At 60.8% G+C, this 445,358-nt stretch carries 444 protein-coding genes, 3 tRNA genes, 1 other RNA gene, 1 pseudogene and 1 riboswitch (2 of these 450 only partly in view); of the genes and pseudogenes, 263 read left to right on the forward strand and 186 right to left on the reverse strand.

Features of this window, described 5'->3' with window-relative positions:
• On the forward strand, nucleotides 1–312 hold the 3' end of the coding sequence (locus ACXAC3_RS04275; protein ID WP_475156922.1) for a DUF547 domain-containing protein. Its footprint begins 528 nt before the window's first position; 312 of the gene's 840 nt are visible here — the last part of the coding sequence; its start codon lies off the left edge, out of view; it ends in the stop codon at nucleotides 310–312.
• 12 nt (nucleotides 313–324) lie between these two features.
• Here ACXAC3_RS04275 and ACXAC3_RS04280 read toward each other — a convergent pair whose 3' ends face one another.
• Complete coding sequence (locus tag ACXAC3_RS04280) at nucleotides 325–1,314, reverse strand: adenosine kinase (RefSeq protein ID WP_475156926.1); 990 nt, start codon at nucleotides 1,312–1,314, stop codon at nucleotides 325–327.
• Nucleotides 1,311–1,955: an endonuclease III gene (nth, locus tag ACXAC3_RS04285; RefSeq protein WP_475156931.1), complete on the reverse strand. Its 645-nt coding sequence runs from the start codon at nucleotides 1,953–1,955 to the stop codon at nucleotides 1,311–1,313. Before nth ends, ACXAC3_RS04280 begins: the two co-directional genes overlap by 4 nt.
• A gap of 118 nt (nucleotides 1,956–2,073) precedes the next feature.
• Between nth and ACXAC3_RS04290 the strand changes: the two genes are divergently transcribed.
• Complete coding sequence (locus ACXAC3_RS04290) at nucleotides 2,074–2,925, forward strand: methylated-DNA--[protein]-cysteine S-methyltransferase (protein WP_475156936.1); 852 nt, start codon at nucleotides 2,074–2,076, stop codon at nucleotides 2,923–2,925.
• A gap of 177 nt (nucleotides 2,926–3,102) precedes the next feature.
• A complete protein-coding gene (locus ACXAC3_RS04295) occupies nucleotides 3,103–3,537 on the forward strand; it encodes a glyoxalase superfamily protein (protein ID WP_475156941.1) in 435 nt (144 codons plus the stop codon).
• A gap of 54 nt (nucleotides 3,538–3,591) precedes the next feature.
• Here the strand turns inward: ACXAC3_RS04295 and ACXAC3_RS04300 are convergent, their stop codons facing one another.
• Nucleotides 3,592–5,031 carry an aldehyde dehydrogenase family protein gene (locus ACXAC3_RS04300; protein WP_475156944.1) on the reverse strand — a complete coding sequence of 480 codons (1,440 nt, stop codon included), beginning with the start codon at nucleotides 5,029–5,031 and terminating at the stop codon, nucleotides 3,592–3,594.
• Nucleotides 5,032–5,244: 213 nt separating this feature from the next.
• Here ACXAC3_RS04300 and ACXAC3_RS04305 point away from each other — a divergent pair, with 213 nt between their 5' ends.
• Entirely contained in the window at nucleotides 5,245–5,895 is a 651-nt protein-coding gene (locus tag ACXAC3_RS04305; protein ID WP_475156948.1) for a peroxiredoxin, read from the forward strand.
• A gap of 72 nt (nucleotides 5,896–5,967) precedes the next feature.
• On the opposite strand, the gene ACXAC3_RS04310 is transcribed toward ACXAC3_RS04305, so the two are convergent.
• The 3 genes from ACXAC3_RS04310 to pnp all read right to left on the reverse strand — a co-directional run bounded on the left by ACXAC3_RS04310 (nucleotide 5,968) and on the right by pnp (nucleotide 9,465).
• The gene (locus ACXAC3_RS04310) at nucleotides 5,968–6,711 is read right to left on the reverse strand and encodes a glycosyltransferase family 25 protein (protein ID WP_475156952.1); all 744 of its coding nucleotides are present in this window, start codon (nucleotides 6,709–6,711) and stop codon (nucleotides 5,968–5,970) included.
• Nucleotides 6,712–6,833: 122 nt separating this feature from the next.
• Entirely contained in the window at nucleotides 6,834–7,223 is a 390-nt protein-coding gene (locus tag ACXAC3_RS04315) for a nuclear transport factor 2 family protein (RefSeq protein WP_475156955.1), read from the reverse strand.
• Nucleotides 7,224–7,314: 91 nt separating this feature from the next.
• The gene (gene pnp / locus ACXAC3_RS04320; protein WP_475156960.1) at nucleotides 7,315–9,465 is read right to left on the reverse strand and encodes a polyribonucleotide nucleotidyltransferase; all 2,151 of its coding nucleotides are present in this window, start codon (nucleotides 9,463–9,465) and stop codon (nucleotides 7,315–7,317) included.
• A gap of 271 nt (nucleotides 9,466–9,736) precedes the next feature.
• Between pnp and ACXAC3_RS04325 the strand changes: the two genes are divergently transcribed.
• The 4 genes from ACXAC3_RS04325 to ACXAC3_RS04340 all read left to right on the forward strand — a co-directional run bounded on the left by ACXAC3_RS04325 (nucleotide 9,737) and on the right by ACXAC3_RS04340 (nucleotide 14,021).
• The gene (locus tag ACXAC3_RS04325; RefSeq protein ID WP_475156963.1) at nucleotides 9,737–10,501 is read left to right on the forward strand and encodes a DUF3299 domain-containing protein; all 765 of its coding nucleotides are present in this window, start codon (nucleotides 9,737–9,739) and stop codon (nucleotides 10,499–10,501) included.
• A gap of 197 nt (nucleotides 10,502–10,698) precedes the next feature.
• On the forward strand, nucleotides 10,699–12,300 hold the full coding sequence (locus ACXAC3_RS04330; RefSeq protein WP_475156968.1) for a BCCT family transporter: 1,602 nt from the start codon (nucleotides 10,699–10,701) through the stop codon (nucleotides 12,298–12,300).
• Nucleotides 12,301–12,427: 127 nt separating this feature from the next.
• Nucleotides 12,428–13,579 carry an Acg family FMN-binding oxidoreductase gene (locus ACXAC3_RS04335; protein WP_475156970.1) on the forward strand — a complete coding sequence of 384 codons (1,152 nt, stop codon included), beginning with the start codon at nucleotides 12,428–12,430 and terminating at the stop codon, nucleotides 13,577–13,579.
• Nucleotides 13,560–14,021, forward strand: a complete 462-nt coding sequence (locus tag ACXAC3_RS04340; protein WP_475156974.1) for a MarR family winged helix-turn-helix transcriptional regulator — start codon at nucleotides 13,560–13,562, stop codon at nucleotides 14,019–14,021. The genes ACXAC3_RS04335 and ACXAC3_RS04340 overlap by 20 nt, the downstream gene beginning before the upstream one ends.
• A 90-nt stretch (nucleotides 14,022–14,111) precedes the next feature.
• Here ACXAC3_RS04340 and rpsO read toward each other — a convergent pair whose 3' ends face one another.
• The 6 genes from rpsO to rbfA form a co-directional block, all read right to left on the reverse strand.
• Nucleotides 14,112–14,381, reverse strand: coding sequence for a 30S ribosomal protein S15 (gene rpsO, locus ACXAC3_RS04345; protein ID WP_050605082.1), 270 nt, complete (start codon nucleotides 14,379–14,381; stop codon nucleotides 14,112–14,114).
• A gap of 144 nt (nucleotides 14,382–14,525) precedes the next feature.
• Entirely contained in the window at nucleotides 14,526–15,548 is a 1,023-nt protein-coding gene (locus ACXAC3_RS04350) for a calcium-binding protein (RefSeq protein WP_475156981.1), read from the reverse strand.
• A 94-nt stretch (nucleotides 15,549–15,642) separates the two neighbouring features.
• On the reverse strand, nucleotides 15,643–16,146 hold the full coding sequence (locus tag ACXAC3_RS04355; RefSeq protein ID WP_475156986.1) for a DUF1643 domain-containing protein: 504 nt from the start codon (nucleotides 16,144–16,146) through the stop codon (nucleotides 15,643–15,645).
• Between the two features lie 21 nt (nucleotides 16,147–16,167).
• A complete protein-coding gene (gene truB, locus ACXAC3_RS04360) occupies nucleotides 16,168–17,073 on the reverse strand; it encodes a tRNA pseudouridine(55) synthase TruB (protein WP_475156991.1) in 906 nt (301 codons plus the stop codon).
• Between the two features lie 82 nt (nucleotides 17,074–17,155).
• Nucleotides 17,156–17,893, reverse strand: a complete 738-nt coding sequence (locus ACXAC3_RS04365) for a phosphodiester glycosidase family protein (protein WP_475156995.1) — start codon at nucleotides 17,891–17,893, stop codon at nucleotides 17,156–17,158.
• Nucleotides 17,890–18,285 (reverse strand): 30S ribosome-binding factor RbfA, encoded by a 396-nt coding sequence (rbfA, locus tag ACXAC3_RS04370; protein WP_170562172.1) that lies wholly within the window; start codon nucleotides 18,283–18,285, stop codon nucleotides 17,890–17,892. The genes ACXAC3_RS04365 and rbfA overlap by 4 nt, the downstream gene beginning before the upstream one ends.
• A 92-nt stretch (nucleotides 18,286–18,377) precedes the next feature.
• On the opposite strand from rbfA, the gene dapB reads away from it, so the two are divergent.
• Together dapB and ACXAC3_RS04380 are read left to right on the forward strand one after the other, a co-directional pair.
• Nucleotides 18,378–19,187, forward strand: coding sequence for a 4-hydroxy-tetrahydrodipicolinate reductase (dapB, locus tag ACXAC3_RS04375; protein ID WP_475156999.1), 810 nt, complete (start codon nucleotides 18,378–18,380; stop codon nucleotides 19,185–19,187).
• A gap of 38 nt (nucleotides 19,188–19,225) precedes the next feature.
• Nucleotides 19,226–19,909: a DUF2306 domain-containing protein gene (locus tag ACXAC3_RS04380; protein WP_475157005.1), complete on the forward strand. Its 684-nt coding sequence runs from the start codon at nucleotides 19,226–19,228 to the stop codon at nucleotides 19,907–19,909.
• Here ACXAC3_RS04380 and ACXAC3_RS04385 read toward each other — a convergent pair.
• Genes ACXAC3_RS04385 through tmpA form a run of 3 tightly spaced genes read right to left on the reverse strand, consistent with a single transcriptional unit; the run spans nucleotide 19,896 to nucleotide 22,284 of the window.
• Nucleotides 19,896–20,564: an ureidoglycolate lyase gene (locus tag ACXAC3_RS04385; protein WP_475157007.1), complete on the reverse strand. Its 669-nt coding sequence runs from the start codon at nucleotides 20,562–20,564 to the stop codon at nucleotides 19,896–19,898. The two genes, ACXAC3_RS04380 and ACXAC3_RS04385, sit on opposite strands and share 14 nt — an antisense overlap.
• Nucleotides 20,561–21,151, reverse strand: a complete 591-nt coding sequence (tmpB, locus tag ACXAC3_RS04390; RefSeq protein WP_475157010.1) for a (R)-1-hydroxy-2-trimethylaminoethylphosphonate oxygenase — start codon at nucleotides 21,149–21,151, stop codon at nucleotides 20,561–20,563. The genes ACXAC3_RS04385 and tmpB overlap by 4 nt, the downstream gene beginning before the upstream one ends.
• Nucleotides 21,148–22,284, reverse strand: coding sequence for a 2-trimethylaminoethylphosphonate dioxygenase (tmpA, locus tag ACXAC3_RS04395; protein ID WP_475157015.1), 1,137 nt, complete (start codon nucleotides 22,282–22,284; stop codon nucleotides 21,148–21,150). Before tmpA ends, tmpB begins: the two co-directional genes overlap by 4 nt.
• 99 nt (nucleotides 22,285–22,383) lie before the next feature.
• On the opposite strand from tmpA, the gene ACXAC3_RS04400 reads away from it, so the two are divergent.
• Entirely contained in the window at nucleotides 22,384–23,238 is an 855-nt protein-coding gene (locus ACXAC3_RS04400; protein WP_475157019.1) for a LysR family transcriptional regulator, read from the forward strand.
• Between the two features lie 4 nt (nucleotides 23,239–23,242).
• Here ACXAC3_RS04400 and ACXAC3_RS04405 read toward each other — a convergent pair whose 3' ends face one another.
• On the reverse strand, nucleotides 23,243–23,425 hold the full coding sequence (locus tag ACXAC3_RS04405; protein ID WP_475163365.1) for a DUF1674 domain-containing protein: 183 nt from the start codon (nucleotides 23,423–23,425) through the stop codon (nucleotides 23,243–23,245).
• 90 nt (nucleotides 23,426–23,515) lie between these two features.
• On the opposite strand from ACXAC3_RS04405, the gene ACXAC3_RS04410 reads away from it, so the two are divergent.
• From ACXAC3_RS04410 to ACXAC3_RS04440, 7 genes are all read left to right on the forward strand, one after another.
• Nucleotides 23,516–24,772 (forward strand): RsmB/NOP family class I SAM-dependent RNA methyltransferase, encoded by a 1,257-nt coding sequence (locus ACXAC3_RS04410; RefSeq protein ID WP_475157024.1) that lies wholly within the window; start codon nucleotides 23,516–23,518, stop codon nucleotides 24,770–24,772.
• A 90-nt stretch (nucleotides 24,773–24,862) separates the two neighbouring features.
• Complete coding sequence (locus ACXAC3_RS04415; RefSeq protein WP_475157029.1) at nucleotides 24,863–26,602, forward strand: heparinase II/III family protein; 1,740 nt, start codon at nucleotides 24,863–24,865, stop codon at nucleotides 26,600–26,602.
• Nucleotides 26,603–26,624: 22 nt separating this feature from the next.
• Entirely contained in the window at nucleotides 26,625–28,214 is a 1,590-nt protein-coding gene (purH, locus tag ACXAC3_RS04420) for a bifunctional phosphoribosylaminoimidazolecarboxamide formyltransferase/IMP cyclohydrolase (RefSeq protein ID WP_475157036.1), read from the forward strand.
• Nucleotides 28,214–28,684 carry a signal peptidase II gene (gene lspA, locus ACXAC3_RS04425; protein WP_475157041.1) on the forward strand — a complete coding sequence of 157 codons (471 nt, stop codon included), beginning with the start codon at nucleotides 28,214–28,216 and terminating at the stop codon, nucleotides 28,682–28,684. The genes purH and lspA overlap by 1 nt, the downstream gene beginning before the upstream one ends.
• A 50-nt stretch (nucleotides 28,685–28,734) precedes the next feature.
• On the forward strand, nucleotides 28,735–29,253 hold the full coding sequence (locus ACXAC3_RS04430) for a DUF3035 domain-containing protein (RefSeq protein WP_475157045.1): 519 nt from the start codon (nucleotides 28,735–28,737) through the stop codon (nucleotides 29,251–29,253).
• An 81-nt stretch (nucleotides 29,254–29,334) separates the two neighbouring features.
• Nucleotides 29,335–30,675, forward strand: coding sequence for a M16 family metallopeptidase (locus tag ACXAC3_RS04435; RefSeq protein ID WP_475157052.1), 1,341 nt, complete (start codon nucleotides 29,335–29,337; stop codon nucleotides 30,673–30,675).
• Nucleotides 30,672–31,982: a M16 family metallopeptidase gene (locus ACXAC3_RS04440; protein WP_475157057.1), complete on the forward strand. Its 1,311-nt coding sequence runs from the start codon at nucleotides 30,672–30,674 to the stop codon at nucleotides 31,980–31,982. The genes ACXAC3_RS04435 and ACXAC3_RS04440 overlap by 4 nt, the downstream gene beginning before the upstream one ends.
• 22 nt (nucleotides 31,983–32,004) lie before the next feature.
• Here ACXAC3_RS04440 and ACXAC3_RS04445 read toward each other — a convergent pair whose 3' ends face one another.
• The 3 genes from ACXAC3_RS04445 to deoC all read right to left on the reverse strand — a co-directional run bounded on the left by ACXAC3_RS04445 (nucleotide 32,005) and on the right by deoC (nucleotide 36,246).
• Nucleotides 32,005–32,814 carry an SDR family oxidoreductase gene (locus ACXAC3_RS04445; protein ID WP_475157062.1) on the reverse strand — a complete coding sequence of 270 codons (810 nt, stop codon included), beginning with the start codon at nucleotides 32,812–32,814 and terminating at the stop codon, nucleotides 32,005–32,007.
• Between the two features lie 24 nt (nucleotides 32,815–32,838).
• Nucleotides 32,839–35,172: an aldehyde dehydrogenase family protein gene (locus ACXAC3_RS04450; RefSeq protein ID WP_475157068.1), complete on the reverse strand. Its 2,334-nt coding sequence runs from the start codon at nucleotides 35,170–35,172 to the stop codon at nucleotides 32,839–32,841.
• Between the two features lie 75 nt (nucleotides 35,173–35,247).
• The gene (deoC, locus tag ACXAC3_RS04455) at nucleotides 35,248–36,246 is read right to left on the reverse strand and encodes a deoxyribose-phosphate aldolase (RefSeq protein ID WP_475157072.1); all 999 of its coding nucleotides are present in this window, start codon (nucleotides 36,244–36,246) and stop codon (nucleotides 35,248–35,250) included.
• Nucleotides 36,247–36,444: 198 nt separating this feature from the next.
• Between deoC and ACXAC3_RS04460 the strand changes: the two genes are divergently transcribed.
• The 6 genes from ACXAC3_RS04460 to ACXAC3_RS04485 all read left to right on the forward strand — a co-directional run bounded on the left by ACXAC3_RS04460 (nucleotide 36,445) and on the right by ACXAC3_RS04485 (nucleotide 43,758).
• Complete coding sequence (locus ACXAC3_RS04460) at nucleotides 36,445–37,398, forward strand: metal ABC transporter solute-binding protein, Zn/Mn family (protein WP_475157075.1); 954 nt, start codon at nucleotides 36,445–36,447, stop codon at nucleotides 37,396–37,398.
• A gap of 3 nt (nucleotides 37,399–37,401) precedes the next feature.
• Entirely contained in the window at nucleotides 37,402–38,205 is an 804-nt protein-coding gene (locus tag ACXAC3_RS04465; RefSeq protein ID WP_475163369.1) for a metal ABC transporter ATP-binding protein, read from the forward strand.
• 3 nt (nucleotides 38,206–38,208) lie between these two features.
• Nucleotides 38,209–39,414 carry a metal ABC transporter permease gene (locus ACXAC3_RS04470; protein ID WP_475157080.1) on the forward strand — a complete coding sequence of 402 codons (1,206 nt, stop codon included), beginning with the start codon at nucleotides 38,209–38,211 and terminating at the stop codon, nucleotides 39,412–39,414.
• Nucleotides 39,411–40,340 carry a metal ABC transporter permease gene (locus ACXAC3_RS04475; RefSeq protein ID WP_475157083.1) on the forward strand — a complete coding sequence of 310 codons (930 nt, stop codon included), beginning with the start codon at nucleotides 39,411–39,413 and terminating at the stop codon, nucleotides 40,338–40,340. The genes ACXAC3_RS04470 and ACXAC3_RS04475 overlap by 4 nt, the downstream gene beginning before the upstream one ends.
• A 279-nt stretch (nucleotides 40,341–40,619) precedes the next feature.
• On the forward strand, nucleotides 40,620–42,476 hold the full coding sequence (gene mutL, locus ACXAC3_RS04480; protein ID WP_475157085.1) for a DNA mismatch repair endonuclease MutL: 1,857 nt from the start codon (nucleotides 40,620–40,622) through the stop codon (nucleotides 42,474–42,476).
• A 52-nt stretch (nucleotides 42,477–42,528) separates the two neighbouring features.
• On the forward strand, nucleotides 42,529–43,758 hold the full coding sequence (locus ACXAC3_RS04485) for a DNA recombination protein RmuC (protein WP_475157089.1): 1,230 nt from the start codon (nucleotides 42,529–42,531) through the stop codon (nucleotides 43,756–43,758).
• Nucleotides 43,759–43,826: 68 nt separating this feature from the next.
• On the opposite strand, the gene ACXAC3_RS04490 is transcribed toward ACXAC3_RS04485, so the two are convergent.
• Both ACXAC3_RS04490 and ACXAC3_RS04495 read right to left on the reverse strand, forming a co-directional pair.
• Nucleotides 43,827–44,477, reverse strand: a complete 651-nt coding sequence (locus ACXAC3_RS04490; RefSeq protein WP_475157092.1) for a ChrR family anti-sigma-E factor — start codon at nucleotides 44,475–44,477, stop codon at nucleotides 43,827–43,829.
• 10 nt (nucleotides 44,478–44,487) lie between these two features.
• Complete coding sequence (locus ACXAC3_RS04495) at nucleotides 44,488–45,003, reverse strand: sigma-70 family RNA polymerase sigma factor (RefSeq protein WP_475157096.1); 516 nt, start codon at nucleotides 45,001–45,003, stop codon at nucleotides 44,488–44,490.
• Nucleotides 45,004–45,290: 287 nt separating this feature from the next.
• On the opposite strand from ACXAC3_RS04495, the gene ACXAC3_RS04500 reads away from it, so the two are divergent.
• The 4 genes from ACXAC3_RS04500 (at nucleotide 45,291) to ACXAC3_RS04515 (ending at nucleotide 47,065) form a co-directional block, all read left to right on the forward strand.
• Nucleotides 45,291–46,064, forward strand: a complete 774-nt coding sequence (locus ACXAC3_RS04500) for a DUF1365 domain-containing protein (protein WP_475157099.1) — start codon at nucleotides 45,291–45,293, stop codon at nucleotides 46,062–46,064.
• 89 nt (nucleotides 46,065–46,153) lie between these two features.
• Nucleotides 46,154–46,471, forward strand: coding sequence for a DUF3775 domain-containing protein (locus ACXAC3_RS04505; RefSeq protein ID WP_170408475.1), 318 nt, complete (start codon nucleotides 46,154–46,156; stop codon nucleotides 46,469–46,471).
• Between the two features lie 124 nt (nucleotides 46,472–46,595).
• Nucleotides 46,596–46,832, forward strand: a complete 237-nt coding sequence (locus tag ACXAC3_RS04510) for a DUF1127 domain-containing protein (protein ID WP_475157107.1) — start codon at nucleotides 46,596–46,598, stop codon at nucleotides 46,830–46,832.
• Between the two features lie 32 nt (nucleotides 46,833–46,864).
• On the forward strand, nucleotides 46,865–47,065 hold the full coding sequence (locus ACXAC3_RS04515) for a hypothetical protein (protein ID WP_475157112.1): 201 nt from the start codon (nucleotides 46,865–46,867) through the stop codon (nucleotides 47,063–47,065).
• Nucleotides 47,066–47,164: 99 nt separating this feature from the next.
• Here the strand turns inward: ACXAC3_RS04515 and ACXAC3_RS04520 are convergent, their stop codons facing one another.
• The 5 genes from ACXAC3_RS04520 to ACXAC3_RS04540 are packed head-to-tail and all read right to left on the reverse strand — an operon-like array spanning nucleotide 47,165 to nucleotide 50,938.
• Nucleotides 47,165–48,307, reverse strand: coding sequence for a saccharopine dehydrogenase family protein (locus tag ACXAC3_RS04520; RefSeq protein WP_475157118.1), 1,143 nt, complete (start codon nucleotides 48,305–48,307; stop codon nucleotides 47,165–47,167).
• Between the two features lie 22 nt (nucleotides 48,308–48,329).
• On the reverse strand, nucleotides 48,330–48,578 hold the full coding sequence (locus ACXAC3_RS04525; protein WP_475157122.1) for a SemiSWEET family sugar transporter: 249 nt from the start codon (nucleotides 48,576–48,578) through the stop codon (nucleotides 48,330–48,332).
• A 12-nt stretch (nucleotides 48,579–48,590) separates the two neighbouring features.
• Entirely contained in the window at nucleotides 48,591–49,637 is a 1,047-nt protein-coding gene (locus tag ACXAC3_RS04530) for a saccharopine dehydrogenase (RefSeq protein WP_475157126.1), read from the reverse strand.
• 14 nt (nucleotides 49,638–49,651) lie between these two features.
• Complete coding sequence (locus ACXAC3_RS04535; protein WP_475157131.1) at nucleotides 49,652–50,266, reverse strand: glutathione S-transferase family protein; 615 nt, start codon at nucleotides 50,264–50,266, stop codon at nucleotides 49,652–49,654.
• Nucleotides 50,267–50,287: 21 nt separating this feature from the next.
• Nucleotides 50,288–50,938 carry a histidine phosphatase family protein gene (locus ACXAC3_RS04540; protein WP_475157136.1) on the reverse strand — a complete coding sequence of 217 codons (651 nt, stop codon included), beginning with the start codon at nucleotides 50,936–50,938 and terminating at the stop codon, nucleotides 50,288–50,290.
• 368 nt (nucleotides 50,939–51,306) lie between these two features.
• Here ACXAC3_RS04540 and gcvT point away from each other — a divergent pair, with 368 nt between their 5' ends.
• From gcvT to gcvP, 3 genes are all read left to right on the forward strand, one after another.
• Nucleotides 51,307–52,404 carry a glycine cleavage system aminomethyltransferase GcvT gene (gene gcvT, locus ACXAC3_RS04545; protein WP_475157142.1) on the forward strand — a complete coding sequence of 366 codons (1,098 nt, stop codon included), beginning with the start codon at nucleotides 51,307–51,309 and terminating at the stop codon, nucleotides 52,402–52,404.
• Between the two features lie 18 nt (nucleotides 52,405–52,422).
• Nucleotides 52,423–52,788, forward strand: a complete 366-nt coding sequence (gene gcvH, locus ACXAC3_RS04550) for a glycine cleavage system protein GcvH (RefSeq protein WP_475153844.1) — start codon at nucleotides 52,423–52,425, stop codon at nucleotides 52,786–52,788.
• Nucleotides 52,789–52,931: 143 nt separating this feature from the next.
• Nucleotides 52,932–55,787, forward strand: coding sequence for an aminomethyl-transferring glycine dehydrogenase (gene gcvP / locus ACXAC3_RS04555; RefSeq protein WP_475153850.1), 2,856 nt, complete (start codon nucleotides 52,932–52,934; stop codon nucleotides 55,785–55,787).
• Between the two features lie 29 nt (nucleotides 55,788–55,816).
• Here the strand turns inward: gcvP and ACXAC3_RS04560 are convergent, their stop codons facing one another.
• Nucleotides 55,817–57,085 (reverse strand): cytochrome-c peroxidase, encoded by a 1,269-nt coding sequence (locus ACXAC3_RS04560; RefSeq protein ID WP_475157146.1) that lies wholly within the window; start codon nucleotides 57,083–57,085, stop codon nucleotides 55,817–55,819.
• Nucleotides 57,086–57,100: 15 nt separating this feature from the next.
• Between ACXAC3_RS04560 and ACXAC3_RS04565 the strand changes: the two genes are divergently transcribed.
• Nucleotides 57,101–57,571, forward strand: coding sequence for a tetratricopeptide repeat protein (locus ACXAC3_RS04565; RefSeq protein WP_475157151.1), 471 nt, complete (start codon nucleotides 57,101–57,103; stop codon nucleotides 57,569–57,571).
• A gap of 34 nt (nucleotides 57,572–57,605) precedes the next feature.
• Here ACXAC3_RS04565 and ACXAC3_RS04570 read toward each other — a convergent pair whose 3' ends face one another.
• From ACXAC3_RS04570 to ACXAC3_RS04595, 6 genes are read right to left on the reverse strand one after another with little or no spacing between them, the layout of a single operon-like run.
• The gene (locus tag ACXAC3_RS04570) at nucleotides 57,606–58,667 is read right to left on the reverse strand and encodes a TRAP transporter substrate-binding protein (protein ID WP_475157154.1); all 1,062 of its coding nucleotides are present in this window, start codon (nucleotides 58,665–58,667) and stop codon (nucleotides 57,606–57,608) included.
• A 24-nt stretch (nucleotides 58,668–58,691) separates the two neighbouring features.
• A complete protein-coding gene (locus tag ACXAC3_RS04575) occupies nucleotides 58,692–59,981 on the reverse strand; it encodes a TRAP transporter large permease (RefSeq protein ID WP_475157159.1) in 1,290 nt (429 codons plus the stop codon).
• Nucleotides 59,982–60,569, reverse strand: coding sequence for a TRAP transporter small permease (locus ACXAC3_RS04580; RefSeq protein ID WP_475157164.1), 588 nt, complete (start codon nucleotides 60,567–60,569; stop codon nucleotides 59,982–59,984). It lies immediately after the preceding gene.
• A gap of 53 nt (nucleotides 60,570–60,622) precedes the next feature.
• Complete coding sequence (locus tag ACXAC3_RS04585) at nucleotides 60,623–61,138, reverse strand: flavin reductase family protein (protein ID WP_475163373.1); 516 nt, start codon at nucleotides 61,136–61,138, stop codon at nucleotides 60,623–60,625.
• Complete coding sequence (locus ACXAC3_RS04590) at nucleotides 61,138–62,028, reverse strand: aldo/keto reductase (protein ID WP_475157166.1); 891 nt, start codon at nucleotides 62,026–62,028, stop codon at nucleotides 61,138–61,140. Before ACXAC3_RS04590 ends, ACXAC3_RS04585 begins: the two co-directional genes overlap by 1 nt.
• On the reverse strand, nucleotides 62,028–63,182 hold the full coding sequence (locus ACXAC3_RS04595; RefSeq protein ID WP_475157171.1) for an LLM class flavin-dependent oxidoreductase: 1,155 nt from the start codon (nucleotides 63,180–63,182) through the stop codon (nucleotides 62,028–62,030). The genes ACXAC3_RS04590 and ACXAC3_RS04595 overlap by 1 nt, the downstream gene beginning before the upstream one ends.
• Nucleotides 63,183–63,288: 106 nt before the next feature.
• Here ACXAC3_RS04595 and ACXAC3_RS04600 point away from each other — a divergent pair, with 106 nt between their 5' ends.
• The 5 genes from ACXAC3_RS04600 to ACXAC3_RS04620 all read left to right on the forward strand — a co-directional run bounded on the left by ACXAC3_RS04600 (nucleotide 63,289) and on the right by ACXAC3_RS04620 (nucleotide 68,961).
• The gene (locus ACXAC3_RS04600; RefSeq protein WP_475157178.1) at nucleotides 63,289–63,999 is read left to right on the forward strand and encodes a GntR family transcriptional regulator; all 711 of its coding nucleotides are present in this window, start codon (nucleotides 63,289–63,291) and stop codon (nucleotides 63,997–63,999) included.
• 12 nt (nucleotides 64,000–64,011) lie between these two features.
• Nucleotides 64,012–65,109, forward strand: coding sequence for a Gfo/Idh/MocA family protein (locus ACXAC3_RS04605; protein WP_475157184.1), 1,098 nt, complete (start codon nucleotides 64,012–64,014; stop codon nucleotides 65,107–65,109).
• Nucleotides 65,110–65,268: 159 nt separating this feature from the next.
• Nucleotides 65,269–66,450 carry a phosphoserine transaminase gene (locus ACXAC3_RS04610; protein ID WP_475157189.1) on the forward strand — a complete coding sequence of 394 codons (1,182 nt, stop codon included), beginning with the start codon at nucleotides 65,269–65,271 and terminating at the stop codon, nucleotides 66,448–66,450.
• Between the two features lie 58 nt (nucleotides 66,451–66,508).
• Nucleotides 66,509–68,104 (forward strand): phosphoglycerate dehydrogenase, encoded by a 1,596-nt coding sequence (gene serA, locus ACXAC3_RS04615; protein WP_475157192.1) that lies wholly within the window; start codon nucleotides 66,509–66,511, stop codon nucleotides 68,102–68,104.
• Between the two features lie 119 nt (nucleotides 68,105–68,223).
• Nucleotides 68,224–68,961, forward strand: a complete 738-nt coding sequence (locus ACXAC3_RS04620) for a metallophosphoesterase family protein (RefSeq protein WP_475157194.1) — start codon at nucleotides 68,224–68,226, stop codon at nucleotides 68,959–68,961.
• On the opposite strand, the gene ACXAC3_RS04625 is transcribed toward ACXAC3_RS04620, so the two are convergent.
• The 3 genes from ACXAC3_RS04625 to ACXAC3_RS04635 all read right to left on the reverse strand — a co-directional run bounded on the left by ACXAC3_RS04625 (nucleotide 68,948) and on the right by ACXAC3_RS04635 (nucleotide 72,631).
• A complete protein-coding gene (locus ACXAC3_RS04625) occupies nucleotides 68,948–70,465 on the reverse strand; it encodes a malonate--CoA ligase (protein WP_475157200.1) in 1,518 nt (505 codons plus the stop codon). The genes ACXAC3_RS04620 and ACXAC3_RS04625 overlap by 14 nt on opposite strands.
• Nucleotides 70,466–70,557: 92 nt before the next feature.
• Entirely contained in the window at nucleotides 70,558–71,262 is a 705-nt protein-coding gene (locus ACXAC3_RS04630; protein WP_475157206.1) for a GntR family transcriptional regulator, read from the reverse strand.
• 13 nt (nucleotides 71,263–71,275) lie between these two features.
• A complete protein-coding gene (locus ACXAC3_RS04635; RefSeq protein WP_475157213.1) occupies nucleotides 71,276–72,631 on the reverse strand; it encodes a formimidoylglutamate deiminase in 1,356 nt (451 codons plus the stop codon).
• A gap of 81 nt (nucleotides 72,632–72,712) precedes the next feature.
• Between ACXAC3_RS04635 and hutI the strand changes: the two genes are divergently transcribed.
• The 8 genes from hutI (at nucleotide 72,713) to ACXAC3_RS04675 (ending at nucleotide 80,034) form a co-directional block, all read left to right on the forward strand.
• A complete protein-coding gene (gene hutI / locus ACXAC3_RS04640) occupies nucleotides 72,713–73,921 on the forward strand; it encodes an imidazolonepropionase (protein ID WP_475157221.1) in 1,209 nt (402 codons plus the stop codon).
• Nucleotides 73,918–75,453 (forward strand): histidine ammonia-lyase, encoded by a 1,536-nt coding sequence (hutH, locus tag ACXAC3_RS04645; RefSeq protein ID WP_475157225.1) that lies wholly within the window; start codon nucleotides 73,918–73,920, stop codon nucleotides 75,451–75,453. The genes hutI and hutH overlap by 4 nt, the downstream gene beginning before the upstream one ends.
• Nucleotides 75,453–76,271: an N-formylglutamate deformylase gene (gene hutG / locus ACXAC3_RS04650; RefSeq protein ID WP_475157230.1), complete on the forward strand. Its 819-nt coding sequence runs from the start codon at nucleotides 75,453–75,455 to the stop codon at nucleotides 76,269–76,271. Before hutH ends, hutG begins: the two co-directional genes overlap by 1 nt.
• Nucleotides 76,268–77,950 carry a urocanate hydratase gene (hutU, locus tag ACXAC3_RS04655; RefSeq protein WP_475157234.1) on the forward strand — a complete coding sequence of 561 codons (1,683 nt, stop codon included), beginning with the start codon at nucleotides 76,268–76,270 and terminating at the stop codon, nucleotides 77,948–77,950. Before hutG ends, hutU begins: the two co-directional genes overlap by 4 nt.
• Before the next feature lie 71 nt (nucleotides 77,951–78,021).
• On the forward strand, nucleotides 78,022–78,900 hold the full coding sequence (serB, locus tag ACXAC3_RS04660; protein ID WP_475157240.1) for a phosphoserine phosphatase SerB: 879 nt from the start codon (nucleotides 78,022–78,024) through the stop codon (nucleotides 78,898–78,900).
• 46 nt (nucleotides 78,901–78,946) lie between these two features.
• Nucleotides 78,947–79,276 (forward strand): ArsR/SmtB family transcription factor, encoded by a 330-nt coding sequence (locus ACXAC3_RS04665; RefSeq protein ID WP_475157246.1) that lies wholly within the window; start codon nucleotides 78,947–78,949, stop codon nucleotides 79,274–79,276.
• Entirely contained in the window at nucleotides 79,264–79,692 is a 429-nt protein-coding gene (locus tag ACXAC3_RS04670; protein ID WP_475157251.1) for an SRPBCC family protein, read from the forward strand. The genes ACXAC3_RS04665 and ACXAC3_RS04670 overlap by 13 nt, the downstream gene beginning before the upstream one ends.
• Before the next feature lie 21 nt (nucleotides 79,693–79,713).
• Nucleotides 79,714–80,034, forward strand: a complete 321-nt coding sequence (locus ACXAC3_RS04675) for a YciI family protein (protein WP_475157258.1) — start codon at nucleotides 79,714–79,716, stop codon at nucleotides 80,032–80,034.
• Nucleotides 80,035–80,039: 5 nt separating this feature from the next.
• On the opposite strand, the gene ACXAC3_RS04680 is transcribed toward ACXAC3_RS04675, so the two are convergent.
• On the reverse strand, nucleotides 80,040–81,038 hold the full coding sequence (locus ACXAC3_RS04680) for an asparaginase (protein WP_475157264.1): 999 nt from the start codon (nucleotides 81,036–81,038) through the stop codon (nucleotides 80,040–80,042).
• Nucleotides 81,039–81,216: 178 nt separating this feature from the next.
• On the opposite strand from ACXAC3_RS04680, the gene ACXAC3_RS04685 reads away from it, so the two are divergent.
• The 4 genes from ACXAC3_RS04685 to ACXAC3_RS04700 all read left to right on the forward strand — a co-directional run bounded on the left by ACXAC3_RS04685 (nucleotide 81,217) and on the right by ACXAC3_RS04700 (nucleotide 84,347).
• Nucleotides 81,217–81,750 carry an invasion associated locus B family protein gene (locus ACXAC3_RS04685; protein WP_475157270.1) on the forward strand — a complete coding sequence of 178 codons (534 nt, stop codon included), beginning with the start codon at nucleotides 81,217–81,219 and terminating at the stop codon, nucleotides 81,748–81,750.
• A gap of 169 nt (nucleotides 81,751–81,919) precedes the next feature.
• Nucleotides 81,920–82,087 (forward strand): hypothetical protein, encoded by a 168-nt coding sequence (locus ACXAC3_RS04690; protein ID WP_475157272.1) that lies wholly within the window; start codon nucleotides 81,920–81,922, stop codon nucleotides 82,085–82,087.
• Between the two features lie 212 nt (nucleotides 82,088–82,299).
• Nucleotides 82,300–83,490 carry a dual-specificity RNA methyltransferase RlmN gene (gene rlmN / locus ACXAC3_RS04695; RefSeq protein ID WP_475157278.1) on the forward strand — a complete coding sequence of 397 codons (1,191 nt, stop codon included), beginning with the start codon at nucleotides 82,300–82,302 and terminating at the stop codon, nucleotides 83,488–83,490.
• A 230-nt stretch (nucleotides 83,491–83,720) separates the two neighbouring features.
• Nucleotides 83,721–84,347, forward strand: coding sequence for a cytochrome P460 family protein (locus ACXAC3_RS04700; protein WP_475157283.1), 627 nt, complete (start codon nucleotides 83,721–83,723; stop codon nucleotides 84,345–84,347).
• A gap of 7 nt (nucleotides 84,348–84,354) precedes the next feature.
• Here ACXAC3_RS04700 and ACXAC3_RS04705 read toward each other — a convergent pair whose 3' ends face one another.
• Together ACXAC3_RS04705 and ACXAC3_RS04710 are read right to left on the reverse strand one after the other, a co-directional pair.
• Complete coding sequence (locus ACXAC3_RS04705) at nucleotides 84,355–84,699, reverse strand: hypothetical protein (RefSeq protein WP_475157288.1); 345 nt, start codon at nucleotides 84,697–84,699, stop codon at nucleotides 84,355–84,357.
• Nucleotides 84,696–85,613 (reverse strand): DnaJ C-terminal domain-containing protein, encoded by a 918-nt coding sequence (locus ACXAC3_RS04710; RefSeq protein WP_475157294.1) that lies wholly within the window; start codon nucleotides 85,611–85,613, stop codon nucleotides 84,696–84,698. The genes ACXAC3_RS04705 and ACXAC3_RS04710 overlap by 4 nt, the downstream gene beginning before the upstream one ends.
• Nucleotides 85,614–85,771: 158 nt before the next feature.
• Between ACXAC3_RS04710 and ACXAC3_RS04715 the strand changes: the two genes are divergently transcribed.
• Complete coding sequence (locus ACXAC3_RS04715) at nucleotides 85,772–86,155, forward strand: hypothetical protein (RefSeq protein ID WP_475157297.1); 384 nt, start codon at nucleotides 85,772–85,774, stop codon at nucleotides 86,153–86,155.
• Here ACXAC3_RS04715 and ACXAC3_RS04720 read toward each other — a convergent pair whose 3' ends face one another.
• Nucleotides 86,156–87,253, reverse strand: a complete 1,098-nt coding sequence (locus ACXAC3_RS04720; protein WP_475157301.1) for a cystathionine gamma-lyase — start codon at nucleotides 87,251–87,253, stop codon at nucleotides 86,156–86,158.
• Between the two features lie 3 nt (nucleotides 87,254–87,256).
• Nucleotides 87,257–88,099, reverse strand: a complete 843-nt coding sequence (locus ACXAC3_RS04725; protein WP_475157304.1) for an LOG family protein — start codon at nucleotides 88,097–88,099, stop codon at nucleotides 87,257–87,259.
• A gap of 79 nt (nucleotides 88,100–88,178) precedes the next feature.
• Between ACXAC3_RS04725 and ACXAC3_RS04730 the strand changes: the two genes are divergently transcribed.
• The 5 genes from ACXAC3_RS04730 to dapD all read left to right on the forward strand — a co-directional run bounded on the left by ACXAC3_RS04730 (nucleotide 88,179) and on the right by dapD (nucleotide 92,328).
• The gene (locus ACXAC3_RS04730) at nucleotides 88,179–89,096 is read left to right on the forward strand and encodes a threonine/serine dehydratase (RefSeq protein WP_475157307.1); all 918 of its coding nucleotides are present in this window, start codon (nucleotides 88,179–88,181) and stop codon (nucleotides 89,094–89,096) included.
• A 44-nt stretch (nucleotides 89,097–89,140) separates the two neighbouring features.
• Nucleotides 89,141–89,740, forward strand: coding sequence for a GntR family transcriptional regulator (locus ACXAC3_RS04735; RefSeq protein WP_475157310.1), 600 nt, complete (start codon nucleotides 89,141–89,143; stop codon nucleotides 89,738–89,740).
• Between the two features lie 123 nt (nucleotides 89,741–89,863).
• Nucleotides 89,864–90,451 carry a biotin transporter BioY gene (locus ACXAC3_RS04740; protein WP_475157312.1) on the forward strand — a complete coding sequence of 196 codons (588 nt, stop codon included), beginning with the start codon at nucleotides 89,864–89,866 and terminating at the stop codon, nucleotides 90,449–90,451.
• A complete protein-coding gene (bioB, locus tag ACXAC3_RS04745) occupies nucleotides 90,444–91,409 on the forward strand; it encodes a biotin synthase BioB (RefSeq protein WP_475157314.1) in 966 nt (321 codons plus the stop codon). The genes ACXAC3_RS04740 and bioB overlap by 8 nt, the downstream gene beginning before the upstream one ends.
• A gap of 91 nt (nucleotides 91,410–91,500) precedes the next feature.
• Nucleotides 91,501–92,328 (forward strand): 2,3,4,5-tetrahydropyridine-2,6-dicarboxylate N-succinyltransferase, encoded by an 828-nt coding sequence (gene dapD / locus ACXAC3_RS04750; protein WP_475157316.1) that lies wholly within the window; start codon nucleotides 91,501–91,503, stop codon nucleotides 92,326–92,328.
• A gap of 129 nt (nucleotides 92,329–92,457) precedes the next feature.
• Here the strand turns inward: dapD and ACXAC3_RS04755 are convergent, their stop codons facing one another.
• Complete coding sequence (locus ACXAC3_RS04755) at nucleotides 92,458–93,105, reverse strand: hypothetical protein (protein WP_475157317.1); 648 nt, start codon at nucleotides 93,103–93,105, stop codon at nucleotides 92,458–92,460.
• Nucleotides 93,106–93,450: 345 nt separating this feature from the next.
• Between ACXAC3_RS04755 and ACXAC3_RS04760 the strand changes: the two genes are divergently transcribed.
• Nucleotides 93,451–93,795, forward strand: coding sequence for a hypothetical protein (locus ACXAC3_RS04760; RefSeq protein ID WP_475157322.1), 345 nt, complete (start codon nucleotides 93,451–93,453; stop codon nucleotides 93,793–93,795).
• Here ACXAC3_RS04760 and ACXAC3_RS04765 read toward each other — a convergent pair.
• Nucleotides 93,792–94,850, reverse strand: coding sequence for a transporter substrate-binding domain-containing protein (locus ACXAC3_RS04765; protein ID WP_475157327.1), 1,059 nt, complete (start codon nucleotides 94,848–94,850; stop codon nucleotides 93,792–93,794). The two genes, ACXAC3_RS04760 and ACXAC3_RS04765, sit on opposite strands and share 4 nt — an antisense overlap.
• A gap of 209 nt (nucleotides 94,851–95,059) precedes the next feature.
• On the opposite strand from ACXAC3_RS04765, the gene dapE reads away from it, so the two are divergent.
• The 3 genes from dapE to rnr are packed head-to-tail and all read left to right on the forward strand — an operon-like array spanning nucleotide 95,060 to nucleotide 99,095.
• Nucleotides 95,060–96,199: a succinyl-diaminopimelate desuccinylase gene (dapE, locus tag ACXAC3_RS04770; RefSeq protein ID WP_475157332.1), complete on the forward strand. Its 1,140-nt coding sequence runs from the start codon at nucleotides 95,060–95,062 to the stop codon at nucleotides 96,197–96,199.
• A 3-nt stretch (nucleotides 96,200–96,202) separates the two neighbouring features.
• A complete protein-coding gene (locus ACXAC3_RS04775) occupies nucleotides 96,203–96,778 on the forward strand; it encodes a TIGR04282 family arsenosugar biosynthesis glycosyltransferase (RefSeq protein ID WP_475157337.1) in 576 nt (191 codons plus the stop codon).
• Between the two features lie 58 nt (nucleotides 96,779–96,836).
• Nucleotides 96,837–99,095, forward strand: a complete 2,259-nt coding sequence (gene rnr / locus ACXAC3_RS04780) for a ribonuclease R (RefSeq protein WP_475157339.1) — start codon at nucleotides 96,837–96,839, stop codon at nucleotides 99,093–99,095.
• Here the strand turns inward: rnr and ACXAC3_RS04785 are convergent.
• Nucleotides 99,086–99,472, reverse strand: coding sequence for a DUF1801 domain-containing protein (locus tag ACXAC3_RS04785; protein WP_475157344.1), 387 nt, complete (start codon nucleotides 99,470–99,472; stop codon nucleotides 99,086–99,088). The genes rnr and ACXAC3_RS04785 overlap by 10 nt on opposite strands.
• Nucleotides 99,469–100,167, reverse strand: coding sequence for a glutathione S-transferase family protein (locus tag ACXAC3_RS04790; RefSeq protein ID WP_475157346.1), 699 nt, complete (start codon nucleotides 100,165–100,167; stop codon nucleotides 99,469–99,471). Before ACXAC3_RS04790 ends, ACXAC3_RS04785 begins: the two co-directional genes overlap by 4 nt.
• 82 nt (nucleotides 100,168–100,249) lie before the next feature.
• On the opposite strand from ACXAC3_RS04790, the gene ACXAC3_RS04795 reads away from it, so the two are divergent.
• Both ACXAC3_RS04795 and ACXAC3_RS04800 read left to right on the forward strand, forming a co-directional pair.
• Nucleotides 100,250–100,963, forward strand: a complete 714-nt coding sequence (locus tag ACXAC3_RS04795) for a helix-turn-helix transcriptional regulator (protein ID WP_475157351.1) — start codon at nucleotides 100,250–100,252, stop codon at nucleotides 100,961–100,963.
• A gap of 87 nt (nucleotides 100,964–101,050) precedes the next feature.
• On the forward strand, nucleotides 101,051–102,343 hold the full coding sequence (locus ACXAC3_RS04800; RefSeq protein ID WP_475157356.1) for a lytic murein transglycosylase: 1,293 nt from the start codon (nucleotides 101,051–101,053) through the stop codon (nucleotides 102,341–102,343).
• Between the two features lie 48 nt (nucleotides 102,344–102,391).
• Here ACXAC3_RS04800 and ACXAC3_RS04805 read toward each other — a convergent pair whose 3' ends face one another.
• Entirely contained in the window at nucleotides 102,392–103,699 is a 1,308-nt protein-coding gene (locus ACXAC3_RS04805; RefSeq protein ID WP_475157362.1) for an aminotransferase class I/II-fold pyridoxal phosphate-dependent enzyme, read from the reverse strand.
• 96 nt (nucleotides 103,700–103,795) lie between these two features.
• Here ACXAC3_RS04805 and ACXAC3_RS04810 point away from each other — a divergent pair, with 96 nt between their 5' ends.
• The gene (locus ACXAC3_RS04810) at nucleotides 103,796–104,680 is read left to right on the forward strand and encodes a LysR family transcriptional regulator (protein WP_475157365.1); all 885 of its coding nucleotides are present in this window, start codon (nucleotides 103,796–103,798) and stop codon (nucleotides 104,678–104,680) included.
• Between the two features lie 30 nt (nucleotides 104,681–104,710).
• On the opposite strand, the gene ACXAC3_RS04815 is transcribed toward ACXAC3_RS04810, so the two are convergent.
• A complete protein-coding gene (locus ACXAC3_RS04815) occupies nucleotides 104,711–106,108 on the reverse strand; it encodes an aspartate aminotransferase family protein (protein ID WP_475157368.1) in 1,398 nt (465 codons plus the stop codon).
• 75 nt (nucleotides 106,109–106,183) lie between these two features.
• A complete protein-coding gene (locus ACXAC3_RS04820) occupies nucleotides 106,184–106,867 on the reverse strand; it encodes a GntR family transcriptional regulator (protein WP_475157372.1) in 684 nt (227 codons plus the stop codon).
• Nucleotides 106,868–107,007: 140 nt separating this feature from the next.
• On the opposite strand from ACXAC3_RS04820, the gene ACXAC3_RS04825 reads away from it, so the two are divergent.
• From ACXAC3_RS04825 to ACXAC3_RS04845, 5 genes are all read left to right on the forward strand, one after another.
• Nucleotides 107,008–108,093: a polyamine ABC transporter substrate-binding protein gene (locus ACXAC3_RS04825; protein ID WP_475157377.1), complete on the forward strand. Its 1,086-nt coding sequence runs from the start codon at nucleotides 107,008–107,010 to the stop codon at nucleotides 108,091–108,093.
• A gap of 69 nt (nucleotides 108,094–108,162) precedes the next feature.
• Nucleotides 108,163–109,290 (forward strand): ABC transporter ATP-binding protein, encoded by a 1,128-nt coding sequence (locus ACXAC3_RS04830; protein ID WP_475157379.1) that lies wholly within the window; start codon nucleotides 108,163–108,165, stop codon nucleotides 109,288–109,290.
• Nucleotides 109,290–110,180, forward strand: a complete 891-nt coding sequence (locus tag ACXAC3_RS04835; protein ID WP_475163375.1) for an ABC transporter permease subunit — start codon at nucleotides 109,290–109,292, stop codon at nucleotides 110,178–110,180. Before ACXAC3_RS04830 ends, ACXAC3_RS04835 begins: the two co-directional genes overlap by 1 nt.
• The gene (locus tag ACXAC3_RS04840; RefSeq protein ID WP_475157382.1) at nucleotides 110,177–110,995 is read left to right on the forward strand and encodes an ABC transporter permease; all 819 of its coding nucleotides are present in this window, start codon (nucleotides 110,177–110,179) and stop codon (nucleotides 110,993–110,995) included. Before ACXAC3_RS04835 ends, ACXAC3_RS04840 begins: the two co-directional genes overlap by 4 nt.
• A complete protein-coding gene (locus ACXAC3_RS04845; protein WP_475157389.1) occupies nucleotides 110,992–112,293 on the forward strand; it encodes an NAD(P)/FAD-dependent oxidoreductase in 1,302 nt (433 codons plus the stop codon). Before ACXAC3_RS04840 ends, ACXAC3_RS04845 begins: the two co-directional genes overlap by 4 nt.
• Here ACXAC3_RS04845 and ACXAC3_RS04850 read toward each other — a convergent pair.
• Genes ACXAC3_RS04850 through ACXAC3_RS04860 form a run of 3 tightly spaced genes read right to left on the reverse strand, consistent with a single transcriptional unit; the run spans nucleotide 112,288 to nucleotide 115,110 of the window.
• Nucleotides 112,288–113,247: a phosphotransferase family protein gene (locus ACXAC3_RS04850; protein WP_475157393.1), complete on the reverse strand. Its 960-nt coding sequence runs from the start codon at nucleotides 113,245–113,247 to the stop codon at nucleotides 112,288–112,290. The genes ACXAC3_RS04845 and ACXAC3_RS04850 overlap by 6 nt on opposite strands.
• On the reverse strand, nucleotides 113,219–113,884 hold the full coding sequence (locus ACXAC3_RS04855; protein ID WP_475157398.1) for a flagellar hook capping FlgD N-terminal domain-containing protein: 666 nt from the start codon (nucleotides 113,882–113,884) through the stop codon (nucleotides 113,219–113,221). Before ACXAC3_RS04855 ends, ACXAC3_RS04850 begins: the two co-directional genes overlap by 29 nt.
• Nucleotides 113,885–113,886: 2 nt before the next feature.
• A complete protein-coding gene (locus ACXAC3_RS04860) occupies nucleotides 113,887–115,110 on the reverse strand; it encodes a flagellar hook-length control protein FliK (protein ID WP_475157401.1) in 1,224 nt (407 codons plus the stop codon).
• Between the two features lie 111 nt (nucleotides 115,111–115,221).
• On the opposite strand from ACXAC3_RS04860, the gene ACXAC3_RS04865 reads away from it, so the two are divergent.
• From ACXAC3_RS04865 to ACXAC3_RS04890, 6 genes are all read left to right on the forward strand, one after another.
• The gene (locus ACXAC3_RS04865) at nucleotides 115,222–115,503 is read left to right on the forward strand and encodes a rod-binding protein (protein WP_475157404.1); all 282 of its coding nucleotides are present in this window, start codon (nucleotides 115,222–115,224) and stop codon (nucleotides 115,501–115,503) included.
• Nucleotides 115,487–115,846, forward strand: a complete 360-nt coding sequence (locus tag ACXAC3_RS04870; protein WP_475157406.1) for a flagellar biosynthesis protein FlgN — start codon at nucleotides 115,487–115,489, stop codon at nucleotides 115,844–115,846. The genes ACXAC3_RS04865 and ACXAC3_RS04870 overlap by 17 nt, the downstream gene beginning before the upstream one ends.
• Nucleotides 115,847–116,054: 208 nt before the next feature.
• The gene (locus ACXAC3_RS04875) at nucleotides 116,055–117,266 is read left to right on the forward strand and encodes a flagellin N-terminal helical domain-containing protein (protein ID WP_475157408.1); all 1,212 of its coding nucleotides are present in this window, start codon (nucleotides 116,055–116,057) and stop codon (nucleotides 117,264–117,266) included.
• Between the two features lie 77 nt (nucleotides 117,267–117,343).
• Nucleotides 117,344–117,718, forward strand: a complete 375-nt coding sequence (gene flaF / locus ACXAC3_RS04880; RefSeq protein WP_475157411.1) for a flagellar biosynthesis regulator FlaF — start codon at nucleotides 117,344–117,346, stop codon at nucleotides 117,716–117,718.
• Nucleotides 117,718–118,119: a flagellar biosynthesis repressor FlbT gene (gene flbT, locus ACXAC3_RS04885; protein ID WP_475157415.1), complete on the forward strand. Its 402-nt coding sequence runs from the start codon at nucleotides 117,718–117,720 to the stop codon at nucleotides 118,117–118,119. The genes flaF and flbT overlap by 1 nt, the downstream gene beginning before the upstream one ends.
• A complete protein-coding gene (locus ACXAC3_RS04890; protein WP_475157419.1) occupies nucleotides 118,116–118,910 on the forward strand; it encodes a DUF1217 domain-containing protein in 795 nt (264 codons plus the stop codon). Before flbT ends, ACXAC3_RS04890 begins: the two co-directional genes overlap by 4 nt.
• Before the next feature lie 104 nt (nucleotides 118,911–119,014).
• Here the strand turns inward: ACXAC3_RS04890 and ACXAC3_RS04895 are convergent, their stop codons facing one another.
• The 3 genes from ACXAC3_RS04895 to ACXAC3_RS04905 form a co-directional block, all read right to left on the reverse strand.
• Nucleotides 119,015–120,586, reverse strand: coding sequence for a DUF427 domain-containing protein (locus tag ACXAC3_RS04895; protein WP_475157423.1), 1,572 nt, complete (start codon nucleotides 120,584–120,586; stop codon nucleotides 119,015–119,017).
• A 107-nt stretch (nucleotides 120,587–120,693) separates the two neighbouring features.
• Nucleotides 120,694–121,395, reverse strand: a complete 702-nt coding sequence (locus ACXAC3_RS04900) for a winged helix-turn-helix domain-containing protein (protein WP_475157427.1) — start codon at nucleotides 121,393–121,395, stop codon at nucleotides 120,694–120,696.
• Entirely contained in the window at nucleotides 121,367–121,654 is a 288-nt protein-coding gene (locus ACXAC3_RS04905; protein WP_475157432.1) for a hypothetical protein, read from the reverse strand. Before ACXAC3_RS04905 ends, ACXAC3_RS04900 begins: the two co-directional genes overlap by 29 nt.
• Nucleotides 121,655–121,830: 176 nt before the next feature.
• On the opposite strand from ACXAC3_RS04905, the gene ACXAC3_RS04910 reads away from it, so the two are divergent.
• The 4 genes from ACXAC3_RS04910 (at nucleotide 121,831) to ACXAC3_RS04925 (ending at nucleotide 125,788) form a co-directional block, all read left to right on the forward strand.
• Nucleotides 121,831–122,319: a hypothetical protein gene (locus ACXAC3_RS04910; RefSeq protein ID WP_475157434.1), complete on the forward strand. Its 489-nt coding sequence runs from the start codon at nucleotides 121,831–121,833 to the stop codon at nucleotides 122,317–122,319.
• Between the two features lie 111 nt (nucleotides 122,320–122,430).
• Nucleotides 122,431–123,048: a ribonuclease HII gene (locus ACXAC3_RS04915; protein WP_475157436.1), complete on the forward strand. Its 618-nt coding sequence runs from the start codon at nucleotides 122,431–122,433 to the stop codon at nucleotides 123,046–123,048.
• 108 nt (nucleotides 123,049–123,156) lie between these two features.
• Nucleotides 123,157–124,260, forward strand: coding sequence for a DNA methyltransferase (locus ACXAC3_RS04920; RefSeq protein ID WP_475157439.1), 1,104 nt, complete (start codon nucleotides 123,157–123,159; stop codon nucleotides 124,258–124,260).
• Between the two features lie 145 nt (nucleotides 124,261–124,405).
• Entirely contained in the window at nucleotides 124,406–125,788 is a 1,383-nt protein-coding gene (locus tag ACXAC3_RS04925; RefSeq protein WP_475157445.1) for an adenylate/guanylate cyclase domain-containing protein, read from the forward strand.
• A gap of 25 nt (nucleotides 125,789–125,813) precedes the next feature.
• Here the strand turns inward: ACXAC3_RS04925 and ACXAC3_RS04930 are convergent, their stop codons facing one another.
• Together ACXAC3_RS04930 and mutY are read right to left on the reverse strand one after the other, a co-directional pair.
• Complete coding sequence (locus ACXAC3_RS04930) at nucleotides 125,814–126,950, reverse strand: alkane 1-monooxygenase (RefSeq protein ID WP_475157450.1); 1,137 nt, start codon at nucleotides 126,948–126,950, stop codon at nucleotides 125,814–125,816.
• Nucleotides 126,951–127,009: 59 nt separating this feature from the next.
• Nucleotides 127,010–128,065 (reverse strand): A/G-specific adenine glycosylase, encoded by a 1,056-nt coding sequence (mutY, locus tag ACXAC3_RS04935; RefSeq protein WP_475157455.1) that lies wholly within the window; start codon nucleotides 128,063–128,065, stop codon nucleotides 127,010–127,012.
• A gap of 81 nt (nucleotides 128,066–128,146) precedes the next feature.
• Between mutY and ACXAC3_RS04940 the strand changes: the two genes are divergently transcribed.
• Together ACXAC3_RS04940 and ACXAC3_RS04945 are read left to right on the forward strand one after the other, a co-directional pair.
• Entirely contained in the window at nucleotides 128,147–128,653 is a 507-nt protein-coding gene (locus ACXAC3_RS04940) for a DUF721 domain-containing protein (protein WP_475157458.1), read from the forward strand.
• Nucleotides 128,654–128,667: 14 nt separating this feature from the next.
• A complete protein-coding gene (locus ACXAC3_RS04945) occupies nucleotides 128,668–129,330 on the forward strand; it encodes a DsbA family protein (RefSeq protein WP_475157460.1) in 663 nt (220 codons plus the stop codon).
• A gap of 38 nt (nucleotides 129,331–129,368) precedes the next feature.
• Here ACXAC3_RS04945 and lpxK read toward each other — a convergent pair whose 3' ends face one another.
• The 5 genes from lpxK to ACXAC3_RS04970 form a co-directional block, all read right to left on the reverse strand.
• Complete coding sequence (gene lpxK, locus ACXAC3_RS04950; RefSeq protein ID WP_475157462.1) at nucleotides 129,369–130,367, reverse strand: tetraacyldisaccharide 4'-kinase; 999 nt, start codon at nucleotides 130,365–130,367, stop codon at nucleotides 129,369–129,371.
• On the reverse strand, nucleotides 130,354–131,589 hold the full coding sequence (locus ACXAC3_RS04955; protein ID WP_475157463.1) for a 3-deoxy-D-manno-octulosonic acid transferase: 1,236 nt from the start codon (nucleotides 131,587–131,589) through the stop codon (nucleotides 130,354–130,356). Before ACXAC3_RS04955 ends, lpxK begins: the two co-directional genes overlap by 14 nt.
• Nucleotides 131,586–132,386 (reverse strand): inositol monophosphatase family protein, encoded by an 801-nt coding sequence (locus ACXAC3_RS04960; RefSeq protein WP_475157467.1) that lies wholly within the window; start codon nucleotides 132,384–132,386, stop codon nucleotides 131,586–131,588. The genes ACXAC3_RS04955 and ACXAC3_RS04960 overlap by 4 nt, the downstream gene beginning before the upstream one ends.
• Entirely contained in the window at nucleotides 132,373–133,719 is a 1,347-nt protein-coding gene (locus tag ACXAC3_RS04965) for a TldD/PmbA family protein (RefSeq protein WP_475157471.1), read from the reverse strand. The genes ACXAC3_RS04960 and ACXAC3_RS04965 overlap by 14 nt, the downstream gene beginning before the upstream one ends.
• Nucleotides 133,720–133,874: 155 nt before the next feature.
• Complete coding sequence (locus ACXAC3_RS04970; protein ID WP_475157475.1) at nucleotides 133,875–135,398, reverse strand: DUF2125 domain-containing protein; 1,524 nt, start codon at nucleotides 135,396–135,398, stop codon at nucleotides 133,875–133,877.
• Nucleotides 135,399–135,537: 139 nt separating this feature from the next.
• On the opposite strand from ACXAC3_RS04970, the gene ACXAC3_RS04975 reads away from it, so the two are divergent.
• The 3 genes from ACXAC3_RS04975 to ACXAC3_RS04985 are packed head-to-tail and all read left to right on the forward strand — an operon-like array spanning nucleotide 135,538 to nucleotide 137,620.
• On the forward strand, nucleotides 135,538–136,281 hold the full coding sequence (locus tag ACXAC3_RS04975) for an SDR family oxidoreductase (protein WP_475157480.1): 744 nt from the start codon (nucleotides 135,538–135,540) through the stop codon (nucleotides 136,279–136,281).
• Nucleotides 136,278–136,886: an enoyl-CoA hydratase/isomerase family protein gene (locus ACXAC3_RS04980; protein WP_475157485.1), complete on the forward strand. Its 609-nt coding sequence runs from the start codon at nucleotides 136,278–136,280 to the stop codon at nucleotides 136,884–136,886. The genes ACXAC3_RS04975 and ACXAC3_RS04980 overlap by 4 nt, the downstream gene beginning before the upstream one ends.
• The gene (locus ACXAC3_RS04985; protein ID WP_475157488.1) at nucleotides 136,883–137,620 is read left to right on the forward strand and encodes a VOC family protein; all 738 of its coding nucleotides are present in this window, start codon (nucleotides 136,883–136,885) and stop codon (nucleotides 137,618–137,620) included. The genes ACXAC3_RS04980 and ACXAC3_RS04985 overlap by 4 nt, the downstream gene beginning before the upstream one ends.
• Here the strand turns inward: ACXAC3_RS04985 and ACXAC3_RS04990 are convergent, their stop codons facing one another.
• A complete protein-coding gene (locus ACXAC3_RS04990) occupies nucleotides 137,621–137,917 on the reverse strand; it encodes an HNH endonuclease (RefSeq protein ID WP_475157490.1) in 297 nt (98 codons plus the stop codon).
• Nucleotides 137,918–137,965: 48 nt separating this feature from the next.
• Here ACXAC3_RS04990 and ACXAC3_RS04995 point away from each other — a divergent pair, with 48 nt between their 5' ends.
• A complete protein-coding gene (locus ACXAC3_RS04995; protein WP_475157493.1) occupies nucleotides 137,966–139,150 on the forward strand; it encodes a TIGR03862 family flavoprotein in 1,185 nt (394 codons plus the stop codon).
• Here ACXAC3_RS04995 and holA read toward each other — a convergent pair.
• The 4 genes from holA to ACXAC3_RS05015 all read right to left on the reverse strand — a co-directional run bounded on the left by holA (nucleotide 139,147) and on the right by ACXAC3_RS05015 (nucleotide 143,757).
• The gene (gene holA / locus ACXAC3_RS05000; RefSeq protein WP_475157495.1) at nucleotides 139,147–140,175 is read right to left on the reverse strand and encodes a DNA polymerase III subunit delta; all 1,029 of its coding nucleotides are present in this window, start codon (nucleotides 140,173–140,175) and stop codon (nucleotides 139,147–139,149) included. The two genes, ACXAC3_RS04995 and holA, sit on opposite strands and share 4 nt — an antisense overlap.
• On the reverse strand, nucleotides 140,172–140,675 hold the full coding sequence (lptE, locus tag ACXAC3_RS05005; protein WP_475157500.1) for an LPS assembly lipoprotein LptE: 504 nt from the start codon (nucleotides 140,673–140,675) through the stop codon (nucleotides 140,172–140,174). Before lptE ends, holA begins: the two co-directional genes overlap by 4 nt.
• Entirely contained in the window at nucleotides 140,662–143,196 is a 2,535-nt protein-coding gene (leuS, locus tag ACXAC3_RS05010) for a leucine--tRNA ligase (RefSeq protein ID WP_475157505.1), read from the reverse strand. Before leuS ends, lptE begins: the two co-directional genes overlap by 14 nt.
• A gap of 72 nt (nucleotides 143,197–143,268) precedes the next feature.
• Nucleotides 143,269–143,757 carry a DUF3576 domain-containing protein gene (locus ACXAC3_RS05015; RefSeq protein ID WP_475157509.1) on the reverse strand — a complete coding sequence of 163 codons (489 nt, stop codon included), beginning with the start codon at nucleotides 143,755–143,757 and terminating at the stop codon, nucleotides 143,269–143,271.
• A gap of 281 nt (nucleotides 143,758–144,038) precedes the next feature.
• Here ACXAC3_RS05015 and ACXAC3_RS05020 point away from each other — a divergent pair, with 281 nt between their 5' ends.
• Entirely contained in the window at nucleotides 144,039–145,064 is a 1,026-nt protein-coding gene (locus ACXAC3_RS05020; protein ID WP_475157513.1) for a porin, read from the forward strand.
• Between the two features lie 103 nt (nucleotides 145,065–145,167).
• Entirely contained in the window at nucleotides 145,168–145,827 is a 660-nt protein-coding gene (locus ACXAC3_RS05025) for a YggS family pyridoxal phosphate-dependent enzyme (protein WP_475157518.1), read from the forward strand.
• Here the strand turns inward: ACXAC3_RS05025 and ACXAC3_RS05030 are convergent.
• The gene (locus ACXAC3_RS05030; RefSeq protein ID WP_475157523.1) at nucleotides 145,811–146,311 is read right to left on the reverse strand and encodes a L,D-transpeptidase family protein; all 501 of its coding nucleotides are present in this window, start codon (nucleotides 146,309–146,311) and stop codon (nucleotides 145,811–145,813) included. The genes ACXAC3_RS05025 and ACXAC3_RS05030 overlap by 17 nt on opposite strands.
• A complete protein-coding gene (gene ribA / locus ACXAC3_RS05035; RefSeq protein WP_475157528.1) occupies nucleotides 146,308–147,402 on the reverse strand; it encodes a GTP cyclohydrolase II in 1,095 nt (364 codons plus the stop codon). The genes ACXAC3_RS05030 and ribA overlap by 4 nt, the downstream gene beginning before the upstream one ends.
• Nucleotides 147,403–147,564: 162 nt before the next feature.
• Here ribA and ACXAC3_RS05040 point away from each other — a divergent pair, with 162 nt between their 5' ends.
• From ACXAC3_RS05040 to ACXAC3_RS05065, 6 genes are all read left to right on the forward strand, one after another.
• The gene (locus ACXAC3_RS05040; protein ID WP_170563518.1) at nucleotides 147,565–148,251 is read left to right on the forward strand and encodes a response regulator transcription factor; all 687 of its coding nucleotides are present in this window, start codon (nucleotides 147,565–147,567) and stop codon (nucleotides 148,249–148,251) included.
• Between the two features lie 239 nt (nucleotides 148,252–148,490).
• Complete coding sequence (locus ACXAC3_RS05045) at nucleotides 148,491–148,883, forward strand: GFA family protein (RefSeq protein ID WP_475157531.1); 393 nt, start codon at nucleotides 148,491–148,493, stop codon at nucleotides 148,881–148,883.
• Between the two features lie 70 nt (nucleotides 148,884–148,953).
• Nucleotides 148,954–149,742 carry an exodeoxyribonuclease III gene (locus tag ACXAC3_RS05050; RefSeq protein ID WP_475157535.1) on the forward strand — a complete coding sequence of 263 codons (789 nt, stop codon included), beginning with the start codon at nucleotides 148,954–148,956 and terminating at the stop codon, nucleotides 149,740–149,742.
• 76 nt (nucleotides 149,743–149,818) lie between these two features.
• A complete protein-coding gene (trxA, locus tag ACXAC3_RS05055; RefSeq protein WP_475157539.1) occupies nucleotides 149,819–150,736 on the forward strand; it encodes a thioredoxin in 918 nt (305 codons plus the stop codon).
• A 27-nt stretch (nucleotides 150,737–150,763) separates the two neighbouring features.
• On the forward strand, nucleotides 150,764–151,405 hold the full coding sequence (locus ACXAC3_RS05060; protein WP_475157543.1) for an LON peptidase substrate-binding domain-containing protein: 642 nt from the start codon (nucleotides 150,764–150,766) through the stop codon (nucleotides 151,403–151,405).
• The gene (locus ACXAC3_RS05065) at nucleotides 151,402–151,587 is read left to right on the forward strand and encodes a Trm112 family protein (RefSeq protein WP_475157547.1); all 186 of its coding nucleotides are present in this window, start codon (nucleotides 151,402–151,404) and stop codon (nucleotides 151,585–151,587) included. The genes ACXAC3_RS05060 and ACXAC3_RS05065 overlap by 4 nt, the downstream gene beginning before the upstream one ends.
• Here the strand turns inward: ACXAC3_RS05065 and ACXAC3_RS05070 are convergent.
• Nucleotides 151,584–152,846 carry an FAD-dependent monooxygenase gene (locus tag ACXAC3_RS05070; RefSeq protein ID WP_475157553.1) on the reverse strand — a complete coding sequence of 421 codons (1,263 nt, stop codon included), beginning with the start codon at nucleotides 152,844–152,846 and terminating at the stop codon, nucleotides 151,584–151,586. The two genes, ACXAC3_RS05065 and ACXAC3_RS05070, sit on opposite strands and share 4 nt — an antisense overlap.
• A 55-nt stretch (nucleotides 152,847–152,901) precedes the next feature.
• On the opposite strand from ACXAC3_RS05070, the gene ACXAC3_RS05075 reads away from it, so the two are divergent.
• From ACXAC3_RS05075 to ACXAC3_RS05090, 4 genes are all read left to right on the forward strand, one after another.
• Nucleotides 152,902–154,230, forward strand: coding sequence for an amidase (locus tag ACXAC3_RS05075; protein ID WP_475157555.1), 1,329 nt, complete (start codon nucleotides 152,902–152,904; stop codon nucleotides 154,228–154,230).
• 109 nt (nucleotides 154,231–154,339) lie between these two features.
• The gene (locus ACXAC3_RS05080) at nucleotides 154,340–155,521 is read left to right on the forward strand and encodes an aminotransferase class I/II-fold pyridoxal phosphate-dependent enzyme (RefSeq protein ID WP_475157561.1); all 1,182 of its coding nucleotides are present in this window, start codon (nucleotides 154,340–154,342) and stop codon (nucleotides 155,519–155,521) included.
• A 14-nt stretch (nucleotides 155,522–155,535) separates the two neighbouring features.
• On the forward strand, nucleotides 155,536–158,421 hold the full coding sequence (locus ACXAC3_RS05085; RefSeq protein ID WP_475157565.1) for a DNA translocase FtsK: 2,886 nt from the start codon (nucleotides 155,536–155,538) through the stop codon (nucleotides 158,419–158,421).
• Between the two features lie 39 nt (nucleotides 158,422–158,460).
• Entirely contained in the window at nucleotides 158,461–159,057 is a 597-nt protein-coding gene (locus ACXAC3_RS05090; protein WP_475157567.1) for a LolA family protein, read from the forward strand.
• A gap of 12 nt (nucleotides 159,058–159,069) precedes the next feature.
• On the opposite strand, the gene ACXAC3_RS05095 is transcribed toward ACXAC3_RS05090, so the two are convergent.
• Nucleotides 159,070–159,651 (reverse strand): transglycosylase SLT domain-containing protein, encoded by a 582-nt coding sequence (locus ACXAC3_RS05095; protein ID WP_475157570.1) that lies wholly within the window; start codon nucleotides 159,649–159,651, stop codon nucleotides 159,070–159,072.
• 253 nt (nucleotides 159,652–159,904) lie between these two features.
• On the opposite strand from ACXAC3_RS05095, the gene hspQ reads away from it, so the two are divergent.
• Nucleotides 159,905–160,231: a heat shock protein HspQ gene (gene hspQ / locus ACXAC3_RS05100; RefSeq protein WP_475157572.1), complete on the forward strand. Its 327-nt coding sequence runs from the start codon at nucleotides 159,905–159,907 to the stop codon at nucleotides 160,229–160,231.
• Nucleotides 160,232–160,253: 22 nt separating this feature from the next.
• Here the strand turns inward: hspQ and ACXAC3_RS05105 are convergent, their stop codons facing one another.
• The 3 genes from ACXAC3_RS05105 to ACXAC3_RS05115 all read right to left on the reverse strand — a co-directional run bounded on the left by ACXAC3_RS05105 (nucleotide 160,254) and on the right by ACXAC3_RS05115 (nucleotide 162,855).
• Entirely contained in the window at nucleotides 160,254–161,831 is a 1,578-nt protein-coding gene (locus ACXAC3_RS05105) for a gamma-glutamyltransferase family protein (RefSeq protein ID WP_475157574.1), read from the reverse strand.
• Between the two features lie 212 nt (nucleotides 161,832–162,043).
• Nucleotides 162,044–162,484, reverse strand: coding sequence for an ATP-binding protein (locus ACXAC3_RS05110; RefSeq protein WP_475157579.1), 441 nt, complete (start codon nucleotides 162,482–162,484; stop codon nucleotides 162,044–162,046).
• Nucleotides 162,485–162,516: 32 nt separating this feature from the next.
• Nucleotides 162,517–162,855, reverse strand: coding sequence for an STAS domain-containing protein (locus ACXAC3_RS05115; RefSeq protein WP_475157583.1), 339 nt, complete (start codon nucleotides 162,853–162,855; stop codon nucleotides 162,517–162,519).
• A gap of 102 nt (nucleotides 162,856–162,957) precedes the next feature.
• Between ACXAC3_RS05115 and ACXAC3_RS05120 the strand changes: the two genes are divergently transcribed.
• Nucleotides 162,958–164,130 (forward strand): thiolase family protein, encoded by a 1,173-nt coding sequence (locus ACXAC3_RS05120; protein ID WP_475157585.1) that lies wholly within the window; start codon nucleotides 162,958–162,960, stop codon nucleotides 164,128–164,130.
• A gap of 55 nt (nucleotides 164,131–164,185) precedes the next feature.
• Nucleotides 164,186–164,638 carry a GAF domain-containing protein gene (locus ACXAC3_RS05125; protein ID WP_475157588.1) on the forward strand — a complete coding sequence of 151 codons (453 nt, stop codon included), beginning with the start codon at nucleotides 164,186–164,188 and terminating at the stop codon, nucleotides 164,636–164,638.
• A 42-nt stretch (nucleotides 164,639–164,680) separates the two neighbouring features.
• Here the strand turns inward: ACXAC3_RS05125 and ACXAC3_RS05130 are convergent, their stop codons facing one another.
• Nucleotides 164,681–165,070: an SHOCT domain-containing protein gene (locus ACXAC3_RS05130; protein ID WP_475157593.1), complete on the reverse strand. Its 390-nt coding sequence runs from the start codon at nucleotides 165,068–165,070 to the stop codon at nucleotides 164,681–164,683.
• A 109-nt stretch (nucleotides 165,071–165,179) separates the two neighbouring features.
• On the reverse strand, nucleotides 165,180–165,461 hold the full coding sequence (locus ACXAC3_RS05135) for a DUF1294 domain-containing protein (RefSeq protein ID WP_475157599.1): 282 nt from the start codon (nucleotides 165,459–165,461) through the stop codon (nucleotides 165,180–165,182).
• A 117-nt stretch (nucleotides 165,462–165,578) separates the two neighbouring features.
• Here ACXAC3_RS05135 and ACXAC3_RS05140 point away from each other — a divergent pair, with 117 nt between their 5' ends.
• The 10 genes from ACXAC3_RS05140 to rarD all read left to right on the forward strand — a co-directional run bounded on the left by ACXAC3_RS05140 (nucleotide 165,579) and on the right by rarD (nucleotide 176,684).
• Nucleotides 165,579–166,148, forward strand: a complete 570-nt coding sequence (locus ACXAC3_RS05140; RefSeq protein ID WP_475157603.1) for a helix-turn-helix domain-containing protein — start codon at nucleotides 165,579–165,581, stop codon at nucleotides 166,146–166,148.
• Entirely contained in the window at nucleotides 166,148–166,771 is a 624-nt protein-coding gene (locus ACXAC3_RS05145) for a LysE family translocator (RefSeq protein WP_475157609.1), read from the forward strand. The genes ACXAC3_RS05140 and ACXAC3_RS05145 overlap by 1 nt, the downstream gene beginning before the upstream one ends.
• 4 nt (nucleotides 166,772–166,775) lie before the next feature.
• Nucleotides 166,776–167,156, forward strand: a complete 381-nt coding sequence (locus ACXAC3_RS05150) for a GFA family protein (RefSeq protein WP_475157615.1) — start codon at nucleotides 166,776–166,778, stop codon at nucleotides 167,154–167,156.
• Nucleotides 167,157–167,171: 15 nt separating this feature from the next.
• The gene (locus tag ACXAC3_RS05155; protein ID WP_475157620.1) at nucleotides 167,172–169,619 is read left to right on the forward strand and encodes a GcvT family protein; all 2,448 of its coding nucleotides are present in this window, start codon (nucleotides 167,172–167,174) and stop codon (nucleotides 169,617–169,619) included.
• Between the two features lie 18 nt (nucleotides 169,620–169,637).
• Entirely contained in the window at nucleotides 169,638–170,114 is a 477-nt protein-coding gene (locus ACXAC3_RS05160) for a cupin domain-containing protein (protein ID WP_475157625.1), read from the forward strand.
• Nucleotides 170,115–170,124: 10 nt separating this feature from the next.
• The gene (locus ACXAC3_RS05165) at nucleotides 170,125–171,177 is read left to right on the forward strand and encodes an alcohol dehydrogenase catalytic domain-containing protein (RefSeq protein ID WP_475157627.1); all 1,053 of its coding nucleotides are present in this window, start codon (nucleotides 170,125–170,127) and stop codon (nucleotides 171,175–171,177) included.
• A 12-nt stretch (nucleotides 171,178–171,189) separates the two neighbouring features.
• Entirely contained in the window at nucleotides 171,190–172,083 is an 894-nt protein-coding gene (locus tag ACXAC3_RS05170; RefSeq protein ID WP_475157630.1) for a homocysteine S-methyltransferase family protein, read from the forward strand.
• 10 nt (nucleotides 172,084–172,093) lie between these two features.
• Nucleotides 172,094–173,074 carry a GlxA family transcriptional regulator gene (locus tag ACXAC3_RS05175; RefSeq protein ID WP_475157634.1) on the forward strand — a complete coding sequence of 327 codons (981 nt, stop codon included), beginning with the start codon at nucleotides 172,094–172,096 and terminating at the stop codon, nucleotides 173,072–173,074.
• A gap of 89 nt (nucleotides 173,075–173,163) precedes the next feature.
• Entirely contained in the window at nucleotides 173,164–175,617 is a 2,454-nt protein-coding gene (locus tag ACXAC3_RS05180) for a GcvT family protein (protein WP_475157639.1), read from the forward strand.
• Nucleotides 175,618–175,778: 161 nt separating this feature from the next.
• Complete coding sequence (rarD, locus tag ACXAC3_RS05185) at nucleotides 175,779–176,684, forward strand: EamA family transporter RarD (protein WP_475157644.1); 906 nt, start codon at nucleotides 175,779–175,781, stop codon at nucleotides 176,682–176,684.
• On the opposite strand, the gene ACXAC3_RS05190 is transcribed toward rarD, so the two are convergent.
• A complete protein-coding gene (locus ACXAC3_RS05190; RefSeq protein WP_475157650.1) occupies nucleotides 176,675–177,385 on the reverse strand; it encodes an SGNH/GDSL hydrolase family protein in 711 nt (236 codons plus the stop codon). The genes rarD and ACXAC3_RS05190 overlap by 10 nt on opposite strands.
• A 2-nt stretch (nucleotides 177,386–177,387) precedes the next feature.
• Nucleotides 177,388–177,798: a nuclear transport factor 2 family protein gene (locus ACXAC3_RS05195; protein ID WP_475157655.1), complete on the reverse strand. Its 411-nt coding sequence runs from the start codon at nucleotides 177,796–177,798 to the stop codon at nucleotides 177,388–177,390.
• 96 nt (nucleotides 177,799–177,894) lie between these two features.
• Between ACXAC3_RS05195 and ACXAC3_RS05200 the strand changes: the two genes are divergently transcribed.
• On the forward strand, nucleotides 177,895–178,542 hold the full coding sequence (locus tag ACXAC3_RS05200; RefSeq protein ID WP_475157658.1) for an RluA family pseudouridine synthase: 648 nt from the start codon (nucleotides 177,895–177,897) through the stop codon (nucleotides 178,540–178,542).
• Between the two features lie 2 nt (nucleotides 178,543–178,544).
• Here the strand turns inward: ACXAC3_RS05200 and ACXAC3_RS05205 are convergent, their stop codons facing one another.
• Entirely contained in the window at nucleotides 178,545–178,730 is a 186-nt protein-coding gene (locus ACXAC3_RS05205) for a hypothetical protein (protein WP_475157663.1), read from the reverse strand.
• Nucleotides 178,731–178,833: 103 nt separating this feature from the next.
• On the opposite strand from ACXAC3_RS05205, the gene ACXAC3_RS05210 reads away from it, so the two are divergent.
• The 4 genes from ACXAC3_RS05210 (at nucleotide 178,834) to ACXAC3_RS05225 (ending at nucleotide 181,823) form a co-directional block, all read left to right on the forward strand.
• Complete coding sequence (locus ACXAC3_RS05210) at nucleotides 178,834–179,526, forward strand: helix-turn-helix transcriptional regulator (RefSeq protein WP_475157669.1); 693 nt, start codon at nucleotides 178,834–178,836, stop codon at nucleotides 179,524–179,526.
• 118 nt (nucleotides 179,527–179,644) lie between these two features.
• Nucleotides 179,645–180,316 carry a YiaD family glycine zipper/OmpA-like lipoprotein gene (locus tag ACXAC3_RS05215; RefSeq protein WP_475157672.1) on the forward strand — a complete coding sequence of 224 codons (672 nt, stop codon included), beginning with the start codon at nucleotides 179,645–179,647 and terminating at the stop codon, nucleotides 180,314–180,316.
• Nucleotides 180,317–180,432: 116 nt separating this feature from the next.
• A complete protein-coding gene (locus tag ACXAC3_RS05220) occupies nucleotides 180,433–180,975 on the forward strand; it encodes an NADPH-dependent FMN reductase (protein WP_475157674.1) in 543 nt (180 codons plus the stop codon).
• Nucleotides 180,976–181,022: 47 nt separating this feature from the next.
• Nucleotides 181,023–181,823 (forward strand): HTD2 family dehydratase, encoded by an 801-nt coding sequence (locus tag ACXAC3_RS05225; RefSeq protein WP_475157676.1) that lies wholly within the window; start codon nucleotides 181,023–181,025, stop codon nucleotides 181,821–181,823.
• Here ACXAC3_RS05225 and ACXAC3_RS05230 read toward each other — a convergent pair.
• On the reverse strand, nucleotides 181,815–182,855 hold the full coding sequence (locus ACXAC3_RS05230; RefSeq protein WP_475157678.1) for an NAD(P)/FAD-dependent oxidoreductase: 1,041 nt from the start codon (nucleotides 182,853–182,855) through the stop codon (nucleotides 181,815–181,817). The two genes, ACXAC3_RS05225 and ACXAC3_RS05230, sit on opposite strands and share 9 nt — an antisense overlap.
• A gap of 49 nt (nucleotides 182,856–182,904) precedes the next feature.
• Between ACXAC3_RS05230 and mnmC2 the strand changes: the two genes are divergently transcribed.
• Together mnmC2 and ACXAC3_RS05240 are read left to right on the forward strand one after the other, a co-directional pair.
• Nucleotides 182,905–183,570, forward strand: a complete 666-nt coding sequence (mnmC2, locus tag ACXAC3_RS05235) for a tRNA (5-methylaminomethyl-2-thiouridine)(34)-methyltransferase MnmC2 (protein ID WP_475157681.1) — start codon at nucleotides 182,905–182,907, stop codon at nucleotides 183,568–183,570.
• Complete coding sequence (locus ACXAC3_RS05240) at nucleotides 183,567–184,436, forward strand: DMT family transporter (protein ID WP_475157683.1); 870 nt, start codon at nucleotides 183,567–183,569, stop codon at nucleotides 184,434–184,436. Before mnmC2 ends, ACXAC3_RS05240 begins: the two co-directional genes overlap by 4 nt.
• Here ACXAC3_RS05240 and ACXAC3_RS05245 read toward each other — a convergent pair.
• Entirely contained in the window at nucleotides 184,410–186,374 is a 1,965-nt protein-coding gene (locus tag ACXAC3_RS05245; protein ID WP_475157685.1) for a lytic transglycosylase domain-containing protein, read from the reverse strand. The two genes, ACXAC3_RS05240 and ACXAC3_RS05245, sit on opposite strands and share 27 nt — an antisense overlap.
• Nucleotides 186,375–186,506: 132 nt before the next feature.
• Here ACXAC3_RS05245 and dapA point away from each other — a divergent pair, with 132 nt between their 5' ends.
• Nucleotides 186,507–187,379 (forward strand): 4-hydroxy-tetrahydrodipicolinate synthase, encoded by an 873-nt coding sequence (gene dapA, locus ACXAC3_RS05250; protein WP_475157688.1) that lies wholly within the window; start codon nucleotides 186,507–186,509, stop codon nucleotides 187,377–187,379.
• 112 nt (nucleotides 187,380–187,491) lie between these two features.
• Here the strand turns inward: dapA and ACXAC3_RS05255 are convergent, their stop codons facing one another.
• The 6 genes from ACXAC3_RS05255 to pdxR all read right to left on the reverse strand — a co-directional run bounded on the left by ACXAC3_RS05255 (nucleotide 187,492) and on the right by pdxR (nucleotide 196,505).
• Nucleotides 187,492–188,364, reverse strand: a complete 873-nt coding sequence (locus tag ACXAC3_RS05255; RefSeq protein ID WP_475157691.1) for a dimethyl sulfoxide reductase anchor subunit family protein — start codon at nucleotides 188,362–188,364, stop codon at nucleotides 187,492–187,494.
• Nucleotides 188,364–189,113: a 4Fe-4S dicluster domain-containing protein gene (locus ACXAC3_RS05260; protein WP_475157694.1), complete on the reverse strand. Its 750-nt coding sequence runs from the start codon at nucleotides 189,111–189,113 to the stop codon at nucleotides 188,364–188,366. Before ACXAC3_RS05260 ends, ACXAC3_RS05255 begins: the two co-directional genes overlap by 1 nt.
• Before the next feature lie 109 nt (nucleotides 189,114–189,222).
• Nucleotides 189,223–192,036: a molybdopterin oxidoreductase family protein gene (locus ACXAC3_RS05265; protein ID WP_475157698.1), complete on the reverse strand. Its 2,814-nt coding sequence runs from the start codon at nucleotides 192,034–192,036 to the stop codon at nucleotides 189,223–189,225.
• Between the two features lie 85 nt (nucleotides 192,037–192,121).
• Nucleotides 192,122–193,135, reverse strand: a complete 1,014-nt coding sequence (gene pta, locus ACXAC3_RS05270; protein WP_475157700.1) for a phosphate acetyltransferase — start codon at nucleotides 193,133–193,135, stop codon at nucleotides 192,122–192,124.
• 5 nt (nucleotides 193,136–193,140) lie between these two features.
• Nucleotides 193,141–194,919 carry a sulfoacetaldehyde acetyltransferase gene (gene xsc / locus ACXAC3_RS05275; protein WP_475157703.1) on the reverse strand — a complete coding sequence of 593 codons (1,779 nt, stop codon included), beginning with the start codon at nucleotides 194,917–194,919 and terminating at the stop codon, nucleotides 193,141–193,143.
• A gap of 125 nt (nucleotides 194,920–195,044) precedes the next feature.
• Nucleotides 195,045–196,505, reverse strand: coding sequence for a MocR-like pyridoxine biosynthesis transcription factor PdxR (gene pdxR / locus ACXAC3_RS05280; protein ID WP_475157706.1), 1,461 nt, complete (start codon nucleotides 196,503–196,505; stop codon nucleotides 195,045–195,047).
• Between the two features lie 135 nt (nucleotides 196,506–196,640).
• On the opposite strand from pdxR, the gene ACXAC3_RS05285 reads away from it, so the two are divergent.
• Together ACXAC3_RS05285 and ACXAC3_RS05290 are read left to right on the forward strand one after the other, a co-directional pair.
• Nucleotides 196,641–196,949 (forward strand): ArsR/SmtB family transcription factor, encoded by a 309-nt coding sequence (locus ACXAC3_RS05285; protein ID WP_475157709.1) that lies wholly within the window; start codon nucleotides 196,641–196,643, stop codon nucleotides 196,947–196,949.
• Nucleotides 196,942–197,973 (forward strand): permease, encoded by a 1,032-nt coding sequence (locus ACXAC3_RS05290; RefSeq protein ID WP_475157711.1) that lies wholly within the window; start codon nucleotides 196,942–196,944, stop codon nucleotides 197,971–197,973. The genes ACXAC3_RS05285 and ACXAC3_RS05290 overlap by 8 nt, the downstream gene beginning before the upstream one ends.
• A 41-nt stretch (nucleotides 197,974–198,014) precedes the next feature.
• On the opposite strand, the gene ACXAC3_RS05295 is transcribed toward ACXAC3_RS05290, so the two are convergent.
• Entirely contained in the window at nucleotides 198,015–198,404 is a 390-nt protein-coding gene (locus tag ACXAC3_RS05295; RefSeq protein ID WP_475157713.1) for a hypothetical protein, read from the reverse strand.
• Between the two features lie 51 nt (nucleotides 198,405–198,455).
• Nucleotides 198,456–199,217, reverse strand: a complete 762-nt coding sequence (locus ACXAC3_RS05300; protein WP_475157715.1) for a DUF1013 domain-containing protein — start codon at nucleotides 199,215–199,217, stop codon at nucleotides 198,456–198,458.
• Nucleotides 199,218–199,347: 130 nt separating this feature from the next.
• Here ACXAC3_RS05300 and ACXAC3_RS05305 point away from each other — a divergent pair, with 130 nt between their 5' ends.
• Nucleotides 199,348–199,989, forward strand: coding sequence for a ribonuclease T2 family protein (locus ACXAC3_RS05305; RefSeq protein WP_475157716.1), 642 nt, complete (start codon nucleotides 199,348–199,350; stop codon nucleotides 199,987–199,989).
• On the opposite strand, the gene ACXAC3_RS05310 is transcribed toward ACXAC3_RS05305, so the two are convergent.
• Complete coding sequence (locus ACXAC3_RS05310) at nucleotides 199,986–200,474, reverse strand: hypothetical protein (protein ID WP_475157718.1); 489 nt, start codon at nucleotides 200,472–200,474, stop codon at nucleotides 199,986–199,988. The genes ACXAC3_RS05305 and ACXAC3_RS05310 overlap by 4 nt on opposite strands.
• Before the next feature lie 179 nt (nucleotides 200,475–200,653).
• On the reverse strand, nucleotides 200,654–201,724 hold the full coding sequence (locus ACXAC3_RS05315) for a Hint domain-containing protein (RefSeq protein ID WP_475157719.1): 1,071 nt from the start codon (nucleotides 201,722–201,724) through the stop codon (nucleotides 200,654–200,656).
• 330 nt (nucleotides 201,725–202,054) lie between these two features.
• Here ACXAC3_RS05315 and ACXAC3_RS05320 point away from each other — a divergent pair, with 330 nt between their 5' ends.
• Nucleotides 202,055–202,900: an FkbM family methyltransferase gene (locus ACXAC3_RS05320; RefSeq protein ID WP_475157721.1), complete on the forward strand. Its 846-nt coding sequence runs from the start codon at nucleotides 202,055–202,057 to the stop codon at nucleotides 202,898–202,900.
• A 68-nt stretch (nucleotides 202,901–202,968) separates the two neighbouring features.
• On the opposite strand, the gene recR is transcribed toward ACXAC3_RS05320, so the two are convergent.
• From recR to ACXAC3_RS05335, 3 genes are all read right to left on the reverse strand, one after another.
• A complete protein-coding gene (recR, locus tag ACXAC3_RS05325; RefSeq protein WP_475157722.1) occupies nucleotides 202,969–203,562 on the reverse strand; it encodes a recombination mediator RecR in 594 nt (197 codons plus the stop codon).
• Between the two features lie 64 nt (nucleotides 203,563–203,626).
• A complete protein-coding gene (locus ACXAC3_RS05330) occupies nucleotides 203,627–203,971 on the reverse strand; it encodes a YbaB/EbfC family nucleoid-associated protein (RefSeq protein WP_475157723.1) in 345 nt (114 codons plus the stop codon).
• Between the two features lie 234 nt (nucleotides 203,972–204,205).
• Nucleotides 204,206–205,957, reverse strand: coding sequence for a DNA polymerase III subunit gamma/tau (locus tag ACXAC3_RS05335; RefSeq protein ID WP_475157725.1), 1,752 nt, complete (start codon nucleotides 205,955–205,957; stop codon nucleotides 204,206–204,208).
• Between the two features lie 155 nt (nucleotides 205,958–206,112).
• Here ACXAC3_RS05335 and ACXAC3_RS05340 point away from each other — a divergent pair, with 155 nt between their 5' ends.
• Both ACXAC3_RS05340 and ACXAC3_RS05345 read left to right on the forward strand, forming a co-directional pair.
• Nucleotides 206,113–206,373: a hypothetical protein gene (locus ACXAC3_RS05340; RefSeq protein ID WP_475157726.1), complete on the forward strand. Its 261-nt coding sequence runs from the start codon at nucleotides 206,113–206,115 to the stop codon at nucleotides 206,371–206,373.
• Nucleotides 206,374–206,604 carry a protein-tyrosine phosphatase family protein gene (locus ACXAC3_RS05345; protein WP_475157728.1) on the forward strand — a complete coding sequence of 77 codons (231 nt, stop codon included), beginning with the start codon at nucleotides 206,374–206,376 and terminating at the stop codon, nucleotides 206,602–206,604.
• Between the two features lie 13 nt (nucleotides 206,605–206,617).
• Here the strand turns inward: ACXAC3_RS05345 and ACXAC3_RS05350 are convergent, their stop codons facing one another.
• A complete protein-coding gene (locus tag ACXAC3_RS05350) occupies nucleotides 206,618–207,025 on the reverse strand; it encodes a hypothetical protein (protein WP_475157731.1) in 408 nt (135 codons plus the stop codon).
• Nucleotides 207,026–207,109: 84 nt separating this feature from the next.
• Nucleotides 207,110–207,329: riboswitch (cobalamin riboswitch) on the reverse strand.
• 142 nt (nucleotides 207,330–207,471) lie between these two features.
• Here ACXAC3_RS05350 and ACXAC3_RS05355 point away from each other — a divergent pair.
• On the forward strand, nucleotides 207,472–208,329 hold the full coding sequence (locus ACXAC3_RS05355; protein ID WP_475157732.1) for an alpha/beta hydrolase family protein: 858 nt from the start codon (nucleotides 207,472–207,474) through the stop codon (nucleotides 208,327–208,329).
• A 26-nt stretch (nucleotides 208,330–208,355) separates the two neighbouring features.
• Here the strand turns inward: ACXAC3_RS05355 and rsgA are convergent, their stop codons facing one another.
• The 3 genes from rsgA to ACXAC3_RS05370 form a co-directional block, all read right to left on the reverse strand.
• Nucleotides 208,356–209,384, reverse strand: a complete 1,029-nt coding sequence (rsgA, locus tag ACXAC3_RS05360; RefSeq protein ID WP_475157734.1) for a ribosome small subunit-dependent GTPase A — start codon at nucleotides 209,382–209,384, stop codon at nucleotides 208,356–208,358.
• A 156-nt stretch (nucleotides 209,385–209,540) separates the two neighbouring features.
• Nucleotides 209,541–209,639, reverse strand: an RNA gene (gene ffs / locus ACXAC3_RS05365) — signal recognition particle sRNA small type.
• A 39-nt stretch (nucleotides 209,640–209,678) separates the two neighbouring features.
• Nucleotides 209,679–211,559, reverse strand: coding sequence for a bifunctional 2',3'-cyclic-nucleotide 2'-phosphodiesterase/3'-nucleotidase (locus ACXAC3_RS05370; RefSeq protein ID WP_475157735.1), 1,881 nt, complete (start codon nucleotides 211,557–211,559; stop codon nucleotides 209,679–209,681).
• Between the two features lie 177 nt (nucleotides 211,560–211,736).
• Here ACXAC3_RS05370 and nudC point away from each other — a divergent pair, with 177 nt between their 5' ends.
• The 3 genes from nudC to ACXAC3_RS05385 are packed head-to-tail and all read left to right on the forward strand — an operon-like array spanning nucleotide 211,737 to nucleotide 213,729.
• The gene (gene nudC, locus ACXAC3_RS05375; protein ID WP_475157737.1) at nucleotides 211,737–212,717 is read left to right on the forward strand and encodes an NAD(+) diphosphatase; all 981 of its coding nucleotides are present in this window, start codon (nucleotides 211,737–211,739) and stop codon (nucleotides 212,715–212,717) included.
• Nucleotides 212,718–212,757: 40 nt separating this feature from the next.
• Nucleotides 212,758–213,225 (forward strand): SRPBCC family protein, encoded by a 468-nt coding sequence (locus tag ACXAC3_RS05380; RefSeq protein ID WP_475157739.1) that lies wholly within the window; start codon nucleotides 212,758–212,760, stop codon nucleotides 213,223–213,225.
• A 33-nt stretch (nucleotides 213,226–213,258) separates the two neighbouring features.
• Complete coding sequence (locus ACXAC3_RS05385; protein WP_475157741.1) at nucleotides 213,259–213,729, forward strand: N-acetyltransferase family protein; 471 nt, start codon at nucleotides 213,259–213,261, stop codon at nucleotides 213,727–213,729.
• A 21-nt stretch (nucleotides 213,730–213,750) separates the two neighbouring features.
• Here the strand turns inward: ACXAC3_RS05385 and ACXAC3_RS05390 are convergent, their stop codons facing one another.
• Entirely contained in the window at nucleotides 213,751–214,584 is an 834-nt protein-coding gene (locus ACXAC3_RS05390) for a prephenate dehydratase (RefSeq protein ID WP_475157742.1), read from the reverse strand.
• Nucleotides 214,585–214,703: 119 nt separating this feature from the next.
• On the opposite strand from ACXAC3_RS05390, the gene ACXAC3_RS05395 reads away from it, so the two are divergent.
• The 5 genes from ACXAC3_RS05395 (at nucleotide 214,704) to ACXAC3_RS05415 (ending at nucleotide 221,102) form a co-directional block, all read left to right on the forward strand.
• Nucleotides 214,704–215,213 (forward strand): c-type cytochrome, encoded by a 510-nt coding sequence (locus ACXAC3_RS05395; protein ID WP_475163378.1) that lies wholly within the window; start codon nucleotides 214,704–214,706, stop codon nucleotides 215,211–215,213.
• Nucleotides 215,214–215,387: 174 nt separating this feature from the next.
• On the forward strand, nucleotides 215,388–217,328 hold the full coding sequence (locus ACXAC3_RS05400; RefSeq protein ID WP_475157744.1) for an extracellular solute-binding protein: 1,941 nt from the start codon (nucleotides 215,388–215,390) through the stop codon (nucleotides 217,326–217,328).
• A 7-nt stretch (nucleotides 217,329–217,335) separates the two neighbouring features.
• Nucleotides 217,336–218,421, forward strand: coding sequence for a microcin C ABC transporter permease YejB (locus tag ACXAC3_RS05405; RefSeq protein ID WP_475157746.1), 1,086 nt, complete (start codon nucleotides 217,336–217,338; stop codon nucleotides 218,419–218,421).
• The gene (locus ACXAC3_RS05410; RefSeq protein WP_475157749.1) at nucleotides 218,422–219,528 is read left to right on the forward strand and encodes an ABC transporter permease; all 1,107 of its coding nucleotides are present in this window, start codon (nucleotides 218,422–218,424) and stop codon (nucleotides 219,526–219,528) included.
• Nucleotides 219,525–221,102 carry an ABC transporter ATP-binding protein gene (locus ACXAC3_RS05415; protein ID WP_475157751.1) on the forward strand — a complete coding sequence of 526 codons (1,578 nt, stop codon included), beginning with the start codon at nucleotides 219,525–219,527 and terminating at the stop codon, nucleotides 221,100–221,102. The genes ACXAC3_RS05410 and ACXAC3_RS05415 overlap by 4 nt, the downstream gene beginning before the upstream one ends.
• Nucleotides 221,103–221,122: 20 nt before the next feature.
• Here the strand turns inward: ACXAC3_RS05415 and ACXAC3_RS05420 are convergent, their stop codons facing one another.
• Together ACXAC3_RS05420 and hemN are read right to left on the reverse strand one after the other, a co-directional pair.
• Nucleotides 221,123–223,051, reverse strand: coding sequence for an elongation factor G (locus tag ACXAC3_RS05420; protein ID WP_475157753.1), 1,929 nt, complete (start codon nucleotides 223,049–223,051; stop codon nucleotides 221,123–221,125).
• Nucleotides 223,052–223,227: 176 nt separating this feature from the next.
• On the reverse strand, nucleotides 223,228–224,583 hold the full coding sequence (hemN, locus tag ACXAC3_RS05425; protein ID WP_475157755.1) for an oxygen-independent coproporphyrinogen III oxidase: 1,356 nt from the start codon (nucleotides 224,581–224,583) through the stop codon (nucleotides 223,228–223,230).
• Between the two features lie 61 nt (nucleotides 224,584–224,644).
• Here hemN and fnrL point away from each other — a divergent pair, with 61 nt between their 5' ends.
• Together fnrL and ACXAC3_RS05435 are read left to right on the forward strand one after the other, a co-directional pair.
• A complete protein-coding gene (fnrL, locus tag ACXAC3_RS05430) occupies nucleotides 224,645–225,388 on the forward strand; it encodes a transcriptional regulator FnrL (protein WP_475157757.1) in 744 nt (247 codons plus the stop codon).
• A 74-nt stretch (nucleotides 225,389–225,462) separates the two neighbouring features.
• Nucleotides 225,463–225,717: a GlsB/YeaQ/YmgE family stress response membrane protein gene (locus ACXAC3_RS05435; protein ID WP_475157758.1), complete on the forward strand. Its 255-nt coding sequence runs from the start codon at nucleotides 225,463–225,465 to the stop codon at nucleotides 225,715–225,717.
• Between the two features lie 41 nt (nucleotides 225,718–225,758).
• Here ACXAC3_RS05435 and ACXAC3_RS05440 read toward each other — a convergent pair whose 3' ends face one another.
• The gene (locus ACXAC3_RS05440) at nucleotides 225,759–226,598 is read right to left on the reverse strand and encodes a universal stress protein (RefSeq protein ID WP_475157760.1); all 840 of its coding nucleotides are present in this window, start codon (nucleotides 226,596–226,598) and stop codon (nucleotides 225,759–225,761) included.
• Nucleotides 226,599–226,795: 197 nt separating this feature from the next.
• On the opposite strand from ACXAC3_RS05440, the gene ccoN reads away from it, so the two are divergent.
• Genes ccoN through ccoP form a run of 4 tightly spaced genes read left to right on the forward strand, consistent with a single transcriptional unit; the run spans nucleotide 226,796 to nucleotide 230,203 of the window.
• Nucleotides 226,796–228,403 (forward strand): cytochrome-c oxidase, cbb3-type subunit I, encoded by a 1,608-nt coding sequence (gene ccoN, locus ACXAC3_RS05445; RefSeq protein WP_475157761.1) that lies wholly within the window; start codon nucleotides 226,796–226,798, stop codon nucleotides 228,401–228,403.
• Nucleotides 228,404–228,417: 14 nt separating this feature from the next.
• Complete coding sequence (gene ccoO / locus ACXAC3_RS05450) at nucleotides 228,418–229,146, forward strand: cytochrome-c oxidase, cbb3-type subunit II (protein ID WP_475157763.1); 729 nt, start codon at nucleotides 228,418–228,420, stop codon at nucleotides 229,144–229,146.
• A gap of 11 nt (nucleotides 229,147–229,157) precedes the next feature.
• Complete coding sequence (locus ACXAC3_RS05455; protein ID WP_475157765.1) at nucleotides 229,158–229,343, forward strand: cbb3-type cytochrome c oxidase subunit 3; 186 nt, start codon at nucleotides 229,158–229,160, stop codon at nucleotides 229,341–229,343.
• Complete coding sequence (gene ccoP, locus ACXAC3_RS05460) at nucleotides 229,340–230,203, forward strand: cytochrome-c oxidase, cbb3-type subunit III (protein WP_475157767.1); 864 nt, start codon at nucleotides 229,340–229,342, stop codon at nucleotides 230,201–230,203. The genes ACXAC3_RS05455 and ccoP overlap by 4 nt, the downstream gene beginning before the upstream one ends.
• A 137-nt stretch (nucleotides 230,204–230,340) precedes the next feature.
• On the opposite strand, the gene ACXAC3_RS05465 is transcribed toward ccoP, so the two are convergent.
• Complete coding sequence (locus tag ACXAC3_RS05465; protein ID WP_475157769.1) at nucleotides 230,341–230,478, reverse strand: hypothetical protein; 138 nt, start codon at nucleotides 230,476–230,478, stop codon at nucleotides 230,341–230,343.
• Between the two features lie 100 nt (nucleotides 230,479–230,578).
• On the opposite strand from ACXAC3_RS05465, the gene ACXAC3_RS05470 reads away from it, so the two are divergent.
• From ACXAC3_RS05470 to nusG, 7 genes are all read left to right on the forward strand, one after another.
• Complete coding sequence (locus ACXAC3_RS05470) at nucleotides 230,579–231,454, forward strand: LysR family transcriptional regulator (RefSeq protein ID WP_475157770.1); 876 nt, start codon at nucleotides 230,579–230,581, stop codon at nucleotides 231,452–231,454.
• A 100-nt stretch (nucleotides 231,455–231,554) separates the two neighbouring features.
• Nucleotides 231,555–232,982: a cytochrome c oxidase accessory protein CcoG gene (gene ccoG / locus ACXAC3_RS05475; RefSeq protein WP_475157771.1), complete on the forward strand. Its 1,428-nt coding sequence runs from the start codon at nucleotides 231,555–231,557 to the stop codon at nucleotides 232,980–232,982.
• A 1-nt stretch (nucleotide 232,983) separates the two neighbouring features.
• Nucleotides 232,984–233,442 carry a FixH family protein gene (locus ACXAC3_RS05480; RefSeq protein WP_475157772.1) on the forward strand — a complete coding sequence of 153 codons (459 nt, stop codon included), beginning with the start codon at nucleotides 232,984–232,986 and terminating at the stop codon, nucleotides 233,440–233,442.
• 4 nt (nucleotides 233,443–233,446) lie between these two features.
• A complete protein-coding gene (locus ACXAC3_RS05485) occupies nucleotides 233,447–235,624 on the forward strand; it encodes a heavy metal translocating P-type ATPase (RefSeq protein WP_475157775.1) in 2,178 nt (725 codons plus the stop codon).
• Between the two features lie 5 nt (nucleotides 235,625–235,629).
• Nucleotides 235,630–235,788 (forward strand): cbb3-type cytochrome oxidase assembly protein CcoS, encoded by a 159-nt coding sequence (gene ccoS, locus ACXAC3_RS05490; protein WP_170335604.1) that lies wholly within the window; start codon nucleotides 235,630–235,632, stop codon nucleotides 235,786–235,788.
• 81 nt (nucleotides 235,789–235,869) lie between these two features.
• A complete protein-coding gene (secE, locus tag ACXAC3_RS05495) occupies nucleotides 235,870–236,067 on the forward strand; it encodes a preprotein translocase subunit SecE (RefSeq protein WP_058272489.1) in 198 nt (65 codons plus the stop codon).
• A 202-nt stretch (nucleotides 236,068–236,269) separates the two neighbouring features.
• On the forward strand, nucleotides 236,270–236,803 hold the full coding sequence (nusG, locus tag ACXAC3_RS05500) for a transcription termination/antitermination protein NusG (protein ID WP_170387635.1): 534 nt from the start codon (nucleotides 236,270–236,272) through the stop codon (nucleotides 236,801–236,803).
• 51 nt (nucleotides 236,804–236,854) lie between these two features.
• Here nusG and ACXAC3_RS05505 read toward each other — a convergent pair whose 3' ends face one another.
• Nucleotides 236,855–238,027, reverse strand: coding sequence for an adenylate/guanylate cyclase domain-containing protein (locus ACXAC3_RS05505; protein WP_475157777.1), 1,173 nt, complete (start codon nucleotides 238,025–238,027; stop codon nucleotides 236,855–236,857).
• Between the two features lie 281 nt (nucleotides 238,028–238,308).
• Here ACXAC3_RS05505 and rplK point away from each other — a divergent pair, with 281 nt between their 5' ends.
• A complete protein-coding gene (gene rplK / locus ACXAC3_RS05510) occupies nucleotides 238,309–238,758 on the forward strand; it encodes a 50S ribosomal protein L11 (RefSeq protein WP_010440985.1) in 450 nt (149 codons plus the stop codon).
• Between the two features lies 1 nt (nucleotide 238,759).
• Nucleotides 238,760–239,458 (forward strand): 50S ribosomal protein L1, encoded by a 699-nt coding sequence (gene rplA, locus ACXAC3_RS05515; RefSeq protein ID WP_008758243.1) that lies wholly within the window; start codon nucleotides 238,760–238,762, stop codon nucleotides 239,456–239,458.
• 87 nt (nucleotides 239,459–239,545) lie between these two features.
• Here rplA and ACXAC3_RS05520 read toward each other — a convergent pair whose 3' ends face one another.
• Complete coding sequence (locus ACXAC3_RS05520) at nucleotides 239,546–240,511, reverse strand: phosphotransferase family protein (RefSeq protein ID WP_475157778.1); 966 nt, start codon at nucleotides 240,509–240,511, stop codon at nucleotides 239,546–239,548.
• A 413-nt stretch (nucleotides 240,512–240,924) separates the two neighbouring features.
• Here ACXAC3_RS05520 and rplJ point away from each other — a divergent pair, with 413 nt between their 5' ends.
• From rplJ to ACXAC3_RS05555, 7 genes are all read left to right on the forward strand, one after another.
• Nucleotides 240,925–241,443 (forward strand): 50S ribosomal protein L10, encoded by a 519-nt coding sequence (rplJ, locus tag ACXAC3_RS05525; protein WP_010441181.1) that lies wholly within the window; start codon nucleotides 240,925–240,927, stop codon nucleotides 241,441–241,443.
• Between the two features lie 79 nt (nucleotides 241,444–241,522).
• Nucleotides 241,523–241,897, forward strand: a complete 375-nt coding sequence (gene rplL / locus ACXAC3_RS05530; RefSeq protein WP_475157780.1) for a 50S ribosomal protein L7/L12 — start codon at nucleotides 241,523–241,525, stop codon at nucleotides 241,895–241,897.
• Nucleotides 241,898–242,149: 252 nt separating this feature from the next.
• A complete protein-coding gene (gene rpoB / locus ACXAC3_RS05535; protein WP_475157782.1) occupies nucleotides 242,150–246,289 on the forward strand; it encodes a DNA-directed RNA polymerase subunit beta in 4,140 nt (1,379 codons plus the stop codon).
• Between the two features lie 158 nt (nucleotides 246,290–246,447).
• Complete coding sequence (locus ACXAC3_RS05540) at nucleotides 246,448–249,015, forward strand: hypothetical protein (protein ID WP_475157783.1); 2,568 nt, start codon at nucleotides 246,448–246,450, stop codon at nucleotides 249,013–249,015.
• Nucleotides 249,015–253,262, forward strand: a complete 4,248-nt coding sequence (gene rpoC, locus ACXAC3_RS05545; protein ID WP_475157786.1) for a DNA-directed RNA polymerase subunit beta' — start codon at nucleotides 249,015–249,017, stop codon at nucleotides 253,260–253,262. The genes ACXAC3_RS05540 and rpoC overlap by 1 nt, the downstream gene beginning before the upstream one ends.
• 242 nt (nucleotides 253,263–253,504) lie before the next feature.
• Complete coding sequence (locus ACXAC3_RS05550) at nucleotides 253,505–254,275, forward strand: hypothetical protein (RefSeq protein WP_475157788.1); 771 nt, start codon at nucleotides 253,505–253,507, stop codon at nucleotides 254,273–254,275.
• 163 nt (nucleotides 254,276–254,438) lie between these two features.
• Entirely contained in the window at nucleotides 254,439–255,308 is an 870-nt protein-coding gene (locus tag ACXAC3_RS05555; protein WP_475157790.1) for a DMT family transporter, read from the forward strand.
• On the opposite strand, the gene ACXAC3_RS05560 is transcribed toward ACXAC3_RS05555, so the two are convergent.
• The gene (locus tag ACXAC3_RS05560; protein ID WP_475157792.1) at nucleotides 255,293–256,099 is read right to left on the reverse strand and encodes a putative rhamnosyl transferase; all 807 of its coding nucleotides are present in this window, start codon (nucleotides 256,097–256,099) and stop codon (nucleotides 255,293–255,295) included. The genes ACXAC3_RS05555 and ACXAC3_RS05560 overlap by 16 nt on opposite strands.
• Nucleotides 256,100–256,494: 395 nt before the next feature.
• On the opposite strand from ACXAC3_RS05560, the gene rpsL reads away from it, so the two are divergent.
• The 9 genes from rpsL (at nucleotide 256,495) to ACXAC3_RS05605 (ending at nucleotide 264,137) form a co-directional block, all read left to right on the forward strand.
• Nucleotides 256,495–256,866, forward strand: a complete 372-nt coding sequence (rpsL, locus tag ACXAC3_RS05565) for a 30S ribosomal protein S12 (RefSeq protein ID WP_005621086.1) — start codon at nucleotides 256,495–256,497, stop codon at nucleotides 256,864–256,866.
• Between the two features lie 15 nt (nucleotides 256,867–256,881).
• Nucleotides 256,882–257,352, forward strand: coding sequence for a 30S ribosomal protein S7 (gene rpsG, locus ACXAC3_RS05570; RefSeq protein ID WP_039529242.1), 471 nt, complete (start codon nucleotides 256,882–256,884; stop codon nucleotides 257,350–257,352).
• An 18-nt stretch (nucleotides 257,353–257,370) separates the two neighbouring features.
• Nucleotides 257,371–259,488: an elongation factor G gene (gene fusA, locus ACXAC3_RS05575; protein WP_475157793.1), complete on the forward strand. Its 2,118-nt coding sequence runs from the start codon at nucleotides 257,371–257,373 to the stop codon at nucleotides 259,486–259,488.
• Between the two features lie 60 nt (nucleotides 259,489–259,548).
• On the forward strand, nucleotides 259,549–260,724 hold the full coding sequence (tuf, locus tag ACXAC3_RS05580; RefSeq protein WP_170337277.1) for an elongation factor Tu: 1,176 nt from the start codon (nucleotides 259,549–259,551) through the stop codon (nucleotides 260,722–260,724).
• 247 nt (nucleotides 260,725–260,971) lie between these two features.
• The gene (locus ACXAC3_RS05585) at nucleotides 260,972–262,069 is read left to right on the forward strand and encodes a hypothetical protein (protein WP_475157794.1); all 1,098 of its coding nucleotides are present in this window, start codon (nucleotides 260,972–260,974) and stop codon (nucleotides 262,067–262,069) included.
• A gap of 102 nt (nucleotides 262,070–262,171) precedes the next feature.
• The gene (gene rpsJ, locus ACXAC3_RS05590; RefSeq protein WP_008756422.1) at nucleotides 262,172–262,486 is read left to right on the forward strand and encodes a 30S ribosomal protein S10; all 315 of its coding nucleotides are present in this window, start codon (nucleotides 262,172–262,174) and stop codon (nucleotides 262,484–262,486) included.
• A gap of 18 nt (nucleotides 262,487–262,504) precedes the next feature.
• Nucleotides 262,505–263,230, forward strand: coding sequence for a 50S ribosomal protein L3 (gene rplC, locus ACXAC3_RS05595; RefSeq protein WP_170334115.1), 726 nt, complete (start codon nucleotides 262,505–262,507; stop codon nucleotides 263,228–263,230).
• On the forward strand, nucleotides 263,227–263,844 hold the full coding sequence (rplD, locus tag ACXAC3_RS05600) for a 50S ribosomal protein L4 (protein WP_475157795.1): 618 nt from the start codon (nucleotides 263,227–263,229) through the stop codon (nucleotides 263,842–263,844). Before rplC ends, rplD begins: the two co-directional genes overlap by 4 nt.
• Nucleotides 263,841–264,137 (forward strand): 50S ribosomal protein L23, encoded by a 297-nt coding sequence (locus ACXAC3_RS05605; protein ID WP_008757532.1) that lies wholly within the window; start codon nucleotides 263,841–263,843, stop codon nucleotides 264,135–264,137. The genes rplD and ACXAC3_RS05605 overlap by 4 nt, the downstream gene beginning before the upstream one ends.
• A 59-nt stretch (nucleotides 264,138–264,196) precedes the next feature.
• Here the strand turns inward: ACXAC3_RS05605 and ACXAC3_RS05610 are convergent, their stop codons facing one another.
• Both ACXAC3_RS05610 and ACXAC3_RS05615 read right to left on the reverse strand, forming a co-directional pair.
• Entirely contained in the window at nucleotides 264,197–264,727 is a 531-nt protein-coding gene (locus ACXAC3_RS05610; protein ID WP_475157796.1) for a hypothetical protein, read from the reverse strand.
• 1 nt (nucleotide 264,728) lies between these two features.
• A complete protein-coding gene (locus ACXAC3_RS05615; protein WP_475157797.1) occupies nucleotides 264,729–265,493 on the reverse strand; it encodes a phage minor head protein in 765 nt (254 codons plus the stop codon).
• Between the two features lie 289 nt (nucleotides 265,494–265,782).
• On the opposite strand from ACXAC3_RS05615, the gene rplB reads away from it, so the two are divergent.
• The 6 genes from rplB (at nucleotide 265,783) to ACXAC3_RS05645 (ending at nucleotide 269,284) form a co-directional block, all read left to right on the forward strand.
• Nucleotides 265,783–266,625 (forward strand): 50S ribosomal protein L2, encoded by an 843-nt coding sequence (gene rplB / locus ACXAC3_RS05620; protein WP_170356688.1) that lies wholly within the window; start codon nucleotides 265,783–265,785, stop codon nucleotides 266,623–266,625.
• A gap of 3 nt (nucleotides 266,626–266,628) precedes the next feature.
• Nucleotides 266,629–266,907 (forward strand): 30S ribosomal protein S19, encoded by a 279-nt coding sequence (gene rpsS / locus ACXAC3_RS05625; RefSeq protein ID WP_005980699.1) that lies wholly within the window; start codon nucleotides 266,629–266,631, stop codon nucleotides 266,905–266,907.
• A 3-nt stretch (nucleotides 266,908–266,910) separates the two neighbouring features.
• Nucleotides 266,911–267,291: a 50S ribosomal protein L22 gene (gene rplV, locus ACXAC3_RS05630; protein ID WP_039538267.1), complete on the forward strand. Its 381-nt coding sequence runs from the start codon at nucleotides 266,911–266,913 to the stop codon at nucleotides 267,289–267,291.
• Nucleotides 267,291–268,001 (forward strand): 30S ribosomal protein S3, encoded by a 711-nt coding sequence (rpsC, locus tag ACXAC3_RS05635; protein WP_008758042.1) that lies wholly within the window; start codon nucleotides 267,291–267,293, stop codon nucleotides 267,999–268,001. The genes rplV and rpsC overlap by 1 nt, the downstream gene beginning before the upstream one ends.
• A 12-nt stretch (nucleotides 268,002–268,013) precedes the next feature.
• Complete coding sequence (rplP, locus tag ACXAC3_RS05640; RefSeq protein ID WP_475157798.1) at nucleotides 268,014–268,427, forward strand: 50S ribosomal protein L16; 414 nt, start codon at nucleotides 268,014–268,016, stop codon at nucleotides 268,425–268,427.
• Nucleotides 268,428–268,663: 236 nt separating this feature from the next.
• On the forward strand, nucleotides 268,664–269,284 hold the full coding sequence (locus ACXAC3_RS05645; RefSeq protein WP_475157799.1) for a 2OG-Fe(II) oxygenase family protein: 621 nt from the start codon (nucleotides 268,664–268,666) through the stop codon (nucleotides 269,282–269,284).
• 12 nt (nucleotides 269,285–269,296) lie between these two features.
• On the opposite strand, the gene ACXAC3_RS05650 is transcribed toward ACXAC3_RS05645, so the two are convergent.
• Nucleotides 269,297–269,668: a hypothetical protein gene (locus tag ACXAC3_RS05650; protein ID WP_475157800.1), complete on the reverse strand. Its 372-nt coding sequence runs from the start codon at nucleotides 269,666–269,668 to the stop codon at nucleotides 269,297–269,299.
• Nucleotides 269,669–269,952: 284 nt separating this feature from the next.
• Between ACXAC3_RS05650 and rpmC the strand changes: the two genes are divergently transcribed.
• From rpmC to rplQ, 20 genes are all read left to right on the forward strand, one after another.
• Nucleotides 269,953–270,159 carry a 50S ribosomal protein L29 gene (gene rpmC, locus ACXAC3_RS05655; protein WP_010437082.1) on the forward strand — a complete coding sequence of 69 codons (207 nt, stop codon included), beginning with the start codon at nucleotides 269,953–269,955 and terminating at the stop codon, nucleotides 270,157–270,159.
• 4 nt (nucleotides 270,160–270,163) lie between these two features.
• Nucleotides 270,164–270,394 carry a 30S ribosomal protein S17 gene (gene rpsQ, locus ACXAC3_RS05660; RefSeq protein ID WP_170495397.1) on the forward strand — a complete coding sequence of 77 codons (231 nt, stop codon included), beginning with the start codon at nucleotides 270,164–270,166 and terminating at the stop codon, nucleotides 270,392–270,394.
• Nucleotides 270,395–270,469: 75 nt separating this feature from the next.
• Complete coding sequence (rplN, locus tag ACXAC3_RS05665; protein WP_008757934.1) at nucleotides 270,470–270,838, forward strand: 50S ribosomal protein L14; 369 nt, start codon at nucleotides 270,470–270,472, stop codon at nucleotides 270,836–270,838.
• A 2-nt stretch (nucleotides 270,839–270,840) separates the two neighbouring features.
• A complete protein-coding gene (gene rplX, locus ACXAC3_RS05670; protein ID WP_170440482.1) occupies nucleotides 270,841–271,152 on the forward strand; it encodes a 50S ribosomal protein L24 in 312 nt (103 codons plus the stop codon).
• Nucleotides 271,145–271,705, forward strand: a complete 561-nt coding sequence (rplE, locus tag ACXAC3_RS05675; protein WP_475157801.1) for a 50S ribosomal protein L5 — start codon at nucleotides 271,145–271,147, stop codon at nucleotides 271,703–271,705. Before rplX ends, rplE begins: the two co-directional genes overlap by 8 nt.
• Nucleotides 271,706–271,724: 19 nt before the next feature.
• A complete protein-coding gene (gene rpsN, locus ACXAC3_RS05680; RefSeq protein ID WP_010437098.1) occupies nucleotides 271,725–272,030 on the forward strand; it encodes a 30S ribosomal protein S14 in 306 nt (101 codons plus the stop codon).
• Nucleotides 272,031–272,043: 13 nt separating this feature from the next.
• A complete protein-coding gene (gene rpsH, locus ACXAC3_RS05685) occupies nucleotides 272,044–272,436 on the forward strand; it encodes a 30S ribosomal protein S8 (protein WP_010437099.1) in 393 nt (130 codons plus the stop codon).
• A gap of 11 nt (nucleotides 272,437–272,447) precedes the next feature.
• Nucleotides 272,448–272,981 carry a 50S ribosomal protein L6 gene (rplF, locus tag ACXAC3_RS05690; RefSeq protein WP_475157802.1) on the forward strand — a complete coding sequence of 178 codons (534 nt, stop codon included), beginning with the start codon at nucleotides 272,448–272,450 and terminating at the stop codon, nucleotides 272,979–272,981.
• Between the two features lie 11 nt (nucleotides 272,982–272,992).
• Complete coding sequence (rplR, locus tag ACXAC3_RS05695) at nucleotides 272,993–273,352, forward strand: 50S ribosomal protein L18 (protein ID WP_010437103.1); 360 nt, start codon at nucleotides 272,993–272,995, stop codon at nucleotides 273,350–273,352.
• Nucleotides 273,353–273,468: 116 nt separating this feature from the next.
• Nucleotides 273,469–274,050, forward strand: coding sequence for a 30S ribosomal protein S5 (rpsE, locus tag ACXAC3_RS05700; RefSeq protein WP_475157803.1), 582 nt, complete (start codon nucleotides 273,469–273,471; stop codon nucleotides 274,048–274,050).
• A 12-nt stretch (nucleotides 274,051–274,062) separates the two neighbouring features.
• Nucleotides 274,063–274,251 carry a 50S ribosomal protein L30 gene (gene rpmD / locus ACXAC3_RS05705; protein ID WP_050605831.1) on the forward strand — a complete coding sequence of 63 codons (189 nt, stop codon included), beginning with the start codon at nucleotides 274,063–274,065 and terminating at the stop codon, nucleotides 274,249–274,251.
• A 375-nt stretch (nucleotides 274,252–274,626) separates the two neighbouring features.
• Nucleotides 274,627–274,842, forward strand: a complete 216-nt coding sequence (locus ACXAC3_RS05710; RefSeq protein ID WP_475157804.1) for a DUF1127 domain-containing protein — start codon at nucleotides 274,627–274,629, stop codon at nucleotides 274,840–274,842.
• 183 nt (nucleotides 274,843–275,025) lie between these two features.
• A complete protein-coding gene (locus tag ACXAC3_RS05715; protein WP_475157805.1) occupies nucleotides 275,026–275,886 on the forward strand; it encodes a hypothetical protein in 861 nt (286 codons plus the stop codon).
• Between the two features lie 145 nt (nucleotides 275,887–276,031).
• Nucleotides 276,032–276,505, forward strand: coding sequence for a 50S ribosomal protein L15 (gene rplO / locus ACXAC3_RS05720; RefSeq protein ID WP_475157806.1), 474 nt, complete (start codon nucleotides 276,032–276,034; stop codon nucleotides 276,503–276,505).
• Between the two features lie 109 nt (nucleotides 276,506–276,614).
• Nucleotides 276,615–277,979, forward strand: a complete 1,365-nt coding sequence (secY, locus tag ACXAC3_RS05725) for a preprotein translocase subunit SecY (RefSeq protein ID WP_475157807.1) — start codon at nucleotides 276,615–276,617, stop codon at nucleotides 277,977–277,979.
• Nucleotides 277,976–278,620, forward strand: coding sequence for an adenylate kinase (locus tag ACXAC3_RS05730; RefSeq protein WP_475157808.1), 645 nt, complete (start codon nucleotides 277,976–277,978; stop codon nucleotides 278,618–278,620). Before secY ends, ACXAC3_RS05730 begins: the two co-directional genes overlap by 4 nt.
• Nucleotides 278,621–278,821: 201 nt before the next feature.
• A complete protein-coding gene (gene rpsM, locus ACXAC3_RS05735) occupies nucleotides 278,822–279,190 on the forward strand; it encodes a 30S ribosomal protein S13 (RefSeq protein WP_008757392.1) in 369 nt (122 codons plus the stop codon).
• Between the two features lie 15 nt (nucleotides 279,191–279,205).
• Nucleotides 279,206–279,595 carry a 30S ribosomal protein S11 gene (gene rpsK, locus ACXAC3_RS05740; protein ID WP_008757289.1) on the forward strand — a complete coding sequence of 130 codons (390 nt, stop codon included), beginning with the start codon at nucleotides 279,206–279,208 and terminating at the stop codon, nucleotides 279,593–279,595.
• 115 nt (nucleotides 279,596–279,710) lie between these two features.
• Nucleotides 279,711–280,727, forward strand: coding sequence for a DNA-directed RNA polymerase subunit alpha (locus tag ACXAC3_RS05745; RefSeq protein ID WP_475157809.1), 1,017 nt, complete (start codon nucleotides 279,711–279,713; stop codon nucleotides 280,725–280,727).
• Between the two features lie 118 nt (nucleotides 280,728–280,845).
• On the forward strand, nucleotides 280,846–281,268 hold the full coding sequence (rplQ, locus tag ACXAC3_RS05750; protein WP_475157810.1) for a 50S ribosomal protein L17: 423 nt from the start codon (nucleotides 280,846–280,848) through the stop codon (nucleotides 281,266–281,268).
• A gap of 82 nt (nucleotides 281,269–281,350) precedes the next feature.
• Here rplQ and budA read toward each other — a convergent pair whose 3' ends face one another.
• The gene (budA, locus tag ACXAC3_RS05755; RefSeq protein ID WP_475157811.1) at nucleotides 281,351–282,139 is read right to left on the reverse strand and encodes an acetolactate decarboxylase; all 789 of its coding nucleotides are present in this window, start codon (nucleotides 282,137–282,139) and stop codon (nucleotides 281,351–281,353) included.
• Between the two features lie 155 nt (nucleotides 282,140–282,294).
• On the opposite strand from budA, the gene ACXAC3_RS05760 reads away from it, so the two are divergent.
• From ACXAC3_RS05760 to ACXAC3_RS05805, 10 genes are all read left to right on the forward strand, one after another.
• Nucleotides 282,295–283,674 (forward strand): trypsin-like peptidase domain-containing protein, encoded by a 1,380-nt coding sequence (locus ACXAC3_RS05760; RefSeq protein WP_475157812.1) that lies wholly within the window; start codon nucleotides 282,295–282,297, stop codon nucleotides 283,672–283,674.
• A 4-nt stretch (nucleotides 283,675–283,678) separates the two neighbouring features.
• Nucleotides 283,679–284,989 carry a replication-associated recombination protein A gene (locus ACXAC3_RS05765; RefSeq protein ID WP_475157813.1) on the forward strand — a complete coding sequence of 437 codons (1,311 nt, stop codon included), beginning with the start codon at nucleotides 283,679–283,681 and terminating at the stop codon, nucleotides 284,987–284,989.
• 75 nt (nucleotides 284,990–285,064) lie between these two features.
• Nucleotides 285,065–285,871 (forward strand): crotonase/enoyl-CoA hydratase family protein, encoded by an 807-nt coding sequence (locus tag ACXAC3_RS05770; RefSeq protein ID WP_475157814.1) that lies wholly within the window; start codon nucleotides 285,065–285,067, stop codon nucleotides 285,869–285,871.
• 119 nt (nucleotides 285,872–285,990) lie between these two features.
• Nucleotides 285,991–287,034 carry an RluA family pseudouridine synthase gene (locus ACXAC3_RS05775; protein WP_475157815.1) on the forward strand — a complete coding sequence of 348 codons (1,044 nt, stop codon included), beginning with the start codon at nucleotides 285,991–285,993 and terminating at the stop codon, nucleotides 287,032–287,034.
• Nucleotides 287,031–287,702: an HAD-IA family hydrolase gene (locus ACXAC3_RS05780; protein ID WP_475157816.1), complete on the forward strand. Its 672-nt coding sequence runs from the start codon at nucleotides 287,031–287,033 to the stop codon at nucleotides 287,700–287,702. The genes ACXAC3_RS05775 and ACXAC3_RS05780 overlap by 4 nt, the downstream gene beginning before the upstream one ends.
• Nucleotides 287,703–287,706: 4 nt before the next feature.
• Nucleotides 287,707–288,414, forward strand: coding sequence for an ATP12 family chaperone protein (locus ACXAC3_RS05785; RefSeq protein WP_475157817.1), 708 nt, complete (start codon nucleotides 287,707–287,709; stop codon nucleotides 288,412–288,414).
• A gap of 208 nt (nucleotides 288,415–288,622) precedes the next feature.
• Entirely contained in the window at nucleotides 288,623–289,639 is a 1,017-nt protein-coding gene (locus tag ACXAC3_RS05790) for an amino acid ABC transporter substrate-binding protein (protein ID WP_475157818.1), read from the forward strand.
• Nucleotides 289,640–289,767: 128 nt separating this feature from the next.
• Nucleotides 289,768–291,036: an amino acid ABC transporter permease gene (locus ACXAC3_RS05795; RefSeq protein ID WP_475157819.1), complete on the forward strand. Its 1,269-nt coding sequence runs from the start codon at nucleotides 289,768–289,770 to the stop codon at nucleotides 291,034–291,036.
• Between the two features lies 1 nt (nucleotide 291,037).
• A complete protein-coding gene (locus ACXAC3_RS05800) occupies nucleotides 291,038–292,342 on the forward strand; it encodes an amino acid ABC transporter permease (RefSeq protein WP_475157820.1) in 1,305 nt (434 codons plus the stop codon).
• Between the two features lie 12 nt (nucleotides 292,343–292,354).
• Nucleotides 292,355–293,146 (forward strand): amino acid ABC transporter ATP-binding protein, encoded by a 792-nt coding sequence (locus ACXAC3_RS05805; RefSeq protein ID WP_475157821.1) that lies wholly within the window; start codon nucleotides 292,355–292,357, stop codon nucleotides 293,144–293,146.
• 45 nt (nucleotides 293,147–293,191) lie between these two features.
• Here the strand turns inward: ACXAC3_RS05805 and ACXAC3_RS05810 are convergent, their stop codons facing one another.
• From ACXAC3_RS05810 to rpmH, 14 genes are all read right to left on the reverse strand, one after another.
• Complete coding sequence (locus tag ACXAC3_RS05810) at nucleotides 293,192–293,689, reverse strand: SixA phosphatase family protein (RefSeq protein WP_475157822.1); 498 nt, start codon at nucleotides 293,687–293,689, stop codon at nucleotides 293,192–293,194.
• On the reverse strand, nucleotides 293,686–294,372 hold the full coding sequence (locus tag ACXAC3_RS05815) for a ferredoxin (protein ID WP_475157823.1): 687 nt from the start codon (nucleotides 294,370–294,372) through the stop codon (nucleotides 293,686–293,688). Before ACXAC3_RS05815 ends, ACXAC3_RS05810 begins: the two co-directional genes overlap by 4 nt.
• Nucleotides 294,373–294,393: 21 nt before the next feature.
• The gene (gene argB / locus ACXAC3_RS05820; RefSeq protein ID WP_475157824.1) at nucleotides 294,394–295,257 is read right to left on the reverse strand and encodes an acetylglutamate kinase; all 864 of its coding nucleotides are present in this window, start codon (nucleotides 295,255–295,257) and stop codon (nucleotides 294,394–294,396) included.
• Between the two features lie 116 nt (nucleotides 295,258–295,373).
• Nucleotides 295,374–296,777, reverse strand: coding sequence for a PepSY-associated TM helix domain-containing protein (locus ACXAC3_RS05825; RefSeq protein ID WP_475157825.1), 1,404 nt, complete (start codon nucleotides 296,775–296,777; stop codon nucleotides 295,374–295,376).
• Between the two features lie 66 nt (nucleotides 296,778–296,843).
• Nucleotides 296,844–297,212: a DUF2946 family protein gene (locus ACXAC3_RS05830; protein WP_475157826.1), complete on the reverse strand. Its 369-nt coding sequence runs from the start codon at nucleotides 297,210–297,212 to the stop codon at nucleotides 296,844–296,846.
• Nucleotides 297,209–297,862, reverse strand: coding sequence for a ribosome biogenesis GTP-binding protein YihA/YsxC (yihA, locus tag ACXAC3_RS05835; RefSeq protein ID WP_475157827.1), 654 nt, complete (start codon nucleotides 297,860–297,862; stop codon nucleotides 297,209–297,211). The genes ACXAC3_RS05830 and yihA overlap by 4 nt, the downstream gene beginning before the upstream one ends.
• Nucleotides 297,859–298,596 carry an MOSC domain-containing protein gene (locus ACXAC3_RS05840; protein WP_475157828.1) on the reverse strand — a complete coding sequence of 246 codons (738 nt, stop codon included), beginning with the start codon at nucleotides 298,594–298,596 and terminating at the stop codon, nucleotides 297,859–297,861. The genes yihA and ACXAC3_RS05840 overlap by 4 nt, the downstream gene beginning before the upstream one ends.
• Nucleotides 298,593–300,422: a membrane protein insertase YidC gene (gene yidC / locus ACXAC3_RS05845; protein WP_475157829.1), complete on the reverse strand. Its 1,830-nt coding sequence runs from the start codon at nucleotides 300,420–300,422 to the stop codon at nucleotides 298,593–298,595. The genes ACXAC3_RS05840 and yidC overlap by 4 nt, the downstream gene beginning before the upstream one ends.
• Nucleotides 300,423–300,545: 123 nt before the next feature.
• Nucleotides 300,546–302,090: a putative bifunctional diguanylate cyclase/phosphodiesterase gene (locus ACXAC3_RS05850; protein ID WP_475157830.1), complete on the reverse strand. Its 1,545-nt coding sequence runs from the start codon at nucleotides 302,088–302,090 to the stop codon at nucleotides 300,546–300,548.
• Between the two features lie 71 nt (nucleotides 302,091–302,161).
• On the reverse strand, nucleotides 302,162–303,055 hold the full coding sequence (gene ttcA, locus ACXAC3_RS05855) for a tRNA 2-thiocytidine(32) synthetase TtcA (protein WP_475157831.1): 894 nt from the start codon (nucleotides 303,053–303,055) through the stop codon (nucleotides 302,162–302,164).
• 44 nt (nucleotides 303,056–303,099) lie between these two features.
• Nucleotides 303,100–304,716: an acyl-CoA dehydrogenase family protein gene (locus ACXAC3_RS05860; protein WP_475157832.1), complete on the reverse strand. Its 1,617-nt coding sequence runs from the start codon at nucleotides 304,714–304,716 to the stop codon at nucleotides 303,100–303,102.
• 67 nt (nucleotides 304,717–304,783) lie between these two features.
• Nucleotides 304,784–305,029, reverse strand: a complete 246-nt coding sequence (yidD, locus tag ACXAC3_RS05865) for a membrane protein insertion efficiency factor YidD (RefSeq protein ID WP_475157833.1) — start codon at nucleotides 305,027–305,029, stop codon at nucleotides 304,784–304,786.
• Nucleotides 305,026–305,451, reverse strand: coding sequence for a ribonuclease P protein component (rnpA, locus tag ACXAC3_RS05870; RefSeq protein WP_475157834.1), 426 nt, complete (start codon nucleotides 305,449–305,451; stop codon nucleotides 305,026–305,028). The genes yidD and rnpA overlap by 4 nt, the downstream gene beginning before the upstream one ends.
• 26 nt (nucleotides 305,452–305,477) lie before the next feature.
• Nucleotides 305,478–305,612 carry a 50S ribosomal protein L34 gene (rpmH, locus tag ACXAC3_RS05875; RefSeq protein WP_005980833.1) on the reverse strand — a complete coding sequence of 45 codons (135 nt, stop codon included), beginning with the start codon at nucleotides 305,610–305,612 and terminating at the stop codon, nucleotides 305,478–305,480.
• A gap of 296 nt (nucleotides 305,613–305,908) precedes the next feature.
• On the opposite strand from rpmH, the gene ACXAC3_RS05880 reads away from it, so the two are divergent.
• The 4 genes from ACXAC3_RS05880 (at nucleotide 305,909) to ACXAC3_RS05895 (ending at nucleotide 309,604) form a co-directional block, all read left to right on the forward strand.
• Nucleotides 305,909–306,640, forward strand: coding sequence for a TVP38/TMEM64 family protein (locus ACXAC3_RS05880; protein ID WP_475157835.1), 732 nt, complete (start codon nucleotides 305,909–305,911; stop codon nucleotides 306,638–306,640).
• A gap of 3 nt (nucleotides 306,641–306,643) precedes the next feature.
• On the forward strand, nucleotides 306,644–308,062 hold the full coding sequence (locus ACXAC3_RS05885) for a dihydrolipoyl dehydrogenase family protein (protein WP_475157836.1): 1,419 nt from the start codon (nucleotides 306,644–306,646) through the stop codon (nucleotides 308,060–308,062).
• An 18-nt stretch (nucleotides 308,063–308,080) separates the two neighbouring features.
• Nucleotides 308,081–309,463, forward strand: coding sequence for an ATP-binding protein (locus tag ACXAC3_RS05890; protein WP_475157837.1), 1,383 nt, complete (start codon nucleotides 308,081–308,083; stop codon nucleotides 309,461–309,463).
• 64 nt (nucleotides 309,464–309,527) lie between these two features.
• A tRNA-Arg gene (locus ACXAC3_RS05895) sits at nucleotides 309,528–309,604 on the forward strand.
• 150 nt (nucleotides 309,605–309,754) lie between these two features.
• Here the strand turns inward: ACXAC3_RS05895 and ACXAC3_RS05900 are convergent.
• The 7 genes from ACXAC3_RS05900 to ACXAC3_RS05930 form a co-directional block, all read right to left on the reverse strand.
• The gene (locus tag ACXAC3_RS05900; protein WP_475157838.1) at nucleotides 309,755–310,537 is read right to left on the reverse strand and encodes a ThuA domain-containing protein; all 783 of its coding nucleotides are present in this window, start codon (nucleotides 310,535–310,537) and stop codon (nucleotides 309,755–309,757) included.
• 16 nt (nucleotides 310,538–310,553) lie between these two features.
• The gene (locus ACXAC3_RS05905) at nucleotides 310,554–311,582 is read right to left on the reverse strand and encodes a LacI family DNA-binding transcriptional regulator (RefSeq protein WP_475157839.1); all 1,029 of its coding nucleotides are present in this window, start codon (nucleotides 311,580–311,582) and stop codon (nucleotides 310,554–310,556) included.
• 16 nt (nucleotides 311,583–311,598) lie between these two features.
• Entirely contained in the window at nucleotides 311,599–312,603 is a 1,005-nt protein-coding gene (locus tag ACXAC3_RS05910) for an ABC transporter ATP-binding protein (RefSeq protein WP_475157840.1), read from the reverse strand.
• A gap of 11 nt (nucleotides 312,604–312,614) precedes the next feature.
• The gene (locus tag ACXAC3_RS05915) at nucleotides 312,615–313,643 is read right to left on the reverse strand and encodes an NAD(P)-dependent oxidoreductase (RefSeq protein ID WP_475157841.1); all 1,029 of its coding nucleotides are present in this window, start codon (nucleotides 313,641–313,643) and stop codon (nucleotides 312,615–312,617) included.
• Between the two features lie 9 nt (nucleotides 313,644–313,652).
• A complete protein-coding gene (locus tag ACXAC3_RS05920) occupies nucleotides 313,653–314,462 on the reverse strand; it encodes a carbohydrate ABC transporter permease (protein ID WP_475157842.1) in 810 nt (269 codons plus the stop codon).
• Nucleotides 314,463–315,350, reverse strand: a complete 888-nt coding sequence (locus tag ACXAC3_RS05925; protein WP_475157843.1) for a carbohydrate ABC transporter permease — start codon at nucleotides 315,348–315,350, stop codon at nucleotides 314,463–314,465.
• A gap of 79 nt (nucleotides 315,351–315,429) precedes the next feature.
• A complete protein-coding gene (locus tag ACXAC3_RS05930) occupies nucleotides 315,430–316,740 on the reverse strand; it encodes an ABC transporter substrate-binding protein (protein ID WP_475157844.1) in 1,311 nt (436 codons plus the stop codon).
• A 332-nt stretch (nucleotides 316,741–317,072) separates the two neighbouring features.
• Here ACXAC3_RS05930 and ACXAC3_RS05935 point away from each other — a divergent pair, with 332 nt between their 5' ends.
• From ACXAC3_RS05935 to ACXAC3_RS05950, 4 genes are all read left to right on the forward strand, one after another.
• Nucleotides 317,073–317,993: a LysR substrate-binding domain-containing protein gene (locus tag ACXAC3_RS05935; RefSeq protein WP_475157845.1), complete on the forward strand. Its 921-nt coding sequence runs from the start codon at nucleotides 317,073–317,075 to the stop codon at nucleotides 317,991–317,993.
• 108 nt (nucleotides 317,994–318,101) lie between these two features.
• Nucleotides 318,102–318,653: a GbsR/MarR family transcriptional regulator gene (locus ACXAC3_RS05940; RefSeq protein ID WP_475157846.1), complete on the forward strand. Its 552-nt coding sequence runs from the start codon at nucleotides 318,102–318,104 to the stop codon at nucleotides 318,651–318,653.
• A 72-nt stretch (nucleotides 318,654–318,725) separates the two neighbouring features.
• Entirely contained in the window at nucleotides 318,726–319,367 is a 642-nt protein-coding gene (locus ACXAC3_RS05945) for a DUF4166 domain-containing protein (protein ID WP_475157847.1), read from the forward strand.
• Nucleotides 319,368–319,375: 8 nt separating this feature from the next.
• Nucleotides 319,376–320,872, forward strand: coding sequence for a TIGR01777 family oxidoreductase (locus ACXAC3_RS05950; protein WP_475157848.1), 1,497 nt, complete (start codon nucleotides 319,376–319,378; stop codon nucleotides 320,870–320,872).
• A 16-nt stretch (nucleotides 320,873–320,888) separates the two neighbouring features.
• Here the strand turns inward: ACXAC3_RS05950 and ureG are convergent, their stop codons facing one another.
• From ureG to ACXAC3_RS05995, 9 genes are all read right to left on the reverse strand, one after another.
• Nucleotides 320,889–321,527 (reverse strand): urease accessory protein UreG, encoded by a 639-nt coding sequence (ureG, locus tag ACXAC3_RS05955; protein ID WP_475157849.1) that lies wholly within the window; start codon nucleotides 321,525–321,527, stop codon nucleotides 320,889–320,891.
• Nucleotides 321,524–322,171, reverse strand: coding sequence for an urease accessory protein UreF (locus tag ACXAC3_RS05960; RefSeq protein WP_475157850.1), 648 nt, complete (start codon nucleotides 322,169–322,171; stop codon nucleotides 321,524–321,526). The genes ureG and ACXAC3_RS05960 overlap by 4 nt, the downstream gene beginning before the upstream one ends.
• Nucleotides 322,161–322,613 carry an urease accessory protein UreE gene (locus ACXAC3_RS05965; protein WP_475157851.1) on the reverse strand — a complete coding sequence of 151 codons (453 nt, stop codon included), beginning with the start codon at nucleotides 322,611–322,613 and terminating at the stop codon, nucleotides 322,161–322,163. Before ACXAC3_RS05965 ends, ACXAC3_RS05960 begins: the two co-directional genes overlap by 11 nt.
• A 22-nt stretch (nucleotides 322,614–322,635) precedes the next feature.
• On the reverse strand, nucleotides 322,636–322,860 hold the full coding sequence (locus tag ACXAC3_RS05970) for a hypothetical protein (RefSeq protein WP_475157852.1): 225 nt from the start codon (nucleotides 322,858–322,860) through the stop codon (nucleotides 322,636–322,638).
• Between the two features lie 131 nt (nucleotides 322,861–322,991).
• A complete protein-coding gene (ureC, locus tag ACXAC3_RS05975) occupies nucleotides 322,992–324,701 on the reverse strand; it encodes an urease subunit alpha (protein ID WP_475157853.1) in 1,710 nt (569 codons plus the stop codon).
• Nucleotides 324,701–325,006, reverse strand: a complete 306-nt coding sequence (locus ACXAC3_RS05980) for an urease subunit beta (protein ID WP_475157854.1) — start codon at nucleotides 325,004–325,006, stop codon at nucleotides 324,701–324,703. The genes ureC and ACXAC3_RS05980 overlap by 1 nt, the downstream gene beginning before the upstream one ends.
• Nucleotides 325,003–325,164, reverse strand: coding sequence for a hypothetical protein (locus ACXAC3_RS05985; protein ID WP_475157855.1), 162 nt, complete (start codon nucleotides 325,162–325,164; stop codon nucleotides 325,003–325,005). Before ACXAC3_RS05985 ends, ACXAC3_RS05980 begins: the two co-directional genes overlap by 4 nt.
• An 18-nt stretch (nucleotides 325,165–325,182) precedes the next feature.
• Nucleotides 325,183–325,485 carry an urease subunit gamma gene (locus tag ACXAC3_RS05990; RefSeq protein WP_475157856.1) on the reverse strand — a complete coding sequence of 101 codons (303 nt, stop codon included), beginning with the start codon at nucleotides 325,483–325,485 and terminating at the stop codon, nucleotides 325,183–325,185.
• Nucleotide 325,486: 1 nt separating this feature from the next.
• A complete protein-coding gene (locus tag ACXAC3_RS05995) occupies nucleotides 325,487–326,302 on the reverse strand; it encodes an urease accessory protein UreD (protein WP_475157857.1) in 816 nt (271 codons plus the stop codon).
• A 398-nt stretch (nucleotides 326,303–326,700) separates the two neighbouring features.
• Between ACXAC3_RS05995 and urtA the strand changes: the two genes are divergently transcribed.
• The 6 genes from urtA to ACXAC3_RS06025 all read left to right on the forward strand — a co-directional run bounded on the left by urtA (nucleotide 326,701) and on the right by ACXAC3_RS06025 (nucleotide 334,207).
• Nucleotides 326,701–327,981, forward strand: coding sequence for an urea ABC transporter substrate-binding protein (gene urtA, locus ACXAC3_RS06000; protein WP_475157858.1), 1,281 nt, complete (start codon nucleotides 326,701–326,703; stop codon nucleotides 327,979–327,981).
• Nucleotides 327,982–328,041: 60 nt separating this feature from the next.
• Nucleotides 328,042–329,994: an urea ABC transporter permease subunit UrtB gene (gene urtB, locus ACXAC3_RS06005; RefSeq protein ID WP_475157859.1), complete on the forward strand. Its 1,953-nt coding sequence runs from the start codon at nucleotides 328,042–328,044 to the stop codon at nucleotides 329,992–329,994.
• A 3-nt stretch (nucleotides 329,995–329,997) separates the two neighbouring features.
• On the forward strand, nucleotides 329,998–331,227 hold the full coding sequence (urtC, locus tag ACXAC3_RS06010) for an urea ABC transporter permease subunit UrtC (RefSeq protein WP_475157860.1): 1,230 nt from the start codon (nucleotides 329,998–330,000) through the stop codon (nucleotides 331,225–331,227).
• A complete protein-coding gene (urtD, locus tag ACXAC3_RS06015) occupies nucleotides 331,224–331,964 on the forward strand; it encodes an urea ABC transporter ATP-binding protein UrtD (protein ID WP_475157861.1) in 741 nt (246 codons plus the stop codon). The genes urtC and urtD overlap by 4 nt, the downstream gene beginning before the upstream one ends.
• Before the next feature lie 3 nt (nucleotides 331,965–331,967).
• The gene (gene urtE, locus ACXAC3_RS06020) at nucleotides 331,968–332,663 is read left to right on the forward strand and encodes an urea ABC transporter ATP-binding subunit UrtE (RefSeq protein ID WP_475157862.1); all 696 of its coding nucleotides are present in this window, start codon (nucleotides 331,968–331,970) and stop codon (nucleotides 332,661–332,663) included.
• 197 nt (nucleotides 332,664–332,860) lie between these two features.
• Nucleotides 332,861–334,207, forward strand: a complete 1,347-nt coding sequence (locus ACXAC3_RS06025) for a substrate-binding protein (protein ID WP_475157863.1) — start codon at nucleotides 332,861–332,863, stop codon at nucleotides 334,205–334,207.
• Nucleotides 334,208–334,544: 337 nt separating this feature from the next.
• On the opposite strand, the gene gph is transcribed toward ACXAC3_RS06025, so the two are convergent.
• Nucleotides 334,545–335,219 (reverse strand): phosphoglycolate phosphatase, encoded by a 675-nt coding sequence (gene gph, locus ACXAC3_RS06030; protein ID WP_475157864.1) that lies wholly within the window; start codon nucleotides 335,217–335,219, stop codon nucleotides 334,545–334,547.
• A 214-nt stretch (nucleotides 335,220–335,433) separates the two neighbouring features.
• Between gph and hemP the strand changes: the two genes are divergently transcribed.
• Together hemP and ACXAC3_RS06040 are read left to right on the forward strand one after the other, a co-directional pair.
• On the forward strand, nucleotides 335,434–335,601 hold the full coding sequence (gene hemP, locus ACXAC3_RS06035) for a hemin uptake protein HemP (RefSeq protein ID WP_475157865.1): 168 nt from the start codon (nucleotides 335,434–335,436) through the stop codon (nucleotides 335,599–335,601).
• Nucleotides 335,598–336,074 (forward strand): hypothetical protein, encoded by a 477-nt coding sequence (locus ACXAC3_RS06040; protein WP_475157866.1) that lies wholly within the window; start codon nucleotides 335,598–335,600, stop codon nucleotides 336,072–336,074. Before hemP ends, ACXAC3_RS06040 begins: the two co-directional genes overlap by 4 nt.
• A 43-nt stretch (nucleotides 336,075–336,117) precedes the next feature.
• Here ACXAC3_RS06040 and ACXAC3_RS06045 read toward each other — a convergent pair whose 3' ends face one another.
• From ACXAC3_RS06045 to ACXAC3_RS06070, 6 genes are all read right to left on the reverse strand, one after another.
• A complete protein-coding gene (locus ACXAC3_RS06045) occupies nucleotides 336,118–339,183 on the reverse strand; it encodes an aminotransferase class III-fold pyridoxal phosphate-dependent enzyme (RefSeq protein WP_475157867.1) in 3,066 nt (1,021 codons plus the stop codon).
• Between the two features lie 106 nt (nucleotides 339,184–339,289).
• Nucleotides 339,290–340,162, reverse strand: a complete 873-nt coding sequence (locus ACXAC3_RS06050) for an NAD(P)-dependent oxidoreductase (RefSeq protein ID WP_475157868.1) — start codon at nucleotides 340,160–340,162, stop codon at nucleotides 339,290–339,292.
• A gap of 97 nt (nucleotides 340,163–340,259) precedes the next feature.
• Entirely contained in the window at nucleotides 340,260–340,649 is a 390-nt protein-coding gene (gene cueR, locus ACXAC3_RS06055) for a Cu(I)-responsive transcriptional regulator (protein ID WP_475157869.1), read from the reverse strand.
• On the reverse strand, nucleotides 340,646–343,126 hold the full coding sequence (locus tag ACXAC3_RS06060) for a heavy metal translocating P-type ATPase (RefSeq protein WP_475157870.1): 2,481 nt from the start codon (nucleotides 343,124–343,126) through the stop codon (nucleotides 340,646–340,648). The genes cueR and ACXAC3_RS06060 overlap by 4 nt, the downstream gene beginning before the upstream one ends.
• A 329-nt stretch (nucleotides 343,127–343,455) precedes the next feature.
• Nucleotides 343,456–344,076, reverse strand: a complete 621-nt coding sequence (locus tag ACXAC3_RS06065) for a pyridoxamine 5'-phosphate oxidase family protein (RefSeq protein ID WP_475157871.1) — start codon at nucleotides 344,074–344,076, stop codon at nucleotides 343,456–343,458.
• 11 nt (nucleotides 344,077–344,087) lie between these two features.
• Nucleotides 344,088–344,552 carry a nuclear transport factor 2 family protein gene (locus ACXAC3_RS06070; RefSeq protein ID WP_475157872.1) on the reverse strand — a complete coding sequence of 155 codons (465 nt, stop codon included), beginning with the start codon at nucleotides 344,550–344,552 and terminating at the stop codon, nucleotides 344,088–344,090.
• A gap of 300 nt (nucleotides 344,553–344,852) precedes the next feature.
• Between ACXAC3_RS06070 and ACXAC3_RS06075 the strand changes: the two genes are divergently transcribed.
• Both ACXAC3_RS06075 and ACXAC3_RS06080 read left to right on the forward strand, forming a co-directional pair.
• The gene (locus ACXAC3_RS06075; RefSeq protein ID WP_475157873.1) at nucleotides 344,853–345,416 is read left to right on the forward strand and encodes a TetR/AcrR family transcriptional regulator; all 564 of its coding nucleotides are present in this window, start codon (nucleotides 344,853–344,855) and stop codon (nucleotides 345,414–345,416) included.
• 127 nt (nucleotides 345,417–345,543) lie between these two features.
• Entirely contained in the window at nucleotides 345,544–346,701 is a 1,158-nt protein-coding gene (locus ACXAC3_RS06080) for an acyl-CoA dehydrogenase family protein (protein WP_475157874.1), read from the forward strand.
• 158 nt (nucleotides 346,702–346,859) lie between these two features.
• Here the strand turns inward: ACXAC3_RS06080 and ACXAC3_RS06085 are convergent, their stop codons facing one another.
• A complete protein-coding gene (locus tag ACXAC3_RS06085) occupies nucleotides 346,860–347,768 on the reverse strand; it encodes a LysR substrate-binding domain-containing protein (RefSeq protein ID WP_475157875.1) in 909 nt (302 codons plus the stop codon).
• 96 nt (nucleotides 347,769–347,864) lie between these two features.
• Between ACXAC3_RS06085 and ACXAC3_RS06090 the strand changes: the two genes are divergently transcribed.
• The 4 genes from ACXAC3_RS06090 to ACXAC3_RS06105 are packed head-to-tail and all read left to right on the forward strand — an operon-like array spanning nucleotide 347,865 to nucleotide 353,589.
• Nucleotides 347,865–349,031 carry a pyridoxal phosphate-dependent aminotransferase gene (locus tag ACXAC3_RS06090; RefSeq protein WP_475157876.1) on the forward strand — a complete coding sequence of 389 codons (1,167 nt, stop codon included), beginning with the start codon at nucleotides 347,865–347,867 and terminating at the stop codon, nucleotides 349,029–349,031.
• Nucleotides 349,032–349,054: 23 nt separating this feature from the next.
• A complete protein-coding gene (locus ACXAC3_RS06095) occupies nucleotides 349,055–351,247 on the forward strand; it encodes a dehydrogenase E1 component subunit alpha/beta (protein WP_475157877.1) in 2,193 nt (730 codons plus the stop codon).
• Nucleotides 351,244–352,278: an ACP S-malonyltransferase gene (locus ACXAC3_RS06100; protein ID WP_475157878.1), complete on the forward strand. Its 1,035-nt coding sequence runs from the start codon at nucleotides 351,244–351,246 to the stop codon at nucleotides 352,276–352,278. Before ACXAC3_RS06095 ends, ACXAC3_RS06100 begins: the two co-directional genes overlap by 4 nt.
• Before the next feature lie 39 nt (nucleotides 352,279–352,317).
• Nucleotides 352,318–353,589 (forward strand): NAD(P)/FAD-dependent oxidoreductase, encoded by a 1,272-nt coding sequence (locus tag ACXAC3_RS06105; protein ID WP_475157879.1) that lies wholly within the window; start codon nucleotides 352,318–352,320, stop codon nucleotides 353,587–353,589.
• Between the two features lie 2 nt (nucleotides 353,590–353,591).
• On the opposite strand, the gene ACXAC3_RS06110 is transcribed toward ACXAC3_RS06105, so the two are convergent.
• Complete coding sequence (locus ACXAC3_RS06110) at nucleotides 353,592–354,293, reverse strand: SDR family oxidoreductase (protein ID WP_475157880.1); 702 nt, start codon at nucleotides 354,291–354,293, stop codon at nucleotides 353,592–353,594.
• A gap of 103 nt (nucleotides 354,294–354,396) precedes the next feature.
• Between ACXAC3_RS06110 and ACXAC3_RS06115 the strand changes: the two genes are divergently transcribed.
• On the forward strand, nucleotides 354,397–355,248 hold the full coding sequence (locus tag ACXAC3_RS06115; protein WP_475157881.1) for a LysR substrate-binding domain-containing protein: 852 nt from the start codon (nucleotides 354,397–354,399) through the stop codon (nucleotides 355,246–355,248).
• Here ACXAC3_RS06115 and ACXAC3_RS06120 read toward each other — a convergent pair.
• Nucleotides 355,239–356,141, reverse strand: coding sequence for a LysR family transcriptional regulator (locus ACXAC3_RS06120; RefSeq protein WP_475157882.1), 903 nt, complete (start codon nucleotides 356,139–356,141; stop codon nucleotides 355,239–355,241). The genes ACXAC3_RS06115 and ACXAC3_RS06120 overlap by 10 nt on opposite strands.
• Before the next feature lie 75 nt (nucleotides 356,142–356,216).
• Between ACXAC3_RS06120 and ACXAC3_RS06125 the strand changes: the two genes are divergently transcribed.
• The 5 genes from ACXAC3_RS06125 (at nucleotide 356,217) to ACXAC3_RS06145 (ending at nucleotide 363,394) form a co-directional block, all read left to right on the forward strand.
• Nucleotides 356,217–359,429, forward strand: coding sequence for a reductive dehalogenase (locus ACXAC3_RS06125; protein WP_475157883.1), 3,213 nt, complete (start codon nucleotides 356,217–356,219; stop codon nucleotides 359,427–359,429).
• A 129-nt stretch (nucleotides 359,430–359,558) separates the two neighbouring features.
• On the forward strand, nucleotides 359,559–360,425 hold the full coding sequence (locus ACXAC3_RS06130) for an FAD binding domain-containing protein (protein ID WP_475157884.1): 867 nt from the start codon (nucleotides 359,559–359,561) through the stop codon (nucleotides 360,423–360,425).
• Complete coding sequence (locus tag ACXAC3_RS06135) at nucleotides 360,422–360,901, forward strand: (2Fe-2S)-binding protein (protein ID WP_475157885.1); 480 nt, start codon at nucleotides 360,422–360,424, stop codon at nucleotides 360,899–360,901. Before ACXAC3_RS06130 ends, ACXAC3_RS06135 begins: the two co-directional genes overlap by 4 nt.
• Nucleotides 360,901–363,156 (forward strand): xanthine dehydrogenase family protein molybdopterin-binding subunit, encoded by a 2,256-nt coding sequence (locus ACXAC3_RS06140; RefSeq protein ID WP_475157886.1) that lies wholly within the window; start codon nucleotides 360,901–360,903, stop codon nucleotides 363,154–363,156. Before ACXAC3_RS06135 ends, ACXAC3_RS06140 begins: the two co-directional genes overlap by 1 nt.
• Complete coding sequence (locus ACXAC3_RS06145) at nucleotides 363,149–363,394, forward strand: MoaD/ThiS family protein (RefSeq protein ID WP_475157887.1); 246 nt, start codon at nucleotides 363,149–363,151, stop codon at nucleotides 363,392–363,394. The genes ACXAC3_RS06140 and ACXAC3_RS06145 overlap by 8 nt, the downstream gene beginning before the upstream one ends.
• Here ACXAC3_RS06145 and ACXAC3_RS06150 read toward each other — a convergent pair.
• On the reverse strand, nucleotides 363,391–364,095 hold the full coding sequence (locus ACXAC3_RS06150; protein ID WP_475157888.1) for a lysophospholipid acyltransferase family protein: 705 nt from the start codon (nucleotides 364,093–364,095) through the stop codon (nucleotides 363,391–363,393). The two genes, ACXAC3_RS06145 and ACXAC3_RS06150, sit on opposite strands and share 4 nt — an antisense overlap.
• Before the next feature lie 143 nt (nucleotides 364,096–364,238).
• Here ACXAC3_RS06150 and ACXAC3_RS06155 point away from each other — a divergent pair.
• The 3 genes from ACXAC3_RS06155 to ACXAC3_RS06165 all read left to right on the forward strand — a co-directional run bounded on the left by ACXAC3_RS06155 (nucleotide 364,239) and on the right by ACXAC3_RS06165 (nucleotide 366,369).
• Nucleotides 364,239–364,314: transfer RNA gene (locus ACXAC3_RS06155), tRNA-Trp, on the forward strand.
• A 297-nt stretch (nucleotides 364,315–364,611) separates the two neighbouring features.
• Entirely contained in the window at nucleotides 364,612–365,013 is a 402-nt protein-coding gene (locus ACXAC3_RS06160; protein WP_475157889.1) for a hypothetical protein, read from the forward strand.
• Between the two features lie 345 nt (nucleotides 365,014–365,358).
• A complete protein-coding gene (locus ACXAC3_RS06165; RefSeq protein ID WP_475157890.1) occupies nucleotides 365,359–366,369 on the forward strand; it encodes a hypothetical protein in 1,011 nt (336 codons plus the stop codon).
• A gap of 120 nt (nucleotides 366,370–366,489) precedes the next feature.
• Here ACXAC3_RS06165 and ACXAC3_RS06170 read toward each other — a convergent pair whose 3' ends face one another.
• Nucleotides 366,490–366,681, reverse strand: coding sequence for a hypothetical protein (locus tag ACXAC3_RS06170; RefSeq protein WP_475157891.1), 192 nt, complete (start codon nucleotides 366,679–366,681; stop codon nucleotides 366,490–366,492).
• A 452-nt stretch (nucleotides 366,682–367,133) separates the two neighbouring features.
• Here ACXAC3_RS06170 and ACXAC3_RS06175 point away from each other — a divergent pair, with 452 nt between their 5' ends.
• The 3 genes from ACXAC3_RS06175 to lptF all read left to right on the forward strand — a co-directional run bounded on the left by ACXAC3_RS06175 (nucleotide 367,134) and on the right by lptF (nucleotide 369,649).
• Nucleotides 367,134–367,445, forward strand: a complete 312-nt coding sequence (locus ACXAC3_RS06175) for a hypothetical protein (protein WP_475157892.1) — start codon at nucleotides 367,134–367,136, stop codon at nucleotides 367,443–367,445.
• A gap of 383 nt (nucleotides 367,446–367,828) precedes the next feature.
• Entirely contained in the window at nucleotides 367,829–368,293 is a 465-nt protein-coding gene (locus ACXAC3_RS06180; RefSeq protein ID WP_475157893.1) for a GNAT family N-acetyltransferase, read from the forward strand.
• A gap of 216 nt (nucleotides 368,294–368,509) precedes the next feature.
• On the forward strand, nucleotides 368,510–369,649 hold the full coding sequence (gene lptF, locus ACXAC3_RS06185) for an LPS export ABC transporter permease LptF (protein WP_475157894.1): 1,140 nt from the start codon (nucleotides 368,510–368,512) through the stop codon (nucleotides 369,647–369,649).
• On the opposite strand, the gene ACXAC3_RS06190 is transcribed toward lptF, so the two are convergent.
• Complete coding sequence (locus ACXAC3_RS06190; RefSeq protein ID WP_475157895.1) at nucleotides 369,646–370,476, reverse strand: LysR family transcriptional regulator; 831 nt, start codon at nucleotides 370,474–370,476, stop codon at nucleotides 369,646–369,648. The genes lptF and ACXAC3_RS06190 overlap by 4 nt on opposite strands.
• A gap of 100 nt (nucleotides 370,477–370,576) precedes the next feature.
• On the opposite strand from ACXAC3_RS06190, the gene ACXAC3_RS06195 reads away from it, so the two are divergent.
• Nucleotides 370,577–371,167 (forward strand): HD domain-containing protein, encoded by a 591-nt coding sequence (locus ACXAC3_RS06195; RefSeq protein WP_475157896.1) that lies wholly within the window; start codon nucleotides 370,577–370,579, stop codon nucleotides 371,165–371,167.
• Here ACXAC3_RS06195 and speB read toward each other — a convergent pair.
• The 10 genes from speB to ACXAC3_RS06245 form a co-directional block, all read right to left on the reverse strand.
• Nucleotides 371,164–372,006 (reverse strand): agmatinase, encoded by an 843-nt coding sequence (gene speB, locus ACXAC3_RS06200; RefSeq protein ID WP_475157897.1) that lies wholly within the window; start codon nucleotides 372,004–372,006, stop codon nucleotides 371,164–371,166. The two genes, ACXAC3_RS06195 and speB, sit on opposite strands and share 4 nt — an antisense overlap.
• The gene (gene nspC, locus ACXAC3_RS06205; RefSeq protein WP_475157898.1) at nucleotides 372,003–373,172 is read right to left on the reverse strand and encodes a carboxynorspermidine decarboxylase; all 1,170 of its coding nucleotides are present in this window, start codon (nucleotides 373,170–373,172) and stop codon (nucleotides 372,003–372,005) included. Before nspC ends, speB begins: the two co-directional genes overlap by 4 nt.
• Nucleotides 373,173–373,274: 102 nt before the next feature.
• Nucleotides 373,275–374,486: a saccharopine dehydrogenase family protein gene (locus ACXAC3_RS06210; RefSeq protein ID WP_475157899.1), complete on the reverse strand. Its 1,212-nt coding sequence runs from the start codon at nucleotides 374,484–374,486 to the stop codon at nucleotides 373,275–373,277.
• 22 nt (nucleotides 374,487–374,508) lie between these two features.
• Nucleotides 374,509–376,398, reverse strand: a complete 1,890-nt coding sequence (gene speA / locus ACXAC3_RS06215; protein ID WP_475157900.1) for a biosynthetic arginine decarboxylase — start codon at nucleotides 376,396–376,398, stop codon at nucleotides 374,509–374,511.
• 100 nt (nucleotides 376,399–376,498) lie between these two features.
• Nucleotides 376,499–377,584, reverse strand: coding sequence for a DUF1513 domain-containing protein (locus tag ACXAC3_RS06220; protein WP_475157901.1), 1,086 nt, complete (start codon nucleotides 377,582–377,584; stop codon nucleotides 376,499–376,501).
• A gap of 3 nt (nucleotides 377,585–377,587) precedes the next feature.
• A complete protein-coding gene (locus tag ACXAC3_RS06225) occupies nucleotides 377,588–378,598 on the reverse strand; it encodes an imelysin family protein (RefSeq protein ID WP_475157902.1) in 1,011 nt (336 codons plus the stop codon).
• 3 nt (nucleotides 378,599–378,601) lie between these two features.
• On the reverse strand, nucleotides 378,602–380,149 hold the full coding sequence (locus ACXAC3_RS06230; RefSeq protein WP_475157903.1) for a di-heme oxidoreductase family protein: 1,548 nt from the start codon (nucleotides 380,147–380,149) through the stop codon (nucleotides 378,602–378,604).
• Entirely contained in the window at nucleotides 380,109–380,594 is a 486-nt protein-coding gene (bfr, locus tag ACXAC3_RS06235; protein WP_475157904.1) for a bacterioferritin, read from the reverse strand. Before bfr ends, ACXAC3_RS06230 begins: the two co-directional genes overlap by 41 nt.
• Nucleotides 380,542–380,835, reverse strand: a complete 294-nt coding sequence (locus ACXAC3_RS06240) for a (2Fe-2S)-binding protein (RefSeq protein WP_475157905.1) — start codon at nucleotides 380,833–380,835, stop codon at nucleotides 380,542–380,544. The genes bfr and ACXAC3_RS06240 overlap by 53 nt, the downstream gene beginning before the upstream one ends.
• Nucleotides 380,836–380,992: 157 nt before the next feature.
• Nucleotides 380,993–382,264 (reverse strand): imelysin family protein, encoded by a 1,272-nt coding sequence (locus ACXAC3_RS06245; RefSeq protein WP_475157906.1) that lies wholly within the window; start codon nucleotides 382,262–382,264, stop codon nucleotides 380,993–380,995.
• A gap of 299 nt (nucleotides 382,265–382,563) precedes the next feature.
• Between ACXAC3_RS06245 and ACXAC3_RS06250 the strand changes: the two genes are divergently transcribed.
• Nucleotides 382,564–383,031, forward strand: a complete 468-nt coding sequence (locus ACXAC3_RS06250) for a ZrgA family zinc uptake protein (RefSeq protein ID WP_475157907.1) — start codon at nucleotides 382,564–382,566, stop codon at nucleotides 383,029–383,031.
• Nucleotides 383,032–383,295: 264 nt separating this feature from the next.
• Here the strand turns inward: ACXAC3_RS06250 and ACXAC3_RS06255 are convergent, their stop codons facing one another.
• Nucleotides 383,296–384,054 carry an amidohydrolase family protein gene (locus ACXAC3_RS06255; protein WP_475157908.1) on the reverse strand — a complete coding sequence of 253 codons (759 nt, stop codon included), beginning with the start codon at nucleotides 384,052–384,054 and terminating at the stop codon, nucleotides 383,296–383,298.
• Nucleotides 384,055–384,169: 115 nt separating this feature from the next.
• Nucleotides 384,170–384,484, reverse strand: a pseudogene (locus tag ACXAC3_RS06260) (ester cyclase); the annotation flags it as partial.
• Nucleotides 384,485–384,577: 93 nt separating this feature from the next.
• On the opposite strand from ACXAC3_RS06260, the gene ACXAC3_RS06265 reads away from it, so the two are divergent.
• On the forward strand, nucleotides 384,578–385,576 hold the full coding sequence (locus ACXAC3_RS06265) for a hypothetical protein (RefSeq protein WP_475157909.1): 999 nt from the start codon (nucleotides 384,578–384,580) through the stop codon (nucleotides 385,574–385,576).
• A 379-nt stretch (nucleotides 385,577–385,955) separates the two neighbouring features.
• On the opposite strand, the gene ACXAC3_RS06270 is transcribed toward ACXAC3_RS06265, so the two are convergent.
• Nucleotides 385,956–387,497, reverse strand: coding sequence for an ankyrin repeat domain-containing protein (locus ACXAC3_RS06270; protein ID WP_475157910.1), 1,542 nt, complete (start codon nucleotides 387,495–387,497; stop codon nucleotides 385,956–385,958).
• Between the two features lie 279 nt (nucleotides 387,498–387,776).
• On the opposite strand from ACXAC3_RS06270, the gene ACXAC3_RS06275 reads away from it, so the two are divergent.
• Nucleotides 387,777–388,142, forward strand: coding sequence for a cupin domain-containing protein (locus tag ACXAC3_RS06275; protein WP_475157911.1), 366 nt, complete (start codon nucleotides 387,777–387,779; stop codon nucleotides 388,140–388,142).
• Nucleotides 388,143–388,344: 202 nt separating this feature from the next.
• Here the strand turns inward: ACXAC3_RS06275 and ACXAC3_RS06280 are convergent, their stop codons facing one another.
• Nucleotides 388,345–389,250: an AraC family transcriptional regulator gene (locus tag ACXAC3_RS06280; protein WP_475157912.1), complete on the reverse strand. Its 906-nt coding sequence runs from the start codon at nucleotides 389,248–389,250 to the stop codon at nucleotides 388,345–388,347.
• Nucleotides 389,251–389,285: 35 nt separating this feature from the next.
• Between ACXAC3_RS06280 and ACXAC3_RS06285 the strand changes: the two genes are divergently transcribed.
• From ACXAC3_RS06285 to ACXAC3_RS06305, 5 genes are all read left to right on the forward strand, one after another.
• The gene (locus tag ACXAC3_RS06285; RefSeq protein ID WP_475157913.1) at nucleotides 389,286–390,440 is read left to right on the forward strand and encodes an MFS transporter; all 1,155 of its coding nucleotides are present in this window, start codon (nucleotides 389,286–389,288) and stop codon (nucleotides 390,438–390,440) included.
• A 133-nt stretch (nucleotides 390,441–390,573) separates the two neighbouring features.
• Nucleotides 390,574–390,990: a VOC family protein gene (locus ACXAC3_RS06290; RefSeq protein ID WP_475157914.1), complete on the forward strand. Its 417-nt coding sequence runs from the start codon at nucleotides 390,574–390,576 to the stop codon at nucleotides 390,988–390,990.
• Between the two features lie 420 nt (nucleotides 390,991–391,410).
• Nucleotides 391,411–391,740 (forward strand): Nif11-like leader peptide family RiPP precursor, encoded by a 330-nt coding sequence (locus tag ACXAC3_RS06295; protein ID WP_475157915.1) that lies wholly within the window; start codon nucleotides 391,411–391,413, stop codon nucleotides 391,738–391,740.
• Between the two features lie 192 nt (nucleotides 391,741–391,932).
• Nucleotides 391,933–393,189 (forward strand): FAD-binding oxidoreductase, encoded by a 1,257-nt coding sequence (locus ACXAC3_RS06300; RefSeq protein ID WP_475157916.1) that lies wholly within the window; start codon nucleotides 391,933–391,935, stop codon nucleotides 393,187–393,189.
• A 22-nt stretch (nucleotides 393,190–393,211) separates the two neighbouring features.
• The gene (locus ACXAC3_RS06305) at nucleotides 393,212–394,672 is read left to right on the forward strand and encodes an NAD(P)/FAD-dependent oxidoreductase (RefSeq protein WP_475157917.1); all 1,461 of its coding nucleotides are present in this window, start codon (nucleotides 393,212–393,214) and stop codon (nucleotides 394,670–394,672) included.
• A 150-nt stretch (nucleotides 394,673–394,822) separates the two neighbouring features.
• Here ACXAC3_RS06305 and ACXAC3_RS06310 read toward each other — a convergent pair whose 3' ends face one another.
• Nucleotides 394,823–395,152 carry a Nif11-like leader peptide family RiPP precursor gene (locus tag ACXAC3_RS06310; protein WP_475157918.1) on the reverse strand — a complete coding sequence of 110 codons (330 nt, stop codon included), beginning with the start codon at nucleotides 395,150–395,152 and terminating at the stop codon, nucleotides 394,823–394,825.
• A 262-nt stretch (nucleotides 395,153–395,414) separates the two neighbouring features.
• A complete protein-coding gene (locus ACXAC3_RS06315) occupies nucleotides 395,415–396,482 on the reverse strand; it encodes a pyridoxal-phosphate dependent enzyme (protein ID WP_475157919.1) in 1,068 nt (355 codons plus the stop codon).
• A gap of 140 nt (nucleotides 396,483–396,622) precedes the next feature.
• Here ACXAC3_RS06315 and ACXAC3_RS06320 point away from each other — a divergent pair, with 140 nt between their 5' ends.
• The 10 genes from ACXAC3_RS06320 to ACXAC3_RS06365 all read left to right on the forward strand — a co-directional run bounded on the left by ACXAC3_RS06320 (nucleotide 396,623) and on the right by ACXAC3_RS06365 (nucleotide 409,837).
• Nucleotides 396,623–397,048: an ATP-binding protein gene (locus ACXAC3_RS06320; protein WP_475157920.1), complete on the forward strand. Its 426-nt coding sequence runs from the start codon at nucleotides 396,623–396,625 to the stop codon at nucleotides 397,046–397,048.
• 16 nt (nucleotides 397,049–397,064) lie between these two features.
• Nucleotides 397,065–397,823 carry a hypothetical protein gene (locus tag ACXAC3_RS06325; protein WP_475157921.1) on the forward strand — a complete coding sequence of 253 codons (759 nt, stop codon included), beginning with the start codon at nucleotides 397,065–397,067 and terminating at the stop codon, nucleotides 397,821–397,823.
• Nucleotides 397,824–397,827: 4 nt separating this feature from the next.
• A complete protein-coding gene (locus ACXAC3_RS06330; RefSeq protein ID WP_475157922.1) occupies nucleotides 397,828–400,062 on the forward strand; it encodes an MFS transporter in 2,235 nt (744 codons plus the stop codon).
• Nucleotides 400,063–400,144: 82 nt separating this feature from the next.
• Entirely contained in the window at nucleotides 400,145–401,182 is a 1,038-nt protein-coding gene (locus ACXAC3_RS06335) for an ABC transporter substrate-binding protein (RefSeq protein WP_475157923.1), read from the forward strand.
• Nucleotides 401,179–401,952 (forward strand): hypothetical protein, encoded by a 774-nt coding sequence (locus tag ACXAC3_RS06340; RefSeq protein ID WP_475157924.1) that lies wholly within the window; start codon nucleotides 401,179–401,181, stop codon nucleotides 401,950–401,952. Before ACXAC3_RS06335 ends, ACXAC3_RS06340 begins: the two co-directional genes overlap by 4 nt.
• On the forward strand, nucleotides 401,949–403,793 hold the full coding sequence (locus ACXAC3_RS06345) for a SpoIIE family protein phosphatase (protein ID WP_475157926.1): 1,845 nt from the start codon (nucleotides 401,949–401,951) through the stop codon (nucleotides 403,791–403,793). Before ACXAC3_RS06340 ends, ACXAC3_RS06345 begins: the two co-directional genes overlap by 4 nt.
• A gap of 25 nt (nucleotides 403,794–403,818) precedes the next feature.
• The gene (locus ACXAC3_RS06350; protein ID WP_475157927.1) at nucleotides 403,819–405,630 is read left to right on the forward strand and encodes a sulfotransferase; all 1,812 of its coding nucleotides are present in this window, start codon (nucleotides 403,819–403,821) and stop codon (nucleotides 405,628–405,630) included.
• A gap of 3 nt (nucleotides 405,631–405,633) precedes the next feature.
• Nucleotides 405,634–406,929, forward strand: coding sequence for a TfuA-like protein (locus ACXAC3_RS06355; protein ID WP_475157928.1), 1,296 nt, complete (start codon nucleotides 405,634–405,636; stop codon nucleotides 406,927–406,929).
• Entirely contained in the window at nucleotides 406,926–408,155 is a 1,230-nt protein-coding gene (locus ACXAC3_RS06360) for a YcaO-like family protein (RefSeq protein WP_475157930.1), read from the forward strand. The genes ACXAC3_RS06355 and ACXAC3_RS06360 overlap by 4 nt, the downstream gene beginning before the upstream one ends.
• Before the next feature lie 62 nt (nucleotides 408,156–408,217).
• Complete coding sequence (locus ACXAC3_RS06365; protein ID WP_475157931.1) at nucleotides 408,218–409,837, forward strand: hypothetical protein; 1,620 nt, start codon at nucleotides 408,218–408,220, stop codon at nucleotides 409,835–409,837.
• A gap of 63 nt (nucleotides 409,838–409,900) precedes the next feature.
• Here ACXAC3_RS06365 and ACXAC3_RS06370 read toward each other — a convergent pair whose 3' ends face one another.
• Genes ACXAC3_RS06370 through ACXAC3_RS06395 form a run of 6 tightly spaced genes read right to left on the reverse strand, consistent with a single transcriptional unit; the run spans nucleotide 409,901 to nucleotide 419,675 of the window.
• Nucleotides 409,901–411,094, reverse strand: a complete 1,194-nt coding sequence (locus ACXAC3_RS06370) for a hypothetical protein (protein WP_475157932.1) — start codon at nucleotides 411,092–411,094, stop codon at nucleotides 409,901–409,903.
• Between the two features lie 6 nt (nucleotides 411,095–411,100).
• Nucleotides 411,101–412,033: a M23 family metallopeptidase gene (locus ACXAC3_RS06375; RefSeq protein ID WP_475157933.1), complete on the reverse strand. Its 933-nt coding sequence runs from the start codon at nucleotides 412,031–412,033 to the stop codon at nucleotides 411,101–411,103.
• A complete protein-coding gene (locus ACXAC3_RS06380; protein WP_475157934.1) occupies nucleotides 412,030–415,002 on the reverse strand; it encodes an NHLP bacteriocin export ABC transporter permease/ATPase subunit in 2,973 nt (990 codons plus the stop codon). Before ACXAC3_RS06380 ends, ACXAC3_RS06375 begins: the two co-directional genes overlap by 4 nt.
• 13 nt (nucleotides 415,003–415,015) lie before the next feature.
• Entirely contained in the window at nucleotides 415,016–417,253 is a 2,238-nt protein-coding gene (locus ACXAC3_RS06385) for an NHLP family bacteriocin export ABC transporter peptidase/permease/ATPase subunit (RefSeq protein WP_475157935.1), read from the reverse strand.
• Nucleotides 417,254–417,311: 58 nt separating this feature from the next.
• The gene (locus ACXAC3_RS06390; RefSeq protein ID WP_475157936.1) at nucleotides 417,312–418,565 is read right to left on the reverse strand and encodes an NHLP bacteriocin system secretion protein; all 1,254 of its coding nucleotides are present in this window, start codon (nucleotides 418,563–418,565) and stop codon (nucleotides 417,312–417,314) included.
• Nucleotides 418,566–418,613: 48 nt separating this feature from the next.
• Complete coding sequence (locus ACXAC3_RS06395) at nucleotides 418,614–419,675, reverse strand: hypothetical protein (RefSeq protein ID WP_475157937.1); 1,062 nt, start codon at nucleotides 419,673–419,675, stop codon at nucleotides 418,614–418,616.
• A gap of 92 nt (nucleotides 419,676–419,767) precedes the next feature.
• Between ACXAC3_RS06395 and ACXAC3_RS06400 the strand changes: the two genes are divergently transcribed.
• The 3 genes from ACXAC3_RS06400 (at nucleotide 419,768) to ACXAC3_RS06410 (ending at nucleotide 422,329) form a co-directional block, all read left to right on the forward strand.
• Entirely contained in the window at nucleotides 419,768–420,898 is a 1,131-nt protein-coding gene (locus tag ACXAC3_RS06400) for a DUF7005 family protein (protein ID WP_475157938.1), read from the forward strand.
• Between the two features lie 143 nt (nucleotides 420,899–421,041).
• Entirely contained in the window at nucleotides 421,042–421,380 is a 339-nt protein-coding gene (locus ACXAC3_RS06405) for an STAS domain-containing protein (RefSeq protein WP_475157939.1), read from the forward strand.
• A 16-nt stretch (nucleotides 421,381–421,396) separates the two neighbouring features.
• Nucleotides 421,397–422,329: a M23 family metallopeptidase gene (locus ACXAC3_RS06410; protein WP_475157940.1), complete on the forward strand. Its 933-nt coding sequence runs from the start codon at nucleotides 421,397–421,399 to the stop codon at nucleotides 422,327–422,329.
• A 133-nt stretch (nucleotides 422,330–422,462) separates the two neighbouring features.
• Here the strand turns inward: ACXAC3_RS06410 and ACXAC3_RS06415 are convergent, their stop codons facing one another.
• Nucleotides 422,463–422,810 carry a winged helix-turn-helix transcriptional regulator gene (locus ACXAC3_RS06415; protein ID WP_475157941.1) on the reverse strand — a complete coding sequence of 116 codons (348 nt, stop codon included), beginning with the start codon at nucleotides 422,808–422,810 and terminating at the stop codon, nucleotides 422,463–422,465.
• 86 nt (nucleotides 422,811–422,896) lie between these two features.
• On the opposite strand from ACXAC3_RS06415, the gene ACXAC3_RS06420 reads away from it, so the two are divergent.
• The gene (locus tag ACXAC3_RS06420; RefSeq protein ID WP_475157942.1) at nucleotides 422,897–423,988 is read left to right on the forward strand and encodes an NAD(P)/FAD-dependent oxidoreductase; all 1,092 of its coding nucleotides are present in this window, start codon (nucleotides 422,897–422,899) and stop codon (nucleotides 423,986–423,988) included.
• Between the two features lie 123 nt (nucleotides 423,989–424,111).
• Entirely contained in the window at nucleotides 424,112–424,582 is a 471-nt protein-coding gene (locus ACXAC3_RS06425) for a PaaI family thioesterase (protein WP_475157943.1), read from the forward strand.
• A gap of 132 nt (nucleotides 424,583–424,714) precedes the next feature.
• Here the strand turns inward: ACXAC3_RS06425 and ACXAC3_RS06430 are convergent.
• The 7 genes from ACXAC3_RS06430 to ACXAC3_RS06460 form a co-directional block, all read right to left on the reverse strand.
• A tRNA-Met gene (locus ACXAC3_RS06430) sits at nucleotides 424,715–424,791 on the reverse strand.
• A gap of 84 nt (nucleotides 424,792–424,875) precedes the next feature.
• Nucleotides 424,876–425,850: an alpha/beta fold hydrolase gene (locus ACXAC3_RS06435; protein WP_475157945.1), complete on the reverse strand. Its 975-nt coding sequence runs from the start codon at nucleotides 425,848–425,850 to the stop codon at nucleotides 424,876–424,878.
• 1 nt (nucleotide 425,851) lies between these two features.
• Nucleotides 425,852–427,324 carry a flavin-containing monooxygenase gene (locus tag ACXAC3_RS06440; protein WP_475157950.1) on the reverse strand — a complete coding sequence of 491 codons (1,473 nt, stop codon included), beginning with the start codon at nucleotides 427,322–427,324 and terminating at the stop codon, nucleotides 425,852–425,854.
• A 103-nt stretch (nucleotides 427,325–427,427) separates the two neighbouring features.
• Nucleotides 427,428–429,848 (reverse strand): GcvT family protein, encoded by a 2,421-nt coding sequence (locus ACXAC3_RS06445; RefSeq protein WP_475157954.1) that lies wholly within the window; start codon nucleotides 429,846–429,848, stop codon nucleotides 427,428–427,430.
• A 110-nt stretch (nucleotides 429,849–429,958) separates the two neighbouring features.
• Nucleotides 429,959–430,198 carry a hypothetical protein gene (locus tag ACXAC3_RS06450; RefSeq protein ID WP_475157958.1) on the reverse strand — a complete coding sequence of 80 codons (240 nt, stop codon included), beginning with the start codon at nucleotides 430,196–430,198 and terminating at the stop codon, nucleotides 429,959–429,961.
• Between the two features lie 48 nt (nucleotides 430,199–430,246).
• Nucleotides 430,247–431,401: an aromatic ring-hydroxylating oxygenase subunit alpha gene (locus ACXAC3_RS06455; protein ID WP_475157961.1), complete on the reverse strand. Its 1,155-nt coding sequence runs from the start codon at nucleotides 431,399–431,401 to the stop codon at nucleotides 430,247–430,249.
• A gap of 99 nt (nucleotides 431,402–431,500) precedes the next feature.
• Nucleotides 431,501–432,406 carry a LysR substrate-binding domain-containing protein gene (locus ACXAC3_RS06460; RefSeq protein ID WP_475157966.1) on the reverse strand — a complete coding sequence of 302 codons (906 nt, stop codon included), beginning with the start codon at nucleotides 432,404–432,406 and terminating at the stop codon, nucleotides 431,501–431,503.
• A gap of 554 nt (nucleotides 432,407–432,960) precedes the next feature.
• On the opposite strand from ACXAC3_RS06460, the gene ACXAC3_RS06465 reads away from it, so the two are divergent.
• The 4 genes from ACXAC3_RS06465 (at nucleotide 432,961) to ACXAC3_RS06480 (ending at nucleotide 438,018) form a co-directional block, all read left to right on the forward strand.
• Nucleotides 432,961–434,784 (forward strand): BCCT family transporter, encoded by a 1,824-nt coding sequence (locus ACXAC3_RS06465; RefSeq protein WP_475157970.1) that lies wholly within the window; start codon nucleotides 432,961–432,963, stop codon nucleotides 434,782–434,784.
• Between the two features lie 155 nt (nucleotides 434,785–434,939).
• Nucleotides 434,940–436,487, forward strand: coding sequence for a trimethylamine methyltransferase family protein (locus ACXAC3_RS06470; protein WP_475157974.1), 1,548 nt, complete (start codon nucleotides 434,940–434,942; stop codon nucleotides 436,485–436,487).
• 68 nt (nucleotides 436,488–436,555) lie between these two features.
• Nucleotides 436,556–437,287 (forward strand): SDR family NAD(P)-dependent oxidoreductase, encoded by a 732-nt coding sequence (locus ACXAC3_RS06475; RefSeq protein ID WP_475157978.1) that lies wholly within the window; start codon nucleotides 436,556–436,558, stop codon nucleotides 437,285–437,287.
• Nucleotides 437,284–438,018 carry an SDR family NAD(P)-dependent oxidoreductase gene (locus tag ACXAC3_RS06480; protein ID WP_475157981.1) on the forward strand — a complete coding sequence of 245 codons (735 nt, stop codon included), beginning with the start codon at nucleotides 437,284–437,286 and terminating at the stop codon, nucleotides 438,016–438,018. The genes ACXAC3_RS06475 and ACXAC3_RS06480 overlap by 4 nt, the downstream gene beginning before the upstream one ends.
• Here the strand turns inward: ACXAC3_RS06480 and ACXAC3_RS06485 are convergent, their stop codons facing one another.
• From ACXAC3_RS06485 to ACXAC3_RS06500, 4 genes are read right to left on the reverse strand one after another with little or no spacing between them, the layout of a single operon-like run.
• On the reverse strand, nucleotides 438,019–439,359 hold the full coding sequence (locus tag ACXAC3_RS06485) for an NAD(P)/FAD-dependent oxidoreductase (protein WP_475157983.1): 1,341 nt from the start codon (nucleotides 439,357–439,359) through the stop codon (nucleotides 438,019–438,021). It lies immediately after the preceding gene.
• Nucleotides 439,356–440,852: an aldehyde dehydrogenase gene (locus ACXAC3_RS06490; protein ID WP_475157985.1), complete on the reverse strand. Its 1,497-nt coding sequence runs from the start codon at nucleotides 440,850–440,852 to the stop codon at nucleotides 439,356–439,358. The genes ACXAC3_RS06485 and ACXAC3_RS06490 overlap by 4 nt, the downstream gene beginning before the upstream one ends.
• Before the next feature lie 3 nt (nucleotides 440,853–440,855).
• Nucleotides 440,856–441,773 carry a dihydrodipicolinate synthase family protein gene (locus ACXAC3_RS06495; protein WP_475157988.1) on the reverse strand — a complete coding sequence of 306 codons (918 nt, stop codon included), beginning with the start codon at nucleotides 441,771–441,773 and terminating at the stop codon, nucleotides 440,856–440,858.
• A gap of 7 nt (nucleotides 441,774–441,780) precedes the next feature.
• Nucleotides 441,781–442,491 carry a GntR family transcriptional regulator gene (locus tag ACXAC3_RS06500; RefSeq protein ID WP_475157990.1) on the reverse strand — a complete coding sequence of 237 codons (711 nt, stop codon included), beginning with the start codon at nucleotides 442,489–442,491 and terminating at the stop codon, nucleotides 441,781–441,783.
• 154 nt (nucleotides 442,492–442,645) lie between these two features.
• Between ACXAC3_RS06500 and ACXAC3_RS06505 the strand changes: the two genes are divergently transcribed.
• The 3 genes from ACXAC3_RS06505 to ACXAC3_RS06515 all read left to right on the forward strand — a co-directional run.
• The gene (locus ACXAC3_RS06505) at nucleotides 442,646–443,596 is read left to right on the forward strand and encodes a GlxA family transcriptional regulator (RefSeq protein ID WP_475157992.1); all 951 of its coding nucleotides are present in this window, start codon (nucleotides 442,646–442,648) and stop codon (nucleotides 443,594–443,596) included.
• 411 nt (nucleotides 443,597–444,007) lie between these two features.
• Nucleotides 444,008–444,514, forward strand: a complete 507-nt coding sequence (locus ACXAC3_RS06510; protein ID WP_475157995.1) for a hypothetical protein — start codon at nucleotides 444,008–444,010, stop codon at nucleotides 444,512–444,514.
• A 109-nt stretch (nucleotides 444,515–444,623) separates the two neighbouring features.
• On the forward strand, nucleotides 444,624–445,358 hold the 5' end (the start) of the coding sequence (locus ACXAC3_RS06515) for a bifunctional aspartate transaminase/aspartate 4-decarboxylase (protein ID WP_475157997.1). 897 nt of this gene lie beyond the right edge of the window; only the first 735 of its 1,632 coding nucleotides appear in the window; the start codon lies at nucleotides 444,624–444,626; its stop codon lies beyond the right edge, outside the window.

The following is a 445,358-nucleotide window of genomic DNA, read 5'->3' on the forward strand; positions in this document are numbered from 1 at the left end:
TGCGCCGCAGTAGGGTGCCCGAACCTGATGGCCCGGGCATGGCAGGCCGAAACCCTGGAACGCGATTTCGCCGCTGCCGAGCACGCCTATATCAATGATCCCCGCGGCGTGCGGTTCGACGCGCGCGGCGGGCTGGTCCTGTCCAAAATCTACATCTGGTTCCAAGAGGATTTCGGAGCGGATCAGCGCGCTGTGCTGGCGTATATCCGGTCAGCGGCCGATCCGGAATTGCGCGCGCGGCTGCAAGAGGTTCCGCGCGTCCGGGCCTACAGATACGATTGGGCGCTGAACGACGCGGCCACGGGATCGTAGCCGCGCAGTCTTTTACAGCAAGCCTTCGGCGCGCAGCAGGTCTTGCAGGTTGGCTTCGGGTCGGGGGCCGATATGGCTGATCACCTCGCGGGCGCAGACATTGCCGATCCGGGCGCAGGTTTCGTAATCGCGGCCCGTGGCCATGCCATAGAGGAACCCGGCCGCAAACTGATCGCCAGCGCCGGTCGCATCCACCGGCACCACCTTTTGCACCGGAACGTCGATACGCTGACCCTGGTTCAGCACGGTCACGCCATCGCCCGAGCGGGTGCAGACGACAAGGGGGCAAATCTCGGCCGTTTTCGCCAGCGCTTCTTCAAGGTCGGCGGTTTCGAACAGCGATTTGATCTCAGCCTCGTTGCCGATGACGAAATCCAGCTCATTCTCGATCAGCAGCAGGAAATCGACCCGGTGGCGTTCGACGCAGAACGGATCGGAAATGGCAATGCCGGTCTTGCCGCCGCCCTTGTGACAGTCGCGCGCGGCCTCAAGAAACGCGGCCTTGCCCTTTTCCTTGTCGAACAGATAGCCCTCAAGAAACATGATCTGGCTTTTGCCCGCCACATCGCTGGAAACGTCCTGCGACGATAGTTCGGAAGATATCCCCAGATAGGTGTTCATCGACCGCTCGCCATCCGGCGACACAAAGATCATCGAACGAGAGGTCGGCAGTTCCCCGCCCGGCACCGGCGGGTTGACGAAATCGACGCCGTCCTCGTTCATCGCGTCCGCGTAGAACCGGCCCAGAGCGTCGTCATGCACGCGCCCGATGAATGCAGCTTCCAGCCCCAGCGCGCCGGCGCCGGCGATCGTATTGGCGACCGAGCCTCCGGGCGTCTGAACCCGGCTTTCCATCGCCGCATACAGAACCTCGCCGCGCTCGCGCTCGATCAGTTGCATGATGCCTTTTTCGATGCCCATCAGTTCCAGGAAACTGTCATCGGCCTGGGAAATGACGTCGACAACGGCATTTCCAATGCCGACCAGCTGGTAGGTTTTCATAGGTTCTTGTCCTCGAATTGACAGAGATCGCGGATGATACAGGTGCCGCACAAAGGCTTGCGCGCCTTGCAGTGATAACGTCCATGCAGGATCAGCCAGTGATGCGCATGGAGTTGAAAATCGGCGGGGATGTTGTCTTCGATGGCGCGTTCGACCGCGTCCACGTCCTTGCCCGGGCAGATGCCGGTGCGATTGCCGACGCGAAAGATATGGGTGTCCACCGCCTGCGCCGGTTGCCGCCACCACATGTTCAGCACCACATTGGCCGTCTTGCGCCCGACCCCCGGCAGCGATTGCAGCGCAGCGCGGGAATTGGGCACCTCACCACCATATTCGTCGACCAGAATGCGGCTGAGCTTGATGACGTTCTTGGCCTTCTGCCGGAACAGGCCGATGGTCTTGATATGTTCGATCAGACCCTCTTCGCCCAGATCCAGCATCTTTTGCGGCGTGTCGGCGATTTTGAACAGCGCGCGTGTGGCCTTGTTGACGCCGGCATCGGTCGCCTGCGCCGAAAGCGCTACGGCCACGACCAGCGTGTAGACGTTCACATGCTCCAACTCGCCCTTGGGTTCGGGGTCGGCCGCCTGAAAACGCGTAAAGATCTCGCGGATCGTGTGGTAATCGAGTTGTTTTGCCATCCGCGCCTTAATGCCGCCCGCAGGGCCATGACACAAGCCCAAAGCCAATGCGCAAGTTCCGGGTCGCGGGGGCGTGACCTGCGCGCTATGTTTGACCCAAGACAATGAGGTGAGACCGATGAACGTTCAGACCCCCGAGACCGGCTATCATTACAACGTCATGCGGCGCGCGATCGAATTGATCGACCAGGGTGGCGAAACCCTCAGCCTTGAGGAACTGGCCTGCCAGATGGACATGAGCCCCGCGCATTTCCAGCGCCTGTTCTCGCGTTGGACCGGCGTGTCGCCAAAACGGTACCAGCAATATCTGACGCTGGGCCATGCCAAGGCGCTGCTGCGCGAGCGGTTCACCACGCTTGAGACCGCCCATAACGTCGGGCTTTCCGGCAGTGGCCGCCTGCATGACCTGTTCCTGAAATGGGAATCCATGAGCCCCGGCGAATACGCCCGCAAAGGTGACGGGCTGACCATCTTCTGGGGCTGGTTCGAAAGCCCGTTCGGCCCCGCGCTGGTCATGGCCACCGATAAGGGCATCTGCGGTATCGCCTTCAGCGCGGAATCCGGTGAGGCCGCCGCGATGGAGGACATGCTGTCACGCTGGCCACGGGCGGAATTCGTCGAAGACCCGATGCGCCTGCGCCCCTGGGTGCTCAGCGCCTTTGGCGCGGCCAGCGACCGGCTGGAGCCGACGCCGCTGTTCCTGATCGGCTCGCCCCTGCAAATCAAGGTGTGGGAGGCGCTGATGCATATCCCTACCGGTCAGGTCACCACCTATTCCGAAATCGCCCAGCGGGTGGGCTCGCCGCAGGCCGTGCGCGCGGTGGGTACAGCCGTCGGGCGCAACCCGGTCAGCTGGCTGATCCCCTGCCACCGGGCACTGCGCAAATCCGGGGGCCTTGGCGGCTATCACTGGGGCCTGCCGGTCAAACGCGCCATGCTGGCCTTTGAAGCGGCGCAAGCAGAGGCGTGATTGACAGAAAGTCTTTCCGGTGCCAAATACGCGGCAGGTTCGGGTCCCCTGCCGTTCGCGGCCCTTCGGCTTTGGTGAAACCCGGTTGATATCTCATCTGTTGCCCTTTCCAGGCGCGCGGATGGCAATGCGAACCCCGTCCAGATGTCGCGCCCGTTCAAGGAAACGAGGCAAACAATGACGATACAAAACTACATCCCTCCGGTTGACGAACTGAAGGCACAGGCGAAACGGCTGCGTGAGAGATTGCGCATAACAGGCGTTTCGCTGTCGCACAGCGAGGCATTGGAAACGCTGGCCCATCAATATGGCGCGCGGGATTGGAACACCTTGCACGCCCGGGCCGGAAACCGCATGCATCTGCACGTCGGCGATCGGGTCGAGGGGCGATATCTGGGTCAACCTTTTTCGGCCGAGATTCGCGGAATGACCATGCTGGGCGACGGCGCGCATCGCCGGGTGACCCTGCAGTTCGATGCGCCCGTGGACGTGGTGCGTTTCGACAGCTTTTCGGCGTTCCGCCAGCGCGTGACGGGTGAGATCGGCTGGGACGGTCGATCCACCCGGTACACCTCGGACGGGGAGCCGCAGCTGGAGGTTCGACCCGCCTGAAAACAATGCGAGGCACCTTCGGGTGCCTCACAATTTGATATCATCAAATGGGGATTACTCGGCGGCCCAGCCGCCGACGGCCTTGACCTCAAGAAAGTCTTCCAGCCCCCAGATCCCGCCTTCGCGGCCGTTGCCGGATTGTTTCATCCCACCGAACGGAGAACCGGCGCTGCGTGACTGGCCGTTCATCTCGACCATGCCGGATCGCAGCACCCGCGCCATGCGGTTGGCTCGCGCGCCGTCCTGCGTCTGGACATAGTTGGTCAGCCCATAGGGCGTGTCATTGGCAATCTCGACGGCCTCTTCCTCGGTGTCGAAGGGGATCATGGTCAGGACCGGGCCAAAGATTTCCTCGCGCGCAATGGTCATCTGGTTGTTGGCGTCGGCAAAGACCGTGGGGCGCACGTAATAGCCCTTGTTCAGACCCTCGGGGCGGCCGGTGCCGCCGGCAACCAGTCGCGCGCCCTCGTCGATCCCGGCCTGAATCAGGTCCTGAATCTTGGTCCACTGAACCTCATTCACCACCGGGCCAATGTGGCGGCCTTCCTCTGCGGCGCTGCCGACGGTGACCTTGTTCGCGACCTCGGCGGCGGTTTCCACCGCCTGATCATAGATCGGCCGCTGCACCAGCATGCGGCTGGGCGCGTTACAGCTTTGGCCGGTGTTGTTCATCATATGCAGAACACCGCGTTTGACGGCCTTTTCATCGGCATCCGCAAACACCACATTCGCACCTTTGCCGCCCAGCTCCAGATGCACTTTCTTCAGCGTATCGGCCGCGTTCTTGGAAATTGCCGTTCCGGCACGGGTAGATCCGGTAAAGCTGACCATATCCACATCCGGATGTCCCGATAGCTGCGACCCGACACCTGCGCCGTCGCCGTTGACCAGGTTGAACACCCCGGGCGGGAACCCTGCCTCGTCCATCATTTCGGCAAAGATCATGGCGTTCAGCGGGCTTTGTTCGGACGGCTTCAGAACCATGGTGCAGCCCGCAATCGCTGCCGCGCCCACCTTGAGCGTTATCTGGTTCATCGGCCAGTTCCAGGGTGTGATCAGGGCGGCCACTCCGACAGCCTCATAGATGATGCGGTCATTCGGGGCGTGATCGCCCAAGGGGCGTTCGAACTGAAACGCCTTTGCGGCGCGTATGAAGTTCTTCAGGTGCCAGATTCCCGCGCCTGATTGCTGCGTGCGCGCCATGTCGATCGGGGCGCCCATTTCTTGCGACATGGCCCGGGCCAGATCCTCGGACCGGCTCTGGTAGATGTCGGCCAGCTTTTCAACCAGCGCAATGCGCGTCTCGGCCGGGGTTGCCATCCATCCCGGCAGGGCGGCCCGGGCCGCGGCAACCGCGGCATCCGTATCCGCCTGCGCCCCCAGTGAAATCACCGCGCAAGGCTCCTCGGTCGAGGGGTTGATGACCTTGAAATCATTGGCCGCCGACGGGGCAACCCATTGTCCGTTAATGTAGAAATTTCGCATTTCGATCATGGCGTGTCCTCCCGACCATGTTGCCGAACCCGGTATTCGGGGCACTGTGTCATCGGGTCCGGGGCGCGGCAAGTGGGAAATTTGATCAAATCCGCGGGCGCAGGGAGAGCGTTGAAAAACCCCGGAAGTGAATTGCCGACTGTTTAACTATTGCGCAAAGTGGTTAGGTTCACAGCAGCCGACTCGGTTAACAATCAGCAGAGGAGATGCACCATGGGTTTGCGCATCAACGATACGGTTCCGAATTTCACCGCTGAAACGGATCAGGGCACCATTCAGTTTCACGACTGGATCGGGGACAGCTGGGCCATCCTGTTTTCGCACCCCAAGGATTTCACTCCCGTCTGCACCACCGAGTTCTCGGCCGTTGCGCAACTGAATGACGAATGGGCGAAGCGCAATACCAAGGTTCTGGGCGTATCGGTTGACGGGGTCGAGGACCACAAGAAATGGAAGAAGGACATCGAAGCCTACGGCAATGCCAATCCGGGCTTTCCGATCATCGCCGATGACGGGCTTGAAGTGTCCAAGGCCTTTGACATGCTGCCGGCCGAGGCATACCTGCCCGACGGTCGCACCCCGGCAGACAGCGCCACCGTGCGGTCCGTCTTTATCATCGGACCGGACAAGCAGCTGAAACTGTCGATGACCTACCCGATGACCGTGGGCCGCAACTTTGCCGAGATCTTGCGGGCGCTGGACGGGTTGCAGATGTCGGCCAAAGGCGTCGCCACGCCGGCGAACTGGGTGCCGGGTGAGGATGTGATCATCCCGCCGGCGGTGTCGAACGAAGAAGCGGCCGAGAAGTTCGGCGAGTTTGAGACGATCTTCCCCTACCTGCGCAAGACCAAGGCGCCGTCGTGAGGCGGATGCCGGGGCGGGGGGCTGTCTGCCCCCCAATCGCGCCTTTGGGCGCGATCCCCCCCGAAGGTATTTTCAGCCAGATGAAGCAGGCGGGCGCTGCGGATGCAGGTGGAGCTGCGCCCGGTAAACCGCGCGTTTGAATTCCCGGGTCAGCTTGTCGCTGAGCGGCGGTTTGGTCTGAATGGTCGAGCCGCCGATTTCCCCGGCCACTTCCTGATTGCCAGTGCCCTGCAGGGCGTGGATGGGCTGACCGGTCAGCCAGTGCATCTGCAGGAAAGTATCCACGGGGCGGTCGATCCGGTTGGTGGCGGCCAGCAGGCGGTTGGCGGCGCGCCGTCCGACCACCTGACAGACACATTGCAGCCCGATGATTTTGGGCAGGATCAGGCGCAGCCCGTCGCGTTCGGCCAGTGTCTGAGCGGGCACCTCGCGCTGTTTCACCGGAATGCGGATGTAGTGATCAGGTGTTGCGATCGGGGCCAGCAGATCCAGCGCCTGGGCCATGCGGGGGGCGTCGATGCGCAGATCGTCCTCGGTGATGATCGCGAGGTCGATCTCTTCCTCGACCAGTTTGCGCCAGATGCGGCGATGGCTTTCGAAAACGCCGATTTCCGCCGGGCGCAGGGCAAACGGGTAGTGCGGGCGATACAGGTCGCCCGGATGCAGGTGAACGCCTGCGATCTGGTCGGGGTCGCGCCCGTTCACCGCCTCGAACAGTTCGGCATTGGGCAGATCGGCGCACAATTGGTCGGCATTGGGTTTGCGCGCGGTGCTGGAAGACATGTGGATGACAAAGGATCGCATATTCCCGTGCATAGAACAGGCGGAGAGGCGGGGGAAGAGGAAGTGGTCGCGGATCGCGGGCTGAGCGACTTTCGGTGAGGGCGAGATGGCATGTACCGCTTGGAACGCGAAGGTCACAGGCTGAACGCTGCGGATCAGGCTTCGCCAAAGTCCACCAGAACGGGAGCGGTGTCATAGATGATCCTGACCGTCTTGAACCGCTCCAGATCGTCGGTCAGTTCGAACAGGTCCACGCATTCGATGGTTTCGGGATGCCCGTCACGGATGGTGCGCGTGTAGTTGAAGTGCACCGCCATGCCAGGACCGCCTGATATGTCGGCAAAGGTATTCCTGTGGCGGATGGACCGGTCATGCGTGATCTGCATCACGTTGCTGTAGAAATCCCGCGCCGGTTGCTTTCCGGAAACCGGCGAAACCGCGGTCGCATCTGCGGCGAACAGGCCCAGCAATCCGGGCAGATCGCCGTTTTCCATGGCTTGCAGGTAGTGCCGCGCCATCGCTTCCATCCGGGCTTTGTCGGGCATTGGAAATCCTCCCTCTGAGCGTGACGGGAGTGTACCACAAAAAAAGCCCCGGCATTGCGCCGGGGCCTTCGTCACTGGAAAAAGGGGCAGATTACTCTGCGCTTTCCTCTTTCTTTTCTTTCTTCTCGGGAACGATCTCTTCGCCGGTTTCCTGATCGACAACTTTCATCGACAGGCGCACCTTGCCGCGATCGTCAAAGCCCAGCAGCTTGACCTTCACTTCCTGACCTTCCTTCAGAACATCCGACGGATGGTTCAGGCGGCGGTTTTCGATCTGGGACACGTGCACCAGACCGTCGCGCTTGCCAAAGAAGTTCACGAAGGCACCGAAATCGACGATCTTAACCACTTTACCAGTATAGATCTGACCTTCTTCCGGCTCGGCCACGATCGAATAGATCATGTCATAGGCCTTCTGGATCGATTCACCGTCGGGCGAGGCGATCTTGATGACGCCGTCGTCGTTGATGTCGACCTTGGCACCCGACACTTCGACGATTTCGCGGATGACCTTACCGCCCGAGCCGATCACTTCACGGATCTTGTCGGTCGGGATGTTCATGGTCTCGATGCGCGGGGCGTGGACCGAGAATTCGTTGGTCTCGGACAAGGCTTTGCCCATCTCACCCAGAATGTGCATCCGGCCTTCTTTGGCCTGAGCCAGAGCGGTTTCCATGATCTCGGGCGTGATGCCCGCAACCTTGATGTCCATCTGCAGTGAGGTGATGCCGTTTTCGGTACCCGCCACTTTGAAATCCATGTCGCCCAGGTGGTCTTCGTCACCCAGAATGTCGGTCAGAACAGCGTATTCGCCGTCATCTTCCAGGATCAGACCCATGGCCACACCGGCAACCGGCGCTTTCAGCGGAACGCCCGCGTCCATCATCGACAGCGAACCGCCGCAGACAGAAGCCATCGAGCTGGAACCGTTGGATTCAGTGATCTCCGACACCACGCGAACGGTGTAGGGGAAGTCGGTCGGCGCAGGCAGAACCGCCTGCAGCGCGCGCCATGCCAGCTTGCCGTGGCCGATCTCACGCCGTCCCGGAGGGCCAACGCGGCCCACTTCACCCACCGAATAGGGAGGGAAGTTGTAGTGCAGCAGGAAGTTCGATTTGAAGTTGCCATGCAGCGCGTCGATGAATTGCTCATCGTCGCCGGTGCCCAAGGTTGTCACGGCCAGCGCCTGCGTTTCACCACGGGTGAACAGGGCGGACCCGTGGGTACGCGGCAGCATCGAGGTTTCGGCTTCGATGGCGCGGATATCGGTGGTCGAGCGACCGTCGATACGCTTGCCGCCCTTGACGACGTCACCGCGCAGAATGCCGGCTTCCAGCTTTTTCATCGCCGAACCAAGATTGGCGTCTTCCAGCTGTTCCTCGGTCAGCGCTTCCTTGATTGCTTCACGGGCAGCGGCAACAGCGGCGGTACGCTCTTGCTTGTCGGTGATTGCGAAGGCGGCGCGCATCTGCTCTTCACCAGCAGTTGCGACGGCAGCGTACAGTTCTGAGTAGTCCGGGGCCTGGAAGTCAAACGGTTCTTTCGCGGTGTCTTCGGCCAGATCGATGATCAGGTCGATGACCGGCTGGATCTGCTCATGCGCGAAGGTCACCGCGCCCAGCATTTCGGCCTCGGACAGTTCGTAGGCTTCCGATTCCACCATCATCACGGCGTTCTTGGTGCCGGCGACAACCAGGTCCAGACGCTGTTCGGGGTTCAGGCGCAGGTCCTGCATGTCGTCCACGGTCGGGTTCAGGACGTATTCGCCATCGACGAAACCAACACGGGCACCGGCGATCGGGCCCATGAACGGCGCGCCGGAAATGGTCAGCGCCGCAGATGCAGCGATCATCGCGACGATGTCGGGGTCATTGACCAGATCGTGGGACAGCACGGTGCACATCACCAGCACTTCGTTCTTGAAGCCGTCAACGAACAGCGGGCGGATCGGACGGTCGATCAGACGCGCGGTCAGCGTCTCTTTCTCGGTCGGGCGCGCCTCGCGCTTGAAAAAGCCGCCCGGAACCTTACCGGCGGCATAGTATTTTTCCTGATAGTGCACGGTCAGCGGGAAAAAGTCCTGACCGGGCTTTTGGCTCTTGGCAAAGGTCACGTTCGCCATCACGCTGGTTTCGCCCAGCGTGGCGATCACGGTGCCGTCGGCCTGACGGGCAACCTTGCCGGTTTCCAGTGTCAGCGTCTCTTCGCCCCACTGAATCGATTTCTTTGTTACATCAAACATTTGCGTATCCTAGAAGGGAGCGCTCCCGGCCCTCCGGGTCTCCCGTTTGCTTGGCGGCCCCATTGCCGCCGACCCCAATTTATCTTCCGTTCGAGTGCCGGGGTCAGGGCACAACGTCTCAGATGCACGGCGCATACATGAGATTGCGCCCAAAGGAAAGCGAAACTGCATCACCTGGGCGGTATGGTGCTGTGGCCATCCGGGCATGGCGCAACGTCGCGCGGGCGGCTAGGATATGAGGGCGCCAAATCCGCCGCAGGCGAGGATGAAGATGAATAAATGGTTGAACATTGCTGCCCTCGTGATGCTGGGCCTGAGCGGCCCCGCGGCCCTTGCCGCGCCGGGCACGCCCTTGGAATGGGCCGAATTGCCGGACCCGTCGGCGCAGGGGTTCGAGGACCCGTTTCGCGACCTCAAACCCGAACAGTTCGACGATCTGCTGTTCGTGCTGCGCCTGCGCAACCGCTTGCAGCAGGATGCCGGCAGCCCGCAAGAGCGGCAGAAATGGCAGGCCCTTCTGATCGAGACCGAAGATGCGCTGGCCGCCGATCAGGTCGATGTCGACTGGTTGCTGTCGCAGCGCCAGCTTGTCACCGACCGCAGGGCCAAGGCGGCGACGGCCGGAAATCCGACCCTGGAAGGTCGGACCGTGACAGTCACTGGCTTTGCCATTCCCGCACCGCCCGATGCGGACGGACGGCAGGTGGCTTATCTGGTGCCGCAGGCCGGCATGTGCAGCCATTACCCGCCGCCGGCGCCCAATCAGATGATCCGGGTGACGCTGAACGGCGACTGGACGCCCGGATATGTCTACGAACCGGTGCGCCTGACCGGGCGGTTGGCCATCGCCCCATCAGTGCAGAAAATGCACATTATCGACGGGTTGGTGCCGATGCGGGCCACGTTCCGGCTGGAGGCCGAGATGGCCGAGCCGCTGGAGGGTGCGAAAAACCGGGACGGGACGCTCGGTCGCCTGAAGGATCGCCTGCGGGCGGCGACCGGCCGGAAAACGGGTGGAACACTGGGGGCGGACTGAACGCCGAACGGTGGTTGCGCGCGGAATTAAATTCACGAAAATGAATGCATTTTGTGAAATTTCGATGACAGTGTAGGCTCTTAACCCAAGACCCAGGGTCGAAATGACGGGAAACGCGCCAAGGGGAAACCGAGATACCTGCCGTCTATCGACCGAAAGCCTTGGCGTTTGCACGCAGCAAACAGAGGGAAAGTCGAATGTCTCAAACCAAGAAAATGTTGGATCCGGACCCACGGATCTATGATTTCGAGACCGAATACGAGCTGGGGCAGGATAACGTCCGGCCCTTCGGTCTGGACATCCACAACCCGGTCTTCCTGATTTCAAGTATCCTGATCTTTGCCTTTGTTCTGATCGCATTGGCAAATCAGGAAGCCGCCGCTTCGTTCTTTGGCTGGCTCCGGCCCTGGCTTACCAGTACATTCGACTGGTTCCTGGTGTTGTCCGTGGATGCCATAACCCTGTTCTGTCTGGCGTTGATCGTGCTGCCCGTGGGCAAGGTCCGGATCGGCGGCAAGGACGCCAAGCCCGACTATTCCTATGCCGGATGGATTGCGATGATGTTCGCCGCCGGTATTGGCATCGGTCTGCTGTTTTTCGGCGTGATGGAACCGGTCTATTACAACTTTGCCGAGGGCGGTAACGCCGCCCCGCTGGGCATTGATATCGCGGTGCCGGGCAATGAATATGCCGGCATCGTCGGCACAATCCATCATTGGGGGCTGGAAGGCTGGGCGGTCTACGCCGCCGTTGGTCTGAGCCTGGCAATCTTCAGCTACAACCTCGGCCTGCCGCTGACCCTGCGGTCGGCGTTCTACCCGATCCTGGGCGAACGTGTCTGGGGCTGGTGGGGCCATATGATCGACACGCTGGCGGTTTTTGCAACATTGTTCGGCCTGACCACGTCACTGGGTCTGGGCGCACAGCAGGTTGCGGCCGGCCTGTACGAAGTGTTCGGCATAGAATCCAGCCCGACAGTGGTTGTTCTGCTGATCATCGGCATCACCATGATCGCGCTGGGTTCGGTTCTGATGGGCATGGATGCAGGCGTCAAACGGCTGAGCGAGATCAACATGGTCATGGCCGTCGGTCTGTTCATCTTTGTCATCGCGGTCACGGGCGTCGGTACAGCCATTTCGCGCTATTTCAACGTGATGGGCGACTATGTGATGAAGCTCCCGGCGCTGTCGAACCCGTTCGGGCGTGAGGATACCAGTTACTTCCACGGCTGGACCACGTTCTACTGGGCCTGGTGGATCGCCTGGTCGCCCTTCGTGGGCATGTTCATCGCCCGCATCTCCAAAGGTCGCACGGTGCGCGAGTTCGTGATCTGCGCGCTGCTGGCCCCGACGGCGGTCTGTGCGCTGTGGATGTCGACCTTTGGTGGCGCCGCCATCGACATGCTGAACGCAGGCGGAGCGGAAGGCGTTCGCGCCACGGTGATCGACAGCTATGCCCCCGAGGGCGCTTTGTTCGGGTTCCTCAAGGAATTGCCGCTCTATTCCATCGTGGCCCCGATTGCGCTGGTCCTGATCGTGGTGTTCTTTGTCACCTCGTCTGACTCGGGATCGTTGGTGATCGACACGATCACCGCCGGCGGCAAGATGGACGCCCCGGTGATCCAGCGGGTGTTCTGGTGCACGCTGGAAGGTCTGGTGGCGATTGCCTTGCTGCTGGGCGGCGGCCTCAGCGCGTTGCAAGGCGCGGCGGTGTCGACCGGCATCCCGTTCACGCTGGTGGTTCTGATGATGTGCTATTGCCTGTGGCTGGCGCTGAAGTCCGAGCGGTCTAAGATCTGAACGTTCGCGAACGACCTGAATAGAATACAAGGGGCCGCCATGCGGCCCCTTTTTCTTGCGGGTGACTCTTGCATATAGTCCGATATCGAACTAAATAGTGCGATATCGAATTATATTGGAGATACAGATGCCCCTGTCCCGCCGCAAAGCCCTTGCCGTCCTTGGGGGCGGCACCATTCTTGTAGCCACCGCTGGCGTCGGATACGCGGTGACGCGAACGCCGCGCCGCGCGCTTGCGCCTTGGGCGGCTGCAGGAGAGGAGACCGAAATACGCCGCAAGGCCCTGTCCTTCGCCCTGCTGGCACCGAACCCGCACAACCGGCAGCCGTGGATCGTGGATCTGAACACCGAGAATGCGGTGACCCTGTATGCCGACACTGGCCGCCTGCTGCCCGAGACGGACCCGTTCAGCCGACAGATCACCATCGGTCTGGGGTGTTTTCTGGAAGTGATGCGCATGGCCGCCGCGCAGGACGGGTACCGGGTGGAACTTGACCTGTTTCCCGAGGGTTCGGACGGAGCAGCGCTGGACAGCCGCCCTGTTGCGTATGCCCGGTTTGTGCCAGATGCCACGATCACGCCTGATCCGCTTTTTGCTCAGGTTCTGGCGCGCAGATCGCTGAAAGAGCCCTATGACATCACACGACCGGTTGCCGCGGATGTCCTTGAACATCTGGCAGAGGCGGCCACTGGCACGGATTTTGGCGCCTCGGTGGATCCCGACAGCATCGCCGCGCTGCGAGTGCTGTCGCGCCGGGCGCTGCTGATCGAAATCGAAACACCGCACACCTACAAGGAAAGCGTTGATCTATTTCGGATCGGTCACCGCGAGGTGAACGCCGATCCGGATGGCATCGATTTCACCGGGCCAATGTTCGAGGCGCTGAACCTGACCGGGCTGTTCACGCGCAAGGCTGCGCTGGATACCGAATCCATGACCTACAGGGCCGGGATCGATGCCGTGCTGGCCAATACGGAAACCGCCATGGGCCACGTCTGGCTGGTGACACCGGCCAACACCCGGCACGACCAGATCGCGGCGGGCGCGGATTGGGTGCGGGTCAACCTGGCGGCCACGGGGCAGGGGCTTGGCACCCAACCGCTCAGCCAGGCATTGCAGGAATATCCGGAAATGGCCGAACTCTACCGGGACATCCACAACCGGCTTGCGCCCAACGGGGGAACCGTTCAAATGTTTGCCCGTATCGGTTACGGGCCCGACGTGGCCCCAAGCCCGCGCTGGCCACTGGAATCCAAGATTGCACGACCCGAAACATAACCTTGGAACCGTCTTTGCGGTTTTCAACGAAATTGGCATCATCAGCCAGCTGTCGGGGGCGCTGTTCCAACGGCACCTGCCCGACGGCTTTCTGGTTTCCCATTTTTCGGTCCTGAACCATCTGGTGCGCGTGGGTGAAGGGGCGACCCCGCTGGCCATCGCGCAGGCGTTTCAGGTTCCCAAAACCACGATGACCCACACGTTGAGCGGGCTGGAAAAGGTCGGGTTGATCCGTCTGGAACCCAACCCGAAGGACGGGCGTTCGAAATGCGTCTTCCTTACCGAAGCAGGGCGGGCGTTTCGCGAAAACGCGATCGCGACCCTGGCGCCGGATGTCGAGAAACTGGCCCAAGTCATCCACCCGGACCGCCTGTCCGCCATGCTGCCGCTGTTGTCGGAACTGCGCGTCTATTTGGATGCAGAGCGCGACGGCACGGACTAGCCCGTCGCGGTTATGGACCTAAGCACCGGAACAAAAAACGCCCGCCGGATCGGCGGGCGCAAAAGGCGTAGATTACTTACCAAAAAGCGATTAGCGGCGGATGCCCAGCTTTTTGATCAGGTCCTGGTAACGCGCTTCTTCCTTGCCTTTCAGGTAGTCCAGCAGCTTACGACGCTGGGCAACCATCTTCAGCAGACCGCGACGACCGTGGTTGTCTTTCTTGTGGGTCTTGAAGTGTTCGGTCAGGGTGTTGATGCGCGAGGTCAGGATGGCAACCTGGACTTCCGGCGAACCGGTGTCGCCGTCCTTGGTTGCGAATTCTTTCATGACGCGTGCTTTATCAGCGGCAGTGATCGACATCGGGGTCTCCTTTAAAAGGTTAGAGTGAATGGCGCAGGCCGGGATGTCGTCCAGCACAGGCCCATGGAGAAAACCGCACCGATTCCGATGCGGATGGGCGCGTATAAGCGCATTTCCCACAAATGGCAAAGGGATTCTGCCGGCTCAGCCAAAGCTGTTGAGCTGCGCCAGTTCTCCGTCTGAGATCAGCTGAATATCGTCCGCGGTCAAGCCTCCGGCCCCCAGCAGGTGAGCCACTTCCTGCCCGTCGATCAGAACATGGGTCAGGTTCTCGTTTTCGGTGTCCGTTTCAATCCGGATATCGGGGTCTTCCTGACCGTCCCAGGAAATCAGCAGCTTGTCCTGACCAGGCTGGAAATCCATCACGGTGACGGCTTCGTCTTCTGCGTCGGGGTCCAGAACGATGTCATCATCGCCACTTCCGCCGGTGACAATGTCGCCGCCATCTGCCAGAATCGTGTCGTCACCGGCACCGCCATTCAGGAAATCCACCGCCTGCGCGCCTGCACCGTCATGGCCCGACAACCTGTCGTCGCCATCGCCGCCGAACAGGGCATCCGCGCCCGCGTCCCCCTCCAACACATCGTCGCCATACCCGCCCTGCAGGGCGTCGTCGCCTTCGCCGCCAGACAACGCGTCATTGCCCTGACCGCCAAAGAGTTCGTCATCCCCCTTGCCACCGTCCAGTCGGTCTGCGCCGAAATGACCATAAAGGGCGTCGTCGCCTTCGCCCGCCTCCAACTGGTCATCGCCACCCTCACCGTGAAGAACATCGTCGCCCTGCCCGCCGGTCAGGATATCCATGCCGTCACCGCCAAACAGCACATCGTCGCCGGCACCGCCGTCGATCCTGTCATCGTCAGCGTAGCCGTTGATCTGGTCGTTGCCATCCTGCCCGGTCAGGTCGTCCGCATCGTCGCTACCTGCAATGACCAGATCGCCTTGGAACTCAGAGATGACAGTGCCGGTCGAAGGGCCGGAACTGTCCGGCTCGACGGGGTCTTCGATGTTCTCGCCGACCTCCAGAAAGTTGCCTTCGGAAATTTCATCGGGCTGATCATCCACGATGTCGTCGTCTTCCGGGTCATCATCGGCGACAAACGCGTCGCTCATGGCGTAGGCCGCGCCGCCGACGGCCGCGAGGCTCAGCAATCCGATCAGAAACATGGGCCCCTCCGTGAACGCATCGCTCCGAGGGTGAAATATCCCATGGATTCAGACGCCTGGTCAAAGCCAGGTTGACCTCGTGGTTAACCTTTTGTCACCACGCCTCGGGTTGCTGCGTGTAGGCGATGTAGAGCGGGTGCTTTGGATGCCCGGCCTTGGTCAGCCCCAGATGGAACAGCGGCTGGCCGGTGCCGCGCAACAGGGTTTCGACAGCCGGCCCACGGTCCAGATGCGCGCCATGGGCGCCCCAGGCGGCGATGACCTGATCGGCCCAGTCAACGCCATCCAGAATCGCGGCGTCATTTGCCGGACCCACCGGATCGGTCGCCGCCCGCATCTTGCGCGGATCGGTGTCGCGCCAGGCAAAGATGTTGGTCACCTGAAATGCACCGAACCCCAGCGCCCGCGCGCGGCGTTCGCAGCGCTCCACCGTCGGGTCATTCTGGACCTCGGTCGCGGTCGAGGGGTTCAGCATCACGAACAGCGCCTTTTGCCCCGCCGGATCCCACACGCGGGTCAGGCTGTAGCGATACTTCTCGCAGTCGGAATAGATGGCGGTCGAGGGCGCGTCGCCCTTGGTATGCGTTCGGGTGATCATGTCACCCGCCTAACACGGCACTCAGGCAACGAACACCCGGCGGGGATGCAATTCGCCGGATTTGTAGATGCCCACCGCGACGGCCCTGCCGTCCAACGAGGCCCAGGCCTCATCGCCATATTCCACGTCCGAGGCCAGCACCATGCCCGGATTGCCGTTGCGCAGGCGGGTGGCACCTTCGGGGGTACATTTCAGCTCGGGCAGGTCGGCGAGGCCGATTTCCAGCGGATGAAGGTAGTCGTCCAGCGCCTCGGTCTTGGCCATCTCGTCGATTTGTTCAATGCTTAGCCCGTCTTCGGCCTCGAACGGTCCGGACCAGATGCGGCGCAGTTCCCTGACGTGGCCGTGACACCCCAGCGCTTCGCCCAGATCGCGGGCGATGGAGCGGACATAGCCGCCTTTGCCGCAGGTCATCTCCAACACAACGTGATCTTCGTCAGGGCGGTCGACCAGCACCAATTCCTCTACCCATAGAGGGCGGGCGGTCAGTTCGACGTCCTCGCCATCGCGGGCCAGTTTATAGGCGCGCTGGCCATCGATCTTCACGGCCGAGAACTTGGGCGGGACCTGCATGATCTCACCCAGAAACGGGCTCAGCGCCTGTTTGATGTCGTCATCCGAGGGGCGCGCATCACTGGTCGCAATCACCTCACCCTCGGCATCGTCGGTGTTGGTGGCCTGACCCAGACGCACGGTGAAAGTGTAGGCCTTCAAAGCGTCGGTGATATAGGGAACGGTTTTGGTCGCCTCGCCCAAAGCCACCGCCAGAACGCCGGTCGCCTCAGGGTCCAGCGTACCCGCATGGCCCGCCTTTTTGGCGTCCATCGCCCAGCGCACCTTGTTGACCACCGACGTCGAGGTCATGCCCGCAGGCTTGTCCACCACCAGCCAACCGGAAATGTCGCGACCCTTGCGTTTGCGTCCCATCTTGCACCTTGAATCTTACTGAGGCGCGCGACCTAACGGATCGGTCGGGCACTGTCAATTTAGCATGCGGGGCTGCGGGCCGTCAGGGAATATCCTGCACCACGCCCACAATCGGGCCCAGCGAAAACCCGACATCGGACCGGTTGCTGGCCCGGTCATACATGCGTGAGATATTGCCGTCGAAGAACAGCGCATTCGGCGTGCCGATCACATCCCGGAACAGGCTGCCGAATTCGTGGAAAGTGACGTAATCATCCGAGATTGCAAACACCGCGCGGGTGCCGTCCGCGCTGGTGCCGACCCCGTTGCGCACATAGCGCGAGGTCGAATCGGGCAGGAAACGCGGGTGCAGCGCGCCGTCGATCACCAGCATCGGGCCGGATTGGCTGGCGAAACGGCAGACCGGGGCCTCAGCAACGTAATCCAGCGTCTCGAACACATCGGCGCGGCCATCGCGGATGCAGAACACGCCGTTTGGCAACAGGCCGAAATTGCCGGGGCCGGGGTTCGGGATCACGCGCATGATCTCGTCGCCTTCTTCGACGTAATGCCCCACGGGCGAGCGGTCGTCGTGATACATGCCGGCATTCATGGCAAAGGCCAGACGCTTGCCATTGGGGGTCAGCGCCTCGTTCACCGTCGAAAAATGCCCCAGCAGCTCGCCATTCGCGTCATGAAGGAACAGGCGCAGGTCTTCGTTGGCGGCATCCACCTCGCAGATCGTGTACCGCTTGTCCTCATGGGTCAGCTTTTCACAAGTGACCGCCGAGGCTTGCGCGGCCCAAAGGACCGCGCCCAGCGTGGCCAGAGCCCTTATCACTCGTCAAGATCGCGGCGCACCGCGTCCTGATCGAACATGCGACGTGTGTCGTCCAACCGATCAAACGTGTCATCCAGTCGGAATCGCAGATCGGGTGAGAATTTCAGGCCGACCTTCTTGCCGACCATGCGCCGCAACTCGCCCTTGTTGCGGGCCAGCAGTTCGATCACATCCTCCTGCCCTTTACCGCCCAGTGGCAGCACATAGGCGGTGGCGATCTTCAGATCGGGCGAGGTGCGGACCTCACCCACGGTGATCGACATGCGGTTCAGGTCGGGGTCGTGGACATCTCCGCGTGCCAGAACTTCGGACAGGGTGCGACGGATCAGTTCGCCGACACGCAGCTGTCGTTGGGAAGGGCCGGGGCCATCGTGGAATTTGTTCTTTGCCATATCCCCGATCTAAGCCCAAAGCCGGGCTTTGCCAAGCGGGCGCGAACCGGGTAGGAGGCTTTGAGCCGACTTATACAAAAAGGACCAGCGCAATGACCCATATTCCGGGGATCGTCATCACAGGGGCTTCGGGCCGTATGGGGCAGATGCTGATCAAGACCGTCACCGACAGCGATCAGGCGCGTCTGGTCGGCGTGGTCGAGCGCGCGGGCCATGACTGGATCGGTCAGGATGTAGGCGAGGCGATGGGTGGGCAGGCGCTGGGCGTAAAAGTCACCGAGGATCCGCTGGAGGCGTTTGCGCAGGCGCAGGCGGTGATCGACTTCACCGCGCCCGAGGCAACGCTGGAATTCGCCGCGCTGGCGGCACAGGCGCGGTGCGTGCATGTGATCGGCACTACCGGCATGACCGACGAACAGATCGCCGCGCTGGAACCGGCCGCGCGTCATGCGGTGATCGTGCGGGCGGGCAACATGAGTCTTGGCGTCAACCTGCTGGTGCAATTGACCAAAAAGGTCGCCGCGGCGCTGGATGAGGATTTCGACATCGAGGTGATCGAAGGCCACCATCACCACAAGGTTGATGCACCATCCGGTACGGCGCTGATGCTGGGCGAGGCCGCCGCCGAGGGGCGCGGGGTCAAGCTGGCCGACGTGTCCGACCGGGGTCGCGATGGCATCACCGGCGCGCGCAAACGCGGCGATATCGGCTTTCACGCCATTCGCGGCGGCGACATCGTGGGCGAGCATGATGTGCTGTTTGCCGCCCCCGGCGAACGCATCGTGCTGCGCCATCTGGCCTCGGATCGCGCCATATTCGCCCGTGGTGCGCTGAAAGCGGCGCTGTGGGGGCAAGGCAAGTCGCCTGGTCAGTACGACATGGTAGATGTGTTGGGGCTGTAGGGCATAGACGGATCGTCATCCGGCATTAAGCTCTGCATATGCGGACCCTGACGGCGCGCCTTGCAACCGGACTGTTACTGGCAGTGTTCTATCTGACGCTGCTGCCGTTTCTGACGCACGGTTTCGGCATGATCGGGGTCGGGCTGTCAGATGATGCCGCCCGGCAGAGCTATCTATTCGCCGACGGTCAGAGGGTCGGCAACGCGGCGATGATGCTGCATATCCTGACCGGTACGCTGCTGGTGGCACTGGTCCCGCTGCAACTGCTCATGGCACTTCGGCAAAGATTCACCCGTTTTCACCAACTGTTGGGCAAGGGCCTGATCACGCTGGCGCTGATCACGGGGCTGGCCGGGATGGTGTATATTCCCCTGCGCGGCACGATCGGGGGGCCGGTGATGTCTGCCGCCTTCTTCCTGTATGGGCTGTGCTTGTTCACGGCCGCGCTGATGGTGGCGCGCATGGCGCTGGACGGGAACCGCGCGGGGCACTGGGCCTGGGGATTGCGGCTGTTCTGGCTGGCGCTGGGGTCCTGGCTTTACCGGGTCCATTACACGCTTTGGTATCTGCTGACCGGCGGGTTGTGGTCCGCGCCCGATTTTTCGGGCCCTTTCGACCTTGTGCAGAATTTCGCGTTTTTCATCCCTTATCTGCTGGCGGTGCAGGTCTGGATATCTCGACGGCGTTCCGCCCATCAGGGCGCGCTGATCACAAATCCCTGATCCGGTCCACCCGCAGCGGGCAGGCCAGATAAACGCCGAACTCTTTCCCGATATCGGCGCTGACCCGGGCGTGGACCCGGCCCTGCCGGTCGAGGAAGCGCTGGTCGTCTTCGACGGGGAAAATCCCCTCGTGCCAGATGCCGGGGTGGATATAGAGACCACGCGAGCCGTCACACCAGAACGCCACCACTTTATCGGGCGTCAGGTTATCGCCGGGCAGGGCGGCGGGGATGATGAAGGGCTTGTTGTCGAGCGGCCAGAACATCTGACCTCCATCAGGGTGATAGTTCATGTGCCACAGCAGAACCTGATCGCGCGGTGCGGTTTGCCGGCTGGCCTGCGCCTGTTGGGGGTCGGTGGACCAGCCAAGAACATAATGGCCGTTGACAGCCTCGTTCCGGCCATACAACACGTCGCCCTTCCATTCCCCGTGGAACGTGCCTTCGACCCAGCCGCCTTCGTCGCCGGTACCTTCGTCGATGGGGCGCCAGCCCTGCTGCGGCCAGCGCACGATCTCGATTTCAAAACTCTCTGGGTCGTCGACCAGACAGCCATAGCCTTTGACCGATGTGTCAGTAGCGCGAATAAGCGGAACCTCGTGCCAGGGCAGGGACGGTTTGGTGCTGGCCTCAAAGATGTATTCCGGCGCGTTCATGGCGTGCCCACATGTTTGTCGACCATGCGCTGCACCATGGGCGCGAAATGGGTGAAATCGGGGGTTTCCATGTTCGGGCGTTTGCCGGCCTCGTCCAGATAGCGGACCTGAACGATCTCTTTCAGGTTTGGATTTGCCTCGAATTCGGCGACTTCATCCGCGCTCATCGGGCCACCCTGCAGTTCCAGCGTATGGACCGAGGCTTCGGACAGGCGGTCGAAATATTCCGGCTTGGTGGCGCAGAGATAGCGCTTGGCCGCGACGTGATAGCGGCAGCAATCGGTGATGACCGACGGGAAGAACTGTTCCAGCACCGCAGCCCCGGCATCTTCGTGATGGCGGTCCTCGGTGTCATCCGGGTGATAACTGCCGAATTCTGAGGTGAAATGGCCGATGTCGTGCAGCAACGCGCCGACGATGATTTCTTCGGACATGCCGTTCTGTTCGGCGATGGTCGCGCCCTGCAGCATGTGTTCGGCCATGGTGACAGGCTCGCCCAGATATTCCTCACTGCCCCGGCGGGTGAAGATGTCGCCGATGAAATCCACGATATTGTCGCGGTTCAGGGTCGAAAAATCCGGTTTCATTCCGCTGCCTCCGGTTGATCCATGTCCATTGCTGCCAGCGTCGACAGCAACCCGTCCTTGTCGGCGTAACAGCCCTGCAACCAGCGCGAGCCTGTGCCGGAATAGCCCAGCCGCGCATGCAGCACGCGGGTATTGTCGACAATGAAGCTTTCGCCCGGTTCCAGTTTGAACGACACGCCCATGGCGGGGTCATCAATGATCGCAGCCAGTTGGCGATAGGCGGCGTAATAAGCCTCCATCTTTTCAAACGGGATATCCACCAGCGGTGCGGTCGAGCGGTTGTTGAAGCGGATGCCAACCAATTCGCCATCCGGCGACAGTTCAATCATCGGGCGGCGCGACCGCAGGCAGACCCCGTCCGCGCCTTTGTATTCGAAGCGCGCGGGGTAACCGGCCAGCAGGGCAAAACCATCCGGATTCTGGTCGCGCAGGCGCTCGGCGGCGCGGAATCCGTCCACAACGATGGACTCGCCGCCCTCGGCGCTGTTTTCCAGGCAATAGAGGATTTGCAGCGTCGGCACCGGGTCGCGATAGGGGTTGTCGGTATGGGCCTGCAAGCCAAGGCCGGTATAGGCGAGGTTGGTGGGGTTCACCTCGGTCCGGACCTCGAAATAGGCGCCATAATTGGTCTTTCGGACGTAACCGAACAGATCGGCCACTTTCAGCAGCAATTCCGGCTCGGTCGGGCCGCCGGTCAGCCTGGCAAAACCGAATTTGGCCACAGCCGCCAGCCAGTCGTGTTTGGCGGTTGGATTGGCGTGCACCTCAGTCCAGTCGGCACTGGGCGCGTCCATACCGCTTTGCCAAGTGCTGATGCCGGGGGCGGTGCGGCCCATGGGGCGGCTGTGGTCGCGGTCATAGATATGGTCGGCCAGCCAGGCGGACGGGAAAGCGACGGTCTTGCCTTCGGGCTGAAAGGTGACACACAGATCGCCGTTCACGACCTCGGCGGCGCTGACCGAGATGTCCGTGGGGATGTCGCCGATGGTGATCAGGCGTTGCCCGTTCCCCGGTGCGCGCGTTTCCGCATCCAGCGCATTGTCGCGCAGCCAGATGGCGTGAAAGCGGGCCCGGGTTCCGTCGTCAAATTCCAGCGTCAGGACCGACGGGTCAAACGTAGCGGTGCGCAGCATGGGCGGTCTCCTGTTCGGCGCGGGCTTTGGTTGAGCAAATACGCGCTTCGTGGCATTACGACAATTAATCCTTCTTTCTGCTGAGGCTTGGAAAAACTTATGGCTAAGAAAGAGATCGGATTGCCGCCGCTGGACTGGCTGCGCGTGTTCGAAGCGGCCGGGCGGTTGGGCGGGTTTTCCGCCGCCGCGCGGGAGTTCGGCCTGACGCAGGCAGCGGTCAGTCAGCGGATCGGCAACCTTGAGGCGTGGCTGGGGCGCACCCTGTTTGTGCGCGAGGCGCGGGGCGTGTCGCTGACGGTTGAAGGCGAAAGCTATCTGCCGTTGGTGCAGGACAGTCTGCAGGCGCTGGAACGCAACACCGAGGATCTGTTCGGGAAGTCCCCGCGCGAGCTGCGGGTGGCCGGGTTGTCGTCGCATATCTATGCGCTGGTTCTGCCCTGCATCCCCCGCTTTCAGGAACTGCGCCCCAAGGTTCGCCTCATGACCGATTCCGTTGCCCGCCGGTCGTCGCTGGATGAAGAAAAGACCTGGCTGCAAATCCGCTATGGGCGTGGCGTCTGGCCCGGGCGCGAGGCTGCCCTGATCGCGCAGGAAGTGCTGATTCCCATGGCCGCCCCGGTTGTGGAATGGGGTGCGCCCTTGGTCGATCAGCGAGGCGAACGTCCGGGGTGGCGCGATTGGGCGCGGCACGCGGGGATTTCGGATTTGCCGCCGTCGCGCGTCAGTTTCGATTCAATGGGACATGCCATTGCTGCGGCGCGTCAGGGGATGGGGGTTGTGCTGGGGTCTGTGCCTTTGGCGGCAGGCAATGTCCAGACGGGTCAGTTGCGCCGGCTGGATCTGCCCGAGCTTGTAACGCGCGAAGGCTATTGGCTGACCTGGCCCGAAGACCGCTTGCGCTCGAAAAAGCAGCGCGCGCTGATTGACGACTTTCTGGCGGCGCTGCGGGGATGAGCGTTCAGAAATCGACCGCGATGCCCTTCTTTTCCCAGTCGCCGTAACGGGCGGGGTCCGGGCCGTCGCGCCCGCCCAGCTCTTTCGGCATCTCCTTCGCCTCGGCCTTGGCCTTACGGCGGCGCTCCGCGGCCTCGGCCAATGCGCGCCGGGCGGCGGGCGGCAGGTCTGTGCGGTCGTCACTCATGACATCGGGTTCCTTTCCGTGCATGGGCTTGATATACGCCCCCGTCCGCCCTTGGCAATGCGGGCGAGGGTCACAGCAAAGGCGGTTTTTATGTCCGACAACGCAACAGCGGCGCGACGCAGCGCGATCTACCAGCTGGATCAGATATTGGGGGAAGGGCGGCTTTTGTCCGAATGTCTGGCCGCCGGTGCGCTGGATCGTCTGGGGCCCGAAGACCGGGCCCGGGCGCAACGCCTGACACTGGAAACCCTGCGCGGGCTGGAACGCGCCGACCGGCTGCTGGACAATCACCTGAACCGGACACCGGCCCTGACCGTGCATAACGCTCTGCGTCTTGGCGCGGTCGAGCTGTGTCACGGCGAGGCCGCGCATGGCGTGGTCAATTCGATGGTCGAGATCGTCGGCCGGTCGCGCAAGCACGGGCGGCTGAAAGGTCTGGTGAATGCGGTGCTGCGCAAAGTGGCCGCCGAAGGCCCCGACGCCTGGCCAAAGATGCGGGTGCCGCGCCTGCCCGACTGGCTGCGCGATCCGCTGATCATGGCCTGGGGCGCCGAGGCTGTAACTGGCATGGAACGGGCGCAGTTTGCCGGTGCACCGCTGGATATCACGCTGAAACCCGGCGCGACCGGACCCGGCGAGGTCCTGCCGACAGGGTCGATGCGCATACTAGATGCCGGGCAGGTGTCCGGCCTGCCGGGATTCGACCGGGGCGACTGGTGGGTGCAGGACGCCGCCGCCGCGATTCCGGTGCGGGTTCTGGCCCCGAAGACAACAGAGAAGGTTCTGGACCTCTGCGCCGCGCCGGGCGGCAAGACGCTGCAACTGGCCGCCGCCGGGGCCGGGGTTACGGCGCTGGACATCTCGGATTCGCGATTGGAGCGGGTGCGTGAAAACCTCAGACGCATCGGGCTGACCGCAGAGGTGATCGCGGGCGACGCTCTGGAGCATCAGGGACAATACGACGCCATCCTGCTGGATGCGCCCTGTTCCGCCACCGGCACCATCCGCCGCCACCCGGATCTACCCTTTGCCAAAGACGGGTCCGAGTTTGGCGGGCTGATCGAGTTGCAGGCACAGATGCTGGCGCATGCCTGGACCCTGCTGAAACCCGGCGGGCGGCTGGTTTACTGCACCTGTTCCCTGCTGCCGGACGAAGGCGAGGTGCAGATCGAAGAGGCGCTGAACCAGTATCCCGACATGACGGTGGATCGCGCTGCCCTGAAGATCGCCGGAGTCGACCCGGACTGGATCACCGAAGAGGGCGGCCTGCGCCTGCGCCCCGATTACTGGGCGGATCGCGGCGGCATGGACGGCTTCTACATCGCCTGCCTGAACAAAACCGGCTGAGCGCACGCTTTTCGATGACTTGACGATCAGCGCGGTCTATCGTTGGGTCTCAGGCGCCAGCAGAGCGCAAGGGGCAGAGTAACGAGCGGCATGTCGAACTCAGATACCATGTCAAACCGGTGGACGCGGTTTCAAAACCGTCTCTACGCGCGGCTCAGCCAGCGGCGCAAGGCGGCGACCGGTTTCGTCGGCGAGCCCGAGCCGCGCACCATCGGATCCTTTGCGCGCGGACGGCAACTGGTGGCGGGCAACCTGCTGTTTGCCGGCTATCTGGTCGAGGCGCAGGACACCGGCCTTTGGGATGTCGCCGCCCCCAGCACGGGGTTCGACAGTGAACGCCACGGTTTTGCCTGGCTGGACGATCTGGCCGCTGTAGGCGACATGCGGGCGCGTGATAAAGCCCAGCGCTGGGTCTGGGGATGGATCGATGCGCATGGCCGTGGGCAGGGGGCGGGCTGGGCACCGGATCTGACCGGGCGGCGGGTGATGCGCTGGGTGAACCATGCGGCGTTTCTGTTGCGCGGCGTCGATGACAAGAAAAGCGCGCTGTTCTTTCGGGCCCTGGCCCAGCAGACCTGGTTCCTGTCCAAACGCTGGCACGCGGCCACGCCGGGACTGCCCAGGTTCGAGGCGCTGGCCGGTCTGGTGCAGGCCGGGCTGGCGCTGGAAGGGCAGGAGCGGTTGGCCGATCCGGCGCTGCGTGCGCTGGCGCGCGAATGCGACAGGCAGATCGACCAGCAGGGCGGCATTTCCACCCGCAACCCCGAAGAACTGCTTGAGGTGTTCACCTTGCTGGCCTGGACCTCGGCCGCGCTCAGCGAATTGGGGCGGGGCACGCCCGGCGCACAGGCCAACGCGATCAAGCGCATGGCCCCCACGTTGCGCAGCCTGCGCCATTCCGACGGCGCGCTGGCCCGGTTCCACGGCGGCGGGCGCGGGGTCGAGGGGCGGCTGGATCAGGCATTGGCGCAAAGCGGGGTCAGGCCGCATCACGCCTCGGGTCTGGCGATGGGATATGCGCGGCTTTATGCGGCCCGGACCAGCATCATCGTGGATGCCAGCCCGCCCCCCAGGGGCGCGGCGTCCTTCAACGCGCATGCCTCAAGCCTGGCATTTGAACTGACCTCGGGGCGTCGACCGCTGATCGTGAATTGCGGATCCGGTGAAAGCTTCGGGTCCGAATGGCGGCGGGCCGGGCGGGCGACGCCTTCGCACTCGACGCTGTGTCTGGATGGCTATTCCAGCGCCCGGCTGGCCGCCCCGACACCCGGCACCGAAAAGGAGGCGCTGGTCGACGCCCCGCAAGAGGTGCCGGTCGATTTCGAAGAGGCGTTCGAAGGTACACGGTTCATGGTCGGGCATGACGGCTATGCCCGGGTATTTGGCCTGACCCATGCCCGGACGTTCGAGCTGCGCTTTGACGGGCGGGAACTTGCGGTCGAGGATATCTTGCTGACCGCCACCGACAAATCCAAGCGGCAGTTCGACAAGGCGCTGGACGCTTCTGGGTTGAACGGCATCGGGTTTGACATCCGGTTTCACCTGCACCCCGACGTGGATGCCGCCATTGATCTGGGCGGCGCTGCGGTGTCGATGGCGCTCAAAAGCGGTGAAATCTGGGTATTCCGTCATGATGGCGTTGGAAAATTGTCTGTTGAACCAAGCGTTTATCTTGAAAAGGGCCGTCTGAAGCCGCGCGCGACAAAACAGATCGTTCTATCCGGGCGCGCAATGGAGTATGCGACGCGCATCCGGTGGACGCTGAGCAAGGCACAGGATACAGCCTATGCCGTGCGCGATCTGCACCGGGACGAGCCCGAGTTTGACTGACGCCAAAAGGACCTTTGGACCCATGACCGATCTTCACCCCGTGCGCCGCGCGTTGCTTTCCGTTTCCGACAAGACCGGGCTGATCGAGCTGGGCAAGGCGTTGGCCGAACGTAGGGTCGAGCTGTTGTCGACCGGCGGCACCGCCCGCGCGCTGCGCGATGCGGGGCTTGAGGTTCGGGACGTCAGCGAGGTCACCGGTTTCCCCGAGATGATGGATGGCCGGGTCAAGACGTTGCATCCGATGGTGCATGGCGGCTTGCTGGCGCTGCGCGACAACGACACGCACATCGCCGCGATGGAAGAGCACGGCATCGGTGCGATCGACCTGCTGGTGGTGAACCTTTACCCGTTCGAGGCGACCGTCGCCAAAGGCGCAGCCTATGACGAGTGTATCGAGAATATCGACATCGGCGGTCCAGCGATGATCCGCGCGGCGTCCAAGAACCACGCTTTTGTCAACGTGGTTGTGGATGTCGAGGATTACTCGTCGCTACTGGATCAGCTGGAGGAGAATTACGGTAAAACATCCTATGGCTTCCGCCAGTGGCTGGCGCAAAAGGCGTATGCCCGCACCGCCGCCTATGACGCCGCTGTCTCCAACTGGATGGCCGACGCGCTGCAGCTTGAAGCCCCCAAGCGCCGCGCCTTTGCGGGTGAGCTGAAACAGACCCTGCGCTATGGCGAAAACAGCCACCAACAGGCGGCGTTCTACACCGATGGCACCAACCGCCCCGGCGTGGCCACCGCAGTACAGCATCAGGGCAAGGAACTGAGCTACAACAACATCAACGACACGGACGCGGCTTTTGAGCTGGTGGCCGAGTTCGACCCGGCGCAGGGTGCCGCCTGCGCCATCATCAAACACGCCAATCCCTGCGGCGTGGCCACAGGTGCAACCTTGTTAGACGCCTACAAGGCGGCGTTCGATTGCGACCGCACCTCGGCCTTTGGCGGCATCGTGGCGCTGAACCAGCCGCTGGACGCGGAAACCGCGCAGGAGATCACCGGCATCTTCACCGAGGTTGTGATTGCCCCCGGCGCATCGGACGAAGCCAAGGCGATCTTTGCCGCCAAGAAGAACCTGCGCTTGCTGACGACCGAGGCTCTGCCGGATGTGACCGCAGGCGGCAAGACCGTGCGTCAGGTGGCCGGTGGTCTGCTGGTGCAGGACAAGGACAATGGATTTGTCGGCATGGATGACCTGAAGGTCGTGACGAAAAAGGCACCGACCGAGGACCAGATGCGCGACCTGCTGTTTGCCTGGAAAGTGGCGAAACACGTCAAGTCCAACGCTATCGTTTATGTCAAAGATGGCGCGACCGTCGGTGTTGGCGCGGGGCAGATGAGCCGTCTGGATTCGGCCATGATTGCCGCGAAGAAAGCCGAGCGCATGGCCGACGTGCTGGGCCTGCCGCAACCGCTGACCATTGGGTCCGCCGTGGCCTCGGATGCGTTCTTCCCCTTCCCGGACGGGCTGATGGAGGCGGCTCAGGCCGGTGCCACCTGTGTCATCCAGCCGGGCGGTTCCTTGCGCGATGACGAGGTGATCGCAGCGGCGGACGAGGCCGGGCTGGCCATGGTCTTCACCGGCATGCGCCATTTCCGTCACTGATGCGCTTTCGGCTGCTTTTCTGGGCCGGGCTGGCCGCGTTTCTGATCGACCAGATCAGCAAATATCTGGTCGTTCACGTCATGCGCGTGGCCGAAGGCAATATCGACGTTCTGCCGCCCGTGCTGGTGCTCAAATACGGCGAGAATCGCGGCATCAATTTCGGGCTGTTTCAGGGCAATTCCGAGGCCGCACGCTGGGTGCTGATCAGCATCTCGCTGGTGATTTCGGCCGGTGTCCTGATCTGGCTGATGCGCACGGCGCCATCAAAGCTGATGCTGATCTGCGGCGGGTTGCTGATCGGCGGTGCGCTGGGCAATGTCGTGGACCGGCTGCTTTACGGGTATGTTCTGGATTTCCTCAACATGTCCTGCTGCGGGATCAACAACCCGTTTGTGTTCAACCTGGCCGATGTGTTCATCTTCGCCGGGGCCATCGGATTGGTACTGTTCGAGGGTAAAAAGCCCTCGTGACGCGCCCGGGGAAATGGGATAAAAGCGCCTGAAACAGGCTGGAGACTCTGATGCGGTTGCCGCGATCCATACTTGCTGTGACATTGGCCTTTGCGGCTGCGGGATGTTCCGACATCGGCCTGCGCCACCTTGAGGCGCCGGGGCCGGGACCGGATGAATTCTCGGTCATGCCGGTCAAGCCGCTGACGCAGCCGAAGGATTATCAGTTTTTGCCGGCACCGACGCCGGGCGGCAGCAACCTGACCGACCCGAATCCCAAGGCCGACGCCATTGCGGCGCTGGGCGGCAATGCCGCCGCTGTGAATACCGGAACCGCGATTCCGTCTTCGGATGCGGCGCTGGTCACTGCCTCCAGCCGCTATGGCGTTCCGGCCAATACCCGTCAGGTCGTGGACACCGAAGATGCCGAGTTCCGCAGGAAGCAGGGCCGCTGGACCCGGTTGCGCCTGTTCAAGGTGGATCGCTATGCGCAGGTGTACCGGCGCGAGGCACTGGACCCGGATGTGCAGACCGAAGCGGCGCGCCGCGCCGGGATCGAAACGCCCTCTGCCCCTCCGGCCGATGAATAAATCTTAACTTTCCGTCATCGGCCTTGAACCTGCGCGGCCCTACCGTAGTTTGAACACCATAAACGAAACGGAGGATGCCCCATGGTTCGGGCTCTGGCCTTGTCTGCCGCCCTGATTGCCGCCGCCCCGGTCTTTGCCGGGGATGGCCACGAGGCGGTCACCACTTTCACGCTGGACAACGGCATGGATGTTGTCGTGATCGAGGATCACCGCGCCCCGGTCGTGCAACACATGGTCTGGTATCGCGCCGGCTCGGCGGATGAACCGGTCGGCTCGTCCGGCGTGGCGCATTTTCTGGAACATCTGCTGTTCAAGGGCACCGACACGCTGGCCCCGGGCGAGTTTTCGGCCACGGTTGCCGCCAATGGCGGCAATGACAACGCCTTCACCTCTTACGATTACACCGCCTATTTCCAGCGCGTCGCCGCTGATCGTCTGGAACTGATGATGCGGATGGAGGCGGACCGGATGCGCAACATCCGCCTCACCGATGAGGATATCGCCACCGAACGCGACGTGATTCTGGAAGAGCGCAACCAACGCACGGAAAACAGCCCCCGCGCCCTGTTCGGCGAACAGATGAGCGCGGCGCAATACCTCAATCACCGCTATGGCGTGCCGATCATTGGCTGGCGGCACGAGATGGAGACCCTGGACATGGAGGATGCGCTGTCCTTCTACCAGACCCATTACGCGCCCAACAACGCCATTCTGGTGGTCACCGGCGATGTCGAACCGGATGCGGTCAAAGCGCTGGCCGAGCAATATTACGGCGTGATCCCGGCCAATCCGGATCTGCCGGAACGGGTGCGCTCGCAGGAACCGCCGCAAACCGCGGAACGTCGCCTGACCTACAAGGACGCACGGGTGTCGCAACCTTACGTGCAGCGCAGCTATCTGGCACCGGAACGCGATCCCGGCGAACAGGAAAAGGCCGCGGCCCTGTTCCTGCTGGCAGAGCTTCTGGGTGGCAGCACGACGTCCTACCTGAACGAAAAACTGCAGTTCGAGCAGCAGAAGGTCGTCTATGCCGGCGCCTTCTATCGCGGATTGTCGCTGGATGACACGACCTTCGATCTGTTGGTTGTCCCGGCACAGGGCGTTTCGCTGCAAGAGGCCGAGGAGGCGATGGATCAGGCCGTCGCCGACTTCATCGCCGAGGGTGTCAATCAGGAGGATCTGGACCGGATCAAGATGCAGCTGCGCGCCGCCCAAACCTATGCCCGTGACAATGTCGACGGGATCGGCAACCGCTATGGCCGCGCCCTGACCAGCGGCCTGACGGTTCAGGATGTGCAGGACTGGCCCGATATCCTGCAGGCCGTGACCAGCGATGAAATCATCGCCGCCGCCCGCGACGTGCTGCAACCCGAGGCGTCGGTCACCGGCTGGCTGATGCGGGATGATGAGGTGACGCAATGAAACGGATTTTCGCAACCCTGATCGCCTTTGTCATCGCATTGCCCGCCTGGGCAGAGATCGAGATCGAAGAGGTCACTTCCCCCGGCGGCATCACCGCCTGGCTGGTCGAAGATCACTCGATCCCCTTCACCGCGCTGGAACTGCGCTTTCGGGGCGGCACCTCGCTGGACGAGCCGGGCAAGCGCGGTGCGGTTTACCTGATGAGCGGACTGATCGAGGAAGGCGCGGGCGACATGGACGCCCGGACCTATGCGCGCGAGCTTGAGGCGCTGGCAGCGTCGTTCCGATACAATGCCGCCGATGACTCGGTCTCGATTTCCGCGCAGTTCCTGACCGAAAATCGCGACGCGGTGATCGACCTGCTGCGCACTACAATTCACGAGCCGCGCTTTGATCAGGATGCGGTGGATCGCGTCAAGGCACAGGTTCTGTCCGGCCTGCGGTCGGACCAGACCGATCCCAACGACATCGCCGGGCGCAGTTTTGCGCGGATGGCCTATGGCGATCATCCCTATGGCACCGAGGGCAAGGGCACGATCGACAGCGTCACGGCCCTGACCCGTGAGGATGTGGTCACAGCCTATGACAATGTCTTCGCCAAGGACCGGCTATATGTCGGTGCCGTGGGCGATATCACCCCGGAAGAACTGGGCGCGCTGCTGGACAACCTGCTGGCCGACCTGCCCGAAACCGGCAAGTCGATCCCCGGCCGCGCCGACGTGTCCATCTCCGGCGGGGTCAGCGTGGTCGAATTCGACACGCCGCAATCCGTGGCCCTGTTCGGCCATGCGGGTATTGACCGGGACGATCCCGATTTCTTTGCCGCCTTCGTCCTGAACCACATTCTGGGCGGTGGCGGGTTCGAAAGCCGCCTGATGCAGGAAGTGCGCGAAAAACGCGGCCTGACCTATGGCGTGGCGACCTATCTGGTGCCCAAGGATCTGGCTTCGGTCTATCTGGGGTCGGTGTCCTCGGCCAATGACCGCATTGCCGAAGCGGTCGAGGTGATCCGCGATGAATGGGCGCGGGCGGCTTCCGAAGGCGTGACGCAGAAGGAACTGGACGACGCCAAGACCTATCTGACCGGCGCCTATCCGTTGCGCTTCGATGGCAACGGACAAATCGCCGGGATCATGGTCGGGATGCAGATGGAAAACCTGCCGATCGACTACATCGCCACCCGCAACGACAAGGTGAACGCGGTGACGCTGGATGAGGTGAACCGGGTGGCCCGCGAATTGCTGGACCCTGAGGGGCTGCACTTTACCGTTGTCGGCAAGCCCGAGGGTCTGGAAACCACGAACTGATAGCAAAGGGGCTGAGCGGTGCTCAGCCCTTTTTCATGCTGCGCAGCATCTGCCCCATCATCTGACCGAACTTGCCCGACCCGCGCTGATACAGCGCGCCGTCCACCGCCAGAACCGTCCCGCTGATATAGCTGGCCAGATCGGAACTGAGGAACAGGCAGGCGTTGGCGACGTCCTGCGGCTGACCCCAGCGGCCAAGGGGCACATCGCGGCGCAATTCCTCATGGGCGTTTTCGGTCGGCGCCAGACGCCGCGCGCCTTCAGTACCTTCGATGAACCCCGGCACGACCGAGTTCACGCGGATGCCCTCGACCCCCCATTCCATCGACAGGGTCCGGGTGATTTGATCGACGCCCGCCTTGGCGGCGCAGACATGGGCCTGACCCTCATAGGGCAGATAGGATTGCGGGGCCGAGATATTGATGATGCTGGCCCCCGGGCGCTTGAGGTAGGGATAAGCCCCTTTCAGCACATGGACCGTGCCCATCAGGTCGATATCCACCACCGTCTTGAACGCGTTGACCGACATCTCGGCCGTCAGCGCCGGGAAGTTGCCCGCCGCGCCCGAAACCAGAACGTCGAAATCGCCATATGCGTCGTGGAACTGTTTTAGCCCCTCCGTCACCGCCTCAGGGTCGCGCACGTCAAAGGCCGCGCCGATGGCCTCCGCCGCGCCTGCTTCCTTGAGCGCCGCGACCGTATCGTCCACCTTGTCCTGCGACCGGCTGGCAACCGCCAGCCTGGCCCCCGAGGCCGCAAAAGCCTCGGCTATGCCCCGGTTGATGCCGCTGGTGCCGCCGATGACGATGACGGTTTTGTTCGTAAAATCCATTTGGGCCTCCCTGACGCGGGAGCCCTACTCGCCGTAGGGCACCCAGATGTTCTTGACTTCGGTTGCAGCCTGCAGGAAGCGGCGCGAATGGTCCACGCCCCAATCAATTGCCGTGGCGTTATTGACCCAGGTGCGTTTCAGATTTCCGGCCGAAGCTTTCTCGATCTCCGCCGACAGGTCAGTGGACGAGAAGCACCAGACCGCATCTACGTTCAGATGCGAAGCCAGCGGTTTCGCCAGTTCCGCATGGCTGCCGGTCAGGATGTTGACCACGCCTGCGGGCACGTCCGAGGTTTCCAGGATCTGGTAGAAATCCGTTGCCACCAGCGGATGGGGTTCGCTTGCGGCCAGCACCACCCGGTTGCCCATCGCAATCGCGGGCGCCATGGCCGAGACCAGACCCAGCAGGGGCGCTTCATCCGCGCAGAGTGCGCCGATCACGCCGACCGGCTCTTTCATAGCAATGGCAACACCCCGGATCGGCACGCCATGCACCTGACCGTCATATTTGTCGGCCCAGGCAGCAGCGGTGAACAGGCGCTGGATCGAGACCTCGACCTCTTTTGCGCCGTCTTTCCTGCCGGTCATGGCGTCGATACGCGCTGCGAATTCGTCGGCACGGGCCGAGAGGTTTTCACCAATGTAGTACAGGATTTGCGCGCGCAGATGGCCGGTGGTCTTGGACCAACCCTTGGCACCCGCCGCAGCCTCAACCGCGTTGCGCACGTCCTTGCGGTTGGCCAAACCCACATGACCCAACAGGCCGGACTTGCCCCAGACGGGCTTTGAATAGCCACCATCGGGCCGCGCCTGTTTGCCGCCGACATACATCTTGGCGGTGCGGTCGATGGGATCGACCGGTGCGCCTTCGCCCGTGGACGCCTCGACCTTCGCCAGCGGTTTGGCCTTGCCTTTGGGCTTGGTATAGGCCGTCAGCCCTTCCCAGCCGCCCTCGCGGCCAAAGCCGCTTTCACGCACACCGCCGAAGCCTGCGGCAGCGTCGAACAGGTTGGTGGCATTCACCCAGACCACGCCCGCAACCAGCTTGGGCGCGATATCCAGAGCGAGGTTCACATTCTCGGTCCAGACCGTCGCGGCCAGCCCGTAGCGGGTGTTGTTGGCCAGTTCCACTGCCTCTTCCGGGGTGCGGAAGGTCGAAGACACCAGAACCGGGCCAAAGATTTCCTCCTGCATCAGAGGGTCCGAGGTCTCGAGCCCTGAGATCAGCGTCGGCGGGTAGAAGCATCCGTTTGCAGGCAACTCACAGGCCGCCTGATGCACGTGTCCGGCGGTGTTGCTGTCGACCATACCCTTGATGGTCTGCAACTGGATCGGGTCAACGACCGCGCCCACGTCGATGCATTTGTCCAGCGGATCACCGATGCGCAGCGTGTCCATCCGGGCGCGCAGCTTGGCGTGAAAGCGGTCGGCGATGCCCTCCTGCACCAGCAGGCGCGAGCCCGCGCAGCAAACCTGACCCTGATTGAACCAGATCGCATCGACCAGACCTTCGATGGCACTGTCGATATCGGCATCGTCAAAGACGACGTAGGCCGACTTACCGCCCAGTTCCAACGTCAGCTCTTTGCCCGAACCGGCGGTCGCCTCACGAATCCGCCGCCCCACCGAGGTCGAGCCGGTAAAGGCGATCTTGTCCACGTCCGAGGCCACGATCATCTCACCCACGGCCCCATCGCCGGTGACGATATTCACGACCCCTTTCGGCAACCCGGCCTGCGAGCAGATGTCAGCAAACAGCAGCGCCGTCAGCGAAGTATATTCAGCCGGCTTCAAAACCACCGTATTGCCCATCGCCAGAGCCGGCGCGATTTTCCACGCCAGCATCAGCAGCGGGAAGTTCCACGGAATGATCTGCCCGCACACACCCAGAGCCTGCGCGTCGGGCAATTCGCTTTCCATCAACTGCGCCATGCCCGCGTGGTAGTAGAAATGGCGCTGCGCCAGCGGGATGTCGATATCGCGCGATTCCCGGATCGGTTTGCCGTTGTCGAGGCTTTCCAGCACGGCAAAGAGGCGCGAGTGCTTCTGTAACAGGCGCGCGATGGCATAGAGATACCGCGCGCGTCCCGCGCCGCCCAGCTTCTCCCATTTCGGTTGCGCCTTGCGGGCGGCGGCAACGGCGGCGTCCACATCGGCCTGTTTCGCCTGTGTCAGCTTGGCCAGAACCTCACCGGTCGCGGGGTTGCGACTGTCGAAGCCCTTGCCCGGCTTGGTGAAGGTACCGTCGATATAGTGGCCGAATTTGTCGCCCTGATCGACCAGCCAGGCCAGCGCCTCGGCAGAGCTTTCTGGGGCAGGGCCGTAATCCATGGTCTCGAAGATTTCTTTGACTGTCATTGTTCTTGTCCTTTTCCCGGGGCTTCGCCCGTTCGGCGCTGAAACTGCTGCGGCAGAGCGGTTTCCGGGCGCGCCTCACCCCATAGAGTGACGGTAACCGGCCGAGTAGGCGCCGGTGACATAATGTTCCAGCTGGCGTTCGATATCACCCAGCAGAGACGACGCGCCAAAGCGGTACAGGTCCGGCTCCAGCCAGCGGTCGCCCAGCTCGTCCTTGATCAGCGACAGGTAAACCAGCGCGTCTTTTGCCTTGGAAATCCCACCGGCCGGCTTGTAGCCGACGCGGTATCCGGTGCGGTCATAATAGTCGCGGATCGCGCGGATCATGACCAGTGACACGGGCAGGGTGGCGTTGACGCTTTCCTTACCGGTCGAGGTCTTGATGAAATCCGCCCCCGCCATCATGCAGACCAGAGAGGCGCGCGCGACGTTGCGCAGGCTGCCCAGCTCACCAGTGGCGAGGATGGCTTTGACATGCGCATCGCCGCAGGCCACGCGGAAGGCTTTCATTTCATCATACAAAGCCTGCCAGTCGCCCGACAGAACATGGCGGCGCGAGATGACGATGTCGATCTCCTCGGCCCCGGCCTTCACGCTTTCCTCGATCTCGGCCACGCGCAGATGGAACGGAGACAGCCCGGCGGGAAATCCGGTGGATACGGCGGCAACCGGAATGCCGGTGCCTTTCAGCGCGTCAACAGCGGTTTCGATCATGTCGTGATAGACGCAGACGGCCCCGGTGGTGATCGGCGGCATGTCCAGCGCCTGCAGAACCGAAGGGGACACCGGCTGGCGCGCCTTGGCGCACAGGCGGCGTACGCGGCCCACCGTGTCATCGCCTGACAGGGTGGTCAGGTCGATCATCGTGATTGCCTTCAGCAACCACGCGGCCTGATAGTCCTTCTTCACCGACCGCCGACCGGGCAGGGTAGCGGCGCGGCGCTCGATCGCCGAGGTGTTGGCCTGCACCGCCCGCACCCAATCCAGATCCAGATCCATGCCCGGGTTCCGGGGTTCGGTCACTTGCGGCAGATGCGCGGTGCGCACGGCGCTGTCTGAGCTCTGCGTTTCCATCTTCACGTCCTTTGGGAGGTTTGCGCCAAAATCGCACGGGTCGCGGTCAAATGGAAGGCAAACCGGGTCCGCTGGGGAAAATTTTTTGACCAAATGGACAAAATCGGCGTTTTCTTGCGAATAATTCGCAATAGCGTTGACTTAGTTGCGAATGGTTCGCATATTCATTCTCAACAGGAAACCAGATCGGGGTCTGATATGATTCGTCGCAGCTTTCTTGCAGCACTGGCCTTTGCCGCTGCATTGCCACTGACGGCCTGGGCCGAGGCGCCGCTGAAGGTGGTGGCAACAACCGGCATGATCGCCGACGCCGCGCGTCAGGTTGGTGGCGATCAGGTCGAGGTGAAGGGCCTGATGGGCCCTGGTGTCGACCCGCATGCCTATCGCCAGACCCGCAGTGACATCGTTGCCATGACCCGCGCCGACCTGATCCTGTGGCACGGCCTCTATCTGGAAGCGCAGATGGAGGACTTTTTCCACGATCTCGGTCGCAAGCGCACAGTGGTGGCGGTGGCCGAGGGGGTCGACAGATCAAAGCTGCGCGCCCATGACGATTACGCCGACAAGTTCGACCCGCATGTGTGGATGAGCCCGGCCCTGTGGCGCGATGTGGTGGTCGAAGTTCAGAAGGCGCTGACCGAAGCGCGCCCGGATTCGGCGGATGTCTTCGCCGCCAACGCGCAGGCGCATCTGGCCGATATTGACCAGCTTGAAGCCTATGGCAAACAAGCGCTGGCGGCGGTGCCGGAAAACAACCGCGTACTGGTCACCGCGCATGATGCGTTTGGCTATTTCGGTGCCGAATACGGCTATGAGGTTCTGGGCATTCAGGGCATCTCGACCCAGTCCGAGGCCGGCCTGAACCGGATCGGGGAACTGGTGGAGACGCTGGTCGACCAGCAACTGACGGCGGTGTTCGTGGAAAGCTCGGTCTCTGACCGGTCGATGCGCGCGCTGATCGAAGGGGCCGCCGCCAAAGGGCACGAGGTCGGTGTCGGCGGCGAGCTGTTTTCGGACGCCATGGGCGAGCCGGGCACTTACGAAGGCACTTATGTTGGCATGCTGGATCACAACATCACGGTCATAGCCGGTGCCCTGGGGGCCGACGTGCCCGCGCGGGGCATGAACGGCAAGCTGTCGGCGGGGTTTTGAGTGATGCTGGAACTGGCCGCAGATCAGGGTGTTTCGATTGCTGAGCACGGCGTGGACGACAGCCCTCTGGCCATTCGCGGCCTGACGGTATCCTACGGACAGAAGCCTGCGGTGTTTTCGGTGGACATGACCGTAAAGCCCGGCGCGATGACAGCGATTATCGGACCGAACGGGGCGGGCAAGTCCACGCTGCTCAAGGCGGCATTGGGAATCGTCTCTCCGCTGTCCGGGCAGGTCACCGTTTTTGGTCAGCCGCTGGAACAACAGCGCGCCCGCATTGCCTATGTTCCGCAGCGCGCCAGCGTCGACTGGGATTTTCCGACCCGCGTGATTGACGTTGTCCTGATGGGGCTGTCGCGGCAACTGGGCCTGCTGGGTCGGGTTCGGGCGCGGCATATGGCCTGCGCGATGGATTGCCTGAACCGCGTTGGCATGCGCGATTTTGCGGATCGTCAGATCGGCCAGCTTTCGGGTGGTCAGCAACAGCGGGTCTTTCTGGCCCGCGCGCTGGCGCAGGACGCCGATCTGTACCTGCTGGACGAACCTTTTGCCGGGGTCGATGCGGCCACCGAAAAGGCGATCATCGCGGTGCTGAAATCGCTGAGAGAGTCGGGCAAGACGGTTGTTGTCGTGCATCACGATCTGGCCACCGTCACCGACTATTTCGATCATGTCTTCCTGATCAATACGCGCAAGGTGGCCGAGGGGCCGGTGGCCGAGGCCTTCACCGCCGAAACCCTGCAGTCGGCTTATGGCGGCCGTCTGGCCACCGCCCAGATCGATCAGATCTCGCGCGCGCTGGGATAGGCCATGCTTTGGGATGCTCTGAGCTTGCAGCTTGGCTATAACGCCACGCTGGTCGCCATTGGCGCGACCCTGCTGGGCGTGTCCGCCGGGGTGACCGGCACCTTCCTGTTTCTGCGCAAACGCGCGCTGGTCAGCGACGCGATCAGCCATGCGACCCTGCCGGGTGTTTGCCTGGCCTTCATGGTGCTGGTCGGCTTTGGCGGAGATGGGCGCAACCTGATCGGCCTGCTGGCCGGGTCCGCCGTCTCGGCCTGGATCGGGCTTTTGTGCATGAACTGGCTGACGCGCCGTACGCGGCTGGCCGAAGATGCCGCCATCGGGGCGGTGCTTTCGGTGTTCTTCGGGTTTGGCATCGTCCTGCTGACTGTGATCCAGACCATGGGCGTGGGCCGTCAGGCAGGGCTGGAAGGCTTTCTGCTGGGCTCGACCGCCGGGATGCTGTGGGCCGACGCGCTGATCATCGCGGTCGGCGGGGCGGCCACGCTGGTTCTGGTCATGATCATCCGCCGCCCGATGACCATGGTGGCTTTTGATCCTGAGTACGCGGCGGCCCGGGGCCTGCCTGTGCATCGCATTGATCTGGCCATGATGGGATTGGTGATGGCGGTCACCGTTGTTGGCCTGAAGATCGTCGGGCTGATCCTGATCGTGGCGCTGTTGATCATTCCGCCGGTGACCGCGCGGTTCTGGACCGACCGGTCGGACCGGGTTGTGCTGCTGGCCGGGCTGGCGGGCGGGCTGGCCGGGTATCTGGGCGCGGCGCTCTCGGCCTCGGCCCCCAATCTGCCCACCGGTCCGATCATCGTGCTGGTCAGCTTTGCTTTTTTCGCCGTTTCGCTGTTGCTGGCCCCTGTCCGTGGCGTTCTGGCGGCGATCCTGCGGCATCTGCGGTTTCAGCGGCGGGTCCATATCCGTCAGGGGTTGCTGGCGCTGGCACAGGGGCAAAAGATCTATGAGCCGCTGACGATCCGTTTGTTGCGGCGCGCCGGGCTGGCCCGCGCCGATGGTGTCGCCACCGAGGCGGGCAGGGCGCGCGCCGCCAAGGCGCTGCGCGACGAAAAACGCTGGGAAATCGTCCGCGCGGATCAGGCGCACGAGGCGACAGCGGCGCTGTATGACGGGTTGCGTGACATCGAAACTGTTCTGACCCGCGACCAGATCGCCGAAATCGACCGCCAGATCGGCGCCCCGCAGGAGGTGCCGGCATGAGCGGCCAGGAATTTGTCCCCTTGTCGCTGACACCGCTGCTGATCGGAACCTTTGCGGCCATCGCCTGCGCGCTGCCCGGCAACTTCCTGGTGCTGCGCAAACAGGCCCTGATCGGGGATGCGATCAGTCATGTGGTGCTGCCGGGCATCGTCGTGGCCTTTCTGCTGACCGGCGCGATCTCGACCTGGCCCATGATGCTGGGGGCTGCCGGCGCGGCAGTTGTGGCCGTGGTGATGATCGAGGCGGTCCGCCGGCTGGGGCAGATCGAACCCGGCGCGGCGATGGGGGTGATTTTCACCACCATGTTCGCCGGGGGTGTGCTGTTGCTGGAACAGACCGATACCTCGACCGTGCATCTGGATGTTGAACATGCGCTCTATGGCAATCTGGAAAGCCTGATCTGGCTGGATGCCGTCGGGTGGTCATCGGTTCTGGACCTCACCGCGCTGGCCGGTCTGCCGCCGGAACTGCCGCGCATCGCGCTGACGCTGGTCGGCGTGGTCCTGTTCATCTGGCTGTTCTGGCGGCCGCTCAAAATCTCGACCTTCGACGAAGGGTTCGCCCGCACGATCGGCATTCGCACCGGTGCGCTGGGTATGGCGCTGGTCATCATCGCGGCGATTGCGGCGGTGGCGGCCTTTGATGCGGTGGGCTCGATCATCGTGATCGCCATGTTCATCTGCCCGCCCGCCGCGGCCCGCATGATGGCCAACCGGCTGGAAACCCAGATCGCGTGGAGCGTCGTTTTCGCCTGTGTCTCGGCGATTTCGGGCTATGTGCTGGCCGGCTACGGGCCGCTGTGGCTGGGCGGTGCGGACGCGGTGAGTGCGGCCGGGATGATCGCGACGATGTCCGGGCTTATCCTGGCTGGCGCCGCGCTCTGGGGGCCGTGCCGAACCCGCGTCGGTGCGCCCGGCACCGCTTGACCCGGCATGTTCCCGCCACCGCCTTCTGCGGCGGGTCGGCTGAACTTCGCCCAGATGAACCGGCGGGCCAGAGTTAACAAGCCTCACCCCCTGTTTCATGGTAGGTCACCCGCAATTACTAAGCGCATGACCACCACTCACTTCGGATCGTTCGGACAACCGCGACCGGTATCGCCAGGTTTTGCCTGACGCAACGCGGTTGTTCGAACGCCCCCTCCCGCAAAATAGAGCAGCCAAACCGGTGGTAGAATCGTGCCCGCCTGTGCTAGGTCTAGCGGTATGGCGCAGGCAAACCCCAATATCCGCGAAAACCGACCGGTAATCCGACAGCTTGACGATGCTGCGATCAATCGAATCGCTGCCGGTGAGGTGGTGGAACGCCCGGCCTCGGCCGTGAAAGAGCTGGTGGAGAATGCCATCGACGCCGGATCGACCCGGATCGCCATCGATATTGCCGACGGTGGCAAGACGCTGATTCGGGTTACGGATGACGGGTGTGGAATTGCGCCGGATGACCTGCCGCTGGCGCTGTCGCGCCATGCGACATCGAAAATTGACGGCTCGGACCTGTTGAACATCCACACTTTCGGTTTTCGGGGCGAGGCGCTGCCGTCGCTGGGCGCTGTGGGCCGTCTGACCATCACCAGCCGGGTGCCGGGGGCCGAGGCCGCCTCGGTCCATGTTGCGGGCGGCAATGTGGATGCGGTCAAACCCGCCGCCCTGCGTTCCGGCACGGTGGTCGAGCTGCGCGATCTGTTCTTCGCCACGCCTGCCCGGCTGAAATTCATGCGCACCGACCGGGCCGAGGCGCAGGCGATCACCGACACAGTCAAGCGTCTGGCCATGGCTGAACCGGCGATCACCTTCACCCTGCGCGACGTGTCCGGCGGCGGCGAGGGCCGCGTGACCTTCCGCGCCGACCGTGAGAATGGCGATCTGTTCGACGCGCTGCACGCCCGTCTTGCCCGTGTGATCGGGCGCGAATTTGCCGAAAACGCCTTGCAGATCGACGCCACGCGTGAAGGTATCCGGCTATACGGATACGCCGCCCTGCCGACCTATTCGCGGGGCGCGGCGGTGGCGCAGTACCTGTTCGTCAATGGCCGCCCCGTGCGCGACAAGATGCTGACCGGGGCGTTGCGGGCGGCCTATTTCGATTTCCTCAGCCGCGACCGCCATCCGGCGGCGGCGCTGTTCATCGACTGTGATCCGACGCTGGTGGATGTGAACGTGCATCCGGCGAAATCCGAGGTGCGGTTCCGCGATCCCGGCGTGGCACGCGGGCTGATCGTCTCGGCCCTGCGCCACGCGCTGGCCGAGGCCGGGCATCGGGCGTCCTCAACCGTGGCCAATGCGACGCTGGGCGCGATGCGGCCGGAACCGGCGCAACCAGCCCCTGCGCGTGTCTATCAGATGGACCGGCCCTCAGCAGCGGCGCGGCAGGCCGCCTTTCAGGCGCAATCGCCGGGGTTTGCGGAACTTTCGCGGGATTACAGCGGCTCCATCGTCGAACCGACCCCCGCTGCCCCGACTGTCGAAGACCCGCCGGCGCTGGACCTGCCTCTGGGCGCGGCGCGCGGGCAGGTGCACGAAAATTACATCATCGCCCAGACCGCCGACGGCATGGTGATCGTTGACCAGCACGCCGCGCATGAGCGGCTGGTCTATGAAAAGCTCAAAACCCAGATGGCCGAAAACGGGGTCGCCGCACAGGCGCTGCTGATCCCCGAAATCGTGGAACTGTCGGAGGGCGACTGCGCGCGGCTGATGGCTGTGGCGGACGACCTGTCGCGCCTTGGTCTGACGCTGGAACCTTTCGGTGGCGGGGCTGTCGCCGTGCGCGAAACCCCGGCCATTCTGGGTGAGGTCGACGCCCGCGCGATGATTCTGGATATCCTGGACGAACTGGCCGATCAGGGTGAAAGCCAGATGGTACAGGCACGGATCGAGGCGATCCTCAGCCGCGTGGCCTGCCACGGCTCGGTCCGGTCCGGCCGCCGGATGCGCGCCGAAGAAATGAACGCCCTGCTGCGCGAGATGGAGGCGACGCCCCATTCCGGCCAGTGCAACCACGGGCGGCCGACTTACGTGGAGCTGAAGCTGAGCGATATCGAACGTCTGTTCGGGCGCAGTTGATCCCTTGGCCTTGCCGGGTTATGAAGAATAAAACAAGAACATCCGAGGCGACATGATCGAGATTGCTGGCACCCAATACGCGCTGACCGACCCCGGGATCCTGATTGCGGGCAGTGCGATCGCGTTGATCCTGCTGCTGCTGTTCCTGTCGCTGCGGGCGGCTCAGCGCTCGGCCCGGATGGCGGAACCTCTGGCGCGGCAGATGGCGCACCTGGGCCAGCATGTGCAGCAGTTGGGACAGGGGCAGGAACAGTTGCGCGGTGGTTTGAGCCATGTCTCGGACCAGCAGGCCAATGCGCAGGTGCAGGTGATCCAGACGGTGGAATCGCGCCTGTCCTCGGTGCAGCAGCAGATGAACGACCGGCTGGCGGACAACGCGATGAAATCCGCCCGCGCGCTGGCCGAGATGCAGGAGCGGATGAAGGAATCGCTGCATGGCTCGTCCAAGCAGACCGCGACCTCGCTGACGCAGTTGCAGGAACGTCTGGCCGCCATCGACAAGGCGCAGGACAACATCACCAAGCTGTCGGGCGATGTGCTGTCGCTGCAGGATATCCTGTCGAACAAGCAGACGCGTGGGGCGTTTGGAGAGATTCAGCTGAACGACATCGTCTCCAAAGCACTGCCTTCGGACAGTTTCCAATTGCAAGCGACGCTGTCGAACGGGCGACGTGCCGATTGCCTGATCAACCTGCCGAACCCTCCGGGGCCGATTGTGATCGACAGCAAGTTCCCGCTGGAAGCCTATGAGGCGCTGATCGGGTCCACCAATGACATGGAACTGAAGGCCGCGGTGCAGATGTTCCGCAGCACGGTGCGCAAGCACATCAACGATATCGCCGAGAAATACATTCTCGACGGTGAAACCGCCGATGGCGCGCTGATGTTCCTGCCGTCCGAGGCGGTCTATGCCGAGCTGCACGCCAAGTTCCCCGAACTGGTGCAGGAGAGCTTTTCCAAACGGGTCTGGATTGTGTCCCCCACCACCTGCATGGCGACCCTGAACACCATGCGCGCGATCCTGAAAGATGCCCGCATGCGCGAACAGGCGGGCGCAATCCGCAAGGAACTGGGCCTGCTGCACAAAGATGTGGAGCGTTTGGGCGACCGCGTGTCCAACCTGGACCGCCATTTCGGACAGGCGGCCAAGGATATCTCGGACATCAAGATCAGCGCCGAAAAGGCGGGCCGCAGGGCTCAGCGTCTGGACAATTTCGATTTTGAGGAACTGGCCCCCGAGGATCAGACCAATGTCGTCCCGCTGGGCAAGACCGAAGGCTAGCGTTCTGCGAAACAAATTGTCCGGCGATCACGCGGGTCCTGACCGGGATTGCGTCAATACAAGGCCGGTCAGATACGCAGAAAGGGCTGAAACAGGCGCGGCATCAGCTTGCTGAATTTCAGCGGCGCATCGGTCACGGCCAGGCAGATACAATCTTCTGAGACGTCTGCCGTCGGCGTGTGATGCACGCTTTCATCCGCGATCTCGACATCGCCCCGGGCAAAACGGTCGACCTCGTCCGAAAACGCGCCCTTGAGCACCATGGTTAGTTCCACGCCATTATGGCTGTGATCCGGTACAGCGGCCCCGGCCGGGATCAACAGCAGGCGCGCGGAGGCTTCGCGGGTGGTCGGCAGGATCGCCTGTTTCACACCCATCCCGATCGAGCGCCACTGAATATCGTCGACATCACCGCCCACGTAATCCTGCAGCGGCGCCGGCAGAACGGAACATCCCGGGCGCGCGGGTTTTGCAATCGGCGCACCCTGGGCGATCAGCGCCATCGTCGCCGCCAGCGACCCGTCGCTCATTTCAGGGGCGTCATCCTGCTCCTGCAATACGCAGCCGCCGACCGCGTCAAAGCTCTCTGCCCGCGCCCGGCAATGGTCGCACAGGGACAGGTGGGTGGCGATCATCAGGTCGAACGCTTCGGGCAGAGTACCCGCGGCGTAAGCCATCAGCAGGTCGTCCGTCAGGTGATGTTTGATCTTGTTGCTCATCTTCATCATCTCAGTTCATCGCATGGCGCAGGCGATCCAGCGCCAGCCGTATCCTTGATTTGATCGTTCCCAGGGGCAGCCCGGTTTCAGACGCGATCTCGCGGTGACTCAGGTCACCGAAATACGCCTTTTCGATCAGTTCTCTTTGCGCTTCCGGCAACGCAGTCAGCGCGTCACGCAGTTGCGCGGTTTCCTGTTGCAGCGCGATCACGTCGCCCTGATCCGGTTCCGCTTCGGGGCCCCATCCCAGATCCTCGGGTTCGGGGCGGCGCTGCTTGCGCAGCACGTCGATGCGCTTGTTCCGGGCGATCGTGAACACCCAGGTAGCCACGGTGGCCCGGGCCGGATCGAACAGATGCGCCTTGTGCCACAAGGTCGCCATCACCTCTTGCGCGCATTCCTCGGCCAGCGTGGCGTCGGATCCCGATTTGATCAGGAACGCCTTGATCCGTGGCGCGAAATGCTGAAACAGCTCGGCAAACGCCGCCTGATCCTGCGCATCCCGTATGCGTCTGACGTGGCTCACCCACTCTGTTCTGGTGTTGCAACTGTCATCCGCTCGGTCCACCGGCTTGCCCCTGATGCGTTTCTTTGCGCGCCAAGGTTTCAGTGCAGGCCCGTCGGCCGACGGTTCATCCAAGGTCACGGTATCGATCTCGGTAAACATAATCACATTACGCGGGTCAGCCCAAGGCGGATCACTTTATTCGGCCATTTTGATCCGAACCGCGCTATATTACGTAAACTCTGATACAGCGAACCGGGGAAAAGAATGCCGTTTAAACGGGTTACAGGCGGATTGGACATCAGGGTATGAACAGGGTCGACTATATCGCAGGCCATACCTATCACGGGCGCAAGGGCGCGACCCGGAACGCCTTTCGATATTCAATCGACTACATCCTGCTGGACCCGGAAAACCCACCGAGGACGCCGGCCCTGTTCTCGGTGAACCGCGCCAATGTCACGAACTGGCGCGACCGTGATCACGGCGGCGCGCCGCACCAGGGCCGTGGTGCAGCGTGGCTGCGCGACCGGTTTGACGAGATGGGGGTGGCCCAGCCAAAGACGATCCGCCTGCTGACACAGCCGCGCGTCTTTGGCCATGTGTTCAATCCGGTCAGCTTCTGGTTCTGTTTCGACGGGGAGGGGCAGCTTTACGCGGTGGTGGCCGAAGTGACCAACACCTATGGCACGCGCCACAGCTATCTGTGCCACAACCCGAACTTTGCCCCTCTCGGGCCGTCCGACCGGGTGGTGGCGGACAAGCTGATGCATGTCTCGCCGTTTCAGAAGATCGCAGGAACATACACGTTCCGCTTCGATTACCGCCCCGACCGGGTGGGCGTCTGGATCGATTACGGCCGCGCCGGGGGCGGGTTGATCGCGACGCTGACAGGTCCCCGGGCGCCGTTGACCAACCGCGCCATCCTGTGGTCCCTGCTGCGGCGTCCATTCGGCGCGCGCCGCGCCTTTGCCCTGATCCTGTGGCAGGCGCTGAAACTCAAGGTCAAACATGCCCGGTTTCGCCCGTTTCGCAGCGCCCCCGTTCCCGATCACCCGATTTCCCGCATTCGCGAACGCTGAGCGCATAGTTTGTTTGCGTAAGATCAAAGACTCAGCCGGCGCAGAGTGATTGTGGTAGGATGGAAACCGCGAACACGAGGAGTTGGGTCATGTTGGAAATCTCGGCAAGAAAAATCGCTCAGGTCGCCATGATGGGGCGCGAACTGGACCGTGCCGAGGGCGAGCTGCGCGCGTTCATCGACCGGATGGGAGAGGACGAACAGGCCGAGCTGGTTGCTGTCATGTGGATCGGGCGCGAAAGCTTTTTCGCCGAGGATCTGGCCGAGGCCATCGCCACCGCAAAATCCGAAGCCTCGACCCCCTGCGCCGATTACCTGATCGGCACGCCGCACCTGTCGGACCATCTGGAAAACGGATTGGATGCGCTGGGCATATCCGCCGAGGATGTGGAAAACGACCTGATGTAGGCGGCGGTCAGGTCAGGACCTGCATCATGAACAAACCTTAATAATTCCATCCTGCTACATTAACGCGGGCCTCCTTAATCAGTTGTGTGACGGGTATCGCAACACTGATGAGACGGAGGAAATTATGGGATACGCACAGACAGTCAGCCCGCAGAAGGGCCTCTTTTTCGGCCTGTTTTCCAACTACGCCGAAGCACGGGTCGAGCACTTTCGCCAGGGGATCTACGCCAGAACCGTTCGCGAACTGGAAAACCTCAGCGACCAGCAACTGAACGACATCGGAGTGCCGCGCGACGAGATCAAGGAACGCGCCTATCAGAGCGTGTATCACAAGCAGCCCTACCGCCGGCAGGTGCAGTAAGGCCGGTCCAACGCGAACCGTGGAGGAAAACAATGCTGGATACACATTCAATCCCCGAGACCAGGGTCATCGCCAGTGCGTTGCTGCTGTTTGACCGGGCGATGAAGCTTCAGACCATCCGGACGGACATCGTGCGGGCCGCTCAGGACCTCAACCGCCTGACGGATCACCAGCTGTCCGAGCTTGGGATCAACCGCAGCGATCTCGACGACACGATCGAAAGATTTATCTGACCGGTCGCTGCAGAATGTCCCGAAACTGAAAGGTCGACGGGTCAACGCCAAAAGCCATTCCGATATTCCGGAATGGCTTTTTTTTAAAGGTTCTGAAACTCAGGCCGTATGATCCACGACCTGAAGATGTTGCGCCAGTCTGTCGATCTCGGCCATCCAGCCCTGAACCAGCCTGGGGTCGCTGGGGGCGGCGTGCACGCCCGCCGGTATCGCGCGGTTCAGAACCGCCTCAACCGCCAGCGACACGGGGATCGACACCAGCCGCGCCATGGCCGTGCCGCGCGCGTCGCCCCAGGCATCCATCACATAAGTCTTGTGCCAGACCGCCACGCCGTCCTTTTCCGCCTTCAGACCGACGCAGAGAACAACGCGGTCCGGTTCGCCCTCGTCATAGGCGTTTTCGTCCCAGAACTGGTCCGACATCTCTTTCAGGCGCGCGTCGCCTTCGGGGCCGGACAGGGTTTCGATTTCCCGAAACACATCCGACCACGCATCCGCCCAGCCGTTCAGGCGCAGGGTGCCGCGGACGAATTCCTTTACGGTCCAGTGATCCTCGAACCGGTATTCGGCCATAAAGGGGATCGAGTCGCGGTTGGGATAGACCTCGAAGCTTTCCGGCATCGGCAACGGCGCGATATAGCTGCTGATCGCGTCCCACGGGCGCGCAACGTCCAGCGGGGCATAGTCGCGGATCGACCGCGACGGCGACCGCAGCGCCTTGAGAACGCCCAGCGGCGACCAGCTGAACTTGTAGCGGAACGGGTTGGGGTGTTTCGGGATGCCGCCGCAATAAGAGATGAAGCTCAGGTGGTTTTCCGGATCGAACGCGTCCGATGCGCGGTAGTCATCGACCAGAGCATGCGCCATCAGGTGGTCGATGCCCGGGTCCAGACCCACCTCGTTGACCAGCGCCACGCCAGCCTCACGCGCCCTGTCGTCCAGCGCGCGCATCTCGGGCGCGATGTAGGAGGACGAGACGAAATTGGCCTCTTTCGCAATCGCCAGCTCCGCCAGCGGCACGTGCCAATCACCCGGCAGCATCGAGACGATCACGTCGCCCTTTGCCAGAACCCCGCCAATCGCGTCGATGTCGAAGGCGCGGATGTCATCGGTCAGATCTCCTACTTCGGTCCTGGCCTTTTCAACGGTCCGGTTCCAGACGGTGAGTTTGTGCCCGCCTTCGATCAGGCGGCGCAGGCCGGGAATGGCCGACAGGCCGGTGCCACACCAGTGAATCGTCATGCGTAAGCTCCTTTATGGCGGTTCAGCCGAATTTCAGTTTCGCGGTCACAATTGCCCCGACAAGCAGGATCGATATCACATTCCCCAGGATCAGGGGCCATGCGGCGATCATCAACCCATAAGCCAGCCACAGGGTCAGCGTTGTCAGAATCAACAGGTTCGCAGGCAGCGACAGGTCCTTGGTCTCGCGCGTGCGCCAGGTTTTCAGGGTCTGTGGCAACCAGCAAATGGTTCCCAGAATTGCGGCCGCTGCCCCGATCAGATGTTCCATGGATGCACTCGCTTAAACATGGTTGCGGAACGTGTCCCGCGCGCGGCCCCAGACACCGGTTTCGATGTCGCCAAGCGTCAGCAGAGAAGGCAGCAGCTGTGCCGCATAATCTTCCGAGCTTTCGACCGGCAGCATCGACGGCAGGTTGTCGATCGCCATCACATCCATCACCGGGTCCGTCGCCACGCGCAGGGCCGGCGCGTCCCATGTGGTGGCCCGGTCATAGACCGGCACCGGGTTGTAATCGCTGTCCGGGTCGCAGGCCACGTCGCCGATGGCGGTCAGCTTGCGCGGCATGGTCAGGGCCGCGCGTGGGACAAAGACCGGCGTGCCGGGGCGGGCGAAGATGCAGTTCAGGAACAGGTCGTGGTCCAGTATCTCGGGGAAAGGTCCGCCGCTGGCGGTTTCCGCCATGTCCCATTTGGTGACGGGCACGCCCATCGCTTCGCACAGATCCGCGGCGCCGGTACCGACCCGGCCGAGGGCGCCAATGACGATGGCGCGGGGCCGGTCCGCGCCGGTTGCGTCCAGTTCCGCCAGCAACTCGGTGTTCAGCGCGTCCTTGCCCGGATAGACCCCAACTGGCGGGCAAACCTGCCCGCGCTGCTGCGCCGCCCATGTCTTCAGGGTCACAGCCGCCCCGGCATAGCCGGCCCAATATCCAAAGGCGGCAACGCGGCGGCCATCCTCATTCACCAGATATTCCAGATCATAGAGCGTGCCGCCCCCCGCCCTGAACCGGTCCAGCAGCGCGCGGCCCGAATGCTGGCCCTTATAGGCGTGGCCGAACATGATGTGACGATGGGGCAGGGGCGTGCCGTCCTCGGGCAGTTCCTTGAGGCCGAAGATGATCGCATCCGACGGGGCGTCGGGCCAGGAGTTTTCAGCCGCGATGTCACACCCAACTTCCTTGTAGCCGTCAATCGCAATGGCGCGGACATGGCTTTCCTCGACTGTCACGCGAATGCCCGCGGCGATCAGTGCGGCGGCGCCTTCGGGGGTCAGCCCTACCCGTTCCTCATTCGGGCGTTGCTCTGCCCGGACCCAGAGATGTGTCATGCGATATCCTTTTGTCAGAGCATTCCGGCGGCGCGCACCGCCTGAACCGAAGGTCGCGCTTCCATCGCCGCGCGGAAGGCTTCGATCTTGGGAAAGGCGGTGACGTCGACGCCGTCCCCCTCAAGCCAGCTGCACACCACATACAGGTACGCATCAGCCAGCGAGAATTCCGCGCCCAGCACAAACGGCCCGCGCAGCCCGTTCGAACAGATGTGATCGCAGGATGCCGTCATATTCTGCGCCACCTTGCCCGTCATGTCCGTCCAACTGGATTGCTGGTCGGCCCAGCGGTGCCCGCGCTGCTTGTGCGCGTGGTTCACATGCATGGTCGAGGCAAGGTAGAACATCACCTCGCGCATGCGCGCCGCCAGAATCGGGTCGCCAGGCACCAGCCCGGCTTCGGGCGCTTTGGCTGCGATATATTCCAGCAACGCCCCGGTCTCGGTCAGAATGCCGCCGTCAACGGCCAATGCGGGCACGCGGCCCTTGGGGTTGATCTGCTGATAGGCTGGCCCGGTCTGCTCACCGCCGGCGAAATCCAGTTGTATGGCCTCATAGTTCAGCCCGGCCTCTTCCAGCGCGATGGCAACGGCGACCGAAATCGTACGGGGGGCGTAGTATAGCTGCATCAGGGGACCTCCGGGCCGGGGTTACAGATGGGTTTGCGCGAACTGCCGGTCGGGCGCCTCTAGATGTGGCACGGCGTTGAACAGAACCGGGCTCAGCTGCGCGCCGATCGGGTGCAGACGATGCATTGACGTGTTCATGATGGCAAGGGCCACCCGCGCCATCGACGGGATGTCCAGCCCCATCGCCTGCCGCACCACCATCGAGATCAATCCGCCCGACGTCACGATAATCGCAGGCCCGCCCTCGGTGCCGATATCGCGCAGCGCATCCGAAACCCGGGTCTCGAATTCTTCAAAGGTCTCGGGCGTATCCTCGATCTCGCCATTCGCCCAGGCGGCGAATGTGCGCGGCAGGTGTTCCACAAACCCTTCGCGGTCGACCGGAACGGGGACGCCATGCTGTTCCTCGAACAGTTTGGCGAGCGTGAAATATTCGATCTCGTTCAGGCGCGCGTCCCGGACCGGGTCCGGCAAGCCCATGCTGGCGGCGGTCTCGGCGTGACGGACCAGCGTGCCGCAATAGGCCCGCGGGTAATGCGCCCGCGTGTCCTGCAGATGCGCGCCCAGCCAGCGGGCCTGCTGGTGGCCCAGTTCACTGAGCTTGTCATAATTGACTTCGTCACGCGCAGCCGTGTTGGCCTGGCCGTGACGGACCAGTGTGATATGTGACATGGCGGCCCCTTTCTGGCGAAGTCTTAGGGCAGGTTGCGGGCAGGGGCCAGAGGTGTTCCACCAGCTGCCGGCAAAAATCGTTTCCGCTAATGCGCTTGGCTGCCGGCTACCGAAACGGGTCAAAAAGGGCCTCGGTTTCAATACGCGGATGTTGCCTAACGGAAAAAAGTTTCCTATAGGATACAAACCTGCATGCCGCCGCATACATTCCCGATGGTCCGGCAACCGGGGCGGGCCGTTCCCGCCCATCCAAGCCTGTTGACTTGCGATGGTCTCCCGGGAACCTTGGGGTGGCACGGCTTTAGTGCAAAGCAGCCGGACCCTGCCGCGCTGCGCTCATGGACACTGGATTACGAAAGGTCTCTGACATGACATCTTCGCCAAACCGCACGCCTCTTCACTCGTTGCATGTTGAGTTGGGGGGTAAGCTGGTTGATTTTGCGGGATGGGAGATGCCTGTTCAGTATCCATTGGGGATCATGGGGGAGCACAAGCAGTGTCGTGAGAAGGCGGCGGTGTTTGATGTGTCTCATATGGGTCAGGTGATTTTGCGCGGTGAGAATGTGGGGGAGAAGCTGGAGGCTTTGTGCCCGCAGGCTTATGCGACCCTGAAGCCGGGCAAGGCGCGGTACGGGTTTTTCACCAATGCGGATGGCGGGATCATGGACGATCTGATCGTGTCGAATGCGGGGGATCACTACTTTGTGGTGGTGAACGCAGCGCTGCGGCATCAGGACATTCCGCATATGCGCGAACATCTGGACGGGGTTGAGGTGACCGAGATTTTCGACCGCGCGCTGGTGGCGGTTCAGGGTCCTGCCGCGGAAAACGTGGTGGGTGAGCTGTGCCCGGCGGCGCGGGATCTGACCTTTATGGAAACCACAATGGCCGACATCCTGGGCGTCGAATGCCGGATCTCGCGGCTGGGCTACACGGGTGAGGACGGGTATGAGATCTCGATCCCCGAGGACAAGGCGATCGAGATCACCCGCGCGTTTCTGGCGCATGAGGAGTGCGAACCGGCGGGTCTGGGCGCGCGCGACAGCCTGCGGCTGGAGGCGGGGCTGTGCCTTTATGGCAATGACATCGACCAGGGCACCTCGCCCATCGAGGCCAGCCTCGGCTGGGCGATCCAGAAGCGCCGCAAGGAAGAGGGCGGCTTTCCGGGCGCCGAGCGGGTGCAAAAGGAACTGGCCGAGGGGCCTGCGCGCAGGCTGGTGGGCATCAGGCCCGAAGGCCGGGCGCCGGCCCGTCAGGGCACGGAAATCCGGTGCAGCAATGGCAACCCCATTGGCCAGATCACCTCGGGCGGGTTTGGTCCCACGGTCGGCGGACCGGTGGCGATGGGCTATGTCGCGGCCGGCCATGGTGAGCCGGGCGAGGTGGTGCAGCTGATCATCCGGGGCAAGGCGCAGCCGGCCGAGATTGCGGCGCTGCCCTTCGTCAAACAGAATTACAAGCGTTGAAGTCAGGAGAGAGACACCATGGCAACCTATTATTCCGAAGAGCATGAATGGCTGGCCGTTGAGGGCGACATCGCCACGCTGGGCATCACCGCGCACGCTGCCGAGCAGCTGGGCGATGTGGTGTTTGTCGAGCAGCAGGAAGTGGGCGACACGTTCGAGAAAGATGGCGAGATCGGGGTGATCGAATCCGTCAAGGCCGCGTCCGAGCTCTATGCCCCGGTCGATGGCGAGATCACCGAAGTGAACGAGACGCTGGCCGACAATCCCGGCGCGCTGAACGACGACCCCGAGGGTGAGGCCTGGATCTACAAGATCAAGGTGACCGACGCCGCGCAGCTCGAAGATCTGATGGATGAGGCCGGCTACAAGGCCTTCATCGGCTAAACCCATGTCGGGGCCCTGATTCCGGGGCTCCGCCCGTTCGGGCCTGAACCAGTCCGCCGGACAGGTTCCGGGACGGCCCTTACCCCACGCCGGAGGCCTCTGCCGCCTCCGCCCGACCTGACCTATTCGACAGGAGCGCTGCAATGGCCTTCAAACTGACCGATTACGAAGCCTATGACTTTGCCAACCGCCGCCATATCGGCCCGTCGCCCACCGAGATGCGCGACATGCTCAAGGTGATCGGCTTCAAAACGCTGGACCAGCTGATTGATGCCACCGTGCCGCCGGCGATCCGGCAGAAGGAACCGCTGGACTGGGGCCCGGCGATGACCGAGCGCGACGCGCTCTTTCATATGAAAGAAGTGGCGGGCAAGAACAAGGTTCTGACCTCGCTGATCGGTCAGGGCTATTACGGCACCACCACGCCCGCGCCGATCCTGCGCAACATCCTGGAAAACCCGGCCTGGTACACCGCCTATACGCCTTATCAGCCCGAGATCAGCCAGGGCCGGCTTGAGGCGCTGTTGAACTTCCAGACTATGGTCAGCGACCTGACCGGGCTCGATGTGGCCAACGCATCCCTGCTGGACGAAGCCACCGCAGCCGCCGAGGCGATGGCGATGGCCAAGCGCGGCGGCCGGTCGAAGGCCAATAACGCGGCTTTCTTTGTCGACAAGAACTGCCACCCGCAGACCATCGCGGTCATTAAAACCCGGGCTGAGCCTCTGGGCATCGAGGTGCAGGTCGCCGATCCGGATACGCTGGATGCGGGATCGGTCTTTGGTGCGATCTTCCAATATCCCGGCACCCATGGCCATGTGCGCGACTTCACCGCCGAGATCGCGGCGCTGCATGAACATAAAGCGATTGCCATCGTGGCCGCCGACATCCTGTCACTGGCGCTGCTGAAGTCACCGGGTGAGATGGGCGCGGATATCGCCATCGGCTCGACCCAGCGCTTTGGCGTGCCGATGGGCTATGGCGGGCCGCACGCGGCCTATATGGCGACCACCGACAAGCTGAAGCGGGCAATGCCGGGCCGGATCATCGGCGTCAGCATCGACAGCCGCGGCAACAAGGCCTATCGCCTGGCGCTGCAGACCCGCGAGCAGCACATCCGGCGCGAGAAGGCGAACTCGAATGTCTGCACCGCGCAGGCGCTCTTGGCGGTGATTGCCTCGATGTATGCCGTGTACCACGGCCCCGACGGCATCAAGGCCATCGCGCAATCGGTGCACCGCAAGACCTCACGCATGGCCGCCGGTCTGGAAGAGGCGGGCTTTGCCGTTGAACCCGAGGTGTTCTTCGACACCATCACGGTCGAGGTCGGCCATCTGCAGAAAACGGTCATGGAGGCCGCCGTGGCCCGGGGCGTCAACCTGCGCAAGGTGGGTGACACGAAAGTGGGCATCAGCCTGGACGAACAGACCCGCCCCGAGACCATCGAGGCGGTCTGGGGCGCTTTCGGCATCGACCGCAAGGATGACAGTTCGAACAAACTCTATCGCCTGCCGGACTATGCGCTGCGCGAAAGCGCCTATCTGACCCACGAGATCTTCCACAAGAACCGGGCCGAGGCCGAGATCACGCGGTACATGCGCCGTCTGGCCGACCGCGACCTGGCGCTGGACCGGGCGATGATCCCGCTGGGGTCGTGCACCATGAAGCTGAACGCCACGATCGAGATGATCCCGGTCACCTGGCCCGAGTTCGGCAACCTGCACCCGTTCTGCCCTGAAGATCAGGCGCAGGGCTATCACGAGATGATTGCTGATCTGAACGACAAGCTGTGCCAGATCACCGGCTATGACGCGATCAGCCAACAGCCCAACTCGGGCGCGCAGGGCGAATACGCAGGCCTGCTGACCATCCGCAACTATCACTTCGCCCGCGGCGAAGGGCACCGCAATGTCTGCCTGATCCCGACCTCGGCCCATGGCACCAACCCGGCCTCGGCGCAGATGGTGGGCTGGCAGGTTGTGCCGGTGCAATCGGATGAGAACGGCAATATCGACCTGAACGACTTCCGCGCCAAGGCGGAAAAGCACAGCGACCATCTGGCCGGCTGCATGATCACCTACCCCTCGACCCATGGCGTGTTCGAGACCACCGTGCAGGAGGTCTGCCAGATCACCCATGATCACGGCGGTCAGGTCTATATCGACGGGGCCAACATGAATGCCATGGTGGGTCTCTCGCGACCGGGGGATATTGGCGGCGATGTCAGCCACCTGAACCTGCACAAGACCTTCTGCATCCCGCATGGCGGCGGCGGCCCCGGCATGGGTCCGATCGGCGTCAAGGCGCATCTGGAAGAACATCTGCCCGGCCACCCGGAATACGGCAGTGCCGTCGGTCCGGTCTCGGCGGCGCCTTTTGGCTCGCCGTCCATCCTGCCCGTCTCATGGGCCTATGTGCTGCTGATGGGGGGGGCAGGTCTGACGCAGGCCACGAAAGTGGCGATCCTGAACGCCAACTACATCGCCGCGCGTCTGGCCGAGGCCTATCCGATCCTCTACACCTCCGAGACTGGCCGGGTGGCGCATGAATGCATCCTCGACACAAGACCGCTGGACGAGGCGGCGCATGTCAGCGTCGATGACATCGCCAAGCGACTGGTGGACAGCGGCTTCCACGCGCCGACCATGTCCTGGCCGGTGGCCGGCACCCTGATGGTGGAGCCGACGGAATCGGAACCCAAGGATGAGCTGGACCGTTTCTGCGACGCCATGCTGTCGATCCGCGCGGAAGCGCAGGACATCATCGACGGCAGGATCGACGCGGAAAACAACCCGCTGAAAAACGCCCCCCACACGGTGCGCGATCTGGTCGGCGACTGGGACCGCCCCTACACCCGCGAACAGGCCTGCTTCCCCCCGGGCTCCATGGGCGTCGACAAATACTGGTCCCCCGTCAACCGCGTCGACAACGCATACGGAGACCGAAACCTCATCTGCACATGCCCACCCATGGCAGAATACGAAGACGCAGCAGAATAGCGACAACGCCCGCCTCGGCGGGGGTTTTCTTAGGGTTGAAATCCTTCGGGCACGCCAAAAGGCGGCGTGTCCACACTGGTTCCGGTTAGGGCGTGCAGAAACGCGATGAGGCTGTCAATTTCAGCGTCGGACAGATCAACAGGGGAGATGTCGATCTTGCTGCGCTGGCGGGCCATTTCCAGTTGGTCGTCCCATACGATGAAGTCTGCCCTTTGCAGCCACGGAACCTCGGGCAGCGCGGCCATGTCCGGGCTCCATGCCGCAAGGCTGCGTTCGGGGTCCAGATGGTGGCGGATCATGCTTTCGAGGTCGGGGAATGCGCCGTTATGCCCGTATGGGGCGGTCAGGGCGATATTGCGCAGCATCGGTGTGCGGAACCGGTAGGCGTCCTGCACCCGGTCGCTTTCGCCCATGCGGCCGACATCACGGACATACGGGTCCCACTGACGGGTACGACCGGGGCCAAAGGGCGGCAGCGCCAGTGCGTGGAACTTCTGATCGGACAACAATGAACCGGAATGGCAGCTGGAACATCGGGCTTTGCCATAGAACAGGTCCATACCGGCCCTTTGCGGTTGTGACAGCGCATCGCCCTCACCGGCCAGATACCGGTCAAACGGGCTGTCAGTGCTGCGCCATTCGGTGGCCATGAAGGCGGCGAGCGCGTTGGCGATCTGGGTGATCGTGATGTCTTCGGTCGTGGTGATTTCGTCGAAGGCCGCAACCATGGCCGGGCCATAGCGCGGATCGGTGCGCACGCGTTTGGCAAGGATCGGCCAGCCCTTGTCGATCCGGTCGTGTACCGCGCCGGTCACCTGATTTTCCGCGACATTTCCGGCCATTTCGAATTGCGAGGTCAGCGGGAATAGCGCCTGCGCGGCCAACAACGAGTTCAAACCTTCCGGCAACCATTCCTGCGCAGGCGAGTTGAAACCGTTGCCATAGACGTCCGACAGACTCAGGCGGCCGTCGTGAAACAGGGTGTGAATGTCCCGCGCGCCCAGGTTCCAAAGGCCCGGCGAATTGCGCGGGATACGTTTGCGGATCCGATCCGCGCCGGTGCCGGGCGTGCGGTCGGGGCCCAGGCCCTCACCGCCTTCGCCGATGCCCAGCGACAATCCGTCCGAGGTGCCGAAATCCGGGTGGTGGCAATGGGCGCAGGCGATGTTCCGGTTGCCCGACAGGATCGGGTCGTAAAATAGTTGATGTCCGATGGCCGCCTGTTTCATATCGAAGGACAGAAAATCATCATCCGTCAGCGGGCGCGGCAAGTCTTGCGCCGCCGCAGCCCCTGCCAAAAGGAACGCAAACCCATGCGCCAGTTTGTATTTGCCCTTTGCCTGTTCGCGACCCCGGCTCTGGCCGAGCTGGAGCAGGCCCGTGATCTTATGGAGGCCGGCGAGTTCGAAGCCGCGCGCGAGGAACTTCTGCCCGCCGCCCGGTCGGGCAATGCCGAGGCCGAGGAACTGATCGGGGTGATGTACGGGCTTGGTCTTGGGGTCGAGCAGGATTACGAACGCGCTTTTGACTGGTATCTGCGCGCCTCGATGAAGGGTCATCCGGGGGCGCAGTCGGGTGTGGGCTGGTATTACGAACTGGGTCTCGGCATGCCCGCGCCCGATCTGGTGCGTGCCTATATGTGGTACACGCTCAGCGCGATTGGCGGTGACCCGGACGCCGCGATCAGCCTTGAGGAAGTGGTCAAGAAAATGTCGCCGGAGCAGATCGAAAGGGCGCATGTTCTGGTGAACGACTACAAAGGGTGGATGTACCCGTTTCGGTAAAGGGCCGGGCTGAAACCGCCCGGCCCGGTTTGCATCAGTTCAGGTCCGCGCTGCGCGACGCGTTGACGTCCGCCTCGGCCGCGGCCACGGCTTCGGTCAGGGCGTTAAAGACTTCGTCGCCACGGGTCACGTTGGACTGGAACCATTCATAGACCGGGGTTGCGGCCTCTTTGAACGCGGCTTTCTGATCCGGGCTCGGAACATAGAGGTCACCGCCACCGGCGACGAAATCCTCATAAGCCTGGATCGACTTGCGCTTGGGTGAGGCGAATGTGGCCTGCTGCAGCGCATAGAACCCGTCCACCACGACGCGGCGCATATCCTCGGGCATCTCCTGGAACTTGGCGTTGTTCATCCACCACAGGGCACCCATATAGGCGTGGCCGTCCAGCGTGACATATTGCAGACCCGCATCCGGGAATTTCATGCCCATGATGTCGGTTATGCCGTTCTTGGACCCTTCGACAACACCGGTCTGGAAGCTGGTGAACAGTTCCGGCCACGGGATCGGGGTCGGTGACGCGCCAAGCGCCTTGACCAGTTCCTGCGGCAGGTCGGCAACCACGGTGCGGATTTTCAGCCCTTCCATGTCGGCGGGTTCCGCAATCCGGCGCTGCGTGTTGGCGAAGTTGCGCCAGCCACCGGTATTGCCGATGGTCATCAGGCGGATCGCGCCGCCGGAATCCTCAAGCGCCATATCGCGCATCTTGCGGGTGAAATCACCGGACAGCACATGTTCGGCGATGCGGTCATCGGCCATCAGGTAGGGCAGGTCCAGAACCTGCACGTAGGGAAAGATGCCCGAGGCGCCGCCCGAGGTGGAAATGTAGACGTCGATGGTGCCGTCCGCCACGCCCTGCAGGCATTCGGCCCCGTTCGAACACAGCTGCGTGCCGATGAACAGTTCCACCTCGATGGCGCCGTTCGAGGCCGCTTCGACATAGTTCTTGAAGACGATCAGACCGTCGTAATCCTCGTCGTTTTCATTCGAGTTTGCTGTGGCGCGCAGCGTGTAATCGGCTGCGGTTGCGGCAATGGCGGACGCGGCCACCAGCGATGTGGCCACCGCTGCGGTTTTGATGAAGCTTCTGAGCATGCGTTTCCTCCCTGTGATACTCAGTTAGTTTGCAAATCCCGTTATCCTCGGGATCGTCATGGAGATTGCGGGGACATAGGTGATCAGGAAGATCACTATGATTTCGACGGCCAGGAACGGCAGGATGGCCTTGGCAATGGTCTCGACCCGTTCGCGCGACACGGCGGCCGCCACAAACAGCACCAGCCCCATGGGCGGCGTGGCCAGGCCGACAGTCAGGTTGACGCTCATGATAATGGCAAAGTGGATCGGGTCCACACCAAGGCTGGTGAAGATCGGGGCCAGGATCGGGCCGAGGATGATGATCGCCGGTCCGGCATCCAGAAACATGCCGACAATGAACAGCAGCAGGTTGATCAGCAGCAGCAGGATCAGCGGGTTTTCCGAAAGGCTGAGGATCAGCTGCGCCAGTTGTTCCGGTGCGTGGCTGAGGCTGACCACGGTCTTGAACGCCATCGCCGCACCCACCAGCAGCAGAACAACGGCCGAGGTCAGCCCGGCATTGCTGAGGATCTCGGGCACTTCCTTCAGGGTCAGCGTGCGCAGGACGAAGAACCCGATGATGAAGGCATATCCCACCGCCACGGCGGCGGCCTCGGTCGGTGTGAAGATGCCGCCCAGGATGCCGCCCAGAATGATCACCGGGGTCATCAGCGGGAAAAAGGCCTTGAGGCTGGCCTGACGGCGTTCGGGCCATGTGTATTTGCGGCTGGCGACGGGAAAGTCATATTTGTCGGCCATGAATTTGATCATCAGCATCAGGCCCACACCGACCATCACGCCGGGCACGATGCCCGCCAGGAACAGCGCGGCAACGCTTTCGCCCATGACATAGGCGTAGATGATCATGATGCCCGAGGGCGGAATGATCGGACCGATCACCGAACTGGCGGCGGTGATCGCAGCGGCAAACTTCCGGGAATAGCCCTGCTTTTCCATTGCTGGGATCAGCATCGACCCCAGAGCCGATGTGTCGGCCACAGCTGAACCGGACAGCCCGGCGAACAGGATGGAACTCAGCACATTCACATGCGCCAGCCCGCCCCGGAAATGGCCCATCAGGGCCTGGCTGAACTCAACCAGCCGGATGGTGATACCGCCCCGGTTCATCAACTCGCCGGCCAGCATGAAGAACGGAATCGCCATCAGCGGAAAACTGTCCATCCCGTTATAGACATTGCGATACAGCAGCGTGATGTCATTGGTCTGACCGTTCAGCCACAGCAGGATGCCCGGCGCGGCCAGAAGCGCGAAAAAGACCGGCAGGCCGATCATCAGGAAGATAAGGAAGGTGGGCAGGAACCAGATCAGCATTTATTCAGCCCCCACCGGTGCTTCGGCAATTTCAGGCAGCAGGTCACCGCCGCCCAGCAAGGTGATGACGGCGCGCAGGATCAGCTCGATATTGACCGAGATCAGCAGAATGACCCCCACCAGCAACGACGCCATCATCCAGCTGCGCGGGACGCGGAACCATTCGTCAAAACCGAAGGAGGTGGGCAGGTACAGCGCCGCAGTGGCGAATTTGCCGCCAAAACCGGTGACCTCGGACCAGCCAATGCCGACCGCAACCAGCAGCACCGCCAGCGACACCAGCAACAGAAAGATGTTCAGCGTCTGGCCCAGCAACCGCGGCAGCATCATCGGCACCATGTCGATGGCCACGAACCCGCCGCGCCGAAAGGCGGTCGGGGCCATCAGCCCGGTCATCCACAGCATGCAGAACCGCGCGGCTTCGTCCGGCCAGGGCAGGGCGTTGCCCAGCACGTACCGAAAGAAAACCTGAATCAGGATCGCGACCACCATCAGCGCAATTGCAACGACGCCAACCGCGCGGCCCAGGCGCAGCGCGGTTTCGTTCATGAATGCAATCGGCGCAAGCACCGATGTCAATCCGCCCATGCGGATCCTCCCTTTTTCAGCCGCAGGTTTTTCCCGCGGTCGTCATATCGCGCTTATTTATGCGCGAATTGGCCGAGTTTTCCGGCGTAAAAGGTCAGCGCGTCTCCATCCGCCATGCTGGCCCTCAGAACCTTGCCCACCACAATAACGTGATCGCCCGCATCGTGATACGCATGTTGTTCACATTCGAACCGCGCCAGGCAATCCGGCAGCAATGGCGTGCCGTTCTTGCAATGGTCGTGGTCGATTTCCTTCAGGGCATGGGCGTTTTTCGAACACCCGAAACAAAGCTCGGCCTGTTCGGTGGACAGGACATGCACGGTAAAGTGCCGCGCATTCCGAAAATAGGGGAACCGGCGCGAATTGCGATCTGCCGCCCACATCACCAGCGGCGGGTCCAGCGACAGCGAGGAAAAACTGTTCGCGGTGATGCAGATCGGGCCGTCATCGCTGTTGCAGGTCACGATCGTGACGCCGGTGGCAAAGCGGCCAAAGGCGTCGCGCAGGGTACGGGTGTCGTCCTTGTGCGGGACGAACGTGTGGGTGAAATCCTTTGAGATTGCATTCATCATGGTACCTCATGTCCCAGCGCCGCCTCGTACAGGCGGAACCAGGTTTCGCGATCCAGTTTGACTTTCAAAGCGTCTGAAATGCCTTTGATGCGGTCCAGGTTGTTGGTGCCCAGAACCGGCAGGATGCCCGCCGGGTGCGCCAGCAGGAAGGCCACCGCAACAGCGGCGCGATCGACGCCGAATTCCACCGCGACCTCATCTGCCACAACGCCCACCGGAGGGTTACCGGCCATCAGCATGCCGCCGCCCAGCGGCGACCACGCCATCAGCGGGTGCCCGTGCTGCTGGTGAAACGCCAGATCGCCATTGGTAAAGGCGCTGATTTCGCCCAGCGAGATTTCGATCTGGTTGGTGACCAGCGGGGTTTTCATTGCCGATTGCAGCAGTGTCCAGTCCCAGGGCCTGAAGTTCGACACGCCCACCGCGCCCACCTTGCCGCTGGCGACAACCTCATCCAGCGCGGCCCCGGTTTCATGGTGATCCATGAACGGGTCGGGGCGGTGGATCAGCAGCAGGTCGATATGGTCGATGGCCATCTCGGACAGCGAGGTTTCGACCGATTTCACGATATGCGCGCGCGACGTGTCGTAGTATTTCACCTTCGCATGCGCGTACCGACCGCAGGGCGCGACGATATCGCATTTGGTGACAATCTCCATCTTCTGGCGCAACGCGGGATTTGCGCGCAGCGCCGCGCCCAGCACGGCCTCGGCGTTGTAGTCGCCATAGATATCGGCCTGATCGAAACTGGTGATGCCCTGATCCAGACAGGCCTGGATCTTGGCCTCGACGTGACCCGCCGACGTATCGCTGTCATCGCCCAGCCGCCACATGCCATAGACCAGGCGGCTCATCTCCAGCAACTCGGTTAGTTTCACGCGTTGCATCAGCGGCGGACTCCGTTGCCCAGCGGGGTGGCCGGGGTATTTAGCGGTACGCGCCCATAGGCCTCGGGCAGCGAGCAGGTTTTCAGGTTCGGCATCACGCGGGTGCCGAAATGGCGAGCTTCATCCATATGCGGATAGCCCGAGAAGATGAAAGCGCGAATGCCCATCTTCTGGTATTCCTCGATCTTGGTCATAACCTGATCGGTCGACCCGACCAGCGCAGCGCCGCAGCCCGAACGCGCCCGGCCCACGCCGGTCCACAACCCGGGTTCGACATAGCCGTATTCATCCGCAAGATCGCGGTTCTTGGCCTGATGCGCCACGCCCAGCGAGGTTGCGTCCAGCGCCCGTTCGCGGATGGCGCGGCCATATTCGTCGTCCAGTTTGGACACGATGTAGTCCGCGTATTCCTGCGCCTCGGCCTCGGTGTCGCGGACGATCATGTGCACGCGCAGACCGTAATCCAGCGTCCGGTTATAGTTCTCCGCCACAGCGTGGACCGCCCTCATCCGTTCGGCCAGCTGGTCCTTGGTTTCCGGCCACATCAGGTAGACGTCGCAATGCTCGCCGCACAAATCCAGCGCAGACGGAGAATAACCGCCGAAATACAGCAGCGGCCCGCCGGTCTGATAGGGTTTCGCGGGATCGGTGGTCAGGCCCGAGAAGTTATACACCTCGCCCGCATGATTGATCTCATCCTGCGTCCAGGCCTGTTTCAGGATTTCCACCACTTCGCGCGAACGTTGATAGCGATAGGCGCTGTCGTCCTTTTCGCCGGGGAAGTCGGATGAGATGATGTTGACCGTCAGCCGCCCCTGCAGCATGTGATCCAGCGTAGCGATGGTGCGGGCCAGCATGATCGGCTGCATCTCGCCACAGCGCACGGCAGCCAGAAGGTTGATCTTTTCGGTGATCGGCGCGCAGCCCGCGACAAAGCTCAGCGTGTCCTGACCCACCTGATACGAGGACGGGCACAGGATGTTGCGGAACCCCTGCGCCTCGGCCTCTTTGACGATGCCGGAACAATGGTCCCAGCTTGATCGCAGATCGCCCTCCGGCACACCGAGGAACTGATAGTCGTCCGAACACAGCGCCGCGAACCACGACACTTCGGCCGCGTCCAGATCGGGGGATGTGATGGGGACGATGGTCATTTGATTCGTTCTCCGGACAACTTTGACTTTCCTCTTGCGTAGCAACCGCTTTGATGTAGATCAATAGTGTATCAATTTTTTCTGCAACTCAGTGAAGCGCCTCAGAATGTCCACCAACGGCCGAAACCCGAACGCCCTTCCGATCTATGTTCAGATCGCCGAGCTTCTGATCCGCGATATCGCCGCCGGACGGCTGATCGACGGTGAGCGTCTGCCGCCCGAACGGGACATGGCGGCAAACCTGAATGTCTCGGTCGGAACGCTGCGAAAATCACTCGCCGAGCTTGAGAAAAAGGGAATGCTTGAGCGTATACAGGGGTCGGGTAATTACATCCGCGAGACCGGAACCCAGAACAGCGTCTATGCGATGTTCCGCCTGGAACTGCCCGAAGGGGGCGGCCTGCCGCGGGCGGATGTCCTGTCGGTCGATCATCTGGCCAAGCCCGGCGATCTGCCGCGTTTCGGAACTTCGGACCGAGGCTCGCGGGTGCGGCGGATGCGCTATCTGAATGACACAATTATCGCGGTCGAGGAAATCTGGCTGGACGAATCGGCCGGACGGATCGATCGGGCGCTGTTGTCGGACTCGCTGTATCGCTATTACCAGCACCAGCTGGGGTTCTGGATTACGCGGGCGGAAGATCGGGTGACGGTGCGCCCCTTGCCCGACTGGACGCCGCTTGCCTTTACAAAGCCGGTCGGTGAAACGGCAGGTTATATCGAACGGTTCAGCTGGTCCGACCGGCCCGAGCCGGTGGAGTTTTCGAAAACGTGGTTCGATCCGGATCGGGCCACCTATGTCCAACGCCTGAAGTAAAAGGAAACACGCATGACCCGGACCATCAATTACGGGCTGATCGGATGCGGCATGATGGGGCAGGAGCACCTGCACAATATCGCCCTGCTGGAAGGTACGCGCGTTTCGGCGGTGTATGAACCGGATGCCGGCATGGCGCAGGCCGCGCGGACCATTGCGCCGGATGCGGTTCAGGTGTCCTCGGTTCAGGAGCTTCTGGCGGTCGGGGATCTGGACTGCATCGTGATCGCCAGCCCCAATCACCTGCATGTGGATCAGATCGACGAGATCGCCCGGACCCGGCCGCTGCCTCTGCTGGTGGAAAAACCCCTGTTCACCGATCCCGCAGACGTGGCCCGGCTGGACGCCATTCAGCAAAGCTATCCGCATCCGATTTGGGTGGCGATGGAATATCGCTACATGCCGCCAATCGCGGCGCTGATTTCGGAACTGCAGGCGACCGGCGGCGTCAGAATGCTGTCGATCCGTGAGCACCGCTTTCCGTTTCTGGAAAAGGTCGGAAACTGGAACCGTTTCAACCGCAATACCGGCGGCACCTTTGTCGAGAAATGTTGCCATTTCTTCGACCTGATGCGGCTGATCCTGCAATCCGACCCGGTCCGTGTGACTGCAAGCGGCGGTCAGGCGGTCAATCACCTGTCCGAATCTTATGACGGCGAGGTGCCGGATGTTCTGGACCATGGCTATGTCATGGTGGATTTCGCCTCGGGCGCGCGGGCGATGCTTGAATTGTGCATGTTCGCCGAAGGCTCGCGCTATCAGGAGGAAATTACAGCCATCGGTCCTGACGCAAAGATCGAGGCGCTGGTGCCCGGTCCGGGCCGGTTCTGGCCCGCCCATCTGGGTGCACCGCCAGTGCCGCAGGTCATCGTCAGCCCGCGCAATCCCAAGGGGCCGGTGGTCAAGGACATTCCGGTTGATCCGCGCCTGCTGGCCGCAGGTGATCATAACGGATCGACCTATTATCAGCATCAGGGGTTTCTGGCGGTTCTGCGCGGTGAAAAGGCGCAGCCGGATGTCAGCCTTAAGGATGGTCTTTGGGCCGTGAGGATCGGTCTGGCGGCGCAACAGGCGCTGGCAAGCGGCGAGACGGTTCGCTTTGACGATTGAAGCCGATAGGAAACCTGCGTTCCGGATTCGCACAAAAAGGGGTGTCGTTTTTGACGTCTGATGGGTCTTTTTCACTTGCTGAGTGAATTTTGACGCAATAGCTCTGTCCGTGGGACACCCCTCCCCAACGAGGGGCGTGTATCTGGAAGGGTAATACAGATGACTATAGAACAACCGGTGTCGCACGACACCGTGCGCAAACCTGACGTGCGGCCGGCGAATCCGCGTTTTTCCTCGGGCCCCTGCGCCAAACCCCCCACATTTGATCTGACCAAACTGGCCGATGCCGCGCTGGGCCGATCACACCGGGCCGCCGTCGGCAAGGATAAGCTGAAGGCCGCCATCGAAGGCACGCGCGAGGTGCTGGGCATTCCGGCGGATTACCGGATCGGCATCGTTCCCGCCTCGGATACCGGCGCGGTTGAGATGGCGCTGTGGTCGCTGCTGGGCGAACGCAAGGTCGAGATGCTGGCCTGGGAAAGCTTTGGCGCTGGCTGGGTGACCGATGTGGTCAAACAACTGAAAATCGACGTCGAGGTGAAAACGGCGGATTACGGTCAGATCGTTGATCTGGCTTCGGTCGATTTCGCCAAGGATGTGGTGTTCACGTGGAACGGCACGACCTCGGGCGTGCGGGTTCCCAACGGCGACTGGATCGCCGATGACCGTCAGGGCCTGACGATTTGTGATGCGACCTCGGCGACCTTTGCGATGGACCTGCCCTGGGACAAGCTGGATGTGACCACGTTCAGCTGGCAGAAGGTTCTGGGTGGCGAGGCGGCCCATGGCATGCTGATCCTGTCCCCACGCGCCGTGGAGCGGCTGGAGAGCTACACCCCTGCATGGCCGCTGCCCAAGATTTTCCGCCTGACCAAAGGTGGCAAGCTGATCGAAGGCATCTTCACCGGGGCCACCATCAATACGCCGTCGATGCTGGCGGTCGAAGATTACCTTTTTGCTTTGGACTGGGCGCGCTCGGTCGGTGGGCTGCAAGGGCTGATCGCCCGTGCTGACGCCAATGCCGGTGCGGTGCACGCGTTCTGTGACCAGAACGATTGGATCGCCAATCTGGCCGAGGACGCGGCGACGCAGTCGAACACTTCGGTCTGCCTGAAATTCACTGACGCGCGCATTCAGAACGGTGCCGCTTTTGCCAAGGCCGTGGCCAAACGGCTGGAGGCCGAAAATATCGCGCTGGATATCGGTGCCTATCGCGACGCGCCCGCGGGTCTGCGCATCTGGTGCGGCGGCACGGTCGAGACCTCGGATATCGAGGCGATGCTGCCCTGGCTGGCATGGGCTTTTGAAACCGAGATCGCGGCGCAAACCGAAGCTGCCTGACATATTTACCGGGCCGTAACTGGCCCGGGCATTTTCCAATACATCAAGGACCAGAGATATGGCCCCCAAAGTACTCGTCTCCGACAAGCTTAGCGAAACCGCCGTGCAGATTTTCCGCGATCGCGGCATCGACGTGGATTTCATGCCCGATCTGGGCAAGGACAAAGACAAACTGGCCGAGGTGATCGGCCAGTACGACGGCCTTGCCATCCGTTCCGCCACCAAGGTTACGCCGACCATTCTGGACAAGGCCGACAAGCTGAAGGTTATCGGCCGCGCCGGGATCGGTACCGACAATATCGACAAGGAAGCAGCCAGCAAGAAAGGCGTGATCGTGATGAACACGCCGTACGGAAACATGATCACCACAGCCGAACATGCCATTGCGATGATGTTCGCCGTGGCACGGCAAATTCCCGAAGCCAGCACCTCGACCCATGCGGGCAAGTGGGAGAAGTCCAAGTTCATGGGGATCGAGCTGACCAACAAGACGCTTGGCGTCATCGGTGCGGGCAATATCGGCGGCATCGTCTGTGAACGGGCGCTGGGCCTGAAGATGAAAGTGGTGGCCTATGATCCCTATCTGAGCCAGGAGAAAGCCGCCAAGATGGGTGTCGAAAAGGTCGAACTGGATGATCTTCTGAACCGCGCCGACTTCATCACCCTGCACGTGCCGCTGACGGACCAGACCCGCAACATCCTGAGCCGCGAGAATCTGGCCAAAACCAAGCCGGGCGTGCGCATCGTCAACTGCGCCCGTGGCGGTCTTGTGGATGAGGCCGCGCTGGCCGAGATGCTGCAATCGGGTCACGTCGCCGGTGCCGCCTTTGACGTGTTCAGCCAGGAACCGGCCAAGGACAACCCGCTGTTCAACCTGCCCAACGTGGTCTGCACGCCGCATCTCGGCGCGGCCACGACCGAAGCGCAGGAGAATGTGGCGCTGCAGGTGGCCGAGCAGATTTCCAACTATCTGCTGACCGGGGCCGTGGAAAACGCCCTGAACATGCCCAGTGTGACGGCCGAAGAGGCCAAGGTCATGGGGCCGTGGATCAAGCTGGCCGGTCATCTGGGCAGCTTTATCGGCCAGATGACGGATGAACCGATCAAGGCGATCAACATCCTTTATGACGGTGTCGCGGCCGAGATGAACCTGGCGGCGCTGAACTGCTCGGTCGTGGCGGGGATCATGAAAAAGGTCAATCCCGAGGTGAATATGGTCTCGGCCCCGGTTGTGGCCAAGGAACGCGGTATTCAGCTTTCGACCACAAATCAGGACAAATCCGGTGCCTTTGAAGGTTATATCAAGGTGACCGTAGTGACCGAAAAGCGCGAGCGTTCGATCGGGGGCACCGTGTTCAGCGACGGCAAGCCGCGTTTCATTCAGATCAAGGGTATCAATATCGACGCCGAAGTTGGGGCGCACATGCTCTATACCACCAACGAAGATGTGCCGGGCATCATCGGGACGCTGGGCCGGACCATGGGGGAAAGCAACGTCAACATCGCCAACTTTACCCTAGGCCGGTCTGAGGCGGGCGGCGAAGCCATCGCGCTGTTATATGTGGACGAGCCGGTTCCGGCCGAAGCGCGTGCCAAACTGGCGGAAACCGGTCTGTTCACCCAGATCAAACCGCTGGAATTCGACGTTGCCTGAACGGAAGTGTTGAATTTCCGAGACAATTCCTGCCCGCGCCCGCACCGGCGCGGGTATTTTCTTTTCCCGATCCGAATTTCGCGCCACAAGCAAACCATTCAAATCTCTGAGGGTTTTTCGTGACATCCCCCATTTACGCCATTGGCGACATTCATGGTCAGCTTGAGATGCTGGAACATGCCCTGCACCTGATCGCGGGCGACGGCGGGCCGGATGCCCGGATCGTGTTTCTGGGCGATTATGTGGATCGCGGCCCCGACAGCCGCGGCGTTCTGGACCTGCTGATCGCCGGGCAGCGCGCCGGGCGGAACTGGGTCATGGTCAAGGGCAATCACGACCGGATGATGGCGCGTTTCGTGCAGGATTGCGAGATTGCGGACAGGCACCTGCCGGTCACGCTCAGCTGGTTGCACCCCCGGCTGGGAGGTCGCGAAACGCTGGCCTCCTACGGCGTCGAGGTGACGGACAATGACCGCATTTTTCAGGTGAACGAACGGGCCCGCGCCGCTGTGCCGCCTGCCCATGTCGATTTTGTCAACGCTCTGCCGAGCTATCATCAGAACGGTGATTTGCTGTTCGTGCACGCAGGCATCCGCCCCGGTCTTCCGCTGGAGCAGCAGTCCGAGGACGATCTGGTCTGGATCCGGCACGTCTTTCTACGCCACGCCCAACCGCACCCGTGGCTGATCGTGCACGGGCACACGCCGGTGGACCGGGCCGAACATTGCGGCAATCGCATCAATCTGGATGCGGGCGCGGGCTATGGCCGGCCGCTGGCGACGGCGGTTTTCGAAGGGCGCCAATGCTGGTTGCTGACCGGGGCCGGGCGCGTGCCGCTGGTGCCTAGCCCGTCGTGAACAGGTCTTTGTACGTGTCACGCAGCACGTTCTTCTGAACCTTGCCCATGGTGTTTCGGGGCAACTCGTCCAGTACGATCAGCCTGCGGGGATGTTTGAACCGGGCCAGAGCATCATTTACACGGGTCAGAATGGCCTTTGGATTCAGGATCTGGCCCGGTTCCGGCACCAGAATGCCCAGAACGGTCTCGCCGAAGTCGGGATGTGGCACACCGATTACAGCGCTTTCCAATACGCCGGGCTGGTCGTCCAGCACCAGTTCGACCTCTTTGGGATAGATGTTGTAGCCGCCCGAGATGATCAGGTCCTTGCCGCGCCCGACGATATGGACATAGCCATCCTCATCCACGCGGCCCAGGTCGCCGGTGATAAAGAACCCGTCTTCGCGCAGTTCGGCAGCGGTTTTCTCGGGCATCTGCCAATAGCCCTGAAACACGTTCGGGCCGCGCACCTCGATCATGCCAATCTCGCCCTGCGGCAAAGCCTCGCCCGTTTCGGGGTCAGTCACTTTCAACTCGACATCCGGCAGAGGGATGCCCACCGTCCCCGCGCGTCGCTCGCCGTCATAGGGGTTTGAGGTGTTCATGTTGGTTTCGGTCATGCCATATCGTTCAAGGATGCGGTGGCCGGTGCGGGCTTTGAACCTCTCATGGGTTTCCGCCAGCAATGGGGCCGAGCCCGAGATGAACAGCCGCATATGCCGGGCCAGATCGCCGGTGAAACGATCGTCGCCAAGCAGGCGCGTATAGAAGGTCGGAACCCCCATCATCGCAGTCGCGTCAGGCATCAGGTGCAACATGTCATCCAGATCGAATTTCGGTAGAAAGATCATCGACCCGCCCGAAACAAGCACCACATTCGTCGCCACAAACAGCCCGTGGGTGTGAAAGATCGGCAGCGCGTGCAGCAAGCAGTCCTGTGGCGTGAACCGCCATTCCGCTACCAGCGTTTCGGCGTTTGACAGCAGGTTCTGTTGCGTCAACATCGCCCCTTTGGACCGGCCTGTTGTACCCGATGTGTAAAGAAACGCGGCCAGATCGTCCGCCTGACGCCGGACCGGCGCGAACGCGGGCAGCATTCCCAGCGCCCGCCGTGTCAGGCTGCCTGATCCATCGGCGTTCAGCGTTTCAAGCCGGGCGTTTTGCGCCTGCGCAAACGGTGCCAGCCCCTCTTTCCGCGCCGCGTCGCAAACCACCAGCGCCGCGCCGCTGTTTTCTATGAAATAGCCGAGTTCGGCCGTTGTGTAGGCGGTATTCAGCGGCAGGAAAATCAGCCCGGTCTGTACGCAGGCCGCATAGAGCGCCAGCGCCTCTGGCGACTTTTCAACCTGAACCGCCACCCGGTCGCCGGGTTCAAGCTCGAACCCGTTCAGCGCGTTGGCGATCCGGGCGGCGGTGTCCAGAAAATCGGCATGCGTCAGGGTCCGCCCGTCAGGCAAATGCAGGAACGGCGTGTCCTTGCCCGCATAAATCCCAAACAAGCGATCATAAAGCGGGTTGCCCATTCCATTGTTCCCTCGTCCCGGATCAGTCTGGTCTGAATCTGGCGCGGATTGAAAAGGGGGTAAAGCCCCGTGCGCAGAATTTGGACCGATGATCAGAACTGTGTGGTCATGCGGTACCCGGCGGCAAAGAACATCTTGGCAAACGTCACCGGCTGGCCCTGTAGCCAGGTGATCCGCTCGGCCGTGAATACCGGTTCGCCTTCCGGCACATCCAGAAAGCCCGCGACCGTGGCATCGGCACGGCTGGCCAGAAAGCTCAGTTCGACATTGGTGAAAGGAACGGTCTGGATCAGCCATTCATTCGGGCCGACATCCGAGAAATCCGCCTGCGCGACCTGGGGAACCGAGGCGGTGACGATCCAACGGTCCTCGTACTGAAACGGGGTGTTGCCGTTGAAATGCATGCAGCGCACATGCATCACGCTTTGGCCCGGCGGCAGCGCCAGCCGCGCGCTCAGCCATTCCGGAGCGGTCTCAGAGCCGGAGGCCACCAGCGCATAGCGATAGGTGCCGCCCAACGCCTCGACCTCATCGCGCACCATGGGGATGGTGAAACGGGCCTGTCGCTGCGGCGCGCTGAGAACCCGCGTGCCGGCCTTGCGCCGGCGTTCCAGAAACCCCTCATCCGCCAACTCCCGCAGCGCCCTGTTGACGGTGGTGCGGGTGCAGGAAAACTCGACCGCAAGCTCCTGCTCGTTGGGCAACAGGGAGTCGGGCTGCCATTCGCCAGACCGGATCCGCTCAAGCACGGTCTGCTTGATGTCCTTGTAGCTGGTGGTGTCATTGGGTTGGGGCATGGTGCCGGTTCCTTTAAACCGAGGCCAAAAGGCCCGCAATCGCGGATCTGTATGCAGGAAGGATCTGGTCGCGGGCAACGTGGCGGCCTTGTTTGACCATATGCCGCCCGGCGCTCCACAGGTCGGTGACAAGCCCGTCGGGCGCGGCAAAGCACAGGCCATCCAAAAGCTGATCATCGGTCAGGGCGCAAAGCGCGGGATGCTGCCGGTCGATCGCCACCAGATCAGCCAGCTTGCCTTTGGCGATCACCCCCGCATCGCGGCCAAGGGCCTGAGCGCCGCCCTGTGCCGCGCCGGTATAAATCGCCTGTCCGACCGACCCCTCGCCCGTGATCAGAATGGCGCGTTCCCTGTCACGCAGGCGCTGGGAATATTCCAGCATTCGCAATTCCTCGGACATCGAAATCCTTATATTAGAGTCTGATCCCACGCCAAACCGCCCGTTTTCGACGATGTAGGTGGCACCGTTGAAAATGCCGTCGCCCAGATTGGCTTCGGTGATCGGGCACAGCCCCGCAACCGCACCAGAGCGGGCCAGCGCGCGGGTTTCCGCTTCGGTCATATGGGTGGCGTGGATCAGGCACCAGCGCGCGTTGACCTCGGCATTCTCCAAAAGCCAGGCCACCGGGCGCTGCCCCAGCGCGGCCTGAACATCGTCCACTTCCTGAAGCTGTTCCGCGATATGGATATGCACCGGCCCGTCGGGCACGGCCTGAAGTACCGCGTGCAGATCGGCCGGGGACGTTGCCCGCAGAGAATGCGGTGCGATGCCGATTACGGAATCTGAATGGGGCAGGGTCGCGCGACACTGTTGGACAAGGTCCAGAAACCGGCCCACATCATTGCCGAACCGCACCTGCCCACCGGCCAGCGGCTCCTGCCCGACGCCGCCATAAGTGTAGAGCACCGGCAGGTGGGTCAGGCCGATCCCCGTCAGGCTTGCGGCGGCAAAGATACGCTGGCTCAACTCGGACAGGTGATCATAAGTCGCGCCGCCGGGTTGATGGTGGACATAGTGAAATTCACCGACCGAGGCATAGCCGGCCTCCTGCATCTCCATGAACACCAGCGCAGCGATGGCTTGGATCTGTTCCGGGGTCAGCCTGTCCAGGAACCGGTACATCAGGCTGCGCCAGGTCCAGAAACTTTCGCGCCCGGCCGCCCGGCTTTCCGTCATTCCGGCCATGGCCCGCTGAAACGAATGGCTGTGCAGGTTGGCCGGCGCGGGCAGCAGAACGTCAACCCGCGCGTCCTCGGGCGATGCGGGCACATCGTGTTGCACGTCATTGATCCGCCCATGGTCAAGCTCGACCCGAAGGTTGCTGACCCAGTCAGAGCCTAACAAGGCCGTTTTGGCGTGAATCGACATTTCGTTTCCATTTTGTGTAGACTTTATCAAGTTACACATATACGAAAAATCAAAACAAGAGGGGAGCCCAAAAGAATCGCCATGCCGAAAAAAACGGTCCTCACCAGCGCTCAGGTCGCAACGATGGGTGGCGGTGGTACACCCTATGGGCTGTGTCAGGATGCGGCCATTGCCATGTCCGGCGCCGCAATCGCCTGGGTCGGGCCCAGGCAGGATTTACCCGCGGAGTTCGCGGATTGGCCGGTCAGGGACTTCGGCGACAGGCTGATCACGCCCGCCCTGATCGACGCGCACACGCATGTCGTGTTTGGCGGTAACCGCGCGGCCGAGTTCGAAATGCGCCTGAACGGTGCGACTTACGAAGAAATCGCGCGCGCGGGCGGTGGTATTCTGTCCACGGTCAACGCGACACGGGCAGCCAGCGAAGACGCCCTGCTGTCCGATGCTCTGACGCGCGTGGATGCATTGCTGGCCGAAGGGGTTGGCTGCATCGAGATCAAGTCCGGCTATGGTCTGGATACAGAGACTGAATTGAAGATGCTGCGCGTTGCCCGCCGGATCGGTCAGGCCCGCCCTGTGCAGATCAGAACCAGCTTTCTGGGGGCGCATGCGGTTCCGCCAGACTATGCCGGGCATCCGGACGCCTATATTCAAAAGGTCTGCATCCCAACTCTGCGTGCGGCGCATGCGCAGGGGCTGGTGGATGCGGTGGACGGGTTTTGCGAAGGCATCGCGTTCACCCCGGACCAGATCGCACAGGTATTCGACGTCGCGCATGAGCTTGGCCTGCCGGTTAAATTGCACGCGGAACAGTTGTCAAACCTCGGCGGGACGCGGCTTGCAGCCTCATACGGTGCCCTGTCGGCGGATCACATCGAGTATCTGGATGCCGACGGCGTGGCGGCGATGGCGCAGGCGGGCACGGTTGCCGTGCTGTTGCCGGGTGCGTTCTACACGTTGCGGGAAACGCAGATACCCCCGGTCGAATTGCTGCGCAGCCATCAGGTTCCGATGGTTCTTGCCACGGATTGCAACCCCGGCTCGTCCCCTCTGGCGTCGCTGCTGTTGACCCTGAATATGGGGTGCACCCTGTTCCGCCTGACCCCCGAAGAGGCGCTGGCCGGTGTCACACGGAATGCCGCGCGCGCGCTGGGGATCGAAAACGCAGGCACAATAGCGCCCGGCCAACGCGCGGATCTGGCGGTCTGGGATGTCGCGCATCCGGCTGAACTGTCCTATCGCATCGGGTTCAACCCGCTGCACACACGAATTTTCGGAGGATCGGGATGACCCCCTTGTCGCTTCGTCCCGGGCAGGTATCGCTGCCGCAATTGGCCGAGATTTATTGGAACGAAACCGCCGCGGTGCTGGATGCCGGGTGCCGGCCAGGGGTCGAGGCCGCAGCGCAGCAGATTGCCAAAGCCGCTCAGGGCGCGGATCCTGTTTACGGCGTTAATACCGGGTTCGGCAAGCTGGCCAGTCACAAGATCGCGCCTGCGGATACCTCTACCCTGCAACGCAACCTGATCCTCAGCCATTGCTGCGGGGTCGGGCCAGCGGTGCCTGTTCGGCTGACCCGGTTGATGATGACGCTAAAGCTTTTGTCCTTTGGCCGCGGCGCTTCCGGGGTGCGGTGGGATTTGATCGAACTGCTACAGCAGATGCTGGCCCGTGGGGTGACACCGGTGATCCCGGCGCAGGGCTCAGTCGGGGCATCAGGTGATCTTGCGCCGCTGGCCCATATGACAGCGGTGATCATAGGCGCGGGTGAGGCCGAGGTGGACGGCACCGTCCTGCCGGGTGATCAGGCCCTCAGATCCGTTGGGTTAGAGCCTGTTGAGCTGGGCCCAAAGGAGGGGCTCGCCTTCATCAACGGCACCCAGTTTTCCACTGCTTTCGCGCTGGCCGGTCTGTTCGAGGCCTGGCGCGCCGCGCAAAGCGCGCTGGTCATCTCGGCCCTGTCGACCGACGCGATCATGGGGTCGACGGCCCCGTTGCAGCCCGAAATCCACACCCTGCGCGGCCATCGCGGCCAGACCGAAGCCGCCGGGGCCATGCGCGCCGCATTGGCCGGGTCCGAGATTCGCGAAAGCCATCGCGACGGCGACACACGCGTGCAGGACCCCTATTGCATCCGCTGCCAACCGCAGGTCACCGGGGCGGCCATGGATGTGATGCGGCAGGCGGCCGCGACACTTGAGGTCGAAGCCAATGCCGCCACGGACAATCCGCTGGTGCTGGCCGAGGCGGGCGCCATCGTTTCAGGCGGTAATTTCCATGCCGAGCCGGTGGGGTTTGCCGCCGATATGATCGCCCTCGCCGTGTCCGAAATCGGCGCCATCGCACAGCGGCGCATCGCGCTTATGGTGGACCCGACGCTCAGCTTCGACCTGCCACCGTTCCTGACCCCCGATCCCGGCCTGAACTCGGGCCTGATGATCGCCGAGGTAACCACCGCCGCGCTGATGAGCGAAAACAAACATCTGGCCAATCCCTGCGTGACCGACAGCACGCCGACCTCGGCCAATCAGGAGGATCACGTGTCGATGGCCGCCCATGGTGCGCGGCGGCTGACGCGGATGGTCGATAACCTGAGCTATATCCTTGGGGTGGAACTGCTCTGCGCGGCGCAGGGCATTGAGTTCCGGGCCCCTCTGACCACCAGCGCAACCTTGCAACGGGCCATCCAACGGTTGCGCATGGATATCCCCGCGCTGGCTGAGGATCGCTATTTGGCGCCAGAGCTGGAAACGTCCAAACGTCTGGTGGCTGAGGGCGCGATACTCGGGGCCGTGGGCACGCAGATGCCGGAGCTGGCGTGATGCAGGTGGTCAGCGTGCAGCGTGGTGATGGTCCCATTGTGCTGGGGCAGCCGCATGGCGGAACCTTCGTTCCCGACGATATCGCTGTCCGCCTGAACGAAACGGGGCGGGCGCTGACGGATACGGATTGGCACATAAACAGGCTCTATGAAGGGCTTTTGGACGATGTGACGGTCGTTCAGTCTCATGTCCACCGCTACGTGATCGACGCCAATCGCGACCCCGCCGGCGCCTCGCTGTATCCAGGTCAGAACACCACGACGCTGGTGCCGCTGACCGATTTTGACGGGCAGCCGATCTGGGCCGGCGGGCAGGAACCGTCCGAGGGTGAAATCGAGGACCGGCGGGCCAGATACCACGCGCCCTATCACGCAGCGCTGGAACAGGAGTTGGAACGGGTGCGCGCAAAACACGGCGTGGCGATCCTGTTCGATTGCCATTCCATCCGTTCGCTGATCCCGTTTCTGTTCGAGGGTGAATTGCCCGTCTTCAACACCGGCACCAACAACGGTGCCACCTGCCATCCGGCCATCGAACAGGCCGTGCACGGCGTGGCGACCGGGGCGGCAGGCTTTACCTCGGTTCTGAACGGCCGCTTCAAGGGCGGCTGGACCACCCGTCACTATGGCCGCCCCAACGAGGGCATCCATGCGATCCAGATGGAAATCGCACAACGCGCCTATTTGGACGAAACCCCGCCGTGGAACTGGCGCGAGGACTGCGCCGCCACACTCCGCCCGCATCTGAAAGCGATGCTAGTGCGCCTCCGCGACCTCGCCCTGTCGGGCGCATTGACCGAAAAAGGAGCCCAGACATGAGCGATCCGCGCAAGAACACCCGCGATATCTATCCGCCGACCGGCCCCGAACTGAATGCCAAAAGCTGGGTGACCGAAGCACCGCTGCGGATGCTGATGAACAATCTGCACCCGGATGTGGCCGAAAACCCGCATGAACTGGTGGTTTATGGCGGCATCGGGCGCGCGGCGCGGACGTGGAAAGATTTCGACACTATTGTGGCTGGTTTGAAGGATCTGGAGGAGGATGAGACGCTGATCGTGCAATCCGGCAAGCCGGTCGCGATCATCCGTACCCACAAGGATGCTCCGCGCGTGCTGATCGCAAACTCGAACCTCGTGCCGCATTGGGCAACCTGGGATCATTTCAATGAGCTCGATAAGAAGGGCCTGATGATGTATGGCCAGATGACCGCCGGCTCGTGGATTTACATCGGCACGCAGGGCATCGTTCAGGGCACCTATGAGACCTTTGCCGAGGCCGGGCGTCAGCATTATGACGGTGATCTGACCGGCAAGTGGATTTTGACCGGCGGTTTGGGTGGCATGGGCGGTGCGCAGCCGTTGGCCGCCGTGTTTGCGGGCGCCTGCTGTCTGGCGGTGGAGTGCAACCCCGACAGCATCGACTTCCGCCTGCGCACTAAATACCTCGACGAAAAGGCCGAGACGCTGGACGAGGCGCTGGAGATGATCGAGCGTTGGACCGAGGCGGGCGAGGCGAAATCCGTGGGTCTGCTGGGCAATGCGGCCGAGATTTTCCCCGAGATCCACCGCCGCATGAAAGAGGGCGGAATGCGGCCCGACATCGTCACCGACCAGACCAGCGCCCATGATCCGATCAACGGCTACCTGCCATTGGGCTGGACCATGGCGCAGTGGCGCGAAAAGCGGGAAACAGATCCTAAAGCGGTGGAAAAGGCCGCGCGTGCCTCGATGAAGCAGCATGTCGCGGCGATGGTGGATTTCTGGAACGCGGGCGTACCGACGCTGGATTACGGCAACAACATCCGGCAGGTGGCGCAGGATGAGGGGCTGGAAAACGCCTTTGCTTTCCCCGGTTTCGTCCCTGCCTATATCCGTCCGCTGTTCTGCCGTGGCATCGGCCCGTTCCGCTGGTGCGCCTTGTCGGGCGACCCCGAGGATATCTACAAGACCGACGCCAAGATGAAAGAGCTGTTCCCCGAGAACGAGCATCTGCACCGCTGGCTTGACATGGCGCGCGACCGGATCGCGTTTCAGGGCCTGCCCGCACGGATCTGCTGGATCGGGCTGGGCGACCGGCACCGTGCCGGGCTCGCGTTCAACGAAATGGTGGCTAATGGCGAGTTGAAGGCGCCGGTGGTGATTGGCCGCGACCATCTGGACAGCGGCTCGGTCGCCAGTCCCAACCGCGAGACCGAGGCGATGCTGGACGGCTCGGACGCTGTATCCGACTGGCCGCTGCTGAACGCGCTGATCAACACGGCCAGCGGTGCCACCTGGGTGTCACTGCACCATGGCGGCGGCGTCGGGATGGGGTTCAGCCAGCACGCGGGCGTGGTGATCTGCGCCGACGGGACCGAGGATGCGGCGCGGCGACTGGAGCGCGTGCTGTGGAACGATCCTGCCTCGGGCGTCTGGCGGCACGCGGATGCGGGCTATGACATCGCCAGGGATTGCGCCCGCGAACACGGTCTGCGCCTGCCCGGTATTCTGGGCTAGGCACCAAAATCTGTCTCTGGCGAAATCCCCTCTGCTGCGATATGCGCATGTGACCTTGCCGGAGATCGAATATGTACGTTGCCACCCTGTTGACGAACCCAAATGCGCCATCGCTGGAACAGGCTCTGGTCGAGTCCCTGCGTAACGCGTGGGGCGGGGGCGATGTTGTCTGGCTCAGCCCGGATGAGGCGGCTGAGTTCAAATTCGCCGAACTGCCCGACAACCAGTGGAAGGTTTGGGCCGAACTGCAATTGCTTGAGGTCGACCTGATCGTGCAGCCCGTCGAAAAGCGGCGCAAGCTGATGCTGCTGGCCGATATGGACAGCACCATGATCCGGCAGGAATGTATCGACGAACTGGCCGACGAGGCCGGTGTCGGGGACCGGGTGAAGGATATCACCGCCCGCGCGATGAACGGTGAACTGGATTTCGAAGGCGCGCTGACCGAGCGGGTCGGCCTGTTGAAAGGTCTGGATGAAGCGGTGATCGACAAGGTTCTGGATGAACGGATCACGCTGATGCCGGGCGGCAGGGAACTGGTTGCGACGATGCGGATCAATGGCGGCTACACGGCGCTGGTTTCGGGCGGGTTCACGGCCTTTACAGCCAGGGTGGCGGACAGGCTGGGGTTCGACGAAAATCGCGCCAACACCTTGCTGGCCGAAAACGGCAAGCTGACCGGAGAGGTGCAGCGCCCCATTCTGGGCCGGCAGGCCAAGGTCGACGCGCTGGAACAGATCACCCGGCGGCTGCGTCTGTCCGAGGCGGACGTGATTGCTGTTGGCGACGGGGCCAATGATCTGGGGATGCTGGGCCGGGCCGGGACCGGCGTGGCGCTGCATGCCAAACCCTCGGTGGCCGAGAAATGCGACATCCGGGTCAATTACGGCGATCTGACCGCGTTGTTGTATCTGCAAGGTTATGCACGAACGGCCTTTGCGCAGGTCTGACAGCTCGGGGCTTCCCTTAATTTAACTTGAGTGTTAAATAGTGGTCATGAACACACTTCTGACCACTTTTTCCGCGTTGTCGGACGCCACGCGCTTTTCGATTGTCGAACAGTTGATGCAGGACGGAGAGATGCCCGCCGGCGACCTGATCCGGGGGCGGGGCATGACGGGGGCTGCGATCTCGCGCCATCTCAAGGTGCTGCGCGAGGCCGGTCTGGTCAAGCAACGGGTGCAGGGCACGCAGCGGATGTATTCGATCCGGCCCGAAGGGCTGCGGGCGATTGCCGAATGGACCATTTCGAAACGGCAGTTCTGGGAAACCAGTCTGGACCGTCTGAACGACATGATTGAAAGGGAGAATTCATGGCCGACCTGAAACTGGAACGTGAGTTCCCCACCAGCCCCGAAAACCTGTTTGCCTGGATCAGCGATGGCGCCAAGCTGCTGCAATGGTGGGGGCCCGAAGGAATGCATGTGCCCGAACATGATCTGGATTTCTCGCGCCTCGGGCCGTGGTATTCGGTGATGGAGAATGCCGAGGGCCAGCGGTACAAAGTGTCCGGTCAGGTCACCCATGTCGACCCGCCCAACTCGGTCGGGTTCACCTGGGCCTGGCATGACGATCAGGATCAGCGCGGGGCGGAAAGCCACGTGATCTTTACGGTAGCGCGAACCGCGACCGGTGCCCGGTTGGTGCTGGATCACCGCGAACTGGCCGATGCCGAGATCGCCGCAAACCACAATACCGGCTGGACCTCGTCGCTGCGCAAACTGGAAACCGAATTGAGATAGATTTCATCAGGGAGGAAAGAAATGCCCCAATATCTGTTTGTCTATCATGGCGGTCATACCCCGACCGATCCCGCCGAAATCGAGGCAACCATGGCCGCCTGGGGCGCATGGTTCCAGAACATGGGCGATGCGCTGGACATCCCCGGCAATCCCGTGGGCCAGTCCTATACCGTCAGTTCGGGCGGCGTTGTGGACAATGGCGGCGCCAACCCGGCGTCGGGCTTTACCGTGGTCAAGGCTGACAGCATCGACGCCGCCACCGAGATGGCCAAGGGTTGCCCGATGGTTGTGAACGGTTCGGGCTCGGTCGAAGTGGCCGAGGTGCACGAGATCGAGATGTAACGGCCTCAGCCGGGGAACCCCGGCGCAGGTCGGATCACGCCGCATTCCAGCCCCCGGCGGCTGAATTGCGTGGCGTTCATGAAGGTGCGGGTGGCCGGGTGATCGGCCTCCAGCACGCCAAGGTGGACCAGAAGGGCCGCGATCGCACATTCGCTGGCCCGGGTTGTTCCGTCAGCGATCTTCAGGGCGATGCCCATGCGTTTTTCCGGGACGATGGCCACAAAGACGGCTTCAGCCCCCGTTTTGATGGCGGCGCGGCCATTCATGGCGCGCATCAGTTCGGTGCAGGCGCGGGTTTCACCTGCGACCAGTTCGGGGTGCTTGACCATCGCCGCAACCAGATGCGCTGCCGCGTCGCTGGCCCGGTCCGACCGGTCCGCAGCCGACGCGAACCACGCCATCGACCGCGCCAGCCCCGCCAGTGAGGTAGCGAAATTCGGTGCCGAGCAGCCATCAATGCCATAAGCCGGGCTGGTTTCGCCCGTAGTTTCCTCGATCGCGGCAAGGCAGGCCTGTTGCACCGGGTGGTCGATTTCCAGATATTCCGGCCCCGCACCCATATGCTGCGCCACGGTCAGAAACCCGCAATGCTTGCCCGAGCAATTGTTGTGAAGCTGGCAGGGTGTGTCATCGGCCAGGATCAGCCCGTCGCGCGCGGCCATGTCCTGCGGCTCCTGCGGGCCACAGCGCAGGTCGGGTTCCGTGAGACCCAGATGATCCAGCCAGGCCGCCGCCCGATCCGTGTGGATTGCCGCCCCGCTGTGGGACGCGCAGGCCAGGGCCAGATTCTCGCTGTTCAGACCGTATTTCGCCGCTGCGCCGGATGTGATCAGGGGCAGGGCCTGGATCATCTTGGCCGAGGATCGCGGATAGATCACCGCCTGGGGATCACCCCAGCTCTGCACGATCTGGCCGCTGTCGTCGCAAATCACCGCGTGGCCCAGATGCAGGCTTTCCAGCAAGGGGCCGCGCCACAGTTCGGTCATTGGTACTGGCTGCGTCATCGGGACCCTCCGTAATATGCGCAAAATTCTGCCAATCGCCCTTTCGCCTGTGGCGAAACCTGCGTTAGTGTGTGTATGTCGGCAATCATCGGAATACGCAACTTACAGACGAACCGGCAGGGTTCGCAGGCAGTTCCGATGGGTATGAGGTATTAGGTCGGGCTAGGAGGCTGGACAGATGGGATCAAAGCTTGTCCGCGTGATCGCGGGCCTGTGCGTGGCAGGGATGGCCACAGCTGCAACCGCTCAGCAGGCGACCAGCACCAATCGCGTGGCAGCAAAAACGGATTGGAGCGTGTTCGTCGAGGATGATCCCACCGAATGCTGGAGCGTGTCCGCCCCCAAGGAAACCGTCAACACGCGCGGCGGCCGGGTAGTTTCGGTGCGCCGCAGCGACATCCTGCTGTTCGTGTTCTATCGCCCCAATGCCGAGGTCAAGGGACAGGTCACCTTTACCGGTGGCTACCCGTTTGCGGCCGGGTCGACCGTCAACCTCGATATTGATGGTACCAAATTCGAACTGATCACCGAAGGCGAATGGGCATGGCCCGCAACCGAAGGTGAAGACCTGAAAGTGGTCGCCGCCATGAAGCGCGGCACCGAGGCGGTGCTGACTGCCCGGTCCGAGCGCGGCACACAGACCAAAGACACGTTTTCGTTGCTGGGCTTTACCGCGGCCATCGAAGACGCGGAAAAGCGTTGCACCAACTAAGCAACCGCGCCACGTAGCCAAAGGCCCCGTCATCCGCCGGGGCTTTGTTGCGTTTTGGGATCGCCTGATCCGCCTTTACGCCACGTTCCTCGCCCGAATTGATCCGCATCAATGTCAGCCTCGCGCCTGTCTGAACTAATCGGTTCAAGAGCATGGAAGGAGCTTGCAAATGCTGAACAAACCTCTTGCCGCCTTGTTGATGATGGCAGCCGTGGTGCTGGGCGCCTGTGACAAGAGCAACGAAACCTACCCGGTCTCGGGTGAACAATGCGGCCCGGAAGACCCGGTCAAAACGCTGGATGCCGCGGATTGCGATATCCTGCCTGCGGGTGTCTGACCGTTCAACCGCACGGATGACCAGATGTATTCGGTCGCTTCGGCCTTGCCGTTGCGGCCGATCTGTAATCGAGGTCCGCACCACCGCGATCTGGCAATCCACGCGGGGGTGAATGGCTGCTATGCGCGCAGCGGGCGCACGATTTCTTTTGATCTTTGCGCGCAGTCCTATATAGAGGCGCATCCCAAGCCAGAATCCTTCGAGATAGCCACATGTCGCCCAAAGCGCCGATCACTCAAGACGTCATGACCATCCCTCGCAAGCTGCCCGAGGGGAAGATCAACCTTGTCGGTCTGACCCGCGATCAATTGCGTGAGGTGCTGATCGAGCATGGCACACCGGAAAAGCAGGCCAAGATGCGCACTGGCCAGATCTGGCAGTGGATCTATCAATGGGGCGTGCGCGATTTCGGCGAAATGACCAATCTGGCGAAAGCCTATCGCGCGCAACTGGCCGAAAGCTTCGTGATCGAGATTCCCGAGGTTGTGACCCGTCAGGTTTCCGAGGACGGCACCCGCAAGTATCTGTGTCGCATCGCGGGCGGGCATGAGGTCGAGGTGGTCTACATCCCCGAAGATGATCGGGGCACATTGTGCATTTCATCGCAGGTCGGCTGCACGCTGACCTGTTCCTTCTGCCATACCGGTACACAGAAACTGGTGCGCAACCTGACCGCGGCCGAGATTGTCGGGCAGGTGATGATGGCCCGCGACGATCTTGAGGAATGGCCGACCCCCGGCGCGCCCAAGGACGAAACCCGCCTTCTGTCAAACATCGTTCTGATGGGCATGGGTGAGCCTCTTTATAACTTTGAAAACGTCCGCGACGCGATGAAGATCGCCATGGACCCCGAGGGGATTTCCCTGTCGCGCCGTCGCATCACCCTGTCGACCAGCGGCGTTGTGCCCGAAATTGCGCGGACGGCAGAAGAGATCGGCTGCCTGCTGGCGATTTCCTTCCACGCCACCACGGATGAGACCCGCGACGTGCTGGTCCCGATCAACAAGCGCTGGAATATCGAGGAACTGTTGCAGGCGCTAGCCAGCTATCCCAACGTGTCGAATTCCGAGCGGATCACCTTTGAATATGTGATGCTGGATGGCGTCAACGACAGTGACGCGGACGCGCACCGCCTGATCGCGCATATCAAGCGCCATAACATCCCGGCCAAGATCAACCTGATCCCGTTCAACGAATGGCCCGGCGCGCCGTACAAGCGCAGTTCGAACAACCGTATCCGGGCCTTTGCCAATATCATTTACCAGGCGGGTTATGCCTCGCCGATCCGAAAAACACGGGGCGAGGACATCATGGCGGCCTGCGGCCAGCTGAAATCGGCAACCGAACGCGCCCGCAAGTCACGCAGGCAGATTGAAGCCGAAGCGGGGCTTCAAAGCCAGTAAACCCAAAGTCGGAACAGCGGCCTTAATAATTTAATGTTTCCGCCGTTGTTTTTTGTATGCACAATTTGATATGTTTCAGGTGTCAATCCCGGATGGGCGCAATTCACTCTTGCGCACAAAGCGGTGAGAGTCGCGATCCGGGTGTGGCACGTTTGTTCAGGGCCGCTATCTTTTTTCAAGCATGACGTGCGGCGTTCAGGCGAACCTTACGAACCAGGTGGGCCATCCAAATGTTATTACGATTTACACGATTGCTATTCATCTTCATTGCAGCATCGGCGCTCTCGGGCATTGCCGCAACGGAATCTGCGGCTCAGTCCAGCGGCGAAGATGCGCATCTTGCCATTGAAAACCCCGCGGATCTGTCCAAGGAAGAGGCGTTGCGCATCTACGCATCGTTGCAGCGGCGCATGGCGCGCGGATATGCGGCGGCGCAACTGGATCTGCTGCTGAACTATCAAAACTGGCCGCTGTTCAACGATGCGCCCTATATCTCGGCGACGCATGGTCAGCGCTATGTGAACAGCTATGCCAATCGCATGGCGCATAATTACGGCACCCTGAAAGAGGGTGAGAAACTGCCCCTGGGCTCGGTGCTGGCCAAGGACAGCGTAACGGTCACGGATGAGGGCAACGTCCATCCGGGCGCCCTGTTCGTGATGGAAAAGCTGGCCGAGGGTGCCAGTCCCGAAACCGCCGACTGGCGCTATATCATGGTGATGCCGGACGGGTCGCTGTTTGGCGACACGATGGGCGCGCGCTCGGGTGCGGTGGTCTATTGCCATGAATGCCACGAAGCAGTGGCCGACCGCGACTACACGTTCTTCGTGCCCGAGGATTACGCCACCGGAAACTAGGCGCCGGTTACTTGCGGCCGAACCGGGCGGTTCCGATGACCTCGATCAGGGTCTGCCGGACCGGCTCGGGCTGTGCGTCCACGGCGTTCAGCACCTCGCGCAGTTCGGCGCGCAGACCGTGCAACTGGTCGATCAGCGATATCATCATCGACAGGGCGTCCGGCTCCATCTCGTACTGGTCATGCAACTCGCAGGCCAGTTCCAGCCGGGCCACGTCGAGGCTGTGATAGACCAGGCCGCGCTCGGTCTGTTCCGGGATCACGATCTCTGCCGCCAGATACTGGGACAACCGGGTCGAGGTCAGCCGGGCGACCGCCGTGATCAGTTCGTCTTCGGTCAGGGTGCGGGTCATGACGGCATTCCTTTGCGCGGATCATAGCGGTGGGTGTCGCGCCATTTTTCCATGAACTGCTTCAATTCGTCGTCGATCCGGTCGGGCATCGTAACGGTCAGTTCGATCAGCTGATCCCCCCGTTCGGACGAGCCGCGTTTTTTCACCCCTTTGCCACGCAGGCGCAGGGTCTTGCCGCTGCTGGTGCCGGCCGGGACGCTGACATTGACACCGCCGTCGATGGTTGGCGCGGGGACCTTGCCACCAAGAACGGCCTCATCAATCGTGATCGGCAGGGTGATGTGGATGTCATCGCCCTGACGGTCGAATACCGGATGTTTCGCCACCGAGACGGTCACCAGCGCGTCGCCCGGCGGCCCCTCGCCAAAACCCGGGTCGCCCTTGCCGCGCAGGCGGATGGTCTGGCCGTCGGTGATGCCGGCGGGGATTTTCACCTCGATCCGGTCGCCATCGGGCAGCGTCAGCTTTTGGCTGGCGCCGAACACAGCATCCAGAAAGCTGATCTGCAAACTGTAGCTGCGATTGTGCCCCGGTGCATGAAAGCCCTGCGTGCGTTGGCCATATCCCTGCCGTCCCCGCATGAATTCGGCGAAGATATCCGACATGTCGTCGGGGTCCGCCGCGCGCCCGCGATAGGGGTTGCCGGCGGCTTCGGCGTAATCGCGGTAATAGTGCTGCTGGGGGCGTTCCTGCCCCGAGGCGTCAATCTCGCCATTGTCATATTGCGCCCGTTTTTCCGGGTCCTTGAGCAGATCATAGGCGGCCGCGGCGGCCTTGAATTTGGCTTCGGCTTCGCCATCGCCGGGTTTCAGGTCCGGGTGGCATTCTTTGGCGATCCGCCGGTAGGCCTTTTTGATATTTGCGTCGCTGGCGTCTTTGGAGACACCGAGAACGGAATAGGGATCGTCGCTCATCTCACCTCTCGTCAATGTGGGGTGGGTCTGATCTGGATGACTGGGTTTTATCATGCGGTTTCATCGGCCCAAAAGGAAGAGGCATTTGAAACCGCTCGCAAAATCCCGCAGGTCTGTTACCATCTGTCCAGTTCGAAAACGTGCTGACGGGGAAACGCATGTCGCGCAGAATCAAGTCCGTACTGGCCCTTTTGGCGGGGAATGCCATCGGATTGCTGCTTGCGGCGCTGATTTTGTCGGGCTTTGCGATCAGGCCGATCTCGTTCATCGTCGTGGTGATCGTCTTTACGCTGGTGCAGGTGGTGGCCGAGCCGCTGATCCTGAAGCTTGGGGAAAAGAAGGCGCCGGCACTGAAGGGCGGCATCGCGCTGATCGTGACCTTCGTGGGTCTTCTGGCGACCGATCTGATCACCGCCGGGCTGACCGTCGGGGGCATATCGAACCTGCTGGCCGCGACGCTGCTGGTCTGGCTGGGCGCGCTGATCGCCAGCGTCGTGCTGCCGATCTATGTGTTCAAGGAACTGCGCGAGACCAAGAAGTAGTCAAAGCGCGTTCAGACTGGCCTCAATCGCCTGCCACAGTTCTTCCACCGGTTCGCAACCGACAGACAGGCGAATGAAGGCGGGGTCAACGTCATCGCCCCACCGCGCGCGCCGCTCGGCCGAGCTGTGGACGCCGCCGAAGGACGTGGCGGGGCGCAGCATCGGGCAGCTGTTGATGAAGGCGTCCGCCCTGGCCTCGGAGTCCAGGGTAATCGACAGCAGAAAGCCGAACCGTGCCGTTTGCGCCTTGGCCAGCGCGTGCGAAGGATCGCCGGGCAGGCCGGGAAAACGGATATGTTTAACCGCCGGGTGATCCGCCAGCCGTTCAGCCAGCACCTGCGCCGACGCGCACATACGGTCGAAACGCACGTCCAGCGTTTCCAACCCGCGATGCAGCAGCCACGCCTCATGCGGGCCGGGGATGGCACCCGAAACGCGCCGCCATTCCTCGACCCGCTCCATGATTTTGGAGTTGCGGCAAGCCACATGCCCCATCAGCAGGTCGGAATGCCCGCCCATGGCCTTGGTGTCCGAGGCCACCACGATGTCGATCCCCATATCCAGCGGCCGTTGGCCCAAAGGCGTCAGGGTTGTGTTGTCGGCAATGGTGAGACCGCCAGCGGCGCGCACGGCAGCGGTGATGGCGGGCAGGTCAATCATGTCCAGCCCGGGGTTCGAGGGGCTTTCGACAAAGACCACATCGAACCCGTCAAACCCTCCGTCGGCAAATGCGGTGGTGGGGCATTCGGTGACGGAAACACCCAAGTGGGACAGAAACCGACCCGCAAGCAAACGCGTCACATAATAGCCGTCCGACGGAATCAGGATGCGTGACCCGGCCTGCACCGTGGCAAACAATGCGGCCGAAATCGCCGCCATGCCCGAGGGAAAGCTGAGGCAGGGCGCGTCTTCCAGATGGGACAGAACGTGTTCCAGATGCTCCCATGTGGGGTTGTCGACCCGACCATAGGTCGCGTGCCCCTCGGGCGCGCCGGGCAGGTGGAACATGCTGCTTTGGGTCAGTGGCAGGGCGACCGGGTCGCCCTTGTTTAGGGCGTTTCCGCGCAGGTGCAGCATCTCGCCGGTCTTGGGTGCCATCGTTCAGCGCCCCGGGATTTCGTCGCGCGCGGGGGCGGGTTCCCAGTTCTCGATGATGTCGACCGCCTGTTGCGCGGTGTCGACAAAACGGAACAGGTCCAGATCCTCGTCCGATATGGTGCCGGCGTCGGCCAGCGCCTCCCAGTTGATGACCTTTTCCCAGAATTCACGCCCGAACAGCAGGAAGGGCACGCGCTCCATCCGCCCGGTCTGGATCAGGGTCAGGGACTCGAACAGTTCGTCCATGGTCCCGAACCCGCCGGGGAAGATGGTGATGGCACGGGCGCGCATCAGGAAATGCATCTTGCGGATCGCGAAATAGTGGAAGTTGAAGCTGAGGTCGGGCGTGACATAAAGGTTTGGCGCCTGCTCATGCGGCAGCACGATGTTCAGACCGATGGAACAGCCACCCGCGTCCTGCGCGCCGCGATTTCCGGCCTCCATCACACCGGGGCCACCGCCGGTGACGATGACGTTCTCGCGGCAGCCGGTTTCGTTCGATTTTTCGGTCATCAGCCGGGCGAATTCGCGCGCCTCGTCATAATATTTCGACAGGTTGGCCAGCGTGTCCGTACGGGCGGTGTGCTTTTGCGACGGTTCCGGAATACGCGCGCCGCCGAACATGACGATGGTCGAGGTGATCTCACGCTCGGTCATGATCATTTCCGGCTTCAGCAGTTCCAGCTGCAGGCGCACCGGGCGCAATTCGTCCCGGCACAGGAAATCGTCGTCGGCAAAGGCAAGGCGATAGGCAGGTGAGCGGGTCTGCGGCGTATCCGGCACCTCGCTCGCGGTCGAACGGTCGGTCTGCGCGTCGCGGAAGGGGCTGAGGCGGTCTTCTCTCATCGGTTGTGGTTCCCTGCTTGCGTGTTTCTCAAACAGCTATAGGGTTCGCGCCCAGAGTGCCAGTCACGGAAAGACAAGAATGAATTGGAAGAGCGAGATATTGGCCGCGCGCGAACGCATCGCCGGATACGCGCAGGTCACGCCGGTGATGGAAAGCCACGCCCTGGGGCTGAACCACCCGGTTGAGATGAAGCTGGAACAGTTGCAGCACACCGGCAGTTTCAAGGCCCGTGGGGCGTTCAACACATTGCTCAGCCTGGAGGTGCCAGAGGCAGGTGTCGTGGCGGCGTCCGGTGGCAATCACGGCGCGGCGGCGGCTTTTGCCGCGCAGCGGCTGGGGCACCCGGCCAAGATTTTCGTCCCGGAACTTGCCGGACCGTCCAAGATCGCGCTGATCGAGCAGACCGGCGCGGATCTGAGCGTGGTGCCGGGTGAATACGCCAATGCGCTGACTCTGGCGCAGGCGCATGAAGAAGCCAGCGGCGCGATGCAGATTCACGCCTATGACGCGCCGGCCACCGTAGCCGGGCAGGGCACCTGTTTCGCTGAGTGGGAGGCGCAGGGTCTTGCGGCCGATACCGTGCTGGTCGCGGTCGGTGGCGGCGGCCTGATCGCGGGCGCTCTGGCGTGGTTGCAGGATGCGCGCAAGGTCGTGGCGGTTGAGCCGGAGACCTCCTGCGCGCTGAACGCGGCATTGCGGGCAGGCGGGCCGGTGGATGTCAGCGTCTCGGGCGTGGCCGCCAATGCGCTGGGCGCGCGGCGGATCGGTTCGATCTGTTTCAGCCTGGCCCGGGGGATGACTTCGGTTCTGGTGAGTGACGCGGCCATCACGCAGGCGCAAAAGATGCTGTGGCAAGCCCATCGCATCCTTGTCGAACCTGCCGGCGCAACCGCGCTTGCCGCTTTGCTGTCCGGCGTGTACCGGCCGGAACCGGGTGAGAAGGTGGCCGTTCTGGTTTGCGGCGGGAATATCGCCTCGGACCCGTTGCGGGATTGAAATCCTGGCTTGTGAAAGCAGAATGTGGATTTTATCTATAATTCATGACCGCGACGATCGCAGACCGAATCTATCAGGAACTGAGCCAGCAAATCATCACCGGGGACCTGACCGCCGGGGAAAAGCTGCGTCAGGACCATATCGCGCGGGCGTTTGAGGCCAGCCATGTGCCGGTGCGCGAGGCGCTGTTGAAGCTGCAGGCGCATGGGCTGGCCAAAAGCGAACCCCGGCGCGGCATGCGGGTCACCGCGCTGGACCCGGCCGAAGTGCGCGAGGTGATCGAAATGCGTGTGGCGCTGGAAAGTCTGGCGCTGCAGCATGCGGTGCAGAACATGACGCCGGCCGCCCTGAAGGCGGCCAATGACGCCCGGGTCGCGTGTGATCAGGCCGAAACCATGCCGCAATGGGAAGCCCGCAACCGGGTTTTTCACAGGACCATTCTGACACCATGCGGGATGCCGCGGCTGTTGCACACGATTGACGATCTTCACATCGCAAGCGCCCGCCATCTGTTCGCACATTGGCGACCGAAATGGGTGCAGCGTGTCGACACCGACCACGCGGCCATCGTGCAGGCCCTGAAAAGCCGCGACGCCGCCTCTGCCACGTCGATTCTGGTGCGCCACATTCGGCGGGCAAGCTAGACCGCAGGAATCCTTTGAAAACAGGGCGAAAATTTCACAGTGAAGATTTGTCTTGATTTTTAATAGATAATAATAATGCTGCTGTGCAGAAATGAATCAAAAAAATCTATAAAAGAGGGAAAGATGAAAATCGCACTCGACTCCGCTCTGCCATCCATAGGCGCTCTGACACCCGCCGGTCAGATACTGCGCATTGTGGCAGGTATCCTGCTGCTGACGGCAAGCGCCAAGATTCAGGTCCCGTTCTGGCCCGTGCCGATGACATTGCAGGTGGCCGCCGTCATGGGCATAGCCGCGGCCTATGGTCTGCGGCTGGGAGGTGCGACGGTGATCGGATACATGATCGCAGGGGCAGCCGGGTTGCCGGTCTTTGCGGGTACGCCTGAAAAGGGGATCGGTCTTGCCTATATGATCGGCGGCACTGGCGGGTATTTGCTGGGCTTTGTCCTTGCAGCCCTGCTTGTCGGCTGGGCCGCCGATCATCTGCGCAGGCTGTTCCTTGTTCCGGCCATGCTGGCGGGTCTGTCCGTGGTTTACGCCCTGGGTCTGGGATGGCTGGCGCAATTTGTGCCGGCGGACAAGCTTCTGGCCTATGGGTTCACGCCTTTCATTGCCGGTGATCTGGTCAAAGTCGCACTGGCCGCGGTTCTGGTGTTCGGCCTGCCCGCCGGGCTGATGCGGAAGATCCGCGGGGCGCAACCGGATGCCTAATACGGCTCAGGATCTCCGCGCCGACTGGACCGTGGACGAAGTGGAGGCGCTGCTGCGTCTTCCGCTTCTTGAACTGATCGGGCGCGCCAACAGTATCCACCGCGCTCATCACGATCCGGATGACATCCAGAAGGCCAGCCTGCTGTCGATCAAGACCGGCGGCTGCCCCGAGGACTGCGCCTATTGCCCGCAATCCGCGCATCACCGCGAGGTGGAACTGACCCGGGAAAAACTGATGAACCCGGCGCATGTCCTGTCGCTGGCCAGACGCGCGAAACAGGCCGGAGCCGAGCGGTTCTGCATGGGGGCTGCCTGGCGACGGGTTCGCGATGGCGAAGAATTCGACAATGTGCTGAAAATGATCTCGGGCGTGCGCGAGCTGGGCATGGAGGCCTGCGTGACCCTTGGCATGTTGCAGCCGCATCAGGCCCGGCGCCTGGCCCGGGCCGGTTTGACGGCCTATAACCACAATCTGGACACGTCACCGGAATTCTACGGCGAAATCATCGGAACCCGCACCTATCAGGACCGGCTTGAAACCCTTGGATATTGTCGGGACGCGGGGATCGATCTGTGCTGCGGCGGCATTATCGGCATGGGTGAAAGCCTGCGTGACCGCGCGTCGATGCTGCAGGTGCTGGCGAGTTTCAGCCCGCACCCCGAAAGCGTACCGATCAACGCCCTGATCCCGGTTGAAGGCACCCCGCTGGCGCATCGCGACAAGGTCGGCATCTTTGATCTGGTACGCATGGTTGCAACGGCGCGCATCACGATGCCCAAGACCCGGGTGCGGCTGTCGGCCGGGCGGTCCGATTTCTCGGCGGCCGAGCAGACGCTGTGCTTTCTGGCCGGGGCGAATTCGGTATTTTACGGGGATGTGCTGCTGACGGCGCCGAACGCCGGTACCGACAGCGACCGCGAAATGTTTGCCGCTTTGGCCGCCCAGACCGAAGACTGACGTAAACGGGCCCGCCTGCGTCGCATTGCGCCATGGGTTGCGCTTGCGTATAGGCAAAACCAACGTGAACAGATTCAGCAGGGAGAATCCCATGTCCAACGCGCAACTGGAAGCCGCCATCGAAGCCGCCTGGGAGGCGCGCGACACCATTACCCCCGCCACCACCGGCGAACAGCGCGAAGCGATCGAAGACACGCTGAACGCGCTGGACAGCGGGTCGCTGCGCGTGGCGGAAAAGCTGGAGAACGGCGATTGGCACGTGAACCAGTGGGCCAAAAAGGCGGTCCTGCTGGGCTTTCGCATCAAGGACATGGAAATCCAGCCGGGCGGTCCGCAAAATGGCGGCTGGTGGGACAAGGTCGACAGCAAATTCGCGGGCTGGGGCGAGAACCAGTGGCGCGCGGCGGGTTTTCGGGCCGTGCCGAACTGCGTGGTGCGCAAGTCGGCCTATGTCGCGCCGGGTGTCGTTCTGATGCCATCCTTCGTGAACCTCGGCGCATATGTCGACGAAGGCACGATGGTTGATACCTGGGCCACAGTCGGGTCCTGCGCGCAGATCGGCAAGAATGTCCATCTGTCGGGCGGTGTCGGCATTGGCGGCGTGCTGGAGCCGATGCAGGCCGGGCCGACCATCATCGAGGACAATTGCTTTATCGGTGCCCGTTCCGAAGTGGTCGAGGGCTGCATCGTCCGCGAGGGCTCGGTTCTGGGCATGGGCGTCTATATCGGTAAGTCGACCAAGATCGTGGATCGCGAAACCGGTGAAGTCATGTATGGCGAGGTGCCACCCTATTCGGTGGTTGTCGCCGGCGCGATGCCGTCCAAGAACAACATCAGCCTCTATTGCGCCGTGATCGTGAAGCGGGTCGACGAAAAGACCCGCTCGAAAACCGGCATCAACGAATTGCTGCGGGATTGATGTAAAAGAACGACAGAGGAAAGGCCGGGGACTCTGGGTTCCCGGCCTTTCTTCGTTTTGTGAAGCTCGGGCGTGTCTCTGCCCGGAGGTCACGCCCGAACTTGTCTGTAAGGACAGTTGTAACTGCCGTTACTCGGTGGTGATAACCCGTGCGGGAGTCTCGCCGTCCTTGTCGCGGCCATATTCGTCCTCGGACTCACCGTCGTCGCCGTTGGACTCGCCTTCACTGTCGTCGCCGTTGGACTCGCCTTCACCGTCGTCGCCGTTGGACTCGCCTTCACCGTCGTCGCCGTTGGACTCGCCTTCACCGTCGTCGCCGTTGGACTCGCCTTCACCGTCGTCGCCGTTGGACTCGCCTTCGCCGTCGTCGCCGTTGGACTCGCCTTCGCCGTCGTCGCCGTTGGACTCGCCTTCACCGTCGTCACCGTTGGACTCGCCTTCGCCGTCGTCGCCGTTGGACTCGCCTTCACCGTCGTCGCCGTTGGACTCGCCTTCGCCGTCGTCGCCGTCGGACTCGCCTTCACCGTCGGATTCGCCTTCGCCGTCGGATTCACCTTCGCCGTCGGATTCACCTTCGCCGTCGGATTCGCCTTCGCCGTCGGACTCACCTTCGCCGTCGGACTCACCTTCACCTTCGGACTCGCCTTCACCGCCATTGGTGCTTTCTTCCGCATAGGCCGGGTCTGAAGAGAACATGGTCAAAACAAACGCCGCTGGCGCCAGTGCCAAAGCAAATAGGCTCGCCAAGGTCGTTAGTAGTCTGGACAACTTACTCATCGAACGTCCTTTCTCTAAAAATTTTTTCAATGCTGATATTCTAGATTTTGCTGTTTTCACCTCGTAACGGCTCGGTAAGGCAGAGCCGCGGTAAGCCAAATCCCGCGCATAGCATTGCAATCCGTCGGCGAACTGACGCCGTTTTCAACTTAGCGGATTCTTGCTGGAAACCATGTCAATCTCCCGGAGATAATTTTGCTGATTGGCTGTGTCTCTTCGGCACGGTTCGACGGGCCAATTGAACAGGACATGACACCGGACGCCTGTGAGAATCGCGAATCGGACTGCACCGAAAGACGGTTGAATGAGTTGACCGTCCCGCGTTCCGCTCGTAAGGCAGGCGGCATGGAAAAGCATAAAAAACCCTCGCGTCAGCAAGTCTATACTCTTCTGGTTCAGATCGGCCGCAAGGATGGCGACGGCCTGCCTGACGGCGCGACCGGCGCGGCGCTGATGTGTTTCGCCAGCGGCGTCGATGAGGCCGAAGCTGTACGTGAAACGGTGGCTATTCTGAAACAGGCCGATACTGCGCCGCTGGATGTGACAGGGTATGGCACGCTGGCCGAGCGCGAGGCGCAGGGGCATGAGATTGATCCGGATGAACGGGCGCTGATGCAGCGGGCGCTGGATGAAAACGCGGTGATTGTTGCGCAGATGACGCCGTTCTACGGGGATCAGGACCCGGCCTAGTTCCGGGACCCGAACCACTTGCGATAGATTTCGTCATAGGTGCCGTCTTCACGCAGCGCCAGCAGCGCCTGATTGACGTCCTCGACAAGAGGTGATCCGGTCGGGAAGGCGATGCCGTAATTTTCGCGCAGGAAGACACCGCCTGTCACCGATGCGATCCTGCGGCCTTCATGCGCCGCGTAGTAGGACAGGATCGGCGCGTCGAATACAACGGCATCCAGCTCGTTGGTCTGGAATGCGGTCAACATCTCGTCCAGACCCGGATAGCCGGTGAATTCGATGTCGCGACGGTCCAGAAAACCCGCGGCGGTGGAACCCGAGATCGTGCCCACCTGCTTGCCGTACAGGTCGTTGACGGAATTCACGTTGCCGCTGATCGCATCCACGGTCATGACCGAGGTGATCCGGGCTGTGAAAACCGACACGATGAACAGCGACGACACGACCAGAACGACGCCCAGCAACCGACCGAACGGCGTGCGCGGCATGCGCTCTTCAAAACCGCCGTTCACCACCAGGTTCAGGGCCCACCAGAAGGACGGAAACCATGCCTCATCCAGGTTGCGGTCGAAATAGGGTTGCGCGCGCCGCTCGAACAGCCACATCAGCATCCCGCCGCCCAACAGAATGGCAAAGGCCAGGCCGATGGCGATGAACAGCTCGCGCGACAGCAGCGCCTGCAACAAAGATGGCCGGCGCGCGGCATCGGACGGCACCATGATTTGCAGGCCGGCCTCGAATATCGGCTGGCTGAAATCCATCTGCGTTTCGCGCGACGCGGTGATCGAGATATTGGCAATGGCCAGATCCGCAGACCCGTCCTGAACCGCGCTCAGCATGTCGCTGAAGACCTCGACCCGGTTGACCGAATATTCCCAGTCCAGCGACTGGGCGAGGGCCTGAAGCAGATCCATGGAAAACCCCGACTGTGCCCCGTCCTCGACATAGGAAAACGGGGGGCGGGTCACCGTGGTGACGGTCAGTGTCTGGGCCTGGCCTTGCTCTGCCAGAACGGCGAAAGTCAGGCAGATCCATGTGAAAAGGGCGCGTATCATCGGCATTTCACCTGTTTCGCGGCGCTGTAACGTATTTTTGAACGGGGCAGCAAGGTGATCGCAGGGTCAATGTCCATGATTTATTGGGGTATCAATTCGGGACATGGGCGAAAAAGCAGGCCAATCTGGGCGTGTTGGGGTTGGCAATCTGTCCAAATCGTTGAATCTGTGCGTGAACCTGCGCACGCACAATCCAAGGGGGCCAATCCATGACAGATCCGGTACAGCTGACAGCGGATCTGATCCGTTGCCCATCGGTCACACCCGAGGAAGGCGGCGCACTGGTTCTGCTGGAGACTCTGCTGTCGGACGGGGGGTTCAGCTGCACGCGCGTCGATCGCGGCGGCGTCAGCAATCTGTTCGCGCGATGGGGCAACAAGGGCCATGCGCGCAGCTTTGGCTTCAACGGCCACACCGATGTCGTGCCGGTCGGGGATCAGGCGGCGTGGACGATGCCGCCTTTTGGCGCCGAAATTCGCGATGGCGTGATGTACGGGCGCGGCACCACAGACATGAAATCCGGCGTGGCGGCCTTTGCGGCAGCGGCGGTCGATTTCGTGCGCGCCACGCCGCCGGAAGGTGCCATCATCCTGACAATCACCGGCGATGAAGAGGGTGACGCTGTGGACGGCACCACCGCGCTGCTGGACTACATGGCTGAGGCCGATGAGAAGATGTCGGTCTGTCTGGTGGGCGAGCCGACCTGCCCCAACACCATGGGCGAGATGATGAAGATTGGGCGCCGCGGATCAATGACCGCGTGGTTCACGGTGACCGGCGTGCAGGGCCATTCCGCCTATCCGCACCGGACAAGGAACCCTCTGCCCGCCATGGCGCGGCTGATGGACCGGTTGGCCAGTCATGAACTGGATCGCGGGTCGGACCATTTCGACGCCTCGACTCTGGCGGTTGTGAACATAGATACGGGCAACGAAGCGACCAATGTGATCCCGGCGCAATGTTCTGGGGCGGTGAATATCCGGTTCAACGACCTGCACTCCGGCGCGAGCCTGAGCGAGTGGTTGCAGGCCGAGGCCCGTTCCGTGGCCGACGCCTATGACGTCGAGGTGGGTGTCCGCATCAAAATCTCGGGCGAGAGCTTTCTGACCCCGCCCGGCCCGCTGTCCGATCTGGTGGCCCGGGCGGTCGAGGCGGAAACCGGTATTCAGCCCGAGATGTCCACAACAGGGGGCACCTCGGACGCGCGGTTCATCAAGCATCACTGTCCGGTGGTCGAGTTTGGTCTGGTCGGTCGCACGATGCATCAGGTGGATGAATGCGTTGAGGTGGCGCAGATCGAAAAGCTCAAGGCGATCTACACACGCATCCTGCGGGACTATTTCGCCTGATCCATGCAGCGCACTCTGGTGATCATGGTGAAAGAGCCGCATCCGGGCGGGGTCAAGACCCGGTTGGGGCGCGATATCGGTATGGTCGGCGCGGCCTGGTGGTTCCGCCATCAGACCCGGTCGCTGATCCGGCGATTGCGCGACCCGCGCTGGCAGATCGTTCTGGCGGTCTCGCCCGATCACGCGGGGCTTATCAGCCGCGTCTGGCCCGCCGACCTGCCACGCGCGGCGCAGGGGCGGGGGGATTTGGGGGATCGCATGGGCCGGATGCTGCGCGGCATGCCGAAAGGGCCGGTCTGCCTGATCGGCGCGGATATTCCCGGCATCCGACGCGCACATATCGCGCGGGCGTTTCAATCGCTGGGGCGGGCGCAGATGGTGTTCGGTCCGGCCCCGGATGGCGGCTATTGGCTGGTGGGCGCGCAACGGTATGGCGCGCTGCCCTCCGGCTTGTTCGACAAGGTTCGCTGGTCCACCGAACACGCGCTGGCCGATACGCTGGCCTCGGTCCGTGGGTGCCGCGTGGCGCTTTTGGACACGCTGCGCGATGTCGATACGGTGGCCGATCTGCACGCCTGAGCCGCGCAGTGGTTTTTTTGGTCATGACGCAGTCGCATCCCCGTGCTAGGCCGAACCCATGACTCGCATCCCCACCAAGCAAGAGGTCCTGGACTGGATCTCGGCGAACCCAACCCTGACCTCGAAACGTGACATCGCCAAGGCCTTTGGCATCAAGGGCGCGGACCGCATCGACCTGAAGCGCATCCTCAAAGAGCTTGAGGCCGAGGGCCATCTGGAAAAGCGCAAGCGCAGCTATCGCGACCCGGATCGTCTGCCGCCGGTCAGCGTATTGCAGGTGAAGGCGCCCAATGCCGATGGCGATCTGTTCGCGCGTCCGCTGGAATGGCATGGCGAAGGGGTTGAGCCGATTGTCCTGATCGTCGCCCGCGCCAGCGATCCGGCGCTGGGCGAGGGCGACCGCATTCTGGCCCGGCTGACCGTGGTGCATGAGGAAGACCACAATTACGAGGCGCGCCTGATCCGCCGCATCGGCACCAACCCGCGCAAGATCGTGGGTATATTCCGCAAGGGGGCTGAGGGCGGGCGGATTGTGCCCATCGACAAGACCGGGCAGAACGAATGGCTGGTCCATGATGGGGCCGTGATGGGCGCAAAAGACGGGGAGCTGGTCGAGGCCGAACAGGCCGGGCCAAAGAACCGCATGGGTCTGCCGCGGGCGCGTATCGTGGAACGGCTGGGCGATCCCTCGGCCCCCAAGGCGGTGTCGCTGATTGCGATCCATCAGCACGGCATCCCCGACGATTTCCCTGACAAGGTGATTGCCGAGGCCGACAAGGCCAAACCCGTCGGCCTGAAGGGGCGCGAGGACCTGCGCGACATGCCGTTGCTGACCATCGACCCGTCGGATGCGCGGGATCATGACGACGCCTGCTATGCCCATGCCGATGATGACCCGAAAAACCCCGGCGGCCATGTGATCTGGGTCGCCATCGCTGATGTCGCCGCCTATGTGCAGCCCGGCACCGCGCTGGACCGCGAGGCGCGCAAGCGGGGCAATTCCAGCTATTTCCCTGACCGCGTTGTGCCGATGCTGCCGGACCGCCTGTCGGGCGATCTGTGCTCGCTGCACGAAGGCGTCCCGCGCGCCTGTATCGCGGTGCGGATGCAGATCGACGCCGATGGCAACAAGATCGGCCACCGGTTTGTGCGCGGGCTGATGCGCTCGGCCGCGTCGCTGCATTACGCCGAAGTGCAGGAGGCCATAGACGGCACCCCCAATGACCGCACCGGGCCTTTGCTGGAGCCGGTGCTGAAGCCGCTCTATGCCGCTTACGCCGCGTTGAAAAAGGCGCGCGCTGCGCGCCAGCCACTGGAACTGGACCTGCCCGAGCGCAAGATCGTGCTCAGCGACAAGGGCGAGGTCGAGAGCGTGGCTTTCCGCGACCGGCTGGACGCGCATAAGCTGATCGAGGAATTCATGATCCTCGCCAATGTGGCCGCCGCCGAGACCCTGATCGCCAAGCGCCGTCCGCTGCTGTTCCGGGTACACGAGGAACCCGCGCCCGAGAAACTGGAAAGCCTGCGGGAAACGGCGCAGGCGGCGGGTCTGAACCTGGCCAAGGGACAAGTGCTGCAAACCCGGCATCTGAACGCGCTTCTGAATGCGGCGGCAGGGACCGAGGATGCTGAGCTGATCAACCTGACGACGCTGCGGTCGATGGCGCAGGCCTATTACAACCCTGAAAATTTCGGCCATTTCGGGCTGGCGCTGCGGAACTATGCGCATTTCACCTCGCCCATTCGCCGCTATGCCGACCTGATCGTGCACCGCGCGCTGATCTCGGCCCATGGCTGGGGGCAGGACGGGTTGACCGAGGATGAAATCGCGCGGCTCGACGAAACAGCCACGCATATCTCGGACACGGAACGCCGCTCGATGATGGCCGAGCGTGACACGACCGACCGGTATCTGGCGGCCTATCTGAGCGAGCGGGTAGGCAATGAGTTCTCGGGCCGGATCAGCGGCATCGCCCGCTTTGGCGCTTTCGTGAAGATGGACGAAACCGGCGCAGATGGGCTGGTGCCTGTACGCTCCCTGGGGCGCGAGTTCTTTCATTTCGACCGCGAGGCGGGGACGTTGATGGGCTCGGATACCGGGCTGATCATCGCCATCGGCCAGCATGTCACCGTGCGTCTGACCGAGGCGACGCCAGTGACCGGCGGGCTGGAACTGGAACTGCTGTCCATCGACGATCAGGCTTTGCCGCGCGGGCGTGGTCCGAAAGGCCGGCCGACCCGCCGCAAGGCGGTCAGCGCCAAGCGCAAGAAAGACAAGATCAAGCGCAAGGTCGAACGCAAACGCCGTCAAAGGTGATAGGTCAGCGCCCGCGCAATCAACCAGCCGTGGCGGGTATCGTCGATCTGATCCGGGTCGTCGAACAGCACAGCGCGATTGCCGTCGATCCGATCCTCACCCGGAAAAGCCGAGGTGAAGTCGCCCATGAGGCGGCTCTGACAATGCACGAACAGGGCAAAGCTTGCAGCTTTGTGCCCGCCCAGCCGGATCGTAGAGCCTTTGGGCGCCAGATAGGCAGGCTGACCCCAGCGCAGCGCCTCTTGCAGGGGTTGCGCCGCGGGCAGCGACCCTGCCGTTTCAAATACCAGCTTGCGTAGGGCCAGAACACCCGCGCGGGTGTTTTCGGGAAATGCCTGAAAAGCGGCTTCTACGGCAGGGTCGTCAAACGGTGTCATGTCAGCGGGATCGCCTGTTCGATGCGGTCAATATAGCTGCTGAGCAGGTTATCCTGTTTGATCCGACGGGTCAGCGCCGTTTCCGCAGGTGTCGCGCGCATCGCGCCCAGAACCGGCCCAACGCTCATATCTGCCGCGGTCGGGTGCTCGCCCAGCAAAAACGGCGACTGCCACAGAAAGGCCGAGATCGCCTCCAGATCGCGTTCCAGCCTGTCCGTGCGATCTGCGTCCGAGAATCGCGACACACCGACACCATCCATCCGTTTCAGCACGGATTTGCGAATTGAGTTGGTCACGGGCCGGCGGATCAGGGCCGGGATTTCGCTGAAAAACGTGTCCCGCAGGATCGGCCAGACCTGATCATTGCCCCAGCGGTCCAGAACGATGTGGTAATAGATATGCTCTTCGGCCATGCGGATCAGCGCGCGGGACTGAGCTTTCTGCACATCGCTCAGACCTTTGTCAAAGTCGGCACCCTGCGTTTCCAGCCAGTCGCGGATCAGGTCGCTGTCCGGCAGCAGGCGATCCGGCGTGCGCAGAACCGGCAGCTTCTGATGCGGCATCTTTCTGGGGTCCAGCATATCCGACCGCTGCCAGTGCTGGCCGGATCGTTGCAGCATCAGGGCGGTCTTGACGCAGAAGGGGCTGGCGCTGAACAGGCCAAAGGCAGAAGGGAAGGTCAGTAGGGTCAGCATCGGTGGCTCCATGATTGGGATGCCAGAGGGATACGTTGGGCTAATGACAGTTCCTGTCATCAGGTTTAGGGTAGCTTGCAGTATGTCCCGCACCGCCCGCCTGTTTCAGCTGATGCAAGCCCTGCGCTCTGGCCCGTCACCCAAGACCTCGGTCCAGCTGGCGCAGGATCTCGGCGTATCGCCCCGAACGGTTCATCGCGACATCGACGCGTTGCGCGGCCTGGGCGCGGTAATCGACGGCGAGGCCGGGTTTGGCTTTACCCTGATCGAAGACGCCACCCTGCCACCGCTGGGCTTTACCGACGATGAGCTTGAGGCGCTGGTCCTGGGTCTGCGCGAAGTGCAGGCGATCGGCGACCCCGGCCTTTCGGACGCGGCCGGTGCAGCGCTGCACAAGTTGCAGGGGCGCTTACCGCACCGGCAATCTCATCGGCTGAGCCACGCCGTCCTGACGGCGACACGTTTTGACCGCCCGAAAAAACCAACCATCGACGTTTCAAGCCTGCGGCAGGCGACCTGGGACGAGCGGGTCGTTCAGTTCGCCTATACCGACGCCAAGGGGGACGACACCCGACGCCGGGTCAGCCCGCTGAGTATCGTCTATATGGATCGCGCCAGCGTGCTGCTGTCATGGTGCCACCTGCGCGAGGATTTCCGCGTCTTCCGGCTGGACCGGATGCAGGAGATGACGGTGACCGACGACAGTTTCAGACCCAACCGGGTGCCGATGCTGCGCGCGGCGCTGGCGCAGATCCGCGCCGAGCGGGAGGCAAAAGAGTGTGATCCCCCGTCCTGAGCGCTTTGTGAATTTCCGATTTTGCGCTATCCTGCTGTCGAGCAGTGATCAGGACAATTCGGAATGCGTGTATGCACAGGTGGCGTCATGACCGCCGCACTATGGGCATCCGTTCTACAGGCGGATCCAACAGGACATTCATCACAGTCACCGGACGGCAATCAGCCCGGCACGTATCAGCTGGCCTCGGCGGATGTGGCGGTGTCGATCCGGCCCGTCCTGCGGCCATCGACAAGGGAGTACCGGGTGTCGACCGAAGGAAATGCGCGCTTTCAGGCGTGGCTGGGGGCGTTCCGTGAGCGGGCGCTGTCGCAGGGCATCACAGCATCCACGCTGGACCGGTCGCTGGCAGGCCTGACCTATGACAAAGAGGTCATCGCCCGCGACCGCAATCAGGCCGAGTTTTCCAGACCCATCTGGGAGTATCTGGATGCAGCGGTTTCCGACGCGCGCGTCTCCAATGGCCGTGCAGGGCTGGCGCGCCATCACGCGGCGCTGACCCGGATCGAGGCCGAATATGGCGTCAGGAAAGAGTTGGTGGCGGCGATCTGGGGGCTTGAAACCTCGTACGGGACGTTCCGGGGCAGCGATCACACGATCCGGTCGCTGGCGACCCTGGCCTTTGATGCCCGGCGTGCGTCGTTTTTCGAATCCCAACTGATCGCTGCGTTGCGAATTGTTCAGGCCGGGGATGTCCGCCCCGCGGACATGGTCGGCAGCTGGGCCGGGGCGATGGGGCATACGCAGTTCATGCCGACCTCGTATCTGGATCACGCGGTGGATTTCGACGGTGACGGGCGGCGCAATATCTGGTCGGACGACCCGACCGATGCGCTGGCTTCGGCGGCGGCTTATCTGACGCGGCACGGCTGGACGCCGGGGCAACCCTGGGGCGTCGAAGTGCGCCTGCCCAGGGGGTTCGATTATGCGCTGGCCAGACGGGATCTTACCCTGTTGCCGTCGGAATGGGCGGATCGCGGGGTCATGACGCCGCAGGGCGAGCCTGTGCCGGATCACGGGCAGGCGGCGATCCTGCTGCCCGCGGGCGGGCAGGGCGTGGCGCTGATGATCTTTGACAATTTCAGGGTGATCGAGGCCTATAACGGCGCGGACGCATATGTGATCGGCATAGGCCACCTGTCCGACAGACTGGCGGGGCAAGCCCCTTTCCACGCCGCATGGCCGCGCGATGACCGGGTGCTGAGCTTTACGGAGCGCAAGGAACTGCAATCTCGCCTGACCGAAGCCGGATTCGACACGCAGAGCGTTGACGGCCGCATCGGGCCAAACACGACCAACGCCGTGCGCGCCTATCAACTGGCTCAGGGATTGCTGCCCGATGGATATGCCAGCCTGAACTTGCTGGAGCGGTTGCGGTAGCCTTGTGTCAGGCGGCCCGCCGCCGCCTGTACCCGTAGCCGTCCTTACTCAGTGCACGAAATGCAGGCGCGAGAACTCTTTCCGCCAGGCGGCGACCTCGGGCTGGATCGGCTCATCGTTTAACCCGCGCCGGATCAGATCCGCCAGTCGCGCTGCGTCCCCGGAGGTCATACCCCAGCGCACCAGTTCGGGCGTGCCGATCCGAAGCCCGTTCATATCACCCTCGACCGTTGGAACAGGCAAGCCGATGCCGCAGCCGAGGAACCCGTTTTTGCGCAACTGTTTGGACGCTGCCTGCCCGCCGCCAAAGCCCTGTGCCAGAACCGCAAACTGGTGCGAGTTGGTGAACCCATGCGCGCCGGAAAACACCGGCACGCCATTTGCATCCAACGCCGCGGCCAGCGCCTGCGCCATAGCAATCATCTCTTGCGCATAGGCGGTGCCAAAATCCTTCCAGTCCAGCATCGTCACCGCCAGAGCCGCCGTTTTCGCCGCGTCGAAATTTGCCGTCATGCCCGGGAAAGCGATGGCATCAAGCGCTTTTGCAATCGCGGCGTCGTTGGAGACGATCAGGCCGCCGGCAGGCCCGCCCAGGCTTTTGTAGGTGCTCATGGTCATGAAATGCGCGCCTTCGGTCAGGGGGTTTGACCACGCCCGCCCCGCAATGATCCCGCATTGATGGGCGGCGTCAAACATGACCTTCGCCCCGACTTCATCAGCGATTGCCCGGATGTTGGCCACAGGATGTTCGAACAGGTTCAGGCTGCCCCCGATTGTGATCAGCCTGGGGCGTTCAGACAGGGCAAGGGCGCGCAACTGGTCCAGATCGATGGTATAGCCGTCGGCATTGACCGGGGCTTCGACGATACGCAGACCGTAAAGACCGGCACATCCCGAAACGTGGTGGGTGACGTGACCGCCGATGGATGCCGGTGGCGCTATAATAGTGTCACCCGGCTTGCAGGTCGCTATGAAGCCATAAAGATTGGCGATGGCCCCGGAGGGCACCCGCACTTCGGCATATTGCGCATCAAAGACTTCGGCACATAGCTGAGCGGCGATCACCTCAATCTCTTCTATCGCTTCCAGCCCCATCTCATATTTGTCGCCGGGATAACCAAGCGACGGGCGCGAGCCGATGCCCGAGGACAAAAGCGCCTCGGCCTTTGGGTTCATCACATTGGTCGCAGGGTTGAGGTTGAAACACATTTCCTCATGGATAACGCGGTTCTGTTCCGCAAGATCCCCGATCCGTTCAAGAAGCGCCCCGGAAGAAGTCGACGCGGCGCGGGTCGCGATTTCCTGAACCAGAGTTTCGCAGTTGCCGGGTACCCAGTCTCTTTGTGCAAGTGTCATGTCACGCCTCCTTGGTCGCGCCCATCTTGGAAGCCGAACGATGACAACGCAAAGCAGATTTGCTATTTCTTGCCGTAGAAAAACTAAGGCTATAAAATGAGTGTCGCCCCCAAGCGCCCCAAAGGCCCGCCCCTGAACGCCATGCGCGCCTTTGAATCCGCCGCCCGCCACGTCAGCTTTGTCGCCGCCGCCGAAGAGCTGAATGTCACGCCCGGCGCGATTTCTCAGCATATCAAGACGTTGGAAGGCTGGGCCGGAATGCCGCTGTTTCGCAGAAATGCGCAGGGTGTCGAGCTGACCCGGGCAGGAAAGGCCCTTGTGCCGGGTTTCACATCGGCCTTTGACGGGCTTGCAGATGCCACCCGCGCCCTGCGCAACCTCAAGCCGGACGCCGAATTTCACATCGCGGCCCTTCCGTCGATTGCTCAGCTCTGGCTGCCGAAGCGGCTTGGCAAGATCCGCGCGCAATTTCCCAAGATCAGCTTTTCGGTCACCGCGATGGAAAGCCCGCCCAGCCTGTCACGGGAATTGTTCGACCTGTCGATTTTCTTTGCCGTTCCCAACGGTTCCTCATGCCAGATCAGCATTTGCCGGGACGAAATCGCCCCCGTCTGTGCCCCCGCACTTCTGGATCGTGCACGGGGCGATAACGGCTTTGACACCTTGCCTCTCTTGCATGACCTGACCTGGGCGCAGGACTGGTCCCTTTGGTCACAGGAAACCGGCGTTCCCATACAGGACCCGGAAAGCGGCCCACAGTTTTCCTTGTACAGCCTGGCGGTAGAAGAGGCCAAGGCAGGGGCAGGAGCGCTTATGGGGCATCTGTGTCTGATCGAAGACGCGCTGTCCGCCGGAGAGTTGAGGCGGATGCACAGCACCTCATGTTTCGCGGGACAGTCGCTTGTGCTGCAACAGCCCCGAAAACAGCAGCGGCGCTCTGAAACAGATCAGGTCGTCGCATTGCTGACCGACAGTGCCTGAGAGCGTCCACCGTCGATCGGCAACCCTGGCTTAAGACGCGGCTTTCATCAGCCCCTGTTCAATTATGTCAGACTGCGCCTCATCCAGCGATTTGTGGATGCGGACGAACATCTCGTCGATATCCTCAGGTGTCAGGATCAACGGTGGTGAAATGATCATCCGGTCGCCGACATGGCGCATGATCAGGTTATTGCCAAAACAGCGGTCGCGGCAGACATAGCCGACCGTGCCCGGATCCGACGCAAATTTGGCGCGGCTGGCCTTGTCCGGTGTCAGCGCGATGGACGCCATCATGCCCACGATCTTGGCCTCGCCCACCAGCGGGTGATCGACCAGAGCTTCCCATTTCTTTTTCAGATAAGGGGCGGCGACATCGCGGACGTGGTCGACGATCTTTTCCTCTTCGAGGATGCGCAGGTTTTCCAGCGCCACGGCAGCCGCGACAGGATGACCGGAATAGGTGTATCCGTGGTTGAACTCGGTTCTGCCGATCACCTCGGCGATCTCGTCATTGACGATCGAGCCACCGATGGGCGCATAGCCCGAGCTGAGGCCCTTGGCGATCGTCATGATATGCGGCCTGATCCCGACAGTCTGCGATCCGAACCAGTTGCCGGTGCGGCCAAAGCCGCAAATCACCTCATCCGCGATCAGAAGGATATCGTACTTGTCGCAGATGCGCTGAATCTCGGGCCAGTAGGTATCCGGCGCGACGATGACGCCGCCAGCGCCCTGCACCGGTTCTGCGATAAACGCCGCGACCCGGTCTTCGCCCAGTTCCAGAATTGCCTCTTCCAACTCGCGCGCGCGGGCCAGTCCGAAATCCTCGGGCGTCATGTCGCCACCTTCAGCCCACCAGTTCGGCTGGTTGATGTGATGGATGTTCGGGATCGGGATGCCGCCCTGCGCATGCATCCCGGCCATTCCACCGAGCGAGGCCGAGCCCACGGAGGAACCGTGATAGGCGTTCTTGCGGCTGATGATGATGTTCTTGTCGGGCTGGCCCTTCTCGGCCCAGTAAGTGCGCACCAACCGGATGTTGGTGTCATTGGCCTCGGACCCGCCTGCGGCGAAAAAGACATGGTTCAGATCACCCGGCGCGATTTCGGCCAGTTTCGCGGCCAGTGCAATGGCGGGCACGTGGGTCGTTTTGAAAAACGTGTTGTAATAGGGAAGCTCGCGCATCTGGCGGGCTGCGGCCTCGGCCAGTTCGTCGCGGCCATAGCCGATATTGACGCACCACAGGCCCGCCATGGCGTCCAGAATCTCTTCGCCTTCACTGTCGGTCAGGTAAACGCCCCGGGCCCGCGTGATCACACGCGCGCCCTCGGTTCCCAGCGGCCCGTTGGCCGAGAAAGGGTGCATGTGATGCGCCGCATCCAGCGCCTGCAATTCGGCGGTCGGCATGTGATTGGTGATGATGGACATCAAAGAATCTCCTGCAAGCGAGGTTGGCGATCACAATATGATCAAATTTTTTCCTGTCAATCGAATCGGGTGGCGCTAGGGGGCTGTCAGCGCGTCCGCCATCAGTTCCATCCCCTGTTCGATGTCCTGCGCGGTTGCTTTCGCCACGCCTTCGGCATCGCCGGCGCGCAGGGCCGAGATGATGTCCTTGTGCCGATCTGGCAGGCTCTGAGTGCCAAACCGGCCGCAGACCACGCGCAGGGACGGACCGAATCGCAGCCACAGCCGTTCTGCAAGATCGCTGAGAATCGGTGCGTCCGCATGGGCATACAAGGTTTCGTGGAACACATGGTTCAGATGCAGATACCCGCTGACGTCGCCATCCGCGATGGTCCGATCCAGACGCTGATCCAACCGCTCAAGCCGGTCGATGTCCGAGGCGGTCATTTTGCTTGTCGCGCGCCTGGAAAGCTCTGATTCTATTGATGTTCTTGCAAAAATCAGCTGTTGAACATCACCGTCGCACAACAAGGGCACACTGACCCGACGGTTGCCCTGAAACACCAGCGCGCCATCTGAAATCAACCGACGAATCGCCTCGCGCACCGGCGTCATCCCAACGCCAAGGGAATCGGTCAGGCCCTGGATGGTCACAGGCTGCCCAGGCACCAGTTCCCCATACAGGATCTGCGACCTGAGGGTCTGATACACCGTCTCATGCGCGGGCCGTTTCTGATCACCCGACGTTGATCCGGGTGCCGTATTTTTGATCAAATCCAATCGATTTGCCCTGTTTCCATTGAAGTTAACTTGTCAGGTGCCAGACCCCGTGAAACCATACGCGGGATCAGGGGAAAACGCAAAACTTGATCAAATCCAAAAAAACGGGAAAATACCCGTACACTTGCAGGGAGAATAAAATGTCAATCAAAACGCTGACCATGACAGCGGTCATCGCATTGGGGACTTCGGCGGCTTTCGCTGAAGAGGTGCGTGTTTACAACTGGTCCGACTATATCGACGAAGAACTGCTGGAGAAGTTCGAGGCCGAAACCGGTCTGACCCTTGTCTATGACGTGTTCGACAGCAACGAGGTTCTGGAAACCAAAATGCTGGCCGGGGGATCGGGCTATGATGTGGTGGTGCCGACCGGGACGTTTCTGCAGCGCCAGATTCAGGCCGGCGCTTTTCAGGAACTGGACAAGGCGAAACTGTCGAATGCGGGCAATCTGTGGGACGTCATTCAGGAACGCACCGCGGGCTATGATCCGGACAACGCGTATTCCATCAACTACATGTGGGGCACAACGGGCCTTGGGGTGAATGTCGCCAAGGTCAGGGAAGTGCTGGGCGATGATGTTGCGCTGAACAGCATGGATCTGGTGCTGAAGCCCGAGAACATGGAAAAGCTGGCCTCATGCGGCGTGCATTTCCTGGACGCGCCGACCGAGATCATTCCGATGGCATTGCAGTATATCGGTGAAGATCCCGACAGCCACGACAAGGACGTCATCGCCAAGACCGAAGAGGTCCTGACCGATGTGCGCCCCTATGTGCAGAAATTCCACAGCTCTGAATACATCAACGCGCTTGCAAATGGCGACATCTGTCTGGCCGTCGGCTGGTCGGGCGACATCCTGCAGGCGCGGGACCGTGCGGCCGAGGCGGATAACGGTGTGGAAATCGAATACCACCCCTTTGCCGAGGGGTCGCTGATGTGGTTCGACCAGATGGCGATTCCGGCGGATGCGCCAAACCCCGAGGGCGCGCATCAGTTCCTGAACTTCATTCTGGACGCCAATAACATGGCGGCCGCGTCGAACTATGTGTATTACGCCAACGGCAACAAGGCCTCGCAGGAGTTCCTTGAGGAGGATGTGATTGGCGATCCGGCGATCTATCCGGATGATACCACGATGCAGAACCTCTACATCACGACACCCTATCCGGCGAAAACACAGCGGACCGTTACCCGCCTGTGGACCAAGATAAAATCGGGCACCTGATCCGATCTGTCTGCGCAAGGCGGCCCGTCCGCCTTGCCCCTTTTTTCAGATAGTCGAACGGGGGCCGTTTTGAACTCTGACGTCTTTGCGCCGTGGGATGACCCGCAGGCGAAACCCTTGATCCAGTTCCGGAATGTCACCAAACGGTTTGGAGAATTCACGGCCATCGACGATCTGTCCCTGGATATCTTCGAGAAAGAATTCTTTGCCCTGCTGGGCCCCTCGGGCTGCGGCAAGACCACGATGATGCGGATGCTGGCCGGGTTCGAAACCCCGACCGAGGGGCACATCCTGCTGGGCGGACAGGATATCGACCCGATCCCGCCGAACAAGCGGGCGGTGAACATGATGTTCCAGTCCTACGCCCTGTTCCCTCACCTCAGCATCTGGGACAACATCGCCTTTGGCCTGCGCCGGGACAACATGCCCAAACACGACCTTGAAGACCGGGTCGAGGAAATGCTGCGCCTGACCCGGCTGGAACAATTCGCCCGACGCAAGCCGCATCAGATTTCGGGCGGGCAACGTCAGCGGGTGGCGCTGGCGCGGTCACTGGCCAAGGCGCCCAAGCTGTTGTTGCTGGACGAACCCCTGGGGGCGCTGGACAAGAAGCTGCGGCAGGACACGCAGTTCGAACTGATGGACATTCAGGAAAAGACCGGCACCACCTTTGTGATTGTGACCCACGATCAGGAAGAGGCCATGACCGTCGCCAGCCGCGTGGCAGTGATGGATCAGGGCCGGCTGATGCAGGTGGCGACGCCGGACAAGATTTATGAAAACCCGAATTCAGTCTATGTGGCCGATTTTATCGGCGATGTGAACATCATCGAAGGTCGCGCCACCGCAAACGGGGATGACACCTATCAGATCGACTGGGCCGAAGGTCAGGCGCCGCTGACGGCAACCTCGTCGGCGGGTTTGTCGAACGGGCAGGGATGCCATCTGGCGATCCGGCCCGAAAAGGTTACGATTTCGGCCGACCGTCCGACCGACGCGATCAACGCGGTACAGGGAAAAGTGCATGACATCGCCTATCTGGGCAACCTGTCGACTTATCACGTCGAGCTGCCGAACGGCACGATCATCAAGGCGCAAACGGCCAATACCCGCCGCATCTCGCGCCGGTCGTTTACATGGGAAGACCCGGTCTGGCTGTCCTGGACAGCGACGGCTGCGGTTCTGTTGGCCAGCTGATGCGCCGCGCGTTTCTGATTGCGGTTCCTTATGTCTGGCTGCTGGCCCTATTTCTGGTGCCGTTTTTCATCGTTCTGAAAATCTCGCTGTCGGATATCGAGCTGGCGATCCCGCCCTATACGCCGACGCTGGACCTGTCGCAGGGCTGGGCCGGGATCAAAGAGTTCTTCAGCCAGCTGGATTTCGAGAACTTCGTCTGGCTGACCGAAGATGATCTTTATTGGAAAGCCTATCTGTCCAGCGTCAGGATCGCCGTGATTTCGACCTTGCTGACGCTGCTGGTCGGCTATCCCATCGCCTATGGTATGGCCCGCGCGCCTGCGGAATGGCGCCCGACGCTGATGATGCTGGTCATTCTGCCGTTCTGGACTTCGTTCCTGATCCGCGTCTACGCGTGGATGGGGATTCTCAGCAACGAAGGCTACCTGAACCAGTTCCTGCTGTGGATCGGCATCATCTCGACCCCGCTGACCATTCTGAATACCAACACGGCGGTCTATATCGGCATTGTCTATACCTACCTGCCCTTCATGATCCTGCCGATCTATTCCGCGCTGGAGCGAATGGACGAATCCCTGATCGAAGCGGCCGAGGATCTGGGCTGTTCGCGTGTTCAGGCGTTCTGGCTGGTGACAATCCCGCTGTCGCGCCCCGGCATCATCGCCGGGTGCTTTCTGGTGATGATCCCGGTAATCGGTGAGTTCGTAATCCCCTCGTTGCTGGGCGGGTCAGGCACGCTGATGATCGGCAAAGTTCTGTGGGAGGAGTTCTTTTCCAACCGCGACTGGCCGGTGGCCAGCGCGGTGGCGGTTGTCCTGCTGCTCATCCTCGTGGTTCCGATCGTGCTGTTCCAGCGCAACCAGCAAAAGCAGACGGAGGCCGAACGATGAACAGGCTCAGTTGGTTCAACGCGGTGTCGCTGACGCTGGGGTTTGCGTTTCTTTACATCCCGATGATCATCCTGATCATCTTCAGCTTCAACGAAAGCAAGCTGGTGACGGTCTGGGCCGGATTCTCGACCAAATGGTACGGCGAACTGGTCCAGAACCAGGCGTTTCTGGACGCTGCATGGGTGACCTTGCGGGTTGCGGTATTCTCGTCAACTCTTGCGACCATTCTCGGCACGGCGGCGGCCTATGTGCTGGTTCGCGGTGGGCGGTTCTTTGGCCGAACGCTGTTTTCGGGCATGATCTACGCGCCGCTGGTGATGCCCGAAGTGATCACCGGCCTGTCGCTGTTGCTGCTGTTCATCGGAATCGGTCTGGATCGCGGTATCCTGACCATCGTGCTGGCCCACACAACTTTTTCGATGTGTTTCGTGTCGGTCGTCGTGTCCTCGCGCCTTGTGACCTTCGACCAGTCGCTGGAAGAGGCGGCGCTGGATCTGGGCTGTTCGCCCGCGCAGGCGTTCCGTCTGGTGACATTGCCGATCATCGCGCCGGCGGTGATCTCGGGCTGGTTGCTGGCCTTTACGTTGTCGCTGGATGATCTGGTGATCGCGTCGTTCACCTCGGGCCCGTCGGCCACGACCCTGCCGATCAAGATTTTCTCTGCCGTGCGTCTGGGTGTCAGCCCCGAGATTAATGCATTGTCGACGATCATGATCGCGGTGGTGACGGTGGGGGTCATCACCGCGTCTCTGGTCACGAAACGCGCGATGGTGCGGCAAAAACAGGATGAAATGGCTGCTGCGCGGGTCGAATGAAACGGGTGTTTCCAGCCTATGCCTATGGGCCCGGTCCGCGCGCGGAATGTTGGTGGGACGAGACGATTGCCAGCCCGGACTGGCCGGTTCTCAGCGGCGACCTCAGCGTTGATGTCGCCATTGTCGGTGGCGGTTTCACCGGCATTTCGGCTGCGTTGCACCTGGCCGATGCCGGGGCCACGGTCGCTGTTTTCGAGGCCGGTACGCCCGGTTGGGGCGCTTCGGGCCGGAACGGCGGGTTTTGCTGTCTGGGCGGCTCCAAGCTGAGCCCGGCCACCATGGCCCGGCGGTTCGGGGAAGGTTCCGCGCAAAGCTATGCACAGGCCGAAGCGGATGCCGTTCATCTTGTCTCGGACCTTATGGCGGCACACCGGATCGACGCGGATGTGCATTCGAAGGGTGAAACGCAGCTTGCCCACAACCCGCGCGCGATGGAGCGCCTGCGCCGTACCGCGGACGCATCAGGGGTGTTGCACGAGGCCGCCGACTTGCCGGGGCAGGGGTTCGGCGGGGCATTTCACGGCGGCTATTCCGTTCCGGTGGGCTTTGGGCTGAACCCAAGGAAGTACCTGTTCGGTCTCGCCCGGGCTGCCCGATCGCTGGGTGCCGGCGTTTTCAGCCAAAGCGCGGTTCAGAGCATCCGCAGAACACGGCACGGCTTTGACCTTTTGGCGGCGTCGGGCCGGGCCACGGCGTCGCAAGTGCTGATCTGCACCAACGGATATTCCAGCGAGGATATCCCGCCCTGGTTGTCTGGCCGCTACATGCCCGCGCAGTCCACGGTATTGGTCACGCGTCCGATGTCGGATGCCGAAGTGCGGGCGCAGGGCTGGACCACTGATCAGATGTGTTACGACACGCGTCATCTGCTGCACTATTTCCGGCTGATGCCGGACCGGCGGTTCCTGTTCGGGATGCGGGGCGGCCTTCGGTCCTCTCCGCGGGCCGAAGCGGCAATCCGTCAAAAAGCCCGGCGCGATTTCAGGCGCATGTTTCCGGAATGGTCCGGCGTTGACGTGACGCATATGTGGTCGGGCCTGGTGTGCCTGTCCCGGGGGCTGGTGCCTTTTGCAGTGCCTGTTCCGGATCAGCCGGGGATGTTCGCCGGCTTGGCCTATCACGGCAACGGCGTGGCGATGGGCACCTATTGCGGGCGGGCACTGGCGCGGTTGGCTCTGGGCAAGGACGCCGGATTGCCCGATCCGATGTCGCAACCTCCGGCACGGTTCCCGTTGGGGCCGTTGCGGCGCATTTTGATGCCGCCCGCCTATGCCCTGATGGCGCTTGCCGATCTATGACGACTGCAGCGCGGCGGTTTCCAGTTCAAGACCCACCGCGTAATCCGGCGCGCCGTTTTCGACACGCCATAGGCAATAGGCCGCCATCCGCCACGCGAACCATCGGCGCAGGGTTCTGTACCGGTCCGTCAATTCCGGGTGATCATAGGCGTCCAGAAACTGATCTTCTTCCATTTGGGACAGGGGCGGGCCGCGATACAGGTGCTGCATCGCAGGCGACAGGAACAACGCCAGATCCTCGCAAGGATCCCCCTGCGCGGGGCATTGCCAGTCAATCAGGGTCAGGCCGGATGCCGCGACAAGAATGTTTCCCGCAACCGGGTCGCCGTGAATCAGGCATGTGTGCGGTGTCGGTGGCACCGCTTCGCTTGGACACAACCGCTGAAGGTCGTGGCGCGTATCTGACTTACAGCCTTGCAGAATGCTCTGCCCGTGTCGGGCAAGATCCGCGCTGCCATTGCATCCTTCGGGCGCCTGCACGGCCAAATCCAGGCTGTGAAGGTGGCGAAGCAACCTGGCCACGCGGGCTGGCCCTTTCTTCCAGGGGGACCCGGGTGCGTGATCGTAAAAGACCCAGCGGCTGTTTTCATGCTGCCCCGCCGCGCGCAAACGCGGGACGAATCCCGACGATTCAAGCGCCCGCAAGCACTCGGCCTCCAGCTCTGCGTCGTTTCGGAAAAGCGGGTTGCGGAACGCGGTGCGGTAGAGTTTCAGAACCTTGCCGCCATTTTCCCCCAGCACCTTCCAGACCTGATTTGTGCGCCCGCCATACAGCGTTTGGAACTGCGCGTCGGCGTCCAGAAGCCCCCGGCGGCGCAGGTCGTCAACAAGATCCAATGGCGGGAAGGTCGGGTCAGACAGTTGGGTCACCGATGCAGCAAGCGAATCGAAGGTTGCATAGGTTTCGCCTGTCCGGCCCCGCAGATCAAGCTCCGGTTCGGACGGCCGAGACAATCCCGGCCGGAACGACCTGACCACCTTCCAGTGTCAGAAGGACGGTGTCGTCACCCACCTGGGCCTCAATCACCCGGTTGTAGGCGGACACCAGTTTTTCTGAAAGCAACTCTTCCCCGTCATAACTTTCCAGCGTTGCGGTATAGTTTCCGGCGGTAAGCGGAGTGCCTTCGCTGTCGGTTCCGGCCCAGACGAATTCCATCTCAGATGCGGATACCGGGAACCTGTCGATGACCGTGTCATCCTGATCGCGGATCACGATCTGCGCGCCGTCCGCCGCGGCATCCGCCTGCGCGAAAAGGGTCACGGGTGCGCCATCAAAGTGAAAGGCCCCTGCCGTGCGGACATCCATACCCACCCAGCTTGCAAGTTCCTCAAGGTTGACACTGCCCAGCGACAGCGCCAGTTCGGACAGCAAGTCGTTGGTCTGGACCTGCTGTTCAACCATTGAAAACTGCGCCAGTTGCGAGGCGTATTCCGAGGAATCCAGCGGCTCCAGCGGGTCCTGATTCTGCGCCTGCGTCGTCATCATCAACAGGAAGGTTTCGAAATCGGATGTCAGGGCCGAGGTCCTTGACTGTGTCGCCGGCTGGGGTTGCGTGTTGGTCTGGGCCGTTGATTGCGTTGCGGTGATCATCCTCAAATCCTTATGTCGATGCGCCCGTCCGGGCTCATTCCTGGAACAGCCGGGCCAGCCTCGGCGATATGTTCGGCGTGCGATGGCGGCACCTGATCGCCCCCTTCCGGCCCGGGCTCATCCTGCCCGGGGTCAGAGGGTGTTCCCAGATCCAGCGACAGATCGCCAAGCCCCAGATTCCGGAATTCCGCCTCAAGAACAGAGAGATGCCGCCGCATCATGTCCAGCGTTTCGGGCCGTTCCGCCGCGATCGTAAGGTGCAGGCCGTCGTCGCGGCCGTTCAATACTATCGAGACGCGCCCCAGTTCCTCGGGGTTAAGCGCGATTTCCACAGCGCCGGATTGGGGGCGCGCATTGATGACCGACGCCATCTGACCCGCGACCGCCCGGGCCGTTTCCGCCCGCGCGCTGGCCGAAACGGATTGCGCGGCATGCCCGGCGTCACGGGTTGCGGAGAAAACGGAGGTCTCCTTGATCGCGTGAGCCTCCTCGGTATCCCCATCTGGCATTGCCTTGCTATCGGCGGTGTTTGATTCGGATGCCATCAGCTGCATCTGAACGAATGAGGGCGCGCGATCCGGCAGGGCGGACCTGTTGGGTGCCGGGCCGGGCGTAGCCGGCGCGGGCACCTCGCCGCGTGCGATTTCACCGGACGCGGCGTTGCCCGTCACGTTACGCGCGCGCGGTTCGCCAATCGCTGAACGGGTATTCTTTGGTGTCAGGGCCGCGCCAGTCGCACCGCCGGACGGCTGAGACCCCTGCGAAATTGGGGCGACAGTCCGGGGAATCGCCTGATGATCGTTGCGGTGCGACGGCGTATGCAGGCCGGTCGGTTTCGCGTCGGGCACAGTGACACTCTCAGTCGCCTCCTTCGGCATGGCAGCCGTGGGCATTTTTGCAGGCGGTTCAGCACGCGTCGCAGCCAGCGCGTCCGGGCGGGTCCCAATCGGGTGCTCATCCATGTCAGAATGCGGTTTGGCCTCCGCCTCAGACGAGATTTCAACCGGCTCCGTTTCGGTACTGAGTTCTTCCGATTCCGGCGCAGCCTCTGGTTCCTGTGCCTGCATGACGGCGATTTCAGGCGCTTCGTCTTGCTGATCCGCCTCCTGATCCATGACCGTCTGAAACGACGCCGCACCGTTCGGCGCGCGTTGCTCTTTTGTGTTCGCGTCGCTCTTCGCGGCGGCAGATGGCGGCGACAGCACTGCTGATAGAGGGTTGGGCATTTTGCTCCGGCTCCGGTTGTGTGACCCGAAACCTGCCCGCAGGAAGTTACGTTTATTTTAACCGCTTTCGCCTTTGATCAAGAAAGTTCGATGCAAATTTCGGAGAAGGCCATGAAAATTTCCGCACCCCCTCCCACAGCGCAGCCGCCAACCGTGACTGAGAAATTAAAGGCGGCTGCGGTTGAGCTGGAGGCCGCATTTCTGACGGAAATGCTGAAATCGGCCGGTCTGGGCGAGGCGCGCCAGACCTTTGGTGGCGGCACGGGAGAAGATCAGTTTTCCTCATTCCTCGTCCAGCAGCAGGCCACGCAACTGGCGCGATCCGGTGGTGTTTGCCTGTCCGAAATTCTGTTTCAATCCATGATGGAGAAAACCGATGCCGATCAAAGCTGATCCTGAACTGATCAGGTCCCTGGAAGACGTTCTGGATCTGGAGCGCACCGCGCTGGTCGAGGGGGACCTTGACCAGATGAACACGATGGCCCCGGAAAAGGAAAAACTGATCGGGGCGATCAATGCGCTGGAGGTCTATGACAGTGACGATTTGATCCGACTTCAGAAGAAGGTCGAAAGAAATCAGGCCCTGCTGAACAGTGCCGCCGAAGGGATACGCGCCGTCGCCAGCCGGATGGCCGAATTGCGGCGGGTGCGGCAGGAATTCAGCACTTATGGGGCGGACGGGCAACGCAGCGGCTTTGCCGTGCGCAGCAATGCCAAGCTGGAAAAACGGGCATAGCAGAGGGTTTGATTCAAATCCGAATTTTCCGGCCGGGGCGCTTTAGCACTCCGTTAGGAGATCGACGGCAAAGGTGATCGGGCACCTGAAACAGCAGGTGGCGCGAACAGCCCGACGGCGGGTCGCACAGATCAGAAAGACGTCAAAGCCCGCATGTGATGCGGGATAGCATGGGCGCAAAGGGCCCGAACGGAAAAGGAAGAAAGCTATGTCCAGCATTCTGACCAACAATGGCGCAATGGTTGCGCTGCAGACCCTGAAATCGGTCAACAAGAACCTGGCGCAAACCCAGAACGCGATCTCGACCGGTAAGGACGTCGCAACGGCAAAGGACAACTCGGCCGTCTGGGCGATTTCCAAGGTCATGGAGTCCGACGTCAACGGGTTCAACGCGATCAAGGACAGTCTGGCACTGGGGGAATCAACGGTGGCGGTCGCGCGCAACGCGGCGGAAACGGTCACCGACCTACTGACCCAGATGAAAGGCAAGATTGTCGCGGCGCAGGAAGACAATGTCGATCGTGGCAAAATCAACGACGACGTGACCGCGCTGAAGGATCAGATCGCATCGGTCGTCAGCGCGGCGCAGTTCAACGGGCTGAACCTGGTGGATGGCTCGTCGGGCTCTGCCTCGATCCTGGCGTCGCTGGATCGCGACAATACCGGGGCCGTGACCGCGTCGTCCATCAACGTCGCCGGCCAGAACCTGTCGACCGGTGGCTACGTCGCGGCCCAGGTGTTTGACGGATCGACCGGCGCGTCGACCGGCAATGACCGCGTCGGTGCGACGATCGACAATGGTGCGACCTCTGCAACCGCGCTGGTGACCGATGAAACCAGCGGGGCTTTTGCCGCCGGGGACAAGGTGGTTGTTGCAATTGACGATCAGGTTGTTTCCTACACGGTGTCCGCGGCGGACGCCGCAGCCACCACCACCGGTGACCTTGTTGCCGTGGGGCTGAAGGCGAAAATCGAAGAGCTGGGAATCAACGGCCTGACCGTTGATTACGACTCGGGCACCGCGGGCACCCTGTCCGTGACCAACGGCACTGGCGAGGATATCTCGTTCTCGGCTCAGTTCGTGAACGCGGGCTCCGGCGGGCTTGGCGCGCTTACGGGCATTGACGTCTCGACCGGTGCGGGCGCAACTGCCGCTTTGGCCGCGGTCGAATCGCTGATCGACACCTCGATTGACGCTTCGGCGGCCTTTGGTTCGTCGCAGAGCCGGATCGAAACCCAGAAAGAGTTCATCTCGAACCTGGCGGATTCGTTCAAATCCGGCATCGGGTCGCTGGTCGACGCCGACATGGAAGAAACTTCGGCCCGTCTGCAGGCGCTCCAGGTGCAGCAGCAGCTGGCCACCCAGTCGCTGTCAATCGCCAACCAGGCGCCGCAGTCGATCTTGTCGCTGTTCCGGTAAGTTTCGGAACCCGGCCGGGGCGTGATGACGCGCCCCGGTTCTGACCGCCCCAAGACGGACTACAGGAAGGACTTCAAGTGACACCGCAAACTCTTGCACAGCGAGCCTATGCGCAGACCGCCGCGCCGACACGGACGCCTCGCGACACCGAATACGAGGCGATCTCGAAAATCACGCATCGGCTAAAGGCCGCGGCCGCCCGGCAAAAAGCCGATTTCGGCGGGTTTGTTCAGGCGTTGCACGAAAACCGTCGCCTGTGGACCGTGCTGGCAAGCGGAGTTGCGGATTCGGACAATGCCCTGCCCAATGACCTGCGCGCCCGGATCTTCTATCTGGCCGAGTTCACCGAGCAGCACAGCAGCCAGGTTCTGGGCAACAAGGCTTCGGTCGAACCCTTGCTGGAAATCAACATGGCCGTCCTGCGCGGCCTGCGCCAGATGGGGGCCACCTGATGGGCGGGCTGGTTTTGAAACTGGCACCCAAGGAACGGGTGCTGATCAATGGCGTGGTGCTGGAAAACGGCGATCGCCGCAGCCGGTTCTCGATCATGACGCCACAGGCCAATGTCCTGCGCCTGCGCGACGCCATTCACCCGGAAGAGGTGAACACCCCCGTGCGGCGCGTCTGCTACGCGGCTCAGCTTGTTCTGTCCGGGGATATGGCGCCGGAACAGGCGCGTCAGCAATTGCTGCGGCGCGTCGAGGAGTTGAGCCAGGTCTTTACGGACGCTGACAGCCGTCGCGTCCTGTCCGAAGCGACCGAGGCTTTGCTGGCCGAGCAATATTACAAATGCCTGAAAGCCCTGCGCGCGCTGTTGCCACGCGAAGAACGACTGATGGCCTACCAGCAGTGACTTTTCAGCCGGTCATCCCCTCTGGCGGCCTGGTCGGCTGGCGTTTTCTGCAGCGCACCTACGACGCGCAGCTTGACAGCTTTTCAACCTCGGCCGTCAACGAAAGAGAGGCTGCGTATTTTCTGGAAAACATCAGGAATGTGCGATCGGCGGAGGATCTGGTATCGGACCGGCGCCTGCTGCAGGTCGCGCTGGGTGCTTTCGGGTTAGAGGATGACATCAACAACCGGTACTTCATTCAAAAGGTTCTGTCGGATGGAACCAGCGCCGAGGATGCATTATCGAACCGGCTGTCCGACAAGAGGTACCGCAAGTTTTCCGAAGCTTTCGGGCTGGGTCCGGGAGATATACCCAAGACGGGCCTGATCACAAACATGGAAGAAATCGCACGGGACAATGTTGTGTCCCGGTTCGAGGTCTCGGTTGGTGAAGCCGACGAATCCATGCGCATCTCACTCTATGCCCGGCACGCACTGCCTGATCTGGCCGCCCAGAGCGGAAGTGCAGATACCAAGTGGTTCGAACTGATGAGCCTGCCGCCATTGCGGAACATGATGGAAACCGCGCTTGGGCTTCCACCGAGCTTTGCGCAACTGGACATCGACCGGCAACTTGACGTTTTCAAAGACCGGTTGACGGGCCTGACCGGGTCCGACGACCTGGGCCAGTTCACCGACCCGGCGGCCGTTGATCAGCTGACCGACCGGTACCTTGCCCGCAGTCAAATCGCTCAGTTACAGAACACGGTTTCGCCGGCCCAGACCGCCCTGATCCTTCTTGGCGCGCAATAGGACGGTTCCCGCATGCAGTTGGCCGCCCTTTGTTCTGATTGGAGGTCGCAGCACCCCAAAAGGGGTTTGCGCGGCGCGGTGGGGAACACCACCGCAACCGGGCATCAGGCGTTCAACACCTCATCCGCAGAGGTTCGGAGCGCAAAGGAAGGCACCGGCTGTGAAACATTGTGCAGCTTGATATCCCCCAAAGGCAGCGCATCGGCGCATGCGGGTACGATATCGGCTGACACGACGATCCGGTGATTCACCGTCTTGCCGTATTCACCCAGACGCGCCGCAATATTCGCGGCCTGCCCGATCACGGTGAAATCCAGCCGTTCGCGAGACCCGACATTGCCATAGGTCACGCGCCCATAGGCGACGCCAATAGAACAATCACAATGATCGTCCGTTCCCGACAGGCGCAGCTCGCCGAGTTTTTCAACAATTTCGACGGCCGAGCGCTGGGCGTTCTTGCGCGCCGAGATCGAGTCATCACCGGCAGGGAACACCGCAAGAACAGCGTCCCCAATGAATTTCAGCACTTCGCCACCGTTTTCATGCACAATGCCGGACACAGTTTCAAAGAACTCATTCAACAGGTTGATATAGGCGGTGCGCCCAAGCTTTTCTTCCAGACTGGTCGAATTGCGCAGATCGCAGAACATGATGGCGGCGTCGATCTCGTCGCCGTCACCGCGCCGGATTTCGCCCCCTAGGACGCGCGCGCCCGACCGCTTGCCCACATAGGTTTCCAGCAGGACCTGCGCGTTTTCGCGCTGCATGAACACTTCGTAGTATCTTGCAATCACCGTCGAGCATTCAAAGACCAGGCCCAGATTCGCGGTGGTGAAACCGTCCGGGTGGTCGCAGGTCAGAGTCAGCACATTGGTCCGGCCATCCGAAAACGGCAGCGGCATGGCGACATAATCGGTTGCGCCTTTTGCTCTCAGATCCTCCATGATCGGAAAACTGTTCTTGGGGTTTTCATCATTCAGTCGCTGACGCACACCGCCCAGCCCGTTGGACACATGGCGCAGGGGGCTGTTGATATAGGCCGGGTGGTCGTGGATTTCATAAGTGGGCACATTGGTCGAGATTTCGGCCTCGCCTTTTTCCCAGATGTAATGTTTGCCGGCGATCAGCGGATGCAGCGACCATGCCAGGATGCTCAGGCGCTGAATGGCAATGCCGTGTTCCAGCATCTTTTCGGCCAGCGCCTTGGTAAAGGCTTCGGGCGTGTCATTTTCGGATGCACCGCGCATCAGCCAGTCGATCAGCGGGCCGCTGATATTGCCGTCATCGGGGTCGCGCAGCCTGTTTTCGCCCAGGTCGATCCGGGTATAGGCACCGGGCATGAACCCGATATGGCCCTGAATGGCGACGCTTTCTGGCAGCGCCTCTTCATAGGCCCAGACGGAGTTCGCCAGTCGCTGCCCGTCAAGAACGACATCGTGATAGGTTGCCGTCCCCTTGAAGGGGCAAAAGGTCTGTAAATCGGTTTCTTCGCCCAGATCGATGCTGACATCTTCACGCGGAATATAGATCGTCGGCGGCAGCCGCGTTTCGTACATGACCTTGGCGTTGGTGCTAGCGGCCAACAGAGTCTCATCCCGGTAAATCGCGATTCGACCGTTCAACCGCTCAACTGAGATCCCATAGCCCTTGATTTTTGGCGTGGCGTGGACGTTCATCATCAACCTCCCTGGCACGGGGTCTATATATGATGGTGCCTTGTCCGAGGTTTTCCAAGGGGTGTAACCGCCATTTTATCACACAAGCTCTGTGCGATGCTGTGGCTTCACACCATCTGGATCACGTCTTTCTCGATCGACAGCATATAGCCTTTCTTGGCGATATTCTTGACCAGCAATTCGCTGACCATCTGGTTGCCAAGCGCATCCCGCAGCCGTTTGATGCGGGTCGCGCCTGCGGCCTCGTCGCAATCTGCCGCATTCTTGCCAGAGATCATTGCCTCGATCTGGGCACCGGACAGAACCTCGTCATCCAGCCGGGATTCCGCCAGTACTGACAGAGTCTCCATCGCGGCGGCGGTCAGTTTGAAGTCCATATTGTTCAGATAGACGGTGTTTTCCTCGCGGCTGATCAGCAGGGACGTCACCTGAATCCCGGTGCGTTCGATCTGCGCCATTCGGCGGTTCAGCATCACCAGCATCACCAGAAACACCAGCGCCGTCACCAGCATGGCGCTGGCAAAGACCAGCAGAACAAAGATCACCATGCGGTAGCTGGACAATGTGTCGGCAAAGGCCGTGCCCGACTGGGCCAGAATCTCAAGCAGGCGGATCTCGGTCTGCGAGGTCAGGTCGCTTTCGACGAAAAGCCGTTCAACCCGCGCGTTGAAGGCGTTGGCGTCGGGCAGGGTCCAGAACAGGAAAATCGCGGCGGTCACCAGAATCAACACGATCGCCACGATGCCCGCGCCGACCAGTCTGACGCCTGATCGCCGGGCCTCAGTAACGGAGATAGAATTTTCCGGCATTGGCCTTCCTTTTATCCAACCCTTCCGGCCCGAAAACGGACATCACGTTCAGCAAGGTCCAGCCGGACCCTTTCAGACGCTGGGCGACTTCTTTCCTTGCCTGCCCCTTGCCGCAGGCCGAAACCTGCATGACGCCATAATGCAGGCGCAGCGGATTGTCCTGCTTGGCCTTGTAGTCGGCGTAACATTCCGCCGCCGGAGCCGCAGTGCCCAGCGATATCAGGGCCAGGATGGCCAGAGAAGAGAGGATCTGTTTCATAGGCCGCATCCTGCGCATGGGTTGTACGGATATTCAATAACCTAAGGGGTTTCGCGGGGCTGATATCGGATAACAGAGGGGCGTTATTGCTTGTCTGCGCGGGGGGCGGCCAGTGTTGGGCATCGAACACACGGCCTGCAACCGGGCCCTCCTGAGACTTCAGAAGGACAAGCATCATGCATAAGAAATTCATCGCACTGATCGTTGCATCGGCAGTCGCCATCACCGGCGTATCGGCGTCTCAGGCGCGGGCTGCCGATACCGGAGACATCCTTGGCGGCCTGGCGGCCATTGCCCTGCTGGGGGCGGCCGTCAAGCATTTCAGCGACGAAAGCAAAAAGAATTCGGTGACGCACAACTACAACCACGTTTATAAGGCGCCCAAGAAGCACGTGTATGTCACGCCGAAGATTCGGCCGCACTATGTGCGCCCGCTGCCGAGACATGTTGCGCGGTATGACCTGCCGCAACGGTGCTTGCGCACGTTCAAGGCGTATCCTCACAAGCGCCCGCTGCTGGGGACGCGTTGCCTGAGCAAGCATTACAAATACAGCAATAGCCTGCCGCAGCAGTGCAAGGTCGGGTTCTGGAATGGCAGAGAGGTCAAGCGGGCATACGAACCCGCCTGCCTGCGCCAGAAGGGATACCGCGTGAGTTACAAGTAACGGTTTTCGAGCAGGAGCGGCGCCACAGAAGCGCCGCGTGGGAGAGGGCGGTGCAAACTGCTCTCTCCCTTTTTTCTTGCGCAATGGCGCGAAACCCGGTTTTTCGGCGATATGAAGAACCCGGATTACGGATTTGAAACAGCGGCGGCGGCGCAGGGCTATCTGCGGATTGCCGGCGTGGATGAGGTTGGCCGCGGGCCGCTGGCCGGGCCGGTGGTTGCGGCGGCGGTGATTCTTAACCCGGACGATATCCCCCAAGGCCTGAACGATTCCAAAAAGCTGACGGCCAGGCGGCGCGGTGCCCTGGATGCCGTCTTGCGCGAAAAGGCTGAATTTGCCGTCGCGAACGCTTCGGTCGCCGAGATTGATGAACACAACATCCTGCGCGCCTCGCATCTGGCGATGGAGCGCGCGGTGGCCGCGCTGGACCCGCCGCCGGATTACCTGCTGATCGACGGCAATATGATTCCACGCAACCTGACGATCCCGGCACAGGCGGTTGTCAAAGGGGACGCGCGCTCGCTGTCGATTGCGGCCGCTTCGATCATTGCAAAAAACTGGCGCGATCAACTGATGGTGGATTTGGCGCAACAGCACCCCGGCTACGGGTGGGAGACAAATGCCGGTTATCCGTCGAAACAACACAAGGATGCGCTGCGAAATCTTGGTGTAACCCCACACCATAGACGTTCGTTCAAACCGGTCCACAATATCTTGTATCAAGAGTAAATCGTAAGTCGCTGATTCAAAAAAGAATTTGACGGCGAATCGTCTTTGACTCATCCTTGTCTCAACCAAATGAGCGCAAAAAGCGCCGTGGACACTTGAGGCAGTGATATGACGACAACCACCAAAAAGGGCGCAAAAGCGCTCCCTTTAAACACGATTCTATCCGGGGACTGCATCGATGTGATGAACAGTCTGCCCGAGGCATCGGTTGACCTGATCTTTGCGGACCCTCCGTATAATCTGCAGTTGAAAGGCCAGTTGCACCGCCCGGATAATTCTCAGGTCGACGCGGTCGATGATCACTGGGATCAGTTTTCCAGCTTTGGGGCCTATGACCAGTTTACGCGCGACTGGCTGAAGGCGGCCCATCGCTTGCTCAAACCCAATGGCGCGATCTGGGTGATCGGGTCGTATCACAACATCTTTCGCGTGGGTTCGGCGCTGCAGGACGCAGGGTACTGGATTCTGAACGATGTCGTGTGGCGCAAGTCGAACCCGATGCCAAATTTCCGCGGCAAGCGGTTTACCAACGCGCACGAGACGATGATCTGGGCCAGCAAGCAGGAGGGAGCGAAATACACCTTCAACTACGAAGCGCTGAAGGCCCTGAACGAAGGCGTGCAGATGCGCAGCGACTGGGTGCTGCCGATCTGCACCGGGCATGAACGGCTCAAGGATGAAAACGGCGACAAGGCGCATCCGACGCAAAAGCCGGAATCGCTGTTGCACCGGGTTCTGATCGGCTCGACCAATCCGGGCGATGTGGTGCTGGACCCGTTCTTCGGCACGGGCACAACCGGGGCGGTCGCCAAGATGCTGGGTCGCGAATTCATCGGGATCGAGCGCGAGGAAAGCTATCGCAAGGTCGCTGAGAAACGCATTTCCAAAGTCCGCAAGTTTGACCGCGAGGCCCTGGAAGTCAGCGCCAGCAAACGCGCCGAGCCGCGCGTGCCCTTTGGTCAGCTGGTCGAACGCGGCATGCTGCGCCCGGGCGAGGAACTCTATTCTATGAACCAGCGCCATAAGGCCAAAGTCCGTGCCGATGGCACGCTGGTGGGCGACAATGTCAAAGGCTCGATCCATCAGGTGGGGGCGCATCTGGAAAACGCGCCATCCTGCAACGGCTGGACCTATTGGTGCTTCAAGCGCGACGGCAAGACGGTGCCGATCGACGTGCTGCGGCAGCAGATTCGGGCCGAATTGCACAACTGATTTACCTATACCGCCGGTGCCTGTGGCCTGACACATGGCACTATGCCTTGCCCCGCCGATTCCGGCGGGGTCTTTTTGTTTTCTTCACTGCCCGCTTCCGATATGAGCCATTGGTACCCTGCTGCGCATCGAAGGAGCCTCAGCAATGTCGGATACAACAGCCAGCCAGTCTCGCTTTGCCCGGTTCTTTGTGACGCGCCCGGATCAGTTCGATCTGGACAACAAATACACCGAAGCCGCGCTGGAACGGCACAAGCGCGAGGGGCTGGAACTTGCGGTCCGCGCCCGCTGGATCGCGATGGCTCTGACCGGTGTGTTGCTGATCTTCCTGAACCCCCAGTGGGAGATTCTGTGGTATCACTTCATCCTGCTGCTGATCTGTGCAAATGGCTGGCTGATCCGGCGGGCGGGCCGCGTGGGGCAGTCGCGGACCGAGCTGCTGCTGATCTTTACCGATCTGTTGATCATGACGCTGGGGATGATCGTACCCAATCCGTTCAGTGACGATGTCAGGCCGCTGGCGATGCAGTACCGGTTCGACAATTTCCAGTATTTCTTCATCATTCTGGCCGCAGGCACGCTGGCCTATTCCTGGCGTACGGTTGTCGCCATCGGGTCCTGGACCGCGATGATGTGGACGGTCGGATGGATCGTCGCCTGGTATGTGTCGACGCCGTTTCCGGGTCTCAGCGAACGTGTGGCCGAGGCCTTGGCGGGGTATCCCGATGTGGCCGAACTGCTGGACCCCAACAGTTTCCGGGGCCCGCTGCGCATTCAGCAGGTGATCGTTTTCATGATGGTTGCCGTGACGCTGGGTGTGTCGATGCGGCGGCTCAACCGTTTGCTGATGACAAATGCCGGGCTGGAACGCGAGCGGGCCAACCTGTCGCGCTACTTCTCACCGAACGTGGTTGAGGAACTGAGCCAGAATGATGAGCCTCTCAAGCAGATCCGGAAAGAGAGTATCGCCGTTCTTTTCATTGATATCGTCGGCTTTACCAAATACGCCGCCGGACGGGACCCGTATGAGGTGATCGAGGTGCTGCGCGGGTTTCACGCCCGAATGGAGACCGAGGTGTTCCGGCACCACGGGACGCTGGATAAATATCTGGGTGACGGGCTGATGGCCACGTTCGGCACTCCGGTTACAACGCCGCTGGATGCCAGCAACGCGGTGGCCTGTGCACGGGGTATGATGCAAGTGATCGACCGCTGGAACCTTGAACGCCGCCGGGCCGGAGAACCCGAGATTCGGATCGGGATCGGGGTACACTATGGTTCGGTGGTGCTGGGCGATATCGGGGCCAACCGGCTGGAATTCGCGGTGATCGGCGATGCCGTCAATGTCGCCGCGAAGCTGGAGGCGCTGACGCGCGAATTGCAGGCCGGCGTGGTTCTGAGCGATGCCGTGCGGGCGCAGCTTGAACAGGAAGGTCAGGGCGCGTCCGAGTTGATGGCAGGGTTTGAAAAACACACCAACCGGGCGGTCCGGGGCGTCGAGGCACCGATGGACATCTGGGTGATGTAGGGCCAGCGGGCCGGTCAGCGCGCTGTCACGCGTGGGGCTGCGGGTTTTGCGAGCGGTTATAGGGCGTCCAGTCCGCGACTTCGGGGTAGTATTGCCGCCGCCATGCGCGGACCCGCGGATTCATCACACGACGCCACAGCGGCGGGATCATGGCGGCCACGGTCATCACCGGATAGCCATAGGGCAGTTGTGGTGCCGCGTCTTCGGAATGGTGTTGCAGCAGCGGGAACCGACGGTTGGGCTTGTAATGGTGGTCCGAGTGGCGCTGCAGGTTGATCAGCAGCCAGTTCGACGCCTTTTGCGCCGCGTTCCACGAATGGCGCGGTTGCACATGTTCGTACCTGCCGTCGCCAAGATATTTCCGGGTCAGGCCGTAATGTTCGACGTAGTTGACCAGCTCAAGCTGCCAGATCGCGACACCGGCCTGCAGAAGAAACAGCCCCAGTCCGGACCAGCCACCAATGGCAAAGGCCAGCCCCAGCATCCCCGCCTGCAGCGCCCAATAGCGCCAGAACGGGTTGGCGCGGTCCGTCCAGGGGCGGTCTTTACGCGCCAGCCGGTCGCGCTCGGCCCGGAAGGCCGACAGAAGACATTGTTTCAGAACGCGCGGGTAGAACCGGTGGAACCCTTCATTATAACGCGCCGTGACCGGATCGCGCGGGGTGCCGACATAGCGGTGATGCACCAACAGATGTTCCGACCGGAAATGCGAATACAGTACCATGGCCAGCAGGATATCGCCCAGCCAGCGTTCCATCCGACCTTTCTGGTGCATCAGTTCATGGCTGTAATTGATCCCGATCGTGCCCGAAATCACGCCCATTCCAAAGAACAGCCCGATCTTTGCTGGCAAGGATAAGTGCCCGCTGTGGGTGGCGTACCAGATCAGGCCGAAAAGGGTCAGGAACTGAACCGGAACCCAGAGCCTGGTCAGCAGGATATACCACCGCAGCCCGGTATCCGGCGTATCCGGGTCGGCGTTGTTCAGCTCCAGCCCGGTCAGCCGGTCCAGGACCGCAAAGGCCCACCAGGTGGAGAGCGGCACCAGCAAGACCCACCAGCCGCCCGCATTTGCAGTGACCCAGATCAAGGGGATCAGCAGAAAAGAGACCCAGAAGGGCAGGGCCGATTGCCAGCGGGACAGGGTATCTGGTGCGATCATTCACAGGCTCCGAACAGACGGGCCGAGTTTAGCCACACTATACGTCGCTGCACAACGCGTTACTGCCCGCGCCACAAGTCATATGCCTTGCGCATCACGGTTGGCAGATCACCGGGACGAAACGCGTGTTTGGCAACGGTGGTCAGGCCGTTTATATCCGCATCTGTCGGCAATCCCGCCGTCCAGATGCGCAGAATCAGGTGAAAATGGGTGAAAGTATGCCGGACCTCGCCCGACACCGCCCGCCAGTTGGCGGGGAACGGCGGTGCGAGGGCCGGATCCTCGGACCAGTCGGACCCCGGCCAGCCCAGCATACCACCCAGCAACCCCCGGTCCGGTCGGCGTTCCAGCAGCAGCGTGCCGTCGTCGGCCTGCGCGATATAGACATGCCCGTACCGGGTTGGTTTTGGTTTCTTCGGGGATTTGCGAGGCAATTCCGGTTGCGTACCGGCTGCGCGCGCTAGGCACGGGTCGCGCAGCGGGCAAATCCCACAGGCCGGGGATTTCGGCGTGCAGATCGTGGCCCCCAGATCCATCACCGCCTGCGCGTAATCACCGGGGCGCGTCGCGGGCGTCAGCGCGGCAGCTTTGGCCTTCAGCAGCGGTTTCGAACCCGGCAAAGGGTCATGGATGTCGAAAAGGCGGGCCATGACCCTTTCCACATTGCCGTCCAGCACGGTTTCGGGCCGGTCGAAGGCAATAGCCGAAATGGCGGCGGCCGTATAAGGGCCGATGCCGGGGAGTTTCAGCAGCGCGTCGTATGAGTCGGGGAAAGCCCCTCCATGCTCACCGGCAACGACGCGTGCGCATTTCAACAGGTTTCGGGCGCGCGCGTAATAGCCAAGCCCGGCCCATTCGCCCATGACCTGATCGTCGCGGGCGGCAGCCAGCGCCCCAACCGTCGGCCAGCGCGACGTGAACCGCAGGAAATAGTCGCGCACCGCGGCAACGGTGGTCTGTTGCAGCATCACTTCGGACAGCCAGACGCGGTAAGGATCGGGAACGATCCCAATGGCACGGTCTGCCGGCCCGACCCGCCACGGCATTTCGCGGGCGTGGCGGTTATACCAATCCAGCAGCGCCGCGCTCACGTCGAATTCAGCAGAGTCACGCAAGTTTTATCTATCTCCCTGTCGGGTTTCGCTGGCGCCCGTTGTCATGCCCTTTACAATAGCGGTGCAGGAGTTGGAAACCAGATGCAGCGCAGACGTTCTTCGACCCGCGGGTTCAAACGCACCGCGACATTGCTGAACGACCAGATACGGCGCGCCGGGGAAAGCCGGGGCTTTGCCATATCACGCCTGCTGACCCATTGGGCCGAGATTGTGGGCCAGGATATGGCGGCCATCGCGCGACCGTTAAATGTGGGCTATGGCAAGGGCGGGATGGGCGCGACCCTGACCGTGCTGACCACCGGCCCGCAGGCCCCGATGCTGGAGATGCAAAAGGAACAGCTGCGCGGCAAGGTGAATGCGGTCTATGGCTATAACGCGATCAGCCGCGTGCGCATCACCCAGACCGCTCCGACCGGATTTGCCGAGGGGCAGGCCAGTTTCGACCACAGGCCGAAACAGGCGAAACCCAAGATCGAACCAGAAATCGCAGCCCAAGCGGACCGGGCCACGCAGGACGTGCACGACACGGAATTGCGCGCAGCCCTTGAACGTCTGGGCCGTAACGTTTTATCCAAGCAAAAACGCTGAGAAAGGGCTGAGTAATGAGCCGTATTGCAACCGGAATTTGTGCGGCCGTCGCCGTGGCCGCGGGCGGTTATTGGCTGTCGCTGTCGAATTCCTCCCCCGCTTATCCGCTGGTCAGCAGCGCCGAGGCGCAAGAGGCCGATCTGGACACCTCGACCATCGTCGAGATGGTGCAGGGCGCCGAGGATGCGCCGGTCGAGATCATCGAATATGCCTCCTACACCTGTCCGCATTGCGCGAATTTCCACATGGGGCCGTACAAGCAGCTCAAGAAGGATTTCATCGACACGGGCAAGGTGAAGTTCATCTATCGCGAAGTGTATTTTGACCGCTACGGCCTGTGGGCTTCGATGGTCGCGCGCTGTGACGGCCCCGATAAGTTCTTTGGCATTTCCGACCTGATCTATGAAGGTCAGTCCGAATGGACCCGCGCAGGTGGTCCAGCTGAAATCGTGGACGAGCTGCGCAAGATCGGGCGTCTGGCTGGTATTGATAATGACCAGCTTGAAGCCTGCCTGCAGGATGGCACCCGCGCGCAGACACTGGTGGCCTGGTATCAGGAAAACGCCGAGCGTGACGGCATTCAGGCGACCCCGTCCTTCATCGTGAATGGCAAGAAGGTCGACAACCAGTCTTACGACGAGTTCAAGAAGCTGATCGAAGACGAGTTGGGCAGCTAATTGCGATTGCGCCCGGCTCAACCCGGGCCGGTCGCCTTTCAGGGTGAAGGTGCTGCCTGCAACAGCATGTCCCTGACCCTGTCACCTTGGGTTACGTTCAGGCGGACAGGCAAGGTGATGACCTTGTTGCGAAAGGCCGCAGGCAGGCGCACGGCATCTTTTTCCGTTGTCACCATCTGCGCGCCCAGTTGCCGGGCTTCATTCTCAAGCCGCGACATCAGCGCCGGGGTCAGCGGCTGGTGATCATCCAGTGCTTCGGCCCGCAGCAGCTTTGCCCCCTGTTGGCGCAATGTGGCAAAGAATTTGTCCGGGTGACCGATGCCCGCGAAGGCCAGAACCGGAGTACCGCTCCAGTCCATTCCGGTCTGCAGCGGTTCGACCGCGCCGGTGGCATGGGGCACGGTCAGGCTGTGGCCCCAGCGGTCCGCGAATTGTTGTTGCGCGTCTGCGTCCCCCAGTGACAACACCAGGTCGGCGCGTCGCAATCCGACGTCAACCGGCTCTCGTAAAGGACCGGCGGGCAGGCACAGCCCGTTCCCGAATCCCCGCGCCGCATCAACGACGATGACCGAGAAATCCTTGACCACCGAGGGGTTCTGAAACCCGTCATCCAGAACGATCACCGTTGCGCCAGCGGCGGCGGCGGCCTGCGCGCCGGCGGCGCGATCTTTCGCGACCCAGACCTCGGCAAAGGCCGCCAGCAACAAGGGCTCGTCCCCGACCTGCGCGGCGGTGTGTTTGCCGGGATCGACGCGCACGGGCCCTTCCAGGGACCCCCCGTGGCCACGGGTCACCACATGGGTTTGGTGCCAGGCGTCGCGCAATCGTTCGATCATCCAGATCACGGTGGGGGTCTTGCCGGTTCCGCCGGCGTTCAGATTGCCGACACAAATGACGGGCACGCCCGGATTCGTTCCGGCCCCGGACGCGACCCGGCGGGCGGTTGCGGCAGCGTAGATGCGACCTAAGGGCGCCAGCATCCGGGCCCGCAGGTCCAGCTGGTCGGGCGCGGTGTTCCAGAAATCAGGTGCCCGCATGGTTTGCGCTCCGCTGGTCCAGATAATCCTGCACCATCTCGATCAGTTTATCCGATTGCGGCGCACCTTCGGACACGATCTGCCACCCGGCCAGCGCCATGTCGGCGGCCCGGTCCGGTGCCAGCAGATCGACCACGGCGTCGCCCAGTTCGGTGGCCGTTCTGACCGTCAGCGCCGCGCCGGCGCGGTTCAGCTGATCGTATAGCTGTTGATGGTGGTGCACAAAAGGTCCGTGGATAAGTGCCGAGCCCAACGCCGTGGCGACAAGGGGGTCGTGACCGCCTGCGCCGCGTTCCAGCGAACTGCCCATGAATGTCACGGCCGAGACGCGGTGCCAGAGGCCCAGGTCCTCGGTAACGGCCGACAGGATGACCTGCGTCGTATCCTCGATCTGTCCGCTGGTGTCCCAGTTCGTGCAACGCAGGTCCATGTTTTCCAGCCGCCGGTGCAATGGCTCGGCTTCGGCGGTATCCGCGACATGCAAAACCAGCGCCAGCCGGGGCAACATGCGCATCGCCTGGCGGTGGGCGCTGAGCACCGAGATGAATTCCTTGTCCTGCACACATGCTGCCAGCCAGACCGGGCGCCCGGACAGGGCGTGGTTGGTTTCGATCAGCTCGTCCTCGGGCCAGGGCCGGGGGTTGGGGCTGACCAGAAGCGGCGGCGATTCACTGACCTTGCCGGAGGAGATGCCCAATCGGCGGATATTCCGGGCCGCATCCGGAGTCGTCGCAAGGATCATCCTGAAACAATCGAACGTATAGCGGGTGATATCGGGCAGCCATCGACCGCCGCGGGCCACGTCGATGTCGATCTGCGCCTCGACGAGGATCAGGGGGATGCCGCGTTCCTCGGCCCGGGTGATCACGTTCGGCATCAGCCCGCCACCGACCCAGATCCCGATATCGGGGCGCCAGTGATCCAGAAATGCCCGCGCTGCGCCGGTCTGTTCCGACGGCAGGTTCACAACCAGGTAGTTGCCGCAGTCCCACCGTGTCAGATCCGTTTCGGGCCGCGCGGTCAGCAGGACTGAGAGATCGGGGCGCGCCTGTTGCAGCCTTCGGCAGAAATCGACGACGGCGCGCTGCCGGTCCGGCGCGCTGATGTGGACCCAGAGCAGATCGCCTTCCGGGCGCGGGAAATAAGGCGTGTCGACATTGCCGGGTACGCCCCATGACAGAACCCGGTATGCCGCCAGGCTGAGTGAGCGCGGCTTGCTCATGGGTTGATCCCCGGCCCGTCCGGGGCCAGCCGGGCTCTGAGCGTTTCGTAAATTGGCGCACCTGCTGCCAGCACGCCGTTCAGACGGGGATGTTGGTTGTTGAATTGCAGCGGCTGGCCCAGCCGGTTCGAGCATTTGCCGCCGGCCTCGCGGATGATCAGGTCCCCGGCGGCGATGTCCCATTCCCAGCTTGGCCGCAGCGTCAGCATCCCGTCGAACCGCCCCTGCCCGACCAGAGCCATGCGATAGGCCAGCGACGGCCGGTATGTCCGCCGGAAGGCGGGCACCTGACCGGATCGCCAATGGCGTGCATCCAGATTGGGTTTTGCCGCCAGAACCTCGGCCGTCTCAAGGTCGGACGCTTGCGAAACCTTGATCGGTGTGCCGTTCAGGGTCGCCCCCTGGCCGCGGGCAGCTGCATAAATCAGGTCCCGCAGCGGCAGATAGATCACCGCGGCAGTCACTTCGCCTGCCTCAGCGACGGCCAGAGAATGCGCCCAGGTCCGCGACCCTTCGGCAAAGCTGCGGGTGCCGTCAATCGGGTCGATGATGAAGGCGCGGTGTTTTGACAGGCGGTCAGGGGAATCCTCGGTCTCTTCGCTCAGCCAGCCATAGCCGGGCCGGGCGGCCTGCAGCCGTTGCTCCAGCATGGCGTTGACGGCCAGATCCGCCTCGGTCACCGGACCGGCGCCGTCCGGTTTGTCCCAACGCTGCGCCGTGGTGCCCGAATATCGAGTGGCGATTTTCCCGGCCTCCAACGCGGCGTCGATCAGAAGGGGCAGGTCAGGTGCCGGCAAGTGTCATTCCTTCGATCAGCACGGACGGGACCACCCGGGACAGATACGGGCGCGCGTCATTCGCGGGCACGAGACGCTTGAGCATGTCGCGCAGATTGCCTGCGATGGTGCATTCGTTGACCGGGTAAGTGATCTCGCCATTCTCGACCCAGAACCCGGACGCGCCCCGGGAATAGTCGCCGGTATTGGGATTGATCGTCGATCCGATCATCGACGTGACCAGCAGGCCGGTGCCCATGTCGCGCAGAAGGTCGGCGCGGCTTTGGTCGCCTTGTGTCAGGCTCAGGTTCCAGTTGCTTGGGGATGGCGGTCCGGACACGCCGCGCGTCGCATTTCCGGTCGAGGTCATGTCCAGTTTGCGGGCACTGGACAGATCCAGCGTCCAGCCGGTCAGAACGCCGTTTTCGACAATGGCCCGGCGCCGGGTTGCCAACCCTTCGGCGTCAAACGGGCGCGAACCCGAAATGCGCGGGCGGTGCGGGTCTTCGATCAGCGACAGATGGTCAGGCAATACCTGTTCCCCAAGACAATCTTTCAGCCAGGACGCGCCCCGGGCCACGGCGGCCCCGTTACTGGCCGCCAGCAGATGACCGATCAGAGAGGATGAGATGCGTTCGTCGAACAGAACCGGAAAGCTTCCGGTTGCAGGTTTTCGGGCACCGGCCCGCGCCACTGCGCGGTCACCTGCGGTCCGGCCGATCTCATCCGGGCTGCGCAGGTCGCTTTGGAACGTGCGGCTGTCGCCGTCATAGTCGCGTTCCATCGCAGTGCCTTCGCCGGATATCGCCACGCATGAGGTCGAACGGCTGCTGCGCGCATAACCGCCGGAAAACCCGTTTGTCGCCGCCAGATGCACGCGATGGGTCCCATAGGCCGCCGCCGCGTCGGACACCTGCGAAACGCCCGCTACCGCAAGCGCAGCGGCCTCGGCGGCCAGCGCGTCACGCAACAGTTCCTCGGCCGCCGGTTCAGGTGCCGGGTCGAACAGTTCCAGCGCGGAAAGGTCCCAGTTATCCGCCAACTGATCCGAAGCCGCCAGACCGGTGAAGGGGTCTTCGGGCGCCTCGCGTGCCATGGCGACGGCGCGTTCGGCCATCGCGCGCAGGGGTTCGGGCCGGCTGTCCGAGCTTGATACGATGGCCTGCCGCTGCCCCAGAAACACCCGCAACCCAAGATCGGTGCCTTCCGACCGCTCCGCGTGTTCCAGCGCGCCGCTGCGCACTTCGACCGATACCGAAGAGCCGTCGATCACGATGGCATCCGCCGCTTCGGCTCCGGCCTTGCGGGCCGCGTCCAGCAGGTTTTGGCTGATTTCTTCGGGTGTAAGGGTCATGCGGCCTCCGGTCTCGATGCATTGGACCTAGCCTTGGACCGCCCGTCCCGCAAGACCTGCGGTTGTAATCGACTGGGTAAAAAAGAGTGAAGGTGGCGGGATTTGATCATCCCGCAGGATGGGGAAGGCAGCGCAGCCGCCTTCCCGCAAAATCGTCACTTGATGCGCTGGCCATTTGCCAGGATCTGACCATCCTTGGTGAATTCGATCTTGGAATTCAGCGTGTCCGGCTCTTCGCCCGGAACTGCCATCAGGCCCATCATCATCCGGGCACCCATCGCGTCGCTGTCGGAGACCAGACCCATGCCGATCAGCTTGTCGATCAGCGTGTTGGCCCCGACCAGCGTCAGGTTGGCAACCCCGGACGGGGCGGGCAAACCGTCGAATTCCTCGGTATTCGAGTTGTCGAAGGTAAAATCGCCGTCGCCCGTCAGCTTTGCGCCGACCAGCGACACCAGAAGTTCGTTGATCCGCAGCGAATGCAGCTCACCCGGGGCTTCGTCCGAAAGCTCCAGCGCTTCGGTCGCCACCGGGTCAAACAGGTTCGTCAGGATCTTCGCGGTTCCGGTCGTGTCCAGAGCAATGGTGGCGGGGTCGCGCGGCAGGGCGCCAGCGGGGTCAAAGATGCTCCACAGCACGTCCGACATGGTGAAATCCGTCAGGTTCATGGCGAAACCAAAGGGCTGAATTTCTTCGGACTGCTGCACCGGAAACTCGAATTTCAGCCCGGCATTGGCCATGGCGATTTCGATCGGAAACGGCAGATCGGCAGTGGTCACGGCCAGCTTCGAGCTGTTCTGTTCGACATCATAGGCGATACGCTTGGCGTCAATGCTGGCGCCGAAGCGGCCGCCCTGGGATTCGCTGCCCATCGAAAACGCCTCGCCCTCGCTGGTGCCGGCAATGGCGGTCTGACCGGAGGCATAGTTAAACACACCCGAGAAGGCGAACCCGTCGCCATAAAATGCCTGCGGGTCCGCAACATTGAAGTCCGACGGGATCAGGCTGGTGCCTGCAAAGGTCAGATCATTCAGCGATCCGTTGATCTTGGCGTCGTCATCGCTTTCCGGATCATCGAACACCAGATCATAGGTCAGACCGGCTGCGGTGAGTTTCTGATCGACTTCGCGAATCTCGCCGATCTTCATCCGCGAACTGCCCGCCAGATCGGTCATCTGCATGTTCACGCCCAGAGCGTTGTCGGGCATGGGTTCACCATCGACCATCAGATCATCCAGCTTGATGCCGAGGGATTTTGCCGAATAGTCATAGGTCATGTCCTCCGGCGTGCCGGAGACGACCATTTCCAACCCGTCATGCGAATAGCCGACATCGACGGAAAACGACTCGTCGCCTGAACCGCCGGTCACGGTCATGGGGAAGCTTTCCGGCAGCCCGATGCTGACGGTTCCATCGCCGTTTTCGGTCAGCGTCATTTCCGGGACGACCATCTGAAACTGCGCCTCGTCCTCGGGCAGGTCCATCACAACGGTCATGTCGGCAATCGAGGTGACGTTGCCAGAGACCGATTGTGTCCCGGAAACGGTATAACCCATCTGCGTCAGATAGGTCTGCCAGTCATTCCAGACATCGTTTGCAGTGACATCGGCAAACGCGCCCTGGGCGACAATGGCATAGGCTAGAACTGCGCCGCTGCTGCGACGAAGGAAAACGGACATCAGAGAACCCTTCTTGGTCAAATTCGCGGGCATCGTCGTGCCTGTGGCCCCGGGCGTCAAGGGGCAAGGGCTGGACCCTTTCCCCGTTAGCGCGGTAGAGATTCACACAATCTCAAAACAACGGAGGTACAGGGTCCGAATGCAGGGGAAAACCGTACTGATAACTGGGGCCAGCCGTGGCATCGGCGCCGAAGCGGGGCGCGTATTTGCCGCAGCCGGGGCAAATGTCGCGCTGGTGGCCCGAAACCGGGATCAGATTGATGCGCTGGCTGCGGCGCTGGGTGACAAGGCCATCGCGTTGCAATGCGACGTCAGCGATTTCGCACAGGTGGAACAGGCCGTCGCGGATTGCGTCGACCGGTTCGGCGGGCTGGACGTGCTGATCGGCAATGCCGGCATAATCGATCCGATCTTTCATTTGTCCAATGCCGATGTCGCAGCCTGGAGCAAGGCAATCGATATCAACCTCAAAGGTGTGTTCCACGGCATGCGCGCGGCCTTGCCCGTGATGCGGGCCGCCGGCGGGGGCACCGTCCTGACCGTATCGTCGGGCGCTGCCTCCAATCCCGTCGAAGCCTGGAGCCATTATTGCACCTCGAAGGCGGGGGCGAAGATGCTGACCGAATGCCTGCATCTGGAAGAGGCCATACACGGGATCCGGGCCATGGGCCTGTCGCCGGGAACCGTGGCCACGGATATGCAGCGGGTGATCAAGGCCAGCGGCATCAACGTCGTCAGCCAGTTGGACTGGAGCGATCACATCCCCGCCGACTGGCCCGCCCGCGCCCTGCTGTGGATGTGCAGCGACGATGCGGATGAGTTTCTGGGCGCCGAAATCTCGCTGCGCCGTGAAGATATCCGGCAAAGGGTTGGGCTGACGTGATCGAACTGACCAAGTCGGACGGGTTGTGGACCGTCACGCTCAACAACCCGGACAAAGCCAACGCGCTGACGCAGGAGATGCTGACCGAACTGGTTGAGATAGCCGAAGGCGCGACCGGGGCACGCGCGCTTATCCTGACAGGTGCGGGCAAGGTGTTCAGCGCCGGGGCCGACCTTGAACAGGCGCGCGCCGGGCTTGCGACCTCGGACCTGTGGGAACGGTTGTCCGGCGCAATAGCGGCCTTGCCGTGTCTGACAGTTGCCGCCCTGAACGGAACGCTGGCAGGTGGGGCCAACGGGATGGTGCTGGCCTGCGACATACGCATCGCGGTCCCGACAGCCAGGATTTTCTATCCGGTCATGAAGCTGGGCTTTCTGCCGCAACCTTCCGACCCCGAACGCATGGCCGCGCTGATCGGGCCATCGCGTACCCGGATGATCCTGATGGCGGGGCAGAAGATTTCGGCAGAAGAGGCGTATGCCTTTGGTCTGATCGACCGGGTCGTGCCGCCCGATATGCTGATGACGACGGCGCATGAACTGGTCGCAGACAGCCTGAGCGCGGACCCCGAAATCGCCGCCGGTATTTCGCGGTTATGCCCATGAGGCTGTCCGCCCTTTATCTGCGCGTCGCTGATCCCGAAGCTTTGGCCGGGTTCTATGGGGACATGTTGGGGATGTCCGTGCGCAGGCAGGGGCAAAGCCAGCGCGCGGGATATGCCGGCCCGGATGCCGATCTGGTGCTGATGCCCGGCGGCGGCGGATATAGCCATGATCGGGGGCAGCGCTACTGGAAGATCGGTATCACCCTGCCGGATGTCGATCTGGCCGCCGCGCATTTGCGCAAAAACGGGGTCGAGGTTTCAGAGCCCAGACAGTTTCTGGACATCGGCTATATGTGCCACCTGCGCGACCCCGAAGGGTTTATGATCGAGCTGTTGCAGCACGAGTTCGAGGGCAATCGCCCCGAAAACGCAGCGGACCCCAAGGCGCCGTTTGCCCGGGCCCGTGTTGGTCAGATCACTCTGCGCACCGGAGACATTGCGGCCGAGGACGCGTTTTGCCGGGCGCAGGGCATGCAGCTGTTGTCGGTTCAGGAGGTCGCGCAAAACGGTTTTGATCTGCATTTCTATGCGTTTACAGATGAAACGCCGCCCGATGCCGACCTTTGGTCCGTGGACAACCGCCCCTGGCTTTGGCAGCGCCCTTACACGACGCTGGAATTCCAGCATCTTGCCGGAGTGCAATTTGCCCCGGTGCCCGATTTTCGCGGGCTTGGGTTCGCGGGGTTGGCCGCGCCGACCCAGGACGCTTATGGCGATCCGGTCCTGCCGGACTGATCAGCGACCGCGCCGCTTACCGGGAACCTTCGACCGAAACCCGGGCGGACGTTTGCGCACCCAGTTGAGGAATTTTTCCAGACGCGGGTGCGCCCGCAACGCGTCGACCGAATTGAACTCGCGGGCCAGTTCCGCCTCGGTCAGGGTGGCGTGAACCTCTTTGTGGCAGATCACGTGCAGCAAAACCGTGGGTCCGCCCTTGCCCCCTTTGAGTTTTGGGATCAGATGGTGCAGGCTGCCGCCCCCATCCGGGATGGGGCGGTCGCAAAGCGGGCAGATCGGATCACTGTTCGGCATCATAATCACAAGGTTGCGCCACGGCGCGCGGAAGGCAAGAGGACAGCAATGGCACAGGCAGTGGTGATCGGGGCCGGACCCGCCGGCCTGATGGCAGCAGAAGAACTTGCCAGTGCAGGTCACGATGTTCTGGTGGCCGAGGCCAAACCATCGGTCGCGCGCAAGTTTCTGATGGCGGGCAAGTCCGGTCTGAACCTGACCCGGGACGAACCTTTTGGAACGCTGATGGATGCCTATGGCGATGCCGCGGACTGGTTGAGCCCGATGATTGCCGATTTCGATGCCGCCGGGGTACAGGACTGGGCGCGCGAACTGGGGCAGAGCCTGTTCACCGGCTCGACCGGGCGGGTGTTTCCGACGGTGATGAAGGCCTCTCCTCTGCTGCGCGCCTGGCTCGGGCGGCTTGAAGCCGCAGGGGTTCAGATCAGGACCCGCTGGCGCTGGGTCGGCTGGACGGGCGATGCGCTGGCCTTCGACACGGTACAAGGCCGGCAGACAATCACGGCGGATGTCACGGTTCTGGCCATGGGCGGCGCAAGCTGGGCGCGTCTGGGTGCGGATGGTCTGTGGGCCGGGATCCTGCACGAAAAGGGGGTCAAGCTTGTCCCGTTCGCGCCTGCCAATTCCGCGCTTTCGGTCGATTGGAGCCATCACATGCAGCCGCATTTCGGCTCGGCCCTCAAATCTGTCCGCTGGTCGGCTGGCGACTTGCACAGCCGGGGTGAGGCGACGATTTCGGCGACCGGGCTGGAAGGCGGCGGCTTGTATTCCCTGACGCCGGCCTTGCGTGACGGCGAATCGTTGCATGTCGATCTGGTACCCGATCTGGACGAACCGGCGCTGCTGGCGCGGCTGGCTGCCAAAAAGTCAAAGACAACCCTGACCCAGTGGCTGAAAAAGTCGCTGCACCTGTCGCCGCCGAAAATTGCATTGTTCCACGAAATGGCCAAATCCGGCGCACCGTCGCAGGCACATTGGGCGAAGGCGATCAAGAATCTGCCCATATACCACGCCGGTCTGCGCCCGATGGATGAGGCGATTTCAACGGCTGGTGGTGTGACCCGCGCGGCGCTGGACGACGGGCTGATGCTGACCTTAGTGCCGGGGGTGTTCTGCGCTGGCGAAATGCTGGACTGGGAAGCGCCGACAGGGGGGTATCTGCTGACCGCCTGTCTGGCGACCGGGAAATGGGCCGGACGCTCTGCCGCGGCCTGGCCGGGTCAGGCGGGTTAGCGCGACCGCGCCAGCATCGCGAGGCGGATCATGGCCCGCTCGACCAGCGCCATGGCCGGGGCGGTCTGCCCGGCGGACCGCAGCGACAGATCGGTGTCGGTCAGCACGGTCAGCGCGGTTTGCAGTTTTGGCGCGCCCCAGCCTTGCGCCTGCCGCAAGATCCGGTCGCGGCGCTTGCCATAGATCGGCGGGCGCAGTTTTCCGATACCCTGCGCCGCGCCGCCGGGATCAGAGGCACAGGCATAAAGGGTGCGAAAATGCCGGGTCGCGCCGATGCACAGGCTGACCGCGTTGGTGCCCTGCGATTGCAGACGCCGGATCAGCGGCCCGATCTCACCGGCGCGGCCTTCGGCGACGACATTCAATACATCGTCCAACGCGGCCTCGGTCGAGCGTGGCGCACAGGCGTCGACATCTTCAATCGCGAGTTCCGAAGTGTCGCCGCGTTTGTAGAGCGACAGTTTTTCAATGGTCTGGGCAAAATCACCGGGGCTTATCCCGGTGGCCAGTTCGGCAATCGCCGACATCGAATCGCGGGGGATGTTCCGCAGCCCGGCTTCGGCCAGGATCCGTTCGATCTCGGCCCGCGACGGGGGATCGTCGTATATACCTACCGCATAAGCCGTTGGATGAGCTTCGAACGCCTTGCGAATCTTCGAACTGGGTTTGAGCTGCCCGGCCGTGACGACAATCTGGGCATCACCGGGGGCCCAATCCTCGAACGCAGCAAGGATCGCAGGGGCCGCCGTGTCTGTTGCGTCTTCGACGAAAACCGCGCGGGGACCGGGAAAGAACCCAACTGCCTTGACCGCATCCAGCAAAAGGGCGGGATCGCCGCGCAGATCGGCGCCGGGCATGCGGGTCAGGCGCATCTCTTCCTCGGCGGCGGGGCCCAGTAATGCAGCCAGTACCTGTTGGCGTTTCAGCGCCACACGCATTGCGTCCGCGCCGTAAATCAAAAGCCCTGCCTTGTCCGCGTCCGGGCGGGCGAAATACCCTTCGGCCTCGCGCGGGCTCAGTTTCATTGGAACAGGCTCGGTGTCGCGTAAAGACGGTTCACGATCTGGTCCGACAGAATCACCATCAGACGCTCGGTCGCGTCCCGTTCATCCGCCAGCGTGGACACGGTGGACCCAGCGGCGGAGTAACCGGCGAAATCCGACACATCGCCCGAGGCCACGATCCGGCCCGTTTCATTGGACTTGAGCGTATAGTCGGCACGCCCCTCAATGGTGTAGCGGGATGTTTCGTTGGTCGTGGTCACCGCGGCACGCCGGGTGACAGTCACCACTTTCACGTCCAGCGCATATTCCTTGCCGGAATTGGCGCTGCGGCCCAGACGTTGTTCCAGATTCTGCACCAGCAGATAGCTTTCCACGGTGTTCGGGGCGGATACGGCAACCCTGCCGTTCAGCGCCGCGCCCGAGCCGCCGGGTGCATAGACCGGCTCAAACCCGCAGGCGGCCACAAAAAAGCAGGCTGCCAGCGGCATCAACACGAATTTTCTGCGATCAAACAACGACATTCACGATCCGGCCCGGGACTACAATCACCTTCTTGGGCGCATTGCCATCCAGCGCCTTCTGCACAGCTTCGGTGCTGAGCGCGATTTTTTCAACCTCGGCCTTGTCCAAATCCTTGGCCACGCTGATTTCCGCGCGGCGTTTGCCGTTGATCTGGATCGGCAGGGTAACGGTGTCATCGACCAGCATCGCCTCATCCGCGACGGGCCACGGGGCCGTCGCAACCAGGCCCTCTCCGCCCAGCACTTGCCACAGCTCTTCGGACAGGTGCGGTGTCATCGGGGACATCAACTGCGCCAGGGTTTTGGCCGCGGCGCGTTTCGCGGCGCTGCCTGCATTGGATTTGGCCAGCGTATTGGTAAAGGCGTAGAGCTTGGCGATCGAGGCGTTGAAACCAAAGGATTCCACGCCGACCGTCACATCATGGATGGTCTTGTGCATCTCGCGCAGCAGGACCTCGTCGTCGGCATTTACCGGGATGTCCGACTGGGCGATTTCCGATGCAATGCGGTGGACGCGGCTGAGATGTTTGAATGCCGCCTCTGCGCCCGAGGCCGTCCATTCCACATCCCGCTCGGGCGGCGAATCGGACAGCACGAACCAGCGCGCGGTATCGGCCCCGAAGGCCGAGATGATGTTGACCGGATCAACCACGTTTTTCTTGGATTTGGACATTTTGGCCGAAGGGATGATCTCAACCTCGGTGCCGTCGGCCAGTTTGCCGTCGGTCACGTCTTCGGGCAGGTGATAGACCGGGCGGCCCTTGCCGTCGCGGGTCTGGTAAATCTCATGCGTGACCATGCCCTGCGTGAACAGCGCATTAAAGGGTTCGATGGCCTTTTTGGGCAGATGGCCGGTAATGTTCATCGCCCGCGCGAAAAAGCGGGAATAGAGCAAGTGCAGAATCGCATGCTCGATCCCGCCGATATACTGGTCGACATTCATCCAGTATTCCGCCTCGGCAAGATCGGTGGGTGTTTCGGCGTGCGGCGCGGTGAAACGGGCGAAATACCATGACGAATCGACGAACGTGTCCATCGTGTCGGTCTCGCGCTTGGCGGGCGCACCGCAGGACGGACATACGCAATCGCGCCAGGTCGGGTGACGGTCCAGCGGGTTGCCCGGATTGTCGAACGTCACGTCATCGGGCAGGCGGATGGGCAGGTTCTCATTCTTCTCAGGCACCACGCCGCACGCATCGCAATGTACCACAGGAATCGGGCAACCCCAGTAACGCTGACGGCTGAGGCCCCAATCGCGCAGGCGGTATTTGGTGACACCTTCGCCCCAGCCGGCCTTTTCGGCGAAGTCGACGGTGGCGTCGATGGCTTCGCCGCCGGTTGCTTCGGTCAGGCCGGCGAAATGGTTCACCCAGCGGACCTTCTCGGTCTTGGGCGGGACAAAGGCGATCTTGTCCACCGGTGTGTCGTCATTCAGCGCAAAGAAGGTGTCGACCACCGGCAGGCCGTATTTGCGGCAGAAATCGAGGTCTCGCTGATCATGCGCCGGACAGGCAAAGATCGCGCCGGTGCCGTAATCCATCAGGATGAAGTTGGCGATCCAGACCGGCAGTTCCCAATTCGGGTCCAGCGGATGCCTGACGCGGATACCGGTGTCATAGCCCAGCTTTTCAGCGGTCTCGATCGCCTCTTCGGTGGTGCCGCCCTTGCGACATTCGGCAACAAATTCAGCGACTTCTGGGCTTTCGGCCTCAAGCTGCTTGGCAATCGGATGGTCTGGCGAGATGCCAACAAAAGACGCGCCCAGCAGCGTGTCGGGGCGAGTCGTATAGACCGTGATCGGTTCATCGCCGTCGGTGCGTTCGAACCCGAATTGCAGGCCGCGCGACTTGCCGATCCAGTTTTCCTGCATCAGCCGCACTTTGGCGGGCCAGTTGTCCAGCGTGTCCAGCGCGCTCAGCAGTTCCTCGGAATAGTCCGAGATTTTGAAGAACCACTGCGTCAGCTCGCGCCGTTCCACCAACGCACCCGAACGCCAGCCGCGCCCGTTTTCCACCTGTTCATTGGCCAGAACGGTCATGTCGACCGGGTCCCAGTTGACCACGGCGTTCTTGCGGTAAACCAGCCCGGCTTCGAGCATATCGAGAAACAGCGTCTGCTGCTGGCCGTAATATTCCGGATCGCAGGTCGCAAATTCGCGGGACCAGTCGATCGACAGGCCCAGAGGCTTCATCTGCCCGCGCATGTCGGCGATGTTGCCGTAAGTCCAGTCTTTCGGATGACCGCCAATGGCCATCGCTGCGTTTTCGGCAGGCATCCCGAACGCGTCCCAGCCCATAGGGTGCAGAACATTGTGCCCGGTGGCCAGCTTGTGGCGTGCGATCACGTCGCCCATCGTATAGTTGCGCACATGCCCCATATGGATTCGGCCCGACGGGTAGGGGAACATCTCAAGCACATAGTATTTCGGCTTGTCCGCCGTGCGGTTGGCAGAGAATATTCCGGCCTTGTCCCAGGCCTCTTGCCATTTTGCTTCGATTTCGTTGGCCGAATAGCGAGACATCTTGCGGTCCTTCGTGAATGAAAACGCCGGGTCAGAACCCGGCGTGGTAATATTGTGATTTTCGACCGGTTGCTAGAGCCTGTTGTCCGCAATGCGCAACTGACGGGCGCGGGACAGGATCGCATCTTCGACCGCCCGGGTCGTGGCAGCACTGACCGGAGCGCCGCCGCTGCCCTGCAGTGCAACCGACAGAGAGCGCGCCGCCAGTGCCGGGTCACTGATGTGAACTGTGGCGCGGTAAGACCTGCCGCCACCGGGCGGTGTGCCGTAACCCGTTACGATTACACCGGTAAACGGATCAACATCCTGTACGGGCAGGAAGTTCAGAACATCCAGGGAGGCGGCCCACAGGTAGCGGTTCACATTGGTGACCTGTTCCGCGTTGCGGGTGTCGAACACGTCCCAGATGGTCGAACGATTCGGATCGTTCAGCTCACGCTCGCTCGAACGGCTGCTGTCCGTATAAAGCAGATCCGGGTTCGGAGACGCGCCCCGATTCTGTCCGCAGGCCGACACGGCGGCAGTCACTATGATCAAACCGAAAATCGTCTGCAAGCGCATTGTCGACTGGTCCCGTTCACTATGGTCTGTGTTGTTAGGTGATACTCCTAGACAAGGTCCAGTTCAGCAACAACCCCATTCTTGTCACATATAAGCAGGCTGGCCCGTCGTTTAGGGGGAAAATCGACTGTGACATCCTTGCACCAATCCGGGCTGAATGCAGGCCCTCCATTTATGCCAAGCTTGCGTGATGGGGGCAAAAAGAGCGAAACGGTTCCCGTGCTGAGACATGTGCTGAGGCATGTGTCGAGTAGAAAAACTTTGAAACCGAGGGAAACAAGATGAAAAAAGTTCTCTTCGCATCGACCGCACTGATCGCAACAGCGAGCGTTGCAGCGGCCGACGTTAAGTTCAGCGGTTACGGTCGCTTTGGTATTGGTTACCAGGAAGATCGTTCCGCGGTCACCACCACCACTACCACCACTGCAAGTGGCGCGACCAACGTAAACGTCAACAACCCCGACACCGACGATGCCATCCTGGTCTCGCGCTTCCGTCTGAACATCGACGGCACCGCAGAAACCGACGGCGGCGTTGAGTTCTCGGCTCGTGTTCGTCTGCAGGCTGACGAAGACAGCTCGACCGGCGAAGCCAACTCGGCTGGCCTGAACGGCGCACGCTTCTCGGTCATCTACGGCGGTCTGCGTGTTGACGCGGGCAACGTTGCAGGTGCCATCGACAACCTGGCAAACTACTACGGTAACGAAGTAGGTCTGGAACTGTTCGCAGGTCAGTACTCGGGCGTTGACTACAGCTTCCTGGGCTACTCGTCGACCGGTTCGGGTTCGAACGCTGTGTTCTTCCAGTACGCAGTCGGTGACTTCGCGTTTGGCGCGTCGTATGACCAGCGCACCCTGTTCACCGGCGGTGGCAACACCACCGACGCAGACCGTTGGGACATCAGCGCGACCTACACCTTCAACAACATCACTGCAGCTCTGGCTTATGGTCAAACCGACTCCGGTATCTCCGGTGTTGACGATCCGAGCCTGACCGTTCTGACCCTGGGTGGTGAATGGGGTGACTTCTCGGGTACCCTGTTTGTTGCAGACGATAACACCGAAGTAAGCGCCACCGATGGCACTGCTTGGGGTCTGTCGGCTGCCTACAACCTGGGTGCGGCAACCACCCTGCTGTTCGCCTACGGTGACGGTAACGCAGACGCTGACACCCAGCAGGTCGCAATCGGCGCCATCTACGACCTGGGCGGCGGTGTAACCCTGCGCGGTGGTATTGGCCGTGACGACTGCAACTCTTGCAGCAGCGACACGATCAAGGCTGACTTCGGTGCACAGTTCAACTTCTAAGTTGATCTGAAACCGCAAGGTTTAAGGGCAGGTCTTCGGACCTGCCCTTTTCTTTTGCGCCGACTTGGTGTTTCTCTGCCCTTGAAGCTGATTGAGGAACGCAATGTCGCTGCAGGAAATCACCGTCCGCATCACAAAAGCCGAAACTGCCGCCGGGCGGAACGCAGGTTCTGTCAAACTTATCGCGGTGTCGAAAGTTCAGCCCGACGCCCGCGTGCGGGCCGTGTTGGACGAGGGGCATCGCTGTTTCGGAGAAAACCGGGTGCAGGAGGCCGCGGGCAAGTGGCCGGGCTTCATGGAACAATACCCGGATGTCGATCTGCACCTGATCGGTCCGTTGCAGACCAACAAAGCCCGTCAGGCCATGGCGATGTTCGACACCATCCATTCCGTGGACCGTCCCAAACTGGCCAGAACGCTGGCGCGACTGGCGCAGGAGATAGGCCACTGCCCGGACCTGTTTGTTCAGGTCAACACCGGGGAAGAGGACCAAAAGGCCGGCATTCTGCCCGCGGATGCCGATGCTTTTGTCGCCGAATGCCGCGAATTGGATCTGCAGGTAAAGGGTCTGATGTGTTTACCACCGGTTGACGAGGAGCCTTCGCTGCATTTCGCGCTGCTGGCCAGGATTGCCGAACGCAACGGGCTGGAAGGTCTGTCGATGGGGATGAGCGGGGATTTCGAACAGGCCATCGCGCTGGGCGCGACCCATGTGCGCGTCGGTTCCGCCATCTTCGGCGAGAGGGTCAAGGCGCAGGAATAATCAGCCGCGTGCCGAAGGACACTTTTCCGGCAATCCAGTGCAGGTGATCGCGGCGGAAAGCCACGCAGCCTTCGGTCGGGTATCCGGGGCGCCGCCACTGGTGAACAAAGATCGCCGACCCGCAATCGGGCACGGCGTTGGGCCAGTTCCAATCGCTGATCAATACCAGATCATACAGCGGATCAGCCCGGCGCAGCTTTTCATGGCTGTGGGAATAAGGCGCGCTGACCAGTTGGTTATAGCGGCTGTCCCGCACGTCATCGGACCACAGGTCACGCGGTCCGATGGGAATTGCCCACGGGGCAGGTCGCGCGATCCGGTCCGGGCGGTACAGCATACCGACAATATGATGCACTCCAACAGGTGTGGCGCCATCCCCCTCGCGTTTGGCGCTGGCCCGCCCGCCTTTGCCGATCGTGCAGGGAAACACCCGCCCGTGAAAACGCACGCCGCGAGGGGTCAGGACAAGATCCTGCGGCGTCACAGCAGATGGCCGGATTTGGCCGCCTTGGTTGCCAGATATCCCCGGTTATGTGAGGTTTCGCCGACCTTGAGCGGCACACGCTCGGTCACCGCGATTCCGGTCTTTTCCATCATGGCGATCTTTGCAGGGTTGTTCGTCAGCAGCCGCACCGAACTGAACCCCAGAGATTTCAGGATATCCGAACCCAGCCGGAAATCCCGCTCATCATCTTCAAATCCCAGCCGATGGTTTGCCTCGACCGTATCGAAACCCTGGTCCTGCAGGAAATAGGCGCGCATTTTGTTGGCCAGACCGATGCCGCGCCCTTCCTGGTTGAGATACAGCAGAACTCCGGCCCCTTCGGACCCCATCTGGGCCAGCGCCCCGCGCAACTGGGGCCCGCAATCGCATTTCAGGCTGCCCATCAGATCCCCGGTGAAACAGGCCGAGTGCAGACGCGCCAGAACCGGCTTGTCCCGGTCAGGGCGCCCGATTTCGACGGCGTAATGTTCCTCGCCGCCATCTTCGGGGCGGAAAACATGCAGCCGCCCGGCCTCGGACACCTCCATCGGCAGGCGTGCGGCGACAACAGCGTGCAGCGCGCTGCGGTCTGCCAGATGCGGCGCTGCGCGGGTGTGGTCGATACAGGTCAGGCCATGCGCGGTCGCGAAGGCGCGGCCGTCTTCCACCGGAACGACGACGGCTGCCGGCAACAGGCGCGCGGATTTGGTCAGGGCGATGGCAATGCGATGCAGGTTGGCGCTGCCGTGGCGTTCCGTCATCAGAGGCCCCTTCATCGGCGCATTCAGGTCGTCCGACGGGTCGGCAACCGCCTGAACCCAGGATATCCCGGCATCTGCGGGAATGATCACCCGGGCCAGATCGCCGTCATAGGCCCGCGCCTTGAGCGTTTCCGCCCGCCGCACGGTGACCGTAACCACAAGTTCCTCGGCAATCCCCCGCAAATCGGCGAGCCGCTGCGCGCTGAGCGTTTCCGTCGCACTGGCAAGCACACTGAACCCAGTGTCATCCGTCAGTGCCACCGGCACCCCCATGCGCAGGTCTGCGCGGGCGCGGGCCAGCAATTCTGAAATATCCGGGATAAGACTCATCTATGTTACCCTGTAACGTTCAGGTTTTCTCCTAGCCTGATCAGATGGAAATGTGAAACATTTCCTACGCGTCAGACACGAGGGCGTGAAAGGATTGCAGCAAACCTTGCTGATTGCATCTTCCGCGCGCAAGTGGTGGAAAAGGCTTAGGAGGACCGGATCATGGCTCAGCTCAAGAAAATCCTGCTGGTGGATGACGATGAAGACCTGCGCGAGGCGCTTAGCGAGCAACTCGTGATGACCGAGGATTTCGACGTGTTCGAGGCGCATGACGGTCAATCCGCGATGGAACGGGCACGCGAGGCGATCTACGATCTGGTCATTCTGGATGTCGGCCTGCCGGATACGGACGGGCGCGAGCTGTGTCGCCTGATGCGCAAGCAGGGCGTGAAAAGCCCGATTCTGATGCTGACCGGCCATGACAGCGATGCGGATACGATTCTGGGGCTGGATGCAGGCGCCAACGACTATGTCTCAAAGCCGTTCAAATTCCCGGTTCTGCTGGCCCGCATCCGGGCGCAGCTGCGCCAGCACGAACAATCCGAGGACGCGGTGTTCGTGCTTGGGCCCTATACGTTCAAGCCGGCGATGAAGATGCTGATCACCGAAGAGGATCGCAAGATCCGCCTGACCGAGAAAGAAACCAATATTCTCAAGTTCCTGTACCGGTCGGCCGATGGCGTTGTGGCGCGGGATGTGCTTTTGCACGAGGTCTGGGGATATAACGCCGGTGTCACCACACATACGCTGGAAACCCATATCTACCGCCTGCGTCAGAAGATCGAGCCCGATCCCTCCAATGCGCGCCTTTTGGTCACAGAATCGGGTGGATATAGGCTGGTTTCCTAACTGGATGTGGAATGACTTGGATCAAAGTGATACTCTGAAGTCATAATTAGGTTACTCCCAACCCGCGCATGTCCGGGTTATGACATGCACCTCCCTGTTGGACTGCCGGGCCTGATGGCCCGGCCTTTTTCTTGCCGACACGGAATTTCGACCTTGCCCGGGCCAACGCCAATGTTGCGAGTCCGCAAATGTTCCTGTATTGTTCTCATCGCTGGATAATGCTGCGAGGTGTGTGTGTGATGATTGAGGGAAGCTGTTTATGCGGGGCCGTCAGGTTTCAACTGAGGTCCGAACCCTCGGTGATGGGAACCTGCCATTGTTCCCGGTGCCGGAAGGCCGGGGCCAGCACGGTTGTTTTCGTCAAGAAAGACGACCTGACCTGGGTCAGCGGCAAGGACAACGTGGCGCTGTATCAGCCCGGGGCGCCCTACAAATATGGCAGGTGTTTTTGCAAAACCTGCGGATCGTCGCTGGGTGAAATTCTCGCCGAAGCGGACAGCTTTCCAATCGCCGCCAACGCGCTGGACACCGCATTTGACCAGAAAGTGCAGTTTCACGAGTTCGTTTCCGAGAAACCGGGCTGGTACGAGATTTGCGATGATGCACCGCAGTCCGAGGGGCACCCGTCATAGGCGCTCTTTTCTGATGGCACCTTGTTTACGCCCACGATAGGCTGCGCCAACCGCGACAGAGGAATCCCCCATGCCTTTTACCCTTGCCACCTGGAACATCAACTCGGTCCGCCTGCGTGAGCCCATCGTGCTGAAATTGCTTCAGGAAGAGGCCCCAGACGTGTTGTGTTTGCAGGAGTGCAAGTCTCCGGTCGAAAAAATTCCGACCGAAGGGTTCGCCGAGCTGGGCTATACCCACATGATCGCGCGCGGGCAAAAGGGTTACAACGGCGTTGCCATCCTGTCGCGCCTGCCGATGGAAGAGGTGGGCGACAAGGATTTCGCGGGCCTCGGCCACGCCCGTCATATCGCCGGGCGGCTTGAGAATGGCGTGACGATCCACAATTTCTATGTTCCGGCGGGCGGCGACGTGCCGGACCGCGAACAGAATGAGAAGTTCGGCCAGAAACTCGATTACCTGACAGACATGCGCGACTGGTTCCATGCGGAAAAGCCCGAGAAATCCATTCTGGTCGGTGATCTGAACATCGCCCCGCGCGAGGATGACGTCTGGTCGCACAAGCAATTGCTCAAGGTCGTGTCGCATACGCCCATCGAAGTTGAACATCTGGCCGAGACGCAGGATGCGGGTGGCTGGGTCGATATCACCCGGCAGGACATCCCCGAGGGGCAGCTTTACAGTTGGTGGTCCTATCGCGCGCGCGATTGGGACGCGGCGGATAAGGGGCGGCGGCTGGATCACGTCTGGGCCACGCCGGATATTTCCGGCGCCGGCCACTCAAGCCGCATTCTGCGCGACGCACGCGGATGGGAGAAACCCAGCGACCACGCGCCGGTCTTTGCGACTTTCGACCTGTAATTGCGCAACTGGCCCCTTGGTTTCTGCCCGCAGCGGTTGCATATAGGGCGCGAGTTCGAACGAGAGAGTGAATGCCATGGATCTTCTGAACGCCGCAGCCGGCCCTGAAACTTCCGATCTGATCAAGGACGGGTCCGAGGCCACGTTCATGGCCGATGTCGTCGAGGCTTCGCAGGAAACGCCGGTCATCGTGGATTTCTGGGCGCCCTGGTGCGGCCCGTGCAAGACCCTTGGGCCGGCGCTGGAAGAGGCCGTGACCGCCGCCAAAGGGGCGGTGAAGATGGTCAAGATCAACGTGGACGAGGCGCAGATGATCGCGGCGCAAATGCGGGTGCAGTCGATCCCGACCGTATACGCCTTCTTCAAGGGCCAGCCTGTCGACGGGTTCCAGGGCGCACTGCCGGGATCCGAGATCAAGGCTTTCATCGACCGTGTGATCGAAGCCGCAGGTGGCGAAAGCCCGGGCGGTCAGCTGGAAGATGCGGTGCAGGCCGCTGAGGAAATGCTGACCGAAGGCGCAGCCGTGGATGCGGCGCAAACCTTTGCCGCCATTCTGGGCGAGGACCCGAACCACGCTGGTGCTTATGGCGGGTTGGTACGTGCGCATATCGCGTCGGGGGATCTGGAACAGGCCGAGGCCATCCTGAACGGCGCGCCGGCCGAAATATCCACCGCGCCCGAGGTCGAGGCCGCGCATGCGCAGCTGGAACTGGCCAAACAGGCCGCTGACGCGGGGCCCGTCGCCGACCTGACCGCCGCGGTCGAGGCCGAGCCCGACAATCATCAGGCCCGGTTCGATCTGGCGCAGGCGCTGCACGCCAATGGCGATGTCGAAGAGGCCGTCGCGCAATTGCTGGAACTGTTCCGCCGCGATCGTGAGTGGAATGAAGGCGCCGCGAAGTTGCAGCTTTTCACGATTTTCGACGCCCTCAAACCCAACGATCCGATTGTTCTGAACGGGCGCCGCAAGCTCAGCTCGATGATATTTGCCTAATTCGGGATCAGAGCTACACTCGGGTACATGATGCATCCCGCTGACCTGCCGGAAACGGTGTCCGTTTTTCCATTGCCCGGGGCGCTGTTGCTGCCCCGTTCGCGCCTGCCGCTGCATATATTCGAGCCGCGCTATCTGCAAATGCTGGACGACGCCCTGAAAACGCAGGAACGCCTGATCGGCATGGTTCAGCCAAACCCGTGCCACAGCAACGAAAACAAGCTGCACCATATCGGGTGCGCCGGGCGGGTGACGCAGTTTTCCGAAACCGAAGACGGCCGTTATCTGATCACCCTGACCGGAATTTCGAGGTTCCGCATCATGTCGGAACTGGACGCCTTTACCCCATATCGCCGGTGCGCGGTGTCATGGGACGGGTTTGACCGCGATCTGGGCAAGGCCGAACATGATGACGGGTTTGATCGCGACAGGTTTCTGCATCTGCTGGAGCGGTTCTTTTCCTCGCGCCAATTGTCGACCGACTGGGACACGCTGAAGGACGCCGATGATGAGTTGCTTCTGAACTCGCTGTCGATGCTGCTGGATTTCGATCCCGAGGAGAAACAGGCGCTGCTGGAGGCCCCCTGTCTGCGCACGCGGCGCGAGACATTGGTGACACTGATAGAATTCGCCATGCGCGGCGGATCGAGCGAGGAAAAACTGCAATGAGTGAGCCCGAACAGCCCTTTGACCGCCACATGCTTGAGGCTCTGATCTGCCCGCAGACGCATACGACACTGCATTACGACGCCGAAAAGCAGGAACTGGTGTCCAAGGCTGCGGGGCTGGCCTTTCCGATTCGCAACGGCATTCCAGTGATGCTGGTCGATGAGGCGCGGAAGCTGGACTAAATCGCGCGACCCTGCAGCAGCTTCGGCAGGTCCCCGGTCAACCCGGCGGCCTCGCGCACGAAGCCGCGGCGCAAGCCCGGCAGCGCGCCGACGATCCCCATGCCGATGTCACGCCCAACCCGCAATATCGGATTGTCGTTGGAAAACAACTTGTTGAACACATCCGTCGCCATGGCTAGCGCGGCCGTGTCGAACCGCCGCCATTCCTGATAGCGCTCCAGCACCAGCACCGAACCGATATCTTCGCCGCGCCGTCCGGCCAGCGTCAGCACCTCGGCCAGCGCGCCGACATCGCGCAGCCCTGCGTTCAGCCCCTGACCCGCGATGGGGTGCATGCCGTGGGCGGCATCGCCGACCAGCGCCATGCGGTCGCCGATAAACGAATTGGCGATGGTCAGGTTCAGCGGGTAAGTGAACCGATCCCCCTGCAGACGGATGTCGCCCAGAAAATCTCCGAACCGGGGGCGCAGCACCTGCAGGTAATCTGCCTCGGGCATTGCGTTGATGCGTTGCGCCATCTCGGTGCGCTCGCTCCAGACGATCGAACTGCGGTTGCCGGTCAGGGGCAGGATCGCCAGAGGTCCGGGCGGCATGAAAAACTGATGCGCGACGCCATGGTGCGGCAGGTCATGTTCGATCGCGCAGACCAGCGCGGTCTGGCCGTAATCCCATCCGGTGCGCTTGATACCGGCCCGGGCCGCAGTGCCGCTGCGGCGCCCGTCACAACCGACCAGCAGGCTGCCGGTCACGGTGGCGCCATTGTCCAGCGTCAGGGTCACGCCGGTCGCGTCGGCCACTTGACCGGTCACGGTCTGGCCACTGAGCTGAGAAATCCGGTCGTCCTCGGTCATCGCATCCAGAAACGCTCGGCGCAGGTGGCGGTCTTCGACCATGTAGCCCATCGGGCCTTCTTCGATCTCGGCATGGTCAAAATGCATGAAGAACGGTGATGGCCCGGCGCCTGCATGCCCGTCGGTGACCTTGATCTCCAGCATAGGCTGGGCGTGTTCGGCGACACGTTCCCACACCCCGATTGCATCCAACAGACGCTGCGACGCCAGCGCAAGCGCATAGGCGCGCCCGTCAAAGGCTGCGTTTTTGCGCACTTTTTCGGCCAGCGCGTCGATGACGGTCACCGAATGCCCGGTCTGCGCCAGTGCCAAAGCCAGGGCCGGGCCGTTCAGGCCACCGCCCACGATCAGGATATCGGACTTGTGTTCCATGCCCCGCAATATGCGCGCCCATTCGGGATTGTCCATGTGCGGTCCTGTCGCTACCGTCCAACACAGCACAAAATTCCAGAAGGGGGCAGGGATGCAGGACTGGCTGACCATGACGGCATGTGATCTGGGCCGGGGCATCGGCATGGGGCGGATTGATCCGGTTGAGCTGACCGAAACCTACCTGTCCGCCATCGACGCTCATCCGCACCGCGACCGGATCTATGCCCGTGTCACCCATGACCGCGCCCGGGCCGAGGCCGGGGCCGCGCAGGCGCGGGCCCAACAGGGTCAGCGCCGGTCCCTGCTGGATGGTGTGCCGATCAGCTGGAAAGACCTGTTCGACACGGCGGGCATCGCGACCGAGGCCGGAACAGCCCTGTTGAAAGGACGCGTGCCCACGGCGGATGCGGTCGTGCTGCGCAACGCCACCGAGATGGGAGCGGTCTGTCTGGGCAAAACCCACATGAGCGAGCTGGCCTTTTCCGGGCTGGGCCTGAACCCGATCACCGGAACGCCGCCCTGCATCGACGATGAGGACGCGGTGCCAGGCGGTTCATCCTCGGGCGCGGGGGCGTCAGTGGCCTGGGGGCTGGCGGCCTGCGGGATCGGCTCGGATACCGGCGGATCTGTTCGCATTCCGTCGGCCTGGAACAATCTGGTCGGCCTGAAGACCACCGCGGGACGGGTCAGCCTTGAAGGCACCGTACCGCTGTGTTTGCGGTTCGACACAGTTGGCCCGCTCGCCCGGTCGGTCGAAGATGCCACGCACATGCTGGCCCTTCTGGAAGGCGGCACGCCTGCCGATCTGCGCGGCGCAAGCCTGAAGGGCCGGCGGTTCGCGGACCTTCAGAACGTGGCCAAGGATGATCTGCGGGACGCGCCGCGCCAAGCCTTTGACGACGCGCTGGACCGGCTGCGCGAGGCCGGCGCCGAAATCGTTCCCCTGGAAGTGCCCGAACTGAACGAAGCGATGGGCCTGTCCGGCATTCTGTACACGACCGAGGCCTACGGCCTTTGGCGGGACGTGATCGAGGCCAACCCGGAAGCGATGTATCCCGAGATTCTGGAGCGTTTCAGGGCAGGCAAAAACAACTCGGGCCCCGATTATGTCGCTGCGTGGTCGCGGCTGAAGGCGTGTCGTGGCGCGTGGGATGCGGCCACGGCCGGGTTCGATGCGGTTCTGGCCCCCACCGCCCCGATATTGCCGCCGAATCTGAAACGGTTGATGAGCGACCATGACTACTATGTCACCGAAAACCTACTGGCGCTGCGCAACACCAGAATCGGCAACCTGATGGGGTTGGCGGCCTTGTCTTTGCCCACCGGAATCCCGGGATGCGGGCTGATGATGATGGGCTATCCGGGTTCGGAAGAGGCCCTGTTGCGGCTTGGATCAGCGGCCGAGGCGGCATTGGCCTGAATGCCACAATCCCCTGATTCGGAACCTCTTTGTCTGGACGAAACAGGGCGCGACCTGTAATCTGCCAAAAAAACGGGGCGCAAATGACCCCGGTATTGAGGCAGCACATATGGATTTCCCCGAGCGGTTTTCGAACCTACCGGCATATGCATTCCCGCGTCTGCGCGCCCTGTTGGATCACCACCAGCCGGGCGGCGAGGTGATTCACATGACCATTGGTGAGCCCAAGCATGATTTTCCGGCCTGGGTGACCGATGTAATCATGGAAAACGCCGCCGGGTTTCAGGGCTATCCGCAGAACGAGGGTACGGCAGAGTTGCGCGGCGCGATTACCGACTGGATCGCCCACCGTTACGGCGTGACGATGGATCCGGACACAAATGTGATGGCGCTGAACGGAACGCGTGAGGGGCTGTATAACGCCGCCATGGCGCTGTGCCCGGAACGGAAGAACGGCCAACAGCCGGTCATCCTTTGCCCGAACCCGTTTTATCAGGTCTATATGGTCGCCTCGATTTCGGTCGGGACCGAGCCGGTTTTTGTGCCCGCCACTGCCGCAACGGGTCATCTGCCCGATTATGCCGGTCTGCCCGAGGACGTGCTGAACCGGACCGCCGCGGCCTATATCTGCTCGCCCGCCAATCCGCAGGGGGCCGTCGCCTCGCGTGAATACTGGGCCGACCTGATCCGGCTGGCCGAAAAATACGATTTCCGTATCTTCGCCGACGAGTGCTATTCCGAGATTTATCGCGCCGAAGCCCCGGCGGGCGTGCTGACCGTGGCGCAGGAACTGGGCGCAGACCCCGAACGGATTACCCTGTTCAATTCGCTGTCGAAACGGTCGAATCTGGCCGGGCTGCGGTCGGGGTTGATTGCGGGCGGGCCCGAGACGATCAAGCGCGTCAAACAGCTGCGTAACTACGCGGGCGCGCCGCTGCCGTCCCCGTTGCAGGCCGCCGCGGCCAAAGCCTGGGCGGATGAGGCGCATGTGGCCGAGAACCGCGCGCTCTATCAGGAAAAATACGCGATTGCGGATGAGGTTTTTGCCGGAGTGCAGGGCTATATGCCGCCCGAGGCCGGGTTTTTCCTGTGGCTGCCGGTGGAACATGGCGAAGAAACCGCATTGAAGCTGTGGCAGGAAACCGGTGTCCGGGTCCTGCCGGGCGCATATCTTTCTCAAGGTGATCCGGGGCAAAACCCGGGCGAGCAATTTATCCGGGTCGCGATGGTGGCCCCAAAAACAGAGATGGAGCGCGGTCTGATCACACTCCGCGACTGCATCTATTCGTGAGGTACGAGGGCAAAATGGCATCTTATAACGCGCGCAACCGCGATCCATTGCTGGACAGCACCACGCAGGCCGCTATCGAACGGCGCAGCAAGGAACTGATCGGGATCGCCCTGATCCTGCTGGGGCTGGCCTCGGCCGCGATGATCTGGTCTTACACGCCGGATGATCCGAACTGGATGGTGTCGACCGACGCGCCGGTGCAGAACTGGATGGGTCGGATCGGGGCTTCTATCGCCGCGCCGTTATTCATGATCGTAGGCTGGGGAAGCTGGAGCATTGCGCTGGTGCTGATCGGCTGGGGCCTGCGCTTTGCCGGGCATTTCGGCGAAGACCGCGCCATCGCCCGGCTGATCTTTGCCCCGATCTGGATCGCTGTTGTTTCGGTCTATGCCGCAACGCTGGTGCCGGGCGACGCGTGGCGCGCGACACACAGCTTTGGTCTGGGCGGATTGTTTGGCGACACCGTGATGGGTGCGCTGCTGACACTGCTGCCGATTTCCTCGCATTTCATGGTCAAGCTGATGTCGCTGGGCATGGCGGCCGGGATGCTGACGCTGGGTATCTTTGTGCTGGGCTTCACCAAGGCCGATGTCCGCAAAGGTTTCCGGGCCTTCCTGCTGGGGCTTGTTATGTCCTATGACATGCTGATGAACCTGTTGGGGCGTGGGGCCGCTGCCACAGCGCAAGCGGCCCGGGACCGACGCGCACAGTGGGACGAGCGTAAGTCTGCCCGTGCTGATACGGTCGTTGACGATGAACTGGCCTATGCGGACCCGGTTTTCGAAGATCCCGATTTTGACGAACCTGAGCCTGCAAAACCCGGCCTGCTGGCCCGGATGCCCAGCCTGATCCGTCGCCCGGACCCGATGCCGGAACCCGAGCTGATCGACCGCGAACCCCTTGCCGGGTTCGATGAGATGCCGGGCGAGGATCGCATCCGGTCCAAGATTTCCGCCGCCGTGCGCAACCGCAAGGTCGCCACCGGCGAGATGACGCCCGAGCCCGATCCCAGCCTGCCTTTGACAAAGGGGCGCGGCCGGGGTCCGGACCCGCTGATCCTGAATGCAAAAGGCGCCGAAGAATTGCCGCCCGAACCACCGGTGACCTCTGCCGGGTTGCCGCCTGAGCCGGCGCTGTCGGCTCAGCCCGCGCCCGACTGGCAGGAGCCGCTGCATCAGGACTTTGCGCCTGAGCTGTATGACGAGGATGAGGCCGTATTCGAAGACACGCCCGAACCCGTGCCGCAACAGCGCCCGGCGATGAAAATTCCGGTGGCCGAGCCGCGCAAACCCGTGGTCGCGCAGCCGGTGCGTCGCACGCCACAGCCCTCACGTCGCGCGCAGGCCGAGGCGCAGCCGGCTCTGTCTTTCGAAGACAAGCATTCCGATTTCGAACTGCCGCCACTGGGTCTGTTGTCCAACCCGGCCAGCATTCAGCGCCACCACCTGAGCGATGAGGCGCTGGAGGAAAACGCGCGGATGCTGGAAAACGTTCTGGACGACTATGGCGTCAAGGGTGAGATCGTCAGCGTCCGCCCCGGCCCCGTGGTCACCATGTACGAACTGGAACCCGCGCCGGGCCTTAAGGCCAGCCGTGTGATTGGTCTGGCCGACGATATCGCACGCTCGATGTCGGCCCTGTCGGCGCGGGTGTCGACCCTGCCGGGACGCTCGGTGATCGGGATTGAATTGCCGAACGAAAACCGCGAGATGGTGGTGCTGCGCGAAATCCTCGCCAGCCGCGATTTCGGCGATGGCAACCATGCGCTACCGCTGGCACTAGGCAAGGATATCGGTGGTGAGTTGGTTGTCGCGAACCTGGCCAAGATGCCTCACCTGCTAATCGCGGGGACCACGGGTTCGGGTAAGTCGGTTGCGATCAACACCATGATCCTGTCACTGCTGTATAAGCTAACGCCGGATGAATGCCGCCTGATCATGATCGACCCCAAGATGCTGGAGCTCAGCGTTTATGACGGCATCCCGCATCTGCTCTCACCCGTTGTGACCGACCCGAAAAAGGCGGTCGTCGCCCTGAAATGGGTCGTGGGCGAGATGGAGGACCGCTATCGCAAGATGTCCAAGACGGGTGTCCGCAACATCGCCGGCTACAATGGCCGCGTGAAGGATGCCTTGGCCAAGGGCGAGTTGTTCAGCCGCACGGTGCAGACCGGATTTGACGACGAAACAGGCGAGCCCGTGTTCGAGACCGAGGAATTTGCGCCCGAAGCGATGCCCTATATCGTGGTCATCGTCGACGAGATGGCTGACCTGATGATGGTCGCGGGCAAAGAGATCGAAGCCTGCATCCAGCGTCTGGCGCAGATGGCGCGAGCCTCGGGCATTCACCTGATCATGGCTACGCAGCGGCCTTCGGTCGATGTGATCACCGGCACGATCAAGGCGAACTTCCCGACCCGGATTTCGTTCCAGGTGACCTCGAAAGTCGACAGCCGCACCATTCTGGGTGAGATGGGGGCCGAGCAACTGCTGGGGCAGGGGGACATGCTCTATATGGCTGGCGGTGCCAAGATCACGCGCTGCCACGGTCCGTTCGTCTCGGACGAAGAGGTCGAGGAAATCGTCAACCACCTGAAACAGTTCGGTCCGCCGGATTACGTCGGTAGTGTTCTGGACGGTCCTGCCGAAGACAAGGCAGACAATATCGACGCGGTTCTGGGCCTCAACACCGGTGGCAACACCAACGGAGAAGATGCCCTCTACGATCAGGCGGTGGCGATTGTGATCAAGGATCGCAAATGCTCGACCTCCTACATTCAGCGGAAACTCGCCATTGGCTACAACAAAGCTGCGCGGCTGGTTGAGCAGATGGAGGATGAAGGCGTTGTTTCGGCGGCAAATCACGTCGGTAAGCGCGAAATCCTGGTCCCCGAACAATAGGATATTTAATAACATTGGCAGAAGGCTTATCTGGGTCTCATGAAACAGATTGCCTTTGCCCTTGCCCTGACACTGGCTGCGCCAGCAGCCTGGGCTGCCGACAAGCTGCCGCTGTCGCAAATCTCAAATTATCTGAACGGGCTTAAAACCGTTCAGACCACGTTCACGCAGGTCAATGACGACGGCTCGCTGAGTACCGGCAAGCTGTGGATGGAACGGCCCGGAAAAATGCGGTTCGAATACGATCCGCCCAATGACGCCGTGGTCCTGGCGCGGGCAGGAACCGTTCAGATTTTCGACCCGAAATCCAACCAGCCGCCCGAGCAATATCCGCTGAAGCGCACCCCGTTGTCACTGGTGCTGGCGCGGAACGTCAATCTGGGGCAGGCGAATATGGTTGTTGGTCACGATTTTGACGGCACCGCCACGGTGGTCACCGCGCAGGATCCGAAAAACCCCGACACCGGGCGTATTGAACTGATGTTCACCGACGATCCGATTGAACTGCGCAAATGGGTCATTCACGACAATGCAGGCAGCCAGACAACCGTGCTGCTTGGCCAGTTGAACACCGGCGGGAATCTCAGCAACGATCTGTTTTCCAGCTCGAAGAAAAGCGGGTCAGGCAACCGCTGACCCGCCACATTCTCAGTACCGGCAACCGGCCAATTGCGCCTGGTACAGCTTGGAGCGGGCATCGACGTCATTGGCGACGTTCAGCAGCCAGGTCTTGCCGTAATGGCTGCCGCGGGCATAGCCGGTATGGCCTTCGTGATAGGCCAGATACTGGTTGCGCGTGTCGCTGGGATGAATGCCGTTCCGCTCATAGCTTTTGTTCATGTACCAGCCGATGAAGTCCGACGCGTCCCGGATGCGATCCCGCTTGGCGCGGCGCTTGCCGGTCTCGCGCTGATATTGCTCCCATGTGCCGTCCAGTGCCTGGCTGAAGCCATAGGCGCTGCTCTGGCGGCCCATCGGAATGACGCCCAGCACATATTTATGCGGTGTGCGCGCATCGTGCTTGTAGCGGCTTTCCTGATAGATCGTCGCCATCTGAACATGAACCGGGACACCCCATTTCCGTTCAGTGCTTTTGAACGCCTTGATGTAATCAGGGCGTTCGCGCGCAATGCTGCACGCGTCATTCAGTTTGCTGGGCGGTTGCTTGGACCCGCCGCCACAGGATGCCAAAAGCAGCACCCCGAAGAGTACGATAAGAATTCTGCTCATGTGCCTCGTGCCTTTTTTCTTTATTCTAGCGCAGATTGAGCGTTGAGGAAATCACAATCGTTACAGATCAATCGCAGCATTTCACCGGAAGGGGCTCAACGGTTTCAATCCCGAACCAGCGCCAAAGTAACTGCTGGTTACCGTGATCCCGGCCACTGTCTGCCTTAGGTTCACAGTCTGTTTCCCTTAATTTCAGATCAATGATTGGCATTTCCGCCCGGAAAGGGGTAGTAAAGCCCTTGGGGGCAAAGAAATGTTGAAGACTCAAGCCAAGTACCGCCTGGGACAGGTGGTCCGTCACAAAAAACATCCCTTCCGAGGGGTGATTTTCGACGTGGACCCGGAATTTTCAAATACGGAAGAGTGGTATCAGGCCATTCCCGAAGACAGCCGCCCGATCAAGGATCAGCCGTTTTATCACCTTTTGGCGGAAAACGACCAATCCTTCTATGTCGCTTATGTTTCTGAACAAAATCTGGTTGCCGATCAGTCGGGCGAGCCGGTGGAACACCCCGATATTCCGGACATGTTCGGACCTTTCGAGAATGGTGCCTACCCGTTGCACTTCCATCTGAACTGAGTATCCGGGCCCGCTCGTGCGGTCAGTACCCAAGGGCGCATCCGTCTTTTCGGGGGTCGCTGCCACCTTTCAGAACACCGTCCTCGCAGATTCGGATTGCCTGCGCGCCGCCCAATGGCGTTTCCGGAACCTGAACATTATGACCCATTTCCGACAATTGTTGCGCGACTTTGCGCGGAATTCCGCGTTCAAGTTTCAATATGCCGTTGTCGGCAAATGCCCGTGGCGCATCAATGCTGGCCTGAAGGCCCAGCCCGTGATCGGTAAGGTTTGAGACAAACCGCGCGTGTCCGGTGGGTTGATATGCTCCGCCCATAACGCCGAAGGGCATCAGAACGCGGCCCTTTCGCCTGAGCATTCCGGGAATGATCGTGTGCATGGGGCGTTTGCCGGCCCCAAGCTCATTCGGGTGACCCGCTTGCAGCGTGAAGCCCGATCCGCGGTTCTGAAACAGTATTCCGAACTTCTCTGACGCGATGCCCGAGCCGAAGCTGTGGAAGATGGAATAGATCAGCGAGACGGCCATCCGGTCGCGGTCAACCACGGTGATGTACACGGTGTCCTTATGGATGGCCTCGGTCAGCGGGGCCGCCGCCGGCATGGCGCGATCCGGATCAATCAGCGCGGCCAGCCGATCCGCTACCGCCTGATCCACAAACCGCCCCGCATGGGTCGTGTGGTCGGGATCAGCAATGAACCGGTTGCGCGCGTCATAGGCAAGTTTTGAGGCTTCGGCTTCAATGTGAATGCGCTCGGCGCTGAACGGCTCCATACGTGCCAGGTCGAAATTCCGAAGAATATTCAGCAGCAATATGGCCGTGGCCCCTTGTCCGTTGGGCGGGTGTTCGACCAGTTCGATACCGTCATAGGTGCCACTGACGGGCTGAGCCTCGCTGCACGCTGTGGCGTGAAAATCCTCGGCCGTGTGGACGCCGCCCATGTCGTTCAGCGCCGCGCGCATATCCTCGGCGATTTCGCCGGAATAAAACGCATCCCTGCCATGTCGCGCGACCCGGCGCAGAACGTCGGCCTGACCCGGCGACCGGAAAACCTGACCGCTGGCCGGGGCTGAGCCATTGATCAGATAGTGTGTGCGCGCGGCGCCTTGCAGGGTCTTGGCCCCGGTCTGCCAGTCGAACGCCACCCTTGGGGCGACCGGGACGCCAATCCCGGCATAGTGGATGGCTGGCTGCAAAATTGCGTCCAGCCCCAGCTTTCCCTCGGTTTCCGCCAGATGGCAATACGCGTCGACAGCTCCGGGGACGGTAACCGCGTCCGGGGTGTTCAGGGGAACCGCGGTCAGGCCCTGTGCCCGCAGGCGGTTGGCATCGGCTGCGGCGGGGGCGCGGCCCGAACCGTTCAGGGCGCGGATTTCATCCTCGCCCGCGCGGTTGAACAATACAAAGCAATCGCCGCCCAGCCCGGTCATCTGCGGTTCGCATATACCCAGCACGACGGCCCCGGCAATGGCGGCATCCATCGCGTTGCCGCCCTGCTCCAGAATGTCCAACGCGACTTTGGCAGCCAGCGGGTGAGAGGTTGCGCACATTCCTTCGGTTGCCAGAACTTCTGATCGGCCCGGTAAGTGAAAATCCCGCATCGCGCTGCAATCCCCCTTGAACGCGACGAACCTATAGCGCGGTTTGTGGTTGTCCAGTCAAATCAACGGGAAGGTCCTCGGCGCCAGTCACTGGGTGGGGGCTGTGATATGAGGCGCCGAGGGAAGCTATCTGAGCTACAGTTAGCTTTTTGCCCGTTGTTTGCGGCGTGACAGTGGTTCGATCTGGGCCTTATTGTGACCATTTCTTGCCGTCAAACCCTCTGAGGGAAGTCAAAACGCAGGGACAGCCTGTTGCAACCCTCGCTGCGCTCATACTGGATATCACTGGTCAGTTCATGGATCAGGAACCAGCCAAACCCGCCTTCGGGCAATTCGTCCAGACTTGTTCCCAGCGCCGCCGGAATGCCGTCCGGGACCCGAAACCCCGGCAGCGGGTTGCCGGTGTCCGAGATCAGAATATCAAGCCAGTTCCGGTGCAGGCGGCAGCGCACCTGAACCTGGGCCGGCGTGATGCCCGCATAGGCATGTTCCACGACATTGTTGATCGCCTCGGCCAGGGCGATCTTCACATCGCCCGCCTTGTGATCCGGCAGCCCTTGCGCGGCCAGGCATCTGCTGAGCTGAGCAATGCCGGAACTGGCCTCAGATTCGGTGGCCGCAAAGCTCAAATCCAAACATTTGCCGTTACACATGGGCGTCGCGCCTGTTCAGGTTCACACCGGAGTCAGTCCACCGACGCGGACAGGGCGTCGTCCAGCGTCGGGTACAGCCTGAAAACCGTATCCATCCGTGTCAGGCGAAAGACTTTCTCGACAAAGGGGTGCAGCCCGGCCAGATCCAGCCTGCGGTCGTCACCCAGCTGCTTCATCGAGGCCACGATCGCGCCAAGGCCGCTGGAATCGATGAACTCGACACCGGTCAGGTCCAGAACAAGCCGGGCAGCTCCGCCTTGGGCTTCGCTGCGCATGTCTTCCTTGAATTGAATGGCCATCGCCGCGTCGATCCGGTCGGAATGAACGGTGATAACCTGCGTTGCGTCGTTGGTTGTGCTGGTCAGGGCCATGCGTGACGGTCCTTTTTACTGAAAATCGCTGGTAGAAATACGCTAGACGGCAATTCTTACCATTCGGTATCCATCAACCTGGAAAGCAAAAGGAGCATCCGAATGAAGCACGTCGTGATCGCCGGGGCCGCACGCACCCCGATGGGAGGATTTCAGGGGATGTTCGACGGTGTCGGCGCGGTTGAACTGGGCGGGTCCGCCATCCGCGCCGCGCTGCAAGGCGCAGGCACCGACACGGTCGATGAGGTGCTGATGGGCTGTGTACTGCCCGCCGGGCAGGGCCAGGCACCGGCGCGTCAGGCCGGATTTGCCGCAGGCCTGGGCGAAGAGGTGCCCGCGACGACGCTCAACAAGATGTGCGGTTCGGGGATGAAAGCGGCGATGATGGCCTATGACCAGATCGCGCTGGGCCATGCGGATACGATGATCGCGGGCGGCATGGAAAGCATGACAAACGCGCCGTATCTTCTGCCGAAAATGCGCGGGGGCGCGCGTATCGGGCACGGGCAGGTACTCGATCACATGTTTCTGGACGGGCTTGAGGACGCCTATGACAAGGGCCGGCTGATGGGCACTTTTGCCGAGGATTGCGCCGAAGCCTATCAGTTCACGCGCGAGGCGCAGGACGAGTATGCGTTACAGTCCCTGTCCAATGCATTGGCGGCACAGGAGAGCGGGGCATTCTCTGACGAAATCACTCCGGTCGTTACCCGGACTCGCAAGGGCGAGGTCACTCTGGCCGCTGACGAACAGCCGCAATCGGCGCGGCCAGAAAAGATACCGACGCTGAAGCCGGCGTTTCGCAAGGATGGCACGGTGACGGCGGCCAATTCCTCGTCGATCTCTGACGGGGCCGCGGCGCTGGTTCTGGCGTCAGCCGACGCTGCCGAGGCCCGGGGCCTGACCGTGCGTGCCCGGATCGTGGGTCATGCCAGCCACGCGCAGGCCCCCGGACTGTTCACGACCGCCCCGGTTCCGGCGGCACAAAAGCTGCTGGCGGGCATTGGATGGGCCAAAGAGGACGTGGACCTGTGGGAAGTGAACGAGGCTTTTGCCGTTGTGCCGATGGCCTTCATGCATGAGATGGGGCTGTCGCGCGACGTGGTAAACGTGAACGGTGGCGCCTGTGCGCTGGGTCATCCGATTGGTGCATCGGGGGCGCGGATCATGGTGACCCTGCTCAACGCGCTGGAAAAGAGAAACCTCAAACGCGGCGTGGCGGCCATCTGTATCGGAGGCGGCGAGGGCACAGCAATTGCGCTGGAACGTGTTTGACGACCCGTCGTTTTCTCAATACTGCCGGGGCTGACAATTGCCAGAGATCCCGACCATGACCGCCGATTACGACACGCTTGCCAAGACCATCGCAGCCCTGACCGAAGGTGAAACCGACGAGGTCGCCCTTATGGCGACGGTGACTTGCGAGGTGCATCATTCCGATGCCCGGTTCGACTGGACCGGATTCTATCGCGTGACCGAGCCCGGCGTGTTGAAGATCGGGCCCTATCAGGGCGGTCACGGCTGTCTGGTCATTCCTTTCGGGCGCGGCGTCTGCGGCGCGGCGGCCCGGACGGGCGATGTGCAACTTGTGCCGGATATCGATGCGTTTCCGGGCCATATCGCCTGTGCTTCTTCGACGCGGTCGGAACTGGTTTTGCCGGTGCGAAACGCCAAAGGCGAGGTCATTGCGGTTTTTGATATCGACAGTGACCGGCCCGATGCGTTCACCGCACAGGACGCGGCGTCGATCGACGCGATACTTACCAGCGTTTTTGCCAAATAGCGCTGGCCGGGGAGGACCACCGGCCAGCCGCTGACGATGCCCTCAGCCTTTGAGGACTTTCGACTTTTGCGCTTCGAATTCGTCGTCCGTCAGCACACCTTTTTCCTTCAGCGCGGCCAGGCGTTCCAGCTCGTCCACCGACGACACTGAGGCGACCGAGCGGATATAATCCTTCTGCGCCTCTTCGATCTGGTTCATTGTGTCGACACTGTGCTGGTGCATCTTGTCCCCGCGCACAATCAGATAGGCCAGAACGCCCATCCACGGGATCAGGATCACAAAGGCGATCCACAGCGCCTTGCCGCCGCCGCTCAGATCCTTGGAGCGAAACACATCGGCGACAACCGATATCATCACCCAGAACCACGCCACCATCAGGAACAACCAGAAGATTGACCAGACGATGTCAAAGAAACCAATTCCACTGTCCATTTTTATCCAACCCTTTGCGACTCTGTTTAAAATCTATGGCGTGAGCGGAGCATAAGACCGTAACGCCGAGGTTTTCAAAGGGTATGAACCGCAGTCGGGTTGAATAATGTCACCCTGTTCCGGGCAGGACCTCTGACATCAGCAAGTGGATCAGCAGGGTTTGGCTTGCGAAAATCATGATCAGGTAAAGGGAAAAGCCGCGCTTGCGCGTTTTGTGCTTGAATATCCAGCGACCCAGTATCGCGGCCGGGCTGCCGCCCAGCGCTGCCAGCCACAACAGGCGCCGCTCGGGGATACGACGCCTGCGGCGTCTCGCCTTCAGCTTGTCGCTGCCGATTGCGAACAAAGTCAGGCCGTTGACAGCCCATAGATAAATCACTGCGATCCACATGCCTGACGCTAACCGAACAACGGTGTGCACCCAAGTGAAAAAACGCTTGGAAATTTCACCGACTCAGGCCATCGTGAAAAAGTTAGGAAAAATTTCACGACAACTCCGGAGCGGCCAGTGAACAGCCAAGCCCCGCACAGTGCGACCCTCGGAGCGGACATCCGCGCCCTGCGCAAAGCCCGTGGGCTGACACTGACCGAAATTGCCGCGCGGCTGGACCGGTCTGTCGGATGGCTCAGCCAGGTCGAGCGGGATATGTCCGATCCCTCGATTTCAGACCTGCGCCAGATCGCCGAATGTCTGGGCGTGCCGATGTCGATGCTGTTTGCGCATTCTGCCGCTCCGGCGGATGAGCAGGGCTATGTGGTGCGCGCAGGCTCGCGCCGACCAATGGGATCGGGCGAGGAAGGCTTGATCGAGGAACTGCTATCGCCGGACCTGACAGATGATTTCGAGATGGTGCATTCAACCTTCGAGCCGCAATCGAAAATGCAGACCCCGGCGGACCGCCCGACGCAGGAGGTCGGGTATGTGGTCTCCGGCCGGCTGGATCTGACCATCGGCGGGCGCCGGTTCTCGGTCGGTCCGGGGGACAGTTTCCGCATCAAGCACGAACCCTATCAATGGGCGAATCCTTATGATGAGCCCGCTGTGGCCGTCTGGGTGATTGCCCCGCCGGTGTATTGATGAGTTTCGAGGGCTGGACCATATTCGCGCTGTTCTGGGTGGTCTTCGTGACCACGCCGGGCCCGAATGCGGTCAACTGCATCTCGAATGGAATGAGCCTGCCGATGTCCAGGGCGATGTTGGGGGTGCTGGCGATCCTGACGCAAGCCAGCGCGTTTCTGGTCCTGTCGGCATTGGGTGTGACGGCGCTGATCGCCGCCTCGCCAACCGGGTTCTTCATCGCCAAGCTGATGGGGGCCGGGTTCCTGATCTGGTTGGGTATCCGTGGCTGGATGAATGCCGCAAAACCCGCACCGGCGTCCGAGCGTCCTGCGCGGCATGTCTATCTGCATGCGCTGGCGGTGGCGACGATCAATCCAAAAAGCGTCGCCGGATATCTCGCGGCCTTTTCGCAGTTCGTGCAACCCGATGTGCCGATCTGGCAGCAGATGGGGGTGATCATGCCCACCGCGCTGATCATCACAACGCTCAGCTATACCGGGTTCACCCTGTTGGGCGCACTGATGGGCCGGGCCGCGCTGGGCGCAGTTTTCAACATCTGGGTGCGCCGCGTGATGGCGGCCTGTTTCATCATCTACGGCGTGGCGCTGGGCACCAGCACCGCGCCCGCAGCAAGGGGGTAATCACATGCACACCGGTTCCTGCCTATGTGGCGGCGTCGCGTTCAGTATTGACGGGGAGCTGTCTGCGCCTTCGGCCTGCCATTGCGGCCAGTGCCGCAGGCAATCGGGCCATGTCTGGTCATCGACCTCGACCCATAAGGACAACCTGAGCTTTGCGGCCAGTGACACGCTGAACTGGTATCGCGCTTCGGATATCGCCCGCCGTGGGTTTTGCGGCGCGTGCGGCTCGTTTCTGTTCTGGCAGCATAAGGACGAGGACACGATTTCGATTTCCATGGGCGCGCTGGATGCGCCCACGGGGCTGCGCCTAAGCCGGCACATCTTTGTGGCGGACAAGGGCGATTACTATGACATCACGGACGACCTGCCCCAACGGGCACAGTAACAGGGATCAAGACAGATGAGCGATTTTCCGACAAAAGCCCGCGTGGTTATCATCGGTGGCGGCGTGGTGGGGGCCTCTTCGCTCTACCACCTTGCCAAGAAGGGCTGGACCGATTGCATCCTGCTGGAAAAGAACGAACTGACCGCCGGTTCGACATGGCACGCAGCGGGCAACGTGCCGACATTCTCGACCTCGTGGGCGATCATGAACATGCAGCGCTATTCGACCGAGCTCTATGCACGGCTGGCGGATGAGGTCGATTACCCGATGAACTACCATGTCTCGGGTTCGATCCGGCTGGCGCATAACAAAGAACGGATGCAGGAGTTCGAGCGCGCCTGTTCCATGGGCCGCTATCAGGGCATCCCGATGGAAATGTGGACCCCGGAAGAGGCCAGGGAACGTTATCCGTTTCTGGAAACCCACGATCTGGAAGGGGTGCTTTACGACCCCACCGACGGCGATATCGACCCGGCACAGCTGACGCAGGCGCTGGCCAAGGGCGCGCGCGATCTGGGGCAGAAGATCCTGCGCTTTACCCCGGCCACCGGTGTGACCCAGCACGACGACGGCACCTGGACCGTGCACACAGATAAGGGCGACATCGCCTGTGACTATGTTGTCAACGCCGCCGGATATTATGCCCAGCGCGTCGGGGAATGGTTCAAGCCCTTTGGTGGCCGAACCGTGCCTGCAATGGTGATGAGCCATCAATACCTGCTGACCGACGAAATCCCCGAGATCGAGGCTTGGTCAAAGGAAAACGGCGGCAAGCTGCCGCTGCTGCGCGACGTCGATGTGTCCTATTACCTGCGGCAGGAGAAGAATGGCTTCAACCTCGGCCCGTATGAGCCCAACTGCAAGGGCCACTGGATGACCGAGGACGACCCGATGCCCGAGGATTTCAGCTTCCAGCTGTGGAACGACGATCTGGACCGGATCGAGGATATCGTCACCGACGCGATGGAGCGGGTGCCGCTGATGGCAACCTCGGGCGTGGGCCGGGTGATCAACGGTCCGATCCCCTATGCGCCGGATGGTCTGCCGCTGATTGGCCCGATGCCCGGTGTAAAAAACGCATTCGAGGCGCACACCTTCACTTTCGGCATCGCGCAGGGTGGCGGGGCCGGCAAAGTGCTGGCCGAATGGATTGTCGATGGCGCGACCGAGTGGGATATGTGGGCCGTCGATCCGCGCCGCTATACCGATTACACCGATCAGGACTACTGCAATCAGAAGGGCATGGAAGTGTACGGCAACGAATACGCCATGCACTTCCCGCACCATGAATGGCCCGCCGCACGCGACAAAAAGCTGTCGCCTGTCCATGAAAAGGTCAAAGCGCTGGGCGGTGTGATGGGCGCCTATAACGGGTGGGAGCGCGCCAACTGGTTCGCCAAGCCGGGTGATGACACCTCGCTTGAGGCGACCCATACCTGGGGGCGTTCCGGCCCGTGGGAACAGCGTATCCAGGAGGAATGCGAGGCCGTGCGCGACCATTGCGGTGTGCTCGATCTGCCGGGCTTCTCGCGCTTTATCGTCAAGGGCGAAGGCGCGGCAGAGGCGCTGCGCGGCCTTGCGACCGGCGGTTTGCCGAAAGTTGGCCGGATGAACCTGATCTATGTCTCAGACGACCGTGGCCGCATCCTGACGGAAATGTCCTGCATCCGTCTGGGCGAGGATGAGTTCATCATGATCACCGCCGCAACCGCGCAATGGCATGACCGCGACATTCTGGTGAACGCGATGCCCGCCGGTGTTTCGGTCGAGGATGTGACCACCACGCGCGACACGCTGATCGTCACCGGTCCGAAGTCGCGTGAGATCCTGTCGGGACTGACCGATGCCGATCTGACCGCCGGGTGGCTGACCCACCAGTCCGCCACCGTTGCGGGCCAGCCTGCCTATCTGATCCGCGTTTCATTCGCCGGAGAACTGGGATGGGAGGTTCATGCCCTGAACGAACATATGCCTGCGATCTATGACGCGATCATCGATGCCGGGGCCACACCGTTCGGGATGTATGCGCTGAATTCACTGCGCATCGAGAAAGGCTATCGCGCCTGGAAGGGCGACTTGAGCACCGACTACTCGCTACTGGAAGGCGGGCTGGAGCGGTTCGTCAAATTGGACAAGCCGCAGGACTTCCCCGGCAAGGCTGCAATTCTGAACGAAAAGCAGCAGGGCGTGAAAAAGGCCTTTGTCACCATGACGGTGGAGGCTGGTGACTGCGACGCGCCCTATATGTCCTGCATCTGGCAGAATGGCGAGATCGTGGGCGAAACCACCTCGGGTGCGTGGGGCTACCGTGTCGGTAAATCCATCGCGCTGGGCATGATCAAGGCCGAGCTGGCAAACCCCGGCACCGAGCTTGAGGTGGAAATCTACGGCCAAAAGTGCCGCGCTGTGGTAGAGCAGGATCAGCCGCTCTGGGATCCCGAGAACGAGCGGTTGCGCGCTTAACTTCTCACGGAGACTGCCATGAGCAAACGATACGCCAAATTGGGGCCCGGTGAGGGTCCCAACTATGACTGGGAAAACGACCATACCTTTGTGAAGGTTTCCGGTCAGGACACCGCCGGCGCATACACGCTCATGGAAGACAATCTGAAGGCCAGCTTTGCGCTTGGCCTTCATCGCCACGATAGCCATGCCGAGACCTTCTATTTTCTCGAAGGCGCGGTGGATTTCTATGTCGATGGCGATTGGCATCGCTGCACGACGGGTACGACAATGCATGTGCCGCCCGGTGTACCCCACGCCTGTCGTGTGGCCGAAGGCGCACCCGCCAGAATGTTGATGATCTTTCAGCCCTCGGGGTTTGACGGTTTTCTTGCCGAACTGGCGACGATGGATGAGGCAGACTTCGCGAATGAGGCGAAGATGGCCGAACTGAACGCCCGTTATGACATCGTGCCGATGGGGCCCGTCCCGACCCGTCCGGATGATCAGAATTAAAGGGGCGTAAATGGCTGTTCCTGCAACCATGTCTGGCGTTTACCTGACCGGCCACGGCGGGCCAGAGGTGTTGGAGTGGCGCGAGAATATTCCGGTGCCGGAACCGGGGCCAGGACAGGTTCTGGTTCGCGTGGCGGCGGCGGGGGTCAACAACACTGATATCAACACGCGCGTCGGCTGGTATTCTTCTGACGTGACCGGTGCGACGGGTGATGTCGATCAGGATGTCGACGCCGGCGGCTGGGGCGGCGCGCTGCAATTTCCACGCATTCAGGGCGGTGATCTGTGCGGCATTGTGGAATCCGCCGGACCCCGAACCGGGTTTCGGCCGGGACAGCGCGTGACATGCCCGATCAACCTGCCGCGCCCGCGGCCGGGAAACCCGTCCGGCTTCGTGGCGCTGGGTTCGGAATTGGACGGGGCGTTTGCCCAGTACTGTCTGGTCGAGGCTGATGATCTTTACGATGTGTCGTCCTCACCCCTGTCGGATGTGGAAATCGCTGCCATCCCCTGCGCCTTCGGCACCGCCGAAAACCTGCTGACGCGCGCGGGTGTAACATCTGGCCAAAAGGTTCTTGTCACGGGCGCGTCCGGGGGTGTCGGGCTTGCCGCCGTACAACTGGCGGACCTGCGCGGCGCGACGGTCTGGGGGGTAACCAGCCCGGCCAAATCCGATGTGGTGATTGGGCAGGGTGCGACCGCCACCTTTGACCGCAACGCCCCGTTGCCGGCCGATATGTTCGATGTGGTGATTGATGTTGTGGGCGGCCCCGCGTGGCCGGGGCTGATCCTGACGCTGAAACCCGGCGGCCACTACGCCGTCTCGGGCGCGATTGCAGGCCCCATCGTTCAGGCCGACCTGCGCGACATCTACCTGCGTGACATCACCATCCACGGCTGCACCCATCAGAGCCTTGACGTGTTCGGACGGCTGGTCGAGTTGATGAATGCGGCCCGGATCAGGCCGCTGATCTCGAAAACCTACGCGCTGAGGGACATTGCGACCGCGCAGGAGGATTTTCAATCGAAGGCATTTCCGGGGAAACTCGTGCTGATTCCCTGAGGAGGCTGGAACATGGCAGATATCACACTTCTGGATGGCTCCGTCGGGCAGGAACTGGTCAGGCGCAGCGGCAAGAAGCCGACCCCGCTGTGGTCGACCCAGGTGATGATCGACCACCCGGAACTGGTGGGCGACGTACATGACGAATATTTCCGCCGCGGCGCGACCATTGCGACAACGAACACCTATGCCGTGCACCGCTCGCGGCTTGAGCGTGTGGGCATGGAGGACCGGCTTGCCGATCTGGTCGATGCGGCCCTGTCGCAGGCGGAACGGGCGCGTCTGGCTTCCGGCGGCCGGATCGCGGGGGCGCTTGGCCCGTTGCTGGCGACATACCGCCCCGACCTGAACCCGGATGTGGAGGAAGCGGCCGGGAAATTTGCCGAACTCGCGCGCCTGATGGCGGACCGGATCGACCTGTTTCTGATTGAAACCGTGTCTTCGGTGCAGGAGGCCGAAGGCGCGCTCCGGGGAACGGCGACAAAGGACAAACCCGTATGGCTGGCGCTGTCGGTCATGGATGACGATGGCACCCGCCTGCGCTCGGGCGAGCCTTTGTCCGATATCGCGCCGGTGGTCGATCGCTTCACACCCGAGGCCGTTCTGATCAATTGCACCCGCCCCGAGGCCGTCGGACCCGCGCTGCAAATCATAGCGACGCTTGGGCGGCCTTTCGGGGCCTATGCCAACGGATTTACCGAAATCTCGCAAGGGTTTCTCGAAGACGCGCCAACCGTCGACGCGTTGCAGCAGCGTCAGGATATGGGGCCAGAGGTCTATGCCGATCACGCGATGGCCTGGGTGGCGCAAGGGGCAACGATTGTCGGCGGATGCTGCGAGGTCGGACCGGATCACATCGAAGCACTGGCCAACCGGCTGCGCGCGGCCGGTCACCGGATCGTCTGAGGGAATGGGTATGCACAAAGGGCGAAACCCGGAAACCCCGCCAGACAAGGCGCAGGTTCATTTCGATATTGTTGTCGCGCCCGGCTACGTATTGCTGGAACTGGCATCGCTGGTCGAAGTGTTGCGCCTGACCAACCGGGTTTGCCCGCACCCGCCCTTTACCTACACCTACCGGTCGCTGAAAGGCGGCCAGGTCAACAGCAGCAGCGACGCGTTGATTCAGACCGAGCCTGTTTCCCGCAACCCGCGCGCCGATTATCTGTTCGTGATCGGCAATTCCGACCCTGATCACCCCGACCTGTCGCTGGGCCGGGTGGTGTCCGACTATACATTTCGGGGCGCGCAAGTCTTTCTGCTGGCCGAGGCGGCCAGCCGTTACATCGACGAACATGGCACGGCCGACATGGCAACCCACTGGGAAAACGCGTCTTTCCTGCGCGAACGCGGCGCACGATTCGAGGCCAAGCTGTCGATTGCAACACAGCAGGGGGCGGTGGTGACCTGCGCGGGGATGGAGGCAACGACCGATGTGGCGCTGTCGGTGATCGGGCGTCATGTCTCGGGCCCGGCCAAGATGACGGTCGCCGATATCATGCTGCACGAAAACATCCGCGACTTCTCCTCGATGCAGCCGTTTTCCGGCGCACAGCTCACGGCGACGGGGGATGCCAAGCTGGACCAGTGCATCAAGCTGATGCAGGCCAATATCGAAGACCCGCTGCCGATCCACCAGATCGTCGAGGCCCTGCATCTGTCGAACCGGTCTCTGGAGCGCAAGTTCAAGACGTTTTTCGGAACCACACCCAACGGGTTCTATCGCGAGATGCGGCTGGCCAAGGCCAACAACCTGTTGCTGAACACCACAATGAGCGTCCGCGAAATCGGTCTGGCCTGCGGTTTTCCCAACGGGTTTTCCTCGGTCTACAAAAGTTTCTTCGGCGTCACGCCCTTTGTTCTGAGGCGGGAAAAGCGGGCGTCTTCACATCGGTGATTTTTGCGGATGCCTTGACGTTTTTGGCGCATTTGTTGTCGATCTTCCGTGGCAATTTGGCGCAAACCTGACACAGCGGAGATTTCAGGATGGTTGATCTTCCCAGCAAGGCCCGAGTGGTCATCATCGGCGGCGGCGTCATCGGATGCTCGGTCGCCTATCACCTGACCAAGAAGGGTTGGACCGATGTCGTGCTGCTGGAGCGCAAGCAACTGACCAGCGGCACCACTTGGCATGCAGCGGGCCTGATTGCGCAATTGCGTGCGACGGCGAACATGACCAAGCTGGCGAAATACAGTCAGGAACTTTATGGCTCGCTTGAAGAAGAAACCGGCGTTGCCACCGGGTTCAAGCGCTGCGGCTCGATCACCGTGGCCCTGACGGACGAACGCAGGGAAGAGATCTATCGCCAGGCCGCGATGGCGCGCGCCTTTGGGGTCGAGGTGGAAGAGATTTCCAATGAGCGGGTGCATGAGCTGTATCCGCACCTGAACCTCGAAGGCGTCAAGGGCGCCGTTTATCTGCCGCTCGACGGGCAGGGTGATCCGGCGAACATTGCGCTGGCATTGGCCAAGGGCGCGCGCCAGCGCGGCGGGATTGTCAAAGAACGGGTGAAGGTCACCGATATCGTCAAAGAGGGCCGGAAGGTGACCGGCGTGGACTGGGTTGCCGATGACGGCAGCGCTTCAGGCCATATTGAATGCGACATGGTCGTCAACTGTGCCGGCATGTGGGGGCACGAGGTCGGCCGGATGGCCGGTGTGAACGTGCCGCTGCATGCCTGCGAACATTTCTACATCGTCACCGAAGGCATTGACGGGCTGACCCAACTGCCGGTGCTGCGCGTGCCGGATGAATGCGCCTATTACAAGGAAGACGCGGGTAAAATCCTGCTGGGTGCGTTTGAGCCGAACGCCAAGCCCTGGGCGATGAATGGCATCCCGGATAGTTTCGAGTTCGACCAGTTGCCCGAAGATTTCGACCATTTTGAGCCGATCCTCGAAGCGGCGGTGAACCGGATGCCGATGCTGGCCGAAGCCGGTATCCACACCTTCTTCAACGGGCCTGAATCTTTCACCCCCGACGATGCCTACCATCTGGGTCTGGCGCCTGAGATGGACAATGTCTGGGTCGCGGCGGGCTTCAACTCGATCGGTATCCAGTCGGCAGGTGGCGCGGGCATGGCGCTGGCCGAATGGATGGATACAGGCGAGAAGCCGTTCGATCTGGGGGACGTGGACATCAGCCGGATGCAGCCGTTCCAGGGCAACAAGAAGTACCTTTTCGAGCGCTCGAAAGAGACGCTGGGCCTGCTCTATGCCGACCACTACCCTTATCGCCAGAAAGCCACCGCGCGCGGTGTGCGCCGGACGCCGTTCCACCATCACCTGCTGGAACAGGGCGCGGTCATGGGTGAACTGGCCGGATGGGAGCGCGCAAACTGGTTCGCCAACGAAGGGCAGGAGCGCGATTACCAGTATAGCTGGAAACGCCAGAACTGGTTCGGGAACTCGGCCGCCGAGCATAAGGCCGTGCGCGAGAATGTGGGCATGTATGACATGTCGTCCTTCGGCAAAATCCGGGTTGAAGGCCCCGATGCCGAAGCGTTCATGAACTATATCGGCGGCGGCGACTATTCGGTGCCGGAGGGCAAGATCGTCTATACCCAGTTCCTCAATCGCGCGGGTGGGATCGAGGCGGACGTGACCGTCACCCGCCTGACCGAGACCGCCTATCTGGTCGTCACCCCCGCCGCCACTCGGCTGGCCGATCAATGCTGGATGCAGCGTCACGCGGGTGATTTCCGCGTCGTTATCACCGATGTCACCGCGGGCGAGGGCGTGCTGGCCGTCATGGGCCCGAATGCGCGCGCGCTGCTGGAAAAGGTCTCTCCGGCGGATTTCTCGAACGCCACTAACCCGTTCGGCACCGCGCAGCAGATCGAGATCGGCATGGGCCTCGCCCGCGCCCATCGCGTGACCTATGTGGGCGAACTGGGCTGGGAGGTCTATGTCTCCTCCGACATGGCCGGACACGTGTTCGAAACGCTGCATGCGGCGGGTCAGGACATGGGGCTCAAGCTCTGCGGCATGCACATGATGGACAGTTGCCGGATCGAAAAAGGGTTCCGCCATTTCGGCCACGACATCACCTGCGAGGATCACGTCGTTGATGCGGGGCTTGGCTTTGCGGTCAAAACCGACAAGGGCAGCGATTTCATCGGACGCGAGGCGGTGATCGCGCGGAAAGAGAGCGGGCCAAAGTCACGCCTGGTTCAGTTCCGGCTGACCGATCCGGAACCGCTGCTGTTCCACAATGAACCCATTGTGCGCGACGGCGAATATGTGGGCTACCTGAGCTCGGGCAATTACGGGCACACGCTGGGCGGCGCGATCGGCATGGGCTACGTGCCCTGCGCCGGAGAAAAATCCGCCGATGTGCTGGGTTCGACTTATGAGATCGACGTGTGCGGCGTGAAGGTCCGGGCCGAGGCGTCGCTGAAGCCGATGTATGATCCGAAATCCGAACGCGTTAAGGTCTGATCCAACTGTCGGGGCGCAACAGCGCCCCGGCTCTGTCTTCAAGGGGGACAGATGCAGAGCGTGACATATCAGAAATCCTGATACCGCACTTCACAGTTTTCGCAGTTCCCTACCCGGTCGGATTTGCCGTAAAGAAAAGCGGTATCAGCCGGAGACCCGCAATGGCAGACGTAAACACATCCTCGCAGAATGCGGACACTCCGAAAGGGCTGGCTCTGGCGGTCACTGCTTATGTGCTGTGGGGGTTCCTGCCGCTTTACATGAAGGCGATGGCCCATATCGGACCGGTCGAGATCGTGGCCCATCGGATCATCTGGTCAGTGCCGGTGGCAGGTTTGTTGCTGATTGCCCTTGGCCGCACGCGCGACCTGAAGGCGGCGCTGCGGAACCCGCGGATGCTGGGCATGGCCTGCCTGACCGCAGCGCTGATTTCGGTGAACTGGGCGATCTATGTCTGGGCGATTGCCAGCGGCAACGCGCTGGATGCGGCACTGGGTTATTACATAAACCCGCTGTTCAGCATCGCGCTGGGCGCGGTTCTGCTGCGAGAGCCGCTGAACAGAACCCAGTTGGTTGCCGTTGGTCTGGCCGCGGCAGGGGTGCTGGTTCTGGTGTTTGAGGCCGGAAGCCTGCCCTGGGCGGCGCTGGGGCTGATGGTCAGTTGGGGGTTTTATGCTTTCTTCAAACGGTCGCTGCCCATCGGGCCCAATCAGGGGTTTCTGCTTGAGGTTCTGATCCTGCTGATCCCCGCGCTGGCTTATGTCACCTGGCTGGGCGCACAGGGCACCGGGCATTTCGGGCTGGCGGCCCAGGACACGTTGTTGCTGGCCGGTGCCGGAATCGTGACGGCCATTCCGCTGCTGGTCTATGCCAACGGGGCCAAGCTGGTGCGGCTGTCGACGATGGGGATATTGCAATACATCGCGCCGACGATGATTTTCATCACCGCCATCACCGTATTCGGCGAAGAGATCGACCGCGGCCGCATGGTTGCGTTCCCGCTGATCTGGGCGGCTTTGGTGGTGTATTCGATCCCGATGATCCGGCAGATGCGGGCTCAGGCCTGACGCAGCAGGCGGGCGGCCTGATCGGCCCAGATGGCATAGGTTTTCGGGCTGGGGTGATACCCGTCCGGCGCGGCAAGCGCGGGGTCGTCCGGCAGGTTGAGCGTCAGGTGACGCGCCTGCGGAAACTGTGAAACGACCTGTCGCAGCCCGCTGTCCAGACGCGCGGCCTGCTGCCCCAGCACCCAGGCCAGCGGTTGCGGCAGCGCCGGAAACCTGCCCATCTGCGGCACGCAGGTGACAACGACCCGCCGAACCCCCAGCGATCCGGTCAGCAGGGACAGCAGCCGGGTTTGCCTGTCGATGAATTGCCGGCGGGTGACGCCGCGGGTGACATCATTGACGCCCAGCGCCGTGACCGCCATGTCAAACCGGCCGTCCAGCTTGCTCAGCCGGTCGATCGTGTCCAGCGTTGTGTGGCCCGTCGTCGCTTCGAGAAGCCATTCAACCGTATAGTGTTTTCCCAGCGCGCGAACGAGTTGCCCGGCAAGCGCCTGCGCCTGTGTGCCCGCGCCGACCCCGGCGGCGGAACTGTCGCCGGCGATCAGCAGACGCCGCCCGGGTCCGCGCCCGTCGCGCCCGTTGCGCGGGCCGGTCGGCTCGGGCAGCAGTTGTGCGTTGCGGCGTACCGAAAAGCCCTGCGCCGCCAGAACCGGCAGCAGGGGCAGGCGCAATATCTGATCGGCGGCGATCGGCGCGGGCATGGTCAGCTCAGCGCGTTTTTGAATTCCAGAAACCGTGCGTCGGTCATCACCCGCGCCATCATCGCCTCGCGCAGGGCGCCGATGGTCTTGTAGGGGCGCATGACAACCTCGAATTCCTGGATAAGGCCAGCGTCGTTCAGGGTGATCAGGTCGACCCCCACCGCATCCAGATCACCGACCTTGCACTGGAACTCCAGCGCCCAGTCCTTGCCGTCGCCCATGATCCGGCGGTATCGGAAATCCGAGAAGACCTGACCGACATGCCCCAGCACCGCCGCCACGGGCGCGCGCCCGGTCCAGGTGCTGTAATAGGTCGGCGGCGAAAACCGCACATCTTCGGCCAGCAATTCGTGGATCAGGCTTTCATCGCCCTTGGCGACAACTTCTTGCATGCGCGCGATTGTGGGATGCATGGTTTCTCCTCGGCTTTGGTCCAAGATTTGCTGAACCGTTCCGTTCAGGCAAGGCCGACGTTGCGGGAGGTTGCGCCGTGCGGTAGGCAGGCGCGCATGAGCGAAACCTATGATCCCCCGACAACGCCCCTGGACGTGCTGCACGAAGACGCGCAGCTGATTGTGGTGAACAAGCCGTCTGGCCTGTTGTCCGTGCCGGGGCGGGGCGCGCATCTGGCGGATTGCCTGCTGTCCCGCGTACAGGCGGCGTTTCCGCAGGCCCTGTTGGTGCATCGGCTGGATCGGGACACATCCGGCGTCATCGTGTTTGCCCAGACGCCGCATGCGCAGCGGCATCTGAGCATGCAGTTCGAGAACCGCCAGACGCGGAAAACCTATCTTGCACGGGTCTGGGGAACGCTTGAGCCGAAAACCGGGACCGTCGATTTGCCGCTGATCGTGGATTGGCCGAACCGACCGCGTCAGATGGTGTGTCACGAAACCGGCAAACCTGCTGTCACCGACTGGCGCGTGGTCAAGCATGAAGGCGAAACCAGCCGTGTTCGCCTGTTTCCCAAGACGGGTCGGTCGCATCAGTTGCGCGTGCACATGCAGGCGCTGGGCCACCCGATACTTGGCGACCCGTTTTACGCCGAAGGTGCGGCGCGGGATTTCCCGCGCCTGATGCTGCATTCCGAGGAACTGCGGCTGAAAAGCCCCGAGGGCGGCGTTTCGATGAAATTCCGCGCCCCGGCGGACTTCTGAGCTTAGGCGGTACTGGTCCAGAACATTTTCAGATTGCCCAGTGAAAACCGTTTCATCCTTTTGCGCGGGGCGCAGGGCTGTCGGGCGGCCATGATCTCGCGCTCGATTTCAAAGGCGCGCAGGGTGTGATCCTGCGACCAGCGATCCAGTTTCAGTGTCATCATTACGTGATTGTCGCGGCTTGGCATGGGAATTCTCCTGTCTGCTGGGGCTCAACCTGACGCATCACTGCTGACACCACCCTGTCAGTGGGGTGTGCTAGAGTGTCAGCAGATCATCCCGGAGACCCCCATGCGCCGCTCGACCCGCCTGTTCGAAATCATCCAGATCCTGCGTGCCGCCGAAGCACCGGTGACGGCCGAGATGCTGGCCGACAAGCTCGAAGTGTCCGCCCGCACGGTCTACAGGGACATCGCCGCCCTTCAGGCGCAGCGGACCCCGATCGAGGGCGAAGCAGGCGTTGGGTATCTGATGCGGCGCGGCTATGACCTGCCGCCGCTGAATTTCGATGCCGAAGAGGTCGAGGCCCTTTGGGTCGGCCTGTCCATGCTGGCGCGCACCGGTGACAGCACACTGCAACAGGCTGCCGACCGGGTGTGTCGCAAAATCGATGCGCTGCGCGCGCCGGCCGATTGGTTGCAGGTCGCGCCATGGGGCGCACCGATGGATGACCCGGCCAAGGGCTGCGTGCCTGTCGTGAATTATCGCGAAGCCATTCGCGACGAACGCAAGATTCGCATCACCTATGTCAATTCCGGCGACGAGCGGACCGAGCGGACCGTGCGGCCCGTCGCGCTGATCTATCACATCGAATGCACGATGCTGGCGGCGTGGTGCGAACTGCGGAACGGGTTTCGCCATTTCCGCACGGACCGCATCTGGGCCTGCGACCTGACGGACGAGCATTTTTGCGGGCAGGGTCAGCCATTGCGGGCGATCTGGCAGGAACAGAACCACTGGGACGCTTCCTCGGGCACTCATTGAACGGCAGTAAATTGCCGACTTCACCGGATTGTTGCTTGAGACTGCGTGCAACCGGCGCGATAAACTGTGCCTAACAAAGCGTACCCGGTGAACGGGTGCCTGAGCAGAAGGTGAGTCCATGACGATTTCCAAGTTTGTTTTATCCGCCGGGCTGTGCTCGGCCATGGTTTTGGGGGCCTGTACGGACCCCGGCACGCTGAACCTGCCTGCCGATCCCAACCAGAACACCAAGCAAGGCGCGATTCTGGGCGGTCTGGTCGGGGCTAGCGTTGGCGCGATTGCCAATGATTCCGACCCGTTGCTGGGTGCGCTGGCCGGGGGTGCCATCGGCGCAGCCGGGGGTGGCCTGATCGGCAACCAGCTGGACCGTCAGGCGGCCGAGCTGCGTCAGCAACTGGCCAATGACGGCATCACCATCGTCAATGCCGGGGATCGCCTGATCGTCACCGTGCCAAACGACATCACCTTTGACACCGACAGCTCGACCGTGCGTCCGCCGCTGCGGGCCGATCTGGTGCGCGTGGGCCAAAACCTTGTGCGCTATCCCAACTCGAACGTTCAGGTCATCGGCCATACCGACAGCGATGGCGAGGCGTCCTATAACCAGGCGTTGTCCGAACGTCGTGCCCGGTCGGTGGCAGATATCCTGCAGGCCAACGGTGTGAACGGCGCGCGGATCACCACTATCGGGCTGGGCGAAAACCGGCCTGCCGCATCGAACCTGACACCCGCGGGCAAGGCGCAAAACCGCCGGGTCGATATCGAGATCATCCCCAGCGGACGCACCTAAAATGTCAGGGGGCGCCTGCAGGTGCCCCTTAATGCACATTGACCGTGCGTCACCTGGGCTTTGGCGGACGCACGACTTGGGCTAGCTATTGGGAACCATCATGACGGAGTTCCCAGATGTCCGAACCGATCCTTCTGAGCCTGTCGGGCTCGTTGCGCCAAAATGCCACCAACCGCAAGTTGCTGCGCGAGGCGGCGCGGCTGTTCGACCCCGGCACCCATATCGAGGCCGATCTGAACCTGCCGCTCTATGACGGAGACCTTGAGGAATCCGAGGGCGTTCCCCTGGCGGTGCAGGTGCTGGCCGATCAGATCGCGCAGGCGCATGCGGTGATCATCTCCACCCCGGAATACAACAAAGGCCCGTCGGGCGTTCTGAAGAACGCGCTGGATTGGGTCAGCCGGACCAGCGGTCGGCCCTGGGCGGACAAGCCCGTTGCCGTGATGTCGGCAGCTGCGGGACGTGCCGGCGGCGAGCGGGCGCAGATGGTCCTGCGCGGCTATATGGTGCCGTTCCAGCCGCGCATTCTGCAAGGACCCGAGATCCATCTGGCCAGCAGTTCGAACGAGTTTGACGATGACGGCAAACTGATCAGCGAACGCTATGAGACTGCGCTGAATACCCTGATGCAGAAACTGCGGTCAGAGGCGGGTTTCTGACCGCAGGGTGTGCTTGCCCCGACGGGGCGGGCTGCTACGCTGCCGCCATGGCAGAAGAAATCCAGACCGACGTGATGGACCCGGCCCGTGCGGCCGCATTTGAAACCGCGCTGGGGCGCGACGTGACGATTGCGGCAGGTGTGCCGCTGCCGCCGTTTTTTCACCAATTGTATTTCTGGTCGCCACGCGCGCCGTGCGATCTGGGCCGTGATGGTCATCCCCAAGTCGGCGGTGGCCTGATCCCCGACTTGGGCCTGCCGCGCCGGATGTGGGCCGGGGGCCGGTTGCAGTTTCACGCGCCGATGATCGCAGGGACCAGTGCCCGGCGAATATCCGTTCTGGAAAGCGCGGTGTCGAAAACCGGGCGCAGCGGGCCGCTGGGGTTTGTCACGCTGCGCCACGAATTCCGGCAGGGCCAGACGCTGTGCCTGACCGAGTGGCAGGATCTGGTCTACCGACAGGACCCCTCAGCCGATGAGGTCAAACCCGAACCGCCTTTGGCCCCGACGGATGAAACGGACAGGCGCGAGGCTGCGTTCGATTCCACCCTGCTGTTTCGCTATTCGGCACTGACGTTCAACGGTCACCGTATCCACTATGACCTCGACTATGCGCGCGATGTCGAAGGCTATGCCGGGCTGGTTGTGCACGGCCCGTTGCTGGCGCAACATCTGATGCTGTTTGCTGAGGACCTGATGGGACCGCTGGAACAGTTCTCGTTCCGCGCATCCTCACCTTTGATGCATTTCGAAACGGCAACCCTGTGCCGCAAGGGCAAGGCAATGTGGGTGCGCGGCCCGGACGGGCGGCAATGCATGGCGGCCAAGGCCAAACCGCGCTCAGAGTGACGCTTCGGGCCGGAAGCCGTCAGGAATTGCGTCCCGCCCGTCCAGCACCAGATCGGCCATGACCTCGGCCACTTTCGGGGCCATGCCGAAACCGATCTTGAAGCCACCATTGGCGATGAACTGCCCCTTGTGCAATGGATGCGCGCCCAGCATCGGCGCGCGGCTTTTGCTGCGGGGGCGGACCCCGGCCCATCGTTCGATTACTTCCGAACCGTGCAGAAGGGGAACAGCCCGCATGGCGCGGTCCAGCACGTCATCCAGGGCGCTGTCGGTGCTGGTCGGGTCGTCGTAGTCGCGCTCTGACGTCGATCCGATCGCCAGGGTGCCGTCGGCATGGGGAACGATGTGAACGGCATCCGCAAAAAGCTGCGGGACTTCGCCCGCATCGAACCGAAGCAGCGCGGCCTGCCCCTTGACACCACTGCCCACCGTTCTGCCAAACGCTGCGCTAAGTTCCTGCAACCCGGCGAGCCCCGTGGCGTGGATGACCCGCCCCTTGTCCGCTGCCTCGGTCTGAACCCCGACCCCCATCACCGCCAGCGCGGAGACCAGAGCGGCACAGGCACGGCGCGGGTGCATCCGCGCGCTCAGCGTGTCATGGATCACGAAGCCGGTCGGGCTGGGCGGGCACCACGCGCCGATTTCGGCGGTTTCGACAACCCGCCAGTCGGCCCGCCCCTGCCACAGTTCTGCCGCCGAAACCGCACGTGCACGCGCCAGCGCCAGCGCGGCTGAATCCGGGATGGGCTGCAGACGGCCCAGCCGCGCATATCCGGGCGAGACGCCGCCGGTGGCCTCGACCTGTTTCCAGAACGGCTCGGCCAGGATCAGACTGTCGAACTGAAACGCTTTCTTGACATTCCAGTTCTCGGGCACATGCGGGGCCAGCGCGCCGACCAGCCCGCCGCTGGACCCGGAACCGGGACCAAAGGGATCGACGACCTGCACCTTTGCGCCGCGCCGGGCGCAAGTCCAGGCGATGGACAGGCCGAATATCCCCGCGCCGCGCACCGTCACATCGACCATTGCCATTCCCCTTTTCCTTGTTCAGTGTCGCGCCGCTTAGCTACAGGATTCCCCGATGGCAGACCAGCGTGCCGAACTGACATGGACCGAGGATCAGATTCCGGTCTCGGATCGTTTCGACGACCCGTATTACTCGTTGCAGAACGGGCTGGAAGAAACGCGGCATGTATTTCTGGCGGGCAACGATTTGCCGGCGCGGTTCGCACCGGGTTTTCACATTGCCGAGCTGGGTTTTGGCACCGGTCTGAACATGCTGACCGTGTGGTCCGAATGGGAGAAATCCGGCCAGACCGCGCCCCTGTCCTTCACCAGCTTCGAGGCTTTTCCGATGGCAACGGCGGATATGTCCCGTGCGCTGGCCGCCTTTCCCGAGCTTGCCCAGTGGAGCGCGCGTTTCCTTGACAACTGGCGGGGCAGAACCTGCGATCTGGGCACCTTGCGGCTGGAGGTGGTCGAGGGCGACGCCCGCCAGACCTTGCACGGGTGGGCCGGCGCTGCGGACGCGTGGTTTCTCGACGGTTTCTCTCCGGCGAAGAACCCGGAACTGTGGGGGGGCGATCTGATGCAGCAGGTTGCGGATCATACAGTCAGGGGGGGAACCGCGGCCACCTATACCGCCGCCGGTTTCGTGCGGCGCGGGCTGGAAGAGGCCGGGTTTACTGTCACCCGCGCGCCCGGTTATGGCCGCAAACGCCATATGACCCGGGCGGTCAAACCATGACGCAGCAAAACAACGTGCGGGCGGGGATTGGTCTGATGATCGCGGCGACCATCGTCTTTGCGCTGCAGGACGGTATCTCTCGCCATCTGGCCGGGACGTATAACACCTACATGGTGGTGATGATCCGCTATTGGTTCTTTGCGGCGTTTGTCATCGCGTTGGCCGCGCGTGCGCCCGGGGGCCTGCGGGCAGCGACGCGAACCAGCCAGCTGGGGTTGCAGGTGTTTCGCGGCATATTGCTGGCGGCAGAGATCTGTGTTGCTGTTTTCGCCTTCACGGTCTTGGGCCTGATCGACACGATGGCGGTGTTCATTTGCTATCCGCTGCTGGTCGCCGCGCTCAGCGGGCCGGTTCTGGGTGAGCAGGTCGGATGGCGGCGCTGGTCGGCCATCGGGGTCGGTTGCATCGGGGTTCTGGTCATCCTGCAACCGGGGGTCGGCGTCTTTAACCCATGGGCCATAATTCCGCTGATTTCCGCACTGATGTTCGCGCTTTATGGGTTGCTGACCCGCTATGCGGCCCGCAAAGACAGTGCGGCGACCAGCTTTTTCTGGACCGGTGTCGCCGGGGCCGTTGCCATGACACTGGTCGGGATGTGGTTCTGGGAGCCGATGGCGCGCGCGGACTGGGCCTGGATGGCGTTGCTGTGCGTCAGTGGCGTTCTGGGTCATTGGCTGCTGATCAAATGCTATGAAATGGCCGAAGCCAGTGCTGTACAGCCCTTCGCCTATTTCCATCTGGTCTGGAGCGCGATTCTGGGCATTTCGATCTTTGGGGAATCGCTGCGCCCCGAGGTCGTGATAGGCGCAGCACTGGTCGTGGCCGCCGGGCTGTTCACCCTATGGCGCGAAAGACGCCAGGGTTGACCCGACCAGCTCCTGCGAGAACGGGATCGGCAGTGCAGGCTGACCCAGCCGGGCGCGATAGACCGGCAGGCTTTCCGCCACCCGCATCACGTAATTGCGGGTCTCGCTGAACGGGATCATCTCGATCCAGTCGACCATGTCGATCTCGCCCGCGCGCGGATCGCCGTATCGGTCCATCCACGAAATCGGCCGGCGTGGCCCGGCATTGTACCCGGCGGCCATCATCACGATATTGCCGTTGAAATCGGCCGCCAGACCGGACAGGTAATTGGCGCCCAGTTTGGCGTTGTACTGCCAGTCCGAGGTCAGCTTGATTGTCTTGTGACCGCTGAGAATGCCCAGTTCCTTGGCCACCAGTTTGGCGGTGGCCGGCATCACCTGCATCAATCCGCGCGCACCCGCGCCGCTGATCACCACCGGGTCGAACTCGCTTTCGCGGCGGGCGATGGCAAGCGTCATCTCTTTGGCCATGGGCAAGCCGATATCGGCCACCGGGTGCACCGGGTAATAGGCGGCGGGCAGGACGATGCCGGTTGTCGCCGCGCGTTTGGCGATCATCACCGCCAGATGCGGCTCTTTCAGTTCGATCACCAGATCGCCCAGCTGCGTCGCCTGCACCTGATCCAGCTCTTCGACCAGATGCGTCAGGAACCGCTCGGACAGGTTGTCCTCACCCGCACGCAACAGCAGCAACCCGGCCTCCAGCACGCTGGACTCGGCAAAATTGGCCTGTTTCCAATGCGGCGCGCGCCAGGGATTCGCCAGTTCACCGTCAAAGGGCCGCCCGATCCGTTCAGCTGCCAGCAGTCCATAGAACGAGGTCTGGTAATCCGCGCCTACCGCATAAGCCTCATGGGCTTTTTCCGCGTCGCCCAGCGCGGCATAGGCCCGACCCAGCCAATAGCCGCCGCGCCCTTTAGAAATCGGCGACTGCACCGCGCCCGAGAAGTTCTGGAAATGCCGGACAGCGGTGGCCGGATCGTTCAGCCTGCGCAGGGCCAGAAACCCGGACAGCCATTCCAGATCGGCATAGCCATAGCCCATTTCCGGCGTCATGTGGTGATTGGCAGCGATCGCATAGGCGCGGTTTGCATCGCCATTGCGCATCTCAAACCGGGCCAGACGGCGGCGGCCTTCGGCCCATTTGTCCGGCTCACCCAGCGCATCGGGCCCGGTGGACCGCGCCAGCATCAGGTCGATGGCACTGTCGTCCAGTTCCTTCCTGTCGCGCCAGACGAACCGGTCGAAGGCGAGGCCAGGCGAGTCGGCCAGAGGTTTCGGAACCGCCGCAACCTTGCCGTCGACACCGGGCTGGCGTTTTTGCAGGGCGATCCGTGCCTCGGCCAGCTTGCGCTGATCGGTGCCGACCAGCGGCAGCATCTGTCCGGCGCTGATCAGGTGATTGTCCCACAGCATCCGGTCCAGCCGGGCCGCGTGATGGGGTATCAGCAATTTGCCAAAGTTTTCAATGTAATCCTTTTGCAGACCCGACCCCATCGGCATCGTGCGCCAGGCGGTGACGATATCCGCCTCGGCATCGCCGGGCCGCCCCCTGGCCTTCAGGGCGACGGCATGGTTCAGCGCGCCCTCGGCGGTTTGCGGCGGTGCGTCGGCGTAAAATCTCAGCACGCGATCAGGATCGGCGCCGGTAAAAGCCGGCTCGCTTTTGCGCCGCAGCCAGGCCAGACCGGGCCAGTCCGGACGACGGTCCAGAAACACCAGCACATCGCCGGAACTGCCAAACCCTTCGCGCAACCAGTGCCAGACGATGATGTCGCGGGACACCGACCCGCGCGCGCCCGACTTGCGCAGCGCGGCGTTCCAGTCGCCCTTGCGCATCTCGCTCATACCGGCACGCAGATCACCGACCGCGTCGGCCTGCGCCTGTGTGAAAAACCCCAGAAACACCGCTATCAATAGCGCCTGAACGCGTGTCATCCCTTGCATTTCCCAACCAACCAAGGATAGAGCCAATCAGGATAAACCTTGCACCGCCGGGATCAACTCACAAAGCCCAAATCGGGATGGTCTGTGGCGAAAAAATTACCACTGCACTCTAAGGAGCGTGCCATGATCAAAGGCTCTATGCCAGCCCTCGTCACCCCGTTCAGCAACGGCGAGTTGGACCTGGACACGCTCAAACATCTGGTGGAATGGCAGATTCAGGCAGGATCGACCGGACTGGTCCCCGTCGGCACCACCGGCGAAAGCCCGACCCTGAGCCATGAAGAGCACGAGACTGTCGTCGAAGAGGTCGTCAAAGCGGCTGCTGGGCGGGTGCCGGTCATCGCCGGAGCAGGGTCCAACAACACCGTCGAGGCGATCCGCTTTGTGCGATTCGCCCAAAAGGTCGGGGCGGACGCCGCGCTGGTTGTGACGCCCTATTACAACAAGCCGACCCAAAAGGGTCTGGTGACCCATTTCCGCGCGCTCCACGACTGCGCCGATATTCCGATCATCATCTACAATATTCCCGGCCGGTCGGTCATCGACATGACGCCCGCGACCATGGGTGAACTGGCAAAGCTGCCGCGCATCGTCGGCGTCAAGGACGCCACGGGCGATCTGGCCCGGGTCAGCCAACAACGCGCGGCCTGCGGTGCCGATTTCTGCCAGCTATCGGGCGAAGACGCGACTGCGCTGGGCTTCAACGCCCATGGCGGCGTGGGCTGTATCTCGGTTACTGCAAATGTCGCGCCGAAACTGTGCGCCGAATTCCAGCAGGCGACATTGACGGGCGACTATGCCAAGGCGCTTGAGTACCAGGATCGCCTGATGCCGCTGCACGAAGCGATCTTTATCGAACCGGGTCTGGTCGGCGCCAAATACGCGCTCAGCAAACTGGGACTGTGCAGCCCCGAAGTCCGCTCGCCCCTGACCACGCTGGACAGCAGCACCAAGGACGCAATCGATGCTGCGATGGCCCATGCTGGTCTGATCTGAGTCTGAATCGATCTTCGACCGGGCGCTGCCCGGTCTGTTCCGGAATCCGGCTTCATCTGGCTAAAAATACCTCGGGGGAGGCGCGGCATGCCGCGGCGGGGGCAGAGCCCCCTCACCGTTTGCCGTAGTACAGCCCGACGACATGTTCTGCCTGGGCGAAGAACAGCCAGCGCGAAATCGCGACGCCGGTCAGGTGCGACAGAACCGCAAACAGCGCGAAAAAGTGGTTGAAGGGCAGGAACAGCAGGATAACCGGGACGAAAAATGCCAGCAGAAACGAGATGACCCGCAGCTTTTCCGCGTGTTTGCGGCCAACCACGTGTACAAATTCCCGCAGCAGATAGTTGGTGCCGGTATGAGGCGGCTCAAACGCCCGGACCGCGCCCCGCTGCCCCAGGCCCGTTGCGGTTCCCAGCGAAGTCCCGGATTTTTCGAACGCCTTGTCGCCCTGCCACCAGTAAAGCGCCTGTACAGTCGCGGCGATCAGCAAAAGCGGAAGGGCGGCGCCGACCTGTCCGGCCAACAGCGCGCCGCCGGCCAGGCTGTAGCTGAGAAACATGGCCGGGGTCAGTTTCATGTTCCAGCGCGGGATGGTCCTGAGCTGTGTGTAGATCATGGACGTGGTGAACACCGTGGCCAGCGCAAACAGCGCGCCAATGCCGCCGAGGATCCCCCAGTGCCGGCCGAAAAACACCGCGCCGATGGCATAAAGCCCCATGACCACCAGGGCGATCACCGCGCACCAGCCTTCCCGGCTGAGCCAGCTTGATTTCCACTGCGTGAAAGCTTTCCACGCCCGTTCGGGATGCCCCAGATGGAAGGTCGAGGCCATCAGGCCGCCGACGGACAGGCCATAGGCGATGACGTAGAACGCGAAGGCCGCCCAGCCCGAGACGTCCGGCAAGCCAAGCCCCAGAAAGAACAGCAGGCCAAAGCCCAGACCGGAAAGGGTTGTGAAGATGATGACGGAAGGGGCAGGATGCATCAGAGCTTCTCCAATGTCTTGTCGAGCCAACCAAGAATGCCCTTGGGTTCTTCGGCGACCGGAGCCAGCAGCGGCGCCAGAATGTCGATCTGGTCTTCGATCTGATCCTTGGGCCGAGGCGGCAGGTATTTGTTGACGGGTTTGGTGCCCAGTTCAGGCATCAGGTCCATGCCCTCGCGTTCGGCAACCAGTTTGCTGACATCGCTGTTAGGGTCACCCAGATCGCCGAAATGCCGCGCGCCGGCGGGGCAGGTGCGGACACAGGACGGGACGCGGTCCACCTCGGGCAGGTTTTCGTTGTAGATGCGATCGACGCAGAGGGTGCATTTCTTCATTACGCCTTCGGCCATATCCATTTCGCGCGCACCGTAGGGGCAGGACCAGGCGCACAGGCCGCAGCCGATGCAGTCGCTTTCATTGACCAGAACGATGCCGTCCTCGACCCGTTTGTAGCTGGCCCCGGTGGGACAGACGGTGACGCAGGGCGCGGCATCGCAATGCAGGCAGGACTTGGGGAAGTGGATGAGCTGGGCGTGGCCGTCGTCGGGCTGCACCTCATAGGAATGTACCCTGTTCAGGAATGTGCCCGAAGGGTTGCCGCCATAGGCGTCCTGATCCGACAGCGGCGCACCATAGTTTTCGGTGTTCCAGCCTTTGCAGGAGATCACGCAGGCATGGCAGCCGACGCAGGTATCAAGGTCGATAACCAGACCCATCTTGCGCTCGGTGGATTGGGGAAGCTGGGTCATGTCAGGGCAACTCCGCTTTGGTGGGTGGGGCAGGGGGCCAGCCCCCTCTTGAGCCTGCGGCTCAATTCACCCCCGAGGTATTTCCGGCCAGATGAAGTGCGGATCCGGATCATTTGCCCACCTTCCACGCCAGATCCTTCGGACCGGTGCCCACGGGTGATTTGATCGGGCCGAATTCGGGCTGGCTTTCGGCGTCTGCCGGAGGGGCGGCTTTTTCGATTTTCACCTTGAGGTCAAACCACGCGGCCTGTCCGGTCACCGGGTCTGAGTTTGCCCAGCGCATTCCGTCGCCCTTGGGCGGCAGAAGCTCGTGGATCAGGTGGTTGAGCAGGAAACCCTTGGTGGCTTCGGGGGCGTCTTCCTGCAGGGCCCAGGCGCCTTTGCGTTTGCCGATGGCGTTCCAGGTCCAGACGGTGTTTTCATTCAGTGCGGCCATTTCCATCACCGGCACTGTGATCGACCCGTGCGGAGAGCTGACTTTGGCCCAATCGCCGTCCTGCAGCCCATGCTCGCGCATCAGCTTGGTCGGGACATAGAGCGGGTTGCGCCCGTGCAACTGGCGCAGCCAGGCGTTCTGGGTGCCCCAGCTGTGGTACATGGCCATCGGACGCTGGGTCAGCGCGTTGATCGTATACCCATCGTTGCCCTGCTGATCGGTTTCGTACCAGATGGGCAGCGGGTCCATCGTGTCTTTGATCCGTTGGCGCAGGTAGTCAGGCGGTTGGCGGTCGCCGTGGCCTTCGGCGGCCAGTTGGAATTTGCGCATCGGCTCGGAATAGAGCTGGAACAGGTAGGGTTGCGGGCTGTCATAGATGCCCATGCCGACCGCCCAGTCCTGATAGGCGGTGTTCCAGGGTTTGTAGTAATCCGCACCTTCGGGGATATGTGCGACGTAGAAGCCGCCGTTTTCGATATAGCGGTTGAGCTGGTCGGGGTTGACCTCTCCACGCCCTTCCTTGTCGCCGTCCGCGCCCCGGAACCCGGCCAGCGGGCCAATGCCCGGGCGGCGTTCGTGGTTGACGATATAGTCGGCATAGTCCTTCCACTTGGCGCTGCCGTCTTCGTTGGTGAAGCCCGGCAGGCTCATGCGGTTGGCCAGTTCGATCAATACCGACTGGAAGCCCCTCACGTCGCGGTCGGGTTCGATCACCGGCCAGCGGATGGCGTCAGCGGCGGCGTCGGCCTCGCAGATCGGGCGGTCCAGAAGCGAGATACAGTCGTGCCGTTCCAGATAGGTGGTGTCGGGCAGGATCAGATCGGCATAAGCCACCATTTCCGAGGAATAAGCATCGGAATAGATGATATTGGGGATGACATAATTGCCGTCATCGTCGCGGGCCGTCAGCATCTCCATCACGCCCCTGGTGTTCATGGAGGAATTCCACGACATGTTCGCCATGTACATGAACAGCGTGTCGATCTTGTAGGGATCACCGGCGGCTGCGTTTGAGATCACCATATGCATCAGCCCGTGGGCCGACATCGGGTTTTCCCATGTAAACGCCTTGTCGATGCGAATGGGATTGTCGTCATCGTCCAGCAGCAGATCGTCGGGGCCGCGGGGGAAGCCCAGATGCGGCCCGTTCAGCGGGCGGCCCGGTCGGCGGTCGCCATGGGGGGTCGGGTGCGCCTCGACCGGTTTCGGATAGGGCGGTTTAAAGCGGAAGCCGCCGGGAACCTCGACTGTGCCCAGCAGGATCTGCAGCACATGCAGCGCACGGCAGGTCTGGAACCCGTTTGCGTGGGCTGAAATTCCGCGCATGGAGTGGAAGCTGACCGGGCGGCCGATCATTTTCGAATGCGTCTCGCCCCGGAAATCGGTCCATTCGTGATCCAGTTCGATTGCCTCGTCAAAGGCGACGCGGGCGATCTCGGCGGCGATGGCGCGGATGCGGCTGGCCGGGATACCGCAGCGCCCGGCTACGGCCTCGGGGGCGTGATCATCGCTGAGGTATTTTTCGGCCATCAGGTGGAAGACCGGGCGGTGGGTGACGCCGTCTTGTTCATAAGTCGCCGACAGATCCGGGCGCACGCCCGGCTTGTCGAAGGCGGTCAGTTCGCGCGTTACACGGTCGATCACCAGCGGTTTTCCGTCGGCATCGCGCAGGAAAAGGCCCTTCTCCGGCCCCTCTGCGGCATTCACCAGAACCGGCGCGTTGGTGTAACGGCTGAGATAGTCGAGGTCGATCTTGCCTGCCTTCATCAGCACATGGATCAGTGACAGGATGAACAGACCATCGGTGCCCGGAGTAATCCCGACCCAGTCATCAGCGACAGCATTATAGCCCGAGCGGATCGGATTCACCCCGATCACCCGCGCACCGCGCGCCTTGATCTTGCCGATGCCCATCTTGATCGGGTTGCTGTCATGGTCCTCGGCGACGCCGAACAGCATGAACAGTTTCGTGTGCTCCCAGTCGGGTTGACCGAATTCCCAAAACGCACCGCCCATCGTGTAGATTCCACCCGCCGCCATGTTGACGGAACAGAACCCGCCATGGGCCGCGTAGTTCGGGGTGCCGAAATTCTGTGCCCAGAATGAGGTAAAGCTCTGGCTCTGGTCGCGGCCGGTGAAGAAGGCCAGTTTCTGTGGCGCGGTCTCGTGCAATTCGTTCAGCCAGCCGACCGCGGTGCTGATCGCCTCGTCCCATTCGATCTCGCGGAACTCGCCCGAGCCGCGCGGGCCGACGCGGCGCAAGGGCTTGCGCAGGCGAGAGGGGGCGTTGACCTGCATGATCCCGGCGCTGCCCTTGGCGCAGAGCACGCCCTTGTTTACAGGGTGGTCGCGGTTGCCTTCGATATAGGCGACCTTACCGTCCTTCATATGAACGTTGATGCCACAGCGGCAGGCGCACATGTAACAGGTGGTCTTGCGGATCTCGTCCGAAACCTTGGGCGAAGTGTCGATAACTGGCTGGTTCATGTGCGCCCCTGTAGCTTGCTAACCGATCTTTCTCATATTTCGCGGAATACCGGAATATCGTTTGTTTTTGCGGTTCGGGTGAGATTTATTTCCCGGGTTCATTGTGCTGGGCCTGAACGGCCGTGACCGCGATCATGTGCAGAACATCCTCGGCAGAGCAGCCCCGCGACAGGTCGTTTGCGGGTTTGGCCAGCCCCTGCAAGACCGGCCCGATGGCTTCGACCCCGCCGACACGCTGCGCGATCTTGTAACCAAGGTTGCCGGCGTTCAGGCTGGGAAAGACGAAGACATTCGCCTCGCCTTTCAGGGGCGAATCTGTAGCTTTTTTCGCTGCGACTTCCGGAACGAAGGCGGCGTCGAACTGCAATTCACCGTCGATCAGCAGGTCAGGGTCCTTTTCGCGGGCAATCTGCGTGGCCTCGACGACCTTGGATACTTTGGGATGTTCGGCGCTTCCGGATGTGGAAAAGGACAGCATGGCCACCCGCGCCGTTTCGCCGGTCAGAGCCTCATAGGATTTGGCCGAAGCCCGGGCGATTTCCGCCATTTCCTGCGCGTCCGGGTCCACCACCAATCCGCAATCCGCAAAGATGCGGGCGCCCCTGACCGCGTGATGGTCCCGACAGAAGAGCATCAGAAAGAACGACGACACCATCGCGGCCCCGGGGGCGGTGCCGATGATCTGCAAGGCAGCCCGCACCGTGTTCGACGTGGTTTCGACCGCCCCACCGACGGTACCATCGGCCAGGCCCTGCTGAACCAACAGGGCGGCATAGATGAGCCTGTTGGTGACCTGTTGCTGCGCCATCTCAGGCGTCATGCCCTTGTGCTGCCGCAACTCGAACAGGGCCTGCGCAAGCTGGGGGTTCAGAGGCGAGGTTTCTGGGTCGTGAACCTCGATCCGGTCGGGATCGAAGCCTGTATGCGCTTCAAGCAGCGCCGACACCCTGGAGGTGTTGCCGACCAGGATGATCCGCGCCACCTTCTCTTTGACGGCCATGACCGCCCCTTCGACAATACGCGGATCATCGCCCTCTGACAGGGCGATGATCTTGTCCGAAGCGGTTGCGGTTCCCAGGATGGCGCGCAGCGGCTCCACGCGTCTTACGCTCCGACCTGCGGGGCCATATCGTCCGAGGAGATCCCGGCCACAGCAACGGGCTTTTTCATCGCGTCGCGGCGGAAGGGCTCGCCCAGTTCCTGATTGATCATGGCTTCGATCAGGGTGGTTGTGCCGTTCTTCTGATCTTCGATGGCCTGGTTCAGTGCGGCGGTCAGTTCGTCCATCGTGCGGGCCACGACACCTTTCAGGCCGCAGGCCTGCGCGATGCCGGCGTAAGACACCTGAGTATCCAGTTCGGTGCCGACGAAGTTGTCATCGAACCACAGGGTCGAGTTGCGCTTTTCCGCGCCCCACTGGTAGTTGCGGAAGACGATCTGAGTTACAGCGGGCCATTCCGAGCGGCCGATCGCGGTCAGTTCGTTCACCGCGATGCCAAAGGCACCGTCGCCGGCAAAGCCAACAACTGGCACGTCCGGCTGGCCGATTTTTGCACCGACGATGGCGGGCAGGCCATAGCCGCAGGGACCAAACAGACCCGGAGCCAGGTATTTGCGGCCCGCGTCGAAATCGGGATAGGCGTTGCCGATGGCGCAGTTGTTGCCAATGTCGGAGGAGATGATTGCCTCGCGTGGCAGGGCCTGCTGGATTGCGCGCCAGGCCATACGGGGGCTCATCCAGTCGGGCTTGGCCGCACGCGCACGCTCGTTCCAGGTGGTGCCGGGATCGTCTTGCTCATGCGTCAGCGAGGTCAATTCCTGCGCCCATGCAGATTTCTTTTGCGCAATGGCGGCCTTACGCGTTTCGCGCCCGGCATCACCCGCGTCATCGGACAGTTGGTTCAGGATGCCATTGGCCACTTTGGCCGCGTCACCGACGATGCCGACAGTCACTTTCTTGGTCAGGCCGATACGGTCCGGGTTGATGTCCACCTGAATTACGGTGGCATCTTCGGGCCAGTAACTCATGCCATAACCGGGCAGGGTCGAGAACGGGTTCAAACGGGTGCCGAGTGCCAGAACAACGTCGGCTTCCTTGATCAGTTCCATCCCGGCTTTCGAGCCGTTATAGCCCAGCGGACCAGCAAACAGAGGGTGTTTGCCCGGGAAGGCGTCATTGTGCTGGTAACCGACGCAAACTGGCGCATCCAGACGCTCGGCCAGCGCGATCGAGGCGTCGATTCCGCCTTCGGACAGAACCACGCCTGCGCCGTTCAGGATAACCGGGTTTTTCGCGTTCGACAGGATTTCAGCCGCTTTCGCCACCGAGTTCTCACCACCCGGGCTGCGTTCGAATTCAATCGGCTCGGGGATTTCGATGTCAACGACCTGAGTCCAGAAGTCGCGCGGGATGTTCAGCTGCGCCGGGCCGGACAGGCGCTTGGCCTGGCTGATCACACGGGTCAGAACCTCGGCCACGCGGGTGGGATCACGGACCTCTTCCTGATAGGCGACCATGTCCTCGAACAGCTTCATCTGCTCGACTTCCTGGAAACCGCCCTGACCGATGGTCTTGTTCGCTGCCTGAGGGGTGACCAGCAGAAGCGGGGTGTGGTTCCAGTAGGCTGTTTTCACGGCGGTGACGAAGTTGGTGATGCCGGGGCCGTTCTGCGCGATCATCATCGACATCTTGCCGGTTGCGCGGGTGTAGCCGTCGGCCATCATCCCGGCGCTGCCTTCATGGGCGCAGTCCCAGAACATGATGCCCGCCTTCGGGAACAGATCCGAAATCGGCATCATCGCCGATCCGATGATCCCGAACGCGTGTTCGATCCCGTGCATCTGCAGAACCTTAACAAAAGCCTCTTCCGTGGTCATTTTCATCTGACTGTTCTCCGCGCATGTGTGGAATGGCCGGGCCCGGTGCCCCGCCTTTGCCTACGGTTTTGACCCATGGGGCAGGGCGGCGTTAGGGCCAGAACGCTTCGCGGAATAGGTCCAGAGTTGCGCTAACTGGCGCGAATGGCGTCCGCGATCAGTTTCACACCCGGCGCGATGCGGTCCGCGGTGATCGAAGAGTAGCCGAGGCGATAGAAATTCCGGGGCTGATCCGGACCTGAAAAGAAGGGCGCGCCCGGTTCGATATGGACGCTCTGGTCCTGAAGCGTTCTGGCCAACCGGGTCGTATCGACATGATCCGGGGCGGACATCCAAAGAGAGGACCCGCCCAATATGCCGCGCCCTGCCACGTTCAGCCCATGCTGTTCCACCGCCTGGTCCAACGCCTCGCGCCGCTGCGCCAGCGCCTTGGACATGCGCCGGATCTGCGCGTCGTAATGGCCCAGTGACAGGAAATACGCCGCCGTGCGCTGGATATGCCCCGGCGGATGGCGCAGCACCAGTGACCGCAAGGCCCGCGCCTCGCGGATGAAGGGTTCGGACCCGACCATGTAGCCCAGCCGCAATCCCGGGAAGAGCGATTTCGAAAAGCTGCCCACATAGATTACGCGGCCATCCCGATCCATGGATTTCAGCGCCGGGGACGGCGCCCCGAGAAACGCCATTTCGAATTCATAGTCATCCTCGACCACCATTGCGTCCAGTTCGCGCGCCCGTTCAAGCAACCGGTGACGGCGATCCACCGGCATGGTCGCGGTTGTCGGGCTCTGGTGGCTGGGGGTGGTGAAGATGACATCGGTGTCGTCCGGCAACGCATCCGGCGGCAGGCCGTCACGATCAACGCTCAGCGGGGTTACGTCACAATCCCAGTGGTCCAGAAGACTGCGCAGGGCGTAGTAACAGGGGTTTTCGATGACGGCTGTACGGTTGTGGGTCAGCAGGATGCGCGACGCCAGCCACAGCGCATTCTGCGCGCCCATCGTGATCAAAATCTCTTCGGGGCGTGCGGCGATGCCCCGGCGCGGCAAGGTGTGGCGGGCAATGAACTCGACCAGCAGCGGGTCGTCCTGATCCACGTAATCGCCGGTCAGCGAGTCGAAATCCTTGTGCCCCAGTGCGCGCACCGCGCATAGGCGCCAATTGGCATGGTCGAACAGCGCCCGGTCGGCCTGACCGTAGATGAACGGATAGCGATAATCGCGCCAGTCGCTGGGCTTTGACAGGACGTCTCCGTCCGAGAACCGGCGCGCAAGGGCCTTATCCCAGTCCACGGTTTCATTGCCGCGCTGAACGGGCGAATATTTCGGCGGCACCGGCGCGTTCTGCGACACGTAATAGCCGGACCTGCCCTTGGCGGTCAGGTAGTCATTTGCCAGCAATTCCGTATAGGCCAGTGTCACTGTGATCCGGCTGACACCCAGATGCGCGGCGAGTTTGCGCGACGATGGCAGCTTTTCCCCGACATGAAACCGGCCCGACAGAATGCCTTCGGCGATCATCTGCTGGATCTGCGCCTGCAGCGTGCCTTGTCCGTTCAGTTCAAGAAAGAAAGTGTCGACCGATATCCCCATAGGGCCTTATAGGGTGGACTTATGAGGCGGGCAATCTGGACTTAGCGGAAGTGTGAAAAATTCTGACACATGCGGTTGACCGCGCGAACTGATTGAACTAAATAACCAGAAATCTAGTTTAATGGAGTGTATGAGATGTGGGAAACCGCAGCAGCAGGTTTTTCGGCCATGGGGTCCGAGGCCCGGCTGAAGGTTCTGAAAACTCTGGTCCGTGCCGGACAGGCGGGTCTGACCGTCGGCGAGATCCAGGATCGGACCGGGATTGCCCCGTCGACCCTGGCCCATCATCTGCGGTTTCTGGCCGCGGGCGGGGTCGTCGAACAGGAAAGGATCGGGCGCACGACGATCAACCGCGCCAGTTACGACGAACTCAGAAATCTGGCGCAGTTCATTCTCAGCGAATGCTGCGCCGACGAAGTGGGAAAGGCCGCCAACGATGGCTGAATTGACGCAAAACCCCAGGGTTTCGGCCAAAGCCGCCCTGGATTGGATCAAAACGCCTTGGGCGGTGATTGTGGTCATCCTTGCCGCCGTGGCGGTTCTGGACCCCGGCAACTGGACCGAGGTCGTGACCTTTGCGGGCAAGGCACTGGTGCATACCGGGCAGTATATCCTGTTTGCCGTCCTGTTGTTGTCTTACCTCAAGGCCACCGGGGCCGAGGTGATGGTGGCGCGCGCCTTCGAAGGCCGCGAGACGCGGATGATCCTGCTGGCGGCCCTGTTCGGCGGGCTGGCGCCGTTCTGTTCCTGCGAGGTCATCCCCTTCATCGCCGGATTGCTGGCGCTGGGCGCGCCGTTGTCCGCAGTGATGGCATTCTGGCTAAGCTCGCCGCTGATCGACCCGCCGACCCTGCTGATTACGGCGGGTGCTCTGGGCTGGCCGTTTGCCATCGGCAAAGCCGCGGCCGCAGTTGCGCTGGGCCTGTTCGGCGGGTTCGTTGTGCGAGCCCTGATGCGCGGCGGAGCCTTTGCTCAGCCGCTGCGGGAATACAAGCCGGCCGGGTGCTGCGGCTGCGGACCAAAGCAGGATGACAAACCGGTCTGGCGGTTCTGGCAGGAGCCCGAGCGCCGCGTGCGGTTCCGGTCGGAATTCGTCCACAACGGGTTGTTCCTGCTGAAATGGCTGGCGCTGGCCTATGTGCTTGAGGCGCTGCTTGTCATCTATGTTCCCGCCGATCTGATCGCCCGCGTGGTAGGGGGCGAGGGCATCGTTCCCATCGTGATCGCCGCGCTGGTCGGGATGCCCGCCTATCTGAACTCCTACGTCGCGCCGCCGCTTTTGGCGGGACTGACGGAACAGGGCATGAGCGCCGGGGCGGCCATGTCGTTCATGATCGCGGGGGCGGTCAGTTCGATCCCGGCCATGGCTGCGGTCTGGTCACTGGTTAAACCGCGGGTCTTTGCCACCTATCTGGGGCTGGGGATCACAGGTGCCATTATCGCCGGCGTCCTGTTTCAGATGGTCTGAAGAAAAAGCCGCCCGGTGGTCTCACCGGGCGGTTATTCCGTTCAGCCTGCCTCGCAATAGCGCGGCAGTTTGAAGCGATACCTAGGCTCGCCGCTTTCCACGTAGACACGTTTTTCGATACAGGCGCTGGCTCCGACGGTTTGCGAGATCGGCGCCTCGGTCGAGGTGATCGACGTGGCAGAGCCATCGGGCAGCCGAACCGAAGCGATCACACCGTTCTTGAGATCGCCGTTGATCGCAGTGGCCGACAGGACAGGCACCGTCATGAACGAATGGTGCTTGTGTTCACCGCTGTCATTGAGCAGCAGCAGAGCGGCCGCAACCACGATGACACCGACGCCGCCCGCAACGGGAAGGCCCCGGGTCTTCAGAAACGCATAGATCGAAACGGCGCGGTGCGGGCCAAATAGTGCGGACAGAACGGTAAGCATGGGATTCCCGTAAAAAGCCCCGGCTAGTTCGGACCGGGGCCAAATGGCGCATCAGGGGCGCAGATCGTCTTCGTCTTCTTCCTCGGCCCCGCCTTTGGGCAGGTTGAAGAAGCTGTCGGCGTCGATGACCGGCTCTTCCTCTTTCTCTGCCGCAGGTTCATCGGACAGCGAGAAGGTTTCCAGACCTTCAATCGCGGTCGGGATCTTCGGCGCGGCGTCCATTTCCAGCGACTGCTCGGTCGAAACCAGCTTGCGGCGCTCGTCATCGCTCATGACGCCGCCTTCTGCGGCTTTCTTGGCGGCGGCCTTCTGCACGATCGCATCCAGTTCCGACTGCTTGCACAGGCCCAGAGCAACCGGGTCGATCGGCTGCATGTTGGAGATGTTCCAGTGCGTGCGTTCGCGGATCGACTGGATGGTGGGCTTGGTGGTGCCGACCAGCTTGGCGATCTGACCGTCGCTGAGTTCGGGGTGGAACTTGACCAGCCACAGGATCGAGTTCGGGCGGTCCTGCCGTTTCGACAGCGGGGTATACCGCGGGCCGCGACGCTTTTCCTCGCCGGTGGCGGCGGGGTTGAACTTGAGCTTCAGCTTGTGCAGCGGGTTGTTCTGCGCGGTGTCGATCTCTTCCTGGGTCAGCTGGTTGTTGGCGATCGGGTCGAACCCTTTGACGCCAGCGGCCACATCGCCATCTGCGATGCCCTGCACCTCAAGCTCGTGCATGCCCACGAAATCCGCGATCTGCTTGAAGCTGATCGTGGTGTTGTCCACCAGCCATACGGCTGTTGCCTTGGCCATCAGGGGTTTTGCCATCAGCCCGTCTCCTTTGAATACATCTGTCCCGTCGCCGGAATTCGGCGGCCCCTTGGGTTTGGGGCAGGTTTCCGTTGTCGGGGAACTTGGGCTGTATATAGTCTCGCTAAGGCGAGAAGGGAAGAGGCGAATGCGTTGGCTGATCTGGTGGCCTGTTCTGTGGGCGTTCGGCGCGATGGCGGCGCTGGCCGATGGAGAAAAGGCGGGTGAATTCGACTATTATGTGCTGGCGCTCAGCTGGTCGCCCAACTGGTGCGCACGCGAAGGTGACGCGCGAGGGTCAGACCAGTGCGAAGCGCGCCATGATCACGGCTGGATCCTGCACGGGCTTTGGCCGCAATATCATCAGGGCTGGCCCGCCTATTGCCGCACGCCCGAGGCGCCGCCATCGCGCGCCATGACCCGCGAAATGGAAGATATTCAGGGCAGTTCCGGACTGGCCTGGCATCAGTGGAAGAAACACGGCACCTGTTCGGGCCTCAGCGCGCGCGACTATTTCACCCTGTCGCGGCAGGCATATGGTGCGGTCGAACGGCCTGCGGTGTTTCGGCAACTGGACGCATCGGTCAAGCTGCCCGCCTCGGTCGTCGAAGAGGCGTTTCTGAAAGCCAACCCGGCGCTGAACCGCGACATGATCACTGTCACCTGCAATCAGGGTTACATCGAAGAGGTCCGGCTGTGCCTGTCCCGCGACCTTGAACCCGTGCCCTGTGGACGCGATGTGATCCGTGACTGCACCGCGAAGGATGCCTTGTTCGATCCGATTCGTTAGAGTTTCTTATTCTGGCAGTCCCGCGCATATTCCAGCGCCTTGGCCGTGCCTTTCAGATCAATCGCCATGACCGTTTCGCCCGCCGGGTTGTACACCGTCATCGTCCGGTTCTGCGCAATGGCATTGACGAAATTCCGGTCGGTGAAGAACACCGTCGCGCCCGGGACGCCGTCCTGTCTGAACCCGGTGGCAGTGGCGTCAAAGCTCTTGCCATCCAGCTCGAACCGGATGGGATAGCTTTTGCCCGGCTCGATCTGGCCCCAGGCCTTGTTGAAGACCGTGAAATAGCCGCGATTGTCCAGCGCGTCATAGCCCAGCCGCACCACCGACAGATCCTGATAGATCGTCTGGATCAGGCACCCGTTGCCCAGCGCCGGGTCCATCATGATGTTCCAGCCTTCGGCAAAGCCTTTGTCGATCAGGTCCTGTGACCAGGCGGAGGTGGCGGTGGATAACGCGAAGATCAGCGTGAAAAAGCGGGTCATGATACGAACCAAAAGCTGTGTGTCCTGTCGGTTGCGATCCACGTTACCGCGACTTTGAGGCGCGCCAAAGGTCTTTTTCCACTGGATTTTTCCGACAATGTACCCGGGTTGATCCGACTTGCGTGGTCAGGCTTTGTCCGCACTCCTACGCCTGCGCCCTGACGGTGGCGCTGTTTCGGTCAGGCCGAGACGAGAAGCCCGGCCTCGAATTTGCGCAAGACCCGCGCGGCCACGGGTTTGGAGCGGGCAGCAGGCGCGCGACGCAACTCGGGAAACAGCGACAGTATTTCATCCCGCGCGTCCTGCCCGACGCTGCTGAGCGCGATGTCACCGGGATGCAGGCTTTCGCTTTCCGCACCGTTTGAAATGACGATCTCGTGCCCGTCAAACAGAAAGTGGTAATAGGTCACCTCCCGAGGGCGCGTGTCCTGCGTCACGCCGGCCATGGTGACGAGGTGTTTGGCGGGCACAAGTACCGAGAATGCGCCAAACAGAAGCTCGTTTTCCGGGCGAGAGTTCAGCACGCGATGATTGGGCGAAACCAACAGGTCTGCCGCAGGTACGTTCAGCGACAATGCCCCTTGCGCGATCCTGACCGGGTTCAGCCGCCCGGCGCTGTCGTCATCGGTTTGGACGGTTTTGCCGCCAATCCACCGGATCGGGCAAACCCTTCCATCGGACATCTGCACCAGATCGCCGACCTCAAGCTCTTCGATCGGAACATCTCCGCGAGGGGTTCGGATGCAGGTTCCCTTTACGAAGCACGGCACGTCCACAAGCGCATCGGGGTCCGAGGTGTCGGGGGCCGTGATGCCAATGACATTCTGGATTGCAAAGGTGTATGCCGTGCCGGGGTCCAGCGGTTCGGAGGTGATGTATCCGACATTTGTTCCGAAAAAGCCGGGCCCATCAATTTCCACCCTGTAGAGGTCAATGGTTCCGCCCTGGGGATCGGTCAGAACGTATTGTTCCTCCAGATAGATGGGGCCGCTGGCGATCTGCGTCGTCCCGTCAAGGCTGGTGACAACGCCGGTCTGGGTGAAATCCTCGCCCTGCTCGTTTCGGAACTGGTCCCCGTCAAACGTGGTTCCGGTGTCGGGTTGCCCCGCAGCGGTGGTGCCGCCGGGGTCATCCGTCACGTTGAACACGCGACGGTCCGAGCCCGGATCGAAAGACGCCGAGAGCGTGACCGTATTGCCGGAGAAGGAAATGACGTCGGGCGAATAGCCGATAAACGAATAGTTTGCCATTAGGAAAGCCTGCCAGTTTTTCATCCGGGATGGCGACCGAGCGCGGCGGAAACCCGTTGAATTTGCTGGGGGTTTAGATGCGGATTCGTCGAAATGGAAGAGCGGAGAGGATCAGAAAACCGTGAACCTTACGGCACTTGCGATCAGGGGCAGGATCGGAACATTTCCTGTGCGATTTGGCGGAATACACTTTTCGCGCTCCCTTCAATATCCTCACATCATACTGGCGCGGTTTCCCAGACGCACTTAGTGCTTTTGCGCTGGCCGGAAAGTGCTAAACAAGGCCAAGTGAGCTTTCGGTGCTTACAAAGACAAAAAGCAGGCTGATCCATGAATCGACAACAGATACGGTTTTTGCGCCGCACATGCGCTTCGGTTCAGCTGCGCCTGTCAGAGAACAGTCCCCTTTGCGGCCAGTTCGAGGCGGGCAACGAGATTTCGCTGCGCACCGACGGGTCGATCTTCCCGCATATCGCGCAGCATGAAGAATGGCATTTCGGCGAAACCCGGTTCATAGCGCAAGCCTGTCCTGCGGACGCCTATCACCTGATCGACGTGGGCGCGAATGTCGGCCTGTTTTCCCGTCAGGTGATGATCAATTACCCCAGGGTCCGTTCTGCTTCTTGCTTTGAGCCAAGCCCCGAAAACGTCGAACATCTCAGGCGAAATCTCAACGCGTTCCCCACAGCGATGGTGCACGGGTTCGGTCTTGGCAAAACCGACGGGGAACTGGCCTTTTTCACCGACAGCGTGAATGGCGGGAATTTCTCGTTCAACGCAAACGCGGTCGAAGGGCGCGATCATCAGGCAACAACCGCGCCAATCAGAAAAATATCTCAGGAATTTCTGGATGAATGCATGGGACCAGACGCGGCCAAGCGGCGTCTGATCTGGAAATCCGATACGCAGGGGCTGGACGAAGTGCTTATGGCCGAACTGCCCGAACAGTTCTGGCAGCGCGTCGATCTGGCCATTTTCGAAGGCTGGCGCATTCCCAAACCCGCGTTCGATCCGCAGGCGTTCCGCGCTGTGCTTGAGGCATTCGAACATGTCTACCTTATGGGCAGCCGCAATAAGCGGTTGCAGCAAACAAACTCATCGGATTGCATGGAATATCTCTCGGGCACCGACCGCAGATGGGCGGACGTTTTCCTGTCACGGCAGGAGTTGCACTGAGCCGGGACTGATTCCTTGACCGTTGCGGGTTGCCCTTGGAGAGTTTTCAGACCTGCGGAAGCCCCGGCCTAAACGTCCTTCCGCGCCCTCAGCGCCGCCGAAATTGTCCCGTCATCCAGATAATCCAGCTCGCCGCCGATCGGCACGCCCTGCGCGAGCGAGGTCAGTCGCACCTGCCCCTCCAGCTGATCCGCGATGTAATGGGCGGTGGTCTGGCCGTCGACCGTGGCGTTCAGCGCCAGAATGACTTCGGTGATGCGCTCGGCCATCACCCGGTCCTTGAGCCGCGGGATACGCAACTCGTCCGGACCAACCCCGTCCAGTGCGGAAAGGGTGCCGCCCAGTACGTGGTAGCGGCCTTTGAAAACCCCCGCCCGCTCCATCGCCCACAGGTCGGCCACATCCTCGACCACGCATAATTCGCCGGTCGCGCGGCCTTCGTTGTCGCAGATGTCACAGATATCGGTGGTGCCTACGTTGCCGCAGTTCAGGCATTCGCGGGCGGTGGCGGCCACCTGCTGCATCGCGTCAGCCAGAGGCGTCAGCAACAAGGCGCGTTTGCGGATCAGGTGCAGTACCGCGCGGCGGGCCGAGCGGGGGCCGAGGCCCGGCAGCTTGGCCATCAGGTCGATCAGATTGTCGATGTCGCTGTTCGAACTCACCGCGCGTGCTCCTGCAAAAGGGCCGGGCAAGGGTGCCCGGCCGGTATTCCGTCAGGAGTGTCTATCAGAACGGCAGCTTGATGTCTGCGGGCAGGCCCATGCTTTCTGTCAGCTTGGCCATCTCGGCCTGAGAGCGCTCGGCCGCCTTGGTCTGCGCGTCCTTGATGGCGGCCAGGATCAGGTCCTCGACCACTTCCTTGTCCTCGCCGTTGAAGATCGACGGGTCGATGTCCAGACCTTTAAGTTCGCCTTTTGCGGTTGCGGTGGCCTTGACCAGCCCGGCACCGGATTCGCCGACAACCATGATGGTGTTCAGCTGTTCCTGCATATCCGTCATTTTGGTCTGCAAATCCTGCGCGGATTTCATCATCTTGGCCATGTCGCCCAGACCGCCGAGTCCTTTGAGCATCTTATTTCTCCTGCAAATCGGTTTGCCGCCTAAATACGGGCGGTGTCCACGCGGCACAAGGGGCCAGACTGCTCCCGCCTGTCGTCAGGGTCTTTGGCAAGACCTTTCCTCCCGTTGGGCCCGGCAGCGCGGGCCTTGCCCGCGCTGCCGGGCCCAAGGCCGCTCAGGGGTATCGGCGTCAGCCGATGGCCCGTGGCGGGCGCGGGAGTGTTCCGGGATTTGGGCAGGCTGGCGTCAGTCTTCCTCGAACGGGTCCCATTCGTCTTCGACCTCGGGCAGCGCTTCGGTTTCGACCTTGGCGGCGCGTTGTTCCGGCGTTTCGATCCGCTTGATGCGGGCCTTGGGAAACTGTGTCAGCACGGCCTGCACCAGAGGGTGCGCTTCCGCCTGCGCCCTGAGCGCCAGATCGGCGGCATCCCGAACCTCGGCGATGGTCGCGGCCTCTCCGTCGGCGACGATGGACACTGCCCATCGGTTTCCTGTCCACCGCTGCAGCGCCGAACCCAGCCTTTGGGCCAGATCAGTCGGCGCGTTATCCGTCGGTGTAAATTCGATCCGCCCCGGTTGGTAGGAGACAAGGCGGACACCGTTTTCAACCTCGACCAACAGTTTGACGTCCCGGTTCGACCGGATCAGTTCGACGACGTGGTCAAATGTCGGATAGTGTGCAAGCGCGCTCTGAACCTCCTGCGCCAGGGCCGCTGTCGGTGCCCCGGCGGGACCGCGCTGGGCTGGCATATAGGCGGCTGAGACTGTCTGCGCGGGGGCCTGCGTCGGCACTGCAATACCTCCGCCGGGCCCGCCGTTTGGCGCAGGCGGCGGCGTGTCCTGCAACCGTTTGATCAGTTCTTCGGGGCTGGGCAGATCGGCCACATGGGTCAGGCGAATGACCGCCATTTCAGCTGCCATCATGGCGTTGGGCGCGGCCGAGACCTCCTCAAGCGCCTTCAGCAACATCTGCCACATCCGGGTCAGAACGCGCATCGGCAGCGCCTCGGCCATCTGCTGACCGCGCGCGCGTTCGTCCGGCGAAACGGTCGGGTCTTCGGCGGCATCGGGCGTGATCTTCACTACGGACACCCAATGGGTGATCTCGGCCAGATCGCGCAGCACAGCCAGCGGATCCGCGCCTTCGGCATATTGCCCGCTCAGTTCCGTCAGTGCTCCGGCCGCGTCCCCGCGCAGGATCATGTCCATCAGGTCCAGCACCCGACCCCGATCCGCAAGCCCCAGCATTGCACGCACCTGATCAGCGCTGGTTTCCCCGGCCCCGTGCGAGATCGCCTGATCCAGCAGCGAGGTTGCATCCCGCGCCGAGCCTTCCGCAGCGCGGGTGATCAGCGCCAAGGCGTCATCCGCGATCTGAGCGTTTTCCGCCGCGGCGATCTTACTGAGCAATCCGATCATGTCTTCGGGTTCGATCCGGCGCAGATCGAACCGCTGACACCTCGAAAGCACTGTCACCGGAACCTTGCGGATTTCCGTTGTCGCGAAAATGAACTTCACATGTTCCGGCGGTTCTTCCAGCGTCTTGAGCAGCGCGTTGAACGCACTGGTCGACAGCATGTGAACTTCGTCGATGATGTAGATCTTGTAGCGCGCGCTGGCGGCGCGATAGCGGACACTGTCGATGATCTCGCGGATATCGTTCACACCGGTCCGGCTGGCGGCGTCCATCTCCATCACGTCGACATGGCGGCCCTCCATGATCGCCACGCAGTGCTCGCACTGCCCGCAGGGTTCGGTCGTGGGACCGCCTTCGCCATCGGGGCCGATGCAGTTCATGCCTTTGGCGATGATCCGCGCGGTGGTGGTCTTACCGGTGCCGCGAATGCCGGTCATGATGAAGGCCTGCGCGATCCGGTCCGCTTCGAACGCGTTTTTCAGCGTGCGCACCATTGCGTCCTGTCCCACCAGATCGGCAAAGGTTTCGGGGCGGTACTTGCGGGCGAGAACCTGATAGGCGGGGCTGGGCGTGTCGGTCATGTCTGCTCTGTCGGATTCGGTTCAGGGATGCAGCGTAGTGACCCCCGCCGCCCGCGTCCACAGCGCGCTTGCGAAATTCGGTTTGCAATGCGGCTTGCGCGTCATAGAAGTGCGGAAGTTGTTGAAAGACCGGTTTTCCGGAAAGGACGCGTCTTATGCCTCGGTTCGCAATCCATGCCTTGCCGGTGGGAAACGGATTGGTTGCGCTGACGCAGATGCCGGGGCGCGACGGAACCTATGCGCGTGATCGTGAGGTGATCCGCGAATGGCGGCCCGATCTGGTGATCTCCATGACAACCGAACGCGAAATGGCGCAGGGCGGAGCCGGCGGATTTGGCCGGGATCTGCGGGACCACGCGATAAGATGGGTGCATTTGCCGGTTGAAGATTTCGGTGCGCCGCCATTGCGAACCTAGATGTTGTGGGAAGAGGTCGGCGCGTCCGTCAAACAGATTCTGTCCCGCGGCGGCAGGGTTCTGGCGCATTGCCGCGGCGGATGCGGCCGGTCCGGCATGATTGCTTTGCGCATCATGGTCGAAATGGGCGAACCCACCGAAACGGCATTGAAACGCCTGCGCGCCGTGCGGCCTTGTGCCGTCGAAACGGATGGCCAGTTGGACTGGGCCGCGCAGGCAGCCCTGCCTTGATTCCGGCCCGGCCTCAGAGCGCGATCTGCCCGGCGGTTTGAGCGACCGGTTGCGGCGCCAGTGCCGACACTTCGAGCATGGCGCAGGGCGGGTTGGCCATAAGTGCCGCAGGAAGCGCCGGGATCGCGGTGCCGAACATCATCTCGGCGTAGTCATCCAACGTTTCGATCGGGGTTTCGGCATCTGTGTCGCAGAACACCCTGATCTGTTTTGCCCGCGCCCGGAACCGGGCGTTGCAGCCCTGCGCGCAGTGGGTCAGTTCGCTGCTGCCTTCGATCTCAAAATCCGGCGTCGTCGCTGGTGCGGCACTTTCCATCGCTTGCGCAATGGCCCGGGCCATGCGGGCCAGCGCCGGGCAGGTCTGGCCGGTTCGCTGACACACGGTTGCGGTGTATTCGTGCGTTTTTGTCTTCCACATCATGTTGCGCCCTCCGCGCGTGGGACGGGGGGCGTGGGTCAGGTATGACAGCGTGCTGACGGCCTGTCCCGGACACCCCGCCCGAGTTTCGGTTTCGGTTCGATGGCAGGTCTCCTGACTTGCGGGTCATCGCTTTGCCGACCTTCCCAGCCTTTCGGCCAGTGGTGTTCCGGCATTGCTCGCCGCTTACAGTTGCGGGGGCAGTCGCGGCCTTGGTCCGTTCCGGTTGTCCGGGCAGAACCGCACCGTGTTCCCTTTTCATCCCGCCCCGTGACCGGGGACGAGAACCATCACGTCATCGCTAGCGGGTGCCGGCGGGTCGAGTCAAGCGGGCTGTGTCAGGGATCAGGCGGACGCAGGGTCATCCTTGATCGGTCTTGACTCGCCGGGGGAAAAGATGCCGACTGAATTCGCTGAACTGAACGGTTCAGATCGTGGATGAGGGCACCATGCTAGACAACTCGCAGGCTGTGTTGACTGAGGATTTTCAGTTTCCCGCCGGCCCGGCCATGCTGTCGGCGCGGTTATACCTTCCCGTGGCCGAACCCAGTGTGGCGGTTGTCATCCATGGCGCGACGGGCGTGCCGCGGGACTATTACAAGCATTTTGCTCATTGGCTGGCGGCCGAACAGGGCATGGCCTGCCTGACCTACGATTACCGCGATTTTGGCCATTCGCTGCGCGGACCATTGAACAAGGCGCAGGCAACGATGGCGGACTGGGCTTTGACCGACATGCCTGCCGCCCGGGCCGAGATGCGGCGCAGGTTCCCGGGTGCGCCGCAATGGAGCATTGGTCATTCCGTTGGCGGGATGCTGGGGCCGGTTCAGCCGGATATTGACCAGATCGACCGCATGATCTGCGTCTGTTCCGGTGCGGTGACGGTTTCGGATCACCCCTGGCCCTATCGCGCGCTGGCAATGCTGTTTTGGTACGGTCACGTGCCGTTGGCGGTAAAGTATCTGGGCTACCTGCCCGGCAAGGCGGTGGGATTCGGGGCAGACCTGCCTGCCAGCGTCTATTGGCAATGGCGCAGATGGTGCACCGCACCCACCAACTACTTGCCCGAGATTGGTGCGACCTTGCCCGAAGCCCGTTGGGCGCAATCGAACACGCCCGTTGATCTGTTCGCCTTTGAGGATGACGATGTGGTTCCGCCCGAGGCTGTCTGGCGACTGGCCGATCTCTATGGGCCGAATGCGCGCCGACACCAGTTGTCCCCAGCTGAATTCGGCCTGTCCGAAGTCGGTCACATCGGCGCTTTTGCCCGCCGCAGCGCAGCCGTCTGGCCGCAGCTGATCGAGTAGGGCGCCGGAACCCAGCGCCCCGAAGGTCAGAGCCTTTTCCGGGATTTCCTGTCCTGCATCACGGACCGCACCATTTTCCCAAAAGCCTTGTCGCGCGCCCGGGATTGCGCTACGGTTTCCGAATTCCGCGCATCCTCGCGCCGCAACTTGCGCCACCGCTCCAGCCGTTGTCGATCAAGCGTTTCGGCCTCAATAGCCTCTTGTACGGCGCAGCCGGGTTCCGAAATATGCTGGCAATCGGAAAACCGGCACTGATCCGCCAGGTCCATAATGTCGGAAAACACTTCATCCACACCATCCTGCGCGTCCAGCAGGCGCAGGGCCCGCATCCCCGGCGTGTCGATCAGCCATCCGCCGTTTCGCATCCGGTGCAGCGCGCGCGCCGTGGTGGTGTGACGGCCGCGGGCGTCATCTTCCCGGATGCCCGCTGTCGCGGCATCATCACCGGTCATTGCGTTGGCCAGCGTCGTTTTACCAACACCGGACGATCCGACCAGCGCACCCGTCTGTCCAGCGGGGCACCAGGCCAGAACCTGATCCGCCGCTGCCGCGTCCAGCGCGTTGATCGTCAGAACGGTCAGAAACGGTGCCACAGATTGGGCCTGTATTTCATAATCTCGGGGATCGTCGCACCTGTCTGCCTTGGTCAGCAGCACAACCGGATAGCATCCGGCCTGATGAGCCAGTGCCAGATAACGCTCCAGCCGGGGCAGGCTGAAGTCAGCGTTGCACGAACTGACAATGAAAAGCACGTCGACATTCGCCGCGATCAGCTGCATCTGCGCACCCGTTCCTGCCGCCCGGCGCTGCAAAAGGCTGCGGCGATCGAGAAGGTGAAGAATGCGCATTTGCTCATCAGCGAGCACCCAGTCGCCCACCGCAAAAGCACCGGTGCTTTTGTCCGGCGTCAACAGCGGCGCTTCTCCTTGCGGGTTCAGGCCAATCAACCGGTCACGGTGAACGGCTGTAATGCGATAAGGGTCAAACGGGCTTTCCGCCGCGGTCTGCGCGGCAAAGTGAGAGGACCATCCGAGGTCCGGTAAACTAAGGGTCATTGATCTGCCTGTGTTCAGGTACAGCGAACCGCACAGATGGCAATCGCGCATCTGTCGGGTATGAGTTCAGGCAGTGACGGAATGTTTGCGTTCAGAACCGCGCTGCCTGAAGGGAAATTACTACAATCATAAAAGCCCTCCTTCGGCATGGGTTCAAAGTGAGAGGTTGGACATCGACCCAAGCGGGGCTCGTTGTGGCTGCTTCCTTCCGGACCTGACCAGGTTGGCGAGGCGCTCGCCCGCGCCAACCTCTCAGGGCTTGATATAGGCAATGATCCGGGGAAAGACAACCCGTCAGAGGGTCAGGCGAACCTGCAGAAACCCGGCATCGTCCTCGCCAATCACCAGGGGGTCGTATTCCTCAAGCTCTTTAAGATGTTGCCGGGCTTTTGCCCCGGTCCTCAGGATTGCCGATGCGCCGGGCAGGGGGGCAAGCCGAAAGGGGCGCGGCGCGTGTTCCAGCGGGTCTTCGGGCAGATCTCCGGACAGGTAGTCCTGAATCACCTGCTGGATGGGCAGCGTCGGCAAGGCAATCGGTTCGGCATTCCCGACAAACGGAAAATGCCCGCCGCCACTGGCGCGATAGGTGTTCAGGGCAACCACAAACATCTGGTCGTCATTGATCGGGCGCCCCCTGAACCGGATATCCGCGACCCGGCGCCGGGCCGGGTCGATCAGCCGCCCCTTCGCGTCATATCGTGGCGGCCCGGACAGATCGAACAGACAGCTCAGCCCCAGAATCACGTCGAAATTGTGCCCCGCGCGGTTCGGGTCGATCAGATCGGCGTTTGTGCCGGGTGTGATCCGGTTGAAGACCCCGGCGGACATTTCAAGCCAGTCCCGCAACTGGCCGCCCGTGACGACCAGCGCCTGCAATTCGTTGGGAAAAACATGCAGATCCGAGACATGGTGCCGGCGAACCTCACCCACCGGAACGTCCGTAAAGAACCGAGGTCCGGCACGACCGCCGAATTTGGTGGGCGACACCGCGGACAAGACGGGCAAGTCCGCAAATCGCGTTTCCCGAATGTGTGGGCGCAGCGCCGCCGCCTGAGCGGCCGCGACCAGATCCAGCCCGCGGTCCCGGGCGCAAAAGCTGAAATAGCTGTGCAGATGCCGCTCGGTTTGCCCGACGGGTTCTGCCGTTCGCCTGCGGGTTTCGGCATGACCCCGGGCAATAAGGCGCAGAACTTCGGGGTCTTCTGCAACCGGCTCCGGCGGGTGCCCGGGTATTGCGCGGCAGACAGGGCGCAGTTCGGTGCGGTGATCCGCAACCGACCATCTTCCGTCGTCGGACAGGATCAGCGTCAAGTCCATGACACCCAGATGCGACCCGGCCGAACCCGGCATTACAACGGGTTTGCCATGCACACGCCCCCGTAAGGCATCGACATGCTGTATACCGTCATGCGCTTTGCCGGGCAGGGTCAGATGCGAATGCCCGGCGATCAGCGCGTCGATCCCTTCGATTGCCGCCAATGGCAGAATCGCGTTTTCAAGATCGGGCTCGGCCTCCGCCGGTCCCAGCCCAGTATGCGCAAGGGCAAGTATCAGATCGCAGCCCTGCGCCCGAAGGTCCGGCACCACGTCCTGCGCGCAATTCAGCATGTCGTCGATGGCGACCCTGCCCGCCAGTCGATGTGCCTCCCATCTGGCGGTTTGGGGTGGCAAGACGGAGAATAGGCCGATCTTTAGGGGAATATGACCCGCATGCGTCGGCAATGTCCGGGTCAGGATCAGACGATCCCGCCAGGCTGTAGCGGCGTCCCGGCGGTATGCGTTGCTGCACAGAACGGGGCAAGGCGCATCCGCAATGATGCGTTCCAGCGTATCCAGCCCAAAGCCAAAGTCGTGATTGCCCAGCCCGATCGCGTCATAGCCCAGAGTGGCGAAAGCCCGCATCAGAATATGCGGTGCATTGGCCTCTTCGGCCGCCCACTCGCCAATCGGGGTGCCCTGCAGGGAATCTCCGTTGTCGAACAGCAAGACCTGCGCGCCTTCGGCCTCGGCTTCTTTGCGTGCAGACCGGATCCGGCTGGCGGTTCGCGCAAAGCCAATTGTCGGTTCCGGCGCGTCGGTGAAATAATCGAATCCGCCAAGATTCATGTGCAGATCCGACGTTGCCAGTATGCGTATCTGCAAGGAGGGTGGCGAGGCAGCAGGGGGAGGTTTCAAATTTCTACTTCTGGCAGTTTTGTATTAATCATTTTCAACAAAAAGAGTAGTCATTGCAATCTGTAAGGTGCACTTGCCGCCATTCGACTGCGTCGGGTGATGCACGCTGTCAGGAATTGTCGTTGCAACGGGTCGATTGCCGTGGCAGCCCTGTGCGGGGGACCCAAAGGAATTCCGATGAAAAACGCAGAAACTGTGACGTTTGGTGGCTCGGGCCTGGATCGCGCCGCGCATTTTCGTGGCAGCGCCGGGGACATTTTGCGCATGCGGGCGGATCCGCATGCAAAATGCCTGCTGCTGTGGCGCGGTAAGGTGCTGGTTCAGGGCGCAGCGCTGGATCGGCTGGGATTGGTCCAGATGGCACATGGTCTGGTCACCGACGGGCCGGGCGGTCGGGTGGAAGAACCCGTTTTTCTGGGCCTCTCGGAAGACGCGCCTGTGTTTGCCGTCGATATCTCGGACTGGTCCGCCGAGGGTCTGGATCTGTCTCAGGTCGGCGCGTTTCTCGACCGGTCAGAACAGCAGCATCCGGATCTTCCGCAGGGCCACGTCTTTGCCGAACTGCGCCGCGTGATGACACGGCTGTCGGCGCGGGATGCCGAACTGGCGGCGGCGGCCAAGGCTGTGATCGGGTGGCATGAGATTCACCGGTTTTGCGCGCGCTGCGGCGCACCCAGCGTATTGGCGCAGGCCGGGTGGCAACGCAGCTGCCCGTCCTGCGGGGGTCAGCACTTTCCACGCACCGATCCGGTGGTGATCATGTTGATCACGCACGCAGACTCGGTCCTGATGGGGCGATCGCCGGGCTGGCCCGAGGGGATGTATTCCCTGCTTGCCGGATTCGTCGAACCGGGCGAAACGCTGGAGGCTGCTGTCAGGCGCGAAGTCATGGAAGAGGCTGGAGTACCTGTCGGAGCCGTCTCGTACCTGTCCAGCCAGCCCTGGCCCTTCCCGGCCTCGCTGATGTTCGGCTGCGCGGGCGAGGCATTGTCGCGCGATATCACCATTGATCCGGTTGAAATCGAGGACGCAATCTGGGTCAGCAAATCCGAGATGTTGCAGGCATTTGCAGGCGAACATCCAACCCTGCTGCCCGCCCGAAAGGGCGCCATTGCGCATTTTCTGCTGCAAAACTGGCTTGCGGATACGCTCGACTGACAAAATACTGGGTGAAAGTCCAAGAGAACCAAGAGCCGACATGCAGTTTACAGCGCGCGAAGATATCGAAGCCCCCATCAATGCGGTGTTCGATATGGTTGCCGATTTCGAACGGTTCGAACGGATGGCGATGCGCCGTGGTATCGAGGTGCGCCGCCTGTCCGGTCACATGGCTGTAGTGCCCGGGACCCAGTGGGAAACCGAGTTCAAGCTGCGCGGCAAACCGCGTCAGGTCGCGATTGAGATGGCCGAGTGCGATCCGCCGTCGCACATGCGTTTCGTTGCGAAAAGCAAGGGAATGAACGGTGTCACGCTGGTTGAGTTTCTGGCCCTGTCACAGCGCAGAACGCGTCTGAGCGTGGAAATGTCGCTTGCGGCCAGATCCCTGCCGGCGCGGCTGTTGCTGCAATCGCTCAGGCTGGGTCAATCGCGGTTCCGCCGCCAGTTTCAGGTGCGCCTGCGGGAATTCGCCCGCGAAATGGAAGAGCGCCATTTGCACGGCAGCTAACGGTCGCTGTGCGTCAATGGGATCGGGGGTGTGATGGACAGTGTGACGATCCGCCAAGTTGACCCGGACGATGCCGTTGGAATCTCCGAAGTGCTGCAGGATATCGCGGCGGCGGGCAAACGCACCAAGCCAACCGATGCCGTATTCGCGCAGGCGCGCTACGTGGCGCATCCCGACCGGGTGCAATGCTCGGTCGCGCAGGACAAAAGTGGCAGAATTCTGGGGTTCCAGTCGCTGATACAGGCGGTCGACAACAACGCCTATGACGTGGCTGTCGGCTGGGGCATCATCGGCACGCACATCCGCCCGTCAGCAGCGCGTCGCGGAGTTGGGCGCGACCTATTCCGGGCAACGCTGAATGCGGCGCAAGTCGCCGGAATTCCAGCTATTGATGCGACGATTTCCGCCACCAACGCCGAGGGGCTGGCCTATTACGACGCAATGGGGTTCCTCGACTACAAGTGGCACAGCGGTGCCGTGTCGAAAAAATACGTCCTGCGATGACCTTTGCAAACCTGCCGGGTGTCAGCCGCGGGGCCGGGCGGCCGGGTAGACGCCCAGAACTTCGACATTGGTGGTGAAATGCTCAAGCTCTTCCATGGCCAGCTTCACACTCCGGTCGTCCGGATGCCCGACGATATCGGCATAGAACTGGGTCGCGGTGAAGGATCCGTCGACCATGTAGCTTTCCAGCTTGGTCATGTTGATGCCATTGGTCGCAAAGCCGCCCATCGCCTTGTAGAGCGCCGCCGGGATGTTGCGGACCTGAAACACGAAGCTGGTGATCATGCCGTGTTCGCCTCGCCGTGACAGATCCGCCTGCCGCGTCATCACCAGAAACCGGGTGGTGTTGTTGTCGCGGTCCTCGATATGGCGGGCCAGAACGTTCAGCCCGTAGATTTCGCCGGCCAGTTCGCTGGCCAGAGCCGCCGAGTGCAGCTCACCCTGTTCCGAAACCTCGCGCGCGGCGCGGGCGTTGTCGGGGCTGACCCGGCCGCGGATGTCATGTTTCTTCAGGAACCCCGCGCATTGCGGCAGCAGGACCAGATGCGAATGCGCCTCGGTGACATCCGCCAGCGTTGCACCGGGCACCGCCAGCAGGTTGATGTGGACACGGACGAACGCCTCGTCGATGATATGCAGCCCGCTATGGGGCAGCAGCCGGTGAATATCGGCCACCCGTCCATAGGTCGTGTTTTCGACCGGCAGCATCGCCAGATCGGCGTCACCGGCGCGGACCGATTCGATCACATCCTCGAAAGTGCGGCAGGGCAGGGCCTCCATATCGGGGCGGGCATTGCGGCAGGCCTCGTGGCTATAGGCGCCGGGTTCCCCCTGAAATGCGATACGTTTGGTCATTTGGTCGATTCCGTGCAACAAGTTCTTGAATTGGGCGTTTAGTCGCGGTGTCTATACCTTGCCTCTTGTTAGGGGAAGCCTTAGACACCCCGCAGACAGCTGAAATGGACTCGCGATCAATGTTCGACACGATGACAGTTACCAAGGCCGCAGCAGGCCTGTTTGGCACCTTCCTGGTGCTGCTTTTGGCCAAATGGGGTGCCGAGGCTCTCTACCACGCCGATGGGCATGGCGAGACGGCCTCTTACATCATCGAAACCGAGAGCGCAGGCGAAAGCGCCGACGGCGAAGAGGTGGTGTTCGAAGATATGCTGGCAGCGGCGGATCCCGAAAAGGGCGCCCGCGTGTTCCGCAAATGCACCGCCTGCCACAAGCTGGAAGATGGCGCCAACGGCACCGGTCCGTACCTGTATGGTGTGGTTGACCGCCCGGTTGCGTCGGCCAAAGGCTTCGGCGGGTATTCGGCGGCCATGCAGGCGCATGGCGGCAACTGGACGCCCGAAGCGCTGGACGCGTTCCTGGAACGCCCAAGCGCCTATATCTCGGGCACATCGATGAGCTTTGCCGGCCTGAAAAAGCCGCAGGAACGGGCCGATCTGATTGCTTATCTGCAGACCATCGGCAACTGATCCGGCGATCACGCGCGCAAAATTCAAAGCCGCTGCCAAGTGCAGCGGCTTTATTTTTTGTCTAAGTATAACTTCACAAAGCGTTCACGCATTCTAAACTTGCAAGTGTCAGTGCTGGTCTTTTAGCTGGCGCGGGCAAGATAAAGGTTAATGCGAACCGCAGGAGAGGCAGTTATGGCGAAAAATGAGTCCCGGACCTTCAGGTTCGACATGAACCGCAGAACCACCTTGCAACTGCTGGGGGCCAGCGCGCTGACAACAAGCCTGCCCGCCCTTCCCGGATTTGCCGCTGGCGTTGAAGAGGAAGAGGTTATCCGGGCGCATGGTTATTCGTTTTTCGGCGACCTGAAATACCCCTCGGATTATACGCATTTCGACTACGTAAACCCGGATGCGCCGGTCGGGGGCGAGATTTCGGTCAGCACGCGCGGCACGTTCGATGGCATGAACCGGTTCAACTGGCAGGGCAAGGCCGGGCTGTATTCCGGGCTGATCGCCGAGGGCATGTTCGGGGACGGACCTTTTGGCACCTCGACCCCGGCCGACAGCATTACCGAGCAATATTGCCTGATCGCCGAGGCGGTGGAATATCCGGTCAGCAAGACCTGGTGCGTCTTCCATATGCGCCCCGAAGCCCGGTTCGCTGATGGCACCGCGCTGACGGCGCATGACGCCGCCTTCACCCACGATCTGTTTCTGGAACAGGCGATCCGCAGCTATTCCCGCGCCGTCAAGCAACGCATCAAGGGTTACGAGATCATTGATGATCACACCATCAAGTACAATTTCGTCGATGGCATATCCCGCCGATCGCTGATTTCGCAGGTCGGCAATACACCGGTCTTTTCGAAGGATTGGTACGAAAGAACGGGTGAAAGGCTGGACAAGCAGAGTTGGAACACCCCGATGGGCAGCGGGCCTTACGTGGTCGACAGCTATGAGGCCAACCGGTTCATCGTCTATAAACGCAACCCGGATTACTGGGGTTGGCATCTGCCGATCAACAAGGGGCGGCATAATTTCGAACGGGTCCGCGTCGAGTATTTTGCGGATGACGCCGCTGAGTTTGAGGCGTTCAAAGCGGGTCTCTATACGTTCCGGGCCGAAGGCAGCACCAAGAAATGGGCGACCGGTTACAATTTCCCCGCCGTCGAGAAAGGGTATGTCAAGCTTGAGACGCTGCCCGACATGACGCCGCCGGCGGCCTCCGGGTTCGTGTTCAATTTCCTGCGTGAACCCTTCACGGATATCAAAGTCCGTGAGGCGCTGGGACTGGCATTCAATTTCGACTGGACCTCGGCCTCGCTGCAATATGGGCTGACGACGCAGCGCCACTCGTTCTCGGAAAATTCCGAAGTTCAGGCTTTTGGCGTGCCCGAAGGGGCAGAGAAGGCGTTTCTGGAAGGCCTGGGCGATGTCGTGCCGGCCGAGCTGATGACAGAAGAGGCGGTATTGGCCCATTCGTCCAACCCGGCCCGACCAACGGACCGTCGCAACAAACGCCGCGCGCTGAAACTGTTCGAAGAGGCGGGCTGGACCGTGGATGGAAGCGGCAAGCTGCGCAATGCGGATGGCGATCTGATGCAGTTCAAGATCATGCTGTCGGGTGCGTCCTCGGATACTGTCGAAGCGATCATTACGACCTATGTCGAAACCCTGCGGAATTTCGGCGTGTCGGTCGAGGCCGAGAAAGTGGACACCGCCCAGTACACCCAACGCTACTACGACAAGGACTGGGACATGATGTTCTTCCGGAACCAGCCCTTTGAGGTGGCCAGCACCGCGCTGAAACAGGCTTATGGGTCTGAAACCGCTGTCGTGTCGTCGTATAACCCGCAATCGCTGCAGGACCCGCTGATCGACGCGATCATCGAGCAATCCCTGCACACCAAATCGCGCGAAGAAGAGATCGCGGCCCTGCAGGCGCTGGATCGCGCCCTGCGGTTCCGGCGCATTCAGATCCCCGCCGGATATGTCGCCGAACACTGGGTTGCCTATTACGACATGTACGAGCATCCGGAAGAATTGCCGCCAAGGGGGCTTGGCTATCTCGATTTTTGGTGGTTCAACGAAGAAAAATACGAGGCCCTGAAGGCCGCTGGTGCGTTGAGGTAGCAAACCCTTGGGAGCATACATTCTCAGACGCCTGCTGTTGGTGATACCAACATTGCTGGGCATCATGATCGTCAATTTCACTTTGGTGCAGTTCGTTCCCGGCGGACCGATCGAACAAATTCTCGCGCAGATGCAGGGCGAAGGCGATGTTTTTGCCGGTTTCGCAGGGGGCGAAGGGGCCACCAACGAAGAGACATTTGGCTCTGACAGTGAATACATTGGTGCGCGCGGACTGCCGAAAGAGTTCATCGAAGATCTGGAAAAGGAATTCGGTTTCGACAAACCGCCGGTCGAACGGTTCCTGACGATGATGGGGAATTACCTGGTTCTGGATTTTGGAGAGAGCTATTTCCGCTCGATCAGCGTTATCGACCTGGTGCTTGAGAAGATGCCGGTTTCAATCTCTCTGGGCCTGTGGTCGACCCTGATCGCCTATCTGGTGTCGATCCCGCTGGGTATCCGCAAGGCGGTGAAGGACGGGTCGAAATTCGACACCTGGACCAGCGGCACGATCATCGTGGCCTATGCCATCCCCGGCTTCCTGTTTGCGATCCTGCTGCTGGTTCTGTTCGCCGGCGGGTCCTACTGGCAGATTTTCCCGCTGCGCGGACTGACATCGGATAACTGGGAAAGCCTCAGCCTGTTCGGCAAGATCGCGGATTATTTCTGGCACATCACGCTGCCCATCATTGCGCTGACCATTTCGGCTTTTGCGACGCTGACACTTCTGACCAAGAACTCGTTTCTGGACGAGATCAAGAAACAATATGTCATGACCGCCCGCGCCAAGGGGCTTAGCGAAGGCAAGGTTCTCTATGGGCACGTATTCCGCAACGCGATGCTGATCGTCATCGCCGGTTTTCCGGCCGTGTTCATCGGCGTGTTCTTTGGCGGTTCGATCATTATCGAAACGATATTCTCGCTGGACGGGCTGGGTCGTCTGGGGTTCGAGGCCGCCGTGGCCCGCGATTACCCGGTGATTTTCGGCACGCTGTTCATCTTTGGCCTGATGGGTCTGGTTGTCGGGATCATCAGCGACCTGATGTATGTGCTGGTGGACCCGCGCATCGACTTCGAAAAGCGGGAGGGGTAGATGGCGCTTTCCCCGCTGAACCAGCGCCGCTGGCGCAATTTCCGGCGCAATGGCCGGGCGTTCTGGTCCCTGATCATCTTCTCGGTTCTGTTCGGCCTGTCGCTGTTTGCCGAGTTTATCGCCAACGACAAGCCGATCCTGGTCAAGTACCGCGGTGAGTTCTACACCCCGATCTTCAATTTCTACGCCGAGACCGAGTTCGGCGGCGATTTCCAGACCGAGGCGATCTATAGCGACCCCGAGGTGAAATGCCTGATCGACAGTGGTGGGTTGGAACAGTGTTTCGACGACCCCGAAGGAATTGTCGACCAGATCAGGGCCGGGACGTATGAGGCCGAAGGCTTTGAGCGCGGCTGGGCCATCTGGCCGCTGATCCCCTATTCCTACAACACCAGCGTGGACCGTCCCGGCGCGGCCCCCCTGCCGCCCAACGGGCAGAACCTGCTGGGCACCGACGACACCAAGCGCGATGTTCTGGCGCGGGTGATCTACGGTTTCCGGCTGTCGATCCTGTTCACGCTGCTGGTGACCGGCGCGGCCAGTCTGATCGGGATATTCGCCGGGGCCATTCAGGGCTTTTTCGGCGGCTGGCTGGACCTGATCTTTCAGCGGATCATCGAAATCTGGTCCGCCACGCCGTCGCTTTATGTGATCATCATCATGTTTGCCATTCTGGGACGAAGTTTCTGGCTTTTGGTGGCGCTGATGATCCTGTTCGGCTGGACGGGTCTGGTTGGCGTTGTGCGTGCCGAATTCCTGCGTGCGCGGAACCTGGAATATGTGCGCGCCGCGCGGGCGCTGGGCGTGGGCAACATGACCATCATGTTCCGCCATATGCTGCCCAACGCCATGGTGGCGACACTGACCTTTATGCCCTTTATCGTGACCGGCACCATCGGCGGTCTGGCCAGTCTCGATTTCCTTGGCTTCGGCCTGCCGTCTTCGGCCCCGTCACTGGGCGAACTTACGCTGCAGGCGAAACAGAACCTGCAGGCGCCATGGCTGGCATTCACCGCTTTCTTCACCTTTGCCATCATGCTGTCGCTGCTTGTCTTCATCTTCGAAGGCGTCCGCGATGCGTTTGACCCCAGAAAGACCTTTTCATGAGCCTGCTCGACGTGAACAACCTCAAGGTCTCGTTCCGGCAGGACGGACAGGTTTCGGCGGCGGTCAGGGGCGTGTCCTTCACCGTGGACCGCGGCGAGACCGTCGCGCTGGTTGGTGAATCCGGGTCGGGCAAGTCGGTAACCGCCCTGTCCACCGTGTCCTTGCTGGGCGACAGCGCATTGGTCGAGGGATCGGTTCGGTATGACGGGCAGGAGATGATTGGCGCATCCGAGGACAGGCTGATGGATGTGCGCGGCAACGACATCAGCTTTATCTTTCAGGAGCCGATGACGTCGCTCAACCCGCTGCACACGATCCACAAGCAGATGGCCGAGTCGCTGGCCCTGCATCAGGGGCTGAAAGGCGACGCGACCCGCGACCGGATCGTCGAACTGCTGACCAAGGTGGGCATCCGTGATCCGCAAGAGCGGCTGGACAGCTATCCGCACCAACTGTCCGGGGGACAGCGCCAGCGGGTGATGATCGCGATGGCGCTGGCCAACAAGCCGGACATTCTGATCGCTGATGAACCGACGACTGCACTGGACGTCACGATACAGGCGCAGATACTGGAACTGCTGGCCGAACTGCAGAAATCCGAGAATATGGGAATGCTGTTCATCACCCACGATCTGGGCATCGTCCGCCGCATTGCCGACCGGGTCTGCGTGATGAAGGACGGCGAGATTGTCGAGACCGGTGCCACCGCGGAAATTTTCGACAACCCGCAACACCCCTATACGCGCAAGCTGCTGGCGGCTGAACCGTCGGGTCATCCCGACCCGGTGGCGACAGATGCCGAAGAGGTGGCGCGCACCGATCACCTCAAGGTCTGGTTCCCGATCCAACGCGGGTTTCTGAAACGCACCGTGGGTTACGTGAAGGCGGTGAATGATGCCACGCTCAGCGTGCGCGCGGGTGAAACGGTGGGCATCGTGGGCGAAAGCGGATCAGGCAAGACAACGCTGGCGCTGGCAATCATGCGGCTGATCGCGTCCGAGGGCGGCATAACCTTCCGCGACCGGGATGTGCGCCGCTGGTCCACGCGTGAGCTGCGCCGGCTGCGCAAGGACATGCAGATCGTGTTTCAGGACCCCTTCGGCAGTCTCAGCCCACGGATGACGTGCCAGCAGATCATCGCCGAGGGGCTGGCGATCCATAATGTCGACCCTCACCGCGCCCCGCGGGAACTGGTGGCCGAAGTGATGACCGAAGTTGGTCTGGACCCGACCGCGATGGACCGTTATCCGCACGAATTCTCGGGCGGGCAGCGTCAGCGCATCGCCATCGCGCGCGCCATGGTCCTGCGGCCCAAGCTGCTGGTTCTGGATGAACCCACCAGTGCGCTGGACATGACCGTGCAGGTGCAGATTGTCGATCTACTGCGTGACCTGCAGCGGAAATACGGTCTGGCTTATCTGTTCATCAGCCATGACCTTAAGGTCGTGCGCGCCATGTCGCATAACGTGATCGTCATGCGGAACGGGGATGTCATCGAGATGGGATCGGCGGAAGACCTGTTTGAAAACGCGCAAACGGACTACACCCGCGAACTGATAGCGGCGGCGGGCTGAAATCCGCCCGCCACCCGTTCTCAGGCGCTGGCTTTTTCGCGATCGGCCCCTTTTGGTACCGGTCCGCGCAGTTCCTCATAGTGATCAAAGCTCAGCTTCACCCACCCGGTGCCGCGCGTGGCGCTGGCGAGGGTGCGATGCAGCTCGTCTTCGGCAACGGCAGGAAGCTGGGCGTTGAAAATCTCCCACCCGGACGCGTTGGGATTGCCTTCAAAGCCCAGAACCTGACCTTGCAGCGAACTAATGGTCGGGACCAGATCACCTACGAAATCTGACGGCAGGTGAATCTCGGCGTTCAGGATGGGTTGCAGAACCACGGGCTTGGCCTGTGGCAACGCCTCGCGCACCGCGTTCTTGCCGGCAGTGCGGAACGCATAGTCCGAGCTGTCCACGTTATGGTGCTTGCCATCGCTCAGCGTGACTTTGACGTCAACAACCGGGAACCCTTCGGGACCCTGTGCCAGCGCGTCCTGCGCCCCGTGTTCGACCGAGGGGATATAGTTCTTGGGCACCGCGCCGCCCTTGACGATTTCCTCGAACTGGAACCCCGATCCGCGCGGCATCGGCGCGATCGAAATCACCACGTCCGCAAATTGCCCCGCGCCGCCGGATTGTTTGCGGTGGCGGTGCCGGTGCTCGACCGGCGCGCGGATCGTTTCGCGATAGGCGGTTTCGACCTGTTCGGTTCCGATCTCGATCCCGAAATCTTCGTCCAGCTTGGCGGTGACGCGCCGCATATGTTGCGGCCCTTGCGAGCCTAGAATGGCATGACCGCTCAGTTCGTCCTGTGCCAGTTGCAGGCCCGGATCAATCTCGACCAACCTGGACAATGCGTTGGACAGGCGCACATCGTCGCGCTCGTGCGCCGGCAGAACGATCTGCCGGTGCGCGGCGGGGTGCGACGCCGCCCATTCGGGCAGCGGGGTCGCCGCGCTGCTGTCGTACAGGTATCCGGGATTGAGGTGATCGGACTTGACGGCCAGCCCGATTTGCCCGGCTTCTATTTCGGAAATCTGTGTCTTGGCATCCAGCGTGGTCAGGTTGCCGACCGTTTCACCGCCCAGGTTTTCATGCGCCTTGACGCCTGCACCCAAACCGCGCAGCACCACGATCTTGCCGATGTGCTTTTTGACATCGGCAAAGCCCGCAATGGCGCGCGCGTCTTCCGCGGCTTCGTCGCGGCCGGCGGCGATATCGAATTCCGGCGCCTCGTGCCGCAAAGCCTTCATCAGACGGGTCAGGCCGTTGCCATGGCTGGCCGCGCCCAGGCAGGCGGGAATCAGCTGATGGTTCTGCAAAACCTGCGCGGCGAGGTCATAGATTTCCGCGCTGGGCGGTTGCTTGTCCTCGATCAGTTGCTCCAGCAAGTTGTCATCGAAATCCGACAAGGTCTCCAGCAATTCGGTCCGGGCTTCCTGTTCGCGGTCTTCGACGGATTGCGGCAGTTCGATCAGGGCCGAGGGTTTGCCTTCCTGATACTTCCACGCCCGTTCCGAGATCAGATCGACCGCGCCCACGATAGTGTCCCCGTCGCGGATCGGAACCTGGCGAAGCGTGATGTGGTGCGCGCAATAGGTCTGTAGGGACGAGATGATGTCGCGGATTCGGCCGTTGGGATTGTCCATCCGGTTGATGAACAGAAAACAGGGGATGCCCGCCTCTTCAACCAGTCGCAGGTAAGGTGCGCACAGAACGGCGGCATTCGGGTCCGGTGGCACAACGATGACCGCCGCGTCCGAAATTGCCAAGGCTGGGCCGACATAGGCCAGGTTGTCGCCGCCACCGTCCACATCGACGGCGCACCAGGGCTCGCCCAAGTAAGAAAAACCGTGCAAATGCACGGTTCCGGATACGTCGAATGTGGTGGGTCGGTCGTCGAGGCGGCTAATGGCCTCGACCAGAGTGGTCTTGCCCGATTGGCTGGGGCCGAGGACGGTGAAAACGCGCATGGGTGTTGTCCCTCTTTCCGGTTGCAGAACGGCTGCGCGAAAGGGGTGGCCTGACGCGGATGCGTTGGCACGGGATGTCTTGTACTCGGCCTGCCTCGGGCGCGGGCGGGATGATGCCCGCCCTGCGAGTGTGGAAAAAACCGACCCGCCGCGTCAAGCCCTGTCCTCTTGTCGGGTCAGATTGCTGAACTGTGGCCGGCTTTGCTCAGGTCATATGCGTCAAAGCTGCGGGCGATCATGCGGGTCAGCGCGCGCGCTTCGGGCGGAATGAACAGGCCGTCATCGGTGATCCGCAGCAAGCCGTCGAACGCGGCATTGGCGTTTCGGTACATGTCCTGCAATGCAGTGGCCGAGATGTCGTGATCGCGCAGAATCTCGGCCGAGCTGATGCGGAAATCGCACATCAGGGCTTCGATCAGCCGGGCGCGCAGAACGTCCTGCCCCTTGAACAGATGCCCGCGCGAGGTTGAGAAGCGGCCCTCGCGGATTGCTTTGGTATGGGCCGACGTCGCCGGCGCGTTCTGCGCGTATCCCTGCGGAAAGCGCGAGATCGAGCTGGCCCCGACGCCGATCAATATGTCGGCCTGATCGTCAGTGTAACCCTGAAAGTTCCGCCGCAGCCGGCCGGTCCGCAGTGCATGGGTCAGGCCGTCATCCTGCGTTGCAAAATGGTCGATGCCGATCTCGGCGTAATCGTCCCACATGAACAGGCGGCGCGCTGTGTCGAACAGGTCAAGCCGCTGTTCGGGGGTAGGCAGGGCATCGGACGGAATCAGCTGCTGGCGCTTGGCCATCCAGGGCACATGCGCATAGCCGTAAAGCGCCACCCGGTCCGGGCTGAGCGACAGCAATTTCTGCACGCTCTCCGTCATCCGGGTCTTGGTCTGGTGCGGCAGCCCGTACAGAATGTCCGCGTTCAGGCTGGCGATACCGCGTGCGCGGATCATGTCCACTGCCGCGCGGGTGGTGTCATAGCTTTGAATGCGTCCGATGGTTTTCTGGATTTCATCGTCGAAATCCTGAACCCCGATCGAGGCGCGGTTCATGCCGGCCTCGGCCAGCGCGTCCAGCCGGGCCTCATCAATCTCGTTCGGGTCGATTTCAACCGAAAACTCTGCATCCGGCCCCAGCGGCACCACATCCAGAATGCGGGCGGCCAGATCGCGCATCAGGTCGGGGTTCAGCAGGGTTGGCGTGCCGCCGCCCCAGTGCAGGCGCGACAGGGTGACGCCCGCGGGCAGGCGTTCGGCCAGCAGATCCAGTTCCGCCTTCAGGACATCCACATAGGCAATCACCGGGTTGTCCGTCTGCGTGCCCTGCGTCCGGCAGGCACAGAACCAGCACAGCCGGCGGCAGAACGGAACATGGATATACAGCGACACGGCGCTGCCCGGTTTGATCCCGGAAATCCAGTCAGCATAAAGGCTTGACCCCACATCGTTGCTGAAATGCGGGGCGGTGGGATAGCTTGTGTAACGCGGGACTTTCGCGTCAAATAGTCCAAGCTTGGCCAATTGTGGTTTCACTATCATGGCGATACCGTTAAAGGACGGCTCGCCTAGATACCTTGACCGAGATCAAGTGGAAACGTGCATGACACCGATTGTGAAATTCGACCATACGAACTGTGCAGATTGCCCAATCCGGCACCGGGCCGTGTGCGCCCATTGTGATGCGGACGAGCTGGAAGAGCTTGAAGGGATTAAGTATTATCGCAGTTTCGAGGCCGGGCAGACGATTATCTGGTCCGGGGACCAGATGAATTTCGTGGGATCCGTCGTCTCGGGGATCGCTTCGTTGACGCAGACGATGGAAGACGGCCGCACGCAGATGGTGGGCCTTTTGCTGCCCAGCGATTTCGTCGGGCGGCCGGGGCGCGACACGGCGCCCTATGACGTGCAGGCGACAACCGATCTGGTCATGTGCTGTTTCCGCAAGAAACCGTTCGAGGAGCTGATGGGCAACACGCCCCACATTGCGCACCGGCTGCTACAGATGACCCTGGATGAGCTTGATGCCGCCCGCGAATGGATGCTGGTTCTGGGCCGTAAGACCGCCCGCGAAAAGATCGCCAGCCTTCTGTCGATCATCGCGCGCCGCGATGCGTCGATTGGCCAAAACGGGAGCGCGGCACCGATCGTGTTCGACCTGCCCCTGACGCGCGAAGCGATGGCCGACTATCTTGGGCTGACGCTGGAGACGGTCAGCCGGCAGATTTCAGCCCTGAAAAAGGACGAGGTCATCACTCTGGAAGGCAAGCGCCATGTCACCATTCCGGATATGGGTCGCCTGATGGAAGAGGCGGGCGACGATTCGGATGGCGGGTTTCTGGTCTGAGCCCGTCATTGCGTGACTGGACGCGCAGGTCGTGATTTACTGACGCCCTGAGAAACAATTCGCAGGAGCAGGCCATGGTATTCAGTAGTATTCTGGCGATGTTGTTCATCGGCGCCGTTGCCGGATGGCTTTCGGGCAAGATCATGGAAGGCCGCGGGTTTGGCCTGATCGGCAATATTATTGTCGGCGTCGTGGGCGCGTTTCTGGCCGGAACGATCTTTCCGGCGATGGGGTTTGCCGTCGGTGGCGGATTGTTCTCTTCAATCCTCTTCGCCACGATTGGCGCGGTCATCCTACTGTTTCTGATCGGGCTGGTGCGGCGCGGGTGAAAACCGCCCCGAGGGGCGGTTTTTCTTCGGACACGCGCCGCCTAGTGGGCCAGAAATACCGGCACCAGCGATTGTTCCAGCATATTGCGGGTCGCTCCGCCCAGAATCGCCTCGCGGAACCGGGAGTGGCCGTACGCGCCCATGACGATCATGTCCGCCTCGGTATCGGAGGCGTGGCGGTTCAGGATATCCGACACCCGTGTCATGGTCTTGCTCAGCACGTCAATTTCGCATTTCACCCCGTGGCGGGCCAGCATTTGCGACAGCATCCCCCCCGGATCCGAGCGGTCCGGCCCGTGGCGCGGCGGGTCGATCACGACGATGCGCACCAGTTCAGCCTGCTTCAGGAAGGGCAGCGCCCGGCGAATGGCGCGCATCGCTTCGACGCTTTCGTTCCATCCGATCAGGATCGTGCCCGGGCGCTCGACGGGTTTCGTATCATCCGGTGTGATCAGAACCGGCGCGTGGCCCTCGAACATCGCCGCCTCGACGATGGGCTCGGCCTCGGCACCGCGGTCTTCTCCGTAGGGTTGCGGCAGGATAACAAGGTCGGCGAACCGGGCACGGTGGGCGACATGACGGCCAATATCTGCGATCTGTGCCACGCCGCTTTCCGCGGACCAGCGGATACTGGTCTTGGAAAGGTAGTCCTTTGCATGCGCCAGCAATTCGTCGGCCTCGGCATTGGCGCGGCTTAGTGTTTCCTGAAGGATCAGGGCGTTGGCCCCGGCATAGTAATATCCGGTCTGGCTGCGGTCGACGCCCAGGCAGAGGGCTTCGGCATGCGCGTCCTGCGCACCTGCCAGAGCCGCCATCTGCGTCAGCGCCAGCTCGCCCTGTTTGGCGTCTGTCATGACAGTGAGAAGGGATTTGTAAGCCATATTTTGACCTCTTGCCTTGGGGGCGTGTCGGGCTGCGGCCTGATGGCCCAGTTGTTTGTTTACGATTGTCACAGAAATCAGGCTATTGTCTTGACACAGATCAAAGCAGTTCTGGCCACTGTTCGACAAAACGGCAGCCAGTCAAAAGGGTCCTGCGACAAACAAGAATCGCGCGGGGCATGGCAAAGGGACGCAATATGTCAAATTACATCAAGCTGATCGTGCTTGGTCTGGTCGTGGTATTTGCCGCGATCGGAACCAATTATGCACGCGATTTGGCGTATCAGGTGCACGCAATTCTGGTGATGCTGATCGCCGGTGGGTTGTTCATCTGGACGCTTCGAAACACGGATGAGCCAGATATTCTTGTCGATCGTTCGGGAGAGTACATGGACGACGTGATCCGCTATGGCGTGATCGCGACCGCATTCTGGGGCGTCGTCGGGTTTCTGGCAGGGACCTTCATTGCGTTCCAGCTGGCCTTTCCGGTGCTGAATTTCGAATGGGCGCAGGGTTATCTGAATTTTGGCAGATTGCGTCCGTTGCATACTTCGGCCGTCATTTTTGCCTTTGGCGGCAACGCGCTGATCGCGACCTCGTTCTATGTGGTGCAGCGCACCAGCGCCGCGCGCCTGTGGGGTGGGAACCTCGCGTGGTTCGTATTCTGGGGCTACCAGCTGTTTATCGTGCTGGCGGCGACAGGTTACGTTCTGGGCGGCACCCAGTCCAAGGAATACGCCGAACCCGAATGGTATGTTGATCTGTGGCTGACCATCGTCTGGGTTGCTTATCTGGCCGTCTACCTCGGCACGATCATCAGGCGGAAAGAGCCCCATATCTATGTGGCGAACTGGTTCTATCTGGCTTTCATCGTCACCGTCGCCATGCTGCACCTGGTCAACAACATGACCATCCCCGTCAGCATCTGGGGTTCGAAATCGGTCATAGTCTGGTCGGGTGTGCAGGATGCGATGATCCAGTGGTGGTATGGCCACAACGCGGTGGGCTTCTTCCTGACCGCGGGCTTCCTGGGCATGATGTATTACTTCATCCCGAAACAGGCCGAGCGTCCGGTGTTCAGCTACAAACTGTCGATCATCCACTTCTGGGCGCTGATCTTCCTGTATATCTGGGCTGGTCCGCACCATCTGCACTATACCGCGCTGCCTGACTGGGCCTCGACGCTGGGCATGGTGTTCTCGGTGATCCTGTGGATGCCGTCCTGGGGCGGTATGATCAACGGTCTGATGACCCTGTCTGGTGCCTGGGACAAACTGCGCACCGACCCGGTGATCCGGATGATGGTGATCTCGGTTGGCTTCTACGGCATGTCCACATTTGAAGGTCCGATGATGTCGATCCGCGCTGTGAACAGCCTCAGCCACTACACCGACTGGACCATTGGTCACGTGCATTCGGGCGCGCTGGGTTGGAACGGCATGATCACCTTTGGTGCGCTGTACTTCCTGGTGCCTGTCCTGTGGAAGCGCGAGCGTCTGTATTCTCTGCAGATGGTCAGCTGGCACTTCTGGCTCGCCACCATCGGCATCGTGCTCTACGCCGCGTCGATGTGGGTCACCGGTATCATGGAAGGTCTGATGTGGCGCGAAGTGGATGCCAACGGTTTCCTGGTGAACTCGTTCGCCGACACCGTGGCCGCCAAGTTCCCGATGTACGTGGTGCGTGCGCTGGGCGGTGTCCTGTTCGTCGCCGGCTCGGTGATCATGTGCTACAACCTGTGGATGACTGTGCGGAAAGCGCCGGCCAAAGAGGCCAGCCTGACCGTCGCGGTCCCGGCTGAATAAGGAGGGCCGGAGCAATGGCAATTCTCGACAAACATAAGATCCTCGAGACCAACGCGACCCTCCTGCTGATCTTCAGCTTTCTGGTCGTGACCATCGGTGGCATCGTGCAGATCACCCCGCTGTTCTATCTTGAGAACACCATCGAAAAGGTGGAGGGCATGCGCCCTTACACCCCCCTGGAGATGGCGGGGCGTGAGATCTACATCCGCGAAGGCTGCTATGTCTGCCACAGCCAGATGATCCGCCCGATGCGGGATGAGGTCGAACGCTATGGCCACTATTCGCTGGCGGCCGAGTCGATGTACGATCACCCGTTCCAATGGGGGTCGAAGCGGACCGGGCCGGACCTGGCCCGCGTCGGTGGCCGCTATTCGGACCAGTGGCATATCGACCACCTGCGCGATCCGCAGTCGGTTGTGCCGGAATCGGTCATGCCGAAATACGGCTTTCTGGAGCATCGCAAGATTGACGGCAAGTATATCGCCGACGTCATGAAGGCGAACGCGCTTCTGGGTACGCCTTATACCGAAGAGATGCTGGAGAACGCTCAGGCCGACTTCCGCGCGCAGGCTGACCCGGACAGCGATTTTGACGGATTGCTGGAACGCTATGGCGACAAGGTCAGCGTGCGCAATTTTGACGGTCAGCCCGAGCTGACCGAGGCCGATGCGATGGTCGCTTATCTGCAAATGCTGGGCACGCTGGTCGACTTCTCGACCTTCACCCCGGTCGCCAACCGCTGAAGGAGGGTGTGATGGAAGAATATACTCTCTTACGGCAGTTCGCGGACAGTTGGATGCTGCTTGTCCTGTTCGTCTTCTTCGTCGGCATCGTGATCTGGGTGTTCCGCCCCGGTGCCAGCAAAGAATACAAGGACACCGCCAACATCCCGTTCCGGCACCAAGATAAACCGGCCACATCCGAGGAGGCGCGGAAATGAGCAAACCATCTGAAAAACTGCCGGGCGATCCAAACACAACCGGACATTCCTGGGATGGCATCGAAGAGTTCGACAATCCGATGCCGCGCTGGTGGCTGTGGACTTTCTACGCCACCATCTTCTGGGGCGTGATCTACACCGTCATGTACCCGGCATGGCCGCTGGTGCAATCGGCAACCGCCGGTGTGCTGGGCTGGTCGTCGCGGGCTCTGGTTCAGGAAGAGATGGTGGCCTTCGAAGAAGCCAACGCGCCGTGGAACGCCAAACTGGTGGAAACGCCGCTGGAAGACATCTCGAAGGATGCCGAGTTGCAGCAATATGCCGTCAACTCGGGCGGAGCGGTCTTCCGGACCTGGTGTGCTCAGTGCCACGGATCGGGTGCGCAGGGCGCGCCGGGTTTCCCGAACCTGCTGGATGACGCATGGCTTTGGGGCGGTTCGCTTGAGGATATCGAAACCACAATCGCCTATGGCATCCGGAACGAGGAAAGCGACGATGCGCGCTATTCCGAGATGCCGGCCTTTGGCGAAATCCTTGAAGGTGAAGAGATCACCCAAGTGGTGCAGTACGTCATGTCGCTGACCAATGCGCAAACCGACGACGCGGCAGCGCAGGCAGGCAAGGTTGTCTATGAGGACAATTGCGCGGTCTGCCATGGCGATGACGCCAAGGGCGATGTCTTTCAGGGCGCGCCGAACCTGACCGACGCGATCTGGCTTTACGGTGGCAGCGAAGAGGCGCTGACCGAGACGGTCACATACAGCCGCTTCGGCGTGATGCCCGCCTGGGAAAACCGTCTGACCGACGCGCAGATCCGCGCGGTAACGGCCTATGTCCACCAGTTGGGTGGCGGTCAGTAACGGCAAAAGAATACCTTCGGACGGCTTGCCGCCCGAAGGTTGCGGCACCGGCTGTTCCATCTGTTCGCGCGTTTCCTGAACAGCCGGTGCTTTTTTCGCAGATTACCGATCCGTTCCGATCCGGTCCAGAGGACCTGTCATTTCCGCCTGGAACGATCCGCGCGCGTGTCTTCTTTCCACCAGTGACTTTCCGGCAGCCATTCGCGTTTGCGTGTTTCACCGCCCGTATCCGTCTTGGTGGCGACCATGAAGGATTTCGCGAGAATTGAGAGCATCAGACCTCTCCTGAATTGGGTTTCGATTGAAACCAAGATTGACCCCAGGCCAGAGAAATGCGACTCAATTGGCATTTCAGTATGTAATCAGGGCTTACATATGGATTGGTTGAAGATGCCGCCCCTTGCTTCGCTCAAGGCCTTTTCTGCCTTTGCCCAGGCAGGGAATGTCGTTCGGGCTGGCGCAGCGCTGAATGTCAGTCATGCTGCCATCAGTCAGCAATTGCGCGCGCTGGAAAAGCATCTGGGCGCCGCTCTGCTGGACCGGAGCGGAAAGTCCCTGACCCTGACACCCCAGGGCGAGAAACTGGCCCGCGCCCTGCATCTTGGATTTGGCGCCATCGGAGACGCCGTGGCCGACCTGATGCAGTTTGCCGAAGATCGCCCTGTCCACGTCTCGCTGACCGCGTCATTTGCCGCGTCCTGGCTGATGCCGCGACTGCCCGCGTTTCAGGCAGAGCATCCGGACATCCCTCTGGTGCTGGATCCGTCCCCTGCGCTGGTCAGCCTTGGGCCGGGTGGCGTGGATGTGGCGATCAGATATGGCACGGGAAACTGGCCCGGCGTGAACGCGCAAATGCTGCTGGCAAGCCCGATCGTGATCGTAGCCGCGCCATCTTTGCTGGACGGCAGGACCGCGATGACGCCGGATGAACTGAGCCAGTTGCCGTGGCTTGAGGAACTCGGCACCACCGAGGCGACCTCGTGGCTGGCGCGGCAGGGGGTCGCACACGGACCCCGTGCCGGGCGTATCGCTTTGCCGGGGAATTTGCTGCTGGACGGGTTGCGTGCCGGGCAGGGTGTAACCGTGACGGCGCGACATTTTGTCGAAGGTGACATTGCATCGGGCCGTCTTGTCGAACTGTTCCGTGAACCCGGTGAGCGCGGCTATTTCGTTGTGACAGGGGATGCGGCCCTTCGTCCCTCGGTCAGAACTTTTGTTGGGTGGATCAGGCGGCAAGCTGCTAGGATGTGACAAAAGGTGTCTGTGCGATGCGCTTTTGACCCATGTCAAAGAGCCTATCTTTGTGATCTGGAACAAGACGCCCAAAAACAGCCACATCTGGAGCTTGCCCGTGAGCGATTCCGACCCCGCCCCCAGCCTGTACGCTGCAAGGGAGCCCATTTTTCCCCGGCGCGTTTCCGGACCGTTTCGCAACCTGAAATGGATCATCCTCGCGGTCACATTGGGAATTTACTACATAACGCCCTGGATCAGATGGGATCGCGGCCCCAGCCTGCCGGATCAGGCGGTGCTGCTGGATCTGGCAAACCGCAGGTTCTATTTCTTCTGGATCGAAATCTGGCCGCATGAGTTCTATTTTGTCGCGGGCCTGCTGATCATGGCTGGTCTGGGCCTGTTCCTGTTCACTTCGGCGCTGGGGCGCGTGTGGTGCGGCTATGCCTGCCCGCAGACGGTCTGGACCGATCTGTACATTCTTGTCGAACGCTGGATCGAAGGCGACCGGAATGCCCGGTTGCGGCTGCATCGTCAGGAAAAGCTGGATTTCCGCAAGGTGCGTCTGCGGGTGACGAAATGGACCGTGTGGCTGCTGATCGGTCTGGCGACAGGCGGGGCCTGGGTGTTCTATTTTGCTGACGCGCCGACGCTGGCCCGCGATCTGGTCACGGGCGCGGCCCATCCGGTGGCTTATACGACCATTTTGATCCTGACCGGCACGACCTTCCTGTTCGGCGGCTTCGCGCGCGAGCAAATCTGTATCTATGCCTGCCCCTGGCCCCGCATTCAGGCCGCGATGATGGACGAGGATACGCTGGTCGTCGGCTATCGCGAATGGCGCGGCGAGCCGCGCGGCAAAGGTAAACGCACGGCGGATTCCGAACTGGGCGACTGCATCGACTGCATGGCCTGCGTGAATGTCTGCCCGGTGGGCATCGACATCCGCGACGGACAGCAGCTTGAATGCATCACCTGCGCGCTGTGCATCGATGCCTGCGATGACATGATGGCCAAGATCGGCAAGCCCCGGGGCCTGATCGACTATATGGCGCTGAGCGATGAGACCCGCGAACGGTCGGGTGAGCCCCCCAAGAGCGTGTGGAAGCATATTCTGCGACCCCGCACGATCATGTATACGGGGCTTTGGGCGGCGGTTGGTTTCGCGATGCTGTTTGCCCTATTCATCCGGTCCGATATCGACCTGACCGTGGCACCGGTGCGAAACCCGACATTTGTCACCCTGTCCGATGGCACGATCCGCAACACCTATGATGTGCGCCTGCGCAACAAGCATGGCGAGGATCGTCTGTTCAAACTGTCGCTGGCCGGTGATCCGGCGATGCGGGTGGTGATCGAAGGGACAAACCTTGATACCGTCAACGTGACGGCGGACACGGCCCAGCTGCAACGCGTGTATATCCTTGCCTCTAAGGACACAGGCCCGGCAGGCGCGGATTCAACGCCGGTCCGCATCTGGGTCGAAGATCTGCAAAGCGGCGAGCGGGCCTATAAGGACACCACCTTTAACGGACGGGGAAACTGAGATGGCCGAGCGGCAATTTACCGGAAAGCACGCCCTGGCCATCTTTGTCGCCGCCTTCGGGGTGATCATCGCCGTGAATCTGGTTCTGGCCTACAATGCCGTCAAAACCTTTCCGGGGCTTGAGGTCAAAAACTCTTACGTGGCCAGCCAGGAATTCAACGAGCGCCTGCAAGAGCAGCAGGCGCTGGGGTGGACCATCCGTGCCGAGGTGTCGGGCGGTCTGCTGATCCTGCACATCACCGATCAGAACGGCGCCCCGGTTGAGGTCGCCGAACTGCAGGCCGTTGTCGGGCGCGCCACGCATGTGAAAGAGGACTTCTCGCCGGATTTCACCTTTGACGGACGAGTGTATGCAACCCCGGCATCGTTGGGCAAGGGGAACTGGAACATCCGGCTGGTCGCCAAAGACGGAAACGGTGCCGAGTTCGCTCAGCGTGTTCCGCTTTATGTGAAAGGCTGACGGGATGACGGCGCAGCTGACATCCGGCACCGCGGCCTGTCCGGGATGCATTGCCACCCCGGCGGAACCGGCCCCTGACGCCTCCCGCGACGCGCAGATCGCGCTTTCCTTGCCGGGCATTCACTGTTCGGCCTGCATTGCGAATGTCGAGCGTGAGTTGAACGCTCATCCCGGCGTCGAGGACGCGCGGGTGAACCTGACGCTCAAACGCGCCATGGTCAAAGCCGCGCCGGATCTGCGCGCTGCCGATCTGATCCCCTTGCTGGAACAGGCCGGCTATGAGGCGCATGAACTGGACCCCGGCACCCTGTCGGCCACGCAGTCCGACAAGGCCGGGCGCGATCTGCTGATGCGGCTGGCGGTGGCCGGTTTTGCCACGATGAACGTGATGTTGCTGTCCGTATCGGTCTGGTCCGGGGCCACGGACGCGACGCGCGACATGTTCCACTGGATTTCAGCCGCCATCGCGCTGCCTGCGATTGCGTTTTCCGCGCAGCCCTTCTTTGCCAATGCCTGGTCGGCTTTGCGTGTCAAACGCCTGAACATGGATGTGCCGATCGTTCTGGCCATATTGCTGGCGCTGGCGACTTCGCTGTGGGAAACCGCACTCAGCGGTGAACACGCCTATTTTGACGCCGCCCTCACGCTGACCTTCTTCCTGCTGGCCGGACGGTATCTGGACTACCGCACCCGCGCCGCTGCGCGATCTGCCGCCGAGGAACTGACGGCGCTGGAAGTGCCGCGCGCCATTCGTCTGGCCGATGGGGTCGAAGCCGAAGTCGCGGTTGCCGCGCTGTCGGTTGGCGATCTGATCCTGGTCCGACCGGGCGGGCGCATGCCGGTGGACGGAGAGATCGTCTCGGGCCAATCCGAACTCGACCGGTCCCTGCTGACCGGGGAAACCCTGCCGGTATTTGCCGAGGCCGGGCAGACCGTCAGCGCAGGTGAGGTCAACCTGACCGGCCCGCTGACAATCCGCGCGACGGCTGTAGGTGAAGATACGTCGCTGCACCGGATGGCCGATCTTGTTGCAATCGCCGAGTCGGGGCGGTCGCGCTATACCTCTCTGGCCGACAAGGCGGCCAAGCTCTATGCGCCGGGTGTCCATATCCTGTCCGCTCTCAGCTTTCTGGGCTGGTATATCTATTCCGGTGATATTCGCACCGCACTGAACATTGCGGCGGCGGTTCTGATCATCACCTGCCCCTGTGCGCTGGGTCTGGCAGTGCCGGCAGTGACCACGGCGGCCTCGGGCCGGCTGTTCCGCAAGGGGATGCTGATCAAACATGCCACCGCTCTGGAACGTCTGGCCGAGGTGGATACGGTGGTGTTTGACAAGACCGGCACGCTGACTTCCGGCGCACCCGAGCTGACCAATCTCAACGCCCATTCGTGCGCCGATCTGGAAGTGGCGCTGGCATTGGCCGAAGGGTCGTCTCATCCGCTGTCTGTCGCGCTGGCGAAATCCGCCCGCGCGGCCGGAATCCAACCGGCGGATGTAACGGAGATTGCCGAGGTGCCCGGATACGGCGCGGAAGGTTCCTTCAATGGGCAACGCGTGCGTCTGGGCCGTGCGGCTTGGACAGGCGGTGAAGGGGGCAGCCAGACGGCAGCCTGGCTGTCCGTTGGCGCGCAGGCTCCGGTTGCGTTCCATTACGAAGACACCTTGCGCCCGGGGGCAGCGGAGGCCGTTCAGGCTTTCCGCCAGACAGGAAAAGACGTCATTCTGATCTCGGGCGATACGCAGGGCGCGGTTGAGACGCTGGCCGGCAAGCTGGGGATCGAAACCTGGATTGCGCAGGCGTTGCCGCAGGACAAGGCGGCGCATGTACAGGACCTGCGGGATCAGGGCCGCCACGTTCTGATGGTGGGCGACGGGCTGAACGACACGGCCGCGCTGGCGGCGGCGCATGTGTCGATCTCACCGGCATCGGCGCTGGATGCGGCGCGGGTCGCCTCGGATATCGTGCTGCTGGGCAATGATCTGTCCCCGATTGCGGATGCCTGCACCACGGCGGTCAAGGCCACGAAACGGATTCGCGAGAACTTCCGCATCGCCACCGTCTATAATATCATTGCCGTGCCGCTGGCCGTGGCCGGGCTGGCCACACCCCTGATTGCGGCGCTGGCGATGTCGACCTCGTCGATCACCGTCTCTCTGAACGCCCTGCGGCTGAGGTGACCGATATGGAAGTTCTGGCCTATCTGATACCGATTTCCCTGCTTCTTGGCGGGGTTGGCCTTGTGGCGTTCATCTACACGGTTCGCTCGAACCAGTATGACGACCCCGAAGGCGACGCACGGCGCATCCTGAGCGATGAATGGGACGATAAACCCAAGCCGTGACACGATGCGCTGAGTGCCCTTGAAATTGCCGCAATGCCCGGTTATGTCCGGCCCATCCGCTAGCAGAGAGAACAAAGCCAAATGGCAACTATGAATCCGATCCAGTTCATTCAGCAAGTCCGTGCCGAAGTTGCAAAGGTCGTCTGGCCAACCCGGCGTGAGGTGCTGCTGACCACGGTCATGGTGTTCATCATGGCGGCGCTGACCGCCGTGTTCTTCGCGCTGGTCGATCTGGGCATTCGCGGCGGTCTGCAGCTGATCCTGGGCGCGTTCGGTTAAGCCCGTTCCGGCACGGCGGAAACGCCACTGCCCCCTTGCACAGCGCGCGATGTCAGAGTAGGTGACGCGGAACTATTCGGAATGGGCGTGCGGCGATTCGGGCTGTGCGCCGCTTTTTATTCCGGGTGACGTGACAGAATTTTCAATTACGGGTGCGGACCGAACTCGGGACGCGCCGAAGGCAAACAAGGACGACAGGTTCATGGCGAAACGGTGGTACTCGGTCAGCGTTCTTTCGAATTTCGAAAAGAAGATCGCAGAGCAGATCCGCACGTCCGTGGCCGAGCAGGGCCTTGAGGACGATATCGACGAAGTTCTGGTGCCCACCGAAGAGGTGATCGAAGTGCGCCGGGGCAAGAAGGTCACGACCGAACGCCGCTTCATGCCCGGCTATGTGCTGGTGCATATGGAAATGTCCGATCAGGGCTATCACCTGGTGAACTCGATCAACCGCGTCACCGGTTTCCTGGGCCCGCAGGGTCGCCCGATGCCGATGCGCGATGCCGAGGTGAACCAGATCCTCAACCGCGTTCAGGAAGGTGAAGAAGCGCCCAAGCTGATGATCACCTTCGAGGTCGGCGAGAAGGTCAAGGTCAATGACGGCCCGTTCGAGGATTTCGACGGTATGGTCGAAGGCGTGGACGACGAGAACCAGAAACTGAAGGTGTCGGTCTCGATCTTCGGTCGCGAGACGCCGGTCGAGCTGGACTTTACGCAGGTGACGAAGCAGGGCTGATCGAATTCTGCAGAATCGAAATACGGGGCGTCCTTTGGGCGCCCTTTTCATTCAAGGCTCTTGGATGCGCCAAACAGTCTGATCTTTGCCGAAACCCTTCAGGGATACGGTTCCGACCCGTTCGCATTCTTCCGGCAGAATTGCCGCCGCTGCCGCCGATAGCACGTTGTCGCAATCCAGTTCGGTTGCAGCCGAAACCAACCGCGCCGTCAAATTCACATCCGGGCCGATTGCCGTAAAATCCAGACGGTCTCCACCGCCAATATTGCCATAGTGAAAACGACCGTAATGGATCGCTGTTCGCACGCCGATCTTGTCGTCGAAGTCGGCAGCATTCAGTGCCTCACGGCCTTCGCGCACAGCCGACGCGGCGGCCTTGAGTTGTTCCTCCGGAGGTAACGTCTCGCTGGTCGGAAAGATGGCAAAAAAACCGTCCCCCATGAATTTTAGTATCTCGCCCCCCTGATCCATTACCGAGGGGGCCAGACAATCGAACGTATTGTTGAGCAGGCGGACAAGCGCGTCGCCCGAGACCGAATTCGACAGGCGGGTGAACCCCTTGAGATCGGCAAACAGGATAACGGCCTCAATTTCACCGCCATCGCCGCGATGTACCTTGCCGTCCAAAATTTGTGCGCCGCTGTTGCGACCGACATAGGTTGACAGAAGATAGGTGGCGTCCAGCCGCAGCATGTAAGCCTCGGTCAACCGCGCCAACGGGCCACGAACCCTTTCCAGAATCGCCAGATCCCGGTCCGAGAAACCGCCGGGCGAGGCGCTCGACCAGGTGCAGACATGCGTGTCACCATTGATGTAGATGAGCGGCTGCGCCAGATAGTCGGTGAACCCTTGCTCGCGAAGCTCTCCGACAATGATGTAGTCTTCGGGGCAGTTGGGGTCTTCCAGATGGCGGCGAATGGACACTTTGCGTTCAATGACGTGTGGCAGTGGGTTTTCAGTATAAATCTCGGTCGTGAAAATCTGAGACGGTGCGTCGATACGGTCAACGCCGCTACCTGTCTTCCAGATAAACCTGCGCCCGGTCAGGTTCGGGTGCATGGTCCAGATGAACAATCCAAACCGGTCGATCGCGACGCCTGCGTCCAGCAAACGCGCGCAGATACCTTCGATGATATCGACAGCGTTGGCCGCAGGCCGGGCGCCGTTGACCATCCATTCGATCAAGGCGTCTATCTTCTTTGTCTGCTGCGTGTTTTCTGACATGCCGCACGAACCGTAGGTTTCACCTGGGCGCAACCGATCGGGATTTCGGTGCGCATGTTCTGGATTTTGACGGTCTTGTACCGCAACATCAAGCTTCGGCCATGGCACTGTACAGCACGCAAAATACGTCTTGCCAATCCTGTGCTAGGCTAGTAAGGCCCGGTTTGTTGCCAAAGGCAGCAATCCCTGTGGAAGGCGAGGCGCGCGCGCGCGGCGGACCGAACCACATCACACATATCTTTCGGGTCGCGACCTGAAAGAGTTGAGCAAGGAGAAACCAAATGGCCAAGAAGCTTGCTGGTACAATGAAGCTGCAGGTTCCTGCAGGTCAGGCGAACCCGTCGCCGCCAGTTGGTCCAGCGCTGGGTCAGCGCGGCATCAACATCATGGAATTCTGCAAGGCGTTCAACGCCAAGACCGCAGACATGGAGCCCGGCGCTCCGTGCCCGACCGTGATCACCTACTATCAGGACAAGTCCTTCACCATGGACATCAAGACGCCGCCCGCGTCTTACTACCTGAAAAAAGCAGCTGGTCTGAAACCGGTTGGCAAGCGTAACCGCCCCCGTGGCGCGGAAAACCCCGGTCGCGAGACCGTGGCCACCGTGACCTCGAAGCAGGTTCGCGAAATCGCCGAAGCCAAAATGAAAGATCTGAACGCCAACGACGTCGAAGGCGCAATGCAGATCATCCTGGGCTCGGCCCGCTCTATGGGCATCGAGGTGAAGTAAGATGGCAAAACTCGGTAAACGTACCCGCGCTGCGCGCGAAGCTGTCGCTGGCAAGGAAAACCTGTCGGTGGACGAAGCAGTTGCCCTGGTCAAAGCCAATGCAACCTCAAAATTCGACGAGACCATCGAAATCGCTCTGAACCTGGGCGTCGACACCCGTCACGCGGACCAGATGGTTCGCGGCGTTGTCGGTCTGCCGAACGGCACTGGCAAAGCGATGCGCGTTGCTGTTTTCGCTCGCGGCCCGAAAGCTGACGAAGCGAAAGAAGCTGGCGCGGACATCGTTGGCGCAGAGGACCTGATGGAAACCATTCAGGGCGGCACCATCGAATTTGATCGCTGCATTGCCACCCCGGACATGATGCCGATCGTCGGCCGTCTGGGTAAGGTTCTGGGCCCCCGCAACCTGATGCCGAACCCCAAGGTCGGCACCGTGACCATGGACGTGAAAGCGGCCGTGGAAGCAGCCAAGGGCGGTGAAGTTCAGTTCAAGGCGGAAAAAGGCGGCGTTGTGCACGCCGGTGTTGGCAAAGCGTCCTTCGACGAAGCCAAGCTGGTTGAAAACGTCCGTGCCTTCATCTCGGCCGTGGCCAAGGCCAAGCCGTCGGGCGCCAAAGGCACCTACATGAAGAAAATCGCGCTGAGCTCGACCATGGGCCCGGGCGTGACCCTGGACGTGGCGGCTGCTGCGGGCGAATAAGCCTCAGCCGGATACGTTAAAAAATGAGCCCGGGCCGCTGAAGCGACCCGGGCTTTTGTTTTCCCCTTCCGCTCAGGCATGGCGAATCTATTCGGTTTGGAAGGCGATGCGCAGGCGGTAGTTCAGCCGCTGACGCCGGTCTTCTTCATAGGCGGAACACTTGTGATCGGTCTGCCATAAAGCCAGCCAGTCTTTCAGCAATCGTCCACGGATGCAGAAATCCAGAATCCCGAAATGGGCCGGGTGTCGGTAACGCCGGAAGAACATGTCCTTATTGACCTTCAGGATACCGCTGCGGTCCACATCTTTCGGACTAGCGTCGCGGAAGATGTCGGATTTCAGGAAGTCAACGATGTCGTAGACGGCCAGTTTTGCGCGTGCCTCGGTGAAATCCAGCCCGATCATTTCACCTTGGCCGACAATCAGGTTCTGGCCGTGGAAATCCCCGTGCGAAAAGACCTGCGTTTCCGGGATGCCTTTCAGATGCTGTGCGTCTTTTTCCAGCATCTCGGCCATGAGGCGGCCCGACCGCTGGACCTCGGGCGGTACCGCGCGCAGCAGCGCCTGAATGCCGTCAATCATCCAGCGCGGTCGGAACCCGTATTCCTTGGCGGGTTCAAAACCGTGCAGGTCGTGCAGCCAGGCCCCGGCGCGGCGGTAGATCTGCGCCACCTGTTCAGCATCCGTGCTGTTGTGGATCACATCGACAGCGGTGGGCCGGTCGATGAATTCGGTCACAAAAAACGCGCCTCCGGGGGACAGGTATTGGGGGCGTACAACGCGGGAGGTCCGGTGCTGGTCGAAATACTCACACAATCTGGTCAGAAGTTCGAACTCCTGCCGCAGCCTGCCTGAAACGGGTGAGGCGGTGTCGACTTTCAGCGCATAGGCCTGTGCCGGACCCTGCACTTTCAGCACCATGCGCGTGTCGGGGAAGTCATGCGACCGGTAAACGCAATCGAACTCAAACGAAGCGCCCCCACCGACCTGGCGAGAGAACTCTTCGACAAATTCAGTGGCGTGTCGGTGTTCTTCGTCGGAAAGGGTCAGCATTTGTGGGTTGATCAGGCAGGATCTTATGGGAAAAACGGCGGCTTTTGTTGACAGGACCCCAGTGCGCGTTGCATGTCAATCGCCGACCTCCGCTGGGGCCTGGCGGCACGGTCCTGCCAATCCGCCGAATACGGTAATTTTGCCCTTGGAAACCCCCTCCAACTGCCCTATGAAGACCTGCGGAGTAAAGCGTGCGATTCGTCGTGCGCTTTATTTCGTTTCGTCCAAGACGGTGGGTGGGGCCATCCGGTTCCTTAATTCCCTGCCTGAGACGGGTAAGACCAAAGAATTCTGAGGGTCACGATCCTCGGGCGAGTTTTGGCCAATCCCGTAACAACGGACCTGAACGCCGGAGTGAAAGCTGCGGCAAATATGAGCCGGGGTGAGATTTCACCCCTAACTTGGAGAGAACTGTGGATAGAGCCCAGAAAGAGAAAGTGGTCGAGGAACTCGGCCAGATCTTCGAAAGCTCTGGCGTCGTGGTGGTTTCGCACTACGCCGGTCTGACAGTTGCCGAGATGCAGGACCTTCGCGCACGTGCTCGTGACGCGGGTGGCGCCGTGCGTGTTGCCAAGAACAGGCTCGCCAAAATCGCCCTTGAGGGTAAGCCGTGTGAAAGCATGGCCGACCTGCTGACAGGGATGACCGTTCTGACCTATTCCGAGGACCCCGTGGCAGCAGCCAAGGTGGCCGAGGACTTCGCCAAGGATAACAAGAATTTTGAGATCCTCGGCGGTGCAATGGGCGAGAACGCTCTGGACCGCAAAGGCGTCGAAACAGTTTCGAAAATGCCGTCTCGTGAAGAGCTTATTGCTTCGATCGTGGGCTGCATTGGCGCACCTGCTTCGAACATCGCCGGCGCGATTGGCGCACCTGCAAGCAACATCGCAAGCATCCTTTCCACCATCGAAGAGAAGGCGGAAGCTGCGTAAGCGGTTGGCACTGAATGATCTGCGTAGGGCATTTGCCCTGACGTTGGAACACACACTGTAAACGGAAAGAGCTGATACAATGGCTGATCTGAAAGCACTCGCAGAAAGCATCGTGGGTCTGACCCTGCTGGAAGCACAAGAACTGAAAACCATCCTCAAAGACGAATATGGCATCGAGCCCGCAGCCGGCGGCGCAGTTGTCATGGCAGCCGGTGGCGACGCCGGTGGCGCAGCTGAGGAAGAAAAAACCGAATTCGACGTCGTTCTGAAGAACGCCGGCGCTTCGAAAATCAACGTGATCAAAGAAGTTCGCGGCATCACCGGTCTGGGCCTGAAAGAAGCCAAGGAACTGGTCGAAGCTGGCGGCAAGATCAAAGAAGCTGTGTCGAAAGACGAAGCCGAAGAGATCAAAGGCAAGCTGGAAGCAGCTGGCGCCGAGGTCGAACTGGCCTAAGCCTGACTATTGGTGCAATTCGGTTGCACCGCAGAATTTGGCTGGGTCCGGAGAAATCCGGGTCCAGCCGAACCTGTCTTAGAAAGGGCCTCAACGGGTTGGGGCGTTTTCTAAGACGCGGTTCGCGGATCGGGAGGCCGCCACTCGGGACGGTGGCCATGAATTGATCCGGACGTGTCGTCTCTAATGTGCAAGGCGCCGGGGCCCGACGGTGTCTTTGCCCGCTGAGAACATCGAAAGGTGACATCTGACATGGCTCAAACGTTCCTTGGCCAGAAACGTCTTCGCAAATACTACGGCAAAATCCGCGAAGTGCTGGAGATGCCGAACCTCATCGAGGTACAGAAATCTTCTTATGATCTTTTCCTGCGCTCCGGCGATGCAGAACAGCCCACTGACGGCGAAGGCATCAAAGGCGTGTTCCAGTCGGTTTTCCCGATCAAGGATTTCAACGAAACCTCCGTTCTGGAGTTCGTGAAATACGATCTGGAAAAACCCAAATACGACGTCGAAGAGTGTATGCAGCGCGACATGACCTACAGCGCGCCGCTGAAGGTTACCCTGCGTCTGATCGTGTTCGATGTCGATGAGGACACCGGCGCCAAGTCGGTCAAGGACATCAAGGAACAGGACGTGTTCATGGGCGACATGCCCCTGATGACACCGAACGGGACGTTCATCGTGAACGGCACCGAGCGTGTGATCGTCAGCCAGATGCACCGCTCGCCCGGTGTGTTCTTTGACCACGACAAAGGCAAGACCCATTCCTCGGGCAAGCTGCTGTTTGCCTGCCGCATCATCCCGTACCGCGGCAGCTGGCTGGACTTTGAGTTCGACGCCAAGGACATCGTGTTCGCCCGGATCGACCGCCGCCGCAAACTGCCTGTGACCACTCTGCTCTATGCGCTGGGTCTGGATCAGGAAGGCATCATGGATGCCTATTACAACACCGTGTCCTACAAGCTGGACAAGAAGAAGGGCTGGGTCACGCCGTTCTTCCCCGAGCGTGTGCGCGGCACCCGTCCGACCTATGATCTGGTTGACGCGAAATCTGGTGAAGTGATTGCCGAGGCGGGCAAGAAAGTCACCCCGCGCGCGGTCAAGAAGCTGATCGACGAAGGAACCGTCACCGACCTGCTGGTTCCCTTCGATCACATCGTCGGCAAGTTTGTCGCCAAGGACATCATCAACGAAGAAAACGGTGCAATCTATGTCGAGGCCGGTGATGAACTGACCCTGGAATACGACAAGGATGGCGACCTGATCGGCGGCACCGTCAAGGAACTGCTGGATGCGGGCGTCACCGACATCCCGGTTCTGGACATCGACAACGTCAATGTTGGTCCCTACATGCGCAACACCATGGCTCAGGATAAGAACCTGAACCGTGAAAGCGCGCTGATGGACATCTACCGCGTCATGCGCCCGGGCGAGCCGCCCACCGTCGAGGCGGCGTCGGCCCTGTTCGACACCCTGTTCTTCGATAGCGAGCGCTATGATCTGTCTGCCGTTGGCCGTGTGAAGATGAACATGCGTCTTGCTCTGGACGCACCGGACACCCTGCGCACTCTGCGCCGCGAAGACATTGTGGCCTGCATCAAGGCGCTGGTGGAACTGCGTGACGGCAAAGGCGACGTGGACGATATCGACCACCTCGGCAACCGCCGTGTGCGTTCGGTCGGTGAACTGATGGAAAATCAGTACCGCGTCGGTCTGCTGCGCATGGAGCGCGCGATCAAAGAGCGTATGTCGTCTGTCGAAATCGACACCGTCATGCCGCAGGACCTGATCAACGCGAAACCGGCTGCGGCTGCTGTTCGTGAATTCTTCGGTTCGTCGCAGCTGTCGCAGTTCATGGACCAGACCAACCCGCTGTCGGAAGTGACCCACAAACGCCGCCTCTCGGCGCTTGGCCCGGGTGGTCTGACGCGGGAGCGTGCGGGCTTTGAGGTGCGCGACGTGCACCCGACCCACTATGGCCGGATGTGCCCGATTGAAACGCCGGAAGGTCCGAACATCGGTCTGATCAACTCGCTGGCCACCTTTGCCCGCGTGAACAAGTATGGCTTCATCGAAACACCCTACCGCGTCGTCAAAGACGCCGAGGTGACCGATGAGGTTCACTATATGTCCGCGACCGAGGAAATGCGTCACACCGTGGCGCAGGCGAACGCGACGCTGGATCAGAACGGTAAGTTCATCAACGATCTGGTTTCGACCCGTCAGGCCGGTGACTACACTCTTGCACCGCGTGAGAATGTGGACCTGATCGACGTGTCGCCGAAACAGCTGGTCTCGGTTGCCGCATCGCTGATCCCGTTCCTTGAAAACGACGACGCCAACCGCGCTCTGATGGGCTCGAACATGCAACGTCAGGCGGTTCCGCTGCTGCGGGCCGAGGCACCGCTGGTCGGTACCGGGATCGAGGAAAAGGTTGCGATCGACTTAGGCGCTGCGATCCAGGCGAAACGCGCCGGTATCATCGACCAGGTCGATGCCCAGCGTATCGTGATCCGCGCCACCGAGGATCTGGAACTGGGCGACGCTGGCGTTGACATCTATCGTCTGCGCAAGTTCCAGCGTTCGAACCAGAACACCTGCATCAACCAGCGTCCGCTGATCAAGGTGGGTGATACCGTCCAGAAGGGCGAGGTCATTGCCGATGGTCCGTCGACCGATATGGGTGAACTGGCCCTTGGTAAGAACGTGGTCGTCGCGTTCATGCCGTGGAACGGTTACAACTACGAAGACTCGATCCTGATCTCGGAACGCATCGCGCGGGATGACGTCTTCACCTCGGTCCATATCGAGGAATTCGAAGTCGCCGCCCGTGACACCAAGCTGGGCCCGGAAGAGATCACCCGCGACATCCCGAACGTCGGTGAAGAAGCGCTGCGCAACCTCGACGAGGCGGGCATCGTTTACATCGGCGCGGATGTTGAGCCGGGCGATATTCTGGTCGGCAAGATCACTCCGAAGGGCGAAAGCCCGATGACCCCGGAAGAAAAGCTGCTGCGCGCCATCTTTGGTGAGAAAGCATCTGACGTGCGCGACACCTCGCTGCGCGTGAAGCCGGGCGACTATGGTACAGTGGTCGAGGTCCGCGTTTTCAACCGTCACGGCGTCGAGAAAGACGAGCGTGCGCTGCAGATCGAGCGTGAGGAAGTCGAACGTCTGGCCCGTGACCGGGACGACGAGCTGGCGATCCTTGACCGCAACATCTATGCGCGTCTGCAAGGCCTGATCCTGGGTAAAACCGCTGTCAAAGGCCCGAAAGGCGTCAAGGCAGGCTCGGTGATCACCGAGGACCTGCTGGAAACCCTAACCCGTGGTCAGTGGTGGCAGCTGGCGCTGGAAGGCGAGCAGGACGCACAAATCGTTGAGGCTCTGAACGAGCAGTACGAAGTGCAAAAGCGTGCTCTGGACGCCCGTTTCGAAGACAAGGTCGAGAAAGTCCGCCGTGGCGACGACCTGCCGCCGGGTGTGATGAAGATGGTCAAAGTCTTCATCGCCGTGAAGCGCAAGTTGCAGCCGGGCGACAAGATGGCCGGTCGTCACGGGAACAAAGGTGTGATCTCCAAGGTTGTTCCGATGGAAGACATGCCGTTCCTGGCCGATGGTACGCCGGTTGACTTCTGTCTGAACCCGCTGGGTGTGCCTTCGCGTATGAACGTTGGTCAGATCCTTGAAACCCACATGGGTTGGGCCGCACGCGGTCTGGGCCTGAACATCGACGACGCACTGGGTGAATACCGCCGTTCCGGCGACCTGACCCCGGTACGCGAAGCGATGAAGCTGGCCTATGGCGAGAATGTCTACGAAGAAGGCATCACCGGTCTGGACGAGGATGGTCTGATCGAGGCGGCGGGCAACGTGACCCGCGGTGTTCCGATCGCAACCCCGGTCTTCGACGGCGCCAAAGAGGCGGACGTCAACGACGCGCTGGTGCGTGCGGGCTTCTCGGAAAGCGGTCAGTCGGTTCTGTTCGACGGTCGTACGGGTGAGCAATTTGCACGTCCGGTGACCGTGGGCATCAAGTACCTGCTGAAACTGCACCACCTGGTGGACGACAAAATCCACGCGCGTTCGACTGGCCCGTACAGCCTGGTGACCCAGCAGCCGCTGGGTGGTAAGGCGCAGTTCGGTGGTCAGCGCTTTGGTGAGATGGAAGTCTGGGCTCTGGAAGCTTATGGCGCCGCCTACACCCTGCAGGAGATGCTCACCGTGAAATCGGATGACGTCGCCGGCCGGACCAAGGTCTATGAGTCGATCGTCAAGGGCGAGGATAACTTTGAAGCGGGCGTACCGGAATCGTTCAACGTTCTGGTCAAAGAAGTCCGCGGCCTCGGCCTGAACATGGAGCTTCTGGACGCAGTTGAGGACGAAAGCTGAGGGCGAGCCCCTTCCTGTTTTCAACTCAGTGCGGGATGGGCGTCCAGCCCATCCCCAACCGCCAGATCATGAGGGTTCTGAATGAGCCATGACATGTTCATAAACCAGTTTGGAATTCGTGCAGTGCCCGGCGTCCGACCCCACGGGGAGGTGGCGTAATGGCAGAGTTTCCGCGAGTGACTGGTTCTGAGCTCTCGAATTCGGGAGTGGCCACCGTATTCAAGGATACGGTCCTTCTTGTCGTGACCGAAGCCGAGAATGAAAAGTATATTCCTGCGATCCAAGAAAACCTTGATCGGTTTTGGCCAGGGCATCCGGATTGTTTTTTTGCTACGGACGGTGACCACAAGGGTGCCACAACACTTAACTTCAAAGATGTGACTTTCCTTCAGAAGCTAGAAGGCGCTGTACGGCAAATCCGCAAGGACCGTCCGGACTCCCGCCATCTGTTCCTGCTGCAGGACGTGTTCTGCCCGCTTGGAATTGTTGATACATCGATGCTGGAAACAGCGATGGTCGAAATCCAGACGCAGGACCTGAAGTTTGTGCTGTTTCAATGGCCCGGTAACTTCGACGCAGTTCTGGACCCGAAGGTCGCCCCGACTGTGGTTGCCGAGGGCGTCGAGTTACAAGCAATGAATCCGCGATTGGACGGTATCAATTCACTTGCTCCGGCAGTTTGGGATATCGACCACCTGCTTTTTGTCATTGATGTCAAGCTAAGTGCTTGGATTTATGATGCCGAGAGGTTCCCGCAGCCGATCCCCGATAATCCGGCCGTTCATTACATGCAGCAGGAAGGATGGCCAACGCTGGACGGCGGGTTCCTTGAAGATAGCGTGGTCAACCCCAAAGCCGTAACCAGAACCTATTTCCCGGCGTCTCCGCTGGTCTCGCAATTGCGTGCAGAATATTGCGGAGAGGATGACTTGGACAAAGCCCGCAAGAAATACGGCCTGGCCAAGGCAACGCGCGGTCTGAAGAAAACCAGGAAAGACAAAGCGTTCAAAGACATCATACTGAGGAACCCCAAAGAGGGGCCGGCGGAAATATTCAAGGACACAGTTCTTCTTGTTCTCACCGAAGGCAAGAACGAGAAATACGTTCCGGCGATCCGTGATACGATTGACCTGCTTTGGCCGGGCCATCCGGACTGCGTCGTTGCAACAGACGGTGCGCTTGGGGGGGGCGACACTTTGCGTTTCCCCAATACGACGTTCCTGCAAAAACTTGATAGGTCAGTACGGAAAATCCGGCAGGACAGACCGGGTACGCGTCATATCTTTTTGCTGCCCGACGATTTTTGCCCTCTTGGACCGGTTGATACGCTGATGTTGCAGACCGCGATGGCCAAAGTCATCGACCAAGGTCTGAAGTTCGTGTTGTTCCAATGGCCTGGAGATTTCCAGATCGCACTGGACTCGGATGTTGCTCCGTCGGTAGTTGCAGGCAATTGCGAACTGGCGGCAATGCGGCCGTACTGGGAAACCTTCAACACGGTTGCGCCCGCCATTTGGGATATTGACCATCTTCAATGGGTGATCAATGCGAAAACGGACGCGTGGATCCATGACATCCGCGGTTTCCAGCATCCACTGCCTGAAAGCCCGGCCGTGCACTATATGCAACAGGATGGCTGGCCGGCACTGGACGGTGGATTCCTGATTGACGATCAGATCAACCCGAAGGCTGTGACCAGAACTTATTTCCCGCCTTCTCCGTTGCTGTCGCAATTGCGCACGGAATACTGCGGTTCCGACGATCTGCGTAAAGCTCGCACAAAGTATGGGATGGCAAAGATGACGCGTCGTCTGGCCATCGGAACAGAGCCGGGCAAGGCACAGAAACAGATCGCCCGGTGCGATCCGGCGGACGGCCCTGCGGAGGCATTCCAGGATACCGTCCTGCTTGTGTCAACGTACTCGCGAAATGAGCATTACATTCCTGCGGTTCTTGAAACGTTGGATATGTTCTGGCCCGGCCATCCAGAGTGTGTTGTTGCAACCGATGGGGAACTGAAAACTGCTGGAACCATCTGTTTTAAGGACACCTCTTTCGTCGAATTGCTGTTGGCTTCGGTCCGCAAGATCAAAGAGGACAAGCCTTCGACCCGGCACATTTTCCTGATGCTCGAAGATTTGTGCCCGCTGGCCCCGGTGGATACGCAGATGATCGAAGCGGCAATGATGAAAGTCCGCGAACACGATCTGAAATATGCGCTGTTCCCTTGGCCGGGCGATTTTAGCTGGACCTTTGATCGCGCATCCGCGCCGACGATCATCGGACCGGACGTCGAACTCGCGCCGATGCAAAAGGATTGGGAAGCCCCCAATTCCCTTGTAACCGCTATCTGGAACATTGATCACCTGATCTGGATGGCCGAACGAAAACTGGAAGCCGGAATAAACGATCCTTGGGGGTTCGAGCACCAACTGGAAGAAAACCCCCATACACACTATATGCAGCTGAACGGGTGGCCCACGGTTCAGGACGGCTTTTTTGTACGTGGTAGGCTGAACCACAAAGCCGTGACGCAACCCGAATTTCCGCCATCTCCTATCACCTCGTTGCTCCGAAAGGAGTATTGCGGGGTCGACAACTTACAAATTGCCCGATTGAAATATGGCCTGACAGCTTTTTCAGAACACGTTAAAGCGCGTAAAGAGCGCAAGCGTGGACTGAATGCCAAAGCACCCGAGACGGCCAAATCTGCTGGAGACCTGTGATGAACCAGGAATTGACTCAAGGAAACAATCCTTTCAACCCGCTGACCCCGCCGAAGGTATTCGACGAGATCAAGGTCTCATTGGCCAGCCCGGAACGCATCTTGTCCTGGTCCTATGGTGAGATCAAAAAGCCGGAAACCATCAACTACCGGACGTTCAAGCCTGAACGTGACGGTCTGTTCTGCGCGCGTATCTTTGGCCCGATCAAAGATTACGAATGTCTGTGCGGCAAATATAAGCGGATGAAGTATCGCGGCGTTGTCTGCGAGAAATGCGGTGTGGAAGTCACCCTGCAGAAAGTCCGCCGCGAGCGTATGGGCCACATCGAACTGGCCGCGCCCGTCGCACATATCTGGTTCCTGAAATCGCTGCCGTCCCGCATCGGTCTGATGCTGGACATGACGCTGCGCGATCTGGAACGCGTTCTGTACTTTGAAAACTATGTCGTCATCGAGCCCGGTCTGACCGACCTGTCCTATGGCCAGATGCTGACCGAAGAAGAGTATATGGATGCGCAGGATGCCTATGGCATGGACGCGTTCACCGCCAATATCGGTGCCGAAGCCATCCGTGAGATGCTGGCTCAGATCGATCTGGAAGCCGAAGCCGAGCAGCTGCGCGCTGATCTGGCCGAAGCAACCGGCGAGCTGAAGCCCAAGAAGATCATCAAACGTCTGAAGGTTGTCGAATCCTTCCTCGAGTCGGGCAACCGGCCCGAGTGGATGGTCATGACCGTGATCCCGGTCATTCCGCCGGAACTGCGTCCGCTGGTTCCGTTGGATGGTGGCCGTTTCGCGACCTCGGATCTGAACGATCTGTATCGCCGCGTCATCAACCGGAACAACCGTCTGAAGCGTCTGATCGAACTGCGCGCGCCTGACATCATCGTCCGTAACGAAAAGCGGATGCTGCAGGAATCCGTGGACGCTCTGTTCGACAACGGCCGTCGTGGCCGTGTGATCACCGGCGCCAACAAGCGTCCGCTGAAATCGCTGTCGGACATGCTGAAAGGGAAACAGGGTCGCTTCCGTCAGAACCTTCTGGGGAAACGCGTCGACTTTTCGGGCCGTTCGGTCATCGTGACCGGTCCGGAACTGAAGCTGCACCAGTGTGGTCTGCCCAAGAAGATGGCGCTGGAACTGTTCAAGCCGTTCATCTACTCGCGCCTTGAAGCCAAGGGTCTGTCTTCGACCGTGAAACAGGCGAAGAAACTGGTCGAGAAAGAGCGTCCCGAAGTGTGGGATATCCTCGACGAGGTGATCCGTGAACACCCTGTCATGCTGAACCGTGCGCCGACGCTGCACCGTCTTGGCATTCAGGCGTTCGAACCGGTCCTGATCGAAGGTAAAGCCATCCAGCTGCACCCGCTGGTCTGCTCGGCCTTTAACGCCGACTTCGACGGCGACCAGATGGCCGTTCACGTCCCGCTGAGCCTTGAGGCGCAGTTGGAAGCGCGTGTTCTGATGATGTCGACGAACAACGTTCTGTCGCCTGCAAACGGCGCGCCGATCATTGTTCCCTCGCAGGATATGATCCTGGGTCTCTACTATGTGACCCTGGAGCGCGAAGGCATGCCGGGCGAAGGCAAGGTCTTTGGTTCGATCGAAGAAGTTCAGCACGCGCTGGACGCGGGTGAGGTGCATCTGCACTCGAAAATCACCGCGCGGATCACGCAGATCGACGACGAAGGCAACGAAGTTCAGAAGCGTTATGAAACCACTCCGGGCCGTCTGCGTCTGGGTGCGTTGCTGCCGATGAACAACAAGGCGCCGTTCGAGCTGGTCAACCGCTTGTTGCGGAAGAAAGAAGTGCAGCAGGTGATCGACACCGTCTACCGTTACTGCGGTCAGAAAGAGAGCGTCATCTTCTGTGACCAGATCATGTCGATGGGCTTCAAAGAAGCGTTCAAGGCGGGCATCTCGTTTGGTAAGGACGACATGGTCATCCCGGATGACAAGTGGGGCATCGTTGATGACACCCGCGGTCAGGTGAAGGACTTTGAACAGCAGTACATGGACGGCCTGATCACTCAGGGCGAAAAGTACAACAAAGTTGTCGATGCCTGGTCGAAGTGTAACGACCGCGTCACCGAGGCGATGATGAGCACGATCTCGTCGTCGGATCGGGCAGAGGACGGCTCCGAGCAGGAACCGAACTCGGTCTACATGATGGCCCACTCCGGTGCGCGTGGCTCGGTCACGCAGATGAAACAGCTGGGCGGTATGCGCGGCCTGATGGCCAAGCCGAACGGTGACATCATCGAAACGCCGATCATCTCGAACTTCAAGGAAGGTCTGACCGTTCTTGAATACTTCAACTCGACCCACGGTGCCCGTAAGGGTCTGTCGGATACCGCGCTTAAGACGGCGAACTCGGGTTACCTGACCCGTCGTCTGGTGGACGTCGCGCAGGACTGCATCGTTCGTGAGATCGATTGCGGCACCGAGCGTGCGATCACTGCAGAAGCCGCCGTCAACGACGGTGAGGTTGTCGCCTCGCTGGCCGAGCGTATTCTGGGCCGTGTGGCTGCCGACGATATCCTGCGTCCGGGTACGGATGAGGTGATCGTGGCCGCCGGACAGCTGATCGACGAGCGCATGGCGGACACAATTGATGAGGCCGGCGTTCAGTCGACCCGCATCCGTTCGCCTCTGACCTGTGAGTCCGAGGAAGGCGTCTGTGCAACCTGCTACGGTCGTGACCTGGCCCGCGGTACCATGGTGAACACGGGTGAGGCTGTCGGCATCATCGCCGCCCAGTCCATCGGTGAACCCGGTACGCAGCTGACGATGCGGACCTTCCACATTGGTGGTGTTGCGCAAGGTGGCCAGCAGTCGTTCCAGGAAGCCAGCCAGGAAGGTGTCGTTTCCTTCGAGAACCCGCAGATCCTGGTCAATGCCGCAGGTGAAAGCCTGGTCATGGGCCGGAACATGAAGCTGGTGATCAAGGACGAACACGGCGAAGAGCGTGCCAGCCACAAGCTGGGCTACGGCTCCAAGCTGTTCGTCAAGGACGGTACCAAAGTGGCCCGTGGCGACAAGCTGTTCGAATGGGATCCCTACACCCTGCCGATCATCGCCGAGAAAGCCGGTACCGCGAAATACGTTGACCTTGTTTCGGGCCTTGCCGTCCGCGACGAGACTGACGAAGCAACCGGCATGACCCAGAAGATCGTGATCGACTGGCGCGCCGCCCCCAAAGGCAGCGACCTGAAGCCCGAGATCATTCTGGTCGGTGAAGATGGCGAGCCGGTCCGCAACGATGCGGGCAACCCGGTTCACTATCCGATGTCGGTGGATGCGATCCTGTCGGTCGAAGATGGTCAGCAGGTCGAAGCGGGTGACGTTGTCGCGCGTATCCCGCGCGAAGGCGCCAAGACCAAGGACATCACCGGTGGTCTGCCGCGTGTGGCCGAACTGTTCGAAGCCCGCCGTCCGAAAGATCACGCGATCATCGCAGAAGCCGATGGTTACGTGCGCTTTGGCCGCGACTACAAGAACAAGCGCCGCATCAGCATTGAACCGGCGGACGAGTCCATGGAGACCATCGAATACATGGTGCCCAAGGGTAAGCACATCCCGGTCGCCGAAGGGGACTTCATCCAGAAGGGTGAATACCTGATGGACGGTAACCCGGCTCCGCATGACATCCTGTCCATCATGGGTGTCGAAGCGCTGGCGGATTACATGATCGACGAAGTGCAGGACGTCTATCGTCTGCAGGGCGTGAAGATCAACGACAAGCACATCGAAGTCATCGTGCGCCAGATGCTGCAGAAGTGGGAGATCCTGGATTCAGGCGACACCACCCTGCTGAAAGGCGAGCATGTCGACAAGCAGGAGTTCGACGCGGCCAACGAGAAGACGATCTCGCGCGGTGGACGTCCGGCACAGGGCGAGCCGATCCTCTTGGGGATCACCAAAGCCTCGCTGCAGACACGTTCGTTCATCTCGGCGGCGTCGTTCCAGGAAACCACCCGCGTGCTGACCGAAGCTTCGGTTCAGGGCAAGAAGGACAAGCTGGTTGGCCTGAAAGAGAACGTCATCGTCGGTCGCCTGATCCCTGCCGGTACCGGTGGTGCAACTCAGGCCGTGCGTCAGGTTGCCCAGTCGCGCGACAACGTCGTGATCGAAGCCCGCCGGGAAGAGGCCGAAGCAGCCGCAGCCCTGGCCGCGCCGATGGTGGACGACGACATGGTTGGCGACGAGCTGGACGTTCTGGTGGAAACACCGGAAAGCCGCGAGTAATAACACTTTCATGCTAGAAAAAGGCCCCGCAGCTTTGCGGGGCCTTTTTTGTGATCAGAACCCGGTTCTTAGACGCCTGAAAACCCTTGGTCTTTCTGAACAAGGCGCGTGATCCCAGGCTAAAGATTTCGCGCCCGGGCTTGGCATTTTGAGCAGTGTTATTCCTGAAATGCGCGTTTCATGCTATGGTTTTGACTTCCTTCACGCATTATTTGCCGGAGATCTGGAAGATGAGACCAGGAATGAAACTGTCTCGCGCGTTTTTCGTTTTTGGGATCGGCCTGCTGGCCGCCTGCACCGATTACGCTTATGTGGGTATGCCGCAGGGGCAGCCATCCCGCGAGGTTGAAATCCCGGATGGCACAACTCGTCTGATCCCCATTTCCGCGTCGATCGTCGGTCTGGCCTATGACGAGCCGAGGCGAAGGATTTTCCTGCGCAATCTTCCCGGTACGCAGTTGCAGGAGCTTGACCGGAATGGCAGCGTTCTGCGCACGTTTTCGGCCCAGCGCGTGCCGGCCGGATGCGGAGGCATGACGCCGGACCCGTTCCCGATCAAGGAATGCGGGCTGGCCATTCGGAACGCTGACGGCCACCTGTTTCTGGATCACCCGAACGGATTGAATATTTCGGAACTGACGCGCGACGGGCAATTCGTGCGCAATATCCGCCTCAGCCAGCCGCAGGGCCCGATCGGAGGGCTGGCCTTCGACGAACGGACCGGTACGCTGTATGTGCTGTTCATCCGCAATCGCCTAATTGCCGAGATAGACCTGAACGGCACGACCAAACGAGTCATCCGGCCCACCAACCCTGCGGTCGGGGCCGCGCTTCAGGTCGAACGGTTTGGCCTTGGGATCAACTCCAAACGGCGCGAACTTTACGTAGCGCTGCAAAACGGTAATCGGCTGGGTGTTCTGAACATGTCCGGCGGGCTGATCGCCACGCATACACTGAGCGCAGGGGTGACGGTCGAAGGTATCGGGGGCGGACGGGTCTTTGGCATCAGGTAGGCTGCAGCCTTTGATCCCAACCTGAGGTTCCGCGTCGAACCACGACGGGTTACAACGCTGGCCGTCACGCGCGATATTCTCATCTCCGACGATCTAAAGCGTTGACATCACATCGGCCAACAGGGCCAATGTGCCGATTGATTTGCGACCGGACCTGATCTCAATGACCCCGAATACGAAAGGCGCGCTGTTGATGATGGGCAGCATGGCCGCCTTTACTGTCAATGATGCGCTGATCAAGGCCGCCGGTGCGGACCTGCCGCTGTTTCAGATGGTGGCGATGCGCGGTGTTCTGGCCACGGTGCTCGTGTTCCTGTTGGCGCGCCACCTCGGGGCGCTGCATCTGAATTTCCCGCTTCATGACAAATGGCTTGTCGCGGCGCGGTGTCTGGCCGAGCTGGCGGCGACGTTCTTTTTTCTGACGGCCCTGCTGCATATGCCGCTGGCGAATGTGACCGCAGTGCTGCAGGCCCTGCCGTTGACTGTGACATTGGGAGCGGCCGTGTTCTTCTCGGAACAGATCGGTTGGCGCAGGATGCTGGCGATCGGTTTGGGGTTTGCTGGCATGCTGTTGATTGTCCGCCCGGGCCCGGAAGGGTTCAGCGTGCATTCGGTTTATGCCCTGATTGCGGTCGCGTCGGTCACGGTCCGGGACCTGATCACCCGGCGCATGTCGGTGCATGTGCCGTCACTGGTCGTCACTCTGGCGACGTCCTTGTCCATCACCTTTGCGGCCTGCGTTGCCACGCTGCTAACCGGCTGGGAACCGGTCCCGTCGGGGGCAGGGACGCTGGTGGCCAGCGCCGCCGTGTTTGTTCTGACGGGATATCTGTGCAGCGTCCTTGTCATGCGCGAGGGCGATGTCGGGTTCATCGCGCCGTTCCGCTATTCCAGCCTGATCTGGGCGCTGGGTCTTGGCTGGGCCGTGTTTGGCGATTGGCCGGACGCCGTCACGATGTTCGGCGCCGCGCTGGTCGTGGGCGCCGGGCTGTTCACCCTGTTCCGCGAACGTGCAGTTCACCCGGCGGAGTGAGCCCGCCGGACAGCGTCCTGTTCGATGGCAAAGCGTGCGATAAACTCGCCTTCCAACTCGGGCGTCAGGGGCGTCAGGCTGGCCGTGCTGTTGCGGGCATGCGGCGAGTCGTTGAACTGGTTCAGGGTACGCACCCACATCGGCGCGTCGGGATAGCTGATCACCGGCATGAAATTCCCGATCCGGTGATGCGCGAAATTCATGATCGTCAGTTCGCACCCGCCCCGAACATACATGCCCAGCCCAACCCCCAGCAAGGGCTGGAACTTCTGGGTGGCAAGAACGCCGTCGGCCCCGAACCGTGCAAGAAAACCATTGTTATAGTCGATGGCGACCGTCCGGTTGTTCTTGATCAACCCTTTGCCGTCTTCGGTGGCAAGGCGCAGGCGTTCGATGAAATCCACTGAAACGGCGTCATCGTCATCGTGGCGGAATTGCAGGCAGGGCGCGTCTGGATTGTCGCGCGCGGCGTTCAGAATCTGTTTCATCACTTTGCGTTGCCGCATCGGTTCGCGGGCGATGATCTTGACCTGTTTCATGCCTGCGGTCAGATCGTGAAGTCGTTCCAGCGCGGGTTTCGGCAGACATTCACCAATCACGATGAGAAACTGAAAATCCTCGTCGGTCTGTTCCTTGAAACAGGGCAGGGTGGTGGTTTCGAACAGGCGAAAACGTTCTTCCAGACGGGCCGGGTTATAAAGGTACTGCCTGCGCTCTTCGATTGTATCGTGTTCCACCTGAAAGCCGCCATAGGCAGGGTAGGAAAAGCGGCACAGGCCGATAACTTGCATGATACATCCGTGGCTCAGACTGATGACGAAACTATGCCCGCGCGTCCCGGGCGGTGCAATGTCCGCCGCACTGGAAATCCCTGTCAGGCACTGATAAATCTGTGTGACGCGGCCCACGGCCCACTTGATCGGGTGCACTGTTGACACTTGGGCCGACTCCCCCTATTACGCGCGTCATCTCGGTACCGGGGGCCGCCCCATAACCGATTTCAGTAATGAACTGGTCAAGGCCCGGACAATTTTGCCGTTCGCGCCCTCTGATAACCAACCGCGACGTTCACCTCGGAATGGGAACGCTCGCGGATTTTGCGCTTGTGGACGCATGAGTGCAGCGAATTTAACCGCACGCAACCGCGTGCATGTCATGTGTGTTGCAAAACGGGGAAAGAACCGGAATGCCAACTATTCAACAGCTGATCCGCAAGCCGCGGCAGCCCAAAGTAAAACGCTCGAAGTCCATGCACCTGGAGCAGTGCCCGCAGAAGCGCGGCGTCTGCACCCGCGTGTACACCACCACACCGAAGAAACCGAACTCCGCTATGCGTAAGGTTGCCAAGGTGCGCCTGACCAACGGGTTCGAGGTCATCTCGTACATCCCCGGTGAAAGCCACAACCTGCAGGAACACTCGGTTGTTCTGATCCGTGGCGGCCGTGTAAAAGACCTTCCCGGTGTGCGTTACCACATCCTGCGCGGTGTTCTGGATACTCAGGGCGTCAAAGATCGTAAGCAACGTCGTTCGAAATACGGCGCGAAGCGTCCCAAGTAAGAAGGAGAGGCTGATATGTCACGTCGTCACGCCGCCGAAAAACGCGAAGTCCTGCCTGACGCCAAATTTGGCGATAAGGTTCTGACCAAATTCATGAACAACCTGATGATCGACGGCAAGAAGTCGGTCGCTGAGCGCATCGTCTACAACGCCTTTGACCGCGTTGAAAACAAGATCAAACGCGCCCCGGTCGAAGTGTTCCACGAAGCGCTCGACAACATCAAACCGTCGGTCGAAGTTCGCTCGCGCCGGGTTGGTGGTGCAACCTATCAGGTTCCGGTCGAAGTCCGGCCCGAGCGCCGCGAAGCACTGGCCATCCGCTGGCTGATCACTGCTGCGCGCGGCCGCAACGAAAACACCATGGAAGAGCGCCTTGCAGGCGAGCTGCTGGACGCCGTTCAGTCCCGCGGTACTGCCGTCAAGAAACGCGAAGACACCCACAAGATGGCCGAGGCGAACAAAGCCTTCAGCCATTACCGTTGGTAATCCCAGAGGCTTAGACAAATGTCACGCGAATATCCTCTCGAACTATACCGTAACTTCGGTATCATGGCGCACATCGATGCAGGTAAAACCACCTGCTCGGAGCGTATCCTGTATTACACTGGTAAATCCCACAACATCGGTGAGGTGCACGATGGTGCAGCCACCATGGACTGGATGGAGCAGGAGCAGGAACGCGGCATCACCATCACCTCGGCTGCGACCACCACCTTCTGGGAGCGCACCGAAGACGGTAAGACCGCCGATACCCCCAAGCACCGCCTGAACATCATCGACACCCCCGGCCACGTTGACTTCACCATCGAAGTCGAACGCTCGCTGGCGGTTCTCGACGGTGCCGTCTGCGTTCTGGACGCAAACGCCGGTGTTGAGCCCCAAACCGAAACCGTGTGGCGTCAGGCTGACCGCTACAAGGTTCCGCGCATGGTTTTCGTCAACAAGATGGACAAGATCGGCGCAGACTTCTTCAACTGCGTCAACATGATCGAAGACCGCACCGGCGCACGCGCTGTTCCGGTTGGTATTCCGATTGGCGCCGAGTCCGAGCTGGAAGGTCTGATCGACCTGGTCACCATGGAAGAGTGGCTGTGGCAGGGCGAAGATCTGGGCGCAAGCTGGATCAAAGCCCCCATCCGCGACAGCCTGAAAGACATGGCTGACGAATGGCGCGGCAAGATGATCGAAGCGGCCGTCGAAATGGACGACGACGCGATGATGGAATACCTGGAAGGCAATGAACCCGACGTTCCGACCCTGCGCGCCCTGCTGCGTAAAGGTACTCTGGAAATCGCGTTCGTTCCGGTTCTGGGTGGTTCGGCGTTCAAGAACAAAGGCGTTCAGCCGCTGCTCAACGCTGTGATCGACTATCTGCCCAGCCCGCTGGACGTTGTCGATTACATGGGCTTCAAACCCGGCGACGAGGAAGAAGTTCGTGACATCGCACGTCGTGCGGACGACGACATGGCCTTCTCGGGTCTTGCGTTCAAAATCATGAACGACCCCTTCGTTGGTTCCCTGACCTTCACCCGGATCTACTCGGGCACCATGAACAAGGGTGACTCGATCCTGAACTCGACCAAAGGCAAGAAAGAGCGCATCGGTCGTATGATGATGATGCACTCGAACAACCGGGAAGAGATCGAAGAAGCGTTTGCAGGCGACATCATCGCGCTGGCGGGTCTGAAAGACACCACCACCGGTGACACCCTGTGTGACGCGAAGGATCCGGTGGTTCTGGAAACCATGACCTTCCCCGATCCGGTGATCGAGATCGCGGTTGAGCCCAAAACCAAGGGCGACCAGGAGAAGATGTCGCAAGGTCTGGCCCGTCTGGCCGCCGAAGACCCGTCCTTCCGCGTGGAAACTGACCTGGAATCCGGTCAGACCATCATGAAGGGCATGGGCGAACTTCACCTGGACATCCTGGTGGACCGTCTGAAGCGCGAGTTCAAGGTTGAAGCGAACATCGGTGCACCTCAGGTGGCATACCGTGAAACCATCTCGATGCCGGTTGAGCACACCTACACCCACAAGAAACAGTCGGGTGGTTCGGGTCAGTTCGCGGAAGTCAAGCTGGAGATCCAGCCGACCGAGCCGGGCGAAGGCTATTCGTTCGAGAGCCGCATCGTTGGTGGTGCCGTTCCGAAGGAATACATCCCGGGTGTCGAAAAAGGCATCAACTCGGTCATGGACAGCGGCCCGCTGGCTGGCTTCCCAGTGATCGACTTCAAGGTTGCCCTGCTGGACGGTAAGTTCCACGACGTTGACTCGAGCGTTCTGGCGTTCGAAATCGCATCGCGGATGTGTATGCGTGAAGGCATGCGCAAAGCCGGCGCGAAGCTGCTGGAACCGATCATGAAGGTCGAAGTGATCACCCCGGAAGAGTACACCGGCGGTATCATCGGCGACCTGACCTCGCGTCGGGGCCAGGTGTCTGGTCAGGAACCGCGCGGCAACGCCATCGCGATTGACGCATTCGTTCCGCTGGCAAACATGTTCGGCTACATCAACACTCTGCGTTCGATGTCGTCGGGCCGTGCCCAGTTCACCATGCAGTTCGACCATTACGATCCGGTTCCGCAGAACATCTCGGACGAGATCCAGGCGAAATACGCATAAGCGAAGATTTGAGGGAGCTCGGTTAGCGGGCTCCCTTCATTACCGACAAAGGAGGCCATCATGGCAAAGGAAAAGTTTGAGCGTACAAAACCGCACGTCAACATCGGCACGATTGGCCACGTTGACCACGGCAAGACCACGCTGACCGCAGCAATCACCAAGTATTTCGGTGACTTCAAAGCGTATGACCAGATTGACGGCGCGCCTGAAGAGAAGGCCCGCGGCATCACCATCTCGACCGCCCACGTGGAATACGAGACCGACAACCGCCACTATGCGCATGTCGACTGCCCCGGTCACGCCGACTACGTCAAGAACATGATCACCGGTGCCGCGCAGATGGACGGCGCGATCCTGGTTGTGAACGCCGCTGACGGCCCGATGCCGCAGACCCGCGAGCACATCCTGCTGGGCCGCCAGGTTGGCATCCCGAAGATGGTCGTGTTCATGAACAAAGTGGACCAGGTTGACGACGAAGAGCTGCTGGAACTGGTTGAGATGGAAGTGCGCGAGCTGCTGTCCAGCTACGACTATCCCGGCGACGATGTTCCGATCATCGCAGGGTCGGCTCTGGCGGCGATGGAAGGCAACAACCCGGAAATCGGCGAAGAGAAGATCAAGGAACTGATGGCGGCGGTTGATGACTACATCGACACCCCTGAGCGTGAAGTTGACAAGCCGTTCCTGATGCCGGTCGAAGACGTGTTCTCGATCTCGGGCCGTGGTACCGTTGTGACCGGTCGTGTCGAGCGTGGCGTGATCAATGTTGGCGACGAGATCGAAATCGTCGGCATCCGCGACACTCAGAAAACCACCTGCACCGGTGTTGAGATGTTCCGCAAGCTGCTGGATCGCGGTGAAGCGGGCGACAACATCGGCGCCCTGCTGCGCGGTATCGACCGTGACGGCGTTGAGCGTGGCCAGGTTCTGTGTAAGCCGGGTTCGGTGACACCGCACACCAAGTTCGAAGCCGAAGCCTACATCCTGACCAAGGAAGAAGGCGGTCGTCACACCCCGTTCTTCGCGAACTACCGTCCGCAGTTCTACTTCCGGACCACGGACGTGACCGGCACCGTGACCCTGGCGGCTGGCACCGAGATGGTCATGCCCGGCGACAACGTCGGCTTCACCGTCGAGCTGATCGCACCCATCGCGATGGAAGACGGCCTGCGCTTCGCCATCCGCGAAGGCGGCCGCACCGTCGGCGCTGGTGTTGTGTCGAAAATCATCGAGTAAGTCGGCTTTGCCGACTGGTGGGCGGCAGTTGCTCCGCTAGGAGCAATGAGAGCCCACACCGTCGAACTAAAGAAGGCCGCTCCCTCGGGGCGGCCTTTTTGTTGCTTTGACAAAGACACATATCCACTTCAGTTAGAAATTTGTGCCCTAACAAAAAGCAGGCTTCAAAACCATGATAAGGTGCTTTCGATTTATCACCACGATAATACTATTGAGTTCAGGTTTGCCCGTCCTCGCGGATTCCCGCATGTCAACGGTTTGTGTTGAGCCTGCAGACGGAACATTGGAAAATGCGGTTATTTGTGACCTTGGGGTGTTGGAAGGCGGCGATTTTAGCTTCGCGAAAGCCCTAAGCGACGATGGTTCAATAGTCGTTGGAGTGAGCGGTTCTTCTGAAGGAGAGCGGGCCTTTTTCTGGACCGCCGAGCGGGGAATGGTCAGTTTGGGAACTCTGCCCGGAGGTAAAGAAAGCAGCGCTACTGACATAAGTGCCGACGGCTCAGTCATTGTTGGAAAAAGCCACAGTTCCGCCGGCTGGCAAGCGTTTCGCTGGACAGAGGAAACGGGTATGGTCAGCTTGGAACCCAATGTGTGCCGACCAGAATATGGTGCGAGCGCAGCCAATGCAGACGGGACCGTGATCGTAGGACACATTGATGGTCCAAGGGGCCGTCGTGCATTTCGCTGGACCCAAGAACGAGGAATTGAGAAGATTGGTGCGGAAGATACCTACAATAACGTTGCTGCACTGGGTGTAAGCGGTGATGGTCAAACGGTGGTTGGGCGCGTCGGAGCAAACGCATTCAAATGGACTGAACAAGAAGAGTTGACACTACTTGATCCGATTCAAGATCAAGTTTTGCGGTATCCGCATGGCGTATCTCCGGATGGCTCAGTGATCGTTGGGGAAGCCGGTTCCGGGAGCAAAAGCAAAGGGTTCTATTGGTCTGCTTCGGGCGATAGCTTCCTTTTCGGAAATATCAAAAATGTCAAAAAAACTGATGCTGCCGCTGTTAGCCGACTGGATCAATCAATCGTCGGTCAATTGGAGTTTTCTGGGACTCGTTTGGCCTATATTCTCAATGTCGAAGGGCAGATAAATCTACTTGGACGTTTGCCGGATGATAACGGCTATATCTCTAGCAAAGCACGCGGCATCAGCGCCGACGGACTTTCTGTGGTTGGTTCTTCAACTGGAGAAAACGGAAATCGAGCTGTTCTTTGGAAGCTCAGCAAGGAAGAAAACACGGACATAAACCTCTCGATTTCTCCCAATCTCTGCATTGAACACGAACCCCCTTGCCAAACCTCACCAACCCAACTAATACGCGCGAGTTCTCACTAAGAACATCAAGGCGGGGTGATTCCCGCCTTTTGGGTTCGAAGAGGGTTGGCGATGCGCGTCTGTCCTCCTCTCAACCTCAACGCCTGATAAAAGGCTGTATCTATGCAAAGCCAAAACATCCGTATTCGGCTGAAGGCATTTGACTATCGCGTTCTGGATGCCAGCACGCAAGAGATCGTCAACACTGCCAAGCGGACCGGCGCGAACGTGCGCGGCCCGATCCCGCTGCCGAACAAGATTGAGAAGTTCACGGTTCTCCGTGGCCCTCACGTTGACAAGAAATCCCGCGACCAGTTCGAGATCCGTACGCACAAGCGTCTGCTCGACATCGTTGATCCGACCCCCCAGACCGTTGACGCGCTGATGAAGCTCGACCTCGCTGCTGGTGTGGACGTCGAGATCAAGCTGCAGTCGTAAGATCGGAGGGTATAGATTATGCGCTCTGGCATTATCGCAAAAAAAGTTGGCATGACCCGCCTGTTCATGGAAGACGGCAAGCAGATCCCTGTGACCGTTCTTCACCTGGACAACCTGCAGGTTGTTGCACAGCGCACCGCTGACAAAGACGGCTACACCGCCGTTCAGCTGGGCGCCGGTGCTGCCAAGGCAAAACGCACCTCGAAGGCCATGCGCGGTCACTATGCCGCTGCAAAGGTTGAGCCCAAGCGCAAGCTGGCCGAGTTCCGCGTCTCCGAAGACGGCCTGATTGATGTGGGTGCCGAAATTTCGGCAGAACACTTCCTGGAAGGTCAGAAGGTTGACGTTTCGGGCACCTCGATCGGTAAAGGCTTTGCTGGTGCAATGAAGCGCCACAACTTCGGTGGTCTGCGCGCCTCGCACGGTGTTTCGATCAGCCACCGTTCGCACGGTTCGACCGGTCAGTGTCAGGACCCGGGCAAGGTGTTCAAAGGCAAGAAGATGGCCGGTCACATGGGTGCTGCCCGTGTCACCACCCAGAACCTGGAAGTCGTCAAAACCGACGCCGACCGTGGTCTGGTCTTCATCAAAGGCGCCGTTCCCGGACCGAAATCGGGCTGGGTCACCGTCAAGGACGCCGTCAAGAAGAAAGCACCGGAAGGCCTGCCTTTCCCGGCTGCTGTGAAATCGGCTGCAACCGAAGCACCTGCGGAAGAAGCTCCCGCGGAAGGTGGTGAAGCATGAAACTTGATGTAATCAAACTGGACGGCGGCAAAGCCGGCGACATCGAGCTGAACGCCGATCTGTTCGGTCTCGAGCCGCGTGCGGACATCCTGCACCGTGTGGTCCGTTGGCAGCGTAACAACGCGCAGGCTGGCACCCACAAGGTCAAGACCCGCTCGGAAACCAGCTACTCGACCAAGAAGATCTATCGCCAGAAGGGCACCGGTGGCGCACGCCATGGTGACCGCAACGCGCCGATCTTCCGCAAGGGTGGTATCTACAAGGGCCCGACCCCTCGTTCGCACGGCCACGACCTGCCGAAGAAGTTCCGCAAGCTTGGCCTGCGCCACGCTCTGTCGGCGAAAGCCAAGGCAGGTGAACTGGTTGTGATCGAGAGCGCCGAAGCCGAAGGCAAGACCGCCGCTCTGGCCAAACAGGTTGCAAACCTGGGCTGGAAACGCGCTCTGGTCATCGACGGCGCGACCGTGAACGAAGGGTTCCTGAAAGCGTCCAAGAACATCGAAGGTCTGGATATCCTGCCGTCGATGGGCGCAAACGTCTATGACATCCTCAAGCGTGACACCCTGGTGCTCACCAAAGCGGCTGTCGAAGCACTGGAGGCTCGTCTGAAATGAGCGCGAAGGCAGAACACTACGACGTGATCCGCAAGCCGATCATCACTGAAAAGTCGACCATGGCCTCTGAGAACGGCGCGGTTGTCTTTGAAGTGGCGATCGACAGCAACAAGCCGCAGATCAAAGAGGCCGTCGAGGCGCTGTTTGGTGTGAAGGTCAAAGCGGTGAACACCACCGTGACCAAAGGCAAGGTCAAGCGGTTCCGCGGCCAGCTGGGCCGTCGCAAAGACGTCAAAAAAGCATATGTGACCCTGGAAGAGGGTAACACCATCGACGTGTCCACCGGTCTCTGATCGAACCTGTCTTTGGAGAGAGATAAAGGCCCCCGCGCAAGCGGGGGTTTTTTTTGTTTTTACCAAATGAACAAAGGCACCTGGCAGGAAGGCGCTTGGTACTCGGGGTCATCCTTGAGAGCATAAAGTACACCTAGAACATTGGTGTTATTAAGCCGCTTACCTTGTTCAAGCCACTCTCCGGCGTGGTCGACCAACTCAGAGAACAAAGCCGGGTTCTCGGTGCGATGGACAAGGCCAACATCTGGTCGGAAGATAAGGCCGGTCGCTGAGCCCCGACGATCATCGATATCCACCCAAAAAGCCGTTGTCTTTGAAAAAAAGAGTCTTTCATCGTTGCCGACAGATAAAATTTGAAAGTCCGGGTCCCGGACGACCGGAACTGGAGTTCCAAAGGGCTGAGAGAGATCAAACAAAGCCTGATAGGAGACAATCACGCCGTTAGGCAGGCGCACACAAGTTCCAAATTCTGCTATTCGGTGGCGCAGAAACAGAACCGAATACGCCATCACTAAAAAGATCAAAAGCGCACTGAGTGTCAGAAGGAGGTATCTTGCGCCTGTGGTCATCCGTGAGAAGACTGTACTCATATTAGCCATCGAAACGAATCCAGCTTTTGTTTCTGTCGGCGATTACCGTGCCTGACATTCGCGCTGACCAGCTGTCTACAATTGGGTATGGGGTGCCTCCCGGCAGTTCAATTCCTATATCCAATGGATCGGCAAATTCGTCGGCAAGTTCAAAGTCGCAATCACCACTTATGCGAAGGGTACCGTCCTTCTGAAAAGCGACTCGACCCTTTGCTTCCCCTTCGATTGTCGTGTGCCCAATACTGAATACAATGTGCTGCATCTGATAGATATTTGTGAACGGGTAAGAGAATTGACCAGATGTTTGTATACGCGCGGCATCTGCAATTTGGCCAATCAGTCGATTTGAGACGGTGCCCCAGTATTCGTTAACGATTTTTTGGAGGTGGCCAATATCTCGCACCCTGATAGATGAACCGTTGCCGTGTCTGTAGTGATTGATGAAGTCGCGGTTGGTCCATGGTCTGCCAGTGTCGGTCACACCTATCATATACATATTAAGGGATTCACTTACGGCTGGATCATATGGTTCAGCTTTGCACCGACATCCAAACCCTTCACCGGAATGACCGGTAGAAGGCGGGTTGTTCCAGGCAAAAACCTTACCATCATGGGCGGCATGAGATGAACGTACTTTGTTGTCGCCGCGGGTTCGCCAGATATAGTAGCCTGTCGATTTGTTCTGTTTAATCGAAAGCTCAATTGGGGTGCCTTTTCTTAGGTAGGTATCGAAGGCTTTCCGGTATGCGTTTTGGTCGATGATCATGGTGTGTGTCCCGGCGAAAGTTTGCCAAGAAATTGTGAGTGGTTGGTTAAGAAAATAGAAACAGTGAGGGCGATGTGCTTTTTGTTCGGTTGATCAAAATAGGCGCTCCACCCTATAGACACCCACCCCCAACCCTGTTACACGCTCCCAATCTTGCGGCCTCGGATTCGTTCCGGGGCCTCTGATATTTGAAACCGGGGACCTTCGGGGCCCTATACCCTTGGCACCTACGGGGGCCTATCACATAGCGGGGAAACTCCCTGCACTTGCTAAACGGAAGACAGAAAGCATGGCACTCAAGTCGTACAAGCCGACGACGCCGGGCCAGCGCGGGCTGGTGCTGATCGACCGTTCGGAGCTTTGGAAAGGACGTCCGGTCAAGTCTCTCACAGAGGGTTTGACCAAGTCGGGCGGCCGGAACAACACCGGACGGATCACTTCACGCCGCCGCGGCGGTGGCGCAAAGCGTCTCTACCGGATCGTTGACTTCAAACGGAACAAATTTGATGTCGCGGCAACCGTCGAGCGGATCGAATATGACCCGAACCGGACCGCATTCATCGCACTGGTAAAATACGAAGACGGCGAGCAGGCATATATCCTGGCTCCGCAGCGTCTGGCTGTTGGTGACAAAGTCATCGCGTCGGCAAAAGCTGACATCAAGCCGGGCAACGCAATGCCGTTCTCGGGCATGCCGATCGGTACCATCGTCCACAACATCGAGATGAAGCCTGGTAAAGGCGGTCAGATCGCACGTGCGGCCGGTACTTACGCTCAGTTCGTTGGTCGCGATGGCGGCTACGCTCAGATCCGTCTGAGCTCGGGCGAGCTGCGCATGGTCCGTCAGGAATGCATGGCCACCGTTGGTGCCGTGTCCAACCCCGACAACAGCAACCAAAACCTCGGTAAAGCCGGTCGTATGCGCCACAAGGGCGTGCGTCCGTCGGTTCGTGGTGTTGCAATGAACCCGATCGATCACCCGCACGGTGGTGGTGAAGGTCGTACCTCGGGTGGCCGTACACCGGTTACTCCGTGGGGTAAGGACACCAAGGGTAAGCGTACCCGCAACAAGAACAAAGCGTCCCAGAAGCTGATCATCCGCTCGCGGCACGCCAAGAAGAAGGGACGTTAATCTATGTCTCGCTCTGTTTGGAAGGGTCCTTTCGTCGATGCTTACGTGCTGAAAAAAGCCGAAGCAGCGCGCGAGTCGGGCCGCAACGAAGTCATCAAAATCTGGTCGCGTCGTTCCACCATTCTGCCCCAGTTCGTGGGTCTGACCTTTGGTGTGTACAACGGCCAGAAGCATATCCCCGTCAACGTCTCGGAAGACATGATCGGTCAGAAGTTCGGTGAATACTCGCCGACCCGCACCTATTATGGCCACGCCGCAGACAAAAAAGCGAAGCGGAAGTAAGTCATGGGCAAGGAAAAGAACCCCCGCCGCGTGGCTGAAAACGAAGCAATGGCGAAAACCCGCATGCTTCGCACCAGCCCGCAGAAACTGAACCTGGTTGCGCAAATGATCCGCGGCAAGAAAGTTGAGAAGGCTCTGACCGACCTGACTTTCAGCAACAAGCGTGTCGCGCAGGACGTCAAAAAGTGCCTGCAGTCCGCAATCGCGAATGCCGAAAACAACCACAACCTGGACGTTGACGAGTTGATCGTCGCCGAAGCATGGGTTGGCAAGAACCTGGTCATGAAGCGCGGTCGTCCGCGTGCCCGTGGCCGTTTCGGCAAGATCATGAAGCCGTTCTCGGAGATCACCATCAAGGTGCGTCAAGTTGAGGAGCAAGCCTAATGGGTCATAAAGTAAATCCGATCGGCATGCGCCTGCAGGTCAACCGCACCTGGGACAGCCGCTGGTACGCCGACACCAAGGACTACGGTGATCTTCTGCTGGAAGACCTCAAAATCCGTGAGTTCATCAACAAAGAGTGCAAGCAGGCCGGTGTTGCCCGTGTGATCATCGAACGTCCGCACAAGAAGTGCCGCGTTACGATCCACACGGCTCGTCCCGGTGTCATCATCGGCAAGAAAGGTGCAGACATCGAAGTTCTGCGCAAAAAGCTTGCGCGTATGACCGACAGCGAACTGCACCTGAACATCGTCGAAGTGCGCAAGCCCGAGCTTGACGCGCAGCTGGTTGCCGAGTCCATCGCTCAGCAGCTGGAGCGCCGCGTCTCGTTCCGCCGCGCGATGAAGCGGTCTGTTCAGAACGCCATGCGCATGGGCGCCCTGGGTATCCGGGTGAACGTCGCGGGTCGTCTGGGCGGCGCCGAAATCGCACGGACCGAGTGGTACCGCGAAGGCCGCGTGCCTCTGCACACCCTGCGCGCCGACATCGATTACGCACATGCCGAAGCGATGACTCCTTACGGGATCATCGGGATCAAGGTCTGGATCTTCAAAGGTGAGATCATGGAGCACGATCCGCAGGCACGTGACCGTAAAGCACAGGAACTCCAGGACGGCCCTGCACCTCGTGGTGCTGGTGGCGGTCGTCGCTAAGGAGGGAAAGATATGCTTCAACCAAAGCGTACTAAATTCCGCAAGATGCACAAAGGCCGGATCAAGGGTCTCGCCAAGGGCGGCTCTGATCTGAACTTTGGCACCTACGGCCTGAAAGCTCTTGAGCCTGAGCGTGTAACTGCACGCCAGATCGAAGCTGCACGTCGTGCCATGACGCGTCACATGAAGCGTCAGGGCCGCGTCTGGATCCGCATCTTCCCCGACACTCCGGTCACTGCAAAGCCGATCGAAGTTCGTATGGGTAAAGGTAAAGGTTCGGTCGACCGCTGGGCCTGCAAAGTCAAGCCTGGCCGCGTGATGTTCGAGATCGACGGCGTCAATGACGACATCGCCCGCGAGGCCCTGCGCCTGGCCGCGATGAAGCTGCCGATCAAGACTTGCGTCGTGGTTCGCGAAGACTGGTAAGCGATTGGGGGGGCTACCCCGTTCGCTAAAAGATTGACCCCTGTCGGGATACCGGCGGGGGTTCATTGTTTGGGGGCTCTGCCCCCGCCGCAGCAAGCTGCGACTCCCCCGAGGTATTTGGAGCCAGATGAAGCAGCGGATCCTCAATTCATCTGGCTGAAAATACCTCGGAGCGCGAGGCAGAGCCTCGCAAAACAGCCATCGCCTTCGCCGCGCGGCTGGTTTAAGACGACCTCATGCCAAAGATTGAATCACTCTTCGTAACTCGCCTGTATCGTGCCTCTTTGTCCGAGTTCGGTCCTAAGATCGACCCGGACGAACTGGAAAGCTCCTGCCTTGTTATTGCCGAGGATGATGAGGCCGGGCAGGAGTGGTGCGAGGAAAACGGCTATCCCGGTTACACCAGTTATGCCTCGCTGACCGATCTGCCCTGGCGGTTCCCGATTTTCGCTGATCTGGTCACGGCGCTGGATCAACACGTCGCAGCCTTTGCCAAGGATCTGGAATTTGATCTGGGCGAGGGCGAGTTGAAGCTCGAGGACCTGTGGATCAACATCCTGCCCGAAGGCGGGATGCACTCAAGTCATCTTCACCCGCACAGCGTGATCTCGGGCACAACATATGTGGCGATGCCGGAAGGGGCGAGCGCGCTGAAACTGGAAGACCCCCGCTCGGGCCGCATGATGGCCGCGCCGACACGGATCAAAGGCGGGCGGCGCGATTTGCAGCCTTTCATCTATATGAAACCTCAGGTGGGTGATGTGCTGCTCTGGGAAAGCTGGCTGCGCCACGAGGTACCGATGAACATGTCCGAGGAAGAGCGGATCAGTGTCAGCTTTAATTACAAATGGGAATAGCTGCGACAGTGGCTACTTCGCAGTGACGCGCGCACGAAACCGTGGATAGCCTATACAGTTCCCGTTGACTGAGCCGGACCTGTAAACGCCATTTTTGAATTTAAGGTCGAACTTCATAACGCTTCCCGAAGAGCAACTGTTTTGTTTCGAGATCACCGCATCGAACTGAAGCCGGTCGTCGGTAACTTTTCGAACGGAGATTCCTTCAGGTGTAATGCCATGGGCAGCAAGTACCTGCGGTGTATTGTCCTGAACTGATATGTCCATTTGCCAGGGTCTGCTGGAGTTGATTGTAAGCGTCCAGTTTCCGTCGGGCGCGGCTTTAACAGCTGTTGCCGCCGTCAGCGTTGCAAAAGTAATAAGAGTAAGTCCTGAGCGTTTCATAAGAACCTCATCCAATAGCTAATAAAACAGACCATAATGCTACGTCGGATCGGGCCGTTCCTGCAACAACCTCCCTCTTTGGGCCCATTAGTGTAGCGATTGAAATCGCCTGTTCTTATGGTCCTGGAAACTTCCTCTTGCCACCCACCCCCCAAACCCTTATACGGCGGCATCCTGCGGTCTCCCGGCGTTGTCGGGCGATTCGTATGTCTATCATTCATCCACCAGGTCCAAGGTGACCCTGTCAGGGGGCCTTCTGGTGTTTTGAGCAAAGGAAAAAGGCGATGAACGCCCAAGAATTGCGTGACAAGACCCCGGACCAGCTCCGCGAGGAACTGGCCAACCTGAAGAAAGAAAGCTTTAACCTGCGCTTTCAACAGGCAACCGGTCAGCTGGAAAACACAGCCGGCATCAAAGCGGCCCGCCGCAATGCTGCCCGCGTCAAAACCATTCTGAACGAAAAGGCCGCTGCTGCGGCATCCGAGGAGTAATCTGATGCCCAAGCGTATCCTGTCCGGCACCGTAACAAGCGACGCAAACGAGCAGACCGTAACCGTTCTGGTCGAGCGCCGTTTCAAGCACCCGCTGCTGCACAAAACCGTTCGTAAGTCCAAGAAATACCGGGCTCATGACGAAAAGAACGCCTTCAAGGTCGGCGACACCGTACGCATCATCGAATGCGCGCCGAAATCGAAGACGAAACGTTGGGAGGTTCTGGAAGCGTAAGTTTCCGGGATTTTTCATTTGTCGAAACCCTGGGGGATCTAACCAGACCAGCCCCCACAGGTCGGGAGAAACCACATGATCCAGATGCAGACCAATCTGGATGTCGCTGACAACTCCGGCGCACGCCGAGTTCAGTGCATCAAGGTCCTGGGTGGTTCCAAGCGTAAATACGCCTCCGTCGGCGACATCATTGTCGTCTCGGTGAAGGAAGCCATCCCGCGCGGCCGCGTAAAGAAAGGTGACGTCCGCAAGGCCGTCGTCGTGCGCACCGCCAAGGAAGTCCGTCGCGAAGACGGCACCGCGATCCGTTTCGATCGCAACGCCGCCGTCATCCTGAACAACAACAACGAGCCGGTAGGTACCCGTATCTTTGGCCCGGTTGTTCGCGAACTGCGCGGCAAGAACTTCATGAAAATCATCTCGCTGGCTCCGGAGGTGCTGTAATCATGGCTGCTAAACTCCGCAAAGGCGACAAGGTCGTCGTGCTGGCCGGCAAGGACAAGGGCAAAGAGGGAACTATCACCTCGGTTGACCCGAAAGCCGGTAAAGCTGTTGTCGACGGCATCAACATCGCCATCCGCCACACCCGCCAGACCCAGAACAGCCAGGGCGGCCGTTTGCCTCAGGCAAACCCGATCGAGCTGTCGAACCTGGCACTGCTGGACAAGAACGGCAAAGCAACCCGCGTTGGCTTCCGCATGGAAGGTGACAAGAAGGTGCGTTTCGCCAAGACCACAGGGGACGTGATCGATGCTTGATAACGCAACTTACACCCCGCGTCTGAAAGCTCAGTACGCCGAGACAATCCGTGCCGCTCTGAAAGAAGAGTTCGGCTACAAGAACGAGATGCAGCTGCCCAAGCTGGAAAAGATCGTTCTGAACATCGGCTGTGGTTCTGAGGCGGTCAAGGACTCGAAGAAAGCCAAAGCGGCTGTCGAGGATCTGACTGCGATTGCCGGCCAAAAGGCCGTTTCGACCAAGGCGAAGAAGTCGATTGCGGGTTTCCGCGTCCGTGAAGATATGCCGCTGGGTGCGAAAGTAACCCTGCGCGGTGACCGGATGTACGAATTCCTGGATCGTCTAATCACCATCGCGCTGCCGCGCGTTCGTGACTTCCGCGGTGTTAAGCCGTCTTTCGATGGTCGTGGCAACTTTGCCATGGGCATGAAAGAGCACATCGTGTTCCCGGAAATCGACTTCGACAAAGTCGACGAGGTCTGGGGCCTGGATATCGTAATTGCCACCACAGCGAAAACCGACGCTGAAGCAAAGGCACTGTTGAAAGCATTCAACATGCCCTTCAACGCCTAAGCGCCGGGAGGATTGAGACATGGCTAAGAAAGCAATGATCGAACGCGAGAAGAAGCGCGAACGCCTGGTGGCCAAATATGCCGCAAAGCGTGCCGAGCTGAAAGAAATCGCGAATGACGAGAGCAAGCCGATGGAAGAGCGCTTCAAAGCGCGTCTGAAACTGGCGAAACTGCCGCGCAACAGCTCGGCTACCCGTCTGCACAACCGTTGTCAGCTGACCGGTCGTCCCCACGCTTACTACCGTAAGCTGAAGGTCAGCCGTATCGCGCTGCGCGAGCTGGGTTCTGCTGGTCAGATCCCCGGCATGGTGAAATCGAGCTGGTAAGGGAGACATAGATATGAATGATCCTATCGGCGATATGCTCACCCGTATCCGCAACGCGCAAATGCGCGGCAAGTCCACCGTTTCCACCCCGGCGTCCAAGCTGCGTGGTTGGGTTCTGGACGTGCTGGCGGACGAAGGTTACATCCGTGGCTACGAAGCGACGACCGGTGAAAACGGTCATCCGGCCATCGAAATCAGCCTGAAATACTACGAAGGCACCCCTGTCATTCGCGAGTTGAAGCGGGTCTCGAAGCCCGGTCGTCGCGTGTACATGGGCGTCAATGACATTCCGCAGGTCCGTCAGGGTCTGGGCGTGTCGATTGTCAGCACTCCGAAAGGTGTGATGTCGGACGCAAACGCTCGCTCCAACAATGTTGGCGGCGAAGTGCTCTGCACCGTCTTCTAAGGAGGTCTGCAATGTCTCGTATTGGTAAAAAACCGGTCGAGCTGCCCAGCGGCGTTTCCGCCTCTGTGTCGGGTCAGACCATCGAAGTCAAAGGTCCGAAAGGCACCCGCAGCTTCACCGCAACTGACGATGTTACTCTGTCGGTCGAGGACAACGTGGTCAAGATCGACCCGCGTGGTTCGTCCAAGCGTGCACGTCAGCAGTGGGGCATGAGCCGTACAATGGTTGCCAATCTGGTGACCGGTGTGACCGAAGGCTTCAAGAAAGAGCTGGAAATCCAGGGCGTGGGTTACCGCGCTCAGATGCAGGGCAACACCCTGAAGTTGAACCTGGGCTACAGCCACGACGTCGATTTCACCGCTCCGGAAGGTGTCACCATCACCGCGCCGAAGCAGACCGAGATCGTTGTGGAAGGTATCGACCAGCAGCTGGTGGGCGAAACCGCGGCCAAAATCCGCGAGTGGCGCCGTCCCGAGCCGTACAAAGGTAAGGGCATCCGCTATAAGGGCGAGTTCATCTTCCGCAAGGAAGGCAAGAAGAAGTAAGGACGCAAACAATGGCAAACAGCAAAAGAACCCTGTTTCTGAAGCGCCGCCTGCGCGTTCGGAACAAACTTCGCAAGGTCAACGCGGGTCGTCCGCGTCTGTCCGTCCACCGTTCGAACAAGAACATCTCTGTTCAGCTGATCGACGACGTGCGTGGCGTGACCCTGGCCTCGGCCTCGACCCTGGAAAAAGATCTGGGTGTTGTTGGCAAGAACAACGTCGAAGCGGCCACCAAAGTGGGCGCAGCCATCGCCGAGCGTGCCAAGAAGGCAGGCGTCGAAGAGGCCTATTTCGATCGTGGCGGCTTCCTGTTCCACGGCAAAGTGAAGGCTGTCGCCGACGCTGCGCGTGAAGGTGGTCTGAAGATCTAAGACCTGCGGGCGGGTTTCGATCCGCCCCGATGATCCGGGGGCCTCGGCAACTGTCGGGGCTCACTTGGGTTGAAGAAAACGGCGCCGTATGCGCCACATGAGAAAAGGGATGCCAAATGGCAGAACGTGAAAACCGTCGGGGCCGTGGCCGCGACCGTGAAGAAGCACCGGAATTTGCAGATCGTCTGGTCGCAATCAACCGCGTGTCGAAAACCGTAAAAGGTGGTAAGCGCTTTGGCTTCGCCGCTCTGGTGGTTGTCGGCGATCAGAAAGGCCGCGTCGGCTTTGGCAAGGGTAAAGCGAAAGAAGTACCTGAGGCCATCCGTAAGGCGACCGAGCAAGCCAAGCGTCAGATGATCCGCGTGCAACTGCGCGAAGGTCGTACTCTGCACCACGACATCGAAGGCCGTCACGGCGCCGGTAAAGTGGTTATGCGTACCGCACCTGAAGGTACCGGTATCATCGCCGGTGGTCCGATGCGTGCCGTGTTCGAAATGCTGGGCGTTAAGGACGTTGTGTCCAAATCGCTGGGCTCACAGAACCCGTACAACATGATCCGCGCCACCATCAACGGCCTGCAGAAAGAGCAGAGCCCGCGTTCGGTTGCCGCACGTCGTGGCAAAAAGGTTGCTGACATCCTGCCCAAGCGGGACGAAGCCCCCGCGGCCGAAGCACCTGCTGCTGAAGCAGAAGCATAAGGAGAGCGACCCATGGCAAAAACCATCGTCGTCAAGCAGATCGGTTCGCCGATCCGCCGCCCCGCCGAACAGCGCGCAACCCTGATCGGTCTGGGCCTGAACAAGATGCACAAAACCCGTGAGCTGGAAGATACCCCTTCGGTTCGCGGCATGATCCGCAAGATCCCGCATCTGGTAGAGATCGTCGAAGAGCGCGGCTAAGCGCACTTCCATCGAACGAAGAAACGCCTCCGATCATTCGGGGGCGTTTTTTTTGCCATTCAGAAGGATGGTCTTCCCTGATCATGCGTTCGTGGCTGGAACTATCGTGAGATCTGACCTCGACGATCCCGTCGTTCAGAAATCCGACCGGAGGGATAGGCAGATTTCTGTTTGGCGGACCTGCACGTACTGCCCCAGCCGATTTATTGCGCATTGGGTCAGCGCGTTTTCCTGCGCCATTCCCCTAACGCATAACGGCTAGACCGAAACCTTCGTTGTTAGCGATACCCTGCGCGCCTATCTGAGCTTTGTCCTCAAAAGGAACAGCATAGAAACCATCGGGGAATTCGCCCCGACCAGTAAAGGAACTCAGAAATGGCCTATACAGCAACAACATCGACCGGCGGCATCACCCTCACCGCGCGTTTCGCAGAATTCGTCGCAAAGGTGAAAGAGGCTTATGCCCTGCGCGCCGAGTTCAACCGCACTTATTCGGAACTGCAAGGTCTGACCGACCGCGAACTGCACGACATCGGTGTACGCCGGTGTGACATCAGTGATATCGCACGCGAGCACGTTTACTGCTCGTAACCGGACATCCTGACCGACCGATCCAGAGGCGCCATTTGGCGCCTCTTTTGTATTTGGGCGTGCGGGTGCAACACAGCCGCCGCGAATTCCGGCAGCGCCCGTTGCGGCCCGGGGTGAAATGGTCCAGAAACGCCCAAGTAGCCCCTCGGGCCGCGTATTTGCAAGGCAGAGAGACCAGTCGCGGTGAAAGAATACCAAATTGGCATGCTGTGGATCGATGGCCCGCTGAGCTTTCTTGAGCAGCTTTGCATCAAGTCGTTTCTGGATGTGGGCCAACATGTCCGCCTGTATACCTATGGGCCGGTCACGAATGTCCCCGATGGGGTCGAAATGTGCGATGCACGCCAGATCCTGTCCGATGACGAAGTAATCCTGCACAAGCGCACGGGCAGCCCGGCTTTGCACTCGGACAAGTTCCGCGTTCAGATGCTGGCGCAGGAGCAGGACATAATCTGGGCCGATACCGACGCCTATTGCGTCAAGCCGTTCACCACCGAGAACGGGCACCTTCACGGCTGGCTGGCCCCGCATGAGATCAACGGTGGCGTGCTAGCGCTGCCCCAGGACAGCCCCACCCTTTTCGACTTGATCGACTATACCAATGACCCGTACCGGATCCCGCATTGGTTTCCGCCGAAAATACGTGTGCCGTTGATTCAGGATGCCATGGCCGGGAACCGCAAACATGCCAGCGAGATGCCCTGGGGGGTCTGGGGGCCGCGCGCTCTGACCTGGCTGCTGAAGCAGAATAACGAGGCCCGGTTTTCCCAGCCGCAGGATGTTCTGTACCCGGTAACCTACAAGGATCGCCGGTCGATGGTGCGCGAAGGCGGCAATGCGCAGCGTTTCCTGACCGAAAACACTATGTCGATCCATTTCTATGGCCGGCGTGTCCGGGCGTTTATTCGGCACCGGTACGCCGGCATCCCGCACCCCGACAGCATGATCGGGCAACTGGTTGCAAAACACGGCATCGACCCGCATGCCGCCCCGTTGCAGACGCCGGTCGCGGACGGCGATCAGGTGGAAAACGCCGAAGGCTGAGACCCTGCCGCGTCTGCGGGCTTGCCAATGCGGTCTCATGCGCCTATACGCCTGCGGTGGCCTTGTAGCCACGAGAATCAAAACCAAGAAATGCCGTGTTTGGCCCATCACGCTTCGGGGTCATATCCGGCTTAGGAGAAGCGACATGAAACTGAACGAATTGCGCGACAATCCCGGCGCCAACCCCAAACGCACCCGCGTTGGCCGTGGCCCCGGTTCCGGCAAAGGTAAGATGGGTGGCCGTGGTATCAAAGGTCAGAAATCCCGTTCGGGTGTGGCCATCAACGGCTATGAAGGCGGCCAGATGCCGCTGTATCAGCGCCTGCCCAAGCGTGGCTTCAACAAGCCGAACCGCAAGGAATTCGCCGTTATCAACCTGGGCCTGATCCAGAAATTCGTCGACGCCGGCAAGCTGGACGTCAAGGCAGCGATCACCGAGGACGCACTGGTCGCCTCCGGTCTGGTCCGTCGCAAGCTGGACGGTATCCGCGTTCTGGCCAAGGGCGAAATCAGCGCCAAGGTGAACCTGGAAGTGACAGGTGCTTCGAAAGCTGCCGTAGAGGCAGTTGAAAAAGCGGGCGGTTCACTGACGGTCACAAAAGCTGCTGCGGCAGAGTAAGCGCTTGTGAGCGGGCCAAGACCCGCTTACATAGACCTCAGAGTTTTCCAAGACGCCGTCCGAGCCGGAAAACGGTTCCGGGCGGCGTTTCCATAAGAGAGACCGATTTATGGTATCAGCAGCAGAACAAATGGCAGCCAACACAAGCTGGGCTGCCCTTGGCAAAGCCACCGATCTGCGCAACCGCATCCTGTTCACGCTGGGTCTGCTGATCGTCTATCGTCTGGGCACCTTCATTCCGGTGCCGGGGATCGACGGGCAGGCACTGCGCGAGTTCATGGAGCAGGCGGGGCAGGGCATCGGCGGCATGGTTTCGATGTTCACCGGCGGGGCGCTGGGACGGATGGGTATCTTTGCCCTCGGCATCATGCCCTACATCTCGGCCTCGATCATCGTGCAGCTGCTGACATCCATGGTTCCCGCGCTTGAGCAGCTCAAGAAAGAGGGTGAGCAGGGGCGCAAGAAGATCAACCAGTACACTCGGTTCGGTACCGTGGCTCTGGCCACTGTTCAGGCCTATGGTCTGGCCGTTTCACTGGAATCGGGCGATCTGGCGACTGATCCGGGCATGTTCTTCCGCCTGTCGACCATGATTACTCTGGTTGGCGGCACCATGTTCCTGATGTGGCTGGGTGAACAGATCACCGCGCGCGGCATCGGCAACGGTATTTCCCTGATTATCTTCGTCGGTATCATTGCCGAGGTTCCGGCCGCGCTGGCGCAGTTCTTTGCCTCGGGCCGTTCGGGCGCCATCAGCCCCGCCGTGATCATCGGTGTGATCGTGATGGTCATCGCGGTAATTACCTTCGTGGTCTTCATGGAACGCGCACTGCGCAAGATCCACATTCAGTACCCGCGCCGTCAGGCCGGTATGAAGATTTACGAAGGCGGCTCCAGCCACCTGCCGGTCAAGGTCAACCCCGCAGGCGTGATCCCGGCGATCTTTGCCAGCTCGCTGCTGCTGCTGCCGGTGACGATCTCGACCTTCTCGTCGGGCGCGACCAACGGTCCGGTCATGTCGTGGCTGCTGGCCAACTTTGGCCCCGGACAGCCGCTCTATCTGCTGTTCTTCGCGTCGATGATCGTGTTCTTTGCATATTTCTATACGTTCAACGTCTCGTTCAAGCCGGATGATGTGGCGGACAACCTGAAAAAGCAGAACGGTTTCGTTCCCGGCATCCGTCCGGGCAAGAAAACCGCCGAATACCTGGAATACGTGGTCAACCGCGTGCTGGTTCTGGGTGCGGCCTATCTGGCGGCGGTCTGTCTGTTGCCTGAAATCCTCCGGGGCCAGTTTGCCATCCCGTTCTATTTCGGCGGCACTTCGGTTCTGATTATCGTCTCTGTGACCATGGACACGATCCAACAGGTTCAGAGCCACCTGCTGGCGCATCAATACGAAGGGCTGATCGAAAAGTCCCAATTGCGCGGCAAGGGTAAGAAACGCGGCAGGAAGGGACCCGCTCGTCGATGAACATCATTCTTCTCGGCCCCCCGGGGGCAGGTAAAGGGACGCAGGCGCGCCACCTGGTCGAAACACGCGGCATGATCCAGCTGAGTACCGGCGACATGCTGCGCGAGGCCAAGACATCGGGCACGGAAATGGGCCAGAAGGTTGCGGCGATCATGGATGCGGGCAAGCTGGTTACCGACGAGATCGTGATCGGCCTGATCGAAGAGAAACTGACGACCCAGAAAGGCGCAGGTTTCATCTTTGACGGCTTTCCGCGCACCCTGGCGCAGGCCGACGCACTGGCGGCGCTGCTGACCAAGGTGGGCCAGTCCCTGCACACGGTGATCGAAATGCGTGTCGATGACGACGCGCTGGTGGATCGCATCACCGCACGCTCGACTTGTGCTGGATGCGGAGAGGTCTATAACGACAAGACCAAGCCGATCCCGACGGATGGCAAATGCACCAATTGCGGCAAGGAAAATGACTTCGTGCGCCGCGCGGATGACAACGAAGACAGCCTGCGCACGCGTCTGATGGAATACTACAAGAAGACCTCGCCGCTGATCGGCTATTACTACGCCAAGGGCGATCTGCGTCCGGTGAACGGGCTGGCGGATATCGGTGAAGTGACCGCCTCGATCGAAGCAATTCTGGGCTGACTTGAGGTTGGGGCTTGACGGCCCCAGCAAAAGCCCATATCGACCCACATCCCTATGGGAATCACTACCGCGTGCGGGATTCGTCCCCTGCGCCCCGACTACCTCGTACAAATGCTGGGCCCTCTGGCGTCACTGCCACGGTCAGGTGTTGTGAAAAAAGGTTCCGGAGCTACGGAACCGCAACAAAAAGGAAAGTGACACGTGGCACGTATTGCCGGCGTAAACATCCCGACTGCAAAGCGGGTACCTATCGCCCTCACATATATCACCGGTATCGGAAACACTTCGGCCAAAGCGATCTGCGAAGCCGTAGGCATTGAAGCGCATCGTCGCGTCAACGAACTGTCCGACGCCGAAGTTCTGGCCATCCGCGAGCACATCGACGCGAACTTCACCGTCGAAGGTGACCTGCGTCGTGAAGTTCAGATGAACGTCAAGCGCCTGATGGACCTGGGCTGCTACCGCGGTCTGCGTCACCGCCGCAACCTGCCGGTTCGCGGTCAGCGTACCCACACCAATGCCCGTACCCGCAAAGGCCCCGCAAAGGCCATTGCCGGTAAGAAGAAATAAGGGAGGGTCTGACTGATGGCACGTGACAAGACTCGCGTTAAGCGCAAAGAGCGCAAGAACATCGCATCGGGCGTCGCCCATGTGAACTCGACCTTCAACAACACCAAGATCCTGATCTCGGACGTACAGGGCAACGCCATCTCGTGGTCGTCTGCCGGTACCATGGGCTTCAAGGGATCGCGGAAATCGACGCCCTACGCCGCTCAGATGGCTGCGGAAGATGCAGGCAAAAAGGCGCAGGAACATGGCGTCAAGACGCTGGAAGTCGAAGTTCAGGGCCCCGGATCGGGTCGTGAATCGGCTCTGCGCGCGCTGGCTGCAGTGGGCTTCAACATCACGTCGATCCGCGACGTGACGCCGATCGCTCACAACGGTTGCCGCCCGCCGAAGCGCCGCCGCGTCTAAGCGAATTTGAATTGAGCTGGGGCCAGTGTTTCTGCACGGCCCCAGCACGTCATTTTGAACCTCGGGCGTCTGCACCTTGTTGGTCATGGGGCGCGGACAGGAATGGAGGGATTACATGATCCACAAGAATTGGGCAGAATTGATCAAGCCGACCCAGCTTGACGGCAAGCCGGGCAACGACCCTGCACGTCAGGCAACCCTGGTTGCGGAACCGCTGGAGCGTGGCTTTGGTCTGACCCTGGGCAACGCGCTGCGCCGCGTTCTGATGAGCTCGCTGCAAGGCGCGGCCATCACCAGCGTTCAGATCGACAACGTCCTGCACGAGTTCTCCTCGGTCGCGGGCGTTCGTGAAGATGTCACCGACATCATCCTGAACCTCAAGCAGGTCGCCTTGCGCATGGAAGTCGAAGGCCCCAAGCGCCTGTCGATCAATGCCAAAGGCCCCGCTGTCGTCACCGCAGGTGACGTCAGCGAAAGCGCCGGCATCGAAGTTCTGAACCGCGATCACGTCATCTGCCACCTTGACGATGGCGCTGACCTGTTCATGGAACTGACCGTCAACACCGGCAAGGGCTATGTCTCGGCTGAGAAGAACAAGCCAGAAGATGCGCCTATCGGCCTGATCCCGATCGACGCGATCTATTCGCCGGTCAAAAAGGTTGCCTATGACGTTCAGCCGACCCGCGAAGGTCAGGTTCTGGACTATGACAAGCTGACCCTGAAGATCGAAACCGATGGTTCGATCACGCCGGAAGACGCGCTGGCCTTTGCCGCACGCATCCTGCAGGACCAGCTGTCGATCTTCGTGAACTTCGACGAGCCCGAAGCGGCTGGCCGCCAGGACGAAGACGATGGTCTGGAGTTCAACCCCCTGCTGCTGAAGAAAGTGGACGAGCTGGAACTGTCGGTCCGTTCGGCAAACTGCCTGAAGAACGACAACATCGTCTATATCGGCGACCTGATCCAGAAAACCGAAGCCGAGATGCTGCGCACCCCGAACTTCGGCCGCAAGTCGCTGAACGAGATCAAGGAAGTGCTGTCCGGTATGGGTCTGCACCTCGGCATGGATGTCGAGGACTGGCCGCCCGACAACATCGAAGATCTGGCCAAGAAATTCGAAGACGCGTTCTAAGCGCGTCTTCCCAAATGCCCGGAGTTCCGGGGACAATATGGGCACTTCCGCCCCAAGGAGAGCCGGTGACACGCATCGCCGGCCAGACAAAGCAAAACGCGAAAGAAGGAACTAGAAAATGCGTCACGCACGTGGTTACCGCCGCCTGAACCGTACTCATGAGCACCGCAAGGCTCTGTTTGCGAACATGGCTGGCTCGCTCATCGAACATGAGCAGATCAAAACAACTCTGCCCAAGGCAAAAGAACTGCGCCCGGTCATCGAAAAGCTGATCACCCTGGGCAAGCGCGGCGACCTGCACGCCCGTCGTCAGGCCGCTTCGCAGCTGAAGGAAGACAAGGACGTCGCCAAGCTGTTCGAAGTTCTGGGTCCCCGCTATGCCGAGCGTCAGGGCGGTTATGTCCGCATCCTGAAGGCGGGTTTCCGCTATGGCGACATGGCCCCGATGGCGATCATCGAATTCGTTGATCGCGACGTCGACGCCAAAGGCGCGGCTGACAAGGCCCGCGTTGCCGCCGAAGAGGCCGCAGACGAAGAATAAGAAAGCCCGGCTTTCTGAATTTGACCCCCGCGTCCCGGACGCGGGGGTTTTTTGTTGAAAACGAAAGTTGGCCGCGGTGGTTTTAGTCGCCTTCCGCTTTGTGAATGTTGTCTTCCGACGCTCCGGCGGACAGATTAGCGTCGGAAAAGGCGCGGGTTTCCGGCAGTTCCAGATGTAAGGCCGATGTGTGGTCAATTTCTACCCGCCCGCCAGCCAGAGTGTAGTCCAGCACATGCCCTCCGGTACTACGGTCCTCGGAAATGAAATGCAGGTGATAACCGGGAACTCCGATCCCCACGGCATAGTCGGGGCACCGAAACCCAAGAATTGTACCGACCGCATCGTCCAGTTCAAACTCGGCTTGCGTTTTCACGACTTCCAGCAATGGCTTGTAGGGGCGGTCCTGCCGCAAGACATTCCGATACTTGATATGCTTGATCTGACCCGTGAAACAAACGGCATAGAACAGGTTCTTCTCTGCCGCCAGCGCGTCCAATTGCGACTCAAAGCCCTGTTTGCCGGTTTCGGCACTGAGTTCAAAGGATACCGTCGGCCGAAAGTTGATGACTGCCGCATAAGGGGTCAAATCGGTATCGCTTGCTCCATTGGCTTTGCCTTCACCGTCCAGCCGGTAGGCAACCCCATTTAGAACGATCATCTCGCCGTCCAATGCGTTGAACGTGCCCAGCCCAAAGTCGCCATGCTCAAGCAGTTCTCCAATTGAAAGGGTGCCGTCATAGACGCCCTGCATGATCGCGCTGAGCAGTGAGGCCTGGTAATATTCGTGTGCATTGCCGTCAGCGTTCAAATGTCCGGCCTGCTGGTGGCTGGCGACTGCAGTTGCAAAGGTCAATTCCCGGTCCTGATGCATGAGATGCTCTCCCTCGGGTTCAATGGCTTTGTGGTCAATAAGGGGCATCCTACGCGATTGAGCCCGGGTAGGGTACTGCGCGGGCGGCGTGATCTCTTGCAATCTGGTCCGCAGCCCCGCATATCCATCTGGCAAAATAGACGGAGGGGCGTTTAATGCTGCGGATCCTGTTTTCCCTGTTGTTATTGACGGGCGCAGCCAGCGCGGATACCCGCGTGCCGACATCGCAGACCGAAATCAGCCTTGGTTTTGCGCCTGTGGTCAAAGAAGCATCTCCGGCGGTGGTCAATATCTATGCCAAGATCGTGCGACAGGGGCGCGCCAATCCGTTTTTCTCGGACCCGTTCTTTCAGGACTTTTTCGGCCGGGGATTTAATGAACCCCGCCAAAGGGTGCAGAATTCGCTGGGGTCCGGCGTGATCCTGTCCGAAAACGGCTATATGGTCTCGAATTACCATGTGGTCGGCACCGCCACTGAAATTCGCGTGGTGACAACCGACCGCCGCGAATACTCCGCCCGGGTTGTTCTGGGCGACAAGGAAAGCGACATTGCCATTCTGCGGCTGGAAGGGGCCAGCGACCTGCCCTATCTGCAGCTGCGCGATTCCGATCATGTTGAGGTGGGCGAACTGGCGCTGGCCATCGGCAATCCGTTCGGGGTGGGGCAGACGGTGTCATCCGGCATCATCTCCGGGCTGGCGCGGTCCGGGACGGCCACCGGCAATGCGCGGGGATATTTCATTCAGACCGACGCGGCGATCAATCCCGGCAATTCGGGCGGGGCGCTGATCGATGTGAATGGCGATCTGATCGGGATCAACACCTCGATCCTGACCCGTTCGGGCGGGTCGAACGGTATCGGCTTTGCCATTCCCGCCAATCTGGTGGCCGAGTTCCTGCGCCAGGCTCAGGATGGCAATGACAGTTTCGTCAGCCCCTGGGCCGGGATGGCCGGCCAGCACATGAGCGCGGATATCGCCGAGTCGCTGGGTCTGGTGATTCCGCTGGGCGTTGTGATTTCGGACCTGCACCCGCTCAGCCCGCTGGCCGATGCCGGGCTGCGTGTGGGCGACGTCGTGACCCATGTCGACGGGGATGAGGTCAACTCTCCGGCCGAGATGAAATTCCGCATGTCTGTGGCAGGGGTCGGCGGCAGTTCGGTGGTGACCCGGCTGCGCGGGGGCGAGCGGTCGGACGTCACCGTCGCGCTTGTCAGGGCCCCGGAAACACCGGCGGCCGAGAAAACAACGCTGGACGACCGGACCGTGATGCCGGGCCTGACGGTATCGCGCGTCAACCCGGCGGTGATTGCGAAAATGGGGCTGTTGCTGTCGCAGACAGGCGTCGTCGTGGTGGATGCCGGACCCTATGGCGGCCGTTCGGGGCTGCGTGCCGGGGATGTGGTCAACAGCATCAACGGCAGACAGGTTGAGCGGCCCGACGATGTTGTTGAGGCCCTCACCGAGCCAGGGCGCAGAGTAAACCTGAATATCCTCAGAGGCGGGCGGTCCGTGTCCCTGCGGTTCCGGCTGTGACAAGGTGAGCGACCTGTTCGACACCGGGGCGGCTGAGCCCGCAGCACCAGCGCATCGCCCGCTGGCAGACCGGTTGCGGCCGCAATCGCTGTCTGAGGTGATCGGTCAGGAACAGGTCCTGGGTCCGGATGCACCGCTGGGGGTTATGCTGGCCTCGGGCAGCCTGTCCAGCCTTGTGTTCTGGGGACCGCCGGGGGTGGGGAAAACCACCATCGCGCGGCTGCTGGCGCAGGAAACCGACCTGCATTTCGTTCAGATCAGCGCGATCTTTACCGGCGTGCCGGATCTGAAGAAAGTGTTCGAGGCGGCCAAGATCCGGCGTCAGAACGGGCAGGGCACGCTGCTGTTCGTCGACGAAATTCACCGGTTCAACAAGGCCCAGCAGGATGGGTTCCTGCCGCATATGGAGGACGGAACGATCCTGCTGGTCGGGGCCACAACGGAAAATCCGTCCTTTGAACTGAATGCTGCTGTGCTGAGCCGCGCCCAGGTGCTGGTGCTGGAACGGCTCGACCTGAGCGACCTTGAGCGGCTGACCCATCGGGCCGAAAAGGAACTGGACCGCGCACTGCCGCTGACAGGCGCGGCGCGCGAGGCGCTTCAGGAAATGGCCGATGGCGACGGGCGGGCGCTGTTGAATCTGATCGAACAGATCGCGGCGTGGAAGGTCGATGCGCCGCTGGACCTCGATGCTCTGTCGACGCGTCTGATGCGCCGCGCGGCGAAATACGACAAGTCGGGGGATGAGCATTACAATCTGATCTCGGCCTTGCACAAGTCCGTGCGCGGCTCCGATCCCGATGCGGCACTCTATTGGTTTGCGCGGATGCTGACGGGGGGCGAAGACCCCCGCTATCTGGCACGGCGGATCACGCGGATGGCGGTTGAAGATATCGGGCTGGCCGATCCGCAGGCTCAGGCGATCTGTCTGCAATCCTGGCAAACTTATGAACGGCTGGGTTCCCCCGAGGGCGAATTGGCGCTGGCGCAGGCGCTGGTCTATCTGGCGCTGGCCCCGAAATCGAACGGGGCTTACATGGGCTTCAAAGCGGCGATGCGCCTGGCCAAACAATCGGGCAGCGAACCGCCGCCCAAACATATTCTCAACGCGCCGACTTCTCTCATGAAAGATCAGGGGTATGGGGCGGGCTATGCCTATGACCATGATGCCGAGGACGGGTTTTCGGGCCAGAACTATTTCCCTGACGGCATGAAGCGGCCCGATCTGTACCAGCCCGTCGAACGCGGGTTCGAGCGTGAGCTGAAAAAGCGGCTGGAGTATTTCGCCCGGCTGCGGTCCCAGCGAAACGGCTGAGTTCCGCAGCGTCAGAGGCGACAGGCGGCACTTTTCAGGTTTCCCTTGGAGCACAGCAGCCGAGGGAGGAAACGCATGACCGTGTCAATCGACAAGACCGAGGATGTCTGGACCATCATCCACGACCGGCCAGAAGCCCGCAACGCGGTGGATACCGAGCATGCCGAAGCGCTGGCCGCGGCGTTTCTGGAGTTCGAGCGCAGCCCGGCCAAAGCGGCGGTGTTCTGGGGAAAAGGTGGCAATTTCTGCGCCGGATGGGATCTGAAACTGGCCGCGACTCTGTCAGACCCGGAATTGCGCGAGCCCTATCTGGAGCGGCTCGCCTTCCCAATCGGTGCAGCCCCGTCAACCCTTGCCCCGATGGGGCCGTCGCGGCTGGAGCTGTCCAAACCGGTGATTGGCGCGATCGAAGGTGCCGCCGTCGCCGGCGGAATGGAGCTGGCCCTGTGGTGCGACATCCGGGTCATGGCTGAAACCGCCCATCTGGGTGTCTATTGCCGGCGCTGGGGCATCACGTTGATGGATGGTGGCACGGTGCGCCTGCCGCGCCTGGTCGGCCAGGGCAAAGCGCTGGAGATCGCTCTGACCGGACGCAAGGTCGAAGCCGAAGAGTGTTATCGCATTGGTCTGGCCGAAAAGGTCGTGCCTCCCGGTGACGCCCGCGTGGCGGCTGAGGCGATGGCGCATGAGATCGCCCGCTTTCCGCAAGAGGCGGTGCGCGCCGATCGCCGTTCTATCATCGAAACACGCGGTATGTCGGTGCGCGATGCGCTGAAGGTCGAATGGGCGAACGGGCTGGATGCGATCCGTCGCGAGGGCACCGCCGGGGCGGGGCGTTTCCGTGACGGGGCCGGGCGGCACGGGGATTTTTCCGACATCTGACCGGGGGCTGTGCTGGCTTGACTCTTGCGCTGTGGCGCGCCACAGACGCGCATGTTTTCTTGGGCACTCACAGACACGCAAATCGCGCGGACAACCCGTGCGACGCAGGGGAAATCGGCATGAGCGGCGTACAGATGATCACCGTGGCGGAAGGTGACGGCGACCAGCGTCTGGATCGCTGGCTACGCCGTCTGTTTCCCCATGTCAGCCAGGGCCGCATCGAGAAGATGTGCCGCAAGGGTGAATTGCGTGTTGAAGGGGGTCGGGTAAAAGCCTCGACGCGGCTTGAGGCCGGTCAGGTGGTGCGGGTGCCGCCGCTGCCGGATGCCGATCACAAGCCTGTTGAGGTCAAACGGCGCATCTCGGATGCCGATGCCAAGATGATCCAGTCTTGCGTGATCTACCGCGACGATCATGTTCTGGCGCTTAACAAACCGCACGGCTTGCCGGTACAAGGCGGCAGCGGCCAGACCCGCCATGTGGACAGCCTGTCCGAAACGCTGCGGTTTGGCTATGACGAAAACCCCCGCCTTGTGCATCGTCTGGACAAGGATACTTCGGGCGTTCTGCTGATGGCCCGCACGCGCGAGGCGGCCAAAGGGCTGACCGCCGCATTCCGCCACCGCGACACGCGCAAGATCTACTGGGCGCTGGTGGCCGGGGTACCGACGCCTTATCTGGGCGAGATCAAGACCGGGCTGGTCAAGGCCCCCGGTCACGGCAAGCAGGGTGAGGGCGAAAAGATGGTCGCCGTGCATCTGAATGAGATTGACGACACACCCGGCGCCAAGCGGGCGCATACCCTGTATGCGACGCTCTACCGGGTGGCGGGTCGCGCCGCGTGGGTAGCGATGGAGCCGATTACCGGCCGTACCCACCAGTTGCGGGCACATATGGCGGCCATCGGCCATCCGATTATCGGAGACGGCAAGTACGGCGGCTCGGGTCAGGAAAATCTTGGCGATGGCTGGGGCGCGCAACTGGGCGGGATCATCAGCAAGAAATTGCACCTGCACGCGCGGCAGGCCACGTTTGAACACCCGCTGACCCGCAAGACTGTGACCGTTACGGCGCCCTTGCCCGATCACATGAAACACAGCTGGGATACGTTTGGGTGGACCGAGGATCTGGCTGCCGATGATCCTTTTGAGGCCCTGCAATGAGCGCACCCTTGCGTCTGGTGCTGTTCGATGTCGATGGAACTCTGGTAGATAGTCAGGCCAGCATCGTCGCCGCCATGACCGCCAGTTTCGACGCGCTGATGCTGCCGGTTCCGGACCGTCAGGCGATCCTGTCGATTGTGGGCCTGTCTCTGCCCAACGCGATGGCGCAGCTGGCGCCCCGGCTGTCCGAGGCGGATCAGCATCGTCTGGTCGAGGGGTACAAACAGGCCTATCACGCGCAACGTCTGGATCAGGGGGCGGCGAACTCGCCGCTGTATCCTGGGGCAAGGGACGTGATCGAGGCGCTGCATGCCGTGCCAGAGGTGCTGTTGGGCGTGGCAACCGGCAAGTCCAAGCGCGGTCTGGACGCGTTGATCGAGGCGCACGGGCTGGATCACTACTTCGTCACGCGGCAGGTCGCGGATCACCACCCGTCGAAACCGCACCCTTCGATGATCGACACCGCGCGGGCGGAAACCGGGGTGGCCGCCGCCAGCACGGTCATGATCGGCGACACGCGGTTCGACATGGATATGGCCCGCGCCGCCGGAGTGGCGGGCATTGGCGTGACATGGGGCTATCACGACCGGTCGGCCCTGAGCGCGGCGGCCCACATAATCGAAACCTTTGACCAGTTGCCGCGCGCGCTGGAAGAAATCTGGGCCTGAAGACATGAGCGACTGGAAACCGAAACGATTTTGGACCGACAGCGCGGTGGTCGCAACCGACGGCGGATTCACGGTCGAACTGGATGGCCGCCGTGTGAAAACACCTGCCAAGGCCGCATTGATCCTGCCGACACGCGCCATGGCAGAGGAGGTCGCCGCAGAGTGGGACGCGCAGGACAAAGAGGTCGACCCGACCTCGATGCCCTTCACCCGTTCGGCGAATGCCGCGATCGACAAGGTCCGCCATCAGCACGCCGAAGTTGCAGACATGCTGGCCGATTACGGCGATTCGGACCTGTTGTGCTATCGCGCGACGCACCCGCAGGAGTTGCAGCGGCGGCAGGCAGAGCAATGGGACCCCGCCCTAGACTGGGCGGCGGATGCGTTTTCGGTCCGGCTGACCCCCGTTGCCGGGGTCCAGCACCACCCGCAGCCTGAAAGCGCCCTGTCGGCTCTGCGGCAACGGGTCCACGGCTTCAGTGACTTTCAACTGGCCGCTTTCCACGATCTCGTCAGCCTCTCCGGCTCGCTGATCCTTGGGTTTGCGGCGGCGCAAAACTGGCGCAGCGCCGACGAGATCTGGCAGATTTCCCGGCTCGATGAGCTTTGGCAGATCGAACAATGGGGTCACGACGACGAGGCCCACGCGCTGGCCGAAGGCAAAAAGGCGGCTTTCCTGCACGCTAAACGGTTCTACGATATCTCGGTTTGAGCCCTTAAAGCCTGATTTTCGGAACCTGAAAGAGTCATCTCATGATTAACTCATCGTTTTCCCTGATCCGACCCTTGACGTTTGTTTATGAATGCGACCAAACTCATGCTCACTAAAGGGGAGACACCTTTGGGGAAACCTTTCTGGTGCCAGAGGTGCCGGACAGAACCGTCCTGTGACAGGGGCGGAGAATCAGGAAGAGGTAAAAATGAAAAAATCCGTAATCTTGGGCGTGGCAACAGTTGCCGGTCTGGCTGCAGGCGCTGCCGTGGCGGGAACTGTGGACGACGTCAAGGCCCGCGGTAAGCTGAACTGCGGTGTGACCACCGGTCTGGTCGGCTTTGCCGCGCCCGACGCGAATGGCGAATGGAAAGGCTTTGACGTGGCTGTATGCCGTGCCGTCGCCGCCGCCGTTCTGGGCGACGCCAGCGCTGTCGAATTCGTTCCGACAACCGGCAAGACGCGCTTTACCGCGCTGGCCTCGGGCGAGATCGACATGCTGGCCCGCAACACCACTTGGACGTTCAGCCGCGATGTCGACCTGAAGTTCGAATTTGTCGGCGTGAACTACTATGACGGTCAGGGCTTCATGGTTCCCAAGGCGCTGGGCGTCAGCTCGGCCAAGGAACTGGACGGCGCAACCGTCTGCATCCAGACCGGCACCACCACCGAGCTGAACCTGGCGGACTTCTTCCGCTCGAACAACATCAGCTACGAGCCGGTACCGATCGAAACCAACGCAGAAGCACAACAGCAGTATCTGGCTGGTGCCTGTGACGTGTACACCACCGACGCATCGGGCCTGGCCGCAACCCGCGCCACGTTCGAAGATCCGTCGGCTCACGTCCTGCTGCCCGAAATCATCTCGAAAGAGCCGCTGGGCCCACTGGTCCGTCACGGCGATCACGAGTGGGGCGACGTTGTCCGCTGGACGCTGAACGCGCTGATCTCGGCAGAAGAGCTGGGCGTGACCTCGGCCAATATCGACGAGATGGCAGCCGGCACCGACAACCCCGAAGTGAACCGTCTGCTGGGCGCTGAAGGCACTCTGGGTGAGATGCTGGGACTGGACGCCCAGTGGGCCATGCGCGCCGTCAAGGCGGGTGGAAACTACGGCGAAGTGTTTGCCCAGAACATCGGTGAGGAAACCCCGATCGGTCTGGCGCGCGGCCTGAACGCACAGTGGACCGATGGCGGCCTGCTGTACTCGCCGCCTTTCCGCTAAAATCCACGGAAAAGGGCGCGGGGCAACCTGCGCCCTTTTTCCATCCATAAGAAACACGCCCGGAGAGTTCTGAGCAGAGACAAACTCTGCCTACAAAAAACCGGGATGCACGGGGATTTACATAGGTCATGACGACTCTCACTGACCCGCCGAAGGAGCAGTTCCGGCTGTCCATGCTCCTTTACGATACGCGGTACCGATCTGCGACCATTCAGGTCATCGCACTCATCGGTTTCATGCTTCTGGCAGCCTGGATCATTTCCAACACAATTCAGAACCTTGAGGCTCTGGGCAAACCGGTCGAGTTTGGCTTTTTCGGGGAACCAGCAAGCTATGACATCAACCAGCGCCTGCTGGAGTATACCTCGCGCGACAGCCACCTGCGGGCGGCCTTCATCGGTCTGCTGAACACGCTGGTCGTGGCGGTTCTGGGTTGCATCACAGCGACAATCGTCGGCGTTCTGGTTGGTGTCTTGCGCCTGTCCAACAACTGGTTGGTCGCGCGGATCATGACCGTCTATGTCGAAATGTTCCGCAACGTGCCGGTTCTGCTGTGGATCGTTCTTGCGATGGCCATTCTGATCGAAGGTCTGCCAGCTCCTAACGCATTCCGGGGCGATAACCCGACAGCTACGATGGATTTGTTCAATTCTGTCGCTGTCACTAATCGCGGTGTGTATATCCCCGAGTTCCTGTTTTCCCGCAGTCTGGGCGACATTCACCTGTTCGGCACGTCGAGCCTGCGGTTTGATGTTTCGCTGGACCTGATCGCGGTCCTGATCGTGCTGGGTGGCAGCATCTTCGCCATGCGCAAGGTTTCGGCCTGGGCCGCAGCCAAGCAAGAGGCGACAGGTGACCGTCCGAAAATCTGGCACATCCAGCTGGGCATTCTGTTCGTTCCGATGCTGATCCTGCTGAGCGTTCTGGGCTTCCACCTTGGCTATCCTGAACTAAAGGGCTTCAACTTCAGGGGCGGCACGCATATGCGCAACTCGCTGATTGCGCTGTGGCTGGCCTTGTCGCTGTATACGGCAGCCTTCATCGCCGAGATCGTCCGCGCAGGCATTCTGGCCATCTCCAAAGGTCAGACCGAGGCCGCATCTGCGCTGGGCCTGCGCCCGGGTCGCACCATGCGTCTGGTGATCCTGCCGCAGGCGCTGCGGGTGATCATCCCGCCGATGATCTCGAACTATCTGAACCTGACCAAGAACTCGTCGCTGGCGATTGCGGTCGGGTATATGGACATCACGGGAACCCTGGGCGGCATCACCATGAACCAGACCGGCCGCGAGCTGGAATGTGTTCTGCTGCTGATGCTGGTCTATCTGGCCATCTCGCTGAGCATTTCGGCGGTGATGAACTGGTACAACAACCGTGTCAAACTGGTGGAGCGGTAATATGAGTGATGTTTCATTTGTCCGCACGGAAATGCTGCCGGAACAGGCGCCGCCCGCGTCTGAAGTCGGCTTAGTCGGCTGGGTAAGACACAACCTGTTTTCTGGCTGGTTCAACACCATTCTGACGGTAATCTCGCTCTATGCGATCTGGTACGTCCTGTCGGGTGTTTTGCCCTGGATCTTCCAGTCGGTCTGGAATGCCAATTCGCTGAACGAATGCCGCGAGATCATGATGGCCACCTGGGGATCGACCCATGGCCACGCCTGTTGGGCCGTGATCAATGACCGCTGGCTGCAGTTGCTGTTCGGGTTCTACCCAAGCCACCTGTACTGGCGGCCGATCCTGTCGCTGCTGCTTCTGCTGGTGGCATTAGCGCCGGTTCTGTACTCGGACCGGTTCCCGACGAAAATGCTGATCTTCACCGCGATCTACCCGTTCCTGATGCCGTTCCTGATGTGGGGTGGTACCATTTGGGGGCCAATTTCAGCGGCACTGGGATTTGTTGTCGGCTGGGGTGTTTACACGGTCGTCAGCAAGCAGCTGAGCGAATTGTTCGGGATGATTGGCGCGGCTGTGGCGGCGTTGATCTGGTGGCTGGTGCTGTCCAGCTACTTCACCGGCGCAATGGATGCGATCCTGCCGATTGGCATCGAAGCGGTTGAAAGCCGTCAGTTCGGCGGCTTCATGCTGGCGATCCTGCTGGGCGTCGTGGCCATTGGTGTATCGTTGCCCATCGGTATCGTGCTGGCGCTGGGACGTCAGTCGGACCTGCTGATCGTCAAATACCTGTGCGTGGGCTTTATCGAGTTCATTCGCGGCGTGCCGCTTATCACCCTGCTGTTCGTGGCATCGCTGCTGCTGAACCTGTTCCTGCCGCCGGGCACCAACTTTGACATCATCCTGCGGGTGATGATCATGATGACCCTGTTCTCGGCTGCCTACATGGCCGAGGTGATCCGGGGTGGTCTGGCTGCCCTGCCACGGGGTCAGTATGAAGGTGCCGACAGTCTCGGCCTGAACTACTGGCAAGCACAGCGACTGATCATCATGCCGCAAGCCCTGAAAATCTCAATTCCGGGCATTGTGAGCACATTCATCGGGATCTTCAAGGATACGACACTGGTGTCGATCATCGGATTGTTCGACGTGATCGGACTGGCATCTGCCATCCGCGCCGACACCGCCTGGAACGGCATCTACTGGGAACTGTTCGCCTTCATCGCGGCGCTGTTCTTTGTCGTCTGCTTCTCCATGTCCCGTTATTCCATGTATCTGGAGCGCAAGCTTCAGACTGGCCACCGTTAAGGAGTTCAACACATGTCTGAACTTGCAATTGAACGCGAAATCGACCGCTCGAAGATGCAGGTGAGCGACGAGGTCGCCATCGAAATCAACAACATGAACAAGTGGTACGGGTCCTTCCACGTGCTGCGCGACATCAATCTGACCGTCAATCAGGGCGAGCGGATCGTTATCGCGGGGCCGTCGGGGTCGGGCAAATCCACCCTGATCCGCTGCCTGAACGCGCTGGAGGAACATCAGCAGGGCACGATCATCGTGGACGGGACCGAGCTGTCGAATGACCTCAAGAACATCGACAAGATCCGGTCCGAGGTTGGCATGGTGTTCCAGCACTTCAACCTGTTCCCACACCTGACCATTCTGGAAAACTGCACGCTGGCCCCGATCTGGGTGCGCAAGACGCCTAAGAAAGAGGCCGAAGAGCGTGCGATGCATTTCCTGGAAAAGGTGAAGATTCCTGAGCAGGCCGACAAGTATCCCGGCCAGCTTTCGGGTGGTCAGCAGCAGCGTGTGGCGATTGCCCGCTCGCTCTGCATGATGCCGCGGATCATGTTGTTCGATGAACCGACCTCGGCGCTGGACCCCGAGATGATCAAAGAGGTGCTCGACACCATGATCGAACTGGCCGAGGAAGGCATGACCATGCTCTGCGTGACGCACGAGATGGGCTTCGCCCGTCAGGTGGCTAACCGCGTGATCTTTATGGACGCCGGTCAGATCGTGGAGCAGAACGAGCCCGAAGAGTTCTTCAACAATCCGCAAAGCGAACGGACCAAGCTGTTCCTGAGCCAGATTCTGGGGCACTGATTCCGGTCACGAAACCAATGAAGGCGGGGCAGGTCCCCGCCTTTTCTATTCCAGCAACTCGCGCGGGATGACAAAACCCTGAACAGTACCGCTGTGCCATCGAATGTCCGCCCAGTCGTCGATTTCAAAGCGGATCACCGTTGTCGCGCAGGTGGGATAGTCATGAAACCGGGCGTGCGCGGGTGCCTGTCGCACAATCTGGTTAGCAAAGAATGCGATGCCGGGGTTATGGCCCAGCATCAGAACCGTCTGCCCGGTCGCCCCGGTCAGCACGGTCAGCATCCCCGTGGGGTCCGCGTGATAAAGCGCGCGGTGAAAGCCCACTTTGTCGGCGGTCAGGCCCATCCGCTCCCAGGTTTCGCGCGTTCGGGCCGAACTTGAGCTCAGAACCTCATCCGGCAACCAGTCGTTTTCGCGCAACCATGCCGCTATCGCCGGGGCCGATCTGCGCCCGCGTTTGTTCAGGGGCCGATCGTGATCGCTGGCCGCGGGGCTGCTCCAACTGGATTTGGCGTGCCGGGTCAGGATCAGGGTGCGGGTCATGACGGGTGAAACGCTTTCATGTGATGCGCGGACTGTTCCGGGTCGCGCCCGGCGCCCCGGCTGAGCGGACAGGACAGCCGCACCAGACAGCCGCCGGTCATGCAGGTTTGCCCTTCGGAGGTGGACAGGTGGCTGTGGCAGGCATCGACGTTATAGAAGCTTTGCGTGTTCAGCGCACCCACCGGGCAGGCTCGGGCGCACGGGGCCGGGCACGTGGCGCATGGAGAGATGCCTGCAGGTTCAGGGATCGCGAATTCCTCGTCAAAATGCAGCGCCCCGCGGAATGAGATCATCGTGCCGACCGTATCGTGCACCAAAGCCCCCACCGGACTGCTGAAGGTGCGACCAGATTTCAGCGCCCAGTCGATGAACGGCGCATAGGGCGGGCCGCCAAAGGGGAAATGGGCGTCGGCGGCCAGATCCTGCGCCATTTTGCCAATCACCCGCAACGACCAGCGATCCACAGGATCGCCGCCGCCCCATTCAGGCGCGGATTTCAGTGTGGGCCAGAATTCCGGTCCCGCACCCAGCAGGATCAGGGTTCCTCCGTGCAGCTGTTTGGCATCCGCACGTCGCGGATGCAGCGCGCCCATGACGATCAGACCGGCACGCTGAGCAGCCCCTTGAACAAGATCGTAGGTTCCGGATGCGGCGGCAGAGAAGGGCGGGGCTTGTCCGGTCATGTCTTCTCGGCCCTCCGGGGTTCAATCGGGCCGGATCAGCGACCCGGCACCGTGTTCTGTGAACAGTTCCAGCAACACGGCATTGGGTGCACGCCCGTCCAGAATGACAACGGCCCGAACACCGCTGTGCAGCGCGTCCAGCGCGGTTTCGGTCTTGGGGATCATCCCGCCTGCAATCGTGCCGTCCAGCGTCATCTCGCGGATCTGGCCGGCCTTCAGCTCGGTCACGACCTCTCCGGCCGCGTTCTTGACGCCCGAAACATCGGTCAGCAGCAACAGGCGGTCGGCTTTCAGCGCCGAGGCAATCGCTCCGGCTGCGGTGTCGCCATTGACATTGAACGTCTCGCCCTCGCGGCCTGCACCCAAAGGCGCAATGACCGGGATCACATCATGCGCAAACAGATCGTGCAGGATTTTCGGGTTCATTTCCGCAGGCGAGCCGACAAAGCCCAGCGACGGGTCGGTCTGATCGCAGGTCATCAAATTCGCATCCTTGCCCGACAGGCCGACAGCAGAGCCGCCCTGACCGTTGATCGCCTGAACGATGCGCTTGTTCACAAGGCCGGACAGGACCATTTCAACCACTTCCACGGTGGCCTTGTCGGTGACCCGTTTGCCGTTCACGAATTCCGACCGGATATCCAGCTTGTCGAGCATTGCGTTGATCATCGGACCACCGCCATGCACGATCACCGGGTTCACCCCGACCTGACGCATCAGGACGACGTCGCGGGCAAAGCTTTCCATCGCCTCATCACTGCCCATGGCGTGCCCGCCCAGCTTGATGACAACAATGGCCCCGTCATAGCGCTGCAGATAGGGTAGGGCGCTGTTCAAGGTGGCGGCGGTGGCGATCCAATCCCGGTTCATGTCTCTTGTCTTCATGGCTGCTGTCCCTCTGGGACACCGTGTTAGGACCTTTGGGGGGTGCTGCCAAGACCAGATCGCGGAAACCCGTGTTCCGGAGGGGCCGCACCCTGCCAGGGCGCGACCCGGGCGCATCAGTTCATCGCGCGTTTCATTGCCGGTATGTTGCTGACCAGCAGGAGGTCAAAGACCAGCACGGCCAGCAGCGTCAGCCCGACCAGTGGAATGGCCATCGCGGTGAACAGGCCAATCAGCACTGCCCCTTTCCACAGCGGCAATTCCGCAGGCATCGGCGGCGCGGCCAGCCGCCGGGCGCCTTGTGGCCGTCGCTTGACCCACATCACGACGCCCGAGACGCAAACAAAGATGACCGACAGGCAGAACATCAGGTTTAGGGCGAAGTTCCACATGCCCATCAGACCCATGTGAAACGGAATACCCACGGCCATGGATTTACCCATCAGCGAGTAATCCTCGTACCGGATATCCGCCAGTATCTTGCCGGTGAACTGGTCTACATGGACGGTGCGATCATTCACCGGGTCGGTCGAATCGCTGCTCATGCTGTCCCGGTTCAGGGTCCAGACACCTGTCTCGCCACTTGGATAGGCCACGCGAAACCGCCCTGTCATGTCGAGTGCCGTTCCAAGGGCAATAAGCGCGTCGATATCCACGGGCGCACCCTGCGGAACACCGTCAACCCCGGCCTCAGAGCCCGAGGCCGGCATCGGTGTCTGCTCCAGCGCCCATGGGACGTCATTCTGGTGCCCGTGGTTCATACTGGCGTGCGTGTCGTCCGAGAGGGGTACGTTGTCCCATTTCTCAGCGGGGAAGCTGCTCCACGGCTGGACGATCATACCGCCCCAGACACCCGCCCAGGACAGGCCGGAAATCAGGAAGACGACCAGAAGGGCGGACATCCAGAACCCGATCACGGCGTGCAGGGATTTCCACAAGGCACGCCCCCGCGCCTGCAGGTTGGGAACCAGAACAGCCAAGGCGTTGCCGCGCGGCCACCACATGTACAGCCCGGTGAAGACCAGCAAGAGGCTCAGCCCGGCGGCGATCTCAAGGATGCGGTCTCCGGTCGTGCCGATCAGCAGGGTCGAGTGGATGTTGTCGGCCAGATCGTACCATCCGGCGCGGCGATCCCAAATCTGCAGGACCTCTCCGGCATAGGGGTCGACCGCCACAAGCCGCTGGCCCACGTCGGTCTTGATGCGAAAGACCGTCGCCAGATCGGCGGCCTTCGGGCCGATCCATTCAACGACCGTGCCCGGCACCTCGGTCAGAGCGATTGCGGCCTGTTGCGATGCGGGCAGGGCTGTGTCCTGGACCGGGACGGCGATCTTTTCCCCGTCGCGACCGTCAAACTGGGTGATGAACATCATCATCAGGCCCGTGGCGGCCAGAATGATCAGGAAGGGAATTACAAAAATTCCCGCGTAGAAGTGCCACCGCCAGGCGGCGAAGTAGAATTTTTGCGCAGCAGTGTTTTGCGTCGGGGTGTCCCCCGGGGTTTGGCTATTGGGTGCCATTGAAGTCTCCGGATTCGAAAATTGCCCCGCGCAGCGTCTGCGCAGGTTTACAAGTCTTGCGAAAATTCAGGAGATCAGAGGCGGGGCGCGCGCATCATAACGGGCGTAGAACCCGGCGCTGCGATGGGTGAAGTCGCGGTGCGTCCGGCGTGGCTGCAGCGGCACAGAAAAGGGCAGGGTAGCCCCAACCACAGGCAGATCGACATCGGCGGTCAGGCCCGCGAAAGGGCAGAGGGTACGTTCGTCGCTGTCGTCATGAATGGGATCGTCGGGGTCCAGATCGACCCATTGCTCGACCGTGCCTTCACCGGTGCAAAGAACCAGCAGCACTGTGCCGTCATTGCCCATCGCTGGCATCCAGCCCTGCGGTATGGCGCCGGTCAGCAACAGCGCCAGCGTTGTCAGCAAAGTGAAAAAGCGCAGCGGCAGGGTCATTCCAGATGGGCGACGATCGAGCGCAGCGTCGGTATCCCGTCGCCCTTTTCAGATGAGGTCAGAACGATTTCAGGAAAGGCCGCCGGATGTTTCGACAACGCCCCGCGCACTTGGTCCAGAACCTTCGCACGATCATTGGCCTTCACCTTGTCGGCCTTGGTCATCACGCACTGAAACGTCACGGCGCTGGTATCCAGCAGCTTCATGATCTCGGCATCGACGGGTTTGACCCCATGGCGTGAATCGATCAGGACAAAGGCGCGGCGCAAGGTCTGTCGCCCGCTCAGATACTGTTTCAGCAGCCGCTGCCACTTTTCCACCACCTTCACCGGCGCGTTGGCATAGCCATAGCCGGGCAGGTCCACCAGATACAGATCGGGGCCCTGGGTGAAAAAGTTGATCTCTTGCGTGCGGCCCGGCGTGTTCGACGCACGTGCCAGCCCCTTGGTGCCGGTCAGCGCGTTGATCAGGCTGGACTTGCCCACATTGGAACGGCCGGCAAAGCAGACCTCCAGCCGGTCGGGCGCGGGCAGGCCGTCCATGGCCACCACACCTTTGACAAACTCGGACGGACCCGCGAACAGTTTGCGGCCGCGCTCAAGCGCGGCATCGTCGGGATGTTCTGCCAGGGGGAAGGGAAGGGTGCTCATATCAGATGTACCTTGTCACCGACCGAGATCGCACCGCCGCGAATAACCTCGGTATAGACGCCGAAATCCTGATGGCCCCATGTTTCGAGCGCGCCCAGCGTATCGGCATCGCGCGCGCCGGTTTCCGGATTGGCCGTCGTCGCCAGACAGCGGGTGATGCGTTCGCGCACATGGAACACGGCCTCGCCGATCTGGACCTCACGGCCAAGCCAGTCGAACTCTTCCCACAGGGGGTGGCCATCGAACCAGATGTTGCCGCGCCAGCGGTGAATGGACAGGTCCTGACCCAGCTTTTGCCCAACGGCGCGGTGAGACGCCATGTTGCACAAGCTGATCGACGGGAAGTCACTGTCGGTCATTCCCCGGCCCGGTGCCCGGATGATCCGGGCCGAGGCGGCCCGATCCGCGGGCATCAGGGGCTTAGCCCAATCCAGAAACGCCTGTGTTTCGCTGTCGGGATCAAAGGTCAGGTCCGGGCGTTCTGGATGGCTTAACGTCAGCGTTTCGCCGTTCAGCCGCGCCGAAATCGCCATCAACTGCGGCGCTTTCGCACCCCGGCTGAAATTGGCGCAAGGGACCCATTCCGAGCCATCAGCCCTGGACGCCTCATGGGCAACCGCCCAAACGCGATCCCCGGGCATGGTCTGCCCGGGGGTCACGATTACGGTATCCACGGCTTCACGACCATGACTTTTGATCGGATGCCGCCAAAGCTGGGTCACTTCAGCAGTCATTTATCATCCGTTTTTGGCGTGCGCTTGAAGCCGGATTTGATGTTACCGAACACGTCCGGCTTATAGCCCTGACTGCGCATGATCAGGTACTGCTGCGTGAAAGTGATGGTGTTGTTCGCGATCCAGTAGACCACCAGACCGCTGGCAAAACCGCCCAGCATGAACATGAACACCCATGGCATCCAGGCAAAGATCATCGCCTGGGTCGGGTCGGTTGGCGCCGGGTTCAGCTTTTGCTGCAGCCACATCGAGATACCCAGAAGCAGGGGCAGGATCCCGATAAAGATCAGCGCCATCAGGGTTTCAGGTTGCGGGCCGGCCCAGGGCAACAGACCAAACAGGTTCATGATCGAGGTCGGGTCGGGCGCGCTGAGGTCCTGGAACGGGCCGAACCACGGGGCCTGACGCAGTTCGATGGTGACGAAAATCACCTTGTAGAGCGAGAAGAAGATCGGGATCTGCAGCAGGATCGGCAAGCAGCCCGCGGCCGGATTTACCTTTTCCTTCTTGTACAGCTCCATCATGCCCTGCTGCATCTTCTGGCGGTCGTCGCCCGCCGCCTCTTTCAGGGCTTCCATCTGCGGCTGCAGTTCCTTCATTTTCGCCATCGAAACGTAGGATTTGAACGCCAGCGGGAACAGGATCGCCTTGATGATCAGGGTCAGGCCGATGATCGACCAGCCCATATTGCCGATCAGGGCGTTGATGTTGTGCAGCAGCCAGAAGATCGGCTTGGTCAGGAAGTAGAACCAGCCCCAGTCGATGCTGTCGATGAACTTCTGAACGCCTTCTTTCTGGTATTCGCGGATGGTTTCCCATTCCTTGGCACCAGCGAACAGCTGTGTTGTGACCTCTTCGGTTGCGCCAGGCGCAACGGTCAGGGTCGGCAGCACCGTTTCGGTCTGGTAGATTTTGCGGCGGGCGTCGTATTTTGCGGCCGCCTTGAAGGTCGAGCCCTCGGCGGGGATCAGGGTGGTCATCCAATAGTGATCGGTGAAGCCGACCCAGCCGCCCTCTTTGACCTGAAAGACCTCTGCCTGGGCGCGTTCGTTGGGGTCGATGTCGAAATCGCGCACATCGCCATAATCGATTTCATCCAGAACGCCATCGGCCATGACCATCACGCCTTCATGTAGGATGAAGAAGTTCTTCAGGCCGGGCAGGTCGCCGTCCTCGCCAATGCCGTGGCGAGCCAGAATGCCGTAGGGGGCCATACCAACCTCGGCCTGGGTACTGTTTTCAACGGATTGGGTGACGGTGAACATATAGTCATCGTCAACCGAAACGGTGCGGCGGAAGGTCAGGCCGTTGCCATTGTCCCATTTCAGGGTGACCGGGGTGTCAGGGGCCAGAGCTTCACCGCTTTCCACGGTCCACAGCGTATTGGGGCCGGGCACGTCAGCGCCGGTCAGACCGGTTCCCGGAGCCCAGCCGTACAAAGCGTAATAGGCAGAGTCTGATCCTACCGGGGACAGCAGTTCGACGATGGGCGCACCTTTGTCGATGGAGACCTTGTAGTCCTTCAGGAACAGTTCATCGATCCGTCCGCCTGACAGCGACAGGCTGCCCTTCAGGCGGGGGGTGTCGATCTGAATGCGCGGCGCTTGTGTTTCAGGCAGTGTTTCCTCTGCGGTGGCCGCGGCTTCGCCGACAGTGCCGACATCCGAGGCGCTCGGGGTCTGAACCTCGTTGCCTTCCGTGACGCTGATCTCGGTCTGATCCGGCGCGGGCACTTGCTCGGGTGGTGGGAACAGCACGAACCACACAAGGATCACGAGAAAGCTGAGCGCGGTTGCGAGGATGAGATTCTTGTTCTGATCGTCCATCGGGGACAGCCACCTTAAGCAGTGAAACACACCCGGTGGGTTCAACAGAGTGCAGGGCCAAAGGTCAAGCGGATTCGCCCGTCATTTCGTCACGGATCGCGTTTCAGTGGGGTAAAACAGCGATTACGAGCCCGTTTGACGACCGATCTTCGGAACGCCGTTAACCTTGTTCTGATGCGCGGCGATCCAATCCAGCGTCTTTTCGAACGGCATTGGCTTGCCGATCCCGAACCCCTGAACGTGGTCGCATCCCAACTGGGCCATCAAAGCGTGTTCGCCCGGCGTTTCGACACCCTCGGCCAGAGTTTCGACATTCAGCCGCTCTGCCATGGTCAGGATGGCGCTGACCAGTTGTTGCTGGCTGGCGTCGCGATCCGCTTTGGCCACAAAGGTTCGGTCGATCTTGATGCGCGATACGTCAAAGCGCTTGATGGATGCGATCGAGGCATGACCGGTGCCGAAATCGTCCAGATCTATGCAGCACCCCAGGTCGGATAAACTGGTGACATTCCGGGTTATCACATCATCCGGTCTTCGGGAGAACACGGTTTCCAGAACCTCGACCGCCAGCCGGTCGGGGGTGAGGTCATTCTGATCCAGCTCCCATTTCAACCGGTCAATCAGAGTGGGGTCGCGCAGCTCGTCGGATGAGAAATTCACGCCGATCCGGGGAACCGCAACCCCGGCGCCGTCCCAGGCACGCAGGGCTGCAAAGGCGTGGTGACGCATGGCTTGACCAAAGCGTTCCATCAATTCGGCCTGTTCGGCAAAGGGCAGAAAAACCTGTGGTCCGAGGACGCCCTTTTGCGGATGCTCCCACCTTGCCAGCGCCTCAAACCCCGTGACCCGGCCGGTATCCGATGAAATTTGCGGCTGAAACCACGGCCGTATCTCGCCGTTGTCCAACGCGGCCTCGAATTCCTTTCGCAGATTGGCCCGGATTCGCGAGCGGCGGCGGGTTTCGCTGGAATAGGCGCGAATGGTGGATGGCCCGTTTCTTTGCGCTTCTGCCAAAGCGTCCGAGGCTGCGTCGATCCAGCCTTCAAACCCTTTTTCTCCGATGCCGGACAGCAAGCTGAACCCGATCGAGCAGGACACATAGACGCCCGCGCCGTTCAGGGTAACCGGGTCCTCGACCACGGATTGTATCCTGCCGGACATCTGAATGCAGGCCTCAAGATCCAGGTGTTGGGACGGGTGCAAACCTATGGCAATCTTGTTCTGGTCCAGCAGCGTCACAAGGTCCTGAGAGCGGATGACCGACAGGACGCGGGTGCTGAATTGCTGGGTGAGGTGGCCGGCGGCGGCATTGCCGTGCAGGTCCAGGAAGTCGGAGTAATCGTCCAGCGCCACGATCATACAGGCCGAGTTTTCACCGCGATTGCCTGCATCGGCGAATATCCTTTCCATGCGGGCGGCAAAGACGTCGATGGGCATCAGCCCGCTGGTCGGACCGCGGCGGAGCCTTCGCGCCTCGGCCCTGGCGCTGATGGCAAAAACCACCGACAGAACAAGCGGCAGGCCCAGCGCAACGATGACAAGCGCACGTTCACCGCCAATCCAGAACGCGGCCAGGCTGATTGCCGGAGCAAATGCCAGCGCCGGCGGCCCGCTCAGGACGGAGGCAAGTGAATCAAGAGCTCGATTAACTGAGATATGTTTCCACATCGGTTTTCAGGGCCTTTACCTTTGGCATCGCACGCATAAAGCAACCGTAGAAAACCAATCTGAGTCAGTCGTTAACGCAACTGCGGAATTTCATCCGAATTTTCGCCAGTTTTGCCGGGATTCAGGGCAAGGTTCTGGAAATCAAACAGTTTCGGGTCCAGCAGGTGCGACGGCCGCGCGTTGGTTAACGCCCGGAACATCACCTGACGTCGACCGGGGCTGTTCTTTTCCCATTGATCCAGAATTTGCTTTACCTGCTGGCGCTGCAACCCGTCCTGACTGCCACACAGGTCGCAGGGGATGATGGGGTATTTCATGGCGGTGGCGAATTTTTCGCAATCGGCCTCGGCAACATGGGCCAGTGGGCGGAACACAAACAGGTCGCCTTCTTCGTTCACCAGTTTCGGCGGCATGGTCGCCAAACGGCCGCCGTGAAACAGGTTCATGAAGAACGTCTCAAGAATATCGTCCCGGTGATGGCCCAGCACCACGGCGGAACATCCCTCTTCGCGTGCGATGCGGTAGAGGTTACCGCGGCGCAGGCGCGAACACAGGGCGCAATAGGTACGACCCTGCGGAACCTTGTCCATCACGACGGAATAGGTGTCCTGATATTCGATCCGATGGGGCACACCCATGTGTTCCAGAAATTCAGGCAGAACGGTGGCGGGAAAACCCGGCTGGCCCTGATCCAGATTGCAGGCCAGCAGATCTACCGGCAGCAAGCCGCGCCACTTCAGCTCGTAAAGCACCGCCAACAGGGTGTAGCTGTCCTTGCCGCCCGACAGGCAGACCAGCCAGCGGGGCGGTTTGCCGTCTTTGTCATGGGCGGTCGGGTCCACCATCCCGTATTGCTCGATGGCCTCGCGGGTCTGGCGCACGATGCGTTTGCGCAGTTTCTTGAACTCGGTGGTCGAGGGCGCGCCGGCAAAGAGCGGGTGGATATCGTCAGCTTCGTCAAACATGCGCAGCCCCTACAGCAGAAGGCGCATCCGGGCAAGTGGGCGGCTCAGCCCAGCCGTGCCAGCAGCGCGTCTGTGTCCAGCCCTGCGACGGACCCGGGGACGCGTCCGCCGTCGCCCAAAATGCGGGTCGAGATAAATCCGTCGGCCACCGCGCCGGGCGCGTGCCGCAACAGTTGCGAGGCCGTCAGCAACAGCGCCGTGCGCTCAGCGAACCAGCGCGCCTCAGCCTCGGGCGGGGGGGCGGGCCAGCGGTCGCGATGGGCAGTCAGGGCCGCGTCATAGGCCCTGTCATCCCCTTGGGCTGCATCCAGCTCGGATTGCAGCGTTTCGGCCGCCAGCGGCTCACGTGTCAGGGTGCGCAGGATATCGAGGCAGATCACATTACCCGACCCTTCCCAAATGCCGTTCAGCGGCGCCTCGCGGTACAGCAGAGGCAGGGGGGTATCCTCGACGTAGCCCATGCCACCCAGCACTTCCATCGCCTCAGCAACAACGACCGGGCAGCGCTTGTTGTTCAGGAACTTGGCTAGGGCAACGCTGATGCGGGCAAAAGCCCTGTCTTCCGGCGCGTTGCTGTCGAATGCCTGAGCGACGCGCATCCCCAGCGTCAGCGCGCCTTCCCAGTCCAACACCAGATCGGCCAGCACGGTGCGCATCAGGGGCTGGTCTATCAGTCGGCGCTGAAAGGCGCTGCGATGCGACACCCAGTGGTGTGCTTCGGTAAGGGCCGCGCGCATCAACCCGACCGGGGCCATTGCGGTGTCGAGCCGGGTGTGGTGCACCATTTCAAGTATGGTGCGAACACCCGCGCCTTCATCCCCCAGCTGATAAGCCAGCGCGTCCTGGTATTCGATTTCTGCAGACGCGTTGGATCTGTTGCCCAGCTTGTCCTTCAGCCGCATCAGATGGATGGCGTTGCGCTCATCTTCCAGCCAGCGGGGGACGAGAAAGCAGGTCAGCCCGCCGGGGGCCTGCGCCAGGGTCAGAAACCCGTCCGACATCGGCGCCGAACAGAACCATTTATGCCCGCGCAGGCGCCAGTGATCCTCATCCCGTGTGGCAACAGTTGAGTTGGCGCGCACGTCGGAACCGCCCTGTTTCTCGGTCATCGCCATCCCGAGCGTGGCGCTGGTCTTTTTTTCGACCGGTTTCGTCGCCCGGTCATAGCTGCGGGCTGTCAGTTTCGGCCGCCAGTCCGAGGCGATCTGAGCATTAGCCGCAAGGGCCGGGACTGCCGCATAGGTCATCGTCAACGGGCAGCAATGGCCGGGCTCGACCTGACTGGCCATGTAGATCATCGCCGCATGAGTTGCGTGACCACCGGGCGCCCCGTCCCAGGGCAGCGCGGCGTAGCCCGCCGTCTGGCTGATCTGCATCATCTGATGATAGGCCGGGTGGAACCGAACCTCGTCCAGACGTCTGCCGCCCGGGTCGAACAGCCGGAGTTCAGGGATATGACGGTTGGCGTCGCGCGCCATATCGCGCGTCTCGGCACGCCCCAGCGTTTCACCGTAAACCGCCAGCGGCTTTGGACGTCCGCCTGCCGCGTGCAGAGTGTCTTGCAACGCCGGGTCAGAGGCCCAAAGGTCAAGGTCCCCGCGCGCAGGGGGTTGGTTCGTGACCTCGTGCGTGGACAGGGAATGGCGTGCTTTGGATGTCATCTGGACCTCGGGTTCAACAGGTCCAACTGTTCAGCGCTGGCGTGCGCCGGTCAAGTCTGACCGGAGGTCAGGATGTGGGGTCATGATCCTTGTGATCCGGGACCGGGTCATACCCGTCGCCGCCCCAGGGATGGCACCGGCCAATTCGCCGTGCCGCCAGCCACGCGCCTTTGATCGCACCGTGTTTCTCCAGCGCCTCAAGCGCATAGGCCGAGCAGGTAGGCTGATAACGGCAGTTGAATCCGACCCAGGGGCTGAACACCAGCCGATACGCGCGGACCGGCAGAGCGAAGATATGTGAGAGCAAGGTCATTTGCGCGCGCTATGCACTTTGCGCAGCGCATAGCGCAGATCGTCCAGCAGCGCCGCATAAGGCCGCGCGGCCGTGGTTTCCGCCCGTCCGATCAGCACATAATCCCACCCGTCAATTCCGTGCACGGGCAGGACAGCGCGCGCAGCTTCGCGCAAACGCCGTTTGGCGCGGTTGCGGGCCACGGCATTGCCGACCTTCTTAGAGCAGGTAAAGCCGACCCGAATGCCCTCCGCCTCATCAAGCGCACGTTTGCGGGCCTGGACCATCATCGAGGACGTGCCTTGCCTGCGCGCTCGGGCGGCTTTCAGGAAATCGGACCGCTTCCGGAGGACGGTCAGAGTTTCAGGCGCGCAAACGGACGCCGCCGGGGGCGTATCCCCGGGCTGGTTTCTACCATCCTCAGGGGCCTCCGGCGGCGTCATGTTCACAACCTGAAAGGTTGAGCGGCTTACGCGCTCAACGATTTGCGGCCACGTGCGCGGCGCGCGTTCAGGATTTTGCGGCCGGCCTTGGTGGCCATGCGCGCACGGAAACCGTGGCGGCGTTTGCGAACCAGGTTCGAAGGCTGATAGGTGCGTTTCATCGCTCCGTCTCCAATCTATAGCGGTCGGGTGCGGCGCGGATTCGCCTGGCCCAAGTGTTCGAAGCCCGTTCTCTACTGGGTAGCGGGGGGTAAGTCAAACCCCTAGGTGGGGGTTTTGTCGCCTTTTGCAACAATTCTGTAACCCGGCCGTACAAAAGGTTTCAAAATGGCCGGTTTGGTGCCCCAAACCCTCACATTCCCGGCCCCAATCATCAACGCAGCGTGAGGCCCCTGTTGCCGCAGCCGCCGGTGTCGCATGTTGGGGCAGAATGAAACGCACAAAACCGGACAGCCTTATGAGCGATACGACTCAGGCCCCGCGCAACGGGTTTGCGCGGCATATCCCTTTGCTGGTGATTCTCGCCGTCGCGACGGTGGGGTTCTTTACCCTGGGCGACTATCTGACCTTCGAGACGCTGCGCGACAACCGCGAGGCGCTGTTGGCGTGGCGCGATGCCAATTACTGGTCGATGGCGGCTGCTTTTGTGGCGATCTATATCGTCATCGTGTCCTTTTCCCTGCCCGGGGCGGCGGTGGCTTCGATGACCGGCGGATTTCTGTTCGGCCTTGTCGCCGGAACCGTCTTCAACGTGTTCGCGGCGACCATTGGTGCGTCTGCGATTTTTCTGGCGGCGCGCTGGGGGCTGGGCGAGACCCTGACGGCGCGTCTGGAATCCTCGGAAGGGACGGTCAAGAAACTGAAAGACGGGTTGCGCGAGAATGAAATCCCGGTGCTGTTCCTGCTGCGCCTTGTGCCCGTTGTGCCGTTTTTCGTCGCCAACCTGGTGCCTGCGCTGGTGGGCGTGAAGTTCCGCAATTTCCTGTTCACCACTGCGCTGGGCATCATCCCGGGCGGCATTGTCTACACCTGGATCGGCGTCGGGCTGGGTGGGGTGTTTGACCGGGGCGGTACGCCGGATGTGTCCTTGCTCTGGGAACCTTTCGTCATCGGCCCCATCCTGGGCTTGTGCGTGCTGGCCGCTTTGCCGATTGTCATCAAATCCCTGCGTGGCCGAAAGGACGCCTGATTCATGCAAGAACTGAAAACCGATATCCTGGTGATCGGGGCCGGGTCGGGCGGGTTGTCCGTGGCCGCAGGCGCCAGCCAGATGGGGGCCGATGTCATCCTTCTGGAAGGCCACAAGATGGGCGGCGACTGTCTGAACTTTGGCTGCGTGCCGTCCAAAGCGCTGATCGCCAGCGGAAAGGCGGCGTACGCGCAGGCCCATACCTCGGCGCTGGGCGTGGCGGATGTCACCCCGCAAGTGGACTACGCCGCCGCCAAGGATCATGTCCACGACGTCATCGCGCAGATCGAACCGATGGACAGTCAAGAGCGGTTCGAAGGCTTTGGCGTGAAGGTCATTCGGGAGTATGGCAGCTTTGTCTCTCCGACCCAGGTACAGGCGGGCGATCACCTGATCACGGCGCGGCGTGTGGTCATCGCCACAGGGTCGTCGCCTTTGGTGCCGCCGATCCCCGGGCTGGACAACGTGCCGTTCTACACCAATGAGACCATCTTTGATCTGCGGGAAAAGCCCGCGCATCTGCTGATCATCGGCGGCGGCCCTATCGGAATGGAAATGGCACAGGCTCATATCCGGCTGGGCTGCAAGGTGACGGTCATCGAGGGTTTGAAGGCACTGGGCCAGGACGACCCCGAAGCCGCGGCGCTTGTTCTGGACACGCTGCGCAATGAGGGTGTCGCAATCCAAGAACAGGCAATGGTGGCGCAGATACGCGGTGGGGAAGGCGCGGTTGAGGTCGTGACCGAGAACGGAGACATCTATTCGGGCTCGCATCTGCTGCTGGCGGTGGGGCGCAAGGCCAATACCGACCGTCTAAACCTTGAGGCGGCGGGGATCGAACCCACCCGCACCGGGATCAAAGTTGACGAGTCGCTGCGGACCACAAACCGCAAGGTATATGCCATCGGCGATGTTGCGGGCGGTCTGCAATTCACCCACGTTGCCGGATATCACGCAGGGATCATCATCCGCTCGGCGCTGTTCGGCCTGCCGTCCAGGGTGAAAACCGCGCATATCCCCTGGGCCACCTATACCGACCCGGAACTGGCGCAGGTCGGTCTGACCGAGGAGCAAGCGCGCGCGCAACACGGCGATAAGGTTGAGATTGCGCGCTTTGACTACCACCACAACGACCGGGCGATAACCGAACGCAAGACACAAGGCTTCATCAAGGTCATGGTCGTCAAGGGCCGTCCCGTTGGCGCCACAATCGTAGGGCATCAGGCGGGCGAACTGATCAACTTGTGGTCGCTGGCACTGGCCAATAACCTGAAGATGGGACAGATCGCCGCGATGGTTTCACCCTATCCGACGATCGGAGAGCTTAACAAACGCGTGGCGGGTGCCTATTTCTCGCCAAGGCTGTTTGAGAATCAAACGGTTAAACGAGTGGTCAGGTTCGTCCAGCGCTGGATGCCCTGACCAGAAAGGGAGCGTAATTTGAACTCGCTGTCGGGCCGATTTCTGATCCTGACGACGGTCTTCGTGATGTTGGCCGAAGTCCTGATCTTTGTCCCCTCGATTGCGCGCTTTCGCGAGGATTTCCTGCTGAACCGGCTTGAGCGCGCCCAGATCGCCTCGCTGGCGCTGTTGGCCGATGACATGCTGGCCGAGGATCTTGAGGCCGAGTTGCTGGCCAATGCGGGCGTCTACAACGTCGTGCTGCGGCGGGACGAGGTGCGGCAACTGATGCTGTCCTCGCCCATTCCGGAACAGATCACCAAGACCTATGACCTGCGCGATGCCGGTCCCTGGATACTGATCCGCGACGCCGTCACCCGCCTGTTCACCCCGGAAAACGAAGTCATTCGCGTGATCGGTGAACCGGTCAAGGGCGCGGGGCTGCTGATCGAGGTGACGACAGACAGCATGCCCTTGCGGATGGCGATGACGGACTATGGTCTGCGGATTCTGGGCCTGTCTTTTGTGATTTCAATCATCACTGCCTTTTTCCTGTTTCTGGCCGTGCGGGTCGTGCTGGTGAAGCCGATCAAAAGCGTGGTTGGCTATATGCAGCGCTATGCCAGCGCGCCGGAAGACGCGCGGGGAATAATCTCACCGGATTCCAGGGTGACGGAACTGCGCGAGGCCGAAGAAGCGTTGCAGCAGTTGCAGACCGAACTGACGCAGGCCCTGAAACAACGTGAACGGCTGGCTCAACTGGGCGGCGCGGTTGCCAAGGTCAGCCACGATCTGCGGAACATTCTGACATCTGCGCAGCTGTTCACCGACCGGATCGAGGCCAGCGACGATCCGCTGGTGCGCCGCATGGCACCTAAGCTGGTGAATTCGATCACACGTGCGGTGTCCCTGTGCGAGAGTACGCTGGCCTTCGGGCGCGCGGAAGAACCCGCCCCAACCCTGACCATGGTGCCGCTGCGCGACGTGGCCGAGGATGTCGTGGCCAGCGAACAGATGGCCGTAGCCGACGCCTGTGTCGAGATCGTGAATGAGGTCCCCGGTGATCTGGTGGCTCGCGCCGATCCCGAACAGATTTTCAGGGTCATGATGAACCTTGTCCGCAACGCGCGCCAGGCATTGGTGGCATCCGGCAAACCTGGAAAGATCACCATTGCGGGTTGCGCGCACGAAAATGACTGGTGCGTCGAGATCAGGGACAACGGCCCTGGCCTGCCGCCCAAGGCGCGCGAAAACCTGTTCACGCCGTTTCAGGGCGGCGTGCGCAAGGGCGGCTCGGGCCTTGGGCTGGCGATTTCACAGGAACTGGTGCGCGGCCATGGTGGTGAGCTGGTTCTGGCCGACACCGGACCGCAGGGCACGACATTTGAAATCCGGCTTCCGAAGGGCGACGGGACTTTTTAAAATATTTTTGCAGAATCGGCTTGCACGTCCTGAACACCGGGTCTACATAGCGCCTCACCAACGCGGACCGATAGCTCAGCTGGATAGAGTACTTGACTACGAATCAAGGGGTCGGGGGTTCGAATCCTCCTCGGTCCGCCATTTTTTCCTTAGACTAGCGGAAAACGTGGCGGAAGATTCCACGTTACAACTGCCGTTTTCGACCGAACCTGACAGGGTTCATGCTGATATTTCGCGCCTTTGATCAGCGGACTTCTAGGTCCGGACAATACCGGTGCCGAGTGCCCGGCACTATCGGAACCCACCGTCGCCATCGGTATGAAGTTTCGGTCCGCTCTCTTCGATAGGTTCCAGCGCGTTCTCTGCTGTCCGGTTCGGCGCCTCCTGAACATCTGCAAGGCGCGGTGTTTGGGGTTGCGCCCAGTGAACCGCGTTTTGCAGAACCCGGCGGATGTTTTCCTCATAATAGGTCGGGTAGGTTTCGTGTCCCGGGCGAAAGTAGAAGATGTTTCCCGCACCACGGCGGTAAGTCAGGCCGGACCGGAACACTTCACCCCCCTGAAACCAACTGACAAAGACCGTCTCTAAAGGTTCAGGGACGGCGAACGGCTCGCCATACATTTCTTCCTGCTCCAGTTCGAAGTAATCCGGCAGGCCCCGGGTGATCGGGTGCCCCCTGGCGGTGATCCAGATGCGTTCGCGCTCGCCGGCCTCGCGCCATGTCAGGTTGCAGGGGGTGCCCATGAGCTTTTTGAATATTTTCGAGAAATGCGCGGAATGCAGAAGGATCAGGCCCATGCCGGACCAGACGGCCTCGGCCACGCGATCCACCACCTTGTCCGATACGTCCGCATGCGCGGCATGGCCCCACCAGAGCAGCACGTCGGTCTCGTCGAGGCGCGATTGAGGCAGGCCGTGTTCCGGTTCTTGCAGTGTTGCTGTTGTCGCCTGGATATCGGGGGCAAGGTTCAGGGCGCTGGCAATACAGGTGTGCATCCCCTCAGGGTAGATGCCCGCGACGGTTTCATTGGTTCGCTCATGGACGTTTTCGCCCCACACAACAGTACGAATCAAGATGGGCCTCCTTCTGTCAGGACGCAGGCCGCGGGGAGGCGGTGCTGGCGCGCGGGATCAGTTCGGGCGTGATGATGACGGGCTGGTCCGCGCCGGGCTCGCCGTTCAGCAGGGACACGAGTTTGCGGCAGGCCAGCCGACCCCATTCGCGGCGCGGCAGGCGAACGCTCGACAGACCCGGATTGAAAATTGCCGCATAGGGCATGTCGTCATATCCGATCACCGAGATGTCCTCGGGCACCCGCACACCGGCGCTGACCAGGCCGTGCAGCAAACCTGTCGCGGTCTCGTCATTATGCACGAATACAGCCGTCGGCAGGTTGCCCGTTGCGATCAACCGGCGCGCCGCGTCAAGCCCGTAGTCGACAGACAGGGCCCCCTGCATTTCGCGGTCGCGCTGAACCGGGATGCCGGCGTTCTTGAGTGTTTGGGAGAAACCGCGATGCCGGCGCTCAAAACCATTGCTTTGCAGATGGCCGCAGACCTGCACAATATCACGGTGCCCCAGCTGAATCAGGTGGCTGGCGGCCAGCCGCCCTCCCTCTACATCGTCGGTGCTGACGGTTGGCAGGTCAATTTCCTTATGCCCGCCACAAGACACAACGGGCGGCCCGGAATAGGTGCCCTGGGCGTCGCTGGGCAGGAGGTCTTCGAGAAACCCGTTGGTATTCAGGATCAGCCCGCCCGCCTGATTCATCAGCAACATGTCCGAAAACGCGCGTTCGCTGTCCGCGTCTTCAGAGGTGTCGCCGATCAGAAGGACATAGCCATGCGCGCGGGCTTCTTCCTCGATCCCTTTGAAGAACTCGGCAAAAAACGCGTTGGTGATTTCCGAAACCAGAACCAGCAATGTCTTACTGCGTCCCCGCCGAAGATCCCCGGCGGCTTGGTTGGCCCGGTAGCCCAGCCGCTTCATCACCTCGAACACGTGGTCGCGTGTGGCGGGCCTGACGTCGTCGGGGCGCGACATGGCACGGCTGACGGTCGCGATGGAAACGCCCGCTTCCCTGGCAACATCTTTGACCGTTGGACGCTTTGTCTGCATATTTTGTTCCTGCCGATCAGGCCGCGACTGGCCGTCCTTCCCTGTTGAATTTATGGATGAATTCCGCCCGCGGCTGCAAGTACACAGTGTCGCCGACCTGTTGATCATGCTGCCCGTCAAGGCTGATGGTCAGAACGCCGGCATCAGGGACTTTCACGTACAGGATGGTGTCATGCCCCAGACGCTCGACCAGCGTGACCTTGCCTTCCCATGCATTGTCACCTGCGCCGAGCGTAAAATGCTCGGGCCGGACACCAAGGGTTTCTGCGCCGACGGCCTCGGCAAAGCGCCCTTTTACAAAGTTCATTTTGGGCGAGCCGATGAAACCCGCGACAAATTCGGTCGCCGGGTGGTTGTACAACTCCATCGGACTGCCGACCTGTTCTATGTAGCCGCCGTTCAGAACCACGATCCGGTCTGCCATGGTCATCGCCTCGACCTGATCGTGGGTGACGTAGATCATCGTTGTTTCCATGCGCTGATGCAGTTCGCTGATCTCGACGCGCGTTTCCGACCGCAAGGCGGCATCAAGATTCGACAGAGGTTCATCCAAAAGAAAGACCTGTGGCTTGCGGACGATGGCGCGCCCGATGGCAACCCGCTGGCGCTGTCCGCCTGACAATTGCCCGGGCTTGCGGTCAAGATACGGGCCAAGCTGCAGGGCGTCTGCCGCTTCCTGCACCTTCTGCGCGATCTCACCCTTGGGCCGGCGTTCCAGGCTAAGCGAGAACCCCATATTCTCGGCGACCGTCATCTGCGGATAAAGCGCGTATGACTGAAACACCATCGCGATGTCGCGTTGTCGCGGGGACAGATCGTTGGCGCGCTGATCGCCGATCATCAGGTCGCCGCCAGTCACCTCTTCCAGCCCTGCGATCATACGCAGCAATGTGGATTTTCCACATCCCGAGGGGCCGACAAACACGATAAATTCACCATCCTCGATCGACAGGTTGATATCGTGAAGAACCTCGACATTTCCGTATGATTTCGACAGGTTTCTGAGCTCTACACCGGCCATATGTTCCTCCGTTATCCTGCAACCAGCGGCGCGCGAATGATCTTGCGGACCGTGTCCAGCGACGCCTTTTGAAGCTGCCGATCCGGGCGATCCGACAAAATGGCGCGCACATCGTGCAGCACCATGTCGCCGATCGGGTGGCGGCCACCTTCGACCGCAGCCGCGCGGTGTGGCGACCAGATGACGTTGTCGGCCTGCCGCATACGGGCCCGTTTCGACACCGGTTCATGCGGAAAGACATCGCTGGCCACCCGGATGCGCCCCGCGTCCGCAGCTTCGACCAAAGCGTGAAAGTCAACCAGATGCGAACGGCTGATAACCACCACCAACGCGCCGCGCCGCATCCTTTCGATCAGACCGCGCGAGACCAGCTGATAGTTGTCCTCGGTCGGCGTGGCCGCAACAACGACACACCGGCAGCCGGTGACGACGTCGTCCAGTTCACAGAATTCGACACCGTCGATGCTTGTGCCCGTGGCCTTGAGCCAGGGATCGAAGGCCCGGATCTGCGGAGCGAAAGGTTCCAGCAGACGCGCGCATTCCTGCGCGATGGACCCGTAGCCGACAAAGCCGATCGTCTGGCCATACAGTGAAAAATCGGTGCCTATATTGTCGTTGAACCACCGTTCGGACCCCGAGCGGAAGCGTTCGTGTTCGTCAACGATCCCGCGCCCGCCCGCGATCATCAGACCCAGCGCCATTTCAGCGACTGAACGGCGGAATCCCGGTGCGCAGGACAGAACCTCGATTCCGGCTTCAAAACAGGCTTCATAGTCGAGACCGGTCTGGAATGTGCCCGAAACTTCGATGACGGCCTTCAGGTTGGGCGCCTTGGCGAGATCGTTACGGTCCAATTCGGGTTTTGCGGCGACGACGAACTCGGCGTCGGGCAGGCGGTCCATGAAATCGGCGCGCGCCATCGGCCAGTTGACCCCGCCGTGAATGTCGCACAGCGCGCTGAGGCCGGAGAAGGCGCTGGGCCGGAACAGTTCTTCGACCTGGCGAAAGTGCTGATCCATGATGAGGAGCGGTTTCGGCATGTCTACCCTCTACTTCACGGCGCCCGCGGTCATGCCGCGCACAAAGTGACGTTGAAAGAACAGGAACAGGATCACGACCGGGATCGCCATGATCACCGTTCCGCTTGAAAGCCCGGTCACGTCGCGGGTCATCGTGCCCTGAAAATTCAGCAGCCCGACGGACAATGTGCGCATCTCGTCCTGCGTCAGAAGCAGAAGGCGCAGCAGCAGGTCGTTCCAGCTCCACAAAAACTCCAGCAGTGCCGTTGTCACGACGGCAGGCGTTGCGATGGGCATAACGACACGGCGGTAGATCTGAAACTCGGTCGCGCCGTCAATCCGCGCCGCCTCGTGCAGGGCTTTGGGGATGCCGATGAAATAGGACGAGAACATGAAGACGAAGATCGAAACCGCAAGGGCCAGGTCCGCGAAGATCACGCCCAGATGCGTGTTCAGCAGTCCAAAGGACCGCACGATCTGAAACAGCGGCAGAACGATTGCCGTCACCGGGATCATCAGACCGATCAGGAACAGGACCTGAAGCACCAGCTTGCCACGAAACTCCATGAACACCATGGCGTAGGCCGCCAGCGAGGCGATGCCGATCATGACGACGGCATCAACCACCGAGATCAGCAGCGTGTTAAAGAAATATCGGCTGAAGCCACCATCGGTCCAAACGCGAAAATAGTGTTCGAAGGTCAGTTTGATGGGCGGATACCAGGGCGGGTTCACGAGCTCTGTCGTCGGTTTGAGCGACGTGAACACCGTCAGGATCAGCGGCGAAACCATCAAAACGGCAATCACCCCGAGAACGAACAGAAGAACCCACCGGCCCATCTAGCGGTCCTCCTTATTCTGAATCTGCATGTACAGGATGGTTGCGATGCTGACGATGACCAGCAGGGCGACCCCGATGGCGGAACCATAGCCATACTGGTTCTCAAGCGCGCCGCGTTTGTACATGTAGGTCGAAAGGATCTCGCTGTACCGGATTGGCCCGCCCTGGGTCGTGGCCCAAACGATATCAAAGACCTTGAACGACTGTGTCAGCGTCAGAATGAAGACAACCGCGGTGACGGGGCGCAACGCCGGCAATGTGACATAGCGGAAGGATTGCAGCGGGTTGGCGCCGTCAACGCGGGCGGCTTCGTACAGGTCCTCGTCAACCGCCTGAAGCCCGGCCAGAAAGATGATGACGCTCAGCCCGATAGTCGACCAGCTATGCGCCAGCGCCAGCGCGTAAAGCACCACGTCCGGGCTGCCCAGCCAGGGCGTGGCCAGCGCACCTAGCCCAACGTTTTCCAACATTTGGTTGATCACGCCCGTCGGCTGATACATCCACCGCCAGATCGTGGCGACGGCCATCGGTGAAATCACCACCGGAAGTACCACACAGGTCTGAATCAACAGTCGCGCCTTCCAGACCCGCGCCAGCATCGCCGCAATGACCAGCCCGAGCCCGACATTGATCACGATAATCACGCCGGACCAGACAAAGGTGTTCCGAAACGCCTCCCAGAAAATCCTGTCAGAGAACAGCTTTTGATAGTTCTCCAGACCGATGAAATTCCGTTTCGGACTGATGCCATCCCAGTCGGTGAACGAGTATTCGAACACCGAATAGGTCGGATAGATCGCAAAGACTATATAGATCGTCAGCGCGGGCAGCAGGAACAGAACGGGGTTCAGGCGCTGCGCCCATTTGGAATCCGGATCAGAAAACATGCGGCCACTCTCGGCTGGGTTTCATGATGTCTTGAGGTGCGGCCCGCCCCGCAGGGCAGACCCTGAGCCATGCGCGGCGTCAGCGTTCGGCAATGCCGCCGGGCAGCATGATTTCCCCCGCTTCCTTCGCGGCCGCCCATGCGTTTTGCATTTCAGCGGTGAATTCCTCGGGCGTCATCACATCCAGCAACAGGCCCTGCAACCCGTCATAGGACACGGTTGTCAGGCTGCCCGGGGTGATCGTGTCGAGGAAGGCCGGAACCGATCCGTTGTCAGCATAATCGTCCGACGCTTTCCATATGGCGACCGCAAGATCGGGCATCTTCGCCTCGGCCAAAGCGGCGTCAAGCGGACCCACGGGCACTGTTCCCGCGTTCAAAAGCGCAACCCGGCCTTCGGTCGATGTGAACATGAAATTCAGGAAGTCGACCGCGGCGTTCTTGTTTTCCGAGCTTCCCCGAATGTACCAGCCGCTGCCGATCGAGTTGGTGGGGTGGATTTTCTGGTCGTCTTCGAAAGGCGGCACCGCAAAAACGCTGAAATCGCCGATCCGGTCGCCCGCGGCCTCGGTTCCGCCGCCAATCACCCAGGGTCCGGTAAAGGTCATCGGGATCTCACCGGCCCAGAAACGGTCCATGAGCTCTCCGTACCCGATGGCGACAGGGGTCGGGCCGAACCATCCGGCCCTGCCCATATCCTGCAGCCTGGCAGAGGCTGCGACAAACGGCGCGTCGGTCCAGGCGCCATCGCCGAACAGGACGTTTTCAATCCCTTCCGGGCCCGCATAGCGGCCAAACATCATGGACTGCCAATGCGACACAGGCCACTTGTCGGCGGCACCAAGCCCGATGGGGGTGTCATAACCGGCCTCCTGCAATTTCGCGACGGCGGCCTCCATGTCAGCCCAGGTGGCGGGCACTTCGATGCCGTGTTCGGCAAAGATCGCCTTGTTGTAGAACATGCCGGTGGTTTCGACCTCGTTGCCGAACGCCCAGAGCTTTCCGTCGCTTGACGTCTGCACCACGATGCCTTCAGGGATGGTGTCGGCCCAACTGTGTTCAAAATACGCGTCGGTCAGGTCAGCCACCAACTGGCCGGCGATCAGGGCAGCAGGCTGGCCCGGGCCCGTCCCGAAGGAGAACAGGTCTGGACCTTCGCCGGCGGAAAGGGCAGGGATCAGCGCTGGGTTGAACAAATCAGACGAATTCTTGACGATTGTGACCTTCGCGTCTGACGCCTGCGCATTGTACGCCGCGGCAAGATCGTCATAGACGTTTGTTTGACCTGGTTCACCGGCGACCCAGACAACGACCTCTGATTGCGCAAATGCAGCCGATGGCGAAACGGCAAGCGCGGCAAGCAACGCGCACGATCCCAAGAATTTGGTCATGATAGTCCTCCCATAGGTATAGCACCTGCAGGGTTTGTATACGATTACATTCAAAATGTAAACGAATACATTTATGACTGGCGTAGCGTTGCCTGCCTGTGCGCGTAGCGTTCCGACGGAGCGGATGGTGCATGTCGTGTGCAACACAGACGTCGCCTGCCGTTCAAAGCAGGACGTTCAGCGAATCCGTAGTTTGTGGAAAAACGGCGTCACACAGGACCAAAGATGTGACTGTTCAGGGCATTACACTGTCGCTACAACAAGTGGCGAAATTCTGTGGCAATACGCACCGTTGTGGCAGTCCTCCTGCATCCAGCCAGACAGGCAAGAATATGAAGTCGAAAATCAGCCTAAAACAATTGCAGGCGCTGGAATCCGTGGTGCGTCTTGGCAGCTTTACGCTGGCCGCGAAAGAGCTTGGTGTTTCGCAGCCGACCGTGTCCAATCTGGTCTATGCGCTGGAACAGCATTACCAGTGCCGTCTGCTGGATCGGTCAGGGTCGGTCATCACGTCAACGCCGCTGCTTAATAAAATCAGAGGTGACATCAAGGCGTTGATCGCGCTGCGCGACAGTATCGACACAGTTTTGACATCGGAACGCGACCTGCACTCTGGCAGCTTCCATATCGGATATTCGACCTATCAAATCGCGATTCCGCTGATTTCCGAATTTGTCCGCGCGTATCCGTCTGTCGATGTCACGGCACGTTCACTGGCCACGCACGATCTGTTGCCGTTGTTATATACCGGTGAGTTCGATGTCGGGTTAGTCACTGCGAAGGAACTGCCACCGGATCTTGTCGGGAAAAAGATCTCGGAAACGCAGATCGGGTTGGTTGTTCCTGAATCCCATCCGCTGGCAGCCGCCGGCACTGCCCGCTGGGAAGACGTCGAACGCCTGAAGCTGATTCAGCGCGAACCTACATCCTCGACGCGGCGGATTTTTGATTCCGCGGCACAACTGCGCCGTGTGAACCTGACAACGATCCTTGGTCTGGGATCGTGGGGGTCGATCCGGACCCTGGTGGATTCGGGCGTTGGTATTGGCGTGGCCTTTGCGCAGGAATGCAGGGATGAACCGGGTATCCGGTTCGTTCCGGTTCAGGATAACAACCTGATTGCCAGCCATTTTCTGACCTGCCTGCCGGCGATGAGGCAGACGGCGGCGGTTGCCAGTTTTTTCAGAATTGCGGACGATATGCAGAATTGCGAAGCTTTTCAGCCACCTGTTTCGACCCGGAATTTTCGTTAGCTTCGCCATTCCCGTAAATTGTCTAGGCACCCTCTAACTGCGTCCTGATCACAAAAAGTGCAGGGGTCGCCACTTGACTCCTGACGCTCAATGTCTGATATTTCTGTCATGACAGAAATATCAGACATATCCCAGCCGTCGGCCAAATCACAGTTCATCCTGTATTGGGGAGACATGGGCAGCCAGTGGGGCGTCAACCGCTCGGTCGCACAAATCCATGCATTGCTGTATCTGAGCGAGTCGCCTTTGAACGCCGAACAGATTTCTCAGGAACTGGGTATTGCGCGGTCGAACGTGTCCAATTCTCTGAAGGAACTGGTCGGTTGGCGGTTGATCCAGCGTGTTCCGGTTCCCGGCGACCGGCGCGAGCATTTCGTCGCCGAAACCGATGTATGGGAAATGGCTCTGCTGATCGCCAAAGGCCGGAAAGAGCGGGAAATTGATCCGGCAATTCGCGCCATCGACATCTGCGTGCGACAGGCGGCAACGGAACCGGACCTTCACCCCACAGTCCTGGACCGTATGCAAAGCATGCAAGAGTTTCTGACGACTGCAGATCAATGGTCGGGCCAGATGCTCAATGTTCCGAAATCAAAACTCGCGATGCTCATGAAAATGGGTGACAAGGTCTTGTCCTTGCTCAGAATTGGCGGTCGTTAGGCGTTAGGAAAAAATTTTGAAACCATATTTCTCTTAATGCAGAAATAACAGTTTTTACGATAAAGGTGCGATATGAAGCAAATTGGAGTGCCGCAAAATCTGAAAACCACCACGGACAACCGTTTCAGCAGCTTATTGGGAACCAGGTCCTGGAACGCCTTGCCCGCATCCGTGCGGCGGCGATTTGGGCACCGGTTGGCTGGCGGTGCCAGCGTTGTCTATCAGGGCAAGGTCGTCGCGATGCGCCTGAACCCGGTCGGCCGGGCATTGGCCTTGCTGGCGCGGATGATCGGGGGACCGCTGCCTTTTGACGAAAGCTGCATCAACCAGCCCGCCATTGTCGCCGTGACCGAAGACTTTGCTGGTCGCGGTCAGTTCTGGGTACGCCAATACGGCCGCACCGGCGGTTTTCCACAGGTTATACACAGTTCGAAACGGTTTGCCGGGCCCACCGGGATCGAGGAATATGTGGGATACGGAATAGGAATGGCCCTTTGCGTCAGCGCAGACCGGGAAGGCATCTATTTCGAAAGCGCCCACTATTTCCTGCAGCTTGGTCGAAGAAAGCTGCGGTTTCCGCCCTGGCTGCGCCCCGGTGCGCTGACCATTGCCCACAAGGACCTGGGCGGGTCGCGGTTTCTGTTTTCCCTGACCCTGCACAGCCGCATGTTCGGCGAGTTGATCCGTCAGTACGCAATCTTTCACGACAGTTAGGAGGTCTTATGGACAATCCCATTCTTTGGAGCCTGATCGCCCTGCAGATTTTCATGGGGGCATTCGATACGCTGTTTCACCACGAAGGCACCGAACGGCTTGCCTGGCGTCCGCCGCAAAAGACCGAGCTGCGCCTGCACGGTATACGAAACTGCCTTTATGCGGTGATCTTCCTGGGTTTTGCCTGGTTCGAACCACGGGGCGGTTTTGCTATCGGACTGGGCGCAATTCTTGTGGTCGAAGTGATCATCACTCTGTGGGATTTTGTAGAAGAGGACCTGACCCGCAAACTGCCCGGCAGCGAGCGTGTCAATCACACGCTGCTGGCTCTGAATTACGGTGCCATCCTTGCGTTGGCCGTCCCCTATCTGTGGGCCTGGGCGCTGTTGCCGACCGGAATGGTGCCGGTCTCCTATGGCTGGTGGAGCGTTTTGATGACCCTGTCGGCCTTCGGCGTGGCACTGTTCGGCGCCCGCGATCTGCTGGCCGCGCAACGCAGCGACCGTCTGATCCGCGCCGAACCGGCCGGGCTGGTGGCAGACCTGAACCCGCGACAGCACATTCTGGTGACCGGTGGCACCGGCTTTATCGGTCAGCGATTGGTGCAGGCGCTTGTTTCCGCCGGGCATTACGTGACCGTCCTGACCCGCGACCCGCGCAAGGCGGACGCGTTGCACCATCCTGTACGGGTAATCCGCAGCCTGGATCAGATCGACGACGCCGAACGGTTTGACGCCATCGTCAATCTTGCCGGTGAACCCGTTGCGGGCGGGCTTTGGACCAGAATGCGGCGGGCAAGAATTCTGCAATCGCGGGTAGATGTGACAGCGGCTCTGGACGCGCTGATCCAGCGGCTGACGCACAAGCCGGACTGCCTGATCAACGGGTCCGCCATCGGCTGGTACGGTTTGCGTGGCGACGAAGCGCTGACCGAAACGGCTGATCCGGCACCGGCCTTTGTTCACGATGTCTGCGCGGCGTGGGAGCAAGCGGCCCGCCGGATCGCGGGCCATGGCGTGCGGGTGGTGGCGTTGCGCATCGGGCTTGTTATGGGCGTCGAGGGCGGCATGCTTGCCCGGTTGCTCACCCCGTTCGAGTTTGGCGGCGGTGGCGTTCTGGGTGACGGCAGGCAGTGGATGTCCTGGATCGAACGGGACGATCTGGTGCGCGTGATCGCCTTTGCCATGGCGCACAGTCAGGTGGACGGTCCGCTGAACGCAACGGCGCCGACCCCTGTGCGCAATGCTGAGTTCACGCAATCCCTTGCCCGGGCCCTGCGCCGACCTGCCGTTCTGCGGTTTCCCGATTGGCTGTTGTCCTTCGCGCTGGGCGATTTGGGGCGCGAGACGATGCTGGGGGGTCAACGTATTCTGCCCGACCGTCTGTTGCGGCTTGGGTTTTCCTTCCGTTACGCGGAACTGCCCCCGATGCTGCGCGACATCACCGGTGCCCGCCCGGAACAAAATACTGCGGCGGCTTCGGCCGATCAGGCACCGGCAGAATGAATTTGGCGCAGGGGCGCTAGGTCGCCCCTGTCTGGCCCGACACGTCCAGCCCACCGATCTGCGCCAGCAGGGTCAAAATGTCATCGACGCCCTGCCTGTGCCGTAAAGATGTGAACACGAAAGGCCGCCCCTTGCGCATTCTGGAGGCATCGCGATCCATCACCTCAAGCGAGGCGCCGACATGCGGGGCCAGATCGGTTTTGTTGATGATCAGAACGTCAGATTTCGTGATGGCTGGCCCGCCCTTTCGCGGGATTTCCTCGCCTGCGGCCACGTCGATAACGTAGAGCGTGACGTCCGCAAGTTCGGGGCTGAAAGTGGCCGACAGGTTGTCGCCGCCGCTTTCGATCAGCACCACCTCGACCTCCGGGTGACGGGCCTGCATCTCGGCCACGGCGGCGAGGTTGATTGAGGCATCCTCGCGGATGGCCGTATGCGGGCAGCCGCCGGTTTCCACGCCAATGATCCGGTCCTGCGGCAAAACCTGCATGCGCATCAGCGCCTCTGCATCCTCACGCGTGTAAATGTCGTTGGTGATCACCCCGACCGAGACCTTGTCGCGCAGCGCCTCGGACAGCGCGGCAGTAAGCGTGGTTTTTCCGGCACCCACCGGGCCACCGATGCCAACGCGCAGGGGGCCGTTCATATTGGTCATGATCGGAATATCCTTGAATACTGGGTTTCGTGTTTCATTGCCGCGATATCGGACAGAAAGGCGGTGGACCCAAGGTCGTCCAGCCCGCCGTCAGTCGCATCACGTGCCACGCGTTGCACCAATGGCGTCAGATCGCGGATCAGCCGCTGGGCGTCGGTCTGGCCAAGGGGCACCAGCCGTGTAGCACAGGCCACCAGATTGGACAGGAACGCCTGCAGGTACATCTGGGCCGTCAGTTGCAAGGGCAGGTTTTGCAGCCGGGCCGCGAGGCCGACCGCCACCGGATAGGTCAGAGAGCGCATGTCCAGCGCCCAGACCTCGGCTGTTACGCCACAGAACGCCTCACCCAACAGGTGCGTTTCAAGCAACCGTTCTGCCGAGGCGCAAAACGCCCGCGCGGTGCGGTCGGCTTCGGCCAGTGCCGGGGGCGTGAGTGCCTTGTAAGCCGCCGTCAGAAACAGGCAATCGTTGCGCCCGGACCCGTGTTCAATCACGTCGGCGATCCATCTGCCTGTCTCTGCAGCGCTGGTAACAACGCCGCCGTCAATCGCGGTTTCCAACCCGTGAGAATAGGCGAACCCGCCTATCGGGTAAGCCGGAGATAGCCATTGTGTCAGCGTCAGGATTTCCGCGTCAGTGGGCATGGCCATGGGTCCTGCCGTGACCATATGCGCCACCCTCGGGTGTGAACGGCTCCCGCACTTCCCGGACGGTTGCGCCGATCTTCAACAACATGTCCCTGATGACATGGTCCACCTGAATCAACAGGCGGTTCCGTTCGATCTGACAGGGCGTATGGCGATTGCCGATATGCCACGCGATGCGAGGCAGGTCGGCGGCCTGAACCTCCAGCAACATCTCGGGCGCGGCCTGAATCTCGACCTCTCGCCCGTCCTCCAGGATCAGGGCGCCGCCGTGTTCCAGCGACGTGGTCTGCGCCAGATCGACAAGAATCTGTTCGCCGCTGTTACAGGTCAGGACCTTGCGGCGCAAAAAACGGTCTTCGTAGGTCAGCGACAGATGGTCCGCGGGATCACCATGTTTGTGGTCGCTGTACTGGCGTGCTGTGCAGAGCAGGGCGGTCATTGGCACGCCCCCTCGGAACTGGTCAGAGCCAGATGGAATCCGCAAACACGTGATGTACGATCCGATCGCGCGTCAGACCGCGCTTGCGCAGTTCTTCGTCGCTCATCGACTGGAAACGTTCGATTTTCCGAACGCGGGATTGCGCCTCGGCCAGCCTGACCAATGCCAAATAGATCGACGAACCGATTGAAGAGAACAGGCCGGGAAGGGAAAAACCGCTGCGTGCCTGACTTGCTGTATGTGCCATTTGGACCCCCGAATACGAGCGTGGCGTTGGTCCTCCCATGGGTTTCATAGTTTGTCATTTCGTCCTCACTTTGTAGTGGGTGTTTGATCATGGCCGGGATGCAGGTGCTGCAACGCAGCACAAAAAAACAGTCAGAACATGAAATAGCGCTGCGCCATCGGCAGAGTTTCGGCAGGCTGGCAGGTCAGCAGCTCGCCGTCCGCGCGCACCTCATAGGTTTCCGGATCGACCGAGATTTCCGGCGTTGCGTCATTCAAAAGCAAGTCGCGCTTGCCGATGCCGCGGGTGGCCCGGACGGCGACCGTTTGTTTTGCCAGCCCCAGCCTGTCGCCAATCCCGGCCGCCTGCGCGGCGGCCGAGACAAACGTGATCGCCGAGTTTTCGACCGCCCGCCCAAAAGCCCCGAACATCGGGCGGCTGTAGACCGGCTGCGGCGTCGGGATCGAGGCGTTGGGGTCCCCCATCTGCGCGCAGGCGATGGTGCCGCCCAGCAAAACCATCTCGGGTTTCACGCCGAAAAAGGCGGGGTTCCACAGGACCAGATCAGCGCGTTTGCCTTCTTCGATGCTGCCGATTTCGTGACTCAGCCCATGTGCGATGGCCGGGTTGATCGTGTATTTCGCGATAAAACGGCGGACGCGCAGGTTATCGTTGTCGCCAGTTTCTTCAGCGAGACGTCCGCGCTGTTTCTTCATCTTGTCGGCGGTTTGCCAGGTGCGGATCAGTACCTCTCCGACGCGGCCCATGGCCTGACTGTCAGAGGCAATGATGCTGAACGCCCCCATGTCATGCAGGATGTCCTCAGCCGCAATGGTCTCACGCCGGATGCGGCTTTCGGCAAAGGCCACGTCCTCGGGGATGGATTTGTCGAGGTGGTGACAGACCATGAGCATATCCAGATGCTCCTCGACCGTGTTTACCGTGAATGGCCGGGTGGGGTTGGTCGAGGAGGGCAGAACGTGGTTTTCGCCGCAGATCCTGATGATGTCGGGGGCATGGCCGCCACCCGCGCCTTCGGTGTGGAACGCATGGATCGTCCGGCCTTTCATGGCCGCAACGGTGTTTTCCACAAACCCGGATTCGTTCAGCGTATCGGTGTGGATCATCACCTGCACATCCATCGCATCCGCGACCGAGAGGCAGCAGTCGATGGCCGCAGGCGTGGTGCCCCAATCCTCATGCAGTTTCAGCGCGCAGGCGCCCGCCTTGACCTGTTCCTCCAACGCAGCGGGCAGCGAAGCGTTGCCCTTGCCGGCAAAGGCCATGTTCATCGGAAAGGCATCCGCCGCCTGCAACATGCGCCCGATATGCCAGGGGCCGGGGGTGCAGGTGGTGGCCAGAGTGCCATGCGCCGGGCCGGTGCCACCGCCCAGCATGGTGGTCAGACCGGAATGCAGCGCGTCCTCAATCTGTTGCGGGCAGATGAAGTGGATATGGCTGTCGAAGCCGCCTGCGGTCAGGATACGCCCTTCGCCCGCGATGGCCTCAGTCCCCGGGCCGATGATGATATCGACGCCTGCTTGCGTATCCGGGTTCCCGGCTTTGCCGATCTTGGCGATGCGCCCGTCTTTCAGGCCCACATCCGCCTTGTAGATGCCAGAGTGATCGACGATCAGCGCGTTGGTGATCACCGTATCCACCGCTCCCTCGGCGCGCGTGATCTGAGATTGCCCCATCCCGTCGCGGATCACCTTGCCGCCGCCGAACTTGACCTCTTCACCATAGGTGGTCAGGTCGCGTTCAACCTCGATGATCAGGTCGGTATCGGCCAGTCGCAGTTTGTCGCCTGTGGTGGGGCCAAACATGGCCGCGTAGTCCGAGCGTTGGATGTGCGCCGGCATCAGAGCGCCCCCATGACCTTTTGATTGAACCCATAGACCCTGCGCGCGCCGCCAATTGGGATCAGCGTGACTTCACGGCTTTGCCCCGGTTCAAAGCGCACCGCAGTACCCGGCGCGATGTCCAGCCGATGCCCATGCGCAGCGTCGCGGTCGAACTCCAGCGCCGGGTTGGTTTCGGCGAAATGGTAGTGTGAGCCCACCTGCACCGGCCGGTCCCCTGTGTTCGAAACCATCAGAGTCGTTGTCGGCGCGTCGGCGTTCAGGATGACTTCACCATCGGCTGGGAATAGCTCGCCCGGGATCATTTTGGCAGCTTCGAGATCAGAACGGTCGCGACCAGTGCAATCGCGGCAAGGCCAAGGCCCAGCATGACATAGTCGGTTCCGTGGGCGTGAGCTTGGGTGCCCGTATGGGCCATGGCCGGGCCGGACAGAACAAGGGCGGGAAACAGCATGCGGTTCATTGGAAACTCCTTTGCAAGTTAACGAATGGGGTTGTGGACAGTGACAAGCTTGGTGCCGTCAGGGAAGGTGGCCTCGACCTGAACCTCGTGGATCATCTCGGGCACGCCTTCCATGCAGTGATCACGGGTGATGACCTCGGCCCCGGCCTGCATCATGTCCGCGACCGAACGCCCATCGCGGGCGCCCTCGACAACGGCATCGGTGATCAGAGCGATGGCTTCGGGGTGATTCAGTTTAACGCCGCGCGCCAGCCGCTTTCGCGCCACTTCGGCGGCCATTGCGACCAACAGTTTGTCTTTTTCACGAGGGGTCAGGTTCATGTCACAGCATCCAGCATCGGGGTAAAGTATCGTCATTCAGCCGGCGTAGAATCGGCATCAGCGCGCGGCGAAGGTGGAAACTGCTTTCCGCCAGTATCCGGATTACCAGCAGGTCTTTCCGGATCAGGCTGGCTCCGGCGGTGTCGGGCAGCATCCTCCTGACGTGATCCAGATGGCCCTCAGCGGTGGCTGAGGCAAAGACGATCAGCGCCATCGCGCCTGCTCCGTTTGCAACGTTCGGCTTGGAAACATGGGCGTGCAGATCACCGGAAAACCGCGTGGCATCGAGGAAAACGGGTGATCCGTCGCGCCGGATCTCGATCCGGTCGCGAAGGCGGATTTCGGTCAGTCTCTCTCCCATGGCCGCGCGTCCAAAGACCATTGGCTCGACCAACAGCATCGTCCCATCCGGCGCCATCTCGACAAGCAGGCGGCGGTCCAATGCGCAGGAGTCAAACAGGATGGTCTCCTGCGGCAACCAATTCAGCCGCGCGCCGGACTCGATAGTCAGATGGTTGATGATTTGCGCGTATGGACCGGGTTGCGCTTTGTAGGCACGCTCGCAGGCCTGGGTTGTCAGGGTCAGCGCGGTATCCGCAGCGGCCTCTCCGGTAAAGCGGAACATGTCGCCGCCTGTAACACCGCCTGCCGTGTTCAAAAGGACTGCATCCAGCCCGGGCGTCGAAGTTCGGGGAAACAGGCATTTGAATGACCCGGACTGACGAAATGAGTCCAAAACCGACCTTTTGCCAAGCTGCTTGGTGCTCAGGCTGACAACGCCCTTGGCACGCGGGGGCGTCGCACGCTGCTTGGGCACTATGGTGGCAAGTTGAGTAATGGGGCACCTGTGGCAGGTTGTTTCGTGCAACTTGTTTCCCCGCTGGGGCGTCGGAAAACTATTCCACGGTGCCGCAAGCAGGCGTTATTCCAACGCGCGTGACCAATTATTGACCACAGGCCCGAGCAGTAGATTAAAAATTAAGCGGCAGCGGCTGATTTTCGCAAATGCAACACAGGCTGGTTGCTTAGTTCGCTGCGATGCAGAAACCGTATGGGTGCCCGTAGCGGGGGAAAATCCCAGGGTGTGTGACGGCTGCGCGAATTGGACCTCGGACACAACCGCCACACGGAACGCAACAACAGTTGCGGGGAACAGGTAGAAGAAAAGTGCGTATTTGCGCAAGCCCTCTCGCCGGTCCCCGCCAGGAGGATTAGATGAAATCTCTCAAATCCACGCTCGCCGGATCGGTCGTATTTGCTGCCACGGCCACTTCCGCGTTGTCGGCTGAAGACACGATCAAGATCGGCGTCCTGCATTCGCTGTCGGGCACGATGGCGATCTCGGAAACCACGCTGAAAGACACCATGCTGATGTTGATCGACCAGCAAAACGCCAAGGGCGGCCTGCTGGGCAAACAGCTTGAAGCCGTCGTGGTCGATCCGGCATCCGACTGGCCGTTGTTCGCCGAAAAGGCGCGTGAGTTGCTGACCGTGCACGAGGTGGACGTGATCTTTGGCAACTGGACCTCGGTGAGCCGGAAATCGGTGCTGCCGGTGATCGAGGAACTGAACGGTCTGCTGTTCTACCCGGTTCAGTATGAGGGCGAAGAGTCTTCGAAGAATGTGTTTTACACCGGTGCCGCACCGAACCAGCAGGCGATCCCTGCGACCGACTATTTTCTGGAGGAACTGGGGGTCGAGAAAATTGCTCTGCTCGGCACAGACTATGTCTACCCCAGGACCACCAACAATATTCTGGAAAGCTATCTGAAGGGTAAAGGCATCGCGGACGAAGATATCTTCGTCAACTACACCCCCTTTGGCCATTCTGACTGGTCCAAGATCGTGGCAGACGTAGTCGCGCTGGGTGCGGATGGTAAAAAGGTCGGCGTGATCTCGACCATCAATGGCGACGCGAATATCGGTTTTTACAAGGAACTGGCCGCCGCTGGCGTTTCGGCGGATGACATTCCGGTGGTGGCCTTCTCGGTCGGCGAAGAGGAACTGTCGGGTTTGGATACAACCAACCTCGTCGGCCATCTGGCGGCGTGGAACTACTTCCAGTCTGCGGATACCGAGGCCAACGCCGAATTCGTCGAAACGTGGAAAGCCACCATGGGCGAAGACCGCGTGACCAATGATCCGATGGAGGCGCACTTCATCGGCTTCAACATGTGGGTAAACGCCGCGACCGAGGCCGGGTCGACCGAAGTCGACGCTGTGCGCGCTGCGATGTATGGCCAGGAGTTCCCGAACCTGACAGGCGGCACTGCCGTGATGCTGCCGAACCACCACCTGGCCAAGCCGGTTTTGATCGGTGAGATTCAGGAAGACGGTCAGTTTGATATCATCAGCGAAACCGACGTTGTGCCCGGCGACGCGTGGACCGACTTCCTGCCGGAATCGGCGGTGCTAAAGTCGGATTGGAAAGAGCTGGGTTGCGGTATGTACAACACCGAGACCGAGACCTGCGTTCAGACCCTGTCGAACTACTAAACGACACGCAAAGCGGGTGTGATGCCCGCCTTGCCCCTTAAGACACTCGGGTTTCACCACATGTTACGACTTTTCCTTGCGGGCCTCGCAATTCTATGCGCCTGCCTGACCGCCAACGCGCAAGAGGCGGGGCTGCAACCGATCCTGCAAGAGCATCAGGAGATCATCGCCAAAAGCTCGCGCAAGACGATCGGGCCTGCGATTGACGCGATTGTTACCAGCGGGTTGCCGCAAGCACAGGTGATGCTTGAGACTTGGGCCGCCAAGGACATGTGGATTCGCAAGTCGGATGGTCAGTTCTTTTCAGGAGAAAAGACCGAGGGGCGGTCTTATGAGTTGACCGATTTCGATACCGGCGAGGTCGTTGGTATCTTTGAGAAATCCGACCTGAAACAGCTGAAACCCAATAGCGGCATTCGTGCGCTGATCGGTACTGCGCTGGTGCAGTTCCAGTTGACCGACCCGGACCGCGCGAAACGTCTGTCCGCGTTGCAGTCCATCCAGCGCGATCCTGAAGGTGTTCTGCTGGAACCTCTGCGCGCGTCGATTGACGGCGAACCCGATGCCGGTCTGAAAGCCCGCAAGCAGCGACTGGAACGGCTGCTGACTATTGGCTACGACGCAGACCCGGCAGCGCGCGTAGCTGCGATAGAAGAGATGTCCGGCGATCTGGGGGTCGATGTGCGCGCGGCGCTGAACCCTCTGGTCTTCACCAGGCGGCAAGTGGCGGCCGAACCGCCCGCGAATGCCAATATCGCCACCATACTCGCCCCCGGCTCGGATACGTTGCCCGAGGCCGAAGCATATGATCTGCTCGTTGCAAACGATCTGGCGGCGCCGAAAGTGTCGCAGACCGATATCCGCTTGGCACTGGCTGCACACATCGACGGCGGTCGGGTTGGCGGTGTTCCGGTCGCCCAGCTCAACAGCAATGCTGCGCGCCTGCGGGCCTACAGCGCATTGGCTGATGCCGGGTTGGTACCGGACCTCGTTTCGCAAACCGATATCGACGCCGCTCTGGAAGCCTATGTGTTTTTTGAGGCCTACGCGGAGCCTTCCCCCGGGGTGACCGGAGCCGCCGAAAAGGCACTGGAACAGATCGAACTGAAGGTCGGCCTGAACCAGACACTCGATCTGACGCTCGATGCGATCTCGCTGGCGTCGATCTATTTCCTCGCCGCCATCGGCCTCGCCATCACCTTCGGTGTGATGGGCGTGATCAACATGGCCCATGGCGAATTCATCATGATGGGCGCTTACACTGGCTATGTCGTCCAGCAGTTTATCCCTGACCATACGCTTTCGATCATCGTCGCCATCCCGATGGCCTTCGCCGTCACCTTCGCCATGGGAGTCGCGATGGAGCGGCTGGTGATCCGCTGGCTCTATGCCCGTCCGCTGGAAACTCTGCTGGCGACCTTCGGCATCTCAATCGCCCTGCAGCAACTGGCCAAGAACATCTTCGGCACACAGGCTCGCCCGCTGACCGCGCCCGGCTGGCTGGACGGGGCATGGGTGCTGAACGATGTCGTCTCGATCAGCTATATCCGCATCGCGATCTTCGTTCTGGCGATGATCTTTCTGGGGCTGTTTCTGTACACCATGAAACGCACTCGCTTGGGGCTTGAGATGCGCGCCGTCACGCAGAACCCGCGCATGGCCGGGTCGATGGGCATCAATCCGGGGCGGGTGAATATGCTGACCTTTGGGCTGGGCTCGGGCATTGCCGGGATTGCGGGGGTTGCCATCGGACTGTTCGCCAAGGTGACGTCGGATCTGGGCAGCGACTATATCGTGCAAAGCTTCATGACAGTTGTGGTCGGCGGCGTCGGCAATATCTGGGGCGCGCTGGCGGGCGCGGGCATGATCGGCTTCCTGCAAAAGGGGATCGAGTGGATGAACCCCTCGAATACGCTCGCAGCGCAGACCTACATGATCATCTTCATCATCATTTTCATCCAGTTCCGGCCAAGGGGCATCATCGCCCTCAAAGGGCGTGCGGCGGGGGATTGAGCCATGGACCGCAGTTTTGTCGCCAAGAACCCCTCCGTACTGGTCTTTCTGGCCATCCTGTCGCTGTTCACTTTGGGCGTGACCGTCCTGTCCGAAGGGTTCGGGATCGGCGCTATCTCGACCAGTTTCGTCAAGACGCTGGGAAAGACCCTGTGCCTGTGCCTGATCGCTGTCGCGATGGATCTGGTCTGGGGCTTCACCGGTATCCTGTCGCTGGGCCATTTCGCCTTTTTCGGGCTGGGTGGCTACATGATCGGCATGTGGCTGATGTACGAGCGCACGCGCCTGATCGTGGTCGAGTCTTTGTCACAGGCCGATATCCCGCCAACGCCATCCGAGGTCGTGGACGCCATCGGTACGCAAATATTCGGTGTGGTCGGATCGTCGGATTTCCCACTGATCTGGGCCTTTTCCCATAGCCTGACCCTACAATTGATTCTGGTCGTGCTGGTGCCGGGCCTTCTGGCGCTGATCTTCGGCTGGCTGGCCTTCCGCAGCCGGGTGACCGGCGTGTATTTGTCGATCCTGACCCAAGCCATGACTCTGGCTCTGGCGCTGTACCTGTTCCAGAACGACAGCGGCTTGCGCGGCAACAACGGCCTTTCGGGCCTGCAGAACCTGCCCGGCGTCACTGCCTCACAGGACGTGGTATCGGTCTGGTTTCTCTGGGCCTCGGCACTGGCCTTGGGGCTGGGCTACATGCTGGCGGCGTGGATCGTATCGGGCAAGTTCGGCTCGGTGATCCGTGGCATCCGCGATAACGAGGCGCGGGTGCGGTTCCTTGGATACTCGGTCGAGGTCTACAAGCTGGCCGTTTTCACGCTAACCGCCTGCATCGCCGCCATCGCGGGCGCGCTTTATTACCCGCAGGCGGGCATCATCAACCCCGAGGAGATGGCCCCCATCGCCTCAATTTACCTGGCCGTCTGGGTCGCTATTGGTGGCAGAGGCCGCCTGTATGGAGCAGTGATCGGCGCGGCTTTCGTTAGTCTGCTGAGCACCTGGTTCACCGGCGGGCAGGCCCCGGATATCCCGCTGGGCTTTTACACGATCAAATGGGTCGACTGGTGGCAGGTGCTGCTGGGCGTGTCGTTCGTGCTGGTCACCCTGTTCGCCCCGCAAGGGATCGGAGGGTTGTTCGACCTGTGGACCAACCGCCGTCACCCCGACCGCCATGGCGCAAACCTAGGACCCGATGACGGTGCCCTGCAGGAAAAAGAGGCCATCGAATGAGCACGTTATTGGAAGTCAGCGGCGTTTCCGTCACTTTCGATGGGTTCCGGGCCATCAACAACCTGTCCTTTCGGATCGGTGAGGCGGAATTGCGTGCCGTGATCGGGCCGAACGGAGCCGGCAAGACCACGTTCATGGACATAATCACCGGCAAGACCCGGCCCGATGAAGGGCGCGTCATCTGGGGAGAAAAATCCGTGTCTTTGTTGCACATGACCGAGGCCAGGATCGCTCAGGCCGGCATCGGACGGAAGTTCCAGAAACCAACTGTTTTCGAAGACCAGACTGTGCAGGAAAACCTGCTGATGGCGCTGAAGAACAATCGCGGCTGGTTGAGGGCACTTTTCTACAGGCCCTCAAAGACCGATCTGGAGAAGGTCGAGCAGCTCGCGGCAGAGATTGGCCTCAAGGATGAACTGACCCGGAAATCGGGAGAGCTGAGCCATGGTCAGAAGCAATGGCTGGAGATCGGCATGTTGCTGGCGCAGGAACCGCGCTTGCTGTTGGTCGATGAACCCGCCGCCGGGATGACTCCGCAGGAACGCGAGCACACGACTGACCTTCTGGTGCAGTCGGCCAGGTCTCGCGCGGTGGTGGTTGTTGAACACGACATGGAGTTCGTTCGCCGCCTGAATTGCAAGGTTACCGTGCTGCACGAAGGTTCTGTTCTGGCCGAGGGGTCTCTGGACCATGTGACATCCAATCGGGACGTCATCGACGTCTATCTGGGGCGCTGAGCGATGTTGAAACTAACCGATCTGACCTTGCATTACGGGCATTCGCAAATACTCAACGGCATCTCGATGCGGGCTGAAAAGGGTGAGGTGACCTGTGTGATGGGCACCAATGGCGTCGGCAAGACCAGCCTGATCAAAGCCATATCCGGCACGCACTCTCGCTCGGGCGGAATGTTGCGTCTGAACGGTGAAGACCTGGGCATCCTGCCCGCACATCGCATGGCCTGGAAGGGCGTCGCCTATGTGCCACAGGGCCGCGAGATATTTCCGTTGTTGAGTGTGCGCGAAAATCTGGAAACCGGCTTTGCCTGTTTACCCGCCAATGCGCATTTCGTTCCGGACGAGATTTTCGACCTGTTTCCGGTTCTCAGGAAAATGCAGAACCGGCGCGGCGGCGATCTGTCCGGCGGACAGCAACAACAACTGGCCATCGCACGGGCGCTGATCACGCGGCCAAAGCTTCTGTTGCTGGACGAGCCCACCGAAGGCATCCAGCCCAACATCATCCAGCAAATCGGAGAGGTCATCCGCCACCTCAGAGAACAGGGTAAAATGGCGATTGTCCTGGTTGAGCAGTATTTCGATTTCGCATATGACCTCGCCGATAGATTTGTCGTCCTCAGACGCGGCGCGGTTCTGACCTCCGGCGCCAAGTCGGAACTCTCACGCGATCAGGTATTGCGGGGGGTTACGGTTTAGCAACTGTGGCTGGCGAACATCGACCGGCCCCCTTATCCGGGGCTTTCCCTTGATATTCATTTGCAAATCGGCGGCGCATTTTGAATAGGTTGATATGCCTGTTCTAACGGCAATGGACATACGCGTTTTGCGCCGGGCAATGTCCCGTAACGCTGACCGTCCAGCCGCCGGATGCAGGCAAGGATAATGAGGATTGAATGGCCAACAGATCTGTCTCACGCCGCGCGCTGCTGAAAACCGGTGCTGCCGCAACCGGTGGTCTGGCCCTGCCCACGATCTTTACCGCCGCGTCAGTCGCCGCTTATACGAATGAGCCGACGGGCCCTTCGGTGGTTTTTGGCTTCAATGTCCCGCTGACCGGACCTTATGTCGATGAGGGCGAGGACCAGTTGCGCGCGCAGCAACTGGCCGTTGACCACCTGAACGGCATTGGCGACGGCGGGTGTCGGAGCACCTTTACCTCCAAGGCGCTGACGGGGAACGGAGTCCTTGGAAAAAAGGTCGAATTTGTCACCGGTGACACGCAAACCAGATCGGACGTGGCGCGAAAGTCTGCCAAATCTATGATCGAAAATGACGGCGCGGTCATGATCGGCGGCGGGTCGTTTTCGGGCGTAGCGATTGCGGTTCAGGACCTCTGTCAGCAGGCGGGCGTTGTCTTCATGGCCGGTCAGACCCATTCCAACGACGTGACCGGCAGGGATCGAAAGGCCAATGGGTTCCGTCATTTCTTCAATGCGCAAATGTCGGCCGACGCGCTGGCCCCGGTACTGGCGACCGAACTGGGCCGTGAACGCCGCGCCTATCACCTGACAGCCGATTACAACTGGGGACGCAGCCAGGAAAAGGCGATGGTCGCATCGACCGAGGCCGTGGGGTGGGAAACGGTCAAATTCTTGCGGACGACGCTTGCGACAACGGATTTTTCACCCTTCATGCCCCTTATCCTGGAGTCGGGCGCAGATGTGCTGGTTCTGAACCATTACGGCGGCAGTATGGTGAACGCGCTGGTCAGCGCGATGCAGTTCGGTTTGCGTGATCAGGTTGCCAACGGCAGGGATTTCCGGATCGTCGTGCCGCTGGTCACTGAACTGACGGCCGCCGTGGCGGGGGAAAGCATCAAAGGTGTGATGGGTTCGGTGAACTGGAACTGGCAGTTGCAGGACGAAGGCACAAAGGCATTTGTCAACTCGTTTCAGGCGAAATACGGCAAGCCCCCTTCGAATGCGGCGCAGACCTGTTACGCGCAGACTCTGCTGTATGCCGACGCCTGCGAACGCGCAGGAACTTTCAACCCCTGCGGCGTGATCAAAGCTTTGGAGGATTTTGAATTTGGCGGGCTTGGCAACGGCCCGACCTTGTATCGCGGTGCCGATCACCAGTGCTTTAAGGATGTTCCTGTGGTGCAGGGCAGCGAAGCCCCCACCAATGCACACGACACGCTTCAGATCGTTGGGGTGACGCCACGCGCACAGGTCACCTATGACCCCGGGCATCCGATGTTCGACGGCGGCTTCCTCGGCACCTGCAATTCAGGCGCATAAGCCGGCCAGTGGCTGGCTGAGTTGCTGATCCCGTCCCGGGCAGGATTCGCGTGACAGGCAGCGAGTATTGGGCGCTTTGCACCCGGTTCACGTATTTTCGTCGATGAATGCAAGAAAAAGTCGCTGCGATTTCAACGTCATCTCGGGGTCTACGGGAATCCCCCAATATCTAGTTTCGGACCGATTCGTTAAGTATTGATTATCGAAAGGGTCATTCCGGACCATACCACTTTTCCCCCTGTGAGGGGCTGGCTTCTTACCCCCTCGGCCGGCCCCTCAGTCACCCTCCGGATACCGTTTCCATTCATCCCTGAGACGGCTTGGGCCAGGCTCCTGTTCAGGTGGTCTGGCTCAGCTTTTGCACCACCTCGCGGACCAGCGCGGGCAACTCGGATGCGTCGCCATAACTGGCGGTGTGGGCGATATCCGCGACAGGTGTTTTTCGGTATCCGTTGGTAAACAGCAAAAACGGAACCCGCGCCCGCCGGGCGGTTTCGGCGTCAACTTCGCTGTCTCCGACAAAGAGACGGGGGCCGGAGGGCGCGACGGCGTCAAAGCTGGCCTCAAGATGTGCCGGGTCCGGTTTGCGGGTGCTCAGACTATCGCCGCCAAGGACGGCATCGAAATAATGCGCAAGGTCCAGAGCTTGCAGAACATGGCGCGCTGGTCCTTCAGGTTTGTTTGTGCACACGCCCAGAACGCATCCCATCGCGCGCAGTTGATCCAGCGCCTGCGGTATACCGGCATAGGCAACCGTCTTGACGCAGGCAGCGGCATTGTAATGTGCCAAGGTTTGCCGGGTCAGATCCGCATGGTGGTCCATCGGCAGGCCGCAATGGCGGATGACACGTTCAACCAGTTTGGGCAGGCCGTTGCCCACAAAATGTTTCACCGTTTCCTGTGGCAGTTGCGCGACACCGGCGTCCTGCAACATCCTGTTCGCAGCCCCTGCGATATCGGGAAGGCTGTCCACAAGGGTTCCGTCCAGATCGAACATGATTGTCGCGCGCATCTGCTGCCTCATTGCATGGATATCTGCGCAACACGTATCGCGCCGGACAAACCTGCGCAATCTATGTGGTGCCGTATAACGGGGCTTGACATACCTGACTAAAATAATCAGATTAAATGGGAAGCTATCAGCCAACCCTCAGCCGGGTCAGCCAGATCGACCAAAAACGCGAACAGACTATGGCTTTCGCCCGAAAACTTCTGGAGTTGTCCTGATGAATGTGCAGAACCCGAATCCCGGCCAGTCCTATGCGGTTTCCATGCTTCCGGCTCATAAGGCCGAAGACCTGACCAAAGGTGGGAATCTGGCCCATATCGAACTGGGCGACCAGCTGTACACGCTGCGCATCACGCGGGCCGGTAAACTGATCCTGACGAAATGAGCGCGCCTTCGTCACGCGGCGGGGCTGCGGTGGGGCGGCTGTCCGATCTGACCCCGATCGAAGCCGGTGCCGTCATGTACCTGCGATTGTGGAGCGACGGCGCGCACGGTCGCAGAGATGCGGCGCATGATTTCGAGATCGCGCTGGGCGTCGATCAGGGCCAAGCCACGATGATGACGCTGGACCGGTTATGCGCTCTCTGCGCCCAACACGGCCGGCGGCCATTGGTTCGCCACGGGCTGAACTGTTCCTGCCTGGGTGCGGATGAAAACTGCTTCGCCCAGATGATCGCCGCAGCATCTGAAGGCGCCCGTGAAGACGCGATGATGATGGCGTCGCTGATCGTGCGCCCTGATTTTGCGCCGGCGCTGGCGTCATTGTCCGAAGAGCTCGGTCTGGCCCTGCGACGAATGACGGCATCAATCCCGGTGCCGACAACCGGCCATCAGACCCCCTCGGCCATGCTGCACTGAGCGGTGATGGCGCAGCCCCGGCAACATTTGCCGGGGTCGCAGCTCAGCAGCACCCGCACCCGGCATGGTGATGGTCGTGATCGCACGCGGGTGCCGGGGCATAGTCGCCGACTTCGGACAGAACTTCGCGCAGCGCCCACAGGATCATGTCCACATCCTCGGCCTCGATGGTCAGGGGCGGGCGGATCTTCAGGATATTGTCCTTGGGACCTTCGCTGCCAATCAGGATACGGTGATCGCGCATCCGGTTCTTGACGTATTTGCAGATTTCCGTGCCTTCCGACCCGTCCGGGTTGATCAGTTCCACCCCCAGAAACAGACCCATGCCGCGCACGTCGCCGACGCAGGTGAAATCGGCCTCGATCCGGCGCAGCCCTTCCATCAGACGCGCGCCCATGATGCGGGCATTCTCCTGCAACCCTTCGTCATCGACGATGTCCAGCACCTCTTTGCCGATCCGGCAGGACAGGGTCGAGCCGCCAAAGGTCGAGAAAAACTCGATCCCGTTGTCAAAGCTCTGCGCGATTTCCCTGGTCGTGACCAGCACGCCTAGTGGATGGCCGTTGCCGATGGGTTTGCCCAAAACAACGATATCCGGCAGCGCGCCCTGATGTTCAAAGCCGAAATAGTACTCGCCCAGCCGTCCGAGTCCGGTTTGAACTTCATCGGCGATGCAAACCCCGCCGGCGGCCCGGATTTTCTCATAAACCGCAGGCAGATAGCCCTTGGGGGGGATGATCTGACCACCGACCGAGGGGAAGGTCTCGGCGATGAATCCGGCCACGCCCTGTCCCTTGTCCTGCAAGGCGGCAATCGCGGGGTCTACGAGGTCAGCGTATTTCTGGGCGCAGTTGGGATCGTCACGTTTGAACGACCCCCGATAATCGTCCGCCACCTCGACCAGTTCGACCCAATCGGCCTGACCGATCCCTCCGGGTTTATTGAACTTATAGGCCGAGATCGCAACGGCTGCATTGGTGTTGCCATGATAGCCGTGATCCGGTGTCACGATTCCCTTGGCCCCGGTATGCGCGCGGGCCAGCCGCAGGGCCAGTTCGTTCGCCTCGGTGCCCGAGTTGACGAAGAAACAGACCTGAAGATGATCGGGCAGCTTTGACAGGATCTTGTCAGCAAATGCCGTCTGAGCCGGGTGAAGATAGCGGGTGTTGGAATTCATCCGCTTCAACTGATCGGCCGCGACCGCCTGAATGCGCGGATGCGCGTGACCCACATGAGGCACGTTGTTGTAGGCGTCCAGATAAGGGCGCCCCCATTCGTCGAACAGATGGTGCTTCCAACCACGCACCAGCATCACCGGATCGTCATAAGTCAGCGACAGATTGCCGCCGAAATGATCCTGCCGCCCCTGCAGGATCGCCTGCTTGTCGGTCGGCCGATAGAACACCTTGTCATCCGGCAGGTTCAGCAAGGCCGCCGGGTTGGGGCAGACCGCGTGCCAGAGGTCCATCTCGTCAGGATCACCAACCCCCGGCCAGTCGTTTTGCATCCCGTCCGTGGTCAGGGCCAGCTGGAAATGCACGTGAGGCACCCAACCGCCGTTTTCGCTGGCATCGCCGAGCCGAGCAAAGGCTGCACCCTGCGCCACCGGATCGCCCGGTTTCAGCCGGTCGCAGACCTCAGGGTCCAGATGACCATAGAGCGTATAGAACGGATCACCTTCGGGCGTTTCATGATGCAGGATCACGACACCGCCATAGTCCAGATGCGCCGCGCGGTTCTCGACCGCCTCGACCCGTCCGCTCATCGGCGCGTGCAATACAGTACCCGCCGGGGCAAACACATCCACGGCCAGATGAACGGTGCGCCGGTCCGACGCCTTCCATGGCCCTTTGCGAAACCCGGGCTCTGTATAGATCAGACGCGGTTCGTTGTAATAGCCCAGCCACAGGCCCTCGCCAAACTCCTCCCCCACACGCGCGGCCTCTTCCAGAGGCATGTGAAACGGGTTTTGAGGCCAGGTCGCGTTCTCTACCGACAGCGATCCCGTTGTGGCTTCGTTCAGGTCCTGCGCCATCATCTCGGCAAACTGACCACGATGCTCCGAAAGGTAGGCATGAATACGTTCCGCCCCATCCGTCACGGGCAATCCACAGGCCGCCCGCAGCCGTGCTGACATCAGCCCGCCATTGACAGTTCCGTTCTCAAGGAACCGCCACGCGGGCGCCTGGCTGATTGTCACGTAAGGATCGTCCGGATTTTCCGAGGCCATCAGGGTCGAATTCACGACCGACACGGCCAGCCGCATCCGCAGCAGAGGCCAAATCAGATCGACCTCATCCGCCCGCAGCCGGTTGGCCGCGTGGTATCCGCGCACCAATGCGGCCAGCGCCCGCTCGGGCCTGGGGTGGTCCAGCACGACATACGCGCCCGCTATGGCCAGATCGCAGACGCGCGGGGCTGAACACATGTCGCCCAGATCGATCAGCCCGGATATGCTCTGCCGCTGGCCCAATTCGCCTTCGACCAGAATGTTATAGTCATTTGCGTCGTTGTGGATCGCCTGTGCAGGCAGGTGCGCCAACTGATCCGCTATCGCGGTGAACCCGTCGCAAATATCCGCCAATATCGCCCGCCGCGCAGGGTCGGTTGCGACGTCGAGCTGGTCCGCGACCCAACCGGCCTGTGTCAGGTCCCATTTGAAATCGGACCGGTGCAGGCCGTCATGGGCAAAGCGTTCCAACGCCTTGTCGGTTGCGCCCAGCACCCGGCCCAATTTCAGGATCAGTTCCCCGGATTTGGGCGCAGCTTTGGCATAGCATTGCCCCGGCAGACATTCGAGCAGCCACACAAGCCGCTTTTGGCCCAGCATATCTGCAATTTCCGGCAGCATATTCCCGTTCAGATCAGGAAATACCTCGGGAAACGGCAATCCCGGAGCTGCGGATGCGATATGCGCCAGCGCTTTGACCTGCAGGTCGACAAGGTCAGCCTCGCAACCTGCGCGCATCACCTTCAGTACATAGTCCCGTCCGTTGGTGGCTCGGACCAGAAAGTTCTGGTCATATTCCCCATCCAGCCGTGTCAGCCCGGCCTCCAGCCCCCAATGCCGGTGCAGGGCCTCAGCCCAGAAAGCACATGTGTCGCTCATATCAGATCCCGTCCTGTCTGCACCGTGATCCTCTTCATCTGGCTAAAAATACCTTCGGGGGTGAATTGGCCCGGGGGGCCAAGAGGGGGCAGACAGCCCCCTTTCTTCAGTCCAATGCGCGCAACCGTTTGAACAGCGAAGACGTGTCCCACCGTCCACCGCCCAGTTTCTGCACGTCCTTGTAGAACTGATCCACCAGGGCGGTCACCGGAAGCGAGGCGCCGGTTTCGTTTGCCGTCGCCAGACAGATCCCCAGATCTTTTCGCATCCAGTCGACCGCAAACCCGTGTTCAAAGTGATCGTCCAGCATGGTTTCATACCGGTTTGCCATCTGCCAGCTGCCCGCGGCGCCCTGGCTGATCACCTCGACCACGGAACGTCCGTCCAGCCCGGCTTTTTCGGCGAAATGCAGCGCTTCGCTCAGGCCCTGAACCAGCCCGGCGATGGCGATCTGGTTGCACATCTTGGTCATTTGACCCGCCCCGCAATCACCGATGCGGCGACAGATTTTGGCATAGACCTGCATGATCGGCTCGGCCGTATCAAAGGCTGCCGCATCACCGCCGCACATGATCGACAGAACGCCATTTTCAGCCCCGGCCTGCCCGCCCGAGATCGGGGCGTCGACAAAGGCGATGCCCCGCGACTTTCCGGCCTCAAACAACTCGCGCGTCACCTTCGCGGAAACGGTTGTGTGGTCCACAAAGATCGCCCCTTCGGTCATTCCGTGGAACGCACCGTCTTCGCCGGTGCATACCATTCGAAGATCGTCGTCATTGCCAACACAGGACATCACGAATTCAGCACCCTCTGCCGCCTCGCGCGGTGTAGTTGCCAATGCGCCGCCAAACTGCGCCACCCAGGCCTCGGCCTTAGCGGCGGTGCGGTTGTAAACCGTTACCTCATGACCCGCTGTCTGAAGGTGACCGGCCATGGGATACCCCATGACGCCCAGACCCAAGAACGCGACTTTTGCCATTTGGTGATCCTCTCTGCTGTCCGGCGGCCGGCTTTTTCATCGGGCCGGAATGTTACGCAGAGACAAAGCAAAGCTGCGGCCAAAGGGCAACCCCGTGCTAACCGTTGCCACCCAAATCCTGCAGGATCGGGCAATCGGGTCGGTCATCCCCGGCGCAGGCGTCGATCAGGTGACCCAGCGTGTCGCGCATCGCGTTCAGGTCGGCGATCTTGGCCTCGATCTGGGCCAGATGCGCCCGAGCCACCTTTTTGACGTCCGCGCTGGCGCGGGTTTCGTCTTCGTACAGTGCCATCAGGGTGCGGCAATCCTCGATGGTGAAGCCCAGAGCGCGGGCGCGGCCCAGAAAGTTCAGTTTATGTACGTCGCTGTCGCGGAACCTGCGATAGCCGTTGTCGTCGCGCAAAGGTCTGATCAGGTCGATATCTTCATAATAGCGGATCGTCTTGGCGGGCAGGCCGGTCCGGGTTGCAACATCTCCGATATTCATGAGGTCACCGTTTGGGTTGTATGTTCGCTTGGGCCATCCGGCAGGTTGGGCCGGACGCGGCGCAACCGCAGCGCATTCGAGACAACGAAGACGCTCGACAGCGCCATGGCCCCTGCTGCCAGAGCGGGCGACAGAAGATGGCCACTGAATGGGAACAGCACGCCGGCGGCCACGGGGATCAGCAGGATGTTGTAGCCAAAGGCCCAGACCAGGTTCTGCCGGATGTTGCGCATGGTTCTGCGGCTGATGTCCACCGCGTTCGCGACGCCGCGCAGGTCGCCGGACATCAGAACCACGTCCGCCGTTTCGATTGCGACATCGGTACCTGTGCCGATGGCCACACCGATATCTGCCGCCGCCAGAGCCGGGGCGTCGTTGATGCCGTCGCCGACAAAGGCCAACGTGCCGAAGTGGTCGCGCAAGGCGTTGATTGCAGACAGCTTGCCATCGGGCAGCACCTCGGCCGTGACGTGGTCGATGCCCAGCCTGTCAGCCAGTGCCTGTGCTGTGCGAGCATTGTCGCCCGTCACCATCGCCAGCGTCAGGCCCATCGCATGCAACCGGTCCAGCGCCTGTGCGGTGCCGGGTTTGACGGGGTCGGACACGGTCAGCAAAGCCGCCGCCAGACCGTCAATCGCAACAAACAGAGGTGTGGCCCCTTCAGCCGCACGCCGCTCTGCCTCAGGTGTCAAATCGGTCAGATCCACGCTGTTGCGCGCCATCCATCTGGGTGAACCGATCAGCAGATTGCGCCCTTCGACAACCGCCTGAACCCCCAGACCGGTATGGGATGCAAAATCCGAAGGCGCCGGCTGTTCCGATGGACCTGCGCGGGTGATCGCGGTCGCGATCGGATGTTCCGACCGCGCCTCGACCGCAGCGGCCAGTCGCAGCACGTCGTCGCGTTCAAAACCGTTGGCCGTCAGAACGCTTTCCAATTCGGGCCGTCCCATTGTCAGAGTGCCCGTCTTGTCCAGTGCGACGACCCTGGCCTGCTGTAGCTGCTGCAACGCGTCGCCCTTGCGAAACAGCACGCCCAGTTCTGCGGCGCGGCCGGTGCCCACCATGATCGATGTCGGTGTGGCCAGCCCCATGGCGCAGGGGCAGGCAATGATCAGCACGGAAACGCCGGTGACCAATGCCATCGGCAAAGCAGGTGCAGGGCCAAAGATCAGCCAGATGGCAATCGTCGACAGGGCCACGCCAATCACCGCGGGCACGAACCAGGCGGTGATCCGGTCCACAAGCCCCTGAATCGGCAGCTTGGCGCCCTGCGCCTGTTCCACCATATGAATCACCTGTGCCAGCACTGTATCCGCCCCAACCCGCGTGGCGCGAACACGCAGCGCACCGGTGCCATTGACAGTGCCGCCCACCACCTGATCCGAAGGGGATTTGCCCACCGGCACCGGCTCACCCGTGATCATGCTTTCATCGACATAAGAGGTGCCTTCAAGCACCTCGGCGTCCACGGGAACACGCTCCCCGGGGCGGATTTGCACGATATCGCCGGTCACGATGTCGGAAATCGGGCGGTCCAGCGTCACGCCGTCCAATTCGACCCGCGCTGTTTTGGGCTGCAACCCCACCAGTTTGCGGATCGCGGCCCCGGTCCGGCCCTTGGCCCGGGCCTCCATCACGCGTCCCAGCAGGATGAGGACCACAATGACCGAGGCCGCTTCGAAATACACGTTGGCGCTGCTCTGCGGCAGAACCTGCGGCGCGAAGGTTGCCGTGACCGAATAGAGATAGGCAGCACCGGTCCCCAATGCGACCAGCGCATTCATATCAGGCGATCCGCGCAACAGGGCGGGGATGCCTTTTGCATAAAACACCCGCCCGGGTCCCAGCAACAGCACCGAGGTCAGCGCGAACTGAATCAGGTGACTGGCCTGCGTTCCTATGGTCGTGTGCACCCAATGGTGGAAGGCAGGTATCATATGACCACCCATTTCCAGCACGAATACCGGCAGTGCCAGAACCGCCGCAAATACTGTTGCGCGCGTCAGGGCACTGGCCTCGGCCGTTTTCTCGCTATCGGTCCTGTCTTCGCTGATGCTATCGGCCACGCGGGCGGGATATCCGGCATCCTCCGACAGTTTGGCAAGATTTCGGGGATCGGTTGCTCCGTCAATGTAGGTGACGGTTGCGCTTTCGGTCGCCAGATTGACCCGCGCCTCGATCACGGCCGGATCGGTCAACAGTGCCTTTTCGATCCTGCCCACGCATGAGGCGCAACTCATACCGCCGATTTTCAGGGTCGTCTGCCGGGTCGCAGCCGGATACCCGGCGCCGGACAACGCGTCGGTCAACGCATTGACCGGACCGTCATGCGCAACCTGCGCGGACCCGGTCGCAAAATTCACCGATGCTTCGGTCACGCCGGGAACGCCGTGCAGGGCGGATTCCACCCTACCTACGCAAGAGGCACATCCCATACCTGTAATCTTCAACTGGATCGTTTGTGGAGCGGCCATCCGACTCATCCTGCGCTATCATTACCCTCCAGATGAGGGTTCCAGTCACGGGAAGGTCAAGAGGTAAGGTGATCTTTCTTTGATGGCAAGACGCCGGACCGCCGAAAAAACAGGACTTACCGACGCGCCAGCTGCTCCAGCAGAAGCGAATTGTACAACCCGGGCGGAGATGTGCGCACAGCTTCCGGCGACGCAAAAAACCCAAGCATCAGAGCCGCGGAAAACAACACAAAGCCTACAAGGCAAACGCTGGCGACATTTAACGTAGAACGCGGCATGATGGGGCTTCCTTGTAGAAATGACGTGCTGCCGTTTCGGACCCGGTCGGGTCAGGACAGGTTTGCCAGTTGCTGTTTCAACTTTTCGTTTTCGGCCTGTAGCCGCGCCAGTTGCACCCCGAGTTCATTCAGGTGCGGACGAAGCTCGGCTTCGGTAAAGCGGGGCGTTATGTGGCGCGGGCAATTCCAGTCCAGCGCCTCGACATGGATAATGGCGGCCCGTTCAGCAGGGGCCTCTGCGTCGTCGGGGTAAAGGCCAGCGGCTGCGGCAGCGCCCTCGGAGAATTCAACGCGTCCCAGTATCTTGAGGCGCACCCGGTTGGCATAATCCATCAGGATCATGGCGATCCGGTCGTTGCCGTCCAGATTCCCGCGCGAAATATACTGTTTGTTGCCCGAGAAATCGGCATAGCCGAGGGTCCGGGCACCCAAAACCTTCAAAAACCCGCCCGGCCCGCCGCGATACTGAACATAGGGCCAGCCGGTCTCGGACACGGTGGCCTGATAGAACCCGTCCCGCGCCTCGATAAATGCTTTCTCCGCCTGGCCAATCTCATGCCCCTGCTGCGGGCCGCCCGCGATGAACCGCGCGTAGGTTTTCGCAGAGCCCATCCGCTCCTGATGGGCGCGGACGGCAGGGGTGAAGGTCAGTTCGGAAAACGCGCGTGGCATCGGATGTCCTTTCAGAGCCCCAATTCGGACAGGCCGGGGTGATCGTCGGGGCGCGGGCCCAGGGGCCAGTGAAAAAGCCGCTCGGCTTCTGTGATCGGCAAATCGTTCAGCGATGCGTGGCGATTGGCCATGCGTCCATCTTCAGCGAATTCCCAGTTCTCGTTTCCATAGGACCGGAACCACTGACCGCTGTCATCGCGCCATTCATAGGCATAGCGAACAGCGATCCGATTGCCGGAATACGCCCATAATTCCTTGATCAGCCGATAGTCCAGTTCCTTGTTCCATTTACGGGTCAGGAAGGCATGGATCTGGTCATGCCCGGTGAGGAATTCAGCCCGGTTTCGCCACTGGCTGTCATCGGAATAGGCGGGGGTAACCACATCCGCGTCGCGGCTGTTCCAGCCGTTTTCTGCCATGCGCACTTTCTGCGTTGCGGTTTCTTGCGTGAAGGGGGGCAGAGGGGGGCGTCTCATGTCTTGGTCTTTCATGTCAATGAGGCGGCAATCAGCGCGAGGGTCAACAGGAAGGGGACGTACTGGGATGAAAAGGGACTGGCACGGCGTCGCATCTGACTGCTCCAAGGTTAACAGATCGGTACATCTTAAGTTTAATGTGTACAGATCGGTAATTTTTTTCAAGAGATTTTTCTGCGTTTTTTCTATGGGCAGTCCTGAGATCCGAAAATTCCATTGAAAATAAAAGAAAAACGCGTTGAGGTTGTGGTTCGAACCGAAGCGTATTATGTACAGATCAGTACACTCAGGAGCCGAATCATGCGCCCGAACAAACGCGACGAACTGGTCCGCAAAGCGTTGCAGGTCTTTTACCGCGATGGATTTCATGCCACCGGAATGGATAAGCTGGTGACGGAAACGGGGGTGTCGAAGACCTCAATGTACAAGCACTTCCGCACCAAGGAGGAGCTGATACTTGCAGTTCTGCGGCTGCGGGACGAGAATTTCCGCAACTGGTTCCTGCGCCGGATCGAAGAACTGGCGGACACCCCGGCCGATCAGTTGCTTGCCAGTTTCGACGCGCTCAGCGAGTGGTTTGAAGAGGACGGGTTTCGCGGCTGCATGTTCATAAAGGCAGGGGCTGAGTTTCAGGACAGGGACCATCCGATCCACGCGCAGGCCGCCGAACACAAGCGCCTGCTGCTGGAATACTTCACGGATCTGGCCCGCAAAGCCGGCGCCCGCGATCCCGAAAAGCTGGGTTGTCAGGTGCTGCTGCTGAAGGAAGGCGCAATCGTGACGGCAGTTCTTCTGAAAAATTGCGATCCGGCGCGCGATGCCAAGGCGGCGGCTGGGGTTTTACTGGACGCCGCCCTGGCCTGACCGGGCCACGGGGGCCGCTGTATCAGCGCAGACGCGAAAAAGACGTTGCGTAGCAATCCGATGGACGGATTGGATTGCGCAAAGTCCAAAGCTACTCTGACCGAAATTTGAATCGGGAGGATGCTGTATGTCGCTTTTCACCACCACCGCCGGATGGGCAACCGAGGAACATCGGATGTTCGCCGAGATGGCGAACCGTTTCATGGACGATGAACTGGCACCCAATATCGAGCGCTGGAACGACCAGGGGGTCGTGGACCGTGATTTCTGGCGCAAGGCCGGGGATATGGGACTGCTGGCCGGCGCGATCCCCGAGGAATATGGCGGCGTTGGCGGCGGAATTGGCTTTGATGCGGTTACGATGTACGCGCAGGCCTCCCAGGGCGACTCGGGCTGGGGATATGCCATCCAGTCGATCGTGATCCATTATGTAACCGCTTATGGCAGCGAGGATCAAAAGCAGAAATGGCTGCCCAAGCTGGCATCCGGAGAAATGGTCGGGGCGCTGGCCATGACCGAACCCGGAACCGGTTCGGATGTGCAATCCATCCGGACGACCGCCGAAAAGGACGGAAACTCCTACCGGCTGAACGGGTCCAAGATATTCATCACCAACGGGCAGTCGGCGGATCTGATCCTGGTGGCCAGCAAGACGGACAAGGCCCTGGGGTCGAAAGGTGTGTCCTTGATCGCCGTGGAAACCGACGGCGCCGACGGGTTCCGCAAGGGGCGAAACCTCAAGAAGCTGGGTATGAAGGCGAACGACACCGCCGAGCTGTTCTTTGAGGACGTTAAGGTTCCGATGACCAACCTGATCGGTCCGGAAGAGGGGCAGGGGTTTTATCAGATGATGAAACAATTGCCGTGGGAGCGTCTGACCATTGGCATCGGCGCGCTGGGCGCAATTGATTTCGCCATTGCCGAGACCGTCCGATACACGCAGGAACGCAAGGCTTTCGGCCAGCGCGTGATGGATTTCCAGAACACACGCTTCAAGCTGGCCGAATGCAAAACCAAAGCCGAAGTTCTGCGTAGCTTTGTCAACGATTGCATCGCACGTCTTGAAGCCGGCACGCTGGATGCGGCGACGGCCTCGATGGTGAAATACTGGGGGTCGGAAGTGCAGAATGAGGTCATGCACGAATGCCTTCAACTGTTCGGTGGCTATGGGTTCATGATGGAATACCCGATCGCCCGCCTCTATGCGGATGCGCGGGTTCAGATGATCTACGGCGGCACCAATGAGATCATGAAAGAGCTGATAGCCCGCTCGCTGGACACATAATCAAGACGTGGCTTCTCCCGCCAGTCGTCGAAGTTTCTGACGAAACGTCTCCTTCTGTTGGGCCGGGCCGGCGCGGGCGCAGCCCGCGCCGGCCCGGCCTCCGCCGTCCGCAGGACGCAAGGCCGAAGGCCGCGCAGTTATTGCGCGGGCACCCGAACTTATCGGACCGAAACCACCTGTGCTGCGTCAACCTGCCCGCGCAACCACGCCCGAAAGGACTTGAGCGGTTCCGATTCCGCGCGGGATTGCGGCCAGACCAAATAGAAATCTCCCAGGCTGACACCCGGTCCGCGCCAGGCTTGCACAAGACGTCCGGCTTTCAGGTCTTCTTCGACCAGATAGCTGGGCAAGAGCGCCACACCCAACCCGTGAATGGTGGCCTGACCCATGGTCGAGAACTGATCGAACAGCATCCCGCGTATCCCCTGGACGTCACGGCCCTGCGCCGCGAACCATCTTTCCCAGGCATCGGGCCGCGTCTCCAGGTGAAGCAAGGGCGCTTGTTCCAGCCATCCGATGTCGTCGGTTATGTCCGGCAGCAAGCCCGGGGCGCAAACCGGCAGCACGTCTTCGCGCATGATGGGCAGGTAATTCACGCCGGCCCAGTCCCGCTGGCCAAAGTGAATGGCGGCGTCGAAATGCTCGGCGTCGAAATCGAATGGCCTCAGGCGGGTGTTCAGGTTCACCGTCACCTCGGGGTGGCGGCGGGCAAAGTCCTGAAGTCGCGGGGCCAGCCAATGCATACCAAACGCCGGTAGAATCGACAGGTTCAGCGATCCGCCGGTCGGGTTGGCCTTGAGCTTCAGGGACGCCTGCGCAAGCTGGTTCAATGCGGTTCGGGCGACACGGACATATTCCTGTGCCGCCGGTGTCAGGTGCAGCCGCATCTGACTGCGCTGGATAAGGTCGACGCCCAACTGCTCCTCCATCGACTTGAGCTGTCGGCTGACTGCGCTTTGCGTCAGGGAAAGCTCTTCGGCGGCGGCAGAGGCGCTGCCAAGCCGGTCAACGGCCTCCAGCGCCAGCAGCGACGGGATCGATGGCAGAAAGCGACGTGGGGCGATCATATGACAATTCCTCATACCTTTCGCACGGAATATCACTGGCATTTGCGCCGCGCCAGCCCGATATAGATGCAGATATTTCAGCGTGGATGATGCCCCATGACCGTGCAGGACAGGATCGTGAGTTTTCAGCGAGCGGACAGGCTGCGCGGAATCGAGCTATCGGAGATCGTGCAGATCTCGGAACGGGCGGCCCGCCTTCGGGCGCAGGGCGTGGACGTCATTGCGCTCAGTACGGGCGAGCCGGACTTTCCGACACCGACCCATGTCATCGACGCTGCCCATCGAGCCGCGCTGGACGGGCAGACCCGATATCCGGCGACAGCGGGCGTTCCAGAATTGCGTGCGGCCATCGGCGACACCGCCGGAATGCAGGCCGAAAATGTGATCATTTCGACCGGTGCCAAACAGGTGTTGTCCGGCGCGTTGATGGCAACCCTGAACCCGGGGGATGAGGTCATCACCGCAGCCCCTTTCTGGACCAGCTACGCGGACATGGTCAGGCTTGCGGGTGGGGTTCCCGTCGTGCTGGATTGCCCGCAGACACAGGGGTTCAAACTGACGCCCGCGCAGTTGGAGGCGGCGATCACCCCGCGTACGCGCTGGTTGTTGTTGAACACACCCTCGAACCCGACCGGGGCGGTGTATTCGCTGCCCGAGTTACAGGCTTTGGGTGCCGTATTGGAAAACCACCCGCATGTCTGGGTGATATCCGACGAAATTTACCAACATCTGTCCTACGTGCCGTTTACCTCATTTCTGAAGGCCGTTCCGGCATTGGCCGATCGGACGCTGACTGTGAACGGGGTGTCCAAAGCGTATTCGATGACCGGTTGGCGTATTGGCTGGGGCATCGGACCTGCGCCGCTGATCGGGGCGATGGCAGCGGTTCAGGGTCAGATCACATCAGGCGCATGTTCCATCGCGCAGGCGGCGGCGCTTGCTGCGATCACCGGCCCGAAGGACCTGTTGGCTGTGCGATGCCGCGAGATGCGGGCGCGCCGCGATCTGGTCGTGCGCGGGCTGAACGCCGCCGGTCTGGAATGCGCCGTTCCGCAGGGTGCGTTCTATGTCTTTCCCAAGACCCCTGCGCGCATGCCGGAAGACGCCGAGTTCTGCCGCCATCTGCTGGACGTGGCGGGCGTGGCCGTGGTGCCGGGGCGTGCCTTTGGGATGCCCGGGCATGTGCGGCTTTCCTTTGCCTATGCCACGGAAAGCCTGCAAGAAGGGGTGCGCCGCATCGCGGCGGCAACCGCAAAGCTCTAACTTTTCCAAGCCGGGGAACCCGTATGGACCGCGCCCAGATCGTTCACGACAATTTCCTGACCCGAGTCGCCGCGCGTGACCTTCCCGGTGGCGCTGCCCCGCAACCGGGGCTGAACCGGGCCGATGCGGTGTCCGTCTTCCGCTCGCAGGTTCTGAGCCGGACACTGGACCGCACCAGCCGGGCGATGCAGAAGGCGGGGCAGGGGTTTTATACGATCGGTTCTTCCGGGCATGAAGGTATGGCAGCGGTGGCCCATGCCCTGCGTCCGAGCGATATCGCCTTTCTGCATTATCGGGATGCCGCGTTTCAGATCGCCCGCGCCGAACAGGTGCCGGGGCAGCAGATCGCGTGGGATATGCTGCTGAGTTTTGCCTGTTCCCGCGAGGACCCGACCTCGGGCGGGCGGCACAAGGTTCTGGGGTCCAAGGCGCTGATGATCCCGCCGCAGACCTCGACCATCGCCAGCCACCTGCCCAAAGCCGTTGGGGCGGCTTATGCGCTGGGCGCGGCGCGGCGGCATGAGCCAGAGCATCGGGAGCTGCCATCGGATGGGATTGCGATGTGTTCGTTCGGCGATGCCTCGGCCAACCATTCCACCGCACAGGGGGCCATCAATACGGCAGGCTGGACCAGTGTTCAGTCCACGCCGTTACCGTTGTTGTTTGTATGCGAGGACAATGGGATCGGCATTTCGGTCAAAACGCCGAAGGGCTGGATTCAGGCCTCGATGGAGCATCGCCCCGGCATCAGGTATTTTCAGGCCAACGGGCTGGATATCTATGAGACCTATGCAGTGGCGCAGGAAGCCGCCGACTATGTGCGGACACGCCGCAATCCGGCATTCCTGCATCTGAAAACCGTTCGCCTTTACGGTCATGCGGGTGCGGACGTGCCCACCACCTACCTGCCGAAATCCGAGGTCGAGGCGGATGAGGCCAACGATCCCCTGCTGCACTCGGTACGCCTGCTGGATCAGGCCGGGGCGCTTTCACCGGATCAGGCGCTGAAGATCTATGAAGAGACCTGCGCCCGCACCGACCGGATCGCAGCTGAGGCTGCGACCCGCCCGCATCTGGCCAGTGCGCAGGAGGTGATGGCGAGCCTGATCCCACCAAAGCGTGCCTGCAAACCCACCAACGGACCCGGCGATGAAGCACGGGCCAGGGCGTTTGGCGGCGACATGCGGGCAATGGCTGAGCCGCAACCCATGAGCCGTCTGATCAACTGGGCGCTGACCGATCTGATGCTGGAACATGGCGAGATCGTCTGCATGGGTGAGGATGTGGGCCGCAAGGGCGGTGTCTATGGCGTGACGCAGAAACTGCAGGCGCGGTTTGGCCCGGACCGGGTGATCGACACGCTGCTGGATGAACAATCCATTCTGGGTTTGGCCATCGGCATGGGGCATAACGGGTTCGTCCCGATCCCTGAGATTCAGTTCCTCGCCTATCTGCACAATGCCGAGGATCAGATACGGGGTGAGGCGGCGACGCTGCCGTTTTTCTCGAACGGGCAGTTCACCAACCCGATGGTGCTGCGCATTGCCGGGTTGGGCTATCAGAAGGGTTTTGGCGGCCATTTTCACAATGACAACTCGCTGGCGGTGCTGCGTGACATTCCGGGCATAATTATCGCCTGCCCGTCGACCGGTGCAGATGCCGCAAGAATGCTGCGTGAATGCGTGCGGCTGGCGCGTGAAGAACAGCGGGTCGTAGTGTTTCTGGAGCCCATCGCACTGTACCCCATGCGCGATCTGCACGACGCCCAGGATGGCGGTTGGATGACCATTTACCCTTCGCCGGACCAGCGTACCGCACTGGGCGAGGTGGACGTTCATGGGGATGGCACCGATCTGGCCATCGTGACTTATGGCAATGGGCACTATCTGTCGAAACAGGCGCTGCCCGAGATTGAAGAGGCCGGCGTGAAGACCCGGATCATCGACATGCGCTGGCTGGCGCCTTTGCCGGTCGACGCCTTGCGCGCCGCCACCAGGTCATGCGCGCATGTTTTGGTCGTGGACGAATGCCGCCGCACCGGTAGCCAGTCCGAGGCGCTGATGACCTTCTTCACCGAAGAAAGCCCCGCGACCCCAATCGCCCGCGTCGTGGCCGAAGACTGCTTTATCGCGACGGGCCCGGCCTACGCGGCCCCCTTGCCGTCGAAAGATGGAATCGTGGCTGCCGCACTGAACCTGACCGGAGGCAAGGCATGACCCGCACCGCAGTTGTCATCTGCCCCGGCCGGGGGACCTATAACAAACCGGAACTGGGTTACCTGCACCGACATCATGCCGATCGTATAGAGATGTTTCAGGGCTTTGACGCCATCCGGAAAGAGGCCGGGCAGGAGGCCGTGACCGAACTGGACGGCGCGACCCGGTATACCGTCTCCAAATACTCGCGCGGCGATGTCGCCTCGCCCCTGATCTACGCCGCCTCGCTGGCCGACGCGCAGGCTTTGTCAGATGATATCGAGGTGGTTGCGGTCACCGGCAACTCGATGGGGTGGTATATCGCTCTGGCCGCCGGTGGCGCGCTGTCGCCGCAGGATGGGTTCCGGGTCGTCAATACGATGGGAACGCTGATGCAGGATTACCTGATCGGCGGGCAGTTGGTCTACCCCTTCACCGGTGTAACATGGGAGAACGACCCTAACCGCAAGGCCGGGCTGCTGGCGGATGTGGCGCGGATTGATGCCAAGGGCGGGCACGATCTGGCCCTTTCCATCGATCTGGGCGGGATGCTGGTTCTGGCAGGCAACGAAAAAGGGCAGACGGCTTTCGAAACCTCTCAGCCCACCGTACAGGAGCGTTTCCCGATGCGGTTGGCGAACCATGCCGCGTTTCACACGCCTTTGCAGGCGCCCGTTGCCGCAGAAGGGCGCGCGCGTCTGGCTGCGGAGCTGTTTGGCCAGCCCCAACACCCCCTGATTGACGGGCGCGGGAAGATCTGGTGGCCCGGCGCGACCGATACGCAGGCACTGTGGGAATACACTCTGGGCCATCAGGTGACGGAACCCTATGATTTCACCCGGACCATTCAGACAGCAGCGCGGGAATTCGCACCGGACCTCTTTATCGTCACGGGACCTGGCGGGACGCTGGGCGGCGCGGTGGCGCAGTCACTGGTCCTGTCAGACTGGCGGGGCATGGGTGACAAGGCCGCGTTTCAGGCGCAGCAAGAGACCAACCCGTTCCTGATCGCCATGGGGCGCGACGATCAAAGGGCGCTTGCAACCGGCTGATGCTGCCCCGATGATCCGCGCAATTTTCAGGAGTGCGAAGTGAGCGACCACGATCAGTCCCTCTGGCGCAAAACCTGCCGTGAGCATGTCGACAGCGCCCCACTGACCGACGAAATCACCGTCGATCTGGCGGTGATCGGCGGCGGCTATACCGGCTGCTCTGCCGCTTTGACGGCTGCGCAGGCCGGCGCGTCGGTCTGTCTGCTTGAGGCGTATGAAATCGGTCATGGCGGTTCGGGGCGCAATGTCGGGCTGGCCAATGCCGGATTGTGGCTGCCACCCGCAGAGATTCGCGCGCATCTGGGGGCCGAGGCCGGGGACCGGCTGATCGACATTCTGGCGGCGGCGCCTTCGGACGTGTTTGACCTGATCGACCGGCACGGGATCGACTGCGCGCCCGTGCGAAACGGAACGCTGCACTGTGCGCATTCCAAGGCGGGTTACAGGGATCTGCAAACCCGTCACGCCCAGCTGGTCGAAGCCGGTGCGCCGGTTGAGCTGCTGTCCAAAGAAGAGGCCGGTCAGCGGACCGGCAGTGCCGTGTTCCACGGGGCGCTGTTTGATCCGCGCGCCGGCACAATCCAGCCCCTGTCCTATGTCCGGGGGCTGGCCCGCGCCGCCGCCGAGGCCGGAGCCGTTATCTGCACGTACAGCCCGGTTGAGACCATGCGGCACGAAAGCGGCGTCTGGGTGTTGCAAACCAGCCGGGGCCTGTTGCGCGCCAAATCGGTGATCCAGGCGACCAACGCCTATCACCAGAATCTGGCTAATACAGCACCCGCATATGTGCCTGTATACTACTTCCAATATGCCACCGCCCCTTTGTCCGACAATCTGCGCGCCAGCATCCTGCAAGGGGGTGAAGGTTGCTGGGATACCGGCCTGATCATGACCTCGTTTCGGATGGATCAGGACGGCAGGTTCCTCATCGGCGCCATGGGCGATCTGGACCATGCAGGCGGCGCGACGCATTCGGCCTGGATCAGGCGCAAAACTGCCGAACTATACCCGCAACTGGCGGATCAGCCGCTGATCGAAGGGTGGCATGGGCGCATTGCGATGACGTCGGACCATATCCCGAAACTCACGCACATCGGCCCCGATGCGTTGTCCGTGCACGGATATTCCGGGCGTGGGATCGGGCCGGGCACCGTGTTCGGCAGGCTGGCGGCCAAGAGCCTGCTGAGCAACGATCCGTCGCTGCTGCCGGTGCCAGCAATTGCCGAATATCGTGAAAGCTGGACCGGTCTGCGCCGCGCTTATTTTGAAACCGGCGCGACGCTGACGCATTTCTTCAAGTCCCGGTTCTAACTTCAGACCGATCGGGTGATGCCGCCATCGACCCGGATATTCTGGCCGGTGATATAACCGCCGCCTTCCGAGGCGAGCATCGCCACGACTGACGCAATCTCGTCATAGCTACGCCCGTATCGTCCCAGCGGAATGCGGGCGCGGAACTCTTCCTTTTCGGGCAGGCTATCGATGAAGCCTGGCAGCACGTTGTTCATGCGGATATTGTCGGCGGCGTACTGGTCCGAGAACAGCTTGGCGAATGCCGCCAGCCCGGCGCGAAACACGCCTGAGGTCGGAAAGACCGGGTCCGGTTCGAACGCCGCGAAGGTTGAGATGTTGATGATCGACCCGCCACCCTGCGCCTGCATGATCGGTGTGACCAGTCGCGTTGGTCGCACGGCATTCAGGAAATAGACGTCCATCCCGCGATGCCAGTCGTCGTCTGTCAGCTCCAGCACCGGCGCGCGCGGACCATGGCCTGCGGAATTGACCAGAACGTCGATACGGCCCCAATGGGCCATCGCCGCATCGACCAGTTTCTGCAGATCATCGGCGGACTGGTTCGAACCGGTCACGCCGACGCCACCCAACTCATGCGCCAGTGCTTCGCCTTTGCCCGATGAAGACAGGATGCCCACTTCGGATCCATCTGCGGCCAGGCGGCGGGCCGAATCCGCGCCCATTCCGCTGCCGCCTGCCGTAATCAGCGCCACTTTGGTCATGTAAATCCTCCTGTTTTGTCGCCACACAGGATGCGCCGTTGGAACAGGTTTGACCAATCAGTTCTTCTGTCAGTATGCTGTAGAAAATCTACTGGATGACCTGATGGCTGCATTGCCACCCCTGAACGCACTCCGGGCCTTTGAGGCGGCGGCCCGCCATCTGAACTTTCGCCTTGCGGCCGAAGAACTGGGCGTGACGCAGGGTGCCGTTGCGCAACAGGTGCGCGGGCTTGAGGCACGGCTGGCCGAGCAACTGTTCACCCGTCTGCCCCGGGGTCTGGCGCTGACAGAAGCCGGCCGGCGATTTCACACGCCGCTGCGCCGGGCTTTCAGGTTGATCGAAGAGGCTGTGGCCGACCTGTCGGGTGATCGCCAGATCACGCTTTCGGTCACGCCCAGCTTTGCCTCGAAGTGGTTGGTTCCGCGCCTGCCGGATTTCACCGCGCGCCACCCCGAGATCAGCGTTCAGGTCGACGCGCAGGAACGGTTAGCGGAATTCAGGGCGGACGGTGTGGATCTTGCTGTCCGGCAGGGCCGCCCGCCTTTTGGGCCGAACCTGACTGTCGAACCGTTGTTTTCAACTGAGTTCATTGCCGTGTGCAGCCCGGCGCTTGCGGAGCGGATCGACAGGCCCGGCGATCTGATGGGCCACGTTCTGCTAAACGACACGCATGGTCTGTGGCCGCTGTATCTGGAACGGATCGGGGTGTCGGGCAAGCCGAGGGTGATGAATTTCAGCCAGACCAGCCTTGCGATTGACGCCGCGATCTCGGGGCAAGGTATCGCGCTGGCCAATGCGCCCCTGGTTGCGGCAGAACTGGCATCAGGCAAATTGGCCCAGCCGCTTGCGGAGGTGCTTGTCGAAGATCTGGGGTTCTACGTCGTGATCCCACGGCAGCCGCGCCAGCCTGGCCTTGTCGCGGTGATGAGGGACTGGCTGCATTCTCAGGTCTGAAGCGTCGTGGCAATCGTTTCGATCCGGTCGCGCAGCCAGCGATGGGCCGGGTCGTTTGCCGACCTTTGGTGCCAGACCATGTAGATCGACACCGGCTCGCACTCAAAGGGCAGGGGGACACAGTCCAGTTCCGCTAGCGGGCCTTGCTTCATCAGGGCCGTGTCCGTTGAAATCAGGTCGCTGCCTTTTACAAAGGACGGAATGGCGTTGAAATGCGGCAGGGTCACCGTGGGCGGTCTGATGCGGCTCTGATCCACGCCGCGCATGACGGCGCGCGAACTGCGCCCGTCGGCAAAGCGCACCTCGACATGCTCGGTTTCGCAATAGCTGGGCCAGTCGTGTGGCGGTGTACGACGGTTGCTGTCGAAATAGATCATCAGCGGGCTGCTGAGCACACGTTTCTGAAAGATATCGGGCCCGTCCGGCGGCAACGGCGTCAGCATCAGCTGGCAACGGTCGCTGCGCAGTAAATCCGGGTCGGGCACGCCCGAGGGAATAAAGCCCAGCCGCAGCCGTACGCCTTCGGACCGCACCGCAAGCAGAAGCGGGGGGAAGATCAGCTCACGCGGCATGTCGTTTGTGGCGATCTGGATGTGCATCTCGTCTGAGAGCGGATCGAACGGGCGGTCCTCGGTCAGCGCGCGCATCCCGTCAAGGACGCTCTGCACCGGTTCTTTTAGGGACAGCGCGCGCTCGGTCGGGGTCAGACCCTGACCGGATCGCACAAACAGCGGGTCGCCCAGCACCTGCCGTAGTTTGCCCAACGTGTGGCTGATGGCCGATTGCGTCACACCCAGCCGGTCCGCCGCCTTCGAGACCGAGCTTTCTTCGAGTATCGTCAGAAAGACGCGCAGAACCTTGCCATCCAGGTCAGTGAAATCAATTTTGTTCATACCGTCTATGACTATTCATGAATGGATTTACTGTCTACCGCAGGTTAGGCGATGTGCAGAAACAGGAGGCGCGCGATGGGGATCCGCTTTTTCTCGGACAAGAACAGGCCGGTCCATATGGGCCCCTATCCGCTGGAGCGTCTGGCCCGGCAGGGACAGATGCCGGATCTGTCTATGCTGCGACCAATGCCGGATCTCAGTTTCCACCGGCCGGAACAGCCCGCAAGCATCGTCAACGCGATGGGCGAATTTCAGGCCATGATGGACACGATCCGGGACGGGTTTGTGAATCCGGTGGCGTCCGAGATCCCATCACACCCGGCTGAACGGGCCAACCATCTGAAAGCGTTTGGCTATTTCAATGATGCGTCGATGATGGGTTGTGGTCCGCTGTCGCCCGGGGCGCTGCTGCCGGAACCGCGCCGAAATCCCGACATTGACCGTCTGGCCCATGCTCTGCGCACCCGCCAGACCAAGACGCTGGCCTCGGGGATCGACGTGATCATGGCCGGCCTTAAGGAAAGCATGGAGGCAGCGCCCAGACCGATAGAGTCGCATCGTCATGCCATCGTCTTTCTTTACGAACACAACCGCGATCCTGATCCCACCGAGCCGGGATCGGAGTGGATCATGGAGGCGCAGGATCACCGCGCCTGCCTGCTGGCGACAGAGAATGCGGTGGTGATTGCGAATTACATCCGCCTGCTGGGATATGACGCACGGGCGCACACCGCGATGTCGTCCGAGGTTGATCTGGGCAAACTGGCGGTGGCAGCGGGGCTCGCCTCGATCGAAGATGGCGACGCAGTGGTTCCGTGGCTGGGCCGGCGATTTGGTCTGGCCGCGGTGACGACCGAGATGGAGATTGCGCATGACCTGCCGCTGATGCCGATGGCGCAGCAGCCGTGGTTCCGCACTCAGGGTCCGGCGTGGTGGCTGGGCACGGGTTTTGCCAAGAACGCCCTGAACCGCGACCCTTATGCCAAGCGGCGCTATGTGGATGGGGCGCATCCGTTTGAAAAGCTCAAACGGGTGGACGATCCGACCACCTATATCGACGAGGACAACGTGGCCCGCGTGCCCAAACGCGCCGACATGTTCGCCCGGGCGCAATTCGGGGACATGGGCAAGACTTTACAGGATGCGGCCAAGGGTGGCCACTATGTCCGCAAGGCCGCCCCCAGCTTTGCGCAACGGCGCGCGCTGGGCGCGTTTGTCCTTCTGCAGGATGGCGACAGCGCAGAAGGACCGCCCCCGTCCGATGCTGACCGCAATGCGGCCAATGTGAAGGCGGCCACATACTTTCTTGGCGTCGACGCCGTGGGTCTGAGCCGCTGCCCGGACTGGACGTGGTATTCCCATGACGCCACCGGTGAAGAGATCGTGCCGCCCCATGATCAGGCCATCAGCATGATCATCGATCAGGGCTATGAAACGATGGAGGGCGCCAGCGGCGACGACTGGATCAGCGTGGCCCAGTCGATGCGCGCCTATCTGCGATTTTCGCTGCTGGGCGGCGTGATCGCGCAGCAGATCCGCAATCTCGGTTATAAGGCCCGGGCGCATACGGTGATGGACGGAGAAGTGTTGCAGCCGCCGCTTCTGCTGCTGTCCGGGCTGGGTGAGGTCAGCCGGATCGGAGAAGTCATCCTCAACCCCTATCTGGGTCCGAGACTGAAATCCGGGGCGGTGACGACAGACATGCCGATGACGCATGACAAACCCATCGATTTCGGCCTTCAGACCTTTTGCGAAAGCTGCAACAAATGCGCGCGGGAATGCCCCTCGGGGGCGATTACCGCCGGACCGAAGCTGATGTTCAACGGCTATGAGATCTGGAAATCCGATAGCCAGAAATGCGCCACCTACCGGATCACGACGCCGGGGGGCGCGATGTGCGGACGCTGCATGAAGACCTGTCCGTGGAACCTTGAAGGCATCTTCAGGGAACGCCCCTTCCGCTGGGCGGCGATGAACGTTCCGCAATCCGCACCTGCGCTCGCGAAACTGGACGATGCGGTCGGCAATGGCGGGCTGAATGACATAAAGAAATGGTGGTGGGATATCGAGTTGCAGCCGGACGGGGCCTATCGCCCGTCGCAACACGCGCTGAACCGGCGCGACCTTCAAACGGATCTGGACCTGAAATACGAGGATCAGACGCTTGCGGTCTATCCCGCCTATCTGGCCCCGCATCCGTGGCCCTATCCCTTTGCGATGGACCGCGAGGCCGGAATAGCCGCCTATGAGGCGATGGTGACGGCGCAGGAATACAAGGCCCGCAAGGCGGCGGGCGATCTGTCCATGGTGCATCGCTATACCATCGCTGGCGATGCGCCGGTGATGCGGGTCGAACTGACCAAAGTTCACAAGATGACCGCAGATGTGACCAAGTATGAGTTTTCAGCTCTGAATGGCGCGCCGCTGCCCGACTGGACCGCCGGGGCGCATCTGGATGTGCTGGTCGCCCCCGAATTCCTGCGCCAGTATTCGATGTCCGGCGACCCGTCCGACCGGTCCGTCTATCAGATCGGCGTATTGCGCGAGGATGACGGACGCGGCGGATCGGCCTTGTTGCATCGTATCTTTGACGAAGGCCGCAAGGTTTTCATTTCGAAACCCATCAACCATTTCGAGTTGGACGAGACGGCCACCAAGACCTTCCTGATGGGCGGCGGGATCGGAATCACCCCGATGATCGCTTTTGCCCACCGTCTGCACCGCCTTGGTAGGCCGTTTGAATTGCATTACTCGGCCAGCACCCGCGCCGGGGCCGGGTATCTGGATGATCTGGCCGCGATGCCCTGGGCAGACAACGTGCACTACCACTTCTCGGACGAAGGCACGCGGGCCGATCTGAACGCGGTTCTGTCAGGCTATCAGGATGGCTGGCACGTTTATACCTGCGGGCCGGATCGCTATATGGACGGCGTCATACAGGCGGCAGAGCGGCAGGGCTTTCCTGAAGAAGCGCGGCATTTGGAATATTTCTCGGTACCCGAGCAACCGGATTATGAAAACCATCCCTTCACGCTGAGGCTGGCAAAATCAGGACGGGACCTTGCCGTGCCGGCCGACAAGGACGCCGCGCAGGTGCTGAACGAGGCGGGTATTCACGTCGACGTCAAATGCTCGGACGGGATCTGCGGTGTTTGCAAATGCGGCGTGATCTCCGGTGATATCGAACACCGTGATTTCGTGCTGTCCAACAAGCAGCGCGAAGACGCGATCATCCTGTGCCAGAGCCGCGCGGCCCAACCGGAAGGCGTGATCGAGATCGATCTGTGACCCGTGGTCCGGAAACGACATTTTGAATCACAAAAATTGGTCGTTCCAGCCATGGACGCAGGGTGCCTGCTGCACTAACGTCCCCAGCGAACCCCAGTGAACCCTGATCAACAGGTGCGAGGTATTTTCATGGATTATCACAGCCCCGCCAGCTTTGCCGAAGCTTCGGATCTGGCCGCGAACGCGACGGGCATCACACGGTTTCTGGCAGGCGGTACGGATGTTCTGGTGCAGCTGCGCTCGGATCTGGTAACGCCTGATACGCTGATTGACGTCAAGAAAATCAACGGTGTATACGACATTACACGCAACGCAGACGGAAGCTGGACGCTGGGCGTCGCCGCGACCGGTGCCGAGATGAGCGAGCATCCCGAACTAAGCCGCGACTGGCCGGGTGTGGTCGAGGCGATGGACCTGATCGGATCGACTCAGGTGCAGGGACGGGCGACGCTGACCGGCAATCTGTGCAACGGCTCTCCGGCGGCGGATTCGGTTCCGGCCATGGTGGCGGCCGGTGTGACGGTGACGGTAACGGGTCCGGATGGCGACCGCGAGGTTGCGGTCGAGGACATCCCCACAGGCCCGGGCAAGACGTCTCTGACCAGGGGCGAGCTGATATCGGCCATCAACATCCCGGCGCGGGGCGAACAGGGCGGCGACGCCTACCTGCGCTTTATCCCGCGCACGGAAATGGATATCGCCGTGGTCGGCGTTGGCGTCAGCCTGCGTCTGGACGGGGATACCGTCACCGAAGCCCGCGTATCGCTGGGTGCCGTCGCCCCGACCGTTTTGCTGGTTGAGGATGCGGCCCAAGCCATCATCGGCACTTCGCTGGATGATGCTGCGCTGGATGCGCTGGCCAATGCGGCCTCGGCCGCCTGCAACCCGATTGATGACAAGCGCGGAACGATCGCGTTTCGCACCGAGGTCGCTGGTGTTCTGGCCAAGCGCGCCGCGAATATCGCCTATGCCCGTGCCAAGGGAGAACAAGCATGAGCAAGTTCCACGTATCCACCACCGTGAACGGTGACACGGTCGAATACCTCTGTGACCCGCGCGAAACCCTGCTGGACTGCCTGCGCGACAAGCTGAACCTGACCGGTGCCAAAGAGGGCTGCGGGACCGGCGATTGCGGCGCGTGCTCGGTCACTGTCGATGGCCGTCTGGTCTGCTCCTGCCTGATGCTGGGCGTCGAGGCGGACGGGAAGAACATTGAGACGGTCGAAGGTATCGCCGACGGAGATGTTCTGCATCCGCTGCAAAAGAAGTTCATCGAACACGCGGCCCTGCAGTGCGGTATCTGCACGCCGGGCATTCTGGTGGCGGCCAAGTCGCTGCTGGAGAAGAACCCCAACCCGACCGAAGAGGAGACCCGGTACTGGCTGGCAGGCAACCTCTGCCGCTGTACCGGTTATGACAAGATCATTCGCGCCGTGATGGAAACAGCGCAAGAGCTGCGGGAGGCTTCGTAATGGCACTCGACGATCGCAAATCGCAATTCACTTTCGTCGGAACCCGCCCGGATCGACCGGACGGTCTGGACAAGGTAACGGGTCGCGCCAAATTCGGGGCCGACGCCTATGCGCCGGGAATGCTGCACGGTGCGGTGCTGCGCTCGCCCCATGCACATGCGCGGATCGTGAAGATCGACGCCTCGAAAGCTGAGGCGCATAAGGACGTCAAGGCCGTCGTCACCCGCGCGGACTTCGCAGAAGTGCCATTCAAACCGGGTCTGGAAGGCGAGTTCTGGAACGTTCTGGAAAACGTCATGGCGGGTGAAAAGGCGCTTTATGACGGGCATGCGGTGGCTGCCGTTGCCGCGACTTCGGCACTGGCGGCGCGCGATGCGCTCAAGCTGATTGAGGTCGAGTACGAGGTGCTGCCGCACGTCACCGACGTGGACAAGGCGATGGCTGCGGATGCCCCGGTTATTCGCGAAGGCGCGGCGGATTATTCCGTGCCCGCGGGGATGCACCCCAACGTCGTACGCTATCACGAAAGCGGCCACGGCGATGTCGGGGCCGGGTTCGCCGAGGCCGATCTGGTCATCGAAGACAGCTTTGTGACCGAAGCGACCCATCAGGGTTACATCGAACCCCACGCCTGTCTGGCGATGCTGGGCAATGACGGCAAGGGAGAGCTGTGGTGCACCACCCAGGGTCACTGGATCGCGCAAAAGACCTGTGCGGCGCTGCTGGGGATCGAAACATCGCAGCTGCGCGTGACCGCGTCCGAGATTGGCGGCGGATTTGGTGGCAAGACCACTGTCTTTATCGAACCCGTCGCGCTGGCGCTGAGCCGCAAGGCCAACCGTCCGGTCAAGATCGTCATGGCCCGGTCCGAGGTTTTCCGCGCCACGGGTCCGACCTCGTCGGCGTCGATGGACATCAAGATCGGGATGAAGAAGGACGGCACCATATCGGCGGCGCAGGGCGTGTTCCGCCTTCAGGGTGGGGCCTTCCCGGGCGCGCCGGGTGACATGACCGCCATGTGTGCCTTTGCGCCCTACAACCTGACCAACGTCAGGCAGATCGGCTATGACGTCATGGCCAACCGCCCGAAACAGGCCGCCTATCGCGCGCCGGGGGCGCCGATGGGGGCCTTTGCGGTGGAGTCGGTGATTGATGAACTGTGCAAGAAGCTGGGCCTCGATCCCATCGACGTCCGCCTGAAAAACGCAGCGCATGAAGGCACCAAGGCCAGCTATGGCCCGCGTTACGAACGCATCGGTCTGGTCGAAACGCTTGAGGCCGCCAAGGCGCACCCGCATTACTCGGCTCCGTTGAAGCCGGGGCAGGGACGCGGGATTTCCTGCGGGTTCTGGTTCAACCATGGGGGCGAGACGTCCGTGTCGCTGGCCCTGTCCGAGGACGGTTCGGCACAGTTAATGGTCGGGACACCCGATATTGGCGGGTCGCGCGCGTCCATGGCGCTGATGGCGGCCGAGGTTCTGGGTATTCCTTACGAGAATATTCGCGTCACCATCGCTGACACCGCAACGCTGGGATATAATGACGTCAGCCACGGCTCGCGCGTGACTTATGCGTCGGGTCTGGCGACAATCAAGGCCGCCCGCCATGCGGTCGAGAAGCTGTGCGAGCGCGCCGCGGCCAAATGGGGCATCCCGGTCGACGCGGTAAAGTGGGAGAACGGCAGCGCGGTGCCGTCCGGCCCGAACGCAGGCGATTTCGATCCGTTGCCGCTGGCCGATATCACCGCCGATATGGGCTCAACCGGCGGCCCGATTTCGGGCCATTTCGAGGCGACCCCCGAGGGCGCGGGTGTGTCCTTTGGCACCCATATCGTCGATGCCGAGGTCGATCCGGAGACCGGTAAGACCAGCGTCACCCGATATACGGTCATTCAGGACGCCGGTAAGGCGATCCACCCGACCTATGTGGAAGGCCAGTATCAGGGTGGTGCCGCGCAGGGCATCGGCTGGGCGCTGAACGAGGAATATATCTATGGCGACGACGGCCGTCTGCAGAACTCGATTTTCCTCGATTATCGCATCCCGGTCGCCAGCGATCTGCCGATGATCGACACGGTGATCGTCGAAGTGCCCAACCCTGGCCACCCGTTCGGCGTGCGTGGCGTGGGTGAGACCGGCATCGTGCCGCCGCTGGCCGCAATTGCCAACGCGGTCTCACACGCGGCGGGCGTACGGATGCGGGAACTGCCGATGTCGCCGCCGCGTATTCTGGCGGCACTCAAGGACAATGGTTGAGGTTCACCTCTGGTCCGGCCTCCGGTCTCTGACCGGGGGTCAGCAGGTGGTGGAGGTCGAGGCCAGGACCACCGGCGACTTGCTGAAGGAACTGGTGCGGGCGCATCCGCAGCTTCAGGGGCCGATCGACGCGGGTGTCTCCATAGCAATAGATGGCCGCGTCATCGCCAGCGGGCTGACCGAACCGATCCCCGAGGGCAGTGAGGTTTACCTGATGCAGCGTCTGCGCGGGGGTTAGCCTGCGGGCGACCACGGTTCGCGCCCGACCATCCGGTCGGCTTCGGCGGTGATGTCGTTCATGTGCTGCTCCAGGCTTTGGCGCAGCGTTTCCATCTGTTCTTCTGTGGCCTTGCGTGGCACGGCATCCGTCCATTCCCGGCACAGAAACACGCCTTCGTTGCGCCAGGGGCGGGGCATCAGCAGGCGGTCCCAGGTGCCGGCTTCGCGCCCGTGTTTTGCAGAATAGGTGATCCCGAAAACCCGTTTGCCCGAGGTGCGCGCCCAGATCAGCGGCACGGTCGAGGAAATCCGCTCGGGGCCGCGCGGCCCGTCCGCGGCAATTCCGATAGAGATGCCCTGCTTCATCTTGCCCAGCACTTCGCGCGACAGGGCGACGTGGCGCTTGTGGCTGGACATGGCGATCGTGTCCATGCCGAACAGCTTCTGTACCCGTCCCACCATGCTGCCCGCCCGCGCGGCCGAAGTGATCGAACAGATGCGCCCTTTGTCCAGCGGAAAGAAATAGGGCGACTGCGCCAGCCGCTGGTGCCACAGAACCACGATCACAGGCTCGCCCTGTTCGGCCAGAAGGTCCAGCTCTTCATATCCGATGCGCTGCCATCTGGTGTTGCGATTGACCATCCGGATATAGCCGGCGATGCGCCGCGCCGCCCAGTTCAGAACGGCTTCGCTGTCGGCAATCTTTTTGCGGATACTCACGGATGGCGTCCCTTGTGCTGGCCAAACCGTGTCTTATAGAACTCGACGCCGCGCGCAACTTGTTTGTCATTCCGATAAGTGTCGTGGAATCTGAAAAAGCCTCTTGAGTCCGCCGCGCGGCTGGCATATCTGAGGCGCACCTTAGGGGTATAGCTCAGTTGGTAGAGCGACGGTCTCCAAAACCGTAGGTCGCGGGTTCGAACCCTGCTGCCCCTGCCATTAAAATCAATCACTTACATCATTATTGATCTGTTTCCGCCAGGAATATTGCGCGCTTTGCTAAAGAATTGCGTGAATCGGGCCGGGATACTGACTTGAATGCAAGGTTTGCCAGTTTCGACCGCATTCTGAAGGTGGATGCCAATCTCTTACCGATAACTGCCTGAACGGAGTAATAACCCGTACTGGTTTCCACCATTGTGGAAAATCTCGCATTTGAATGATATGGTAACGTCATAAAAAACAACTGATTTCAGAGCGATTGCTCAAATTTCACGCTGGAAAAGGATAGACAATATGGCAACATTTACGAGAACAGACGGCGCATCCCTGAATATTCCTGGCAACACAGTCATGCGTGTCCGACGCACCATTAGCGGAGAGGACAGCGCGGCCAACACACGTATCGACGCCGCTGTTACCTCATATGTCATCGAGAGCGTCAGTGACGTCGCTCAGAGCATTCGAGCCGAGAATGAAAACTTTACCCATCTGAATTCCAGAGATGGATCTGAAATATGGTTCAATGCTACCAAAGTGGTTGGCCCTCTGGAAATCACTCAGCAGATGCGGAACCATGGCTACAACTCATCAATAAAGCTATTGAGTTACAGGCAATATGTGGTGCAGACACACGAAGAAGTCATCGCAGTGCTTTCAGGGGCAGGTGGTACGCCTTTGCCTGCTCCAACTAACTGAGAATCCAAATTTTCTCGGCATATTTCGCCGTCATCGACTGCTTCTGATGACAGCAGGTGACTCAGCTCAGAAACTGCCGCATTAGCTCTTTCGGGTTTTATGCGTGCCTAAATGTCATACTGGCTGGAAGCACTTGCTTTTCCTCTGTGCCGTGCCCGCGCAACATCGCATTGAATGTCTGCAGCAGGCCTTCAATCGTCTGGGCTTCAGTTTGCATCAGGTCGCGGACCTTTCTCTTTTGAACGGCCATTTCTGGCCGAAACGGGGCTCGACTGTGCAAAAACCGCGGATTGTGGTAGGCTAAAGCCCAGATTTCAGTTCAGAGTTTACTGTAGGATTATTCCGATGAATGAGCATTCTGGGCTGCCGCAGGATGCGGCGGATAGCGGTATTAGTAAGGCAGCAAACTGCCAAATCACAGACCAAGACAGGATAGTAAGGGGTGAGGATGACCCCCTTGGCGATACGGTGGACCGTGTTTTGATAGGAACTGAAAGGTTCATTATCTACTCGGTTGTGCAAGAGGTTTCTGCTCATCGCGAAAAAAGTTCCGATGGCAAAAAAAGCCCTTCGCAGGGCGGTGTGTTTCGGGGAATTCGCAGCGGCAGAGTGGATCATATCTGGTTGCGAACCAAGTTTCCAAGTGATTACAACTGCGCAAAAGAACTCCGCGCAAACCTCGGTGCCATTGCAGTTGATTTGGCTTACATCTGCGACCTGGTCGATAGTATTTGCAGGTCGGGCAGCCTTGATATTGGCAGTTCCAATTCGCTGCGCAGAAGGGCGACTGAGTTGATGGCGCGCGCCATGGAAATGGCCTACGAGGGTAATCAGAAGGAAGCCAAGGAACTTCTCAATAACCTTCGCACGCACATCACAAAGCTTCGCGATAGCAAGAACCGCATGCGTTATGTGCAGGGAAACCTGTTCGCACTCATCACGATCCTGATACTGTGGGTCGCCTTGCGCTTCTCAAGCCTGACGTCCTCGTTGATAGTGACCGGCTCGTCCGGTTCATTCAACGTTCACGCGCTGGATATTCTGGCCCTGGGTGCAATTGGCGCGTTTTTTTCTGTTTCGGGATCAGTCAGCAGCATACGTGTGGATCATTCCGTATCCCTTTGGGAAATGGTTTACACGGGGTTCATCCGTATCCCTATCGGCGTCATCGCAGCAGGTATCACCATATTCCTGATTTCCGGCGACTGGCTGCTTGCATCTATTCAGCCCGCTCTAAAGCCTTGGACCTATCTGCTGTTTGGGTTCATCGCGGGGTTTAGCGAGTTGTTTGTGCCAAATGCCCTAAGGCAAGTCGAGGCGGCTTCGACCGTGGCGCCACCATCTAGCACTACTTAAGCGGGCTGTTTTTTAAAAAACCAAGACCGCCAGGTTTGGTTGGCGGTCGCTGAACGGTGTTATAGCTGGGGCAGGGGTTCTCAGGTGCCAGTGGTTCTGCCCAACGGTCGTTTCGGTGGTTTATGCCTTGTCCGCCAAGTGCACGCGCCCAATGACCTGATACACTTCCATCATCGCTTCCATAGCGTTCTCAACCTTTGCAGCGATTTCTGGATTAGCCACTACCCAAGGATGCTCGCCAACGTGTGATCCGTAACAGTCCATTAGGACGTGCGCGGTGTGCAGGGCTTCATGTGCTGAATATTTGCTCATAGCAATCCTCCTTCAAAAAAAGAGGTCCGGATATCACGGAAGCACACGCAAAGCCAAACGAATTCCCGAGTTTGTGACCCACTTCACGGACAACATCAGTTCATCCGGCGATACTGAGGACATTGATGAGTGGCGCTCATGATTTTTTAAGAGCGCAAATTTTTACTATCCTCCCTGTGGACTGGGCGCGCTTTTTTTGGCGCGCCTTTTTTACCGCCGACATTCCTGCTGTCTTTTTGAGGCGGCTTTTCATTTATCCCCCTGAGATGAAGCCCATCGGGCGTGCTTCCCTTAAAGGCGAGTCCGCTTTGACGTAACGTCGCGGTGTTCGGCGCCAAGGATTACAAAGTTGACGCAAAGGTAAGTACTGCATCAGTTTTTTGATCAGTCAGTCAAAATGTGACGCAAAACTCGGTTTTCTTCCCCCTTACGCAGCCACAGTGCCTCACTACATGCGCTTTGTCGCTGCGGATCTCCACTCACGACACAAGGTCCTTGAGCCCATTTTGCAGGGTTCGGATCAGGTTCGCAGCGGCACTATTGTTTTGGACCATGAGTTGAAGGAAACCCAGATGCATTTCAGAGATTTTCTTACTCGCCTAAAGACTTCAAAACCGGATCAGGAGTCCGCTTCACACGTGAAACTGACCGGCAGCCAATCTCTGGGCGGCAAGCGCCCGGTGGTCGAGAAATCTGAACTCGCAACACTGTTCCGAGCTGTGCTTGACGAAAAACGGAACGACTTGCTGACACGCCGCAAATAACGGGGTGATGCAGTGGCGCTACAGGTCAAGGTTCAAACCATCCTTAATTAGCCCGGGATGTCGGTCTTGGCTCAATCCCTTGGCAATTATGCGCCGCTTGGAAAGCAGATTTCCGCTGCGTAAAGATGCAGCCCCTATGCGATCCGTGAGAGTTGTTCTATCCCCCGACGGAAACATTCTGTGGGGGCAGATATGAAACTAAGTGCACTGGAAGTCTTTTGCATACTTACGGCCGGAGCAGTAGCAATTGCAGGGTTCGTAGGCGCCGCAAGCGTACTGATTTCGGTCGCTTAACTTAGGCTCCTGCCTTTTGCTGCCCCTGCCACTCCAACCCGCTTTTTATGTAACTTCGCGGTGGACAGGCGCTGTGCTAGGACTCCCCTATGACGGATTTTCGACCCCTGACCCAAGACACCCTGCGCGCCCTGGCCAATCTGAGCGTTCGGGATGAGCAGACCGGATTTGTGGCGTCCAATCTGATGACCATGGCGCAGTCGATTTTTGAACCGGGCTCCGAGATTTATGGCATGTGGAAAGAAAGCGACCCGGTCGGGTTGCTGGCCATTGTCGACATGTCGCATCCCGATGCCGACCTTGACGAAGGTGATGACCCCGATGGGGTCTATATCTGGCGGCTGATGGTGGATCAGGCGCATCAGGGTCAGGGCCACGGGTGGGCGGCGCTGAATTATGCGAAATCCCTTGCCCGGACAAAGGGCCTTTCGCGGCTGGTGATCAGTGTCGTGGATGAGCCTGGCGGTGCGCTTCCCCTGTATGAGGCGTTTGGATTCAAACGCACCGGACGGATCGTGGAAGGTGAGGTCGAGTTGCTGTTGTTGCTGGCCTGATGACGGTTGTGACAGCAGGGAGGGGAATGTTTGGTGGACGAGGAAACGGGCGAACCCGACAACTTGAGCCACCAGTTTTCAGCGCGCATCAACCCGGCGGAGATATCCCGATGAGGCAGGCCATGATGAATTGGATTTTTGTCCGGCAACATGGTTTCCTCGACCGGTCGATTGGCATATTGTCCGACCGGATCGCTAACGGCCGGATGAGGATACATGTCGCGCTTTGATGGATATTTCCTGCGGCAATTGCTGATTCTCTTCGGCTTTTTCACCCTTGTTCTGGTGGGCGTGTTCTGGATTACCCGCTCGGTCAGCCTGTTTGACCGTGTGATCAGCGGCGGACAGTCCGCGATGGTCTTTCTGGAGTTCACGGCCCTGACCCTGCCGACCCTGATCCGGACGGTGATGCCCATGGCAGTGTTTGCGGCCGCCGTCTATGCCACCAACCGCCTGAGTCGCGAAAGCGAGATGACCGTGATGCTGGCCACCGGGTCCAGCCCCTGGAGGCTGGCGCGTGCGGTTTTCCTGTTTGGGCTGGTGGCGGGGATGATGATGGCGGCTATCAGCATCTTTCTGCGCCCGGCCTCGGTCGAACAACTGGAGCAACGCCAGGCCGAGGTGGCCGGGGACGTCACCGCGCAATTGCTGAACGAAGGCGAATTTCTGCATCCGGCACGGGGCGTTACCGTTTATATCGGCCGCATTGATCTGGACGGAACCCTGCACGAAGTCTTTGTGTCGGACCGGCGGGACAAACAGAACCCGGCCAGCTATTCCAGCAAAACAGCCTATCTGGTCAACAACGGCACCGGCATTCATCTTGTGATGGTGGACGGCATCGCATTGCGTTTGGATCAGCAGGGCAGGACCCTGTCCTCGACATTGTTTGATGACGCGTCCTACGACATTTCCGAACTGACAAATTCAAACAGCATGGCCGAGCGCAGCCTTGAGGCGATCCCGACGGTCGAGCTGTTGCAGGATCGCGATGCCATAATTGCCGCCGAGGGTTTTACCGAAGGCGAGTTGATCGACGAACTGCACCAGCGGTTTTCATGGATCGCGATCTGTGTTGCCGTGGCTCTGGCCGGTTACGCGACCCTGATGCTTGGCAGTTTTTCGCGCTTTGGTCTGTGGCCACAGATATTGGGCGCGTTCACGATACTGGTGTTGCTTGAAGGGGTGCGGGGCTTCGTGTCACCCATCGTTATCGACGATCCAGATCTTTGGGTGTTGTTGTACCTGCCGGCGATCATCGGCATCCTGATCTCGTGTCTTTTCCTGCTGGTTGCCGGTCGCCCGTTGCTGCCTGCCCGGACAAAGGACGCGGGCGGGGCATTGTCCGAAGCCTAGCCATTTGCGCGCAGGTCAGTCAGGCAGGTCAGGATTTCGGTGCCTGTGTCACTATCGCGGCGCGTCACCAGATACAGCGGCAACATCAGATCCAAGGCACCGGATACCGGGGTCAGATCACCTGCGGACAGGTGGTCCCGGATGACGTATTCGGGGAAATACCCGATCCCGCCACGGCGCAGCACATACCGCAAGGCCATCAGGCAATTGCCCAGAAACACCGTTTGGCCCGACGCCCTGCGCGCGGCCGAACGCACATGATCCTGATAGACCTCGCCTAGTTCCAGATTGACGAATACCGGGTCGTCGCCGGATGCCGGGGTGGTCACCAGCACCAGGCGTTCGGGGTTCAGTTCATGATTTTGCACGCGCGGGTCCGACGGGCGTTCATGGGTCAGGGCCGCGTCCAGAACATGGGTGGCCACGGCGTCGATCATGTTGACGTCGTGATCGTAATTGAGCGTCAACAGAAGCTGACCAAGCTGCTGTTCGAACCGCACCGCCAGATCGACCAGCAAAGGATCCCAGATACTCAATTGTGCCCCCAGACGGAGAGAGATCCGGTTCTGGGTCTGGGCCGGAAGATCGCGCGACGCAAAGGACCAGAGCGACAGCATCTGCTCGGCATAGGGGCGGAATTGCTGCCCGAACTCGGTCAGGCCGGTGCCTCCGGCGCCCCGCGTGAACAGGGCCTTTCCGGTTTCTTCTTCAATCAGGCGAATGCGGGCGCTGACCGCGGTTTGGGTCACGTTCAGCTTGCGGGCGGCAGCGTGGAAGCCCCCGGCCTCGGCCACACATAGGAAGGTTTCGATTGCCTTGATTTGCATGCCGATAGTATTTTTTGATCGAAGCGATGAAATCAAATCATTTTGTTCACCATTGCTTCCGGGATAGGCTGACACGGCAGATCAGCCAGAGGACCGCGCCATGCTGGACAAGAGCCACAAACCCACCTGGACCAGTTTCGAAGAGGCGACCAAAGCCGATTGGGATGCCGTGATGGAATATGAAGAGGCGTATAACGCCGCGCTTCCGGACCGGATTCTCGACGCCATCCGCTCATTGGACGAGGAGTGGACGCCATATCCGGTCAACCGGTATCAGCACAGCCTGCAGGCCGCCACGCGCGCCTATGAGGATGGCGCGGATGAGGAACTGGTCGTTGCTGCCCTGATCCATGACACTGGCGACATCCTTTCGCCCTATAATCACGGTGAGTTGTCAGCAGCGATGATGAAACCCTATGTCAGCGAGAAGACCTATTGGATTCTCAAGCATCACTGCGTGTTTCAGGGGTATTACTACAACCACCATCTGGGTGGTGACCGCAACGCCCGCGACAAGTACCGCGACAGCCCTTATTGGGAGGACTGCCGCTATTTCTGCCATGAATACGATCAGAAAGCGTTCGACCCGGACTATCCGACGAAACCCCTGGAATTCTTTGAACCCATGCTGCGCCGCGTCCTGAACAAGGGCGAGGGGCATATGGAACTGAACGAAACCGCAGAAGGCTAGCAGGCGGCCATCAGGCGATAGACGATCTGTGCCGCCGTAAAGTCCCAGGCGGCATTGCCGTCGGGGGCCAGTTCGACCACGTCGAAGCCGACGCAGCTGCGCCCTTTGAGCGCGTGTTCCACCAGCTGCAGCGCCTGATAATAGCCCAGCCCGCCAGGAACCGGTGTGCCGGTTGCAGGCATTTGCGACGGGTCCAGACCGTCGACATCAAAGCTGACATAGACCAGTTCGGGAAAATCCTCGGGCAGGTCGACCGCGTGAATGTTGCCGGTGACCAGTTCTTCGGCATCCACGTGAAAAACGCGGTTCTTCAGACGGCTTTTGGCTTCTTCGGTCGAAAAAGCGCGGACGCCGAATTGGGCCAGTCGGATTCCCTCTTCCGCCAGCAGGTGCATGACCGAGGCGTGGGAGTGTTTCTCACCCTGATAGGCGTTGCGCAGGTCGGCATGGGCGTCGATCTGCACGATGCCGATCGGTTGCCCCAAGGCGCGGGCAACACCCATCACAGCGCCATAGCTGAGTGAGTGCTCACCCCCCAGAACAACAGGTACCTTGCCCGCTTTGACGGCGGCTTCGGTGCGTTGGGCGAGACGCTCCATGATCTCGGGCAGGGCCGCATCGCAATCCAGCGGCGGTTCGGTGTGGATACCTTCGACGCAGGGTTCGGCGTGGCCGGTGATCCGCTCCAACTCGTTACTGGCCTCGATGATCGCCTCGGGACCCTTGGCGGTGCCCGATCCGTAAGAGACGGTACGTTCCAGCGGTACAGGGATCACGCGGAACCGGGCGTTTTCAGTGCGCTCGAACGCGGTCAGTTCGCTGTTGAGGAAAATGCTCATGAAAGTCTGTCCTTGAAGTCGTCATAGCCGAACTGCCTGATGATTTTCAGCGCATCCGTTTCGCTGTTCCACAGGGCAATTGCCGGCAGGGGCACGCCGTTGAACGTGTTGGTCTTGACCATCGAATAATGCGCCTGATCAAGGAATGCGAAGCGCTGACCGATCTCAAGCGGTGTGTTCCAGGTGTAGTCTCCGATCACATCACCCGCCAGACAGGAGGGACCGCCCAGACGGTAGGTATGGCCCGTGTCGGCCTCGTCCATCAGGGCCGGGCGATAGGGCGCTTCGATGACGTCCGGCATGTGGCAGGTGGCCGAGATATCGGTTATCGCGAGGCTCATGCCATTGGTCGGCAGGTCGAGGATTTCGCCAACCAGAATGCCCGCGTCCAGCGCCACGGCCTCGCCGGGTTCGAGGTAGATGTCGATGTCATAGGTTTCGCGGATGGCTTTGATGAAGGCCACCAGCCCGTCGCGGTCGTAATCGCCACGGGTGATGTGGTGGCCGCCGCCGAAGTTCAGCCATTTGAGCTGGTCGATGAAAGGCGCGAGTTTTGGTTCGACCGAGGCCCATGTGCGTTGTAGCGGCGCAAACCCCTGTTCGCAGAGCGTGTGCATGTGCAGGCCGTCCACACCGCTCAGCGCCTGCGCGTCAAGCTGGCTGACCGGCGTGCCGAGGCGTGAGCACGGGGCGCAGGGGTCATATTTCGGAACCTCGCCTTCCGAGTGTTCGGGGTTGATGCGAAGACCGATCTGCACGCCTGTATTTTGGGCTTTGGTCAGGAACCTGTCTTTTTGCGCCGGGCTGTTGAAGATGACATGGTCGGACAGCGACAGGATTTCGTCGATGTCGCTGTCTTTGTATCCGGCGCAAAAGGTCGCGACCTCGCCCCCGTATTCCTCGCGGCCGAGACGGGCCTCATAGATACCGCTGGCGCAGGTGCCGCCGAGATTCCGGCGCACCAGCGGCGCCAGTGAGAACATCGAAAACGCCTTGAGCGCGCTGAGGATATGCGCGCCGGATTGTGTGCCGATATCGGCGAGGATGGCCAGGTTCCGTTCCACGGCCTTTTCATCGACCACGAAACAAGGGGTTGGTACGCGGCTGAGGTCGAGCTTGCGGAAAGCTCCGGCGTCTCCGGCCTGTGTGGTCATCATTTCTGCCATGGTGGTGCGCCTTAGATGTTGGGGAGGCAGGGGGCGCTGCCCCCTCTTGCCCTGCGGGCAACTCACCCCCGAGGTATTTTTGGCCAGATGAAGCTGCGCGGATCAGAAATCGACCGGGCCGTCGAGTTCGTGGACCTGCCATGGAAGGCCATGGGTGTTCAGCATGTCCATGAAATCATCCGGATCGAGCTGTTCCATGTTCCACACGCCCGGCTCGGTCCAGTTGCCTTTCAGAACCTGTGCCGCGCCGATCATGGCAGGGACGCCGGTGGTGTAGCTGACGGCCTGGCTGCCCACTTCGCGGTAGCATTCTTCGTGGTCGCAGATGTTGTAGATGTAGTAGGTCTTCTCGCCCGAGCCGTCCTTGGCCTGACCTGTGGCGATGTCGCCGATACAGGCCTTGCCCTTGGTTTCCGCGCCCAGGTCACCGGGATCGGGCAGCAGGGTTTTCAGGAACTGGATCGGGATGATTTCCTTGCCGTCATGCATCACCGGGTCGATGCGGGTCATACCGACATTTTCCAGCACCTTGGCGTGGGTGATGTAGGCATCGCCGAAGGTCATCCAGAAACGGGCGCGCTCGATCTCGGGGAAGTGGGTGCTGAGCGACTCCAGTTCCTCGTGATACATCAGGTACATGTTCTTGGGGCCGATCGCGGGGAAGTCGAACTCGACCTTGTGGGTCATGGCGGGGGAGTGTTTCCACTCGCCACCTTCCCAGTGGCGCACTTCGGCCAGTACTTCGCGCAGGTTGATCTCGGGGTTGAAGTTGGTGGCGAATTCCTGATCGTTGCTGCCGCCATTGGCATCCAGCACGTCGATCTGACGGATCGTGTCCAGCTTGTGTTTTTTCAGCCATTTGGCGAAGACGGAGGTCACGCCCGGATCGAAGCCCGAGCCGAGGATGGCAGTCAGGCCCGCCTGCCGGAACCGTTCCTGATAAGCCCATTGCCAGTGGTATTCAAACTTGGCTTCATCTTCGGGCTCATAGTTGGCGGTGTCGAGGTAGTGGATGCCGGCCTCAAGGCATGCGTCCATCAGCACCAGATCCTGATAGGGCAGGGCGAGGTTCACGAGGATCTCGGCCCCGGTGTCCTTGATCAGCTTGACCGTGTCTGCGACCTTGTAGGCGTCCAGCTCGGCGGTGGCGATATCAACACCCACACGCTCTTTCACAGCTATAGCGATGGCGTCGCATTTCGATTTCGTGCGGCTGGCCAGAGTGATTTCTGTGAAGATGTCAGAATTCATCGCCATCTTGTGAACGGCAGCGTGGGATACGCCGCCTGCGCCGACAACCAGTGTTTTGCCCATGGGGTTTTCTCCTCTCAAGGGGTTATTCGTAATAGGTGTAGCCATTGATCGAGTCGCGATAGGCGCTCATCAGGGTTTTGCGGTCCTTGGCTTTCAGAGTACCGGTCGAGATCGCCTCGTCCACCATTTTGCGGAAGGCGGCGACACAGTCCTGCGGGTCGAACTCGACATAGGACAGGACCTGGCTGATCGTGTCGCCCTCTTGTTCGTGCAGCAGGTCAAAACCGCCATCGGCGCGCAGGTCGATGGTGACGACATTGGTGTCCCCAAACAGGTTGTGCAGATCGCCCAGCGTTTCCTGATAGGCACCGACAAAGAAGACGCCCATCAGGTATTCTTCATCCTCTGGCAGGGAATGCACCGGCAGGCTGGGGGAAACGCCGTCGGCCAGAATAAAACGGTCGATCTTGCCGTCACTGTCACAGGTGATGTCCGACAGAACCGCGCGGCGGTCGGGGGGTTTGTTCAGCCCTTGCAGCGGCACGATCGGGTGTAGCTGGTCGATGGCCCAGACATCCGGTAGCGACTGAAACAGAGAAAAATTGCAGTGGTAGATGTCGGCCACTTTCTCAAGCTGATCGTCAACGTCGGTTTCCAGATCGTCGGAGGCGGCCAGGGCCTTGAGGCGGGCCATCAGCGATAGGTAGATGCGTTCGGCCCGGGCCATCTGGCGCAGGTCGACGTAACCGCGGCGGAACAAAGCGCGCAGCTCGTTGCGATAGAAGGTGGCGTCGTTCCAGCATTCCTGCAGGCGGTCGCTGCTGAGGTAGCCGTGCACGGCGGCAAGGTCCGCAACCATGTGGTGATCGTCCGACTGGACCTCTGGTCCGTTGGGCGCGTCATAAAGCGTACTTTCCAGAACATTGAACACCAGCATCGAGGAGGTCGCCACCACCGCACGCCCACTTTCGGTGACAAGTGTGGGGTGATCCACTTCGGCCTCATCCATCGCATAGGCCACGGTTTCGACGACATTGGCGCAGTATTCCTCGACCGTGTAGTTGATCGAGTTTTCGGCGGCCTTCTTTTCGCCGGTATAATCGACGCCCATGCCGCCACCGAGATCCAGGTGGGTCAGCGGCACGCCCTCGCGCGTCAGTTCGGTGTAATAGCGGCACGCCTCGCCCACCGCGCGGCGCACGTCGTTCACGTCTTGCACCTGGCTGCCCAGATGCGAGTGTTGCAGCTTCAGGCAATGCAGCAGGCCCGCCGCCTTCAGCTTGTCTACTGTGGCGACCAGTTGATCAGTGTTCATGCCAAAGGCCGAGCGGTCGCCCGAGCTTTCCTCCCATTTCCCGCTGATCTGGTTGGTCAGTTTGACGCGCACGCCGATAAGGGGTTCGATGCCCAGTTCTTTGTAGACCTCGATCACCGTATCCGCCTCCTTCGGGCTTTCCAGCACGATCACCGTGTTGAACCCGATCTTGCGGCTCAGGATGGCGAGTTGGATGAATTCAGCGTCCTTGACGCCGTTGCAGACAATCAGAGCCTCACTGGCCAGCCGATGTGCCAGCGCAACAACCAGTTCGGGTTTGGAGCCGGCCTCAAGCCCGTAATTGTACTTCTTACCGAACTCGACAATGCGGTCGACCACCTGCGCCTGCTGGTTGACCTTGATCGGGAACACCCCGCGATAGCTGCCCTTATAGCCCACCCGCGCGATGGCATTGCGGAAGCTTTCATTCAGGTGGGCGATCTCATGTTCCAGATAAGAGGTGACGCGCAAGACCATCGGGGCCTTGATCCCGCGGTCATCCAGATCGCTGAGAATGCCGGGCAGGCTGATGGCCGCCGCCTCGGGGGCCATCGGATTGCGCAGACCGATCTCGCCCCGCTCTGTCACCTCGATGAGGCCTTTGCCCCATTTCTCAACTCCGTAGACGGAATGCGGTGCGTCGGGCGTCTGTTTCAATCAAGTCGGTCCTTACAGCAGGGGTGCCAGTTTCGCGCCCGCCAATACGGCAGCAGTTTGATTCTTCCAAGTGTAATCTATGTGACGGGTTTTGCCGAATTCACGCTGTTGGGCGAATTGGGATCAGGTGGTTGTCCCACAGGCAGTCCGACCGGGCGAAAACGCGGACCCCGTCATCTGTCAATTGGCCGATGGTCCCGGTGCCGGTGGTGAAGACGAACCCGTTGCCGCCGGGGCCAAGACCGCAGACATCCTCCAACGCGAAAACGCCCGCAATCTGGCCGTCCGCCACCCTGAACCAGTGCAGTGCGTTTCCGCGCGGGCAAGTTATGGCAACAGTGTTTCCGTCCTTGGCAAAGGCGACGCTGCCGGCATAGCCTTGCGTCCGGCTTTGGGCGATGTCCGGGGCCGTCAGCAGGCGCGGTGCCCCGCCCCGTTGGTGCAGGCCCAGCAAGGGCGGGTGCCGGGACTTGTCCCCCTGCCATTGCATGGCAAACGCCACCAACCCGTCCGGTCGCACGGCCAGATGACGGATCGAGTTCTTGTGCAACTCCCGTGGCAGCTCAACCTGCTCCAGCAGCGCGCCGGAAAGGTCTAGATAGCTGAGCCGCGGCTGCATCACCGGCAGGTTCAGCTTGGTGCGGCCGGTTTCGGGATGGGTTTCGATCCCGCCATTTGCAACAACAAGCGTCTTGCCGTCGGGCATCAGCCGCATGTCATGCGGGCCAACGCCGCCCGAGGGGAATTCGCCGATCCGGGTATAGCTGGTGGTGTCCCAGATGCCGATCACGCCCTCGGCGGCCTCAAAATCGTTTTCGGTGGTGTAAAGCCGCGCACCATCGGGCGAGAATACGCCATGGCCATAAAAATGTCGCCCGACCGGGGTGTTCAGCCGGGTCAGTTCGGTGCCCGAGGCACAGTCGATGACAATGGCAAAGGTGCCGGGGCGGCGGGCAAAGGCAACGGCTTGCGGACGATGGGGATGCGCCGCCGCCGCATGGCCGCGCGCGGGCAGGGGTAATGTGAATAATGAATCGCCCTCTGCGCCCAGCCCGGCCAGCCGATAGCTGCCGTCTGGGAACAAGGCCGCAGCCAGATAATCCGGCGCGCCGACTGATGCCCAGCCGCGCATCGGTGCAAGGCTGGCGGCGGCCAGACCTGCCAGAAAGTGGCGGCGGCTGGTCATCGCTTAATCTCCATCCAATGAGTTGAACCCGGCGCTGATACCGAGCGTCGGGCCAAGCTCGGCCGAAACAATCGCGCGGATATCGTTGATCGACTGCTGCAACGCCTCGATCCGGAACCGCGTCCGGGCTGAGGCCACACCAGCCAGCGCCGGCTCGTCCAGAGACTGCGCCCGGTCAATCGCCGCTGCAAACGCCCGGTCTAGATCCGCCGCGATCACCGTGTGATCCACCGACAGATGTGCCGCCAGATCCCGCAATGCGATCAGGGAAAGCTCTACGTGGCGCAGGGACCGATCCGACCGCCGCGCCTCGGCCCGGTTGGGACGCGGGCGGTCGAAAGTGCCAAGGGGGCGGCCCAGCCTCGTGTCGGCGGTAAATTCCAGACCGGTGGTCAGGGCCCTGAACAGCTCTTGCATGGCCTCGTTGTCTGAACGGTAGGGGCTGTTTGCGCCCGGCTGGGTCAGGGTCAGGGCATAGCTCTTCCAATCGGTGCTGATGTCACGGGCATTGCGGTCGATATCGGTGGAAATCGCCTGAATCAGCGCACAGCGATAGGCGACGTCGCCCTGTTCCGCAATTTGCGGGTCATACAGCATCTGCTCCAGGGCAAAGAAACCGCGCCCCGCCACCGATGTTTCCGCAAATGTTGCCGGGTTCTGAACGGCTGCGTCCCCGGCGGCGATGAGACCGGACAGCGCTTTGGGTGTAAAGCCTTTCGTGTCCGGCCAGAAGGCCAGCGCAAATGCGCGGTCTTCAACCTCGGATGGGCCAAAGCGCAGGTGGCTGACTGAAATCCAGTCGTCGAAAGCCGCGTGGTAGGCTGCGCGCAACTGCGGCGAGTTCGGTGTGCAATCCGCCTGCGCCGCCTGTGCCAATGTCTCGGTCGCGTCGGACAGGGCGGCAAATCCGGGCAGGATATGCTGGTTGACCGTGCTGGTCAGGATCGGCGCGCGATCCTGCGCAAGTGCCGAAAAAGGCAGCGTCAGGGCGAGGACATAGACAAGGGTACGCATTGGTCAAAGGCTTTCCAGAAAACGGATCAGGGCGTCGCGGTCGGGTTTGGGCATGGAAACGACCGTATCGCGGGCGGTCTGCGCCTCGCCCCCGTGCCAGAGGACGGCCTCCAGCAGCGACCGTGCGCGGCCGTCATGCAGAAACTGCGTGTGGCCCGAGACCTGTTCGGTCAGACCGATCCCCCACAGGGGCGGCGTGCGCCATTCGCGGCCGGTTGCACGGGCTTCGGGGCGGTTGTCGGCCAAGCCTTCCCCCATGTCGTGCAACAACAGATCGGTGTAGGGCCAAATCAGCTGAAAACTGTGTTCCGGCTGGTCTTCCATGCGATGAGTGACAAATGCTGGCGTATGGCAAGCCGCACAGCCGGTATCGTGAAACACTTTCTTGCCGCGCAGAACCTGCGGATCGTCCACATCGCGCCGGGCCGGTACGCCCAGATTGCGGCTGTAGAAGGCGACCAGTTCCATGCCGACCTGATCAATCTCGAACCCGCGCACGTCACCATCCCCATGCGGCGCGTTTGTGCATCCAGCCTGTGCCTGGGTGCAGCCACCGTGGCCCGCTGGATAGAGAGGGCTGGAGATACCGATATCGCCCGCAAAGGCGGCCGCCGATTGCTCCATGATCGTGGGCATCCCGGCCTTGTGGCCGAACCGGCCCATCATCGGAGCGCCATATTCGATGGACCAGACGACGTTGGGCCGCCCTGAAATTCCGTCGCCGTCGGTATCGTCCGGGTCCGCGTTTGCCAGCAGATCGTCTACCGGGATCGACTCGAGCAAACCCAATCCGATCATCTGCGGCGCCACCCGCGGGCTGAACATCGCGTCGGGATGCAGCGGTCCGTATCCCAGATCGGCCGCCTTGTAGTCGGGTTGGCGCAGGGTGACGGTGTCCCCGCCCGACAACGTGACCGGAATCTCGTCATAGGTGATGTCCAGCCGGTACTCTGCCGGATGTCCCGGCAGTGCCAGATCCTGCATCTGGTTGCCATAGTTCGGCTCGGGCAGCGTGGCGATATAGTCCTGAATCTCGGCAAACCCGTTTTTAGGCCCACCGGGGATCGAAACACGCAGGAACATGGAAATCGCATTGTCATCCGGGCCGTTCGGAGTGTGCCCGCGCCCGTCCTTGATGTGGCAGCGCTGGCAGGATCGCGCGTTGTACAGGGGTCCCAGCCCATCAGAGGCCAGGGTTGAGGAAGGTGAAGACACCCAGATTTTTCTGAACAGGCCGTTGCCGACCCGGAAGTCCAGTTCCTGTTCAAAGCTCAGGTTGCCCGATGGTTGCGAAAACGCATCCGCATCGTTGCGCGCCCGGACGGTCGCGGCCCCGGCAGGCAAGCCCTCGAACGGCTGCGGCGCGCTGAAATCCTCCGGGGCTGCAGTGGCCTTGGTGATCCGGGCGCGTTCGTCTTCGGTTCTGGGAAAGTGGTTCAGATGATAGTCCCGCAATTCGGCGGACAGGGACTGGGTGGCCGCCAATGCGGCCACCGTCAGGATGACGGGCCTACTCGCCTTCGTCCATTTTCGATGCGTTGAGTTGCGCATAATTGGCTTCGCCAATCCTTTCGTACAGGTCAAGCTGCGTTTCGAGAAAGTCGATATGACCCTCTTCATCCGACAGCAGTTGTTCGAACAGACCCATCGACACGTAGTCGCCGGCCTCGCGGCAATATTCGCGCGCCTCGTTGTACAGCGCCCGGGCGTCGATCTCGGCCGCCAGATCGCATTCCAGCGTTTCCTTGGGCGTCTGGCCGATCCTCAGGGGGTCCAGCTTTTGCAGATTGGGATGACCTTCCAGAAAGATGATCCGTTCGATCAGCTTGTCCGCGTGGCCCATCTCTTCGATGCTTTCCTCGCGACTTTTCTTGGCCATATGGCCAAGGCCCCAATCCTCCTGCAGGCGATAATGCAACCAGTACTGGCTGACGGCCGTCAGCTCATGCCGCAGGGATTTGTTGAGATATTCTATGACTTTGAGATCGCCCTTCATCTTCACTCTCCTGTGATGCTCCGGTGCGCAGTGCACGAAGCTGCATGGGGACTTCCAGCTTATCGCTGGAACGCATCGAGTCTAGGAAAAGTGGCATGCACCCGCCACAATCCGCTGACTTGCCAAGGGCGTGGTAGATCTTGCCGGGCGTGATGACCGCGTAAGGGTCCGATGTTCGCATCCAGTCAATCACGGCGCGAATGTCGTGGTCCGAGATTTGGGTACAGTGGCAGACGATCATGGTTTCAGGGCTTCGAAGTCGATATCTTACAAGAATAGTAAGTTATTATTTCCGCGTCCAGATGCAAAACGCGCACTTGCCGTAACAAAGGCGCGAATGGGCGGAAAGTGACGCACCGGAACAGGGCCGGGTCGTAACTGACCCGGCCCGGAAGATATCACTGAAACACCGCGTTGGGGTTGTCCAGGCTGTCCGATCCTTCGAACTGGATCTGGTCCAGCTCCAGCGTACTGACGATCCGTTCGATGGTCTTGGTCTGATCCACCAGACCGTTCACACCGCCCATGATCAGCACCTCGCCCCCCTTGTTGCCGCGCTCCAGCATCTGGTCATAGGCGAACCCGGCCTCAGCGGTCGATTTCAACCGACCCAAAGCCTGCATGGTGTTGGCCAGCTTGACCTTCATTTCGGCGTCGAGTGACGGGTCGGTGGCAATCACCAGATCGGACAAGGACGCGCCGCTGACCGGGGTGCCGTCGATGCGGGTGTAGCGGCCCAGATAGACGTTCTGAATCCCCAACCCATCATAGTAGTGGCTGTTGTGGGTATTGTCCGAGAAGCAATCATGCTCTTCCTCGGGGTCGTTCAGCATCAGGCCCAGACGCATCCGCTCACCCGCCTGCTCGCCATAAGACAACGAGCCCATACCGGTGAGAATCGCGCTGACGCCTGCGGTCTCGTTCGCGGTCAGGGCAGCCCGCGCGTCGCCACCGTCCTGCCATTGGGCGGCCATCCATTCCAGATCGCTGACCAGAAGTTCCGTCGCGGCGCTCAGGTATTGGGCGCGGCGGTCACAATTGCCGCCGGTGCAAGCGTCACCCTGGGCATAATCGGTCCATGAACGGTTGCCGGCGCCGGCGCCATGACCGTTCAGGTCCTGACCCCACAGCAGGAATTCGATGGCGTGATAACCGGTGGCAACGTTGGCCTCGATCCCGTCGGCCTCATGCAGGGTTTCGCCCAGCAGTTCAGGGGTGATCTGGCTCGCATCAATAGTTTCGCCAGACAGCACGAAGCTGGGGTTGGCGATAACGTTCAGGGCGGCGAATTCATTCTCGTCGGTGGGGCCACCGTATGCGGCGTCTACATAGTCAATCAGCCCCTCGTCCAGCGGCCAGGCGTTTACCTTGCCTTCCCAGTCGTCGACGATGGCGTTGCCGAAACGGTAAACCTCGGTCTGCTGATAGGGCACGCGCGCCGCTATCCAGGCCGCGCGGGCCAGATTCAGCGTGACGTCCGACGGATCGGCGATCAGGGCGTTGACCGCCTCCTGCAACCGTTTTGCCGCGATGAGGCTGTCATCATACTTGGCCTCGGCGATATCCGCATAGGTGTTCAGAACATCCGCCTTGGACGGTGCATCGGCGGCAATCGCTGCCGAGGCGAGGCTGAGCGTCAGGGCGGTTGAGGCCACAAAATATCGGGTCATGGGTATGCTTTCCTGTCAGAAACATATTTCAAGCGCCTGCTGCGCGGCGCTACGTGAGGCAATAACTGAGTGAAATAGTCACCTATGTCAACCTGAGTTTTATTGTCAGGTATGTGACACCTATACTGCACATTGACTGGGCAAGGACGGGTGCGCCAACGCCCTGAGTTTGCGTGGTTTCTGAAACTGACTAGTATGAATCCCGTGATTCCCTGTTAGGTGGTGACCGGTTTATGAAAAGCGTTTTTCTTTCACTGATCCTGTTTCCTTCTGCTGTCTTGTCGCAAACTTCGGGAGAAGTGGCACATGAACACGGCACCGGGCATCTCGATATCACCTTTTCCGAAGCCGGGTTTTCGCTGTCCCTGGTGGTTCCGGCGGCCGATATCGTCGGCTTCGAAGGCCCGGCGGAAACCGATGATGATCGCGCGCTGGTCGCGGTTGCGATCTCGGAACTTTCCAAGCCGCTTGAGTTGTTTGTCCTGCCGGAAGAGGCGGGGTGCTTTTCAGCATCCGCGAATGTGACACTGTCCGGCGAGGCGCTGGGCCAGGACAGCGGAGACGTGCAGTCGGCGGATCAGACGGAACACACAGAATTTCGCGCCGATTATCAGATACAATGTCAGGATTTCGGCCTGGTTGAAGGAATCGAGTTCTTGTACTTCGACAACTTCCCAAACGCGCAGCGGCTGATCGTCCGGACGACCCAATCCGGTGAAACGGGCACAACCGAAATCACGCGAGACCAACCCAGGCTGGCGTTTTAGCGGAGCGTGCAACTTGGGAGCACTCGTGTTTCTGGCAAACCGAAAATTGGCAGTTTGCAAAATATGAATTGCCGTACGCAGGATCGCTTTTGGAGGGATTTCCGCCGGTCAGCCAAAGTGACAGTTATGACGGACATCGCAATAGAACAATTTCTCATTGGGATTGCTGACCTCTCTTGCATAAAAGGCACCGTCCTGAACTTTGAACCGACGGCAAAACCTACGCGCCTGCAATTGAATTACAGGTCTTCGACTGACGCAGTTTCACAGCCAATTGATCCCATAGAAACGCTTTGCTGTGCCATGGCAGACATCAGGTTGCGCCCCGTTCGGGATGAGGCCCAGATATCGGGAATCAAGTTCTTCGAACGTGGAAGAGAGGCTGTCGACCGGAAAATTTGATCCAAACATACAAAGATGGGCTCCAAACTGCGACAGGCAGGTTGAAACGATGGGCGAAACGCTTTGGGGGGTCCAGCCATGATCGAACATTCCGAGGCCGGAAAGCTTACAGTAGACATGCGGCAAGTTCGACAACGACGCCAGCGCCTTTGCCCAATCCCGCAGGCCCTGTGTGGCGCGGTCGTAAGGGGAACCTGCATGACACAGGGCGACATCGGTTTGAGGGGCTTGCCCCAGAACATCTGCGGTTTGCTCCATCAACTCAGGCAAGAGTTGCAGATCAAACGTCAAACCGCGCTCGCCCAGCTGCCCCAGACCGGCCAGGAATCTCGGGTTCTTCAGTAGCTCATTGGTGCCCGTTTTCGTATCCTCACCCGGTGCTCGCCCGATAATCTGACGAACGCCGCGTGCCGACGGTAGGTTTTGAAGACGGTCGAGTTGCGCAGTCAGATCGTCTGCGGTCAGATCGCAGAACGCAACCTGCACCAAAGGCCAGTCGGGGTTTTGATCGGCGACAGACTGAACCCACTGCGCCTCGGCCCACGGGTCGGCGGCACCGACCTGGATGTGGACTGATGCTGTGAAACCATGGGCCGAGGCGTCTGCGCGATACTCGGGCACAAATGGTCCCGCTGAATTGGCGTGGTGTCGCCGAAAAACCGAACGGCGCCTTTCTCCAAAAGCCAGGGGTAGTTGACAGCGGACAGGTTCCACAGAAGGTGATGGGCGTCGATCCTCATGGAGCTTCGGCCCGCGTCGCGCGTTCCAGTATGTCGACGCCCTGTTGTTTCCAGAAATGCACCAAATCGATGAAGACCCAGTTCTCGGCAAGCTTGTCGTTAGCGCGGTGATAGATGTCGATCACACGGAACGCGCCGGGTTTGTCAGTCGCCGGCATGCCCATGAGTCCGCCTGATGGAACAGCCGTCAAATTGGGCCAGCCGAAGAAACCGCTGTAATGCCCTTCGGCCAGACGACAGATGTGATCCGTTTTTGACGGGTCGGAAAAAGCCGCGCGGAACAGGCCGGAGTGTTGCGGGGCATACTCCTCTGCGCGCCTGTCGTGGACTGGCCGCAAGCAGGGCAGACTGGACAGCCAAAGGCGGCATCAGGCACAATCGCGGCATTTTATGGAGTAGGGTTTATGGCACAGCGAATTATCATGATCCACGGCCGCAGCACGAAGCCGGCAAAAGCCAGACATGCCGTCTTTTTGCGTAAGGCGCTGCTTCAGGGCTTGAACCGGTACAATCCGAGCAAGGCCGAAGCCCTGGAAAATGGCGATGTCGAAATCGACTATGTTTACTATGGCGACTTCAACAACCGCCTTCTGGCGGAGGCGAGCGACGAAGTGCGCCAATCCCTGACCCACACCGATCCTCATTCCGGCAACGCGCCGTGCATTCCGGATGACGGTTATTTTGAATCGATTGACGCATTGCTGAACTTCAAACGCTTTGACAAACGTGCCTACAAAAAGGTCATCAAGGAAAACGATGATCTGCGCTTCGTCGATGAGGTCGCCAGCGCGATATCAACGATTGCCGCCATTGCTACGGCCACTTTTATGAACGAGTTCGCGATCAAGCTGGCAACAGCGGATATGGGCGCATACCTCTTGCAGCGAAAGGTCGGGTCAGCGATCCGCGAGCGTCTGCAGGAACCGTTGCGCAAAGCGCTGAAACGCGGCGATGATATTTGCCTCATCTCTCACTCCATGGGCTGCATGGTCGCCTATGATGTATTGTGGAAGTTCTCGCGGATGAGCGAGTACAAAGACGTGCGGGCAAATGAAAACCGTGTCAGCAAGTGGATCACTCTGGGCTGCCCGCTGGGTGAAGCCGGTGTAAAGGCAAACCTTTACGATGCGAATGAACGCACCTTCAACGACGGGACAGACAAACACCCCTATCGGATCATAAAAGATTGGGAAAACGTGGCGGCCGTAGACGATTTCATCAGCCATGATTCAAAGATGAAGGACGACTACAAGTTGATGACAAAGTTCGACCACCTAAACAGTATCAAGGATACGCGCATCTACAATTGCTGGGCAATGGACGGCAAAGCCAACCCCCACAAATTTTATGGTTATCTTGCGAACCCTGCCACGGCCAAGATCATTGCTGACTGGATGGGCTAGCAACGATATTTCTCAACCGGTCTGAGGCAACCAATTATAGTCTGTTTTTATCAGAGCATTCAGGCTTGTGACGAGTTTCCGCCGACAGCCGTCATGATGGCCTCACGTTGCTTCCGTTCGGAGATACACACCACCTCCCATTCTGGTGTCGCTTGGCCCCCACATCGGCAGTAGTTGGCTTTTTGTGACAGTAGGGAACTGGGTTTCTCGCAACAACTCATGGTGTAGTCCAAGGTCGGAATTGGGATGGCGCTTCGTTTTTACCCAGGATATTGGTCCTACCCTGAACCCTCTTTTGGGCGCAGATGTGGCCGATTTTTTGATCCGATAGACAGGTCACCTGCTGTGGACCGCTGGTACGACGCGAACGCTCTAGGTTTCAAGCCACCCCATGTTCCACAACTTGTTCGGGATGCGATTTCGCCCAATCGGCAAGAAATGCGGACATTTCGGGCACCGTCGCAAGCTGCGGTGCCTTTCTGGGAAGAGCGACACCGTTTTCCAGCGCCATACGTGCGCACTCGATGTGGTCACGGCGCGCCCTTTGCGGGCAGTTTTCCGATCCGTGAATGATTGTCGACAACAATGTGCCTCCGTAGGCGTTGGTGTGATCGAGGTTGGGGTTCTGGTGCAGAAAGTAGGACATTACATCGACCATCCCTTCCCAACCTGCCAAGTGAAGCGGTGGCATGCCCATTTCGTCGGGCAGGTTGGGGTCAAAACCAATTGCGACAAGACGTTGCATATGCGGCAGGGTGCCTTCGCGCCAGACGAGGCGGCACAGAAGATACCTCATCTCATCCGTCAGAGTATTCATATCGATCCGATCTTCCGGGTTCGGCTTGCCGTCCGCTGCCCGTGCAAGTAGCTCTTCTGCAGACGAAAGATTTGTGGACGCACCGCCGCGCACCAGAACATTGGCCACATCACGGTTCCCGAAGATGCGGGCAAAGGCATAGGGCGTATGGCCGCGACTGACAGCATCGGGGTTCGCCCCATGTTCCAGTAAAAGCCGGGCGATTTCACCCGAAGCCAAACGCCGGGCCGCTTGATGCAAGGCTGGGATTACCAAGGACGGTTCGCCCGAGGGATGCGGAGCAATGCCTTCATTTGGGTCCGCGCCGTATTCCAGCAACAGGCGAACGGCTTCCGCGCTGTCGAAGTCGATTGCCCGCGGCAATGCATTTGTACCCTTGGGATTTGCACCATGCTCCAACAATAAACGAAGGCCCCTAGTATGTCCGAGTTCGGTTGAATGATACAGGGACTCGTGGTCATTCGGATCCGCGCCATGTTCAAGCAACCATTTGGCCAATGGCAAATTGTCTGCGTGGCCGACAGCTCCGTAAAGCGCGGACAGCCGGTGCTCTGCGTCCGGTTCGAATGCAAAACTGTCATTCACATCCGCACCATGGGCAATCAACAGCTCGGCCATGGCCAGCATGTCACCCTCTTTTTCAGGTGCGGCCTTGATGTGCTTTGAAAACGCTAGATGGCACATCGGGCGACGCGGTGGATATTCACGGATCGCGGCATCTGCATCCCGTGCCAGGACTTCGCGCATCGCATCCACGTCGTACAGCGCGATGAGCAGAGGCACTTGACTGTCGGCAAGGTCTGGATCAGCCGCTAGCAGGTGCGCGACCGTCTCGGACGAGCCGTTGTACAGCGCCCAACGCAGCCGCCCTTGTTTCTGCGCGCGGTCCATGCCCTGGGTTTCGGCGGCCAGTTTCAAGGCTGGCCATGACGCATAGCCTGTCTCACGCGCGATTACGTGCAGGCAATCGGCGTGTTTGTATGTTCCGTTCACGGGCGTTGGAATTATGCCCAGAACGCGCAGGATTGCGCCTTCGTCACCTGTTGTCAGTGCTTTGCCCAAGGCTTTGGCATCACGGCGCAGTTGATCGAGAGATTTGGTCATCGGCATTCCCTCCGCTGCCCGACTGTCCGCTAATCCGGGCTGAGAAACCGATGTGGTTTTCATTCATTCTCTGAGAGGCGCCGATGACAGCTTTCCGCGGACCGGGTGGCCGCCTCAAACGGCCTCAGGTCAGGGTATCTCTTGCTAGCCTATCTCGCAAGCAGGATGGCTACAAGGTAACGCCGCGGGTTCTTGCGCATATTCAATGCTGCTATGAATATGAAAATCAGGGTCTTGAGTGGATGCCCACGCAACTATTGATGTCCAGGGAGCACGACCATGCGTTATGACAGGCTGTATGCTGATTCAGATGGGCAAAGCCATTGGGAAGACGTGGGCATTACTTTACGGGAACGCAGTTTTGCGCCTCCGGCGAAGCCTATTGAGATATCGGACCCGGAACCGGTCAAACAGACTTTGTTTCTAAGGTTGCGAGCAGGTTGGAATGAACCGATACATCCGACTCCGGTCGCGCAGAGCCTCGTCTGTCTCGCAGGTTCCGTGAGAGTGACGGCAAGCGATGGTGAAGCGCGTGATATTGGTTCTGGCGATGTTTGGTTTATGGAAGATAAACATGGGGTGGGCCACCATACTATGGTGACGAGCAAAGAAGATTTCGAAGCGATAATTATTCAGTATGAGTGATCTGAACTTGATCCAACTTTCTAAACAAAGTCCTGTAACTATTAACTATTCAAGCAATTTGACGCCGTGCGGTCGATTTCGTGCCGGCTTAAGGAAGCTGCCGCGTGGGTCTCGGTAAAAAGGTATTGGGCTGGCTGATGGCGATCCAGGTTACCTGCCACAAGGTATTGCCTGTGTTCGCAATCTTGGTACAGAGGTCGGCTCAGCGCCTGTCTTGATTGTCTTCTAGATGTCCGCGAGCAGGCCATTTTCCAAAGAACTCGCTTGGGCTGACGCCGAGTGCCTGACGAAACATGTAACTGAACGCGCTGGACGACCCATATCCCATCTCGAAGGCAACTGTCGTCACCTTTTGGCCCGCGGCCAAAAGTGAAACAGCGTGTAAAATCCGAGCGTGTCGCAGCCATCGCGAGGGCGGCATCCCCGTCTCGGCGATGAACAGACGTTCAATTGTCTTGCGACTCGCGGGCGCATCAGCCAGCCAAGTTTCAACCGAACGAACGGCACCGGGGTCATCAAGTGCTGCCTGGGTGAGATCTCGAATTCGATCGTCCCGCGGGAGAGTCAGTGACAGGGGCACGTCGCGCGCAGACAGCAGTTCGTGACGGAGCAGCGTGTGCAGGGCATCGTTGTGTTTCGACATTCTTGCCTCTGTGCTGTCAGGCATCGTCGCTGAAAACAATGCACCGAGCAGAGGGGTCATGGAGATTACCCGACAATCCCGACCAAGCTGATCTGCTTCATCTCGATTAACGTCCACGTAGACCATGACATTGTTGGCGCCGTACCGCATCCAATGTTCGGTATCTGGCGGTATCCAAACAGCCATGGCTGGGCTCAACAGCAAAACGCGGTCAGGTGTCCCCACATACATGGAACCCGAGGCAGCGGAGATGAACTGGCCGTAGTCGTGCACGTGCCAGTCATAGTTTTCACCCGGCTCAGGTCTGATCGTCTCGCCAAGGTACGGGGGGCGATTGATAGTCTTGGTCTGAGTTTTTACCACTGACGAATCCTCGACACAAAATGCCCAACCTTCGACTGACAGACATATGCGCTTGGGGTAGGTTTTGACAAGTGGCCGGGTAAAACGCCCAAACTTCCACATCAGGGTTTCCAATTCGCATGAACAAGCGCGCTTTCATGACATGGCTCGTTCTGGGCCATCTTGCCAACGATTGGCCAATTGCTGCGTTGTGGCTGATTGTGCCGACCGCCGGGATTGCAATGAATCTCACACCCACAGAAGTCGGGCTGCTATTCACCTTGTTCAGCATAGGTGGGGCGCTGGCTTACATCCCGGCGGGGTTGCTGGTTGATCATGTTTCGCACCGGGGGCATCTGCTTGTGGCGACCTTTTGGTGGGTTGCGATCGGCTACGGGCTGGCAGCGCTTGCGCCCGGGTTCTGGAGCTTCGCGTTGCTTCTTGCCGTCGCAGGCATGGGAAATGCGGCGTGGCACCCGATAGCGACAGGAATACTGACCCGCGACAATAGAAACGGTCGCGCACACGCTTTGGGGATACACGCGATAGGCGGATCCTTTGCCGAGGTGTTGGCCCCGTTGTCTGTCGGGTTTCTTCTGTCTGCGGTTGACTGGCGCGTTGCGCTAGTCATCTCGGTTGCTCCCACAGTGCTGCTTGGTTTTTGCTTTTTTTGGATCGCGCGCGCCATTCCACCTGTCAAAAGACGCTCCGCGAACCGACGAAGCTTTTTTGACATTCTGCGGGTGTGGCCCTTGGGTAGCGGTTTGCGCATCGTCGCCCTGATCTGCCTCTACAATATGGCGTTGATCGCGCTTTTGAGCATGATACCGTTTTACCTGGCGTCCATCCATCAGCTCGCGCCAGCGACGATAGGTGTGACCTTTGCGGCTCTGCTGACAACCGGCGCGCTTGCGCAGCCATGGGTTGGATGGTTGTCCGACGGCATTGGGCGGGGGCTGGTTCTTATCGTCGGTAACGGAGTCGCGGCATTGGCGGTCACGGTGCTTGCTTTTGCTCCCCCATTCTGGGTGATGATTTCGATGATGATAGCCGGTGTCGCCGCCCTTGATGCAATCCGCGCGGTGGTGTTGGCCAGCGCTGTGGATTATTCGGAGCGCAGCGAAGGCACGACGCTTGGCCTCGCGTTCGTTCTGATGGACGGGGTTGGTGCGTTAGGTGCGGTGCTGGCCGGAATTGCGGCGGGCGTCTCGTGGCCTTTCATGTTTGGCCTAGCCGCTGTGTTTGCCTGGGTTGCGGCGATCTTGAGTGTCCGCATTGCCACCGAAGACGCGGAGAAGAAACAAATGCGCTAGGCCGTTCGCAGAAACTTGCCCATGGCTGAACCGAAGGCGGCCGCGAATGCGATACCCCTACGAAGCGAGAGTTGGCCCACCACATGGCCGCATACACACAGTGCAACCAAGTGTCCCGAAAGGAATACACAGCATGATTGCCTATGTCACAATCGGCGCCGATGACATCTCTCTCGCGAAGCGGTTTTATTCTGCGTTCCTGCCCGCGCTTGGATACGAACTTGAGGAAAGCCCCGAAGGATTAAGCTGTGCGCTGCCCGTACAACCCGGCCAATCCGTTGCTCTGCCTGAGCTTTACGTAAAAGCACCATTCGATGGGCATCCCGCCTCGGCGGGCAATGGCACCATGATCGCATTCGAACTTCGCAGCCAACAGCAGGTCCGTGATCTCCACTCTGCAGCGCTTGCCGCAGGGGGATCTGACGAAGGTCAGCCGGGTTTCCGGGACTTATACGGTCCACGTTTCTACGTTGGCTATCTACGGGACCCTCAAGGCAATAAGATCGCATTGTTTTCCAATGATCCAAGCGAACCCGGACGGGATGGGTAGAGCGGGTTAGCCTTTGGTGGACGCGTTACGTGCCCTCGGTTGGAACCGCATCTTTCCGGCGACGGCGACTATTTCAAAAAGAGAGTTGGCGCAGGTGAGCTAAAAGGATCGATCAGTGCCCACCCTCTGTCTGTTTGAATAGTACGTTGAGATTGCCAGTCGACACTAAAGTCGCCGCCGAAAAACCCGTTGTAGCCAGGCCTTTGCAACACAGCTCTTGACGACGCCGGTCCTGCACGCAGACGATACTTTTTTCTACGCGCCTCAACCACTGCTTGATTTTTCGTCGCTTGTTCTGCACAACTATAGCGACACTGGCCAGAGCGCCATCTTGGCCGGTGTTCGGGAGGCCGGTGATTTCAGAATAGCGCCGATTTCGGGATTACATATGGTGGCGTTGATACCATTGGGAGATTAAGCATGAGTGTTGAAAACCTGAAGGAATATGCACGACGTTGCGCCGCAGATCCTGAATTGCGCGCCAAGGCCAAGGAAATCGGCGCCACGGATCTGGATGGGCAGATTGCTCATGCCGCATCAATGGGTCTGGCCTGGACAAAGGAAGACATGCAAGCCTACCAGGAAGAGATTCAGGCCGATGGCGAGCTTGGCGAGGATGATCTTGAAAAAGTTGCCGGCGGCGTCGTGACAACCACCGCAGCCGCCGCAGCGGCCGTTGTGTCCGCAGCCGCCGCTGTGGTCGGGACCGCGACCGCGGTGACCTCGACAACAACCGGCAGCGGTTGGTAATAGACTGGCGCAGCCTTCGGGGCCTGCGCATTTTCAACGCGACCCTCCGGGCGGATGTTCGGAGGGTATTTTGTTAGGAAATAGCGAAGCGATGCCGCGCTGGGAATTGCCTCGGTTCGCGCTAATCAAATCAGTCTGGCAAGATTCGGTCATCCAGTTTCGCCCGGTCAGACATCAGCAAAAGACCCTTTGATGCCACTCGCTGATTACGGAAAACTATATCTTACGCCGCTCGGTCCGTCTTTGCGCGCGCCCCAATCCGATGCGGAAGCTATCGCGCAATGGCGCGAGGAACTCTCTCGTGGACAACGGCTGCGGGTACGGGGCAGCGGTCATAGTCTGAGCGGCGCAAGCCTGCCCAGAAGGGGCGAAACACTTTTCCTGACGCATGGCCTGAACCAGTTCGAAGTCTTGGAACCCAACCTGTTGCGGGTCGGCAGCGGTGCCATCATGTGGGATATCCGCGATTTCGCAGCGGCTCATGGGATGAGCTTGCCGGTCTTTAACGGTGGATGGGCAGGCCCGACACTAGGTGGCTATGTCAACGCCGGAGGCATGGGGCTGCGCGTGCCGCCTACCACGCGAGAGGCTGCAACGCGCGGCGAGTCCAATGACGGTTATGTCTCTATCTCGGAAACACATGGCGGCTTTTGGGCTCATGTCGCGGCACTTACTCTGCTTGATGGCCGCGGAGAATTGCGAAAGCTGACTCCGGAAGATTCAGATTTCCATTGGATTTTCGCGGCAATGGGTCAATTTGGTTTGATCCTGGACGTGACCCTTCGACTTCAGCCCGTTCCGGGCGAGAACAATCGGTTTTCTGTTGGCCAAAAGGGCAGAATACCGGTCACCAACCCGCTCAACCCCTCCGAAACAAACGACCTGCCGGGACCGGATGGCATCGACTGGCTCTATTGGTTCTCGGCCATGGTTCCGGTCGCCGACGAAGACCGGTTCTGGACGTTGCTCGGGGATTGGAGCAACCGACACTCCGCCACGCTGGAGCCCAGCGGTGGATGGGTCGGGCCGCCTCTGAACGGAGAGCCCATCGGCTTCCGGTACCTTGTGAAGCGCCGCGCCCCGGTGCCGCCGCTGCTGTACCCGCGGGACGAAGATTTCGTTCTAATGGGGGTGATGGCGCTGTGCCGTGGCATCGGCAGGCCAGAGGTGGAAGCCGCGCTTGTCGCAGCCGAGCAGGACTTTGTCTCGTCCGTTATTGATGAAGGCGGTCGTCTTTATGTACAAGCCGAGAACCTGAGCCGGTCGCTGGACTATGCCGACTATTACGACGCAGAGACTTGGGCGACGTTTTGTGCTTTGAAGAAGAAGTATGATCCGCAAAGCCTTGTGAACATCGGAGAGATTCAGCGATCAAAAGAGACGGAACCTGTAACCGTCGCTCAGATTCGCAGGCTTGCGGCCGCCACGCAGCGTGTTCTGAATACCTAGCCCGTCGGCCTGAGAGGCAAAAATGGACGTAGCGCACACAGCAGATGTCGCGGTTATTGGCGGCGGTCCCGCAGGATCGGTGATGGCGGGTCTGTGCGCCAGGGCTGGTCTGTCTACCGTCCTGCTGGAAAGAGAGACCGGGCCGCGCTATCGCATCGGTGAATCGTTGCTGCCAGCCACACTGCGGCAGGTTTTGCCGTTGATCGGTGCACAGGGTGCCGTTGACGCCCAAGACTATACGGTGAAGCGCGGGGCCACCTTTTGCTGGGGCGCTGACAAACAGGACATCTGGACCCTCGCCTTCGGCCCCGACCAGGCCGACGATCCGCCTCTGGCTCTCAACGTTGATCGTGCGAGTTTTGACGAAATCCTTCTGTCCAGCGCGCAGAATTGCGGTGCAACGCTCCTCAGGGGGTGTGACGCAATTTCCGTCGGTGACGGCGACGCGCAACAAGGCCGCAGCGTGACCTACGCTCACCGACAGAGCGCAAAGCAAGATGCGCTGCACGCAAGGTATGTCGTGAATGCCACGGGACAGATGCGCCTGAATATCCCCGAGTTGGACAGGCGCGAGCACTCGCACTTTTTTCGCAAAGTGGCCGTTTGGGGATACTGGACAGGCGGAGGGCGGCTTGACGCGCCGCTGGACGGGAACGTGTTTTTCGAGACACTGGAAACCGAACACGGGACGGCCTGGGTTTGGTATATTCCGTTGCGAAACGGGCTGACCAGCGTGGGCGTGGTTGCCCCGCGCGACTGCCTGGCCCATCTTCGTGTGGACCCACGAGCAGGTTTGGAAAACTGGCTTTCGACCTGCCCACGGATAACCGAACTGTTGCGCGACGCCTCACCGGCAGAGCAGGCCCCTTACGATCAGGTGAGCCTGTGCGCCGATTACTCTTATGCCTCCAACGCCTTCAGCGCGCCGGGCGTCGTGCAGATTGGCGATGCAGCCTGTTTTGTGGATGTGCTACTGTCGTCAGGTGTGCATCTGGCCACCTACGGAGCGCTTCTTGCAGCCCGTTCGATTAAGGCGACCCTGTCTGGCGCGATACCGGAAGATATCGCCATGGCCGAATACGAGAGCCGCCTGCGACAGGAATTTGCCGTGTTCTACGCCGGGCTTTCGGGTCTTTACGATATGGAGAAGCGGTCACAGGATTATGTCGGCTGGCTGCGCGCCTTGTTGCAAAACAGCAATGGGGTGCTCATGGAATGGGGGCATTCATCGGAAAATCCCGGCGGGCTGAATGTAAGTGGCGCGTCCTGCTCCGATGCGGATCTGCACGCGCGGGCACAAAGAAACCTGACCATGATGCGCGGGTACAATTCCTACCAATTGGCTTATTATGGCCCGCCAAAGGCGACGCCGATTGCTGCTTTGCCCGCGATCCGCAATGTGTTGGTAATTGATGAGCATGGTGAGTGGGTCATGCCCGAGCATACGCCGCGCGCACCCAGGCCGATTACCTCGGTCACCTGAACCAAGCCCCCATCGGCGGGTAGGTGATGTGGGGGCCCGGACATTCACCGTGTGGGGTTAAGCGTTTCAACCTTAAGTGGATATTGCTCAGGTCGGAAATAAAAAAGGGGCGGGTGTTTCCCGCCCCTTCGAACCGATTGTCTAATCAGATTACCAACCGCTGCCGCTGGTGGTTGTCGTAACTGCGGCAGCAGTGCCAACCACGGCGGTCGCTGCGCCGACAACGGCTGCTGCGGCCGCGGCGGTGGTGGTCACAACGCCCCCGGCAACTTTTTCCAGATCATCTTCGCCAAGCTCGCCATCGGCCTGCATCTCCTCCTGGAAAGCGGCCATGTCTTCCTTGGTCCAGGTCAATCCCATGGATGCAGCATGCTCAATCTGGCCATCCAGATTGGTTGCGCCAATCTCTTTCGCCTTGGCCCGCAAGTCCGGATCGCTGGCACAGCGGCGTGCATATTCCTTAAGGTCTTCGACACTCATTGCATTGTCCCTTCTCTCGTTTTGCCACGGGTCAAATCAATGCTGGGTTTGCGACCGGTCGCACAACCAAACCAAATGGCTTTGTTTTTCTTTACACGAATAAATTGTACCGAGGACCTATCAAAAATCAAGCGCCGTAATTTGAAACCGGAATGAAATTGCCTGAGCTGCGGGATGTGCGAAGGAAAACCCCGCCCGCTGAATGCGCGGCAAACACGAGCATATTCGGCGGGCTTGGTTCACGTCGACATTTACGCTGTGCCTACCCGGAAGTCAGCGACGGCCCTTCGGTCACCAGAGAAACCACGTTGGCCGTCCCGTCGAGTCCGGCGCGAGCCCGTAGGGCTGATTCCGTGAGTAGTTCCTGCAACCCCGCGAAGGCCGCCGCTCCGGATGGCTGGGTGAAAACCTGTGAAGATCGTAGATCATTCATTGCCTTTAGGGCCGCGGGGTCGGAAATGGCCATGGCGCCGAAAAGCCGCTCGTGCAGAAGGTTCCAGGCAACATTGGACGGTGTCTCACAGGCGAGGCAGTCCATCGAGGTTTTAGCGCCTTCGGGAACACTTCTCAGTTTCCCAGCCTCCAGACTGGCGGCAACAGGCGCCACATGATCAGGTTCAACGGTGATGATGCGCGGCATCCGCGGGCCTAACCTTGTGGCAAACCGCGCCGCCACACCCGCCGCCAACGCACCGACTCCTGCCGGAACCAGGACATGTGTGGGAGGGGATGGCAATTGTTCAAGGATTTCATCCACGATCCGGCCGTAGCCAAAAAGCGTCAGATAGGGGATCTCCTCACAACCGGGGCGACCTGTGTCGGAAAACTCGACAGCCCCGGTCTTGTGCGCGTCGTCGGCCGCTGCGGCGATCGCCTGATCGTAGCCGCGCTCGACCGCCACGGTTTGCGCGCCAAACTGCCTGATCCGGTCAAAGTTCTCTTGCGGCACGGATGCGGGCAGATAAACGGTCGCGGCAACATCCAGACGCTGCGCGGCCCAGGCGACGGCGCGACCGTGATTGCCATCGGACGCGCAGACGAACCTGTCCGCATGTGCCAGATCCGGTTTTGCGGCCAGAACGCCAAGAACACCAAGCGCCTTGAAGCACGACAGGCCCTCGTTGGCAAAGCGTTTGCCTTCATCCTTGATCCAGCAGTTTACACGCCCCTGGCTGTTGCGCATGTCTTGGATCATAGGGGTTACCGTCATGGCGGGATGATCTGTGATGTCCGAAAGGATACGGTCGGATTGCGCGGCAAATTCCGCTCCGGGATGTGTGGGCGACCAATGGGCGTTCCGAAGGTAGGTGGTTGAAGAACCGATTGGCACAGTTGCACACTCCGTTGGGGTGATTTGAAATTTCTTCTAGCTGTCATTTGGGTGAAGCTATACAATCTAAGATAGAAGCAAGCACAAATTTGTGAATAATGCGCGCTGTTTGGCGGATGGATCAGAAGGTGACATTTCAGATGTTGAAAGCCGAAATCCAGCTCGCCAACACACTTTCGGCTGTGCCGGGCTTGCTGGACCGGCTGGATCAAGCCCTTGTGGCCATGGATGTGCCGGATGCCGATGCATTTCAGGTCAAGCTTGCACTGGAGGAACTGGTCACCAACGCCATAAACTATGGGTTTGATGAGGGGCAGACATCCGAGCTTGAGGTTGCCCTGCGGCGTCAGAACGGGGATCTCATCTGTGAGTTGAGAGATCATGGCCGGATGTTCAATCCACTGGACGTTGTCGAGCCGGACGTGACGCTGGATGTTGACCATCGCAAGGTCGGCGGGCTAGGCGTGTTTCTCGTTCGCCAGGTCATGGACGACGTAAGCTATGAAAGAGCCGGCAATATGAATGTGATGCGTCTGCGTAAATCGTTGGGCCGCGAGGGCGAATAGGAAGGCGAAGACAATTATGCGTGAGCTGGTTGGGAGCTTTGCAGCAAGGCTCATCGCCTATCTGGCGGTTGCATTTGCCATTGCTCTGGCTGCGGCGGTCGCACTGACGATGGCAAAGCTTTCTACCGCTTTGACTCAGGCAGTTGACGGGCGCTACAGAATTGTCGCGTCCGACCTGCGCGCCAATATCGAAACCGGGGTGAATTTTGGCCTTGGGGTCGAAGAGATCGTATCCAACGTATCGGCGCAGATCGAAGACAGGCTGGAGTCCGACGCCGAGGTTCTGGCCATCCGGCTGGTTGCCGAGAATGGCGAGGAGATCCTTTCCCGTCAGTCTCAGGCAGAAGGTCGGGAAGGGGCGCAGGCCACAGATATTGCAACAGTGTCAGAGCCGATCATCAACTCATTTGGCGCGGTTGTCGGGCGCGTTGAGGTGTCTTATGACCCGACAGGCGCACAGACTATTCTGGCCGAGTCCGCCCGCATTCTGTCCATGGAAGCCGCAGTGTTGCTTGCGGCCTGTATCGGCGTGATCGGAGTGGCCAGCCTGATGGCCGCGCGACGTATCGATCAAAGGCTGGACCGTCTGACAGCGCAGTTGGACAGCGGGATGCCGTCTGATACAGCGCCTGAGGTGAGTGGCGATCAACTGGATCAGCTATCGCACAGCGCCATGAACGCCTATCGCACCAGCCAAACAGAACTGGATGATCTGGACACAGAATTACAGCGCTTGTCTCGCCCGTCGCAGACAGCCAAGCCGGGCAGGGGGTGACCTGATGGACCAGATGTCCAGACGTTTTGCCTTCTTTATTCTTTCGGTGGCGGTGTTATGTCTCGTTTTGTCCGTGGGCGCCTTGGGCCTGCGCTCAATCGGGTTGCTCGAACGCAACGTTCGACCCATTCTTGAGACCAATGCGCTGGTCGTTACCGAACGCGTGCGCGGGCGCATCGAAAGCGCCGTGGCGATGGGGATACCCTATGAAGGGCTGGCCAAGGTGGACGAGTATCTTGACCGCGCACTGGAAGGCAGCCATGGCATTTCCAGCATCGTTCTGAGATCCCCCAGCGGCGTTGTGATGTATGCCTCGGGTCGGGCGCAGTCGAACCCGAACCAGACCGGAGCTGATACCGAGGCGTCGAACATTACGCAGCAGGCGGACCCCGATCGAATGCGGGACCGTGGCCTGCAGGTGTTGCCCGCCACGATGCAAAGCGAACTGCTGCGCTGGCTGTCGCCTGAAATGTCGAGCCTGGGCAGCTTTACACACGGTGATACCAACGGAAGCGGCGTCGTCGTGTTGCCGCTTGTGACCCCGGATGGAACAGAATTCGGGCAGATCGTCACCCGAATTGACGAAACATTTGTTGCGCAGCAACTGCTGGATGCTGCCGCCGATATCATGGTTATGGTCTTTGTGGCTGTCGTGCTGGCTGTCGAGATATTGCTGGTTGTAATGTCCGCCAGCATCAGCGGCCCGCTGGCCCAGGTGACCAGACTGCTCAATGCGCTGGTAGGCAAAGATTTCCGTCGGTTGGAAAAGCCGGCCGGCGGGGTATCCATGCGCCGCGCGATACGGGCAGGCAATGCGCTGCTTGAGACGCTGTCGACGCGGATGGCGGATCTGAAGGCGCGCATTGAAGCCGGGTTTGCCGACGCAGCCGATGCGGATCGGATGCGCACTCGCCTTAAAGCGGTTGGCGAGTTTGTGGAGGACGGGCGCAACAAGATTGGCACGGCTGCCCATCTGGCAGGTGTGCGCGGCGCCGCGTTCCTGTTTGTGATGACGGAAGAGCTGACGCGACCGTTTCTGCCGCAATTCATCTCGGAAGTGCTGGGCAGCGGACCCGCGCAGACGATCAACGGTACGGACAGCACCCTTCTGATCGCGGTTCCGATCTCGGCCTTCATGCTGGGGGCCGCGGTGGTCGGCACGCTTGCGGCGGGTTGGGCCGACAGGGTCGGGCGCAGGAACGGCTTTATGATTGGCGCTGCGCTGGCCAGCCTCGGGCTGGTGGCTACTGCATTTGCTCCCAGCCTGGCCACTCTGATTTTGGCCCGAACTGTTTCCGGGGTCGGGTATGCATTGTGCTTTTTGTCCTGCCAGGGACAAGTGATTGACCAGACCACCACGGCCAATCGCACACGCGGCATGTCTGTTTTTGTGGGTGGCATCATGGCGGCGGATGTCTGCGGGCCGGCGATTGGCGGCATTCTGGCCGAGCAGTTCGGTTTTCAGCCCGCGCTTTTGGTTGCCGCGGGACTTGGCGTATTCAGCATATTGCTGGCGATGCGGTTGCTGGATGGCCGCAGCGATGCGGCGCAGTCCTACAAGTCGACGCATTTCGGGTTCGAACCCAAAATCGTCATTGAATGCATGAGCCAGCCGCGATTTGTGGTCGCCGCCCTGCTGGCGGCATTGCCGGCTAAACTTCTGCTGTCAGGTTTCCTGTTCTTTCTGGTGCCCCTGCTTCTGACCGATATAGGGGCGACGAGCAATGAAATCGGCCGTATCACGATGCTATACGGGGCGTCGGCATTGATCCTGATGTCTCTGTTCTCCCGGCTGTGCGACCGGTTCGGGCTGCACGCCTTTATGGTAAGCGTCGGAGCCCTGTTGACAGGATGGGGGTTGGTGCCCTTGGCATATGGCGCAACCGTTTCGGCCGTCGCCTGGTCGGTCCTGATCCTTGGCATTGCGCAGGCCATGAGCATTTCGGCCCAGTCGGCCCTGTTTACGATCCTGGCGCAGCGCGAGATCGAAACATACGGGCCGGGTCGGGTCCTGGGTATCTATCGCATGACTGAACGGGTTGGGTCGGTCATCGGACCACTGCTTGCCGGTATCCTGTCGCAATATTGGGGTTTGGCAGGCGCAGCGGCAATTCTGGGCGGGTTGTCCGTGGTCACAGGCACCGGCTTTGCAGCCTTCTTCCTTGTTTCAGGCTTGCGGTCCGAGGATTACGACCTGAAGACACGCGGGGCGAGGGGGTACGATGTTGAGGCTGTGTAATCCCCGCGCCGCACTCGCACGTTGCTGTGCCCTGATGTTGGCGATGCTATTTGGTGCCGGTAGCTTGCAGGCGCAGGAGCAGATGCCAGACCTTTGCGAGCGACCGCATGTGGACGGAGCGCCCCATATCGTAATGATCCTGTGGCGCGGCCCGACACCCGTTGAGCAAGGGGTACAGGCCTATCTCGACAGCCGTGAGCTGACGTTCAACGTCACCTGCCTCAGTGCCAATCGCAACAGCTCGCGTTTCGCACGCCTTGTTCGGCAAGCAAAGGAGCTTGAGCCTGATCTGCTGTACACATGGGGGACATCAGCAACTTTGGCCGCGGTCGGAACCTATGAAGAGGACACGGCCGCGTTTCCGACATCGCAAACACCGGTTCTTTTCACGATGGTGTCTTATCCGGTTCAGTCCAAAGTCGTCCCTGATTTTGATGGCAGTGGGCGAAACCTGACAGGCAGTTCACATACGGTGCCGTTGGATTCGCAACTCAAGGCGATGCAGGCCTATCGCGAGGTGACCCGGATCGGGATGATCTTCAATCCACGCGAGGATAACTCGGTTCTGAACATGCACCAGATGCGGGCGATTACCGAAGAGATCGGCATTGAGCTTGTGGCTATCCCGGTTCCTCTCAAAGAGCGGCAGGCCGAGACCCAGGGCGAAACCGGCGCGGAAGCCGAGGCAAACGGAAGCGAGGAGGACGTTTCCGAAGGCCAGCCTGACCCCGCGACCTTACCGGAATTGATCGCCCGGATGGCCGCGCAGGACATCCAGTTTTTGTATATAGGTCCGGATAATTTCGTCGGTGCAAACCAGGAAACCATAATTGGCGAGGCCCTGTCATACGGAATCCCAAGCTTTACCGGAACAGAGCTTGAAATCCTTGAAGGGGATGCATTGGTCGGGCTGGTCACGCCCTACTACAATCTGGGCCTTCTCAACGGATCGCTGATTGAACGAATTCTTCTCGATGGTGAAGCGGCCGAGGAAATTCCAATCAGCACTCTGGCGCGGTTCACCTATATCGTGCGCATGAACGTGGCGCTGCGTATCGGAGTGTTCCCGCCCCTGGATATTTTGGAGTTTGCCCGCATCCTTGAAGGAGAGCCCGAATGATGGCCGCCGCATCCCACGAGCCGGCCAACGCAGACGGAGGTCAGGCGCCGTTACAAGGCGATTGGCCCGGTACGCTGCCAAACGGTCTGGCACTGCGCAAAATGGATATCGGCGATCTGGACATGCTGACGGCATTGCATGCAAAGCTGCATCATCTGAGCGATCAGCAGCCTGCACCCTTCGTACGCGAAAAAGATGAATTCTTTGCCGAACACCTTACAAGCGCCGGGGAGGTCTGGGGCCTTTGGGAGCATGCCAGGCTCAGGCACCAGTTGGCTGGATATACCGTTGTCGGTTTGCCAACCGCGTCCGATCCGGCAAATTTTGGCCATGACCTGGGGATGGAGGACGCGGCACAGCTTGCCCTGGTTGCGCATTTGGACGGGACAGGCGTTTTGCCGCATCGGCGCGGGTTTGGCCTGCAGCGCTATCTGACCGGGTATCGCATGGAGCGGGCGCGGGTATTGGGGCGCAAAACCATGATCTCGATGGCGTCTCCCCAAAACAGTTTCTCCTTGTCGAACCTGTTGCGCTGCGGCCTGACGGTTCAACGTTTGATCCGCAAATACGATGCCTTGCGATTTGTTCTGGTTCGGACCCTGCCGGACCAACCTGCATTTGCGGTTGACCGCCAACCGGTCCCGCTGATGACAAACGCAGAAGAACATGAGCAACGCCTAAAGGCAGGCTATGAAGGCGTCGCATTAAAAAATGTCGGCGGCACCCTGTCGCTCGTCTACGCAAAGCGCGGGAAGGAGTCGGCCCGATGACGTCCGGCTCCGACACTGCGGCGCTTGCACGGCTCAGCTTGCGCAGCCGGATCACCACGATCGTCTGTGTCGTGTTTCTGGTTCTCACGGCGCTTTTGCTTTTCGAGATGCACAGCCGCGAACGGGCAATGCAGACGCGGCTGGAAAATGCGCTGCTGACCAGTCTTCAACTCAATCTCGAAAGCCTGCAGGATGTCGAATTCCAGCGTGCGGAAGCCTATGCGCGCCGGTTTCAGGAGAACCGCGAGCTCGCTCAGGGACTGCTGGACGGGGACGCCGATCTGATCGAGTTGCAACTTGTGGAATTGCAGGCCGACCTTGACCCCACCGCTGCGCAGTTTGTCCGCTTCGATGGCACGTATCTTGGCGGTTCGGACAGTCCAATGGTCGACACACCGATATTGCAAGCGAAGCATCTCGACCAGTTGCGGGCTCAGGGGCGCGTAACCACAGGGCTGACCTTTGGGGCTGATGGATCTTTGGTCCATGTCGCCGCAGCCCCGCTGTTCTTGAAGGCGCGTCCGGTGGCGGCGGCAATCGTCGTCAGCCCTTTCCAGCGCACAACCGACAAGTTGGCCAAAGGGTTTGGTTCGCAGGTTCTGACCTTGTCGGCGGATGGAGACATCCTGCAAAGCAGCGGCTCGGCCATGATTGAAGAAGAGCGGGCCAACCTCGGTGCGCAGGCGACCCGGTCGGGCATCTCCCTTCTGGAAGATGGTAGCAGGTTTCTTCAAATCGCCAGCCTTCCAGTTCCCAGCGCATTTCTGGACGCGCCACTGCATATTGTGGGTATTCAGGATGCCTCTGCCGCGCTGCGCGAAACAAGGATCGGGAACGCCATATCCGTACTGGCGCTCGCCAGTGGTCTCACACTGTTTCTTGCGTTCATCAACTGGTCGCTCAGGCAATCGTTCTTTCCTTTGAACGCGGTGATCCGGTCGCTCAACGCGTTGTCCGAGGGCAAAACCGACCAGGCCGTGAACGTGCCGAAGACGGATGACGAAATTGGCCGGCTGGCCGGTACGTTCGAAGGTTTCCGGAAAGGCATGGAAGCCCGGACCGAGTTGGAACGGGTCAACCGTGAACTGGATGTGGCGACGCGCATTCAGCAGCAATGTCTTCCAACGACATTTCCCGAGTTGGCAGAGATGGACTTTGCCGCGGATATGGTGCCAATGCGCGAGGTTGGAGGGGACTTCTACGATGTGTTCGACTTGCCGTCCGGCAAGATCGGGTGCGTGATCGCGGATGTTTCCGACAAAGGCATGGGCGCGGCCCTGTTCATGGCCATCTCGCGCACCGTGATGCGGGCAATTGCCGCGTCGGCACAGGGGCCCGCGGACTGCGTGACGATGGTGAACAACTACCTTTGCGTCGACAATGACGCGATGCTGTTTGTCACCCTGTTCTATGTCGAAATCGACCCCCGGACCGGCGCGATGGTGTATTGCAACGCCGGGCATAACCCGCCTGTCATCGTCGGCCCCGAAACCGAACCGCGATACCTGAAATCCGATCAGGGCCAGCCCGCGTTGGCGGTGTGGGAGGATTTCGATTATGAGGAAGAGACCGGCGTGCTTGAACCGGGAGAGACCCTGTTTTGCTATACGGACGGCGTGACCGAGGCGATGTCGGCCGAACTGGAAGAATATGGCGAGGCACGCCTGCTGGAGGCGATGCGCCCGCTGATGGGGGCCACGCCCTCGGACCAGCTCAAAGCCGTCATGAAGTCGGTTTCGATCTTTACCGAAGGCGCTGATCCCAGTGACGATATCACCTGCCTGTCGATCGAGTTCAAAGGTCAGGCGTCGCAGGGCGATGGTGTGGAGCAGGCGGCGTGAACGGCCCGTCTGACGGGAGATGGGTATGAGAACCATTGCAACCTGGCTGGTGCATGTTGTCCGCGCAACCCGCATCGGATGGAGTTTGTCCCCGGCTCTTGGGGCCGGGCCGAAAGGTCAGCTTTTTGCCGATCTGATGCAGGAACAGATAGCAGGGAAACTGTCGGCAGACCGGTTGCTCAGCTATGAAGCCGTTCGCGACACGGTGCGCGACGCGGTATCCGTGCTTCATCGCGACGGAACCGAGGCTGCCGGGCAAGTCTTTGAAAAAGCACAGCGTTTGGCCGAACCATTTGCTGACGATCCCGAGCTGAACGCCCTTTCGCAAAGCTGGATCGAGCAGGCTATGGCTTTCCACGACGTTCGCCTTGGTGATTTGCCGTCTGCCGAGACACGGCTTGAACGGGCCATGACCGCTGATACGCAGTTGGAGCAGGATTTCGGCTATGACCTGATGCATATCGGGCGCATTCACACGCTTCACCTTTGGGTGCGGGTTCTGGCGGCAAAGGGCGATGTTTCGACGGCGCTCAAAGCGGCGGATGCCGTCCTGATTTATCTGCATGGCGGCGGCGAGGATCTGCCGTTTGGTTCCGGGTGGTCTGCGGGTCTGGCCGCGCAAATCCGGCCCGATCTTGCCGAGGCCATGACCTACAGGATCTGTAGTGAAATCGGTACCATCGTGCAGTCATTGCCTCAGGCTGAGGCGCAACAGCATGTGTTGGCGCTGCCGGGACTAAAACAGGTTGCGGAACTGGATGGCTACGGCGAAGTCGCCGTCTGGCGCCGCGCAAAACTGGCTTGGAGCCAAGGTCAGGTCTACGAGTTTTTCGAGGCGGTTGTGCCGGCTTTGATGGCCGGACGCGGCCAAACTTGTCTGTGGTACGCGATGGTGCTGGATGCGGTTTCGATCGCTAAGGTGCTGAGAGAACAAAGCGGTCTTCTGTTTGCAGAGGACGTCGTGCATCGGGCCAAGGAAGACACGGCAGACCCGATAATCCTGCCCGGTTCAATTCGGGCTGCTTTGCGAAACTGCGATGCCGTGCCCCTTTCGGCCCCGCTCGTTGTGAATTGGCCGAAACGCCGGTTTCATTTGATGTGTATGGGATTGCCCAGGTCGGGAACGACATCGCTGTATACCCTCTTCCGTCCTATGCGCGCGGCAAACGAGTATGCCGAGAAGGCAACGATCGAAGCCCTGACACGTCGGATGCCGGCTTCGGATCTGGCTTCGTTTCTGGCGCGGCGCGACCGGGAAAGCGCGTTGGAGATGGATGCGGCCAGCTTCCTGCATCTTGCAGCGCCTGAGTTGGTGGCCCAATGTCCCGACGCCGGTTTTGTGCTGCCTATCAGGCCGCCTGCGGAGTGGTTTGAAAGCTATCTGAAAATGCTGTTGCGCTGGCATGACGGCTTTCGGGCCAAAGGCCGCACTCCGCCAGGTTGGATGGAAGCGTATGGCCAGCTTCTGTTTGGCCATTTTGACTGGGCCGAAATTGCCTCGGAAGAGGCGCGGGCGCGGTTCATGCCGAAGGTTGCGGAACGGTTTCTTTGCCATTGGGCAAACGCCACGTTGCGCACGCTCGATGCTCTGCCGCCGCAACGCTGGCTGGTGCTGCACACCCATGACCTTGGCAGACGCCGTGCCGATCTGGCCCGATTGGCAGGCATATCCGAAGACCTCATCACGATGGAAAGCCACGCCAATATCAGCCCGCCCGTTCCGGACATTCTGCAGGGAATATCCGGAACGGAACTGGCGCAGATGGCGCAGGACATCTGCGGCGTCGCCTATTCCGCCGCCTGCGCCGAAGCCGATGCGCACCGGGTGACTGTTTAGAATATGACAGAGCAAAACTGCCAGATGCTCTCGGGCCGAGATCTTGTCTTTCTGGGACCATCCCTGTCCTTGCCTGAGGCGGCGGCGCTGCACCCCAAAGCCGTCTTCCGGCCACCGATCAAGTTCGGCGATCTTTATGCCGTTCTTGCGCGCCCACCCGCCCGAGTCTTGATCATAGACGGATATTTTCACGCCCAGACTCCGATCTGGCAGCGCGAAATCCTTTCGGCGCTTCAGGCGGGTATTGAGGTTTTCGGGGCATCCAGCATGGGTGCGCTGCGGGCGCTGGAACTGGCACCGTATGGCATGGTCGGGTTGGGAGAGGTCTTTCGGCTGTTCCAAAGTGGCGAGATCGAAGGGGATGACGAGGTGGCGTTAAGCCACGGTCCGGCCGAGATGGGGTATATCGAGCTGTCCGTTCCTTTGGTCGATCTGCGTTGGATCGTGGGAGAATTGTTCGAAGGCGGCCCGCAGGCCGGTGAACTGATTGCACAGGTCAAGTCCTGGGGGCATGTGAACCGGACAGTGGATCGGATCGTCACAGCTGCCGACCGGTTGGGGTTAAGCGGCGCGGTGTTGAAATGTGCGCTTGAGGGCCGGACGCGATTGAAAACCCAGGACGCAAGGGCAGCGTTGGCGCTGTTGTCCGACAGCGGTCCTATGGTCGGCAATGAGGTTGATCTATGGCCCCTCCCCAACCCGGCGCCGCTTGATGTTGAACCGCGGCTGTCGCGTTTTGTAACCGGGCCAGATGGTCAGCCGCTCTCGCTGAGGGCGCAGTTGCAGGCCCGCGCCGCACAACCCGGAGCCTTGTCGGACGCATGGCGTCTGAGCCGACGTCGTTGGTTTCTTCAAGATTGGTGTGCGTTGACAGGGCAAGGCCCGAGCGAGGCGGAGGTATCGCAATTTGCTGTTCAGGCCGTAAGCGAATATGCGAAGGCTAGGGGGCAAACCCAGGAAAGCTGGCTGGCGTTACATGGGCTGCGGCTTGAGGAGCAATCATCCGTTTTTCGGGGCGCTGCCACCAGTGCCTGGATCGCGCTGCGATCCCATCAGGAACTGAACGTCACGTGCCGATTCGGTTCCGACGTGCATTCGGAAATGGCCGTTTTGCTGGATTGGGCGGCGCGCGCCGGCGTCACACCGCCTGAGGAAGTGGCGACTGAGGCAACCGCGATTGCCGTTTGGCTCGTGCAACACGGCCCGCTGTTTTTCGGAGCTGCGGACTGGCATGAGGACCTCGCCTTGCTTGATACGTCAATCGCTGAAAACCAGCTATTCGCGCAGGCCGAGCCATGACCGCCAACACGCAGGATCTAAGCGGATTGCAATTCGCGGATGGATTGTCGAGACAGTCCAGCCAACTGGACCAGATGCGTAAGTATTCCGTGGACGAAACCTGGACACGCATCCAGCCGGATCTGAAGTCATGCGGCGTGACCCGCGTGGCGCCCATTACGCAACTGGATGTTCTGGGTGTACCCTCCTGGGTGGCTGTGCGCCCGGGTGGCATGGTGTTGCAGGTGTCCAATGGCAAGGGGTTGTCCGACGCCGCCGCGTGTGTCTCGGCCGCCATGGAGGCCTGCGAGTTGCATCGGGCCGAAAACCCGTTGCCCGGTCGGATTTGGCAGGGCTCAGCCCAATCCCTTCCGAACGAACGGAGCGGGGGTGCCAACCACATCCTGCGCCCGCATGAACTGCCGGGCAAATTGCAGCGATACTATGATGACCAGTTTGTGGGCGAATGGACCCTGGGTGTAAACCTGAGTAGCGGGCAGGCGTGTTTTGCGCCCTCCAGCGCCGTCTATTTCCTGCGCAGACCGGGGTACTACGAAACCAGTTCCAATGGTCTCGCCTCGGGGAATTCACTGGCCGAGGCCTACCTGCATGGGCTGTACGAAGTAATCGAACGCGACGCGATGTGCGCCGTGCGACAGAACGGCAAGCTGCTGCTGCGGCAGCGAGCGCAGATCATCGACACCGACAGCGTCGACGACCCGGTTGCACGATTGGTTCTGGATCGTTGTCGCGAAACGGGTTCTGAAATGCGGCTGTTCGCGCTTCCGGGTGCTGTCAATCTGCCGGTCATCTGGGCTGTCTTGTTGGATCAAGGCTCTGGTTCTGCCCGTTCGAGTTGCAATGTCGGGTGGGGATGCCATGCGCTGCCGCAGATCGCACTGTACCGAGCCATTACCGAGGCAGCCCAGTCCAGACTTGGCATGATCCATGGCGCCCGGGACGATATTCTGCGCAAACCCGTCCACGCGGTGACGGGTCCCGCGGCGAGCCCGGTCTTCGCGTTTTTTCGAAACCTGAAATCCGATACCTCCTGGGCCACAATTTCCAAAGCCCCGTACCTGAATCCAGGGTCTGGGCCGGACATCGCAATCAGAAGGATTGTTAAGGCGCTTGAGGAAAATGGCCGTGGTCCGGTATTTGGGTTCGATCTCAGCGATCCGGCGCAAAATTTCTCTGCTGCTCGGATATTGGCCCCCAAGCTCAAATTCGACAAAACACTATTTTAGGTTGTATCGCGTGGAATAGTGCGAAACTATATTTGCAACGCGGTTCTTAGAGGAGCGATATCGTGACCAGCATGATCGAGACCGGGCGGGGGGAATCCACCGTAGAAATGCGCAACCGCAACCGATATGTCGACACGCTTAGCGATTTTTCGCCGGAAGAGATGGAAAGCCTCTGCCAGGTGAAGCGTTTCATCGAGTGCTATGAAGGCGATCGCGACTTCCGCAAAGCACTGGACGACGGCGGCAAATTCTCTGACGACCAGCGAAAGATGCTGAAAGATATCGGAGTGACCTTTGAACCCGAAGAGCTTGCCCTGCTGTGGGAGCAGCCGAGCTTCAGCGCCGAGTTCAGTCACCATGCGTTCCCGGTAGACAGTTTCGAAGAACTGCCGACTGACATTCACGAGACTCTGGCGGGTTACCCACGTTTGCGTGCGTGGTTCTTGTGGCGGTTCCGGCGCGAGAAGACAGGCTTTGTTCAGAAGAAAATGGTGCTTTCGACACCGTCGCTGAGCAGAGAGTACACGGTCTGGCGCGCACGACGTATCGCAACCACACGGAACGAACTTGGCAGCTACGGCTGGGATATCGATCATCCCTGCCATGCGGTCGAGATGGCCGTCGGGTGCTCGGTCGGCTGCCACTTCTGCGCGTTTGATGCGCCGAAGCTGCAAACGGTCTACGACGTATCGGTTCCGGAAAACCGGGCAATGGTGGCAGGGGTCGCGCAGGGCATGGCTGACGTGCTGGGGTGGCCGGCCGCACATGGGATGCTCTACTGGAGCACGGAACCCCATGACAATCCGCATTACGTAAAACTGCTGGAGATCTGGCAATCGGTTACCGGCGCGTCCTTGTGCACCGCGACGGCCCGCGCCAAGGAAGACTGGGTCGGTGAACTGATCGGGCATTACAGCAAAGTTCCGGCACCGTGGCCACGTATCAGCGTCCTGTCACGCAACATCATGCGACGGCTGCACAAAACGTTTTCGCCTTCGGAAATGCGCGACACGATCCTTCTGATGCAGCAGGCTGATGCCGAGGTTTTCCGTGCCAAGGTGCCCGGCGGCCGCGAACGTATGTTGCAACAACTGGTTGAATCGGACGACTTGCGCAATATCGACACGGACAATCCGCCGGAAGGATTTGACGTGCCCCAGGGATCGATCGCCTGTGTGTCTGGCCTGTTGGTCAATATGGTCAACCGGTCGGTTCAGTTGATCAGCCCCTGCTATACCACGCTGGAGAACCGCTATGGCTATCGCGTGTTCGACAAGGCGACATTTGAAGACGGAGAGGACTTCAAATGGGTTTTGGAGAAAATGGTGGCGCGGTCGATGGTGGCCGAGCCTTATCAGGAGATGCCCATAAAATGGCGCGACGACCTGAAGTTCGTCGAGCAGGAGGACGGTTTCACCTTGATTTCCCCGACCACCCGGCGCGATTTCCGCCGCGGAACGTTGCATCTGGTCACCGGCGCGCTGATTTCCGAAGGCACGCACAGCTATGGCGAAGTGTTTGATCATCTGTCCGACCATCCGGAAATCGGTCCGATGGCGGCGATGGCGCTGCTCGAAAACCTATTTTCGGGTGGGTATCTCTGCGAAATGGCAATCACCAAGGATTACCGCGCCAGAAAAGAAGCGGAGAATCCTTCGCTGCGAGATGTCGAAATCGCGTAGTATTGCAATCAATTCAGAGATTGATCTGGCGGCCTTTTCGGCCGCCATTTCTTTGCAACCCGCCTATCTCCACCCGCCGCTGCCTTCGGCCTCGCCGCCTTGGGTCGGTGATTGATTGAAGGGCGGACGCAGCACCCCGACATAGGCTTTCGCCTCGATAATCTCGGCTTCGACAACGACCAGTTTAAGATGGTGCAGATTGCACGACAGGGCCGGGTAGATCACTTGCGGCCCGTCAGGGGTCCAGGTCGGCAACGCATAATGTTCGAAAAACGGCAATTCCCGCAACGCGTCGATCTTTTCCGGGCGCGCCAGACCTGCGGATTGAAGCCGGTCGAAAGCAGCCTCCCAGGGTTGTGTCGAGAACGCGTTTTCCTTGGCGTATAGTTCAATGCCCAGCTTGGGTCCGACACCATCGGGCATCAGGTCGATATTCAACGCAGGCTCGCCCAACGGGTCTATGTAAGTCCGCCATACGGTTTCGACTGTGCCCAAATCCCCGGGCCAGCCGATCTGGTCAAGCCAGGCGATCGCGGCGTCGCAATCCAGGTTGGTCAGGCATAGCCGGGTGACCACGATATCCCGGGCCCCCATCACACCCATCTGAAAGACAGTGGCGCCTTCGGGAAGCGCTTTGGCAAACTTCGCCAAATGGCTCTTGTCTATATCCAGACCGAAGAACCGGCGTCCAAGTTCGGGCAGCGCGGCAAGAAGGGCGCGGTCGGTGCCTTTGGACTGTCTGTTCGGCCCCCAAAACATGCAGGGCCTGTCAAGACAGCCTTCCAACTCCTGCCCATCAGTGCTTGCGCTGTCCACTTCCAGCCAGACATTGCCAAGCATTGGTTTCCACTGCGACCCGTCGCGCCATTCCAGCGCGAAATTCGACAGATCGTCCCAGAACGCGGACCGGTTCAAAACAGAAGCCCGAGGCGCTGACCCGTCCCCCCCGGCAAGTGCACTGATGGATCCGTTGCCCTGAGCGATTTCCCAAAGAATGTCCGCGCGTGCAGCAAGCTCGCCCAATCGGAGTTCAAGACCCCAAAACGGTGCCATTTCCGCGGACAGTTGATCGGCCACATGGCAGAGACGCGCCATGCCGGTTGCATCGACAAGTTCGGGTCGAATACGCGGCGCGACCAGTCGCAGCACGTCGCCGATGCTTTGGCAGCGCGGCGCCAGCGACCTTTTTCCGGCGGGCGCGGTCAGGATGTCGTCGCCGATCCCGGGTGACGTCGCAGAGTTGGAAGCGGTGGTCATAGCCCGTTACCTCAGAACCATGTTGCGGGTCAGGAAATGCCCGTCGAATGTAATCGGGACCGCAGTCGCGGTCGAGATTGCAACAATGATATCATCCACCCGCCCTTCCACGGCATGGATATGCAAATGCGGTTCCGTCGAGTTGCCCGAGTTTCCGACGCGTCCCAACTCCTGCCCCGTGCTGACGCGGGTTCCCACATCGACGGACAAGCTTTCCGGTTGGAAATGGGCCAGCAGAACAGTGAGGCCGTCGCAGGCCAGCAGAGCGAAATTTCCGGCCGGTGCCTGTTGGTTCGAACCTCCAACAGGGGTTTCGGGCTGATCGTCACGTGTTGCAGTTATTTCTCCGTCACAGGGCGCGATCACGGGCATGCCGAATACCGCGTAATCCTCAAGTTTCTCAGAGGAAAGGGTTTTGACGCTCTGGCCATCAGGCCAAAGAGCCACCAAATCTGCGGCGTATTTCTGGCTTGGCGTGGTAAAATGGTGGTTGAGGATGATCGATTGCCCGCCCTGCATGACGGCGACGCGATCACCGCCCAGCGGCATGGCCAGATTGACGGCATCGGCGGGAACTCGTCCCGCTGTCAGGACTTGCTGGAGATAGAAGAGGAACAGGGCCGCTGGCAAAGCAAAGGCTACCAGCGAAATCCATCCGCCCCATTTGCCCGGGACAGATCGTGTCTTGGCGGGCTGACGGATCGGGCAGGACCAAAGCACTGAGGCGACTGCCAGCACAACCAGGATCCATCGCCATGGCAATCCGATGGCCAACCAGATAACGCCACCGAGAACCATATAGGCGGACAAACTCAACAGAAGGACTGACCGAACAATCCAATCCGCCCAGCTGCGTGGTTGCCGAAAGGTCAGATCGATTGCGCACATAAGCGGAAGGCCGAAGGTCAGGATCAAGGCCAGCCACTGGCTCTGGATCATAGCAGCTGCCTCCGCGCCAGCGCGGCAAATGACCCATCGCGGGACATCAATTCGCTATAGCGGCCTTCTTCAATGATCTTGCCGCCTTCCAGCATGATGATCCGGTCGGCATTGACAATGGTCGTCAGGCGATGTGCGACGACGATCCGGGTCAGGTTCTGTTTGTCGAGGCTGGAGTTCACGATCGCCTGGGTCTTGTTGTCCAGCGCACTTGTGGCTTCGTCAAGGATAAGGATGCGCGGTGTTTGCGCCATCGCGCGCGCGATCATCAACCGTTGCTTCTGACCGCCGGAAAACGTGCCTGCGCCTTCAGAAACCACAGTATGAAGCTTCATGGGCATGGCTTCGATGTCGTCTTCAAGCCCGGCTGCAATCGCGGCCTCCATCGCATCATCCTGCGTCAGCCGCGTCGACCCTACGATGTTCTCGAAAATCGTGCCTGAAGTGAGACGGCTGCCCTGAAGCACCACGCCGATCTGACGGCGCACGGCGCCAAGGTTCAGCCCGTGCAAATCCTGCCCGTCAAAGTAGACGCCGCCGGCCTCGGCCTGTTCAAAACCAAGGATCAGGCGCAGGATTGTGGATTTCCCGGAACCGGACGCGCCGACAAAGGCGACAAACTCCCCGGGGCGGATTTTGATCGAGATGTTGTCCAGCACCGGAGGGCCTTCCGGATCATAACGGAAGGTGACGTTTGACAGCTCAATCTGACCGGTCAGTTCCCCCGGGTCGATGGCGTCGCTGCGTATCTCGGGCACCGCTTTGAGTATCGGGTCCGCGCGGCGATAGAGAGGGACGATTTCGATGATCTGCGAAGCAGCGGCGGCGAAAGCCATGACCGAGGCGTTGAATTGCCCCAACGCCGCGTTGAAGGAGAGGAAATCACCAATGGTGAAGCTGGGACCGTCAAGGCTTGAGTCATTCAGTTGATAGTAGACATAGGCAAATACCGTGATCGAGGCCGCCACCGGAAACATCGCGTTGAACACCTCCTGTCCGGCATTCAAACGGGACGCGGCGTAAGTGTGGCTTTTGGTTTTCTGGTAGAGTTTTGCCCAACGTGCAAAGGCGCGGCTTTCGCTGTTTGAACTTCTGAGTTTGCCAATACCCGCGAGGAACTGGAACACCTGACCTTCAATCTTGCCCATCGTTTCCAATGCAGCCTGTTTGTGCGGAATCATCGCCCACGTGAAAAATGCGGTCACAAGGATTACGATCAGGATCAGCCCTGTGGCAACCAGGGCAAGCTCCCACGAGTAATAGAACAACAGCGCGAAGGAAAAGAGCGAGAAAATCAGCGAAAACACGGATTGCAATGTGGCACCCGTTAGTACTTCGCGGATCGAGTTTATGCTGTTCGCCCGGTCGGCCAGATCACCGGACGTGTAGTCTCTGAAAAATCCCAAGGGCAGCGCAAGCAGCCTGTCCCAGACGGCGGATTGAATGCGGCCGTCCATCTTTCCGGTCACACGTAAAACGGTGAAGCCACGGGTTATGTCAAAAATGAAGACGCCCAGGGCGGCCAGGATCAATGCACCGACTACAGCCGTGAACGTGTTCAGATCAGCGCGCGGGACCACGTCGGAGAACAGGTAGCCAATTGAAATCGGCACGGCGAGGCCGAGCAGCCCGGACAGCAATCCCAGGCACAGTACCAGCCACAATTCACGCCGCATGCCGCGCAAACCAAAGGAAAGAACTTCCTTCACATTCAGGCCCTTCAACGGGAAGGGCACATAGAACATGTAGGCAAATGCATTTAATTCGGCGGCGTTGCGCCGGGTCAGCTTGGTGCGCTTCCCGGACGCGGGATCTATCATGACGTAGTCGCCAGAGGCAGAGCCCGGCATGAGGGCGACGGGCTGTGTTTCGTCCTCGTCCAGGTATCCGACCAGCGCCCCGACATCCGATCGATGCCAGTTGTCGCGCAGCGCGACGCGCCGCATACGCAACCCGGATGCGCGGGCGTATTCCTTCAGCCGATCCACCCATTTGCGGTGTGTGCCGTGCTTTGGCTTTTTCGCCACCGTGCCCTGGCTGCGTACGACATGGGAAAACGCTGTGAACAGCAGGTCTTCGCCGGTGTCGATATCGCCGCGGATCTCGGCCTCGGTCTCCAGGTCCGGACGCAATACGCTGCCCAATGTGGCCAAAGCGCCTGTGAACCGGACTTGCCGCTGTCCGAAACGCGCTGCGCGTATTTCGGTCGCCTCTGCACGAGCCAGATCAATCTCTTCCTGGATGATCGGCAAGAAGTAGCGATGGAAATTGTCCATGGCTTCCCAGAGACCGCCCAGGAACAGAAGCGTTGGGGTATAGGCGCAGCTGATCGAACTGTCGGTTCCAAAGCTGATCCAGCTCTGATCCGTAATCGGAACTGCTACACCGTCTTGCTCCAACTGGCATTCGTCGCGGTCCAGAAACTTGGCTTCGCCATCATCCAGCGTACCCCAGACCACATCCTGAAACTGTGCGCAGGCATCAGTGCCCTCGGAAAACGTCTGCGCCGGTTCCGCTTCTAGCACGAGTGCGTTGCGCGGAATCCGGTTCTGGACCATGGCGCGCGACAACAGCCCGACCCAGGTGTCGATCCAGTCCACGACGATAATGTCGAAGTCTTCCCCCTGAACATCTGCGGCATTGCCTTCGTAAAGCTGCGTGCCCATGGCCGCCACGGCCCGCAGCGCCAGCCGGTTGCCATTGGGCAGTTCAAGGCTGGGTACACCAAACAGCACCGCGCCGGGGCCGACATGCATGACGTGCCGTCCGGTGGAAACCACCTGATCCCCTGACATTTCGATTGCGTAGACGTCGATATATCCCACCAGCACGAGCCAGATTTTGGACGTGTCTTCGATCAGGAAGGGACGGTGCCCGCCCACCGCCATGCGCGTGCCGGTGATCTTGCCCAGCAGTTCCGCGTCAAAGGCGTCATGAGTTTCGGTCTGGGCCATGTCTGTTTGTGTCATGTTCTCAAACCTCCTACTCAGCCTGCATCAGGCTGCGATAGGGCCCGTCCTGTTCGATCATCTCTTCATGAATGCCGCGCTGCACCACGGTTCCCTGGCTCAGCACGATAATTTCGTCGCTATCCCGAACAGTCGAAAGCCGATGCGCCACAACCACGCTGGTGCATCCGCGCCGCCGGACATTGTCGTCGATCTGTTTTTCCACAATCGGATCAAGCGCAGCAGTGGCTTCGTCCAGCACGAGGATCGAAGGGTTAACCGTCAGAGCGCGGGCGATTTCGATCCGCTGGCGTTGGCCGCCGGAAAAGTTCGAGCCCATCTCGGACACCTGTGTGTCATATCGCCCGGCGCGCGCTTCGATAATGTCCAGAATGGCGGCATCGCGCAGCGCGTTCACAATGTCACGCTCCTGCACCATTGCGTCCCACATCGACAGGTTGTCGCGCAGCGATCCTTCGAACAGGAAAATCTCCTGATCCACAGTCGAGAGAGATTGCGAAAACACCCGCTGCGGGATCTCGCTCAGGGGTTTGCCGTCGAACAGGATATCTCCGCTCCAGGGTGCGTAGAGCCCTGTGATTAACTTGGCCACCGTTGATTTACCGCTGCCGGACCCGCCGATCAGCGCCACGCGCTGTCCCGGTTCAATCACCAGCGACAGCCCGTTGATAAGAGGCGGTCCGGCCTTGGAATATCCGAAAACAACGTCGCGCAATTCTATCCGCCCGTTCAGCTTCATGAGGGCGGCTTCGGCCGGTGTTCTTTCGTCGTGCGAGCCGGACCGCGGATCGAGCTCGTGGTTGAGAACGTCATCAAGGCGCGCAAGGTCGCCTTTGATTTCCTGCAGGCTGCCGGCAAGGTTAACCATTTGCTCGATGGGGCCGGTGAAGCTTCGCATCAGGCTCTGGAACGCGACAAGCATGCCGATGGTCATCGCCCCGTCCATGACCCGAAGCCCGCCGAGAAACAGGATCGCCACGGTGATCAAGGCCGACACCAATGTAGGCACCGATCCCAGGATCGTCGTAAAGAATGAAAACTCCTGCCGGGATGTCAGGTATTTCGCCTGATATCCGGACCATTTGGAAAAGAAGTCATCCTCTTGCCCCGATGATTTCAGAGTTTCCATAAGTTGAATGCCGGCGACCGACGTGCCCGCAAGCTTGCCCTGATCCTGCATCAGCCGTCGGCTGCCGTCTTCACGTACCCGATTGAGCAACCTGAGGACCAAAACGTTCAGCAGAGCGAGCCCGGCACCCACCATCGCCATGATCGGATCAAAGGCGAACATCACCGCCAGGTAAAAGACAACCGTCGGAAGCGAGGCGAGATTGGTTGCCAGTGGCCCAGACAGCAATGTGGCCACGCGGTCATTTGCCGTTACGCGCGACAGGATGTCTCCGGCAAACCGCTGGTCGAAAAAGCCCTGGGGCAGGCGGAACACATGCCACAGAAAGGCCGATGCCTGCGTCAGGGCAATCTTGGTGTCCAGTCGCACCAGAGCAATTTGTTGAAGCCATGTCAGCGCACCGCGCATCAGCGCGGTAAGCGCCATCCCGATAAGCAGCGGCATGACCCAGTTGTCGAGGTTCTGGATCAGTATTTCATCGACGAAGATCTTCGAGAAAACCGGGATGACCAGTCCCGGAATGACAAGGGACAAGCTGGTCAGCAAAACGAAGGTCACGGCGGCTTTGGAACTGCTCAGACGCCGGAAAAGACCGGCCAGATCCTTGGGGCGTTCACCGCCCTTCTGGAACTCCGGCCCCGGTTCGAAGGTGAGCACAACGCCCGTGTAACCTTCGTCGAATTCTTCAAAGCTCAACGTGCGCGGACCCATCGCCGGGTCGTTGATGTGGACTTTCTTTCCCCGGATGCCTTCCAGGACAACAAAGTGATTGAAGTTCCAGAAGACGATGCAGGGCATCTTGAGATCGAGCAGTTTAGGCAGGCTGTATTTATATCCCTTTGCCGTCATACCGTGCTCGCGCGCGGCTTTCAGTACGTTTGATGCCTTGGAGCCGTCACGGCTCACGCCGCATTCGGTCCGCAAACGCTCAAGCGGGACATAACGACCGTAATAGCGCAGGATCATGGCCAGAGCGGCGGCACCACATTCCACAGCTTCCATCTGAAGCACGGTCGGGACCGACTTTCGGCGTCCCTTTTTGCGGGCCGCTTCCTTGAAGGCCTGCAATTCCTTGTCGGCGCTCTGATCGTCTGAGGCGTTGGATTTGGGACCGTTAAACACGTCAGATCAAGCCTTGTGCAAAATATGAGTGCGGCGAAGGGAGGGTTGGCGGGGCACCTTACAGCCCCGTCCATTCACGCAGCAATGGGATCACCATTTCAATGGGGCGCTGGGTGCGCACGGTCACTTCCGCTTCGGTCAAGGTGCCGGAGCGAAGTTCCAGCCCGGCGCCCCTGTCCGACGTCCACGCATAGCCGGAAACTGAACCCGGATCCCGCTCAAGCCGCACGATCGCCCTGTAGGGCGGGCCCGAGGCGGAAAACTGCCGCACAAGCTCGCTGTTGCGCAGCACCGCCATCATGCCATCAACGGTCGACGGAAACTCGGACACCTGTGTGACCTGACCGCGGATGGTTCCATATTCTTCACGGGCCGCTGTCAGCGGTGAAATCTGAACCGGCATGCCCGGTTCCACCGACTTGCCGTCGGATGGTCCGACATACAAAACCAGTTCAAGACTGTCGCCCAGTGTCTCAAAAGACAGTGCGGCTTCGCCACGGCCTAACAACTCGCCAGCCGTGGCCTGCAATTCGGTCACTCGACCGGCAGCCGGAGAAATGATGACCGAACCGCGCTGTAGCTGGCTTTCGATCGCGGCTTGCCGGCGTTCAGCTTCGGCGACCCGCTGCCGGGCCTGCTCAACGCGCTCGTTACTGCTCACCAGGGCGTCGAAACGGCGTACTTCAATGTCGGACAATACCTGCCGCTGTTCACCCAACTCCTTGAGGATGGCATCTACGGCCAGCTGACGTTCGAGAACTGCGTCATTGGTGGCGCGCCCCCGTTCCAGAAGTTCCTCGAATTCCTCCAGACGCTCACGTGCGTTTTTCAGCCGTTCCTCGGCGACCGCGATCCGCTGATTGGTGGCGTCGATTTGTTCCTGAAGCGCATCACTTTGCAACTCCGACTGCCGATTCACGTCTGCCTGGACGCGCCCCAGTTCTGTCTTTGCCTCTTCGACGGTGGCAGTTATGTTATCCAGTTCGATCTGCAAATCCCGCTGCGAAAGGCGCGCAACGATCTGGTCCTTTTCGACCAGATCGTCGATCGAAACCTCCAGCCGTTCCACGATTCCGTCAGCCTGTGCCACGGCGTCAAAGACGCGACCGCCTTCGATGATCAGGATGCCGTCACCTTTTACGCGGGACGGGAGCGAGCCCAGAAAGCTCCAGGTGACCGCCGCGGCGAGCATCGCCATGAGCATCAGCATCGCGAGCCAGGATTTGCTGTCGGTTACCGGAACCAACCGGTCAAGCTGCTCCGGAGAGGCAAGTCGGTCCATCGCACTTTTGCGGAAGATATTCTTGCTCATCTCTCACGTCCCGACGTTTTTGCGGGCCTGTTTCCGGGTATCCGGTGGCTATCTGCCACGCTCCGGTTCAGTTGACCCTCTGATTGAATTGTCTGCGGTGAAACCCGTTCCGTCAAGAGGATCATGGGACACCGCGCCGGTGCTATCGACTTTTGAGTTCAACAGGTTCCTGATCTCCTGTCCCAAAACGGCACCGACAACTCTAAGTTGAGGTTCTGTCAGGGAATTTGTCTGGTTCTTGGCGAGCAGAGGCTTCGGCTCATGAAGGTCATGTTGGTAGCGCTCGTTTGTTTCAATTCGCGAATTCAGGCGCTCCAGAGTCGGTGACAGCCTGTCAAGCATCGCGGTCTGAACGCTTTTTGCAGGGTAGGCAGCGTGCGCGGCGACCTCGGGCAGCGCACTGCACAACGCGTCAGACAGGACGCGGCCGCGCCGGCCGATTTCCTTATTCAACGCCAGTTGTATCACCGTTTCGGCACCGGTCAGGCTGCGGTTGATTATTGGGGCCTTTGGCTCAACGAAATCATTTGCAGCAAGGCCAAGCCAGTCTGCGAGGCGTTCAGTCAGATGCGCCTTGTGGCGGCTGTAGTTGAACAGATTGATTGATACGTTCGGCTGATCGCCGTATGCGTCCAGAAAACGCAGGATCAGATCGGGCACCGAGTAAAGGCCAAAGAAACGCTCCAACGACGCGGTCCCGCCCGAACGTTTCACATATTGCATCCACAGCGACGCCGCGTGCGAAACGGGGTCTCGGGTCGCAAGCAACATGGAAATTTCGTCATAACCGGCCTCGGTGGCGAGCTGCACCAGGCGCTTTGGGTCCGAGGCCGTTGCCAGTTGCGGAAAAAACTCTTCGCTGGACAGGATAAGCCCGCAGTCGGGACGCGGGCGGTCATGAAGCAGGGTCCGCATCGCATCCGGGGATTGCGCCGCTACGAGGCCATTGCCCTGTCCTACTTCGGCGTTTTCCTCTTCGTTCTCCTGCCAGGACGGTGATGGGTATTCATAACCAAACCGAGCCAACACAGATCGGTTTTCCCTCAGAAGCGCCTGCAGAAAACTGGTGCCAGTCTTGGAGTGGCCTACATGCAGCAAGAGTCTTGACATGGAACCTTCTGAAATTGCTAAGAATGCCGGGTGGCGCCGTGCCTACAACGTCTCCGCGCCCGGAAGATACCGGGAAGTAAAGGTGATTTACGATGCTTGAGCAAGCACCCAACGCGTTGCGCGTCGCAGGTGTGACAGGGGCAGACGCAGAATGTCTTCTGGGGGCGCTTTCGCCACCTTTCGAAGGCCCGGACAAAGCTCCGAAATTCCCATTGCCGGATGAACCCTTTGTGGAGGCGTGGAAGAGATATGCAAGCAGCCCGGACCTCTGGTTGACGCTGTCCCAATCGCTCCCGCATCTGCGCTTTGCGATTGCGGAAATGCAGGGCCGGAACCCCGCCTACCTCGCCGCGACCAAGCGCGGAGATCTGTCTTTGGCTCCAGACCCCGGTGACGGCTTGCAACTGGAAGCGCCTCAGGCCCTGAACCTGACGCTGCACCAGACACCGGCCGGGCGTATTCCGGTTCTTGAGCCCGCCACGCGCGCGGATTTCGAAGCTCTCCTGCGCGCATTCCTGTATCGCTGCGAACCCGTTGCGGTACCTCGCAGTATGGGGGCGGCCATGGTCGCAGGCTTCAACAACTGGGACCGGATAGCGCGGCTCAAGGCAGACTGGCTTGCCGACGGCAACGCAGAGTACGGCTGGACGGCGCATTTCAAGGCAAAGATTGTGCCCGATAAGTCGCTTTATCAGGATCGGTTCATAATCCTCTCGCAAGGTACCTACAGCAACGTCACCTTTGATGACTTGCCCGGTGGTCAGGAAAAGGTTCTGAAGCAATCCCGGGTGATCCGGCTGGAACATGAATGCGCCCATTACTTTACGCGGCGCGTTTGCGGCCAAATGCGCAATGATCTGTATGACGAATTGTTGGCAGACTATGCCGGGCTTGTGGCCGCGACCGGCCAGTTCGACGCGGAGTTGTTTCTGACGATGATCGGGCTGGCACCTGACCGGGCGCTTCAGTCTCAGGCCCGCGCCCGAATATACCTTGACGAAAATCTTACGCCCGCAGCCGAACGCGGCATGCTTCGACTTCTGGCCCACGCAGCATCGACACTGGACAGGTTGCATCGTGACCATATCGCGCCGCGATTGGGCGCCTCTTCAGGTCTCGGGCCGGTCTTGCTTGCCCTTTCGGCGTTGTGCTTCGAGGATTTCGCAGCGGAAGACCTGGAACACCGGTTTCTCCGAGGCTTCGACCGGGCATGCGCTACATGAGGCCGCGTGGAAATGCTACGCGTTTGGCAAAGTTTTTTGCAACCTGGCGTGGTGGCATCAATTGACTTTCGGCCGGTTAGCCTGCCAGTTTAGCGCCAACCAAGACGAGCAGACAAAGCCCTTAGGCGACATAGGAGCGACCGATGGAGATTAATGTCATCCAGCACGACGGCTACGCACAGCTGATTGTTACTGGCCGTATCGACAGTTCAACCGCCCCTCAGTTCGAAGGCGCATTGATCGCTCAGCTCGACGGGGCGGCAACATCCACGCTTGTCGACATGACGGCCGTCGATTTCGTCAGCAGCGCCGGGTTGAGGGTGTTCCTGATGGGCGCAAAAAAAGTCAAGGGAACCGCTGTGCAAATGGTCCTTTGTGCGATGAATGACAACATTCGCAACGTCTTCAAAATGAGCGGGTTTGATCGCATTCTGGCGATTGCCGACAGCCTCGAAGACGGTGTGGGTCAAGTCAGCAGCTAAGGGGATTTGCGCGGCGATGTATTTCCCGCGCCCATTATTGGCAGCGCTTTCGAACGCTGTCCTTCCTCCGTTGATGGCGGCTCAGATCGTGTTTGCATCAAGCCTGATCGAGCAACTATCCGGCGTTCTGACTTTTTCTGCATTTTGCCTGTTCTTCCAGATCATGCTGCCGCGCACGCCACCCTGGGACAGGTGGATCGTGCTGATCAGCGCGGTCGCGATAGGTTTCGCCGTGTTTGCGCGATCCGATATTCCGGTAGGCCCATGGTCCGACGCATTTGTGGGGCTGTCGATCAGTCTGACAGTGGGTGTATTTTGCCTTCTTGTGACACGCCAACGCATTGCCAGTGCAACCGAATTGCAATTGCACAGCCCGATATCCGGAGGCCGATTTCTGGTTGTGCAAGGTGGCACCAGCCGATTTTTGAACCATCACCTGAAGTGCCTGCATGTTCCGGAGCTGCGCGGCCAGTCCTACGGGGTAGACATCGTCGCTGCGGGGCCGCTTGGTCTGCAAACGCGAAAGGTCTGGCCGCAAAGCGTGGACGATTTCTGGATACACGGGCATCCGCTGCTCTCACCGGTTAACGGGCTGGTTAGCGCTGCAAGCGACGGGGCAGACGATCAGGCGCTGGGCAATTCGGATCAAGAAGCCCCCTTGGGAAACCATGTCTGCATTCAGTGTGACGATCCGGAATTTGGCAGGGTCGAGATCTGTCTGGCGCATCTGCGCAAAGCTAGCGTTGCGGTCGCCGAGGGGGAGGTTGTCAGGATCGGGCAGTTCATAGGCGAAATTGGCAATTCGGGAAACTCTTCGGACCCGCATCTGCACATTCATGCGCACCGGCCCGACGGATCGGGCAACCCTCTGAGCGGTGATCCAATTCCGATCAGGTTCCAGGGCGTCCGAGCATTGCGGCGCAACCGTGTTTTCACGGTTCCGGTTTAGACGCCACGCACCGCCCTGTCGGCAACCTCGGCCAAGACGATTAACAGGTGAGACATCACAATGTTTAAAAAACGACGGGCACGAATCCGGCGCGGCGCATGTCGGCACAGTTTGCAAACGCTGGCCAGTAAAGCTAGGTCGGAGAGGTCTTCGGATCCGGCAACTTGTCCGCGTTCTGTGCAGCCCACTCATGCATTTCGAACAGCAGGGGGATCAGGCTTTGGCCCAAGGGCGTCAGGCTGTATTCGACGTGTGGCGGTATGGTCCGGAAGTCCTTGCGAGAGACAAACCCCGTCTCCTGCAATTCGGTGAGTTGGCGTGTCAAAGTGCGATGCGTAATGCGCCCGAGGTTGCGTTGCAGCTGGTTGAACCGGCAGTTTCCCTGCGCAAGCCAATAGATGATCAACAGTTTCCACCGACCAGAAATGGCGGAGATCAGCGCCTCGATTTGGCAGTGTTCCTCTAGCTCGGTATGTTTCAACGCAGTATCCTAAATGACCGTACTTGTTCGTATGAACGTAAAAAACTACCTAGCGATCTGAACGCTGTGCTGCAATGGGGGACCCGATGGCCAAAAAGAAAATCGTGATCGTGGGTGGGGGCTATGTCGGGTTCGAAGTCGCCCGGAAACTGGACGCCCATGCGGACATCACGCTGGTTGAACAACGCGAGGCCTTTGTTCAGCCCCCTGCTGCGATCCGGGCTTTGGTCGAGCCTGCGTTGCTGGACCAGATCATTCTTCCATATGACAACCTGCTGCAATCCGGGAAGGTTGTGCGGGGTCGTGCCGTGTCGGTCTCTCAGTCAGAGGTCACGTCGGATTCTGGGGCCGTTCTTCCGGCGGACTATATCGTAATCGCAACCGGATCGTCCTATGCCGCCCCGTTCAAACCATCGGGCGACAGCATCGCTGATTTCCGTCAGGCCAGCACGGAAATCAGTGCGCAACTGGCCGAGGCGAACTCGGTCGCAATTGTCGGGGCCGGCGCGGTTGGGACGGAACTGGCGGGTGAGATCGCCTCGGCGCAGCCTGGCAAATCAATTACCTTGATATCATCGGACGATACGTTGTTTCCAGCCTATCCGAAGAGGTTTGGCGCGCAACTCAAGCGCAAGTTGGAACGCCTTGGCGTTACTGTTATTCTTGGTCAGAGAGCACAGGACCTCCGCCATTCGGATCGTCCCTACGAAGAGGCTGTGAGTTTGACCGACGGCAGAGTGATTGCGGCAGATCTTGTATTTCCGGTGATCGGATCGAAACCCCAGACATCGTTGGTGCAAAACCTTCCGGGTGCGTCTCTGGGTTCTGCCGGCCGGTTCAGGACCGACAAGTGGTTGCGGCCATCCGACTATCCGAATGTCTTCGTTGCCGGTGACATTGCCGACATTGGCGACAGAATGACAATCGTCGCGACAACCCGGCAGAACCCATGGCTCATCAAAACTTTGAAAAAGGTGTTGGATGGTGAAACCGTGGAGAGCCAGAAACCCTATGCGCCCTGGAAAAGGGCACCCATTCTGGTGCCGCTCGGCCCGGTTATCGGCAATAGCTGGCTTTTCGCGACAGTTGGTGACTGGATCACCCGCAAGATGAAGGGGAAAGACCTTTTCATTCCGAAATACCGCAAGGCCTTTGGCTTTGCCAACGCTGAAAGATAGCGCGGCTTCTCGGGGACGGCTTCTCAGCGCCTGTCAATAGAAACACCTGCACTCGAAAACGTTGAAATATGCCGGCATGTGTCTGAGCCACATGCCGGCAGGGAAACGGTTAGGAACTCCGAGATGACACCCACTGACCAAACCAGGAACTATAAGGATGCGTTCAAGGCAATGTCTGGCCTTGAATTCCTGCAGCTCTCCATGGAACCAGACTTTCCGCAACCCGAAATAGCCCGCACCATGAATTTCCAGCTATCCGATGTCGATGACGGAATGGCCATCTTGGATTGCGCGCCTGGGGGTCACCATTTGAATCACTTAGGTGCGGTGCATGGCGGCTGGGCGATGACCGTACTCGACGCGGCGCTTGGTGTGGCTGTTCAAAGTAAGCTGCCCGCAGGGAGGGTTTTTACGACGCTGGAGACCAAGGTTAACATGGTGCGCGCCATTCGCCCCGACCTCGACGGCCTGCGCTGTGAGGCGCACGCCATTCATGTGGGAGCAAAAACCGGCACGGCCGAAGCTCGATTATTGGGTAAGGATGGGACGCTTTATGCACACGGGAGCTCGACGTGTCTGGTTCTGGAGGTCTGATCAAAACGAGTAATCTCAACCCCATAGTCTGAAATCAGATCGTTTTTCGACCGATGTTCACGCGCTTCCAGTCGCGGCAAAGGAACGCACAAGCGCCCTCATCTCAAAACAAGAATCGAAAGTGGGGATTTTTGGTAGCGGAGGAGGGACTTGAACCCCCGACACGCGGATTATGATTCCGCTGCTCTAACCAACTGAGCTACTCCGCCACGAGTGAGAGGCGATTTAAGCGAGGGGGTGGGGAGGGTCAAGAGGGAAAACACGGTCCGGCCGGGATTCTTTTTCGCTCCGGATCATCCCGTCTCTGCTGCGGGGTCAGGCTCAGCAACTGCTTTGTCGGCGATCCGGCGGATGAAGGCGGCGCAGGTGTCCGGGGCGGTTATCGGTATCATGTGGCCTAGACCTTCGATCTGCTCGTCGGAGAGGCCAAACCGTGTCATGGGTGCGCCCTGTGCGAAGGGCGAAAGGATCGCATCCTGCGCGCCGTACAGAATGCCTCCGGGGACAGTCAGGTCGCCATAGCGCGCCATCTGCGCCTCGATACTGTCATCGACGCCCACAACGTCCTGCGAGCCTGTGATGAAGGCCGACGGGCGCAATCCCAGCGCGCCGCCGGCACGGTCCAGAAAATCCGCAGGGGCGGGCTCGGGATCAAACACGGTGTTCAGCGCGTGGGGGGCGGTCTTTGCGGCCAGCGGGACGGCGATCGTGTTGCCGATCAAATTGCGCAGCCACTCTGTCCGGATTTCCAGCGGTTTGAATACCTGCGGCGTGCTTGGCAGTTTTTGGGTCAAGGGAGCCAGTAGCGCCAGCGCCGTAATTCTGTCGGGATAGTCCAGCGCCATGGCCAGGGACACCGCCCCGCCCAGAGAATGGCCGACCAGAACGGCATTGGTAACACTTTTTGCGTCCAGAAACTCCTGAATCATGCGCGCCTGTTCCGGCAACCTGCCCAGATCGGCGCTGTCGCGGGTCGAATATCCGCAACCCGGCCGGTCGACAGCGAGAACGTGATAGTCATCGGCCAGCAGATCCACCAACGCGTAGGTGAAATGCTGCAATTGCCCGGTCAGCCCGTGGATCATGACGATGGACTGTTTGGACGGATCGCCCTTTTCCACATAGTGAATACGGCCGCCGCGCACAGGGACGATCTTTCCAAGTTGCGGGACCCGCTCGTGGCCCTGCCTTGTCAGGTTTCGGGTCCACAGATTCATGCCGATCAGGAAGGCGGCGAACAGAAAGGCGATAATCAGGATTGTGGTCATCTCAGCGGTCTCCGCCTTTGGGTGGGGCAGGGTGGTATTGTTCCATCCCGGATTGGGCCATGCGCCTTTCATACTCTGATACGGTGCCCGGCCAAAGCGTTGTGTTACGGCCGTTCGCGTCCTGATACCAGGATGTGCAGCCACCGGCCTGCCAGACACTGTCGGTATGGCGATCCTGCATCTCTTGTGTAAAGGCGGCCTGTCTTGCGGCGTCGGGTGAGATGGTCCGAATGCCCTGACGGCGCATCTGATCCAGTACGCGGCCAATATGGCGCACCTGGGCTTCGATCATCAACACAACCGAATTGTGGCCCAGACCGGTATGCGGGCCCAGCAGAAGGAAAAAGTTCGGGAACCCGGCAATAGCAGTGCCCAAGTTGGCCTGCATCCCGTCGGCCCATGCTGTGCGCAGGGTCAGGCCGTCGGCACCGGTGATGTCCAGCCGCTCGACCGCGTCGGTGACGTGAAAGCCGGTGCCCCAGATCAGAATATCGGCCTGTGTCTCGCTGCCATCGGTCGCGATGATCCGTGCGCCGTCAATCGACGTCACGCCATGCGGGATCACGGTCACGTTGTCCCGGGCCAGTGCCGGATACCAGTCATTCGAGCTGAGTATTCGTTTGCAGCCGATCCTGTAATCGGGGGTGAGGATCTGGCGTTCGGTCGGGTCGCTGATCGCCTTCTCCAGCGACTTGCGCCACATTTTCATGGCAAAGTTCACCATGCGCTTTTCGCCGCGGAACACGCGGTGCCGGTATTCGAAGATCATGTAGATCAGCTTGCGCCGAATACGGGGCAACAGGGGAACCCGCCGGTAGAGGCTGCGCTCCCATGCGGCAATCGGGCCGTCCGGCCGGGGCAGAACATAGGGCGCTGAACGCTGAAAAATCGTGACATGGGCGGCGGTCTCCGCAATCTTGGGCACGAATTGAACGGCGGATGCACCAGTACCGACCACAGCGATCCGTTTACCAGCCAGCTCGATGTCGTGATCCCATTCGGCGGAATGGAAGCAGGGGCCGGGAAAGCTGTCTGCTCCGGGGATATCGGGAATGCTGGGCAGATGCAGTGCGCCTATGGCCGAGACCAGAAATCGCGCCGACCAGCGGTTTCCGTCCTCGGCTTCCACCCGCCAGCGGTCGCCATCCCAGCAGGCAGACTTTAGCTGTTGGTGAAAATGGCACAGATCGTATAGCCCCTCGTCACGGCAGACTTTCTGCAGATATGCCTGAATTTCTGGTCCACCGGCATAGGCGCGGCTCCAGTCCGGGTTGAGGTGGGTAGCCATGGAATACAGATGCGATGGGATATCGCAGGCCACGCCCGGATAGGTGTTTTCGCGCCACGTTCCGCCGATATCGCCTGCTTTTTCAAGGATGGCTATGTCGTCGATCCCGCGCTTGCGGGCCTCGATCGCCATGGTCAAACCGGAAAACCCGGCGCCGACGATCAGCATGTCCGTGCTGTGTTCCATGCACCCGCCCCTCCCAAAGCGCGTGTTCGGTTCCGCTCAGGATAAAAGCAGAGAGGGGCGTATGAACAGCCTCCCGTAAGGTCAGGTGCCGATCACGGTTGGATCAGCCGCGCAGGATTTCTCCTTTCGGGTCAAACGGGGGTTCATGCAGGATGGTGGCCCTGTGCGGGCGTCCCAGCACCATCACCTCGACTTCATCCCCCGGTTCCGCGCCGGATACATAGCCAAGCGCCAGCGACATGCCGACACTATATCCATAGGTTCCCGAGGTGACCCGTCCGATCCCCTTGCCGTTCCTGAAGATCGGCTCGCCCCCGGTTGCGTCCGCGTTGGACGCGGCAGTGTCTTCGTCATCCAGATGCAGCAGAACCAGATGTTCGCGAGCGGGAGAGCCAAGAACTGATTTGGCGGCGTCTTTGTTCAGGAAATCCTTGCCGAACTTGCACAACCGGTCCAGCCCCACCTCATGCGGCCAGTATTCGGGGCTGTATTCACGGCTCCACGAGCCATAGCCTTTTTCCACGCGCAGCGACATCAGTGCGCGGCTGCCCACGGGGCCTGCGCCGAACTCTTTGCCGGTCTCGATCAGCGCGTCATACAGGCGGGCCTGATCTTCGGTGGCGCAATGCGCCTCCCACCCCAGATCGCCGGTGAACGAGACGCGCAGGGCCAATACCTGAATTCCGGCCAGCTCGATCAGGGCGGATCGCATGAAGGGGAAGTCCTCGGTTGCCAGCGACGTATTTGTCAGGCGCTGAAGGATCTCGCGGGACTTTGGCCCAGCTACGTTAAAGCCGCACATGCCCTGCGTCCGGGTTTCAAAGCTTGCGCCCGCGGGCAGGGGCACCTGTTTGAAAAAGCGCTTGTGATAGCGTTCGGCCATGCCCGATCCGATGATCCAGAATTCATCCTCGGCCACGCGGGTAACGGTGAAATCCCCTGCGATGCCTCCACGTTTCGAGATCAGAGGCGTCAGGCAGGACCGCCCGACCGCATTGGGCATGGTGTTGGCAAAAACGGCATTCAGCCAATTCTCAGCCTCCGGACCTTTGCAGACATACTTGGCAAAGTTCGAAATATCGATGATGCCTGCGCGTTCCCGCAGCATCCGGCATTCATCGCCCACCGGACCCCACCAGTTTTGCCGGGTAAAGCCGTTGGTTTCGACCACACCCGGCGCGTCGGCAAACCACAGCGGATGTTCCCAGCCTGCGTTCAGGCCAAACACAGCCCCCATATTCGCCTGCTTTTCATAGACGGGGCGGGTGCGGGCCGGGCGGCCCGCGCTGCGTTCCTCATTGGGGAAGTGGATGGCAAAGCGATGCGCGTACTGGTCCTGAACGCGGTCCATGGTGAACTCTTTCGTGGCCCAGGCGTCAAACCGTGCCATGTCCCAGGCGAACATGTCGTACTGGGTCTCGCCTTCAATGATCCACTGCGCCGCCATCAGACCCATGCCCCCAGATTGCGAGAAGCCGGGGATGATGCCATTGCAGCAGAAATAACCTTCAACTTCGGGCACCGGTCCCATCAGAACGTTGGAGTCGGGCGACCAGATCATCGGCCCGTTGATAACCCGCTTGATCCCGGCCTCACCGACGGCAGGAAGACGTTCGATGGCGTTCATCATGTTCTCTTCGATCCGTTCCAGATCGTCAGGGAACAGGTCATGCGCGAAATCCAGCGGCGTGCCGTCCTCGGCCCAGAACTTCATGTCCTTCTCATAAGCGCCGACCAGAAGGCCCTGACCTTCCTGCCGCAGGTAATACTCACCATCGCGATCACTGACCGAGGGCAAGCGGGTGCCATGTGCGGTCACGTCGGCCATGGCCTCGGTCACAAAATACTGATGCTCGGTCGGTTGCAGGGGCAGCTCGATCCCGGCCAACTTGGCCACTTCACGACCCCACAACCCGGCGGCATTCACAACCCAGGGCGTGCGGATGTCGCCCTTTGGCGTTCGGACGATCCATGTGCCGTCTTCCTGCTGATCGGTTGCGGTCACGGGGGTAAAGCGGTGAATTTCCGCCCCGCGCTGCCGCGCGCCCACCGCATAGGCATTGGTCACGCCAGAAGGGTCCACATTGCCGCCGTCGGGTTCAAACATCACGCAGCGGATGCCGTCATAGTTGACCAGCGGGTGCAGGCGCCGTGCCTCGTCGATGCTGATTTCATAGAAATTCATACCATAGAGCCTGGCCTTGGCGGCTTGCAGCCTCAGCTGATGTTCGCGCTCTTCGGTCTGCGCCAGATACAGCGAGCCGGGCTGAAACACGCCGCAGCTTTGGCCGGTTTCGACCTCAAGCTCTTTGTACAGGTTCATCGTATAGTGCTGAATGCGGCTGATATTGGTGCTGTCATGCAGCCCGTGGATGTTCGCCGCCGCGTGCCAGGTGGACCCAGACGTCAGTTCATCCCGCTCCAGCAGCACCACATCCGTCCATCCCAGCTTGGTCAAATGATAGAGGATCGAACACCCGATCACCCCGCCGCCGATCACCACCGCCTGTGCATTCGTTTTCATGGCCCTGCCGTCTCAAAGTTGGTTCCCGCGCCATGTGTCACCAACGGCGTGGGGCGGGCAACGGACATAAATTTCACGCTGAGTTGAGTGAATTTAACCCGAGACTAATCTCAGAATTCCAACCGGTGTGCACGACCATATTCAGCCAGTCGGGCGTTCAGGCCGTCAGCCTCGGGCGCGCCGGACTCCAGTGCGAAAACAAAGGCATGGGTCAGATAGAAACAGGCCGCGTCGATATCCTGCGCCGCTTCGCTTTCATCTGCGGCCAGGGTGTAATAGCGGATCAGGGCCGCATGATCCTTGCGGTCATGGGCCTCAAGCAGCAGGCGATCCAACTCGTCTTTGTTCATTGGCTTTCCTGTTCGAACCGGCCAGCCGGGACCGGCCGGTTAATTGACTTATTCGGCGCGACCGTTTTCGATCTGCGTCGCGACCCAATGGTGGAAATTATGCGTCGGTCCGTCCATCGCCGGCGAAAAGCGTCCACCATCGAACAGCATTCCGTGCCGTCCCTTCTGCATACCTTCGACCACGAACACGTCCTCTTCGAACACGGTCTTCCACAGTTGCGCGTTCGAGGCGCGCAACCCGTCATGCTGAGGTGTGTCTTCGACGCTTTTGGCGTAATAGAGCTCGATATGCTCAACGGTGTTTTCCTGATCCACCGGTTCCAGCACAATGGCAAAAGCATGGTCGCGCTGCACGCCCAGCAGGACGTTCGGATAGAGCGCGACATATTCCGCGCCTTCGTTCCATTGGTCGCTCAGCCCTTCGAAATCCGGAAAGGTCGCGCCGTCCTGATCTGTCAGCTGACGGTAGACCAGCGAACCCTGACCGGAATAATGTCCGCGGGCTTCGATGTTGTAGTGATCCTCCAGCCGGGAATAGCTGTTCAGGCCGGGATGAACCCAGGGCAGGTGGTAGCTTTCGCAATAATTCTCGACCGCCAGTTTCCAGTTGGTCTTGACCTCCAGCTTGAACGAGGACGTCTCGCCGCCGTGATGCACAGGCTGGTCAAATTCTTTCCAGCGCTCAAGCAGGGCACTATGGGCGTCTTCGAACTCGGGGGCGTTGCCATCGACATTCACAAAAATCACGTCGCGCCAGACGTAAGAGCGCACCCGCACCAGCCCCAGATCCTCGCGTTTGACATCCTCATGCTTGTTCTGACCGGGGCCGCCCACATGCGGGGTCGCGCGCAGCTCGCCCTTCAGGCTGTAACACCAGCTATGATAGGGGCAGCGGATGGCGCCGCCGATCTTGCGCGGCGTATCGACCAGGATCATGCCGCGGTGGCGGCAGGTGTTCTGAAAAACACCGACTTCACCATCACGGTCGCGAACGATCAACAGAGGCATGCCCAGAAAATCCACCGGTCTGGCGTCGCCTTCCTCTGGAACGTCCTTGCCAAACCCGATCCCGGACCAGTTGGCATACAGCACCGATCGTTTTTCCTCGGCAAAGATGGCCGGGTCGATATAATGCTCATTCGGCAGGCCGTTGGCGACATTGACATCGGCCAGAACGGATGACAGCGCGCTGTGCTTGTTCATCGGGCTCTCCTGAGGGTTTGCTGGAAGCGTCTTATTCCTATTGGCGGATGGAACTGGCTCCTCTCAATATCAGAAAACTTCATCAGAGGGTGATTTCACCTAAACCGAAGTGGTTTGAACCTCTTGCAATATCCACGTTTTCAGGGCGCGGGCGCTGTCTGACAGCTCGTCATCCGGGCGACCGACCAGATAGAACTGATTGGGCGCGGTCAGCTGGTGAGGGCCAATTGTCACCAGCTTTCCCGATTTCAGCATGGGCCGGATCAGGCGTTGCCAGCCCAGCACAAGCCCCGCGCCCTTGCGGGCGAGCTGCAGCGCGACCGAGTAGCTGTTGACGCGGGATTCGATCGGGATGGTGCCGTTGTAGCCCAGCTGCTGAAACCATTCGGGCCAGGTGGTCCACGTGCGATCTTCCGACTCCAGGTGGATCAGGCGTTCGGCCGCCAGCGCCTTTAGGCTGGTACCCTGCAACCGTTCCGCCACCTCGGGGCTGGCGACCGGGATCAGGTGATCGCGAAACAGCGGGGTGTGGGTCAGGTTCGGGTCGCTGTCCTGCCCGTAGCGGATAAAGAAATCCACTTCGGGACGATCCCGGAACGGGCGGTCCTGCGAAAGTTGATCCACGTTGACTTCGGGCATGTCCCGCCAGAACCGGATCACCGCCGGGGACAGCCACAGGGCCGCCACCGCCGTTGTCGACCCGACCGTGACTTTGCCGCCCGACTTGCGGTCGCGGATCGTAGCCAGCACTTTCGAAATGCGCCCGAAGGACGAAGACAGTGCCTCGAACAGGGCCTTGCCGTCCTCGGTCAGGTCAACACCGCGGTGCTTGCGTTCGAACAGGACGGTTTCCAGGTCGCCCTCAAGCGCCTTGATCTGATGACTTACCGCGCCCGGTGTGACGGACAGTTCTTCGGCGGCGTTTTTGAAGCTGAGGTGCCGGGCCGCGGCTTCAAATGCTGACAGCGTGGTCAGCGGCGGTAGCTTGTAATGGCGTCTGGACATGATGCGTTGGAATCGTTGCCTGGTTTGAGTTTAGCTGGCTTCACCTGATTATGATTTTTTTTGAGGGTGACGGCCAGAGCACGTTAAGCAAAAGGTGTTTTTGGTGATCACCTTTCCCCCAGAGGTCGTCAAATCGGGTCAATATGTCGGTTCTGGCCGAATTAGCGACAGGAAGGCCCTGTAGTCAAGCAGACCAAGAGACGTTGGACTCCATTGGGGAACGGGTGGCCGTCTGAGGCCCGGATCAGGGTTCGCCAGAGGCACCTGGCCTTGCGGACGAACCGGAGGCACCGACGAAAAAGCGGATGGAGGCGCTTTGCATAAAACCGGGATTTGACGCCGTTTCCGGCCTCAGCCCCGGGTCAGTTGAATGTCACGCAACTCAGACATTTGGGCATGGACCGTAAATCCGTCAGACCGCCCCTGCGTGATACGAGGAAAACAAGACCGGTTCGGTGGTGCCACAGGCGTACTGACGGGCCCAAAAAAGAAAAATGGACGGCACCCGATTTACGACGGGTCCGCCAATATCATACGACAACACGGAGGAGAAAATGTCGTTACCAGAACCCTTCACGGACGTTGAGATAGAAACGGCCGACGCCGGTTTCTACGAAAACTACAGTGTTCCGATTGCATTGATCAGTAAGGCCATCATGGTTGCGCTGGTGTTGTGGGCACTGGTCTTCCCGGCCAATGCCAACAGCACCCTCGGCAGCCTGAACAGCCAGCTTCTGGAAGTGTTCAACAGCTTCTACGTTGTCATCGTGGGCCTGTTCTTCTTCTTCCTGGCGGTTGTCGCCATTATCCCGTCCACCGGTCGCCGGATCATGGGAACACCGGGTGAAAAGCCCGAGTTTTCGAACTTTTCCTGGTTCTCGATGATGTTCGGTGCCGGTCTGGGTGTGGGCCTGATGGTCTTTGCCACAGCCGAGCCGCTGGGCCTGTGGGGGTCCAACCCTGTCGTCGTTTCGGGCTCGGTCGAGGGCAACACGCCCGAGGCGCTGCAATCAGCCTATCGCTTCACTTACCTGCACTACGGCTTTCACGCATGGGCGATCTATGTGGTGACCGGTCTGTCGCTGGCTTATTACGCCTATACGCGGAACATGCCCCTGACCATCCGCTCGGCTCTGACCCCGCTGTTCGGTCGTTTCGTCAACGGCTTTTTCGGCCATGTGGTCGATGTTCTGGGCGTTGTTGCAACGATCCTCGGTGTGTCGGTCACCATCGGGTACGGTGTCAGCCAGTTCATTGACGGCCTGTATGCCATCACCGGGATGGAGTGGGTCATGGATCTGGGCGGCGAAGTTCCGACCCCCAGCAAGGTGGGCCTGATCTCGGGTCTGGTCGTGATCATGAGCCTATCGATCATCTCGGCGGTGTCGGGTGTCGGCCGCGGCGTCAAGTACCTGTCGAACCTGAACCTGGTGCTGTCGATCATTCTGCTGGGTACATTTGTTGTGTTCGGTTCCTTCGTCTTTGCCATGACCACTTATGGCACGGCGATGGTGGACTATATCCTGCACTTCATCTCGCTCAGCTTCGGCGCCTATGGTCCGCTGTCGGTCGAAGCCTTTGCCGCGGCTCTGCCCGCAGAAGCGCAGGCCCATGCCGCCGACCTTATGGGCGGTGCCACCAACGCATGGGGCAGCTTCGATGGCTTCAAGAGCGGGCTGGAAGGCGCCGCTGCCGAGCTGGACGAAGCAACGCTGGCCGCAGCCTACGCCGCAGGCGAACAGGGTCGTCAGTTCGGCTGGCAGGCCGGCTGGACCACCTTCTACTGGGCGTGGTGGATCGCGTTCTCGCCTTTCGTGGGCCTGTTCCTGGCGCGCATCTCCAAGGGTCGTTCCGTGCGCGAGTTCATTCTGGGCTGTGTCTTTGCACCGGCGCTGGTCTGCTTTGCATGGATGACCATTCTGGGCGGTACCGCAATTGATCTGGAACTGGCAGGTGCCGCCGAAGGCGCGATCATCGGGGCCTCGAACACCAACAAGCTGTTCGTGACCCTGTCTTACATGATCGACGGCGGGCTGTTGTCCATGCTGAACGTCATGTGCGTGATCCTGATCATGACCTTCCTGGTAACCTCGGCGGACTCGGGCATTCTGGTGATGAACACCATCATGTCGGGCGGCAGCCAGGAAACCGGTGTCAAGCACCGCATCATCTGGGGTGTTATCCTGACCGCCGTGATCGGTGCGCTGATCCTGGCAGCGGGTGAGAACAACCCGATGGACGCGCTGCGCAATGCGATGATCATCGGTGCGCTGCCCTTTACCATGGTGATGGGTCTGATGTGCATCGCGCTGGGTAAGGCGCTGTTCCGCGACAGCCAGCGGGACAAGCACGGTGTCACAACACAGGCTGCTGAATAAGCGGGCCACCAGATGCGAAACTCAGCGCCGCCCCCACCGGGGCGGCGTTTTTCGTTCCTAAAACGGTGTCGCTTCCTGCAAACAGATATCGCAATCGGTGAGGCGCGAACGCGCCGAATCCCCCAATTTGGAAAACAAGATTGGAGGATTGCCCCGTGAACATTCGTACCGCGACCCGCTCGGGCGGGCGTTCAGCCCGGCGCGCCATGCGCACCGCCCCGAACTTTGAAATGCTGCCCGGTCTGACCCGAGGCATTCCCTTGTGCGAGGTGATGGAGGGCAGCCAGGTCGAACGCATCGACAACGCCTCGATGGACATACTTGAGAATGTCGGCGTTCAGTTTCGCGACCCCATCGCGCTGGAAGACTGGAAGAAAGCCGGCGCCAAGGTCGAGGGCGAACTGGTCTATCTGGATCGGGGTTTGGTGCGCGAGCTGATCGCCACGATTCCAAGCGATTTCACCTATCATGCGCGCGATCCGAAAAAGAACGTCCGGCTGGGTGGCAGACATTCGATCTTTGTACCGATGACCGGTGCGCCCTTCCTGCGCGATCTGGACGATGTGCGCCGGAATCCTACGCTGGACGATCTGGCCATGTTCCATAAACTGAGCCACATGATGCCCGCGTTGCATTCATCGGCGCATCATATCGTGGAACCATATGATCACCCGATCAGCCAGCGGCATCTGCGCATCACCTATTCGTCGATGAAGCACTCGGACAAGACGTTCATGGGTATGACCACCAGCCCCAAGAACGCCGAGGATGTGATGGAGATGTGCGCGATCCTGTTCGGCGAGGATTTCCTTGAGGATCACCCCGTCACCACCGGTAACTGCAACGGCAACTCACCGCTTGTATGGGACGAGACGATGCTGGGCGCGATGCGGGCCTTCTGTCGCCGCAATCAGCCGGTGCTGTGCTCGCCCTTCGTGCTGGGCGGGGCGAACACACCCGCCAGCGTTCCGGCTACCGTCGCGCAGCTGAATGCCGAGGCGCTGAGTGCGCTGGCCTATACGCAGGTGATCCGCAAAGGCGCGCCTGCGATTTACGGCCATTACCTGTCGACTGTGTCGATGAAATCGGGTGCGCCAATGGCCGGTACGCCTGAGATCAGCCTGATGAACTTCATGATCGGCCAGATGGCGCGGCATTACGACGTGCCGTGGCGCACCTCGAACACATTGGGCGGCGCCAAGACATTCGACGCGCAGGCGGGGTATGAATCTGCAACCACGTTGCAGGCGGTGATCCATGCCGGGGCCAACTATATCTGGCATAGCGCGGGCTGGAATGAGGCCGGAATGCATTGTTCCGTTGCCAAGTTTATCGTTGATGCCGAACAATGCGCGATGGCCTATCGCATGGCCGAAGGACCGAAATGGCATGATTTCGATCAGGCCCTCGCGGCGGTGCCGGATGTCGGTCCCGGCGGGCATTATCTGGGTCACCCACATACGCAGGACAACTTCCAGAACGCGTTCTTTATGCCAGAGCTGTTTGACAACAATTCCATCGAACAATGGGCGGCAGAGGGCGAGGTTGAGATTACCGAACGCGCCCTGAAGCGTGCCAGGGCTTTGCTGGCCGAATACCAAGAGCCCAAGCTGGACGAGGACAGGAACGAGGCGCTGCTGGATTACATCGCCCGGCGCGAGCGCGAAATCCCGGCGGCGGACGAATTGAACCAAAGCTACTAAGATCATCTCCCCCGAAACTCACCCGCCCGGACCATCGGGCGGGCTTTTTCAACCCGGCCGGAGGAACCATGGAACTTCAGGGAAAGGCAGCCCTGGTAACAGGCGCTGCAGGTGGAATTGGGGCTGCAATCGTCCAGCGTTTGCGGCAGTCGGGCGCACGTGTCGCAGCCGCCGACCGGGCGGTCGAAGGGATCAGCGCCGAAGTGCATTTGCCCGGTGATCTGCTGGACGGGTCTTATGCTGATGCGCTGCCCGGGATGGCCGCGGATGCGCTGGGCGGTCTGGATATCGTCATCAACAACGCAGGCGTCATCGCGCGCGGTCCGGTCACCGAAACGTCGGATCAGGACTGGGCGCTGTCGCTGGGCGTGAATGTCGAGGCTCCGTTCCGAATATGCCGGGCCTCAATCCCGATCATGGCGGCCGGGGGCGGTGGCGCCATTGTCAACACAGCGTCCTGCTGGGGGTTGCGGCCCGGACCCAATCACGCGGTTTATTGCATGACGAAAGCGGCCATCGCCTCGCTGACTCAATGCATGGGGATGGATCACGCGCATCAGGGCATCCGCATCAATGCCGTCTGTCCGAACGAGGTGAATACACCGATGCTGCGCTCGGGCTTTGCAAAGCGCGGGTTTGATCCTGATACTGCCGTGGTCGAACTGGGCCAGTCCGTGCCGCTGGGCCGCATCGCCGAACCCGAGGACATTGCCGATGTAGTGATGTTTCTTGTTTCGGACGCGGCGCGCTATGTCTGCGGTGCGTTGTTGGAAGTGAACGGAGGCAAGCCAGTGTCATGACCCGGTTCAACGGAAAATCCGCTCTGGTCACAGGCGGGCGCAGCGGCATCGGGCGCGCCATCGCCGAACGGCTGCGCCGGGATGGCGCGCGGGTATTCACAGCACAACGCGGGCCGGATCCCGAGTTCGAGGGGATCGAAGCTGATTTCAGCGTCCCCGACAGCCCGCAAGCTGTGATTGATCAGGTCATCGACAGGGCGGGGCGCCTGGATATCCTGATCAACAACGCGGGCATGATGCAGGAGGCTTCGGTCGAAGAAATGAGCCTTCATGACTGGCAGCGCAACCTGACCGTCAACCTGACCGCTCCGTTCCTTCTGATCAAAGCGGCGTTGCCGCACTTGCGGAAAACCCGCGGGGCCATCGTTAACACCGGGTCCATCGAAGGTCTGGGCAGCAATCCCGGCCACGCTGCCTATTGCGCGTCCAAGGCCGGGTTGCACGGGCTGACCCGCGCCGTGGCTGTGGATCATGGGGCCGAAGGTATCCGTTGCAATGCCGTCGCGCCGGGCTGGATCGACACCGAACTGAACGTGGATTTCATCGCCTCAATGCCGGACCCTGCGGCCTTTCACGAGAATATCAAACGTATCCACCCTATCGCCCGCACCGGCGCGCCCGAAGAAGTTGCGGCGCTGGTTGCTTTCCTTGCGTCTGACGATGCGAGTTTCATAACAGGGCAGGTTTTTACGGTCGATGGCGGCCGCATGGCCAGGCTGAGCCTGCCGTGATCATTCATCCCGTGCGCGCCATTCCTTCCAGCGCAGCACGGCATTCGCGCCGATTTCCCGGAAGGGCTGCGGGGGCAGGCGCTTGGGTTGATCTTCGGCCTCGAAATGCCGGGTGATGTCCGAACTGTGGCCACAGGCCCGTTCCGCCGCTGCGATCCCGGTCAGGGTTCCGCGAGCCGTGCCCAGCCCGTTCTGGACGCAACCGGAATAAACGCCGGGCTCGATCTCACGCGCGACCGAGACGCCGTTAAGGCTCAGGCACAGATGACCGGCCCAGTGATATTGCATCTCTAACCCGGCAAGCTGCGGAAAGCGCTGGTCGAACTTGCGTTGCATCACCCGTGACGCGCGCGCCAGATCGCGCCGCGATGCGGCCATGCCCGGGCGCAGCGCAGCGCAGGTACGGGTGATGATACGGTTGCCGCCCTGACCGGTATCAATGCGCCGCATCGTGGTGCCCATCGGATCGGATGGGGTAACGCCCCAGCGCGACCTCCCGCTCAACCGGGCCAGCGCGTCCGTGTCCAGTTCGGGCGTCATCGCAGCAAACAGGAAGAGCTGCATCAGGCGGTCCTGCTCGATACCGAAACTTTCGAGGTGACCGTTGACCGTGAGTATGACTGCCCCCGTGCTTACCGCGCCGCGCGCGGTTCGGACCTGCCAGGCACCACCCTGCTGGTCGAACCCGGTTACGGCCGAGTTTTCAAACAGCGAAACGCCGTCCGCGACCAACCCGGCGGCCAGCCCGCGAATGTATCCGGCCGGCTGCAACATCACCGTACCGGGGGTGTAGAGGCCCGATCTGTAATGCCGGGACCCCGTCAGATCCTGCATCTGCTGCGGGTCCAGCATTTCGCTGGTCTCGCCCAAGTCGGTCAGGTGCTGCGCATAGCTGACATTGTGCGCGTGGCCTGCAGCGCTGGCCGCGCCGTTCACCTTGCCCGCCGGGTCAAAGAAATTCGGGTCGATGCGGTATTGCTCGACTGCCGCGCGTGCAAAGGCAATTGCCTGCCGGTTCAACGCAATCATTGCCCTGTCATCGCCCGCGCCCGCGTAATCCGATGATGACAGGTCATGAGGCAAGTCAATCATGAAACCCGAGTTCCGCCCCGCTGCACCCTCGGCCACGCGACCCGCCTCCAGCACAACCACCGTTGCGTCAGGCTGCAACTGCAACAGCCGACGCGCCGCTGACAGACCGGCGAACCCGGCCCCGACGATGACGACATCGGCCGTCAGATCACGATCCAGAACCTGCGCGGGCTGTGGATCGCCCAGAATGGCGCTCCACGCGGCCGGTCCGCGATGGACGGGCAGGGTTCTGGCAGCGTAAGGGCTCAATCGACGGCCTCATCCGCGTCGTCGGCCAGATCAATCCAGATGGTCTTTAACTGAGTGTATTGATCATGCGCATGGACCGAGTTGTCGCGCCCGCCAAAGCCCGATTGTTTGTAACCGCCAAACGGCGTCGTGATATCGCCCTCGCCAAAGCTGTTGACCGTCACGGTGCCCGCCCGGATCGCCCGCGCACCGCGGATGGCACGTTTTGCATTGGCGGTGAAGATCGACGCGCAAAGGCCGTAATCCGTGTCATTCGCGATCTTGATGGCCTCGTCGAAACCCGAAACTTCGATCACCGACAGGACCGGGCCGAAGATTTCCTCGCGGGCGAGGGTCGCGTCATTGCCGGGCACTTCGACCACTGTGGCTTCGACAAAGCCTTTTTCGGCCTTGCCGCCAATCACCACATTCTCGGCCTGCTCCAGATAGCCGCAGACCTTGTTGTAGTGGCCTTCGCTGACAAGTGCACCCATGCGGGTTTCGGGGTCCAGCGGGTCGCCGATGTTCCACTGTTTTGCGTGATGCGCGATGCGGTCCAGCAGTTCCACCTTCACATCCTTGTGCACGATCAGGCGGGACGAGGCCGAGCAGTTCTCACCCATGTTCCAGAACGCGCCATTGACCACATGCGCGGCAACGCGGTCCAGGTTTTCGGCGTCGTCCATCACGATGGCCGGGTTCTTGCCGCCCATCTCCAGCACGACCTCCTTGGCGTTGCTTTCCGCCGAATAAGTCAGGAACCGCTTGCCGGTGACCGTCGACCCGGTGAAGGACACCATGTCGACATCCATGTGCCGCCCGACGGGCTCGCCGACGGCGGCTCCGCCACCGGGGACAATGTTCAACACCCCGCGCGGCAGACCGGCCTCCATCGCCAGTTCGGCCAGACGCAGAGCGGTCAGCGTGGTTTCAGCCGCAGGCTTCACCACGACCGAGCAGCCCGCTGCCAAAGCTGGCCCGATCTTCCACGCCAGCATCAGCAGAGGGAAGTTCCAGGGCAACACGAGCCCGACAACACCAATCGGTTCACGCACCACCATGGCGATGTGATCGTCACTGGTGGGCGAGACCTGATCGTAAATCTTGTCGATCGCTTCGGCGTGCCATTTCACGCAATAAATCGTTTCGGGCACATCGACGGTTTCGCAGTCATAAATGGTCTTGCCGCTGTCGAGGCTCTCCATCACCGCCAACTCGCGGGCGTTGCGGGTCATCAGCTTGCACAGACGGATCAGCACGTCCTTTCGGTCCGACGGGTGCAGTTTCGACCACCGGCCATCGTCAAACGCCTCCCGCGCCTTTTCGACGGCGAAATCCACATCCGCCGCGCCGCAGGCCGCGATATCGGCCAGCTTTGCACCTGTTGCCGGGTTTACAGTCTCGAAGGTCTCGCCCGAGATCGCCGGGCGGAACGCGCCGTCGATGAAGGCTCCGGTCGGCAGGGTCAGGCCCGCAGCGATGGATTTGTATTCGTCCTGTGTCAGCAGTTCCATTGCTCAGCCCTCCGCCACGATGTCTGCGATTTTCTTCTTCAGCACGCGCGTCACCTGTTCCAGCGCCCGCTTGTCGTCCTTGTTCAGACCCTTCAACGGAGCCCGCATGGCGCCCGCGTCGATCCCGTTCATAATGACGCCATGCTTGATGGTCTGGATAAACTTGCCGCCCTGTTCCAGCACCCGCATCAGCGGCATCATCGCCGACATGATCCGGCGGCCCTTGGCAAAGTTACCCTCGATCACGCAAGCCTGATACAGCGCCACATGCTCGGCCGGCAGGAAGTTCGACCCGCCGCAGACCCAGAATGGTGCGCCCCAGGCGAAGAACTCCAGCGCCTGATCGTCCATACCGCAGCCCAGCTGGATATGGGGGTAATCCCGCGCCAGTAGGTGCACCCGGTTGATGTCACCCGAGCTTTCCTTGATGCCGCAGAAATTCCGGCTGCGGCCCACGCGGTCGAGGAATTCCGCGCCCATCATCGTGCCAGTGCGGTGCGGGTAGTTATACAGCATCACCGGCAGATCGGCCGCCTTGTCGATGGCCAGTGCGTTCAGCGCGTTTTCCCGGTCGGTCGGCACCGAATAGGGCGGGCTGGCCAGCAGGACGGCGTCCGCCCCGATCTCACGCGCGCCCGAAGCAAGCGCAATCGAATCCGGCGTCAGCATCGCGCCGGTTCCGACCACCAAGGGCAACCGCCCTTGCAGCTGTTTATGCGTGAAGCGCGCCAGTTCCAGCCGTTCTTCGACGGTCTGGGCGTAATTCTCACCGGTCGACCCGCCCGAGATCAACCCGTGCACGCCGTTTTCGATCAGGTATTCGATCAGCTGCGCCAGAGCATCCCAGTTCACGCTGCCATCGTCGTGATAAGGCGTGAGCACAGGGGTGTAGATCCCCTCAAATCTGAAAATCGGGTTCATTCCGTCCTCATGCAGGTTTCGAAAGGGGCAAGACGCCCATCGGGACATCCAGCGCGTCAGGCATCACGAACAGTTCGATCTGATCGCGCGACAGGTTCCAGTGATCCTCGGCCAGCTGCGCCGCCGCGGCATCGTCGCGCGCCTCGATGGCGGCGATGATAGCGTCATGCTGGCGGCTGGCTTCGGACAGGTTGTCGGACATCGCGGCCGTTTGCGGGCGGTAAAAGGTCATCCCGATCCGCGCATGATCGATCAGCAGCCGGTTGAACGAGGGCAGCAGGTAGACATTGCCCGACATCTCTCCGGTCACGTCGTGAAAGCGGTTATTGGCCAGCGCGCGGTCTTCGGCCGACCCGGATCGCAACGCCGCCTTGAACGCCTGTTGGGCATCCTTCAGGGCATCTATCTGGGCGGGGCGGGCGTTCAGGGCTGCCAGTCTCAGGATCGCGCCATAGACCATGGGGGCGGCCAGAAAGAAATCGCGCAGCGTGGTATAGGACATTTCGGATACCCGAGCACTGCGATTTGTGCGCAGGTCCAGATAGCCTTCGCCGGCCAGTTGCCGGAACACTTCCCGCAGCGGGGTGCGCGACAGGCCGAAGGCGTCGGACAGATGCGCCTCGTCCAGATCCGCGCCGGGTTGCAGGCGCAGGGTCAGAATGGACACCTTCAGATGCTCTCTCAACTCGGCTTTGCGGGATTTGGCCTCGTCCCTCATCCAGTCCCCCTTTCCGATCCGATGCGAATCGCATCACGGTTTCCTCGCTGTCTCTGTATTCTACAAAAATACAACTTGTATACAGAAAAAAATCGTGCAGCATAGCCCATCGACTGAGACTCGGGCGCCGGACGCCAAGCAAACGGAAATTCACATGCCCCAAACCCGGCACATAACCTTCATTCTGATCGAAGAGTTCTCGCACCTTGCCTTCTCTTGCGCGGTCGAGCCGTTGCGGATCGCAAATCTGGTGAGCGGTGAGGAACTTTACGACTGGTCTTTCATCTCGGAACATGGCGCGCATGCCGTTTGCTCCAACGGGTCGGTCACGCTGGTGCATGGCGGTGTGAACGACCTGCCAAAAACCGATCAGCTGTTTGTTCTGTCCGGGATCCATATGCGTAATCACGTCACCCGCCCGCTGTTGGCGACCTTGCGGCGCGAACGCGCCCGCGGGACCGCCATTGGCGCGTTGTGCTCCGGGGCGTGGTTGTTGGCCGAAGCGGGGTTTCTGGACGGGATGCAGGCGGCGATCCACTGGGAATACCACGATGCTTTCATGGAAGCATTTCCCGAAGTGAACCTTGTGCGCAGTGTCTTTGTTGCGGAAGAAAAGCACATCACCGCCTCGGGCGGTACGGCCACGGCGGACCTGATGCTGCATCTGATTGAACGCGATCACGGCGAGGAACTGTCGGTCGCTGTGGCGGATCAGATGGTTTATAATGCCGTGCGCAACGCAACCGCCAAGCAGCGTGTCTCGTTGCAGTCGCGAAACGGGATGCGCAATGCCCATCTGGCCAAGGCCATCCACATCATGCAGGATTGTATCGAAGCCCCGGTATCCCCGTCGCAAATCGCAGAAGACCTCGGGATTTCCACGCGTCAGTTGGAACGGCTGTTCGGCAAATACCTCAATACTTCGCCCAAGAAATACTTCATGGAACTACGGCTGGAACGGGCGCAGAAGCTGCTGTTGCAGACCGAAGCGTCGGTGACCGAGGTTGCCATGGCCTGCGGGTTCGAAAATCCCGGCCATTTTTCGCGCGTGTATCGATCCAGTTTCGGGGTCACGCCACATGCGCAGAAAAACAAGATCGACTGAGATAATGCGGCGGGGGGAGCATCTCTGGCCAACGGCGAGCCCGGCTTGGTCAGGTGCTCACCCCCTGGTCCCGCTCGTACCCCCTCGTTAAAATTGAAACTAGTAAACTGATCAGCAGGATTGAGTATTCATAGATGCTGAAATGGGCATAAGTATTACAAGATCGTGTCAGATATATGTGCGTTCCGTTCGAAATCGCGGTGCCTGCCGCATTTCGCCGTGACGCGGAAAACCCGCAAAGGACTGTTTTCTGATCCCTGCAGGGCGCTTATGTTTGCGTTAAATTCTACTTTGTGGCATTGATTAATTGCCAGTAAGTGGACAGATTTGGCAAAAAATGGCGATTAATCACAATCGATTTTCTTTGAAAGTTTCCATGTCCTCGTCAGGAGTTAACGACGGAGGACAATTATGAATCTGGGAACCCACGAAGCCGCAGTGGCCTTTGCGCCGCGTGTGATTTCCGTCGCCAGACGCGAGCGTCAGATTTGTGAAGCCTCCAAAGCTGCCGAGACCGCATTCGGGCAGATCGCCCGCACGGCAACCAGTGGCGCCGGAGTAAATGGCGAGTTACAGAATCGCGTCTTTTCGATCTTCCGCTGGTACTTTCTGTCCGCGTTCTGCACGCGTCTGCTGACGGACACCGCGCATCGGCTGGATCACCAGACATTGCAGGTTTCGGTGGATATCTTCAGCGCCGTTCGGATGGTCCTGCCGGCGACCGAAGTCGAAAACTGCATGGCTCTGGTCAGTGCCGAGCGGACCTGCCCGACGCTGGTGCGGGCCAATGACATTGGCGGTCGTGGCCACATGGTCGGATGGGTCGCCGCCGGTCTGGTCGAACGGGGCAGAGATTTCCCAGCCGAGATCCAGAATGCGCTGGCGGGCGCGCTGGCCGCGTCCGCGCGGATAAACTGAGCGAACGGCACCGGAAACGGCGTCGCCGACCCAACAGTTTACACAGACACATTTCCCTGCGTACGATCCGGATGAATTCATCCGATTGTTTTACCAAGGGTTTGAAGTCATGACAGAAACGCTGGACCTGCATAAATTCGAGAACCTGAGTCCTTTTGAGATCAAAGACGAACTGATCAAGCTGGCGCAGAAAGAATCCCGGCGCACGACACAGCCCTATCTCAATGCGGGGCGCGGCAATCCCAACTGGATAGCCACCAAGGCCCGAGAGGCGTTCTTTCTGCTGGGCCAGTTTGCAATGACCGAAGCGCAACGGCATCGCAATGAGCCGCAGGTTGGTCTGGCCGGGATGCCGCAGGGGCCGGGATGTTACGAACGGCTCAAGGCCTATTGCGCTGCCTCCGATGGTCAGAACGGCCCTCCGGGCGCGGATACGCTGGCCGCTGCGGTGGATTTTGCGATCGGGAAATTCGGTTTTGACGCGGATGAGTTTGTGCTGGAACTGACCGACGGCATCGTCGGCGATCATTATCCGATGCCGGATCGGTGCCTGCAACATAACGAAACGATCGTGCACGAATACCTGATGTGGGCCATGTGCGCGGGTCACCGGCCGGATACCAAATTCGACATCTATGCCGTCGAAGGCGGAACCGCCGCGATGTGCTACATCTTCAAAGCGCTCAAGAACCAGCGGCTGTTGAACGCGGGGGATACCATTGCCCTTGGGACGCCGATCTTCACGCCTTACCTGGAAATGCCGGTGCTTGAGGATTACGCGCTGAATGTCGTGGACGTGTCTTCGGAAGAAGAAGACCATTTCCAGCTCACCGATGCCGACCTT

The sequence above is a fragment of the Ruegeria sp. ABV4_181 genome (assembly GCF_056158465.1).

Excerpts from the sequence above, each read along its gene's own strand:
- ACXAC3_RS04280 (WP_475156926.1), bottom strand. The coding sequence starts at position 1,314 with ATGAAAACCTACCAGCTGGTCGGCATTGGAAATGCCGTTGTCGACGTC.
- nth (WP_475156931.1), bottom strand. The coding sequence starts at position 1,955 with ATGGCAAAACAACTCGATTACCACACGATCCGCGAGATCTTTACGCGT.
- ACXAC3_RS04290 (WP_475156936.1), top strand. The coding sequence starts at position 2,074 with ATGAACGTTCAGACCCCCGAGACCGGCTATCATTACAACGTCATGCGG.
- ACXAC3_RS04295 (WP_475156941.1), top strand. The coding sequence starts at position 3,103 with ATGACGATACAAAACTACATCCCTCCGGTTGACGAACTGAAGGCACAG.
- ACXAC3_RS04300 (WP_475156944.1), bottom strand. The coding sequence starts at position 5,031 with ATGATCGAAATGCGAAATTTCTACATTAACGGACAATGGGTTGCCCCG.
- ACXAC3_RS04305 (WP_475156948.1), top strand. The coding sequence starts at position 5,245 with ATGGGTTTGCGCATCAACGATACGGTTCCGAATTTCACCGCTGAAACG.
- ACXAC3_RS04310 (WP_475156952.1), bottom strand. The coding sequence starts at position 6,711 with ATGCACGGGAATATGCGATCCTTTGTCATCCACATGTCTTCCAGCACC.
- ACXAC3_RS04315 (WP_475156955.1), bottom strand. The coding sequence starts at position 7,223 with ATGCCCGACAAAGCCCGGATGGAAGCGATGGCGCGGCACTACCTGCAA.
- pnp (WP_475156960.1), bottom strand. The coding sequence starts at position 9,465 with ATGTTTGATGTAACAAAGAAATCGATTCAGTGGGGCGAAGAGACGCTG.
- ACXAC3_RS04325 (WP_475156963.1), top strand. The coding sequence starts at position 9,737 with ATGAATAAATGGTTGAACATTGCTGCCCTCGTGATGCTGGGCCTGAGC.
- ACXAC3_RS04330 (WP_475156968.1), top strand. The coding sequence starts at position 10,699 with ATGTCTCAAACCAAGAAAATGTTGGATCCGGACCCACGGATCTATGAT.
- ACXAC3_RS04335 (WP_475156970.1), top strand. The coding sequence starts at position 12,428 with ATGCCCCTGTCCCGCCGCAAAGCCCTTGCCGTCCTTGGGGGCGGCACC.
- rpsO (WP_050605082.1), bottom strand. The coding sequence starts at position 14,381 with ATGTCGATCACTGCCGCTGATAAAGCACGCGTCATGAAAGAATTCGCA.
- ACXAC3_RS04350 (WP_475156981.1), bottom strand. The coding sequence starts at position 15,548 with ATGTTTCTGATCGGATTGCTGAGCCTCGCGGCCGTCGGCGGCGCGGCC.
- ACXAC3_RS04355 (WP_475156986.1), bottom strand. The coding sequence starts at position 16,146 with ATGATCACCCGAACGCATACCAAGGGCGACGCGCCCTCGACCGCCATC.
- truB (WP_475156991.1), bottom strand. The coding sequence starts at position 17,073 with ATGGGACGCAAACGCAAGGGTCGCGACATTTCCGGTTGGCTGGTGGTG.
- rbfA (WP_170562172.1), bottom strand. The coding sequence starts at position 18,285 with ATGGCAAAGAACAAATTCCACGATGGCCCCGGCCCTTCCCAACGACAG.
- dapB (WP_475156999.1), top strand. The coding sequence starts at position 18,378 with ATGACCCATATTCCGGGGATCGTCATCACAGGGGCTTCGGGCCGTATG.
- ACXAC3_RS04380 (WP_475157005.1), top strand. The coding sequence starts at position 19,226 with ATGCGGACCCTGACGGCGCGCCTTGCAACCGGACTGTTACTGGCAGTG.
- ACXAC3_RS04385 (WP_475157007.1), bottom strand. The coding sequence starts at position 20,564 with ATGAACGCGCCGGAATACATCTTTGAGGCCAGCACCAAACCGTCCCTG.
- tmpB (WP_475157010.1), bottom strand. The coding sequence starts at position 21,151 with ATGAAACCGGATTTTTCGACCCTGAACCGCGACAATATCGTGGATTTC.
- tmpA (WP_475157015.1), bottom strand. The coding sequence starts at position 22,284 with ATGCTGCGCACCGCTACGTTTGACCCGTCGGTCCTGACGCTGGAATTT.
- ACXAC3_RS04400 (WP_475157019.1), top strand. The coding sequence starts at position 22,384 with ATGGCTAAGAAAGAGATCGGATTGCCGCCGCTGGACTGGCTGCGCGTG.
- ACXAC3_RS04405 (WP_475163365.1), bottom strand. The coding sequence starts at position 23,425 with ATGAGTGACGACCGCACAGACCTGCCGCCCGCCGCCCGGCGCGCATTG.
- ACXAC3_RS04410 (WP_475157024.1), top strand. The coding sequence starts at position 23,516 with ATGTCCGACAACGCAACAGCGGCGCGACGCAGCGCGATCTACCAGCTG.
- ACXAC3_RS04415 (WP_475157029.1), top strand. The coding sequence starts at position 24,863 with ATGTCGAACTCAGATACCATGTCAAACCGGTGGACGCGGTTTCAAAAC.
- purH (WP_475157036.1), top strand. The coding sequence starts at position 26,625 with ATGACCGATCTTCACCCCGTGCGCCGCGCGTTGCTTTCCGTTTCCGAC.
- lspA (WP_475157041.1), top strand. The coding sequence starts at position 28,214 with ATGCGCTTTCGGCTGCTTTTCTGGGCCGGGCTGGCCGCGTTTCTGATC.
- ACXAC3_RS04430 (WP_475157045.1), top strand. The coding sequence starts at position 28,735 with ATGCGGTTGCCGCGATCCATACTTGCTGTGACATTGGCCTTTGCGGCT.
- ACXAC3_RS04435 (WP_475157052.1), top strand. The coding sequence starts at position 29,335 with ATGGTTCGGGCTCTGGCCTTGTCTGCCGCCCTGATTGCCGCCGCCCCG.
- ACXAC3_RS04440 (WP_475157057.1), top strand. The coding sequence starts at position 30,672 with ATGAAACGGATTTTCGCAACCCTGATCGCCTTTGTCATCGCATTGCCC.
- ACXAC3_RS04445 (WP_475157062.1), bottom strand. The coding sequence starts at position 32,814 with ATGGATTTTACGAACAAAACCGTCATCGTCATCGGCGGCACCAGCGGC.
- ACXAC3_RS04450 (WP_475157068.1), bottom strand. The coding sequence starts at position 35,172 with ATGACAGTCAAAGAAATCTTCGAGACCATGGATTACGGCCCTGCCCCA.
- deoC (WP_475157072.1), bottom strand. The coding sequence starts at position 36,246 with ATGGAAACGCAGAGCTCAGACAGCGCCGTGCGCACCGCGCATCTGCCG.
- ACXAC3_RS04460 (WP_475157075.1), top strand. The coding sequence starts at position 36,445 with ATGATTCGTCGCAGCTTTCTTGCAGCACTGGCCTTTGCCGCTGCATTG.
- ACXAC3_RS04465 (WP_475163369.1), top strand. The coding sequence starts at position 37,402 with ATGCTGGAACTGGCCGCAGATCAGGGTGTTTCGATTGCTGAGCACGGC.
- ACXAC3_RS04470 (WP_475157080.1), top strand. The coding sequence starts at position 38,209 with ATGCTTTGGGATGCTCTGAGCTTGCAGCTTGGCTATAACGCCACGCTG.
- ACXAC3_RS04475 (WP_475157083.1), top strand. The coding sequence starts at position 39,411 with ATGAGCGGCCAGGAATTTGTCCCCTTGTCGCTGACACCGCTGCTGATC.
- mutL (WP_475157085.1), top strand. The coding sequence starts at position 40,620 with ATGGCGCAGGCAAACCCCAATATCCGCGAAAACCGACCGGTAATCCGA.
- ACXAC3_RS04485 (WP_475157089.1), top strand. The coding sequence starts at position 42,529 with ATGATCGAGATTGCTGGCACCCAATACGCGCTGACCGACCCCGGGATC.
- ACXAC3_RS04490 (WP_475157092.1), bottom strand. The coding sequence starts at position 44,477 with ATGAGCAACAAGATCAAACATCACCTGACGGACGACCTGCTGATGGCT.
- ACXAC3_RS04500 (WP_475157099.1), top strand. The coding sequence starts at position 45,291 with ATGAACAGGGTCGACTATATCGCAGGCCATACCTATCACGGGCGCAAG.
- ACXAC3_RS04505 (WP_170408475.1), top strand. The coding sequence starts at position 46,154 with ATGTTGGAAATCTCGGCAAGAAAAATCGCTCAGGTCGCCATGATGGGG.
- ACXAC3_RS04510 (WP_475157107.1), top strand. The coding sequence starts at position 46,596 with ATGGGATACGCACAGACAGTCAGCCCGCAGAAGGGCCTCTTTTTCGGC.
- ACXAC3_RS04515 (WP_475157112.1), top strand. The coding sequence starts at position 46,865 with ATGCTGGATACACATTCAATCCCCGAGACCAGGGTCATCGCCAGTGCG.
- ACXAC3_RS04520 (WP_475157118.1), bottom strand. The coding sequence starts at position 48,307 with ATGACGATTCACTGGTGTGGCACCGGCCTGTCGGCCATTCCCGGCCTG.
- ACXAC3_RS04525 (WP_475157122.1), bottom strand. The coding sequence starts at position 48,578 with ATGGAACATCTGATCGGGGCAGCGGCCGCAATTCTGGGAACCATTTGC.
- ACXAC3_RS04530 (WP_475157126.1), bottom strand. The coding sequence starts at position 49,637 with ATGACACATCTCTGGGTCCGGGCAGAGCAACGCCCGAATGAGGAACGG.
- ACXAC3_RS04535 (WP_475157131.1), bottom strand. The coding sequence starts at position 50,266 with ATGCAGCTATACTACGCCCCCCGTACGATTTCGGTCGCCGTTGCCATC.
- ACXAC3_RS04540 (WP_475157136.1), bottom strand. The coding sequence starts at position 50,938 with ATGTCACATATCACACTGGTCCGTCACGGCCAGGCCAACACGGCTGCG.
- gcvT (WP_475157142.1), top strand. The coding sequence starts at position 51,307 with ATGACATCTTCGCCAAACCGCACGCCTCTTCACTCGTTGCATGTTGAG.
- gcvH (WP_475153844.1), top strand. The coding sequence starts at position 52,423 with ATGGCAACCTATTATTCCGAAGAGCATGAATGGCTGGCCGTTGAGGGC.
- gcvP (WP_475153850.1), top strand. The coding sequence starts at position 52,932 with ATGGCCTTCAAACTGACCGATTACGAAGCCTATGACTTTGCCAACCGC.
- ACXAC3_RS04565 (WP_475157151.1), top strand. The coding sequence starts at position 57,101 with ATGCGCCAGTTTGTATTTGCCCTTTGCCTGTTCGCGACCCCGGCTCTG.
- ACXAC3_RS04570 (WP_475157154.1), bottom strand. The coding sequence starts at position 58,667 with ATGCTCAGAAGCTTCATCAAAACCGCAGCGGTGGCCACATCGCTGGTG.
- ACXAC3_RS04575 (WP_475157159.1), bottom strand. The coding sequence starts at position 59,981 with ATGCTGATCTGGTTCCTGCCCACCTTCCTTATCTTCCTGATGATCGGC.
- ACXAC3_RS04580 (WP_475157164.1), bottom strand. The coding sequence starts at position 60,569 with ATGGGCGGATTGACATCGGTGCTTGCGCCGATTGCATTCATGAACGAA.
- ACXAC3_RS04585 (WP_475163373.1), bottom strand. The coding sequence starts at position 61,138 with ATGAATGCAATCTCAAAGGATTTCACCCACACGTTCGTCCCGCACAAG.
- ACXAC3_RS04590 (WP_475157166.1), bottom strand. The coding sequence starts at position 62,028 with ATGCAACGCGTGAAACTAACCGAGTTGCTGGAGATGAGCCGCCTGGTC.
- ACXAC3_RS04595 (WP_475157171.1), bottom strand. The coding sequence starts at position 63,182 with ATGACCATCGTCCCCATCACATCCCCCGATCTGGACGCGGCCGAAGTG.
- ACXAC3_RS04600 (WP_475157178.1), top strand. The coding sequence starts at position 63,289 with ATGTCCACCAACGGCCGAAACCCGAACGCCCTTCCGATCTATGTTCAG.
- ACXAC3_RS04605 (WP_475157184.1), top strand. The coding sequence starts at position 64,012 with ATGACCCGGACCATCAATTACGGGCTGATCGGATGCGGCATGATGGGG.
- ACXAC3_RS04610 (WP_475157189.1), top strand. The coding sequence starts at position 65,269 with ATGACTATAGAACAACCGGTGTCGCACGACACCGTGCGCAAACCTGAC.
- serA (WP_475157192.1), top strand. The coding sequence starts at position 66,509 with ATGGCCCCCAAAGTACTCGTCTCCGACAAGCTTAGCGAAACCGCCGTG.
- ACXAC3_RS04625 (WP_475157200.1), bottom strand. The coding sequence starts at position 70,465 with ATGGGCAACCCGCTTTATGATCGCTTGTTTGGGATTTATGCGGGCAAG.
- ACXAC3_RS04630 (WP_475157206.1), bottom strand. The coding sequence starts at position 71,262 with ATGCCCCAACCCAATGACACCACCAGCTACAAGGACATCAAGCAGACC.
- ACXAC3_RS04635 (WP_475157213.1), bottom strand. The coding sequence starts at position 72,631 with ATGTCGATTCACGCCAAAACGGCCTTGTTAGGCTCTGACTGGGTCAGC.
- hutI (WP_475157221.1), top strand. The coding sequence starts at position 72,713 with ATGCCGAAAAAAACGGTCCTCACCAGCGCTCAGGTCGCAACGATGGGT.
- hutH (WP_475157225.1), top strand. The coding sequence starts at position 73,918 with ATGACCCCCTTGTCGCTTCGTCCCGGGCAGGTATCGCTGCCGCAATTG.
- hutG (WP_475157230.1), top strand. The coding sequence starts at position 75,453 with ATGCAGGTGGTCAGCGTGCAGCGTGGTGATGGTCCCATTGTGCTGGGG.
- hutU (WP_475157234.1), top strand. The coding sequence starts at position 76,268 with ATGAGCGATCCGCGCAAGAACACCCGCGATATCTATCCGCCGACCGGC.
- serB (WP_475157240.1), top strand. The coding sequence starts at position 78,022 with ATGTACGTTGCCACCCTGTTGACGAACCCAAATGCGCCATCGCTGGAA.
- ACXAC3_RS04665 (WP_475157246.1), top strand. The coding sequence starts at position 78,947 with ATGAACACACTTCTGACCACTTTTTCCGCGTTGTCGGACGCCACGCGC.
- ACXAC3_RS04670 (WP_475157251.1), top strand. The coding sequence starts at position 79,264 with ATGGCCGACCTGAAACTGGAACGTGAGTTCCCCACCAGCCCCGAAAAC.
- ACXAC3_RS04675 (WP_475157258.1), top strand. The coding sequence starts at position 79,714 with ATGCCCCAATATCTGTTTGTCTATCATGGCGGTCATACCCCGACCGAT.
- ACXAC3_RS04680 (WP_475157264.1), bottom strand. The coding sequence starts at position 81,038 with ATGACGCAGCCAGTACCAATGACCGAACTGTGGCGCGGCCCCTTGCTG.
- ACXAC3_RS04685 (WP_475157270.1), top strand. The coding sequence starts at position 81,217 with ATGGGATCAAAGCTTGTCCGCGTGATCGCGGGCCTGTGCGTGGCAGGG.
- ACXAC3_RS04690 (WP_475157272.1), top strand. The coding sequence starts at position 81,920 with ATGCTGAACAAACCTCTTGCCGCCTTGTTGATGATGGCAGCCGTGGTG.
- rlmN (WP_475157278.1), top strand. The coding sequence starts at position 82,300 with ATGTCGCCCAAAGCGCCGATCACTCAAGACGTCATGACCATCCCTCGC.
- ACXAC3_RS04700 (WP_475157283.1), top strand. The coding sequence starts at position 83,721 with ATGTTATTACGATTTACACGATTGCTATTCATCTTCATTGCAGCATCG.
- ACXAC3_RS04705 (WP_475157288.1), bottom strand. The coding sequence starts at position 84,699 with ATGACCCGCACCCTGACCGAAGACGAACTGATCACGGCGGTCGCCCGG.
- ACXAC3_RS04710 (WP_475157294.1), bottom strand. The coding sequence starts at position 85,613 with ATGAGCGACGATCCCTATTCCGTTCTCGGTGTCTCCAAAGACGCCAGC.
- ACXAC3_RS04715 (WP_475157297.1), top strand. The coding sequence starts at position 85,772 with ATGTCGCGCAGAATCAAGTCCGTACTGGCCCTTTTGGCGGGGAATGCC.
- ACXAC3_RS04720 (WP_475157301.1), bottom strand. The coding sequence starts at position 87,253 with ATGGCACCCAAGACCGGCGAGATGCTGCACCTGCGCGGAAACGCCCTA.
- ACXAC3_RS04725 (WP_475157304.1), bottom strand. The coding sequence starts at position 88,099 with ATGAGAGAAGACCGCCTCAGCCCCTTCCGCGACGCGCAGACCGACCGT.
- ACXAC3_RS04730 (WP_475157307.1), top strand. The coding sequence starts at position 88,179 with ATGAATTGGAAGAGCGAGATATTGGCCGCGCGCGAACGCATCGCCGGA.
- ACXAC3_RS04735 (WP_475157310.1), top strand. The coding sequence starts at position 89,141 with ATGACCGCGACGATCGCAGACCGAATCTATCAGGAACTGAGCCAGCAA.
- ACXAC3_RS04740 (WP_475157312.1), top strand. The coding sequence starts at position 89,864 with ATGAAAATCGCACTCGACTCCGCTCTGCCATCCATAGGCGCTCTGACA.
- bioB (WP_475157314.1), top strand. The coding sequence starts at position 90,444 with ATGCCTAATACGGCTCAGGATCTCCGCGCCGACTGGACCGTGGACGAA.
- dapD (WP_475157316.1), top strand. The coding sequence starts at position 91,501 with ATGTCCAACGCGCAACTGGAAGCCGCCATCGAAGCCGCCTGGGAGGCG.
- ACXAC3_RS04755 (WP_475157317.1), bottom strand. The coding sequence starts at position 93,105 with ATGAGTAAGTTGTCCAGACTACTAACGACCTTGGCGAGCCTATTTGCT.
- ACXAC3_RS04760 (WP_475157322.1), top strand. The coding sequence starts at position 93,451 with ATGGAAAAGCATAAAAAACCCTCGCGTCAGCAAGTCTATACTCTTCTG.
- ACXAC3_RS04765 (WP_475157327.1), bottom strand. The coding sequence starts at position 94,850 with ATGATACGCGCCCTTTTCACATGGATCTGCCTGACTTTCGCCGTTCTG.
- dapE (WP_475157332.1), top strand. The coding sequence starts at position 95,060 with ATGACAGATCCGGTACAGCTGACAGCGGATCTGATCCGTTGCCCATCG.
- ACXAC3_RS04775 (WP_475157337.1), top strand. The coding sequence starts at position 96,203 with ATGCAGCGCACTCTGGTGATCATGGTGAAAGAGCCGCATCCGGGCGGG.
- rnr (WP_475157339.1), top strand. The coding sequence starts at position 96,837 with ATGACTCGCATCCCCACCAAGCAAGAGGTCCTGGACTGGATCTCGGCG.
- ACXAC3_RS04785 (WP_475157344.1), bottom strand. The coding sequence starts at position 99,472 with ATGACACCGTTTGACGACCCTGCCGTAGAAGCCGCTTTTCAGGCATTT.
- ACXAC3_RS04790 (WP_475157346.1), bottom strand. The coding sequence starts at position 100,167 with ATGCTGACCCTACTGACCTTCCCTTCTGCCTTTGGCCTGTTCAGCGCC.
- ACXAC3_RS04795 (WP_475157351.1), top strand. The coding sequence starts at position 100,250 with ATGTCCCGCACCGCCCGCCTGTTTCAGCTGATGCAAGCCCTGCGCTCT.
- ACXAC3_RS04800 (WP_475157356.1), top strand. The coding sequence starts at position 101,051 with ATGACCGCCGCACTATGGGCATCCGTTCTACAGGCGGATCCAACAGGA.
- ACXAC3_RS04805 (WP_475157362.1), bottom strand. The coding sequence starts at position 103,699 with ATGACACTTGCACAAAGAGACTGGGTACCCGGCAACTGCGAAACTCTG.
- ACXAC3_RS04810 (WP_475157365.1), top strand. The coding sequence starts at position 103,796 with ATGAGTGTCGCCCCCAAGCGCCCCAAAGGCCCGCCCCTGAACGCCATG.
- ACXAC3_RS04815 (WP_475157368.1), bottom strand. The coding sequence starts at position 106,108 with ATGTCCATCATCACCAATCACATGCCGACCGCCGAATTGCAGGCGCTG.
- ACXAC3_RS04825 (WP_475157377.1), top strand. The coding sequence starts at position 107,008 with ATGTCAATCAAAACGCTGACCATGACAGCGGTCATCGCATTGGGGACT.
- ACXAC3_RS04835 (WP_475163375.1), top strand. The coding sequence starts at position 109,290 with ATGCGCCGCGCGTTTCTGATTGCGGTTCCTTATGTCTGGCTGCTGGCC.
- ACXAC3_RS04840 (WP_475157382.1), top strand. The coding sequence starts at position 110,177 with ATGAACAGGCTCAGTTGGTTCAACGCGGTGTCGCTGACGCTGGGGTTT.
- ACXAC3_RS04845 (WP_475157389.1), top strand. The coding sequence starts at position 110,992 with ATGAAACGGGTGTTTCCAGCCTATGCCTATGGGCCCGGTCCGCGCGCG.
- ACXAC3_RS04855 (WP_475157398.1), bottom strand. The coding sequence starts at position 113,884 with ATGATCACCGCAACGCAATCAACGGCCCAGACCAACACGCAACCCCAG.
- ACXAC3_RS04860 (WP_475157401.1), bottom strand. The coding sequence starts at position 115,110 with ATGCCCAACCCTCTATCAGCAGTGCTGTCGCCGCCATCTGCCGCCGCG.
- ACXAC3_RS04865 (WP_475157404.1), top strand. The coding sequence starts at position 115,222 with ATGAAAATTTCCGCACCCCCTCCCACAGCGCAGCCGCCAACCGTGACT.
- ACXAC3_RS04870 (WP_475157406.1), top strand. The coding sequence starts at position 115,487 with ATGCCGATCAAAGCTGATCCTGAACTGATCAGGTCCCTGGAAGACGTT.
- ACXAC3_RS04875 (WP_475157408.1), top strand. The coding sequence starts at position 116,055 with ATGTCCAGCATTCTGACCAACAATGGCGCAATGGTTGCGCTGCAGACC.
- flbT (WP_475157415.1), top strand. The coding sequence starts at position 117,718 with ATGGGCGGGCTGGTTTTGAAACTGGCACCCAAGGAACGGGTGCTGATC.
- ACXAC3_RS04895 (WP_475157423.1), bottom strand. The coding sequence starts at position 120,586 with ATGAACGTCCACGCCACGCCAAAAATCAAGGGCTATGGGATCTCAGTT.
- ACXAC3_RS04900 (WP_475157427.1), bottom strand. The coding sequence starts at position 121,395 with ATGCCGGAAAATTCTATCTCCGTTACTGAGGCCCGGCGATCAGGCGTC.
- ACXAC3_RS04905 (WP_475157432.1), bottom strand. The coding sequence starts at position 121,654 with ATGAAACAGATCCTCTCTTCTCTGGCCATCCTGGCCCTGATATCGCTG.
- ACXAC3_RS04910 (WP_475157434.1), top strand. The coding sequence starts at position 121,831 with ATGCATAAGAAATTCATCGCACTGATCGTTGCATCGGCAGTCGCCATC.
- ACXAC3_RS04915 (WP_475157436.1), top strand. The coding sequence starts at position 122,431 with ATGAAGAACCCGGATTACGGATTTGAAACAGCGGCGGCGGCGCAGGGC.
- ACXAC3_RS04920 (WP_475157439.1), top strand. The coding sequence starts at position 123,157 with ATGACGACAACCACCAAAAAGGGCGCAAAAGCGCTCCCTTTAAACACG.
- ACXAC3_RS04925 (WP_475157445.1), top strand. The coding sequence starts at position 124,406 with ATGTCGGATACAACAGCCAGCCAGTCTCGCTTTGCCCGGTTCTTTGTG.
- ACXAC3_RS04930 (WP_475157450.1), bottom strand. The coding sequence starts at position 126,950 with ATGATCGCACCAGATACCCTGTCCCGCTGGCAATCGGCCCTGCCCTTC.
- ACXAC3_RS04940 (WP_475157458.1), top strand. The coding sequence starts at position 128,147 with ATGCAGCGCAGACGTTCTTCGACCCGCGGGTTCAAACGCACCGCGACA.
- ACXAC3_RS04945 (WP_475157460.1), top strand. The coding sequence starts at position 128,668 with ATGAGCCGTATTGCAACCGGAATTTGTGCGGCCGTCGCCGTGGCCGCG.
- lpxK (WP_475157462.1), bottom strand. The coding sequence starts at position 130,367 with ATGCGGGCACCTGATTTCTGGAACACCGCGCCCGACCAGCTGGACCTG.
- ACXAC3_RS04955 (WP_475157463.1), bottom strand. The coding sequence starts at position 131,589 with ATGAGCAAGCCGCGCTCACTCAGCCTGGCGGCATACCGGGTTCTGTCA.
- ACXAC3_RS04965 (WP_475157471.1), bottom strand. The coding sequence starts at position 133,719 with ATGACCCTTACACCCGAAGAAATCAGCCAAAACCTGCTGGACGCGGCC.
- ACXAC3_RS04970 (WP_475157475.1), bottom strand. The coding sequence starts at position 135,398 with ATGTCCGTTTTCCTTCGTCGCAGCAGCGGCGCAGTTCTAGCCTATGCC.
- ACXAC3_RS04975 (WP_475157480.1), top strand. The coding sequence starts at position 135,538 with ATGCAGGGGAAAACCGTACTGATAACTGGGGCCAGCCGTGGCATCGGC.
- ACXAC3_RS04985 (WP_475157488.1), top strand. The coding sequence starts at position 136,883 with ATGAGGCTGTCCGCCCTTTATCTGCGCGTCGCTGATCCCGAAGCTTTG.
- ACXAC3_RS04990 (WP_475157490.1), bottom strand. The coding sequence starts at position 137,917 with ATGCCGAACAGTGATCCGATCTGCCCGCTTTGCGACCGCCCCATCCCG.
- ACXAC3_RS04995 (WP_475157493.1), top strand. The coding sequence starts at position 137,966 with ATGGCACAGGCAGTGGTGATCGGGGCCGGACCCGCCGGCCTGATGGCA.
- holA (WP_475157495.1), bottom strand. The coding sequence starts at position 140,175 with ATGAAACTGAGCCCGCGCGAGGCCGAAGGGTATTTCGCCCGCCCGGAC.
- lptE (WP_475157500.1), bottom strand. The coding sequence starts at position 140,675 with ATGTCGTTGTTTGATCGCAGAAAATTCGTGTTGATGCCGCTGGCAGCC.
- leuS (WP_475157505.1), bottom strand. The coding sequence starts at position 143,196 with ATGTCTCGCTATTCGGCCAACGAAATCGAAGCAAAATGGCAAGAGGCC.
- ACXAC3_RS05015 (WP_475157509.1), bottom strand. The coding sequence starts at position 143,757 with ATGCGCTTGCAGACGATTTTCGGTTTGATCATAGTGACTGCCGCCGTG.
- ACXAC3_RS05020 (WP_475157513.1), top strand. The coding sequence starts at position 144,039 with ATGAAAAAAGTTCTCTTCGCATCGACCGCACTGATCGCAACAGCGAGC.
- ACXAC3_RS05025 (WP_475157518.1), top strand. The coding sequence starts at position 145,168 with ATGTCGCTGCAGGAAATCACCGTCCGCATCACAAAAGCCGAAACTGCC.
- ribA (WP_475157528.1), bottom strand. The coding sequence starts at position 147,402 with ATGAGTCTTATCCCGGATATTTCAGAATTGCTGGCCCGCGCCCGCGCA.
- ACXAC3_RS05040 (WP_170563518.1), top strand. The coding sequence starts at position 147,565 with ATGGCTCAGCTCAAGAAAATCCTGCTGGTGGATGACGATGAAGACCTG.
- ACXAC3_RS05045 (WP_475157531.1), top strand. The coding sequence starts at position 148,491 with ATGATTGAGGGAAGCTGTTTATGCGGGGCCGTCAGGTTTCAACTGAGG.
- ACXAC3_RS05050 (WP_475157535.1), top strand. The coding sequence starts at position 148,954 with ATGCCTTTTACCCTTGCCACCTGGAACATCAACTCGGTCCGCCTGCGT.
- trxA (WP_475157539.1), top strand. The coding sequence starts at position 149,819 with ATGGATCTTCTGAACGCCGCAGCCGGCCCTGAAACTTCCGATCTGATC.
- ACXAC3_RS05060 (WP_475157543.1), top strand. The coding sequence starts at position 150,764 with ATGATGCATCCCGCTGACCTGCCGGAAACGGTGTCCGTTTTTCCATTG.
- ACXAC3_RS05065 (WP_475157547.1), top strand. The coding sequence starts at position 151,402 with ATGAGTGAGCCCGAACAGCCCTTTGACCGCCACATGCTTGAGGCTCTG.
- ACXAC3_RS05070 (WP_475157553.1), bottom strand. The coding sequence starts at position 152,846 with ATGGACAATCCCGAATGGGCGCGCATATTGCGGGGCATGGAACACAAG.
- ACXAC3_RS05075 (WP_475157555.1), top strand. The coding sequence starts at position 152,902 with ATGCAGGACTGGCTGACCATGACGGCATGTGATCTGGGCCGGGGCATC.
- ACXAC3_RS05080 (WP_475157561.1), top strand. The coding sequence starts at position 154,340 with ATGGATTTCCCCGAGCGGTTTTCGAACCTACCGGCATATGCATTCCCG.
- ACXAC3_RS05085 (WP_475157565.1), top strand. The coding sequence starts at position 155,536 with ATGGCATCTTATAACGCGCGCAACCGCGATCCATTGCTGGACAGCACC.
- ACXAC3_RS05090 (WP_475157567.1), top strand. The coding sequence starts at position 158,461 with ATGAAACAGATTGCCTTTGCCCTTGCCCTGACACTGGCTGCGCCAGCA.
- ACXAC3_RS05095 (WP_475157570.1), bottom strand. The coding sequence starts at position 159,651 with ATGAGCAGAATTCTTATCGTACTCTTCGGGGTGCTGCTTTTGGCATCC.
- hspQ (WP_475157572.1), top strand. The coding sequence starts at position 159,905 with ATGTTGAAGACTCAAGCCAAGTACCGCCTGGGACAGGTGGTCCGTCAC.
- ACXAC3_RS05105 (WP_475157574.1), bottom strand. The coding sequence starts at position 161,831 with ATGCGGGATTTTCACTTACCGGGCCGATCAGAAGTTCTGGCAACCGAA.
- ACXAC3_RS05110 (WP_475157579.1), bottom strand. The coding sequence starts at position 162,484 with ATGTGTAACGGCAAATGTTTGGATTTGAGCTTTGCGGCCACCGAATCT.
- ACXAC3_RS05115 (WP_475157583.1), bottom strand. The coding sequence starts at position 162,855 with ATGGCCCTGACCAGCACAACCAACGACGCAACGCAGGTTATCACCGTT.
- ACXAC3_RS05120 (WP_475157585.1), top strand. The coding sequence starts at position 162,958 with ATGAAGCACGTCGTGATCGCCGGGGCCGCACGCACCCCGATGGGAGGA.
- ACXAC3_RS05125 (WP_475157588.1), top strand. The coding sequence starts at position 164,186 with ATGACCGCCGATTACGACACGCTTGCCAAGACCATCGCAGCCCTGACC.
- ACXAC3_RS05130 (WP_475157593.1), bottom strand. The coding sequence starts at position 165,070 with ATGGACAGTGGAATTGGTTTCTTTGACATCGTCTGGTCAATCTTCTGG.
- ACXAC3_RS05135 (WP_475157599.1), bottom strand. The coding sequence starts at position 165,461 with ATGTGGATCGCAGTGATTTATCTATGGGCTGTCAACGGCCTGACTTTG.
- ACXAC3_RS05145 (WP_475157609.1), top strand. The coding sequence starts at position 166,148 with ATGAGTTTCGAGGGCTGGACCATATTCGCGCTGTTCTGGGTGGTCTTC.
- ACXAC3_RS05150 (WP_475157615.1), top strand. The coding sequence starts at position 166,776 with ATGCACACCGGTTCCTGCCTATGTGGCGGCGTCGCGTTCAGTATTGAC.
- ACXAC3_RS05155 (WP_475157620.1), top strand. The coding sequence starts at position 167,172 with ATGAGCGATTTTCCGACAAAAGCCCGCGTGGTTATCATCGGTGGCGGC.
- ACXAC3_RS05160 (WP_475157625.1), top strand. The coding sequence starts at position 169,638 with ATGAGCAAACGATACGCCAAATTGGGGCCCGGTGAGGGTCCCAACTAT.
- ACXAC3_RS05165 (WP_475157627.1), top strand. The coding sequence starts at position 170,125 with ATGGCTGTTCCTGCAACCATGTCTGGCGTTTACCTGACCGGCCACGGC.
- ACXAC3_RS05170 (WP_475157630.1), top strand. The coding sequence starts at position 171,190 with ATGGCAGATATCACACTTCTGGATGGCTCCGTCGGGCAGGAACTGGTC.
- ACXAC3_RS05175 (WP_475157634.1), top strand. The coding sequence starts at position 172,094 with ATGCACAAAGGGCGAAACCCGGAAACCCCGCCAGACAAGGCGCAGGTT.
- ACXAC3_RS05180 (WP_475157639.1), top strand. The coding sequence starts at position 173,164 with ATGGTTGATCTTCCCAGCAAGGCCCGAGTGGTCATCATCGGCGGCGGC.
- rarD (WP_475157644.1), top strand. The coding sequence starts at position 175,779 with ATGGCAGACGTAAACACATCCTCGCAGAATGCGGACACTCCGAAAGGG.
- ACXAC3_RS05190 (WP_475157650.1), bottom strand. The coding sequence starts at position 177,385 with ATGCCCGCGCCGATCGCCGCCGATCAGATATTGCGCCTGCCCCTGCTG.
- ACXAC3_RS05195 (WP_475157655.1), bottom strand. The coding sequence starts at position 177,798 with ATGCATCCCACAATCGCGCGCATGCAAGAAGTTGTCGCCAAGGGCGAT.
- ACXAC3_RS05200 (WP_475157658.1), top strand. The coding sequence starts at position 177,895 with ATGAGCGAAACCTATGATCCCCCGACAACGCCCCTGGACGTGCTGCAC.
- ACXAC3_RS05205 (WP_475157663.1), bottom strand. The coding sequence starts at position 178,730 with ATGCCAAGCCGCGACAATCACGTAATGATGACACTGAAACTGGATCGC.
- ACXAC3_RS05210 (WP_475157669.1), top strand. The coding sequence starts at position 178,834 with ATGCGCCGCTCGACCCGCCTGTTCGAAATCATCCAGATCCTGCGTGCC.
- ACXAC3_RS05215 (WP_475157672.1), top strand. The coding sequence starts at position 179,645 with ATGACGATTTCCAAGTTTGTTTTATCCGCCGGGCTGTGCTCGGCCATG.
- ACXAC3_RS05220 (WP_475157674.1), top strand. The coding sequence starts at position 180,433 with ATGTCCGAACCGATCCTTCTGAGCCTGTCGGGCTCGTTGCGCCAAAAT.
- ACXAC3_RS05225 (WP_475157676.1), top strand. The coding sequence starts at position 181,023 with ATGGCAGAAGAAATCCAGACCGACGTGATGGACCCGGCCCGTGCGGCC.
- ACXAC3_RS05230 (WP_475157678.1), bottom strand. The coding sequence starts at position 182,855 with ATGGCAATGGTCGATGTGACGGTGCGCGGCGCGGGGATATTCGGCCTG.
- mnmC2 (WP_475157681.1), top strand. The coding sequence starts at position 182,905 with ATGGCAGACCAGCGTGCCGAACTGACATGGACCGAGGATCAGATTCCG.
- ACXAC3_RS05240 (WP_475157683.1), top strand. The coding sequence starts at position 183,567 with ATGACGCAGCAAAACAACGTGCGGGCGGGGATTGGTCTGATGATCGCG.
- ACXAC3_RS05245 (WP_475157685.1), bottom strand. The coding sequence starts at position 186,374 with ATGACACGCGTTCAGGCGCTATTGATAGCGGTGTTTCTGGGGTTTTTC.
- dapA (WP_475157688.1), top strand. The coding sequence starts at position 186,507 with ATGATCAAAGGCTCTATGCCAGCCCTCGTCACCCCGTTCAGCAACGGC.
- ACXAC3_RS05255 (WP_475157691.1), bottom strand. The coding sequence starts at position 188,364 with ATGCATCCTGCCCCTTCCGTCATCATCTTCACAACCCTTTCCGGTCTG.
- ACXAC3_RS05260 (WP_475157694.1), bottom strand. The coding sequence starts at position 189,113 with ATGACCCAGCTTCCCCAATCCACCGAGCGCAAGATGGGTCTGGTTATC.
- ACXAC3_RS05265 (WP_475157698.1), bottom strand. The coding sequence starts at position 192,036 with ATGAACCAGCCAGTTATCGACACTTCGCCCAAGGTTTCGGACGAGATC.
- xsc (WP_475157703.1), bottom strand. The coding sequence starts at position 194,919 with ATGAAAATGACCACGGAAGAGGCTTTTGTTAAGGTTCTGCAGATGCAC.
- pdxR (WP_475157706.1), bottom strand. The coding sequence starts at position 196,505 with ATGGGGATATCGGTCGACACTTTCTTTCTTGAACTGAACGGACAAGGC.
- ACXAC3_RS05285 (WP_475157709.1), top strand. The coding sequence starts at position 196,641 with ATGTGGGAAACCGCAGCAGCAGGTTTTTCGGCCATGGGGTCCGAGGCC.
- ACXAC3_RS05290 (WP_475157711.1), top strand. The coding sequence starts at position 196,942 with ATGGCTGAATTGACGCAAAACCCCAGGGTTTCGGCCAAAGCCGCCCTG.
- ACXAC3_RS05295 (WP_475157713.1), bottom strand. The coding sequence starts at position 198,404 with ATGCTTACCGTTCTGTCCGCACTATTTGGCCCGCACCGCGCCGTTTCG.
- ACXAC3_RS05300 (WP_475157715.1), bottom strand. The coding sequence starts at position 199,217 with ATGGCAAAACCCCTGATGGCCAAGGCAACAGCCGTATGGCTGGTGGAC.
- ACXAC3_RS05305 (WP_475157716.1), top strand. The coding sequence starts at position 199,348 with ATGCGTTGGCTGATCTGGTGGCCTGTTCTGTGGGCGTTCGGCGCGATG.
- ACXAC3_RS05310 (WP_475157718.1), bottom strand. The coding sequence starts at position 200,474 with ATGACCCGCTTTTTCACGCTGATCTTCGCGTTATCCACCGCCACCTCC.
- ACXAC3_RS05315 (WP_475157719.1), bottom strand. The coding sequence starts at position 201,724 with ATGGCAAACTATTCGTTTATCGGCTATTCGCCCGACGTCATTTCCTTC.
- ACXAC3_RS05320 (WP_475157721.1), top strand. The coding sequence starts at position 202,055 with ATGAATCGACAACAGATACGGTTTTTGCGCCGCACATGCGCTTCGGTT.
- ACXAC3_RS05330 (WP_475157723.1), bottom strand. The coding sequence starts at position 203,971 with ATGCTCAAAGGACTCGGCGGTCTGGGCGACATGGCCAAGATGATGAAA.
- ACXAC3_RS05335 (WP_475157725.1), bottom strand. The coding sequence starts at position 205,957 with ATGACCGACACGCCCAGCCCCGCCTATCAGGTTCTCGCCCGCAAGTAC.
- ACXAC3_RS05340 (WP_475157726.1), top strand. The coding sequence starts at position 206,113 with ATGCCTCGGTTCGCAATCCATGCCTTGCCGGTGGGAAACGGATTGGTT.
- ACXAC3_RS05345 (WP_475157728.1), top strand. The coding sequence starts at position 206,374 with ATGTTGTGGGAAGAGGTCGGCGCGTCCGTCAAACAGATTCTGTCCCGC.
- ACXAC3_RS05350 (WP_475157731.1), bottom strand. The coding sequence starts at position 207,025 with ATGATGTGGAAGACAAAAACGCACGAATACACCGCAACCGTGTGTCAG.
- ACXAC3_RS05355 (WP_475157732.1), top strand. The coding sequence starts at position 207,472 with ATGCTAGACAACTCGCAGGCTGTGTTGACTGAGGATTTTCAGTTTCCC.
- rsgA (WP_475157734.1), bottom strand. The coding sequence starts at position 209,384 with ATGACCCTTAGTTTACCGGACCTCGGATGGTCCTCTCACTTTGCCGCG.
- nudC (WP_475157737.1), top strand. The coding sequence starts at position 211,737 with ATGAAAAACGCAGAAACTGTGACGTTTGGTGGCTCGGGCCTGGATCGC.
- ACXAC3_RS05380 (WP_475157739.1), top strand. The coding sequence starts at position 212,758 with ATGCAGTTTACAGCGCGCGAAGATATCGAAGCCCCCATCAATGCGGTG.
- ACXAC3_RS05385 (WP_475157741.1), top strand. The coding sequence starts at position 213,259 with ATGGACAGTGTGACGATCCGCCAAGTTGACCCGGACGATGCCGTTGGA.
- ACXAC3_RS05390 (WP_475157742.1), bottom strand. The coding sequence starts at position 214,584 with ATGACCAAACGTATCGCATTTCAGGGGGAACCCGGCGCCTATAGCCAC.
- ACXAC3_RS05395 (WP_475163378.1), top strand. The coding sequence starts at position 214,704 with ATGTTCGACACGATGACAGTTACCAAGGCCGCAGCAGGCCTGTTTGGC.
- ACXAC3_RS05400 (WP_475157744.1), top strand. The coding sequence starts at position 215,388 with ATGGCGAAAAATGAGTCCCGGACCTTCAGGTTCGACATGAACCGCAGA.
- ACXAC3_RS05410 (WP_475157749.1), top strand. The coding sequence starts at position 218,422 with ATGGCGCTTTCCCCGCTGAACCAGCGCCGCTGGCGCAATTTCCGGCGC.
- ACXAC3_RS05415 (WP_475157751.1), top strand. The coding sequence starts at position 219,525 with ATGAGCCTGCTCGACGTGAACAACCTCAAGGTCTCGTTCCGGCAGGAC.
- ACXAC3_RS05420 (WP_475157753.1), bottom strand. The coding sequence starts at position 223,051 with ATGCGCGTTTTCACCGTCCTCGGCCCCAGCCAATCGGGCAAGACCACT.
- hemN (WP_475157755.1), bottom strand. The coding sequence starts at position 224,583 with ATGATAGTGAAACCACAATTGGCCAAGCTTGGACTATTTGACGCGAAA.
- fnrL (WP_475157757.1), top strand. The coding sequence starts at position 224,645 with ATGACACCGATTGTGAAATTCGACCATACGAACTGTGCAGATTGCCCA.
- ACXAC3_RS05435 (WP_475157758.1), top strand. The coding sequence starts at position 225,463 with ATGGTATTCAGTAGTATTCTGGCGATGTTGTTCATCGGCGCCGTTGCC.
- ACXAC3_RS05440 (WP_475157760.1), bottom strand. The coding sequence starts at position 226,598 with ATGGCTTACAAATCCCTTCTCACTGTCATGACAGACGCCAAACAGGGC.
- ccoN (WP_475157761.1), top strand. The coding sequence starts at position 226,796 with ATGTCAAATTACATCAAGCTGATCGTGCTTGGTCTGGTCGTGGTATTT.
- ccoO (WP_475157763.1), top strand. The coding sequence starts at position 228,418 with ATGGCAATTCTCGACAAACATAAGATCCTCGAGACCAACGCGACCCTC.
- ACXAC3_RS05455 (WP_475157765.1), top strand. The coding sequence starts at position 229,158 with ATGGAAGAATATACTCTCTTACGGCAGTTCGCGGACAGTTGGATGCTG.
- ccoP (WP_475157767.1), top strand. The coding sequence starts at position 229,340 with ATGAGCAAACCATCTGAAAAACTGCCGGGCGATCCAAACACAACCGGA.
- ACXAC3_RS05465 (WP_475157769.1), bottom strand. The coding sequence starts at position 230,478 with ATGCTCTCAATTCTCGCGAAATCCTTCATGGTCGCCACCAAGACGGAT.
- ACXAC3_RS05470 (WP_475157770.1), top strand. The coding sequence starts at position 230,579 with ATGGATTGGTTGAAGATGCCGCCCCTTGCTTCGCTCAAGGCCTTTTCT.
- ACXAC3_RS05480 (WP_475157772.1), top strand. The coding sequence starts at position 232,984 with ATGGCCGAGCGGCAATTTACCGGAAAGCACGCCCTGGCCATCTTTGTC.
- ACXAC3_RS05485 (WP_475157775.1), top strand. The coding sequence starts at position 233,447 with ATGACGGCGCAGCTGACATCCGGCACCGCGGCCTGTCCGGGATGCATT.
- ccoS (WP_170335604.1), top strand. The coding sequence starts at position 235,630 with ATGGAAGTTCTGGCCTATCTGATACCGATTTCCCTGCTTCTTGGCGGG.
- secE (WP_058272489.1), top strand. The coding sequence starts at position 235,870 with ATGGCAACTATGAATCCGATCCAGTTCATTCAGCAAGTCCGTGCCGAA.
- nusG (WP_170387635.1), top strand. The coding sequence starts at position 236,270 with ATGGCGAAACGGTGGTACTCGGTCAGCGTTCTTTCGAATTTCGAAAAG.
- ACXAC3_RS05505 (WP_475157777.1), bottom strand. The coding sequence starts at position 238,027 with ATGTCAGAAAACACGCAGCAGACAAAGAAGATAGACGCCTTGATCGAA.
- rplK (WP_010440985.1), top strand. The coding sequence starts at position 238,309 with ATGGCCAAGAAGCTTGCTGGTACAATGAAGCTGCAGGTTCCTGCAGGT.
- rplA (WP_008758243.1), top strand. The coding sequence starts at position 238,760 with ATGGCAAAACTCGGTAAACGTACCCGCGCTGCGCGCGAAGCTGTCGCT.
- ACXAC3_RS05520 (WP_475157778.1), bottom strand. The coding sequence starts at position 240,511 with ATGCTGACCCTTTCCGACGAAGAACACCGACACGCCACTGAATTTGTC.
- rplL (WP_475157780.1), top strand. The coding sequence starts at position 241,523 with ATGGCTGATCTGAAAGCACTCGCAGAAAGCATCGTGGGTCTGACCCTG.
- rpoB (WP_475157782.1), top strand. The coding sequence starts at position 242,150 with ATGGCTCAAACGTTCCTTGGCCAGAAACGTCTTCGCAAATACTACGGC.
- ACXAC3_RS05540 (WP_475157783.1), top strand. The coding sequence starts at position 246,448 with ATGGCAGAGTTTCCGCGAGTGACTGGTTCTGAGCTCTCGAATTCGGGA.
- rpoC (WP_475157786.1), top strand. The coding sequence starts at position 249,015 with ATGAACCAGGAATTGACTCAAGGAAACAATCCTTTCAACCCGCTGACC.
- ACXAC3_RS05550 (WP_475157788.1), top strand. The coding sequence starts at position 253,505 with ATGAAACTGTCTCGCGCGTTTTTCGTTTTTGGGATCGGCCTGCTGGCC.
- ACXAC3_RS05555 (WP_475157790.1), top strand. The coding sequence starts at position 254,439 with ATGACCCCGAATACGAAAGGCGCGCTGTTGATGATGGGCAGCATGGCC.
- ACXAC3_RS05560 (WP_475157792.1), bottom strand. The coding sequence starts at position 256,099 with ATGCAAGTTATCGGCCTGTGCCGCTTTTCCTACCCTGCCTATGGCGGC.
- rpsL (WP_005621086.1), top strand. The coding sequence starts at position 256,495 with ATGCCAACTATTCAACAGCTGATCCGCAAGCCGCGGCAGCCCAAAGTA.
- rpsG (WP_039529242.1), top strand. The coding sequence starts at position 256,882 with ATGTCACGTCGTCACGCCGCCGAAAAACGCGAAGTCCTGCCTGACGCC.
- fusA (WP_475157793.1), top strand. The coding sequence starts at position 257,371 with ATGTCACGCGAATATCCTCTCGAACTATACCGTAACTTCGGTATCATG.
- tuf (WP_170337277.1), top strand. The coding sequence starts at position 259,549 with ATGGCAAAGGAAAAGTTTGAGCGTACAAAACCGCACGTCAACATCGGC.
- ACXAC3_RS05585 (WP_475157794.1), top strand. The coding sequence starts at position 260,972 with ATGTCAACGGTTTGTGTTGAGCCTGCAGACGGAACATTGGAAAATGCG.
- rpsJ (WP_008756422.1), top strand. The coding sequence starts at position 262,172 with ATGCAAAGCCAAAACATCCGTATTCGGCTGAAGGCATTTGACTATCGC.
- rplC (WP_170334115.1), top strand. The coding sequence starts at position 262,505 with ATGCGCTCTGGCATTATCGCAAAAAAAGTTGGCATGACCCGCCTGTTC.
- rplD (WP_475157795.1), top strand. The coding sequence starts at position 263,227 with ATGAAACTTGATGTAATCAAACTGGACGGCGGCAAAGCCGGCGACATC.
- ACXAC3_RS05605 (WP_008757532.1), top strand. The coding sequence starts at position 263,841 with ATGAGCGCGAAGGCAGAACACTACGACGTGATCCGCAAGCCGATCATC.
- ACXAC3_RS05610 (WP_475157796.1), bottom strand. The coding sequence starts at position 264,727 with ATGAGTACAGTCTTCTCACGGATGACCACAGGCGCAAGATACCTCCTT.
- ACXAC3_RS05615 (WP_475157797.1), bottom strand. The coding sequence starts at position 265,493 with ATGATCATCGACCAAAACGCATACCGGAAAGCCTTCGATACCTACCTA.
- rplB (WP_170356688.1), top strand. The coding sequence starts at position 265,783 with ATGGCACTCAAGTCGTACAAGCCGACGACGCCGGGCCAGCGCGGGCTG.
- rpsS (WP_005980699.1), top strand. The coding sequence starts at position 266,629 with ATGTCTCGCTCTGTTTGGAAGGGTCCTTTCGTCGATGCTTACGTGCTG.
- rplV (WP_039538267.1), top strand. The coding sequence starts at position 266,911 with ATGGGCAAGGAAAAGAACCCCCGCCGCGTGGCTGAAAACGAAGCAATG.
- rpsC (WP_008758042.1), top strand. The coding sequence starts at position 267,291 with ATGGGTCATAAAGTAAATCCGATCGGCATGCGCCTGCAGGTCAACCGC.
- rplP (WP_475157798.1), top strand. The coding sequence starts at position 268,014 with ATGCTTCAACCAAAGCGTACTAAATTCCGCAAGATGCACAAAGGCCGG.
- ACXAC3_RS05645 (WP_475157799.1), top strand. The coding sequence starts at position 268,664 with ATGCCAAAGATTGAATCACTCTTCGTAACTCGCCTGTATCGTGCCTCT.
- ACXAC3_RS05650 (WP_475157800.1), bottom strand. The coding sequence starts at position 269,668 with ATGAAACGCTCAGGACTTACTCTTATTACTTTTGCAACGCTGACGGCG.
- rpmC (WP_010437082.1), top strand. The coding sequence starts at position 269,953 with ATGAACGCCCAAGAATTGCGTGACAAGACCCCGGACCAGCTCCGCGAG.
- rpsQ (WP_170495397.1), top strand. The coding sequence starts at position 270,164 with ATGCCCAAGCGTATCCTGTCCGGCACCGTAACAAGCGACGCAAACGAG.
- rplN (WP_008757934.1), top strand. The coding sequence starts at position 270,470 with ATGATCCAGATGCAGACCAATCTGGATGTCGCTGACAACTCCGGCGCA.
- rplX (WP_170440482.1), top strand. The coding sequence starts at position 270,841 with ATGGCTGCTAAACTCCGCAAAGGCGACAAGGTCGTCGTGCTGGCCGGC.
- rplE (WP_475157801.1), top strand. The coding sequence starts at position 271,145 with ATGCTTGATAACGCAACTTACACCCCGCGTCTGAAAGCTCAGTACGCC.
- rpsN (WP_010437098.1), top strand. The coding sequence starts at position 271,725 with ATGGCTAAGAAAGCAATGATCGAACGCGAGAAGAAGCGCGAACGCCTG.
- rpsH (WP_010437099.1), top strand. The coding sequence starts at position 272,044 with ATGAATGATCCTATCGGCGATATGCTCACCCGTATCCGCAACGCGCAA.
- rplF (WP_475157802.1), top strand. The coding sequence starts at position 272,448 with ATGTCTCGTATTGGTAAAAAACCGGTCGAGCTGCCCAGCGGCGTTTCC.
- rplR (WP_010437103.1), top strand. The coding sequence starts at position 272,993 with ATGGCAAACAGCAAAAGAACCCTGTTTCTGAAGCGCCGCCTGCGCGTT.
- rpsE (WP_475157803.1), top strand. The coding sequence starts at position 273,469 with ATGGCAGAACGTGAAAACCGTCGGGGCCGTGGCCGCGACCGTGAAGAA.
- rpmD (WP_050605831.1), top strand. The coding sequence starts at position 274,063 with ATGGCAAAAACCATCGTCGTCAAGCAGATCGGTTCGCCGATCCGCCGC.
- ACXAC3_RS05710 (WP_475157804.1), top strand. The coding sequence starts at position 274,627 with ATGGCCTATACAGCAACAACATCGACCGGCGGCATCACCCTCACCGCG.
- rplO (WP_475157806.1), top strand. The coding sequence starts at position 276,032 with ATGAAACTGAACGAATTGCGCGACAATCCCGGCGCCAACCCCAAACGC.
- secY (WP_475157807.1), top strand. The coding sequence starts at position 276,615 with ATGGTATCAGCAGCAGAACAAATGGCAGCCAACACAAGCTGGGCTGCC.
- ACXAC3_RS05730 (WP_475157808.1), top strand. The coding sequence starts at position 277,976 with ATGAACATCATTCTTCTCGGCCCCCCGGGGGCAGGTAAAGGGACGCAG.
- rpsK (WP_008757289.1), top strand. The coding sequence starts at position 279,206 with ATGGCACGTGACAAGACTCGCGTTAAGCGCAAAGAGCGCAAGAACATC.
- ACXAC3_RS05745 (WP_475157809.1), top strand. The coding sequence starts at position 279,711 with ATGATCCACAAGAATTGGGCAGAATTGATCAAGCCGACCCAGCTTGAC.
- rplQ (WP_475157810.1), top strand. The coding sequence starts at position 280,846 with ATGCGTCACGCACGTGGTTACCGCCGCCTGAACCGTACTCATGAGCAC.
- budA (WP_475157811.1), bottom strand. The coding sequence starts at position 282,139 with ATGCATCAGGACCGGGAATTGACCTTTGCAACTGCAGTCGCCAGCCAC.
- ACXAC3_RS05760 (WP_475157812.1), top strand. The coding sequence starts at position 282,295 with ATGCTGCGGATCCTGTTTTCCCTGTTGTTATTGACGGGCGCAGCCAGC.
- ACXAC3_RS05770 (WP_475157814.1), top strand. The coding sequence starts at position 285,065 with ATGACCGTGTCAATCGACAAGACCGAGGATGTCTGGACCATCATCCAC.
- ACXAC3_RS05775 (WP_475157815.1), top strand. The coding sequence starts at position 285,991 with ATGAGCGGCGTACAGATGATCACCGTGGCGGAAGGTGACGGCGACCAG.
- ACXAC3_RS05780 (WP_475157816.1), top strand. The coding sequence starts at position 287,031 with ATGAGCGCACCCTTGCGTCTGGTGCTGTTCGATGTCGATGGAACTCTG.
- ACXAC3_RS05785 (WP_475157817.1), top strand. The coding sequence starts at position 287,707 with ATGAGCGACTGGAAACCGAAACGATTTTGGACCGACAGCGCGGTGGTC.
- ACXAC3_RS05790 (WP_475157818.1), top strand. The coding sequence starts at position 288,623 with ATGAAAAAATCCGTAATCTTGGGCGTGGCAACAGTTGCCGGTCTGGCT.
- ACXAC3_RS05795 (WP_475157819.1), top strand. The coding sequence starts at position 289,768 with ATGACGACTCTCACTGACCCGCCGAAGGAGCAGTTCCGGCTGTCCATG.
- ACXAC3_RS05800 (WP_475157820.1), top strand. The coding sequence starts at position 291,038 with ATGAGTGATGTTTCATTTGTCCGCACGGAAATGCTGCCGGAACAGGCG.
- ACXAC3_RS05805 (WP_475157821.1), top strand. The coding sequence starts at position 292,355 with ATGTCTGAACTTGCAATTGAACGCGAAATCGACCGCTCGAAGATGCAG.
- ACXAC3_RS05810 (WP_475157822.1), bottom strand. The coding sequence starts at position 293,689 with ATGACCCGCACCCTGATCCTGACCCGGCACGCCAAATCCAGTTGGAGC.
- ACXAC3_RS05815 (WP_475157823.1), bottom strand. The coding sequence starts at position 294,372 with ATGACCGGACAAGCCCCGCCCTTCTCTGCCGCCGCATCCGGAACCTAC.
- argB (WP_475157824.1), bottom strand. The coding sequence starts at position 295,257 with ATGAAGACAAGAGACATGAACCGGGATTGGATCGCCACCGCCGCCACC.
- ACXAC3_RS05825 (WP_475157825.1), bottom strand. The coding sequence starts at position 296,777 with ATGGCACCCAATAGCCAAACCCCGGGGGACACCCCGACGCAAAACACT.
- ACXAC3_RS05830 (WP_475157826.1), bottom strand. The coding sequence starts at position 297,212 with ATGACCCTGCCGCTGCGCTTTTTCACTTTGCTGACAACGCTGGCGCTG.
- yihA (WP_475157827.1), bottom strand. The coding sequence starts at position 297,862 with ATGAGCACCCTTCCCTTCCCCCTGGCAGAACATCCCGACGATGCCGCG.
- ACXAC3_RS05840 (WP_475157828.1), bottom strand. The coding sequence starts at position 298,596 with ATGACTGCTGAAGTGACCCAGCTTTGGCGGCATCCGATCAAAAGTCAT.
- yidC (WP_475157829.1), bottom strand. The coding sequence starts at position 300,422 with ATGGACGATCAGAACAAGAATCTCATCCTCGCAACCGCGCTCAGCTTT.
- ACXAC3_RS05850 (WP_475157830.1), bottom strand. The coding sequence starts at position 302,090 with ATGTGGAAACATATCTCAGTTAATCGAGCTCTTGATTCACTTGCCTCC.
- ttcA (WP_475157831.1), bottom strand. The coding sequence starts at position 303,055 with ATGTTTGACGAAGCTGACGATATCCACCCGCTCTTTGCCGGCGCGCCC.
- ACXAC3_RS05860 (WP_475157832.1), bottom strand. The coding sequence starts at position 304,716 with ATGACATCCAAAGCACGCCATTCCCTGTCCACGCACGAGGTCACGAAC.
- yidD (WP_475157833.1), bottom strand. The coding sequence starts at position 305,029 with ATGACCTTGCTCTCACATATCTTCGCTCTGCCGGTCCGCGCGTATCGG.
- rnpA (WP_475157834.1), bottom strand. The coding sequence starts at position 305,451 with ATGACGCCGCCGGAGGCCCCTGAGGATGGTAGAAACCAGCCCGGGGAT.
- rpmH (WP_005980833.1), bottom strand. The coding sequence starts at position 305,612 with ATGAAACGCACCTATCAGCCTTCGAACCTGGTTCGCAAACGCCGCCAC.
- ACXAC3_RS05880 (WP_475157835.1), top strand. The coding sequence starts at position 305,909 with ATGAGCGATACGACTCAGGCCCCGCGCAACGGGTTTGCGCGGCATATC.
- ACXAC3_RS05885 (WP_475157836.1), top strand. The coding sequence starts at position 306,644 with ATGCAAGAACTGAAAACCGATATCCTGGTGATCGGGGCCGGGTCGGGC.
- ACXAC3_RS05905 (WP_475157839.1), bottom strand. The coding sequence starts at position 311,582 with ATGCAGACAAAGCGTCCAACGGTCAAAGATGTTGCCAGGGAAGCGGGC.
- ACXAC3_RS05910 (WP_475157840.1), bottom strand. The coding sequence starts at position 312,603 with ATGGCCGGTGTAGAGCTCAGAAACCTGTCGAAATCATACGGAAATGTC.
- ACXAC3_RS05915 (WP_475157841.1), bottom strand. The coding sequence starts at position 313,643 with ATGCCGAAACCGCTCCTCATCATGGATCAGCACTTTCGCCAGGTCGAA.
- ACXAC3_RS05920 (WP_475157842.1), bottom strand. The coding sequence starts at position 314,462 with ATGGGCCGGTGGGTTCTTCTGTTCGTTCTCGGGGTGATTGCCGTTTTG.
- ACXAC3_RS05925 (WP_475157843.1), bottom strand. The coding sequence starts at position 315,350 with ATGTTTTCTGATCCGGATTCCAAATGGGCGCAGCGCCTGAACCCCGTT.
- ACXAC3_RS05930 (WP_475157844.1), bottom strand. The coding sequence starts at position 316,740 with ATGACCAAATTCTTGGGATCGTGCGCGTTGCTTGCCGCGCTTGCCGTT.
- ACXAC3_RS05935 (WP_475157845.1), top strand. The coding sequence starts at position 317,073 with ATGAAGTCGAAAATCAGCCTAAAACAATTGCAGGCGCTGGAATCCGTG.
- ACXAC3_RS05940 (WP_475157846.1), top strand. The coding sequence starts at position 318,102 with ATGACAGAAATATCAGACATATCCCAGCCGTCGGCCAAATCACAGTTC.
- ACXAC3_RS05945 (WP_475157847.1), top strand. The coding sequence starts at position 318,726 with ATGAAGCAAATTGGAGTGCCGCAAAATCTGAAAACCACCACGGACAAC.
- ACXAC3_RS05950 (WP_475157848.1), top strand. The coding sequence starts at position 319,376 with ATGGACAATCCCATTCTTTGGAGCCTGATCGCCCTGCAGATTTTCATG.
- ureG (WP_475157849.1), bottom strand. The coding sequence starts at position 321,527 with ATGACCAATATGAACGGCCCCCTGCGCGTTGGCATCGGTGGCCCGGTG.
- ACXAC3_RS05960 (WP_475157850.1), bottom strand. The coding sequence starts at position 322,171 with ATGCCCACTGACGCGGAAATCCTGACGCTGACACAATGGCTATCTCCG.
- ACXAC3_RS05965 (WP_475157851.1), bottom strand. The coding sequence starts at position 322,613 with ATGACCGCCCTGCTCTGCACAGCACGCCAGTACAGCGACCACAAACAT.
- ACXAC3_RS05970 (WP_475157852.1), bottom strand. The coding sequence starts at position 322,860 with ATGGCACATACAGCAAGTCAGGCACGCAGCGGTTTTTCCCTTCCCGGC.
- ureC (WP_475157853.1), bottom strand. The coding sequence starts at position 324,701 with ATGCCGGCGCACATCCAACGCTCGGACTACGCGGCCATGTTTGGCCCC.
- ACXAC3_RS05980 (WP_475157854.1), bottom strand. The coding sequence starts at position 325,006 with ATGATCCCGGGCGAGCTATTCCCAGCCGATGGTGAAGTCATCCTGAAC.
- ACXAC3_RS05985 (WP_475157855.1), bottom strand. The coding sequence starts at position 325,164 with ATGAACCGCATGCTGTTTCCCGCCCTTGTTCTGTCCGGCCCGGCCATG.
- ACXAC3_RS05990 (WP_475157856.1), bottom strand. The coding sequence starts at position 325,485 with ATGAACCTGACCCCTCGTGAAAAAGACAAACTGTTGGTCGCAATGGCC.
- urtA (WP_475157858.1), top strand. The coding sequence starts at position 326,701 with ATGAAATCTCTCAAATCCACGCTCGCCGGATCGGTCGTATTTGCTGCC.
- urtB (WP_475157859.1), top strand. The coding sequence starts at position 328,042 with ATGTTACGACTTTTCCTTGCGGGCCTCGCAATTCTATGCGCCTGCCTG.
- urtC (WP_475157860.1), top strand. The coding sequence starts at position 329,998 with ATGGACCGCAGTTTTGTCGCCAAGAACCCCTCCGTACTGGTCTTTCTG.
- urtD (WP_475157861.1), top strand. The coding sequence starts at position 331,224 with ATGAGCACGTTATTGGAAGTCAGCGGCGTTTCCGTCACTTTCGATGGG.
- urtE (WP_475157862.1), top strand. The coding sequence starts at position 331,968 with ATGTTGAAACTAACCGATCTGACCTTGCATTACGGGCATTCGCAAATA.
- ACXAC3_RS06025 (WP_475157863.1), top strand. The coding sequence starts at position 332,861 with ATGGCCAACAGATCTGTCTCACGCCGCGCGCTGCTGAAAACCGGTGCT.
- gph (WP_475157864.1), bottom strand. The coding sequence starts at position 335,219 with ATGCGCGCGACAATCATGTTCGATCTGGACGGAACCCTTGTGGACAGC.
- hemP (WP_475157865.1), top strand. The coding sequence starts at position 335,434 with ATGAATGTGCAGAACCCGAATCCCGGCCAGTCCTATGCGGTTTCCATG.
- ACXAC3_RS06040 (WP_475157866.1), top strand. The coding sequence starts at position 335,598 with ATGAGCGCGCCTTCGTCACGCGGCGGGGCTGCGGTGGGGCGGCTGTCC.
- ACXAC3_RS06045 (WP_475157867.1), bottom strand. The coding sequence starts at position 339,183 with ATGAGCGACACATGTGCTTTCTGGGCTGAGGCCCTGCACCGGCATTGG.
- ACXAC3_RS06050 (WP_475157868.1), bottom strand. The coding sequence starts at position 340,162 with ATGGCAAAAGTCGCGTTCTTGGGTCTGGGCGTCATGGGGTATCCCATG.
- cueR (WP_475157869.1), bottom strand. The coding sequence starts at position 340,649 with ATGAATATCGGAGATGTTGCAACCCGGACCGGCCTGCCCGCCAAGACG.
- ACXAC3_RS06060 (WP_475157870.1), bottom strand. The coding sequence starts at position 343,126 with ATGGCCGCTCCACAAACGATCCAGTTGAAGATTACAGGTATGGGATGT.
- ACXAC3_RS06065 (WP_475157871.1), bottom strand. The coding sequence starts at position 344,076 with ATGCCACGCGCGTTTTCCGAACTGACCTTCACCCCTGCCGTCCGCGCC.
- ACXAC3_RS06070 (WP_475157872.1), bottom strand. The coding sequence starts at position 344,552 with ATGAGACGCCCCCCTCTGCCCCCCTTCACGCAAGAAACCGCAACGCAG.
- ACXAC3_RS06075 (WP_475157873.1), top strand. The coding sequence starts at position 344,853 with ATGCGCCCGAACAAACGCGACGAACTGGTCCGCAAAGCGTTGCAGGTC.
- ACXAC3_RS06080 (WP_475157874.1), top strand. The coding sequence starts at position 345,544 with ATGTCGCTTTTCACCACCACCGCCGGATGGGCAACCGAGGAACATCGG.
- ACXAC3_RS06085 (WP_475157875.1), bottom strand. The coding sequence starts at position 347,768 with ATGATCGCCCCACGTCGCTTTCTGCCATCGATCCCGTCGCTGCTGGCG.
- ACXAC3_RS06090 (WP_475157876.1), top strand. The coding sequence starts at position 347,865 with ATGACCGTGCAGGACAGGATCGTGAGTTTTCAGCGAGCGGACAGGCTG.
- ACXAC3_RS06095 (WP_475157877.1), top strand. The coding sequence starts at position 349,055 with ATGGACCGCGCCCAGATCGTTCACGACAATTTCCTGACCCGAGTCGCC.
- ACXAC3_RS06100 (WP_475157878.1), top strand. The coding sequence starts at position 351,244 with ATGACCCGCACCGCAGTTGTCATCTGCCCCGGCCGGGGGACCTATAAC.
- ACXAC3_RS06110 (WP_475157880.1), bottom strand. The coding sequence starts at position 354,293 with ATGACCAAAGTGGCGCTGATTACGGCAGGCGGCAGCGGAATGGGCGCG.
- ACXAC3_RS06115 (WP_475157881.1), top strand. The coding sequence starts at position 354,397 with ATGGCTGCATTGCCACCCCTGAACGCACTCCGGGCCTTTGAGGCGGCG.
- ACXAC3_RS06120 (WP_475157882.1), bottom strand. The coding sequence starts at position 356,141 with ATGAACAAAATTGATTTCACTGACCTGGATGGCAAGGTTCTGCGCGTC.
- ACXAC3_RS06125 (WP_475157883.1), top strand. The coding sequence starts at position 356,217 with ATGGGGATCCGCTTTTTCTCGGACAAGAACAGGCCGGTCCATATGGGC.
- ACXAC3_RS06130 (WP_475157884.1), top strand. The coding sequence starts at position 359,559 with ATGGATTATCACAGCCCCGCCAGCTTTGCCGAAGCTTCGGATCTGGCC.
- ACXAC3_RS06135 (WP_475157885.1), top strand. The coding sequence starts at position 360,422 with ATGAGCAAGTTCCACGTATCCACCACCGTGAACGGTGACACGGTCGAA.
- ACXAC3_RS06140 (WP_475157886.1), top strand. The coding sequence starts at position 360,901 with ATGGCACTCGACGATCGCAAATCGCAATTCACTTTCGTCGGAACCCGC.
- ACXAC3_RS06145 (WP_475157887.1), top strand. The coding sequence starts at position 363,149 with ATGGTTGAGGTTCACCTCTGGTCCGGCCTCCGGTCTCTGACCGGGGGT.
- ACXAC3_RS06160 (WP_475157889.1), top strand. The coding sequence starts at position 364,612 with ATGGCAACATTTACGAGAACAGACGGCGCATCCCTGAATATTCCTGGC.
- ACXAC3_RS06165 (WP_475157890.1), top strand. The coding sequence starts at position 365,359 with ATGAATGAGCATTCTGGGCTGCCGCAGGATGCGGCGGATAGCGGTATT.
- ACXAC3_RS06170 (WP_475157891.1), bottom strand. The coding sequence starts at position 366,681 with ATGAGCAAATATTCAGCACATGAAGCCCTGCACACCGCGCACGTCCTA.
- ACXAC3_RS06175 (WP_475157892.1), top strand. The coding sequence starts at position 367,134 with ATGCGCTTTGTCGCTGCGGATCTCCACTCACGACACAAGGTCCTTGAG.
- ACXAC3_RS06180 (WP_475157893.1), top strand. The coding sequence starts at position 367,829 with ATGACGGATTTTCGACCCCTGACCCAAGACACCCTGCGCGCCCTGGCC.
- lptF (WP_475157894.1), top strand. The coding sequence starts at position 368,510 with ATGTCGCGCTTTGATGGATATTTCCTGCGGCAATTGCTGATTCTCTTC.
- ACXAC3_RS06190 (WP_475157895.1), bottom strand. The coding sequence starts at position 370,476 with ATGCAAATCAAGGCAATCGAAACCTTCCTATGTGTGGCCGAGGCCGGG.
- ACXAC3_RS06195 (WP_475157896.1), top strand. The coding sequence starts at position 370,577 with ATGCTGGACAAGAGCCACAAACCCACCTGGACCAGTTTCGAAGAGGCG.
- speB (WP_475157897.1), bottom strand. The coding sequence starts at position 372,006 with ATGAGCATTTTCCTCAACAGCGAACTGACCGCGTTCGAGCGCACTGAA.
- nspC (WP_475157898.1), bottom strand. The coding sequence starts at position 373,172 with ATGGCAGAAATGATGACCACACAGGCCGGAGACGCCGGAGCTTTCCGC.
- ACXAC3_RS06210 (WP_475157899.1), bottom strand. The coding sequence starts at position 374,486 with ATGGGCAAAACACTGGTTGTCGGCGCAGGCGGCGTATCCCACGCTGCC.
- ACXAC3_RS06220 (WP_475157901.1), bottom strand. The coding sequence starts at position 377,584 with ATGACCAGCCGCCGCCACTTTCTGGCAGGTCTGGCCGCCGCCAGCCTT.
- ACXAC3_RS06225 (WP_475157902.1), bottom strand. The coding sequence starts at position 378,598 with ATGCGTACCCTTGTCTATGTCCTCGCCCTGACGCTGCCTTTTTCGGCA.
- ACXAC3_RS06230 (WP_475157903.1), bottom strand. The coding sequence starts at position 380,149 with ATGCGCAACTCAACGCATCGAAAATGGACGAAGGCGAGTAGGCCCGTC.
- bfr (WP_475157904.1), bottom strand. The coding sequence starts at position 380,594 with ATGAAGGGCGATCTCAAAGTCATAGAATATCTCAACAAATCCCTGCGG.
- ACXAC3_RS06240 (WP_475157905.1), bottom strand. The coding sequence starts at position 380,835 with ATGATCGTCTGCCACTGTACCCAAATCTCGGACCACGACATTCGCGCC.
- ACXAC3_RS06245 (WP_475157906.1), bottom strand. The coding sequence starts at position 382,264 with ATGACCCGATATTTTGTGGCCTCAACCGCCCTGACGCTCAGCCTCGCC.
- ACXAC3_RS06265 (WP_475157909.1), top strand. The coding sequence starts at position 384,578 with ATGGCACAGCGAATTATCATGATCCACGGCCGCAGCACGAAGCCGGCA.
- ACXAC3_RS06270 (WP_475157910.1), bottom strand. The coding sequence starts at position 387,497 with ATGACCAAATCTCTCGATCAACTGCGCCGTGATGCCAAAGCCTTGGGC.
- ACXAC3_RS06275 (WP_475157911.1), top strand. The coding sequence starts at position 387,777 with ATGCGTTATGACAGGCTGTATGCTGATTCAGATGGGCAAAGCCATTGG.
- ACXAC3_RS06280 (WP_475157912.1), bottom strand. The coding sequence starts at position 389,250 with ATGTGGAAGTTTGGGCGTTTTACCCGGCCACTTGTCAAAACCTACCCC.
- ACXAC3_RS06285 (WP_475157913.1), top strand. The coding sequence starts at position 389,286 with ATGACATGGCTCGTTCTGGGCCATCTTGCCAACGATTGGCCAATTGCT.
- ACXAC3_RS06290 (WP_475157914.1), top strand. The coding sequence starts at position 390,574 with ATGATTGCCTATGTCACAATCGGCGCCGATGACATCTCTCTCGCGAAG.
- ACXAC3_RS06295 (WP_475157915.1), top strand. The coding sequence starts at position 391,411 with ATGAGTGTTGAAAACCTGAAGGAATATGCACGACGTTGCGCCGCAGAT.
- ACXAC3_RS06300 (WP_475157916.1), top strand. The coding sequence starts at position 391,933 with ATGCCACTCGCTGATTACGGAAAACTATATCTTACGCCGCTCGGTCCG.
- ACXAC3_RS06305 (WP_475157917.1), top strand. The coding sequence starts at position 393,212 with ATGGACGTAGCGCACACAGCAGATGTCGCGGTTATTGGCGGCGGTCCC.
- ACXAC3_RS06310 (WP_475157918.1), bottom strand. The coding sequence starts at position 395,152 with ATGAGTGTCGAAGACCTTAAGGAATATGCACGCCGCTGTGCCAGCGAT.
- ACXAC3_RS06320 (WP_475157920.1), top strand. The coding sequence starts at position 396,623 with ATGTTGAAAGCCGAAATCCAGCTCGCCAACACACTTTCGGCTGTGCCG.
- ACXAC3_RS06325 (WP_475157921.1), top strand. The coding sequence starts at position 397,065 with ATGCGTGAGCTGGTTGGGAGCTTTGCAGCAAGGCTCATCGCCTATCTG.
- ACXAC3_RS06330 (WP_475157922.1), top strand. The coding sequence starts at position 397,828 with ATGGACCAGATGTCCAGACGTTTTGCCTTCTTTATTCTTTCGGTGGCG.
- ACXAC3_RS06335 (WP_475157923.1), top strand. The coding sequence starts at position 400,145 with ATGCCAGACCTTTGCGAGCGACCGCATGTGGACGGAGCGCCCCATATC.
- ACXAC3_RS06340 (WP_475157924.1), top strand. The coding sequence starts at position 401,179 with ATGATGGCCGCCGCATCCCACGAGCCGGCCAACGCAGACGGAGGTCAG.
- ACXAC3_RS06345 (WP_475157926.1), top strand. The coding sequence starts at position 401,949 with ATGACGTCCGGCTCCGACACTGCGGCGCTTGCACGGCTCAGCTTGCGC.
- ACXAC3_RS06350 (WP_475157927.1), top strand. The coding sequence starts at position 403,819 with ATGAGAACCATTGCAACCTGGCTGGTGCATGTTGTCCGCGCAACCCGC.
- ACXAC3_RS06355 (WP_475157928.1), top strand. The coding sequence starts at position 405,634 with ATGACAGAGCAAAACTGCCAGATGCTCTCGGGCCGAGATCTTGTCTTT.
- ACXAC3_RS06360 (WP_475157930.1), top strand. The coding sequence starts at position 406,926 with ATGACCGCCAACACGCAGGATCTAAGCGGATTGCAATTCGCGGATGGA.
- ACXAC3_RS06370 (WP_475157932.1), bottom strand. The coding sequence starts at position 411,094 with ATGACCACCGCTTCCAACTCTGCGACGTCACCCGGGATCGGCGACGAC.
- ACXAC3_RS06375 (WP_475157933.1), bottom strand. The coding sequence starts at position 412,033 with ATGATCCAGAGCCAGTGGCTGGCCTTGATCCTGACCTTCGGCCTTCCG.
- ACXAC3_RS06380 (WP_475157934.1), bottom strand. The coding sequence starts at position 415,002 with ATGACACAAACAGACATGGCCCAGACCGAAACTCATGACGCCTTTGAC.
- ACXAC3_RS06390 (WP_475157936.1), bottom strand. The coding sequence starts at position 418,565 with ATGAGCAAGAATATCTTCCGCAAAAGTGCGATGGACCGACTTGCCTCT.
- ACXAC3_RS06395 (WP_475157937.1), bottom strand. The coding sequence starts at position 419,675 with ATGTCAAGACTCTTGCTGCATGTAGGCCACTCCAAGACTGGCACCAGT.
- ACXAC3_RS06400 (WP_475157938.1), top strand. The coding sequence starts at position 419,768 with ATGCTTGAGCAAGCACCCAACGCGTTGCGCGTCGCAGGTGTGACAGGG.
- ACXAC3_RS06405 (WP_475157939.1), top strand. The coding sequence starts at position 421,042 with ATGGAGATTAATGTCATCCAGCACGACGGCTACGCACAGCTGATTGTT.
- ACXAC3_RS06410 (WP_475157940.1), top strand. The coding sequence starts at position 421,397 with ATGTATTTCCCGCGCCCATTATTGGCAGCGCTTTCGAACGCTGTCCTT.
- ACXAC3_RS06420 (WP_475157942.1), top strand. The coding sequence starts at position 422,897 with ATGGCCAAAAAGAAAATCGTGATCGTGGGTGGGGGCTATGTCGGGTTC.
- ACXAC3_RS06425 (WP_475157943.1), top strand. The coding sequence starts at position 424,112 with ATGACACCCACTGACCAAACCAGGAACTATAAGGATGCGTTCAAGGCA.
- ACXAC3_RS06435 (WP_475157945.1), bottom strand. The coding sequence starts at position 425,850 with ATGACCACAATCCTGATTATCGCCTTTCTGTTCGCCGCCTTCCTGATC.
- ACXAC3_RS06440 (WP_475157950.1), bottom strand. The coding sequence starts at position 427,324 with ATGGAACACAGCACGGACATGCTGATCGTCGGCGCCGGGTTTTCCGGT.
- ACXAC3_RS06445 (WP_475157954.1), bottom strand. The coding sequence starts at position 429,848 with ATGAAAACGAATGCACAGGCGGTGGTGATCGGCGGCGGGGTGATCGGG.
- ACXAC3_RS06450 (WP_475157958.1), bottom strand. The coding sequence starts at position 430,198 with ATGAACAAAGACGAGTTGGATCGCCTGCTGCTTGAGGCCCATGACCGC.
- ACXAC3_RS06455 (WP_475157961.1), bottom strand. The coding sequence starts at position 431,401 with ATGAACAAGCACAGCGCGCTGTCATCCGTTCTGGCCGATGTCAATGTC.
- ACXAC3_RS06460 (WP_475157966.1), bottom strand. The coding sequence starts at position 432,406 with ATGTCCAGACGCCATTACAAGCTACCGCCGCTGACCACGCTGTCAGCA.
- ACXAC3_RS06465 (WP_475157970.1), top strand. The coding sequence starts at position 432,961 with ATGTCGTTACCAGAACCCTTCACGGACGTTGAGATAGAAACGGCCGAC.
- ACXAC3_RS06475 (WP_475157978.1), top strand. The coding sequence starts at position 436,556 with ATGGAACTTCAGGGAAAGGCAGCCCTGGTAACAGGCGCTGCAGGTGGA.
- ACXAC3_RS06480 (WP_475157981.1), top strand. The coding sequence starts at position 437,284 with ATGACCCGGTTCAACGGAAAATCCGCTCTGGTCACAGGCGGGCGCAGC.
- ACXAC3_RS06490 (WP_475157985.1), bottom strand. The coding sequence starts at position 440,852 with ATGGAACTGCTGACACAGGACGAATACAAATCCATCGCTGCGGGCCTG.
- ACXAC3_RS06495 (WP_475157988.1), bottom strand. The coding sequence starts at position 441,773 with ATGAACCCGATTTTCAGATTTGAGGGGATCTACACCCCTGTGCTCACG.
- ACXAC3_RS06500 (WP_475157990.1), bottom strand. The coding sequence starts at position 442,491 with ATGAGGGACGAGGCCAAATCCCGCAAAGCCGAGTTGAGAGAGCATCTG.
- ACXAC3_RS06505 (WP_475157992.1), top strand. The coding sequence starts at position 442,646 with ATGCCCCAAACCCGGCACATAACCTTCATTCTGATCGAAGAGTTCTCG.
- ACXAC3_RS06510 (WP_475157995.1), top strand. The coding sequence starts at position 444,008 with ATGAATCTGGGAACCCACGAAGCCGCAGTGGCCTTTGCGCCGCGTGTG.